General features: G+C 43.7%; 383 protein-coding genes, 9 tRNA genes and 6 pseudogenes (1 of these 398 only partly in view). 170 read left to right on the forward strand and 228 right to left on the reverse strand.

From position 1 onward, the window contains the following. Nucleotides 1-32 precede the first annotated feature (32 nt). The 11 genes from ACYQ0C_RS12790 to ACYQ0C_RS12840 all read right to left on the reverse strand — a co-directional run bounded on the left by ACYQ0C_RS12790 (nt 33) and on the right by ACYQ0C_RS12840 (nt 13053). A complete protein-coding gene (locus tag ACYQ0C_RS12790; protein WP_016276212.1) occupies nt 33-1346 on the reverse strand; it encodes a vWA domain-containing protein in 1314 nt (437 codons plus the stop codon). Then, a complete protein-coding gene (locus tag ACYQ0C_RS12795; RefSeq protein ID WP_016276211.1) occupies nt 1318-2940 on the reverse strand; it encodes an AAA family ATPase in 1623 nt (540 codons plus the stop codon). Before ACYQ0C_RS12795 ends, ACYQ0C_RS12790 begins: the two co-directional genes overlap by 29 nt. 107 nt (nt 2941-3047) lie before the next feature. Continuing rightward, nucleotides 3048-5426, reverse strand: coding sequence for a DEAD/DEAH box helicase (locus ACYQ0C_RS12800; protein WP_175271251.1), 2379 nt, complete (start codon nt 5424-5426; stop codon nt 3048-3050). A gap of 132 nt (nt 5427-5558) precedes the next feature. Further along, a complete protein-coding gene (locus ACYQ0C_RS12805; protein WP_025077172.1) occupies nt 5559-5960 on the reverse strand; it encodes a HepT-like ribonuclease domain-containing protein in 402 nt (133 codons plus the stop codon). Further along, nucleotides 5944-6237 (reverse strand): nucleotidyltransferase family protein, encoded by a 294-nt coding sequence (locus ACYQ0C_RS12810; RefSeq protein WP_016276208.1) that lies wholly within the window; start codon nt 6235-6237, stop codon nt 5944-5946. Before ACYQ0C_RS12810 ends, ACYQ0C_RS12805 begins: the two co-directional genes overlap by 17 nt. 208 nt (nt 6238-6445) lie before the next feature. Next, entirely contained in the window at nt 6446-7315 is an 870-nt protein-coding gene (locus ACYQ0C_RS12815) for a YjbH domain-containing protein (RefSeq protein WP_025077173.1), read from the reverse strand. After that, nucleotides 7312-8280 (reverse strand): NAD-dependent epimerase/dehydratase family protein, encoded by a 969-nt coding sequence (locus ACYQ0C_RS12820; protein WP_016276206.1) that lies wholly within the window; start codon nt 8278-8280, stop codon nt 7312-7314. Before ACYQ0C_RS12820 ends, ACYQ0C_RS12815 begins: the two co-directional genes overlap by 4 nt. A gap of 12 nt (nt 8281-8292) precedes the next feature. Continuing rightward, nucleotides 8293-9381 carry a glycosyltransferase gene (locus ACYQ0C_RS12825; protein WP_025077174.1) on the reverse strand — a complete coding sequence of 363 codons (1089 nt, stop codon included), beginning with the start codon at nt 9379-9381 and terminating at the stop codon, nt 8293-8295. Between the two features lie 260 nt (nt 9382-9641). Continuing rightward, nucleotides 9642-11366 (reverse strand): ATP-binding protein, encoded by a 1725-nt coding sequence (locus ACYQ0C_RS12830; RefSeq protein WP_016276204.1) that lies wholly within the window; start codon nt 11364-11366, stop codon nt 9642-9644. Between the two features lie 170 nt (nt 11367-11536). Further along, complete coding sequence (locus tag ACYQ0C_RS12835; RefSeq protein ID WP_025077175.1) at nt 11537-12517, reverse strand: glycosyltransferase family 2 protein; 981 nt, start codon at nt 12515-12517, stop codon at nt 11537-11539. Between the two features lie 23 nt (nt 12518-12540). Beyond that, nucleotides 12541-13053: a hypothetical protein gene (locus ACYQ0C_RS12840; protein WP_016276202.1), complete on the reverse strand. Its 513-nt coding sequence runs from the start codon at nt 13051-13053 to the stop codon at nt 12541-12543. Between the two features lie 130 nt (nt 13054-13183). Between ACYQ0C_RS12840 and ACYQ0C_RS12845 the strand changes: the two genes are divergently transcribed. The 6 genes from ACYQ0C_RS12845 (at nt 13184) to ACYQ0C_RS12870 (ending at nt 17707) form a co-directional block, all read left to right on the forward strand. Then, the gene (locus ACYQ0C_RS12845) at nt 13184-13747 is read left to right on the forward strand and encodes a BT4734/BF3469 family protein (protein WP_016276201.1); all 564 of its coding nucleotides are present in this window, start codon (nt 13184-13186) and stop codon (nt 13745-13747) included. Between the two features lie 100 nt (nt 13748-13847). Further along, nucleotides 13848-15737 (forward strand): DUF3987 domain-containing protein, encoded by a 1890-nt coding sequence (locus ACYQ0C_RS12850; protein ID WP_016276200.1) that lies wholly within the window; start codon nt 13848-13850, stop codon nt 15735-15737. 42 nt (nt 15738-15779) lie between these two features. Next, on the forward strand, nt 15780-15995 hold the full coding sequence (locus tag ACYQ0C_RS12855) for a DUF4248 domain-containing protein (RefSeq protein WP_016276199.1): 216 nt from the start codon (nt 15780-15782) through the stop codon (nt 15993-15995). A gap of 243 nt (nt 15996-16238) precedes the next feature. Continuing rightward, on the forward strand, nt 16239-16859 hold the full coding sequence (locus ACYQ0C_RS12860; RefSeq protein WP_025077176.1) for an HU family DNA-binding protein: 621 nt from the start codon (nt 16239-16241) through the stop codon (nt 16857-16859). Nucleotides 16860-17004: 145 nt separating this feature from the next. Continuing rightward, nucleotides 17005-17127, forward strand: coding sequence for a smalltalk protein (locus ACYQ0C_RS12865; protein ID WP_160247711.1), 123 nt, complete (start codon nt 17005-17007; stop codon nt 17125-17127). Nucleotides 17128-17185: 58 nt separating this feature from the next. Further along, nucleotides 17186-17707, forward strand: coding sequence for an N-acetylmuramoyl-L-alanine amidase (locus ACYQ0C_RS12870; protein ID WP_016276197.1), 522 nt, complete (start codon nt 17186-17188; stop codon nt 17705-17707). On the opposite strand, the gene ACYQ0C_RS12875 is transcribed toward ACYQ0C_RS12870, so the two are convergent. From ACYQ0C_RS12875 to ACYQ0C_RS12950, 16 genes and pseudogenes are all read right to left on the reverse strand, one after another. After that, nucleotides 17704-18876 carry a Coenzyme F420 hydrogenase/dehydrogenase, beta subunit C-terminal domain gene (locus tag ACYQ0C_RS12875; protein ID WP_016276196.1) on the reverse strand — a complete coding sequence of 391 codons (1173 nt, stop codon included), beginning with the start codon at nt 18874-18876 and terminating at the stop codon, nt 17704-17706. The two genes, ACYQ0C_RS12870 and ACYQ0C_RS12875, sit on opposite strands and share 4 nt — an antisense overlap. After that, complete coding sequence (locus ACYQ0C_RS12880) at nt 18864-19973, reverse strand: polysaccharide pyruvyl transferase family protein (RefSeq protein WP_016276195.1); 1110 nt, start codon at nt 19971-19973, stop codon at nt 18864-18866. Before ACYQ0C_RS12880 ends, ACYQ0C_RS12875 begins: the two co-directional genes overlap by 13 nt. A 263-nt stretch (nt 19974-20236) precedes the next feature. Continuing rightward, complete coding sequence (locus ACYQ0C_RS12885) at nt 20237-21373, reverse strand: EpsG family protein (protein WP_016276194.1); 1137 nt, start codon at nt 21371-21373, stop codon at nt 20237-20239. Beyond that, nucleotides 21366-22268: a glycosyltransferase family 2 protein gene (locus ACYQ0C_RS12890; RefSeq protein WP_016276193.1), complete on the reverse strand. Its 903-nt coding sequence runs from the start codon at nt 22266-22268 to the stop codon at nt 21366-21368. Before ACYQ0C_RS12890 ends, ACYQ0C_RS12885 begins: the two co-directional genes overlap by 8 nt. Before the next feature lie 104 nt (nt 22269-22372). Further along, nucleotides 22373-23440 carry a glycosyltransferase family protein gene (locus ACYQ0C_RS12895; protein ID WP_016276192.1) on the reverse strand — a complete coding sequence of 356 codons (1068 nt, stop codon included), beginning with the start codon at nt 23438-23440 and terminating at the stop codon, nt 22373-22375. Next, the gene (locus ACYQ0C_RS12900) at nt 23437-25791 is read right to left on the reverse strand and encodes a hypothetical protein (protein ID WP_016276191.1); all 2355 of its coding nucleotides are present in this window, start codon (nt 25789-25791) and stop codon (nt 23437-23439) included. The genes ACYQ0C_RS12895 and ACYQ0C_RS12900 overlap by 4 nt, the downstream gene beginning before the upstream one ends. Further along, nucleotides 25788-26915, reverse strand: a complete 1128-nt coding sequence (locus ACYQ0C_RS12905; protein WP_081642397.1) for a polysaccharide pyruvyl transferase family protein — start codon at nt 26913-26915, stop codon at nt 25788-25790. Before ACYQ0C_RS12905 ends, ACYQ0C_RS12900 begins: the two co-directional genes overlap by 4 nt. A 138-nt stretch (nt 26916-27053) precedes the next feature. Next, nucleotides 27054-28007, reverse strand: a complete 954-nt coding sequence (locus ACYQ0C_RS12910; RefSeq protein WP_016276189.1) for a hypothetical protein — start codon at nt 28005-28007, stop codon at nt 27054-27056. 5 nt (nt 28008-28012) lie between these two features. Continuing rightward, the gene (locus ACYQ0C_RS12915; RefSeq protein ID WP_016276188.1) at nt 28013-29539 is read right to left on the reverse strand and encodes a lipopolysaccharide biosynthesis protein; all 1527 of its coding nucleotides are present in this window, start codon (nt 29537-29539) and stop codon (nt 28013-28015) included. A 23-nt stretch (nt 29540-29562) separates the two neighbouring features. Next, a pseudogene (locus ACYQ0C_RS12920) lies at nt 29563-29712 on the reverse strand (DapH/DapD/GlmU-related protein); the annotation flags it as partial. A gap of 690 nt (nt 29713-30402) precedes the next feature. Continuing rightward, a pseudogene (locus tag ACYQ0C_RS12925) lies at nt 30403-31341 on the reverse strand (Coenzyme F420 hydrogenase/dehydrogenase, beta subunit C-terminal domain); the annotation flags it as partial. A gap of 171 nt (nt 31342-31512) precedes the next feature. Continuing rightward, a complete protein-coding gene (locus tag ACYQ0C_RS12930) occupies nt 31513-31848 on the reverse strand; it encodes a hypothetical protein (RefSeq protein ID WP_167330599.1) in 336 nt (111 codons plus the stop codon). Then, a complete protein-coding gene (locus tag ACYQ0C_RS12935) occupies nt 31829-32011 on the reverse strand; it encodes a hypothetical protein (protein WP_016276185.1) in 183 nt (60 codons plus the stop codon). Before ACYQ0C_RS12935 ends, ACYQ0C_RS12930 begins: the two co-directional genes overlap by 20 nt. A gap of 226 nt (nt 32012-32237) precedes the next feature. Continuing rightward, nucleotides 32238-32552, reverse strand: a complete 315-nt coding sequence (locus ACYQ0C_RS12940; protein WP_016276183.1) for a nucleotidyltransferase domain-containing protein — start codon at nt 32550-32552, stop codon at nt 32238-32240. Nucleotides 32553-32656: 104 nt separating this feature from the next. After that, complete coding sequence (locus ACYQ0C_RS12945; protein WP_016276182.1) at nt 32657-33457, reverse strand: hypothetical protein; 801 nt, start codon at nt 33455-33457, stop codon at nt 32657-32659. 519 nt (nt 33458-33976) lie between these two features. Beyond that, on the reverse strand, nt 33977-34210 hold the full coding sequence (locus ACYQ0C_RS12950; protein ID WP_352231748.1) for an InlB B-repeat-containing protein: 234 nt from the start codon (nt 34208-34210) through the stop codon (nt 33977-33979). 110 nt (nt 34211-34320) lie between these two features. On the opposite strand from ACYQ0C_RS12950, the gene ACYQ0C_RS12955 reads away from it, so the two are divergent. The 6 genes from ACYQ0C_RS12955 (at nt 34321) to ACYQ0C_RS12980 (ending at nt 38438) form a co-directional block, all read left to right on the forward strand. Beyond that, a complete protein-coding gene (locus tag ACYQ0C_RS12955; RefSeq protein WP_175271254.1) occupies nt 34321-35217 on the forward strand; it encodes a PD-(D/E)XK nuclease family transposase in 897 nt (298 codons plus the stop codon). A 260-nt stretch (nt 35218-35477) separates the two neighbouring features. After that, nucleotides 35478-36362, forward strand: a complete 885-nt coding sequence (locus tag ACYQ0C_RS12960; protein ID WP_135952552.1) for a PD-(D/E)XK nuclease family transposase — start codon at nt 35478-35480, stop codon at nt 36360-36362. A 246-nt stretch (nt 36363-36608) separates the two neighbouring features. Beyond that, nucleotides 36609-37340 (forward strand): class I SAM-dependent methyltransferase, encoded by a 732-nt coding sequence (locus ACYQ0C_RS12965; RefSeq protein WP_016276180.1) that lies wholly within the window; start codon nt 36609-36611, stop codon nt 37338-37340. 150 nt (nt 37341-37490) lie between these two features. Further along, the gene (locus ACYQ0C_RS12970; protein WP_016276179.1) at nt 37491-37730 is read left to right on the forward strand and encodes a DUF3791 domain-containing protein; all 240 of its coding nucleotides are present in this window, start codon (nt 37491-37493) and stop codon (nt 37728-37730) included. After that, on the forward strand, nt 37700-38218 hold the full coding sequence (locus tag ACYQ0C_RS12975; RefSeq protein ID WP_016276178.1) for a DUF3990 domain-containing protein: 519 nt from the start codon (nt 37700-37702) through the stop codon (nt 38216-38218). The genes ACYQ0C_RS12970 and ACYQ0C_RS12975 overlap by 31 nt, the downstream gene beginning before the upstream one ends. Beyond that, on the forward strand, nt 38193-38438 hold the full coding sequence (locus ACYQ0C_RS12980) for a hypothetical protein (RefSeq protein WP_016276177.1): 246 nt from the start codon (nt 38193-38195) through the stop codon (nt 38436-38438). Before ACYQ0C_RS12975 ends, ACYQ0C_RS12980 begins: the two co-directional genes overlap by 26 nt. Before the next feature lie 48 nt (nt 38439-38486). Here the strand turns inward: ACYQ0C_RS12980 and ACYQ0C_RS12985 are convergent, their stop codons facing one another. The 16 genes from ACYQ0C_RS12985 to ACYQ0C_RS13060 all read right to left on the reverse strand — a co-directional run bounded on the left by ACYQ0C_RS12985 (nt 38487) and on the right by ACYQ0C_RS13060 (nt 53255). Then, a complete protein-coding gene (locus tag ACYQ0C_RS12985; RefSeq protein ID WP_016276176.1) occupies nt 38487-39356 on the reverse strand; it encodes a F0F1 ATP synthase subunit gamma in 870 nt (289 codons plus the stop codon). A gap of 2 nt (nt 39357-39358) precedes the next feature. Beyond that, nucleotides 39359-40951, reverse strand: coding sequence for a F0F1 ATP synthase subunit alpha (atpA, locus tag ACYQ0C_RS12990; protein ID WP_016276175.1), 1593 nt, complete (start codon nt 40949-40951; stop codon nt 39359-39361). 12 nt (nt 40952-40963) lie between these two features. After that, entirely contained in the window at nt 40964-41521 is a 558-nt protein-coding gene (locus tag ACYQ0C_RS12995) for a F0F1 ATP synthase subunit delta (protein ID WP_016276174.1), read from the reverse strand. 5 nt (nt 41522-41526) lie between these two features. Continuing rightward, a complete protein-coding gene (gene atpF, locus ACYQ0C_RS13000) occupies nt 41527-42027 on the reverse strand; it encodes a F0F1 ATP synthase subunit B (RefSeq protein WP_016276173.1) in 501 nt (166 codons plus the stop codon). A 10-nt stretch (nt 42028-42037) separates the two neighbouring features. Then, nucleotides 42038-42292 carry an ATP synthase F0 subunit C gene (atpE, locus tag ACYQ0C_RS13005; RefSeq protein ID WP_016270458.1) on the reverse strand — a complete coding sequence of 85 codons (255 nt, stop codon included), beginning with the start codon at nt 42290-42292 and terminating at the stop codon, nt 42038-42040. Nucleotides 42293-42322: 30 nt separating this feature from the next. Beyond that, on the reverse strand, nt 42323-43414 hold the full coding sequence (gene atpB, locus ACYQ0C_RS13010; RefSeq protein WP_016276172.1) for a F0F1 ATP synthase subunit A: 1092 nt from the start codon (nt 43412-43414) through the stop codon (nt 42323-42325). A gap of 1 nt (nt 43415) precedes the next feature. Further along, nucleotides 43416-43829, reverse strand: coding sequence for a hypothetical protein (locus tag ACYQ0C_RS13015; RefSeq protein ID WP_016276171.1), 414 nt, complete (start codon nt 43827-43829; stop codon nt 43416-43418). Between the two features lie 9 nt (nt 43830-43838). Continuing rightward, nucleotides 43839-44093, reverse strand: a complete 255-nt coding sequence (locus ACYQ0C_RS13020) for a F0F1 ATP synthase subunit delta/epsilon (protein ID WP_016276170.1) — start codon at nt 44091-44093, stop codon at nt 43839-43841. Between the two features lie 8 nt (nt 44094-44101). Next, on the reverse strand, nt 44102-45637 hold the full coding sequence (gene atpD / locus ACYQ0C_RS13025; RefSeq protein ID WP_016276169.1) for a F0F1 ATP synthase subunit beta: 1536 nt from the start codon (nt 45635-45637) through the stop codon (nt 44102-44104). Nucleotides 45638-45831: 194 nt separating this feature from the next. Next, nucleotides 45832-47379: a M28 family peptidase gene (locus ACYQ0C_RS13030; protein WP_050582554.1), complete on the reverse strand. Its 1548-nt coding sequence runs from the start codon at nt 47377-47379 to the stop codon at nt 45832-45834. Nucleotides 47380-47635: 256 nt separating this feature from the next. Further along, the gene (locus ACYQ0C_RS13035; protein WP_016276166.1) at nt 47636-48763 is read right to left on the reverse strand and encodes a glycosyltransferase family protein; all 1128 of its coding nucleotides are present in this window, start codon (nt 48761-48763) and stop codon (nt 47636-47638) included. Between the two features lie 256 nt (nt 48764-49019). Further along, entirely contained in the window at nt 49020-49457 is a 438-nt protein-coding gene (locus ACYQ0C_RS13040) for a PepSY-like domain-containing protein (protein WP_016276165.1), read from the reverse strand. Between the two features lie 102 nt (nt 49458-49559). Then, nucleotides 49560-50846 (reverse strand): sensor histidine kinase, encoded by a 1287-nt coding sequence (locus ACYQ0C_RS13045; RefSeq protein WP_016276164.1) that lies wholly within the window; start codon nt 50844-50846, stop codon nt 49560-49562. Then, nucleotides 50847-51524 (reverse strand): response regulator transcription factor, encoded by a 678-nt coding sequence (locus ACYQ0C_RS13050; RefSeq protein ID WP_016276163.1) that lies wholly within the window; start codon nt 51522-51524, stop codon nt 50847-50849. Nucleotides 51525-51747: 223 nt separating this feature from the next. Beyond that, a complete protein-coding gene (locus tag ACYQ0C_RS13055) occupies nt 51748-52485 on the reverse strand; it encodes a NigD1/NigD2 family lipoprotein (RefSeq protein ID WP_016276162.1) in 738 nt (245 codons plus the stop codon). A gap of 179 nt (nt 52486-52664) precedes the next feature. Further along, nucleotides 52665-53255 (reverse strand): Crp/Fnr family transcriptional regulator, encoded by a 591-nt coding sequence (locus ACYQ0C_RS13060; protein ID WP_016276161.1) that lies wholly within the window; start codon nt 53253-53255, stop codon nt 52665-52667. A gap of 114 nt (nt 53256-53369) precedes the next feature. Here ACYQ0C_RS13060 and hcp point away from each other — a divergent pair, with 114 nt between their 5' ends. Beyond that, entirely contained in the window at nt 53370-55028 is a 1659-nt protein-coding gene (gene hcp, locus ACYQ0C_RS13065; RefSeq protein WP_016276160.1) for a hydroxylamine reductase, read from the forward strand. Between the two features lie 11 nt (nt 55029-55039). Then, a complete protein-coding gene (ric, locus tag ACYQ0C_RS13070) occupies nt 55040-55771 on the forward strand; it encodes an iron-sulfur cluster repair di-iron protein (protein ID WP_016276159.1) in 732 nt (243 codons plus the stop codon). A 79-nt stretch (nt 55772-55850) separates the two neighbouring features. Here the strand turns inward: ric and ACYQ0C_RS13075 are convergent, their stop codons facing one another. From ACYQ0C_RS13075 to ACYQ0C_RS13090, 4 genes are all read right to left on the reverse strand, one after another. Continuing rightward, the gene (locus ACYQ0C_RS13075; protein ID WP_016276158.1) at nt 55851-58310 is read right to left on the reverse strand and encodes a glycoside hydrolase family 95 protein; all 2460 of its coding nucleotides are present in this window, start codon (nt 58308-58310) and stop codon (nt 55851-55853) included. A 143-nt stretch (nt 58311-58453) separates the two neighbouring features. Then, nucleotides 58454-62425: a hybrid sensor histidine kinase/response regulator transcription factor gene (locus ACYQ0C_RS13080; protein WP_016276157.1), complete on the reverse strand. Its 3972-nt coding sequence runs from the start codon at nt 62423-62425 to the stop codon at nt 58454-58456. 290 nt (nt 62426-62715) lie between these two features. Further along, nucleotides 62716-62789 (reverse strand) — tRNA-Asp (locus tag ACYQ0C_RS13085). Nucleotides 62790-62817: 28 nt separating this feature from the next. Beyond that, nucleotides 62818-62894: transfer RNA gene (locus tag ACYQ0C_RS13090), tRNA-Asp, on the reverse strand. Between the two features lie 233 nt (nt 62895-63127). On the opposite strand from ACYQ0C_RS13090, the gene ACYQ0C_RS13095 reads away from it, so the two are divergent. Next, on the forward strand, nt 63128-63718 hold the full coding sequence (locus ACYQ0C_RS13095) for a YqgE/AlgH family protein (RefSeq protein WP_016276155.1): 591 nt from the start codon (nt 63128-63130) through the stop codon (nt 63716-63718). Here the strand turns inward: ACYQ0C_RS13095 and ACYQ0C_RS13100 are convergent. From ACYQ0C_RS13100 to recR, 3 genes are read right to left on the reverse strand one after another with little or no spacing between them, the layout of a single operon-like run. Next, nucleotides 63711-64247 carry a GNAT family N-acetyltransferase gene (locus ACYQ0C_RS13100; protein WP_016276154.1) on the reverse strand — a complete coding sequence of 179 codons (537 nt, stop codon included), beginning with the start codon at nt 64245-64247 and terminating at the stop codon, nt 63711-63713. The genes ACYQ0C_RS13095 and ACYQ0C_RS13100 overlap by 8 nt on opposite strands. Next, a complete protein-coding gene (locus ACYQ0C_RS13105; RefSeq protein ID WP_016276153.1) occupies nt 64244-64714 on the reverse strand; it encodes a hypothetical protein in 471 nt (156 codons plus the stop codon). The genes ACYQ0C_RS13100 and ACYQ0C_RS13105 overlap by 4 nt, the downstream gene beginning before the upstream one ends. A gap of 20 nt (nt 64715-64734) precedes the next feature. Next, the gene (gene recR / locus ACYQ0C_RS13110; RefSeq protein ID WP_016276152.1) at nt 64735-65352 is read right to left on the reverse strand and encodes a recombination mediator RecR; all 618 of its coding nucleotides are present in this window, start codon (nt 65350-65352) and stop codon (nt 64735-64737) included. A 79-nt stretch (nt 65353-65431) separates the two neighbouring features. Here recR and ACYQ0C_RS13115 point away from each other — a divergent pair, with 79 nt between their 5' ends. The 4 genes and pseudogenes from ACYQ0C_RS13115 to ACYQ0C_RS13130 form a co-directional block, all read left to right on the forward strand. Further along, complete coding sequence (locus ACYQ0C_RS13115) at nt 65432-66913, forward strand: sodium:solute symporter (RefSeq protein ID WP_016276151.1); 1482 nt, start codon at nt 65432-65434, stop codon at nt 66911-66913. Beyond that, nucleotides 66879-67490 (forward strand): ribosome biogenesis GTP-binding protein YihA/YsxC, encoded by a 612-nt coding sequence (yihA, locus tag ACYQ0C_RS13120; protein ID WP_016276150.1) that lies wholly within the window; start codon nt 66879-66881, stop codon nt 67488-67490. The genes ACYQ0C_RS13115 and yihA overlap by 35 nt, the downstream gene beginning before the upstream one ends. A gap of 277 nt (nt 67491-67767) precedes the next feature. Then, nucleotides 67768-68910: an OmpA family protein gene (locus tag ACYQ0C_RS13125; protein ID WP_016276149.1), complete on the forward strand. Its 1143-nt coding sequence runs from the start codon at nt 67768-67770 to the stop codon at nt 68908-68910. 134 nt (nt 68911-69044) lie between these two features. Then, nucleotides 69045-69197, forward strand: a pseudogene (locus ACYQ0C_RS13130) (FAD-dependent oxidoreductase); the annotation flags it as partial. Between the two features lie 216 nt (nt 69198-69413). Here the strand turns inward: ACYQ0C_RS13130 and ACYQ0C_RS13135 are convergent. The 4 genes from ACYQ0C_RS13135 to ACYQ0C_RS13150 form a co-directional block, all read right to left on the reverse strand. Then, entirely contained in the window at nt 69414-69704 is a 291-nt protein-coding gene (locus tag ACYQ0C_RS13135) for a YtxH domain-containing protein (protein ID WP_016276148.1), read from the reverse strand. A 252-nt stretch (nt 69705-69956) separates the two neighbouring features. Further along, nucleotides 69957-70208: a hypothetical protein gene (locus ACYQ0C_RS13140; RefSeq protein ID WP_025077166.1), complete on the reverse strand. Its 252-nt coding sequence runs from the start codon at nt 70206-70208 to the stop codon at nt 69957-69959. 76 nt (nt 70209-70284) lie between these two features. After that, complete coding sequence (locus ACYQ0C_RS13145) at nt 70285-70581, reverse strand: YtxH domain-containing protein (RefSeq protein ID WP_016276145.1); 297 nt, start codon at nt 70579-70581, stop codon at nt 70285-70287. 30 nt (nt 70582-70611) lie between these two features. Next, on the reverse strand, nt 70612-70869 hold the full coding sequence (locus tag ACYQ0C_RS13150) for a GlsB/YeaQ/YmgE family stress response membrane protein (protein ID WP_005682946.1): 258 nt from the start codon (nt 70867-70869) through the stop codon (nt 70612-70614). Between the two features lie 544 nt (nt 70870-71413). Here ACYQ0C_RS13150 and ACYQ0C_RS13155 point away from each other — a divergent pair. Further along, nucleotides 71414-71929, forward strand: a complete 516-nt coding sequence (locus tag ACYQ0C_RS13155; protein WP_016276144.1) for an outer membrane protein — start codon at nt 71414-71416, stop codon at nt 71927-71929. Between the two features lie 161 nt (nt 71930-72090). Here the strand turns inward: ACYQ0C_RS13155 and ACYQ0C_RS13160 are convergent, their stop codons facing one another. The 6 genes and pseudogenes from ACYQ0C_RS13160 to ACYQ0C_RS13185 form a co-directional block, all read right to left on the reverse strand. After that, nucleotides 72091-74406, reverse strand: a complete 2316-nt coding sequence (locus ACYQ0C_RS13160) for a DEAD/DEAH box helicase (protein WP_032941726.1) — start codon at nt 74404-74406, stop codon at nt 72091-72093. A gap of 92 nt (nt 74407-74498) precedes the next feature. Further along, nucleotides 74499-74861, reverse strand: coding sequence for a HEPN domain-containing protein (locus tag ACYQ0C_RS13165; protein ID WP_235783288.1), 363 nt, complete (start codon nt 74859-74861; stop codon nt 74499-74501). Between the two features lie 35 nt (nt 74862-74896). After that, nucleotides 74897-75205, reverse strand: coding sequence for a nucleotidyltransferase domain-containing protein (locus ACYQ0C_RS13170; RefSeq protein ID WP_005846765.1), 309 nt, complete (start codon nt 75203-75205; stop codon nt 74897-74899). Between the two features lie 259 nt (nt 75206-75464). After that, nucleotides 75465-75590: pseudogene (locus ACYQ0C_RS13175) on the reverse strand (AAA family ATPase); the annotation flags it as partial. Between the two features lie 126 nt (nt 75591-75716). Continuing rightward, entirely contained in the window at nt 75717-75878 is a 162-nt protein-coding gene (locus ACYQ0C_RS13180) for a hypothetical protein (protein ID WP_016276141.1), read from the reverse strand. A 15-nt stretch (nt 75879-75893) separates the two neighbouring features. Beyond that, entirely contained in the window at nt 75894-76031 is a 138-nt protein-coding gene (locus ACYQ0C_RS13185; RefSeq protein ID WP_167330601.1) for a hypothetical protein, read from the reverse strand. A 159-nt stretch (nt 76032-76190) separates the two neighbouring features. Here ACYQ0C_RS13185 and ACYQ0C_RS13190 point away from each other — a divergent pair, with 159 nt between their 5' ends. The 6 genes from ACYQ0C_RS13190 (at nt 76191) to ACYQ0C_RS13215 (ending at nt 80859) form a co-directional block, all read left to right on the forward strand. After that, nucleotides 76191-76856, forward strand: a complete 666-nt coding sequence (locus tag ACYQ0C_RS13190) for a BT4734/BF3469 family protein (protein ID WP_016276139.1) — start codon at nt 76191-76193, stop codon at nt 76854-76856. 40 nt (nt 76857-76896) lie between these two features. Next, nucleotides 76897-78702 (forward strand): DUF3987 domain-containing protein, encoded by a 1806-nt coding sequence (locus tag ACYQ0C_RS13195; protein WP_025077165.1) that lies wholly within the window; start codon nt 76897-76899, stop codon nt 78700-78702. A gap of 289 nt (nt 78703-78991) precedes the next feature. After that, nucleotides 78992-79186: a DUF4248 domain-containing protein gene (locus tag ACYQ0C_RS13200; protein ID WP_016276137.1), complete on the forward strand. Its 195-nt coding sequence runs from the start codon at nt 78992-78994 to the stop codon at nt 79184-79186. Nucleotides 79187-79422: 236 nt separating this feature from the next. Then, nucleotides 79423-79917, forward strand: coding sequence for an HU family DNA-binding protein (locus ACYQ0C_RS13205; protein WP_016276136.1), 495 nt, complete (start codon nt 79423-79425; stop codon nt 79915-79917). Nucleotides 79918-80168: 251 nt separating this feature from the next. After that, the gene (locus tag ACYQ0C_RS13210; RefSeq protein ID WP_016276135.1) at nt 80169-80279 is read left to right on the forward strand and encodes a smalltalk protein; all 111 of its coding nucleotides are present in this window, start codon (nt 80169-80171) and stop codon (nt 80277-80279) included. 61 nt (nt 80280-80340) lie between these two features. Next, nucleotides 80341-80859, forward strand: a complete 519-nt coding sequence (locus tag ACYQ0C_RS13215; RefSeq protein WP_016276134.1) for an N-acetylmuramoyl-L-alanine amidase — start codon at nt 80341-80343, stop codon at nt 80857-80859. 61 nt (nt 80860-80920) lie between these two features. Here the strand turns inward: ACYQ0C_RS13215 and ACYQ0C_RS13220 are convergent, their stop codons facing one another. The 25 genes from ACYQ0C_RS13220 to ACYQ0C_RS13340 all read right to left on the reverse strand — a co-directional run bounded on the left by ACYQ0C_RS13220 (nt 80921) and on the right by ACYQ0C_RS13340 (nt 104125). Next, entirely contained in the window at nt 80921-81313 is a 393-nt protein-coding gene (locus ACYQ0C_RS13220; RefSeq protein WP_016276133.1) for a HepT-like ribonuclease domain-containing protein, read from the reverse strand. Then, nucleotides 81306-81599, reverse strand: coding sequence for a nucleotidyltransferase family protein (locus ACYQ0C_RS13225; RefSeq protein WP_025077164.1), 294 nt, complete (start codon nt 81597-81599; stop codon nt 81306-81308). The genes ACYQ0C_RS13220 and ACYQ0C_RS13225 overlap by 8 nt, the downstream gene beginning before the upstream one ends. 132 nt (nt 81600-81731) lie before the next feature. Next, nucleotides 81732-82541 (reverse strand): YjbH domain-containing protein, encoded by an 810-nt coding sequence (locus ACYQ0C_RS13230; protein WP_016276131.1) that lies wholly within the window; start codon nt 82539-82541, stop codon nt 81732-81734. After that, entirely contained in the window at nt 82538-83551 is a 1014-nt protein-coding gene (locus tag ACYQ0C_RS13235) for an NAD-dependent epimerase/dehydratase family protein (protein ID WP_016276130.1), read from the reverse strand. Before ACYQ0C_RS13235 ends, ACYQ0C_RS13230 begins: the two co-directional genes overlap by 4 nt. Before the next feature lie 11 nt (nt 83552-83562). Further along, complete coding sequence (locus ACYQ0C_RS13240) at nt 83563-84375, reverse strand: glycosyltransferase family 2 protein (protein ID WP_016276129.1); 813 nt, start codon at nt 84373-84375, stop codon at nt 83563-83565. Between the two features lie 87 nt (nt 84376-84462). Beyond that, nucleotides 84463-85302, reverse strand: coding sequence for a hypothetical protein (locus ACYQ0C_RS13245; RefSeq protein ID WP_016276128.1), 840 nt, complete (start codon nt 85300-85302; stop codon nt 84463-84465). Then, nucleotides 85248-85910, reverse strand: a complete 663-nt coding sequence (locus tag ACYQ0C_RS13250; RefSeq protein WP_016276127.1) for an HAD family hydrolase — start codon at nt 85908-85910, stop codon at nt 85248-85250. Before ACYQ0C_RS13250 ends, ACYQ0C_RS13245 begins: the two co-directional genes overlap by 55 nt. A gap of 107 nt (nt 85911-86017) precedes the next feature. Next, nucleotides 86018-86716, reverse strand: coding sequence for a glycosyltransferase (locus ACYQ0C_RS13255; protein ID WP_016276126.1), 699 nt, complete (start codon nt 86714-86716; stop codon nt 86018-86020). Further along, a complete protein-coding gene (locus ACYQ0C_RS13260) occupies nt 86713-87039 on the reverse strand; it encodes a hypothetical protein (RefSeq protein ID WP_257464456.1) in 327 nt (108 codons plus the stop codon). Before ACYQ0C_RS13260 ends, ACYQ0C_RS13255 begins: the two co-directional genes overlap by 4 nt. Beyond that, nucleotides 86978-87532 (reverse strand): glycosyltransferase family 2 protein, encoded by a 555-nt coding sequence (locus tag ACYQ0C_RS13265; protein WP_128812109.1) that lies wholly within the window; start codon nt 87530-87532, stop codon nt 86978-86980. The genes ACYQ0C_RS13260 and ACYQ0C_RS13265 overlap by 62 nt, the downstream gene beginning before the upstream one ends. Before the next feature lie 22 nt (nt 87533-87554). Continuing rightward, a complete protein-coding gene (locus ACYQ0C_RS13270) occupies nt 87555-88709 on the reverse strand; it encodes a glycosyltransferase family 4 protein (protein WP_016276124.1) in 1155 nt (384 codons plus the stop codon). 24 nt (nt 88710-88733) lie between these two features. Continuing rightward, nucleotides 88734-89978 carry a hypothetical protein gene (locus tag ACYQ0C_RS13275; protein WP_016276123.1) on the reverse strand — a complete coding sequence of 415 codons (1245 nt, stop codon included), beginning with the start codon at nt 89976-89978 and terminating at the stop codon, nt 88734-88736. Beyond that, complete coding sequence (locus ACYQ0C_RS13280) at nt 89978-90934, reverse strand: glycosyltransferase (protein ID WP_128812107.1); 957 nt, start codon at nt 90932-90934, stop codon at nt 89978-89980. The genes ACYQ0C_RS13275 and ACYQ0C_RS13280 overlap by 1 nt, the downstream gene beginning before the upstream one ends. Nucleotides 90935-91085: 151 nt before the next feature. After that, the gene (locus ACYQ0C_RS13285) at nt 91086-92261 is read right to left on the reverse strand and encodes a polysaccharide pyruvyl transferase family protein (RefSeq protein WP_016276121.1); all 1176 of its coding nucleotides are present in this window, start codon (nt 92259-92261) and stop codon (nt 91086-91088) included. A gap of 5 nt (nt 92262-92266) precedes the next feature. Beyond that, complete coding sequence (locus ACYQ0C_RS13290) at nt 92267-93286, reverse strand: glycoside hydrolase family 88 protein (protein ID WP_159106284.1); 1020 nt, start codon at nt 93284-93286, stop codon at nt 92267-92269. 174 nt (nt 93287-93460) lie between these two features. Next, nucleotides 93461-95008, reverse strand: coding sequence for an MATE family efflux transporter (locus ACYQ0C_RS13295; protein WP_016276119.1), 1548 nt, complete (start codon nt 95006-95008; stop codon nt 93461-93463). 188 nt (nt 95009-95196) lie between these two features. Then, a complete protein-coding gene (locus ACYQ0C_RS13300) occupies nt 95197-95430 on the reverse strand; it encodes a hypothetical protein (protein WP_234215712.1) in 234 nt (77 codons plus the stop codon). A gap of 419 nt (nt 95431-95849) precedes the next feature. Further along, entirely contained in the window at nt 95850-96683 is an 834-nt protein-coding gene (locus ACYQ0C_RS13305) for a hypothetical protein (RefSeq protein WP_016276118.1), read from the reverse strand. Between the two features lie 479 nt (nt 96684-97162). Then, nucleotides 97163-98365, reverse strand: a complete 1203-nt coding sequence (locus ACYQ0C_RS13310) for a tyrosine-type recombinase/integrase (protein ID WP_016276115.1) — start codon at nt 98363-98365, stop codon at nt 97163-97165. Nucleotides 98366-98448: 83 nt separating this feature from the next. After that, nucleotides 98449-100314, reverse strand: a complete 1866-nt coding sequence (locus ACYQ0C_RS13315) for an ABC-F family ATP-binding cassette domain-containing protein (RefSeq protein ID WP_032941675.1) — start codon at nt 100312-100314, stop codon at nt 98449-98451. A gap of 7 nt (nt 100315-100321) precedes the next feature. Further along, nucleotides 100322-101155, reverse strand: coding sequence for a DUF3805 domain-containing protein (locus ACYQ0C_RS13320; RefSeq protein WP_016276113.1), 834 nt, complete (start codon nt 101153-101155; stop codon nt 100322-100324). A gap of 42 nt (nt 101156-101197) precedes the next feature. After that, nucleotides 101198-101575, reverse strand: coding sequence for a VOC family protein (locus ACYQ0C_RS13325; protein ID WP_016276112.1), 378 nt, complete (start codon nt 101573-101575; stop codon nt 101198-101200). 17 nt (nt 101576-101592) lie between these two features. Continuing rightward, a complete protein-coding gene (locus tag ACYQ0C_RS13330; RefSeq protein WP_016276111.1) occupies nt 101593-102384 on the reverse strand; it encodes an MBL fold metallo-hydrolase in 792 nt (263 codons plus the stop codon). A 9-nt stretch (nt 102385-102393) separates the two neighbouring features. Further along, nucleotides 102394-103584: a hypothetical protein gene (locus tag ACYQ0C_RS13335; RefSeq protein WP_016276110.1), complete on the reverse strand. Its 1191-nt coding sequence runs from the start codon at nt 103582-103584 to the stop codon at nt 102394-102396. 163 nt (nt 103585-103747) lie between these two features. Further along, nucleotides 103748-104125, reverse strand: a complete 378-nt coding sequence (locus tag ACYQ0C_RS13340; protein WP_016276109.1) for a RidA family protein — start codon at nt 104123-104125, stop codon at nt 103748-103750. Between the two features lie 428 nt (nt 104126-104553). Between ACYQ0C_RS13340 and rho the strand changes: the two genes are divergently transcribed. The 6 genes from rho (at nt 104554) to ACYQ0C_RS13370 (ending at nt 114415) form a co-directional block, all read left to right on the forward strand. After that, nucleotides 104554-106566, forward strand: coding sequence for a transcription termination factor Rho (gene rho, locus ACYQ0C_RS13345; RefSeq protein WP_016276108.1), 2013 nt, complete (start codon nt 104554-104556; stop codon nt 106564-106566). Nucleotides 106567-106711: 145 nt separating this feature from the next. Beyond that, complete coding sequence (locus ACYQ0C_RS13350) at nt 106712-108592, forward strand: right-handed parallel beta-helix repeat-containing protein (RefSeq protein ID WP_016276107.1); 1881 nt, start codon at nt 106712-106714, stop codon at nt 108590-108592. 10 nt (nt 108593-108602) lie between these two features. After that, nucleotides 108603-110849, forward strand: a complete 2247-nt coding sequence (locus ACYQ0C_RS13355; RefSeq protein WP_016276106.1) for a glycoside hydrolase family 31 protein — start codon at nt 108603-108605, stop codon at nt 110847-110849. A gap of 5 nt (nt 110850-110854) precedes the next feature. Beyond that, nucleotides 110855-112657, forward strand: a complete 1803-nt coding sequence (locus ACYQ0C_RS13360; protein ID WP_016276105.1) for a corrinoid protein — start codon at nt 110855-110857, stop codon at nt 112655-112657. A 33-nt stretch (nt 112658-112690) separates the two neighbouring features. Beyond that, nucleotides 112691-114262, forward strand: a complete 1572-nt coding sequence (locus ACYQ0C_RS13365; protein ID WP_016276104.1) for a sodium:solute symporter — start codon at nt 112691-112693, stop codon at nt 114260-114262. 27 nt (nt 114263-114289) lie between these two features. Continuing rightward, nucleotides 114290-114415, forward strand: a complete 126-nt coding sequence (locus ACYQ0C_RS13370) for a hypothetical protein (RefSeq protein ID WP_257205100.1) — start codon at nt 114290-114292, stop codon at nt 114413-114415. A 125-nt stretch (nt 114416-114540) separates the two neighbouring features. Here ACYQ0C_RS13370 and ACYQ0C_RS13375 read toward each other — a convergent pair whose 3' ends face one another. The 4 genes from ACYQ0C_RS13375 to ACYQ0C_RS13390 all read right to left on the reverse strand — a co-directional run bounded on the left by ACYQ0C_RS13375 (nt 114541) and on the right by ACYQ0C_RS13390 (nt 121376). Next, on the reverse strand, nt 114541-115239 hold the full coding sequence (locus ACYQ0C_RS13375) for a vitamin B12 dependent-methionine synthase activation domain-containing protein (RefSeq protein WP_016276103.1): 699 nt from the start codon (nt 115237-115239) through the stop codon (nt 114541-114543). Continuing rightward, nucleotides 115232-116242 (reverse strand): uroporphyrinogen decarboxylase family protein, encoded by a 1011-nt coding sequence (locus ACYQ0C_RS13380; protein ID WP_016276102.1) that lies wholly within the window; start codon nt 116240-116242, stop codon nt 115232-115234. Before ACYQ0C_RS13380 ends, ACYQ0C_RS13375 begins: the two co-directional genes overlap by 8 nt. A 179-nt stretch (nt 116243-116421) precedes the next feature. Continuing rightward, nucleotides 116422-118197 carry a RagB/SusD family nutrient uptake outer membrane protein gene (locus ACYQ0C_RS13385; RefSeq protein WP_016276101.1) on the reverse strand — a complete coding sequence of 592 codons (1776 nt, stop codon included), beginning with the start codon at nt 118195-118197 and terminating at the stop codon, nt 116422-116424. A gap of 23 nt (nt 118198-118220) precedes the next feature. Further along, a complete protein-coding gene (locus ACYQ0C_RS13390) occupies nt 118221-121376 on the reverse strand; it encodes a SusC/RagA family TonB-linked outer membrane protein (protein WP_032941674.1) in 3156 nt (1051 codons plus the stop codon). 142 nt (nt 121377-121518) lie between these two features. Between ACYQ0C_RS13390 and ACYQ0C_RS13395 the strand changes: the two genes are divergently transcribed. Together ACYQ0C_RS13395 and ACYQ0C_RS13400 are read left to right on the forward strand one after the other, a co-directional pair. After that, nucleotides 121519-124437, forward strand: coding sequence for a SusC/RagA family TonB-linked outer membrane protein (locus tag ACYQ0C_RS13395; RefSeq protein WP_459976819.1), 2919 nt, complete (start codon nt 121519-121521; stop codon nt 124435-124437). A 21-nt stretch (nt 124438-124458) separates the two neighbouring features. Then, entirely contained in the window at nt 124459-126255 is a 1797-nt protein-coding gene (locus ACYQ0C_RS13400; RefSeq protein ID WP_016276097.1) for a RagB/SusD family nutrient uptake outer membrane protein, read from the forward strand. Between the two features lie 112 nt (nt 126256-126367). Here the strand turns inward: ACYQ0C_RS13400 and ACYQ0C_RS13405 are convergent, their stop codons facing one another. From ACYQ0C_RS13405 to ACYQ0C_RS13475, 15 genes are all read right to left on the reverse strand, one after another. Continuing rightward, nucleotides 126368-128338 (reverse strand): RagB/SusD family nutrient uptake outer membrane protein, encoded by a 1971-nt coding sequence (locus ACYQ0C_RS13405; RefSeq protein ID WP_016276098.1) that lies wholly within the window; start codon nt 128336-128338, stop codon nt 126368-126370. Between the two features lie 24 nt (nt 128339-128362). Beyond that, complete coding sequence (locus tag ACYQ0C_RS13410; protein ID WP_459976820.1) at nt 128363-131566, reverse strand: SusC/RagA family TonB-linked outer membrane protein; 3204 nt, start codon at nt 131564-131566, stop codon at nt 128363-128365. 33 nt (nt 131567-131599) lie between these two features. Continuing rightward, the gene (locus ACYQ0C_RS13415; RefSeq protein ID WP_016276095.1) at nt 131600-131887 is read right to left on the reverse strand and encodes a hypothetical protein; all 288 of its coding nucleotides are present in this window, start codon (nt 131885-131887) and stop codon (nt 131600-131602) included. Between the two features lie 48 nt (nt 131888-131935). After that, nucleotides 131936-132487 (reverse strand): RNA polymerase sigma factor, encoded by a 552-nt coding sequence (locus ACYQ0C_RS13420; RefSeq protein WP_016276094.1) that lies wholly within the window; start codon nt 132485-132487, stop codon nt 131936-131938. Nucleotides 132488-132673: 186 nt separating this feature from the next. Next, the gene (locus ACYQ0C_RS13425; RefSeq protein WP_016276093.1) at nt 132674-135760 is read right to left on the reverse strand and encodes a DUF6298 domain-containing protein; all 3087 of its coding nucleotides are present in this window, start codon (nt 135758-135760) and stop codon (nt 132674-132676) included. Between the two features lies 1 nt (nt 135761). Then, complete coding sequence (locus ACYQ0C_RS13430) at nt 135762-137441, reverse strand: thrombospondin type 3 repeat-containing protein (protein WP_016276092.1); 1680 nt, start codon at nt 137439-137441, stop codon at nt 135762-135764. A 195-nt stretch (nt 137442-137636) separates the two neighbouring features. Continuing rightward, nucleotides 137637-138302, reverse strand: coding sequence for a DUF3826 domain-containing protein (locus ACYQ0C_RS13435; RefSeq protein WP_025076620.1), 666 nt, complete (start codon nt 138300-138302; stop codon nt 137637-137639). Between the two features lie 28 nt (nt 138303-138330). Next, a complete protein-coding gene (locus tag ACYQ0C_RS13440; protein WP_016276090.1) occupies nt 138331-140067 on the reverse strand; it encodes a hypothetical protein in 1737 nt (578 codons plus the stop codon). 169 nt (nt 140068-140236) lie between these two features. Then, nucleotides 140237-142540: a glycoside hydrolase family 3 N-terminal domain-containing protein gene (locus ACYQ0C_RS13445; RefSeq protein WP_016276089.1), complete on the reverse strand. Its 2304-nt coding sequence runs from the start codon at nt 142538-142540 to the stop codon at nt 140237-140239. 110 nt (nt 142541-142650) lie between these two features. Further along, complete coding sequence (locus ACYQ0C_RS13450) at nt 142651-144345, reverse strand: S8 family peptidase (protein ID WP_016276088.1); 1695 nt, start codon at nt 144343-144345, stop codon at nt 142651-142653. A gap of 159 nt (nt 144346-144504) precedes the next feature. After that, nucleotides 144505-146526 carry a RagB/SusD family nutrient uptake outer membrane protein gene (locus ACYQ0C_RS13455; RefSeq protein ID WP_016276087.1) on the reverse strand — a complete coding sequence of 674 codons (2022 nt, stop codon included), beginning with the start codon at nt 146524-146526 and terminating at the stop codon, nt 144505-144507. Between the two features lie 8 nt (nt 146527-146534). Next, nucleotides 146535-149852: a SusC/RagA family TonB-linked outer membrane protein gene (locus tag ACYQ0C_RS13460; RefSeq protein ID WP_016276086.1), complete on the reverse strand. Its 3318-nt coding sequence runs from the start codon at nt 149850-149852 to the stop codon at nt 146535-146537. 29 nt (nt 149853-149881) lie between these two features. Continuing rightward, the gene (locus ACYQ0C_RS13465) at nt 149882-150766 is read right to left on the reverse strand and encodes a sugar phosphate isomerase/epimerase family protein (RefSeq protein WP_016276085.1); all 885 of its coding nucleotides are present in this window, start codon (nt 150764-150766) and stop codon (nt 149882-149884) included. Between the two features lie 164 nt (nt 150767-150930). Next, entirely contained in the window at nt 150931-155325 is a 4395-nt protein-coding gene (locus tag ACYQ0C_RS13470; protein ID WP_016276084.1) for a hybrid sensor histidine kinase/response regulator transcription factor, read from the reverse strand. A 235-nt stretch (nt 155326-155560) separates the two neighbouring features. Further along, complete coding sequence (locus ACYQ0C_RS13475; protein ID WP_032941721.1) at nt 155561-158185, reverse strand: glycoside hydrolase family 2 protein; 2625 nt, start codon at nt 158183-158185, stop codon at nt 155561-155563. A gap of 902 nt (nt 158186-159087) precedes the next feature. On the opposite strand from ACYQ0C_RS13475, the gene ACYQ0C_RS13480 reads away from it, so the two are divergent. The 4 genes from ACYQ0C_RS13480 (at nt 159088) to ACYQ0C_RS13495 (ending at nt 165791) form a co-directional block, all read left to right on the forward strand. Then, nucleotides 159088-161217 carry a Tex family protein gene (locus ACYQ0C_RS13480; protein ID WP_016276082.1) on the forward strand — a complete coding sequence of 710 codons (2130 nt, stop codon included), beginning with the start codon at nt 159088-159090 and terminating at the stop codon, nt 161215-161217. Between the two features lie 27 nt (nt 161218-161244). After that, on the forward strand, nt 161245-162036 hold the full coding sequence (gene nudC / locus ACYQ0C_RS13485; RefSeq protein WP_016276081.1) for an NAD(+) diphosphatase: 792 nt from the start codon (nt 161245-161247) through the stop codon (nt 162034-162036). Nucleotides 162037-162119: 83 nt separating this feature from the next. Continuing rightward, nucleotides 162120-163781 (forward strand): putative transporter, encoded by a 1662-nt coding sequence (locus ACYQ0C_RS13490; RefSeq protein WP_016276080.1) that lies wholly within the window; start codon nt 162120-162122, stop codon nt 163779-163781. Nucleotides 163782-163790: 9 nt separating this feature from the next. Then, a complete protein-coding gene (locus ACYQ0C_RS13495) occupies nt 163791-165791 on the forward strand; it encodes a fructose-bisphosphatase class III (RefSeq protein ID WP_016276079.1) in 2001 nt (666 codons plus the stop codon). 102 nt (nt 165792-165893) lie between these two features. Here the strand turns inward: ACYQ0C_RS13495 and panD are convergent, their stop codons facing one another. Then, nucleotides 165894-166244, reverse strand: a complete 351-nt coding sequence (gene panD / locus ACYQ0C_RS13500; RefSeq protein ID WP_016276078.1) for an aspartate 1-decarboxylase — start codon at nt 166242-166244, stop codon at nt 165894-165896. Nucleotides 166245-166265: 21 nt separating this feature from the next. After that, nucleotides 166266-167114: a pantoate--beta-alanine ligase gene (panC, locus tag ACYQ0C_RS13505; RefSeq protein ID WP_016276077.1), complete on the reverse strand. Its 849-nt coding sequence runs from the start codon at nt 167112-167114 to the stop codon at nt 166266-166268. Between the two features lie 352 nt (nt 167115-167466). Here panC and ACYQ0C_RS13510 point away from each other — a divergent pair, with 352 nt between their 5' ends. Further along, nucleotides 167467-168291, forward strand: coding sequence for a glycogen/starch synthase (locus ACYQ0C_RS13510; RefSeq protein ID WP_016276076.1), 825 nt, complete (start codon nt 167467-167469; stop codon nt 168289-168291). 19 nt (nt 168292-168310) lie between these two features. Then, nucleotides 168311-169741, forward strand: coding sequence for a DUF4270 domain-containing protein (locus ACYQ0C_RS13515; protein WP_016276075.1), 1431 nt, complete (start codon nt 168311-168313; stop codon nt 169739-169741). Nucleotides 169742-169783: 42 nt separating this feature from the next. Here ACYQ0C_RS13515 and ACYQ0C_RS13520 read toward each other — a convergent pair whose 3' ends face one another. Further along, a complete protein-coding gene (locus ACYQ0C_RS13520; protein ID WP_025017430.1) occupies nt 169784-169972 on the reverse strand; it encodes a hypothetical protein in 189 nt (62 codons plus the stop codon). Next, nucleotides 169956-170333, reverse strand: coding sequence for a DUF3127 domain-containing protein (locus ACYQ0C_RS13525; protein ID WP_016276074.1), 378 nt, complete (start codon nt 170331-170333; stop codon nt 169956-169958). Before ACYQ0C_RS13525 ends, ACYQ0C_RS13520 begins: the two co-directional genes overlap by 17 nt. Nucleotides 170334-170486: 153 nt before the next feature. Here ACYQ0C_RS13525 and dnaN point away from each other — a divergent pair, with 153 nt between their 5' ends. From dnaN to ACYQ0C_RS13555, 6 genes are all read left to right on the forward strand, one after another. After that, entirely contained in the window at nt 170487-171611 is a 1125-nt protein-coding gene (gene dnaN, locus ACYQ0C_RS13530) for a DNA polymerase III subunit beta (RefSeq protein ID WP_016276073.1), read from the forward strand. A 52-nt stretch (nt 171612-171663) separates the two neighbouring features. Next, a complete protein-coding gene (locus ACYQ0C_RS13535; protein ID WP_016276072.1) occupies nt 171664-172440 on the forward strand; it encodes a 3'-5' exonuclease in 777 nt (258 codons plus the stop codon). After that, the gene (gene coaBC / locus ACYQ0C_RS13540; RefSeq protein ID WP_016276071.1) at nt 172437-173630 is read left to right on the forward strand and encodes a bifunctional phosphopantothenoylcysteine decarboxylase/phosphopantothenate--cysteine ligase CoaBC; all 1194 of its coding nucleotides are present in this window, start codon (nt 172437-172439) and stop codon (nt 173628-173630) included. The genes ACYQ0C_RS13535 and coaBC overlap by 4 nt, the downstream gene beginning before the upstream one ends. Nucleotides 173631-173643: 13 nt before the next feature. After that, on the forward strand, nt 173644-175305 hold the full coding sequence (gene recN / locus ACYQ0C_RS13545; protein WP_016276070.1) for a DNA repair protein RecN: 1662 nt from the start codon (nt 173644-173646) through the stop codon (nt 175303-175305). 87 nt (nt 175306-175392) lie between these two features. Further along, nucleotides 175393-176160, forward strand: a complete 768-nt coding sequence (rlmB, locus tag ACYQ0C_RS13550; RefSeq protein WP_016276069.1) for a 23S rRNA (guanosine(2251)-2'-O)-methyltransferase RlmB — start codon at nt 175393-175395, stop codon at nt 176158-176160. Nucleotides 176161-176196: 36 nt separating this feature from the next. Next, nucleotides 176197-177897, forward strand: coding sequence for a serine protease (locus ACYQ0C_RS13555; RefSeq protein ID WP_016276068.1), 1701 nt, complete (start codon nt 176197-176199; stop codon nt 177895-177897). A gap of 136 nt (nt 177898-178033) precedes the next feature. Here ACYQ0C_RS13555 and tilS read toward each other — a convergent pair whose 3' ends face one another. Then, nucleotides 178034-179338: a tRNA lysidine(34) synthetase TilS gene (gene tilS, locus ACYQ0C_RS13560; RefSeq protein WP_016276067.1), complete on the reverse strand. Its 1305-nt coding sequence runs from the start codon at nt 179336-179338 to the stop codon at nt 178034-178036. A gap of 120 nt (nt 179339-179458) precedes the next feature. On the opposite strand from tilS, the gene feoB reads away from it, so the two are divergent. The 7 genes from feoB to pflA all read left to right on the forward strand — a co-directional run bounded on the left by feoB (nt 179459) and on the right by pflA (nt 187557). Further along, nucleotides 179459-181927, forward strand: a complete 2469-nt coding sequence (gene feoB, locus ACYQ0C_RS13565) for a ferrous iron transport protein B (protein WP_016276066.1) — start codon at nt 179459-179461, stop codon at nt 181925-181927. 312 nt (nt 181928-182239) lie between these two features. Beyond that, nucleotides 182240-182314 (forward strand) — tRNA-Cys (locus ACYQ0C_RS13570). Between the two features lie 217 nt (nt 182315-182531). Beyond that, nucleotides 182532-183626: a hypothetical protein gene (locus tag ACYQ0C_RS13575; RefSeq protein ID WP_016276065.1), complete on the forward strand. Its 1095-nt coding sequence runs from the start codon at nt 182532-182534 to the stop codon at nt 183624-183626. 142 nt (nt 183627-183768) lie between these two features. After that, nucleotides 183769-183855, forward strand: a tRNA-Ser gene (locus tag ACYQ0C_RS13580). Nucleotides 183856-184221: 366 nt separating this feature from the next. Further along, a tRNA-Glu gene (locus ACYQ0C_RS13585) sits at nt 184222-184294 on the forward strand. 237 nt (nt 184295-184531) lie between these two features. Beyond that, a complete protein-coding gene (pflB, locus tag ACYQ0C_RS13590) occupies nt 184532-186760 on the forward strand; it encodes a formate C-acetyltransferase (RefSeq protein WP_016276063.1) in 2229 nt (742 codons plus the stop codon). 68 nt (nt 186761-186828) lie between these two features. Then, a complete protein-coding gene (pflA, locus tag ACYQ0C_RS13595) occupies nt 186829-187557 on the forward strand; it encodes a pyruvate formate-lyase-activating protein (RefSeq protein WP_016276062.1) in 729 nt (242 codons plus the stop codon). A gap of 96 nt (nt 187558-187653) precedes the next feature. Here the strand turns inward: pflA and ACYQ0C_RS13600 are convergent, their stop codons facing one another. The 11 genes from ACYQ0C_RS13600 to ACYQ0C_RS13650 all read right to left on the reverse strand — a co-directional run bounded on the left by ACYQ0C_RS13600 (nt 187654) and on the right by ACYQ0C_RS13650 (nt 198818). Continuing rightward, a complete protein-coding gene (locus ACYQ0C_RS13600; protein WP_016276061.1) occupies nt 187654-188241 on the reverse strand; it encodes a LutC/YkgG family protein in 588 nt (195 codons plus the stop codon). A 2-nt stretch (nt 188242-188243) separates the two neighbouring features. Further along, nucleotides 188244-189611, reverse strand: a complete 1368-nt coding sequence (locus tag ACYQ0C_RS13605; RefSeq protein ID WP_016276060.1) for a lactate utilization protein B — start codon at nt 189609-189611, stop codon at nt 188244-188246. Then, nucleotides 189608-190348, reverse strand: a complete 741-nt coding sequence (locus ACYQ0C_RS13610) for a (Fe-S)-binding protein (RefSeq protein ID WP_025017417.1) — start codon at nt 190346-190348, stop codon at nt 189608-189610. Before ACYQ0C_RS13610 ends, ACYQ0C_RS13605 begins: the two co-directional genes overlap by 4 nt. Nucleotides 190349-190659: 311 nt before the next feature. Further along, nucleotides 190660-191271 (reverse strand): response regulator transcription factor, encoded by a 612-nt coding sequence (locus ACYQ0C_RS13615; RefSeq protein ID WP_016276058.1) that lies wholly within the window; start codon nt 191269-191271, stop codon nt 190660-190662. Then, complete coding sequence (locus tag ACYQ0C_RS13620) at nt 191268-191963, reverse strand: hemerythrin domain-containing protein (RefSeq protein WP_016276057.1); 696 nt, start codon at nt 191961-191963, stop codon at nt 191268-191270. Before ACYQ0C_RS13620 ends, ACYQ0C_RS13615 begins: the two co-directional genes overlap by 4 nt. 365 nt (nt 191964-192328) lie before the next feature. After that, nucleotides 192329-193054 (reverse strand): LytR/AlgR family response regulator transcription factor, encoded by a 726-nt coding sequence (locus tag ACYQ0C_RS13625; RefSeq protein ID WP_016276055.1) that lies wholly within the window; start codon nt 193052-193054, stop codon nt 192329-192331. Then, entirely contained in the window at nt 193051-194109 is a 1059-nt protein-coding gene (locus tag ACYQ0C_RS13630; protein ID WP_016276054.1) for a sensor histidine kinase, read from the reverse strand. The genes ACYQ0C_RS13625 and ACYQ0C_RS13630 overlap by 4 nt, the downstream gene beginning before the upstream one ends. Before the next feature lie 92 nt (nt 194110-194201). Continuing rightward, on the reverse strand, nt 194202-195422 hold the full coding sequence (locus ACYQ0C_RS13635) for an ABC transporter permease (RefSeq protein ID WP_016276053.1): 1221 nt from the start codon (nt 195420-195422) through the stop codon (nt 194202-194204). A 19-nt stretch (nt 195423-195441) separates the two neighbouring features. Then, entirely contained in the window at nt 195442-196185 is a 744-nt protein-coding gene (locus tag ACYQ0C_RS13640) for an ABC transporter ATP-binding protein (protein ID WP_016276052.1), read from the reverse strand. Nucleotides 196186-196226: 41 nt separating this feature from the next. Further along, the gene (locus ACYQ0C_RS13645) at nt 196227-197450 is read right to left on the reverse strand and encodes an efflux RND transporter periplasmic adaptor subunit (RefSeq protein WP_032941672.1); all 1224 of its coding nucleotides are present in this window, start codon (nt 197448-197450) and stop codon (nt 196227-196229) included. A gap of 24 nt (nt 197451-197474) precedes the next feature. Then, nucleotides 197475-198818, reverse strand: a complete 1344-nt coding sequence (locus ACYQ0C_RS13650; protein ID WP_016276050.1) for a TolC family protein — start codon at nt 198816-198818, stop codon at nt 197475-197477. 153 nt (nt 198819-198971) lie between these two features. Here ACYQ0C_RS13650 and ACYQ0C_RS13655 point away from each other — a divergent pair, with 153 nt between their 5' ends. The 3 genes from ACYQ0C_RS13655 (at nt 198972) to cydB (ending at nt 202022) form a co-directional block, all read left to right on the forward strand. Continuing rightward, on the forward strand, nt 198972-199190 hold the full coding sequence (locus tag ACYQ0C_RS13655; protein ID WP_016276049.1) for a DUF4492 domain-containing protein: 219 nt from the start codon (nt 198972-198974) through the stop codon (nt 199188-199190). 23 nt (nt 199191-199213) lie between these two features. After that, complete coding sequence (locus ACYQ0C_RS13660; RefSeq protein WP_016276048.1) at nt 199214-200716, forward strand: cytochrome ubiquinol oxidase subunit I; 1503 nt, start codon at nt 199214-199216, stop codon at nt 200714-200716. 160 nt (nt 200717-200876) lie between these two features. After that, the gene (gene cydB, locus ACYQ0C_RS13665; RefSeq protein WP_016276047.1) at nt 200877-202022 is read left to right on the forward strand and encodes a cytochrome d ubiquinol oxidase subunit II; all 1146 of its coding nucleotides are present in this window, start codon (nt 200877-200879) and stop codon (nt 202020-202022) included. Between the two features lie 299 nt (nt 202023-202321). Here cydB and pgl read toward each other — a convergent pair whose 3' ends face one another. The 3 genes from pgl to gnd are packed head-to-tail and all read right to left on the reverse strand — an operon-like array spanning nt 202322 to nt 206066. Beyond that, nucleotides 202322-203026, reverse strand: coding sequence for a 6-phosphogluconolactonase (gene pgl / locus ACYQ0C_RS13670; protein ID WP_016276046.1), 705 nt, complete (start codon nt 203024-203026; stop codon nt 202322-202324). A gap of 47 nt (nt 203027-203073) precedes the next feature. Continuing rightward, a complete protein-coding gene (gene zwf / locus ACYQ0C_RS13675) occupies nt 203074-204582 on the reverse strand; it encodes a glucose-6-phosphate dehydrogenase (protein WP_016276045.1) in 1509 nt (502 codons plus the stop codon). 47 nt (nt 204583-204629) lie between these two features. Further along, nucleotides 204630-206066 (reverse strand): decarboxylating NADP(+)-dependent phosphogluconate dehydrogenase, encoded by a 1437-nt coding sequence (gene gnd / locus ACYQ0C_RS13680; protein WP_016276044.1) that lies wholly within the window; start codon nt 206064-206066, stop codon nt 204630-204632. Nucleotides 206067-206150: 84 nt separating this feature from the next. Between gnd and ACYQ0C_RS13685 the strand changes: the two genes are divergently transcribed. Continuing rightward, the gene (locus ACYQ0C_RS13685; protein WP_016276043.1) at nt 206151-207329 is read left to right on the forward strand and encodes a dicarboxylate/amino acid:cation symporter; all 1179 of its coding nucleotides are present in this window, start codon (nt 206151-206153) and stop codon (nt 207327-207329) included. Between the two features lie 182 nt (nt 207330-207511). Here ACYQ0C_RS13685 and ACYQ0C_RS13690 read toward each other — a convergent pair whose 3' ends face one another. From ACYQ0C_RS13690 to ACYQ0C_RS13700, 3 genes are all read right to left on the reverse strand, one after another. Further along, the gene (locus ACYQ0C_RS13690) at nt 207512-208681 is read right to left on the reverse strand and encodes a porin (protein WP_016276042.1); all 1170 of its coding nucleotides are present in this window, start codon (nt 208679-208681) and stop codon (nt 207512-207514) included. 261 nt (nt 208682-208942) lie between these two features. Next, nucleotides 208943-210001 (reverse strand): L-asparaginase 2, encoded by a 1059-nt coding sequence (ansB, locus tag ACYQ0C_RS13695; RefSeq protein ID WP_016276041.1) that lies wholly within the window; start codon nt 209999-210001, stop codon nt 208943-208945. Between the two features lie 195 nt (nt 210002-210196). Further along, nucleotides 210197-211495: an anaerobic C4-dicarboxylate transporter family protein gene (locus ACYQ0C_RS13700; protein ID WP_016276040.1), complete on the reverse strand. Its 1299-nt coding sequence runs from the start codon at nt 211493-211495 to the stop codon at nt 210197-210199. Between the two features lie 250 nt (nt 211496-211745). On the opposite strand from ACYQ0C_RS13700, the gene ACYQ0C_RS13705 reads away from it, so the two are divergent. Further along, a complete protein-coding gene (locus ACYQ0C_RS13705) occupies nt 211746-212699 on the forward strand; it encodes an NAD(P)H-dependent flavin oxidoreductase (protein ID WP_175271263.1) in 954 nt (317 codons plus the stop codon). Between the two features lie 218 nt (nt 212700-212917). Here ACYQ0C_RS13705 and ACYQ0C_RS13710 read toward each other — a convergent pair whose 3' ends face one another. From ACYQ0C_RS13710 to ACYQ0C_RS13720, 3 genes are all read right to left on the reverse strand, one after another. Continuing rightward, nucleotides 212918-214351 carry a sodium:solute symporter family protein gene (locus ACYQ0C_RS13710; protein ID WP_016276038.1) on the reverse strand — a complete coding sequence of 478 codons (1434 nt, stop codon included), beginning with the start codon at nt 214349-214351 and terminating at the stop codon, nt 212918-212920. 13 nt (nt 214352-214364) lie between these two features. Beyond that, nucleotides 214365-215297, reverse strand: coding sequence for a dihydrodipicolinate synthase family protein (locus ACYQ0C_RS13715; protein WP_016276037.1), 933 nt, complete (start codon nt 215295-215297; stop codon nt 214365-214367). Between the two features lie 161 nt (nt 215298-215458). Then, complete coding sequence (locus tag ACYQ0C_RS13720) at nt 215459-216907, reverse strand: ATP-binding cassette domain-containing protein (RefSeq protein WP_016276036.1); 1449 nt, start codon at nt 216905-216907, stop codon at nt 215459-215461. Nucleotides 216908-217279: 372 nt separating this feature from the next. On the opposite strand from ACYQ0C_RS13720, the gene dapF reads away from it, so the two are divergent. From dapF to ACYQ0C_RS13750, 6 genes are all read left to right on the forward strand, one after another. Beyond that, nucleotides 217280-218122, forward strand: coding sequence for a diaminopimelate epimerase (gene dapF, locus ACYQ0C_RS13725; RefSeq protein WP_016276035.1), 843 nt, complete (start codon nt 217280-217282; stop codon nt 218120-218122). A gap of 46 nt (nt 218123-218168) precedes the next feature. Continuing rightward, nucleotides 218169-219398, forward strand: coding sequence for an LL-diaminopimelate aminotransferase (locus ACYQ0C_RS13730; RefSeq protein ID WP_016276034.1), 1230 nt, complete (start codon nt 218169-218171; stop codon nt 219396-219398). A 98-nt stretch (nt 219399-219496) separates the two neighbouring features. After that, the gene (locus ACYQ0C_RS13735) at nt 219497-220222 is read left to right on the forward strand and encodes a hypothetical protein (protein ID WP_016276033.1); all 726 of its coding nucleotides are present in this window, start codon (nt 219497-219499) and stop codon (nt 220220-220222) included. A gap of 96 nt (nt 220223-220318) precedes the next feature. Continuing rightward, on the forward strand, nt 220319-220675 hold the full coding sequence (locus tag ACYQ0C_RS13740) for a P-II family nitrogen regulator (RefSeq protein WP_007838317.1): 357 nt from the start codon (nt 220319-220321) through the stop codon (nt 220673-220675). Between the two features lie 70 nt (nt 220676-220745). After that, nucleotides 220746-222143 (forward strand): ammonium transporter, encoded by a 1398-nt coding sequence (locus ACYQ0C_RS13745; RefSeq protein ID WP_016276032.1) that lies wholly within the window; start codon nt 220746-220748, stop codon nt 222141-222143. A gap of 77 nt (nt 222144-222220) precedes the next feature. Next, nucleotides 222221-224410, forward strand: a complete 2190-nt coding sequence (locus tag ACYQ0C_RS13750) for a glutamine synthetase III family protein (protein WP_016276031.1) — start codon at nt 222221-222223, stop codon at nt 224408-224410. 116 nt (nt 224411-224526) lie between these two features. Here ACYQ0C_RS13750 and bioD read toward each other — a convergent pair whose 3' ends face one another. The 10 genes from bioD to ACYQ0C_RS13800 all read right to left on the reverse strand — a co-directional run bounded on the left by bioD (nt 224527) and on the right by ACYQ0C_RS13800 (nt 235230). Then, complete coding sequence (bioD, locus tag ACYQ0C_RS13755) at nt 224527-225171, reverse strand: dethiobiotin synthase (RefSeq protein ID WP_016276030.1); 645 nt, start codon at nt 225169-225171, stop codon at nt 224527-224529. A 14-nt stretch (nt 225172-225185) separates the two neighbouring features. Next, nucleotides 225186-225941, reverse strand: a complete 756-nt coding sequence (gene bioC, locus ACYQ0C_RS13760; RefSeq protein ID WP_016276029.1) for a malonyl-ACP O-methyltransferase BioC — start codon at nt 225939-225941, stop codon at nt 225186-225188. Nucleotides 225942-225952: 11 nt separating this feature from the next. Then, nucleotides 225953-226606: a DUF452 family protein gene (locus ACYQ0C_RS13765; RefSeq protein ID WP_016276028.1), complete on the reverse strand. Its 654-nt coding sequence runs from the start codon at nt 226604-226606 to the stop codon at nt 225953-225955. Next, complete coding sequence (locus ACYQ0C_RS13770; RefSeq protein ID WP_025076619.1) at nt 226603-227754, reverse strand: 8-amino-7-oxononanoate synthase; 1152 nt, start codon at nt 227752-227754, stop codon at nt 226603-226605. The genes ACYQ0C_RS13765 and ACYQ0C_RS13770 overlap by 4 nt, the downstream gene beginning before the upstream one ends. 27 nt (nt 227755-227781) lie before the next feature. After that, nucleotides 227782-229053: an adenosylmethionine--8-amino-7-oxononanoate transaminase gene (bioA, locus tag ACYQ0C_RS13775; RefSeq protein ID WP_016276026.1), complete on the reverse strand. Its 1272-nt coding sequence runs from the start codon at nt 229051-229053 to the stop codon at nt 227782-227784. Nucleotides 229054-229091: 38 nt separating this feature from the next. Next, entirely contained in the window at nt 229092-230051 is a 960-nt protein-coding gene (gene bioB / locus ACYQ0C_RS13780; protein WP_016276025.1) for a biotin synthase BioB, read from the reverse strand. Further along, nucleotides 230048-230428: a hypothetical protein gene (locus ACYQ0C_RS13785; RefSeq protein WP_016276024.1), complete on the reverse strand. Its 381-nt coding sequence runs from the start codon at nt 230426-230428 to the stop codon at nt 230048-230050. Before ACYQ0C_RS13785 ends, bioB begins: the two co-directional genes overlap by 4 nt. 150 nt (nt 230429-230578) lie before the next feature. Continuing rightward, nucleotides 230579-231991, reverse strand: coding sequence for a glycoside hydrolase family 57 protein (locus ACYQ0C_RS13790; RefSeq protein WP_016276023.1), 1413 nt, complete (start codon nt 231989-231991; stop codon nt 230579-230581). A gap of 18 nt (nt 231992-232009) precedes the next feature. Then, complete coding sequence (locus tag ACYQ0C_RS13795) at nt 232010-233275, reverse strand: glycosyltransferase (RefSeq protein ID WP_007838297.1); 1266 nt, start codon at nt 233273-233275, stop codon at nt 232010-232012. A 14-nt stretch (nt 233276-233289) separates the two neighbouring features. Next, a complete protein-coding gene (locus tag ACYQ0C_RS13800) occupies nt 233290-235230 on the reverse strand; it encodes a glycogen debranching enzyme N-terminal domain-containing protein (protein ID WP_016276022.1) in 1941 nt (646 codons plus the stop codon). A 180-nt stretch (nt 235231-235410) separates the two neighbouring features. Between ACYQ0C_RS13800 and ACYQ0C_RS13805 the strand changes: the two genes are divergently transcribed. Continuing rightward, nucleotides 235411-236079, forward strand: coding sequence for a rhomboid family intramembrane serine protease (locus ACYQ0C_RS13805; protein WP_025076618.1), 669 nt, complete (start codon nt 235411-235413; stop codon nt 236077-236079). 145 nt (nt 236080-236224) lie between these two features. Here the strand turns inward: ACYQ0C_RS13805 and ACYQ0C_RS13810 are convergent, their stop codons facing one another. The 4 genes from ACYQ0C_RS13810 to ACYQ0C_RS13825 form a co-directional block, all read right to left on the reverse strand. Continuing rightward, a complete protein-coding gene (locus ACYQ0C_RS13810) occupies nt 236225-236821 on the reverse strand; it encodes a DUF4923 family protein (RefSeq protein WP_016276020.1) in 597 nt (198 codons plus the stop codon). Nucleotides 236822-237065: 244 nt separating this feature from the next. After that, on the reverse strand, nt 237066-238637 hold the full coding sequence (locus ACYQ0C_RS13815; protein ID WP_016276019.1) for a RagB/SusD family nutrient uptake outer membrane protein: 1572 nt from the start codon (nt 238635-238637) through the stop codon (nt 237066-237068). Nucleotides 238638-238706: 69 nt separating this feature from the next. Continuing rightward, nucleotides 238707-241748 carry a SusC/RagA family TonB-linked outer membrane protein gene (locus tag ACYQ0C_RS13820; protein ID WP_016276018.1) on the reverse strand — a complete coding sequence of 1014 codons (3042 nt, stop codon included), beginning with the start codon at nt 241746-241748 and terminating at the stop codon, nt 238707-238709. Nucleotides 241749-241820: 72 nt separating this feature from the next. Next, complete coding sequence (locus tag ACYQ0C_RS13825) at nt 241821-242597, reverse strand: glycoside hydrolase family 16 protein (RefSeq protein ID WP_016276017.1); 777 nt, start codon at nt 242595-242597, stop codon at nt 241821-241823. 240 nt (nt 242598-242837) lie between these two features. Between ACYQ0C_RS13825 and ACYQ0C_RS13830 the strand changes: the two genes are divergently transcribed. Then, entirely contained in the window at nt 242838-245711 is a 2874-nt protein-coding gene (locus ACYQ0C_RS13830) for a two-component regulator propeller domain-containing protein (protein WP_016276016.1), read from the forward strand. 60 nt (nt 245712-245771) lie between these two features. On the opposite strand, the gene nadC is transcribed toward ACYQ0C_RS13830, so the two are convergent. Beyond that, complete coding sequence (nadC, locus tag ACYQ0C_RS13835; RefSeq protein ID WP_016276015.1) at nt 245772-246623, reverse strand: carboxylating nicotinate-nucleotide diphosphorylase; 852 nt, start codon at nt 246621-246623, stop codon at nt 245772-245774. A gap of 80 nt (nt 246624-246703) precedes the next feature. On the opposite strand from nadC, the gene rlmH reads away from it, so the two are divergent. Next, nucleotides 246704-247177 (forward strand): 23S rRNA (pseudouridine(1915)-N(3))-methyltransferase RlmH, encoded by a 474-nt coding sequence (gene rlmH / locus ACYQ0C_RS13840; RefSeq protein WP_011965575.1) that lies wholly within the window; start codon nt 246704-246706, stop codon nt 247175-247177. A gap of 77 nt (nt 247178-247254) precedes the next feature. Here the strand turns inward: rlmH and ACYQ0C_RS13845 are convergent, their stop codons facing one another. Continuing rightward, nucleotides 247255-248265, reverse strand: a complete 1011-nt coding sequence (locus tag ACYQ0C_RS13845) for an endonuclease/exonuclease/phosphatase family protein (protein WP_016276014.1) — start codon at nt 248263-248265, stop codon at nt 247255-247257. 5 nt (nt 248266-248270) lie between these two features. Further along, entirely contained in the window at nt 248271-249728 is a 1458-nt protein-coding gene (locus tag ACYQ0C_RS13850; RefSeq protein WP_016276013.1) for an aminoacyl-histidine dipeptidase, read from the reverse strand. Nucleotides 249729-249952: 224 nt separating this feature from the next. On the opposite strand from ACYQ0C_RS13850, the gene ACYQ0C_RS13855 reads away from it, so the two are divergent. From ACYQ0C_RS13855 to trxA (ACYQ0C_RS13870), 4 genes are all read left to right on the forward strand, one after another. Further along, nucleotides 249953-250174 carry a hypothetical protein gene (locus ACYQ0C_RS13855; RefSeq protein WP_016276012.1) on the forward strand — a complete coding sequence of 74 codons (222 nt, stop codon included), beginning with the start codon at nt 249953-249955 and terminating at the stop codon, nt 250172-250174. Nucleotides 250175-250205: 31 nt separating this feature from the next. Further along, a complete protein-coding gene (locus ACYQ0C_RS13860; protein ID WP_016276011.1) occupies nt 250206-250820 on the forward strand; it encodes an OmpH family outer membrane protein in 615 nt (204 codons plus the stop codon). A 121-nt stretch (nt 250821-250941) separates the two neighbouring features. Further along, entirely contained in the window at nt 250942-251238 is a 297-nt protein-coding gene (trxA, locus tag ACYQ0C_RS13865) for a thioredoxin (protein ID WP_016276009.1), read from the forward strand. 3 nt (nt 251239-251241) lie between these two features. After that, complete coding sequence (gene trxA, locus ACYQ0C_RS13870) at nt 251242-251700, forward strand: thioredoxin (protein ID WP_016276008.1); 459 nt, start codon at nt 251242-251244, stop codon at nt 251698-251700. Between the two features lie 101 nt (nt 251701-251801). Here trxA (ACYQ0C_RS13870) and ACYQ0C_RS13875 read toward each other — a convergent pair whose 3' ends face one another. Together ACYQ0C_RS13875 and ACYQ0C_RS13880 are read right to left on the reverse strand one after the other, a co-directional pair. After that, nucleotides 251802-252353, reverse strand: coding sequence for an NADH peroxidase (locus ACYQ0C_RS13875; protein ID WP_016276007.1), 552 nt, complete (start codon nt 252351-252353; stop codon nt 251802-251804). Between the two features lie 76 nt (nt 252354-252429). Beyond that, a complete protein-coding gene (locus tag ACYQ0C_RS13880; RefSeq protein WP_016276006.1) occupies nt 252430-252840 on the reverse strand; it encodes a Fur family transcriptional regulator in 411 nt (136 codons plus the stop codon). A gap of 167 nt (nt 252841-253007) precedes the next feature. Here ACYQ0C_RS13880 and ACYQ0C_RS13885 point away from each other — a divergent pair, with 167 nt between their 5' ends. Then, a complete protein-coding gene (locus ACYQ0C_RS13885; protein ID WP_025076615.1) occupies nt 253008-254933 on the forward strand; it encodes an NAD(+) synthase in 1926 nt (641 codons plus the stop codon). Between the two features lie 89 nt (nt 254934-255022). Here ACYQ0C_RS13885 and hisB read toward each other — a convergent pair whose 3' ends face one another. The 6 genes from hisB to ACYQ0C_RS13915 form a co-directional block, all read right to left on the reverse strand. After that, entirely contained in the window at nt 255023-256141 is a 1119-nt protein-coding gene (gene hisB / locus ACYQ0C_RS13890) for a bifunctional histidinol-phosphatase/imidazoleglycerol-phosphate dehydratase HisB (protein WP_016276004.1), read from the reverse strand. A gap of 3 nt (nt 256142-256144) precedes the next feature. Beyond that, a complete protein-coding gene (hisC, locus tag ACYQ0C_RS13895) occupies nt 256145-257185 on the reverse strand; it encodes a histidinol-phosphate transaminase (RefSeq protein ID WP_016276003.1) in 1041 nt (346 codons plus the stop codon). 2 nt (nt 257186-257187) lie between these two features. Further along, on the reverse strand, nt 257188-258468 hold the full coding sequence (hisD, locus tag ACYQ0C_RS13900) for a histidinol dehydrogenase (RefSeq protein ID WP_016276002.1): 1281 nt from the start codon (nt 258466-258468) through the stop codon (nt 257188-257190). 49 nt (nt 258469-258517) lie between these two features. Continuing rightward, complete coding sequence (gene hisG, locus ACYQ0C_RS13905) at nt 258518-259369, reverse strand: ATP phosphoribosyltransferase (protein WP_005846273.1); 852 nt, start codon at nt 259367-259369, stop codon at nt 258518-258520. Nucleotides 259370-259598: 229 nt separating this feature from the next. After that, nucleotides 259599-260090: a PaaI family thioesterase gene (locus tag ACYQ0C_RS13910; RefSeq protein WP_016276001.1), complete on the reverse strand. Its 492-nt coding sequence runs from the start codon at nt 260088-260090 to the stop codon at nt 259599-259601. Between the two features lie 10 nt (nt 260091-260100). Next, nucleotides 260101-260400 (reverse strand): Dabb family protein, encoded by a 300-nt coding sequence (locus ACYQ0C_RS13915; protein ID WP_016276000.1) that lies wholly within the window; start codon nt 260398-260400, stop codon nt 260101-260103. Between the two features lie 105 nt (nt 260401-260505). On the opposite strand from ACYQ0C_RS13915, the gene udk reads away from it, so the two are divergent. Both udk and ACYQ0C_RS13925 read left to right on the forward strand, forming a co-directional pair. Continuing rightward, nucleotides 260506-261117: a uridine kinase gene (gene udk / locus ACYQ0C_RS13920; RefSeq protein ID WP_016275999.1), complete on the forward strand. Its 612-nt coding sequence runs from the start codon at nt 260506-260508 to the stop codon at nt 261115-261117. Then, nucleotides 261114-262493, forward strand: coding sequence for an MltF family protein (locus tag ACYQ0C_RS13925; protein WP_016275998.1), 1380 nt, complete (start codon nt 261114-261116; stop codon nt 262491-262493). Before udk ends, ACYQ0C_RS13925 begins: the two co-directional genes overlap by 4 nt. Nucleotides 262494-262508: 15 nt before the next feature. Here ACYQ0C_RS13925 and ACYQ0C_RS13930 read toward each other — a convergent pair. From ACYQ0C_RS13930 to ACYQ0C_RS13955, 6 genes and pseudogenes are all read right to left on the reverse strand, one after another. Continuing rightward, nucleotides 262509-262673 (reverse strand): annotated as a pseudogene (locus ACYQ0C_RS13930) (YjbH domain-containing protein); the annotation flags it as partial. 206 nt (nt 262674-262879) lie between these two features. Further along, nucleotides 262880-262955 (reverse strand) — tRNA-Lys (locus ACYQ0C_RS13935). Between the two features lie 171 nt (nt 262956-263126). Continuing rightward, the gene (locus ACYQ0C_RS13940; RefSeq protein WP_016275995.1) at nt 263127-264206 is read right to left on the reverse strand and encodes a linear amide C-N hydrolase; all 1080 of its coding nucleotides are present in this window, start codon (nt 264204-264206) and stop codon (nt 263127-263129) included. Between the two features lie 216 nt (nt 264207-264422). Further along, nucleotides 264423-266654: a DUF5703 domain-containing protein gene (locus ACYQ0C_RS13945; protein ID WP_016275994.1), complete on the reverse strand. Its 2232-nt coding sequence runs from the start codon at nt 266652-266654 to the stop codon at nt 264423-264425. A gap of 12 nt (nt 266655-266666) precedes the next feature. Continuing rightward, complete coding sequence (locus ACYQ0C_RS13950; RefSeq protein ID WP_025017384.1) at nt 266667-268091, reverse strand: sialate O-acetylesterase; 1425 nt, start codon at nt 268089-268091, stop codon at nt 266667-266669. Nucleotides 268092-268108: 17 nt separating this feature from the next. Beyond that, nucleotides 268109-271339 carry a glycosyl hydrolase gene (locus ACYQ0C_RS13955; RefSeq protein WP_016275992.1) on the reverse strand — a complete coding sequence of 1077 codons (3231 nt, stop codon included), beginning with the start codon at nt 271337-271339 and terminating at the stop codon, nt 268109-268111. 348 nt (nt 271340-271687) lie between these two features. Between ACYQ0C_RS13955 and ACYQ0C_RS13960 the strand changes: the two genes are divergently transcribed. After that, nucleotides 271688-273445, forward strand: coding sequence for an AAA family ATPase (locus tag ACYQ0C_RS13960; RefSeq protein ID WP_016275991.1), 1758 nt, complete (start codon nt 271688-271690; stop codon nt 273443-273445). Between the two features lie 99 nt (nt 273446-273544). Here ACYQ0C_RS13960 and ACYQ0C_RS13965 read toward each other — a convergent pair whose 3' ends face one another. The 5 genes from ACYQ0C_RS13965 to ACYQ0C_RS13985 all read right to left on the reverse strand — a co-directional run bounded on the left by ACYQ0C_RS13965 (nt 273545) and on the right by ACYQ0C_RS13985 (nt 288395). Continuing rightward, complete coding sequence (locus tag ACYQ0C_RS13965; RefSeq protein ID WP_016275990.1) at nt 273545-276385, reverse strand: glycoside hydrolase family 2 protein; 2841 nt, start codon at nt 276383-276385, stop codon at nt 273545-273547. A gap of 47 nt (nt 276386-276432) precedes the next feature. Next, nucleotides 276433-279564, reverse strand: a complete 3132-nt coding sequence (locus ACYQ0C_RS13970) for a glycoside hydrolase family 2 TIM barrel-domain containing protein (protein WP_016275989.1) — start codon at nt 279562-279564, stop codon at nt 276433-276435. A 137-nt stretch (nt 279565-279701) separates the two neighbouring features. After that, nucleotides 279702-281300: an aspartate:alanine exchanger family transporter gene (locus tag ACYQ0C_RS13975; protein ID WP_016275988.1), complete on the reverse strand. Its 1599-nt coding sequence runs from the start codon at nt 281298-281300 to the stop codon at nt 279702-279704. Between the two features lie 91 nt (nt 281301-281391). After that, complete coding sequence (locus ACYQ0C_RS13980) at nt 281392-285675, reverse strand: beta-d-glucuronidase/beta-L-arabinofuranosidase (protein WP_016275987.1); 4284 nt, start codon at nt 285673-285675, stop codon at nt 281392-281394. A gap of 23 nt (nt 285676-285698) precedes the next feature. Beyond that, nucleotides 285699-288395 (reverse strand): alpha-d-galacturonidase, encoded by a 2697-nt coding sequence (locus ACYQ0C_RS13985; RefSeq protein WP_016275986.1) that lies wholly within the window; start codon nt 288393-288395, stop codon nt 285699-285701. A 253-nt stretch (nt 288396-288648) separates the two neighbouring features. Between ACYQ0C_RS13985 and ACYQ0C_RS13990 the strand changes: the two genes are divergently transcribed. The 4 genes from ACYQ0C_RS13990 (at nt 288649) to ACYQ0C_RS14005 (ending at nt 294695) form a co-directional block, all read left to right on the forward strand. Further along, nucleotides 288649-289590 (forward strand): tyrosine-type recombinase/integrase, encoded by a 942-nt coding sequence (locus ACYQ0C_RS13990; protein WP_016275984.1) that lies wholly within the window; start codon nt 288649-288651, stop codon nt 289588-289590. A gap of 444 nt (nt 289591-290034) precedes the next feature. Beyond that, on the forward strand, nt 290035-291438 hold the full coding sequence (locus ACYQ0C_RS13995; RefSeq protein ID WP_016275982.1) for an undecaprenyl-phosphate glucose phosphotransferase: 1404 nt from the start codon (nt 290035-290037) through the stop codon (nt 291436-291438). Nucleotides 291439-291483: 45 nt separating this feature from the next. Then, nucleotides 291484-292275, forward strand: a complete 792-nt coding sequence (locus ACYQ0C_RS14000; protein ID WP_016275981.1) for a polysaccharide biosynthesis/export family protein — start codon at nt 291484-291486, stop codon at nt 292273-292275. Nucleotides 292276-292283: 8 nt separating this feature from the next. Continuing rightward, the gene (locus ACYQ0C_RS14005; protein WP_016275980.1) at nt 292284-294695 is read left to right on the forward strand and encodes a GumC family protein; all 2412 of its coding nucleotides are present in this window, start codon (nt 292284-292286) and stop codon (nt 294693-294695) included. A gap of 108 nt (nt 294696-294803) precedes the next feature. On the opposite strand, the gene ACYQ0C_RS14010 is transcribed toward ACYQ0C_RS14005, so the two are convergent. The 3 genes from ACYQ0C_RS14010 to ACYQ0C_RS14020 are packed head-to-tail and all read right to left on the reverse strand — an operon-like array spanning nt 294804 to nt 295824. Next, nucleotides 294804-295253, reverse strand: coding sequence for an N-acetylmuramoyl-L-alanine amidase (locus ACYQ0C_RS14010; RefSeq protein ID WP_016275979.1), 450 nt, complete (start codon nt 295251-295253; stop codon nt 294804-294806). Then, entirely contained in the window at nt 295250-295351 is a 102-nt protein-coding gene (locus ACYQ0C_RS14015) for a smalltalk protein (protein WP_016275978.1), read from the reverse strand. Before ACYQ0C_RS14015 ends, ACYQ0C_RS14010 begins: the two co-directional genes overlap by 4 nt. Nucleotides 295352-295395: 44 nt before the next feature. Continuing rightward, nucleotides 295396-295824: an HU family DNA-binding protein gene (locus ACYQ0C_RS14020; RefSeq protein WP_016275977.1), complete on the reverse strand. Its 429-nt coding sequence runs from the start codon at nt 295822-295824 to the stop codon at nt 295396-295398. A 203-nt stretch (nt 295825-296027) separates the two neighbouring features. On the opposite strand from ACYQ0C_RS14020, the gene ACYQ0C_RS14025 reads away from it, so the two are divergent. Next, nucleotides 296028-296258: a DUF4248 domain-containing protein gene (locus ACYQ0C_RS14025; protein WP_016275976.1), complete on the forward strand. Its 231-nt coding sequence runs from the start codon at nt 296028-296030 to the stop codon at nt 296256-296258. 246 nt (nt 296259-296504) lie between these two features. Here ACYQ0C_RS14025 and ACYQ0C_RS14030 read toward each other — a convergent pair whose 3' ends face one another. Both ACYQ0C_RS14030 and ACYQ0C_RS14035 read right to left on the reverse strand, forming a co-directional pair. Continuing rightward, nucleotides 296505-298928, reverse strand: coding sequence for a DUF3987 domain-containing protein (locus tag ACYQ0C_RS14030; protein WP_016275975.1), 2424 nt, complete (start codon nt 298926-298928; stop codon nt 296505-296507). Between the two features lie 184 nt (nt 298929-299112). Further along, nucleotides 299113-299355 carry a hypothetical protein gene (locus ACYQ0C_RS14035; RefSeq protein WP_016275974.1) on the reverse strand — a complete coding sequence of 81 codons (243 nt, stop codon included), beginning with the start codon at nt 299353-299355 and terminating at the stop codon, nt 299113-299115. Nucleotides 299356-299663: 308 nt separating this feature from the next. Here ACYQ0C_RS14035 and ACYQ0C_RS14040 point away from each other — a divergent pair, with 308 nt between their 5' ends. From ACYQ0C_RS14040 to ACYQ0C_RS14210, 35 genes and pseudogenes are all read left to right on the forward strand, one after another. Further along, nucleotides 299664-300164: a UpxY family transcription antiterminator gene (locus ACYQ0C_RS14040; RefSeq protein ID WP_016275972.1), complete on the forward strand. Its 501-nt coding sequence runs from the start codon at nt 299664-299666 to the stop codon at nt 300162-300164. Nucleotides 300165-300231: 67 nt separating this feature from the next. Next, a complete protein-coding gene (locus ACYQ0C_RS14045; protein ID WP_016275971.1) occupies nt 300232-300522 on the forward strand; it encodes a nucleotidyltransferase domain-containing protein in 291 nt (96 codons plus the stop codon). Then, entirely contained in the window at nt 300519-301004 is a 486-nt protein-coding gene (locus ACYQ0C_RS14050) for a hypothetical protein (protein WP_016275970.1), read from the forward strand. Before ACYQ0C_RS14045 ends, ACYQ0C_RS14050 begins: the two co-directional genes overlap by 4 nt. A 178-nt stretch (nt 301005-301182) precedes the next feature. Next, nucleotides 301183-301476, forward strand: coding sequence for a nucleotidyltransferase family protein (locus ACYQ0C_RS14055; protein ID WP_016275968.1), 294 nt, complete (start codon nt 301183-301185; stop codon nt 301474-301476). Continuing rightward, nucleotides 301460-301870 carry a HepT-like ribonuclease domain-containing protein gene (locus ACYQ0C_RS14060; RefSeq protein WP_016275967.1) on the forward strand — a complete coding sequence of 137 codons (411 nt, stop codon included), beginning with the start codon at nt 301460-301462 and terminating at the stop codon, nt 301868-301870. The genes ACYQ0C_RS14055 and ACYQ0C_RS14060 overlap by 17 nt, the downstream gene beginning before the upstream one ends. Nucleotides 301871-302178: 308 nt before the next feature. Next, the gene (locus ACYQ0C_RS14065; protein WP_139015987.1) at nt 302179-302961 is read left to right on the forward strand and encodes a hypothetical protein; all 783 of its coding nucleotides are present in this window, start codon (nt 302179-302181) and stop codon (nt 302959-302961) included. Next, a complete protein-coding gene (locus ACYQ0C_RS14070) occupies nt 302958-303422 on the forward strand; it encodes a hypothetical protein (RefSeq protein WP_016275965.1) in 465 nt (154 codons plus the stop codon). The genes ACYQ0C_RS14065 and ACYQ0C_RS14070 overlap by 4 nt, the downstream gene beginning before the upstream one ends. 11 nt (nt 303423-303433) lie before the next feature. After that, nucleotides 303434-304405, forward strand: coding sequence for a hypothetical protein (locus ACYQ0C_RS14075; RefSeq protein ID WP_016275964.1), 972 nt, complete (start codon nt 303434-303436; stop codon nt 304403-304405). A 150-nt stretch (nt 304406-304555) separates the two neighbouring features. After that, on the forward strand, nt 304556-304915 hold the full coding sequence (locus tag ACYQ0C_RS14080) for a hypothetical protein (RefSeq protein WP_016275963.1): 360 nt from the start codon (nt 304556-304558) through the stop codon (nt 304913-304915). Continuing rightward, a complete protein-coding gene (locus ACYQ0C_RS14085; RefSeq protein WP_016275962.1) occupies nt 304890-305915 on the forward strand; it encodes a PIN domain-containing protein in 1026 nt (341 codons plus the stop codon). Before ACYQ0C_RS14080 ends, ACYQ0C_RS14085 begins: the two co-directional genes overlap by 26 nt. Before the next feature lie 10 nt (nt 305916-305925). Next, nucleotides 305926-306891 (forward strand): acyltransferase family protein, encoded by a 966-nt coding sequence (locus tag ACYQ0C_RS14090; protein ID WP_016275961.1) that lies wholly within the window; start codon nt 305926-305928, stop codon nt 306889-306891. An 80-nt stretch (nt 306892-306971) separates the two neighbouring features. Continuing rightward, a complete protein-coding gene (locus tag ACYQ0C_RS14095) occupies nt 306972-307574 on the forward strand; it encodes an acyltransferase (RefSeq protein WP_016275960.1) in 603 nt (200 codons plus the stop codon). 6 nt (nt 307575-307580) lie between these two features. Continuing rightward, nucleotides 307581-308723, forward strand: a complete 1143-nt coding sequence (locus ACYQ0C_RS14100; RefSeq protein ID WP_016275959.1) for a polysaccharide pyruvyl transferase family protein — start codon at nt 307581-307583, stop codon at nt 308721-308723. 4 nt (nt 308724-308727) lie between these two features. Then, complete coding sequence (locus ACYQ0C_RS14105) at nt 308728-309834, forward strand: Coenzyme F420 hydrogenase/dehydrogenase, beta subunit C-terminal domain (RefSeq protein ID WP_016275958.1); 1107 nt, start codon at nt 308728-308730, stop codon at nt 309832-309834. 1 nt (nt 309835) lies between these two features. Next, entirely contained in the window at nt 309836-311188 is a 1353-nt protein-coding gene (locus ACYQ0C_RS14110) for a lipopolysaccharide biosynthesis protein (RefSeq protein ID WP_016275957.1), read from the forward strand. A 45-nt stretch (nt 311189-311233) separates the two neighbouring features. After that, complete coding sequence (locus ACYQ0C_RS14115; protein WP_032941667.1) at nt 311234-311545, forward strand: acyltransferase family protein; 312 nt, start codon at nt 311234-311236, stop codon at nt 311543-311545. Nucleotides 311546-312294: 749 nt separating this feature from the next. Continuing rightward, nucleotides 312295-312477 (forward strand): annotated as a pseudogene (locus ACYQ0C_RS14120) (IS982 family transposase); the annotation flags it as partial. Between the two features lie 43 nt (nt 312478-312520). Next, entirely contained in the window at nt 312521-313651 is a 1131-nt protein-coding gene (locus tag ACYQ0C_RS14125) for a glycosyltransferase family 4 protein (RefSeq protein WP_032941664.1), read from the forward strand. Next, nucleotides 313648-314907 (forward strand): hypothetical protein, encoded by a 1260-nt coding sequence (locus ACYQ0C_RS14130; protein WP_016275954.1) that lies wholly within the window; start codon nt 313648-313650, stop codon nt 314905-314907. Before ACYQ0C_RS14125 ends, ACYQ0C_RS14130 begins: the two co-directional genes overlap by 4 nt. Beyond that, the gene (locus ACYQ0C_RS14135; RefSeq protein ID WP_016275953.1) at nt 314852-316006 is read left to right on the forward strand and encodes a glycosyltransferase; all 1155 of its coding nucleotides are present in this window, start codon (nt 314852-314854) and stop codon (nt 316004-316006) included. Before ACYQ0C_RS14130 ends, ACYQ0C_RS14135 begins: the two co-directional genes overlap by 56 nt. Before the next feature lie 72 nt (nt 316007-316078). Further along, nucleotides 316079-317230 carry a glycosyltransferase gene (locus ACYQ0C_RS14140; RefSeq protein WP_016275952.1) on the forward strand — a complete coding sequence of 384 codons (1152 nt, stop codon included), beginning with the start codon at nt 316079-316081 and terminating at the stop codon, nt 317228-317230. 7 nt (nt 317231-317237) lie between these two features. Further along, the gene (locus ACYQ0C_RS14145; RefSeq protein ID WP_016275951.1) at nt 317238-318359 is read left to right on the forward strand and encodes a glycosyltransferase; all 1122 of its coding nucleotides are present in this window, start codon (nt 317238-317240) and stop codon (nt 318357-318359) included. Nucleotides 318360-318522: 163 nt separating this feature from the next. Further along, on the forward strand, nt 318523-319731 hold the full coding sequence (locus ACYQ0C_RS14150) for a glycosyltransferase (protein WP_016275950.1): 1209 nt from the start codon (nt 318523-318525) through the stop codon (nt 319729-319731). A gap of 8 nt (nt 319732-319739) precedes the next feature. After that, a complete protein-coding gene (locus ACYQ0C_RS14155) occupies nt 319740-319979 on the forward strand; it encodes a hypothetical protein (protein WP_016275949.1) in 240 nt (79 codons plus the stop codon). A 3-nt stretch (nt 319980-319982) separates the two neighbouring features. After that, the gene (locus ACYQ0C_RS14160; protein WP_338129622.1) at nt 319983-320699 is read left to right on the forward strand and encodes a polysaccharide pyruvyl transferase family protein; all 717 of its coding nucleotides are present in this window, start codon (nt 319983-319985) and stop codon (nt 320697-320699) included. A gap of 3 nt (nt 320700-320702) precedes the next feature. After that, entirely contained in the window at nt 320703-321245 is a 543-nt protein-coding gene (locus ACYQ0C_RS14165) for an LbetaH domain-containing protein (protein ID WP_016275947.1), read from the forward strand. Continuing rightward, nucleotides 321238-322137 (forward strand): glycosyltransferase family 2 protein, encoded by a 900-nt coding sequence (locus tag ACYQ0C_RS14170; protein WP_016275946.1) that lies wholly within the window; start codon nt 321238-321240, stop codon nt 322135-322137. The genes ACYQ0C_RS14165 and ACYQ0C_RS14170 overlap by 8 nt, the downstream gene beginning before the upstream one ends. Nucleotides 322138-322289: 152 nt before the next feature. Beyond that, the gene (locus ACYQ0C_RS14175) at nt 322290-323069 is read left to right on the forward strand and encodes an AAA family ATPase (protein ID WP_016275945.1); all 780 of its coding nucleotides are present in this window, start codon (nt 322290-322292) and stop codon (nt 323067-323069) included. Nucleotides 323070-323317: 248 nt separating this feature from the next. Then, nucleotides 323318-324529: an AAA family ATPase gene (locus ACYQ0C_RS14180; RefSeq protein WP_016275944.1), complete on the forward strand. Its 1212-nt coding sequence runs from the start codon at nt 323318-323320 to the stop codon at nt 324527-324529. Next, a complete protein-coding gene (locus ACYQ0C_RS14185; RefSeq protein ID WP_016275943.1) occupies nt 324526-325215 on the forward strand; it encodes an HNH endonuclease in 690 nt (229 codons plus the stop codon). Before ACYQ0C_RS14180 ends, ACYQ0C_RS14185 begins: the two co-directional genes overlap by 4 nt. Before the next feature lie 137 nt (nt 325216-325352). After that, nucleotides 325353-326171: a glycosyltransferase family 2 protein gene (locus ACYQ0C_RS14190; RefSeq protein ID WP_016275942.1), complete on the forward strand. Its 819-nt coding sequence runs from the start codon at nt 325353-325355 to the stop codon at nt 326169-326171. Next, the gene (locus ACYQ0C_RS14195) at nt 326168-326896 is read left to right on the forward strand and encodes a YjbH domain-containing protein (protein ID WP_016275941.1); all 729 of its coding nucleotides are present in this window, start codon (nt 326168-326170) and stop codon (nt 326894-326896) included. The genes ACYQ0C_RS14190 and ACYQ0C_RS14195 overlap by 4 nt, the downstream gene beginning before the upstream one ends. Before the next feature lie 4 nt (nt 326897-326900). Continuing rightward, nucleotides 326901-328130 (forward strand): YjbH domain-containing protein, encoded by a 1230-nt coding sequence (locus ACYQ0C_RS14200; protein WP_016275940.1) that lies wholly within the window; start codon nt 326901-326903, stop codon nt 328128-328130. Between the two features lie 11 nt (nt 328131-328141). Continuing rightward, the gene (locus ACYQ0C_RS14205; RefSeq protein ID WP_016275939.1) at nt 328142-329383 is read left to right on the forward strand and encodes a carboxypeptidase-like regulatory domain-containing protein; all 1242 of its coding nucleotides are present in this window, start codon (nt 328142-328144) and stop codon (nt 329381-329383) included. Between the two features lie 20 nt (nt 329384-329403). Continuing rightward, complete coding sequence (locus tag ACYQ0C_RS14210) at nt 329404-329832, forward strand: BT0820 family HAD-type phosphatase (RefSeq protein WP_016275938.1); 429 nt, start codon at nt 329404-329406, stop codon at nt 329830-329832. A 161-nt stretch (nt 329833-329993) separates the two neighbouring features. On the opposite strand, the gene ACYQ0C_RS14215 is transcribed toward ACYQ0C_RS14210, so the two are convergent. From ACYQ0C_RS14215 to ACYQ0C_RS14225, 3 genes are read right to left on the reverse strand one after another with little or no spacing between them, the layout of a single operon-like run. After that, nucleotides 329994-332138 carry an alpha-L-rhamnosidase-related protein gene (locus ACYQ0C_RS14215; protein ID WP_016275937.1) on the reverse strand — a complete coding sequence of 715 codons (2145 nt, stop codon included), beginning with the start codon at nt 332136-332138 and terminating at the stop codon, nt 329994-329996. 14 nt (nt 332139-332152) lie between these two features. Further along, nucleotides 332153-333976, reverse strand: a complete 1824-nt coding sequence (locus ACYQ0C_RS14220) for a right-handed parallel beta-helix repeat-containing protein (RefSeq protein ID WP_016275936.1) — start codon at nt 333974-333976, stop codon at nt 332153-332155. A 24-nt stretch (nt 333977-334000) separates the two neighbouring features. Beyond that, nucleotides 334001-336106, reverse strand: coding sequence for an aceric acid hydrolase (locus ACYQ0C_RS14225; protein ID WP_016275935.1), 2106 nt, complete (start codon nt 336104-336106; stop codon nt 334001-334003). A 176-nt stretch (nt 336107-336282) separates the two neighbouring features. Here ACYQ0C_RS14225 and ACYQ0C_RS14230 point away from each other — a divergent pair, with 176 nt between their 5' ends. From ACYQ0C_RS14230 to ACYQ0C_RS14245, 4 genes are all read left to right on the forward strand, one after another. Next, on the forward strand, nt 336283-340173 hold the full coding sequence (locus tag ACYQ0C_RS14230; RefSeq protein ID WP_016275934.1) for a hypothetical protein: 3891 nt from the start codon (nt 336283-336285) through the stop codon (nt 340171-340173). A gap of 40 nt (nt 340174-340213) precedes the next feature. Further along, a complete protein-coding gene (locus tag ACYQ0C_RS14235; protein WP_016275933.1) occupies nt 340214-341308 on the forward strand; it encodes a hypothetical protein in 1095 nt (364 codons plus the stop codon). Nucleotides 341309-341408: 100 nt separating this feature from the next. Then, complete coding sequence (locus tag ACYQ0C_RS14240) at nt 341409-342269, forward strand: hypothetical protein (protein WP_016275932.1); 861 nt, start codon at nt 341409-341411, stop codon at nt 342267-342269. 39 nt (nt 342270-342308) lie between these two features. Further along, nucleotides 342309-343409, forward strand: a complete 1101-nt coding sequence (locus tag ACYQ0C_RS14245; protein WP_016275931.1) for a FimB/Mfa2 family fimbrial subunit — start codon at nt 342309-342311, stop codon at nt 343407-343409. Nucleotides 343410-343583: 174 nt separating this feature from the next. Here ACYQ0C_RS14245 and ACYQ0C_RS14250 read toward each other — a convergent pair whose 3' ends face one another. The 4 genes from ACYQ0C_RS14250 to ACYQ0C_RS14265 form a co-directional block, all read right to left on the reverse strand. Further along, entirely contained in the window at nt 343584-347549 is a 3966-nt protein-coding gene (locus tag ACYQ0C_RS14250; protein ID WP_032941704.1) for a family 78 glycoside hydrolase catalytic domain, read from the reverse strand. A 14-nt stretch (nt 347550-347563) separates the two neighbouring features. Continuing rightward, entirely contained in the window at nt 347564-349033 is a 1470-nt protein-coding gene (locus ACYQ0C_RS14255) for a glycoside hydrolase family 140 protein (RefSeq protein ID WP_032941702.1), read from the reverse strand. Nucleotides 349034-349190: 157 nt separating this feature from the next. Continuing rightward, complete coding sequence (locus ACYQ0C_RS14260) at nt 349191-350387, reverse strand: glycoside hydrolase family 88/105 protein (RefSeq protein WP_016275928.1); 1197 nt, start codon at nt 350385-350387, stop codon at nt 349191-349193. Nucleotides 350388-350435: 48 nt separating this feature from the next. Continuing rightward, a complete protein-coding gene (locus ACYQ0C_RS14265) occupies nt 350436-352880 on the reverse strand; it encodes a glycoside hydrolase family 95 protein (protein ID WP_016275927.1) in 2445 nt (814 codons plus the stop codon). A 168-nt stretch (nt 352881-353048) separates the two neighbouring features. Here ACYQ0C_RS14265 and eno point away from each other — a divergent pair, with 168 nt between their 5' ends. Then, a complete protein-coding gene (eno, locus tag ACYQ0C_RS14270) occupies nt 353049-354344 on the forward strand; it encodes a phosphopyruvate hydratase (protein ID WP_016275926.1) in 1296 nt (431 codons plus the stop codon). Between the two features lie 90 nt (nt 354345-354434). Here eno and ACYQ0C_RS14275 read toward each other — a convergent pair whose 3' ends face one another. The 17 genes from ACYQ0C_RS14275 to ACYQ0C_RS14355 all read right to left on the reverse strand — a co-directional run bounded on the left by ACYQ0C_RS14275 (nt 354435) and on the right by ACYQ0C_RS14355 (nt 374287). Then, on the reverse strand, nt 354435-356186 hold the full coding sequence (locus ACYQ0C_RS14275; RefSeq protein ID WP_016275925.1) for a response regulator: 1752 nt from the start codon (nt 356184-356186) through the stop codon (nt 354435-354437). Nucleotide 356187: 1 nt separating this feature from the next. After that, the gene (locus ACYQ0C_RS14280) at nt 356188-356751 is read right to left on the reverse strand and encodes a hypothetical protein (RefSeq protein ID WP_016275924.1); all 564 of its coding nucleotides are present in this window, start codon (nt 356749-356751) and stop codon (nt 356188-356190) included. Nucleotides 356752-356760: 9 nt separating this feature from the next. Next, the gene (locus ACYQ0C_RS14285) at nt 356761-359133 is read right to left on the reverse strand and encodes a reverse transcriptase domain-containing protein (RefSeq protein ID WP_016275923.1); all 2373 of its coding nucleotides are present in this window, start codon (nt 359131-359133) and stop codon (nt 356761-356763) included. A 520-nt stretch (nt 359134-359653) separates the two neighbouring features. Next, nucleotides 359654-360493 carry a YjbH domain-containing protein gene (locus ACYQ0C_RS14290; protein WP_016275922.1) on the reverse strand — a complete coding sequence of 280 codons (840 nt, stop codon included), beginning with the start codon at nt 360491-360493 and terminating at the stop codon, nt 359654-359656. 6 nt (nt 360494-360499) lie between these two features. After that, nucleotides 360500-361630: a DUF1972 domain-containing protein gene (locus ACYQ0C_RS14295; protein WP_016275921.1), complete on the reverse strand. Its 1131-nt coding sequence runs from the start codon at nt 361628-361630 to the stop codon at nt 360500-360502. 188 nt (nt 361631-361818) lie between these two features. After that, a complete protein-coding gene (locus ACYQ0C_RS14300) occupies nt 361819-362238 on the reverse strand; it encodes a putative toxin-antitoxin system toxin component, PIN family (RefSeq protein ID WP_016275920.1) in 420 nt (139 codons plus the stop codon). Next, nucleotides 362235-362456, reverse strand: coding sequence for a hypothetical protein (locus tag ACYQ0C_RS14305; protein ID WP_016275919.1), 222 nt, complete (start codon nt 362454-362456; stop codon nt 362235-362237). The genes ACYQ0C_RS14300 and ACYQ0C_RS14305 overlap by 4 nt, the downstream gene beginning before the upstream one ends. A gap of 99 nt (nt 362457-362555) precedes the next feature. Further along, nucleotides 362556-363455, reverse strand: a complete 900-nt coding sequence (locus ACYQ0C_RS14310; protein ID WP_016275918.1) for a glycosyltransferase family 2 protein — start codon at nt 363453-363455, stop codon at nt 362556-362558. A gap of 12 nt (nt 363456-363467) precedes the next feature. Beyond that, complete coding sequence (locus tag ACYQ0C_RS14315; protein ID WP_016275917.1) at nt 363468-364481, reverse strand: glycosyltransferase family 4 protein; 1014 nt, start codon at nt 364479-364481, stop codon at nt 363468-363470. 22 nt (nt 364482-364503) lie between these two features. After that, entirely contained in the window at nt 364504-365478 is a 975-nt protein-coding gene (locus ACYQ0C_RS14320; protein WP_016275916.1) for a Stealth CR1 domain-containing protein, read from the reverse strand. Next, nucleotides 365450-366277, reverse strand: coding sequence for a glycosyltransferase family 2 protein (locus tag ACYQ0C_RS14325; RefSeq protein WP_016275915.1), 828 nt, complete (start codon nt 366275-366277; stop codon nt 365450-365452). Before ACYQ0C_RS14325 ends, ACYQ0C_RS14320 begins: the two co-directional genes overlap by 29 nt. Beyond that, entirely contained in the window at nt 366264-367595 is a 1332-nt protein-coding gene (locus ACYQ0C_RS14330; protein WP_139015986.1) for a hypothetical protein, read from the reverse strand. Before ACYQ0C_RS14330 ends, ACYQ0C_RS14325 begins: the two co-directional genes overlap by 14 nt. A 677-nt stretch (nt 367596-368272) precedes the next feature. Next, nucleotides 368273-369640: a lipopolysaccharide biosynthesis protein gene (locus tag ACYQ0C_RS14335; protein ID WP_016275911.1), complete on the reverse strand. Its 1368-nt coding sequence runs from the start codon at nt 369638-369640 to the stop codon at nt 368273-368275. A gap of 181 nt (nt 369641-369821) precedes the next feature. Next, nucleotides 369822-370217, reverse strand: a complete 396-nt coding sequence (locus tag ACYQ0C_RS14340) for a hypothetical protein (RefSeq protein ID WP_016275910.1) — start codon at nt 370215-370217, stop codon at nt 369822-369824. 20 nt (nt 370218-370237) lie between these two features. Next, nucleotides 370238-370768, reverse strand: coding sequence for a UpxY family transcription antiterminator (locus tag ACYQ0C_RS14345; RefSeq protein ID WP_016275909.1), 531 nt, complete (start codon nt 370766-370768; stop codon nt 370238-370240). A 916-nt stretch (nt 370769-371684) separates the two neighbouring features. Further along, nucleotides 371685-374102: a helicase-related protein gene (locus ACYQ0C_RS14350; protein WP_016275908.1), complete on the reverse strand. Its 2418-nt coding sequence runs from the start codon at nt 374100-374102 to the stop codon at nt 371685-371687. A 111-nt stretch (nt 374103-374213) separates the two neighbouring features. After that, a tRNA-Thr gene (locus tag ACYQ0C_RS14355) sits at nt 374214-374287 on the reverse strand. Between the two features lie 260 nt (nt 374288-374547). Between ACYQ0C_RS14355 and ACYQ0C_RS14360 the strand changes: the two genes are divergently transcribed. Genes ACYQ0C_RS14360 through ACYQ0C_RS14385 form a run of 6 tightly spaced genes read left to right on the forward strand, consistent with a single transcriptional unit; the run spans nt 374548 to nt 378843 of the window. After that, on the forward strand, nt 374548-375081 hold the full coding sequence (locus tag ACYQ0C_RS14360; protein WP_016275907.1) for a DUF4199 domain-containing protein: 534 nt from the start codon (nt 374548-374550) through the stop codon (nt 375079-375081). 3 nt (nt 375082-375084) lie between these two features. Then, nucleotides 375085-376038 carry a glycosyltransferase family 2 protein gene (locus ACYQ0C_RS14365; protein ID WP_016275906.1) on the forward strand — a complete coding sequence of 318 codons (954 nt, stop codon included), beginning with the start codon at nt 375085-375087 and terminating at the stop codon, nt 376036-376038. A 1-nt stretch (nt 376039) separates the two neighbouring features. Continuing rightward, nucleotides 376040-376588, forward strand: coding sequence for a DUF6452 family protein (locus ACYQ0C_RS14370; RefSeq protein WP_016275905.1), 549 nt, complete (start codon nt 376040-376042; stop codon nt 376586-376588). Then, nucleotides 376536-377237 carry a DUF6048 family protein gene (locus ACYQ0C_RS14375; protein WP_025077091.1) on the forward strand — a complete coding sequence of 234 codons (702 nt, stop codon included), beginning with the start codon at nt 376536-376538 and terminating at the stop codon, nt 377235-377237. The genes ACYQ0C_RS14370 and ACYQ0C_RS14375 overlap by 53 nt, the downstream gene beginning before the upstream one ends. A gap of 3 nt (nt 377238-377240) precedes the next feature. Continuing rightward, nucleotides 377241-377813 (forward strand): manganese efflux pump MntP, encoded by a 573-nt coding sequence (locus tag ACYQ0C_RS14380; protein WP_025017317.1) that lies wholly within the window; start codon nt 377241-377243, stop codon nt 377811-377813. A 13-nt stretch (nt 377814-377826) separates the two neighbouring features. Continuing rightward, nucleotides 377827-378843, forward strand: coding sequence for an FAD:protein FMN transferase (locus ACYQ0C_RS14385; protein WP_016275902.1), 1017 nt, complete (start codon nt 377827-377829; stop codon nt 378841-378843). Between the two features lie 141 nt (nt 378844-378984). On the opposite strand, the gene ACYQ0C_RS14390 is transcribed toward ACYQ0C_RS14385, so the two are convergent. Next, complete coding sequence (locus ACYQ0C_RS14390; protein ID WP_016275901.1) at nt 378985-379587, reverse strand: MarC family protein; 603 nt, start codon at nt 379585-379587, stop codon at nt 378985-378987. A gap of 186 nt (nt 379588-379773) precedes the next feature. On the opposite strand from ACYQ0C_RS14390, the gene ACYQ0C_RS14395 reads away from it, so the two are divergent. The 6 genes from ACYQ0C_RS14395 to ACYQ0C_RS14420 all read left to right on the forward strand — a co-directional run bounded on the left by ACYQ0C_RS14395 (nt 379774) and on the right by ACYQ0C_RS14420 (nt 385815). Further along, nucleotides 379774-380451 carry a Crp/Fnr family transcriptional regulator gene (locus tag ACYQ0C_RS14395; protein ID WP_016275900.1) on the forward strand — a complete coding sequence of 226 codons (678 nt, stop codon included), beginning with the start codon at nt 379774-379776 and terminating at the stop codon, nt 380449-380451. A gap of 157 nt (nt 380452-380608) precedes the next feature. Then, nucleotides 380609-382651 (forward strand): M3 family metallopeptidase, encoded by a 2043-nt coding sequence (locus tag ACYQ0C_RS14400; protein WP_016275899.1) that lies wholly within the window; start codon nt 380609-380611, stop codon nt 382649-382651. Nucleotides 382652-382664: 13 nt separating this feature from the next. After that, complete coding sequence (locus ACYQ0C_RS14405) at nt 382665-383159, forward strand: DUF4847 family protein (protein WP_016275898.1); 495 nt, start codon at nt 382665-382667, stop codon at nt 383157-383159. Nucleotides 383160-383163: 4 nt separating this feature from the next. After that, nucleotides 383164-383598, forward strand: coding sequence for a deoxycytidylate deaminase (locus tag ACYQ0C_RS14410; protein WP_005844718.1), 435 nt, complete (start codon nt 383164-383166; stop codon nt 383596-383598). Nucleotides 383599-383612: 14 nt separating this feature from the next. Further along, a complete protein-coding gene (locus ACYQ0C_RS14415; RefSeq protein ID WP_016275897.1) occupies nt 383613-385361 on the forward strand; it encodes a S41 family peptidase in 1749 nt (582 codons plus the stop codon). Then, nucleotides 385264-385815, forward strand: coding sequence for a 5-formyltetrahydrofolate cyclo-ligase (locus ACYQ0C_RS14420; RefSeq protein ID WP_185097516.1), 552 nt, complete (start codon nt 385264-385266; stop codon nt 385813-385815). Before ACYQ0C_RS14415 ends, ACYQ0C_RS14420 begins: the two co-directional genes overlap by 98 nt. Nucleotides 385816-385972: 157 nt before the next feature. Here the strand turns inward: ACYQ0C_RS14420 and ACYQ0C_RS14425 are convergent, their stop codons facing one another. Together ACYQ0C_RS14425 and recF are read right to left on the reverse strand one after the other, a co-directional pair. Then, nucleotides 385973-386263 carry a DciA family protein gene (locus tag ACYQ0C_RS14425; protein ID WP_016275895.1) on the reverse strand — a complete coding sequence of 97 codons (291 nt, stop codon included), beginning with the start codon at nt 386261-386263 and terminating at the stop codon, nt 385973-385975. After that, nucleotides 386260-387375: a DNA replication/repair protein RecF gene (gene recF / locus ACYQ0C_RS14430; protein ID WP_016275894.1), complete on the reverse strand. Its 1116-nt coding sequence runs from the start codon at nt 387373-387375 to the stop codon at nt 386260-386262. Before recF ends, ACYQ0C_RS14425 begins: the two co-directional genes overlap by 4 nt. Nucleotides 387376-387527: 152 nt before the next feature. Here recF and ACYQ0C_RS14435 point away from each other — a divergent pair, with 152 nt between their 5' ends. From ACYQ0C_RS14435 to ACYQ0C_RS14455, 5 genes are all read left to right on the forward strand, one after another. Then, complete coding sequence (locus ACYQ0C_RS14435) at nt 387528-388205, forward strand: tetratricopeptide repeat protein (protein ID WP_016275893.1); 678 nt, start codon at nt 387528-387530, stop codon at nt 388203-388205. 93 nt (nt 388206-388298) lie between these two features. Continuing rightward, nucleotides 388299-388805: a 6,7-dimethyl-8-ribityllumazine synthase gene (gene ribH / locus ACYQ0C_RS14440; protein WP_016275892.1), complete on the forward strand. Its 507-nt coding sequence runs from the start codon at nt 388299-388301 to the stop codon at nt 388803-388805. A gap of 111 nt (nt 388806-388916) precedes the next feature. After that, a tRNA-Tyr gene (locus ACYQ0C_RS14445) sits at nt 388917-388999 on the forward strand. 8 nt (nt 389000-389007) lie between these two features. Further along, nucleotides 389008-389080: transfer RNA gene (locus ACYQ0C_RS14450), tRNA-Gly, on the forward strand. Nucleotides 389081-389203: 123 nt separating this feature from the next. Continuing rightward, on the forward strand, nt 389204-389908 hold the full coding sequence (locus ACYQ0C_RS14455) for a pirin family protein (RefSeq protein ID WP_016275891.1): 705 nt from the start codon (nt 389204-389206) through the stop codon (nt 389906-389908). Between the two features lie 149 nt (nt 389909-390057). On the opposite strand, the gene ACYQ0C_RS14460 is transcribed toward ACYQ0C_RS14455, so the two are convergent. The 9 genes from ACYQ0C_RS14460 to ACYQ0C_RS14500 all read right to left on the reverse strand — a co-directional run bounded on the left by ACYQ0C_RS14460 (nt 390058) and on the right by ACYQ0C_RS14500 (nt 398446). Further along, the gene (locus ACYQ0C_RS14460) at nt 390058-390309 is read right to left on the reverse strand and encodes a hypothetical protein (RefSeq protein ID WP_016275890.1); all 252 of its coding nucleotides are present in this window, start codon (nt 390307-390309) and stop codon (nt 390058-390060) included. Nucleotides 390310-390351: 42 nt separating this feature from the next. Next, nucleotides 390352-390546, reverse strand: coding sequence for a hypothetical protein (locus ACYQ0C_RS14465; RefSeq protein ID WP_025017313.1), 195 nt, complete (start codon nt 390544-390546; stop codon nt 390352-390354). Between the two features lie 158 nt (nt 390547-390704). Then, the gene (locus ACYQ0C_RS14470; RefSeq protein WP_016275888.1) at nt 390705-391463 is read right to left on the reverse strand and encodes an exodeoxyribonuclease III; all 759 of its coding nucleotides are present in this window, start codon (nt 391461-391463) and stop codon (nt 390705-390707) included. Between the two features lie 162 nt (nt 391464-391625). Further along, nucleotides 391626-391991 (reverse strand): preprotein translocase subunit SecG, encoded by a 366-nt coding sequence (gene secG / locus ACYQ0C_RS14475; protein WP_016275887.1) that lies wholly within the window; start codon nt 391989-391991, stop codon nt 391626-391628. Nucleotides 391992-391996: 5 nt separating this feature from the next. Beyond that, complete coding sequence (locus ACYQ0C_RS14480) at nt 391997-392749, reverse strand: hypothetical protein (protein ID WP_016275886.1); 753 nt, start codon at nt 392747-392749, stop codon at nt 391997-391999. A 16-nt stretch (nt 392750-392765) separates the two neighbouring features. Further along, on the reverse strand, nt 392766-393293 hold the full coding sequence (locus ACYQ0C_RS14485) for an LptE family protein (protein WP_016275885.1): 528 nt from the start codon (nt 393291-393293) through the stop codon (nt 392766-392768). Beyond that, nucleotides 393280-394545, reverse strand: a complete 1266-nt coding sequence (locus tag ACYQ0C_RS14490) for a sigma-54 interaction domain-containing protein (protein ID WP_016275884.1) — start codon at nt 394543-394545, stop codon at nt 393280-393282. Before ACYQ0C_RS14490 ends, ACYQ0C_RS14485 begins: the two co-directional genes overlap by 14 nt. Before the next feature lie 81 nt (nt 394546-394626). Further along, complete coding sequence (locus ACYQ0C_RS14495; RefSeq protein ID WP_016275883.1) at nt 394627-396882, reverse strand: sensor histidine kinase; 2256 nt, start codon at nt 396880-396882, stop codon at nt 394627-394629. 256 nt (nt 396883-397138) lie between these two features. Beyond that, nucleotides 397139-398446, reverse strand: a complete 1308-nt coding sequence (locus tag ACYQ0C_RS14500; RefSeq protein WP_016275882.1) for an inositol-3-phosphate synthase — start codon at nt 398444-398446, stop codon at nt 397139-397141. Between the two features lie 135 nt (nt 398447-398581). Between ACYQ0C_RS14500 and ACYQ0C_RS14505 the strand changes: the two genes are divergently transcribed. Further along, nucleotides 398582-399478: a PfkB family carbohydrate kinase gene (locus ACYQ0C_RS14505; protein ID WP_016275881.1), complete on the forward strand. Its 897-nt coding sequence runs from the start codon at nt 398582-398584 to the stop codon at nt 399476-399478. Between the two features lie 52 nt (nt 399479-399530). Here the strand turns inward: ACYQ0C_RS14505 and ACYQ0C_RS14510 are convergent, their stop codons facing one another. Genes ACYQ0C_RS14510 through rlmN form a run of 9 tightly spaced genes read right to left on the reverse strand, consistent with a single transcriptional unit; the run spans nt 399531 to nt 408315 of the window. Beyond that, nucleotides 399531-400730 (reverse strand): sugar MFS transporter, encoded by a 1200-nt coding sequence (locus ACYQ0C_RS14510; RefSeq protein ID WP_016275880.1) that lies wholly within the window; start codon nt 400728-400730, stop codon nt 399531-399533. Nucleotides 400731-400736: 6 nt separating this feature from the next. Beyond that, complete coding sequence (locus ACYQ0C_RS14515; protein WP_016275879.1) at nt 400737-401459, reverse strand: HAD family hydrolase; 723 nt, start codon at nt 401457-401459, stop codon at nt 400737-400739. Further along, nucleotides 401459-402466, reverse strand: a complete 1008-nt coding sequence (locus ACYQ0C_RS14520; protein ID WP_016275878.1) for a lysylphosphatidylglycerol synthase transmembrane domain-containing protein — start codon at nt 402464-402466, stop codon at nt 401459-401461. The genes ACYQ0C_RS14515 and ACYQ0C_RS14520 overlap by 1 nt, the downstream gene beginning before the upstream one ends. After that, a complete protein-coding gene (locus tag ACYQ0C_RS14525; RefSeq protein ID WP_016275877.1) occupies nt 402463-403413 on the reverse strand; it encodes a CDP-alcohol phosphatidyltransferase family protein in 951 nt (316 codons plus the stop codon). Before ACYQ0C_RS14525 ends, ACYQ0C_RS14520 begins: the two co-directional genes overlap by 4 nt. Before the next feature lie 7 nt (nt 403414-403420). Further along, entirely contained in the window at nt 403421-404272 is an 852-nt protein-coding gene (locus ACYQ0C_RS14530; RefSeq protein ID WP_016275876.1) for an ATP-grasp domain-containing protein, read from the reverse strand. 19 nt (nt 404273-404291) lie between these two features. After that, on the reverse strand, nt 404292-405002 hold the full coding sequence (locus ACYQ0C_RS14535) for a nucleotidyltransferase family protein (RefSeq protein ID WP_025017306.1): 711 nt from the start codon (nt 405000-405002) through the stop codon (nt 404292-404294). A gap of 42 nt (nt 405003-405044) precedes the next feature. Next, nucleotides 405045-406145 (reverse strand): 4-hydroxythreonine-4-phosphate dehydrogenase PdxA, encoded by a 1101-nt coding sequence (pdxA, locus tag ACYQ0C_RS14540; RefSeq protein ID WP_016275874.1) that lies wholly within the window; start codon nt 406143-406145, stop codon nt 405045-405047. A gap of 30 nt (nt 406146-406175) precedes the next feature. Then, nucleotides 406176-407240, reverse strand: coding sequence for a DUF4837 family protein (locus tag ACYQ0C_RS14545; protein ID WP_016275873.1), 1065 nt, complete (start codon nt 407238-407240; stop codon nt 406176-406178). A gap of 25 nt (nt 407241-407265) precedes the next feature. Beyond that, nucleotides 407266-408315 carry a dual-specificity RNA methyltransferase RlmN gene (rlmN, locus tag ACYQ0C_RS14550; RefSeq protein ID WP_016275872.1) on the reverse strand — a complete coding sequence of 350 codons (1050 nt, stop codon included), beginning with the start codon at nt 408313-408315 and terminating at the stop codon, nt 407266-407268. A gap of 86 nt (nt 408316-408401) precedes the next feature. Here rlmN and ACYQ0C_RS14555 point away from each other — a divergent pair, with 86 nt between their 5' ends. From ACYQ0C_RS14555 to ACYQ0C_RS14570, 4 genes are all read left to right on the forward strand, one after another. Continuing rightward, a complete protein-coding gene (locus ACYQ0C_RS14555) occupies nt 408402-410873 on the forward strand; it encodes a DUF4922 domain-containing protein (protein WP_016275871.1) in 2472 nt (823 codons plus the stop codon). Between the two features lie 56 nt (nt 410874-410929). Then, a complete protein-coding gene (locus ACYQ0C_RS14560) occupies nt 410930-412246 on the forward strand; it encodes a SpoIID/LytB domain-containing protein (protein ID WP_016275870.1) in 1317 nt (438 codons plus the stop codon). A gap of 64 nt (nt 412247-412310) precedes the next feature. Further along, on the forward strand, nt 412311-413612 hold the full coding sequence (locus ACYQ0C_RS14565; protein ID WP_016275869.1) for an MFS transporter: 1302 nt from the start codon (nt 412311-412313) through the stop codon (nt 413610-413612). 274 nt (nt 413613-413886) lie between these two features. Beyond that, nucleotides 413887-414444, forward strand: coding sequence for a DUF4251 domain-containing protein (locus ACYQ0C_RS14570; RefSeq protein ID WP_016275868.1), 558 nt, complete (start codon nt 413887-413889; stop codon nt 414442-414444). Between the two features lie 116 nt (nt 414445-414560). Here ACYQ0C_RS14570 and ACYQ0C_RS14575 read toward each other — a convergent pair whose 3' ends face one another. Further along, nucleotides 414561-417692, reverse strand: a complete 3132-nt coding sequence (locus tag ACYQ0C_RS14575; protein ID WP_016275867.1) for a DUF6298 domain-containing protein — start codon at nt 417690-417692, stop codon at nt 414561-414563. A gap of 249 nt (nt 417693-417941) precedes the next feature. On the opposite strand from ACYQ0C_RS14575, the gene ACYQ0C_RS14580 reads away from it, so the two are divergent. The 8 genes from ACYQ0C_RS14580 to ACYQ0C_RS14615 all read left to right on the forward strand — a co-directional run bounded on the left by ACYQ0C_RS14580 (nt 417942) and on the right by ACYQ0C_RS14615 (nt 424743). Continuing rightward, a complete protein-coding gene (locus ACYQ0C_RS14580; RefSeq protein ID WP_016275866.1) occupies nt 417942-418790 on the forward strand; it encodes a hypothetical protein in 849 nt (282 codons plus the stop codon). Between the two features lie 34 nt (nt 418791-418824). After that, nucleotides 418825-419526 (forward strand): SIMPL domain-containing protein, encoded by a 702-nt coding sequence (locus ACYQ0C_RS14585; protein WP_016275865.1) that lies wholly within the window; start codon nt 418825-418827, stop codon nt 419524-419526. Nucleotides 419527-419785: 259 nt separating this feature from the next. After that, complete coding sequence (gene rpsA, locus ACYQ0C_RS14590) at nt 419786-421582, forward strand: 30S ribosomal protein S1 (RefSeq protein ID WP_016275863.1); 1797 nt, start codon at nt 419786-419788, stop codon at nt 421580-421582. Between the two features lie 248 nt (nt 421583-421830). Beyond that, nucleotides 421831-422277, forward strand: coding sequence for a cold-shock protein (locus ACYQ0C_RS14595; protein ID WP_016275862.1), 447 nt, complete (start codon nt 421831-421833; stop codon nt 422275-422277). 70 nt (nt 422278-422347) lie between these two features. After that, complete coding sequence (locus ACYQ0C_RS14600) at nt 422348-423277, forward strand: ribonuclease Z (RefSeq protein ID WP_025017299.1); 930 nt, start codon at nt 422348-422350, stop codon at nt 423275-423277. Between the two features lie 33 nt (nt 423278-423310). Beyond that, entirely contained in the window at nt 423311-423862 is a 552-nt protein-coding gene (locus tag ACYQ0C_RS14605; RefSeq protein ID WP_016275860.1) for an RNA polymerase sigma factor, read from the forward strand. Nucleotides 423863-423907: 45 nt separating this feature from the next. Further along, nucleotides 423908-424285, forward strand: a complete 378-nt coding sequence (locus tag ACYQ0C_RS14610) for a hypothetical protein (protein ID WP_025077093.1) — start codon at nt 423908-423910, stop codon at nt 424283-424285. Between the two features lie 11 nt (nt 424286-424296). Next, a complete protein-coding gene (locus ACYQ0C_RS14615) occupies nt 424297-424743 on the forward strand; it encodes a hypothetical protein (RefSeq protein WP_016275858.1) in 447 nt (148 codons plus the stop codon). 133 nt (nt 424744-424876) lie between these two features. On the opposite strand, the gene mazG is transcribed toward ACYQ0C_RS14615, so the two are convergent. After that, complete coding sequence (mazG, locus tag ACYQ0C_RS14620) at nt 424877-425662, reverse strand: nucleoside triphosphate pyrophosphohydrolase (RefSeq protein WP_016275857.1); 786 nt, start codon at nt 425660-425662, stop codon at nt 424877-424879. A gap of 110 nt (nt 425663-425772) precedes the next feature. Between mazG and ACYQ0C_RS14625 the strand changes: the two genes are divergently transcribed. Continuing rightward, complete coding sequence (locus ACYQ0C_RS14625; protein ID WP_016275856.1) at nt 425773-428400, forward strand: valine--tRNA ligase; 2628 nt, start codon at nt 425773-425775, stop codon at nt 428398-428400. Nucleotides 428401-428450: 50 nt separating this feature from the next. Here the strand turns inward: ACYQ0C_RS14625 and ACYQ0C_RS14630 are convergent, their stop codons facing one another. Continuing rightward, on the reverse strand, nt 428451-428894 hold the full coding sequence (locus ACYQ0C_RS14630) for a DUF6249 domain-containing protein (RefSeq protein WP_016275855.1): 444 nt from the start codon (nt 428892-428894) through the stop codon (nt 428451-428453). 139 nt (nt 428895-429033) lie between these two features. Here ACYQ0C_RS14630 and ACYQ0C_RS14635 point away from each other — a divergent pair, with 139 nt between their 5' ends. The 10 genes from ACYQ0C_RS14635 (at nt 429034) to ACYQ0C_RS14680 (ending at nt 439073) form a co-directional block, all read left to right on the forward strand. Next, the gene (locus ACYQ0C_RS14635) at nt 429034-429579 is read left to right on the forward strand and encodes an RNA polymerase sigma factor (RefSeq protein ID WP_025017295.1); all 546 of its coding nucleotides are present in this window, start codon (nt 429034-429036) and stop codon (nt 429577-429579) included. After that, nucleotides 429576-429962, forward strand: coding sequence for a hypothetical protein (locus tag ACYQ0C_RS14640; protein WP_025077094.1), 387 nt, complete (start codon nt 429576-429578; stop codon nt 429960-429962). The genes ACYQ0C_RS14635 and ACYQ0C_RS14640 overlap by 4 nt, the downstream gene beginning before the upstream one ends. Nucleotides 429963-430667: 705 nt before the next feature. Beyond that, nucleotides 430668-431330, forward strand: coding sequence for a virulence RhuM family protein (locus ACYQ0C_RS14645; protein WP_016275852.1), 663 nt, complete (start codon nt 430668-430670; stop codon nt 431328-431330). Nucleotides 431331-431473: 143 nt separating this feature from the next. Next, nucleotides 431474-431737 carry a hypothetical protein gene (locus tag ACYQ0C_RS14650; RefSeq protein WP_128812060.1) on the forward strand — a complete coding sequence of 88 codons (264 nt, stop codon included), beginning with the start codon at nt 431474-431476 and terminating at the stop codon, nt 431735-431737. 660 nt (nt 431738-432397) lie between these two features. Continuing rightward, nucleotides 432398-433324 (forward strand): FimB/Mfa2 family fimbrial subunit, encoded by a 927-nt coding sequence (locus tag ACYQ0C_RS14655; RefSeq protein ID WP_016275851.1) that lies wholly within the window; start codon nt 432398-432400, stop codon nt 433322-433324. 60 nt (nt 433325-433384) lie between these two features. Then, nucleotides 433385-434296, forward strand: a complete 912-nt coding sequence (locus ACYQ0C_RS14660) for a fimbrillin family protein (protein WP_016275850.1) — start codon at nt 433385-433387, stop codon at nt 434294-434296. 32 nt (nt 434297-434328) lie between these two features. Then, on the forward strand, nt 434329-435309 hold the full coding sequence (locus tag ACYQ0C_RS14665; protein ID WP_016275849.1) for a fimbrillin family protein: 981 nt from the start codon (nt 434329-434331) through the stop codon (nt 435307-435309). A 140-nt stretch (nt 435310-435449) separates the two neighbouring features. Next, nucleotides 435450-437015, forward strand: a complete 1566-nt coding sequence (locus ACYQ0C_RS14670; RefSeq protein WP_016275848.1) for a fimbrillin family protein — start codon at nt 435450-435452, stop codon at nt 437013-437015. Between the two features lie 45 nt (nt 437016-437060). Beyond that, on the forward strand, nt 437061-438620 hold the full coding sequence (locus tag ACYQ0C_RS14675) for a fimbrillin family protein (protein WP_139015984.1): 1560 nt from the start codon (nt 437061-437063) through the stop codon (nt 438618-438620). Between the two features lie 81 nt (nt 438621-438701). Further along, nucleotides 438702-439073, forward strand: coding sequence for a four helix bundle protein (locus ACYQ0C_RS14680; RefSeq protein ID WP_016275846.1), 372 nt, complete (start codon nt 438702-438704; stop codon nt 439071-439073). Between the two features lie 518 nt (nt 439074-439591). Here ACYQ0C_RS14680 and ACYQ0C_RS14685 read toward each other — a convergent pair. From ACYQ0C_RS14685 to lnb, 5 genes are all read right to left on the reverse strand, one after another. Beyond that, entirely contained in the window at nt 439592-440041 is a 450-nt protein-coding gene (locus ACYQ0C_RS14685) for a hypothetical protein (RefSeq protein ID WP_016275845.1), read from the reverse strand. 70 nt (nt 440042-440111) lie between these two features. Then, on the reverse strand, nt 440112-441104 hold the full coding sequence (locus ACYQ0C_RS14690; RefSeq protein WP_032941652.1) for a DUF6340 family protein: 993 nt from the start codon (nt 441102-441104) through the stop codon (nt 440112-440114). 122 nt (nt 441105-441226) lie between these two features. Beyond that, on the reverse strand, nt 441227-444523 hold the full coding sequence (gene secA, locus ACYQ0C_RS14695) for a preprotein translocase subunit SecA (RefSeq protein WP_016275843.1): 3297 nt from the start codon (nt 444521-444523) through the stop codon (nt 441227-441229). Nucleotides 444524-444618: 95 nt separating this feature from the next. After that, nucleotides 444619-446202 carry an alkaline phosphatase family protein gene (locus ACYQ0C_RS14700; RefSeq protein WP_016275842.1) on the reverse strand — a complete coding sequence of 528 codons (1584 nt, stop codon included), beginning with the start codon at nt 446200-446202 and terminating at the stop codon, nt 444619-444621. Continuing rightward, the gene (lnb, locus tag ACYQ0C_RS14705; protein WP_016275841.1) at nt 446199-447374 is read right to left on the reverse strand and encodes a lipoprotein N-acyltransferase Lnb; all 1176 of its coding nucleotides are present in this window, start codon (nt 447372-447374) and stop codon (nt 446199-446201) included. The genes ACYQ0C_RS14700 and lnb overlap by 4 nt, the downstream gene beginning before the upstream one ends. A gap of 126 nt (nt 447375-447500) precedes the next feature. Between lnb and ACYQ0C_RS14710 the strand changes: the two genes are divergently transcribed. The 9 genes from ACYQ0C_RS14710 (at nt 447501) to ACYQ0C_RS14750 (ending at nt 457477) form a co-directional block, all read left to right on the forward strand. Then, the gene (locus tag ACYQ0C_RS14710; RefSeq protein WP_016275840.1) at nt 447501-448229 is read left to right on the forward strand and encodes a type III pantothenate kinase; all 729 of its coding nucleotides are present in this window, start codon (nt 447501-447503) and stop codon (nt 448227-448229) included. After that, complete coding sequence (gene bamG, locus ACYQ0C_RS14715) at nt 448216-449532, forward strand: BamG family beta-barrel-assembly machinery protein (RefSeq protein WP_016275839.1); 1317 nt, start codon at nt 448216-448218, stop codon at nt 449530-449532. The genes ACYQ0C_RS14710 and bamG overlap by 14 nt, the downstream gene beginning before the upstream one ends. Before the next feature lie 46 nt (nt 449533-449578). Continuing rightward, nucleotides 449579-450934, forward strand: coding sequence for a tetratricopeptide repeat protein (locus ACYQ0C_RS14720; protein ID WP_016275838.1), 1356 nt, complete (start codon nt 449579-449581; stop codon nt 450932-450934). Between the two features lie 2 nt (nt 450935-450936). Next, nucleotides 450937-451581 (forward strand): LPS export ABC transporter periplasmic protein LptC, encoded by a 645-nt coding sequence (gene lptC / locus ACYQ0C_RS14725; RefSeq protein ID WP_016275837.1) that lies wholly within the window; start codon nt 450937-450939, stop codon nt 451579-451581. A gap of 13 nt (nt 451582-451594) precedes the next feature. Continuing rightward, nucleotides 451595-452854 carry a hemolysin family protein gene (locus ACYQ0C_RS14730; protein WP_016275836.1) on the forward strand — a complete coding sequence of 420 codons (1260 nt, stop codon included), beginning with the start codon at nt 451595-451597 and terminating at the stop codon, nt 452852-452854. Between the two features lie 105 nt (nt 452855-452959). Continuing rightward, nucleotides 452960-455092 carry a peptidylprolyl isomerase gene (locus tag ACYQ0C_RS14735; RefSeq protein WP_016275835.1) on the forward strand — a complete coding sequence of 711 codons (2133 nt, stop codon included), beginning with the start codon at nt 452960-452962 and terminating at the stop codon, nt 455090-455092. Between the two features lie 165 nt (nt 455093-455257). Continuing rightward, nucleotides 455258-455647, forward strand: coding sequence for a hypothetical protein (locus tag ACYQ0C_RS14740; RefSeq protein ID WP_244964597.1), 390 nt, complete (start codon nt 455258-455260; stop codon nt 455645-455647). A gap of 153 nt (nt 455648-455800) precedes the next feature. After that, the gene (locus ACYQ0C_RS14745) at nt 455801-456241 is read left to right on the forward strand and encodes a hypothetical protein (RefSeq protein WP_016275833.1); all 441 of its coding nucleotides are present in this window, start codon (nt 455801-455803) and stop codon (nt 456239-456241) included. A gap of 21 nt (nt 456242-456262) precedes the next feature. Then, on the forward strand, nt 456263-457477 hold the full coding sequence (locus ACYQ0C_RS14750) for a sodium ion-translocating decarboxylase subunit beta (RefSeq protein WP_016275832.1): 1215 nt from the start codon (nt 456263-456265) through the stop codon (nt 457475-457477). Nucleotides 457478-457603: 126 nt separating this feature from the next. Here ACYQ0C_RS14750 and ACYQ0C_RS14755 read toward each other — a convergent pair whose 3' ends face one another. The 5 genes from ACYQ0C_RS14755 to ilvB all read right to left on the reverse strand — a co-directional run. Next, on the reverse strand, nt 457604-458692 hold the full coding sequence (locus ACYQ0C_RS14755) for an energy transducer TonB (protein ID WP_016275831.1): 1089 nt from the start codon (nt 458690-458692) through the stop codon (nt 457604-457606). A 136-nt stretch (nt 458693-458828) separates the two neighbouring features. Then, nucleotides 458829-459872 (reverse strand): ketol-acid reductoisomerase, encoded by a 1044-nt coding sequence (gene ilvC, locus ACYQ0C_RS14760; protein WP_016275830.1) that lies wholly within the window; start codon nt 459870-459872, stop codon nt 458829-458831. A gap of 34 nt (nt 459873-459906) precedes the next feature. Next, complete coding sequence (locus ACYQ0C_RS14765) at nt 459907-460647, reverse strand: acyl-[acyl-carrier-protein] thioesterase (RefSeq protein WP_016275829.1); 741 nt, start codon at nt 460645-460647, stop codon at nt 459907-459909. Between the two features lie 2 nt (nt 460648-460649). Continuing rightward, nucleotides 460650-461204 carry an acetolactate synthase small subunit gene (gene ilvN, locus ACYQ0C_RS14770; protein WP_007837721.1) on the reverse strand — a complete coding sequence of 185 codons (555 nt, stop codon included), beginning with the start codon at nt 461202-461204 and terminating at the stop codon, nt 460650-460652. Between the two features lie 10 nt (nt 461205-461214). Beyond that, nucleotides 461215-461373: the 3' portion of a biosynthetic-type acetolactate synthase large subunit gene (ilvB, locus tag ACYQ0C_RS14775; RefSeq protein ID WP_016275828.1), read on the reverse strand. 1539 nt of this gene lie beyond the right edge of the window; 159 of the gene's 1698 nt are visible here — the last part of the coding sequence; its start codon lies beyond the right edge, outside the window; the stop codon is at nt 461215-461217.

Consider the following 461373-nt stretch of genomic DNA (forward strand, 5'->3'; position numbering starts at 1 on the left):
TTCATTTCATATTCATGCAACAGAATTGTAACTTACATTTCCCAGTAACGTTCACAAAGATTCAAGTATTCCATCTCGGGTTTATTGCCGAACACCAATCCGAAGAAAGAGGTCTTCCTCCGCTTAATCACTTTGACCTGTTCCATTAAATCGCGGGACAAAGGCGGCATCTCGAAATCTGAGATCAATACGATATCCGACTCACGGAAGTCATTTCCGTTGATGATATGCGCAGCTTCCCGAAGAGCCGGCTCTATATCCGTTCCACCGTCAAAACGTTTATTCAGGAACTCCGCCAGCTTGGGCATATCCCGCCCCAAATCTTCAATCAATAACGATACGGCCTCATCCGAAAAATTGATGACATAGCATTTCCGATGGGTTTTCTCCGTCAGTTGCGCTATGGCTAGAATAGCCGATTTGGACAAGATCTCCCTGTCCCCCTGCATGGAGCCGGAAGTATCTACACAGATAATGTAAGGCCCTTGTCCCGAAACTTTATGCTTGTCATCCTTTACCGGTTCCGTTTCCTTGGACTGGTAGTCGAACAGTTGCAGTCGCTTCTCGGCATATCGTTCCATAAATACGGCACGCAGCGCATCATCCGCCAGATAGCAATACTCGACGGGCAGCAAACTGTTCAAATCATTTCCCAAAGTCACCCCCGTGATATCACTATGCGGAGAATGCCTGATCAGTATCCTCTTATCCACTCCCGACAAAGAATCATATTTTTGCTGGTCCCGATGCTTTTTACCCAGCAGATGCGCCAATTGCCGGATAACCGGGTTACGCTTCATCACCGTTTCATACGGAAGCATCCTCCGGTACAAATCAGGATAATTATGAAGCAGCCACTCCATACGCGATCCCAGCAGTTTGTTTCCCGATTCCTTTCCTTGTTTCCGGATCAACAAATCAAAACCCTCGCACAAACTGTTTATATGCATGTACTGATAGTCATACTCTTTGCGGGTAAGCAACTGATGCCATTTATCCAAAAAGAACTCCTTGGCCCGGGTTCCCTCTCCGCTCCATAAAGAAGCATTCTCCAGCAGACTTATATAATAGTCAATATTCAGTTCAGTCAGTTCATACCTCTTTTTGAAAGCACCGCGCATCTGCTTCAAGTATGGCAGGAATGCCATATCCGGCAGATGTTCCGAAGAGTAGAAAGCCTCCCACTCCGGAGTGTAGCGGGAATAATATTCCTGCAAAGAAGGTGTGGTACGCCGATAGTACATCAACACTTTCTCTTCCAGTTCGCGTTGGCGTACCACCCCGTTGCTCACATCCTCCTCGTATGCTTTGAATGTCCTATCTTTCAGTTCCTGAGAATAGATCATTTTCAGATCTCTCAACCTTATATTCCTGGTTCTCTTTTCGGTACGCATCTGCCATTTCGTTCAAATCATTCTTATATCGGTCTATGGTATTCTTCTGGTGGCGAAGCATCCTCCGCATGGAAGCCCGCTGCTTTTCGCTGAGAAACAAATGCTTCTCATAATATTCCGTTTCCGCATCCAATAGCCCGGACCAATCCTTCTCCACCCTGTCCAACGCTTCGGCCACCGATTTATATTTGGCTCCGAAATCCTCCGGCTCGGGTTCGGGCGGTGGTGGAGGACAATCCTCATAGCACATCAAGTGATATTCATAATTATTGATATAAATGGAACGAAGCCCTTTTTTCAACGTATATATTTTATTACGCGGAACTTTGGCATGAAGTATGGCATCATATTTTTTCAGAATACAGCAGTTGGCTTTGTACTTGTCCTTATGCAGATAAAATAATTTACCAGTCTGATCCAGATGTTGATAGTCGGCGGCAAAAATAAGGAGGCGTTCTTTCATCCGGACGCCCTCTACCTGATAATAGTAAGTATCGATGACCTGTATGCCCGGATCGTTCACTTCACGCAAACTGTGTTCGGACGACTGTCGCTCTTTCAGTTCTTCCATGTCCTGTTCCAGCCCTTTTATATTCAGCAGATAGCCTTCGGCACTTTTCTGAATGGCAGCGTTCACCATCTCCTCTACAGCCTCCATCTGATCCATCTCACTCCAAAGACAATAAGACAACAATGTACAGTCCGAAAGGCGGATAGTGTCCGATCCATTCAGGAAAGCGGAAGCTTTCAGCAGCTTCACCATTTTCTTCCACCGGCGGTCCGACACATATAGGGGAGACGACACACCCCCTTCATTTTGTATCTGGAGGTTATATTGCTCTATCCGGTCCTTCAAGGCATGGATCACTTCGAAAATGGAGTAATGGATTTTAATGGCAGCCATCTCCTTTTCCCACCGGATGTATTCCTCATCGGTGATTTGCAGCGGCTCATCCACCACCGGTTCCGTTTCATCTGTAGAGGAAATCATCCGGTCAAATTCCCCCATATCCTCAATGCCGCCCACCAGACAGCGAAGCAGGAAACGATCCCACAAGGCCTCCAGTCCCTGCCCTTGGGCAGGCAGCTCATTGGAAGCGGCAATCAACCCTTTCAGAGGAACCCGGATGGAAAACTGTCCGTTACGGTATATTTTTTCATTGATAATGGTGAGCAATGCATTCTGGATAGCTGGTCCGGCTTTCCATATCTCGTCCAGAAAAGCAATGGTGGCAGAAGGCAGATAGCCATCTACCATACGCTCATACGTATCTTCGTCTTTCAGTTTGGAAATGGAAACAGGGCCGAATATTTCGTCCGGCGTGCTGAATCGTGACATCAGGTATTCAAATGCGGAAGCGTTGCGGAATGCCAGTTTCAACCGGCGTCCTACCATACTTTTAGCTACTCCCGGAGGGCCTAAAAGAAAGATGCTTTCTCCTGCCACAGCCGAAAGCAAAGCCAAGGCCACAACGTGCTCTTTCTCAAAAACTCTTTCATTCAGTTGTTGTAACAGAGATGCTATACGAGGTTTCAATGTATTCATTTGTAAAAGTTTGCACAAAGATAAGCATAAAAAAACAAGCAAGCTTTACAGCCTGCTTGTTTTTATACTTTTTCATACTCACCATTTATGTTCCACTCCGGAGACGCTCATAGTTTGATTTCCTTCACCTTGCCGGGAATGATGGTCAGGTGCACCGTGCCATTGTGTTCTATCTCCACCTTCTGGTAGCGGGCTTCCACCACTACTTTGCCGTCCAGTGCCATCACCCCCCACTGGCAGGCGTTTTCTTCAAAGGCACAATAAATGCCCACCGGAGGCAGGATCTTTCTGTACTGGGGAGGAACGATGACACGTTCCCCCAGCTTCAAGCCCCATTTCATCCCCATACGGTAAGGAAGGACATCCTTTATCTCCTCCAGTCTTCGCTGTCTTTTTCGTTCCTCGTTCCTTCTCTTCTGCCGGTCCGTTTCCTCCGCCCGCCGTCCGGCTTCCGCTTTCAACTTCTTTATCACCGTGTCAAAATCCTCCTCGCCGGGGGTGGGAAGATTGGAGGCTATGTAGCGTTTCCGCGTTCCTTTCTCTGTTTCTTTCCCCACATGGTAATACTTTCCTGCCCCGTCCATCACTATGATGCTCCGGTCGGCCAGGTGGCCGCAGCACCAATACACCTCCTCGTCATCCCCTGCCAGCAGACAGGCGAATATATCAAATACGGTGGACCATTCGGAATCCACCAGCCGGCAGGACTTCGGGACGCGATAATCCGGTATCTTCAGATAAAAACCATAAAAGCAGAGGCTGTCCTTGTGCAGGCCGCGCATGGACGCATACGGTTTACGGGTGCGGCTGTGGAAAGTCTCCCCCACCCTCAGCAGTTCCACACTGCCATAGGAAAACACCACCGGCTTCTCCCGGTACGTGCGGCCTGTCTTCAGGTCCATATAGAAATCCGTGCTTATAGTATCCCTGCCTATAGTACCCGTAACGGCCAGAAGCTCCCCTTTCAGGAATTTCAGTCTCCGGTCATGCCCACCGCTCATTTCCGGTTCTGAGAACATTATTTCCGGTTCTCCGGAGGCGTTCACCACGGCCGTTCGCCCGTCTTTCAAGCGGACTGCCACACGGTCTCCCTGAATGTCAAAGACTTGCAGATAACAGGGTGTCACCGTTATTTTGTTTCCATGTTTCAGCCCCCACAAACCGCTCTGCCGGTCGAAGCAGGATTTCAAGGCGGCCTGTGATTCCTTTCCGTTTTCCGCTTCCTCTCCGGATACAGCAGCCTCCCCGTTCCGGATGGCTTCCAGCAACCGGCCGTGGGTCATCACCACCTCCCATACTTCCTCCCGTTGCCCACGGCTGTTCGTCAGTGACAAGGCAGCAGGCAGAGACAGTCCGCCCGACGCCCGTGCCCGGGACAGCGCATTGCCAATCATCCGTCCCTCGAACATCGCCCTCCAGTCGTGCCTGCGGGTAGGCAGGCCGAAGATGCGGTGCAGCCCCACATTATCTATCAGTATGCAGGACTCCTTGGCTATAGACTTCCGCAGTCCGCGCCCCACCTGTTGCAGGTACTTTGCCAGGGAAAGCGTGGGGCGCGCCAGCTGCACGAACTCCACATCGGGACAGTCGAAACCTTCGGAGAAAATATCCACATTGACCAGTACTTTCATTCTTCCCTGCCTGAAATCATCCACCAGCTTCTTGCGTTCCGAAGCCGGAGTCCGGCTGTCGATAGCCACGGCATCCAGTCCGCGTGCGCTATAACAAGCCGCTATCCGACGGGCATGGGCGATGCTGATGGCATATACGATTCCTTTCTTTCCGTGGGCATATCGTTCCACGCTCTCATACAGCCCCTTGATAGTCGTCTCCCGATTCAGCACCGCGTTCATTTCCTTTACCTGATAATCCCCGTCCGCACCCCGTTTCTTCAGCGAATCTATGAGCCGCTGCTCCCTGCTGTTCGCACGGATGGACACATAATCGAAAGGCGACAGCCATCCCTTCCCGATAAACGTTTCGACTGTCCACGAGGTGATCAGGCTGTCGAACAAGTCCGTGAAGCCCCTGCCGTTCAACCGACAAGGCGTAGCGGTCATGCCCAGTTTTCTTGCCTCCGGATACCTTTTCCAAAGCGCCCGGTAGGTTTCCGCCAAGGCGTGATGCGCCTCGTCGATGACGATCAGGCCCGGGGATTCGTCCATGGTCTCTCCGTTACGGGACAGCCACTGGATAGACAGCACCTTCACCCTTCCGACTTTTTGAGTCCTGCCGCCGTCATTTCCCATTCCATAGCGGGCCACTGTCTCCTCTATCTGCTCCACCAGTTCCCGGCGGTGCGCAACGATCCATACCGGAGAGTTGGAACCATGCAGGAACTCCCCCACTATGGCTGTCAGCAGATGCGTCTTGCCCGTACCGGTAGGCATCTGTACCATCACATTCCGATGATAACCCCACTCTTCAAAGAGCCGGAGCTTCATCTCCTGCTGGTAATCACGAAGATGTTCGTTTTTGCAATACATTACGCGGATGCCGGTCGCTACCGGCAACAATGGGAAGAAAGGCTACATGCTTTATTGCATACAGCCTATATAGCAAAAAAAATTATTGATTAATATCAAAAAGAAAGGTCGAGTACTTCAATTTATCTTTCCTCAAAGCAAGTCCTGCACGGAACCAGCATCAACATCATCCTTAATCTTTAAAATAACAGAATGTAATTGGGGTAAATGGATTTTGACAATTCTAAAAATCTCAGCCGGATCTATCGACAAATATTCGTGAGAGATAATATTACGTAAACCTATGATACTTTTCCATGGAACATCACTATAGCCAGCCAACAAATCATGATGAGTCAAATTGTCTATATTCTTTACAGCTTCTCCAATAGTTTGCAAACGCATACATGTAGCATCAAAAATATCTACTTTATCAGGAGAGTATAAAAAATCATTGACCGAAACAATGCCACTGCATCTTTCAATAGTCAATGCAATACGCTCTTCCACAAACAGAAGCATGTCCAATATGTCAGCTTTAGATATAGATTGCATCCTTTTCTATATGATTCCGAAACAGATTACGCATAATTGCAGTCAAAGAGACGACATCCACCTTTACTTCAAAACGCTGTTCCAAAGATTCTTTTATTTCCATTCTGGTGAAATAATCCGGATTTTGAAGCTGCACACAAATATCAATATCGCTATCTTCTTTTTGTTCACCACGAGCCACAGAACCGAAAATCCCCAGCTTCTCAATTCCATACTTCTCTCCAAATTCTTCCTTGAACTTACGGAGGATAGCTATTATTTCATCTTTTGTTTTCATGCGGATAGATATCACGTTACCTTGCAAATATTATAATTTATACTGAAACAAACAAACTATTGGTTGATTTTATTCCAATATTTAACCAAGTTTCCAAGTTCACGTTTCTGAATCAGATTCTGACCAACCAATAAGAGGGCCTGCCGTCTGATTCAAAATCCTCTTTAGAAAATCTAACCGGAAATTCCTGACCGGACAAGTTTTTTTATTATTTCAGATGCACTTTGAGTACGATCCCCCCCGAGAAGTAACGGCAGCGGTCCAGTTCTACCACGGCATTAATGTAATCTTTCCAGAAGGAGTACTCCATACCTAAATTAATCTGATATTTCGCCCCTTCGGGATTAAATGTCAGATTCTCCTTTACGTCTGTATATCCGGGGACAACTTCCGCCATCAGGTTCATGCCATTGACCACCTTGTCCACCCAAGAACCGTTTTCTTTCAAATGAAATCGGAAATTCGCACCCATAGCCGGACTATTCAACTTGTTATCAAAACGGTTGCTGTATATCCATGATAGGTGCGCGCCCAGCGTACCCACGTTCTCAAATTCGATGTGTTTGGTGACAGCTAGGTAATAGCGGTTCAAGAAACCATTGCCATAATTCAATTCCGAAGGTTTAGACAATGAACCACCATTCCACGAATCACCTATTGCATCATTGGCTCCAATCACTATCTGGGGTGTCCATTCTTTCCACCAGCCTTCTTTCCACACCCGCAGACGGAAATGAAAGGAACGGTCCTGATTGATGAACCTGCCGTATGTGGAGGGTACCCAATAACCGGATTGATTACCATAATCTACAGGTACCGCTTTATGACCTGTACACAGGTAACCGGCTTCCAGCCAAGGAAAAATAGTGATGTTGATGTAATAGTTCCATGTGTCATACCACCACCTGGGAACAGTGGCATGATGGTTCAGCCAATTGGCTCCGGCCATGACGGTTTTATCACGCTGCATATCGGCGGTAGGCATGTTCATCAGGCCGGTGGTGCCGTAGTTGATTTGAGACCTTCCTAGTTCCGCAAGACAAACAATAAATAAAAAAATCAGAAAGAACCTTCTCATTTCAAACATTGCTTGCCATTATCCTTAAACCAATCAGCTATAGCCTCTTCAAATGTATAATGAAACTTATAACCTGAGTCAGCCAATTTCTTACCACATATATTAGTCGAAACCATCAGTTTCTTAACACGTGCCGGACATATTCCCATAGGAGCACCCAGGCATCCAGCTACAGCAGCCGCAGGCATTAATATCCAAGCAGGTATCAATGGAACAGCATGCTTCATGCCTGTCACCTTTTTCATTGTATCAACAATCTGCTCAATAGTATAAGCCGGTTCAAATGTACAATTATACAATTCCACCCCTTGTTCGTGGTGCTCCAGTCTGTATAACATAAAACGAACTAATTCCTTTACATAAATGCAAGCTTTTATTGTATCTTTTCTACCCGGATACATAAATTTACGCTCACGTATCCCCCAATAAAGACGGGAAAAATTTCCATTTTCTCCTTTACCGAACACCACACCGGGACGAACAATTGTCAACTGTCTTTCCAAAGAGTTCTTTGCTTGCCAGACCATGTGTATCTTTTCAGCCACTAGTTTCGATATTCCGTAGGGAGTATTAGGCATTGGAATTGTTGTTTCTTCTTTCAAGTCCTCAGCTGCTCCATAAGGAGCTATGGAACTAGTAAAAACAATCTTTTTGATATTATATTTCTCTGCAAATGCCGTCACATTCTCCGCACCAAGAATGTTGGTTTCAAAATAGACCGGATCTGGATGTCCGGGAGTACGGTGCACAGCTGCAAAATTAAAGATGATATCATCTTCAGTAATAGAAATCCCTTCCATAGCAATAGGTTTTCTCACATCACAATAAATAAAAGTCACCTTGCCATTCTGGTTATTCTCCACAATATCCAGATTATAAATATTGCACTCAGGACAGATATTCTTAAGAAGATCTGTCAAATGGGTTCCGATAAAACCGGAACCACCTGTTATAAAGTAGTTCATTAGGAAAATATTTTAGTTATGATATTTTGCAGCACTTACACTCTTGTAGATTTCATCATATTTTTGTGCCATTAAGTCTATATTGTAATTTTCTTCAACATCCTTCGACGCACGCTCGGAAAAAAGAGCACCATCCATACTTCCATTGACAATACCACGCACTGAATCAGCATATTCATCTGCCGAATTACAAATCAGTCCATTCACACCATTTTTTATAACATCACGATTACCAGTCACATCACTTACCAAACAGATTTTTTTCAAATACATCGCCTCAAGCAACGAGATCGGAAGACCTTCCCATAACGATGGTAAAATGAAAAAGTCCATATTTTTAATAATATTCAGCACCTCCTTCCTCTTTATCCATCCGGTAATATGAATATTGGGCGAAGTAAGTTCTGTCTTCAACTCTCCTTCACCTATCCATGTAAACCGAGCCTCGGGAAGTAACATCGCTATTTCATTGAATAGCTTGGGATTTTTCTGATAAAGGATTCTACCACTGGTACATATTTGGATAGGACGTTGAATATCCCGACCAATTGGCCGGACAAATGTTTTCAAGTCCGCAGTATTGATACCATTATTTACATAAGTCGCGTTTGGAGACAGTTTCTTCGCCTCTTTATACTCTCCCTCACTACACGCAATGGTCATACAAGGTCTTTTTGCCGAAAGATATTCTATCAACCAAAATAAGAAACGTTTGAACACTGCCCCATCTTTCATCAAAAATGAATATCCATGAGGTGTATAAAAAGCCGGGATATTCTTACAGGGCAACGCCCACCTGCCAATAAAGCCGGATGCCGATGAATGAAAATGAACTATATCCGGCTTTATTCCTTTATACCATTTATACACATCATAATAGGCTCTTAAATTAACCACTGTGCCTATCGCACCTTTGAAAGAGTCTATCCTCATGAGATGCACACGTTTGTCAAACAATTGCTCTACATTCTCAGGTGTCAGCGGACGAATACCATAGAGTATATAGACTTCATAATCTTCAACTTGACGCTTCGTTATATCTATAAGGAAACTTAGGACACCTGTTGCAAAAGGTTCCGCCACATGCATTATTTTCTTCATAAAAAGTACAAAAGGGATTAGGGCCGCATGCTTTTCAGCTCACGACCGATAAGAAAAAGAATAAAATAGATTTGTATTTAATCAATATACGGTGTCCTATTTTTCAAAAGACACATACATGTATGTACGGGAAGACTTTTACAGTTAGAAAAAGCATACCACAGCCATTCACCATAGCCTGGAAAATGATATTCTGCCCCCCTTAACGGAGAGTTGGGCAGAACAGGTCTCTTTCAACTTTCGATTTTCAACAGAGTTAGTTATACCTCCTCCATCCTCACCAGATCCCATCCTGAGAACTGCATCACAATCTTATGCAATTGCGTGCCCTGACGCAACGCATCCACCCTTGGCGCACGGGCATAACCGTCTATCTGCTCCACAGCTTGCCGCCACTGCTCCTCGGCCTTCGAGTCAAAGTCCTTTTTCGGCAGGTATTTCAGCTCCACTATGTAGCTATGCCGGGACTGATAATGCGTCAGGTTGGGCAGCAGGAAGAAATCACAATACCCATGGTTCAATTCCACTTCGGGAGCGGTGATGTAATAATCGTTCAGACTCAAGTAAGCCATGAAGAAGCCCTGGATGCTGCGCTCGCCCTCTATGGAGTCGCGGACGGAGGACAGGTTACGGTAAGCGTCTGCGATGTATTGCAACGCCTCACGCCACTGACCGTCGAAGGACATCCGGGTGAACAGCGTCAATAAGGAAGATATTTGTATTCCGCTATATTCGCTGTAGTTCTCCAACAAATACTCATAATACTGCTTGCGCACATTGTTGTTCGGTATGCACAAAACCAACTGAGAGCCATACGTACCCTTTATGGTCAGCATCCCATAATAAAACAGCAGACTAGGGAAAATGTCGGGATTCGTCAAGTCACGGGCCGGAAAAGACTCTTCCACACCGGCTATCAGCTGTCCCTCCTCGGCAATACGGCGGATGACGCCTCTGCGGTCACCGTCCAGACGGTCCAGCCGCAGCAACTTTTTCAGTTTGTTGTAATCGGTTTTCGTATTGGGATCAACCATCCGTTCGGGAGAGTGACCGCTATCCATGTACTGGCGGAGATAATAGAGCACCATGTCACAATTGAATACACGTTCCTCCTGCTTCAGGCACTCCTTGGCGAAACAATAGTTGTCATACCACGGCTTCATCTCCGCTATTATCGCCTCCACGTCGCTTTCGGAAGGAAGCATCCCCGCCTCTTTATAGTAAAGGAGCATGGAACGCACATCCTCGGTACTGAAGCCCAGCATCTTGTCGAACTTGGGGTTCATGGACAAGTGCCAGCCGATGTTGAATCCACTCGTCAGGTCGTCCAGGGTCACGGGGCTCACTCCCGTCATGAAGATACGTTCGAACATACCTTTGAACTTTTTGAACACATCGCGGTAGAAACCGCTGGCATGGGTGATGGCGTGATACACCTCCTCGCCATTCTCGTTGAGCACGATATTCGTGAAATTGTCGTATTCGTCGATGATGAGGTAAAGGGGGATGCGAAGTCTTACCGCACTGTTGCGTATCAAGTCCAGTTTATCGGCCATCTGCCGGGTCTCGAAGAATGCTTTCACTGTTTCATCAGGATATTCATCACGATAAGAGTGCATAAAGTCATCCAGCATCAAACTGCAATAATCATTAAAACGTTCAGAAAGTCGGTCGATGTCTCCGCCCACCTGGGAGAAGTCCAAATAAAGCATCTGGTACCGCCCCCTGAGAGGCGTGGGGTGTTCATGAACCCAAAGCCCACCGAACAGGGAGTCGAAATTAGCAGCCATCGCCTTGTCGTAATAAGCCCTCATCATGCTGATGAACAGACTCTTTCCGAACCGGCGGGGACGGATGTAGAACACATTTCGAGGCTGCTGCTCCAGTAAGGACAAATACATAGTCTTGTCCACATAATACAGATTTTGTTCCCTCACCGTCACGAAGTCGGACACACCGTAGGGCACTTGCTTTATCTCTTCCATAACTTTACTCCATATTTATATCGCCACATTGCTTATTACAAAGTTACATAAACAATTCCATCCGGACAAAAGTTTCAGGCGAATTTACTTAATATCCCATGACTATCTCAGACCTGACGGAATGAAGTCCCCCCCCCCGGGGGGGGAGACAATTCCACCATTAATAATCCTCAATCCACTTTCCTCGACTTCCCATAACCAACGAACAAATTCACCAGCCACACCCCAGCCAAGGACAGCAGACACGCTGCCCGCGCCTTTCTCCGGGCTTTTCCATCAAACAGCACATGTATTCTTTTCCGGCGGATAATTTCCAAAAGACTACGACGCATCTCCTTTTCTTCCTGCGGAACCTCCAACAGAATGTGAAAGGCGAAACTTACGATACGGCAGTCCAAAGCCCGTCTCACCCGTTCCGGCATCCGCACCTTGTCTGCTTCAAGCTGACGGATTATTCTCATACAGCTCTCATACTTCAACGGCTTGAACGGAGTTCCCTCTATACTGGTACTACGAATCCGATAAAAATAGTTACGATAATTACCAAACGCTATATAGTCACACTTCATCATCAGACGATAAGTAGTGGGTAAATCTTCATACAACCACCCTTCAGGATAACGAATGCCATCAGAAAAAAGGGAGCGATGATACATTTTGCCCCATGCAGTTGTGTCAAATGCCTGCTGATAGAACATACAGGCCAACCCCTCATCCTGACCTACCGACTCCGAAGCCACCGGACACGTGCGGATTTCCACGGACACGGAGGCACCATCCTTAAATTCCTGATGCCGGCTCACTGACAGCTTCACTCCATACTCCTCCATCAGTTTGTAAAGATATTCCACATAATCCGCCGCCACATAATCATCACTATCCACAAACGTGACATACTCCCCCTTCATAACGTCCAACGCCACATTGCGGGCATCACTAAGCCCCCCGTTTTCCTTATGAATCACCTTGACACGACTGTCCACGGCAGCATATCCGTCACAAATCTCACCACAGCGGTCCGGACTGCCGTCATCCACCAGAAGTATTTCAAGATTACGATATGTCTGGTTCAGAACACTCTCAACGCACCTCGGCAAATACTCCTCCACATTATAGCAAGGAACGATCACTGATATCAAAGGTTGTGTCATACTATTTCCGTCCTTTTGCATCATCATTTTTCATGATTTGAATCCTTTCCCCCTTTCTTTATCCCGAACATATCCATAAACTTCCGAATATGCTGACGGATATTGTTCACGCTGCTTCCCTTGGTAAAATGAACAAATGCCAGCAGCGCCTCTATGAAGTGAGCCTTGACAACAATGCCACCATTCATGATGGTATGCTCCATCATTTCACCCACCACCAAGTTGGCCAGATCGGAGGCATCCTTGCAGGCACCGACACGGATAATAAAGGCATTCAGCGAAACATCATCCGTATAATAAATACGAAGTTCGCCCTCGGCCAGCTTCAAATCATCAGCCTTCTGGTCAGAAGACTTCGTTTCGACCGGAACCGGCTCTCTTTTTTTTACACTTTCCATTCCGTGCTCCTTCATTGCATCCATTTCGGAACGATCTACATAAAAGTTCTGAACTACCTTCGTAACGTTAGGCATAATCTGGTTGTTACCTCCCGTGATATAAAATACACAGGCATTTTCTTCTTTCTTTTTTTCCATAATTTCTGAATTAAACAATTCTTTTCCACACAATAACAGCTCATTTCTGAACGCTATTGGAGGCATGACGCGCAAAGCGTAACTTCGCTGTCAATATTACTTATATACCTATTAAAAAATTAAACAAAGTATGAGACAAAGCATCGTCACTTTTTTCAACGCTCCCATCACCAACAAGGTGCCGGACAGCGTATGCAGCCTTCAGGCTCTTCATGACTATATTGTAAACAACACCCCGCTGGCGGAGAAAACCGGCCGGGTGCGCACCGCACTGACCGACCCGAAACAGTTCCGCCAACTGAAACAGCAGCTGCTGCCGTACGTCACTCCGGCAGGAATCTTTACTTACTGCCGCGAACAGAGTCTGCTCATCCCCAGCGGAGACTTCGTGATTGACCTGGACCATCTGGCATCCGCCGATGAAGCCCGGGAATTGCGCGACCGGCTGTTCGACGACGATTTCCTCCTGCCCGACCTGGCTTTCGTATCGCCCAGCGGAACGGGGGTGAAACTGTTCGTCCCCTACCGCCTGTACACCGACAAAACAGTAAAAGAATCCTTCCGCATGGCCATGCAAAACGCATGGGAATACCTGCACTGCAAGTACGAACTGCAAATAGACAAGTCGAACGCCGACCTGTGCCGCGCATGCTTCATCTGCCACGATGAAGAAGCGAAACTGAGAGAAAAATAATTTTAGCGGTTGGTGATTAGTGAGCTGCGCGCGGAGGTCTGCATAGCATTAATCACGAACCATTAACTACTAATTTATCACTAATTAATCACTAAAAAACATGAACAATCCGATTCAAAGTCTGGAACAACTCGTTGACGCCATCGAGCGTGCGGGAGCGAACATCGCCCCCTCGTATCAAGAATACATGCCCCTGGCCTTTGCCATAGCCAATGACTGCGGCGAGGCCGGAAGAGCATATTTCCATCGCATCTGCCGCCTGTCCGGAAAGTACCGTCACGAAGATGCCGAAAAAATGTACACCAACGCCATCGGAAACGGGCACGGCAAGAACACCCTCGGCACCGTGTGGCACCTGGCCGAAATGGCGGGAGTGGACGTGAAGAAACTTTCTTTCACCCCTTCCCCCCTTTCACACGTACACGATACTTATAATGCACCGGGAAAGACGGCCGTACAACAGCCAGTGAATGCATCCGTACAACAACCCGGGAATACTGCCGGCATCGGAACTCCGGAACACTTGTCCGGAGAAGGACAGGAAGAGCAGCCACTGCCCCCTCCCTTCCCCGAATACCGGTGGCCCCGCTTCCTGCAACAAGCCGTGGACTGCGGCGAGTCCAAAGCCCAACGGGACATCCTGCTGCTGGGAGCCATCACCGTGCTGGGTGCCACGCTCAACAAACTGGTCTGTTTCAACTATGGCCACAAGGACCATTACCCGTGTCTGCAAACTTTCATCCTGGCTCTCCCCGCCTCGGGCAAGGGAGCTTTGGCATGGGTACGCCAGCTGGCCGAGCCGATCCATCAGGAGATGCTCTCCGCCTATCAGCAAAAGATGAAAGACTATCATGTGGAAAAAACCAAATGGGACTATATGGGCAAGGAACGGACCAAACATACCGAACCCGAAATGCCACGGATGAAACTTTTCTTCATAGCCGGTGACAACTCCGGCACAGGCATACAGGAGAACCTGATGGACAACAACGGCGCAGGCATGATTTGCGAAAGCGAGGCCGACACGGTAAGCACCGCCATCGGCACCGACTACGGCCACTGGAGCCATACCCTCCGAAATGCGTTCGACCACGACCGTCTGGCCTACAACCGCCGCACCAACCACGAGTACCGCGAATGCGGACGGTTGCTGCTCAGCCTCCTGCTCAGCGGCACCCCCGCCCAGCTCTGCCCGCTCATCCCCTCGCCCGAGAACGGGCTCTTCTCCCGCCAACTGTTCTACTATATGCCGCCCATACAGGAATGGGTCAGCCAGTTCGACACGTCCGGAACGGACTATGCACAGCAGTTCCACCAATGGGGCGGACAATGGAAAACAGTACTGGATGCCGTAAAGGCCGAGACCAACGGATTCCGTCTGCAACTGTCCGCCGCGCAGCAGGACGCGTTCAACCGCCGCATGGCACAAATATTCAGCCATGCCGGCGCCGCACACGGCAGCCACATGCGGAGCACGGTGGCACGTATCGCCATCAACGTATGCCGCATCATGAGCGTGGTGGCATGGCTGCGCTCGCTGGAAACAATCATAGATTCCCCGGAGTCAGCCCGTTCCATGAACGAAAGACTGCGTGCCTGTCCCGGTCTATCTCCTTGTGCCCATACTCCGCGCGAGAACATAACGGACAACATAACCCCCTCCTTCCTGCTCACCATCACCCCCGAGGATTTCGAAGCCGTGATGAATCTGGTGGAGCCGCTCTACCGCCACTCCTGCCATGTGCTGATGTACCTTCCCGCCGCCGGAGTGCCCGGCCACAAGGCCTCGCCCCAGGAAATCTTCCTGTCCTCCCTCCCCATGACGTTTACCCGCAAGGAAGCCATGGAAGTGGCACACCGGAACGGCATCAGTGAGAGCACTTTCGACACCCTGCTGAGACGCATGGGCGAAAAAGGCACGATAGAAACCATCGGCAGGGGCCGATACCAGTTCACCTCACGCGTACGTGTGAAGGGAAAAGGGCAATGAAAGAAAGTTTTTAATCCTTTAATTTTAAATTTTTCATCAAACATGATCAAGACTTATACCAAAAGCAGCCTGGCGCTGGAATATTTTCCGGAATACGTCCACCGTCCGCGAACTGCCGTCCAGCACCTGATGCGCTGGATCAACATGAATCCCGAACTTTGCACCCGTCTCTATGCCACGGACCCGGGCTTTCGTTGCCGGCGCACACTCACCTTCAGGCAGGTGCTTCTCATCAAAGAATACCTGGGAGAGCCGTAAAGCTTCAGAAGTCTTCAAAGGTACTCAGCGTCCATGCGGCATGTGGTATGTTTGCAATGTCAACGACAAGGGAGCCGGCACGTTACTAACCTCCGGCCTCACACGATACTAACCTGCGGGCCCATACGTTACTAACCTTCAGCCCTACACGTTACCTTCGTGCAGCCCGCGGGAAGCAACGTTCCCTCCTCCCCTCGGCGACCAAACGGAATATGTTAAATTTTAATTCTTAATTTTTAATTTATGATTAATTACAGTACCTGTATGCGTGGTAACCCCACCGACAAAGACGCTGCCAAAAAAGCGTATGCCAACGCCCAGTATTCACAAGTGATGACACTGGACAAGTTCTGCCACCACATCGCCAGCCACGGCTGCGTGTACTCGCGTGCCGACATCCAGGCCATTATCATCCTGGCCGTGGACTGCCTGCGCGAACAGCTGCTGAACGGACAGCAAGTCCAGCTGGGCGATTTGGGTGTATTCTCCAACAGCCTCCGGAGCTACGGTGCCGAGACATTGGCCGATTTCACTGCGGACAACATCACCGCTGTGAACGTGATCTGGACTGCGGGCGAACGTTTCAACAATCTGCGTCAGGATGCCGAATTCCAACTGGTTCCCACCCGTAAGGCAGCCGCCGAGGTGGTGAAAGCCTTGAAGGCCGGAAAGACTACGGTAGACCTGACGGGCAATTCTGCAGATGATGAGGAAGCTGCTACTTCCGCTACGGCTATTGCTGTTGATGTTGCCGCTATTGCTTCTTCTGATATTTCTGATGCTTCCACTGTTTCTGCTGATGATAACGCGGAAGCCTCCGGAACGGCCGCTTCTCCGGACGGGCCGGCAGACGGAAACATCTGATCCGGTTCCCCGGCTCCTCAGAGGTAGTATGATGTGATTATGGGACACGGACGACACGGAGTTTTTTCACTCCTCCGTGTCCGTCTGTTCCGTAATCTCCTTATTTCATTTACATTTTAAACTGATCCCCAAAACTGATATTCCCATGAATGAATCCAAGCAAGAATCCAAGAAAATCACCTGGCCACAAATCCTCCGGGCAATTATCCAGGCAGCTATCGCCGCCCTCACCGCCCTGGGCATAACCAGTTGCGCATCGCTCATTTAAAGAGTGGTCACAGCCTTTTTCTATTTTCTATTCTTAATTCTCAATTTTCCATATTATTATGATACAAGAAACATTTCCTATAATTATCGGTGAGGAGGAGGTGCTGAACGAGCGCCAGCTTCTCACCATAGAGGACGGACTGATGATGGCCTCCCCCGGTGCCGTGAAATACCTTGTCATCCACTGCTCCGCTACCCGTTGCGACCGTGACTATACTGCCGAGCAACTTCTGCGCGACCACAAGGCGCGGGGCTTCCGCACGGTGGGTTACCATTTCTACATCCGTCGTGACGGCAGCGTGACCCAACACCGCCGCCTGCTGGAGGTGGGCGCTCATTGCCGCCCCTGGAACCGTTGCAGCATCGGCATCTGCTACGAGGGCGGACTGGATGAGCAGGGACATCCCGCCGATACCCGTACACCGGAACAGACGGAGCAACTGATCTTGCTGCTGATGCGGCTGGTGAAACTCTTTCCCTGTGTCCGGATTCGCGGACACAGGGATATGCCGGGAAGTATCCCGAAAGCTTGCCCTAGCTTTGACGCGGAAGGGGTGTTCGGGTATTTGGAGAAACATTAGGGGTTCCATTGTCTTTTCATTCTTTTAAGCCATAGTTTCACCCCCACCGGCATCCTGTCCTTGATTCTTTGAGTCAAGGACGGATGTAAGGGAAAACGGGCGGCAAAATACTCCTCTACTTCCATACTGTTAATCCCATCATAAATATAATCCCGAATCTTATCCGTCCTAATGGTAGGTGACTTCAAGTTCTGATTTCCCTTAACCGCATACTCAAGCTTACTCTCTTGACATACAAAATCGCATTCCACCTGGTTCCAAAAGCATCCCCCTTTACGAGTATTAACTAGCATCAATGAAACGCCCTTCGTACTGTAAAAATCCGGATGATACTTTTCTACTCCCCAATAGTCAGCTATAGTGATATCACCAGCCCGCTCTGTACACGCATAATGACAACGATAGCAGCACTCTCTATAAGTATATCCTTGCAAAAAGTAGGCATAATAAGGATTGGAAACCGCAGTACCGTACTTATGAGTATTTTTATATTTATATTTATATCCTAGTCCCCAGCCTCCACGCTTGTCACGAAAATCATATTCGTCAATATTTGCGCCATGCTTCTTACGGAGAAGTTCCAAATAACGACTGAAAAGTAATGGAGAAGGCACACCATGGCAAATCAAATCCACCAAAATCAAATTATCGTAATCCTTTCCCAAGAAACTGCGTAAAGCAGCTATTTGGCATCCTGTTCCACTATAAAGTACCAGCCTTCCCTCATTTAATAATTTTCTAACCTCGGCAAACGTATTTCCTGTATCGCTCTGCACATACTTGGAACTAAGTAGTGGCTGTAGTTCTTCCCATGTTTCCACTTTAACATGAACAGCACGCATTTTTTCATTATATTTTACTCCGAACACCGCACCGCTTTGACTTATAACAAATGCCGCCCATCCGGCAAAAGCGCCACCGGAGGCACTCCTATAGAGCGTATGTTCGTCTTTCAGCCGGACAGCCCATGTAGCAAGTGATTTTCCATGAAGCAGATCCTTACGGTTCTGAGGACAACGTTTCGCACACAATCCACAATCCACACAGAGATTCCCGTCAACAGTCGCCATGAGAAACCCTTCCCTATCGGCAACCATCCGGATGGCCTTCTTCGCGCACAACTGTTCGCAAGCCCTGCATCCTGTACAATATTCGGTTATCCGTTCCATTCTATTGCCCACTTTATAAATTCAACGCCTTTCGCTCTCTCCTCATCAAGTACTTTGTTGGCATGGGTAAAATCAATGGGAGCCGCATCCACATACGAAAAATCATCGTATGCAGACAGATGCCTGTCCTCCAGCCCCACCAACTTCAAGACACTTCCCAAACGACTGCTATAATCATTCGGATAAATGCTGATAAACTGAGTGTTGACATTGATACTGAAAGCCGTGGCATGAAACGAATCGGTTATCACATAATCTGCATGAAAAATATAGCGCACAAAGTCAAAAACCTCAGGCACGACCACACTTTTCCCGCATTTCAGAATCTGGTCTATACGAGTACAGAATCTTACCAGCAGTAATCCCTTACGGCATGCAAACTCTTTAGCGTAACGGTCAAATTCCTTATTTGTATTCAACTGATAAATAAGTACGTATCCTTTTTTAAATGGTGTTTTCCCTGCATAAGCGCTCCAAAACGAGCGGTCAAGCTGTAAAGTTGGGTCTAGCACATGAACTACATTATTAATCCCCAAGCTATTACAAATTTTCACTCCGGCACTCTCTCTTACCGAAACAGCCTGATAGCGGTTGAGCAAATTCTGTGTTTCATCCTTTTCCCAATCATCCAATCTGTCCTTTCCAAAACTAGCCGAATAAGCTATTTTCCTGATATGTTCTGGTACAAAACCGAGAAACAATTCGGGAAGAACCCCCTCATTCCACCCACTATTCCAAGTCTGATCGGAACCGGTGCAATAGATATCGGATGTAAGTTTTAGTTTCTTAAAATCAGTCATCGTGGTACATATTTCTTTCTGCACATTGAGGTACTTTTCCAGAAACCGCTTAAAGCGTCTGTCCTGCAAAAGAAAAGTAGGATAAAGCAAAATACCCATTATGATCTTTACCGACCACGATTTTGGTTTTGTCCATGCCTTTACCCTGTTCCACGGAGTTGCGTTGTTGCTGCGCATATAATTGAAGAAATCGACCTTGCATCCCCAAGTTTCAAACATTTTTTGAGTGGCCCAAGCTTGCAGGACTGATCCATAATTACGGACGTTCTGAAGAGTTATTATTGTAATGGTTTTCATAAATTTCAATTACCTTTCATTCTAATATAAATCAGATAAAAAATTATTTTAGGGGTATTCACGCTCAGCTATAATCTCCCTTCTTTTTGTCATTAGTGCTATAAGTAAATAATAGCTACTAATTGCTATATAAAACATATTCAAGGATACTAATGTATACGGAATTGTATCTTCAAGATTATCTACAGATATAGTCATATAAAAAAACAAATAGAAAACTATTAAAGCGAATTTCAGCACTCTATTTGAGGTGGAGAATTTAGTTAGATATAATCAAATACAGACTGATATGGAAAATGGAGTTCCGGATAAAAATAAAAGTGCTTCCAATATCTATACAAATAATAGCAAATGAAAGCCAGAATGGACAGCAACTTGATTTTCTGATCTTTCAGATTTTGGAAATAGAAAGATACCAGCAATGCAAACGCAAATCCGAAATAGGAACTCAACCTGCTTAATGGGGGAATAGTTCGCAAAAACAGCAAATTGACAGTAATCGAAAACACATAAGCGTTCATCAACGGATAAATAAACCTATTATATTGTTCATTTCCCTGATTTTTTCTGATGAGTGTAAAATAAAACAAGCATAAGAAAAAGCAGTTGATGATGAATGCAGGAAGAGGACTATCATTCACTGCTCCGCCATTCATGGAAGAATCGCTCGATTCGAAATATCTTAATACAACAAAGGCCAACTGGCTGCTTACCATAGATATGACGTTAATCACAACCGGAAGTATGATAGGAACAAATATTTCTGAGAAAGCAAGAGCCAGCATCCAAATCAGTAAATAGTGCCATAAACTGAATTTCAAATTTTTCAGCGCCCCATACAGAGGTAGTAACACAGCAGAACTGCTATGTATCAATACCGCTAATCCATTCATCACAAAATACCGCATCTTATTTCCCAGAAGCAAATAGCAAAAACCCAGCGCATAGATGACATTGGCCAAATCTTGACGTACGGGAAAAAAGTTTTCTGCCTCAATCATTGCTACAAAGCCGAATACAGGCTGTCTGGTCATTTTTACAAATACCAAATAAAGAATACTCAAACGCAATAGATTAGAAAAAAGAAGAAAAGCAGTATATGTGCCAAACATATACTTGCACACCATGAGCATAAACCCCCAACCGGATTCAAGTATTTTTGTCCCCTCTTCCGTTTCCATTGTCAAATAGCACCAAAAGTTGGTAACATCAATCTCATTAAACGAACGTTCATACCAGCCCCAATCTGTACCCAAATCCCATCTTAACCCCCTGAACAGTGTTAGCACGATAATCCAAAAGACCATCACTTTCTTTTGCTTATCAAGACTCTGTACAAAAACTGAAAGGAGCAACGGAATGTAGATAAGACTATATATTGAAAAGAAGTTCTCAGTCATTTTGTGTTTTTTTTCCTTTAAACGTCCAATACAGATATTTTGCAGTCACAAACATAGAGGGAAGTCCGTAGCCGAATGCTTTTCTTGCATAAGACCACCCGATGTTTTTATAGCCCCCTTTCAGCAGCCCGAGTGCCAGCATCTCATACTGGCATTTATAGATTTCTTTCCACCTTGGCATTTGCTTGAGATCCGTTTCATATGTCCGAAGAAACTTTTCCTTGTATTCTATACCCTTTAAGGGATTTAAGGTCATTACATTAGGTGTGTTATATTTGACAAGGAGAGACTCTTTACAGGTACAGACTTTGTAGTAGCGGAAGAAACGAATGCATAACTCCCAGTCTTGGTGACGCCGAAAGCTTTCATCGAATCCATTAATAGCTTGAAATGTTTCTTTACGGAATAACACATTTGAGGTGTTAAAACGGACTTCTCCCATCAGTACTTCCTGCGCCAAGTTTCCCTCTTTGGTAACATGAATCGTGAACGACCGGTTGAAACCTACAATATGCGTGTTGCAAACACAGGCACCGAACGTTTTGTCGTGTCTTGCCAGACACTCCATCTGTTTTTCAATCTTTGTCGGTTCGAACACATCATCGTCATCCAAAAAGTTCACGAATGCTCCCTTTGATACCGCAAATCCCGTATTCCGGGCGGCTGATCCGTTCTTATTCACTTCGTGAACGATATAAAGGATTGTATTATCCTCTATCAGTTCATGAAGCATACGTTGGGTAAACTGTTGCCATTCAGTACCCATTCCATTATCGTCTACTACTATAATTTCAATATAGGGATAGGTTTGGGCCTTTACACTTTCTATGGCCCGCAACAGGTTCTCCGGTCTTTTATAGGTAGGGATTACAACCGATACTAATGCTTTTTCCATTTATAGCTCTCCGAGTCCTTACTAGACATAACATACTGTCCGTCAACATCAAACAATAATACAGTCAATACCGTCATAAAAACAGAAGCCATTGAAAATATATTTCAGAATGATTGGGCTAAGACTATTGACTGATAGTGTTGAAGCACTGCTTGGGCAACAGTTGCCGTACGCCAATGCTTCTCTGCATATATTTTATTTTTCAATCCTTTCTCGTTTTTGCACAATTCTTGCGCCTTCTCTATAGCCAACAAGATAGTCGATGTATTTTGAGGATCAAAAGTAGGATTACCGGTTTCCGTAAGGATGCGTCCCACATTTCCCACGTCAGGACCCAGCGCTACTTTCCCCGCGGCAAAAGCCATTGGAAGATTGCCTGAATTCAGAATGGATAGCCGCTGGATAAGTACTATATCTGCCGCACAGAAATACCGGACTGTATCAGCAATATCCACATAATTCTTTTGAAATTTGAAACCTTGCAAACTATATATCAACGTTTTATAGATGCGTTGCGGCAATTCCGTCAAGCGTTTCGTGAGAATGCGTTCCCGATAGAATCCAGGAACAAGGAATTGGATGTGATGCTTGTCAAGCCGTTTGGCGAGACACTGAATCATCTCACGCTCTGCATCAGTACGAAACTCTCCAAATGATAAAATATTGAACTTATTACCGGGTATATCCAACTCTGTACAAGCTGCCGACCTGTTTTTGTCAAATCGATAGATGCTGTCATACAAATGATGCGGCACAATGACATGTTTTGCTTCCGGGTATTGCTTCTGTAGCACTTCTTGACTATACTGTCCCATATGAAAGAACAGATTGCAGTGTGAATAAATCACATCATACAGAGCTATTACATTTCCATCTCCGGTTAAATGCGGTTTTAAGTTATGACAGGTAATAGCTATCATAACCTGCATACTTTTAATTTTATCCAATTGTTGAGCCACATTCTCCAATTGCTTTTTAGTTATACTACGTTTCCATAAATAAACTGCTTCCGGCCACTGGAAATGAATGAGGTCGTAAGCTTCCGGATTATTCCAAAAGTCATCTATGCTAATCGTGCAGTCAACACCGAGGTTTGTAAGCTCCTCGGCAATCGTAACAACAAACGGATTGGATACCGTTTGCGAGGCAATGGGGTATAAAACTTTCATCATGAATTTCTATTCTGATTAGAATCTTGTCTTTCTTTCAGCTGGTGCCGATAAAGCGAAAATGGCGCTACAAAACCTTTATTGATTTGCTCCGTGTGAATGTATTTATCAGAAAAATCCTCTGTATGGTTGTCTATGGTAATATAATTGGCACCACTATATCCCATAATATATGTTTTACAGAAAAACGAATAAGTGGGTGTATGAGGTACATCATTGGAAATCACTGAAGAGACAAAAAATGGCTTAATAGACTTTAGCCGTAAGCAATTGCCTAACTTTCTCCTCAATGTCAGTACATTGCTATGATAAGTAAAATAGAACAGTTCGGATGCACCATTATACCCATCACTAAGTATATTCCAAAATACATTTTCACGTGCTGCACTGGGTACATTATATGAAGCACCGGCTCCTTTTATACCTCGAATACCTGTACAACACTCAAATAAATTTTGCATCGGAGGACTGAACGGCCCTTCCGAGAATCCATGAAAATCAAAGTCTGCATACTTATTTTCCGGATTCAGATAATGCACACCGCTAAACACATTTCCATAAGAACAAGTCTCACCACCAATAAAGTCGGCATAATGGTTATAGAACGTAACATTACTAAACAGATTGTCGCAAGCATGACCATAAAGTTTCAATCCTTGATGCCCATCGGCTCCTTTAACCACTATATCTTCCAGTGTAATGTTTCTGGAATCTTGGACATAGAGCGGATTGGAAAAATTGTCAATTATTACATTGCTAATGGTGCCATGAGCCACACGTTTCATATTGACGGCATTCCATCCATAATCCATTTCCTGTGCAAAATCCATACTGTAATAACCCGTTTCACCATGGTGCCTGAACAGACCAGACCAAGTACTTTTGATAACTAAATCCTTAAAGCCCACATGCTCCAACATTTCCACATTAAACACTTCCGGACTACATTCCATGCCAATATTCCATCGCAAAGGCTGCTTCAAAACCACTTTATGATTGTCTATAATCCGGTCTATTTCTACCAGCCACTGCAAAGAAGGGGCTTCTTCATCTCCCGCTCTCAGAGCTGTGCCCCATGAAGGCAATAAATCATCATGATTCAGAATTTGTTTTATCAAACGTCCTTCATGGTTGGTATTGTATGCCACTATCAGAATATAGTTCGATTTAATCTGTAATGCATCCTTTACTTCTATCACTTTATCCCCTAAAAATAAATCACTCGTTATTTTAGTAGCCCATTCCGGTTGAAGCAATTCTCCATCACTTCCAGGATCCGTCATGGATGCACTTTTAGTGACAATGTCTTTCTTATGCTTGAATTGTACGCCCCAAAATATATTGGAACGTTGAATACGCTCGCCTGTTGTGAAAAGAAACGGTGAAAGCCAAGGATTCTTTTCGCCTCTTAATGTAGGTGAATCTGAAATAAATATAGTCTGGTGCTTCCCATTTTTCATTTCTCCTTTCACAAGCACGTTGGAATAATCCAGCGTAATATAAGAGCACTCCTCGCAACTTCTCATATGGTAAGTTCCCGCTGGGAAATAAGCTGTGCCTCCTCCCCTTTTCCCTACTTCATCAACAAATTGTTGTATCTTTATTATCTGATTCTCCCCATTACCAGGCAGGATGCCGAAATCGGTAGCATTGAATACAACAAAAGCCTCTTCATCAAGTGACTTTTCGCCATACATATATCCAGCATACGAAAAATCTGGCAGATGGTGCAAATCACATTTCACATTAATAGAAGGATATTGTTCAAAATGGTAGATAACATGATTCTTCAACTGATAATAAATGGAAAACGAAAAAGACAAAACCGTCAATAGCAGAGTGAATGAGAAACTATCATATCGGTAAAAACTATATATGGCAAAAGTGAACGCTGCACAATATACAGTATAAGGCGACAACATCACCTGCTTCATGCGCTTGATATAATGATGTGAATAACCTGTATTTCTTAATAAGAAATAAAAAATAAACAATGGAATAAATGCCACCGTCAACTGTCGGACAAAATAACTAATCCCTACTAAGGCAATAGTTACAAGAGCTAATACCAATACAAACGTATGTACCTTCAGGCAAACTTTTACACAATATTGATTCAGTCTTTTGAATAAAAGCAGAATCAACAAAACTGGCAATAAAAGCGCCCAATAGATAACGGTGTGGTTATCTATCGTTAAATAAGTTATACCTATAGCGGAAAAAAAAGAAAGAATGCTTTGTGCCTTCCAAGCGCTTGCTTTTTTCTTTCTTACAGTTATAGCTTCTAACAGATCTGATAGATTGGTGGCATATCCCCAAAAAACAGCCAACAAAATAGAAGTTATTATAGTCATTCTCTCAATGATTTATTTAAAAAGGACAAACCGCGACTACGTTCTTTGCTGATCAAATCATTTATATGTTTCCAATCAATGGATTCAGAAAGTAATGAAGACGAAAACTGTTCCATTGAATCAATATAACGGGAAGTCAATTCCAAAGCATTAAGAAGCGTTTTGAAACGGCTTATACCTCTTGACTTGTTTCCATAAACAATAAACGGCTTATTAAACAGTATACTGAACACACATCCATGGAAAGAATCAGTTATGATAAATTTAGAGGTAATTATTGCTTTTAACCAGCTTTCCACCGGAGGTATAACGCATGAACTGTCGTTCTTCATTCCGTCTGGTGTCAATGTATACGATTCAAGACCTAATAGATTCTCCGTTTGTTCCACCAATTTCATTTTGCCTAAATTTTCATCAAGAATGTAGATGAATATTTTATTCTCTTCACTATATTCACCAATCATTTTCATGTATTCATCTATAGTGAGTAGCATGGTAGGGTCTATACATCTTGTTACTTGATTATTAATATGGAATATGCTTTTCACCTGATTGATTCCATCATCTTCTCTTACAGAAATAGCTTTAAACGATGATAATAAGCCACTGCATAATCGAGCCTGTTTTGCCGAATATTCGTTTTGACAGGTACCGAATGAAGCAGCGTAAGCTATTTTCTTTATTTCAGGATTCGTTATATAGTCAAGGAAATAGCGTTTTATTCCTTTGGTATACATTGGACGCCATACTTGATCTGAGCCTACAATTATTGCATCATACTTCTCATTTGTCGCCGAAAAATCAGCGTATGGCATTATATATACCTCTTTAGAAAGAGGTATATATTTTTTCTTAAAAGCTGTGGTATAAATAGTTGTTTTAGAATCAGATCTCATAATCCGGCTTTCCAAATCCAAAGGAGTCCATTCCCTTTTAATTATATTCTTAATGATTCGCTTCAGATATGTCCAATACTTCTGTGGCCCTTTGTATCTCAAATCCCATACGATATTGAGCGTCTCCACTTCATGTCCCAAATCACTTAATACTTTATTAAGTGCATAGTTTTGTAAAATACCTCCATAATTTTTATGAAGGCGTAAAGTCATAATTCCGATTTTCATAAATGGATAACAGTAAGCATCCAACCTCTATGGCAATACTCCTTAGTCTCAGCATTAGCTTGGATTTCAGGGCTATAGTAAAATTGGGGTTTTATTGATTTTATTTGTTTTTAGTTGAGCCTACTAAAAAAAATGGACTCAATTAATAATATTTTCTTCAACAAATGTTTTAGTAAATATCATGGCACCTTTACGATTCATAAAGAAAGAATTAATATAGTAATCAGAAGATTGGAATCTTTCATCACGCATATAGTCCACCAAATCTACATTATAATTTTCTGTAGCCAGCTTTACATATGCCGTCATTTGACTCTCTACATACATTGAAGAGAAAAAGTTACCAAGTTCTTTTGTTAACGGCAGGTAAATTGTTAAAAGACGAAAGCCATTATCCTTGCAGTACTGAGCCATTTCACGGACTATTCTGACATTTTCCTCCACTGCCCGTCTATTACGTTCTGACAAAGGTTGCATATTTTCTATGTCAATATCAAACTCAGAATTCCAGCAGTTATATATCCACCATTTGGCATCCTTCTTAACTCCTTCAACATCTAAAAGGTTTTTATATAAATTCATTCTCAAATCTTGAGGAATATCCTTTATCAAGTACTTGATACACTTGGGATGGTAGAACAACGGATATTTGTATTCTTTTATATATTGTTTTTTACTGTATTCAGGAAATTCATCTTGAGAGAGAATACGATAATATTTTGTCAAGTTTGACTGATTTAAGAACTTATAGAAAAAAAAATTTCCTGGACATATAGGCCAAACAACAGTAGCTCCAAATTTCAACTTATGAGCAAATTTACGGAACAGAATGAAATCATACTCAAATGTTTCTGGGCCAACAGCCCAATTCTCACATGTCAAATATTTAATTTCAGAAAAATCAAAAGCAAACTTAGGTGCATTGCTACCCAATACAACTACATCTATTGACTGATCAGACTGAGTGGAAAGATATTTAAACTTATCTATGTCAATAAACTGATTGCAATAAGCATTGGTGTGCTTATACATCGCATTAAAGAACAACCCGGTAACAACAACTAACAACAGAATTGAACAGACTAATACCATAAGCTCTATTTATTAATCAAACTTTTAATTTTATCATTTATTATCACTCTCATATTGGCAGTAATACCAAAACAATAGATTAATATACCACCTAATACAGTAGAAATGGACATATTAACAAGAAATCGGATATACCCTTCGTTCATATAACTAGAAATAACAAGCAACGGAATACACATTATTCCACCAATCAAAATAATAATCCCATAAGACTGTATATAAAATTTTCTTCGAGATAGTCCGACATATTTCTTCATTAATGTAAGCTCAATGAAAGTCTCGATAAACCAAGGTAAAAGGGTTATAACCATTACGATTTCTAAAGATATGCTCATTTTAAAAAGTACAAATGAAATAGGCAGTGACAATAACAAAGTAGTTCCTGCCAACAGATTCACCATTTTCATCTTTCCAATAGCATGAATTCCCATTACTACAGACCTTGACATTGATGCTATAAGTGTTTGAATAAGAATAATTCTTGTCAAAAAAACGGTATCATCAGGATATTTTCCTAGCCAAAGAGACAACAGAAAAGGCAGTTCAATCATAAGAGGCACCATAATATATAAAATCATCAGTCCTGAAAAACGAGCATTGTGATAAATGAGACGATTCATCCTTTCAATATCCTTCTCTGCATAATATTTCACAATCTGTGGATTTACTGCCGTCTGGAAACTTCCTACAAATTGTGAAGCTACATTATTCACTTGATTAGAAATGCCACGAGCCGCATTAAGCACAGGACCATAAAAGATATTGAGTAAAATATTAAATCCTTGATTGTTAAATAAGACCGATGTACATCCAAATATATTCCAACTGGAGAATTGAAGAATTTCTTTTGCCAATGGCTTATCAAACCGAACTTCAAAATGACACTCCTTGTATTTTCTTATGCAATGGTATCTATAATAAAATACATCACAAACCTGAACCAAAGCTATCAATACCGCATATAACTTCATTTTATCCACATCAACAATAACCAATGCATAAGCCACACCTAATTTGGCTACTGCATCAAATATGCTCATATAGGCATAAATACTCATATCCTCATGGGCTATAATAGAAGCCATATAAGGCACTTGGGTAATATTAAGCATGACAGTTAAAACAGAGCAATAAAACACCCAATAAGCAGCATCCATTCTATCGGCAGATATTACCAATTCTTCTTTTAAGAAATAAAGTCCCCCTACAAAAATTGCTATTCCTATAATCAAAGATAAAATGATATGTATGATTAAAGTAGTAGAAAATGTTAATTTCGATTTCTTGAAATTGTTTTCTCCAAGTGAAAAAGTTATGAATCTCTGTGTTCCAGTAGCCAAAGTTCCATTCATGAATGTAAACATGGATACTAGACCTGCAACCACATTATAGATACCATAATCCTCCACTCCCAATTTTTCCAACACAATTCGGGACGTAAAAAGAGAAACCGTCAATGTGATAAACATTCTCACATAAAGCAAAAAGGTATTTTGGGCTATGCGCTTATTGTTTTGTGATATATTTCCCATTATTTCCAATAAATTTCTTCATTGATTAATTTTGCAGGGACTCCACCTACAACTGTATGAGGAGCGACATCTTTAGTAACAACAGCTCCAGCAGCTATGACTGCCCCCTCTCCAATAGTCACACCCTTCAATATGGATGCTCCTTGACCAATCCAAACATGATTACCGATTTTAATGGGTTCTGATATACTATAACCTTCCTTTAATATAACATGACCATCATAAGAGCGAATTACTACATCCCTGCCTATCGCACAATCCTTACCAATCTCAATGGTAGCTCCACAGGTTATCTGTACATTTTCGTTTATAAAACCTCCGTGAAGAATCAAATGACCTCCCTCGGCTACTCGTACATATGCCCCTGAATACATTGTAAAATCTCCATAAACAGTCATAAGTCCACCCTTTTCAAGCCATATTCTTGTTTCTTTCTTCGAACCTTTCACTTGTACTGTACCGATAAAAAGCTTTCCTCTTAAATTCAATTTTGAATCTTTATCCAACTGAATTATTACCTGTTTACGCAATAAAATGGACAGTTTATAAAACGAATGGACTTTTCGACAAAAGAAATTATAATAAATAACTTTTCTCCATGCCGATATAGAAAAGCCTATATATCTTATCCGTTCATATATTCTTTTGACCTTACGCAACAAATTCTTTATATTCAAATGTAATCTATTAGCCATTGTAGGAAGGGGGAAGAATTGTTTTGCAACTTTATCAAAAGAGCATTGATCAACTGCTTCAAAAAAGGCTTTTCTATTGTCAGAAGCTGCTTTTAAAGATGAATCTATAGCAGGATTGCCATTTTGAGCATCTGCCATACTAAATTCCTTCCAAACGACATTCTTCTTTATAGCCTCAAAAAGTTCTAATCCTCTCTGAGAATTAACCATTACCAATGACGTTCCCTTATCTTGATCCATAGACGGGTCAACATTTTCTATTCCCCAAAAGTCAGCTAAAGTAATGTCTGCCTTTTGAGGGAATCCTTTAAATTGACATTCATAACATGAAGGCCGTGCAAAATTTCCACTTTGGAGATAGCCTATGAAATATAAATCATGCCATCTGTCCTTGCAATATTGTTTGCCATTAGCAAAGTCCACCCGAAGTGAAAAATTATGCCATCCCCATTTCTTATTCTTGAATTTTATTTCGGTTGCTTTTGCACCATATTGTTGTTCCAACATATCCATATATGAAAGGAAAACTTTAGGTGAATTCACTCCCCGGCAAATGAAGTCACAGGTGATAAGATTAGGATTATCTTTTCCAAGAAAGTTATACAAGGCATGCACTTGGCATGGAGTACCACAATAAAAAACTGACTTTTCTTTACGCAAAAGTTCACGGATTTGCTTAAACTGGCCTTCCATTGAACTTTGTAGATATTTTGAACTCCGTATTTTAGGAAGCAAACTTCTATCAGGAGATGTAAAATGTGAAACAGTATAGTCTTTATTATATATGGCTCCACAAACATAAGCATTCCTTTCATACATCACATTAGCAAAAGCAGAATGAATCCCCCCCGAAGTGCTATCCAATCTGACTTCTTCGTCTTTATTGTATGCAGCAAAAACTTTTGCAACATTAAACCTTTTCGCTGTGGCTTTACTTATAATAGGACATATTTTTTCACAAAGTCCACAATTCGTGCATCTATCTTTATCCACTTTCGGATACCAAAAGCCTTCAATATCCGTCTGAAATGTTATGGCTTTATGAGCACAAACATCTCCACAAGCATTACAGCCGCAACACTTAGCCTTATCTGTAATTTGAATCATCTATAATTAAATAAATATGGTCGAGTAAGGAGAGGGACTTTCACCCTCCCTTCTCACATTAATATTTTTAGTTCAACAGTTGATTGTTAATACTCAATTTAGGGCATACCCTTTGTATAGACACTTTTGCTAGTGCCTATATATTGAGTTGTTAAAAATTTGACTTGTTTGTTAACTATTGGCATATTGCCAATCCGATTTTATCTGGGCGCAGACTGAAAAAATCTCTGCAACCGTTAAATATTTTAGTAAAAACTTACCTAGATACTCCCAGGCAGACCGTCCCTGTATCTTTACCGTACTGATGATGCTGTAGTAGGCAGCCGCCATCTCCGCCCCTTCGTCACTGCTGAAGTGGAGCATCGCGTTGCGCCAGGTAGTCAAAGGGTGAATCGCACGTTGTTGAGTAGACCAAGGGAATTTCACCCTCAACCTCTCTCGGAACCGTACGTGAAAGTCTCCCTTCATACGGCTCTTCGCATTAGAATCATTTCTTTTGACGTGCATAGGGTACATATCCTACTTGCCAATGATAAAACAGATTGGGTTCTTTCTGAGCTATATAGGCTAACCAATAATGAGCAGATATGACACCACCACGACGAAGACTTTTATATTTCGTCTTTGCCCAATAGGCAATAGAGCGATCTACGGAGATTCCCTTGGGCATAGCCTCCGTTTGGGTACTGGAAATAGAATCGTTCCAAATCTGCGTTACTGTACATAATATAATGTTTAAATGTTCAGCTGCAAATGTATAACTTTAATATTTAAGCCCTAATTTGAGTACTTACCGAATTTGGCAACCAACTAACAGTTTTGTTCCAATAAGGGAATTACATCTTCGCTTGCAAAATCACAAGCTACCACTGCTTTTATGTCTTCCTTGCTTAAACTCATACCAACTGTATCCCTTCGTCTTTCACATTGTGGTAAAAAGGAGTGAAATGATGATTCATCCAGTCCTTAAACGTATAAAGTACAGGACTGATGCATTCATTAAGCGACCATCCCAATTCTACCAACGGATAAGATACATTATCATAATCGGCCGCTTCAATCTTAGTTTTATCCAACAAAATAAGTACATCCCAATCAGAATCGTGACGTGCATCACCACGAGCACGAGAGCCAAACAAGATGGCATGAGCCCCCGAGGGAAGTACCTCTCTCAACCGTTCTGTTATAGATTGTAAAATATCTGTTTTCATTACCTGTTCTTTGTTATACGCTTTATACAAACTATATGCAAATATTTTTCTGTTTTTCCTAACATTGTTTTTAAAAGGTTCCTCCAAGAGACAGAATTTCAAAACTAGTCCACCTTCTCAAACGGAAAAGCATGAAGATAGCTGATAGCTACCGTCATATTTCCAAAAGCGAACACCAGCCTAGTATTGCGATGCAGACGCATAATGCATCCCTCCTTCCCCCTGAAGATGCCACCGGTGATGCGGATGCGTTGCTTCTTCTGGAGATAAGCATCCAAAGGCCGGTTCAACAGTTCAATGTTGTAAGGCATGGACTCGTAAAGGTAGATGAACTCCTCCATCTGACGCTGGGGGATGACCGCAGCACGATGGGTAACGTAGTCCGTCACCAGATACTGTCGGGGAAGCATGGCAGACAGGATGCGCTGAAGTTGCTCCAAAGGGGCACAGACAAACAGCCAACCGCTACCTTGCACTTCCTTTTCGTCCGTCAAGGCGTTGAGTTGTGAGACAGAACCGGTGGAGAATGCCTCCTTCACCGCCCGGACAGATTCACAACGAAGGGTGTACTCCTGCTTCGTGTAATCACACTGCTCGAAACGTTTCCGATGACCTGCCTCGGTATAAGAAAATACTTTAAAACAGAAGTAACATTCCTCGGTCACCCCTTCCGATGTACGGAGTTTTACAGCTTTCCTGCCACTGAAAACTGCAATATAGCGTTTCAGTTCCTTATAGGAAAGATACATATAGTACCACGAGAGTTCAGGGTGTTCTTTCCCTATTCCAGCCTGCGACTTGGTTACTGTATTTGACCCCGGGTCTGAAGCAGAAGCGATTGAACTGCTGAGCAGTAACTTAGGCGCCTCGCTCGTTATGTCTTGATTGTCATTCTTTATTCCCATCAAAACATTACATTTTATTATTATTCTATCTGAAAAAAAGGAACATATTTATCTTCAGATTCCACTGTTTTCTTGGGGTTCTCTTAGTAAGAGAACCCCAAGCCTATTAAACTCCTGATTATATGTGCTATATAGATTAATGACATGAAGTTTTAGCAAACAAAAGTCATGTTTAGGCTGATTTTGGGGTATTTTTTATAATGGGAATGCTTCCATATTAAGGAATAATAGCTATATTTGCAGCGGCTTGGGGTTCTCTTACTAAGAGAGCCCCAAATTTTATCAAACATTTAAAGCATAAAAGTTTAAATCCGACACGACGAAACAGCCTACCTATTTGGAGAACAACGACATTTGTTTTCAGTATTCATAAGCCTTGAAAATGACAGGATTACAGTGACCTCCGCCATTTATTTTATTTAAAGAGAAACGCGAAAAATGTCCTTCTTGATATAACAGAAGATTATTATAAACCCGTTGGCGGAATTACATTAGCGCATATTTAATTCTGCCAACGGGTTAGAACTCATCATTTACAACTAGAGACGCACTTCGATCATCATACAATCTTATGTCTCCCCCCGAAAGCACTGTCCAGTATTTAAATTGATAACCAGAATCAGGCGCTCCCGTTACTGTAACCGGCGTATCTCCTAATCTGTACGTGACACTACTCCTGTTTATATCGTCCCCGCGGTCTGCATCGAAATAAAAAGTCTTAGGTGAACTGGATCGAGAGAAGTTCGCTGTCAAAGTACTGTTCGAACTACTTTACTGTATAATAAATTGTTTTGTTAACAATATCATTTTCCATTATTGTTATTACAGATATTTTGCTTACATTTGTAGAAAAAAGGAGCTATATGGGTGACAAGAATAGGATAATCCGTTTTGATTGGGCCGCCAAACGACTTTTGCGTAACAAGGCAAACTTTGGTGTGCTGGAAGGTTTTCTGACAGTACTTCTAGATGAGAAAATCACCATCGTTGAAATACTGGAGAGTGAAGGCAACCAGATCCATGCTGACGACAAGTTTAACCGTGTGGATATCAAGGCACGCAACAGCAAGGATGAGATAGTCATCATAGAGATTCAGAACACCCGCGAGTCCTGGTATTTAGAACGCATTCTTTACGGTGTGGCAAAAACTATAACTAAGCATATCAGCCTGGGAGATAAATACAACACAGTAAAGAAGGTGTACAGCATCAATATTCTATATTTTGATTTGGGTATTGGTCTTGATTATCTCTACCATGGTCAAAATTCCTTTGTCGGAGTGCACACAGGTGATAAACTGATCGTAAACACACGTGACGAGGATGTGCTTATACAAAAGAAGCCTGAAGAAATCTTTCCCGAATATTTTCTTATCCGTGTAAATGAGTTCAATAAAGTTGCCGTAACTCCATTGGAAGAATGGGTAGCTTACCTGAAGGACGGTGTAATAACCCCGGGAACTTCCGCTCCCGGACTGGAAGAAGCACGCCAAAAACTACAATATTACAGTATGAGTGAGGAAGAACGGCATGCCTATGATGAACATATTAATGCCATCATGATACAGAACGATGTGATCAGCACTGCACATTTGGAAGGGCGTGAAGAAGGGCGTGAAGAAGGACGTAAGGAAGGGCGCGAAGAAGGACGTGAAGAAGGACGTAAGGAAGTAGCCCGTAAAATGAAGTTGACCGGTCTTTCGATTGAAATGATTGAAGAAATGACAGGACTTACAAAGAATGAAATAGAGAATTTATAGTTACCCCATAAAAATCCCATAGAAAAGTGAAATTTCTATGGGATTTTTTATGGGAGTGACAGCTGTTCCTGTTTGATAATTTTATACCAATATCTAATTAAGAAGCTGTTGTATCAACAACCAGTTGAGCCCCCCTGCTATCATGAATATTTGCCTCATGAATTGCAATTGCCATTTAATAAATTGTTTTGTTAACAAACTCATTTTCCATTATTGTTATTACAGATATTTTGCTTACATTTGTAGAAAAAAGGAGCTATATGGGTGACAATAATAAGATAATCCGTTTTGATTGGGCCGCCAAACGACTTTTGCGTAACAAGGCAAACTTTGGTGTGCTGGAAGGTTTTCTTACAGTACTTCTAGATGAGAAAATCACCATCGTGGAAATACTGGAGAGTGAAGGCAACCAGATCCATGCTGACGACAAGTTTAACCGTGTGGATATCAAGGCGCGCAACAGCAAGGATGAGATAGTCATCATAGAGATTCAGAACACCCGTGAGTCCTGGTATTTAGAACGCATTCTTTACGGTGTGGCCAAAACCATCACCGAGCATATCAGCCTGGGAGATAAATACAACACAGTAAAGAAGGTGTACAGCATCAATATTCTATATTTTGATTTGGGTATTGGTCTTGATTATCTCTACCATGGTCAAAATTCCTTTGTCGGAGTGCACACGGGTGATAAACTGATTGTCAACACACGTGACGAGGATGTGCTTATACAAAAGAAGCCTGAAGAAATCTTTCCCGAATATTTTCTTATCCGTGTAAATGAGTTCAATAAAGTTGCCGTAACTCCATTGGAAGAATGGGTAGCTTACCTGAAGGACGGTGTAATAACCCCGGGAACTTCCGCTCCCGGACTGGAAGAAGCACGCCAAAAACTACAATATTACAGTATGAGTGAGGAAGAACGGCATGCTTATGATGAACATATGAATGCCATCATGATACAGAACGATGTGATCAGCACTGCACATTTGGAAGGGCGTGAAGAAGGGCGTGAAGAAGGACGTAAGGAAGGGCGTGAAGAAGGACGTAAGGAAGTAGCCCGTAAAATGAAGTTGACCGGTCTTTCGATTGAAATGATTGAAGAAATGACAGGACTTACAAAGAATGAAATAGAGAATTTATAGTTTCCTCACAAATGAAAGAATTACAGTAACCTCCGCCATTTATTTTATTCAAAGAGAAGCGCGAAAAATGTCTTTCTTGATATAACAGAAGATTATTATAACCCAAAAATAGAAACTTTCTCCACTGAACTTACCTTTGCGATGAGTCCTAAAAATGTAGGGAAAGACAAAGGACTTTTAAGTATGAAAACTTGTAAAATAAATGGCCGAATGCTCATTTATCTGAAACAATAAACAAAACTCCAAATGAAAACAAACTTGCTTTCACCCGATAAAGACCCGATGGGAACTGCCATCGCCGATTATTTCAACCATCACAAAGCAGATAAGTTACGTGTGTTTTCCTCACAGTTCGAGGAAGACGAAATTCCCGTGGATCAATTATTCCGTCCTTATGACAAAATGCCGGAACTGGAACAGATTGCCTTACAAATGGCCGAAGGAAATATTCTGGACGTAGGAGCCGGAAGCGGCTGCCATGCACTGGCCTTGCAAGAGATGGGAAAAAAGGTATGCGCTATCGATATTTCCCCGCTTTCGGTAGGGGTGATGCAAAAAAGAGGGATAAAGAATGTCCGTCAGATGAATCTTTTCGATCCACATTTTCTAGAAACATTCGATACAATTATCATGCTGATGAACGGATCGGGCATTATCGGGAAGTTGGAAAATATGGCAGCTTTCTTTCAAAAGATGAAACAACTGCTTCGCCCCGGGGGATGTATCTTGATGGATTCCAGTGATCTCCGCTATCTTTTTGAAGATGAGGACGGGAGTTTCCTTATTGATCTGGCAGGAGATTATTATGGCGAAATAGACTTCCGGATGCAATACAAAAATGTAAAAGGAGATTCTTTCGACTGGCTTTATGTCGATTTTCAGACACTCAGCCTGTATGCTGCCGGGAATGGATTCGAAGCGGAACTTATTAAAGAGGGGGAGCACTATGATTATTTAGCCTGCCTAAAACTAAAATAACTCTTTAGAAAGAAAACCTTTTAGTTTGCTCAAATGAGAATGCAATATGATGAATGCAAAAAACTATTTTTTAGCTACGTTTAAAAGAATGTTGAACTGAAAAACATTATATTTGCATATACTAGAAGTAAAAATATATTATTCGGCAATATGGAACAACTTATAGAATTATCACAGACTGAAATCAAGCTGGCTTTTGTGGCCTCTTGCATTGAAGGAACAGCCCGTGCCTTAGGTAAGCCCTATCAAGAAATCTTTGAGAGAATGAAGCATGTCGGAATGATCCGGAATTATATCTGGCCTAATTATGAAATGCTTCATACCGAAAGCCGTGAAAATGTTACAAACAATATGATAGAATGTCTAACAACGTGGGAGGCCGGAAAATGAAAATCAAAGTCTATCATGGAGGTATAGAGACCATAGAAAAACCCGTTTGCGCGTTTGGAAGGAAGAATCTTGATTTTGGCCAAGGTTTTTATGTAACAGACATGAGAGAGCAGGCAGTGAAATGGGCTGTTCTGACAGCACAAAAAAGGAAAGGACAACCTGTCATAAACCGTTATCTTTTGGATAAAGACGCTTTGAAGAAAGAAGCAAGATTTAAAATCTTTAAAGCATACGATACAGAATGGCTCGAATTCATTGTAGCCAGCCGCCAAGGTTTCAATCCATCGGCCAGATATGATTATATTGAAGGAGGTATAGCTGATGACCGTGTTATAGATACAGTAAACTTATATATATCAGGCTTGATGAGTGCGGACATCGCATTAAAACGTCTTGCCATGCACCAGCCCAATAATCAAATATGTTTGTTAAACCAGTCACTGACTGATAAATATCTTGAATATGATAGAACAGAATCAGCAGAATGATCCGGTCAAATCTCCGGAGATTCAGGAGATGATTATAAGTAATCGAATTGGTCAAATTTCTGCAGAATTGGCAAAGCGACTGAATATAGCTCCGGAAAGAGCGTTAGAATTGTTTTATGAAAGCAAAACTTGTGCGGACTTACATGACAAGCGTACAGGACTTTACATGTACAGTAATCTGTATGTTGCTGATGAGTTTATGAGAGAAAAGGAATATTAAAATAAGAGCAGGAACTTTGCAAAGCATAATTCCTGCTCTTCATCTGATTTATGCCATTGAACCGCCTACTATATCCAACAATTCATTGGTAATAGCCTGCTGTCGGCTCTTATTGTACATCACCGTCAGATCCTGCAACAAATCATTCGCATTATCTGTAGCAATCTGCATAGCCATAGTACGGGCAGCGTGTTCGGCGGCATTCGAATCCAATAATACTGTAAACATCTTCATACGGAGTACCTTCGGGAGCAATTCCTCCATCACCACATCTACAGACGGTTCCACAATATAATCGGGTATCCTGCCTTTGTCCTCCTCTTTCTTCTCTTGTGTCAAGTCTATCGGAAGATACGTTTCACGCGTCAGAACTTGTACGGCTGTAGAACGGAAATGGTTGTACAACAACTCCACCTTGTCTATGTCACGATGCAGGAAATGCCTCATCAAGTCCTCTGCCAAGGCAGCAGCTTCCTGATAGGAAGGTTTATCCGCCATGTGCTGGAAATCGCCTTCGGCCTTGAATCCCAATTTCTTCACACCTTCCGCCACCTTCCGGCCTACCGGATACAAAAGCACATTCTCCATACCCAGGGACTTGTATTCATCAAGAATAACCGTCAGATGCCTGATGATATTCGCATTGAACCCACCACACAGACTGGTATTGGAGGCAAACACGACGATAGCCACACGCTTCACTTCACGTTTCACAATGAAAGGAGACTCCACCTCACTGTCCGCACTCAGAAAGTTGGTCAGGATGTGATTCAGCCTTCGTTCGTAAGGAAGCATGTTTTCTATGGCAGCCTGCGCCTTGTGCAACTTGGCAGAGGCCACCATCTTCATAGCCGAAGTAATTTTCCGCGTATTATTTACTGAGGCTATTCTTCCTTTTACTTCTTTCAGTGATGCCATGACTATTCGTTCACTTTAAATGGTTGAGCCGTATCGGCTGCTATTTTCTCTATAATTGCAGTTACATCCTCATTTATCACACCGCTTGACAATACATCAAGTACATCTTTCTGATGGTCGGCACGCATCATTTCCAGGAATGATTTCTGGAAATCGGGCACCTTATGCAAGGGTACATCACGCAGCAAACTATGTGTACCACAATAAAGGATGGCTATTTGTTCTCCGACAGGCATCGGACTGTACTGCGGCTGTATCAGCAACTGGTTATTCTTACGTCCCCGGTCGATAGCCATTGCCGTTACAGGGTCCATATCACTGCTGAACTTGGAGAAAGCCTCCAGTTCGCGATATTGTGCCTGATCAATCTTCAATGTACCTGCCACCTTCTTCATGCTCTTGATCTGGGCACTACCCCCCACACGGGATACGGAAATACCCACATTGATAGCCGGACGGAAACCCTGGTTGAACAAATCGGTTTCAAGGAATATCTGACCGTCTGTAATGGAAATGACATTGGTTGGAATATACGCTGAAACATCACCTGCCTGTGTCTCGATAATAGGCAATGCAGTCAGTGAACCGCCCGCCTTTACCTTGCCTTTCAAGCTGGGTGGAAGGTCATTCATCTGTTCGGCCACTTCCTGCTGGTTGATAATCTTCGCCGCACGCTCCAACAATCGTGAATGCAGATAGAAGATATCACCCGGATAAGCCTCACGACCGGAGGGACGACGCAGAATCAAGGATACTTCACGATAGGCTACGGCTTGCTTTGACAAGTCATCATACACTACCAAGGCATCCCGGCCGGTGTCACGGAAATACTCTCCGATAGCAGCTCCGGCAAACGGAGCAAAATACTGCAAGGCAGCCGGATCGGCAGCAGTGGCAGCTACCACTATGGTATAATCCATCGCACCGCGTTCACGCAGCGTATTCACCAAACTTGCCACGGTGGAACCTTTCTGACCAATGGCTACATAAATACAATAGACAGGTTTCCCTGCTTCATAGTTGGACTTCTGGTTCAGGATTGTATCTATAGCGATGGAAGTTTTTCCCGTCTGGCGGTCCCCAATGATCAACTCACGTTGTCCACGCCCGATAGGGATCATGGCATCCACAGACTTCAAACCTGTCTGCAAAGGCTGATTCACCGGCTGGCGGAAAATCACTCCGGGAGCCTTACGCTCCAAAGGCATTTCGCAAAGTTCTCCGCCAATCTGTCCGCGACCATCCAATGGTACGCCTAACGGGTCGATGACACGCCCCAACATACCTTCGCCCACATTGATAGAAGCGATGCGTTTGGTACGTTTCACCACCATTCCTTCCTTGATCTGATCAGTAGGACCTAGCAATACCGCACCTACATTGTCCTCTTCCAGGTTCATCACGATAGCCATGATACCGTTTTCAAATTCCAGCAGCTCATTGGCTTCCGCGTTGTTCAGGCCGTAAATACGTGCCACGCCATCGCTCACCTGCAGCACAGTCCCCACCTCATCAAATTGCAGGTGGGTGTTGATGCCTTTCAGCTGCTGAAGTAAAACTTCGGATACTTCGCTGGGTTTTATATTTTCAGACATTTCTTTCTAATTTTATACTATTCTTCTATTCTTTGCTATAAACTGCTGCTTTACCCGCTTTATCTGGTCAGCTACGCTCGCATCCAATCTGTAAGTCCCGATCTCAAAGATAAAACCACCTTCCAGTTTCGGATCTGTCTTGGTTTTGAACTCCACAGTTCCATGAGTTTTCTCTACGACCAATGCCCGTATGCGGTTGACTACCTCCTCCGCTACCGGACAAACAGTCGTGATTTTACCGGCGCTGATATTCTTCTGTTTCCGATAGAGATCAATGTACGACATGATCATAAACTGCAAGAATTTCTCTCTTCGTTCCTCCAAAACCAATTCTACAAAGCGTTTCAACTCTTTACTGACCTTACCTCCTCCGGCAGCCTCACAAATCAGTTTCAGCTTTGTTTCGGCGGGCAATACAGGATTATCCAACGCCTGCCGGAGTTCGGGCACTTTCGAGAAACTGTCCGCCAGTGTCCCGGCCTCCGCATAAACAGTATCCGCTGTCCCGCTCTCGTCGGCATAGGCCAGCAAAGCCTTGGCATAACGCATTGAGATGACTCCTATATACATGACAATCAGTTTTTAGAAACAGTTAATTCATCCAGCAAACGGTCAATCATCTCCATTTGCTCTTTCTCGTCATCGAGGTTCTTGCGCAAAACCTTCTCAGCAATGTCGACAGACAGCACAGCTACTTGGCGGCGGATGTCGCTGATAGCGCTGTCTTTTTCTGCTTGAATCTGCCTTTTGGCTTCATCCAACAGCTTCTGTCCTTCAACCTGAGCCTGTGTTTTGGCTTCCTTCAGAATGCGTTCGCGGGTGGCGACCGCCTCATTCAGGATGCGCGCCTGCTCCTCGTGAGCCTTAGCCAATATCATCTCACTGTCCGCCTTGATGTTTGCCAGTTGTTCATTGGCTTCACGCGCGGCAAGCAGTGACTTGTCGATATATTGTTTCCGCTCATCCACCATTCCGATAATCACCGGGAAACCGTACTTTGCCAGAATGACAAAGACAATTCCGAATACGATGACCATCCAGAATAACAGACCGCTATCAGGTGTTAATAATGACATGCTAAATTAATTATAAGAACAAAGTTAATAAACAAACAATAATGGCGATCAGAGCCACACCTTCTACCAGCGCGGCAATGATAATCATGTTCATACGGATATCTCCTGCCGCTTCCGGCTGGCGGGCGATCGCCTCCATGGCTGAACTTCCGATTTTACCGATACCGATACCTGCACCGATTACTGCAATAGCTGCTCCAAGTGCAGCACCTAATTTTCCTAAACCTGCCGCAGCAGCGGACTGTAATAAAACTGCTAGTAACATAATAGTTTGTTTTTGAATTAATTATTTAATTTATTTCATTTCTTTTTCTTCACGCACTTCTTCTGTACGGGACAATCCGATAAAGACGGCGGACAACATGGTAAATACGTATGCTTGAATAAATGCGACCAATAACTCCAACGCTGTCATAAAGATGCCGAACGCCACCGCGACAAATCCCATGGAACCATTGATCAGCGGCCCCATATTCGCCGTAATAAAAATAATGGATATCAAACTGAGAATAGCGGCATGACCGGCCATCATATTGGCGAACAAACGGATCATCAATGCAAACGGTTTGGTAAAGATTCCGAAGACCTCAATAATCGGCATCATCGGGAACGGGGCCTTCAACCACCAAGGCACATCGGGCCAGAGAATCTCTTTCCAATATTCCTTGTTACCCCATACATTCACAACTAAGAATGTACAGACAGCCAAGACAAAAGTAATGGCAATATTACCTGTAATATTCGCACCACCGGGGAAGAAAGGAATCAATCCCATCAGATTATTGATCAGGATAAAGAAGAAAGCCGTGAGCAGATAAGGAGCATAACGCTTATAATCCTTGCCGACACAACCTTTTATCACATCATCATTGATGGCGAAAATACAGGCTTCCATCATTCCCACCATTCCTTTCGGGGCTTCCTTTTCCACCGGATGCTTTTTATACCAACGGGCACAACTCAACACCAGAATCACCAGAATGGCACTATTGATAAACAACCCGGCAACATTCTTTGTAATAGAAATGTCCAAAGGCTTTACTTCGTTGCCACCGGCATCCTTTTCCACTATCTTGCCTTTATACTCACCATCTTTAGCAATATACAGGCCTTCATACTCTCCGTCTCCCTCCTCGAACCTGGAAGAAAGAAAAGTGTGCCATCCTGTACTGCTTTTTACGATTACCGGCAGGGGGATAGCTATAGGTGTATCTCCTATGTCAGTGATATGCCATTCATACGAATCACCTATATGTCCGAAAACGATTTCATTTACGTCCACTTGCTGCTCTTTATTGTCAGTATCCGACTCTTCCCGGGCATTGGCTTCTTGCAGGAAAGCGACCAGCAGCACTAAAACCGTTCCTATATATCGTAAACTTCTCATATTACTTATACTTGTACCTATTACTTTTATGTTTTATCTCAAAATGGAAAAAGAAGCGGGTCTCAAAAATCAGAAAGATAATATAGAAGACCATGTAAGTCCCTATAAATGACAGTACCTGATGTGCCACCGCCACTGCATAGACGGACATAATCAGGATGCTCAGCATCATCTTCGTCACTTTCGCCACCAGGTAAACCGCCACCATTTTCTGCGGGCTCACCCGGTAACAGTATCCGAACATAACTATGTAAAAGAGACCGAAAAGATAAAAAAATATCGGTATGGAGGGATACCAGGCAAAATAATACTCCGGTAACAAGGTGTGAAACACCAAGGCTCCTCCCCAACTCAACACGACCATCAATAGGGTCAACGACAGGATAAATTTTCTCTTTACGGCTAACAAAAACATAATTATGTATTAGATTTCCACACAGGCTGAAACTATATTGTCCCTCACCTCAACGAACCCACTCGATATTCCAATTGATTTCTCCAATTCGTCCTCCGTGTATTTTATCTCCCCTTTTACCAGTGATGATATCAGCGGAGCATGGTCATACAAGACAGAGAAAGAGCCCAATTCCCCCGGCAGTGTCACTATTTCCACCTTGCCGTCAAACAAAGTACTTTCCGGAGAAACCACTATCAAATGAAGATCTTCATGATGTTCCATACTTACTTTTATTTCTTATGGCTGGCAGCATCCAGCAACTTCTTTCCCTTTTCTATTGCTTCCTCTATCGTTCCTACATTCAGGAATGCCTGTTCAGGCAAGTAATCCACCTCGCCATCCAGAATCATCTTGAATCCTTTTATCGTATCTTCGATAGAAACCATAACACCCGGCACACCCGTAAACTGTTCGGCAACGGCAAACGGTTGTGACAGGAAACGTTGCACCCGACGGGCGCGGTTTACGGTCTGGCGGTCTTCATCGCTCAGCTCGTCCATACCCAGGATAGAAATGATGTCCTGCAATTCCTTGTTGCGCTGCAAAATCTGCTTTACACGCTGAGCCACATCATAATGTTCCTGCCCTACAATCAGCGGGTCGAGGATGCGTGAAGTTGATTCCAACGGATCTACAGCCGGATAAATACCCAGTTCGGTAATTTTACGACTCAATACGGTTGTTGCATCCAAGTGGGTGAATGTAGTAGCAGGCGCAGGGTCGGTCAAGTCATCGGCAGGCACATACACAGCCTGTACAGAGGTGATAGAACCATTCTTGGTAGATGTGATACGCTCCTGCATCTGTCCCATTTCCGTTGCCAGTGTCGGTTGGTAACCCACGGCAGACGGCATACGTCCCAACAAAGCCGAAACTTCGGAACCAGCCTGAGTGAAACGGAATATATTATCAATAAAGAACAAAATGTCACGTGGTCCGTTGCTGTCACCGTTCTTACGATCACGGAAAGATTCGGCAACGGTCAGCCCCGAAAGGGCGATGGAAGAACGTGCGCCGGGAGGCTCGTTCATCTGTCCGTACACTAGTGTGGCCTGTGACTTTTCCACTTCATTATAGTCTACTTTGGAAAGGTCCCAATGCCCTTCCTCCATGCTTTTCTTAAACTCTTCCCCGTAGCGGATTACGCCGGACTCAATCATTTCACGCAGCAGGTCGTTACCTTCACGTGTACGTTCACCGACTCCGGCAAAAACAGAAAAGCCGTTGTGTTTTTTGGCAATGTTGTTAATCAACTCCATGATGAGCACGGTCTTGCCTACACCGGCTCCACCAAACAATCCGATTTTACCACCCTTTGAATAAGGTTCCAGCAAATCAATGACCTTAATACCCGTGAAAAGCACTTCTTGCACAGTAGATAATTCATCAAATTTAGGCGGCTCACGGTGAATGGGAAACGCCCCCTCCTTACTCAGCGGGCGCATACCGTCCACAGCCTCACCTACTACGTTCATCAGCCGGCCTTTTATCTGGTTGCCCACCGGCATAGTAATAGGATGCCCTGTCGGAATTACTTCCATACCACGTTGCAGGCCGTCTGTGCTATCCATAGCTACAGTACGCACCGTGTCTTCACCAATGTGTTGTTGAACTTCCACGACCAGAATTCTGCCGTCATTGCGTTTGATAGTCAATGCATCATGAATGCTTGGAAGAAGCAGATCGGTGTCGATGTCTTTGCCCTCAAAGTACACATCGACTACCGGTCCGATAACTTGTGAAATATGTCCGATAATCTGTGACATAAGCTTCAATTTACTTTTATTTTATAATTTACCCTTGCCATATCAACAATCTTGCAAGGTTTTTGTTTACCTACATTTTGCTTTATATGCACAGCAAAGGTATAGATAATCTTAGTAGATTGAACTCAAGCTAACATTTTTTACACATCAAAACGACATTATTCCACTAAAAGAAGAAAAAAAGAACAATTTTGCTACTTTTTGTGCATTCCCTCACGAGATAACTGTTTACTTAAATTAGCAATTCCCAAGGCAACCACCGCTGTTACTGTAGCTGCATGTTCCTGGTATTCGGGTATGTTTTTCGTATAAAGGTCACGCTCCGTATGCCATATTTCCCCATAAGAGAAGTTATATCCTTTTATGTCTTGTGTATTGAAGCCAAAAGTAGGCACCCCTTCCACTGCAAAGACACTAGCATCCGTACCACCGCTTTGAGTAGGACGTTTAAAGGGTTTCGCCACCTTTACCTCAAACGGATAATCCGCACGGATTTCTTTCACAGGTTTACATACTTCCACAAAATCATCATACATAGCCTGGGGAACAGAAATTCCCACCGGAGGAGTCGGCCCTCCGTCCCGGTTGAACAGATTGGCAATCTTTCCCAACTCCTTGGCATGAGTCTTGACGTATGCTTTTGCGCCCAATAGTCCGAATTCCTCTCCAGCAAAAGCGACAAACAGAATGGTACGTTTGGGTTTTGCTCCGGAAAGTGCAATCATACGGGCTGCCTCCATCATGGGACCGATGCCTGTGCCACAGTCTATACCACCGGTTGCCACATCATAAGCGTCAAGATGTCCGCTTATGATCACATATTCATCCGGATATTTAGTACCTTTAATAGATGCCACGACATTATGATATTTCACAGGACCCAGCTTAAAATGATTACGAATATCAAATTCCAGCCAGAAATTCCGGCGTTCTTTCACCATCTGTTTGATAATTTTATATTGATGCTCATCCAATTTGATATCACAGACTTCGGGCAAATTATCAAATGTGGTGTTCGGATCATTCAACAAAGCACGGTCATACAAAGCACGTAAAGGTACAGCTGCCGACTGAATAAAGCCCAATGCTCCTGCCTCACACATTTCTTTATAGAATAGTCCCGGCATTTCACGCAGAGGCTTCATGGCATGTTTGGTTCCTTTACTCCAATTCTCTTCCATCAAGGCGGCATTCTGCTTTTCAATCTCTATATTTTCAGCTTTAATCGCCGCCCTCAAAGAATCACCTTTGGCTGAACGATCCATAGGCCAGCCTGTATTCTCACCGGACACCAGCACCCAAGCACCTTTCAGCTGATGTTTCATACGGTCCAGTTCCTCCTGAGTACGGGGCTCTATCAAGACATGCCCGCGCTGCAGACCTTTAGTACCCGAAGTGTAGGATGGAGTTACAAAATGCAGATCCATTGCCTGATCACCTCCAATCAACCGACCGAACCATGGCCCGCGGTTAAAACCTACTGGCAATTCTCCAGCTTCCTCCAAGTGTGCCTCAATCCCCCACCGTTTATATTCACGCATCATCCATTCGGCTGCGTTCTCATACGCGTCCGAACCTATAACTCTTCCCCCGAAACGATTCGTGAGAATATCCAACTGATGCATCACCCGGTTGTCTGTCTGGCCCGTTTCAATAATTTTTTTTACGGCTGCAGGTTGGGCGAAAGTAGTCCCTGCACACAAAGAAGCAGCCAAGATAGCTGCCATGCACATTTTGTTCATCATGATATTTTCGTTTGATAGTTGTTAACGATTGCAAATATATAGCAAATTTTGGAACTTCAACTATTAATTCCCAACAATTTATCAGATAAAAACGAATATTTTTGATGCCGTACCACACAAACAGTATTAAAATGAAAGTTTATTCATTTTTTTACTTTTTCCTCAAGACTTTTGGTCTACAGATTGTCTATGGGACTGTAGGACAATCTGATGGCATTTACAACTATGACTTGAAGAGATTTTTATAAGAAAATCAAATAAATTCTTCGACCAAATACATCTCATTGAATAAAGTTTGTGGATAATTGGAAGAATCATTCTCCAATAAATTCAACAAAGTATATTCAGCCCCACGTACCCAATACACAAAATCACGATTGGGATGGTAATCCTCCGCAAATTCCAGCAACTGTTGCAAACTAAAATCTGAGGAAATGATACCCGCACCGCTCTTTGAGGCATCGTATGCATTACAGTCCTGCTCTATATGGGCAGGAACCATCAGAATGGGCTTGCCCAGATACATGGCCTCGCACACCGATTCAAATCCGGCAGTGCTGGCATAAGCCTTGCATCCCGCCATCTGTCTCAAAAATTCCACATCATCCAGTTGATAAAAGCTCAATGTATCGTCCACCCTCTTCACCGGTTCCTCCTCCCACTTATCCCAGAAGAAACGAAGCGGTATGCCGGGATGTTTCCTGTGCCATTTCATAACATTTTCACTGAAACCCGCATTAACCATATAGCCATGTATATAGTCACCGGAATAAGGTTCATGTAAAGTCACTTCCTTACGCAACAAAGGAGGAATCACACGGATATGATTCTGAGGATCATCGTTCATGTGACGGAAAGAGAGGGCCAGACGTTCCTTTGCTCCCAAGCTGGTCAATGCGGTAAAAAACTTCAAAAGAGCCAAGCTTACTTTATCAGCCTTTGGAAATTCAAAACTTTTATGCAAGAACAGATATTGATGTCCTATACAGATTTGCGGAACAGAGGGACGGAACAAGAAATAAGTCAGCCCGGTCAGTAATTCATAGAAATTGATAACCCTGTCCGCACCACTGACCTTGATACGCTGACGGATGTAGTTGATGCTATTCATGTACACAGGGAGTTTCATCAGATTATAGGCTACGCTCCGCATCAAGCTCACCCGTTTGTTGGCGGGTGTAGGCAGAAAATTAGGACTGACAAAACGCTTCACCGGAGCATGAATACTACGGTTAAAGAATCCCGGCAAACGGCGCGAGCTGCTCTTTCCTACCAGCACTTCCACCACTTCGTGACCGTTGCGGCGCAATATTTCCTCCAGCGTAATGGCCTGGGTAAGATGTCCTCTTCCCTCACCCTGTACTATAAATAAAAATTTCATGAGGCAGTATGTATTAAAGTTAATCCTTTATTATCTTCATTCTTATTAGCCAACATATTATATTCCCAAATGTTCCAGTTCCCAGATGCATATTTCTATTTTTTACCGATACAAAGGTCTATGTAATCCATTACAAGATAGTGTCGTACAAATTACTATTCTGTTAAAATCAAAAAAGGCAAGCCGTCTCTTCGTGTAACAAGAAACGGCCTGCCCAGCTTCAGTTTATTCCTATAAACCCACTTCAGATCTATAATCAGCGGTCAATATCAATCACATTAAACTGCATATCAAACTTTATCTCCCAACCATTAGAAAGTTTCACTTCATAATCATGCTTGTCCCTCTCAATCTTGAGCATCTTGGCTTCGGGATAATTCGTAGTGACATACTTCTGTATCGCCTCAGGAACCACAGCTACAGGTACAGCACTGTATTTGCAGTTCACTTCCGTCCAAACACCTTTCTTATCGAACTCCAGTTTGTCTCCATTGGTAAAAATCACATCATAGCTTTTATCAAACCAGTCTGTCTCCATTTTAGCCATCGCCACCTTATTATGAGGGAAATGAGTTTGGATAAAAGTTTGTGCAGTCTGAGGCAATTGGTTTACTTGAACAGGTTTGTCATCATCCGCCCATACCACTGTTTGCAACGTAAATAAGCACACTAACAATAATAATACCTTTTTCATAATCGTCATTTTTTATTTGGTTCTACATTCTGTTTTCTGATGCAAATATGAAGGGAGATTCTGAAAAGAATTTGAAATTCTGAAAAAAGCACAATCTTTTTTTCATTGATTATGAGCGGATGTGTAAAGTATAAAACAATGCTCCCCACTCTTATATTCATAGCAAAGCCTGAGAGCCTGCATTTTACATATCGTGTCTGCTATTGCCAAGCCTAAACCGGTAGAGCCTTCTTTTTTCTTTCCTTGATAAAAACGTTCAAAAATACGCTGAGCATCCAGTGGCTGTGCCACCCCTGTATTGCAGAACATCACACGGTGGGAAGTAATAACAATCCGAATGTGTCCACCATCCATATTGTGTACAAAAGCATTCTTCAACAAATTTGTAAGCAACACCACTGCCAGTGTTTCATTAATCGTAAGATAGAAAACACCCTCTTCCTCCACCATTGTTATGATCTCACGATATTGATACACCTCTTTATAGTCTTCCAAATATTGTTTCAATAATTTATTCACTTCTACTTGGGACGTATCTGCAAATTGCCCGTTCTCTATTTTCGAAAGCAGCAGCAAAGACTTGTTCAGCTTCGTTATATGCTCCAAAGTCCGGTGAGTTTTCATTAACTCCTCCAATTGGCTTTCCGAAAGATTTTCATCCTCCATCAACATCTCCAACCGGTTACGGCAAATAGCCAGCGGTGTCTGCATCTCATGAGATGCATTACCTATAAATTGTTTTTGCTGTTCGAACATCCGCTCACTGCGCTCTGCATAACGAACCGCCGCCTCATTCAATTTTCTGAATTCTGAAACCCGGGTCTTATTCTGCAAAGGCTCATTCCCCTTGCCGATACGATATTTATCCAACCAATGAAGCAACACATAAAGAGGGTGCATGTTCCGATAAAACACCCACACATTAATCACAATTATAGTCAGCAACAAAGTTATATAAAGAAAAATCATCCAACCTGCCATGGCATCCTTCAAATCATCCTTTTCTATAGAAGGAGCCGCTACCGTCAATTCAAAAAACTTTTCGCCATCATCCTTAAAAATGGTGGTAAGGATCCGTGCAGGTTCTGTTTCATCTTTTTCAGGGATATAGACCATAGAATCCTTATAAAGGATATCATCACGAGATTCCGCATATTCCTTCGTCACTTCACGCAAGAAATACTGATTGTTGGAAGCGGTATTTTTAGAAGGAAGTTCCTCTCCCGCCAATGCACGGATGATGATAATTTCCGAATAATTCTCCAATGAGTCATCCACTTCATCATTCACTTCATCCATTATGGCAAAATAGAAAAAGACGGCCCAGACGGTCAATAATACCGACAGCACTAACGATATACGGATGATAACATAATAAATCAGTTTCATTTATTCCACGATCATTTTATATCCGAAACCATATACAGCTTTCAATTCAGGAGTAGCCCCCGCCTCTTTCAGCTTCTTTCGCAAATTCTTTATCTGAGCATAGACAAAGTCAAAATTATCGACTTGATCTATATGATCGCCCCATACAGATTCGGCAAGCGTGTTTTTATTGACCAGTCTGCCGGGCCGGTTCATAAAATAGGCTAGAATATCATATTCCTTACGGTTCAGTTCTATTTTTTTTCCTGCTACAGTCACCCCATATTGATTGGGAAAAATTTCTATGTTTCCGTATTTAATGCTGTTCTCCCCTCCTTGCTGATGACGGCGTATCACGCTTTTGATACGTGCATTCAGTTCCACCAAATGAAAAGGTTTAGGCAGATAGTCATCAGCACCCAGTTCTAATCCCAGCACTTTGTCCTCTATGGAGTCCTTGGCCGAAAGAATGATGACATTTTCCCGTTTATGCATTTCCTTCAACCTTTCCAACAAATCCAGACCGCTACCGTCCGGCAACATGATGTCCAGCAGAATACAGTCATAATCATAATCCTCTATCTTTTGTAATGCGGTACGGTAATCGGCTGCTATTTCTACCACATAACGTTCTTTTTCCAATGAACGCTGAGTTACTTCACGCAAATTAGCATCGTCCTCCACTAACAGTATTTTCATAAGTCCAACTTTTGGTTCTTCAAGGCAAAGAAACAAGATTATTCTGAAAAAATACTGAAATAAGGAAAAAAACAAAGCAACCATACCGTCTTTTCCCCCCCCCAACCATACAATAATAAATTTCAGGCCGAAAACCGTTACCGGCCATGTACAATCAGCCCCCTGCATCTACCACAACAAGACGCAAGGGGCTACACACAACTCTCTCTTAATCAATCCCTAATTATTTAATCTCCATTTGAGAAAAATCCATCCGACTCATCCCTGTAGGCGACGGTGTATCCTTCAAATCAAAAGTGATTTCCTTCTCACCATTTTTAGCCGAGTTTATTTTTACCTTTATACCTTTTGTTTCCGATGTTATTTCCAAAGAACCCAAGCTAAAGGATACCGCGCCATTTCTCCAATAGCCGGTAGTATCACCATACGTGTTGTAACGGTATTCCAAATGAATATAACCATCTTGTTCGGGTGTAATTGTCGTATTCTTCACCAAACTAACCAGATGTTTCACTTTAGAAGGCATGTTCTGATTAAAAACAATATTTAAGTAGCCACCATTGATCCACATATTACCTTCAAATATATCCACAGGATCATTACCAAACTCTTCCTCATTCTCTGCTGTCAGCTCCTCGATAGGTTTAGTCAGAATTTCCTTTATATTCAGCACTTTGACAGAACAGTCATAACCTTCCGGATAATTGTCGTACAGGGGATTGAAATAAAGAATCACCCGTTGTCCGTCTATCGGAGAATACCAGAAATAATCAGTGGTTGCAGGCCATATTTTCCCCCATCTGTCACCGGTAAAATCATATACATGGGCACCTTTCACATTTACTGTAGCCCAATCCACTGCCACATCACCCAGAGAGTAACCGTCACCGTCATCACATGACTGGAAAGTGACTCCCATAACTGCCAGAAAAGCTAATAATAAAAAGGTTAACTTCTTCATAACTATAATGTATTAATCTATTTTCTACTCTTAAAAGTAGAAAAAGAAACAAATACTGCACTCCCTCCCTTAATATTAACTTATTTTCAGCAAACGACTGGTAGAAAGACTGGATCCACTAAGAAAAAAATAAAAAATCTCATAAGATGCAGGATGCCATTTTACCTAAGAGAAAACCATTATTTCTTTATTTTCCCTTCGTTCACCAGCTCAGACAATGCCCTGGCCAATGAGGGTCGGGTAACTCCCAACCTTTGCGCCACTTCCTGCTGATTATGAATAACGGAATGTGTTTCCAAATATTTCAGCAAACGGTTTTTTAAATTCAGCAAAGCGAATTCATTCAATTTCTTACTTAAAAAAACACTCCGGTCTGAAATATCCTTCAAAAAATTCTGCATCATCAATGGGTGCAGATGCATAAATTCTAAGAATCGTTCTTTACCTATTATAAAAACCTCACAAGGTTCTACCGCCTCTACATTAACCGGGAAACGATTTTCTGTGGCAAAAATAAAAGCCGAGGCCAGCAAACTAGGAGCTTTCATCTCTTCCACCGTCAATTCCTTCCCCTCGTCATTGATCATCCCCGCCCGTACACTCCCTGAAGCCAGAAGGTATAAACCCTTACATAAGTTACCTTGCCGGACAATGACATCACCCGGCTCAAAGCATTTCAAACTATTCGGAGAACCGAATAGGAAAGCAACCAATTCTTCTTCTTTCATTCCCTGAAAAGGAGCTATTTGCAATAATCCTGTCAGTTCCATCCTACTTTCTTTTAACTGTTATTTATATCCGCTGTAACACATGGTACAACTTAAAAGGTAAAAACCATCTACTTTTGCACAAAAGTAATAGAAATCATTAAAATGAGAAAAGATATGGAGAATAACATGTTTTGTTTCCAATGTCAGGAAACAGCCAAAGGTTTCGGTTGCACCTTAAAAGGTGTTTGTGGAAAAAATGCAACCACAGCACGTACTATGGATTTATTGCTCTTTGTAGTACGAGGAATTTCTGTTGTGGCAAATCAATTGCGCCAACATTCTCTTCCTGTTGAAAAAGATGTGGACAATTTCATTGTAGACGCCTTATTCTGTACCATTACCAATGCCAATTTCGATAACGAAAGCATTATGAAACGCATTGATAAAGGATGGGAAATACGTGATGCCCTTAAACATCAGGCTTCCGCCCAAAATATTCCTCTGCCGGAAGCTGATGAGTTGAATTGGAAAGGCAGTCACAATGACTATGACGCAAAAGCCGCAACTGTCGGAATATTGCGTGAAAAGAACGAGGATCTACGCTCTTTAAAAGAACTGATCATATATGGTCTGAAGGGAATGGCTGCTTATCTGGAACATGCCATGAGGTTAGGACATAATGACGAAAGTATTCATCGTTTCATGCAGAACACCATCGCACAAATTACAACAAAGTCCTTATCGGCGGATGAACTGACTGTATTAGCACTGAAAACAGGTGAAATAGGCGTGCGAACCATGGCTTTGCTCGACAAAGCAAATACTTCCAGTTATGGCAATCCGGAAATTACCCGTGTAAACATCGGAACAGGTACCCGACCCGGCATTCTGATAAGCGGACATGACCTGCATGATCTGGAAGAATTGTTGGAACAAACCAAAGATAGTGGCGTGGATGTATATACTCACGGTGAAATGCTCCCTGCACATTACTATCCGGCATTTAAAAAATATACACATTTTGCAGGAAACTATGGAAATGCATGGTGGAAACAACGGGAGGAATTTACCTCGTTCAATGGTCCTATCCTGTTCACCACCAACTGCATCGTTCCTCCTCTGCCCAATGCCACTTATAAAGAACGCATGTTTACCACGAATTCTACCGGATATCCCGGCTGCAAACATATTACAGCAGACGAGAAAGGACATAAGGACTATACTGAAATTATAGAAACAGCCAAACAATGTGCCGCACCGACAGAAATAGAACATGGAGAAATCATAGGTGGTTTTGCCCATAATCAGGTATTACAACTGGCAGACAAGGTGGTAGAAGCCGTAAAAAACGGTGCTATCCGCAAGTTCATCGTCATGGCAGGTTGTGACGGACGTATGCGCAGTCGCGATTACTACACCACTTTTGCCGAGATGCTTCCCAAAGACACAGTCATTTTAACTGCGGGATGTGCTAAATATCGTTATAACAAACTAGGGTTAGGTGACATTAATGGCATTCCGCGTGTTTTAGATGCAGGACAGTGTAACGACAGCTATTCATTGGCAGTCATCGCCCTCAAACTGAAAGAAGTATTCGGGCTACATGACATCAATGAACTGCCCATTGTTTACAATATCGCCTGGTATGAACAGAAAGCGGTAATCGTATTGCTGGCATTACTCAGTTTGGGAATAAAAGAGATTCATCTCGGCCCCACCTTACCCGCATTCCTCTCACCTGATGTGACGAAAGTACTGGTCGATAACTTTGGAATAAGCGGCATCGGTACTGTAGAAAGTGATATGAAGAAATTTGGATTAATGAACGAATAAACGGCATAATTATGAAACAAGAAAATTACAATTCATGTACAGTCGGACAAATTGTAGCCGGCAACTTTGATACAACCAAAGTGTTCTCCCGTTACCATATTGATTTTTGCTGTCATGGCAATACTCCGTTTGCAGAAGCCTGCCGGAATCGCGGTATTGATCCTGAAGTAATAGCGCGTGAATTAAATGAACTACAGGAGAATACGGTCAGTAATGCTCCTGACTTTGCCGGATGGCCCATCGATTTATTAATAGACTACGTATTGAAGATACACCATCGGAGAATCCGTACCAAAGGTCCGCAAATAGAAGCATTATTAACCAAAGTAACCGAAGTACATTCAAAGAATCATCCAGAGTTGCTGCAAGTCCAGGCGCTGTTCCGCGACTCGCTTCTTGATCTGGAAAATCATTTATCAAAAGAAGAGAATGTACTATTTCCTTATGTTTATGAAATGTTCCAAGCCAAGGAGGAAGGCTTGAAAGTAGCTAAATTCCATTGCGGCACCATTCTGTATCCCATCGAAGTGATGGAAGATGAACATAACCACGAAGGAGAACGTTTTGAAAAGATCTCTTCATTAACCAACGGATTCACCGCCCCTGAAGATGCTTGTGCCAGCTTCCGCTTGGTATTACAACAATTGAAACAATTTGAGGAGGCATTACATGAGCACATCCACCTGGAAAACAATATCATTTTTCCCAGAGCATTAGAATTGGAAAAAGAGGAAGCCATCTGATGACGACACCATAACACTTCCATTTACAAAAGTGCCCAAAGTGAAATAAGACAAAAATCACTTTGGGCATCTTCATATACTATAATCCACGCTCCACTATATAGTCTTGTCCTTGTTCCGTCATCAAGTCATACTCATATACCTTATACAAAGCAGGGTATTGCGGATTTATCTCCTTGGAAACCAAAGGCTCTTTGATCTCTGCCTGCATATAATATTCATTCGGGTTCTCACCTTTCGCCTCTTTTAATCCAGCCCCACGCAAAGGAACATACGAACGTAAACGCAAGTTACCTCCCAAACGGGAATGAATCTTCGCTTTATTCAACTGTACGCCATTCCAGCTCATATCCACCACAAACCCTCCACGGGCAACCAATCCTTGCACACTTCCTGCGGCCCAGGCATCCGGAAGAGCCGGAAGCAAATGTACAGCTCCGTCATGACTCTGCAACAACATTTCAGCCACACCGGCAGTGTAACCAAAGTTACCATCAATCTGAAAAGGCGGATGGGCATCAAACAGATTAGGATAAGTCCGTCCTTGCGGATAAGCCTCTTTCACTTCATCTCCAGGCAACAGCTTCAACATATTATTAATAATCTGGAACGCATGATTACCGTCCAGCAAACGGGCCCACAGATTAACTTTCCAGCCAATGGACCAACCGGTAGCTTCGTCGCCACGCTGCAACAACGTATTTTTAGCAGCCTGGAAAAGCAAAGGATGAGTGTAAGGAGATATCTGATTACTAGGGAACAATCCATATACATGAGAAATATGGCGATGCTTGTCATTCGGATTATCCAAATCCTCCAGCCATTCCTGCAACTGATTGTATTTCCCGATCTGCATCGGGGCCAGACGGTTTAACATAGACCGCAAAGAATCTTGATAAGAAACGGACATCTTCAGAATTCGTGATGCATGCAATGCATTGTTAAGCACATCGAATATTATCTGATTATCCATCGTACAACCTGCAACAATCGTTGAAGCTTTTTTAGTATCCTCTCCCGAAGGTCCATGTTCCGGAGACATGGACGGAGCAGTCACCATCCAACCGTATTCAGGATGTTCAGTTAAATAATCAAGATAAAAATCAGCAGCTCCTTTCAATGCCGGATAAGCTTCGGAAAGAAACAGTTTGTCCCCGCTATATAAATAATGTTGCCACAAATGTGTCGTCAGCCAAGCCCCTCCCATGGGCCATGTACCATAAAACGCTTTATCCACCGGACCGGTAGCACGCCATATATCTGTATTGTGATGAGCCACCCATCCGTTGCAGCCATACATAGTCCGTGCCGTTTCCCGGCCGGTAACTGATAATTCTTTCACCATTTCAAACAAAGGCTGGTGTGTTTCACTCAGATTGGTCACTTCAGCCGGCCAATAATTCATTTCCGTATTAATATTGATGGTATATTTTCCATCCCATGGAGCAGCCAGTTTATTATTCCATATACCTTGCAAATTGGCAGGCTGGCCTCCCGGCTGGGAAGAGGAAATCAGCAAATAACGTCCATACTGAAAAAGCAACACCGCCAAAGAAACATCCTTACCCTCATTGAACAGTTCGATGCGTTTAGTCGTTTCCAACTTAGCCCGCTCACTGGTTCCCAAATCCAGTCTTACACGGTCAAACTGCTCTTTATAAAGAGCTACATGCTCCTGTAAAATCTGGTCATAAGGGTGTTTCAATGCCGAAGACAGATATCCGGCCGCCTTTTTACTCTCATCGCCACCTATATCGTGATAATTAATAAAATTCGTACCCGATGAAACATACAGAGTAGCACTGTCTGCTCCTTCCACTGTAATGTTTTGGTCATCAATTTTCACCTTACCCCCATCCACATCAGCCTGCGTCTGTGTTTCCATACGAATCAATCCTTTCACTCCCTCATGATCCCTACCTTTCCCGGTCAGAACCAATTTCTTTCCTTTCCTGCTGACTTTATGCTCCAATGGCGACACATATCCAACCTTAAAATTCAATCTTCCCGGCCGGTCTGCTGTCAACCGGACCACTACCACCTTATCAGAAAATGATGCAAAAACTTCACGTTGAAAAGTCACGCCATCCACTTTATAACGGGTAGTGGCCACCGCACGCTCCAAATCCAGATCACGATAATAATCGGTTACCGTTTCATGTCCGGGAGTTTCTATGATCAAACTGCCGATGGTCTGATAGGGCATACCGTGCTTTCCGGCATAAAAGTTCTCCTGGATCAAGTTCTGAGCCTCCATGTTTTTCCCGGCAAAAATCAGTTCACGCACTTGGGGCAGACTTCCCAATGCCTCCGGCTTATCATTCCGGTAAGGGCTGCCTCCCCACATGGTTTCATCATTCAGTTGGAGTTCTTCACGAGCCGTTCCGCCATACACCATCGCTCCCATCCGGGAATTGCCAACCGGAAGTGCCTCCACCCACGTCCCGGCAGGTTGCTTATACCACAATTTCAGGTCACCCGCCTGAATGGATAATGAAAAAGACAATAAAATGCCTGCTAATAATGAATATGTTTTCATGGTTAATAGATATTGTATAATGTACAAATATAGCTCTATTAACCATACAAACGAAAAGACAGAAGCATTTTATCGTCTAAAAAACAATTATGATAAAGAATAGACCAAATTTTACAACTCCTCCCTGTCTGATCACCATGTTATTATTCAATATCCCTCCCGGCAGGTTCCTCTTTTCCATATTTACTGGGACTCACCTTAAAATGTTTCTTGAATACTTCACGGAAATACTTACCATCACAAAAGCCGGTCATTTCAGCCACTTCGGATACAGACCTTCCACCCTCCTTCAATAATTCGGCCGCACGGTTCAAACGTATCAGCCGGATATAATCGGCCGGCGCCTGTCCGGTCAATGCTTTCAGTTTGTTATAAAAACTGGAGCGGCTCATATTCTGCAACGAACAAAGCGAATCGACTGTAAAATCCGAATTATCAAGATTATTCTCCACATGCTTACGCACTCCCGATATAAACTTCCAGTCAAGAGCATTCAAACAATTCACCTCCACCGACTCTTTTGACAGATCCGCATCCATGCTCAAAGAGGCGAACTTCTCACGCAACAATGCTCTGTTTGCAAGCAAATTAGTAATTCTTGCCCTCAAAATCTTCAGATTAAAAGGCTTCGTAACATAATCATCCGCACCTACCTGTAATCCTTCCAGAATATTCTGTTCATCCCCTAAAGCCGTGAGCAGCAAGACCGGAATATGAGACGTTTCCATATCACTCTTCATCATCATACACAATTCATCCCCTCTCATTCCGGGCATCATGATGTCCGACACAACAAGATCCGGCCCATATTCCTTTACAACACCCTGCGCCTCTTTCCCATCGCAACACGCCCGTACCTGATATATATCCGAAAGAGAGTCCATCAGATAAGTCCGTAACTCATCATTATCCTCGACAACAAGAATACGTGGCAAAGCGCTGTCAGACGCGACTTCAGGATTCCCCTCGGTCTGAACCAGACCGGCGGCTTCTATCTGCCCGTCCCCACTTATATCCCAATTGGGTGCGACCTCTGTGAATTTATGGAAATGCTCCTTACTTTTCGGAAAAACAATTCTTACTGTTGTTCCCTGCTGTTCCACACTTCTGACTTCTATCTTCCCTCCATGAAGACGTATCAGTTTTCGTGCCAGCATAAGTCCGATGCCACTCCCCACAATTTTCGAATTAATGGCATTCGCTCCTCTAAAGTGCATCTTGAATAATTTATTATGCTCTTTTGATGCAATTCCGATGCCCGTATCCTTCACCTCCAATCTCCATGTGTCTTTAGTTTCCTGCACCGAAACACCCACCGCCCCATATTCAGGTGTATATTTCATTGCGTTCGAAAGCAGATTCTTCAGAATGGAATCCATTTTCTCTTTATCAAACCACACTTTCAGCCCTTCCTCCACATTACAATCACACGTGAAGTCCAAATGTTTAAAGGCTGCATACGAACGGAATATATCACAGATATCCTGCAAATAGGTGTTCAAATCGTATGGAGCGACAAACAACTCGGAAGAATAGACATCCGTCCGTTCAAAATTGATCAAATTGGTGGTGAGTCGCAAAAGCACATCCACATTCCTCAAAGCCACCCTCATCCTCTTCTTGCCACGATCCGTGAAAGTCTCTTTTTCAAACAACTCCTCCAGAGGAGCTTTTATCAGTGTAAGCGGGGTACGGATATCATGAGCCGTATTGATGAAGAAACTAGTTTTCTCGTCCGATATCTTTTTCTGTTTCTTTAAATTCAAGATACGGAAAATAATGATGAAGATAGACAGCACGAAAACCACATAACCCAATATGGCCCAAAAACTCAGCCACAGAGGGCGGGCTATCACAATCCTCAGTTCCCGTTCTTCAAAAACCAGTTGCTGCTCTTCCTTGGAAACAGCACGGATATGCAGTGTATATTTACCGGGACTCAAGTTAGTATAACGTATGAGGTTGGCAGTCCCCGGTCTGCTCCATTCATTGTAAAATCCATCCAGTTTCCATGAAAACAACACATTCGAGGGATAATCATAATTAATGGAAGATAACACCAACGAAAAAGTATTCTGGTCATAATCCAGTCTCAGCACCTCCGTCTCATTTATATCTTTCTCCAATGGAGAACCTTCGTCCCCGGGATAAACCGGCTGATAAGATATCTGGAAATCGCTTAATATCATTTTATTGTAGATATAAGCAGGAAAGGTCAAGTTATCCGGAAATTCAACAGCACCGTCCGTACTGCCCAGAACAAATCCCCCATTCCGGCACAATGTTCCGGACGACGGATTGAAACAAGCCGACAAAAGCCCCTGCTCACTGGTCCGGTTATGAAACGTCTTGTTCTTTATATGAAAACTGGTGATCCCATTTTCCGTACTCATGATGATACGTCCGTCCACCTCGGGCAAAATGGCATATATGTTATTGGACACCAAGGCACAATTATCTGTATAGTAATGTTCGAAAGTCTTATTGCGCGAATCATAGACCAGCACTCCCGACCCATTCGTCCCTATATACAACAGTCCACCGGCCGACTGATACAATGCATTGACATAATTAGACTCCACAGGCAAGCCGACATACTGGTAACTCCCAGTATTCCGATCCAGCAGATAAAGCCCTGTAGCAGTACCAATCCACATAAAATCACTGTCTTTTTCCGCAATGGCAGTTATAGAGTTCACCCCCGGATACAAACGGACACTATTGTTTTGGGTATTAAAACATTTCAAGTTGTAAAATCCTCCAGACCATATATATCCTTTTGAATCTTTTATCATGCCACGAATATATTTATCCGGTTGCATATTGACAGGAGTAAGCAAAAAAGGAGAAAAATATTCCACAGACAATGCCTGCTTATTAATCTTATATATGCCCGAAGTGTATCCTCCCGCCCATATCACTCCGGGAGACACCTCACACAAGGTAACAAAGACATGGTTCTTGTCTTTCAGATGATGATCAACAGAGCTCAAGAATGAATGCCACTTCTGTGTCCGCCTGTTATAAAGACTTATCCCGTTGCTGGTTCCAAACCATAAGTCCCCCTCGCTGTCCTCAATAACCGCATGCACCTGATCATTCACCAAAGACTGACGGTTGCCAATGGAATGTTTTATCCAATCATAATTCTTATACCGGGCATCCACTACCGTGATACCCTCAAAATAGTTGGCCAGCCAGATACGTTTTTTCTCATCAACATAAATATCATTAATATTATTTCCATTCATGCCATTATTACTTTCATAATCTGCAATAATATAAGGTTGCATGACACACGTATTGACATCCAATTTATGTAATCCCATTCCTTCCGTGCCAACCAACAGTTCCGCTTCATTCAACGGACAAATACTTGTGATATTTACATCACTCAAATCCATAGACGAACGGATGATCCGGTGAGTACGCATATCGAAGGCAAAAACTCCCTCCTCGAAAGTTCCGACAAACAGTTTTTGAGAACCCGGATGAAAATAGAGCTCATTTACTTGTGAGCTGATACCGCATAAAGCCTCAATAGGAATCACTCTTAAGTTGTTATTTTTCAATTCGGTATAGCGTATGCCCCGTTCAGCAGCAATAAAAAAGTGGCAACTGTCCACCTGCTCCACCATCTGGATGTTGGCATTCATCACATTGGGCAGACTGTGTTTACAAGTATCCTTTATATCATACAGTTTTATGGAATCCTGAGTACATAACCAGACAGTATGATTGTAATCCATATATCCACAGGTCACATCATCCGAAGTATCAGACAATTGATAGACCATCTTGAACTGATCGCGCAAGGTATCGTAGTGGAAAACACATCCCTTCTTACCAATCACCCATAAGTCGCCCCGATCTTCCTTATACAACCATCCAAGATGTATATTTTTACTCTTACCCAGCAATTTGTAATGTTTTATCTCTTTACCATCATAGCGGTCCATCCCCTCATTGGTCAGAAACCACATATATCCTTTGGAATCTTTCTGGATATCAAAGATCCTACGGTTGCTAAGTCCATCCTCTACCCCTATATATCTATATGTTTGCGCAAAAGAGAGTAAAGGAATAAACATCAATATAAAACAAATGTTTTTCATCTCCAAATGTGCGTGTGTCTTTATCTACAAATTTACGTTAATGCAATGGACTACAAAATTAATAATAAGTTACATTAAAACAAAAGCGAGACATCTTTATTAAAAATATTCCTACGGTAAAAACGCCTTTCTATCAAACATTAGTGACTATTTTTCCGCATTTATATCCATAAACAGAACAAAACACTAGTTTACACTATATTTTACATACGACAACTTAGAGGAGTTATAGACACGTCTTAATTAGTTGACACAAAACAAAAAGGAGCAACATAAGTTACTCCCTTTTGCGGTGCGTACGGGACTCGAACCCGTGACCCCATGCGTGACAGGCATGTATTCTAACCAACTGAACTAACGCACCAATATATTAACGAACTGAAAAAAATTTTTGGCGGTGCGTACGGGACTCGAACCCGTGACCCCATGCGTGACAGGCATGTATTCTAACCAACTGAACTAACGCACCAATATATTATTTTTCTTTATACTGCATCTCTCTCGATTGCGGTTGCAAAGGTACGCAAAAATTCGATATCCGCAAGCTTTTTGCGAATATTTTCTTGAACTTTTTTACATCAACTCTGATTATAAGCCATTTAAGATACAAGAAAAATAAAAATACAAAAAAAAGAGACCACTTCATGCTTTTTTAAAATATAATCTCTATATTAGTAGGGTATAATAAAAGGAAACGAAACTATGGATATGCATGTTTTTCAAGTAGAATCAAATAAAGTACTTCCACAACAGGGAAGCATCCTTATATCCTCCCCTTTCATGAACGACTACCACTTTACAAGAGCAGTCGTGCTTCTTATCGAACACAATGACGAAGGAAGTATGGGTATCATCATGAATAAAGATTTCCGTTATCACATTCTGCTCAACGACCTCATCCCCGAATTGGAATTCGCACAGCGGATCCCGGTATACAAAGGCGGGCCGGTGAGCCGGGAGACCCTCTTTTTCCTGCACACGTTAAAAGATCTGGAAGGCGCACTGCCTCTGGGGAACGGACTTTATCTAAATGGCGACTTCAATGCCGTGCAACAATATATACTGGACGGGAAGCCCGTTGAGGGAGTGATCCGTTTCTTTGCCGGTTATGCAGGATGGGATCATGGACAACTTGACAAGGAAATAAAAGAAAACTCATGGCTCATTGGAAAAGCCGGAAAAGAAACATTGCTCAACCAGCATTTCCGCGACTTATGGCACAACAGTCTGAACGAAATGGGAGGCAAATACGCCATCTGGGCCCGCTATCCCCAATACCCCTCCCTCAACTGAGATTCAGTTTCTGGACCACCAGCACATCCGCATAGCCACCGCCAAACGTATGCGCCCAGTCTTTCAACACCGCACTCTCTTTGTACCCGCACGCCGCAAAGAGCCTGCGGCAAGGAAGATTCTCCACGGCGATATAGGCAAACAGCTGATGAATTCCCAGATAGCGGAAACAATGCTCCTCCAGCAAAGTCAAGGCATTACGCCCTATCCCCTGCCTGCGACAGGATTTGTCCACCACAATTCCCACCTCGGCCCGGTTGTGCAAAGGATCAAATGAACATACATCCACAATCCCCACCACCTGCCGGTTCCCGTTTTCTATCATCAGGCGCAGCTGGCGGTCGGCAAACAAATCATTCTGGGCCTGCTCTATATATTGCTTCAACTGAAAACGCGAATATGGACCTGTGGTATTGCTTATCTCCCACACATCCGTAGCGTTCTCAAAACGGAACATGACTTCCAGGTCTTCCGGCTCCAGCGCACGGAGCCTTATCCCGTTCCCTTGAAAATGCCGGTCACTCATCATAAAGCAGGCTCCTCATCCTCCTCTTTCACCAAATCCAACTCATCCAGCATCCGCTTGCGGGTAGGGACACAGAACAGGGAAGCGATCAACGCCATCATGGCACACAATACGCCCGTATTGTTCAGAGTCAGATAATAAAATGACAAGTTCACCAATACAGGAACCAGCAGCATCCCCGTCCTTATCTCACTCCAGCGGCGATAACTTTTCAAAGCTTCCGGCAATGAACGCTGCTTCACATTCTTTACCAGCGAAAGACTGAACAGCCGGAGCGATAAAGGAATCAGCCCCACCGTCAATAAAATCCCTACCGTCTGCAAGACATAATCCATACGGACATCGCCCGCATAAGCCCCCTCGGTCATCACTCCCGTTTCATAAAGAGCCGCCAGAAGCAAAGGCAATACCCACACCGATACATATTCTATCTGCAAGTATCGCAACAATTGTTTTATCTTCTTTTCCATCTTTTTCTGTTTTTCTCCATTTATGCCGTTCCCGTAAACAAAGTACGATTTATGATGGAACGTCCCAAAGTCACTTCATCCGTATATTCCAGCTCATCCCCGATAGAGATGCCACGCGCTATCACACTCAGCTTCACGTCCATGCCTTCCAGCTTGCGCGAGATATAGAAATTCGTCGTATCCCCCTCCATCGTCGAACTCAAGGCAAGGATCACCTCCTTCACCCCACTGCCTTTCACCCGTTCCACCAGACTTTCTATCTGCAGATCGGAAGGCCCTATGCCATCCATAGGCGAAATGACGCCCCCCAGTACATGGTACAGCCCTCTGTACTGCTGCGTGGCTTCCACTGCCATCACATCACGGATACTCTCCACCACACAGATCGTGGAAGCATCCCGCGCCGGATTGGAACAGATACGGCAAGTCTCCGTGTCCGATATATTATGGCACACTTTACAGTATTTCACTTCATGTTTCAAGGTAATCATCGCATTACCAAACGCCTCTACCACAGCCGTATCCTGTCTGAGCAGATGCAATACCAGCCGCATGGCGGTCTTGCGTCCCACCCCCGGCAACTTGGCAAACTCTCCAACCGCTTTTTCCAGCAGCATGGACGGATATTGTTGGTTCATCAGTTATTTTTATATTATAATGAGTGCAAACTTACGCAATTTCAACGATTTTGAGTACATTTGCACTCAAAAAATTGAAATGAACGGAATTTATATTCTGCTGACCATACTGCTCTATTTCGGAATGCTGCTGCTCATAGCCCGCCTTACCGGCCGTCATTCCGACAATGACGCGTTCTTCCGCGGCAACCGCCGTTCTCCCTGGTATATCGTTTCTTTCGGAATGATCGGAGCCTCCCTTTCGGGAGTCACCTTCGTTTCTGTCCCGGGTATGGTACGCGGCATCGACATGACCTATATGCAGACCTGTTTCGGCTTCTTCATAGGCTATCTCGTCATCGCCCACGTTCTGCTGCCGCTTTATTACAAGCTGAACCTGACCTCCATCTACACTTATCTGGGAGACCGGATCGGAAAGCACGCCTATAAGACAGGGGCCTCTTTCTTCCTTCTGTCCAAGCTCATCGGAGCCGCAGCACGCCTCTATCTGGTATGCCTCATCCTCCAGCATTATGTATTCGACGCCTTCCATATCCCTTTCGCCGCCACGGTGGCAGGAATTGTCATACTGATCTGGCTGTACACCCGCCGTAGCGGCATACGCACCATCGTATGGACGGACAGCTTGCAGACACTCTGTCTGCTGCTGGCGCTGGGATTAATACTTTATGAGGTTTCCGGCCAGCTGGATCTGGACTTTCCGGGACTGGTACATACCATCCGGGAAAATGAGCACAGCCGCATCTTTGTGTTTGACGACTGGCACAGCAAACAAAACTTCTTCAAGCAGTTCTTCAGCGGCATCTTCATCACGATTGTCATGACAGGGCTGGATCAGGATATGATGCAGAAGAACCTGTCGTGCAAGAACCTGCGTGAAGCCCAAAAGAACATGTATTGCTACGGCATCTCATTCGTTCCGGTCAATTTCCTGTTCCTGTCACTCGGAATCCTGTTGTTATTGTTCGCCTCGCAACTGAACATTCTCCTGCCGGCAGCCGGGGATGAGATACTGCCCTTGTTTGCGGCGGAAGGCCGTCTGGGGTTCGCCGTACTGATATTCTTTACCATCGGCATTATTGCAGCCGCCTTTTCCAGTGCCGATTCGGCATTGACCGCCCTCACCACCAGCTTCTGTATAGACATAGCAGGCATAAGCCATTTGTCCGGCAAAGAAGCGGAAAGACGAAGGAAGATCGTGCACTTCTGCATATCAGTCCTCTTCATCGGAATCATCCTGCTGTTCAAGGCAGTAAACAACAAGAGTGTCATTGACGCCATCTATACCATCGCCTCGTACACTTACGGCCCGTTACTGGGGCTGTTTGTATTCGGGCTATTTACCCAAATGCGGCCGCGCGACCGTTTTGTTCCTTACATCGCCATCGCCTCGCCGCTATTATGTTATGCCACAGACCGGCTGGTGTCCACCTCCACCGGCTATCAGTTTGGCTATGAAATGTTGATGTTTAACGGCTTCCTGACTTTTATGGGGCTGACTTGTTTAAGTATAAAGACAAAGAATTATGGAAATACTCAGTGCAGAATTTGTAGTAAGTAACACAAAAGTAGAAAAATGCCCGCAGGACAACCTGCCCGAATATGCATTTATCGGCCGTTCAAATGTAGGTAAATCGAGTCTGATAAATATGTTGACCAAACGCCCAAAGCTGGCAATGACTTCCTCCACTCCGGGGAAGACCTTGCTGATCAATCATTTTCAGGTCAATAAAGAATGGTATCTGGTGGATTTGCCGGGATACGGATATGCCTCTCGGGGCAAGAAACAGGTGGAAAAGATCCAGCAGATTATCGAAGATTATATTCTGGAACGCGAACAAATGACCAATCTGTTCGTCTTGATCGACTGCCGTCTGGAACCTCAGAAGATCGATCTGGAGTTTATGGAATGGCTGGGAGAAAATGGAGTACCTTTCTCCATCATCTTCACCAAAGCCGACAAGCTGACAAGTGGCAAGGCCAAGGATAATGTAAACAAATATCTAAGAAAACTGGCAGAACAGTGGGAAGAGCTCCCTCCTTATTTCATCTCCTCCTCTGAAAAGAAAACAGGAAGAAATGAAATTCTGGACTACATCGACAGTATCAACCGGTCACTGAAGATACAGGATTCATAAAGGCTGTCTATTTTTTCCCTTACAAGGAGAGGCCGGTGGTATTTTCATCACCAGCCTCTCCTTTCTTTTTATAACCAACAGGGAGTTTATACGCTTTTGAGTTTTCTAAACAGATATTAAAATTCCTCCAACTCTCCGAACCATCCTTTTTCACCAATTGTTTTTTAATAAAAGACAATGACAAAGCGATTTATTATCTACGTACGATCATCACTATCCGACAGATAATATAACGCGTGCGACATTTTATTGTATTACCATTAATTTATTTTTAATTATGAAAAGATCTATCTTTGTTTTAGCATTAAGCATGGGCGTCTTTACCATGCATGCGCAAAATGACCGTACCGCCCTTGAAGGCACACGTTTGGGTGACAACTGGTCTATTGAACTGAAAACCGGTGCCGTGACCCCTCTTACCCACAGTGCGTTCTTCAAAAATGCCCGTCCGGCTTTCGGATTCGGGATAGGAAAACAACTCACCCCCATCTTCGGTCTGGGTATTCAAGGCATGGGCTATGTAAATACCTCGGCCAGCAAGACCGCATTTGACGCCTCCGAAGTAAGCGTGCTCGGCAAAGTCAACCTGATGAACCTTTTCGGAAGCTATACAGGAGAGCCGCGCACCTTTGAAATCGAGGCCTTGACAGGCATCGGATGGCTGCATTACTACCAGAACGGACCCGGCGACACAAACTCCTGGTCCACACGCCTGGGCCTGAACCTGAATTTCAACTTGGGTGAAGAGAAAGCATGGACATTCGGCATCAAACCGGCCATCGTATATGACATGCAGGGAGACTTCAACCGGAACAAAAGCCGTTTCAACGCCAATAACGCCGCTTTTGAACTGACTGCCGGATTAACCTACCATTTTATGTGCAGCAACGGTACACACCATTTCACAACGGTGAAACCCTACGATGCAGCAGAAGTAGGAGAACTGAATGACGCGGTGAACAATCTGCGGTCACAATTGAACGACAAGGACATGCAGCTGAACAATGCCATGCAGCAGGCAGACAATCTGCAACAAGAACTGGCCGACTGCAGAAGTCAGGCTGCCAAGATAGAAACTGTGGTGAAAACCAACCGCATCCCCGAGTCTGTCATAACCTTCAGACAAGGGAAATCGGTAGTCGACGCCTCCCAACTCCCCAATGTGGAACGTGTGGCCACCTACATGAAAAAGCATCCTGAAGCCAAGGTGATCATCAAAGGATACGCCTCACCCGAAGGTAACCTCGCCTTCAATGAAAAACTGGCGAAGGCACGTGCCGAATCCGTAAAGACCATCCTGGTAAAAAGATACAAAATCAGTGACACCCGCATCACTGCCGAAGGACAAGGAATCGGTGACATGTTTTCGGAACCGGACTGGAACCGCGTCAGCATTTGTACCATCGAAGAAGGTAAATGACCTTCAACCACAAATGGGAAATAAATTCAAATAAAATAACTTTTCTATTTTCATCCCCCTCATTTCCTGTTTTTCAACAGGAAGTGAGGGGGTAATAACAAATATAGGACTTACAGTCTGAATTACCCTATTGAATCATCGAAAATTCCCTATGGGACTATTTTCATCCTTTGGAAAAGGATCTGTCAACAGATGTTGTCATTGTAAGTTCCGGCATAACGGGAGCCTTGATGGCACATGAATTGTGCCGTGCCAGCATAAAATGTTGCATAGTTGACAAACGCAGCCGTATTTTCGGCTACGAAAGAATCGAAAAATATGAGTAAAAGAAATACACCGGCCACTGTCAATGACCGGTGCATTTCTTTGTCTCGGGATATCATCATACAATCAATATAAACAGTTATACAACCATCAATACCTTTCAATACCTGTTCCCAACCACTGTGTCATACATTTTCACATGTAAGGTTTACTACTAACAAAATAATAAATCACAAAAATCAGTCAAGTTTTTTACTTGCTTCCTTTTTGACTTCATTATATCCTTTTTTTATTTCCTTTTGAGCCTTCTCAGCCCCTTGTTTGACATCTTTCTTCGTATCTTTCCATGCATCCTTTACAGCATCAGCACCGTCTTCCACTTTATCGGAAATCTTGTCTGCGGCATCATTGATGTCTTTTTTCACTTTTTCCACCTGGTACTTTGCCCGGTCCTGTTCTCTCTTGTCCCGACAGGACGTAAAAGACACTACAAACGTCAATACAAAAACAGCCAACAATATTTTTTTCATATCCATACTATTTTAATGATTAAAAGACTGTCCGGAAACCGGATTCCCGGACAGTCCATACAAATTTCAAGGTTTCACCCGCTTACTTCTTCTCCGTTTTCTTGCATGAAGCAGAAGATTTACATTCTTGGACCTGGGCACTCTTTTTCGTGCTCTTTGCCTCTTCCTGTTTCTTTTCTGTTTTCTTAGTCATAATTCAAATGGTTTAGGGTTAATAATTACAACGGCTTTAGACCGGTGTTTTTTTTCAAATCACTGATACTTGCACCAAGACATTTCCTTCTTGGAAGTAGCCGCCAGCACTTGCCCGCTACGTTCCTTAGACAATCGGGCTTCTTTTCTGGCAATCTCTTTTTCCGACCGGTCGGTACCTTCCGGTTTTCTACAAACAGTCTGCCACAACGAAGCCTGTATGCCTCGAGAGCTTTCTTTCCTCGTTACATCCTTCGGCGTATGCCAACAGACATATCCGGTACAGTTGCTCATCATTTTCCCATCTGCCATTAGCCGGCAATTGATGTTTCAAATGTTCCTCCCATTTCATAAGCGTATGAATTATCAGCAAGTTATCTGTTCCGATTTATTTCTTTGCTTCGGAAGCCATTGCATGCATTTTGTTCTTAAAATCGTCTGTTTTTTCAGCAAAGCCGAATGCCTTGTCAGCCACCTTGTCTGCTACGTTTTTTCCGGCATCCATCGTTTTTTCTTTGGCCTCGTCCAACACATCTTCCACCTGGCCGGTTATTTTATGAAAAGTGTCACATACTTTTTCCTTCAGTTTCTTGGCTTTTGAAGTACGTGAAAAGCGGTAAGCTAAAGCACCGATGACCGAACCTATTCCCAGACCGATCCATAAGTTAGAATTTCTATTTTCCATAATTAAGTTGTTTTTAAAAGGTTAAAATAATTAAAGTTCAATTCTCTTTTTGTTATTAAACAATGAAACAATCCATAACAAAACGACAGCTCCCACAATCGAAGTTATCAGACTGCCCAATAAACCTGTCGTTGTGATTCCAAGCAGACCGAACACCCATCCACCCAAAACACCGCCAACAACACCTACCAGCAGATTAGTAAACAGGCCAAAGCCGCCACCCCGCATGAATTTGCTGGCAACGAATCCAGCAAGAATTCCAATAATAATGTACCATAGAAAATACATAGGCTGATTTTTTTTAAGTTATACACTTGGTTTAAATTTACATGTAAATTATATAGATTGATATATCATCACTTTATCCGTCTGGGGGGACTTGAAAATAAACAAGCTATTGCCCTGATAACAGAACTGACTATCAGTCTGGCCCGCAAATCAAAACTTAGATTTTTCATGGCTATAAATTTTAACAATAAAACAATTCTGATATTTTACTATCTCAAAACAATGTGATTTCAATCAGTTACAACAAGCCGAACACCATATAACCCATTTTCATAAACTGGAAATTCAGCATACAACCAATTTAACCCCCTGTCATATACTGAAAAACAAAGCATTAAAAAAAATAGTTCAGGACATAAAAACGGAATTAACATCATTTCCCACTTTACAAAAAATTAAAAAAGAACGCTCATATTAGTACAAACATCTCATGCACATGTAACTATATATATCAAACAAATGTAACCAAACATTTGTTGTTTACTTCAAAAGAGGTTTACCCCCTCTTTTAAAAAAAATATTTTATTAACTAAATGCCTTAATTATGAGAAAATTAATTTTTCTGGCTATGATTGTACTAGCATCAGTGGGCATGAATGCCCAAACAGTTAAAGGAGAAGGCTCCTTGATGGGAAATGTCGGTTATCAGACCAATTATGAAAGATTCGGTCTGGGAGTACAGGGACGCTATGCGATAGCGAATAATCTTCGGCTTGCTCCGGATGTAACTTTCTACTTTCCTAAAGACAAAGTTACCGGCCTGGATGTAAATGTGAATTTCCATTATGTATTCAATTTCAAGGAAGACGGGCAGGGATTTTCTGTCTATCCTCTTGCAGGCATCGGTATGCAAAACAATTTCTACGGAAAAAAGAGTGTGGAAACAAACGGAAAAGAAGTGGAAATAGACCGAAGCAACTCTACCAAATTCGCTTTCAACCTGGGAGGAGGTATCACATTACCCATTTCCAAGCGCAGTTATCTGAATGCTGAAGCGAAGTTCATGTTTGCCAAAGACGACAATGCATCCATCATGCTAGGCTATGGATACAGGTTCTAAAAAAACAAGAAACAGACCATTTTCACTTCTTTTATTTTTAAACTATAAATAACAACAAGGGGCTGCCCGAAGAAAAATCGGACAGCCCCTCTATCACTATAATCCTCTTGTCTAATTTCCCTACTCCATCCGTTCAAGACATTTATATCATTCAAAATGAATCATAGTTTTATCGTCTTCACCTTTCCCGGAATGACGGTCAGACGCACCGTGCCATCTCCGTCTATCTCCACCTTCTGATAACGGGCTTCCACCACCACCCGTCCGTCCAGAGCCATTACTCCCCACTGGCAGGCATTTTCCTCGTATGCACAATAATATCCCACAGGAGGCAGGATTTTTCTGTACCGGGGAGGCACCACAATGCGTTCACCCGACTTCAATCCCCATTTCATCCCCATCCGGAAAGGCAATGCGTTCCTTATCTCCTCCAGTCTTTTCCATCTTTTCCGCTCCTCTTCCTGCAATTGTTTCTGCCGGGCCGTCCCGGCACACCGTCCGGCTTCCTCCTTCAGGCGATCCATCACCGTATGGAAATCCGCCTCACCCGGACGGGGAGCGTTACAGGCCACGTACCGCTTTCCCTTCCCTTTCTCCACCTGATAATAATTCCCGTTCCCATCCATCACCACAATACTCCGGTCGGCCAGACGGCCGCAGCACCAATACACCTCCTCATCATCCCCTGCCAGCACGCAGGCGAAAACATCAAACAAGGTAGTCCACACAGGATCCACCAACTGGCAGTCCTTCGGAACACGGTAGTCCGGTATCTTCAGATAAAAGTCATAAAAACAGATGCCACTCCGGTTCACCCCGCGCATGGAGACATACGGCTTTCCGGTACGGCTGAAAAAGAACTCCCCCACCTTCAGCAGCTCCACTCCGCTGTATGGCAGTTCCATACGGCCGAATGCCAGCACCACGGGTTTCTCCCGATAGGTCCTGTTTACCTTCAGGTCGATGTAAGATTCATTGCCCGCACAGTCTGTCACGGCAAGAAGATCCTCTCTCATGAACTTCATTTTCCGGCAGCGGTCCAGCTGTATTCCGGGCTGTCCGGCCTCATTCACCACGCCTGCCCCGCCATTTCCGAACCTCACTGCCGCCCGGTCTCCACAGACATCAAACACTTCCGGATACTGGGGCCTTACCGTCATCCTCTCCCCGCGCCTCAATCCCCAAAGACCGCTTTGTCTGTCATAATAACTTTTCAAGACAGGCTGTGTTTCTTTCTCCGGTGCGCAATCCTTCCGGTCTATAAGAGACTCCATCAGCCGGTCGTGCGTGATCACCACCTCCAGTTCATCCTCCCGCTGCTTTTCATCCTCCGGCAATGACAAGATCCCGGGCAGGGAAAGCCTTCCTTCCGTCCGTGCCCGGGACAGCGCGTTACCGATCATCCGCCCCTCGAACATCGCCGTCCAGTCATGGTTCCGGACAGGCAGGCCGAAAATGCGGTACAGCCCCACATTGTCTATCAATATGCAGGACTCCTTCTCCCCCGACCTCCTCAGCCCGCGCCCCACCTGTTGCAGGTACTTTGCCAGCGAAAGCGTAGGGCGTGCCAGCTGCACGAACTCCACATCGGGGCAGTCAAAACCCTCGGAGAAGATATCCACATTGACCAGCACTTTAATCCTTCCCCGTCTGAAATCCTCCACCAACTTCTTGCGTTCCAAGGCCGGAGTCCGGCTGTCGATAGCCACGGCATCCAGTCCGTGTGCGCTATAACAGGCCGCTATCCGGCGGGCATGGGCGATGCTGACAGCATACACGATTCCTTTCTTTCCGTGGGCGTATCGTTCCACGCTCTCATACAGCCGGCCGATACTTGTCTCCCGGTTCAGCACCGCGTTCATCTCCTTTATCTGGTAGTCCCCGTCCGCCCCCCGCTTCTTCAGCGAGTCTATCAGATGCTGTTCCCTGCTGTTCGCACGGATGGACACGTAATCGAAGGATGACAAATATCCTCTTCCGATGAACGCTTCGACACTCCACGAGGTGATCAGGCTCTCGAACAAGTCCGTGAATCCCTTGCCGTTTAGCCGACAAGGTGTGGCGGTCATGCCCAGTTTCCTTGCTTCCGGATACCTTTTCCAAAGCGCCCGGTAGGTTTCCGCCAAGGCGTGATGCGCCTCGTCGATGACGATCAGGGCCGGAGTTTCGTCCATGGTCTGCCCGTTACGGGACAGCCACTGGATGGACAGTACCCTCACCCTTCCGTCCTCTTTTCTCATCCCGTACCGGGATACGGTTTCCTCTATCTGATCCACCAGTTCCCGGCGGTGCGCCACAATCCATACCGGAGCGTGGGAGCCATGTAGGAATTCCCTTACGATGGCGGCCAGCAGATGCGTCTTGCCCGTACCGGTGGGCATCTGTACCATCACACTCTGATGAAACTCCCACTCCTTGAAGAGGCGGAGCTTCATCTCCTGCTGATAATCACGAAGATTGTCGGTTGTATAATACATTATGCGGATGCCGGACGCTACCGGCAACAAAAAAGGGAAGGCCGCATGCGTCATTGCATGCAGCCTATAGTAAATATCCTATTCTTTACGGATTAATTCTTATCGAAAACCAAATTATCAATAAGCCCTATAAAAGCACAGACTTTAGGATACATTTCCTGAGTCGCTGCTAAATCAAAGTTCTTAAAGTCTTCATAATCGGCAGCTGAACGATTATTGAACAAAATAGAATAAAAGCGTCCCCATTCTTTAGGAAGCTTACCTGTAAGAATAAAATGCTGGCTGAATTTTTGACGGACACCTTCGTGGCTCTTGACTCCGTCTATTTCCGATTGCAACAACAACCCACTCACAGCATAAAAACAGGCATAATACATCCTATTCATTGCCGTATTGTAATAACCACGCTCTATATGATCTTTTATTTCATCTAACAATGATTTGGCTGAATTCATCCTATATAACACAATATCAAACCGCTGTTCCGGAGTCATAACAATATCCCCTCCTTCATTATATTCTCATAAAACGGAGTGAAACGTTTTCCCCATTCTTTCATCGACTCTATAAACGGATTGATCTGAACACCGGTTTCTAACTCAATGTCATATAAAGGAGCAGTTAAAAGCATCTTGTCCTCCAAAGTAACCACATCCTTATCTATCAACAGCAACAGGTCTATATCACTATCACTACGCGCATCACCCCGCGCCTCACTTCCATAAAGTATCACCTTTATACCAGGAGCAACCTTATGTAAGGCATTTTGTATAGATTTCACAATTTCAGGACGCTTCATACTCCTTATCTTTAGATTGAATTTGTTGTTAACTGTAATCAAGCTTAATACAAAGAACGAAATTTTTCTTCAAACAAACAAATATTCAGCATCTTAATTGATATCATATCGAAAAGTTTCTGCTCCATTATTTTTCGCTTTTACCGTCCTTGCTATGAAAGAGTTCTTACATATACAGTCTATTCTTCTATGATCCAATCCCCCAAGGTGTGTTTCTCCACATCAAAATTGATCCCCACCCTCACCACTGGCAGTCCGCCGAGCGCATACTGTGCCCTAAATCGGACGGAAGAAGGTGGAACTTTCGCAACATCTCTATCAGATAAGTGGGCGTGCCGCTGCCAAACCAATAAGCGTTCAACTCATCATTGGCAAAGGCATTTAACCTGCCATCTGTTCCTGCATTTTAGCATTACCGCTACGAAGATAAACAAATTCCGCCACTTCCGGTTGCATTTACCACAAAATTTGGTTCCTTTTCCTTCCGGCAAAGATTTCCCATCAATAAGTTTCAACACAGCTCCATAATCTCCCTCACCTTTTTCTTCCAAGCCGCCAGTTCATGTTCCACCTCGCGCGACAGGGGCGGATTGACATATTTGTAAAACTCGATACGCTTCTCATAGTGTTCTTCTATAATCGCCTTCACCTCGAAAAAAAGAAGAAGCGTCATGTTATTTTTTCCCTTTTAGGCTTGGGTAAAGAAACCATGACTTACATGGAGCTTACGCTCCAACTCCCGTCTGTGCAGATTAAGCTGGTCCAGACGTTTCACTACCTCAACAGCCAACTGCTGAGTTTGAATCACAGGATTTGAATGTTCCATCGGATTAAAATTATATTTTTTTAAGTTATAATCATTTACGTGTCCCCATTCAGGACAGAAACACATATATATCAATTATTATGACGAACTTTGACACATTGAAATCAATCAGCCGGCCCTAAAAAGACTAGCGGTTGCAAAATTAATAAATAAAAACGTATGAACCAATTTAAAATGTCTCTGTTTCTTCCGCCCATATCGCCGGTAAAGGACAGTGCCACCGGACGGACCATCCAGCCGCCCACCTTAACACCCTACAAGGAAACCACCTTGCAGGAAGTCTACGAACTGATTACGCACAGCGAACGCCTGAGAACACTGACCGAGGCCGTGCGGGGAGCGGCGGAAAGCGGAGATGAGAAAGCCTATCGCATGCTCAAGCAGCAGACGCTGCCCTACGTCACCCCCTGCGGCGTCTTCTCCTACCGCAAAAGCGACAGGCTGACCGAGCCGTCGGGGCTGATCGTGGTGGACATAGACCATCTGGACTCCTGTCAGGAAGCGGAAAAGTTGAAAAGAGAACTGTTCGACGACCTCCTCCTCTGCCCTGTACTGACATTTACCAGCCCCAGCGGACATGGAGTAAAGGCGTTCATCCCATACGACCCGGCACGCATACCCGATACCCGGCAGAATGCCTCCGAAAATATCTACTGGGCGATGAACTACATAGAAGCAGTCTATGACTCACACAGCATCCACCCGGACAAGGAAGCCCTTAAAAAGAGCCATCCCGACAAGGGCGTGGACCGTTCCGGCAAAGACCTGGTACGGGCATGTTTCCTCTCGTATGACAAAGAAGCATTGATGCGCGGGGAAATTTAAACTGAAAAATTAAACAGTTACTAAAAAAATAAAAATCATCATGAGAATGAACAATCCTCTGGAAGACTTGCAGCATCTGACCGAAGCCGTCCGTATGGCAGGTGCGGATATCGCCCCCACCTATATCGAATATGTACAACTGGCTTTCGCCATCGCAAACGATTGCGGAGAAGCGGGACGAAATGATTTCCTCTCCCTTTGCTCCCTTTCCTCCAAATACAACGAGCGCAATGCACAGACACTGTTCTCGAACGCGCTTCGTGCCGATAAAGAAGATATACATCTGGGAAGCGTATTCCATCTGGCCGAACAATGCGGCGTGAAGATTTCCGGCCGCTCCGGCTCTCGTCCGGTAAAAACAACGGGGACAGCAGGGACAGCCCCGGATTTCCCACACACGTACGCGCGATATAATAAGGAGGACGATAGCCTTTCCGATGAAACTAACGGGGAGGAACAACTCACCGAAGGTTCCGATCCCTACTCCCCCCTGCCTACCTTCCCACAGGACTATGTATGGCCGGAGCTGCTGGAAAGAATCATCTCCTTCGGTAAAAAGCCCGAACAACGCGATATACTGCTACTAGGAGCGCTTACCGTACTGGGCTCCTCCCTCTCGCACACAGTGCGGTGCCAGTACGGCCGGAAATGGCAAGCCCCCTGCATGCAGACCTTCATCGTAGCCCCGTCCGCCTCAGGAAAAGGTGCATTGACGTGGGTCAGGCTTCTCATCGAACCTATACACGACAAGATACGCGCCGAGGTGAAAGAGGCGATGAAAACTTACCGCCGGGAAAAGGCGAGCTATGACTCCCTGGGCAAGGAACGGAAAAATCAGGAGGCTCCCGTATTGCCCCCCAACCGGATGTTCCTCATATCGGGAAACAACACCGGAACGGGTATCCTGCAAAATATCATGGATTCCAACGGCACGGGCCTCATCTGCGAAAGTGAGGCGGACACCGTATCCACCGCCATAGGCACCGAATTCGGCAACTGGAGCGACACACTGCGCAAGGCATTCGACCACGACCGCCTGTCCTACAACCGACGCACCGACCGCGAATATCAGGAGGTGGGAAGAAGCTATCTCTCCGTACTGCTTTCGGGTACACCCGCACAGGTAAAGCCCCTGATCCCCACGGCGGAGAACGGCCTGTTCTCCCGTCAGAACTTCTATTACATGCCACGCGTCACCCAATGGGCGGACCAGTTCGACGAGGATGAGATAGATGTGGACGAGGAATTCCGCCTGATGGGCAAAGAATGGAAAAGCACGCTGGACAAACTGACACTCCAGGGTTTGTTTACCCTGAAACTGACCCATGACCAGAAAAAGCAGTTCAACCAGCAGTTTGACCAACTATTCCATCGTTCCGGCAAGATAAACAGTAACGAGATGAACAGCTCCGTAATCCGCCTTGCCGTCAATACGTGCCGCATGATGTCGATAGTCGCCATCCTGCGAAGCCTGGAAGATGCTTCGCTGGTGAAACCTGACGCACATCTTTCTCCTGACAATCTGAAGGACCATATCACCCCGCGCTGGGACATGGTGATCACAGACAATGATTTCCATGCCGTGCTCTCCTTGGTGGAACCGCTTTATCTGCACGCCACACATATTCTTTCGTTTCTGGCTTCTTCCGTTATCAAGCGCCGGGGCACAGCGGACAGGGAGATGCTCTTTGCCGAAATGAAGGATGAGTTTACCCGCCAGCTGCTGCTGGAAAAGACGCATGAAAGGGGGATACCCGAAAGCACCGCGCTTACCTGGCTCAAACGGCTCACCAAACAAGGGGCGCTGGTGAGTGTGGACGGCAAGGGGACGTATCGCAAGAGCTAACCGACGTATGTGTGCGAGTGTACGTGTGTGTGAGGAAAAGAGGGGGTGTCCCCATTGTCCCCACGATCCCCGTGCTCCGTACTCCGTGCTTCGTGCCCCGTGTTCCGTCGGTACGTCCGATACGTCACTACGTCGTTCCGGCCTGCACCCGGCCGATTTCCCCGGATAGTCACCATCGTTTATGTCAGTTAAAGTTGACCTGTTCAGCAAACTCTACATAAATCCAGTATGCTATCCCCTATAAAAGTCAACGTTAAACCCATATAATAAAATAATTAAGAAACCCATTATGAACAAGACCCAAACAGCCCTTCTTTATTTTCCGGACAGCACGCCGAAAGCAGCCGTGCGCCATCTGATGCGCTGGATCGCCCGTTGCACCCCGTTGCTCCACGACCTGGAAGCTACGGGATACCGTTCCAGTCAAAAATTCTTCACCTGCCGCCAGTTGCAACTCGTCTATCTCCACCTGGGAGAGCCGTAATTGCGCCGGCAATGCGCCAAGGTGTCAAAAGGAGACAGAAAGGGTCACGCCGCACGGACGTGAAAGTATCTTTGCACTGTCAAAAGGAACAAGCCGCACCCCGGCACAAGATTACAAAAATCTTGGTACAAGATTCCGCGGATCTTGTACCAAGTTTCACCGAATGTTGCAGCAGCGTGCGCCTCGCTCCTCCCGACGCTTTTCCGATAATAATAACCCTTTAAAAACAAAAAACGATGATCAACTACAGTATCTCCCTCCGTGCCAATCCCAGTGACAAGGATGCTCCCAAGAAAGCATACGCCAACGCCCAGTACTCCGAAATCATGACACTGGACAAGTTTGCCGAACACATTTCCAATCACAGTTCCAAGTACAACCGTGCCGACATTCAGGCGGTGCTTATCCAGGCGGTAGACTGTATGCGCGAGCAGTTGCTGGCCGGACAACGCATCCAGATGGGAGACCTCGGCACGTTCTCCGTCCACGTCAACAGTATGGGAGCCGAATCGCTGGAGACATACAATCCCGCCATCCATGTAGAGAATCTGGATGTACGCTGGAAACCCGGCACCCGTTTCCTCAGTCTGCTGGATGAAGCCACCTTCAATCTAGTGCCCACACGCAAAGCTGCCAAGCTGGTAGTCAAAGCCCTGAAGGCGGGAAAGACCTCTGTAGACTTGACGGGAAAGGACTCCGAAGCGGAAAACAATCCGGAAGAAAACGTCTAGGATTCCCGGACTTCTGAGGTACGGAAAGTATCTTGTCCTTTCGGTAAATGAGTTGTCTATTCTGGAAAATGGACTGTCATTTTGGTAAATGGACTATCATTCCCGTATATGGACTGTCATTTTGGTAAATAAACTGTCATTCCGGGACAAGGCTGAGGAATCTGAATGCAATCGCCCTTTTTTTTAGGGTCACAGATTCCTCTCCTTTGTCCGAAATGACAAAAAGCAAATCCTTTAAAACAAATATTCTTATGAACCATTCAAATAAAATCACCTGGCAGCAAATTCTGCGCGCCATTATCCAAGCCGCCGTAGCTGCCCTCACTGCCTTGGGCATAACCAGTTGCACCACTCTCTTTTAAAAAGTCCCCTAACCCATTGCATGACACTTTTCAATTTTTAATTCTTTATTTCAATTCAACTATGATTCAAGAAACTTTCCCTATGATAATCGGTGAGGAAGAGGCCCCGAACGAGCGTACTCTCCTCACTCTGGAGGACGGTCCGATGATGGCTTCCCCCGCTTCTGTAAAATATATCGTGATTCATTGCAGCGCCACACGCTCCACCCGGGATTACACCACCGAGCAACTGCTCCGTGACCACAAGACGCGCGGTTTCCGCACGGTAGGGTATCATTTTTATATCCGTCGTGACGGAAGTGTGACGCAGCACCGCAAACTGCTGGAAGTGGGTGCGCACTGCCGCCCCTGGAACCGTTGCAGCATAGGTATCTGTTATGAGGGTGGTCTGGATGCGGACGGGCATCCGGCCGATACCCGGACACCGGAACAGACGGAACAATTTATCTTGTTGCTAATGCGGATGGTGAAAATCTTTCCCGGTGTCCGGATTAGAGGGCACAGGGATATGCCGGGAAGTATCCCGAAGGCTTGTCCGTGTTTTGATGCGGAGGGGGTGTTCGGGTATTTGGAGAGATGAGAAAGAAAGTGACAATCACCATGCAGTTTCTTCTTTGGGGGAGGCTGCATGGAGGATGCCCTTACGTATGATTTGTTTTGCTTCTCTTCAGGTCATCCAGCATCTGTTTTATCACTTGTTGCAATTGCGTAAGATCTTCTTGACAAATACGATAAATTTCATCAGCATCTACATCAAAATAATGATGTACTATTATATCACGTATACCCATTACATGCTTCCATGGAATTTCCGGATATTGAACCAGCAGTTCTTTATTTGTCTGCTTATCCAGATTTTTAATGCTTTCCCCGATTGCAGTCAGTTTCATGCAGATACTGTCCATTTTCATCATGCCACTTTCACTCAATAGAAAATCATCCGGACACGAGATACCCGAAAAACGGATACTTATCTTTTCTAAAGATTCCTGTATCAGTTCCAATATATGAAAAGCAATCAAGATATCATACATAAATACCTTCTTTTTGTATCCTTTCACGTAAAAACGAATCCATCTTATCGCGCAAGCGTACAATATCCACCTTGCAGCCCAGCAACTCTTCCAACTCTTGCTTTATACCTGCCAAAGCAAAAAAGCCATGGAGCCGGCCTTCCACACACACATCCACATCACTGCTCTCGGTCTGTTCGCCACGTGCCACAGATCCGAAGATTCTCATGTGGACAATGCCATATTTATGAGCATTCTCAGCCATATATTTACGTAATATTGCAATGTATTCAGATGTTGTTTTCATATTGCTCCTCCCAGTAGGTTTTCGCAAATATACGATTTATTTTTCTTTGTACAAGGCTTTTGCAATAATAAATTTACTAAAGGTGATTCCTATCTGAAACAGCAGAGTTCCTAATCGGATAATTTTATTTTATTATTTCAGATGGAGTTTGAAGACTAAGCCACCGGAAAAGTATTTGCAACGATTCAGTTCTACTATGGCGTTGATGTAATCTTTCCAGAAGCTGTACTCAAAGCCGCAATTTATCGATTTGCTATCGTATTCTGCCATCAGATTCAAGTTATTTACTGCTTTGTTGATAAAGGAAGTCGGGGGCAGAGAGAAGCGGAAGTTGGCACCGATGGCGGGACCGTTTAACGGGTAATCCTTCCGTCTGTTATAAACATATGCCAGATGCAAGCCCCACTCTCCCACCTCCTTCATGGAAAGATGCTTGGTAACAGCCAGATAATAGCGGCTGTAAAAACCATTTGCCGTAGCCGAACTCATTTCAATCTTGCTACCCTCCGTCCACGAATTATTAAGAGCGTCATTCGCACCCAGTACAATTTGCGGGGTCCACGGTTTCCACCAGCCTTCCTTCCACAGCCGTAAACGTACCGCAAAATTACGGTCCTGGTTGACAAACTTTCCATACGTGGAAGAAACCCAAAAGCCCGGACCGTATGCAGGATCAACCTCCATGGCCTTGTGCAATGTACAAATATAGGATACTTCCAGCCAGGGGAAAATAGTGATGTCAAGATAATAATTGAAAGTATTGTAGGTCCAACGGGCAGGAGTGGCATGTTTCTCCAGAAAACCACCTCCAAACACGAACGTCTTGTCACGCTGCATATCGGCAGTAGGCATATTCAGCAGCCCTGTAGTCCCGTAGGTGAACTGGGCGTGTACCTCACCGATCATTACAAAGAACAAAAGAAAAAGTATCAGCCTCCTCATTGCAGATACAGGTTACCATTATCCTTGTACCAGTCTGCCAACGCCTCTTCAAAGGTGTAGCGGAAACGGTAGCCCGAAGCGGACAGTTTTTTTCCGCAGATATTCGTGGAGATCTGCAACTTTCTCACCCGAGCCGGACAGATGCCCATCGGAGAGCCTAACGCTCCGGCTATACCAGCAGCAGTCATGATCAGCCATCCCGGCATGAAAGGAACTTTTACCTTCATATTTGTCACTCTTTTCATGGATTCTACGATGTGCTCTATCGTATAGGCGGGCTCGTAGCAGCAATTATACAGTTCCACCCCACTGTCGTGATGTTCCAATCTGTAAAGCATGAACCGCACCAGTTCCTTCACATAGATACAGGCCTTGATGGTATCCTTGCGCCCCGGGTACATAAACTTATGCCCCCGAATGCCCCAATACAGACGCGTAAAGTTTCCGTTCTCTCCCCGTCCGAACACCACACCGGGACGAACAATGGTAAGCTGGCGGCCTTCACCTCCTGCCTGCCAAGTCTGATGAATCTTTTCCGCAACCAGCTTGGATATGCCGTATGGGGTGTTGGGCATAGGCAGCGTGGTTTCCTCCTTCAGTTCCTCGGCAGCACCGTAAGGGGCTATGGAACTGGTGAAAACTATTTTCCGGATGCCATGCCGTTCAGCAAAGGCACATACGTTCTCCGCACCACGGATATTTGTTTCAAAATATGCAAGATCGGGATGACCGGGAGTGCGATGAACGGCGGCGAAGTTAAAGATCACATCATCGGGAGTGATATTTACTTTTTCCAGCTCTATCGGCTGGCGTATATCACAATAGATGAATGTGGCTGCATGTTCCTCCCCTTTTCTTAAAGCCGGTTTATAATTTTTTACTGTCGGTAATGGAGTACCCGGCTCTACAATATCCAAGTTGTAAATTCTTGCTTCGGGATGCACTTCGTGCAAAAGACTGGCGAGGTGGGTACCAATGAAACCGGTACCCCCTGTAATAAAGTAATTCATTATAGAAAATATTATTTTTTATATCCTAATTCTTCCAATAACTTTCTGTTCCAAGCAGAACGTTCTTTATCAACTATCCATCCCCACTTATTGAAATACTTAATCATATTAACCATATGAATCTTCAACATTTTCTTATTTTTGTAAGATGCTGCCCGATGAGCATGTACAATGGTCACACTAGGAACAAACATAGTTCGATACCATCTGTGCATTCTCCTAGTTATATCAATATCTTCAGGATACATGAAGAATCTTTCATCAAACAATCCTACTTTTTTAAAACATTCCAAACGAAAAAACATGAAACTACCTTGATGATAGGGCACATTCATTTCTTTCTTATGGTCATCAAATTTTAGTTGATAACGTATATTCATCTTCTCCACCATTCTCTTAGGTAGGAAACGTCGGAAAATCAGATTGGCAGGTGTGGGAAGAAGACGACAGGTATATTGCTGCTCTCCATCAGGGTATACTACATTGGGCTGTACTTGTGCTACATCCGTATGTGCATCCATATATGCTGCCAGAAATTCCAAAACCGAAGGTTCAAAATATACATCCGAATTAAGAATCAAATGGTATTTCCCACCCGAGTTGAGTACCTGTCTCAATGCTTGATTATGCCCTGCTCCATAGCCTACATTTTCACTACCAATATATACCACATTGGGGTATTGCTGACAGAAATCTGCAATATACCGCTCGTTGGAATTATCGACAATATAAATTTGGGAAACAAGAGAAGAGATTAGTGACTGCAAGCATTTGGACAGTTCTTCTAGATTCGTCTTGTAGGTGACGATAGAAACTGTTATCATTGTATTATATGCAATTATAAATAAGCAATAAAGATCTCCTGCACTAGCCGATACACGCTAAGCGCGAGATGTAATATTCACATAGTATTATAATATTTTTCTCATTGAATAAGAACCAATTCTAAACAGAAAGAAATATATCGGTAAGATTACATAATATAAATGTACCTGATTCAAAAAAGCCAATACACCTACCCCAACTATTAAAAGCAAATAAAACTTTAATCTAAAGAGCTCTCTCTTATTATAACTCCCAACAAAGAATAAAGCCCATTTTTCACATCTCCCTCGTTTCTCTTTAGCACATATTTGAATAAAAGTCGGAATAGGATAAGATATAATTATCAAAAGTAATAAATAACAGTTCCAACTAAAATGAGTATATAAGAGAAAAGGAACACCATATCTATAGATCATTAAAAAAAGAACCAAATACTGATTAAGTCTGTTTCTCATACTATTATATAAAAGATATAATGGAATGATCCCCCACAATACAGGTAATAAAATGCAAATAGGAATGCCTTGCTGAATATAATACATTGAAAAAAGAATACCTAATACGCCTCTTGTCATATATATATTACACTTATTTCGCTCATATATTTTCAATTCATCTTCAGATAACCTCAAAGTGGGATTCTCCTCTTTTTTTATTGTTTCACAATCATTTTGAATGTACCCGATTTCATAAAAACAATATACACAGACAACCGACAAAAGCATTTGAAAAATAGATATCGGTTCAATATTTGCCAACAATAATGACAATAATACGGGAAACAGATATTCAGCAAACCAAAAAAATATTCCCAGTTTTGTCCTTTTTAAGAAACGTGTTCTTATAGCATACAATACAGGTACATAAAACATCAATACTCCAACATAGCTACTTCCCATTTCTTTTGCGCTATTAACTTTATCCATCGTTTTTGAGTTTTAGGATAACAGACAATATTTTTTATCTCAGAATATTCCAATACATCGGTATCGGTCAAGTCATCCGTAAAAAAACTTTTTATCTGGTGTAAAATTCCTTGTTCATTTAGAAACATGCATTTGTTTCCTAATAAATCTTTCACCATTTTGCCAGTACAAACACCGTCTTTATATTCCAATGCAGTACTATAATATTGTTCACAATGCAATGAATCGGCAACTGCTTCTGCTACTACATCAATAGTAGCAGATACTAGTATCACTTTCGATTTATCTATTGATATAAGATGTTCAATCGTATTATAAATTTCAATATTACGCACTTGAGAAAGATAGACTTCAGTAAATAACTTTGCTTGTTTACTAAGTTCACTATAAGAAGTTCCTTTCAAAAATCTAAGGGCCAAAGTTCTTGTCAAATCATAATGCAGCCAACTCCTTAAAGCTCGATTAATAATCTTCCAAAAGAAAGATTTATAGATAGTTCTATAAAGTTTAAAACGTTTATTTTCTTTCAAGTAAAACTCCAAAAAATCAAATGTCGTATTAGAACGATAAATAGTTCCGCAAATATCAAATAAATATAAGTTTTTCATTTAATCAGCAATTAACAACTAGCGTAAATAAATATAATTTTTCAACCATAGTATTATTACTATAACTCTATTTATTCAAATACACAGAAATATGAATATACCGCCCATTACATTTTATTTTCCTTCCTCAAAAGAATTTCTATTAATCTGTACCCAAAATGTATCAACAAATAAAACCATCCATAATGTTTCATTATAACCTGATACCATTCTTTTCTATTATTAGTAACTGTTGAAATTCCATTCCACAAATGATTAGCAACACAAGGCATAGTGTATATCTTAACTATAGATTTACTCTTATATAATTTTTTATTAAGATCTGCATCTGCAAACACTCGATATGAGATATCATAAAAATCAATATTTCGACGATAAAATGTTCCTTGATGGTGAAGCGTATTTTTAAATCTCATCCTCCAATTCCAAGAAGGATAGAATACATCCTTACCATTCATCAATACAGGAAAAGATAAAGCAACTACATCAGAGTTATTTTGCCATTTCAACAAAGTCTCAATGGGAATATCCAACAAATAATCTCCTGAATTTATATGTAATATATACGTTCCTGATGCCAAGGATACACCCTTATTTATAGCATCATATATACCTTTATCAGTTTCACTTAATATTTTTATTCTATCTGCATATTTTTGTATCAATTCACGTGTTCCATCCGTAGAATTACCATCAACAATAACAGCTTCCACTTTATCATTTAAAAATGGAATGATTGACTCTATTGTTTTAATAATATTTTTATCATTGAAAACAACAGTAATAATACTAACCAATGGTTTCATCTTCCTTCAAAAATAGATCTCACAAAACGAATTTTATCACCTACATTTCGACTTCCTAAATACATCCTTATTTTAATTAAAAAACGTATTATGCTAGATTGTCTATATTCTGCTAATTCACAAAAAAGGACATCGTAACCTTTAAATAATGCTTTCCTTATTTCTCTTTGTTCTTCCATGTATTTTAGTGGCATCATAGAGCTAATGCCATCCATCATAAAATTTGCGACGTCTATGTTACAATATCTAATTTTTTCTTGATTAATTCCTACAACTTTTAAGAAAAAAAAACCAATCAGATGCCAATTTATATTTTTCATCATATAATCCATATTTTTCAAAGAGTTCCCTTGATATAAACGCTGCCTGATGGTTTATCATATTCTTATAGAAATCAATAATATCAGGATGAGATGATACTATTCCAAATGTTCTTTCTTTTCTTCTATCATAACATTTTAAAATATTACCATAAATTATTTTATCTCCCTTTTCATATCTTTCAATAAGCCTTTCAATTGTAGTAGATGTAACGAAAGTATCACCAGAATTCATAAAATTCAAAAAAGAGCCATGAGCCTTCAAAATGCCTTTATTCATTGCATTATAAATACCTTCATCTGCTTCACTTATCCAATACGATATCCTATTTTCATATCTTTTTATAACATCCAATGTACCATCTGTACTACCACCATCTATAATTATATATTCAATGTTATTATAACTTTGATTTAATACTGATTGAATTGTTCTTTCTATTCCGCGAATGTTATTATATACAACAGTTATAATACTTACTCCAATATTTTTCATATTGATTTTCTATGTTATTTAATTATAGGACAGACTCATAAATAGCAGATAAACGATTCGCCGAATCTTTCCAAGAAAAATATTTTAATCGCTCTCTCCCTCTCTTTCTCAACATACCACTGTATTTCTCCTCATGTTTCAAAAAATCCATTAAAACCGGAGAAAGAGTATTTTCAAAATCATCCAAACAAAAATATAATGCAGCCTCTCCTGCTATTTCAGGAAAACAACTTTTTTTATTCAGCAACACAGGACATTCATTCGTAAATGCTTCTAAGATAGGCAAACCAAATCCTTCATATAAAGAAGGATATATGAAAGCTGTGGCATGTTGATATAAATTACACATTTGGGAGTCATTAACAAATAAATGTATGACCCTATCATAAATATTCAATGACTTCATAAGCTTCATCTCTTTTTTAGTAAAAGGCTCACCGGTAAATACGACTTTTAAGTCTAAATAATACTGTGATATTTCAGCAAAGCTTTTAATAAACAAGAGAAAATTTTTATAAGTAAAACGTCCTCCTACATATAACAAGTATTTACCTGAAATAATAGCAGGAAAAAATTTCCCTCTATTAATGGGTGAACCATGATATACTACAGATATCTTATCATCTGGTATATGAAGGATACGAATCAAGTCTTTTTTTGTTTGTTCGGAAACTGTTATTATATGGCTTGCCTTCTGAGACAAAAGTCTTTTATTAATAATTTGCCCATCATTAGTAGAATAATATTGTGGAAATAATTCAGGCATCATGTCATGAACAGTTAAAACAAAAGGCTTATTTCCTAATACATTCAGGAAATAAGGATCAAAGAAAGTAGGATGAAATACATCGTAGTCAGTCTGTTTAATCAATTCTATAGCATAATTTCTATTTATATTTAGAGAAGAACGATAAAAATGTATATTTGCATTAATCCAATTAAAAAGACGGTTCTTCCCTCTAAAATTATGATTGAATATAAAATTATTTACCGTCTTACTACATTTACATAAATTGGGAACTAAGCCACTTTCTTCCAAATAAATATTATCACTTTCCCTTATCCCAATTTGAAATTGAACATGATCAGGCAAATTAGAAATAAGTTCCACAAAACATTTAGAAACGCCACCATGAGATTGCATTAAAAAAGCCTGATAATCATACAAAATTCTCATATTTGTAAAACTATAAAAATTTAATTAGTAGTCATTATTAAAATAATCTGGAGTAAGATATGAAATTGCTATAAAATTCCATAAGACAAAATACTCTAAATTTAATTTAGGCGTACCTGATGGATACAACCAAACAAAATGAAAAATAATATAGACAATAACGCTCAAAGAAAAATAAGAATCCTTTCTTCGAGCAACATTATTTATTACTGAATAAAGCAATATAATAATATAAGGAAATAGCAAAAATAATCCTCCATGTAATATAATATTCAGGTACCCTGTTTCAATACCCCGTCTATTCATCGTATCTAACTCTGCTACAGATGGACTACGATAAGTTCCATCCATTCCTCGACCAAAAAGCCATTCTTCAACACCTTTAAAGTCCCTAAAAAAATCATCTTCCACCCCTGATCTTGTATCTGCATCTATCCTATCAAACAAAACCACAAAGGTGTCTTCTAATGTTTCTAGCAAATAATCCATTTTTATGTAAAAAAGCGAAAGGAAAAGTAACATTAAAAACAAAAATTTCATTTTCTTTCTTCTTAGATATATAATAATAGAAATTAAAACAAAGAAAAGCAAACTTGCAGCTACACTTCTTCTACCTGCAAACAAAGCAGCACATAAAGCCAGTATAAGAGTAACGACAATTATCATTTTACCAACATTATTTATATTCTTCCATGAAAAAAAATATATACATATAGGCAGTGCTAACTGACATGGTATTTGAGGCCTATTCAATACATAGCTTTCCCAGCCAACCATACTATTAACAATAGCTGTAGCATCTATATAAAAATCTTGAAAATTATATATGCAAAAGCATAGTGCTGTTATTACATAAATAAGACACCATTTATACAGTATCTCAAAATAATTTCTAGGTATTTTCAAAAAGACAGCAAAAGGTAACACATATTGCCAAAAATACTGAGGAGAAATTATTAAATCTCCAATTTTACTCTGAAGAGCTCCTCTAAATATTGTAATCAAGCTAACACATATATACAAAATTGCAATTATACAAATACCAGGATTTTTGCTAAATGGAAGTCGTTTGGGGACACATATAAAAGAATACATCAAAATACATATCCCAACTAAAGACATTAACCTACACAAATAATTATCCCTAAAAATAAACTCATAGAACATATTTCCCATTTCAAAAACATAAATGCCTAGAAACATTCTGTTCCAATGAGCAATAAGAACATTATTTACATTAAAATGGACATCTCGTTCTTGTACTATCACTATCTTACTGATATAATTTTACGAATATATTGAAAAAACTCATTTTCGAACTGTCTTATTCCATAATTGTGTTCAATATACAATTGACACTTACAACTCATCTCTTCTATCTTTACAGGATCCAAAGTAAGACTCCATGCAACTCCCATAGATATCGCATCTATACTCCAAGTATCCATCAAAAAACCATATTCTTCAATACCATCAAAAGCAGCCCATGGAGTAACAATAGGAATTAATCCTTTTTTCATAGAATTTATAACTGCACCAGGGCATCCTCCTTCTGAACCTGAAGGATATATTAAAAAATTACATCTATCAATTATCGCAGTCAATTCATCACTATTAATATCCATAAATCCCCATAATTTAATATTGGGGCTAATTTTTCTTTTCATTGATCTATAAAATAATTTATCTATAGGTCCTACAATATTTATAGTACGTTCAGGATGGTTATAAAAATATTCTATAAGTAATGAAATGCCTTTCAATATATTACCTCCACTAGCCATACAAAAATATTCATTATCACATGCATATTTCTTCTTTAAATAACAATCTTTAGATTGAGAGCTCTGATGTATAAGCTCTATTTTAGATTGACAAATAGGAGGATATGTAAGAATTGTATAACTACTCCCAATCTGTAAAATATAATCAGCTAATTCTATGGATTTATGAGGAGTCACTAACCGTTGGTATGGAATATGAGCATCATAAGTTACATTTACATAATCAGTCATTTTTTGTATTTGCTTATTTTGATGTTCATAATAAGCCCCTGTAGCATAATAAATTTTAATAGATTGAGGATTCGCTATACAAGCATTGCAGAAATTGGGCTCCAAACCAAAAATAATGGAGAACTTTATTTTCGGTATTTCTTTTTTTGATGCATGATCCTGAATATAAATATTAAATCCTAGCTGGTTAAAAACTTTGGCTATAATCAAAGCTTCTCTTCTGTTTTGGTGACTACTCAATAACCGGTTATCATTAGGATAATAGAATATATCCGTTAAATATGATATATATACCCATTCAGCCGTATCACTAATTTTCCAAATAAAAGTTGAATGCCTTTTTCTATATACGTTCTTTATTCTATTGAAGATTCGTATTATTACAATATATAAAGTTCTCATCATCCAAAACTGATAAAAAGTTTTTTGATTTTTTTCGCAAGCTGTCCAACTTTCGATTGACAGAATGCCATTCTATCTTTTTTGATAGAATATATATAAGATCTGATTTTCTATAAATTATCCTTTCTGTTAGGCCCAATAAAGTCAACAAGTCTGTCACTCTATTATTCCCTTCACTATATGCACCTCCTAGCGGAAAAAAGACAAATTCTCGATTAAAAATTATAGACAAAGCCACTCCATGAAAAGAACTAGTAATCATTATCTGAGAATAATAAATCAAAGAAAGCCATTCCTCAATTGTTGGATATAAATATCTGCACCCACTAAAATGTATTCTTTTATTATTGTATCCAGATGCGCTAGTCATATATATCGCATAATTTTGTTGATGCAAATACTTTTTTACTTCTTTCCAATATATATTCTCTTTACTATTAATATTTACAAAATAGACAAAAACATAAGGGCTTGAATTTTTATTTTTTAATTTTAAGGATAAATAATCACTTTGCTCTAACAGAAAAGTTGGATCCAGTACCCAACTGACATTATAACCTAACTCTTTACATATCTCAACGCCACTACTTTCTCTTACAGATATTGCACTAAATATGGATAACTTTTCTTTTAATTTTTTTTTAAGTTCTTGAGGGTAAGAAGTCATTGCAAAACTCGCTGCATACGAAATTCTTTTTATCTGTGACGAACCAAAATTTAAGAAAAAGCCTTCATTATTAATATTATCAAGAAGTTGAGCCCATACTTGATCACTTCCTGTAATATAACAATCTGCTTGAGGAGGATTTTGTTGTATTTTTGTCAAGCCATAATATACTATATCAGTACTTTGTATATGCTTAGCTTTAAATTCATCAAATTTTCTTTTTTTATCCACAAAAAAATTATATCTATTTCTCAAAATCGAGTATAGTTTTATAATCTTAGATACTAAAGTATAAACCCTAACAACTCTTCTTAGCCTCTCTTTTTTTTGACAAACAGCATTTACATCGTATCTGATAAGAAAAGGATTATGGCCTTGCATTTTAAGGTAGTGCTGTAATGCCCAAAGCTGCAAAAGCTGACCATAATTATTATTCGATTGCCAAATAGTTATAATACCAATCTTCATAAATACTAAGCTTTTTGATTGTAAGAGTTTATTCTATTCAATAATATAAGTGTTATTCCTTGTATAAAATCACTAGGGCCAAAAAGTTCTGAGAATCTAATCATTCCACAAGTTTCTCCACTACAATAAATTATTTGCCCTCCTCTATCTGTCATTTTTTTTAAAACTTCCAAAATATCAACATTAATATCTAAATAACTTTTAAGAAGTAATATGGGTATAGTTGCAGAAGAATCAATATCAAATGACTCTCCCATAAATTGAGCCCATGTATTATTTCTCAATTCTAGTTTTTCTAATGTTTTCAACAACTGATATGCTATATTTAAATAATATGAATCTATCTGTATAAATTCTATTAAAGCTAATATAAACCAAGCACATCCACGCCCCCAACTATTTATACCCAATCCGATATTATTTTTCACATTATAAAAAGGTAAACCTGATTTATCTAAACCGTAATCTATCCAATAATCCAGATTTTTCTTTGCTATTGCATAAGCATTCTTATCATCAAATTCTTTTGCATATCTTACTAGAAAAGGGACATACATTCCTAATTGATCAACAAAATAAAAATCTATTTCACTTTTTGTATTAGCAAAATAAGGCAATAGACCATTCTTATCTTGCCAAGAAAGTAATTTATTATATACATATCTACAAAATATCTCATATTTAATCTCTCTCGTTTGTTGAAATAAAGATAATGCAGCAAGAGCAAAAGGTGTTTGATGGACATTTATAAAATCAAATCGTGGTGTCCCATTTTCTTCTATATAATATTTATCGAAATATTTTTTCACATCATCTATTTTTATGTTACCATAGTAAGAACTATCTGTTAATCCTATAAAAAGAAAACCTTTATTCCAACCATATTTCCAATTATCATTTCGATAACTACGATACATTTTCCTCTTAATCATTCGAAGCATTTTTTTTATTTCTACAATAAATATATCGGGCTTTTGTAGCCTCATATATACACTTCTCTTTTTTGCCATTTTCAATGCTGCCAAATACACGCTTTGAAAATATATTTCATCGTTGACATTTCCTATTAGCTTTATCTTCTTAATGAATTTAAATCTTATAATTTTCACAATATCAATATATATAAACACTAATAGCACACACAGTAAAAAAATGGTACACATACGATAATATTTTTACATAACAACACAAAGTATAATCTATATATTACGAAATTCTTTAAACCGATTCTTTAAAAAAATTACTTTTTTTTCAAAATACACTTTTTCATTAACTGTTAAACCCACAAAATATGAAAATAGCAGCATCATAAAAACACAAATAACACAAATGAAAATATTTACTACGAAAGTATTAGGTAATACATAAAACAATACGATTGGTAAAGGGGTTGCTAATAGCAATACCCACAAACAGCGTAACACAACTTGATGAAAATAGCGATAGAGCGATAAATGTATCATAGAACGAATTATAAGCAAACGTATTATAAAAGCAAAAATGCAAATACAAAAATGGACCACAAATACACTCCAAGGTGCCGCTCCTAACCTTAATACTATATATGAAATAGGTACAATGAAAAGTAATACACCACCTACCATCGATTGATAAAAACGAATACGTCCAGTAGCTTGAGCAGCCACCATAAGTGAACCTGCCATTGCATCTATAATAGTGATTCCAAGCATCAATCTGACAAATGCCACTGTATAATCAGGAACTATTTTAAGCCATACTCTCAATATCATATCCGTTTCAAGTATAAGAGGGAAAGATATAGTAGCTAGTAATAAAAACGTAAATTTAGAACTGCGAAAAATAAGGTTATGCATATATATAAAATCCCCTATTGCATAAGATTTTGTTATTTGAGGATTTAAAGCTGTTTGAAAATTAGTAGAAAATTGAACAACTGCTCCCTGTACTTGTACTGCTACTCCACGAGCAGCATTAACAACGGGTCCAAAAAACATATTCAATAGGATATTCAAACCTTGAGTAAAAAAAATAAAAGCACACCCTCCCCATAGATTCCAGCCTGCAAAACCTATCATCTCTTTAAACAGCTTAGAATCCCATATCCAATCATAACATGTTTCCTCAAAATGATGCCTACAATAACAATTATAAATTATGCAAATTAGAAGCTGCATACCACAAAGAAGAGCTGTGTAAAATATAAGTTTATCATATTGTGTTAGATATAATAAATAAACAATGCCTAACTTCAATAAAACTTCTGCCAATGATATATAAGCAAAAGCCGACATCTTTTCATGTGCAATAATAGTAGCATTATATGGAACACTTATAATCATAACCATCATATTAATAACAGAAAACTGATAGACCCAAAAGGCAGCATACATTCTAGCAGGAGGAATTATCATTTTCTCATAAAGAAACCAAAGACCTACTGTTTCTCCTAAAATCAAGATAAACAGTGCTATCAGCAAATGAATATTCACACTAGTTCGAAAAACTTTATGTAACTGTCGATGATCCTCTTTACCTAACTCAAATGTAATATAACGTTGTGTAGAAGAAGACATCGCACTATTAAGAAAAGAAAACATAGTAATAATTCCTCCCGCTATATTATATATACCGAAATCTTCCACTCCTAATGCGTTCAATACGACCCGTGAAGTATATAAACTCACAATCATCATAAACAACATTCGAAAATAAAGCAACAATGTATTTTTTGCTATTCGAGTATTATTTGCTGAAATATCTGTCATAAAAAGAAATATCAAATCCTTTTGTAAGCAGTTAGCGTCCAATATTGACGTTACCCCAAAGAAAGCCGCTATAAGGCGGTTTCCTAATAAATAACGTCAAAAAGGATACTGATTTTTAAGTTTTGTTGTTAGTTCAGCCCGATTGTCAAGGGTAACAAATGTTCATAATCCCTACTTCCTTTAACAAATTAGCTGAAAAATCGCTTGAAATAATCCAGCACAGACACACCCTGTATCTTACATGTGGAGATGATGGTATGATATACCGCTGAGACACGGACTATCCTGTCACTTCCGAAGAACAACGAGTTCTGCCACTCACCAGCCAATAGGCAGATAAAACGTTCGGCAATGGAATTATTGATTGAATAAGAACTATCATTCAAATAAGCAAATACATTATTTTTGAAATGACTGCTCACTTAGATTTTGATATTATTTATTATCTCTAAAGGCAATTCGCTAGCTTGTGATATCACTTCGGCCCCCCAAAAAACGAAGATAATTCTCAGCATCCTCCAATTTACCTTTCTCTATACCTTCCTTCGGCCATGTCTTTCGCCATACCTTTACGTTCAGTGGTTCTTACCACATTGATAAGAACCGGTTCAGACTCTCCTCATAACTACGCTGTTCCACAGGATTGTAATGGGCTATCTCAGCCGTGGAAAACGCTTTATCGAATATCCTGCTCTGAAGTTTGGCAGGGCATCTGTCCAATACCTCCATGTGGCAAAGAAGTCATGATTTTCTGTTTCTATTTTTAACTCCGGTCACAAAGGAATAAATTAATTTCCTTAATCCCAATTGTTTGAAAGAAAGCTTGGCTACCGATAGACCACTACTCCACCTTCTCAAACGGAAAAGCCTGAAGATAACTAATAGCCACCGTCATATTACCAAAAGCAAACACCAGCTTGGTATTCCGATGCAGACGCATGATACACCCCTCCTTCCCTTGAAAGACACCACCCGTAATACGTATCTTCTGCTTTTTCTGAATATACTCCTCAAGAGGCTTATCCATCAGTTCAATGTTATAAGGCATGGATTCATACAGATAAATAAATTCTTCCATCTGTCTATGGGGAATAACAGCCATGCTATAGGAATTGCGGTCTTTTGCAAGATATTGCCGGGGGAACAGATGGGCAAGGATGAGATTCAATTCATCCAACGGGGCACATACAAACAGATAACCATCACCCGTGATTTCCTTTTCATTCGTCAAAGCGTTCAACTTCTGTACAGAGCCTGTCGCGAAAGCCTCTTTTACGGCAAATGCGGACTCCCGATGGGCTGCATACTCTTCCTTGCTATAAGGACACTGTTCAAAACGTCTTTTATGATCAGCAGAGGTATATGAAAACACTTTGAAGCAGAAATGCCTTTCTTCCTTTATGCCAGACCGGGTATTAATAGTCACAGCCCTCCTGCCGGTAAAGATTTCGATATAGCGTTTCAGCTCTCTGTTGCGCAGGAACATATAATACCACTTGTGGTCAGGATATTCTTTCTCTTCCCCCGTCTGTGACGTGGTTATCAGATCTGACCCCTGGTCTGGGCAGGAAGCGATTGAACTGCATGGCAGTAACCTAGGCGCTTTACCCGTTATGTTTTGATTCTGCGGAAAGGAGTATTCAGTACCCAAATCCGCATCATTACAGATTTGCATCAAAACATAAATTATTTATCATTTATACTTCTAAAATGAAGGCTTGTTGAAGCTTCATTTTTGGGGTTCTCTTAGTAAGAGATCCCCATTCTTCTTTAATTTGCTGATAATGTGAAACATACACATCGCAATTCATAACATTTTACGAACAATTCTCATACATTTCTTGTTAAAAGCATTTTAAAACAACAAAAGATTTCCATTTATTGGGAATTATAGCTACTTTTGCAGCCAAATGGGGATCTCTTACTAAGAGAACCCCATTTTTTATAAAACGAATCATGCTATCAAACAGCTGATTTTCAGATTTATCACACTTGTTCATGATAAAAAATAAATTATCCTAAATTAGATATCACACGAAGTCACACAGTATTTCTCTATTGTACAGCCAGCCCGCATGATATTCTACATCGCTGTTTCGCCAGCAATGTAGAATTATTTTTTCTTGAACAAAATATCCTGAGATACAAATAAAGTTACAACCCTTTTAAAATGATCTGATTGGCTCTGTCTATCTGTGAAGTGGAGATGGAGGCCAGATAAATATGAGTGGTCTTTTCATTATCGTGCCCCAGCCCTTCGCGGATGATGTCTGTAGACACCTTCCTGTCCTGCGCTATGCTGGCCCAGCTATGGCGCGCCACATAGAAAGTCAACGGCGCCTTTAATTCCAGCCGCAAGCCTATTTTATTCAAGCCCCGTCCTATCTGCTTGGCCCTCAGTTTATATTGCTTGCGGTCATTTATATCACAATACCGCAAGATAGGCAGCAGGTACTCGGAACTGTCATCCTTGTATTTATCCACAATCTCCTGCATCAGCTCCTCCCACAGAATAGTCAGCCGCTGCCCGGTCTTTTTCCGGCTGTATGTCAGAATTCCATTCTGGAGATTGCTCTTCTTCAAGTGTGCCATATCAATAAACGACATGCCCCGGGTATAGAAACTGAAAAGAAATATATCCCTTGCCAGCTCCAGCTGGGGTTCGAATGATAAATCAAGCTCCTTGATCATTTTGATGATTTTAAAGGGAACGGCCCGTTTTACAGTCTTGTCTATGCCGGTATAGACATGTTTGAAAGGTTTCTTGTCGGTGGTGTAGCCTTGCTCTATAGCCAGGTTATACACACTCCGCCAGATTCTCATATAATAGGAAGTACTGTTCTTTACCAATCCCTTCTCTTTCAGATAGGCTTCATACATCTCCATCAGTTCCGAATCAAAGGCTTCAAAACTCAAGTCCTCATTCTTTCTGAATTGGATAAAGCTGTTCATTGTCGAGGTATAACCTTCTGCCGTCCGTCCCCTTTTCTGCCGCTCCAGTTTATTGATACACCGTTGCATGAATTTGAACACACTCTCCATAGGGGGGATTTTCCGGAAAAAAGCCACGATATCATCAATGGTATATTCCACTCCGGTTCGCTCCAGGTCATTGATAATACCTTGTAACCGCGTCATCTCCCAATTCGTATGGTCACGTATCAGCAGAAGACGCGCTTTACATTCAGACTGTGTTGGAATAAGCAGACTGCCGGTGGAGTCGTCCCACTCGAAGGGCATGATCTGATAAGAAGTCTTGATGAGCCGTGTCAGTCTGTAATGAATAATTTGATAATTTAATACGCCCTTTTTTCCTTTTACGCTCGATGGGCGGAATTTCAATTTAATGGATGCCATATTTCTTTAAAATATTATGGTTTTGTTATTCAAAACGAATATAGCAATATGGCATCAGGTACACTGTTGCACCTCCGGTTATTCTATCCTTCTATCTCGCTCAATTCCAACCAGCGCATGGTCTTTTCATCAATCAAATCATTCAGTTCCGGCAATCGTTTGGACTTCTCCGTCAGCTCCTCCACTCCCAGCGTACCGCTGCAAAGGGCGGCTTCTATATCGGCTTTCTCCTGCTCCAGCCCGGCTATTTCCTGTTCCAGCTGTTCGAACTCTTTCTTTTCCTTGAAGGACATCTTCCGCTTGTCATTCAGGCGCACGCGGGCGGTCTTTTCCTCTTTTGGTTTTTCCGCCTCTTTGTCGCGCTGCTCTTTCGCCTCACGCCAGTCACGATAATCGGAGTAGTTACCCGGAAAGTCACGAATGTCTCCCTGTCCCTTGAATACCAGCAGGTGGTCTACCACCTTGTCCATGAAATAGCGGTCGTGGCTTACTACGATGACACAGCCCTTGAAGTTCTGCAAGTATTCTTCCAATACCTGGAGGGTGATGATATCAAGATCGTTGGTAGGCTCATCCAGCACCAGGAAGTTGGGATTACGCATCAGCACCGTACACAGGTACAGGCGGCGGCGTTCCCCCCCACTTAGTTTATATACATAACTGTGCTGCGTCTCGGGGGTGAACAGAAAATGTTGCAGGAACTGGGAGGCGGTCAGTTTCTTGCCATTTCCCAACTCGATGACTTCGGCAATATCCTGCACCACATCGATGACCTTCATTTGCTCGTCAAACTTCAGGCCGTCCTGAGAATAGTAACCGAAACGGACTGTCTCACCGATATCCAGTGTTCCACTGTCCGGCTTCTGTTCGCCCATCAGTATTTTAATGAATGTGGACTTTCCCGTACCATTGTTTCCCACGATGCCCATCTTTTCATAACGGGCAAAGATATACGAGAAATCTTCCAGAATCTTCAAATCACCGAAACGCTTGTACAGATGATCCGCCTCAAAAATCTTGGAGCCGATGTAGGAGGCTTTCATATCCAGTTTCACATTGCCGTCGTTGAAACGCTGCTTCGCCACTTTCTCCAGTTCGTAGAAAGCTTCTTCCCGATAACGCGCTTTATGTCCGCGTGCCTGAGGCATACGGCGCATCCATTCCAACTCCGTGCGGTACAGGTTATTGGCACGGGCTATTTCGGCATTGGTCGCCTCGATACGCTCCTGCCTCTTTTCCAAGTAATAGCTGTAGTTCCCTTTGTATGAATAGACCTGCTGATTATCTATCTCGATAATTTCAGAGCAGACGCGGTCCAGGAAATAACGGTCGTGCGTCACCATGAGCAGACTGATGTTCCCCCGGCCGAGATACCCCTCCAGCCACTCGGTCATATCCAGATCAAGATGGTTGGTAGGCTCGTCCAGAATCAGGAAATCGGGCTCGGTTATCAGCACATTCGCCAGAGCGACCCGTTTCAACTGGCCTCCGGAAAGATGCTTGATCTGCTGGTTGAAGTCACGGATTTTTAACTGCGAAAGGATTTGTTTCGCCTTCCGTTCATAATCCCATGCCTTTTCGTGCTCCATCCGTGCCAACAGGTCTTCCAGTCCCGGATTGCCTTCGGTTTCCATGCAGCTTTCATATTCTTTGATGAGTTCCACCGTGCTGTTTCCGTGATAGAAACAGGCTTCGAGCACGGTCAGTTCTTCGGGATAATGGGGATCTTGCTCCAAATAGCCCACACGCAGATCACGGCGGAAGACGATGCTTCCTTCGTCATATCCTTCCTTACCAGCTATGATATTAAGTAAGGTGGTCTTGCCTGTACCGTTCTTTGCTATCAGGCCGATGCGCTGTCCTTCGGCCACTCCAAATGAAATCTTCCGGAACAATACCAAGTCACCGAATGATTTGGTAAGCCCGTCTACTTGCATATATGGGGTCATTATCTGTCTATTTATTTAAATCATCCAACACTGCTTCCGCCTCACGCTTAATTTTCCTGAATTCAGATTTCAAGGTGCAGGGAAGTCCCTTTTTAGCTTTCTCCCATACCAATGCGGCAGGATCCAGCACCATGTCCGAACGCATAAACTGCAAGGCGGGATATTCTTTCCGGCCCTCTACAACGGTCACCCATTCCAGACCTTCCATCTCATTCACCAGAATGGTTCCGAAGGCAATACCGAAGTTCTCCCATGCCATACGCTGCTGCGTCTGGAAACGTCCGCTGTCCATCACCTGCTGTATGCTGTCAATATCGCTCTCCGATGCAGTGAAATCCTTGGTGAGTTGCTTTTTAATCGTGGCAGAAGCCCACTCAAAAGCGGTGTTCACCTCCCCTATTTCCAAAACACGGATCGGAATAATCTCACGCGGGTGGCTGACACCTTCTTTGCGGATCTGCAAAGACCGGATGATTTCTTCTGCCGGATGCTTGTCTCCTCCTTTGGACACGGTAAAAGAACATTCGAAAGAGAGATCCCCCTCTCCTGTCACCCAGATATGAGTGGTGTACCAGGCGCCTTCTTCCTGAAAAGTTTCCGCGCTATAGGCGCAGTCCCACTTGCCCACTTTCACCAGAGCGGAAGAGGTGTTTTCTTTCAATTCGTATGCGATGCACTGCGAACCATAGTCAGCCGCTTCATCCTTATAAGCCGATATGCGGAAATTACCGCTCCACCGGTCGGGATTATAGAATAAAAAACTCTCTTCTGTATCTTCAAACTCGTGCCAGCCCATCGGGTATTCCAATGAGAACCAGCCACCGGGAGAAATGTATTTCATAGTCTCTATCTTTTTAATTCATTACTAACGGAAACGATTGTTTTACTTCACCGGCAATATCTCAATCCAGTAATCATCCGGATCATTGATGAAATACAAGCCCATAGCGGTGTTCTCGAAGCAAACGCACCCCATTTCCTTATGGAATTTACGAACTTCGTCATAATCACCCTCCACACGCAGGCACAGATGGCTTTCGTTCTCACCCAATTCGTATGGCTGGGTATGGTCGCGCAGCCAGGTCAGTTCCAACAAGAAGCTGCTGTGGTCATCGGCCATATACACCAGCACGAAGGAACCGTCCGAAGCTTCCTTGCGATGAGACTCATGCAGGCCTAATGCTGTTTCATAAAACTTGATACTCTTGTCCAGATCAGTTACATTGATATTGAAATGGTCAAATCTTCCTTTTATTTTCATATTGTGTTACTCTTTTGTTATTCAATCTCTATTTTTTGTCCGCGATGCGTCAATGACACAAAACGCACTCCATGCGCTTCGGCAAAGTCGCGGAAAGCATTTGCCCTGGCATACTCCGGTGTGAAATGCATGGGTACAAAGATATGAGTTTTTATCTTTGTTACAAACTGTCCGGCACCCCGCATATATTCTTTTCCCAAACGGGGATCAACGGGAAACAGGGCCACATCCACTTCGGGCGTATAGGCGTAAAGATCGTCCAGTTCATGCAGGAAATTCTTCTCGGCTCCCTTCCACTCCGCCTCGGTACTCTCGTCCATCCAATGCCAGTTGTTCAAATCACCGGCATGAAAAATCTTCTTTCCACCTGCTTGAAGCAAAAACGAAACTCCCACATCCGTGGAACCGAAAGCACGCACACGTAATGTTTCATCCTTATACTCTTCTCCCTTTTTCAACCAAATAGCATCTTCTTTCTGCGCCCTGCGATGACGCAAGATGTCTTTCGAGAAAATAAAGACGATATCCGGCCGCTGTTCACGCCATTGCAATACCTCTTTATTAAAATGATCCGGATGAAAATGGCTGGCCAGCACGTACAGTTTTCCGGGACGCCGCAATAATTCGCCGTGTACGATTCCCTCCGGCATCCCGGCCTCTTGATGGCTGAAAGTCCCATCCATCAGCCGGTTCAAATCCGCCTGCGCCTGTCCATCCTCCGAATCACGGTAATAATCCATGATTACGGTAAAGCCATCGCCCAACAAGGCGAATCCACTATGATATATATAAATAAGTTCCATATCCATACAACAAATTTATTTACCGATAGGTTGTACCTGCGCACGGGTCTTTTTATCTATCTCCAGGAACATATAATTCACTTTACCCGAATGTATCAGGGAGTCATTCTCCCGGTATTTCCTCGTAGCGTATTCCTTTGATTTCTCGTAGGTCAGTTTCGACATCTGGTTCTGGGATTTGCCTACCATGGTAGAATCGAGCTTCTCGTCCGGAAAGAAATCATCCAGATTCACATCCCCTATCATCGTGGTTTCCAGAAAGTTCATATTCTTATGCGATTTGTCTGTGTAATAACCCACAAACATGTGTCCCGGAATACGCACCAGGATCGGATTGATATTGATGGCTTTCATCAGTGAAGCCAGCAACACGCTGCCGTCCACACAGTTGATCTGCGAGGATTCCAACGCATCGTCCAAAGTACGGACGCGCTGTGTATAAACCACATTGGACGAAAGACTGGTATTGGTGGTGGAGCTATACTTAAAATTCCGCTTCTGCAACACATGCCACAATGCATAGACCTGTTTGTCCACATTCTCCGACTGGCGGGCATTACCTTGATACCCAAGAAAGCGATTGACGATACGTGTATCCAAGGCCTCACGCAATAATTTGTCAATCTGCGGATGCTCCTCGTTGACATAGGCTGCAAAGAACTCTCCCGTATCGTGAAACTTCATTTTATCGTCCACGTATCCCAAAGGGCACTCGTTAATACTGCGCATCGAAATGGTTTTCAAACGCTGTGGAAGCTCTTTCTTATTCAATTCCACCTTGACGGAGATGCTAACGGGCACTGCCTGATTATTATCACGCAAAGCCTGATAGTTCCATATAATATCCGGGAAAACCAGATATTCTTTCCCCGCCCGGGGTAAAATAAACTCGGATACGGACTGAGAGAAAAAAGGAGTCTCGGCCACTTCTATACGCAATTTGCTATTGGCATAACTGTTCTTCAGCCGGATGGCGATACAGGATTTAGGATTTCCGATATAATCGGAATCGGCCGGTACGATTAAATTGGCATCTGTGGTTGCGGTAGAAAGAATGGTTGCAGGGAAAATATTACCCCCCAGCTGGTCGGTAATCTCGAATCCGGATTTAAAAGGCTCATACCGATAAATAAAGACTGAAAATGCCATTACCAGTATAGCAGATAATATTAATGTGGACCATTGCCACTTGTCCAGTTGTTTCATATTCCACTTTTCTACGCTATCTGTCAATCAGTTGTTTTTATGATTCCCCCTCCACCGTCACTCGCTACAGACTACACTGATTGACACAGGTTCCATATAAAAGACATTGATCTTCAATAGAAACGTTCTGTATCAATCCGTGCAATCTGTGGTGAGAGACTCATTATCTCACTGCAATGCTCTCAATTTCCACCAATGCTCCTTTCGGCAAAGCCTTAACAGCTACAGCAGAACGGGCAGGGAAATCCCCTTCGAAATACTTGGCATAAACAGCGTTCATTTCAGCAAACAAAGACATATCTGCCAAAAACACGGTTGTTTTTACGATATTAGCGGTAGTCAGACCGGCTTCTGCCAATACATTCTTGATATTCTCAAAAACCTGGGTAGTCTGTTCAGTCACTCCGCCCGGAACAAATTCACCGGTAGCAGGATCAACAGGAAGCTGACCTGAAAGGAATACCATACCATTCACTTCAACTGCCTGACTGTAAGGACCTATAGCGGCAGGAGCCTTTTCTGTAAAAATCACTTTTTTCATCTTTTCTCTATTTATAGTTAAGTAAAAATCAAATTTGACGGGCTAAATTAGTACTTTTTCCGCTATTTCATGCAGACTCTACTGAACAATCTGATCTATTTTTACGTTCATTTAACATCAGGGTTTTCACAGACAGAAAGGATGTTTCCAAGCGTCGTTTTTTTTATTAATTTCATTAAATTCGGCAAAAAAACTTCTGTAATATGCATGAGATTAAAAAAAAATATCTACTTTTGTCCTCGGTAAATACGTCTGCCCCCTATCCGGGAAAGTCTGTTTACTTCCTGATAACAATCAAAACAACATCAATCCCATAATCGTAATTATGAGTGCATTTCCCTCTTCTAACACATTTTTGTGTAGATTGCGCTCCTTAATTATACCATTAAAAAGATTATAAAGAAATATATTACTAATAACTATACTCTATGTATAACATTATTCAATTAAACGACAAAGACTTGTCGGAATTACAATCGATTGCCAAAGAGTTGGGTATCAAGAAAACAGACTCTCTAAAAAAAGAAGATCTGGTTTATAGAATTCTGGACGAGCAAGCCATAGTCGGAGCAACCAAAAAAGTAGCGGCGGAAAAAGCCAATGAAGGTCAGCCACGCAAAAGATCACGTATCAACGTTAAAAAAGAGGGTGACAAAGTATATACTGCCACCAAAGACAAGGCACAGAAGCTGGAGGCCAATACCCCGCAACCTGCCTCCGCAACTGCCGAAACGGTAAAAGAAGCTGCTCCGGCAGCGGTAACACCTCCAACGGAAGCCGTGGCCGAGGCAAGCGCGGAAGAAAAAACACCTAAAAAAAGAGGACGCAAGCCGGGTAGCAAGAAAGTAACAGCCAAGACAGAAGAACAACCTGCAACGGAAACAAAAGAAACCGTAAAAGAGGAAGTGAAAGCTGAAGCACCTGCGAAACCGAAACCCCAAAAAGCAAAAAAAGAGGAAACACCGGCTACTCCCAAAGAAAAAGAAGTGATTCTTCCCGAGCTGGAATTCAGCGGTGAAACAGAGGATTTTATTCCCATCGAGGATCTTCCTTCAGAAAAAATAGAACTGCCTACTGAATTGTTCGGCAAATTTGAGGCTACCAAAGTAGAAACACCGGCTCCGGTACAGACACCGGCCCCCAAATTCCAACCACGCCAGCAGCGCGATCAAAATCAGAAGTATAACAATCCGCGCAACAATAATTATAACAACCCGCGTCAGGCAAATAACAATAATAACAATACGGCAGCTGAGGGAGAAGCACCTGCCAACATTCCTCAACAACCGGAACGCAAACAGGTGGAAAAGCCTTACGAATTTGAAGGCATCCTGACCGGCACCGGAGTATTGGAAATCATGCCCGACGGTTATGGGTTCCTCCGTTCCTCCGATTACAACTATCTTTCCTCACCCGATGACATTTACGTTTCACAGTCACAAATCAAACTGTTTGGTTTGAAGACCGGCGATGTAGTGGAAGGTTCTATCCGTCCGCCGAAAGAAGGTGAGAAATATTTCCCGTTGGTCAAAGTGGAAAAGATAAACGGTCTGGATCCCGGACTGGTACGTGACCGCGTTCCGTTTGATCACCTGACCCCGCTGTTCCCCGATGAAAAGTTCAAACTTTGCAAAGGGGGATATAGTGATAACCTTTCCGCCCGTGTGGTAGATATGTTCTCACCTATCGGTAAAGGACAGCGTGCTTTGATTGTGGCACAGCCCAAAACCGGTAAGACAATCCTGATGAAAGACATCGCCAACGCCATCGCAGCCAACCATCCGGAGACTTACATGATCATGCTGCTTATTGACGAACGTCCCGAAGAAGTGACAGACATGGCGCGCAGCGTCAATGCCGAAGTAATCGCCTCTACTTTTGACGAACCGGCAGAACGCCACGTAAAGATTGCAGGTATCGTACTGGAAAAAGCGAAACGTATGGTAGAATGTGGTCACGATGTGGTAATCTTCCTCGACTCTATCACCCGACTGGCACGTGCATACAATACCGTCTCTCCCGCTTCCGGCAAGGTATTATCCGGTGGTGTGGATGCCAATGCCCTGCATAAACCCAAACGTTTCTTCGGTGCTGCCCGTAACATTGAAAACGGTGGCTCGCTGACCATTATCGCAACCGCACTGATTGATACCGGTTCCAAGATGGATGAAGTGATCTTCGAAGAATTTAAGGGTACAGGTAACATGGAACTCCAGCTGGACCGCAACTTGAGCAACAAGCGTATCTTCCCGGCAGTAAACATCGTTGCATCCAGCACCCGCCGCGACGACTTGCTGCTCGACAAGACTACTTTGGACCGTATGTGGATCCTTCGCAAGTATCTGGCAGATATGAATCCTATCGAAGCGATGGATTTCGTAAAGAGCCGTCTGGAGAATACCAAAGACAACGAAGAGTTCCTGATGAGCATGAACTCATAAGAAATAAATCTTTTTTAATAAATGACACAGGCTGTACCTTTTCATCAAGGTATGGCCTGTGTTTTTTATAGTAAGAGAATAATACTTGGGTACAAAAGCAGATTCCTTCCGTCTGATTAGAAAGACCTTTAAATCTGGAGAACCCATGAAAACAAAAATGATCTGCTTTATCGCATTTATCAGTTATTCCTTTTATTTAACCGCTGGAGATATTTATGTTTCTCCTTACGGTAACGACAAAGCTGCCGGTACACGCCAATCTCCCCTCCAGACTCTGGAACAAGCAATAAAAAAAGCGCGCGAATGGAGAAGGCTGCAATCACCCGAAATAGCAGGAGGAATAAATATCATCCTGGAAGAAGGAATATACCAACCAAACAAACCCCTGTTTATCCGTCCCGAAGACAGTGGGACATCGGAATCTCCCACCATCATTACAGCTGCTCCCGACGCCCGCGTAATCCTAAGCGGCGGCGTACCTGTGACAGGTTGGAAACAAGGATGCGAAGATACCAGAATACCAGAAACTCTTAGAAAAGAAATATGGGTAGCCGAAGCTCCCCGTATGGGAAACAGGATATTGGAAACCCGACAAATGTGGGTCAACGGAGCAAAAGCACAGCGGGCCGCACAGTTTCCCGACGGAGTAATGGAACGCATGATTGATTTTAACCCTGAAGAGGAGACGATCACCATCCCCACTCCACAAACAGCAGGGTTGAATGCCGCTTCACAAGTAGAGATGATCGTTCACCAACGTTGGGCCATCGCCATACTGAGAGTGAAGGAAATGATTGCGGAAGGGACAAATACAATCGTCCGTTTTCATGAACCCGAAAGCCGGTTGGAGTTTGCCCATCCCTGGCCTCAACCGGTCATTGACGGAGAAAAAGGAAACTCCTCCTTTTGTCTGGTCAATGCTCTGGAACTATTGGACCAGCCCGGAGAATGGTATCAGGATTATCCTTCCGGACGCATCTATTATTACCCGCGTCCTCACGAAGACATGACGAAGGCGCAAGTCATTATTCCCGCTTTAGAGACTTTACTGACTATAAGCGGAACATTGGAACGCCCGGTAAGGAATATACGTTTTCAAAATATATCTTTCGAACATACTTCATGGATGCGCCCCTCCTATCAAGGACACGTTACATTGCAAGGAGGTTTCCATCTGCTGGATGCATACAAACTACAAATACCGGGGTTGCCCGAAAAAGCCGAACTGGAAAACCAGGCATGGATAGGCCGACCGGAAGCAGCGATACAAGTGAAATGCGGCAGTCACATCGACTTCGACCATTGCACGTTCCAGCACTTGGCGGCTACGGGAGTAGACTATGAACGGGCCGTTTCAAATTCAGTGATCGAGAACTGTCTTTTCACGGATATAGGCGGCACGGGATTGCTGGTCGGCACCTTTCCCGATGGAGGATTTGAAACCCATGTGCCTTATAAACCTTTTCATGAACAGGAATTATGCACGGGAATCACCATACGGAATAACCTGATTGAGGAAGTGACCAATGAAGATTGGGGAGGTGTAGGCATCGGTGCCGGATATGTAAAGAATATCCATATCGTACATAATGAAGTCTGCCACGTCAATTATTCAGGTATCTGTGTGGGCTGGGGATGGACCCTGCTGGAAAGCGGAATGAGCGGCAACCGGATTGAAGCCAATTACGTCCATCACTTTGCCCGGAGGCTGTATGATGCAGGAGGACTTTATACCCTCTCCAACCAACCCGGTTCCGTGATGCGCAATAACCGGATTGAACAACTGATTAACGCGCCCTACGCTACTAACGACCGTGCGTTTTACATCTACTTCGATGAGGCGACGGATGGCTATACCGTAGAAAATAACTGGTGTCCGTCCGAACGTTTCGACTCCAACCGCCCGGGACCTCATAATGTATGGAAAAAGAATGGGCCGCAAGTAGATGAAAGTATCAAGCAAAAGGCCGGCAGAGTCGCTGTAGGTGGGGTGTCACAACCAAGAATCATTATAAAAACGAAATAACAAAAAGAGAATGAAACCAACCAATTACCACTTATTCGATTTTCTGGACTTTGATCCCGATCTGTCAAGAGACGAATCATTATGGAAAGCATACAAACCCACCTCTGTCTATGAAAAAGACGGGGATATCTGTATAAACGTCCCTTTTCAAAAGCAAGTGCTCTCTAACGATATGGCGCCCGATACGGCATCGCCCCGTGAAGAATATACGCTGGTTATCCGTCAGTACACCTCAGGTATCACCCGGCTCTTTATCGGATTCGGTGAAGAAAGCATGACGGACCAGTCGGAAATGCTCCAATTCAGTGACCGGGTAAAGAAACTCCCTTTGCAAGTGGCACAAACAGAAGGCGAATGGGTGATCTCTACCCAAGACGGAATCCAACGGGCACTTATCCATGTAAAGTCCCCGGTACTGGACCGTTGGAGCGAACTCCTGCCCGATCCTCAAGAGACCTTGGATCTTCGCCTTTACCCCGACGGCAAACGTGAAATCCGTCTGGCTGCCTACGACCACTTCTCCCCTCCCCGTTACGATGCGCTGCCACTGGCTTTCTGCAAACGAAACGGAGTGAAGGAACGTGCCACCCTTTCCTTTGAATCAAAACCCGATGAATGTTTTGCCGGAACAGGGGAACGCTTTGCCAAAATGGACTTAAGCGGACAAACTTTCTTCTTAAAGAACCAGGACGGCCAAGGCGTGAACAACCGCCGTACCTATAAGAATATTCCTTTCTACCTCTCCAGCCGGATGTATGGAACATTCTATCACACCTGTGCCCACAGCAAACTGTCACTGGCCGGGCAGTCCACCCGCTCGGTACAGTTTCTGAGCGACCAAGCCATGCTGGATGTCTTCGTCATAGCAGGCGACACCATGGAAGAAATCCTCCGGGGTTATCGGGACCTGACCGGATATCCTTCCATGCCTCCCCTCTGGAGTTTCGGCATCTGGATGAGCCGCATGACTTATTTCAGTGCTGATGAAGTAAATGAGATATGCGACCGGATGCGTGCCGAGCATTACCCCTGCGATGTCATCCACCTGGATACCGGCTGGTTCAAGACCGACTGGCTCTGCGAATGGAAATTCAACGAAGAGCGCTTTCCCGATCCCAAAGGGTTCATCCAAGGGCTGAAGAAAAAAGGATATCGCGTGTCCTTATGGCAACTCCCCTACGTGGCAGAGAACGCCGAACAGATAGACGAAGCACGCCAAAACGATTATATAGCTCCTCTGACAAAGAAACAAGATTCGGAAGGTTCCAATTTCTCGGCTTTGGACTATGCCGGAACCATTGACTTCACTTATCCCCAAGCAACCGAATGGTATAAAGGACTGCTGAAGAATCTGCTGGATATGGGCGTGACCTGTATCAAAACCGATTTTGGAGAAAACATACACATGGATGCCCTCTATAAAGGCATGAAACCCGAATTGCTGAACAACCTGTATGCATTGCTTTATCAGAAAGCTGCCTACGAAATCACAAAAGACGTAACCGGTGACGGCATCGTATGGGCACGCTCGGCATGGGCGGGATGCCAACGCTATCCCCTGCATTGGGGAGGCGACTCATGCAGTTCATGGGATGGAATGGCAGGCTCGCTGAAAGGCGGCTTGCATTTCGGGCTTTCCGGCTTCGCCTTCTGGAGTCATGATGTCCCCGGATTCCACACATTGCCCAACTTCATGAACTCTATAGTGGACGATGACGTATATATGCGCTGGACACAATTCGGTGTATTCTCCTCCCACATCCGTTATCACGGGACAAACAAACGCGAGCCGTGGCATTATCCCGCTATCGCACCCATGATAAAAAAGTGGTGGAAGTTGCGCTATACGCTTATACCTTATATTGTAGAACAAAGCCGGAAGGCCATCGCAAGCGGAGCTCCTCTTTTACAGGCTCTCATCTATCATCATCCCGAAGACAAACTGTGCTGGCACATAGACGATGAATACTATTTCGGTGACGACTTTCTGGTAGCCCCGGTCATGAACAGCGAGAACCGACGGGATGTCTATCTGCCCGAAGGAAAATGGATAAATTTCTTCACAGGTGAACGCTTGGAAGGAGGACGCTGGCTGAAGAATCTGGATATCCCCTTGGACGAAATGCCCGTATATGTACGTCAAGGAGCGACCATCCCCGTTTATCCGGATGAAGTGGAATGCACGGACGAAATGGATTTAAGCAAAAGCACCGGTCTGCACATAGGCCCTCATTTTAAAGGAATATTTAAAAACTGACGAATATGGAAACTTGGAAAACGAATTTAGACGAAACAAAGAAACGATATATAGATTGGTGGAACCATAAAGGAATCATACTGAACATGTGGGAGCACTTTCAGGAAGGTGTGAAACCTCATGCGGATATCCCTGCACCCTCCCCGGCAAAAGACCTGAATCAGAAATGGTTCGATCCGCAATGGCGTGCAGAATACCTGGACTGGTACGTGGCACACAGCAGCCTGAAAGCAGATATCCTGCCGGTAGCCAATACCCAGTTAGGTCCCGGTTCATTGGCCGCCATCTTGGGCGGCGTGTTCGAAGGAGGGGAAGATACCATTTGGATTCATCCCGATCCCGATTTCAACGATGAAATTGTTTTCAATCCCGAACACCCAAACTGGATATTGCATAAAGAATTGCTGAAGGCATGCAAGGCGAAAGCAAACGGCCACTATTACGTAGGAATGCCCGACTTGATGGAAGGACTGGACGTACTGGCCGCCTTGAAAGGTACAGACAAAGTTTTGCTGGATACCGTGATGCAGCCCGAAGTGCTGGAACAGCAAATGCAACAAATCAATGATATCTATTTCAAAGTCTTTGATGAACTTTACGACATCATCCGTGAAGGGGACGAAATGGCTTTCTGCTATTTTTCTTCATGGGCTCCCGGTAAAATGAGCAAATTACAAAGCGATATTTCTACCATGATCAGCGAAGATGATTATCGTCGTTTTGTACAACCCTTTATCCGCGAACAATGTCAAAAAATAGACTATACCTTGTATCATCTGGACGGTGTGGGCGCCATGCACCATCTGCCCGCCCTTCTTGAAATTGAGGAACTGAATGCCATTCAATGGACTCCGGGCGTAGGTGAGCCACAAGGGGGATCATCCAAATGGTACGACCTTTACAAGAAGATCCTTGCCGGAGGCAAAAGTATCATGGCTTGTTGGGTAACCTTGGACGAACTGAAACCCTTGCTGGACAATATCGGTGCGGACGGTGTGCATCTGGAAATGGATTTCCATAACGAGAGAGAAGTGGAACAAGCGATGCGCATGGTCGAAGAATACTCCTCTTCTTCCTCTGACGTATCCAAAGAAGACCTTTCGAAAGAAGAAGCCACTGCAACAAAACAAGAAACAATCGTCGTCAAAGACTCCGCGACAGCCGGGAATGAAGCCTTGAAACCTTTGTTCAATGCCATTGTGGACGGAAAGCTGGAACCGGCCGTAGAAGTAACCAAGAAAGCCATCGCCGAAGGAGTACAGCCCCAGGAAATTATCAACAACTACATGATAAAGGCTATGGGCGAAGTGGGACAACGCTTCCAGGACGGAAAAGCGTTCGTGCCCCAACTGCTGATGGCAGGACGCGCCATGAAGGGAGCTTTGGAACTGCTGAAGCCTTTACTGCAAGGGAGTGCCTCGACCACCATAGGCAAGGTGGTCATCGGGACCGTGAAAGGCGACTTGCATGATATCGGCAAGAACCTGGTGGCTTCCATGCTGGAAGGTTGCGGCTTTGAGGTAATCAACATAGGCATAGATGTATCTTGCGACAAATTTGTGGAAGAAGTCAAGAAAAACAAGGCAGACATCCTGTGCATGAGTGCCTTGCTGACAACAACCATGACTTATATGCAGGAGGTGATCAACGCTTTGGAAGCAGCCGGTATCCGTCATCAGGTAAAAGTAATGATAGGCGGCGCTCCGGTAAGCCAGGGATTTGCCGATGAAATAGGTGCGGACGGGTATAGCGACAATGCCAATACGGCCGTAGCGGTAGCCAAGGAACTGATGGGGCTTCATCAATAAACGGAATATTCATCTTAATCTGATACATGAATTATGCACGCTAATTATTTAGATACGTTAGATTGGGGCATTCTTATTGCCTACTTTCTGATTCTTATAGGCATCGGTATATGGGCCAGCCTGAAACGCAAAAAAGGCAGCAGCCTTTTTCTCGCCGAGCGTTCCCTGAAGTGGCATCACATCGGTTTCTCCATGTGGGGAACCAATGTAGGGCCTTCCATGCTGATAGCCTCTGCCAGTGCCGGATTCACCACCGGCATTGTTTCGGGCAATTATGCCTGGTATGCGTTTGTTTTCATCTGCTTGCTGGCTTTTGTCTTTGCCCCCCGTTATTTGGGAGCGCGTATCACCACCTTGCCGGAGTTCATGGGGCGGCGTTTCGGACAGTCCACCCGCAACATTCTTGCCTGGTACACCATTGTGACAATCCTTATCTCGTGGCTTGCCCTGACCCTGTTTGCCGGAGGTATCCTTATCCGTCAGGTTTTCGATATTCCCATGTGGCAGTCGGCATTGATCCTGCTCGTTATCTCCGCATTCTTCACCATGGCCGGAGGGCTGAAAGCGGTAGCCTATACCAATGTATTCCAAATGCTTCTGCTTATTTTCGTATCGGCCACGCTTACTATAGCAGGGCTGTACAAAGTGGGTGGAGTCAGCGCATTGGCCGAAGCGGTTCCGGCCGATTACTGGAACCTGTTCCGCCCGAATGACGATCCCGCCTTCCCGTGGCTGCCCATTATTCTGGGTTATCCCATCATGGGAGTCTGGTTCTGGTGCACAGACCAATCCATGGTACAGCCTGTATTGGCTGCCAAGAATCTGAAAGAAGGACAAATGGGTGCCAACTTCACCGGCTGGTTGAAGATACTGGATGTTCCTCTCTATATCCTTCCGGGTATCATCTGTCTGGCACTCTACCCGGGCTTGAAGAACCCCGATGAGGCCTACATGACTATGGTCACTAACTTATTTCCTGTAGGCATGGTAGGGTTGGTACTGGCCGTATTGACCGCCGCACTGATCAGCACTGTCGGCTCTGCCCTGAATGCGCTGAGTACCGTCTTCACGATGGACATCTATGTCAAGAAATTCAGACCGCTTGCCAACCAGAAAGAGATCATCCGTACGGGGCATGTGGTTACAGTGGCGGGAGCACTGATTTCGGTGATCATCACCATTGCCATAGACAGTATCAAAGGATTGAATCTGTTCAATGTATTCCAATCGGTACTGGGATTTATCGCACCGCCTATGGCAGCTGTTTTCCTGTTCGGCATCTTCTGGAAACGGACTACGACCCGGGCAGCCAATGCTGCGCTTACAGTGGGCACGGCGTTCAGCATGGGAGTGGGTATCCTCTATTTATGGGTATTCCCTGCGGAAGAATATACGGCATGGCCTCATTTCATGATGCTGTCTTTCTACCTGTTCGTTGTCATCAGCGCAGGCATGATCCTGGTATCCTTATTGGATAAACACCGGCAGGAATGTACATTAAACATGAAGAAAGTCATGGAGAAGCCGGCTAAATCCGTTCTCATTGGATGGGCGTTGCTGATTATTGTCATGACAGGACTTTATATCTTCTTCAATGGATATTAAAACAAGCACCCCCTGCCTATATAAAAAATGATTTCCAACGCCTGCCGGATATGCGTCCGGCAGATGTTGGAAATGCATCCGGCACTTGCCGGACATGCGTCCAGCGCCCGTTGGACGGTGGGAAGACGAAGCTTCGCAGAGCAACTTGTCTAGTCGTATCGCCTATTTCTATAGGATGCATAAGCCATCCCACCAGCACATCATCCCGCCAACAGATGATGGTTCTGTTTATATCGGACTGATGATATTTACGTGTCACCGAAAAGCATAGACGGGCACTATCCTTTTCCTCCCCCCCGCTGCTTCCGCCTGTAACATTTATCGTACGTACAGAGACCGCAAGTATATTCCAGCTTACGGACATCCTCCCCCAGCCCTATTACTCCACTGACCGATTTTATAGGAAGCATCAAACTGGAATCTGTCAACCGGATGCCGCAAGGTTCCGCCGAAGGGAATAAGGGAAATAATTTCTTTTGTTCCGACACATGCCAGCCGCAATATCCGGGACTGAAACGGTTGGTATGCTTCCATCCCCTGTTGCGGATGTATTCATCCAAAGCGATTTCCATACAATCCGCAGTCTTCTCGGCTATGATACTTCCTATGGCATCCGCTATATAAATCTTTACCATATCCCCTTCTTGCTGCAACGTATGCTGGAGCCTTTCAAAACCGGTTCCGGCAGTCGCGGCAAAGAAAGCGAAGGATTCCGAACCACGCAGCTGCCGGGTGATTATTTTGCCTACACTGAAACACGTATCGCCGACAGAAAGCGAGTCTTTCGATTCATCCAACTCTCCACCGGATATGAAAAAACAAAAACGGGGAGAAGTAACTGCCTCCACCCGTTCCAGTACCCCACGAACTTCTTTTTCCACCGCTTCATCGGGCACAGCATCTGCATATCCCATCGCCTCATAGAGTTCGGACAATGGGACAGGCAGATCAGCAAAAGACAGTTCTTTTTCAAGCATTATTAAATTCATTTAATGCGGCAAAGAATGCATCAATATTTTCAGCCGGCGTATGAGGCGGTGTGTCACATCCGCTGGAAAGCACGAAGTTGGGATAGGACCGGGTAGCTTCCAGCAAATCGAGTGTGGCTTTCTTCATCTCCTCCGGAGCAGCCGCCTTGAACAGACTCACCGGATCAAGATTTCCCATTGCAAGGGCATCGCCAGGGACTTCTTTCAGCGCCTCCACCATATTTATCTTGTTCCCGAAATGATAAGCGGCGGCACCTGTGGCTACCATCGCCCGGGTACAATGTCCGGTATTTCCACAATTATGCAGAATGACCGTGAAGTGATCGTCCTGCACTTTCTCTACGATCTCCTTAATGAAAACAGACGAGTATTGCGTGCAGTCTTCATCAGACAATAGTCCGGCAGCCGGCTCGGCCATCACTACCCCATTCACTCCTGTGGCCTTCAGTGCCATGCAGTAACGGAGAATGAAATCCGAACATTTCTTCAACAGCGAATGGGCTGCTTCCGGATTGATATAAATAAGCATCATGATTTCAGACATGTCATACAAACGTCCTGCCAATGAGTAAGGACCGATGCAGCCGGCAAAGACGGGCCGGTCCGTAATGGCCTTGGCTGCCAGCATATTTGCTTTCAGGTACTGGGGGATTCTTCCTTTATTCAAGGCAGGGATTTCCAGTTTGTCAATAGCTCCTTCATCATTGAGAAGACGCCCCACCACACTGGGAACCTCATTTTCAGGGAAGACAATCTCCGCTCCAAAAGCCTCCGCTTCTACCGTCAGATCCATAATCACGGTTGCGGCGGCTGTGGGATATTTCTCACTCAATGCCTGGATGGCGTTGTAATGCACTTGTCCGTCAGTAACCGCATCGCGCACCGTTTTCCCTATCATCTCTATGCCCGGATGGGTCATGATGGGCATCGCCACCACTTCTTTCTTTTGGATAATTTCGTTTATCCACTCTTTCATATTCAGTTTACTCATGGTCTTTTTATATGTGTTCTATACTTACAAAGGTAAATCTTTTCTTGGAGAATCCATTGTGCAAAATGCTCTTTGTTATTCAAAAAACGGTATAAATCCCGTTATGATATTACAGGGATTTACACCGTTTTTCATTTGATAGACTTATGGCAATTTATACAAAAGATGACACCTGGAAATTAATTATATCCCTCATTCTGGCCGAATTCATCCGGATTCAAGATAGAGTCCAGGAACATCTGAGGAATAGGACGCCATGCGTGATGCGGTTGGATCAAAGGAATGTCCGGATTATGGGCTTTCACATATTCCACCAGTTTTCCGGTTCTCTTCAAATCAAACCAGCGCATAAACTCGCCACAATACTCGCGTGCTCTTTCTTCCAAAATAAAGTCGATCGTCATCTTGTCCGCTCCTACTTCCATTTCAGCTTCCTTACCCGGAACTGCCGCACGCCGGCGTATGTCATTGATACGTGCCCGGGCTATCTCCTTGTTTCCGCCGGACTTCATCATCTCACATTCGGCAACGATGAAATACATTTCGGGCAAGCGCATGGTAATCACATCATTTGCACCAACCTGCGAATTGGTGGGCAAGCCTCTGGATTCCAGACTTGCATCTTCGTACTTCAGCAAGGTCGGGAAGTGAATGTTAAAGTTGGCACTCTTGCTGACACTTCCATCGGCTGCATAGGTATCATCGATATCGACGACTGCGTATGGCAAGTTACGTTTGTCGGCCATCTTCTTCTTGGTGAAAAGCAACGCTGTTTCTCCCGGCTGAATAACCTGACCAACCATAGAGGAGGGTTTTTCAAAATAGTCCAACTGATCCTTAGTCCAGGCATAAGCTTGGGGGGTATTCAGTTTATACTCTTCACGGAACCAGGCATTGTAACGGGCATCTATATTCTCATTATACAATTCCAACAAATAACGGGTAGGCATCATCGCCATACTGCCCGACTTGGCATTCTTGTCATTTCCATATTCGTAATCCTGCACCATGCCTGCTCTTGCCGAATAACTGGCATGGAAGTACATGTGCAGACGGTTCGGATTTTTAGCCTGCATGTTCAATGATGACTCGGTAGAGTGAGTCACTACAAACATGGCCTCCTTATTCGTCTTGTTATTATTCGGGTCAAAGACTTCGTCAGGAGTATCATACAAGGATACTTTCAATGCGCTCTGATTATCAATCACATATTGAGCCGCATCCTCGGCCATTTTATAATATTTGTCTTTGTCCGACTGACTGTCACAATAAGAGACACGCGTCAGTGCGATACGCGCCAGCAAGCCGTAAGCCGCTTTTGAGGTGGCACGCCCTACGTCTTTAACAGGATAAGGATCGACGGGCAGATTATCCACCGCATTCTGCGCATCAGTCAACATTAAATCATACAAATCTTCATAGCTGCTGCGATGACAGCTCATTGAAAGGCTTTCGGCAGAAGTTTCTTTGGTTCTAAGATCCACATTACCGTAAATTTCAACCAAATGCCAATAAGCGTATGCACGCATGAAACTTAATTCACCAAAGCGGATGTCTCTCAGTTTTTTATCTTTGAAGTTCACCCGGTCAATCCGTTCCAAACCGGCATTACAGTCGTTTATAATTTCATACAGACGATTCCAAGTGTTCTTTATCTGACCCACCGAAGCCGTCAGCTCTTCGTATTTGGACATCTGGCGTCCGTAACCGCAATTGGCAATATTGATCCAAAGGTCGCCACCACCATTCAGCAACAACACAAAATCTTCACGTCCATAAAACTGACCACCCCAAAAAGCATAAGCCGAGTTGACGAGAGCATCAAAGCCCGCTTGTTCTTTGTACACATTATCCGGAGTACTTCCGGCAGGATTGTATTCCTCCAAATCACATGACTGCACGCCCAATAACAGCGCGGCACATGCAGCAAACATATATTTTTTACCGTATTTCATGATAGTTATTTCTTTTTTATTTGTTAGAAATCAAGATTCAAACCAAATATGAACTGACGCTGCAATGGAGCCTTGGCTGATCCTCCGCGTTCTGCATCGTAATCCTGAATCAAATGATTCTTGGCAAAAGAGAAGAGGTTATTGGCAGTAACATACGCACGAAGTTTGGACACGCCCAATTTGGAGATCCAAGATTTGGGGAACGTATAACCCAGTGATACAGTCTTGATCTTCCAATAAGAACCGTCAATGTAGTTCAACGACTCATATCCCAGATAGTTATAGAAATTGGTTTGAGCCGGACGTGGGAAATCGTTAGACGGATTCTCCGGTGTCCAATAATTCAAATAAGAAGGGAAGTTTCCTTTTCCTTGGGGATCGTACGCTCCTGCCAATTCATAATCAATCATCTGTCCCCAACGGGCGATAATATATACGTTCAAATCGAAATTCTTGTAACTGAAGTTATTGTTAAACCCTCCGGTCCACTTCGGTGAGTTACTGCCAATGTAAGTTTCATCCTTGTCATCAATAATATAGTCACCATTTAAGTCTCTCAACCGGATATCGCCTGGTTTGAAGGGCTGACTTTTCTTTGAGTCTTTAAAATATTTAGCAGCTTCCGCAGCTTCGGACTCCTGCCAGACACCTTCATTAATAAAGTAACGATAAGAACGTAAAGGACGACCAATCAACAAACTTTCAGTAATACGCTCAGCACCGATGATATCCTTACCATCAATCAAATCGGTAATTTCTTCATGATTGGCAGCAAAGGTAAGGGTGGAGTTCCACTTAAAGTTTTTGTTATCTACATTGACGGTATTTACCGATACTTCAATACCACGGTTCATGGTTGCACCGATATTTTGATACATCTTGAACGGAGTTGCATTACTACCTCCCATAGAAGTAGGCAAAGTACGGGGCAACAGGATATCAGTTGTCTTTGTCTGGTACAAATCGACAACCGCCGAAATACGATTGTTGAACAAACCGATATCAAAACCTAAATCCCAGGTGTTTGACATCTCCCAACCTACATTCTCATTACCTACATATTCATTGTATATATAATAGGTATAGCCATTGTCCTGGAAAGCAGAGTTTGTTTTCGGAGTCAAGCCCGACTGCGTTCCGTAAGCCATGATACCCGAGTTACCTGTCTTACCCCAACTCAATCGCAGCTTCAAGTTGCTAAGGGCTTCCACATTCTTCATGAACGCTTCATCACTAATGCGCCATGCAGCAGCTACTGAGGGGAAACTTGCCCATTTGTTGCCTTTTGACAAACGTGAGTCACCATCCCAACGATTGGAAACCGTCAGCATATAGCGACCTTTATAACTATAGTTGAAACGCAAAGCATACGAGAAAGTCTGATGCTGTATATAATCCGATCCGATGACATAAGAGCTTTTATCATTAGCCCCCAGATTATGCCATAAGTAAGAATCAACCAGCTGGCCTTCACCTTGTGCATTCACTGATGTATATTTGGATTGCGTCCACGAAGTCAATGCAGTGGCGCCCAAAGTATGATCTTTGATGGTTTTGTTATAGCTGATGATATTATCCCAATTCACAAAGCTCTTTTCGGAAGACTTGATTCTGGACTGTGAAGATGAATTCTGTCCCAAACGGTCTATAGAGCTTGCTCCTTCAAAATCCTGTTTACGATAGAAAGCATAGTTAGTACCCAGATTAGAACGTAAAGTCAATCCCTCAATGGGCGTAAAATCCAAATACCCATTGGCTATCAAATTGGTTTTCAGCACATGATGCCTTGCAACTATTTCCGAAGCCTCGTCCACCAACGGACTTACCTGTCCATTCTTTCCCAATGGATATTCCACCACTTTGCCATCTTCATCATACGCTTTACCAAGAGGTGCATTAGTTGCGGCACGCCATAACACATTCTCGGCACGCTCATCCTGTGCATAATGAGTGATTTGTGTGGTCGCTCCTACTTTCACGGTCTTGCCCAACTTGTGTTCAATGTTCATACGCAAGTTGTACTTATCCATTTTATCATTTTTGAAGGAACCTTTTTCCTGATAATATCCGGCAGACAACATCGCGGTTGTTTTCTCCGTACCTCCCGACGCTGTAACCTGATGGCTTTGGACCAGACCTGTATGAAGCACTTCGTCCACCCAATTGGTCCAGTCACCGTTCTGAATGGCCTGCCACTCTTCTACCGTGAAAAGCTTCTGGTCATCAGCGGTAGAACTCCACTGTCCGCCGGTACGGGCCGCTTCACGACGCACCTGCATATAGTCTTCCCCACTCAGCATATCAGGATATTGCGCCCAACCGTTGACACCAAAATAACCGTTGTAAGAGAATTTGGTCTTGCCTTGCGCACCTTTCTTGGTGGTGATAATGATTACCCCATTAGCACCTTGCGAACCATAAATCGCCGTAGAAGAAGCATCTTTCAACACTTCGATAGATTCAATATCGGCCGGAGCAATATCCGAGAAATCACCTCCCTGCATACCATCAATGATAAATAGCGGAGCATTGGCAACATTGTTACCAAACTCATCTTTCACATCGGACAGTGAACGCTGGCCACGAATATTAATAGTAACCCCCGAAGTAGCCTTACCTGAATTACGTACAATGTCCAAACCCGGAACCTGCCCCTGCAATGCCTCCATGGCATTAGATGCCGGAGATTTCACAATATCAGCCGCCTTCACTGAAGCAATAGAACCTGTAAGGTCACGTTTCTTCATCACGCCATAACCTACCACAACCACTTCATCCAAAGCCTGCGTATCGGCCTCCATTTTAATGTTCAGTTGATTACCTTTTCCCACCGTTACATCCTGCGTCTTATATCCTATATAAGATACGACCAGCACATTCTTACCTGAGGGAACTTCCAAAGAATAATTACCGTCAAAATCGGTAATCGTACCTACTGTTGTACCTTTCACCAATACGGAAACACCAATCAACGGCTCCCCTGTATCGTCTATGATTTTACCTGTAACAGTACGTCCCTGCTGGATAGACTGGACTAATTCACCGGCAACGGGGTCACTTGCATTTGCATACGAAAATGCAGACGGCATACATAAGGCCGCCGATAACCCTAAAATAATGGGAGTACGTCTGATAGAACTTTCCCAATTTTGTTTCGGACTTTTTTTCATGCTTTTTATTCTGTTATATTAGTTAACAAGTTTTTATTTTATCTCATTTATTTAAATGACGCATGCAAAAAGCCCCTGTACTCAAGCTTAATTATAAAAATACATTAAAACAAAAGTTTATTTTCTTTCGTTTTGTATTCATTTTAGCTGAATCATAAAAATAAATTTATTCCATTCACATAAAAAAGGGCAAAGTACTGTCGGAACTATCACCGACTTCGATGGAAACTTCGTTTTGGACGTTCCTGCGGGCAAGGGTATACTTGAGGTATCATATATCGGGTATAAGACTCAGGAAGTGGTCGTAGGCAAGAACGCTCAGATCACCATCAAGATGGAACCGGATACACAGGCGCTGGATGAAGTGGTGGTGATCGGTTATGGTACCGTCAAGAAAAGGGATTTGACAGGTGCGGTAGCGTCTATGAAAAACGAAGATGTGACAGTAGCCCCGACAACGAATGTAATGGAAGCTTTGCAAGGAAAGATTGCGGGTATGGATATTGTGAAGTCAAGCGGACAAGTAGGAGAAGATGTTTCTATTACATTACGTGGCTCTCGTTCTATTTACGGTAATAATGAGCCACTATTCATTATTGATGGTGTTCCTGGAAGTTATAACCAAATCAATCCTTCGGATATAGAAAGCGTGGATGTATTAAAAGATGCTTCTTCTACGGCCATCTATGGTTCAGCAGGTGCTAATGGTGTTGTTATCATTACAACCAAACGTGGAAAGGAAGGCAAGGCGACTGTGAATTTCGATGCCTATTATGGCTTTAGCGGATCGCCCAACTACAAGCATGGTATGACAGGAGATGAATGGGTTACCTATCAAAAAGAAGCATATAAATATAAAAATGGAGAATACCCATCGGATATGTCGGCACTATTTGGCAACCAAGCTTATACAGATGCCTATAATAATGGAAAATGGATTGACTGGGTTGATGAAGCCTCAGGGAATACCGCCACTACGCAAAAATACAGCCTGTCTGTATCAGGCGGCAGTGAAAAGACTAAAATATTCGCTTCCACGTCTTACAATAGAGAAGAAGGTTTGTTGAGTAATGACAATTTGAATAGATATTCGTTGCGGTTAAATATCGACCAGCAGATCTTCTCATGGGCGAAGATTGGTTTTACTTCCAATCTTGCTTATCAAGACAGGAATCAAGGCGTGAAGAATACCTTTACCAAAGGGCTTTCATCTTTCCCCTTGGGAGATGCTTATGATGAAAACGGAAAAATCAACCATGAATACATTTCCGGACAATACTCCCCACTCGGAGACTTTATTGAAGACCAATTCGTGAACAACACTCGTTCCACCTATCTGAATGTAAGCGGATATTTAGAACTTAACCCGATTAAAGATTTTACTTTTACCAGCCGTATCAATGGAACATTAAGCGATTCTCGCCAAGGACAATACTGGGGAAATCAGTGTAATGCCAATCGTCCCAGTTATGCGGGCTCACCACACGCTGCAATTACCAATAAAAATGCTTGGAATTATACTTGGGAAAATGTCCTTTCGTACAATACGACAATTGCCAAAGATCACAATGTCGGAGCATCGTTTATTACTTCATGGAACAAGAATCAAGATGAAAGCAGTCTGGCTGCCGCTAGCGGGCAAATGGTAGACCGTTGGTCGTTCTGGCGTTTGACTTCGGGTGCTTCGCAACATGTGGAATCTGATTTTGCGCAAACACAAAAAATGTCTTTTGCGGTACGTTTTAACTATTCTTATAAAGGCAAGTATTTATTCACCTTCTCGAATCGCTGGGATGGTGTATCACAATTCTCCGCAGGCCATAAATGGGATTCATTCCCTGCTGGAGCCGTGGCATGGCGCATATCGGATGAACCGTTCATGAATTCTACCAAAAACTGGTTGAGTAATTTAAAACTTCGTATCGGTTATGGTGTTACCGGAAACTCGGGTGGTGTAGGTGCATACGGAACAACGACTCAAGCTTACGTATATACAGGAAACGGGTTGACATTGAATGGAAATAACTCTTCGTTTACCCAATATACAGGAACTTATGGTAGCAAAGATTTAGGTTGGGAAAAATCCTATAACTGGAATGTGGGCTTGGACTTCGGACTGTTGGGAGGCCGTTTGGATGGCTCTATAGAATGGTTTAAGACAAAGACCGAAGGGCTGCTGTTTAAACGGACTTTACCTATTACCAGCGGTTTGACAGGATGGGGCTCTCCGCTGTCCATCTGGCAGAATATAGCAGAAACAAGCAATCATGGTGTGGAAATGACAATCAATTCTCACAACATCAAAACGAAAGATTTCAGCTGGGATACCACATTGTCCGTTACTTGGAGTAAAGAACAGATCGAAGAATTGCCTACCGGAGACTTGATTTCTGAGAATTTATTTGTCGGACAACCCATTAAGTCCATTTATGGATACAAGTACACAGGAATCTGGGGTACAGACACTCCACAAGATATACTGGATACGTATGGTGTAAAACCTGGTTTTATCCAAATTGAAACGTTGGAGAATGACGGTGATGGCGGAGCACATAAATACAGCACCAATGACCGTCAGATTTTAGGTCATACAAACCCCGATTGGATTATCGGTTTGAACAATACGTTTGCTTATAAGAATTTTGACTTGTCGGTCTTTGCCATGGCACGTTACGGACAAACGATCAACAGTAACCTGCTGGGCTATTACACCGCCGAGCAAAGTGTAACCACCAATCAGCTGGCAGGTGTGGATTATTGGACAGAGAGCAACCAAGGAGCCTATTATCCCGCTCCCGGTACTGGTTCCGAACAAAGTACAGTCTATTCGGCTTTACGTGTACGTGATGGTTCATTCATTAAGATAAAGAATATCACGTTAGGATATACTTTACCCGTGAAGGTGTCACGTAAAGCTCTAATGGAAAAATGTAGAATTTATGCGACAGCATATAATCCGTTCATTTATGTGAAAGACAAGCAATTAAAAGGTACTGATCCTGAAACAAACGGTTCGGATGCTTTCCCTACTTTCAGACAGTTTGTATTTGGAGTCAATTTAACTTTCTAATCATATAGCAGACATATAGATATGAAAAATATATTCAGAAAACTATCTTTATATTCAGTAGCTTTGGCTACTGTCTCTTTCGGCTCCTGTTCGCTGGAAGAGTATAATCCGGCAGGTTTTACAAAAGAAAATCTAGCCACTTCCATTGAAGGTTATGAAACCTTGATAAATCAGTGCTATTTCGCTATGGAACGGTACTTCTATGGAACAGACAGTTGGATGAGCCTGACGGAAGGGGATTCTGATCTTTGGACCTATCAAGCCAATCAGTCTACCAGTTATACTCAATGGTTTTGGTTCTTTGCCGGTGCAAGTGCCAACACAACCTATACAAACAATTGGTGGAATGGAACTTATGATGGAGTCGGTTCTTGTAACGAAGCCATTGCTTTAGCCGGCAACGCTCCTTACAAGACAGAAGCAGAACGCAATGCCAAAGTGGCGGAAGCCCGTTTCTTACGTGCCATCTATTACTTTAATGCTGTTGAACAGTTTGGCGGTGTGGTTATGTTGACAGAACCTGAAACAACAGTCAACTATACTCCCCAACGTACCGACCCTATGACCATTTATAAAGAAGTGATCATTCCCGACTTGGAGTTTGCCGCTGAATGGCTGACCGTAGGAACAGATGCCACCACCACTACTCCGACTAAAAAAGCCGCTTTAGGTTTCTTGGCAAAAGCTTGTCTGCAAACTTATGAATATGGTTCTGAAGAATATCTCCAAAAAGCGTTGGATACAGCAAAAGAACTAATAGCCGACTGCGAAGCAGGCGGTGGAAAGTATAACACGCACATGTATCCTACTTACGAGGAAGTTTTCAAAGAAGCTAACAACTGGGAAAACAAGGAAGCCTTGTGGAAGCATAGATGGTATGCCGGAGCAGACGGGCATGGTTCCAGTAATGGTAATTACAAGCTGAACAGAAATAACGAATATTTCTTATGCAATGTCAATAAATTCGGTGCACGCGAAGACAATCAAGAAACCCGTTTGACATGGGAAGGATGTATTTCAGGTATATTCATGCCGACACAACATCTCTTGAATCTTTATGTACAAAATGACGGTACGCTCGACCCTCGTTTCCACTCATCATTCACCACAGAATGGAACGCGAATAAAGACTATACATGGGATGCAAGTGCTGTGAACATGTACGACAAAGACGCTTCAGTGGTGGGGCAATCTCTGAAAAAAGGGGATCTGTCTATAAAGTTCATTATGCCGCAAGATGCAGAGTATACTCAAGAAAAAGCAAACAGACATACATCCGATTATTTATTGATAGCGTATGAAGATGTGTACAATGACGGAGAGCGTAATGTAAACATGCAATACAAAGGAACGGAAAATCAATTCAGATATTTCTATCCTTCTTTAAACAAACATAACAGCAGCCGTTATTACGTAGCTAACGCTTCCAAGAAACGTAATGGTAACCTGAATGCTACTTTCATGATGCGTATGGCTGAGGTTTATCTGATAGCAGCGGAAGCTGATATTTATGTAAACGGAGGTACTAATGCCATGGGATATATAAACAAGGTACGTACCCGTGCCGGAGCAACTCCATTAACAGGGACAGCGACAGTGCGTACAGTCCTTGATGAAAGAGGCCGTGAACTTTGTGGTGAATACTGCCGTTTCTATGACTTAAAACGCACCGGCATGTTTAAGAATAAAAACTATCTGGAAGAAACGCATCCTGATTTGGCACAGTTCTTCGATCCGAATTATGCATTACGCCCTATTTCAACAACATTTACCGCAACGATAACCAATGGTGCGGAATTTCAGAATCCGGGCTATTAAAGTTCAACGAATGAGGCTTCCTTGAAGGGGCTGGTTTTATAGAAAATAAAAAAGAAGGATTGTTTTCCATCAAGGGAACAATCCTTCTTTTGCAAACTATCAAAAAATGATATTAATAGCCATTAGTACCGTATTCAGCCGAGTTCTCAATCTGATTCAGGAATGTATATGAGATAGGACGTAAATAGTTCTTCTGGCTAAAGCTGACTGCTGCACGAGGATTATATTTAGGCAAGCGCGTTTCAAAAGCTTTATGACGTTTCAGCAAAGCCCAACGGGTAAACTCGCCACACAATTCACGAGCATATTCATCCAGCACATCGTCTTCAGTAGCAGTAGTCAATTTCATATTAGCTTCGAAATCAGCCTCGTTACGACAAGCACGCTTACGAAGGACATTCAAATATTCAGCCGCTTTTGCGCCATTACCCAAACGTTCTTCCGCTTCAGCCGCAATCAGATATACTTCAGCCATACGCATAATAAACATGTCGCCTGTCTTACACTGCAAATTACTTCCATAAAAACCTCCCTCGAAATTGAAATTAAACTTATTCAATGAAGGAAACAAGGTATAAGTATTTGTCTGCTGGGCATCAATGAATGTTTCCTTGTATTTACCATCCGCAGCAAACAAATCATCAATATTCACACAAATATATCCTCGTTTTGCTTTTTCAGCATCACTCAAATACTCTTTTGACAAATAAACGATAAAACGATCTTCATCCTCTGCTAATGGATAAGGATTCACATAAGGATTCTTCACTTTAACCAGTTTGTTTACATCACCTGAATACTCCCCTTTGGGCCATACACTGGCAACATATTGATTACCACCATTAGATCCCAGATTAATAGCATCAACATCGACATACGGATATATCTTCTTTCCTGCAAATTTAGCATCAATGCCATACTTAGCGCACAAATTTTCAGTTAATGTAATCGTTGCATTCTTATCATTGTATGTGCGCCATCCGGCCTGTACCATGGAGAACAGAGAAAAAGCCGTTGTGAATGAGTTTTCCCAACGTTTATCATAACGTGCGTCAAAACAATCCACTAAATACTTAGAAGGTGCATAAAAATTATTATTCACACGACCATAGAAGTAATTTTGCTTACTGCCCACAGGATAAATATCACTCAGTTTATTAGGATCACAGAAAGTGAAAGTAAATAATTTATTCGCTCCATACGAACCGTATGTAAAGGCATCAGTTCCTGCCTGAGGTCCTGAAGCTATAAACAAAGCTTCTTTATTGTTGCGGTTGTTACTTTGTGCCCATACATCTTCCACATCATCATACAAATATGCATTATAAGAAGACATGTTGGCAATCAAATCTTCTGCTACTTCTTTAGCACGCTGCCAATAAGAAACACCATTTTCACTCAAGCCTTCACCAGCTCCTTGCGCATAAGCTCTGGCTAACAAACCTAAAGCAGCTTTTTTTGTTACTCGTGCATAATTGCCGTCCATAGGAGTGGTATTCAAATCGGCAGCCGCTTCTTGCAAATCAGTTATAATAAGATTGTAAATCTCCTCCTGAGATGAACGAACGGGATTCATAATTTTAGTATCTGTTGATTCCGTAGTTACCAAAGTCACATTGCCGTAATTGGTAACAAGTACCAGATAATAATAAGCACGCAAGCATTTCGCTTCAGCGACTACCACTTTCAGCACATTCTTATCCCCTTCTGTTACATCTGCTGCACGATTTATTACTGCATTACAAGTATTAATACAAGTATAAGCCTGAGAGAATAGTTTGTCTGTAGCATTAGTACTGGTAGTCAGCCCCTCATAATAGAACAATTGCTGCAATGTTGTTTTATTATTCTGGGTAAGCCATATATCTGTACCTGTTTCTGCTACAGCCAAATAATCGGAAGCAGAAAACATTTGGTCATAAAGTGGAGAATAGCAATAAGTGCCCAAATTTTTCAACCCTTCTACAGTTTTCAACTCTCCTTCTCCAGATGTATCGCTAGGATTATATTCATCCAAAGAGCATGAGTACATAGCAGCTGCTGTGCAAATGGCCAAAGCCATATTATATAATGATCTTTTCATCTTTTTTTGTCTTTAATGTTTTTGTTAGAATGAAACATTCACACCAAATACCAGTTGCTTGGATAACGGATACTTCAAAGCACCATTCATTTCGGGATCATAATCTTTCAATAAATGACTTTTAGCAACGGTTAACGGGTTTGTAATAGTAGCATATAAACGGCATTTACTGATACCGGCATTCTTCAACAGACGTTCCGGGAAAGTATATCCTAATGTAATATTCTTTATCTTAAAGAAGGAACCATCCACATAGTTCAAACTACCATATCCTATATAACTTTTTGTTTCACGACTAGCATTCAATGCCGGAAAATCATTGGAAGGATTAGATTCTGTCCAATAGTTAAAATAAGTAGGGAAGTTACCCTTACCTGTTGAATCATACCAACCTAACATTTCATAATTAATCATCTGTCCCCAACGGAAATAAGCGTAAACTGTCAAGTCAAAATTCTTGTATGTGAATGAGTTCTGGAACCCCATTGTCCATTTGGGAGCATTATGGCCTAAGACTTGCGAATCAGCGTCACTGTAAGTATATCTGTTATCTTTGGTATAATAGATAACATCTCCATTCTTGTCAGTCAGTGGCTGACCATCATCCCCTACTTTATAGAACTTACCATCGGCTTCTTTAATCATTCCCGGTACATTAATTTTAATATCACCGGGGGCACAACCAAATGCTACCGCATCTGTTTCCTCACCTAGCTGCCACATACCATCAATCTTTGGAGCATAGAATGAATTTACAGGATAACCTATAGACAAGTAATAATCATCATTCTTAACATGGTCTGCCGTACCGCCAATCAATGATTTAACTTTCTCATTATTCAGAGTGAAAGTCAAAGCGGAGCTCCATGTGAATTCTTTATTCACAATATTACGTGTATTCAAGGTTAATTCCAAACCATGATTCTGTGTCTTTGCAATGTTCTTGCTCATATAATACAACTTAGAAGCATTGTATGCACCATTGACAACTGGTAAATTCTGCTTCCAAATTACACCATCCGTATTTGTTATATAATAATCAGCAGTTAAATCAATACGGTTATTGAAGAAAGATGCATCCAAACCAATATTCCAGTTGTGAGATCTTTCCCAAGTCAAATCAGCATTAGCTACGTTTTCTGAAAATTTATAGCTGTTTGTCTTATGACCGCCCAAACTATAATATCCGTCCAATTCTACAGTCGCAACAGAAGAATAGGGGTCAATAGATGCAGCACCAGTCACACCATAACCCAAACGAAGTTTCAAGTTATTCATCCAGTCACTAGTTCCCTGCATAAATTTCTCATCCGACATTCTCCATCCTAAAGATACAGCGGGGAAAGTACTCCATTTATTACCTTTTGCCAGTCTTGAAGACCCATCCTGACGAACAGATGCTGAGAATAAATACTTACCTAAATACGAATAATTGATACGTCCTACCAAGCCTAACCCTTTAGACATGGTATAATTGGAATAAACAATTCCTGTACCATCCATATTATGCCATAAATACGAATTATTCTTAATATTGTCCTGCTTCTGCCAAGACTTATCTGTTTGATTATGATCCCATGAAGTCACTGCTGTTACAGTAAATTCGTGTTCATTCTTGATATTAAAATTATAAGTGAAAATATTCTCCCATTTATAATTATAGTTTCTATTCTGATCAATCTGAGCATATACACTGGCAGAAGTTCCAGAAGCATTCGGACCATCTGATGCATAATATTGATATGAACCAATACCTTGGAAGTAATTCTTTTTATCGTATCCCAGACTGGCATTCAACCGTGACTGGATAGTCATTCCTTTAAAGGGACGAATCTCAATATAAGGATTCAAGAACAACTTGAAATTTTGATTGTTATCACGGTATACGCTCTTGTCTCGATTCAACAAAAGATTAATCGTATTTCCATCACCCGGAACCGGAGTAACATTGACACTTCCATCTTCATTGTAAACGGATCCCAAAGGAACAGATACCAATGAATTAATGAATCTGGAGTATGCTTTATTTCTATGTACATAGGATCCTTGCATATTCACACCCACACTCAACCATTTTTTTATTTCATGGTCAATACGCATATTGGTAGAATATACTTTATAATCATCTCCTGTAAATTGTCCCTGCTCATCAGAGAAATTTAAAGAGAAATATGCTTTTGTTTTTTCTGTACCTCCGGATACCGACAAACTGTAATTTTGTGTGACACCAGTCTGCAACAGTTCATCAGCCCAGTCTATATATTGTCCGTTCACATGCGCCTTATAAGCTTCGGGCGAAGAAAACAGCGCCTCATCTGTAGAATATGTTCCGGCAATTTGATTTGCTTCACGAAGTACATTGATATAACTGTCACCACTACGCATCTCTGGAACCGTAGCCCATCCGTTGAAACCAACATAGGCATTCAGATTGATATTAATCTTTCCCGCCTTACCACTTTTAGTTGTAATGATAACAACACCATTGGCACCTGCCGCACCATAAACAGCTGTAGAAGAGGCGTCTTTCAAAACTTCAATGGACTCAATATCATTAGGATTCAACGTAGAATAATCACCCGGCATACCATCAATAATAAACATCGGGTCACCACTAGCTGTAAATGAACGTGTTCCGCGCAATTGCAGTTTAGGTCCCTCACCCGGTTGTCCTGAAGCCTGAGTAATATCCAGTCCGGCAACACGTCCTTGAAGCGCCTGCATAGGATTGGTAGCAGGTGTCAAAGTAATATCCTCATTTTTAACAGAAGAAACAGCACCTGTCAAATCCCGTTTTTTAACCGCACCATAACCGATCACCACCACTTCATCCAGCGCCTGTGTATCCGGTTCCATCTTGATGGTGATCTGAGCGTTCTTGCCTACGACCACTTCCTGAGTCTTATACCCGATGTATGATACCTCAAGTATACCCTTGCCCGCAGGAACGTCCAAAACGAAGTTTCCATCGAAGTCGGTGATAGTTCCGACAGTACTTTGCCCTTTCACTATCACAGACACACCAATCATCGGCTCTCCTGTTTCATCTACGATTGTACCTTTGACTGTATGCGTTTGCAAAACAGACTGAACCGACTCACGATCCACCCTTTCACCAACATTTGCATACGAAAAAGCAGCCGGCATACACAATGCGGCTGACAGTCCCAAAACTATAGGAGTACGTCTGATGCCGTAACCCAAAGTCTGATTCGGACATTTCTTCATGTCTTTTCTCATTTTTCTATGGTTAACAATTAATTAATAATCCCTGTTATTTATCTCTAATGTAGTAAAAATACGCTGTTTTAGTTTTCTTTCTTCAGACAAAGTCATCACCTCCGCTGTTTCATCGGAAGCCAATAAGGCATCTTTGGCCTCTTCAAAGACTTTCAGCAGTTCTGCGTGCTCCTTTAAAAGCTTATCCCAATAAAAAGCCATTTCAGGAGCATCATCCAGAACATACTTGATAAAGTCGTCATCCTTCAAAAAGTCTTCCACCTTGCTATAATACACCTTTTTTGTATCCACGTTACAATCATTTTTCATTATGACGGACAGTGGCTTAAAGTTGTACTCACCTGAAAACTTAAAATATTATCCTACCAATTCCCTTAACCTTGTAATACCTCTATGCATCAAATTTCGTACCGATTGGTAATTCATATCCATAATGGTACAAATATCTTCGTATTTTCTCTCTTCTATATAATATAAGGTCAGCGCTTCACGTTGACGCGGAGACAACTGGGCCAACAAATGTTTTATCTTCTTATTTTCAAAACAACTTTTTTCCTTTTCCAGATATTTATGCTCTACATCATCACCTGCTACGGGATTCAGTTCCTCAACAGCCGTTTCCGACATGAACATCCGTCTGCGAAGCTCATCGCATAACTTGTTTTTCAAGGAAATGAGGAGGTATGATTTGAAGTTGTCAATGATACCCAGCTCGGCCTTCTTTGTATACAATTTTACAAAGACATCATGAATGCAGTCCTTCAACAATTCTTTGTCTGTAGTCAACTTACATCCATAATTAAACAGAAGATTGATATGCATATCGTATAATCTAGAAAACGCATTTACATCTCCCGACTGGAAAGCGGTTACCAAGCAAGCTGTCTTATCATTTAAGTTTTGTTCCATCACAGTATATTAATTATAGGTTGTTTTGATGATGGTGCAAAACTAGGGAGGATGCACTACTTTTTTAGGTAATATTTGATTATTGGACCGAAAAAACAGATAACCTGCTGAAAAACATATATGCTAAATATTACAGTTTTTCATTAAAAAGGAGAACCAAAACGACTCCGGTTCTCCTTCCATATACTAATTTCTATGAAACCAATAAATACAATCTTTGTCTTTATCCACTTTAAGCATATATACATCCTTAATATTCAGACGCTTACCAATCACCGTTATTACTCCGGTCTTCGGATCGACAGACTTCAATATGTATTTCCCGGGCGATAAATGAACAGGAATATCTGCTTCGGAATGGGAATAAATGATACTTCCGATACCAGATTTTACTAATTTCCGGTACTTATTTGTACCAGTATCCTCCACATCCATGGCAGCCGCATCATTTAAAAAGCCTTCATCGGCAACAGGAATTACGGGACAAGATCCACCGGCCATGAAGACCGCCCATGCCATATCCGGATAATTCTGCGCGTAGTAAGTAACCGCTTTTTCGGGGAATTTCTGACGATATTCACTCACCGCCCGATAAGCCTCATCGAAAGTAACCTTACCGACTTTCATTTTACGGGCATGCTGACGGGGAGCCAGGTTCTTTCCACCTTCGGGAGCATAAAGACCATCCACCTTATAATGCCAGTAACGGATATCAATGATGTCAACTAATTTCGCACGACGAACATCATTCAGAATCGCATCCTGAACATCCTTTGTCGTACTCAATGCCACAGTCGCTTTCTTACCGGTCTCCTTCTCCCACTCTCCTATCACATCCAGCCAGAACTGTACGAAATGCAACGGGCCGGTATATTCCGCACTGATCAGTTGCACCACATTGGCATCATCGGCAAAATTGTCCAGGCATTGACGGATATACTTTCTATGAAACTCACGGCGCACAGGATGGCTGATATCATAAAACATATCCGCTACAAAGATACGTTTGTCACCGGCAAAGGGCACCGGCTCCGGCATATCGGTCTGATTGATATTATTGACCGACCGCCAGGGAGAGTCCACCCAGTGTGCTCCCGCCTCCAAGATGTTATGCTGGAAGTAGTTCTCATGGAAAAGCAGCAGACCTTTCTCCGCCCCTTTCTCGGCAAACTGCTTCAAGCGGCTCCAGTACCATGCATTGGGACGGTTCAAATCATACTTGCTCAATCCTTCCCAAGCAGTGCCTTCCCCGCTACGGGCAAACGGCTGTTCATAGAAAGGCCCCCATGCATCTCCGTCACGACGGCGTACACGCTCATGGTCATCCCGGCGGCGTTCGTACCACAAACCGTAATTATGATCCAGTACCAGCAGCCGGTTCTTTACCATATAATTGACTGTAGAGTCAATCCTGTCCGTCAAGCCCAGTCCTTCGCGTCCCGGAACAAAACGGGTGATATGCGGTTTCGCTTTAGCGAGGTAGCTGGTTCTCAACTTGCCATTCCACCAGGGGACTTCCTGCCGTCCGCCTACCAGCAACCGGCCGTCCATCTGCATCCGTCCATTCATAATGGCAAACAGATGCTTCTCTTTTTCCTTCTGTACAGGTGTCTTAAACTTCAAGTCCTCCACAGATTTCAGTTTTCCGAAAGACACACAGGCGGTATAAGGCGCATCCTCAATCCATTTCCGCATGGTCAGGCGAGGAGTATACGCCTCTTTCGCCATCTTCATAGCCGCCTCTACGGTAGGGCTGCTGGTTGCATTCGTAGCCATGGGCAAAATACGTGCCTGGGCGGAACAGTCCTTATCCAAGCGCGCTGCCAACTGTGCATAAAACAAGCTACGGGGATGCACATGATTATTTGATTCCGCCCACTGGCCGTCGCCCGAGAACTGCGCCCAGCAACCGTATGCCCGGTTCACCGCATCCTTTGCCGGAGAAAAACATTCTATCCCGGCAGCCGTACATTGCCAGAAAAGGCTGTTGGCCGTATTCCAGCCGGCACCATTCTTGTCCTGTCCCAAATTCTTAAACACCAGATCATGGCCATCAATGTTTACCACGTCAAACAACAACCCACAGGCCCAGGAATCAATGGCACCGCTGAATCCCAACGACTCCTCCGAGTCACATTGTACAAAGGCATTAGGACCCGCCGCACAAAATCCGGCTGAGAAATCATGAATACCGTGCTTGGAGTAACAACGCTGGAAAAGCGTCTGCTGTCCCATGGTATAAAACGTAGTGCGGCGCATGCCGCCTGTCTCTGATACAGGTTCGGTAGAGATACAATCCTCCACGGTTGTTTTAGAACCGGTACGTTGTATGATGACAGCACTTCCTGCGAAATGCTTGAAGTTCACCCTGCGCACCCAACAGTTTTCGGCATTCTCTATAGACACCCCTGTCCAGCAATGATCCTCATCTTTAGGATACTTCTTATCATAGTCAGAAGCCAATGTCAGATTTTCCAGCCCCGCTTCCGCGATTCTTCCCGGCCAGCTATAACGCAGCACCTTAACAGTTCCCCACGCATTATCCAAAGCCATTGTCAAAGGAGCGTCCAGTGTCAGTTGGTTTCCATCCACCTGACTGACCGATCTGTCCCAAACCAAGTCCATCTCTCCTGCTTTCCAGCCCAAAGCGGAAATACCTCCGCCAAAAATATGGCAACCGATGGAGGCAATCCATTCCTTCGTGGCAGGGCGGAGAATCCGGATCCGTTCTCCGGAAGCCAACTGTACCTTATCGGTTACCTGAAAAGTACACGTATTTACCGGAACGTATGGGGTCAGCACATCCAATGTATCCGTAACAGACAGATCATTCCGTCCTTCCATATAAAGCAAAGCTCCCCGGTCCACTCCCTTTTTCAACAGCACAGTCTGCTCCTTGTCACTGCCACGCAGCACCACTCCCGACACGGAGATACGCAGACTCTCCTGCAAATCAAAGGTTCCTTTATCCAACAAGACCGCTCCACGGAACCCGTTTTTATCCGGAGCCAGTGAAGACACATAGTCAATGGCACGCTGGATACGGGAAGAGTTATCCCCGGACTGCCATGGCACAAAAACCACATTCGCTACATCAGGTATAGCCTGTTCCGAGTTACGGTAACCGCAGGAAGAATAATCAAGGATACGGTTTCCACGCTCATCAGTCACATAAGTCAGTTTATCCTCCTTTACCTGTAAAGGAAAGGTTTGCGCAGAAATCCGCGCAAACCCCAAACTTAAAATTCCAAACAATAATAACTTATAATTCATTTTACATCAAACTTTTACGTTTTGCCAATGTATCGTGATTGTTCTTTATATCCGTCCAATCCACTTTCTTAGCAGGATCTATGCCATTAATGTATTTCTCAATATTGGTATATCCGTCGCCATTACAATCTTTCACCGCATCACTCGGGTCATTAGGATTGAGTCCGTATTTTACCTCCCAAGCATCCGGCATACCGTCACCGTCCGTATCAACCACAGGCGTTCCTTTATATTCGGGCAAGCCACCCACCTGGCGAGGGTCTGTAATGATACCTTGTTTATAAGAGTCAACCGGAAGACGTCTTTTCACGTACGGGCTGGTAAATTCGGGAGCATTTTTCACATAAATGGCCTTTCCTGTCTTCACCGTCTTCATTACACGGACATCCACCGCATCCCGTTTGGGGAATGTGGCTCCGGCATTTTCCAGCACATAGTCATAAGCCTTGCGGGCGTCCATGATGGTCACATGAGGCATCGGGAACGGCTCGTCCACGCGGATCTGGTCTGTGAACTTGCCGGCATCCGGCATATTGTACACCTGTACCCCGCCATCCCAGTTGTTCTTTGTCACACGCGCATTTCCCTCTACCACATTACCTGTCACGTATGCTTTTCCGAATGTATCGGGTTTGCTCTTGTCACGGCTGGACTCAGGCTTCACAATGCGGTGAGCGATAGGTTTGTCCTTGGGGGTGATGGGTCCGGGCTTGAAATAGTTGTTGATGATGTTCAGACGGCTGGTCTCATCCCCTCCGTCCACCGAACGGTTCCACCAGTTAAAAGTCACGTTGTTCACCAGATTAAAATCTTCGTCCATACCGATGGAGCAGTTACGGCTGATATTCGATGCGAACAAGTTACGACAGAACATGCTGTTGTGTCCTCCGATGGTTGCTCCAAAAGCATGGTTATAACAGTCCAGCGCCTCGGAGAAGATGGAATTCTGAATGGTAATGTTCACGGTAGGAAGCTTCAGCCCATACCCGTCGGATGCCCGGTTGTACACATGACGGTAGAGCGACATATTCTCATCCAGCCCCCAGCTGGCCGAACAATGATCCATGATCACATTGCCCACACAGTTTCCTCCCAACGCATCATCCCGGAAGAACACATCCTGCTGGCCACGGCGGAAACGCATGTGGCGGATAATGATATCGTGCGTATCGAGCAAGAAAGAAGCTCCCGTCACACAAACTCCATCACCCGGAGCTGTCTGTCCCGCAATCGTGATATACGGAGCACGGACATTGATCGGTGTCTTCAGCCGGATCACGCCCGCCACATTGAACACCACAATACGCGCACCGCCCGTCTCACAAGCCTCACGCAACGTACCGGGACCACTGTCCTCCAATGAAGTCACCACAATCACTTTTCCGCCACGTCCGCCGGGAGTATAGGCGCCTCCCCCTTCCGCACCGGGGAATGCGGGTATATTACTCTTTATCAAATCCTCCGGTTTGGATGCCCACGGTTTATAAGGACGTCCTTGAGTCGCCTCGGACATGACCACAGGCAACGCTTTTGCCCATGCCTCATCCGATTTCCGGTCTATCTCCTCTTGTTGTTTTCCTCCTCTGATCTTTACCGAATCAGGGATGACAGGATACTGTGCCGCCACAGGCAACACACAGGCAGTCAATGCTGCCACTGCAAATAGTTTCTTTAGATTCATTTGATTGCTAAATTATTATTTTTTCTATAACTTCGTAACATATTATCATGCTTTTAACATGATTCAAACACATCTTGCGGATATTTCTACCTAAAAGACGGAACAGAATGCCCGTTGTACTCTCTATCCACACATAAAAAAGAGCCTGACACCGTTTTACCGGGCAAGCTCTTTCTCCTGATTTTTAATAAAAACTTATATCTTTCCTCCACGTGCCTTGATACGTTCATACCAAGCTTCGCGTTCTTTCTTCAAGTCATATCCGCGTTTGGCCAGATAGTTGTTAATACGGCCTTTGTATTTGCCGAAAGCCGCATGTTTCTTGTTCGAGTTCTCGGCATCGATGGCAAACTCACGCGCCTCTACCAGCCATGCCATAATCTGCGCCTTCTCCTCCTGGGTAAGCGTGGGAATCATATCCACATGAGAATTATAAGTCACCATCAGCACGCCATACGTCATCCCGTCCTTCACCGCATCTATTTGTTTGCCGTCCAGATAGAGCGACAAGGCAGCCGGAAACTCAAAATGACAGCGATACAGTGCCGCATCCTTCTCATCCTCTGCCGCTTTGACCGCCTCCTGCTTGGCATCACCGGTCAAGGTCTCTTTGGCCTGCTTCACTTTGGCGTCGCGCACCTCGTAGATGTCATTCAACTTAAAATAGCGGTTGGCAATGATATGTGTCACATGCTGCGCCATCTCCGCATCTTTCAGTTCCAACTTGTCCACAATCTTCTGCGAACGCTTTACAATAGATTCCACATAAGCAGGGTCACGACCCTCGCGATCCAGATCCACTGCTCCGGCGGTAAGAATTACCGCCATGAGCAACAGACACATTACACCTAACCTTTTCATACTCAAAAATCTTTCCTTCCTATCCATGTTACATCAGCTTTCCTTTTGCCGCCAACGTATCAAAATTATTCTTCAAATCAGACCAGTCAATACAGTTTGTCGTACTGATGCCGTTGATGTATTTCTCTATATTGGTATATCCGTCACCGGTACAATCCTTGTTGGCATCAGAAGGATCATTGGGATTCAAGCCGTTCGCCTTTTCCCATTCATCGGGCATACCGTCGCCATCTGTATCCACATACGGAGTTCCTTTGTATTCGGGATATCCACCCATCTGACGAATATCGGTGATGATACCCAGTTTATAAGAATCCTTCGGCAAGCGGCGGTACTTGAACAATCCGTCCTCATCCTGCGATTTCGGTGACAAGCCCCACTTGTCTCCGTAAGCATCCTTGGGAAGTTTCTTTTCATAATAAGGAATACCGGTTCTCACCTCTTCCACAATACGGGTGTCCACGATATCGCGGCTGGGGATATTGGCTCCCACATTGTCGAGCACATATCCGTAAGCATCTTTGGCCGACATGATATGGACATGAGGCATGGCGAACGGCTCATAGCTGCGCATCAGTTCGGTATATCCGTCGGTATTGGGCTGTTCCTCCACCTGGATACCACCGTTCCAGTTATCCTTTGTGATTTCGGGATAACCTTCCATAATGTTTCCATCGGCATACACACGTCCGTACACCTTGTGGTCCAGCTTGCTTCGTCCGGCTTCCGGTTTCAAGATACGATGTCCCACATTGGTATCCTTGGGCGTGGCAGGTCCCGGTTTGTAATAGTTGTTAATCATGTTGAACATTGCCGTGTAGTCTCCTCCGTCCGACGAGCGATGCACCCAGTTGAAAACCACATTGTTCACAAAGTTAAAGACCCCGTTCCATCCGATAGACGGGTTACGTCCCGAGTTGCTGGCCCACAGGTTACGGGCAAAAGCACAGTTCTCCCCGCCCAGCGTGCTTCCGAACGCATGGTTGTACGTATCCAGCGCTTTGGCCGAGATGGTATTCTGTATGGTTACATTGACAGTAGGCAGTTTTCTGTCTTTCGTCTCATATTGTCCTTCACTTTCGTCGTACATGTGGCGGTAGAAAGAGATATTCTCATCCAGTCCCCATGTGCAAGAGCAGTGGTCAATCATGATATTTCCCACGGGATTTCCTCCGAAAGAGTCGTCACGGTGATGTACTTTCGTCTCGCCGCGGCGGAAACGCATGTGACGCACAATGACATCGTGCGTATTCACCCAGAAGGACTCCCCTGCTATGCAGACTCCGTCTCCCGGAGCGGTCTGTCCGGCAATGGTCACATAAGGAGCGCGGACAATGATGGGAGATTCCAACTTGATGATGCCCGACACATTGAACACAATGATACGCGCCCCACCGGTTTCGCAAGCCTCACGGAAAGATCCGGGACCACTGTCGTTCAGGTTGGTCACGGTAATCACCTTCCCGCCACGTCCGCCAAAGGTAAACATACCTCCCCCTTCAGCTCCGGGGAATGCGGGGATTTTTGCCTGTGGCAGATCATACGGGCGGGAAGCCCATGGTATATACGGACGACCTTCTCTTGCCTCTTTCTGAACAACAGGCAATGCTTTTGCCCAAGCTTCGTCTGAACGGCGATACAGTTCTTCTTTCATCTTAGCGTAGGTTTGGCTGGCTTCCGAGGTCAACTGCGGATACTGCGCTTTCACTCCCGTAGGGGCGATGAAAGCTGCCAGGCAAACTCCTAAAAACAAATTTCTTTTCATACTTTCTTTGATTTAATTATATCTGCGTGCTAGTCAAGTTTATTTTCTAGTCTTATTTTCAGTTTTTATTCTTAATTTTCAAAAGATTCTTTCTAAAGACGTCTTTATTCTGATAATGTACCCAAGAAAGAGGGCATATTTCATCTTTTTATCCATCTTTACATGGAAATCATCGCACAGTCAATTGTATATCTCTCAAATCTTCATCTCTGGAAGAAGAGCCCAGCATCAGGGTAAAAGTGCCTTTCTCTACTCCATAATTCATTTCCGCGTCATCATACGCCAGCAAGTCAGGAGTAATCTCAAAGGTAACCGTCCGGGTCTCTCCTTTCTTCAAATGAACCCGCCGGAATCCTTTCAATTCTTTTACAGGACGGGTTGCCGAACTATAATCATCACGTATATAAAGCTGAACAATCTCATCTCCGTCTCTGTCACCTATATTACTGACATCAACAGAAACCGATGTGCTTCCGTCAGGAGTGATGACCGATTTTTCAAGCTTCAGATTATCGTAACGATAGTGTGTGTAACTTAGCCCGTAACCGAAATAAAACAGCGGGTCACTATTGCCTAATGCGTAAGGAAACCAGGTATTCGCTGATTTATGATTGTATACACATTGCAGCTGCCCCACGTGGCGTGGAACAGTGACCGGTAACTTTCCGGACGGATTGACTTCTCCATACAAAACCTCGGCAACAGCTTGTCCGCCCATAGATCCGGGCTCCCATGCCTCCACTAAAGCAGACACATGATTTGCGATCCATTCCACGCCCAACTGACGTCCATTCACCAGCACCACAATGACAGGAATCCCCGCCTTATATACCTCTTCCACCAATTCCTGCTGTAATCCCGGCAAATCAATATCCGAGCGATCCATGTTCTCGCCACATGTCTTGTCCAGCCAATGCTCGCGCATGGAGTTCTCTCCTACCACAATAATCGCAGCATCCATCCGCCGCGCCATCTTGCCGGCCTGCACTATTTTGGCAGCATCCATCTTACGAATATTGAATCCCATATCCAGAAAGTGAAACGCCGTAGAGGGAGACACTTTTTTCAATCCATCCAGTATTGTCACCATATTGCCTTCCGGCTGGGGCAATCCCCAGTCTCCCAGAATGGCATGTGAATCCGCATTCGGACCTGCCACCAATATGTTTTTATACTTGCGTTCATCCAAAGGAAGAATCCCTTTATTAGTCAATAATACCATAGATTCTCTGGATAACTGCAAAGCCGTCTTCCGGTGCTTGTCGCAGAACAGCACTTCCTTGCTTTTCCCCTCATCATAAAACGGGTCTTCAAACAATCCCAGTTCAAACTTCGCTTTCAGAATCTTACGCACCGCATCATCCACCCGTTTTCCAGACACTTGTCCATTCTTTACCGCATCAATGATATGCTTCATAAAACCCGGTCCATGCATGTGCATGTCTATCCCCGCATTGACAGACACCACGGAGGCTTCTTCAGGAGTTTCCGCCGTACGGTGCTGTCCGTACAAACGCTCTATATCCATCCAGTCACTCACCACAAAACCATCAAAATGCCATCTGTCACGAAGGACTTCGGTCAGCAGGAATTTATTTCCATGACACGGAATTCCATTCAATTCATTATGGGCAGCCATCAATGTAGAGGCACCGGCTTCCACACAAGCCTTGAAGGGAGGAAAAAAGATTTCATCCAACATACGTTCCGAAGCATCAAAAGGCGCACAATTCCTGCCGTTGACAGACTGCCCGCCTCCTACCAAATGTTTGACACAAGCTAATACATGCTCCGATTTATCGGTTTTATTTCCTTGTAATCCCCGGACAGTCGCCACTCCCATAGCCGAAACCAAAAAAGGATCCTCGCCGTATGTTTCGCCGGTGCGTCCCCAACGCGGATCCCGTGCAATATCCACATTGGGAGTAAACGCCCAATGCGATCCGGTGGCGCGTGTTTCGAAAGCAGTTTCCTCAGCAGCCTTTTTCACCAACAGCGTATCAAAAGTAGAAGCCTGTCCAATAGCTGTCGGGTAGATCGTTGCCCCATAACAAAGCCCGTTGCCATGTATGGCATCTATGCCTATCAGCAAAGGAATCTGTAACCTGCTTTTCCGTGCCAAAGATTGCAGGTAGTTAGCTTCCTCCAAATCGGTCACATGCAAAAACGAACCGACCCAACCTTGCTCCACCATTTCGGCCACTTGCGAAGAATGCAGATCTTTATAAAAACCTTGAGCATGATTCTTCTCCAGTTCTTCCAGTGAGAGGTGCTTTTCAGAGTTCCGCATGTGTTTTAATCCTACATACTGACACATTTGCGCTACTTTTTCCTCCAAGGTCATCTGACTCATCAAATTATCCACCCGTTCATCAACCGGACGATCCGGATCTTTATATAAATCCGGACTATCGGAACAACTGCTCATTCCAATTGCCACACAGGCATATAAAACAAATAAACTCTTTTTCATTCTGCAATTTCTTGTAAAGATTCTATTAATTTAAGCAAACGATGAGGGTATTCTTCCTATGAACACCCTCATCCCATATATAAAAGCTACAACAGTAATACTTCTCTTTATTATTCAACAAAAGTCTGAATACGAAATGGACGTCCTTCTCCCTCATCTGTAGTTATCCATATAAAAGTATCTGTCATAAAGCCAGAAGCTCCTCTAAAATTGATCTTATAACAAGAACAATCCACATTGAAATCTTCAACTTCCGCAAATGACTTCTCTTCGATTCTTACGCCATACTGAGGGTTATTAGTAATATTATCATATCTATTCACAAGTGGTTCATAAGAGTAATTCATATCATAAGTAGGATATTGACTATCAAAATTCCCTCCAGTTTCCCAATCAATATAGTGGTCACCTACTGTTGAAGATGCTTGCCATTGTAATGTTCCCGTCATTGGACTAGGAGGCCCGCTGGTTAGACAAGTCCTAATCGTTTTTAACGTTTGACCAAACTCATCTACAACATGCCCTTCCACATCATATCTTATCCCTGCTCCTTTTTTAGTATTAGGAATTTCAATACTTTGTCCTTTGTAAGTCCTAACAACCTTAGTCACTGTAGTATTCTCATCATTTAAAGATGGTTCTACATAATTTGATGTAACCACCCATTCCATATCAAATGGTTCAGGAACACTATAAGAGATGGGACAAGAATCTTTAAAATGATTTCCGCTAATTTCTTCTTCAACTTCACCAAACTTACTCACCATCAAAGTCAAATAAGCATCAACCAAGCCATGTCCTATTTTATTATGAGTATTTTCCGGTAATTCTCTACAAGCATCAACCATATTCCAATACACTTCAGAAGCTGTAGCTTCAGAATCTAAAGATAGTAATAATGCCGCAATACCAGAAATCATAGGTGCAGCCAAAGAAGTTCCATTCAAAACATCATATTCCCCATTTAGTATTGTTGTCCATACATTTACTCCCGGAGCAACAAAGTCTAAATTTTCTCCATAATTTGAATCCGGATCATGCAAACCATTTCTATCAATAGAGCCTACAGCTATCACCCCTTCAACATTTGCAGGATATCCCACACTAGATTGTCCTTGATTGCCACTAGCGGCAACAACAACACACCCTTTCCCATTTCGTCCCTTTGTCAAAGCATTTTTTATTGCATCAGTCATTTTATCATTAGGACTACATGTCAAAGACATATTAATCACATCTGCTCCGTTTTGCCACGCCCAATTTATAGCATCTGCCATTTGAGAGCCGTTCAAATTTCCTTCAAAATCTAAACTAATGGGCATTATTTCAACGTTAGGTGCTATTCCAACAATACCTATTCCATTATTACGTATAGCACCTATAACTCCAGCACAACACGTCCCATGCTTATCATAAACTCTACTAGGTGAAGTACCAGTCATTATATCATAACTTAACGATGATATATTATCACTTAAATCTGGATGCGTTTTATCAACTCCTGAATCTATAATGGCTACTTTTATTTTTTTACCATCTGCCCAATTCCATGCTTTTAAAGCATTAACGTCAATACCATTAGAATTTGACAAACCCCATTGCAAGGAAAAAACAGGATCATTGTATAGAGCACTTCGAGAGCCAATGGATAAATCAGAAACTGTTCCTTTTTCTAATTTGGGTACATCTATCTTTATATATCTTTCTCCTCGTTCCTCCTCTTGCAACATCTCCTCTTGAACACAAGACGAAAATGAAAACAAACTGACCAAAGCAAAAAATATCCATTCTTTATTGTTTTTCATAATATTAATTTATTGTTTAATAACCAGATATCCACAGAGCCTATGCTATTTTATTATCAACAAAGGAACTCTGTGGATACCAAAAATCTCAAAAGTCGAATAAAATGTCAGAAAGAAACATTCGTCTATTTCTAACCACTTTTATTCATATTTTCTCTTCTATTTCAAAGGATCAAATGTACCTTCACTACCATAGTAATCTTCCCAACCTATATTCTGATATAAATAAGAAGACTGTTTCATTACATTTTCTTTCAAACCTATAAAATAATATTTGTTTAAGAAAGTAATTTCAAAACGTGGTGTAGACGTGCCATCTATCTGATCATTTTCATGTCGTACCAAATTCATGTCATAGAATTTATCCAGTTTCTCAATTTGCGACATAAATTCCTCATCTGAAGAACTAGGATCCAAAGCAATACCAGCACGAGTAACCTTTGAAGCGTCATAAGCCTTGCTAGCAGGATTAAAGATATCATAATCCTGTCCGGCCTTTGTTTCAACATAAACAGATGGCTTCACTGCCAAGAACATGCCATGACGACGTTTTCCATTCAAAGGTTCCACCCCTAATCGGGTACAGGTTCCAAAATCATCATTCCACAACATCCAACGACGCATATCATCAAATCGCTTTCCTTCATAAGCTAATTCTATCTGGCGCTCATACAATATAGCAGAAAACAATTTATCACGATCTGCTTTTAATTCAGCAACCGCCAATCCACAATCTCCTGTATAACCTACTCTTTCACGAATATCTTTCAATAATTCAACAGCATCATCTTTCTTGCCAATACCACAAGCCGATTCAGCTAAATTCAAAACGACTTCTGCAAAACGAATTTCCATATATGGAGTGGCACTTAAATTGAATTTATTCGCATTATCCCATTGTGCTTCAGGGTTTGTACGTTTACGTACGAATATACCAGAGTTGACATCCCCTGAATATTGAGCTGAATTACCAGGCTTTCCACTTTCAAAAGAGTCTTCATCTTTATACCATTGATAGTTCCACAATGTATAACCATTGTCCATCTTATAAGGCCAAACTACTCCATTAAAAGCAAAAGTACGGTAAAAACGCGGATCTCTGTTCTTATAGAATTTCAGTTCATCATAATCAAATGTACTTTCCCCCGGTTTTTTACCATCTGCCATCGGGAACAAATCAACCATTTCAGCAGTAGCAGCCATTCCGCCACCTCCTAAAAGTTCTTTAGGACGAGCCATCTGCTCCCAACTATTGTTCTTTTTATAATCATTAGTCAGAGTATTAAACAAAGTGACCATTACCGCCTCACAACTTTGAATCTGGCTAAACATCTTTTCCCAGTTTTCAGCACGATTGCCTTTTCCATCAGCCAATCCAAATCCATTCTGAGTCAACAAATCATAAGCAGCCTTATTAGCGTCATAAGCAGCCTGCCATCTTGTCTGGTCATCATTACGATTGAATAACGGACTAGCATAAGCTAACAACAAACGTCCTTTTAATGCTGCCGCCGCACCTGAAGTAATACGTCCCCAATTATTATTGTCCCATCTTCCTGGCAACAGGGCTATAGCCTTATCCAAATCTCCGCAAATAAAGTCAATACAATCGGCCGTTGAACTGCGCTGCACTTCTAATTCATCTTTAGAAGAGCCATCACCTAAAATAGCATTTTGAGCGGTAGTTACAATGGGAACTCCACCATACATCATAACCAACCGGGTATAAATCCAAGCCCGCCAAAAATAGATCTGTCCTTTTAACTTGTTTCTATCTGCTTCCCCTAATGCCCCTTTGTCAATATTATCTAGAAAAATATTGCATTCGCGGATGCGCGACCAAGGTCCATCGGTGTTTTTATTATAAAAATAATCAGGAACATTCGAACTCAGAATCTCAGCCAATTGCGTAAAAGCAGTAGAACCTGCGTATTCTTCTGTCGATTGAGAGAAAGCATCGGCACGTCCTGTACAAGGGTTAGAATGACCAACTCCCGATGCCGTTGTAGGCAGACAAAGCCCATACACAAAATCAACCTTTCCGGTAGCCAATGCTATATTATCATAGATTTCTTCATTAAAACCATTATAATCTTTTTTATCTTGCAAAAATTGGTCACTACATGAAGTCATAGCAGCTAATGCCATTGCAAAGAAAGTATATCTCAATATCTTTTTCATATTTTTTATTAGAATGAAATATTAACACCTAATGAAACATTTCTCAAGGTAGGATAAGCCCCATACACACTCAGCGGATCACAGAAATTTTCCGGATACGGATTGAAGAAACTTAACAGGTTGGTACCGGTCAAAGTAAAACGGCATCCTTCGATATTCATCTTCCTCACCCAGTCGGATGGTAATTTATACCCCACTGTCAATGTTTTCAAAGTCATACGTAATGAATTGATTTTCCAAAAATTAGAAGACTCATTATTCACAGAAAAGCCCATATTAGGATATTTGGCATCAAGATTTTGATATGCCACAACATTACCTTGATCATCAACTACATCTTCCGGAACAAACACATCGTTCCAAAATACAGGAGCATTAATATAATTCAGCTTCTTAGTACTCATGTCTCTTGCAGCAGATGGAATTTCAGCCCATCCACCCCATGAAGCACTAAGTTGCGCACTCAAGCTCAAACCTTTCCAGTCACCACCAAAGTTTAAACTAAATCCATAAGGATTACTATTTTTCTTACTCAAACGGATTCTGTCGTTTGAATCAATAATACCATCAGCAGCCTCCCAACTTCCATCGGGATTCTGTTTACCTCTAACATCACGATAGATCAACATACCCGGCTTTATTTGTTCAGGATTCATTCCCATATATTTAGTGACATTATTTTGTGTCACAAACTCATCAATTTCTTGTTGAGTACGAAACATTCCGATACAATCATATCCCCATTTTCCTCTATCTGTCGGACCACCTTTATATATATCACCCAGACCTATAATATCCGGCCAATCATGTTTACGGTATTTAGTGCCTGTAAATGCAGTATTCAGTTTAACGAAATAATTAATATCACCTACTCTATCTCTCCAGCCGAAAGAAAGTTCCACACCATAGGCATCTATAGCATCATAATTCTCAGCAGCCAAGGCACCACCAATTGTCACAGGAACCAAGCCGTCTCTTTGAACCAGCATTTCTGTATTCTTATCCAAATACGCATCCAAGCCAAATGACAATCTGCCATCCAAGAATCTAGTATCAACACCGAAATTAAATTTATAACTCTTATCCCAATGCACATCAGCATTAGGAGCCGCACCCATTTTCAATCCCATACCTACAGGGTTTTGATCATTAGTGCCAAAAACAGCTCCTTTATTTGCCTGATATGAATAATTCTGACGCCACAGCCATGCCTTAGTATTATCCTTACCCAGCATACCTACCGAACCTCTGACTTTCAAATATTCGAGCCATTGTATTTTTTCTTTAAACCAACTTTCTTCAGATACGACCCAACCCAATGATAAAGAAGGAAATACCCCCCAGTAATTACTAGGTGAGAATTTAGTAGATGCATCCGAACGAACAAGGAATTCCATCATATACCGATCATCGTATGAATAGTTCACACGTCCAATATAAGACAACAATCCAGACTCAGAACGTTCTGTCAGTCCATCCATTTTACCTGTTGCCGTATTCCATTCACCATTATTCACTTCTAACGGATCCTCTCTATAATAGCGTACATACTCATAATTTCTTTCTGAGCGTTCGACAGAAAACAAAGCTCCTATCGTATGTTTGCCAAAAGTACGATTATAGTTTGCAACAAAGTTCAACTGATAACTATCCGTACGATTCATGGTTCTCCAAATCTGATTTCCATTTTTAACTGTCGTTTGTTGCAAATTAGATTCATTAGTCAAATCATCACCTATATATAAGTGATTACCTGATCCACCACGTGTTTTGAAAGAATAAGCAGTATATTTAGAGCCGACACGACTATTTTTATCTGTACTTATACTTTTAGAATAAGACATTTTCAATTTAAGTCCTTTCAATGTTTTATTCCAGTCAAAGTCATACTCCACAGAAGCATTCAAACGCATATTTTGAGGATCATTCTTTGATATATTACCCAAATCTTCCAATGCGTAATAATTATATTGCTGGATATTGTTTTGCTGACTATTTGAAAATCCATAACGTAATAACGGCAATCCATCCATATAAGCCGGAATATAGTGAGGGGTCAACAATAATGTATTATAATCATTCTCATCATTTTCACCTCCGACTTTATTAAATGTCTTTTCACTTTTTCCATAGTCTCCCGAAGCTTGCAGCCCCACTTTAAAATGAGATGCTAGTTTAACATCCACACCTGCACGATAATTCCATCGTTCATAATCCAGTGTCCCTAAGTTACCACTCTGCGTATAATAAGATACCCCTGCAAAGTAAGTAGCCTTTTTGGTTCCACCGCTTAGATTAAGATTATGCTTCATACTGAAAGCACCCTTCCAAGCATCATCCAGCCAATCATAATTGATATTACGCATAGCTTCCAATTCATCTGCCTGAAAGAGGTCTTTTTTGTGATCCTTTATAGCATCATTACCATTAGCAGCAGCAATAGCATTATAGAACAATCCATACCGATATGAATCCATCATCTTGGGACGTGCTATCTCATCATTGTATCCGAACTGTCCGCTATAAGATATACGAGGCTCGCCCTCTTTTCCACGCTTAGTTTTTACCAATATAGCACCTTGTCCACCACGAGCACCATAAACAGAAGCTGCTGCATCTTTCAAAACTGATATATTCTCTACCTCATTAGGATCCAAATTATTAAACGTTGTCGCATCCACAATAAAATCATCAACAACATAAATGGGATTTGTGTCTCCACCATCTTTAGATAGAGTCATAGGCTGGCGAATAGACAGGCTGGCAGCAGCACCAGGACGGCTTTGTCCTCCGCTAACACTCAAGCCTGTCACCATACCTTGTAAAGCTGCTCCTAAATTTCCTACCGGCAAGTCTTCTATTTCTTTAGGATTTACAGTAGAAATTGCACCAGTAACATTCTTAGCCTTTTGGGTACCATAACCAACAATAACCACTTCATCCAAAATCTTAGAATCTTCCTTTAGCACCACTTTAAAGTCTTTTCCCTGTTTAGGAACAATCGTTTGCGATATATACCCCACAAATGAAATGACAACCTTCTTGCCCGAAGGAACTTGCAAAGCGAATTTTCCGTCAAAATCAGTAATAGTACCGTTTGTTGTCCCTTCCACCAGCACACTGGCACCAATCACCGGTTCACCAGTTTCATCAACAACCTGTCCGGTGACAGTTTTGGTCTGCTGCACCGATTGGGATATAGGGAATCCCGCCTCGGCAAACGCATCCTGAGCAGAAACTCCCGTCAGAAACAGACTGAGACAAACAACCTGAGTCAAGCTGCCAATCTTATCCAGTTTCTGAAGAAATGCTTTTTCTTTCTTCATAGAATCATTTTTAAAATTAAAATATTATCTTATTTTTCCTGTTGAAATATCTTTTTCAGGTAAGAGACATTCGTCCCGAAGTTTTTCTTCACATTACGGACTTCATCCTTATTCCGCGAGCGTTCGATAACCAGCCATCCGCTCCACCCCATTTTATCGAGCGTACGCTTCACGGCATTCATATCCAGACGTGTGTTATAAGGAAGGGTAACCCCGTCCGTATCCGTACAATGAATCTGACAAATCCGGTTCTTTCCCAATTTCTTCAGCTCTTTACACAGATCGCGCCCATTTTCCAGCGCATTCTGAAAACTGTAATAAATCTTTATACCTTCCGAACCGATCTCTTTCAATAGCTTCCTGTCTCCTTTGGCATCCAACGGAGTACGGATACCTATCACCACTCCTTCTTTCACGGCCATTTCTCCCACTTCGTGCAGGTGGCGGACCAATTCGCGGCGTGCGTCACCCGCTACTGTCCAATCCTCTTTGATGCCTCCTAAAGGAAGGAAAGCCACCCGGGCGCCCATCACGTTCATGGTAAACAGACAATCCTGCACCAGGGCTTTGTAATTATGATGAGTCAGGAAAGACTGCCCGAAGAATCCGGACATTGCCACGGAAGGAACTTCCATACGCTGTTTCTGTGCTGTTTCTTTAAATAATTTGCAAAAATGAGGCTGGTGGAACTTATTGTCAAACGTATCCCGTTTTCCCAAACCACCCATGTCCATTTCTACACCATCACCTCCCAATTCCCTCATTAATTGAAAAGAACCGATCTTCTGACGTTTTAGCATCATCCAGTCACATGCTGCTATTTTATAACGCTGTTCCCCTTCTGGATTCTGTGCTCCCAAAGGCAGTAACATAAACAGGAGCATGATTAAACTGATAATTTTTTTCACATTCATCGCAATCTAGTTATTGTTTAGAATTAAGACGAACCATCTCAAAGTATGTAATCACCAAATCTTAATAAAAAACAAAATAACTTAGCAGATAAACAAGACAATCCCGCAAACATGACGCCCGCTTGCGCCTGTTTACGGGATTCCGGTTCTATAAAAATCAGGGGTCAGCCTTTACGCCATTCATTCATATACTCCCTCGGAGTCTGGTCATACTTCTTACGGAAGCATTTGCTGAAATAGCCGGAGTCCTTGAAGCCCACGGCAAAAGCGATTTCCGAGATACTCATATCCGAGTTCTTTATCAACTCAATGGATTTGTTCAGACGGATTTCTTTCACCAGATCCACCGGAGCAAACCCGGTGAGGCTTTTCAGTTTCTTAAAGAAAGCCGAACGGCTCAGCCCGATAGTCGAGGCGATAGTATCTATATTGAAATCACTGTTATCCAAATTCTCCTCGATGACCTGATGAATCTTCTCAATGAACTGCACATCCTTCTTCACCAGGAACTGTTCGTAGGTATCCTGTTCCTCCTTCTGTTCTTCGGGCTGCTGCCACACACGCTCGCGGAACAACTTGCGTTCATTCAGCAACTGCTCGATACGCGCCACCAGATAATCTTTGCTGAACGGCTTGATGATATAGGCATTCGCTCCCATGCTGATCGCCTTGGTCTTGGCCTCGTCATTTCCTTTGGCTGTCAGGATAATCACCGGGATGTGGCTGATCTGGAAATCCTTCCGGATGCGCTGCAACATCTCCATGCCATCCATATTCGGCATCATCTGGTCGGTGACCACCATGTCGGGATGATAGAGATGCACCTTCTTCAGCCCTTCCACGCCATCATTGGCCATATAGATATTGAATTTGTCCTCCAACTGCAATTTCAGCATATTGCACAAATCTTTATTGTCCTCCACAATCAGCACGGTAGGCAAAGACGAGTCTATGGGCTGTTCCAGCTCCTCTTCCTTGCTTGCAGAGGCGGAAGCGGATTCTGTTCCGGAAGCGTCCATCGTCTCACCGCCCATATAGAAATCCACCTCCGACGGTTTGTAGTGCTCCTTGCCCAGTTGCAGCTCGATCATAAAGATAGCCCCTTTCCCCTCGGGACTCTCGGCATAGATCTCGCCATGATGCAGGCTGATCAGTTCTTTAGACAAAGCCAGCCCGATACCTGTCCCCTGATAATAAGCGCCGCGGACGTTATCTGCCTGCGAGAAACGTTCGAAGATTTCGGAAAGCTTGCTGGCGGGAATCCCCACACCGCTGTCTTCCACCCGGACATAGCAACGCTTACCATCCTCCGTCACGCCCATCGTGACATAAATGTTCCCCCCGGCAGGAGTGAACTTGAATGCGTTCGAGATAATGTTGCGGATCACGATGGCCACTTTCTCCTTGTCGGCCCATACCATGATATCCTCGCCGGCCAGCTGGAAGGTGAAACTGACTTCATTCTCTTCGGCCATCACCCTGAATTCCTTCTCAAAGGAATCCACCATCTCATTCAGGTTGAACAACGACACGTGCAGACGCATCTTCCCGTTCTGTATTTTACGGAAATCCAGAATCTGGTTGACCAGTTGCAGCATCTGTTTGGTATTCCTCTCCATCAGATCCACATATTGCATTCCTTTCTGAGATAGTTTCTCCTTTTCTCTCAGTTCCTGGATGGGCCCCTGGATCAGAGTCAGCGGAGTGCGCAACTCATGCGAGATATTGGTAAAGAACTTGATTTTCAGTTCGGACAACTTTTGTTCGATATAGACATCATTCTTTACCTTTATCATGAAAAGAGACAATTTTATGGCCACCAGCAACAAGGCGACGGCTATAATCATATAGATGACATACGCCCACCAGCTAGCCCACCAGGGTGGCAGAACGACAACGGTCAGTTCCCGGAAGGAGTCCAGACCGGGATTCGCCTCATCCAGTGTCTGCACCCTGAACAGGTATTTTCCAGGAGGGACATTGGTATAGGACGCGATGCGGTTCTTCCCGTTATAGTGCCATTCCTTCTCATATCCTTCCAGAATATACTTGTAGGACACCCGGTTCTGATTATTATAGTTCAACGCCGCAAACTCCAACGTGAACATAGACTGGTTGTGATTCAACGTAATCCGGTCCGTATAGGTAATGGAGCGGTCAATAATGGGCTGATCTGTATAACTGCGTATATCCCGGTTGGATATCTGGCATCCCACAATGAACGTGTTATAATCAATTTTCCGTGTTTCCAGTTTGTCGGGGAAAAAGGTCAGTATCCCCTCTTTGCACCCCAGCCAGAGTTCTCCGTCCAGCGTCTTCAAGGTGGTGCTTTCCTCCATCGCCACCGGAGGAAAGCCATCGTATTTATCATAATTACGGACCTGGCTTGTCGTCCTGTCAAAGCAGGAAAGCCCTTTTTCCGTGGCAAGCCAAAGGGAACCGTTATCATCTTCTATGACAGACATCACCACATCATTATTCAACCCGTCTTCCCAGCCATACAATTTAAATGAAATCTCATGTGTTTTCTCATCATATCCCAACAATTTGCTCAGTCCTCCCCCAAACACGCATACCCATATCTGCGAGAGCTCATCCTTATAAAGTGCATACACATCGCTGTCGGCATAATTTGTCCGGTTGGTGCCACGATAGGTCTCAAACTCTATCTGCTCCACCGAGGCAAAGTCATTCTTAAAAGACATCAGCCCGTCCATCGTGCCTACCCACATGCGCCCGTCCTTATCCTCTATCATATTCCTCACTTCCATATAGAGGCCATACGTGGGATAGTTCTTGAATCCGTTGTATTTGTTCTTGAAGGTGATTTCCCCCTCCTCCTCCTCGCATAGCAGGTTCAGTCCTCCGTCCAAAGTACCCACCCAGATGCGTTTCCTTTCATCCTGATAAGTGAAATACACATCATTTCCGCTGATAGACGACAAATCGGACAAACTGTGCAGGAAGCGTTTGAAACGGAAACCGCCCGCGGCCTTCTCATCGGGAACCGCCTTCACCAGTCCGTCGCCTTTGGTAGAGAACCAGAGATTCCCCTTGTCGTCCTCCATGATATGATATACATTGCCTATGCGCTCGTCGCCCGTAGAATAAACATGTCGGGTCGTACCGTTCCGGTCCATCCGGTAGACACATTGCCAGCGGGTGCCCACCCAGATGTCGCCATTCTTTGACTGGAAGAGAGCCCTCACTCCTGCCACATAGCTTCCGGCCGACTGCGGGGACAAGGGAAGCAGGTTGAACTGCTTCTTGGGGAAATTCATGCAATACACCCCTTCATCGGCGGACGAAAGCCACAACACTCCGTCATCATCCAGCATCAGATGATAGAACTGCTGATTGGGCTTGTCGTTAGAGAGTTGTTTCAACTGATTGATATAGACCATCTCGGCATGCTCCCTGTCGAACAGCCAGGCCTCTCCTGCGGGAGACAGGAAAAAGAGCCCCTGCTCGCCGGCATCTTCCGAATACAGGGTGGTTATCTTTCCGAACATGGTGAACGGAAACCGTTTCGCGGTATGGTTCAACGGGTCATAATATATCAGCGCCCGCTCATTTTCGTGAAACCATATTTTGTCATACTGGTCTATGAATGCGTGGGTCACCATCGCGTCATTCATTTCAGTATTTATCTTTTGCAGCCTGCGCTCGGCCAGATCATACTCGTATGTACCCTGCCCCGCCACACTGAGATAAACGCATCCTGACGGCGTGACCAGCAGATTGCTGATGGCTCCCTTAATCTCGGACAGCAGATATCGGTTCACCAGGCCTGTCCCCACGTCAATGCTGTAAAAAACACCCGCACGGTCTCCTACCCACACCTTCTTACCATCTTCAAAAAAACAGGTGAAACTGTCCTTGTCACCGGAATTGATCTTACTGGTTATAAAATCGGCCGGGCGGGACGCCAGTTCCTTCCCCTTATGCACGGCGGCCACCTTGTAGTCGGTGCCTATCCAGCTGATATACTCCTCCGTCTCGCACAGGACATGGTGTTTCAGCGTATAATCATGCTTGTTTATCTCATGCTGCGAGTCGAACAGGATCTTGATAGTGACCTGCCCTTTCTCATCCACACCCGCCAGCAGCAAATTTTTATCTTTGGTCAGCAACAGCACATCCCCCTCGGCCGTATTCTGTAATTTTATCACCTGGATATTCTCCGAATAGTTCTTCATGTCATCGTAAACAGCATGAAAACATTCGGTCACTTTATTGAACACATACAATTTCCGGTCGATGGTCTTCACCCATATATACCCGTTCTTGTCCTCGACGATGCGCTGGATCTTGCGCGGAGGCACATCCGAGTCATACTCCTGCTTGTTGAAAGTTTTAAACTTCACTCCGTCAAAACAACATAAGCCATACCAGGTGCCGAACCAGATAAAGCCATCCCTGTCTTTCAAGGTACAGTTTACGGTGTTATTAGGAAGCCCTTGATCCACAGAATAATGTTCCACAATCATATTCACATTATATGACCACGAAGGAAAGCTTGTCAGGCAACAAAGTATAATTAGTATATATTTCTTCATAAGTATTTAGTTTTCTTCAAACCGAGGTCAAAGATAAGAAAAAATCCGTTGGTAATTAAATTGAAATTAGTTAAATACCCATCTATTGATCAGATTGGAACACAAATAACGCAAATGACACAAATTAATAGCTGCACAGCATGGATATAAACCTGCCGGAAGGTTAAATTTGTGTCATCTGCGTCATTTGCGTTCCCATTATAATCGACAGAACGAGAGCAATCCGCGTGCTATATTACTTCTCCGTACCAAACTCCGTTTGCTGTCTCTCCACCTCCATCAATACTTTTTGCCTTTCCTCTTCTGTCAGTACAACTTTCCCCGCCATTCTTTCGGTCCCGACAGGGCTTCCGGCGGTTCTTGCTCCGGCCGATTGGAAATCCGTTTCCTCCTCCGTGTAGCAGAAAGGAAGCTTCGATGGAACACTCTCCAGTTCTACCTCGGCAGAAACCGGGGCGTTCGTCCCTTCAAACTGCACACGAGCTTTCACCTTTATCTTGCCGGGCTTGCGGGTAGAGCGGACCAATACGGGAGCAGAGCCGAATTCCACCGTGCGCGGATTGGCATTGATAGAGGCATCCCCGATAATTCTCCCCTCACCTTCTACAGTAAACACGATATTTTCTTTGGCCAGGCGGCGCACATTGCCGCTGTCGTCCGTCACTTCGGCCACCACTACAATAAAATCCGAACCATCCGCCACCAATTGTTTTCCTTCCGTATCCACATACATGCGCAACTTCGTGCTGCGGCGCGACGGCATCCGCTTATAAGTGCAGACTACTTTACCATCTATGATCCCTTCCGCCACCATATTTACTTTCTGCCAGTTTTTCTGCTTATAACTGTACTCGCGGGCCTCCCAGAAATCCCATACCTGCTTGAACACCACCGGAGCGTTGGGCATGTGTCCCTGCTCGTGAACCACCGGAAGCGTCCAGCTTTTGGTACCGTCATAGACGGAGAGGCGGACTGAGTCGCAATTGCTGAACACCACCACATCGGCATCCGAGAAAGGAGACATTTCATGGGCGATAAACACCATAGGGCCACTTTCCGCCACAGGATGCTTCAACCTAGCCGGCGACTGGCTGCGGAAAGCATAATAAGCATATTTAGGCTGACGGAACGCATCATAAATGCCTCCGAAATACGGATCAGGATGATATCCACGCTGATGGTCGAACGGATGCCATTGCGCCCCGCCGACAAACTGCCCCGTGGTGCGGTATATTTCATCATAGCTCTTAGCCAATGACAAAGCCTGTACCAATAGCGGACGTTCCCCCCAGCTGCGGCTGGCACGATTGTTGTTATTATGCGCATACCAGTCGTCCACATTCTCACCAAACTCACGGGTAAAGATACATTGCTTGGGACGGTCCGCCTTCTCGTCATCTCCCGGCCATCCGTACACCACATCATAATTTTCCGCCACTCCTTTCGAGTGGACATCGGCTGCCGCCACGGGGCGTCCGGGATAAGGGAACTCCTCCCGTGTGATCCGTAACGCCTCCAGTGCGAAATCGCGCGGATAAGGTGTCTCATTCAGAATAGGCTCCCACATCAGCACGCTGGGATGATTGCGGTCCCGGCGTATCATCTCACGGGTATTTTTATGAACCAGCTTGGCAAATTCGGGATCTTTATTCCAATATTGCCATCCCGGAGTAGCCACTATCACAAACAGTCCCAGCTCGTCACAGGCATCCATGAACGCCGGATCTTGCGGATAATGGGCCACACGGATAATGGTACATCCCGCATCGCGCAAGCGTTTGGCATCCCGCCATTGCTGGCTGTTGGGCAGCGCATTTCCCACGTAGGCAAAATCCTGGTGACGGTTTGCTCCGACCAACTGTCCGAAAGGCTTGTCGTTCAGCCAGAAGCCGTCCTGTCCCTTAAATTCCGCTTTGCGGATTCCCACACGGGTCACTCCCCCGTCCAGTGTCTCACGTCCCGCTTTGACACGGGATTGTATCCTATATAAATAAGGTGAGTCGGGCGACCATAGTTCAGGATTGCGGACGGTAAGCTGCTGGCGTACCGTTTTCGACTCCCCCGGTTGCAGTTTCACCTGTTGCGAAGCCCTTCTTACGGGAGCATCACCGGCATCCGCCAGAACCGTCTCCACAGTTACGCTACGTGCCTGTTTTCCACTATTATGTACTTCCGTATTCACATACACGTCCGCTTTTTTCTCGCTTATATAATCAAAATGCACAAACACACCGCCTCCGGCCACCTTATCGGCTTCCAAGGCATCCGTAATGGCCACACTTGATTTTCCGATCATCCACACATCCCGATAGATTCCTCCATGATAGGCGAAGTCCAAGGTATATTGGCGCTTTCCCGGAGGAAAATTCTTATCATCACTGTTGTCCGTCATCACCGCCAGCAGGCAACTGTCTCCGGGCTGCACTCCCTGCTCCGTCAGTTGCACCGTGAAAGGAAGATATCCCCCCAAATGCTCCTGCACCTTCCTGCCGTTCAAGTAAACTACCTGTTTGCCCATGGCTGCCTCGAAATGAAGCGACACCTCTTTTCCCCTCATATCCTGGGGAATCACAAAATGTTTCCGGTACCACGCCACTCCCTGATAGTTACGACAACCACTTGCCTCGGCGGGCATCAGTTCCACAGAATGCGGAGTGGATACCACCTGCCAGGCTGTATCATCAAATTGCACGGCTTCCGCTCCTTTTATATCTCCGCGATGAAAACGCCATCCGGGATTGAAATTATATACTATTCTTCCGCTTCCGGATAAAGGGATGAATCCGGCCACGGAAGTCTCCATTTGAGCTTGTGCCAACATAGGCAACAGACACACAAGTAAAATAAACAGTTTCTTCATAATTATTACAGTATCTGAAAAGGAAGACGGATCAGCCGCCCGTTTGTACCCGTTCCCTTTGGGAAAAAGACCTTGTTGTTTGCTATAAAGATGAAGGTGTTTTTGTAAAAGGCCATTATCTTTTGAGGGAAAGCTCTTGATCTTTTTTAAAAAGATGGCGAGCTTTTTGTAAAAGGTGGAGGTGTTTTCAAGCACAAAGACGAATATTTTCATCCAGACCCGCACATCCGCATACGAGGGCATTGCCTCTTTCCAACAATAGTCAATGAATTTTACTTCAAGAAAAAGAATGATCAAAAACGGATACGACCTCATTTTTCTCTCTTTCAGGGTCCACAAGGTCCAGGGTCCATCTATGCGGTTATTTGAACCCAAAAGAAGTCATCAACAAGGCATTACTCAACTAACAGTCAACATGTTACAAAAGCATAAAAGCAACAAATAAATATTTGGGAAATAAGAAGAACAGATGCATGCAAACTTAGAACGTCCAACACTATGACCGGATTTCACAAGAGATAGTATGTATAAATAATTCTAAGAATAAAGAATCCGAGCACCCCTCCAGGCCGGCCCGTAACAATCCATACCGACCATCAAAAAGACCTGACAATCACTATCAAAACACCAATCCGCAAGCCTACCGATGAAGCTCCATCAACGACTTTTTACCAAACATAGGAGGCCCAATTCCCGCCTATGCACTTTGTTTGGTTCAAAACTCTATACATCAACAACTTAGTTATCTCCCCAGGGTCCAGAAAACCGCATAGATGGACCCTGGACCTTGTGGACCCTGAAACACCCCGTTCCGATTCTTTTCCTTGCAGAAATACACCCGTTTTATACGGTAAACCCAGACCTTTTTTATACCTTTGCACACTAAAAGAAAACAACAAAACATGGAATTATTCAATAAAATGATTGCCACGGCCCTGAAGGTTTCCGTACATCAAGTAGATAACACGTTATCCCTGCTGGCCGGAGGAGCCACCATCCCCTTCATAAGCCGGTACCGCAAAGAGGCGACCGGAGGACTGGACGAAGTACAAATAGGCGAGATAAAAGACCGCAATGACAAGTTGTGCGAACTGGCCAAACGAAAAGAAACCATTCTTTCCACCATAGAAGAGCAAGGCAAACTGACCGACGAATTGCGCAAACGCATTGAACAAAGCTGGGATGCCACCGAAGTGGAAGACCTATACCTGCCCTATAAGCCGAAACGGAAAACCCGCGCCGAAGCGGCACGGCAAAAAGGACTGGAACCGCTTGCCACCTTACTGTTGCTGCAACGCGAGAATCATCTGGACAGCCGCCTCTCTGCTTTTGTGAAAGGAGATGTGAAAGACGAAGAGGAGGCACTGAAAGGCGCACGAGACATCATAGCCGAACAAGTAAACGAGGACGAACGCGCCCGCAACCAACTGCGCAACCAGTTTTTCCGACAGGCTGTCATCACCGCCAAAGTGGTGAAAGGCAAAGAGGAAGAAGCCGCCAAATACCGCGATTATTTCGATTTCAGCGAACCCTTGAAACGCTGCTCCTCCCACCGCCTGCTCGCCATCCGCCGGGGAGAGGCGGAAGGACTGCTGAAAGTGAGCATCAGCCCCGATGACGAAGAATGCACCGGACGGCTGGAACAAATGTACGTCCGCGGCAACAACGAATGCAGCCGCCAGGTAGGCGAGGCGGTGCGCGACGCATACAAACGGCTTCTGAAACCTTCCATCGAAACCGAATTCTCGGCCTTGAGCAAGGAGAAAGCCGACGAGGAGGCTATCCGTGTCTTCGCAGGAAACCTGAGACAGCTTCTGCTGGCTCCCCCTTTGGGACAGAAACGGGTGATGGGAGTCGATCCCGGCTACCGCACCGGATGCAAAATAGTCTGCCTGGACGCCCAGGGCGCCTTGCTGCACAACGAGACCATTTATCCGCACCCGCCCAAAAACGAATACGCACAGGCATCGCGCAGCATCGTGAAACTGGTAGAGCAATATCAGATAGAGGCCATCGCCATAGGCAATGGAACCGCCAGCCGCGAGACCGAACAATTCATCACCTCACAACGCTATGACCGCAAATTGCAAGTATTTGTCATAAGCGAGGACGGAGCCTCCATTTACTCGGCCTCGAAGACCGCCCGCGACGAGTTCCCCGAATACGATGTGACCGTGCGAGGAGCCGTCTCCATTGGCCGCCGGCTGATGGATCCGCTGGCCGAACTGGTGAAAATAGACGCCAAATCCATCGGAGTGGGACAATACCAGCACGATGTGGATCAGACTTTACTGAAAAAATCATTGGACCAGACGGTGGAAAGTTGCGTGAACCTGGTAGGCGTGAACCTCAATACCGCCAGCCACCATCTGCTGACTTATATATCGGGACTGGGCCCCACCCTGGCCCGGAACATTGTGGACTACCGCACCGAAAACGGTCCCTTCGGCTCACGCAAGGAGTTACTGAAAGTACCCCGGATGGGAGCGAAAGCATTTGAACAATGCGCCGGATTCCTGCGTATCCCACAAGCAAAGAATCCGCTGGACAACTCGGCCGTGCATCCCGAAAGCTATCCCATAGTGGAACAGATAGCTCAAGACCTGCACTGCACCGTGGACGAACTGATCAAGAATAAAGAACTGCGCAGCCGCATCGACATCCGGAAATACGTCACCCCCACAGTGGGCCTCCCCACCCTGACAGACATCATGCAGGAACTGGACAAGCCGGGACGCGACCCGCGGCAGCAAATCAAAGTCTTTGAATTCGACAAGAACGTGAAGACCCTGGAGGATCTGACCGAAGGAATGGAACTGCCCGGCATTGTGAACAACATTACAAACTTCGGCTGCTTTGTGGATATAGGAATCAAAGAGAAAGGACTGGTGCATGTATCGCAACTGGCCGACAAATTCGTGAGCGACCCCACCACCATAGTCAGCATCCATCAGCATGTACGGGTGAAAGTGATGGGCATAGACCGTGAACGAAAACGTATCCAACTCACCATGAAAGGAGTAGATCAATAAATGCAACAAGGTAAAAAGAGAAAGAACATGGAAGAGAATATAGAAACCTGCGGCTGGTTCGTTTTTTACAAGGACCAGCTGCTGATCGAGAAAAAGAACGGAAAATACACCATACCTTTCGGAACGGAGCCACCCATGCCCGTTCCGGTGGGAAGCACCATCCACACCATCGGAGAGATAGAAGGACACACCGCCCGGACTTTCTCCGTACACGCCCCGGTGCCCGGCAGCGAAAATGACCGCCACCTGATGATGGACCTCCGGAGTTCATACGACGTACTGCCTTGGGAGGAATACAACCTGGGCGGAAAAGCCTTCCAGATACTGAACTGGGACAAGAACAGCCGTTACTGCCCCATGTGCGGCGTGCCTACCGTGCAGATCTCGCCCATCGCGAAGAAATGCCCGCAATGCCGTCAGGAAATCTATCCGCGCATCTCCCCCGCCATCATCGTACTGATACGCCGGGAAGACAGCATACTACTGGTTCACGCCCGCAACTTCCGGGGAACTTTCAACGGCCTGGTAGCCGGCTTTCTTGAACCGGGCGAGACCTTGGAGGAATGCGTGCACCGCGAGGTGCTGGAGGAAACAGGACTGCACATCAAAAACCTGAACTATTTCGGCAGCCAGCCGTGGCCTTATCCCAGCGGAATCATGATAGGCTTCACCGCCGATTATGAAAGCGGAAACATCAAGCTACAACAAGAGGAACTGAATGCCGGCGCTTTCTATACCAAAGACAATCTGCCGGAAATACCCAAGAAACTGAGCCTGGCCAGAAAGTTGATTGACGCATGGCTGGAGGAGAAGAAATAATTTATAGAACGAGATAAATAGCGTCCCATCCATAAATCCCTATTTATCATTTGCAGAACTTAAAAAAGTACTATCTTTGCAATATGGAATGGTTAAATAGCTTATTTTTTGAACATACGCCTTTACAGGCGGTTGTCATCCTCTCGATTATCATTGCCGCCGGGCTTGGCTTAGGCAAAATCCACCTGTTTGGCATTTCATTGGGAGTCACCTTCGTCTTTTTCGCCGGTATTCTGGCAGGACACCTGGGATTCTCAATCAACCCGGACATGCTGAATTATGCTGAAAGTTTCGGGCTTGTACTTTTTGTCTACGAACTAGGGCTACAAGTAGGTCCCGGCTTTTTCAGCTCATTCCGTAAAGGCGGTGTACAGCTCAATATGCTGGGCATGGGCGTCATTCTGACAGGTACGGTCATGACGGTACTTTTCAGCAAGTTGGGAGGCATACCGATGAGCGACATGGTGGGCATCCTTTGCGGAGCCACAACCAACACCCCGGCCCTGGGTGCCGCCCAACAGACACTGAAACAAATGGGCGAACCCTCCAGCGGTGCCGCACTGAGCTGCGCCGTAACCTATCCGCTGGGGGTGGTAGGTGTTATTCTGGCCATGCTGCTGGTGCGCAAGCTGTTCGTCCGCCCCTCGGACATCGACACCCACGAACACGAGGACACCAACCAGACATTCATTGCCACTTTCAAGGTGCACAACCCCGCCATTTTCAATAAAAGCATAAAAGAGGTGGCCTTATTGAGCTATCCCAAATTTGTCATCTCCCGTTTGTGGCGGGAAGGCGCGGTGAGCATCCCCACTTCGGAAAAGATCCTGAAAGAGAACGACCGCCTGCTGGTCATCACCACCGAGAAGGACGCCCCCTCGCTGACCATTCTGTTCGGCGAACAGGAAAGCCAGGACTGGAACAAAGAAGACATAGACTGGAACGCTATTGACAGCCAACTGATTTCCAAACATATCGTTATCAGCCGCCCCGAAATAAACGGGAAAAAGCTAGGTTCCCTGCGCCTGCGCAACAGCTATGGCATCAACATCAGCCGGGTGATGCGTAGCGGAGTACAATTGCTGGCCACACCGGGACTGGTCCTCCAGCTGGGCGACCGGCTGACCGTGGTGGGAGAAGCCAAAGCCATAGAGAATGTGGAAAAAGTGTTGGGCAATACGGCCAAGACACTGAAAGACCCCAATCTTGCCGCCATCTTTATAGGCATCGTGCTGGGGCTGATACTGGGCTCCATCCCCGTGGCCATCCCCGGCATCAGCACTCCCGTAAAATTAGGTCTGGCGGGCGGGCCTATCGTAGTGGGAATCCTCATCGGATGCTTCGGCCCCCGCTTCCATCTGGTGACCTATACTACCCGGAGCGCCAACCTGATGCTGCGCGGCATCGGGCTGTCCCTCTATCTGGCTTGCCTGGGACTGGACGCCGGCGCACATTTCTTCGAGACCGTGATGCGCCCCGAAGGAGCCATCTGGATAGCAGCGGGCTTCGCCATCACCTTTATTCCGGTAGTCATCATGGCATTGGTAGCGCTCCGCATGAGCCGCCTCGACTTCGGCACCACCTGTGGCATGCTGTGTGGAAGCATGGCAAACCCCATGGCTTTGAATTATGCCAATGATACATTACCCGGCGACAATCCGGCGGTGAGTTATGCCACCGTATATCCGCTGTCCATGTTCAGCCGGGTCATTATAGCCCAACTAATACTCATGTTTTTTATATAAATCACAACCATGAACGCTTATAATTCAATTACCCCGGAAACCATACAGGAAGACATGCGATACCTGCAACTGCTGTCGCACAGTTTCCCCACTATAGCCGATGCCAGTACGGAAATAATCAATCTGGAAGCTATCCTGAACCTGCCCAAAGGTACCGAGCATTTTCTGGCCGACCTGCACGGAGAATACGAGGCATTCCAGCACGTGCTGCGGAATGCTTCCGGCGCCATCAAAAGAAAGGTAAACGAAATATTCGGCAACACGTTGCGCGAAAGTGAGAAGAAAGAACTCTGTACATTGATTTACTATCCGGAGCAAAAGCTGGATCTGGTGAAAACGGTGGAAACGGAGCTGGACGACTGGTATGTCATTACCTTGAACCAGCTGGTACGTGTATGCCAGAATGTATCTTCCAAATACACCCGTTCCAAAGTACGCAAGTCACTTCCCAAAGAATTCTCGTACATCATTCAGGAACTATTGCATGAAAGTTCGATGGTTCCCAACAAGCAGGCGTATATTAATGTCATCATCAGCACCATTATCTCCACACGCCGTGCCGACGACTTTATCATCGCCTTGTGCAACCTCATCCAACGGCTCACCATAGACACACTGCATGTGCTGGGTGACATATTCGACCGTGGCCCCGCCCCCCACCGCATTATGGACATACTGTGCGATTACCACAATTTCGACGTGCAATGGGGAAACCATGATATACTGTGGATGGGAGCCGCAGCCGGCAACGACTGTTGTATGGCAAACGTGCTGCGCCTGGCCATGCGCTATGGAAACCTGGCCGCCCTGGAGGACGGATATGGCATCAACCTCCTGCCCCTGGCCACCTTTGCCATGGAAACATACGCCGACGATCCCTGTACCCTGTTCGGACCGAAAGTGGAGAAAGAGGACTGCACCTACAACGCCAAGACACTGCGCATGATAGGCCAGATGCATAAAGCGATCAGCGTTATCCAGTTCAAACTGGAAGCGGAGATTATCAGACGCCGCCCCGACTTCGGGATGGACGACCGTATGCTGCTGCACCGTATAGACTTCGGACGCAAGGTCATAACCATGCCCGACGGACAGGAATACGAACTGAAAGACAGTTTTCTTCCTACAGTAGATCCTGCCGATCCTTATAAGCTGACTGACGAGGAACGGGAGATCATGAACAAGCTCCACCGTTCATTTGTCAGCAGCGAGAAATTGAAAAAACACATCCGCTGCCTGTTCCGTTACGGATGCATGTACACGGTGAGCAATTCGAACCTGCTGTTCCACGCCTCCATCCCCCTGAATGCCGACGGTACGCTGAAAGACGTGTCCATAGCCGGAAAAATGTATAAGGGGAAAGCCTTGCTGGAAAAGGTGGGACACCTGATCCGTACCGCCTTCTTCGCTGAAGAGGACAACGAGGACAGGCCATTTGCCGTAGACTACGTATGGTACTTGTGGTGCGGCAAAGACTCCCCTGCTTTCGACAAGGACAAAATGGCTACTTTCGAACGTTATTTCTTAAAAGAGAAAGAGTTGCACAAGGAAGTGAAGGGCCACTATTACAGTCTGCGCAATGAGGAAAAGGTATGCGACATGCTGCTGGACGAGTTCGGAGTGATAGGTGAACACCGCCATATCATCAACGGACATGTACCTGTAAAAACCATCCAAGGTGAGAATCCGATCAAGGCAAACGGCAAGATGATGGTCATAGACGGAGGATTCTCCAAAGCGTATCATTCAGAAACCGGAATTGCCGGATATACGCTGGTGTATCATTCGCGCGGATTCCAACTGGTACAGCACGAACCGTTCACCTCGATGCAAAAAGCCATTGAAGAAGGACAGGATATCAAATCGAGCACCCAGATAGTGGAAATGAGCACCCAGCGCATGATGGTAAAAGACACCGACAAGGGACGGGAACTGGTGACACAGATCAACGACTTGAAGAAACTGCTGGTGGCTTACCGGACAGGACTGATCAAAGAGAAATCCATCTAAAAAAAACCGCAATCATCCGGTGGGATGATTGCGGATAACAATAAAGCCCGTATCAGACTCCCGTCTACCGGACTTATGGATTACCGAACAAAAAAAATATCCTTATACGATTCTGTTCATCGCCGAATCGGGGAAAACCACCGTCGGCTTGAACGATTTCGCTTCTTCAAAATCCATCATGGCGTATGACATGATAATCACAATGTCACCCACCTGTACTTTCCGGGCGGCAGCTCCATTCAGACAAATACATCCCGAACCGCGCTCGCCCTTAATAATATAAGTTTCAAATCTCTCACCGTTGTTATTATCCACAATATGCACCTTTTCACCGGCAATCATATTGGCGGCATCCATCAAGTCCTCGTCAATCGTGATACTACCCATGTAGTTCAAATTGGCTTCCGTCACACGGACACAATGGAGTTTCGACTTTAATACCTCAATCATCATAATTCGAATGGTTAACGATCACTATCCCTTATACTTTATATTATCTATCAAACGTACCTCCCCGCAAAATACCGTAATGCAGCCTACCGCATAATCCGTCTCTTCCCAGTCCGTTATTTTCTGAAGAGTAGCGCCATCTACTAATTCAAAATATTCCAGACGCAAGCCCGGAGCAGCGGCAATCGCATCTTCTACAAATTTTTGAGTCTCAGCGACTGTATGAGATTTTGCAAAGGTACAACTTTTAAATAAAGTCTGCGAAATATTCAGCGCATTTTTTCTTTCCACTGCGGAAAGGCGTGCATTGCGGCTGCTCAATGCCAGTCCGTCTTCCTCACGCACGATAGGACAGCCTACAATCTCCAGTCCGTTGAACCCCATCTGTCTCACCATTTCACGGATAATGGCCAACTGCTGGAAATCTTTCTCGCCGAAATAAGCACGGGCAGGGTTTACAATCATAAACAGCTTGCTCACTATCTGGCATACCCCATTAAAATGTCCCGGACGAAAACGGCCTTCCATCACTGTATCCAAAGGCGCATAACTGAACTGCCGGGTATCGGGCTCAGGATAAATCTCTTCCACAGACGGAGCAAAAACAAAAGCCGCCCCCACCTTCTCCAACAATTCACAGTCGGCCTCCAGCGTACGCGGATATTTCACCAGGTCATTTTTGTCGTTAAACTGGGTAGGATTCACAAAATCACTTACCACCACTACATCATTTTCCGCAACAGCACGTTTCACCAACGAAGCGTGTCCGGCATGGAGCGCACCCATCGTAGGCACCAGACCTATCGTCTTTCCCTCACCGCGCAGGGCATCCAGCTCCGATTGAAGCTCTTTGATTGTTTGAACTAACTTCATCTTTTTATCTCTTTTGTTTGAGTAGTTTCATTTAAAACGGCTGCAAAGTAAACCATTATTTGGGAGATAACGAAGAAAAAAAAGAATTTTAATTAGGGACGACCGGTTGGTGACGAGTGGCCAATGCCCTGCGGATATGGTGCGACGAACCCTCATCGGCTACCGGCCAACCACCTGTTCTCCCCCATTTTCCGCTTGATTCCGCAAGGCATTAACCACTCACCAGCAATCACTAATCCCTAATTACCAGACTCTTAACAAATCATAAGGAATTATTATTCCCCGTTTTTTGCCACTCTCATCTATTTTTTTTATATCTTTGCAAAATGATTATGAGCAACAAAAAGTTAAGATGAAGGCAAATAAAGTTTTATTTATTACACAAGAGATTACCCCTTACGTTCCCGAATCCGAAATGGCAAATATGGGAAGATATCTCCCTCAGGCTATCCAGGAAAAAGGCAGAGAAATCAGAACTTTTATGCCGAAATGGGGCAATGTCAATGAACGCAGAAACCAATTACACGAAGTCATCCGCCTGTCCGGCATGAATTTAATCATAGACGATACGGACCATCCGCTGATTATCAAAGTGGCATCTATCCAAGCTGCACGTATGCAGGTTTACTTCATTGACAATGACGACTATTTCCAGCACCGCCAGATGGTAGCTGACGAAAACGGTGTAGAATACAAGGACAATGACGAGCGTGCCATTTTCTATGCGCGCGGTGTATTGGAAACAGTAAAGAAACTACGCTGGTGTCCGGACATTATCCATTGCCAAGGATGGATGAGCGCATTTGTGCCTCTTTATATAAAGAAGGCTTATCAAGACGAGCCGTCATTCAGAGACTCAAAAGTGGTATTCTCAGTGTTTGAAGATGATTTCAAATCGGACTGTGAAGGCAATCTGACCGAAAAACTCATGCTGAAAGGCATCGAAAAAAGTGATGTGGAAAGTATCGTCAAGTCTCCGGCTAATTACGAGGAGCTTTGCAAACTGGCCATTGCTTACTCCGACGGCGTGATACAGAACAGCGGGAAAGTGAACGAAAATGTCATGAAGTTCGCGCGTGAATCCGGTGTGCCTGTGCTCGACTATCAGCCTGCCGATACCTACGTAGATGCTTTCAATGAGTTCTACGACAAAGTATGGGAGTTTGAAAAGAAATAACCCACTAAGAATAATAAAGATGAAAATCAAATACTTATGCGCATTGTTGTTGGCGGCACTGATTTACAGTTGCGACGACTCTACAACCGGCATCGGGACTGACCTTATCCCCGGCGGAGATAAAATTCCGGCAAATACAGACAGTTATGAGTTCACCACCCAGTCCCTGTTGGCCGACTCCGTTTATGCACGTACCAGTACTGCATATTTAGGACGATACACCGATGAGCAATTCGGAGAATTTACTGCCGACTTTATAGCACAGTTCACCTGTATGGACAACTTCAAATTTGAAGAAGAACTGACCAAAGTCATCGGAGTAAATATCAGTTTGCAATACGGATCTTTCTTCGGCGACTCACTGAATGCCATGCGCTTACAGGTTGACACATTGGACAAGGTTATTCCTGAAAAAGATTTAAGTACCTTCTATACCAGTGTGAATCCTAAGGATTATTACAACGAGAAAGGCAAACCGATAGCCGCAAAAGCCTATTCAGCCGTAGGTCCGTCTACAAGCAAAGATGAAACCACGACCACAAACGACGGGAGAAAACAGCGGACCATCATACAGACGATCAAATTGCCCAACTCACTAGGTGATCATATTTTCAACAAATACAAGGAGAACAAAGAGTACTTCAAGACCCCCGAGAGTTTTATCAAGAATGTGCTGAAAGGAGTTTACATCCGCTGCACCCATGGCGACGGAACGATTTTATACATTGACGCCATAAGCTTGAACCTCAGTTTCGAGGCCTTGATAGAAAGTTCTTCCGGCCAACGGGATTCATTGGTTTACAAATCCTATTTCTTCGGTGCGACCAAGGAAGTGATACAAGCCAACCACTTCAGCAATGGCGACAGACTGAAAGATTTGGTGAAAGATCCGGACCGTACCTATATAAAGAGTCCGGCGGGTATTTTCACCGAAGCCACGTTCCCCATTACAGAAATTTACAACGAGCATAAAAGAGATACGCTGAATGGCGTAAACGTGTCGTTCACCCGCTATAACGAGAAAGCATCCAAATACCCGATGGGCATCCCCCAATATGTATTGATGGTGAGAAAGAAAGACATGTTCTCGTTCTTTGAAGAGAACAAGATTACTGACAACAAGACTTCTTTCCTGAATAGCTCATATAGCAGCAGTAACACATACACCTTTACCAACATCGCTCCTTTAATCACTTATTGCATTGAGGAACGGAAAAAGGGGATCATAGCCGCTGGGGGAAATCCTGACAAGGAAGAAGACGGCAAAAAATGGGAGGCCGAAAATCCGGACTGGAACAAAGTAGTCATTATACCGGTCAAGGCTGTACGCAACTCTAATAATGAGATCGTTGAAATATCCAACAGCTTAAGCATGGAAAGCGCGGCTCTGAAAGGAGGGACCAATCCGGCCAACAAGTTGAAAATGCAAATCTTCTACACTACATTTTAATTTTTTTCATGTTTCTATAATTTGACAAGAAACAGGTGGAAACTACAGCAATGTGATTTCCACCTGTTTTGATTTTATCCCTACCATAACCGCCACCGGATGACAGAGGGGAATAAATGGACAGAAGACGGAATCATCAAAAGAAAGAAAGCCGGCAGCATCCTTTTTACGGACGCTACCGGCTTGTACTTTTCTATGGAAACTTCCCTGTTCTTTAGAAGGGCAGATCATCCTTCTCGTCTGTTGCGGCAAAATCTACCGGAGCAGCGGGAGCTGCATTCATGGGAGGAAACGGAGCATCCGGTGCGGCAGGACCCTGAGCACCCACACGCTCTACTTTCCACGCACGGATACTATTGAACCAGCGGCCATTCCACTCACGGGCATCCACGTCAAAAAACACATTCAACTCCTCACCCGCCTGAATATTAAATTGCGCTATCTTGTCTGCTCCAAATACGTCAAAACACATCTTTTTAGGGTATTGATCATGCGTTTCGATTACGTATTCCTGCACCTTCCATTCATTTCCTGTCTTTGAAACTCCTCCTCTCGGTTCGAGGACTGCTATTACTTTTCCTGCTAATTCCATATTACGTTATTTTAATTCGCCACGAAAGTACACTTTTCCTTGCGAGTAAACTAATTTTTTCGCCATTTTTTGCGCTCGAACCATAATCTTTTCGTAACTTTGGCAGTTAAATGAATGTAGAGATATAGAATATAAATATAATAATATAAAACTATGAAGTTCATCGTTTCAAGTACTGGATTATTCAGTCATTTACAAGCTATTAGCCGAGTTATCAACTCCAAAAATTCGTTACCTATTCTTGATTGTTTCTTGATGGAACTGACTGACGGAACGTTGTCACTCACTGCCTCTGACAGCGAGACTACCCTGTCCACTTCTCTGGAAGTAAATGAAAGTGACGGTGACGGTCGTTTTGCCGTTTCTTCAAAAACCATACTCGAAGCCCTGAAAGAAATTCCCGAACAGCCACTGACGTTCCTGGTCAATACAGAAAATCTGGAAATCACCGTAGAATATCAGAATGGTAAATACAGCCTGATGGGACAAAACGCCGACGAATATCCGCAGGCTCCCGCATTGGGCGCAAATGCGGTACACGTAACGATGGGCGCTCCGGTGATGCTGGCAGGTATTAACCGTTCCTTGTTCGCTACCGCCGATGACGAGTTACGTCCGGTAATGAATGGTATTTATTTTGATATCACCACCGAAGACATTACTTTCGTAGCCTCAGACGGACACAAATTGGTGCGCAACAAAACATTCATGGCACATGGAGATGAAAAAGCCGCTTTCATTCTGCCCAAGAAGCCGGCAACCCTGCTGAAGAACCTGTTGCCGAAAGAACAAGGGGACGTACAAATTGATTTCGACGACCGCAACGCTACGTTTACATTAGAAAACTACAGCATGATATGCCGCCTTATCGAAGGACGCTATCCCAATTATAACTCAGTGATTCCGCAGGATAACCCTCACAAGGCCACCATTGACCGCATGATGCTGATCAGCGCGCTCCGCCGCGTATCTGTATTCTCATCACAAGCAAGCAGTTTGATCAAGCTCCGTCTCAGCGAAAATCAAATCCAGATCTCCGCACAAGATATCGACTTCTCCACCTCGGCAGAAGAAACACTGACCTGCCAATATGCGGGAAGTCCCATGAGCATCGGCTTTAAATCGACATTCCTGATTGATATTCTAAACAATATCTCAGCACAGGAAATACTTTTCGAGCTGGCCGACCCTTCACGGGCGGGCGTGATCGTCCCCGTAGAACAGGAAGAGAAAGAAGACCTGCTGATGCTGCTGATGCCCATGATGCTGAACGACTAAAAAAAACGACACGCCACCCTGTGGTGAAAACAATAAATAATACAAGCTGAAAATGAAATTGAACTTGAAGAACCCTGTTGTTTTTTTCGATCTGGAAACAACGGGAACCAATATAAACACAGACAGAATAGTGGAAATATGCTATCTGAAAGTGTATCCGAACGGCAACGAAGAGACCAAGACCATGCGTATCAACCCGGAAATGCACATCCCCGAACAGTCTTCCGCCATCCACGGCATTTATGACGCTGATGTAGCAGACTGCCCCACTTTCAAGGAAGTGGCAAAAGAGGTGGCACGGGACATTGAGGGATGTGACCTGGCAGGCTTCAATTCCAACCGCTTCGACATTCCGGTTCTGGCAGAGGAATTCCTGCGCGCAGGAGTGGACATTGACATGATGAAACGAAAATTCATTGACGTGCAGGTGATTTATCACAAACTGGAACAACGCACCCTGTCCGCCGCCTATAAATTCTATTGCGGCAAGAATCTGGAAGACGCCCATACAGCCGAAGCCGACACACGCGCCACATACGAAGTGCTGAAGTCCCAACTGGACCGCTATCCGGAAGTATTGCAAAACGATATGGCATTTCTGGCCGAATATTCAAGTTTCAACAAGAATGTGGATTTCGCCGGACGCATTGTTTATGATGACAAAGGCGTGGAAATTTTCAATTTCGGAAAATACAAAGGGATGCCGGTCAGCGAAGTGCTGCAAAAAGATCCGGGCTACTACAGCTGGATTCTGAACGGTGACTTTACGCTGAACACTAAAAATGTACTGACAAAAATCAGACTACGTGAATCGGGAATGATGAAATGAGCATGAAAGGAAAAAAAATCGTACTGGGTATAACCGGAAGTATAGCCGCCTATAAAGCGGCTATACTCATTCGCGGACTTATCAAGAAGGGAGCGGAAGTGCAAGTGGTGATCACTCCCGCAGGCAAAGAGTTCATCACCCCTATCACGTTGTCCGCATTAACAAGCAAACCTGTCATCAGCGAGTTTTTTGCCCAACGTGACGGAACATGGAACAGCCACGTAGATCTGGGACTGTGGGCGGACGCCATGATTATCGCTCCGGCCACCGCATCCACTATTGGCAAAATGGCCAACGGAATAGCGGACAATATGCTGATCACGACTTACCTGTCAATGAAAGCCCCCGTATTCGTAGCTCCGGCCATGGATCTGGATATGTTCGCACATCCTTCCACCCGGAAGAATCTGGATACGCTCCGTTCTTACGGCAACCACATTATAGAACCTGCAGAAGGCGAACTGGCAAGCCACTTGGTGGGAAAAGGCAGAATGGAGGAACCGGAAAAGATAGTGGAAACATTGGAAGTCTTTTTTGCCAAACAACAAGACTTGGCCGGAAAGAAAATAGTCATCACCGCCGGCCCCACCTACGAGAAAATAGATCCGGTACGCTTTATCGGCAATTATTCTTCAGGAAAAATGGGATTCGCACTTGCCGAAGAATGCGCCTCACGCGGAGCGGAAGTTTCACTGATCAGCGGCCCGGTAACGATTCAGGTGCATCACCCTAACATCCACCGCATAGATGTGGAGAGTGCCGGAGAAATGTACGAAGCAGCCACCCGCGAGTTTGCCACCGCTTCGGTCGGTATCCTGTGTGCGGCAGTAGCCGACTTCACTCCGGAAACCGTAGCCGGCCATAAAATAAAAAGAGAGAAAGATGATTTAATACTGCAACTAAAACCCACACAAGACATTGCCGCCACACTGGGAAGCCGGAAAAAGGACGGGCAGCTATTAGTGGGATTTGCCTTGGAAACAAACGATGAGACAGAAAACGCACAAGGAAAACTGGAACGCAAGAACCTTGACTTCATTGTGCTGAACTCATTGAACGATCCAGGAGCCGGGTTTCGTTGTGACACCAACAAAATAACGATTATAGACCGTCAGGGCGCAACTCCTTATCCGCTGAAAAGCAAACAGGAAGTAGCGAAAGATATTATCGACAGGCTGGCACATTATTAAAAAAAGTAAGAATATGCTGCAATCTATCTATATACAGAATTATGCATTGATTGATACCCTGGATATCAGTTTCACCCCCGGCTTCTCTGTTATCACCGGAGAGACCGGCGCCGGTAAATCGATCATCCTAGGCGCTATCGGCTTGTTGCTGGGACAACGGGCCGACATCAAAGCGATCAAGAAAGGCGCCAATAAATGTATTGTAGAAGCACGCTTCAACATCTCCGCCTATCAGATGGAGCCTTTCTTCACCCAAAGAGATTTGGAATATGACCCGGATGAATGCATTATCCGCCGCGAATTATATGCATCGGGCAAGAGCCGCGCATTCATAAACGACACCCCGGCCTCACTGGCACAGATGAAGGAACTGGGCGAGAAACTGATAGATGTACACAGCCAGCATCAAAACTTGCTGCTCAACAGTGAGGGATTCCAATTGAATGTATTGGATATCCTGGCACAAGATGATCAGGAACTTTCAGCGTACAAGCATATTTATACCGAATACAAGAATATATGCAAGCAGCTGACTGACTTCATAACGCAAGCCGAACAAAGCCGCAAGGATGAAGATTACATCCGGTTCCAACTGGAACAACTGGATGACGCGAACCTTCAGGAAGGAGAACAAACCGGACTGGAACAGGAAGCCGAGACCTTGAGCCACGCCGAAGAAATAAAAGCGGGCCTGTACAAGGTGGACCAAATAATGTCCTCGGAAGATGCCAGCCTGCTGTCCGCTACCAAAGAATGTATGCAAACCCTGCATAACATAGCGAAAGTGTACACACGTGCCCAGGAGTGGATCAGCCGTTTGGACAGCTGCTACATAGAACTGAAAGATCTGTCGCATGAAATAGCAGGCGCACAGGAGGAAGTGGAGTTCAACCCCACCCGGCTGGATTATGTAAACGAACGCCTGAACTTAATCTACTCCCTGCAACAGAAACATCACGTACAAACAATAGAGGAATTGATGGCCGTACAAACCGACTACCATGAGAAACTGAACGCCATCACTTCTTTTGACGACCGTATAGCAGAACTGACCACCCAAAAAGAAATGCTATATGACAAAGTGATAAAGCAAGCCGCCATACTGACAAAGCTTCGCTCCCAATCAGGCAAGAACATTGAAAACCAGATGCAAAGCCTGCTGGTTCCTCTCGGTATGCCCAATGTGCGCTTTGTGGTGGAATTGAATCCGCGCAAGGAACCGGACAGCAAAGGGATGGACAGTGTGTCCTTCCTGTTCTCGGCCAACAAGAACGGGACATTACAGAATGTAGCTTCCGTAGCGTCGGGCGGTGAGATTGCCCGTGTCATGCTTTCACTGAAAGCCATGATAGCCGGAGCCGTGAAACTGCCTACTATCATTTTTGATGAAATAGACACCGGAGTCTCCGGCTCCATCGCCGAAAAAATGGCACTCATCATGCAGGAGATGGGAAAACAAAACCGTCAGGTCATCAGTATCACCCACCTGCCCCAGATTGCAGCACGCGGCATCACTCATTATAAAGTATATAAGGAAGATACGGAGACAGGCACCAACAGCCACATCCGCCGCCTGACTGACGAAGAAAGAGTAAAAGAAATAGCCAATATGCTAAGTGGAGCCACCTTGACAGAGGCGGCCCTGAACAATGCAAAGGCGCTGATAAGAGGGTAGCGACAAGGGATTAACAGACCGTCATATTGCAGGCATTAATCACTTACCACTAACCACTTGTCACTAACCATTAACCACTAATTAAACATGTTAGAAAAAAATGAAATGATTTTCGGTGTACGCGCCGTTATTGAGGCCATACAAGCCGGAAAAGAGATAGATAAAGTATTGGTGAAGAAAGATATACAGAGCGAATTGTCCAAAGAACTGTTTGCCTGCTTGAAAGATACCTTCATCCCTGTTCAACGTGTACCAGTAGAGCGTATCAACCGCATCACCCGGAAGAACCATCAGGGAGTTGTAGCATTCATCTCCTCTGTCACCTACCAGAAAACAGAAGATCTGGTGCCTTTCTTGTTTGAAGAAGGAAAAACGCCCCTATTCGTCATGCTGGATGGAATTACCGATGTACGTAACTTCGGAGCCATCGCCCGTACCTGCGAATGTGCCGGTGTAGATGCCATTATTATCCCCTCGAAGAACAGTGTCAGTGTCAACGCAGACGCGATGAAAACATCAGCAGGAGCTCTGCACACTCTTCCCGTATGCCGCGAGCAGAGTTTGACCGCCACCATCAAATATCTGAAAGACAGCGGATTCAAGATTGTAGCAGCCACCGAGAAAGGAGACTATGATTACACCAAAGCAAACTACAAAGACCCCGTATGTATTATTATGGGAGCTGAGGACACAGGGGTTCCCTACGAGCATCTTTCCCTATGCGACGAATGGATCAAAATACCATTAATAGGTAAAATAGAATCATTGAACGTATCGGTTGCCGCAGGTATTCTGATTTATGAAGCCGTGAAACAACGTGGCTTCGCAGAAGACAAGACGGCATCCGCTTTATAAATACCGTATCATCGTTAACAAACAATTAACTATATCATGAAGAAAGTACTTTTGATACTGGCATGCGGCATAGCTGCCCAGATAAGCTATGCACAAGCAACCCCCAAGTGGGCCGACAAAGCTAAAAAAGCCGTTTTTTCCATCGTTACTTACGATAAAGATAACAAAATAAAGAATACAGGAAATGGATTCTATATCAATGAAAATGGAACGGCATTATCTGACTACACCTTGTTTGAAGGAGCCGGACGCGCGGTAATCATCAATGCGGACAGTAAAGAATTACCTGTATTGCGTATCCAGGGAGCCAACTCCATGTATGATATCGTAAAATTCAATACCGAAGCCGACAAAAAGACCGTAGCCTTAAAGCCGGCCTCACAGCCGGCCTCAGTGGGTGAGACAGTCTATCTGCTGCCCTACTCGACTCAAAAAGCGGCAACCTGCCAGACAGGAACCGTCACTAAAGTAGACACCATCGGCGACAAGGCATATTACTACACACTGGCTATGACCACCAATGAAAAAACAGTAAGCTGCCCTATTATGAACGCCAACGGAGAAGTGCTAGGCTTAATCCAGAAAAACGCATCGGATGAAGCCAAGGAAAGTTATGCCATCGGAGCGACATACGGCGCCTCCCTGAGTATTACCGCCCTTTCCATAAACGACATGTCACTGAATAAAATCGGTATCAAGAAAGGACTACCCGAAACCGAAGATCAAGCGCTGGTATATCTGTTCATGGCCTCCTCACAACAAAGCCAGGATGAATATGTCACCACATTGAACGATTTTCTGGAACAATATCCCAACAGCGCAGACGGATATGTGCGCCGCGCCACTACCTATATGGGATTTAATGATGACGAACACAACGCTTTGGCAGACGCTGACCTGAAGAAAGCATTGGAAGTGGCCACCAACAAGGGTGAGACACAATACAATATCGCCAAATTAATTTATTCGTATACCATCTCCTTGGGTGACAAGAAGCCATACGGTGACTGGAGCTACGACAAAGCCCTCTCTATTATTCATGATGCCATGCAAGCCGACAACCAGCCCATTTACACACAATTGGAAGGGGACATTCTGTTTGCTATGAAGAAATATCCAGAGGCATACGCCGCTTACGAGAAAGTGAACCAGTCCTCCATAGCCTCTGCAGCTACATTTTACTCGGCAGCCAAGACCAAACAACTGATTGAAGGAACAGACATGAACGAGGTGATCGTCTTGATGGATAGTGCCGTGGCGCGTTTCACCAAGCCTTATACATCGGAAGCCGCTCCTTATTTCTATGAACGGGCAGAGATAAAAGCCCAAATGGGCAAATACCGTGATGCGGTAATAGATTATGATACTTTTCATGATGCCATCGGCGGACGGGTTACAGCCGCCTTTTATCTGCAACGCGAACAGGCGGAGATACAATGCAAGATGTATCAGCAAGCGATCAATGACATTAACAAAGCGGTAGAAATGACTCCCGAGGATGTAGCCATGTGGGTGGAAAAAGGTTCGGTGCATCTACGTGTGGGACAACATAACGAAGCGATAGAAGCCTTGGAGAAAGCTATCTCTTTAGATCCGAAAGCCGCAGCCGCATATCGCATGCTGGGATACTGCCAGGTGCAATTAAAGAAAAACAAAGAAGCCTGCGCAAACTTCGCCAAAGCCAAAGAACTGGGCGATGAAGTAGTAGACGGATTGATGCAGAAGTATTGCAAGTAATACTGGAAAGCTCTACCAAAAATCCGCGAATCCTGCTACATGATTTCTGAAATCTTGTTGCATGATCCGCGGATTTTTGCTACAAGATTTCAGAAATCATGTAGCATTTTTGAAAACCCTGGAAAGGAAAAAAATTCTACTTATCCTGTAACTGCCGTATAATCAGCACCCGTTTCGTATCTTCCGTCACCCGGAAACGGTCATCGCTACGCTCTCCTACCAGCCATACAATCTGGCCGACAGAGCAAACCACGTATTGATTTTCCTTCTGGAAAAGAGAAAACTTACGGTCTGTCAGATAATCGCTGACCTTCTTTTTCCCCTTCATGCCAAAAGGAACAAACTTATCCCCCTGCCGCCATTTACGCACCGTGAGAGGCTGCTCCACCTTGTCCGCATCCAAACAGGCCGTATCCTTATCCTTTGGAATGACAAAGTCCGGCATTATTTCCCGCGTTTCCATTGCAAGCCGGAACGGAGGTACATTTTCCTCCGCTTCCTCATCCGCCGACTTCCTCCTGCGAATAATCAGCTCTGTCCTGTCACGCAGCACCTCCCATCCGGCGGAAACAAACCTTTTTCCCGACTGGCCGGACAAACTGCGGAATACATCTCCCACCTGGACGGAATTGAAACCTAACGGATGAAGAATCTCAAACAGCAAAGCCGCCGGAGCACTCTCTTCCATCAAACGGGAAATAAGAATATGACCGGACTTTTCCATCACCCGTTCTTTTCCCGCCTCTATCTCCTTATTATATATAAGGGAAACGTCAGTCAGACGTCTGGATGTTTCAGCTATACTTTCACTGACAGAAGGATTCAGCTCACACAACATCGGAAGAATATTCAGACGGATCTTATTACGCATATATTCATCTTGCAGATTGGTACTGTCTGTAACATAACCTTGATGCAAACAACGCAAGTAATCCAAAATATCCAGCCGGCTCACCTCCAGCAAAGGCCGTACAATGCAGCCATTATGCGGACTGATACCTTTCAAGCCATTGATTCCCGCGCCACGTATCAAGTTCAGCAGAAAAGTTTCCACACTATCGTCCCGATGATGGGCTACGGCAATAACAGCCATCCCCCTCTCCTTACGCAGTTGTTCGAACCAAGCATAGCGCATTTCGCGAGCTGCCATCTCAATAGAGACATGATGCTGTGAGGCATAAGTGGCCGTATCAAAATGAGTGACATGCAAAACCACTCCCAACCCCTTACACAACTCATTGACAAACCTTTCATCCCGGTCGGATTCCTCACCACGAAGGTGAAAATTACAATGGGCAGCCTCACAATGATAGCCTAAGACAAGCAAGACACGCAACAGAGCTACGGAGTCCGCCCCGCCACTTAATGCCACTAATACCTTGTCATGCAAGGTGAAAAGTTGCCTCTCCTCTATATACTTCTGAATATTCCAATGAAACATGGCACAAAGATAAGGGTTCTGCAAGACAAAAACAAAGCGCCCGTTCTTTATTTAAAAACAATCTAAATAGTTTGCATACTTCTAAGTAATAACTTATCTTTGCGGAAAATTTAAAATAAAATGCGTTTATCCGAATTAAATACAGGAGAGAAAGGCGTAATAGTCAAGGTTTTAGGTCACGGTGGTTTCCGCAAGCGCATCGTTGAGATGGGTTTTATCAAAGGAAAGACCGTAGAGGTAATCCTGAACGCTCCCTTGAAAGATCCTATAAAATACAGACTACTGGGTTACGAGATCTCCCTCCGAAGACAAGAGGCAGATATGATTGAGGTGGTAAGCGAGCAGGAAGCACGCACGATGCAAAACCCTTACCATGGTTCCATAACAGAAGATGTGCCTGTGCCCGAATCGGAACTGGTGGCACTGGCAAAAGGTAAACGCCGTACAATCAATGTAGCCTTGGTAGGGAATCCCAATTGTGGAAAGACTTCGCTATTCAACATCGCATCCGGCGCCCACGAACATGTAGGGAACTACAGCGGTGTGACGGTAGATGCCAAAGAAGGTTTTTTCGACTTCCAGGGTTATCATTTCCGTATTGTAGATTTACCCGGCACTTATTCTCTTTCAGCTTATACTCCGGAAGAACTTTATGTACGCAAGCATATCATTGAAGAAACTCCGGATGTGATTATCAACGTGGCAGACTCTTCTAACCTGGAACGCAATCTCTATCTTACCACTCAATTGATTGACATGAATGTGCGTATGGTCATCGCGCTGAATATGTACGATGAACTGGAAGCCAGCGGAAATAAATTGGATTACACCAAACTAAGCCAGCTGACCGGAGTACCGATGGTACCTACCGTCTGCCGCCGGGGGGAAGGCATAGACAAACTGTTCCATGTGATCATCGGCATTTACGAGGGAGGGGATTTCCTGTCACAAAAAGGCGAAATACGCTCTGAAATTCTGGAAGAGCTGAGAGACTGGCACAAAACCTACGTACCCGACCACGAATTCGGGAGTCATAAAGAAGAGGAAGAGGCCCGTCCACGCGGATATATGCGCCATATTCATATCAACCATGGGCCAGAACTGGAGCGCAGTATCGAAGAAGTCAAAAAAGCAATCAGCCAAAACGAAAGCATACGCCATAAATATTCCACCCGCTTCCTATCCATCAAATTATTGGAAAACGACAAGGAAATAGAAAACTTCATCTCCACACTGCCCAACGGCAAAGAAATTATAGCGATACGCAACAAAGAAGCACTACGTATCCGCAAAGTAATGAACGAAGACAGCGAGCAAGCTATCACGGATGCTAAATATGGTTTCATCACCGGAGCTTTGAAAGAAACATTCACCGACAATCATTTGGAAAAAGAACAGACTACCCGCGTGATAGACAGTATTGTGACACATCGCATTTGGGGATATCCTATTTTCTTCCTGTTCCTTTACATCATGTTTGAGGGAACTTTTGTATTGGGCGACTATCCCATGCAAGGTATTGAATGGCTGGTAGACCAATTGGGCAACCTGATACGAAACAACATGGCCGAAGGCCCTTTGAAAGACTTACTGATAGATGGCATTATCGGTGGAGTGGGCGGTGTCATCGTTTTCTTACCCAATATCCTCCTATTATACTTTTTCATCTCTATACTGGAGGATTCGGGATATATGGCACGCGCCGCATTTATCATGGATAAAATAATGCATCGGATGGGACTGCATGGCAAGTCCTTTATCCCGCTGATCATGGGATTCGGTTGTAATGTACCTGCCATAATGGCGACACGTACCATAGAAGACCGAAAGTCCAGACTAATCACCATGTTGGTGAATCCCTTAATGTCCTGTAGCGCGCGTCTTCCCATATATTTAGTGATGATAGGTGCTTTCTTTCCTAACTACGCCAGCTTTATGCTGCTTTGTATCTATACGGCAGGCATTTTATTGGCAGTAGTAATGGCCCGCATTTTCAGTAAATTTCTGGTGAAAGGAGAAGATTCTCCATTTGTGATGGAGCTTCCCCCCTATCGCATGCCTACCTCTAAAAGTATCATGCGCCATACATGGGAAAAAGGAGCACAATATCTGAAAAAGATGGGAGGTATTATCATGATTGCCTCAATTATCATCTGGTTTCTAGGGTATTATCCGCAGCATGATGCGTATGAAAGCGCGGCCGAACAACAAGAGAATTCATATATCGGACAAATAGGCAAAGCAATAGAGCCTGTTATCAAACCGCTAGGATTTGACTGGAAGTTAGGAATCGGACTTATTTCAGGTGTAGGCGCCAAGGAATTGGTAGTAAGCACACTGGGGGTTTTATACACCAATGAGGGAGATATGGAAAATGTGAATCTTTCCGACCGTATCCCCATTACTCCGCTGGTTGCATTAGCATATATGCTGTTCGTATTGATTTATTTCCCCTGTATCGCCACTTTTGCAGCAATCAAGCAAGAATCCGGCAGCTGGAAATGGGCTATATTCACTGCAGGATACACCACCGGAGTGGCATGGTTGGTTGCATTTGCCGTATTCCAAATAGGAAATTTTATCGTTTAATAAACCTAAACCTCAAATTATTTGTTTATCAAGTATGGAATTACAACAAATCATAGTCATTGCAATCGTATGCCTCTGCACGATATGGACAGGCATACGTATCTTTCTGTATTTCAAACGCATAAAGAGTAATAGCAATCCATGTGAGTGCTGTAGTTCGGACTGTGCCATAAAGTCCATGCGCAACAAACAAAAATGTGATTACGAAAAAAGTGCAGAGAAAGGACGAAAAAATTAGCAGAATATTTGCAGATTAAAAAAAATGTTGTACCTTTGCAACCGCAATCGAGAAACAAAGATTGTTAATGACAAGGTTCCTTGGATGAGTGGCTTAGTCAGCGGTCTGCAAAACCGTGTACGGCGGTTCGAATCCGCCAGGAACCTCCAAAAGCAAGAAAGGATTAGAATGAAAATTTCTAATCCTTTTGTTTTTCAACTACTTACGTTCTTTGCAGTGAAAGAACGGGAAGAATTCTTTTTATTGCGAAAACTCCTCATAATCAGAACTAAAGCATACACTTTTTTGTTGAATAGAAAATCAAGAATAGCAAAACGACTTGCTACCAATGCATAAACTATTTAATCAAATAATGATTGACTGTCTATGAAAATCTTATTAATAGGAGAGTATAGCAATGTACATTGGACTTTGGCAAAAGCCCTAAGAATTATAGGGCATAGAGTTGATGTATTATCCCATAGCAATTTATGGCTGGACACCTCTGACAATCTCTGCCCAAATCAATCATCAATCCGTTGGGGAATTCTTAAAAACACTTTCAATTTACTGAAAGCCCTTCCCCAACTCAAAGGATATGATGTAGTACAACTTGTCAATCCCTACTTTTTAGAATTAAAACCCGAGCTACTCCAGTATGTATTCCAATATCTCAAAAAGAATAACAAGAAGATATTCTTAGGAGGATTTGAATATGACTTTTACTGGATTTACATGTGCTTGAACAAAAACACCCTCCGATACAGTGATTTTTATGCCAATGGTATTTTTCGGGATACCATCGACAACAAAATGACAATCATAAATTGGATGCATGGATTCAGAGGAAAATTAAACCGCATTATTGCGAACAATTGCAATGGAATCATCACCAGCCTTTATGAATCCTATTTAGCCTATCTGCCCTATTTCTCCGGAAAAACAAAATACATTCCTTTCCCGATAGAATCATTCCCCCATCCACATCCCCCTTCTAAAAAAACAGAAAAAGTGAAATTCTATATCAACCTAAAACATCATCGTGAAGAGTGGAAGGGCAAAGACGAACTCTATAGCGCCCTCTATAAATTATATTACAGACATCCATCAGCATGCGAAATTAAACAAACAGTCTCCCCCTCGTATGATGAATGTGAATATTTTATGGACGGATGCGATGTGATGTTAGACCAACTTTACTCTTATTCTCCAGGATTAAATGCATTATATGCCATGAGCAAAGGAATTGTTGTTGTGGGAGGCGCGGAAGAAGAATACTATAACCTGTTAGGCGAAAACAAGCTCCGTCCTATCATCAATGTACGTCCCGAAGAGAATGACGTTTATAACAAACTAGAGAGTTTATTAGCCAACAAGAATAAAATCCACCAGTTATCTGCCGACAGCATTGAATATATTAAAAAGCACCATTGTCCAATAAAGGTAGCTAAAGAATGTTTGGATTTTTGGGAGAAATATTAATTTCAACTATTAGCACCTCACTATCAGCATCTTATTATTTCATTAAAAAAATATATCTAAAAAAGATAGCAAAAGGTTTGCACAATTCAATTTATCCCTTTATCTTTGCACCGCGTTTGAGAGATAACGCTTCTAAAAGAAAGGAAGTTTGGGTGAGTGGCTGAAACCACCAGTTTGCTAAACTGACGTACGGGTAACCGTACCGGGGGTTCGAATCCCCCAGCTTCCGCGAATAAGTCGTAAAAATTATTTTACGACTTATTTTTTATCCCTCTTTTTCAATAGTTTTGGATCAGCCTTACCATTCCGGGCCGTCATTATTCCCTAGGAATCACGTTTACATCTATATTCCCCTATTTTCACCGGAGATTAAAATCCAAGACTTCCCTATTCGTTTTCGGGGAAGACCGTAGACAATCCGGTTTTCTTCAGATCTTCAATTATCTTACCACATAAAATAAACAGATGTTTCTTCATAGAAATCAAACTCCGATTTTATAGCAAAAGAATAAAAAAAATCACTTTTTATTTTGTAGATTAAAAACAAACTTCTAACTTTGCAGCGTCTTAAGAAAAGAAGTTGAGACCAACTGATGGCGGTATCGTCTAGTGGCCTAGGACGCGGCCCTCTCACGGCTGAAACTCGGGTTCGATTCCCGGTTCCGCTACTTTAAAAGCTAATTGATTTATTGATAATCAATTAGCTTTATTTAATTTAAAATGGAACAACAATCGGAACTGTCCTAAAGTAGACGCATAGTAATAAAGTCCCCTTATTTTTTCATTTATTGACCACTTTATACTTAAAAATGCACAAGTATTCGCATTATACCTACTAATAGTGATGCATAGCTCGCAAAAAAGGACTACCTTTGCAGCCCTAAATCTCTTAATGGAATAACAGTATGGAAATGAACAAAGTTTTTAAGGATGGATTGTGGAGTAAGGAAATCAATGTTTCAGACTTCGTACAGACCAACATTACCCCTTATGAGGGCGATGCCTCATTCCTGGCAGGCCCCACAGAGCGAACTAAAAAAGTGTGGAACGAATGCCTCAAGGCACTGGAAGAAGAACGTGCCAATAACGGAGTTCGTTCCCTTGATAATGTAACAGTATCTACCATCACCTCACATAAAGCAGGATACATTGACCGTGAAAACGAACTGATTGTAGGTCTTCAGACGGACGAGCTTCTGCGTCGTGCCATCAAGCCATACGGTGGTATCAAGGTGGTAGAAAAAGCCTGCCATGAAAACGGTGTGGAAGTAGATGAAAAAGTAAAGGATATCTTCACCCATTATCGCAAGACCCATAATGACGGTGTATTCGATGCTTATACCGAAGAAATCCGCTCTTTCCGTTCTCTCGGTTTCCTGACCGGCCTGCCCGACAACTATGCACGCGGACGCATCATCGGTGACTACCGCCGTCTGGCACTGTATGGTATTGACCGGCTGATTGAAGCAAAACAAGAAGATTTGCGCAATATCACCAGTCCGATGACTGATGCCCATATCCGCCTGCGTGAGGAAGTGGCCGAACAAATCAAGGCGCTGAAGGAAATAAAAGTGATGGGGGAATATTATGGACTCAACCTGAGCCGTCCCGCTACCAATGCACAAGAAGCGGTTCAATGGGTTTATATGGCATATCTTGCTGCTGTGAAAGAACAAGACGGAGCAGCCATGTCATTGGGTAACGTATCTTCATTTCTGGATATTTATATCCAGTATGATCTGGACCACGGTAAAATAGACGAATCATTCGCTCAGGAATTAGTTGACCAGTTCATCATCAAGTTGCGTATGGTCCGTCATCTGCGTATGCAGTCATACAATGACATCTTTGCAGGTGACCCAACCTGGGTGACCGAATCTATCGGCGGACGCTTCAACGACGGACGCACCAAAGTAACAAAGACTTCTTTCCGTTTCTTACAGACACTGTACAATCTGGGCCCGTCACCCGAGCCTAACATGACTGTACTGTGGAGTCCGGAACTACCGGAGGGTTTCAAGGAATTCTGTGCACAGGTTTCAATTGACACTTCTTCCATACAGTACGAAAATGATACACTGATGCGCGAAGTACGTAATTGTGACGATTATGGTATTGCCTGCTGCGTATCTTACCAAGCTATCGGCAAACAAATCCAATTCTTCGGAGCACGCTGTAATCTGGCCAAGGCGCTACTGCTGGCTATTAATGGCGGACGTTGCGAAAATACAGGAACTGTAATGGTGAAAGATATTCCTGTCTTGACAGGGGATTTGCTGAACTTTGAAGAAGTATGGTCCAACTATAAGAAAGTACTGATGCAAATTGCACGTGTATACAATGATGCGATGAACATCATTCATTATATGCATGACAAGTACTATTATGAAAAGGCCCAAATGGCATTCATTGACACCAACCCGCGTATCAACCTGGCATACGGTGTAGCCGGTCTGTCCATCGCTATTGACTCATTGTCTGCCATCAAATACGGCAAGGTACGTGCCAAACGTAATGAGATAGGTTTGACTGAAGGCTTTGATATTGAAAATGCATATCCTTGCTTCGGTAATGATGACGACCGTGTAGATCATTTAGGAGTAGACTTGGTTTATTTCTTCAGTGAAGAATTAAAGAAACATCCGGTATACAAAAATGCCCGTCCTACCCTGTCACTGCTGACTATCACCTCCAATGTAATGTACGGCAAGAAAACAGGCGCCACTCCTGACGGCCGTGCCAAAGGGGTCGCTTTCGCTCCGGGCGCCAACCCGATGCACGGACGTGACAAGAACGGCGCCATCGCCTCATTGAGTTCTGTAGCCAAACTACGTTATCGTGATGCTCAGGATGGAATCAGCAACACATTCTCTATCGTACCGAAATCACTAGGAGTAGACCGGGAAACCCGGATAGAGAATCTGATAACCATGATGGACGGTTATTTCACCAAAGGAGCACATCATCTGAATGTAAATGTGCTGAACCGTGAAATGCTGGAAGACGCGATGGAACATCCTGAAAAATACCCGCAACTCACCATCCGTGTGTCAGGTTATGCTGTAAACTTCATCAAATTGAGTCGTGAACATCAGCTGGAAGTAATCAGCCGTTCTTTCCACGAAAGAATGTAACATCCCATATACATTCATCGTAAGGGCGGGTTTTGAACCTGCCCTTACCAGTTTAAAGACAAACCATTATGATCAGAGTACATTCTTACGAGTCAATGGGGACATTTGACGGTCCCGGCTTACGCTTAGTCGTATTTTTACAAGGATGCAATTTCCGATGCCTCTATTGTGCCAACCCCGACACAATTGACACCAAAGGGGAAAGTACGGAAACGACAATAGACGAAATCGTACGTATGGCTGTCAGCCAGAAAGCTTTTTTCGGTAAAAAAGGAGGCGTGACTTTCAGCGGTGGTGAACCTACCTTACAAGCAAAAGCACTGGTTCCGTTATTCCAGCGGTTAAAAGAACAAGGCATCCACATCTGCATAGATACCAATGGCAGTATATGGAATGAGGAAGTAGAGGAACTGCTGCAATGGACAGACCTCGTATTATTAGACATCAAGGAATTTAATAATGTGCGCCATCGGCAACTGACAGAACGCAGCAACGAACAAACCATACGTACCGCCGGATGGCTTGAAAAAAACAGGAAACCTTTTTGGTTGCGCTATGTATTAGTTCCGGGCTATAGTTCCTTTGAAGAAGATATACGGGCATTAGGAGAGCACTTCAAGAACTATCAAATGATTCAAAGAGTGGAAATACTACCTTATCATACATTAGGGGTACACAAATACGAAGCCATGGGAAAAGAATACAAACTGAACGGAATAAAAGAAAATACGCCAGAACAGTTGGAAACAGCCCAAACTTTATTTAGTGAGTATTTCAATACCGTATATCTGAACTAGACAAACCCGCTCCGGTCTAACAACATTTATAAATATTAGGAGATGAGTTCCTTGATTTTCAGCTCATCTCCTTTATATATTAGAAGAAAAATACATTTATATCAGCACCACCATCACATCCCGTGCTCCATGAGCACCCATTACCAAAGCCTGCTCAATATCGGCCGTCTTTGACGGACCGGAAATAAAGGTTCCGAAACCATATCCGCCTGTATCTATCAGCTTATATGCTTCATGCATATTGTTCACAATCTTATTCTTATCCAGAAGAATAACCAATTTTTCGGCAATAAAATAAATGGCACGCTGCTTTACATCCTGTTCTATCCATACCGCACCATTCTCCGCAACCCCAATCTTTCCATCTATAACGGCCAGATCCGTCCCATTCAGTTCTGCGGGATCCTCCACATCATCGGGATTAAATGTCGCACAAGTAATACTCTTCAGATTAGAAGCGATGCGTTTGGCTTCCGGATAAGCTTTTTTAATGAAATCATTCACATCCTCCTCTTTTTCCAAAAGAACGGCCTCCCCTCCCACCTGCTTCATGATGAGATAAAACTGTTCTACCTTACCGGGATAAGTCAGTGCCATATCTTCCAACGGCTTTAAATCCGGTCTCTCATATTTTACATGTGTAGCACGCCGGATGCTCTGCAATATATCTTCTCTGCTGCTCATAATTACTTCACTTTACCTTTCTTCCACATTTCATTAAAACTCTCCTTGGAAAATTTCGGCATTTCACGCCCTTTACCCCAGTCGTTCAGTCCGTTATAAATAAGGAAACGAGGCATTCCGTTTGCTAATGGCGCCCATTTTAATGCCATATTGAATACCGAAGGACGGTTCATCATGTATTTCATGCCACCAGACATCACTTTCTTCATCCGGTCTGCCTTACCCAACTTATCCAAATCCTGGCGCCACAGATAAATCTGCTCCGCCAAATCCACCTTGGCCGGGCATACAAACGAGCAGGAATAACACAAAGAACAAGCCGACACGTTATCATGATAATGCAACGGTGCCTTCAGCATGCCCAAATTAATCCCTATAGGACCCGGAATAAAATAAGTATAAGAATACCCCCCACTACGTCTATATACAGGACATGTATTCATACAGGCTCCACAACGGATACAGTTCAAAGTCCTGATATGCTTTTGGTCGGCCAGTATCTTGCTACGTCCGTTATCTACAATAATAATATGAAATTCTCCACCCTCACGAGGCTTGCGGTAGTGGGAAGTGTATGTAGTAATGGGCTGTCCTGTAGCCGAACGGGCCAACAAACGGGTGAACACCCCTAATGATTCACGGTCCGGCACTATTTTCTCCATACCAAAAGCCGCAATCTGCAATTTGGGCTGGGAAGTACCCATATCCGCATTTCCTTCATTGGTGCATACCACAATCTCACCCGTAGAAGCTACAGCAAAGTTAGCACCTGTCATAGCCGCCTCAGCATGAATAAATTTCTGGCGGAGACTCTTCCGGGCTGCATGTGTAAGGTAAGTAGGGTCAAAGTTTCCTTTCTCCGTACCCATCTCTTTCTCGAAAAGCTCACCCACCTGTTCACGTTTGATATGAATGGCGGGCAATACAATATGGCTCGGTTTCAGATGCATCAATTGCAAGATACGCTCTCCCAAGTCACTTTCCACTACTTCAATACCTTTGTTTTCCAGAAACGGGTTGAGTTCGCATTCTTCGGCCAACATGGATTTGCTCTTTATAAAATGCTTTACCCCGTGCTGGTTCAGAATATTGTAGACAATATTGCAATACTCGTCCGCATCCTTCGCCCAATAGACATGGGCTCCGTTAGCACGCGCATTGTTTTCAAACTCCACCAACAACTCATCCAGATGGCTGTTACTATATAGTTTGGTAGCACATGCCATATCACGTAATTCCTCCCATTCGGGAACTTCTTTACTCAACCTGTCACGCTTTGCCCTGACCAGCCAAAGGGTTTCGTCATGCCATGCGGCCTGTTTCTTGTTTTTCAGAAACTCCGCAGCCGCTTTTGAATGTTTCGTACTCATAATCCTGCTGCTAAAATTTCAACAATGTGCAATGTCTTGATAGGAAGCTTGTCACGGGCAATGATGCCGTTCTGATGCATCAAACACGAACTGTCGGCCCCCACAATGTATTCGGCACCGGTAGCGATATGACGCATCACCTTGTCATGCCCCATCTGCACGGATACCGCATCTTCCTCTACGGCAAACATACCGCCGAAACCGCAACATTCGTCTTTGCGTTCCGGTTCCACAACTTCCACCCCTTCCACCAAAGAGAGCAGATCACGCAGTTTGCTGAAGTAAGGAATATTAAGTTCGCTGGCAGAAGAAAGTTTCATCAGTCTCACTCCATGGCAACTGTTTTGCAGACTTACTTTATGCGGGAACCTTGCTTTCAACGAAGCAGGTCTAACTATATCATGGATAAACTCACAGATATCATATATCTTACCTTCACTGGCACACCGATGCTTGTCCTCCTTCAAAAGACGACCGTAGTTATCACGTACAAATACGGCGCAACTAGCTGAAGGGCCCACTATGTAATCGTAATTTTTGAACTGTTCGTCAAAACGGCGGGCCAAATCTACCGCTTCATTCTCAAAACCTGCATTCGCCATCGGTTGACCGCAACAAGTCTGATCGAGCGGATAATCCACATCTACGCCCAGACTTCTCAGCAGTTTGTACGAGGCTATCCCTACCTGCGGATATACCGCATTGATATAACAAGGAATAAATAAACCTACTTTCATTGTCATTAGTTAATATATGTCCTATACTGGATAACAAAGTTAGAGGATATTTGTTAAGAAAGCAACGGGATTTCTAACGAATTATGAAGCGAAGCAAATAAAAAAGCATAATATTGTGAGTAGAGACTTCACTAATAAAAAAATACTCCCCACGAATCACTTCGTAGAGAGTACTTTCAACTAATAACTAACTTTGTGGTTTACGTAATTTCTATATGACTAACTTATAGTGCAAAGATAGAGGTTAGGACGCACCCCCACAATCACTTCTTTCAGGTATTCTGCCTCTTACCACTCACTATTTATAGGTACTATAAGCTCATCTTCACCTCGCTTAGTTCCACCAGTTTGTTTACGATAGCATAAATAGTCAATCCGGCAGGTGAATGTATCTGTAGCTTGCGCGCAATATTCCGGCGGTGAGTTATCACCGTATGAATGGAAAGGAACAATTTTTCCGCCGTTTCCTTATTCGTCATTCCACGTACCACACAACAAATAATTTCTTTCTCACGCTGGCTCAGTGTTTCCTGTTCACCATCTGTCTCATCCACACCCAGATTCATCAGATCCACTAACTTTTTATTTAGAACTTCAATATCATCATACAGCGCGATACCCTCATCGTATCCTTTCAGCAAATTGGAGTCCGTGACTGAGCACAACAAAGAGACACACCTGGTAGATGCCCGTGGATAGTTCGATTTAAACTCATCCACATTAAACCACCCTCCGAATGCAGGATTTATAATTAGAATATCCGGCTGACGTCCCTGCATACAATTCTGCAATCCTTCAAGGGAAGTTATTTCCACCGGCTGTATTGTAAGATCAGGCATGCGCCTCAGCACAGCCACAAGTCCGCTACGCACAATGACTGAAGTTTCGGCCACCGCAACGTGCACTAGTTCTGTCCGTTTCATTTCCCCTCCTTTTCCAGCCTGCGCACAGCAGGCACAAACAAGTAATCCTCTACACGGCAATGGGATGCCAAATCTTGCTCACAACTGAATATATCGAATAATACGGCGTTCAACAAATGATTATTTCCTTTAGCCGGATAATATTTAATAATGATGTTTTTTAGCTCGGTCAGTGTCGCATCTATCTGGTCATGCCTGCGGGCAAACTGCGAGATACGAAATCCTCCCGTTTCCCGTCCGGTCATCAGATTCTCTACGTAAGTAAACACATTCACATCTTCATAATCCATGTGTTTACGCACCTCTCCGGCGTACTGGTCGAAGAATTTCAAAATGAGGAACGCAACCTCGTTTTCCGTAGAGCAGTCTATAGCTTCTATCAGTTTACGGCGTATGGTAGGCAGACAGAAATCAAGGAAATAATGATGTGCCTGTTTTAAATAACTCATCAGTGAAGGCATAGAAATATCCTTCACATCATCCTCCATCCGGTCGCTATCTTCAATCATGAAGTTCACCACCGCAAGGAAAGTACGACAGTCCACTCCATTTTCACGGCACACCTCCTGTACTGTCTTGTCTCCAAACCCCAACGAAAGATCAAAACGACTCATTACCTGTAGCAATGTATAATTATCGCAGATAAGATAACTCATTTTGTCCGCCGGAGTATATTTACTTGTTTTATACATAGTTATGTTTTTTGTTTCTCTTTTTGGGCACAAAGTTACGGAAAATCATCAGGGTTATCAATCACTATAAATAGGTATTTTCTTTTGTATTCCGCAATCTCCATTCAAACCGGTCAATGCCCCAACCCACCTCCGGATTTGTTGCAGAGACAGCCCCCATACAGGCACCTAAAAAACGTGCTCCCATTCGTTCGCTTACGATGGGAGCACTTACAACACAAAAACTAAACTAGACTTAACTAAACTATTCTATTAAGAAGTTTCACAACTTCCCTTGTCTATGCTGCAAATATAAAAAGATTATTTCTTTTTAGCAAAAAGATATCGACAAAATATCTACTTTTATCGTTCAAATATCACATTCTTCAAACAGAATGACCGCTCAAGTACGTCTGCAGTTCCTGCTTATAACTATCAGAGACCGGAATATACTCCTTACCGAAAACAATCCGTCCCCGGTCAATCACCTTGATCTTACTCTTTTGCACTATAAACGAGCGATGTACGCGAATGAAACGACTGGAAGGAAGCTTCTCTTCCATAGCTTTCATACTGATCAGTGACAAGACAGCTTTCGGCTCATCCTCCACATGGATTTTAACGTAATCTTTCAACCCTTCTATATACAGTATCCGGTCTAAAGCAATCCGAATCAGTTTGTAATCACTTTTTACATATATACAATTCTCCGATTCATCGGTACCAATACCATTATCCGCCTTTTGTTTCAGTTCATACCATTGCATCGCCTTGTTCACTGATTGTAAAAAATCGACATAGCTGACTGGTTTCAACAAATAGTCCAAGGCATTGACTTTATAGCTGTCCAAAGCATACTGTCCGAATGCGGTCGTAAAAATAATCCTTGTTCCAGGGCTGACCATACGTGAAAACTCCAAACCGTTCAACTCAGGCATTTGAATATCAAGGAACAAGATATGCACCTCCTCGTGAAGAGGGATTTCCGTCATAGCTTGCACCGCACTGGAGTACCTCCCTACCAATCGGAGGAAAGATGTTTTTTCCACATAGCTTCTCAGCAATTCCAAAGCCAGCGGCTCGTCATCGACAATAGCGCAATTCAGTATCATAAGCTTTTATTAGTCTGTATGGTTAATATAGAAGAATATACCTGTCCGTTTTCACTGACCCCTTTTATCCATTCGTAATGTCCCGGATAAATCAGTTCCAGCCGTTTGCCCACCTGTTCCAACCCCACTCCGCTTCCGCTTTTATCTTGTCCGGACTTCGGATAGTTGCTGTTAAGAATCTCACACCTCACCATACCGTCCGCATGTCCGGAGATAGAGATGCTGATAAAACTGCCGGCTGTGGGGCTGATGCCATGCTTGAAGGCATTTTCTATCAGCGATATGAAAATAAGGGGAGCAATCCGCAACGCACCACCGGAGTCCGCCTCCAGATTCACACTCACCTCTACCTGCTGTGGCAGACGGATACGCATCAGTGCTACATAATTACGGATAAAATCAAGTTCTTTTTCAAGCGGAACAAAAGTCTGCTGATTGTCATAGAGCACATGGCGCAACAATTTACTCAACTCCTGTACCGCCTCTTGCGCCTTATCACTGTTAAAAGCAATCAGAGCATAAATATTATTTAATGTGTTGAGCAGGAAATGAGGATTCAACTGGTTCTTCAAGTTTTTCAGCTCCGCTTCCGTCTTTTGTCTCTCTGTTTCTATCAACCGTTCTTCCGCCTGACGCCAGCGCAGACTGGTACGGATGGCCGCACCCAATCCGGCGACAAAAATCATCATCCCCATATCCCGCACATAGAATATCCAGCGAGGTGGAATATGACGCGCAAACTCAGGGGGCGGAGGCGTACTTATACTTTCCAGAAATACATGAAGAAGTATACTCAGACAAAGTATCAGCACGGCATCGCTCAGAATATACTTACGCATTTCGTCCATGAACATATAGCGGGGAACCAGCCATAAGTAATTGACATAGAAGATAATAAAATAGCACAAAGGAACACAACTATGCCTCAAGAATTGGGCTGGATTGAAGCCACTTCCACGCTCCATGAATACAAGCGGAAAGCCAAAAATGAGCAGCCAGCTGACAATATGGATACTCAGTTCTAAAAAATGTCGCTGTGAAAATAAATGTTTCATACAGGCAAAGATAAGAAAGATTAGATTATAAATAAGATTTCCATGCCTCTTATTCCATAAGAAACTGTTGAACAGGAATCTCCTTTTCATCCTTATTCATAACGCAAAGCGTCTATCGGATCAAGGTCTGCGGCCTTCTTTGCCGGATACCATCCGAAGAACACACCGGTAACGGTACATACCAAGAATGAAAGCAACACACTCCAAGGCTGGATAAATACAGGCCAATGCGCTATCGCCTTAATCATAAAGCTGGCTCCGCAACCGATAATCACTCCTATCAAACCACCCGTAATGCTGATCAGGATAGCCTCTATCAGAAACTGGCTCAGAATATCGACTCCCCGCGCTCCGACCGACATACGCAGACCGATCTCACGAGTACGCTCCGTTACAGATACATACATGATATTCATGATACCGATACCTCCGACTACCAGAGAAATGCCGGCAATACAAGCCAACAGCGTGGTCATCAGGTCTGTTGTAGTATTGAGCATACTGCTCAGTTCCTGCTGGGTGCGGATGGTAAAGTCATCATCATCCGTTCCTTTCAGTTTATGTTCACGGCGCAGAATGGTCGTAATTTCATCTACAGCCTCATCGGTCATATCTTCTGTCAGGGCCGAAGCGAAAATTCCACTCAAGTAAGTCTGTGCCAGCAATCGTTTCATCACCGTACTGTAAGGAGCCAGCACCACATCATCCTGGTCCATACCCATAGAATTATACCCTTTTGACTTCAGCACACCGATTACCCGGAAAGGGATCTGGTTGCAACGGATCACTTTCCCTATCGGGTCCGAGCCGTCGGAAAAAAGATTATCGACAATGGTTTTACCGATGACACAGACCTTGGCTGCCGTACGAATGTCATTCTCGGTAAACATCTCCCCCTGCTCCACAGTGAGCTGACGTATGGTAAGATAATCCATACTTACCCCACTCACCGAAGACGGGTAGTTGTTGGCCCCCGCAACGAGTTGCCCCGAGGAAGAAACATTGGGACTGATGCCGGAGAGGTACGTACACTCTTCGCTCAACTTCTCATAATTTTCCAGTTTCAGTGTCTGCATGGCTGAAGGGTCCTGACGGACACCTCCACGCATCTCCGCCCCCGGATGAATCATAATCATGTTCGAGCCCATCTCTGAGATTTGTTGCTGGATGCTCTTTTTAGAACCCTGCCCGATGGCAAGCATGGCGATGACCGATGCCACACCGATGATGATACCCAACATGGTAAGGAAGGCGCGGAGTTTGTTGTTGACAAGCGCCCGAAGAGCTATTTTAAGTAGATTTGTTCCGTTCATATTAATTCTTTTTTAATGGTTAGTCCTCATCATTCTTGGGCAGGGCAGCCAATGTAGCAGCAGCCGAAAGGATTTGAGAATTGACAGCGTCTTCCACTACATGCCCGTCACGCAAGCGAATGTTACGGCTACTGTATTGGGCTATTTCGGGATTGTGTGTGACGAAAATAAGCGTACGACCTTCGGCGTGCAACTTCTGGAAAAGTACCAGAATCTCGAAAGAGGTACGAGTATCCAGATTACCGGTCGCCTCATCGGCTAGAATAACGGCAGGATTGTTCACCAAGGCGCGGGCAATGGCCACACGCTGCATCTGTCCGCCGGACATCTGGTTGGATTTGTGCTCCAGACGATCGCCCAGCCCCACGGCGATCAGTGATTCAATGGCACGTTTCCGTCTTTCGGAAGCCGGAACGGACGAGTTGTACATCAAGGGAAGCTCCACATTCTCTACGGCTGTCGTCTTAGGCAACAGATTATAGTTCTGGAACACGAAACCTATCTTACGATTGCGCAGCACGGCTCGCTGAGGTTTGCTCATGGTACGCACGGACACGCCATCCAACAGATATTCGCCGCTGGTAGGAGTATCAAGGCATCCCAACGTATTCAGCAAAGTGGACTTGCCGGAGCCGGAAGTACCCATAATAGTGACGAACTCTCCTTCATAGATGGTGAAAGAGATGCCACGCAGAGCGTGAACGGTTTCATCGCCTACCTGGAAATTCCGTTTTATGTTTTGTAATTCGATTATCTTTTTCATGTGATTTATTCTTTCAATGTAGACGGAAGCATTACCTTTTATTATTTATTCTTCTTTTTATTACCTCCCGGAGGCCCCGGCATGAACGGATTTCTTTCACCTTCTCCGGCAGACGGTTCTTCCATTCCAGGCATACTGCCTCTTACCACCGTTTCTGTCACTACCCGTGTATTCTCAGCAATGCCACTTACGATTTCAGTCCTGCTGCCATCAGTAATACCTATTTCCACAAAATGAGCGGTAAAGATATTGTTATCCAGTGTCCACACCTTATGGCTGCCCTGGCAGTCGTTTATCTTACGCCCTCCCACTATGTCTTTGTTGGGAGTGAAGCGCAAAGCCTTGTTGGGGACAATCAGCACATTGTCCCTGGTCAATGTATAGATGGTAGCATTAGCGGTAAGACGCGGTTTCAGTTTCAAATCGGGATTATCAGCCGTTATCACCACCTCGTAAGTAACCACAGTAGTACTGCTGGTTGTCGAAGAGCTACTGTTGGTGCTGTTCGTACTCCCCAAACGAATCTGTCTGACTACTCCTTCGAACACGTCATCGGGATAAGCATCCACAGTAAAGGTCACACGGGCTCCTTCCTCCACCCCGGCAATATCTGCTTCATCCACATCGGCCACTACCTGCATCTTAGTCAGGTCGGCAGCGATAGTGAACAGTGTCGGAGTCTCGAAACCGGATGCTACGGTCTGTCCTTCTTCCACATCACGGCTAGTCACCACTCCGTCGATGGGCGAGGTGATTGTTGCGTACGACAGGTTACGTTCGGCTTTTGCCAGAGCCGCCTTACTCTGTTCCCATGCGCTTTGGGCACGTTGGAAATTATAGACAGTTTCCTCATAGTTCGTATCGCTGATTAATTGCTTCTCGTGCAGTTTACGATTGCGGTCATACAATTTCTTCTGATAGTCGTACTCGGCCTTATTTCCATCGTAGGTGGCCTTTGCCGACTGAAGTTCACTTTGCAACGTCACCTTATCCATCTCGGCTATCAATTCCCCCTTCTTTACCACGGAGTTGTAATCCACATAAATTTTGTCAATGATACCGGATACCTGCGTACCCACTTCCACCTCTGTCACCGGTTCGATGGTTCCGGTAGCAGTGATGAAATTACTGACATTGCCTTTCGTTACGGCTTCCGTCGCGAAATCGACCGTACTTTTCCCCTCCGGTCCGCCAAGTATCCAAAAACCGCCTGCCACAACTACTACAGCTGCCACTGTAGTGAGAATCATTTTTTTCTTTTCCATAATAGAATATGTATAGCATTATTATTATAATTTCAGATCGCGGCCTGCATAGAAGTTCAGTAAAGTCCGGTCCAGGATAGCCATGTACTTGGCCTGGATACGTTGCTGCTGTGCACTGAGCAGGTTATTCTTCTCGGTAAGCAACTCCACGGTATTCTTCATCCCCAGATTGAACTGCTCGCTGACCATCTCATAACTGGCCCGGCTGCTTTTCAGCTTGCTTTCGGCCGCCGCATATTGCTCCTGAGCATTTGCAGCGTCCAACCACAAGCTTTCTATATTCTTATAGAGTTCCTTTTGCTTGTTTATCAAATCGAGCAGACTGCTGTCATATTGCAAACGCGCCTTCTGTACGGCACTTTTATTCTGCCGGTTATCAAAAATCGGGATGCTCACGTTCAATCCTATCATATTGTTCCAGCCATATTTCATTTGCTTGCTCCAGCTATTGTCACTGCCGCTGTTTGTCATACTCCCCGTAGACGCACTCAGACTGATGGTAGGCAGATAACCGGCTTTGGCCACCGATATGTCCAGTTTGGCATTCTCTATACTCAACTTGCCGCTTTGAATTTCCGGACGTGACGCCAGAGCTTGCTGATAGATATCCTCCTGAGCAGGCAACGGCTGCAACACATGCTCATCGGCCAGCTCGGGAAGAACCAAATCCATTTCTTCCGTACCGTCCAACTCCAACAACTGCTTCAATTGTAATTTATAATCGCGCAAGGAACTTTCGGAGGTCACCAACTGGTATTTGTCACTGCTTACCTGTGACTCCAGCTGCGCCAAATCGGCTTTCGAGATACTTCCTTCATGAAAAAGCTCCTTTCCTCTGTCGTATGTGACCTGAGTCACCTGCAAGGTATTCCGGTTAATCTTCACAGACTCGTCGGCATAAAGTATCTGGATGAAGATTTGTGCTATCTGCTCTTGCAGAGAGTTTTCTGTTTCGGCTACGGTAAGCCCTGCTATCTGTTGACTGGTCTTCTTTTGTTTGATAGCATTCAACCGTTTGTTACCATTCCACAATGTCCACTGTGCATTCAGACCATAGTTCCCATTATAAGTAGTTTTACTGTCACTACTGATGATTTCCGTTCCGCTTACCGTGTTACTGTTTTCCTGATACGGACGGTTCGTCACATTCTGCCCTGTGCTGAACGACAGACTGGGAAAGAGGGCTGCTCTAGCGGTTTTCACATCTACCGAGCTTTCTTCCAATGAAATTTTGTTCTGTTGTAATTGGATATTCTTCTCCAATGCATAGTCTATGCAGTCGTCCAGCGTCCACTTTCTGACCTCTTGGGCGGAAACCGAAGTGACCACGGCCCAAATCATTGCAAAATATACTGTTCGTTGTCTCATCCTTTTTACTGTTTAATTTGTTACTACAAAAGTAGAGGGTCGTGAATATTTTAGCAATAACTATAGATTTGTGGAAGATTTCCATAGATAAAAACTTGCTTTTTACCGATAAAGTGTTTTTCTTTGTAATTATTACAACTTTAAGATAAATTTATGAGTGATTCTTTGTTGACACGCATCTGGATATTCTATCGCGACGGTTTTCGCGAGATGACCTTGGGACGCACTCTCTGGGCGATTATTCTTATCAAACTGTTCATCATGTTCTTTATTCTGAAACTTTTCTTCTTCCCCTCTTTCCTTGGTGGGAAGACAACAGAAGAGAAACAACAATATGTAGGTGAGGAGTTAATAGAACGGGCAAATCCATAAACATTTAAATAAATCAGAAAGTTATGTTTGAAAACATTGACACTTCATTAATTGACTGGTCAAGGGCGCAGTTCGCTCTGACGGCCATGTATCACTGGCTTTTCGTACCTCTCACTTTGGGGTTGGCTGTGATAATGGGACTCATGGAAACCTTCTATGTGACAACAGGTAAGGAATTCTGGAAGAACACAGCTAAATTCTGGATGAAACTGTTCGGAATCAATTTCGCCGTAGGTGTTGCCACCGGCCTGATTCTGGAATTCGAGTTTGGAACTAACTGGAGTAACTATTCCTGGTTTGTGGGCGATATCTTCGGAGCTCCGCTGGCTATCGAAGGGATTCTGGCATTCTTCATGGAAGCCACTTTCATTGCCGTTATGTTCTTCGGCTGGAACAAAGTGAGCAAGCGTTTCCATCTGGCCTCCACCTGGCTTACCGGACTGGGGGCAACGATCTCCGCCTGGTGGATTTTAGTCGCCAATGCCTGGATGCAATATCCCGTAGGGATAGCGTTCAACCCAGAAACAGTAAGAAATGAAATGGTGGACTTTGCAGCTGTCGCCCTCTCCCCCATGGCTGTCGCCAAGTTTTTCCATACAGTGCTAAGCAGTTGGATACTGGGAGCCGTCTTTGTAGTAGGAATAAGTTGTTGGTATTTGCTGCGCAATCGTCAGAAGAAGTTCGCCCTAAGCAGCATCAAAGTTGCCGCCGCCGTAGGTCTGTTCGCCTCTCTTGTCACTGCATGGACAGGTGATATTTCGGGAGTACAAGTAGCCAAAGTACAACCCATGAAAATGGCTGCCGCCGAAGGATTACACGATGGTGGAAACGGAGTGCCCTTCACCATTGCAGGCAATTTGAAAATTCCCAAAATGCTTTCCATTCTTGCCACTCACGAGATAGACGGGTATGTGCCGGGTATCAACAATCTGCTGGAGGGTGGTTATCAGATGCCCGATGGCACAACCGCTTTATCGGCCGAAGAGAAGATTAAACGTGGACAGACTGCCATTGCCGCCCTGGATGCATTCCGCAAAGCGCATAAGGCAGGTGACGAAGCAAGCGCTGCCGTAGCCCGCAAGACATTGGACGAAAACGTGAAATATTTTGGTTACGGATATATTAAAGATCCCGCCCATCTGGTTCCTAATGTAGGACTTACTTTCTGGTCATTCCGGATCATGGTGGGGCTGGGAGGTTATTTCATCCTGTTCTTTATTATAGTACTGATTGTATCGAAAAAAGAGAAACTGGCCGATATGCGATGGTTGCAACGAGTGGCTTTGTGGACTATTCCACTAGCCTACATCGGCAGTCAGGCAGGCTGGGTGGTAGCCGAAGTGGGACGCCAGCCATGGGCTATACAGGATATGTTGCCTGTAGGGGCAGCCATCTCCAAATTGCAGACAGGTTCCGTACAGCTTACTTTCTTTATCTTCCTTCTATTGTTCACTGTTCTGCTCTTTGCAGAAATAGGCATCATGCTGAAGGCCATCAAGAAAGGTCCCGAGGGAATAAAGAATTAAAAATTAAGGAATAAATGAGAAAGGTGGAAATAATTCAGGCTGCGCAATGAACGGGCTACATACAAATAATTAATTCCACCAGCAAGTCATTCTTTTTTAATTCAAGTTTCTCTAATTCTATTTTTCAATATTCAATTCTCAATTTTTAATTTAGAATATTATGGACTATATATTTCTACAAAATTATTGGTGGTTCCTGGTATCGTTACTAGGTGCTTTGTTGGTGTTCCTGCTCTTTGTGCAGGGTGGCAATTCCTTACTGTTCACGCTTGGCCGAAATGACGAAGAGCGTGCATTGCTGGTAAACTCTACGGGACGCAAATGGGAGTTTACTTTTACCACCCTTGTCACTTTCGGTGGCGCCTTTTTCGCTTCTTTCCCGCTGTTCTACAGTACCAGTTTCGGTGGTGCTTACTGGTTATGGATGATTATTCTTTTCAGTTTCGTATTGCAGGCTGTTTCATACGAATTCCAATCCAAACTGGGCAATCTGCTTGGAAAACGTACTTACCAATGGTTTCTGGTTATAAATGGTATTGTGGGACCTCTATTGCTGGGAGGTGCGGTAGCCACATTCTTTACCGGCTCCAATTTCCTGGTCAATAAAGGAAATATGGGTAATGAGCTGATGCCTGTCATCAGCAGTTGGGCAAACGGATGGCACGGACTGGATGCGCTGACCAATCCTTGGAATCTAGTATTGGGATTTGCCGTATTCTTCCTGGCCCGCCTTTTGGGCAATCTGTATTTTATCAATAACATCCGAGATAAAGAATTGATCCCCCGCTGCCGCCGTCAGCTTATAACAGATGCCATTCCTTTCCTTATTCTATTTCTGGCATTTGTGATCCGTACTTTATTGGCTGATGGTTTCGCTGTAAATCCCGAAACAAAGGAAGTTTATATGGAACCTTACAAGTATTTCATCAATCTGATGGATATGCCTCTATTACTGGTATTGTTCCTGTCAGGAGTTGTCGGAGTACTTTGGGGCATCGGAAGGGCTGTCTTCAGCAAGACTTCAACCAATGGTATCTGGTTTACCGGAACAGGAGTTGTACTGACTGTATTGGCTTTATTGCTTTGTGCGGGATATAATAATACGGCTTATTACCCGTCAACAGCCGATTTACAAAGTTCGCTGACTTTGGCAAACAGTTGCTCCAGCGAGTTTACCCTGCGCACCATGGCATACGTTTCCATTCTGGTACCTTTCGTACTGGCATATATCATTTATGCATGGCGTGCTATAGACCGTAAGCCCATCACAGCAAAGGAACTGGAACAAGACGGACACGCTTATTAAAGAGTCTTAATGAATCATAGATCAGACACTCTGTTTTGCAAATAGCTGTAAACAGGGTGTCTTTCTATGTTAAATAACATTGTTTCAACCTATAAAATAAAGGGAAGTTCTTGCAAATTTCCGAAATATACGTACCTTTGCAATGTGTTTTTCATAGTATTAGATTTAAGGTTAACAAAGGTTGGAGCAAGGCGTTGCTCCTTTTTTTATATCTATAGAGCACATAGCATCCATAGTTACTTCATTTCCCCATCTTGAAAGTTATTTTCGTTTGAAAGCTTCTTCACCTAAAAGAAATATTATGATACAAGTGATGCATACAATTGTGGATTACGTGCATGATGCCAGATATAGGACGCTGGATAGACCTCTTCCTTATTTTTATCAAGAATTTCTTTCAGAATACTGCATTTGTTCTCGCCCGTCACCAAAAAACAGGTATGCCGAGCTTCTATCAAGGGAAATCCCGTCATGCATATACGCACGGTTTTATTATAAGGATTGACGGACACACCATACGGTTCCCCGACAGTAAGAAGATCCTGACGGTCGGGGAAAATGGATGATGTATGTCCATCCTCTCCTATCCCTAATAATACAAAATCAAAAACAGGCACACCATCCACGGTCGGAACAGTAGTCTTGACTATGGAAGAATATTGTTTGGTTTCTTCTTCAGGAACACCCTCACCCACAATACGGTAGTAATGACTGGATGGAATCTCTATTTTACTAAGCAACAGACGGTTTGCCAGGCCAAAATTACTCAGCTCATCGTCAGGAGGCACGCAACGCTCGTCCACCCAATAGAAATAAATACGGAACCAAGGAGTATATGCGGCATATTCACGCTCCCAAACCTCGAAAAGTGTGGCAGGAGTAGTTCCTCCGGAAAGAGCAATGGTAAAAGGACGTTCAGGTTCTTCATCCATTGCTTCCAATATATGAGTTATCAAGGCTTGCGATGCTTGTACAGGCGATGCATACAGGTTACGGTCAATCATGCTATTTATCACTTAGAGTTTGCTGTTTAAAACTTACTATCCACAACTTACAATTTACAATATAGATTGGAATGCGTCAGATTCTTACACGGATTCGTCCATTCAGCATGACTACAGTTGATCAACACGTCCGCTTCTTTCGGCCCCCATGTTCCTGCGGGATATCCGTAAAGAGGAGTATCGGGATGCTTTTTCCAATAATCCAGTATTTTGTCGAAATACGTCCAGCTCTCTTCCACAGCATCGGAACGGGTAAAGAGTGTAGGGTCACCCGCCAGACTGTCCTCCAGCAGGCGGACGTATGCGTCACCCGTTTCCTGATCGTGCTGGTCATAGCTGAAATCCATCTCCATGGTTCCCATATAAAATCCGGCGCCGGGTTCCTTCATGGCTATGCGCTGAAGAATTCCCTCATCGGGCTGAATACGGATAATCAGTTCCTCACCTTTGTACAAGCCTTCCTTCATTTGGAACATCTGCATAGGAGCAGGTTTGAAATGAACCACAATTTCGGTCACCTTGGTAGGCATCTGCTTTCCGGTACGGATATAAAAAGGCACTCCCTGCCAACGCCAGTTGTCCACATACAGACACATCGCCACATAGGTATCTGTACGGGAATCAGGACGAACATTCTTTTCTTCACGATAACCGATACGGTCATCACCGGCAATATATTGTCCGCGGATGACATTATCACGAATATATTCATCAGTCAGCGGACGAAGGGATTGGTAGACCTTGATCACCTCGTTACGGAAACCATTCTTATCAAATTTGGCCGGCGGTTCCATGGCAGTAATGGCAAGCAACTGCATCAAGTGGTTCTGTACCATATCGCGCAGAGCTCCCGCCCCGTCATAATATCCTCCGCGAGTACCTATACCCATATTTTCCACCGCAGTGATTTCTACATAATCTATATAGTTACGGTTCCATATCGGTTCGTAAATAGTACTTCCAAAACGAGTCACCATAATATTCTGCACCGTTTCCTTGCCCAGAAAATGGTCGATGCGGTAGATATCCTCTTCTTTAAAATAAGCGGCATAAATCTTATTCATTTTCTGAGCGGAAGCCAAGTCGTATCCGAAAGGCTTCTCGACAATGATACGCTTTAATCCAGGCTTTTTCAACAAGCCCGCATCATGCAGACATTTCGGAATCAATTCATAAAGCAAGGGCGGGGTTGCCAGATAGAACAAATAGTTCCCATTATTCTCATATTGAGGCGAAAGCTCCTTCAAACGGTCATTCAACAGAAAATAAGTGGTTTCGTCAGCCGGGTCCATGGACTGGTAATGAACAGTAGAGAGAAAATCGTCCAATGTTTCCATTTCCTCTTTAGTAAGAGAACCGGATTTTATCAGTTCTTCTTTCAAATAGGCACGATAGGTTTCGTCCGTGTATGCAGTTCGGGCACAGCCAATAATGGCAAAATGCTTAGGGAAGCGTTTCCCGTTATGGATCTTTATCAAGGCAGGCATCAGTTTGCGCCGGGTTAAATCACCGGATGCACCGAAGATAACCAAAAATAAGCTATGTGGTAAACTCATGATTCTTTCTTTTAAAATGAATGTATAATGCTTTGCGTTGCAACGTATCAATAGTTGTTTTCCCAATGTTCGTGGAAAAATTCCCCCCGCGGACTGTCCACACGCTCGAAGGTATGGGCTCCAAAATAATCACGCATTGCCTGAATCATGTTGGCTGGGGAATGATGGGTAGTCAGGCCTAGAAAATAATTCAATGCAGCGGAAAGCACAGGTACTGCCATCCCCTCTTTCAACAGGACACCGATGTATTTCTTCCACGCGGGCAGGGCTTCCGCCACTTCCCTACCGAAACGCTCGTCCAGCAACAGATGTGACAAACCCGGCGCACGGCGATAGGCTTCGGCTATATCGTTCAGGAAAGCAGAACGGATAATGCATCCGGCGCGCCACAACAGAGCGATGGTGGAAAGATTCAACTTCCAGCCATATTGCTCGCTGGCCGTGCGCATCAGAGCAAACCCTTGCGCATAACCTGTCAGACGAGCTGCATACAAGGTACTCTCCAATCCGGCCACCGTATCCTGATAGTTATATACCGGATGATTCTCTACATGCATATAATGTTTGGACATCAGCACACGCAAGTTTTTCTCCGCCGACAGATTACGGGCAAAAACAGCCTCGGCAATCACGTCCAGCGGTGTATTGAGTTGCAGGGAGTTAATGACACTCCAGCGCCCCGTCCCTTTTTGTCCGGCAGCATCCAGAATGCTGTCGAGCAAATATCCGCCTCCTTGTTCTTTGTGACGCAGAATGGCCGAAGTAATCTCTATCAGATAACTATGCAGGCGTCCTTTGTCCCATTGTTCAAAAATATCCGCCATCTGCTCATTCTTCAACGCCAGCAACTGCTTCATGGCGAAATAAGTCTCGGCTATCAGCTGCATATCCCCATATTCTATGCCATTGTGCACCATCTTCACATAGTGACCTGCACCACCGGGACCGACCCACTCGCAGCACGGAGTACCGTCCCCGGCTTTTGCCGCAATACTTTTCAGCATCGGTTGAATAACCGGCCATGCTTCCTGCGCCCCGCCGGGCATGATAGACGCTCCATGCAAGGCACCCTCCTCGCCTCCTGAAATGCCGCAACCTACAAAGTACATCCCTTTATCATAAAGTTCTTTCACACGGCGTTCCGTATCTTCATAATAGGAGTTCCCTCCATCAATGATAATGTCGCCTTTATCCAGCAAAGGGCTCAGTCTGTCTATCAGATCATCGACGGCAGGCCCCGCCTGTACCATCAACAGAATGACACGAGGAGTTTTCAGCGCTTCGACAAAATCTGTCAGTTCATTACTTCCTATGATGCCTTTGCCCCTGGCACGGTTGGCTATAAAGTTATCTACTACATTTTCCTCTTTTCCAGGGACGGTACGGTTCCATACTACCACCTTCCATTCCTTACTGGCGAAATTCAGAGCAAGATTCTGCCCCATCACGCCCAATCCGATTAATCCGATATCTGCCTTTTTCATAAATTGTTCTTTTAATATTTAACAATTTGATAGGTTATTTGTTCAATAATTCTATCTTTGCAATCTGAATAAGAACACATTATCATGAAAAAGTTAAAAATAGGGTTATTAGCCCGGATTATCATTGCCATCGCATTGGGTATAGGATTCGGAAATGTTCTTCCCGGCGGACTGGTCAGAGTTTTTGTAACTTTCAACGGGATCTTCAGCGAGTTCCTGGGTTTCATTATTCCGTTGATTATTCTCGGGCTGGTCACTCCTGCCATTGCCGATATCGGCAAAGAAGCGGGAAAGATGCTGGTGATAACGACACTAGTGGCATACAGCGCGACGCTGTTCTCCGGTTTCCTGTCTTATTTTACCGGAGTGACTTTTTTCCCTTCCATGATAACCCCGGGAGCACCGATAGAACAAATCAGCGAAGCGCATGATATTTCCCCGTTCTTCACCGTAGCCATCCCTCCGGTAATGAATGTAATGACTTCCTTGATTCTGGCCTTCACATTAGGTCTGGGCATCGCACATCTGGAAAGCACGGCGCTGAAAAACGTATGTAATGATTTCAAAGATATCATAGTCAAGACCATTCAGACGGTTATTCTTCCCTTACTGCCTATTTATATATTCGGCATATTCCTGAATATGACTCATTCCGGACAGGTATATAATATTCTGATGGTATTTATCAAGATCATCGGGGTCATTTTCCTGCTTCATATCTTCCTGCTGGTTTTTCAGTATTCCATGGCGGCCCTGTTTGTGCGCCGCAATCCGTTCAAATTACTGGGGCGAATGATGCCTGCCTATTTCACGGCATTGGGCACACAGTCATCGGCAGCCACCATTCCGGTAACTTTGCGACAGAGCATCAAGAACGGGGTTACGGAGGATATAGCCGGATTTGTCATTCCTTTATGTGCCACCATTCATTTGTCGGGAAGTACATTGAAGATTGTTGCTTGTGCGCTGGCGCTGATGATTATGCAGGGAATGCCTTTTGATTTCCCCATGTTTGCAGGATTTATCTTCATGCTGGGCATCACGATGGTAGCCGCACCGGGCGTACCGGGAGGGGCCATCATGGCCGCATTGGGCATCCTGTCTTCCATGCTGGGGTTCGGAGAAAGTGAACAGGCTTTGATGATAGCGCTCTACATTGCCATGGATAGTTTCGGGACGGCTTGTAATGTGACGGGAGACGGGGCTATCGCATTGATTATTGATAAATTTTTCGGGAAGAAGGATCTCCGACCCATACAATAAACAGGAGAAAACTCGCCCCCCGAGAACAGATAAAATAAGAAAACTCTGTAACCTATTCAAGAAGAATTACTGCAAGCGACCAGCTGATTTATAATGTGTACGATGAAAAAGTGATCGTTTTAATGCTGAATTACCCCTGCTACAGCTGTATGTGGCAGGGGTAATTCTTTCTAAAGCATGAACTAGAATACAGGCATCTGCCAAATGAATCCCACTGACACGTGATTAGTACTGAAATTATCCTCACCCAGTGCCTTCGCACGGTCAGTATATTTATAAGAACGCCCCACGTACGCCAGGAAGAAGTGCAGATTGCTCTCCATCGGATAAAATTCTATTCCTCCTGTATATCCCCATGCCGTACGATATTTCCCTTTTTCCACTTCATCGCTTGCCTTATAAACAGAAGCGGTTTCATACATTCCTTTTGCAAACAAATTCCATTTCGGAGCAAAACGATAATTCACATGCAACACATAGGACATATATTCGGCATTAAAAGCATTGTGTGCCTGATTATCAGTCCCTACTATGTTAGTTATAATCCCTTTACGGTCTACTCCTTCACGAGAGTACATCCAATCAAAATAGGCATGCCATTGGGGATTGAAATTAAATTCATTACCCAAAGCGTAATAATACATCTTCTCGCCCTTCGTTTCGTTCATCACAGAGGCAGACCAACGGGTCTTAAAAACATCCAGAAAATTTCCGTTCCAGTTCAAGGTATAGACTAACGGCAATTTGGTACGTTCCAAATCTCCATACATATCTTCGGACGGTCCATTCAGACTATTCAATACCTGAAATTGTATCTGCTGGTGAGGATTATAGTTGTACGCCACATTCAAACCGGTCATAAAGTTGCTCATGTGCTCTATCATGTCACTGTATTCATAAATCTCAATCGGATTCAAGTCAAATTCTATACCCCCATACGAGGCACATTGCTTTCCGGCAAAAAATGAAAACTTATTCAGTTTGATACCTACTCCTGCCCAATCTATGCTGGTAGGCACATTATCGATATTTCCGGAGCCATCGTTTCCACGATTCAAACGCTGACGGTAACGGTAGCTCAGCCAGTCATTGATATCTCCCTTCATCTCGATACGGAGCTGCTTCATTTCGAATGCTCCCTGGTCAAACCCGGAATCATTCCACTTCATGTTGAAATCGCCATGCATGTTGAGGTAGAGATTGAACTTGTCCGTCTTCTTCTTGATACCGGTGACTTCTTCAAACAAGCTCTTGCCATCGGCCATGAAATCACTCCGGGAAGATTGGGCACATAGAGGGTGGAAGCCTGATACAGCAAGGGCTGTCAGGCATACTAACATTATTCTTTTCATAAGTCAAAGTTTTAGGTTGTCATGTATTTTTCTTTTGTCCGCACAAAAAGAAAAAATGAGTGAAGGCTATCCGGGCATACTATGGATACAATCTCCTGTCAGTCGGTTCACTGCCCACTTGAATAATGGGGATACGTTCTCAGTGAGATGAAGAATCCGGCTACATCTGTTTTTTGTCTACAGATTCTCCATTGCATTCAGAAGAATAGCACTACAAAAGGATAGCAAAAAATAGTTTCCGGACAAGCCGGGAAGGCTTGGTTAGTACACGTTGAAGTATTCCTGAATCTCCTTCCAGTCTTTTGTTTTAGTCAACGCCAGCATCAACAACACACGTGCTTTCTGAGGATTCAAGTCCTGTGAAGCCACGAATTGGTATTTATTATCATCCACCTCGGCATCCAATGTGGTAGGTCCGGTAGGGACACGACTGGAACGCACGACCAAAATACCTTGCTGACGAGCCTTTTCCAACATCGGGAACAAATTCTGATGAATGTTACCATTCCCCACACCGGCATGAATAATACCCTGGTAACCATTGCTCAGGAAAGGAGTCATGACATCGGCCTCCACATTGGAATAACTGTAAACGATACCTACTTTCGGTAACTTGTCAAGGTGAGTCACATCAAAATCGGAACCGGTGGTATGGCGCTTCAAAGATTCCATATTATAGAAAACCTTACCATTCAACACATATCCCAGCGCACCGGAGTTAGGAGACTGGAAAGTCTGTACATCCACCGTATTGGTCTTCATGGCTCCGTGAGCTCCCAAAATCAAACCATTCATGGCTATTACAACGCCTTTGCCCCGTGATTCCTTGGCAGCGGCAGTAACCACTGCATTATACAGGTTCAACGGTCCGTCCGCACTCATGGCCGTAGAGGGACGCATGGCTCCTACCAATACAACGGGTTTGTCACTTTTCACAGTCAGGTTCAAAAAGAAGGCAGTCTCTTCCATCGTGTCAGTCCCGTGGGTAATTACAATACCGTCCACATCTCCACGGCTGAAAAGCTCGTTAATACGCTTGGCCAACGTCAGCCATACGGCATCATTCATGTCCTGGGAACCGATCTTTACAATCTGCTCTCCTGTCACATTGGCTATCTTGTTCACTTCGGGAACCGCTTCCAGCAACGTACTGATAGCCACCTGTCCGGCAGTATAATTTGTTTTAGTAGCCGAAGCTCCTGTTCCGGCAATAGTACCTCCTGTAGCCAATATATGGATATTGGGCTTTTGGGCGACAACGGTCAATGCGGTACATACCAGCATTGCCGCCATAAGGCTGAGTTTTCTTAATCCGTTCATAATCTTTTCAAGTTTAGGTTTTATTATAATAATAGTTATTGAGATATTTTGTTCACAGACAAAAGGGGAAAATGATTCACTGAAGATATATATGTGTACGGTGAATCATTATAAATGTTATAGGTGGAAGATCTGTCATGTTACCAATGAAAGATTACTAATCTTCATGCTTGACCGCACCTACCCTTCTCCTTTCTAGAACACCTGTATCAACAGCAGACCCACCACAATAGAAACAATGGTAGCCACCAGCCCGGGCATCATGAACGAGTGATTCAGAATCCATTTTCCAATACCCGTTGTTCCTGTACGGTCAAAGTTTATAGCTGCCACCACCGTAGGGTAATTAGGAATAAAGAAATATCCGTTGACGGCAGGAAACAAAGCAACCAGCATCATCGGAGAAATACCCAGTGCTATTCCTAATGGTACAATGGCACGCACCGTAGCCGCCTGGCTATAAAGCAAAATAGACATGACAAACAATGCCAGCCCGAACAACCAGGGCATCTGGCGCACAATCCCCTCAATAGAGCCTGTCAGTTCCGTAATGTTTCCATTGATGAAGGTATCTCCCATCCATGCAATACCAAAAATAGCGATGACCGCCTGCATTCCGGCTGGAAACACACTGCCTTGTGTCGCTTTGATTCCATCGGTACGCGAAATGAGGAGAATGACAGCCGCCGCACACAACATCAAAATCTCAATAATAGCAGGCATATCCAAAGCCGTACCATTAAACACAGGACGCATGGCAGGAATAGAACCGAACAACACGATCAACAGCGTAGCGGCAATAAAGATGATCACCGAGATACGGGCGTGAAACATATTCTTCACATCGTTCAGCTCCACATGTTTTGTATCAATCATTCCGGCTTCCAAGCGGCGCAGGTATTCGGGGTCTTCCAATAACTCTTTACCCACCTTCTTTGAAAGGAAAGCCCCCACCAGCACACCGATTAACGTAGCGGGAATGGTAATCTTCAGAATATCAAACAGAGTGATGTCAAATCCTGTCAGCAATCCTAGCAACGCTACGGTAGCTGCAGAGATAGGACTGGCGGTAATAGCCTGCTGAGAGGCGATAACAGCAATGCCTAAAGGACGTTCAGGACGGATTTTGGTTTCCGTAGCCACCTCGGCAATGACAGGAAGTACAGAGTAAGCCACATGCCCCGTACCTGCGACAAAAGTAAACAGATAAGTAACCAATGGGCTCAGGATAGTCACTTGTGAAGGGTTACGACGCAACAACCGTTCTGCTAATTTCACCATATAGTCCAGTCCGCCGGCAGCCTGCATACAAGAAGCGGCAGAGATAACGGCAACAATCATCAACATCACATCAATAGGGGGAGCGGTAGGTTGAAGTCCGAAAACAAAGGTCAATATGGCAAGGCCCACACCTCCCATCACTCCCAGTCCGATACCTCCCAGACGGGCACCTACAATAATAGCGACAAGTACAAATAGCAGTTGTAATAACATGGTTTTTATCTATTTATAAATATACAATTTTAATTCCGAGAACAAAGATAGACCATTTCTGTTCTACAAACCTTAAAATTTCTAAGAATTTTTCCTTTTTTCACTACTTTCTCCCTAAAACATTCAATAAAAGTTCGTTGTTTTGTATAATATGCTGATATGCTAATTTGCCAATATGCTAATTAGCTGCGCTATATGCCACACGGTTATCAACACATCAGCAAACTGACAAATTATTAAATGATGATATATGAACAGAATTTGCAACCTTTTTGGAATAAAGTATCCCATCATACAGGGAGGAATGGTATGGTGTAGCGGTTGGCGGTTGGCATCCGCAGTAAGTAACGCCGGAGGACTGGGACTGATAGGAGCCGGCTCCATGCATCCCGAGACCTTGTGCGAGCACATACGGAAATGTAAAGCGGCGACAGACCAACCTTTCGGAGTAAACATTCCGCTGATGTACCCCGAAATAAACACCCTTATCAATATGGTCATAGAAGAAGGGGTGAAAATAGTGTTCACCTCTGCCGGAAATCCAAAGATCTGGACAGAACATCTGCATGAGCACGGCATCCTTGTGGCCCATGTAGTGGCAAGCACCAAGTTTGCCGCCAAATGTGAAGAAGCAGGCGTAGACGCCATCGTAGCCGAAGGATTCGAGGCAGGAGGGCATAACGGACGGGAGGAAACAACCACCTTATGTCTCATTCCGGCCGTCAGACGGATCACCACTGTGCCGTTGATGGCTGCCGGAGGTATCGGCTCGGGAGAAAGTATACTAGCCGCTATGACATTGGGGGCCGACGGGGTGCAGATAGGCACACGCTTTGCATTAACCGAAGAGAGTTCCGCTCATTTCACATTCAAAGACCGTTGTCTGCGATTGAACGAAGGAGATACCCAACTGACATTGAAACAGCTATCTCCTGTCCGGCTGGTTAAGAATGATTTCTTCAAACAAGTGGAAGAAGCGGAAGCCCGTGGCGCAACAACGGATGAACTACGCGCTTTGTTGGGAAAAGGACGTGCCAAAAAGGGAATCTTTGAAGGAGATTTATTCGATGGGGAACTGGAAATAGGACAAGTCGCATCCTGCATACATAAGTTACAGACGGTGAACGAAGTGATGAAAGAACTGGTGGAAGATTTCAATACAGCATTAAACAGGGTCAATGAACTGAACAGATTTATCAGCTAAAGCGGACTATAAAACGATGAATAAGCCGGAACGTTAATCAAAACCAAGATGAGCATTCTAAAAATTACAACTTGTAACCGACAAATACAGAAAAGCCGTATCATTATTCAAAAGTGATACGGCCTTCTTATTGTCGATGAAGAGTTTCAAATTTCAGATAAAAAGTTCTTTTCTATAAAGTTGAGTTTTGACATTCATCATGCATAAAATAAGTTATTCTACTTACATCTTCTCTTATTAAACAAATTAGCACTCAGGAATCCCACCAAGAATATCAGCAACGTCCCGAACACGATAGCCAGATTGGCATGTACAAACGGTGATATCACAATCCAGCAAACCAGAATCACTCCACATACCACTCCCAGCACCGCATCAAATTTACGTGCCTTCCTCGAAATATATCCCAGCAGAAACAATCCCAACATGCCCCCGCTGAAGATAGACGCCAACGCCCACCAGGCATCCAGCGCACTTTGCACGCTCATAAAGGCAAAAGCCACCAGAATCCCTGCCACTCCCACTCCAACGCTAGAGAGTTTCAGCACCAACATCCGTTCCATGTTTCCGGCATGTTTGCGGAAATGCTGATAATAATCCGTCAGAATGATGGTAGACGAACTGGTGACACTGGTCGCAATGGTACTCATGCCCGCAGCAAAGATAGAGGCTATCAGCAGACCTGTCAACCCCACCGGCAACTCATTGACTATAAAAAATGGGAAAACATAATCCGCTCCCACTCCATCAGGCAAGACACCCGGATGCACTTTATAGAACGCATACAGTCCCGTCCCTATCATAAAGAAAACGGCCGAGACGGGAATAAACAAATACCCTCCGAACAGAGCCGAGAACTTGGCTTCTTTCTCACTCTTGGCCGTATGATAACGTTGCACATAACTCTGGTCTATCCCATAGTTCTGCAAATTGGTAAATACACCATAAATCAGACACACCCAGAAAGTAGACTCACTCAGACTGCTTCCAAAACTTCCCATGCTGAATTTGCCATCCTCCATGGCGATGGAGAAAGTCTGCGCCGGGCCTCCGGGCATATCAAAAAGCAAAATGAACATACATACCAACGCACCGCCAATCAGAATAATTCCCTGTATGGCCTCTGTCCAAATGACAGCCTTCATGCCACCCAACATGGAATAAAGCACAATAGCCACACTGGTTACAATTATAATGGTCTGGATATGCCATCCCAACAATACATTCATGGGCAATGCCAACAAATACAGAATAGACCCGGTACGTGCTATCTGAGTGAGCAAATAACAGGACGAAGCATATATACGTGCCCAAGGACCGAAGCGGTTTTCCAAAAAGCTATAAGCCGATATGCTGTCCTGGCTCCGGTAAAAAGGTACAAAGTAACGAGCCGCAAAATAAGAAGCGATAGGAATAGAAAGACTGAATACAAACGCATTCCAATCTCCCGAAAAGGCCTTTCCCGGATATCCCAGATAACTGATACTGCTGACATACGTGGCGAAGATGGACATCCCCACCACCCAGCCGGGCAAACTTCTTCCGGCAGAAGTGAACTCCTCGGAAGTGCCTTTCTTTTTAAAGAAAGAACAACCGAAAGCCACAACTCCGCCGGTAAACAGCAAAAAGATGATTATATCAATGATATGCATACAGCTCAGGCATTTAAGGTTTCAACTCCGGACAAAAAGGGAGTGCCTCCAACGCCTTACGTATCTTCTCCCGTTCCGGAGTATTGAAACGATGGAAAGGAGCCGCAACAAAATCATTACAAACACCCAATAAAGACAAAGCACACTTCAATCCTTTCAAATAACTGGAGCCATGCTGTCCCACGGTATAAATACTGCTGCTGATCTGCATCACCAAAGGTTGCAAGCGGCTTACGGTTTCCATATCACGCGTCACCGCAGCATGATAAAGATCTACATATAATTCCGGAAACATATTGGCACCTCCGTTGATTCCCCCATGTCCACCCAGCAACACACACTCTGCCGTAATTTCCTCCGGTCCCACCAACATGGCAAAGTCCGGCCGTTCCTTCATGGCATACATCACAGACTGGAAATAAACGGCATTAGCCGAACTGTCCTTGAATCCCACCACCTGAGGATTACGGGCTATGCGCTGAATGGTAGCCGGAGCAAAATTCACTTTCGTATGCGACGGCATATTATATAAGAAGATAGGCAACGGCAACTGAGGAATCAAGTCCTCATAAAATTCGGCCAGTTCGGGCTGTCCCGGAGCAAAGTAGTAAGGGGGAGCGGAAACTACAGCCGAAGCACCACACTCGGCCCCCACACGTGCCAGATGGATACTTTCTACAATTGATGTATCGGAAATACAAACCAGCACCGGAAGTCTTCCGGCATTGATACGGCAAGTTTCCTTTATCATTTCATGGCGGAGCCGGTAACTGATGCTCTGCGCCTCTCCGGTGGTACCCAGTATGAATAGTCCGTGCACTCCTCCTTTTATCAATCGTTCTATCAGTCTTTCCAAACCGGCAATATCCAGTTTGTCATTGTCCAGCAACGGAGTTACCAAAGGAGGAATAATGCCTGTCATAGGCATCTTTAATGTGTTTTCCATGATTCGTTTTCTTTTAAAGGTTTTAATACTATATTTATAAAACGAACAGTTGAATTATTTGTACTCAGTCCGGTCCCCCACTTGTCCGGAAAGCGGAAGGGCACTATCATTTAACCTGCCAACTTCCGCCTGTCCGGAACGTACCTTTTGAAAAAGATCTTTTAGTTCCGCTTCAAGAAAAGAGAATCAGTTATAGATACGGGCAGCTCTTCCTGATAATGTGTCACCATAATCATGGTCTTGTCCTTACGACGGCAAAAAGCTTCTATCACATCTTTCACCAAACGGCGGTTGTACAAGTCCAACCCATGCAAAGGCTCATCCAAAATAAGCAGCTCAGGATCTTTCACAAAAGCACGCGCCAACAACACCAGACGCTGCTCGCCACTGGACAACTGCAAGAAATTCCGGTCTTTCAAATCTGCAATGCCAAAAATATCCATCCACCATTCACAAGCCGCCATCTGTTCGGGACGCGGACGTTTGTATAACCCCACAGAATCATGTAACCCGCTTGCCACAATATCTATGGCAGGAAGGTTCTTCAGATAAGCGCGATGCATCTCAGGACTGACATATCCTATATGCTTCTTTATCTCCCAAATACTTTCTCCGGAACCGCGTTTCCTGCCGAACAAGGTAATATCACAAGCATAACTCTGCGGATTATCCGCACAGACCAGGCTCAGCAACGTGGACTTTCCCGAACCGTTCTCTCCACTCAACGCCCATTTCTCGCCGCACTTTACTGTCCAGTCCAAGTCTTTCAAGATGGTACGTTCGCCATAACGAATGCTTACCTTGTTCAAATCCACCACGTGCTCGGTGTGATACAAGTCACTGTTATAAGGCAAATTCAAGATCCGTGCCTCCTTTTCTTCGGAAAGCATCCGTTCCGGCACCGGCTTACGGACGGCCAGATACTCCTGCAAAGTTACTTTTTTACCACATATCCTGTCCTCCACAGGAATAACATGAGTGATAAAGGACGGAATATCATCGGACTTAGACAAGATAAGGATTACCTGCAAATGGGTCACTTTAGTCAGTTCGCCCAACAAGACATGAAGCAGATCCCGTGTCTTCGCATCCAGTCCGATAAAAGGATTATCCATAATCAGCACACGCGGATTGCTCAGCAAAGTCTTTGTCAGTTGAAACTTACGCAGCTCACCGCTGGAAAGCAGAATAATATGTTTATCCAGCATACTTTCCATACCAAACAGCTCATACAAAGCCTTTTTCAGGACTGAGTCGGCCGCTTCGGGCAATAAATCACGTACCAGTGGGGTTTCATCCAAATCATGGGCGTTCCACCGTTGTTGATAATAATAATTTCCATCGGCATCTCCGTATGAATCACGAAAAGCGATATATTTTATATTCTCGTATGCCATCTTAGAGGAAGAGGGAGAAAAATCATACTTCACCTCGTTCATCAACAACGGCCACCGGCCTGTAATCGTATCTATCAATATACTTTTTCCTGCCCCGTTTCTTCCCACAACAGCTATATGTTCTCCGGTGGCAAGCGTCATATTCACCGGTTCCTTCATCCGGTACTGTGGATGGCGGGTCACACCATCCTCTATCGCAATAATATTCTGCATTACTAATCTCGTTTTTATCCAACAGGGTACAAAGTTAACAAAATAATATGGGAACACGATAATAGATTGTCATTTTGTTATTCCAATCCTTTACCTTATTATTTATAACACTAACCATACAGCACTGAATAACCAACAGAAATTATATGTTTCATAACAGAGTATGAAACCCACAAATTACAATTAAGAAGAATACAGCCCGACTTTTATTTCAGTTTGAAAGAAAATACATAAAACCACTTTCTATTTATCATCAAAATGAAAAACAAATAAGAATAGAGACAGCATCCTTATCTACACAAGATCAAAAAGATATATATTTGCATCAAATTAGAACAAAAGGAAATAACAACAGAAAAAGTTATAGACAAAATGGCAACAACAATCAAGTTCACGAAGATGCAGGGAGCAGGCAATGACTATATATATATAAACACCCTAGAGTATCCCATAGCAGATCCCGTAAAAACCTCCATCAAATGGAGCTCTTATCACACGGGAATCGGTTCCGACGGACTGGTATTGATTGGAAAATCAGCCCTAGCGGATTTCAGTATGCGCATATTCAATGCAGATGGTTCTGAAGCCATGATGTGCGGCAACGCTTCCAGATGTATAGGAAAGTATGTATATGACAACAAATTGACTCAAAAAGAAGTCATCACGCTGGAAACGCTCTCAGGAATCAAGATTCTGAAACTACATACGGAGAACGGTCTGGTAGAAGAAGTTACAGTAGACATGGATCTTCCCCTACTTGCCAACTCCAGCCAAATAAATACTCCGGACGGCAAAATGTTGGCAAAAACAATCACTGTAGACGGAAAAGAATACAAAGGAACATTTGTTTGTATGGGAAATCCGCATTTAGTGATTTTCATAGATGATATAAAAGATGTAAATTTGCCGGCAATAGGTCCGAAACTGGAGAATCATCCGCTTTTTCCCGAACGAACCAATGTGGAATTCGCAGAAGTATTGCCGGACGGTTCCTTAAGAATGAGAGTTTGGGAAAGAGGCTCGGGCATCACTATGGCATGCGGAACAGGGGCTTGTGCCACCGCCGTAGCCGCATACCTGAACCACAAAACCGGAAGAAAATCACGGGTAAGGATGGATGGTGGTGATTTACAGATCCATTGGAACGAAAAAGACGGGCACGTGTACATGACAGGTCCCGTAGTAAAAGTTTTCGATGGTGAGATAGAAATTTAACAGAAATAAAATATCAGTAAAGACAAACTATAAAACAACAGCAATTATGGCATTAGTAAACGAACATTTTTTAAAACTGCCCAACAATTATCTGTTTTCGGACATTGCCAAGAAAGTAAATGCGTTCAAGGTCTCCCATCCCCAAAAAGACCTTATCCGTCTGGGCATCGGAGACGTGACACAGCCGTTGCCCCGGGCGTCCATAGAAGCCATGCACAAGGCGGTGGACGAACTAGCAAGCAAGGACACCTTCCGCGGATACGGTCCCGAGCAAGGATATGATTTTCTAATCGAGGCTATCCTGAAAAACGATTATGCCTCACGCGGAGTACATTTGGAATCCAGCGAGATATTTGTCAGCGACGGAGCCAAAAGCGATACGGGAAATATCGGGGATATCCTCCGCCACGATAACAGCATCGGCGTGACAGACCCTATTTATCCGGTATATATCGACTCTAACGTCATGTGCGGACGGGCAGGAGTGCTGGAAGACGGAAAATGGAGTAATGTGGTCTATCTGCCCTGCCTGAACGAAAACAATTTCATTCCCGCCATCCCCGACCGTAGAATAGACATTTTATATCTGTGCTACCCCAACAACCCCACCGGTACGGTTATCAGTAAAGCAGAATTAAAAAAATGGGTGAATTATGCACTAGAGAACGACACGCTGATTCTTTATGACGCTGCCTACGAAGCCTATATTCAAGACCCCGAAATCCCCCACTCCATCTACGAGATAAAGGGAGCCAAGAAGGTAGCCATAGAGTTCCGCAGCTTCTCTAAAACCGCCGGATTTACCGGAGTGCGTTGCGGATATACCGTAGTGCCCAAGGAACTGACCGCCGCCACACTGGAAGGGGAACGCATCCCGCTGAACCGGTTGTGGAACCGCCGCCAATGCACCAAGTTCAACGGAACCTCGTACATCACCCAACGCGGTGCGGAGGCCATTTACAGCCCTGAAGGTAAAGAACAGATAAAAGCCACTATCAATTATTATATGACTAATGCCCGTATCATGAAAGAAGGGCTGGAAAGCACCGGACTAAAAGTATTCGGTGGTGAGAACGCACCTTATTTATGGGTGAAGACTCCCCGAGGAATCGGTTCGTGGAAGTTCTTTGAACAAATGCTGTACGAAGCCAATGTGGTAGGTACTCCCGGAGTAGGATTCGGTCCCAGCGGAGAAGGTTACATACGACTGACCGCCTTCGGTGAACGCGCAGACTGTGAAGAGGCGATGAAGCGAATCAGAAGATGGATACTATAAGTAGCATTTATCACACAACAAGCACAATCCATTATAAAAAAACGAATACATACGAGATACAACAAACTCACTATTATGAATTAAAAAGGTAAAAAGCAATGAAAAAGAGTTTTAAAAAAGCAACATTTCTGTCGGCTCTGGCAATAGTCGTTCCGGCAATGAGTATGGCTCAGGATAAAGTGGAAGCCAGCGTAGGAGCCGACCTCGTAAGCGGATACATCTGGCGGGGTCAGGACTTGGGCGGAGTCAGCATCCAGCCCACGTTGTCAGTTTCTTACAAAGGGTTCTCATTGTCTGCATGGGGGACAGCAGGTATCGAAAAGGAAGATACAAAAGAGATTGACCTTACATTAGGCTACACCACAGGAGGGTTCAGTATCTCCGTCACAGATTACTGGTTCAATGGAGGACCGGGGTATTTCCATTACGGTTCACACAACACCAACCATACCTTCGAGGCACAGATAGGCTATGACTTCGGACCGCTGGCCTTGAACTGGTATACCAACTTCGCCGGAACCGACGGAGTGAATAATGAAAGAGACAGAGCCTATTCTTCCTACATCTCGGCTACCGTACCTTTCACACTGGCAGGACTGGAATGGACAGCAGAAATAGGGGCGACTCCGTGGGCGACAGACTTTTACAACTATTCCGAAGACCCTGTATGCAACGGTTCCAACGGCTTCGCTGTATGCGATATCAGCCTAGGAGCCACCAAGGAGATAAAAATCACCGATTCATTCTCCATACCGGCTTTTGCAAAAGTCACTGTAAACCCACGCACTGAAGGAGCTTATTTCGTTTTCGGGCTAAGTTTTTAATTATAAAGGCCATAACATATATACAAGGATAGCAATAAGGTACTAGTTTTTTAGAAGGTAAAAAGATTACATTATATACAAAATACAAATACAACAATGAAGAAAATTGAAGCTATTATCCGTAAAACCAAATTCGAGGACGTAAAAGAAGCGTTGCTCGAAGCCGAGATCGAATGGTTCTCCTATTACGACGTAAGAGGCATTGGCAAAACACGTCAAGGACGCATTTACCGTGGAGTGGTTTATGACACCAGTTCCATTGAGAGAATCCTGGTCTCCATTGTAGTCCGCGAAAAGAATGTGGACAAAACCATTCATGCCATTCTCAAGGCTGCCCATACCGGCGAGATCGGTGACGGTCGTATCTTCGTCATACCCGTTGAGGATGCCATCCGCATCCGTACAGGAGAACGTGGAGATATCGCCTTATACAACGCGGAACAAGAGAAATAACTCATTACGCCCTTCGGGCAGAGGTACTCCACAAAATTAAAATAATATTACAACTTAAGCGAAAAAGATTATGGATACAACTGATAGAAAAGGTATGGACAAACTATACCTGAAAGGAATCTTTATACTTTTATTTCTGTTTCCAGTCAGCCTTTGGGCACAAGACACACTATCGGAAGCTCCCGTCAGAGCCATGGACACAGAAGCCATCAATGAAATTGCAACGGGTCTGAATACTGTATGGATGCTACTGGCAGCCATGCTGGTATTCTTCATGCAACCGGGATTCGCTTTGGTGGAAGCTGGATTTATCCGCACCAAGAACACCGCCAACGTACTGATGAAGAATCTGATTGACTTTATGTTCGGCTCCCTCCTCTTCTGGTTCATCGGTTTCGGATTGATGTTCGGTGTGGGAGGTTTCGTAGGTACGCCACATTTCTTCAACCTTGACATAATGGACAAAGTCATTGACAACGAACTACCCATTGAAGGGTTTCTGATCTTCCAAACCGTATTCTGTGCCACTGCGGCAACCATCGTATCAGGAGCTATGGCAGAACGTACTAAATTCTCCATGTACTTAGTATACACCATCTTCATCAGCGTACTGATTTATCCGGTATCAGGACACTGGACGTGGGGTGGCGGATGGCTGATGAATGGTGAAGAAAATTCTTTTATGACAAACATATTCGGAACCACCTTCCATGACTTCGCCGGTTCCACTGTCGTTCACTCAGTAGGCGGGTGGATTGCTCTGGTAGGTGCTGCCGTTCTAGGACCGCGTATCGGTAAATATGGTAAAGATGGCAGGTCTAAGGCCATCCCAGGACATAGCCTGACACTAGCTTGCCTGGGTGTATTCATTCTTTGGTTCGGTTGGTTTGGTTTCAACCCAGGTTCCCAACTGGCAGCAGCTACCGGTACTGATCAGACTGTTATCTCTCACGTATTCCTGACCACTAACCTGGCAGCATGCGCCGGTGGCTTCTTCGCTTTAACAGCAAGCTGGATAAAATATGGAAAACCTTCTTTGTCATTAACATTAAACGGTGTATTGGCAGGACTGGTCGGAGTCACTGCCGGATGCGATCTCGTTTCCCCCTTTGGAGCTGTCATGATCGGTGCCATCTGCGGCATAGTCATGATTTTCTCGGTAGACTTCATTGACCACGTATTAAAAATAGACGATCCGGTCGGGGCCTCCTCTGTACATGGTGTTTGTGGTTGCCTCGGTACCATTCTTACCGGACTTTTCGCCACAGAGGAAGGACTGTTCTATGGTGGCGGTTACAACTTCCTGCTAGCACAGCTGTTCGGTACAGTAGTAGTAGGTTGCTGGGCAGCAGGTATGGGATACCTCATCTTCAAAGGATTGGACAAAATTCATGGTTTGCGCGTCCCGAACAGAATTGAAGAAGAAGGACTCGACATTTATGAACATGGCGAATCTGCATACAACTAAAAGTCATTTTGAATCAAAATAATAAAGAGAAAATCATTCACTCTAAATAAATTAACAACTAAACAAATTTAGGTATTATGTCAAAATTAAGATTCCGAGTAGTGGAAACAGCTTTCAAGAAGAAAGCAACAGCAGTGGAAACACCTGCCCAAAGGCCCGGTGAATACTTTGCCAAGTATGTATTCAACCGTGAAAAAATGTTCAAATACCTGCCTGGCAATGTCTATGCCAAACTGACGGATGCTATGGACAATGGCGCTCCTTTGGACCGCAGCATCGCCGACGAAGTAGCCGCAGGCATGAAACGCTGGGCAACCGAACTGGGAGTGACCCACTATACCCACTGGTTCCAGCCGCTGACCGAAGGAACCGCCGAAAAACATGACGCGTTTGTAGAACACGATGGCAAGGGTGGGATGATGGAAGAATTCTCCGGCAAACTACTTGTACAGCAGGAACCCGATGCTTCCAGTTTCCCTAATGGCGGCATCCGCAATACCTTCGAGGCACGTGGCTACAGTGCATGGGACCCCTCCTCCCCCGTATTCGTAGTGGACGATACCCTGTGCATCCCCACTGTATTTATCGCCTACACCGGCGAGTCCCTCGACTACAAAGCTCCTCTGTTGAAAGCGTTAAGTGCTGTAAATAAAGCAGCAGTGGATGTGTGCCATTATTTTAATCCCGAAGTAAAGAAAGTAATGGCCTATCTGGGATGGGAACAGGAATACTTTCTAGTAGACGAAGGCCTGTACGCCGCACGCCCCGACCTATTACTGACCGGACGTACCCTGATGGGACACGAAGCCAGCAAAAACCAACAGTTGGAAGACCATTACTTCGGAGCCATCCCTACCCGTGTGGCAGCTTTCATGAAAGACCTGGAAATCCAAGCATTGGAGCTGGGCATTCCCGTAAAGACCCGCCACAACGAAGTAGCTCCCAACCAATTCGAACTGGCTCCCATCTTCGAGGAATGTAATCTGGCCGTAGACCACAATATGCTCATCATGTCACTGATGCGCAAAGTAGCCCGTAGTCACGGGTTCCGTCTGCTGCTACACGAAAAGCCATTCAAGGGAGTTAACGGATCAGGCAAGCACAACAACTGGTCATTAGGTACAGATACCGGTATCCTACTAATGGCTCCCGGAAAGACAGCCGAGGACAACCTGCGTTTCATTACTTTTGTCGTCAATACCCTGATGGCAGTTTACCACCACAATGGATTGCTGAAGGCCTCCATCATGAGTGCCACCAATGCACATCGTCTGGGAGCCAACGAGGCACCTCCCGCCATCATCTCTTCTTTTTTGGGCAAACAGCTGACACAAGTGCTGGATCACATGGAAGAAAGTGCGAATGATGACCTTATTTCGCTGGCAGGCAAACAGGGGATGAAGCTGGATATCCCTCAGATTCCCGAATTGCTGATTGATAACACAGACCGCAACCGCACCTCTCCTTTCGCCTTTACAGGCAATCGCTTTGAATTCCGTGCAGTAGGTTCGGAAGCCAACTGTGCCAGCGCCATGATTGCACTGAACACGGCAGTGGCGCACCAGTTGACAAGATTCAAAAAAGACGTGGATGCATTGATTGAAAAGGGAGAGCCGAAAATCTCCGCCATCGTGGAAATCATCCGCCAATACATCAAGGAATGCAGACCTATCCGGTTCGATGGTAACGGCTACTCAGACGAATGGAAAGCTGAAGCTGCCAAACGCGGTCTGGACTGCGAAACCAGTTGTCCGCTGATATTCGACAATTACCTGAAACCCGAAAGCATCGCCATGTTCGAAGCAACAGGCGTCATGACGCGCAAAGAGCTGGAAGCCCGCAACGAAGTGAAGTGGGAAATGTACACAAAAAAAATCCAGATCGAGGCTCGTGTTCTCGGCGACCTGGCTATGAATCACATTATTCCCGTGGCCACCGAATACCAGAGCAAATTGATTGACAATGTATATAAAATGAAAGAATTATTCCCAGCAGAAAAAGCGTCCCGACTATCTGCAGAGAATATGAAACTTATTGAAGAGATTGCAGAACGTACCATCTTCATCACCGAGCATGTGGAAGCCATGGTGGAGGCACGTAAGGTGGCTAACAAGATAGAAAGTGAACGGGAGAAAGCAATCGCCTATCATGACACGATTGCTCCCATGCTGGAAGAGATACGTTATCACATTGACAAGCTGGAACTGATTGTCGATAATCAGATGTGGACATTACCTAAATACAGAGAATTGCTTTTTATTAGATAATTGCCCGAAATTATCTATTTCTTTTGTTGGTTGTTTTAAGTTTGCATGACAGGCTTTGTTGCGAAACAAGGCCTGTCTTTTTATCAGGTAGACACATCATAAACAAGAAAGATGAATTACAAGCAAGGCACCTTCACAAATGCCGTATCCGGGAAATGCTTCTCTATATAACGACAAATATAAGCCTCTGTATCTGACTGAATGATTTTATCTTCTCCTTCGGGAAACAGATTGTACATCACTGTATGAAGCTTTATCCCTCTCCGCTCTATAGCCTCAAAACTCAATAATGTATGGTTGATACTTCCCAATCGTCCCGAAGTAACAAAAACTAAGGGGTAACCCGATTCCTGAATATAGTCTATAGTCAGGTTCTCCTCTGTCAACGGCACCATCAGCCCCCCGGCTCCTTCTACTAAAACAGCATCATAGCGCTCACTCAACACCTCCGTGGCATGCTTTATTTTATCAAAATCAATGGCACGGTTATCTATTCGTGAAGCCAAATGGGGAGAAGCCGGATAAGAAAATATTTCAGGTTTGGTAAGTCCCTGCTCATCCTCAGGCAAATACTCCGTCTCCATCAGACGACGATGCAACTCAATATCCTCCGAATAACCTTCCGGATTTCCTGTCTGTATGAATTTTTGAGTAATAGTACGACATCCTTGTTTGTTCCAAAGATGTGCCAGATAGGCCGTAGCATAACTTTTCCCTATATTTGTATCAATACCACTTACGAAAAATACATTCTGTTTCATGATTCTTTTTATTTCTATTGTCTTTTCTTTGCTATAATATAAATAGGATGATAAGTCAAAGTCACCGAATGACCATCACTGAACAAACGGGCATACTTGTCACAGAAGTCCTGCAAATCCCTTTTAGTCCACGCTTGTTGCCTGACAGCAGCCACCCCGGTGTGTTTCAAGTGATAAAGCACTTCAAGCGGAGTGCCAAAAGTCAGACAGATACGTTCCTCATGAGTCTTCACGATCTCATAGTGTATGCGCAACGCTTCTTCTAATTCCTCTAAAGAACGATAGTGAAGACCACTGCCGGTGACCGATGCAACTTCTTTCAGATTATCCCTGCCGAACGTAGTAAAAGCAAAATATCCTTTCTGCTTCAACAAAGTATTACAACGTTCAAAAAACAGCTCGGGAGAAACAAACCACTGTAATGCCGAGCATGATACAATTAAATCCTGTCCTTTTGGAAAAGGAAGGGACTCGGCATCCCCTGCTAGAAAGGTAGTCCGCCCGTTTCCCAACAAATCGGTGAAACAAGTACTCATTTCCTGACAAATATCATTCAACACCAGTTTTTCAGGATGGAGGGTTTCCATTAGCCTGCGGGTAAGAAAGCCCGTCCCGCTACCAATTTCCAATATTTGGCCGCACGGACGGGGCAAATAATGATTTAGCATATCACTCATGCGGTATGCAATCTGCTTTTGTGCCAACGCTTCACGGTTATAACTCTCTACAGCGCGGGAAAAGCGACGGGTTATCAATTGCTTATTAATCATACGTTTTCATTTTAAATGACAGACGGACATAACAAATCTCTCATTATTTCTTCTGAATAATGAGGAATATCATACTCTGCCACTTCCGTCCCGGTCCATGCATTTTTTTGGTTGACCGCCGTAAAAATCAAATCATTCTTGCCTATAACAGCCCGTTCCCATGCAAAACTGGGAACAGCACAAGATTTTACCTGTTCTCCAATCCTCCGAAGCTCTTCTTGCAGTTCCTCTACCGCACGTTGCGGACGTTTCGACAAGAATGTTTCCAAATTCTCCTTTTTCAAACACATCCTGCGGATAAACTTTTCCAGTGTAACCTCATTCAAGCCTTCCAGGGTTCCTTCAAAAACTTGCTGCGGAATACCTTTCAAATCATCGACAGGAGTTACCGTGCCATTCAAAGCAACACTCTCACAAATGGGCAAGTCCATATCCTGCAATACCATAGACGCGACCCATACTCCCATAGACCAGGCTAGCAGACGAATCTCCTGATAACCCTGCAACAGCGTGAAATCAAAATCCAGCGAACGATAATCATAACAAACCAACAGATCGCTATTTTCGGGGCAATAATCCATGAAAGGACATTCATCCATTCCCCAACCGGCAAAAAAAAGTGTCAATCGGGGAAGATGCTTTTGCTGTATAAAATAATGTTTCATATCAATTCTATCAGGCTTTTTATTTCTTCTTCAGTAATATCCGCTGTCAACGAAAAACGGATACGCGATGTTCCTTCAGGCACAGTAGGAGGACGCACCGGCAACGCATAAAAACCTTTACGCTGCAAGAAATCGGCCTTTAACACCGTATCACCGCTATCGCCTATCGTCATTGGCAGAATATGGCTGGTAGAAGGACAAGCGTATCCTTTCTTTACCAACGTGTCTTTCAAAAGAGAGGATATTTTTTTCAACCTTTCCCTCCGGAAACTGAAACTGTCCAAATGCTCCAAGATAAAGAATGTCCATAGCAAATTGACAGGAGGAAGAGCCGTTGTAAATATGAATGTACGCATTTTATTGACCAAATAATCACGGATGGTCTTCGAACAAACAATATATCCTCCTACCGAGGCTAACGCTTTACCAAAAGTTCCACATAAGAAGTCGATGTCAGCCACACAATCCTGTTCTTCCGCACACCCCAAGCCATGCATTCCCCGCACCCCTACAGCATGCGCTTCATCCACATATAGCAATACATTATCATATTGTTGCTTCAAAGTGACCAAACGGCGAAGATCGGCCTCATCACCGTCCATACTGAAAATACTTTCGGTTACAATAATTATTCTATCATACCCGGCATGATTGGAAGCCAGCAACTGTTCCAATTGGTCGTATCGGTTATGCCGGTACCGGATACACTTGGCCGCCGATAAACGAATGCCGTCAATAATGCTGGCATGTACCAGTTTATCGGCAAGAATCAATGTACGAACATCGCTCACTGCAGGAAGAATACCGGCATTCATGTGATAACCACTATTAAAAACCAACGCGCTTTCCTTCCGAAACAGTCGGGCAAGCAAATCCTCTATCTGAACATAGATATCAAAATTTCCTGTCAGCAGGCGAGAGGATGAAGAGGAAGGAAGAAAGGTATCGGGAGTAAGACTTTGCAAAAATTCCGTACGTAATGGCAGGTAAGCAGCCAATCCCAGATAATCGTTGGATGAAAGGTTAAGCATCACTTTTCCATTCACCTCCACCTCTCTTCCCAAATGGCGGATAACAGGCAGCCTGCGAAGATTACTTTTATTTTCAAGCAGGGCTAATTCCCTTTCCCAGTCTGTTAATGAATTCATTTTTTCTATTTTTCCCAATACTATCACTTATTCTTTTAATTCTCCTACTATCTTTACCAGTGAATGCGTCAATTTGCTCAATTCTTCCGGCTGAATTATAAAAGGCGGCATGATATACACCAGTTTTCCAAAAGGACGTACCCATACTCCTTCTTCGACAAAACGACGTTGCATAAAAGCCATATCTACCGGTTTCTTCACTTCAATAACCCCGATAGCTCCCAATACACGCACATCAGCCACCTGCGGCAATAAAGCAGCGGGGGCCAGCTCCCTCTTCAACTGTGATTCAATAGCCTTTACCTTTTCCTCCCAACTATATGAAAGCAACAATTCCACGGATGCTTTCGCTACGGCACAAGCCAACGGATTTCCCATAAAAGTAGGGCCGTGCATAAAGACTCCCGGATAACCGCCGGAAATGGTATCAGCCACATCATCACTGGCAAGGACAGCAGAGAAAGTCATGTATCCACCGGTCAGTGCCTTACCTATGCACATGATATCGGGCTGGACACCCGCATGCTCCCAAGCAAACAGTTTCCCCGTTCTTCCGAAACCTGTCGCTATCTCATCAAAGATTAACAACAGCCGATATTGCCTGCAAAGTTTCTCTGCCTGACGTAAAAACTCAGGATGATAAAAACGCATTCCGCCCGCCCCTTGTACAATAGGTTCCAGAATCAATGCGGCCATTTTTTCATGATGCTGTTCCAATATTTCCTTCAAGGGTTCTATATCCTCTTCATACCAGATTCCGCCAAAGCGCGACCGGGGAGCAGGAACAAAATAACGCACAGGCAATGTAGGGCCAAAAATATGATGCATACCGGTCACCGGATCACAAACAGACATGGCATTCCACGTATCTCCATGATATCCGGACTGAATAGTTACAAAATTATTTTTCTTTTCCTTCCCTTGCGCATACCAATATTGCACGGCCATTTTCAGTGCCACTTCTACCGCAACCGAACCGGAGTCAGCATAAAATATTTTCTGCATACGGGGAGGAACAATCTTCAGCAACAACCTGCCTAATTCGATGGCCGGATCGTGTGTCAATCCGCCGAACATGACATGGCTCATACGGTCTATCTGTTTCTTGAGCGCTTGGTTCAATACCGGATGATTGTATCCATGTACCATGCACCACCACGAAGACATCCCTTCTATCAAACATCTTCCGTCCTCCAATTCTATATATACTCCATCCGCCCGTCTTACTTTATAAGTGGGTAGCGGATGAGTAGTCGATGTATAAGGATGCCATAAATGCTCCCTGTCAAAATTTTCCATATATTACTTCCTTATTGTTATAATAACTTTATAATGTGTCAAAGCGAATACCCGACCTCTTCTATCAATATTTTATCTTCTGATACTTTGGAACCTAATGTAGTCAGCAAATCTCCCACAATGGCAGAATTAATACCGATATACAATGCTTTCTTTACAGCTTCCACACTCATCTGTGAACGCCCTCCGGCAAAACGAAGAAAGGCTGTGGGATTGATAAAACGAAATAAAGCGATGGTTGTCAGAATCTCCGCCTCTGCAAGACGATCCATTTTTTCCAATGGAGTGCCGGGTATAGGCTGCAACAGGTTTATAGGAATAGACTGTACTTCCAATTCCCTCAGTGTAAAAGCAAACTCAATACGCTGTTCCATTGTTTCGCCCATGCCGATGATTCCTCCGCTGCATACATCCATCCCCACCCGGCGTGCTGCCTGCAACGTTTCTATTTTCTGTTCTTGTGTATGAGTAGAACATAGAGATGAAAAATAAGAGGGAGCCGTTTCCAGATTACAATGATAACGGGTGATACCTGCCTTAAACAGCCGTCCCAATTCCGCCTCATCCAGCAATCCTAAAGAAGCGCATAACCGAATATGCGAATGCGCACAAATATACTCTGTTGTCTCACATAGCCGGTCCATGTTACAGCTACCCGGTTTCCTGCCACTGGTCACCAAAGAAAAACGGGATACTCCCTGCGCTTCGTTATACAAAGCATGGCGCAGACATTCTTCCTTCCCAACCAAATCATAAACATTCGTTTTTGTTTTATAATGTGCAGACTGTGCACACCATTTACAATTCTCAGGACATTTACCGGATTTAGCATTGATGATGGAACACATATCGAATTTCCGGGAAGCCAGAACCCGTGTTATCTCATGAGCCGCATCATACAAGTCCTGTTTCTCTGCCTTGCAGGACAGCCAACGGGCTTCTTCTACGGTAATCTTCTCACCGCCCAACACTTTGTTTCTTATTTCATTCAGCATCATATACAGTTCATATTAAGACAAAAAAAGCCGAAAAGATGCATGGCACATCTTTCCGGCAAACAATATTTATTTAAATAAAAAAGACAAATCACATCAGCCACCTGGGGTTGAGGCAGTTGGATCCGAAGCATTTGCAGCATAGATTCAACAGGGACCATTCCTTCTTCATATTCCTCTCCAGCATCCTCTTTCCGTGCGGAAGAGCAAACAGAGAATGCCGTGCAAACATTTGCCTGTTTACCCAACGATACATCGGCAATCTCCTTTTTCAGATTACCAATAGTTACACATTTGCCCAAGCTATAAAACATAGCGTACTTCTTCCGGCTCCAATAGCGGAAACGTATCGTATGTTTATTTTGGCACAATTGTTTCATGTTTTTTCGTATCTGAGATTGGCAAAGGTAAATAAAATATTCAATGCGGCAAACTTTTATATAGAAAAACACCGTTCCGCCTCTTCCAACCTTAAAACCAGTTTTCCGAAAGCACAACGGTGAATTCTTAAGTCCTTTATACTATTTCTGTTATTCTTCTTTCTTCGAAGCAGCTTTCTTGGCAACCGGCTTCTTTGCCACTGGTTTCTTTGCCGCCACAGGTTTCTTGGCAGCAGGTTCTTTCTTTACGGCAGGAGCCTTCTTACCTTCAGCTTTCTCCAGTTTAGCCTGCAATCTTTCCACTTCCTTATTCAAAGCCACCAATTCCTCGCCCTGGTTCTTAATGGTAGTAAGCAATGAATTTAATTCTTCGTTATCCATATCCACCGGATACAATGAATTCACACGACTTATAAAATCACCCAAAATATTCATGTAATTGGTGAAAGCATCATACGGAGAATCATAGATTCCACGATTCAACCAAATACCAGTATTCTTAGTGGTCATAAAGCGGAAATTATTACTTGCCTGCAAATAATCCCAATCCTGCTTAATACGACGGTCATCGCACAAATGAACACGTTCCGCCACACTATAAAGTTTATTGAAGGCCTCACGCTGCATCACATTACCTAACCACGGACTGATATCGCGTTCCTCGTCTACCCATGACATGGGATAAGGGACATCCACCTGATCCACCGATTTCAGTTTGGTAATAATGTCGGTCGGAGTAGAGAAAGTAACCCCTCTTTCTTTTGCACAGACAGGCAGCGCTTTCATAAATTCCAAAATATTGGAAGACAATGGCTGGGCGATGCCCAAAGCAGAAAGTTCCATGAATATATTGATAACTTGTTCCTCCTCCGGCAAAGCTGCGATCCAATCTATATATTTGTCGGCAAACAACGGATACTCACTCCATTCGGAATTAGAGAAACGCAGACTGATGTCATCAGACAGTTTGAAATCGCGAAGCAGTAACTTCAAGTTCGGATTCATGGCGCAATGATACAAATAGTGCGGACTCTTCCAACCCAAAATGTGTTTTGCACCTTCAGTCAACATACCTTTAAAACCCATATCAGCTACCGTAGCGCCAATCTCATTCGAATAGATCAAACTAGAGTTACGGAATACTTTCGGCTCCTTGCCAAATATTTGTTTGATCTTGGTACGCATACGTTCCACCTCTTCGCGGAAACAATCTTCATTAGCCAAAGAGGAAAGACCATGAGAATAAGGCTCGCACAAGAATTCACAACATCCGGTCTCATTCAACTGATGCAACAACTCGATCACACTGGGCGCATGTACTTCCAACTGTTCCAACGCCACACCCGAAATAGACAAAGCCACCTTAAAAGTATCACTGTAATTCTTTGCCATTTCAATCAAGGTACTCAACGCAGGAATATAGGAACGTTCGGCTATATCACTGATACTGCGTTCATTTTCATAATCATCATAATAATAATGATCACGGCCTATATCAAAACAACGATAGCGTTTCAGATGGATAATTTGATGTATTTCAAAATAAAGACATATTGTTTTCATATCCTAATTATTGTTTTATTATTTACCATAGTTTTTTAACACCTGCTCATAGAGGGCACGGATTCTCAAACCGACTTTCTCCCATGTAATACCATCCACCTCTTTCTTTCCTTCTTCCTGCAGATATTGGAAAAGGGAAGGATTCGTACAAATTGAATAGATGGCATCGGCCATTGCGTTGATATCCCAATAATCGGTCTTGATTACTTTATCCAAAATTTCACCGCAACCCGATTGTTTTGAGATGATAGAAGGAGTTCCGCACTGCATAGCCTCCAAAGGAGCGATACCAAAAGGTTCTGACACGGAAGGCATTACGAACACATCACTGTTTTTATATGCTTCATAAACCTGACGCCCACGCTGGAATCCCGGGAAGTGAAAACGGTCTGCAATACCTCGTTCCGCAGCCAGATTGATCATAGCGTCCAGCATGTCTCCTGATCCTGCCATTACAAAACGGATGTTGCGGGTACGCTTCAAGACCAATGCGGCAGCTTCCACAAAATACTCGGGTCCTTTCTGCATCGTGATACGCCCCAAGAAAGTCACCACTTTTTCTTTCGAATGATCAGGACGAGGAATGTCCAGCAAATCTTGCGAAAGCGGATAAACGGCATTGTGCATGGCAAAACATTTACGCGGATCTTGATGATATTGGTGAATAACTGTCTGTCGGGTCAGCTCGGACACACACATAATACAGTCGGCATGATCCATGCCATTCTTTTCCATAGCATATACTGTAGGATTCACCTTACCGCGCGAACGGTCAAAATCAGTAGCATGTACATGGATACACAAAGGTTTGCCACTTACCAGCTTGGCATGCACACCAGCCGGATAAGTCAGCCAGTCGTGCGCATGGATAATATCAAATTCTTGCTGGCGCGCAACCACACCGGCAATAATAGAAAAATTATTGATCTCATCATGAAGGTTTCCCGGATAACCGCCGGCAAACTCCATACACCCCAGATCATTGACGTGCATATACGAGAAATCAGAATAGATATGATCACGGAAAGCATAATACTGTTCCGGAGTCGAAGTCGAAAGGCGTGACTTTAAGTAATCATAATTCACATCACGCCACACAATGGGCACTTGGTTCATGCCTATAATGTTCAGAAACTTTTCTTCGTCACCGCAAGGTTTGGGCAAACAGAAAGTTGTTTCCATATCACCTTGCAGACTCAAACCTTTTGTTATACCGTAAGATGCTACAGCAAGGCCACCATATATTTTGGGAGGAAATTCCCATCCAAACATTAATACTTTCATACAGGTCCCTCCTTTCAATAATTGTATTTACTCAATAAATATAACACCCGCAATATCTCTGCCACATTCATAGCGAATGATACAGCTCCACGACCTTTGAAAGGCGGGTTACCATCAAATAGTTCAGGTATAGAGCCAATACAATGAGAAGTCATTTCGTCTTCGTAGCCTATCAGCTGACGTTCTACAAATCCTACACCACTCATCTTATAAATACGGAGGTAAGCCTCGAAATAGAAGCCTGCCAGCCAAGGCCATGCGGTACCTTGATGATATGCATAATCACGCTGCATCTGAGGGCCTACATAGTTCGGATTATAACCACCGCTCTTCGGGCTGAGCGAACGGAGTCCTTTCGGTGTAAGCAGTTCTTTAGTCACAATGTCCAGCACCCCTTTCTTCTGACGAGTATCAAGCGGAGAATAGTCGAATGCGACAGTAAATATCATGTTCGGACGCACGCTCCAGTCCATCATATTGCCATCCACATAATCCAATAGATAACCATACTCATTCAAGAAAGTATCCACAAATGACTTTCCAGCCTTTTCGGCCAATACATTCAACGCATCAGCCAAATTATTGTTTCCACCCTCGCCCAACAAATCACCGGTAAAGCGCAATGCATTATACCACAAGGCATTGATTTCTACAATATAGCCTGTACGAGGAATCACGGGACGTCCGTTTACGGTAGAATTCATCCATGTGATAGCCTTCTCTGTTCCGTTGGCATAAAGCAGACCGTTAGAGTGCAAGAAAAGATTCGGATGATTCTCCCGGCGAAGATACTCCATCATGTCCTGCAGCAATGTACCATATTTCTCACGGCACTGGTCACGCGACACCATCTTGGCATATTGCTGAATACACCACACCGCCCAAAGCAAGACGTCAGGATGCTCCATTTCGTACACTTTAACATCATCAGGCTCATCATTGATAAAGTCATGGATCGCCTTACGGGCCGTTTCCATCACCATCTCAAACTTGGCCACTTCATCAATCGCCAATGTCAGTCCCGGTAAAGAAATGAACATATCGCGGGCACGGCATTTAAACCACGGATATCCTGCCAGGATATAAGATTCATTTCCCTGTTTATTCAGAAACTGATGGGCAGCATTTATCAGACAGTGCTGGAAATTATCACGCGGAGTACGTTCTTCCACCTCCTCTTCAAAAGTTTTCTTCAATGTACGGGTAGTGGACTCGGACACACCTCCTGAGAAGACGATGCTTTCGCCTTTCTTTATGTCCACCTCAAAATAACCCGGAACGTACAAATCTTCATTAAAATCATAACCTCTTTCCTGCTCTTTGGGATATTCAATACCCCGGTACCAATCCGGCTGATAGTGGAATTCATTCTTCTTGTTCAATTGCATATATAATTCGGGATAGCCCGGATACATACATGTCTTGATTCCATTATCCACTTCCTGATAGTCGCGGCTGGCTTGTGCATTTTCATGAGTGTACTGACGTACGCTGCGGAAAGCCAAAAACGGACGCAAACGCAACGTAGTGGCTGAATGTGCCTCCAGCAAAGTATAACGGATTAAAATTCTATTTTCATGATGAACGAAAAGCTTTTCCTTCTTCAAGACCACACCACCTACCCTATATATGGTAGTAGGAACTTTCTCACACTCGAATTCACGGATATACTTGTGTCCCCTGGGGCTGTAGTTGTCGCCCTGATACTTATGAAGCCCCAGATTGAATTCAGCTCCGTGTTGTATCACTGTCTCATCCAACGACGATAACAATACATGGTTTTCATCATCCAGCTCAGGTACCGGAATAACGAGCAATCCATGATATTTTCTCGTATTGCAGTCAACAATGGTTGTACAATGGTAGGCCCCTGAACGGTTTGTGCGGAGAATTTCTTTCGGCAATGATTCCCCGAGGTTCGTCATAAGAGTCTTGTCAAATCGTAAGTAACTCATAGTTGTTATTTTAAGGTTATAAATCAAATTTCCATTTCAATTTATGTCACATATTATTTTTGTATGCAACGCTCAAAATTAGTAATTAAATGAATAAAGCAAAATTAAATAGCAAAATATTTTTCTTTTTTCGCTCAAATATCCGTAGTATTGCACAGAAATCAGCATAATTATGACAAAATGAAACTTGAAATTCAAAAAATTCTATTGGCTTTTGCTCTTCCGTTATTACTTCTTTTCATTCTGTACACCCTGCGTACTATGGAAAGTGTCATGAATTGGGATTTTATCACCTGGGGCATATATCCTAGAGAAACCAAAGGAATAATGGGGATTTTCACTTCTCCGTTGATACACGCCGATTGGGGACATTTATTTGCGAACACTCTTCCTCTTCTTTTTTTATTATGGTGTCTGCTCTACTTTTATCGTGATTTGGGCATTGGTATACTTTTTTTCATCTGGATAGTCAGTGGAATACTTACATTTATAATAGGCAAGCCGGGATGGCATATAGGTGCCAGCAGTATAATTTATTCACTCGCCTTTTTTCTGTTCTTCAGTGGTATTCTCCGCAAACATGTCCCTTTAGTAGCCCTGTCGTTGCTTGTCACCTTTCTATATGGCAGTCTGGTATGGAACATGTTCCCGCAATTCGCCTCCTCCACCACTTCTTGGGAGGGACACTTAGGGGGCACTGCGGCCGGAATAGCCGCAGCCATATTGTTCAGACACAAAGGCCCCCAACAACCGGAACTTTTCATTGACGAGGAAGAGGAAGACAACAGGAGTCATCCGGAAGACGAAGAAGTTATTACGAATCCGGACCAAGAAAAAAAGAATTACTAAATCAATCTTTCCGCCACCATGGAGTTCAAAAGACCGGAAGGGCTGGCTGACGACACACCTTCTTTATCTTTAAGCATCAGTTTCAATCATGACTTGTTAATCAATCTATAAAACACCTGCTCCCCTGTCTTTAATAAAAAGACATTCACTTTTTCAATTCAAATCCTAACATTAGCCCGTCATAAGCTTCAGCCACACTGTTGAGAGTGGCAGCCGTGGAATTTACTTTGGAAGCCGCTCCTGTAATCACCTTTAGAATGGACATCAACTTATCGGCATTGAATACAAGACTCATACTGTTGCCTGTCACTGTCACATAAGCTACCGTCTGTATGCCCAACTTGCTTTTCATAGTAATCGTCTTAGCTTCATCATCAAAAACGTAAGTGCCATTTACCGTACGTTTTTTTAATATATATGAATAAGTGCCATCCTCCTTGAAAGTGTACTTAATGCCAGTCAAACCTGTCTTATCATATACAGTCTGTAGTTTTTCTTCCACTTCCTTGGCTGCCACCTCTCCACCAGCCTTTGCCAGCAACTTATCACTCGCGAACTGACATTCGGGAGCCTGATAAGACCACGTACCCACAATAGAACGAGCCGTAGTAGCCTTGTCACCAATTACCGCCTTTGCCACTCCTGTCAGTATAGACTTCAAATCCTGCGCCTCAACATGGACAGAACACATACACAACAACAAAACGACTCCCCACCATTTAAAAACATTCTTTTTCTTCATATACTTATGTTATTACTTATAATATTCAGTGACAAAGATAAAACAAAGAGATGAAAAGAGAAATAACACCACTTCGTAATTTAACAAAATATGCCACATTATGAAATAAAACATATATAACAGCATACAAACGACAAAGGACAAGTTGCAGCCTTATCAGCCACATACTTGCCCTTCAAGAAAATACCTTTTTACAATCTCTTACCTCATCACAGTTATATTGAAAATAACAAATCAACCATTCTTACTTCCATTCACTATGTTGCTCCAACATCGGATTCGTGTCTATTTCACCTTGCGGAATAGGCCAGACCAGATCTTGCGCACCACGAAGGTTGCCTCGCGGAACTACTCCGAAGCCATAGAACGACTGATCTTTCTGCATACGTTTTTGAGCACTTTCAAACTCGCCCCAACGGTAAAGATCAGCAAAGCGTAAATCTTCAAAAGCCAGTTCCACACGGCGTTCGTGACGCACAATAGCGCGCAATTCTTCTTTATTCAAATTAGTTCCTTCCACTGCTTCTACCGCCGGCATACCGACGCGAGCACGAACTTCATTGATAGGTCCTGTCACTTCCGCCTGTGGATAGCCACCTTTCTCAATCATAGCTTCAGCAAGTGACAAAAGCACTTCTGCATAACGGATTACATAGAAATCAAGACTACCGTCATATTCATTGGCCGTATCTTCCGGAGTGTACCATTTACGAATACAACAGGTAGAACTTGCCGGCAAATTATTAGTATACAACTTTCCGTTCCATTCCATGCCCGGCAACATCAATGTGCCTTTCATACGAGGATCACGATTCTCATAACGTCCCATATCCGGATTAGCCTTCGTGTGAGCTCCTTGAGCAAGATTTCCCTTAAATAAAGGTGATTTGTCGATAGGCAGCCCATCTATACAGTAAAAATCATCACACAAGTTCATAGAACCTTCAATAGCATTCATCGGAGCAGACCAACAAACCCCAAAGCAGCTTCCTTCACCCAATCCCGGACCTTTAAAATGAACACTCAGTAACACTTCCTCAGCCGTTTCATTTTGCTCTTTAAACAAATCAGCATAATTGGCAGCATAATCAGTTCCATCGCCCGACTTAAACAGCTGTACTTTTCCTATTACATTTTTATAAGCAGCTATCGCCTCGTCCCAACGTTGATTAAAAAGAGCGATTCGTCCCATAATGGCATAACCCGCCTCTTGGGACATACGTCCCTTTTGAGCCTTCCCTATAACCGGTATTTTAGGAATCCAAGTCTTCAGATCCTCCAACAAAGACGAAACAATCTCACTACGTTCCGTTTTAGGAGCCTGTGCTTCGGCCAAGGTTAAAGGTCTCGTCAAATAGGGAACATCGCGGAACACGGAAGTCAGATTACAATACATCAAAGCCCGCAGTGCTATGGCTTCCGCCTTGTATGCATCTATCTTTTCTGCCTCCATCGGAATACGCTCCACATTCTCCACCAACATGTTGCAACGCTTAATTACCTCATAATTGGCATTCCAATACATAGAGAAACATTCATCAGTAGTAGAAGACGCACATTTCGAAATAGAACTTCCCAGCATCCAGTCACCCCATGTGTGGTCTCCATTGTCCGTACTGGTTTCACGTCCCAAAAATCCAAACTTCCAGCCATCAATGTTGTCGTCATATAAATTCTGGCTCTGCATGGCATCATAACAGGCTGTCAAAGCCATCAATGCATCCGATTCGGTCTGCCAATAAGTGGTCTGAGAAGGCTGATTCGGAGAATCCGTCTGCAAAAAACTATCTGAGCATGCACTGGTAACCAATAACATTCCAGAAAAAAATAAAACTCTGCATATATTTTTTGTATTCTTTACCATAATGTATATCCTCCTTATAATTTAGAATTGAATATTTAACCCAAATGAATAAGTGCGCATGTTGGGATGTACGTCGTTTCTGGCATCACCTGATGTTTTTTCCGGATCCCAGTTTTTCAAAGACGTAAATGTCAAAAGATTACTTCCGGCAAAATAGACACGGATACTGGAAACACCCACTTTGGCAAGCCCCGGCTGACGGAATGTATAGCCGAACTCCAAGTTCTTTAAGCGCAAGTAACTGGAATTCTCCAACCAGAATGAGGAATAGGAATCATTCATCGTATTGCCTAATGCCGGCATGGAAGCATTTACATTGTCGGCAGAATAACGATCCAGCCAGCGTTCGGTTAAGTTACCACGGATATCGGTAGAAGTCTCCCAACTGTAACGGTAAATACCTCCTACTCCCTGCCAAAAAGTAGACAAGTCAAAGTTCTTCCAAGAAGCCCCCAAGTTGAAACTATAAGAGTATTTAGGAAAAGGATTACCTATAATGTCACGGTCATCTGCAGTTATGTTTCCGTCATCATTTAAATCAGCATACATGATATCGCCCAATTTGGGAGCCACACCATTTTGTTTAATGACTTCCCCTTTTGAATTAGTACGCTGTAGATCAGCCTCTGTACGGTAAATACCAATTGCTTTATATCCAAAATAAGCGCCGATAGGATTACCAATACGATTGATTGTTTGCCCGCTTATTGTTTCTTCCAGACCGCCCATCTCCAGAATTTCATTCTTCACGTGTGACAGGTTGAACCCTGCATTCCAAGCCCAGTCGCCTTTACTATCCGAGTAATTCACATTCCACTCCCAACCACGGTTGCGGACAGCACCCACATTCTGATAAGGAGCATTAAGAGAGCCCAAGAATATGCCCGGCATAGCTAACTGCATCAAGATATCAGAAGTTTTCTTATCAAACCATTCAAAAGTAGTCTGTATTCTATTATTAAAAAATCCAAGGTCAAGGGCCACATTGATAGAACGAGTCGTTTCCCATTTGATGTTTTCATTCGGGACAGAAGTCTGTACCATACCGGCCTGTTTGTCTCCATTCTGGTCGAAGAAATAATTTCCGCTTGCACCCAAAGTAGCCGCATAAGCATAATTACCGATTTCCTGATTACCCAGCTTACCCCATGACAGACGTAACTTTCCAAGGGAGAAGTTTTTATAGTCTTTCATAAACTCTTCATTCGAGAACACCCATCCTCCTGATACGGAAGGGAATGTAGCGTAACGGTTGGCTTTAGGCATACGTGACGAGCCATCGTGGCGAACATTGAACTCAAACAAATAACGGTCGTCGTAACTATAATTCACACGGCCAAAAAATGACTGGAGTTTATATTCTTCCGAATTGCCTTTTGCCCCCGGATTAATTGTTCCTCCATCAAGCTCATAAATATTTTCTGTAGGAAACCCTTGTATGGAAGCAGTTGTTCTATAAAAGCGCGAACCAATGACAGAGTGTCCCAGCAGCACACTAACATTATGCTTGTCAAATTGCTTGTTATAAGTCAACAAGTTCTCATTTGTCCATGTCGCATTGCGGTACCAATAATCCTCCTCCTTATTCGTTTCTCCCGCTGCTTTTCTAATATTTCCTTCTGCATCATAACGGGCTGGAGATTTGGGAGAGTAAGATTTCGTTGCATTCAAATCAAAAGCATAAGCAAAACTGGTCTGGAACTTCAATCCGTCCCACAAATCAATGCCGGCAAACGCCTTACCGTTAAAACGCCAATACTCGTTGCTGCGATGCCCTAAAGACATTGACTCTACGGGATTCTTCATCAGTTCGGCACTCAATGACGAACCATCTACATAACCGTAATGCCCGTTAGAATACATCACCGGCACAGTAGGACGAGTGAACCAAGATACATAACGCATGATTCCGCCTTCACCGGAAGGTGCTACAGCAGGTGCGGTCACATTATTCTTATTACCGGATAAGTTCAATCCAAAAGTAAAACGTTTGTAACGAGTATCAATATTCGAACGGAATGAAAAACGTTCCACTCCTGTCTTCATCATGATACCATCCTGATTGGAATAGGCCACCGAAGTCATAAAATGGGTATTCTCATTACCTCCTGATACAGACAGATGATGCTGATGCATACTAGCATTGCGCAATACTGCGTCCAGCCAATTGGTATTTGCATAATGATCCGGATCGGATCCGTCTTTCAACTTTTGCAAAGCTTCCGGTGAGAACGTTCCGGAATTCACTTCATTCTTCATCAAAGCCCAATTATAACTATCCACATAGTCGGGAACAATACCAGGTGTCTGCAAAGTATAACTACCTGAGTACGAAACCTTCACCTTGCTTGATGCTTGTCCCCGCTTGGTAGTGATCAAAATAACGCCATTGGCAGCACGTACACCGTAAATAGCTGCCGATGCCGCATCTTTCAGTACAGAAATGCTCTCAATATCGGCAGAAGGTATCTCTGCTATTTGTGAAATACTACCTTCCACCCCGTCAATCAACACCATCGGATTATTATTACCAAAGGTACCAATACCACGGATTCTGATTTCCGGGTTATCATTACCGGCTTGCGCACCGTTTTGAGTCAGTACCAACCCCGGCAGTCGCCCCTGCAACAAAGTAGTTGTATTGGCCACCGGAATATCCTGAATATCTTTTGCCGATACGGAAGCGACAGATCCTGTTAAATTCACTTTCTTCTGAGTAGCGTATCCTACCACCACTACCTCGTCCAGCTTTTTAGAGTCTTCTTCCAAAATAATTTTAAAATCATTTTTATTTCCTACCGGCAGGATCACATCTTTGTATCCCAAAAAGCTAATCACCAAAGACTGGGAAGGTTGCACCTTCAACTGAAAAGCACCGTCCATATCTGTTACCACTCCCTGCATAGTACCCTGCACCACTACACTGGCTCCTATAATAGATTCACCGGATGAATCATACACCCTACCTGTCACCGTACGCTCCTGTGCATATGCCATAAAAGAAAACAGCATCAGGACGCCCGCTAAAAACACGCGAAATAATTTTTGCCTTTGTCTTTTCATAATTTCAAATTTAATTGAGTTAATAGGTTATTTATCACTAATATCATCATAATTACAAATACCAGAATTACTTCATTTCCATTGATAATGACGTACCCAGTCCACTTCCATCTCCACAGGTAAATCCGTAGAATCCACAGGTCCTACCCAAGTACCTCCTAATTGCATATCAATCAGTAAATATTGAGGAATATCAAAAGGGAACTGCCCTTCTTGCTCTGTTTCGATACGAGGATAAACGAAATGCCGTTTTCCGTTCACATGAAACACCAAACTGTCCGGCCAGAAATCCACCCCATATATATTAAAGTCCTCAGGATTGATAGACGTAGTGCTTCCATGTTTCGGATTATTCTCTATTCCCAATGTATAAGTATAGTGTGAATGCACGGTTTGATAAACAATGGAATCATTGTTCAGGCGTTCCATAATATCTACCTCCCCTCCCATAGGCCAATCATATTTATCGGTTTCATAAGGCAAAGTCCATATAGCCGGCCATGCCCCTTTCGCCCCATGCAATCTGGCCTTCACTTCAATACGTCCCCGATGAAAAGCGTGCTTGTCTTTTGTCCACAATCCCCCAGTCAGATACTTCGCCGTATCTACATCCATATTATCATTCACAATTCCCTTTAATATTAAAAGGCCGTTACGCATTTCATAACAACGGTCATCGAACGACTGAGTATTTTGCCAATCAGGTTTGCCGCGAGGTATGCGGCTCCATATTGTGGTATCGGGCTCCGCACCATCAAAGTTATCCTCCCACACTAATTCCCACTTTGGCGTATGGGTACAAGCAAACATACCACATACAGACAATAATAAAAGTATAACATTTTTCATACTACATTAATTTTGGTTCACAAAACTTATTTCAAAAATTTAACTGCACAAACTTAATCTATTTACCAACTGGAAAGGTCAAAAATTGTATAAATCAAGTCCAATCCTGTCTAACAAGGAACTATTTCTCAATTTTTTGATAAAAAACATCTTATTTTCTTATTGCTTCATACTGAAAAAACAACCTCCCAATTCTTATCAAAAGAAAAAAAATGTATTTTTGCAGAAAATAAAATTACAATGTATCGGACCTTAATTATCATTTTATGCTTATGGACAGAAACAAAACTGTTCTCCTCCGAACACAATGTCCATTATTCATTCACCCAGCTCTCCATAGAGCAAGGACTTTCTCAATCTACCGCCCAATCCATTCTGTTAGACCATAAAGGTACTTTATGGATAGGAACTCAAAATGGATTGAACAGTTATACTCAAGAAGGAATAAAAACCTACCAGCATTATTCGGACGATCCCCATTCTCTGCCTAGCAATTATATCAATCATCTGACCGAAGATTCATTAGGAAACCTTTGGATAGCAACTCCAAAAGGGTTAGCCCTCTATGATGACGAACAAGACCGATTCACAACCGCCATCCCCCAAGCTATCTATTCTTCTATCAAAATAGAAGGCGGAATATGGTTTGGCAGTGAAAATACCATTTACTGCTACGATTATCACAGCAGAAAGGCAAAGACCATTCACCTTAAACAAAAAGGGAAAGAAAACATCAACGCGGTAGATTATAGAATTCAAAAAATGGTCTATCTCGATAAAAGCAATATTTTAGTAGGTACCCGAAAAAAAGGAATCTACTTATATAACCGTCAAACCCAACAATTCAGTCTTTTTATTCCAAGCAGCTCCAACCTGCTGACATCGTTATATACAACCCTTGACCAGCATATCTACACATCCTTTTACGGATCTGGACTTTATTGCTATGACTCAACTGGAAAAATCCAAAAACACTATACTCAGACAAATTCCGGATTAAACAACAATTATATTTTAGATATAACAGAACACAACGGCAAGCTATGGTTGGCAACAGACGGAAGCGGTATCAACCTGTTTGATCCCCATACTCAACAATTCTCACAACTTCAACACATAGTGGGAGACTATTCTTCACTGCCGGTCAACTCCATTACCTTGCTCTACAAAGACCAAGAAGAAAACCTATGGGCAGGAAGCGTACGAGGAGGCATATTCTGTATTAAAGAAACATACATCAAGACATATAAAGATGCCGTCTTAAACCATCCCAGCGGACTCAGCGAAAAATCAATCATCAGCCTTTACGAAGAGAAGAGCGGAAAAGTCTGGATTGGAACCGATGGAGGAGGTATCAATCTATACGACCCGTCTACTGACAAATTTACTCATTTCCCCTCAACCTACGGAGATAAAGTGATCTCCATTGCTGAAATATCCGAATCCGAATTAATGGTTTCCTTATATACCAAAGGCATCTTTCTGTTCAATAAAAAGACACAGCAATATCGTCCTTTCACCATTATAGATAAAGAAACCAACTATAAAGAATGTTTTTATGGTCATCTTCCTCTAGCCAATCAGGTGGCAGACAACAAAATATACATAATCAGCCGTAATGCCTATGCATACAATACACATAACCATACATTTTCAAAGATGCAAACAGACCGTCACTACGACTTCTCTAATAATGCACTTTGTCTATCATACTCCAATGACAAATTCTCTCTCTTAAAATACGCTCACCAAGCTTTTTGGGTAGATCAGCAAAATGACAGCATCCGATTACTATTCGAGTTGGAAAAAAATGAGACCATCACTTCCATGTCTTACGACAACAATCATATAATATGGACCGGTACCGACAAAGGACTTGGATTCTTCGATCTGAAAAGCCGGAAATACCACCGCATACGTACCAAGCTATTCAACAGCATATCCTTCCTCATAGCCGATGGAAAAGGGCGTCTATGGATTTGTGCGCAAAATCAGCTATACTCTTATATCATCAAAGAAAACAGATTTACTATATGGAACAGTTCTGACGGTTTCCCATCCAACGAAATTTTATTCGCATACCAAAAACAATCTAATAAAAATCACATCTATCTAGGTGGATCTGAAGGATTGGTTAAAATCAACACAAACATTCCCGATACTGATACCCAGATGCCAGAAATATACCTGTCCGACATTCTTCTTAACGGCAGCCCTTGCTTAAAGAACATCAAAGAGAATACGATAAAAGTACCCTGGAACTACAATTCTCTTTCCCTCCACCTTCGAATAAAGAACAGAGACATATTCCAAAAATACCTGCTTCAATACATAATTGAAAGCAGAAGCAAACAATTGATTGAAACTTACGATCCTACACTTAATTTATCCTCTCTATCCGCAGGTAACTACACAATATGGGTTTCTTGCAATACCAAAAACGGAAATCATACCCCTCCCCAAAAATTGATAAACATAATCGTTACTCCTCCTTGGTATAAAACCAACTGGTTCATCGGCATAGCAGCTATCCTGTTTATAATTGCCACAGCCGGCATAGGCTACATTTATTACCAACGAAAAGAACAACACATGAAAGGCAACATGAACCATTTCCTGCAAGCCATATTAAACGACATTTTAAAGAATAAAGAAGAAAAAATACCCATCGAAGAAAATATTCCCACAACGGCATCATCATCCAATATGCCGATAAAAGAAACAAATGAAAAAAGCACAGAAACAGAACAGACTCAAAGGAAGAACAGTAAAGAAGATGAAGAGTTCATCGCCAGACTCAATATGCTTATTAATGAAAATATGGCCGGAGAGGAACTTTCCATTAAATTTCTGACAGACAAAATGGCTATGAGCAGAGCGTCTTTATATAATAAGGTAAAACTCCTAACCGGATTGGGCGTCAATGACTATATCAATAAACTACGCATAGAGAAGTCGGTTTATCTGCTTACAAATACCAATATGAATATCAACGAAATATCCTACGAGGTAGGTTTTTCTTATCCGAGATATTTCAGCACCTCCTTTAAACAAGTAAAAGGAATGACGCCTACCCGGTTCAAAGAAGAAAATAAAAGAAACGAATGCCAATAACACAAGTGACACGAATAGATTTTAACTCTATTCGTGTCACTTGCATCGTTCACATTTCTCTTAACAAGCCTTGAAGCTCATATCCATTCCTTTTACAGAATGAGTCAACGCACCAAAAGAAATGAAATCCACTCCTGCCTGTGCATAAGGTAACATGGTGTCGTAAGTAATACCACCGGAAGACTCGGTTTCACAACGGCCACCTACAATTTCTACCGCTTTACGAGTATCCTCGGGTGTAAAATTATCAAACATAATACGATCCACTCCTTCTGCCAACGCCTGATTCAATTCGTCAAAGTTACGCACTTCCAGTTCGATCTTCAAATCCTTTCCCTTTGCCTTGCAATACTCTTTGGCACGAGATACTGCATTGTGTATGCCTCCTGCAAAGTCCACATGATTATCTTTCAACAAAATCATATCAAACAAACCAATACGGTGATTGCATCCTCCTCCGATCTTGACAGCCATCTTCTCCATGATACGCATACCCGGGGTTGTCTTGCGGGTATCAAGCACACGGGTTTTCGTACCTTCCAGTTTCTTCACATATTTATTGGTCATAGTAGCAATGCCACTCATACGCTGCATGATATTCAGCATCAAGCGTTCTGTCTGAAGAAGTGACTGAACCTTACCTTCCACCACCATGGCCACATCACCCGGTTTCACGTGAGTCCCATCTTGAATAAACACCTCCACCTTCATCGTGGGGTCAAAACGGCGAAATACTTCTTTAGCCACTTCAATGCCCGCTAAAATACCTTCTTCCTTAATCAACAACTTTGATTTTCCCATTGCATCTGCGGGAATACATGACAAGGTCGTATGATCCCCATCACCTATATCTTCAGCAAAAGACAGGTCTATCAGTCTGTCTATTAAGTCTTTCACTACTAATTCGTCCATAATGTTATCGTTTTTTTATGAATTGATAGGCAAAGGTAGAGATTTTCCGTATTTTTGCAAAGTAAACCAGAAAAGAACGTATGAAATTTACATTATTAGTAGTAGGACGCACTGTCGAAAAACATTATATCACCGCTATCAATGATTACGTGGAACGTACCAAGCACTTCATTTCTTTCGATATGGAAGTCATCCCCGAACTCAAGAACACCAAAAACCTGAGCATGGAGCAACAAAAAGAGAAGGAAGGAGAATTAATTCTGAAAGCTTTGCTGCCGGGCGATGTCGTGGTCTTATTGGATGAACATGGGAAAGAATTCCGTTCCGTAGAATTTGCCAACTGGATAGAACGTAAAATGCACACTGTAAACAAACGGTTAGTATTTATCATTGGGGGACCATACGGATTTGCGCCCAAAATATATGATGCAGCCCAAGAAAAGATCTCATTATCCAAGATGACCTTCTCACATCAAATGATACGCCTTATTTTCGTAGAACAGCTATACCGGGCTATGACTATATTGAATAACGGTCCTTATCATCATGAATAGGAATATATAGTGATTAGTGATTAATACCTGCAGCATAATAGCGCAGCCCATTCATCACTAACCACTAATCCCTCTCCCTATTTTCCGATTTCAAAGTCCACACATACCGGCAAATGGTCGCTATAACCACCATGATATTTCTTTCCCCAGTAAGTACGTGATGGGATATCCCCACCATATTTTTCATCTTCTTCCAACAGGAACGGATATTTTAAAATCTGCGCCTTGTCGTATGAAGTGCGCATACCCTCGTGTCCCTGCAACAGGAATCCGGAAACAATCAGCTGATCAAGCACGCCCCATTCACCGCGATAACGGTAAGTACCTTCCTTTCGTCCGTCCATCAGATTATACAGTTTTTTAGCCTGCACCTCACCTTTCGGAGCCACAGCACCCAACACTTTAGCTATTGAATTATTAGTGGGATAGTCATTAAAATCACCCATTATCACCACATTGGGATGCTGGCGAAGATTCATGATAGAATCCACCGCCATATTCAATATCTGTGCAGTGAAAAGACGATATGGCTCACTCTTTTCCTCACCGCCGGAACGGGAAGGCATGTGACATACAAACACATCCAATGTATCACCGGAAACCACCTGCCCCATCACATGAAGAATATCACGCGTAGGACGGCGTTCTATTTCCTTATAAGGAACAGGAATACAGTTTTGTCCTAACAACTTAAAAGTACCCCGCTGATAAAGCAACGCCACGTCAATGCCACGCTCATCGGGAGAATCAGTCATGACATAACGGTAACCGGCCTCACGTAAAGGTGAATTTTCCGTCAAATCTTTCAGGCAATGGTCATTTTCCACTTCACAAAGTCCCACCAAGTCGGGAACATTTTCCTCACCAGTGGCAATAATAACTTTGGCTATCTTAGCCAGTTTATCATAATAACGCGCATACGTCCATCCTTTCGGAGCATCCGGTAAAAATTCATAATCATTTTTCAACGTGTCGTGCTGACAGTCGAACAAGTTCTCTACATTGTAGAACATTATCCGGAACGGTTCCTGTGCATACGTCACCCCAACCAGGCAGCACAAACAAAGGAATAGGATTGTTTTCTTCATATAACTTATTTTGTCGGTATATTAACCAATACATCCAGCAAATGACGCCAGAATTTATCCACTGTTGGAATCAACATACGTTCATCGGGTGAATGGACACCACGCAAAGTAGGTCCAAAAGAAACCATATCCAGTGACGGATATTTTTCAAGGAACAAACCACACTCCAATCCTGCATGAATCGCTTTTACTTTAGGTTCCACGCCAAAAAGTTTTTTATAGCTATCTACCGCAACTTTCAAAACAGGAGAAGCCGGATTCGGTTTCCACCCTGGATAACCGTCACCTGTCGTTACTTCAGCACCTCCCAACAGAAAAGCAGAGCGAATCATCTCGGACATATCCTTGCGTGATGAAAGAATGGAACTGCGCTGGCTAGTCACTATTTTAATCTTGTTTCCCTCTACCTGTTTGATAGAAGCCAGATTGGATGAAGTCTCCACCAGTCCCGGAATATCCTGGCTCATGGCATACACCCCGTTGTGCACAGCGTAAACCGCTCTCAGAAAATGCCTGGCGGTAGCCATATCTATCGCTTCCTTGCAAGGGGATTCAGAAGAGAGTTCAGTTCTCAAGTTTGGTTCTGTCACAGCATATTCATTCTCCAGTTCAGCAGTATAGATATTCAAATCCACACGAACCGATTCCTTATCATGCATAGGTACCGCACACAAAGCCTGTGCCTCACGAGGTATGGCATTATGCAGATTACCACCATCAATCTCACATAAATATAAAGTATATTTAGAAGCCAGCTGAGTCAGGAAACGATTCAACAGCTTATTGGCATTCGCTCTACCTTTATTAATATCATCACCGGAGTGACCACCTGTCAGTCCCTTGACCGCTACACGGAAATAAAAATAATCCTGTGGAGCAGCAACAGGCTGATAAGTAAATTCGGCTGTAGTGTTTGCGCCACCGGCACAGCCGATAAACAATTCTCCTTCATCTTCCGAGTCCAGATTAATCAGAATATCACCAGTCATAAACCCTGGCTTCAATGCAAAAGCACCTGTCAATCCGGTCTCTTCATCCACGGTGAAAAGACACTCTAACGGACCATGCTCTATGTCAGTAGCAGCCAATATAGCCAGTTCTGTCGCCACACCGATACCATTATCAGCCCCCAATGTAGTACCTTTGGCTCTCAGCCATTCACCGTCCACGACTGTTTCAATAGGATCAATCAGAAAATCATGTTCCACATCACTGTTTTTTTCACAAACCATATCTATATGAGACTGTAAAATCACAGTTTTCAAATTCTCCTTACCTGGAGTAGCAGGCTTTTTAATCAATACATTACCGGCTTCGTCTGTCGTAGTTTCCAAGCCATGTTCTTCACCGAATGCTTTCAAATAAGCAATTATTTTCTCCTCTCTTTTCGAGGGACGGGGTACCTGACATATCTCTTCAAAATAATGAAAGACAGATGCCGGCTTTAAATCCTTTTTATTCATAATCATGTTGTTGTTTAGGCAAATTCAGCTCTTGAATCTGCAAAAATTAGTTAAATAACTCTTTCAAACAGCATACTTCCTCTTTTTTAATGGGAAAAGAGAAAGCTAAATCATTGCAAAATTCTATATTTGCTCCGCAAAATTAGTCTGTAAACACGAAATGCTTCAATAAATTTGGCATTTCCCTTACCTTACACTAACTTTGCACCACAAAAATAATAGAAATGCTTGATACTATCCTTATAACTGTGTTAATAGTTGCTATCTGTATAGCATTATTATCTATCGGAATCTTTCTGAAAGGAAAGTTTCCCAATACACATGTGAGCGGTAACAAGGCACTCCGCAAAAAAGGAGTGGGATGTGTGCAATCACAAGATCGTGAAGCGCGCAAGCCTAATAAAAACGCCATAGCCGAAGTTGAAAAGCCAAACAAAAACGGATAATAATTAATAAAAACAATACGTGAAAAAGATTATGAAAAGAACAAATTTCATCCTGAATGGATTTCTAGCACTGGCCATCGTGTTAGTGTTTGCACAATGTAGCGACAACAGCAACAACGCTGCAACTTCCTCCGCTGCTCCGGCAGCCGGTGTTGCTGGTTCTTCAAACATGAAAATAGCATACGTGGAAATCGATTCACTGTTGACTAAGTACAATTTTTGGAATGACTTAAACGAAGTGATGATACAAAAAGAAGAAAATATCCGCACTACTTTGAATGAAAAAGCGAAGAAGCTGGATGCTGACGCTAAAGAATTCCAACGCAAACTGGAAAATAACGGCTTCGCCACACGTGAACGCGCTGAACAGGAACAGATGAGACTGATGAAACAACAACAAGAATTGCAAGCACTGCAACAGAAACTAAGCGACGAGCTGGCTTCTGAAAATCAAAAGAACAGCTTACAGTTGCGCGATTCCATCAACTCATTCCTAAAAATCTACAATCAGAACAAAGGATATGATCTGATTATCAGCAATACAGGATTTGACAACTTGTTATACGCTAATCCGGCATACAACATCACACAGGAAATCATTGACGGGCTGAACGCACGTTATACTCCCTCTTCTGTAAAGAAATAACAGTCATCAACCTTATGATATGCAAAGCCGAAACAGTTTACACTGTTTCGGCTTCATTTTTTAAACAAAAACCACTCTATAAGCGTTTTTACTATAATAAAAATAACGAAAGGAGAACATTATGGAAAGATTTGAAGATTTAATCACCTCAAACATCCCTGTATTAGTCGATTTTTTTGCTGAATGGTGCGGGCCTTGCAAAGCCATGAAGCCTATTCTGGAAGAACTAAAAGGAATAAAAGGTGAAAAAGTAAGAATTGTCAAAGTAGATGTGGACAAGCATAAAGAAATTGCCGCATACTATCAGATTCAATCGGTTCCCACACTGATGATTTTTAAGGATGGCAAACAGTTGTGGCGGCAAAGTGGTGTGATGCGTGCCAATGATTTAAGCACGATCCTATCCCAATATGAGTAAAACATGAAGAAAGCAATAACATGCCTTCTATTAGCTGCCGGATTAACGGGACATCTCAGCGCCCAAATTCCTGTCCAGAGTCAGTCAGATAAAAATTCAGGAAAAGTCATCCGAATGGACAAACAAATGTTCCTGGATAACATATTTGACTATACCTCCGGTTCCACTGACTGGAAATACAAAGGGGAAAAACCGGCAGTTATTGATTTCTACGCCACATGGTGCGGCCCTTGCCGTATGGTTGCCCCTCTGCTAAAAAGTCTGGCCAAAGAATATCAAGACCAAATCATAGTTTACAAAGTAGATACAGACAAACAAAAAGAATTATCTGCCGACATGGGGATACAATCACTGCCTACCATCATTTTTATCCCCAAGACAGGCCAGCCACAGATCATTGTAGGGGCAGCCAATAAAGCTACTTTCAGGAAAGCGATTGAAGAAGTACTACTGAAAGAATGAGAAACAAGCCCCATATATCTCTAAATATAACTAAGAAAAAGAGAGTGCCGCAATAATAATTGCAACACCCTCTCTCCATTTATACTACAACAAATCGTATATTATTTTTTGAAATATCTGTTGTACAAACCTTCAAAGCCTTTACCGTGACGAGCTTCGTCCTTAGCCATTTCGTGAACTGTATCGTGAATAGCATCCAAGTTCAAAGCCTTTGCACGAGTAGCAATGCGTTTCTTATCGGCACAAGCACCTGACTCAGCATTCATTCTCTTTTCCAGGTTAGTCTTTGTATCCCATACACAGTCACCCAGCAACTCAGCAAATTTAGCAGCATGTTCTGCTTCCTCCCAAGCATAACGTTTGAAAGCTTCAGCAACTTCAGGATAGCCTTCACGGTCTGCCTGACGGCTCATAGCCAGATACATACCCACTTCTGTACATTCACCCATGAAATGGTTGTTCAAATCCTTAATCATTTCTTCGTCGCAACCTTTTGCTACGCCGATAACGTGTTCGTCAACAAATTCCAAGCCACCTTCAGTTTCTACCATTTCGTTGAACTTAGAAGCAGGAGCTTTACACAACGGACATTTTTCAGGAGCTGCATCACCTTCATGAATATAACCACAAACTGTACAAATAAACTTTTTCATAATTCCTTTTTTTATTAGTTAGTCAATATTTTATTTATTAGTTAATCATTTACTCTCTATCCCTCCAACTTCTTTCTTAGCCTTCTTTAGCACAAGCAGGACATATACCTTTATAATATTGATGAATTTCATCCACCTTGAATCCATTCATATCAATCTGCTCTACTTGCTTCACTTTGTTACTGTATGGCAAATCGAATATCTTACCACATTTCTTGCAAAGGAAATGAGCATGCAGGGAAGTATCACCATCGAAACATGCATTCTTTTCATCAATTGTAAGCATTAAAGCTGCTCCATGCTCGACAAAGAGCTTCAGTGTATTATACACTGTAGTCTTGGACAAAGTTGGAATGTCCTTACATAGTGCCAAATAAATCTCATCAATAGAAGGATGAGTTTTGTGTGCCAATAAATAATCCATAATAGCTATACGCTGTACGGAAGGCTTAATGTTATAACTGATAAGATAATCGTAACTCTTCATATATTCCCTTTTTGTAACTATTACAATTTTATTTCACGTGCAAAGATAGATAGTTCTTTGCAACAAACAAATAATTCACGCACTTTTTTTTATTTTTTTTATTTAGGAGCACAAATCAAGAAAGAATGATTAATTTTGCAACTATATATAATAATGGAAGGTATAATATGAAATACGGTTTTGTAAGAGTGGCGGCTGCCATTCCGGTAGTGAAAGTGGCCGACTGCAAATTTAACGCACAACAGATTGAGACCCAAATTGCCATAGCAGACGGGAAAGGGGTACAAATCATCATTTTTCCCGAACTAAGTATCACAGGATATACTTGCGCTGATTTGTTCGGTCAGTCTTTGCTACTGGAAGAAGCAGAAATGGCTTTAATGCAGATAATGAATAACACCCGGCAAATGGATATCATTTCTATTGTAGGAATGCCCGTCGTTATGAATTCCACATTGCTGAACAGTGCCGTAGTTTTCCAAAAAGGAAAAATACTGGGCATTGTTCCCAAAACATATTTACCTAATTATAAAGAGTTCTATGAACAACGCTGGTTTACCTCTGCTCTAAACCACCCAGATGGTAATGTACGCCTCTGCGGACAAAATGTACCGGTCAGTGCCAACCTGCTTTTCGACACTCCGGAAACTTGCTTTGGCATTGAAATCTGCGAAGATATGTGGGCACCCATTCCGCCCAGTTCTGCATTAACACTGAAAGGAGCGGAAATCATCTTCAACATGTCTGCCGACAATGAAGGAATAGGCAAGCATAATTATGTCCGTTCATTAGTCAGTCAACAATCAGCACGCTGTCTGGCAGGGTATGTATTCAGCTCATCCGGTTTCGGTGAATCCACCACAGACGTTGTTTTTGCAGGCAACGGACTGATATATGAAAACGGCACATTACTTGCCGAATCTGAACGTTTCTCACTCAAGGAACAATTGGTCATCAGTGAAATAGACGTGGAGCGTCTTCGTGGCGAACGGTTGACCAACACCACTTTTGCCGCCAATATCGGCAACTGCCCGGGACGTCCCGCCATCCATATCAGTACAGAATTTGTCAACACACGCGATCTTAGTCTGACGCGCAGTATAGAAGCCCATCCTTTTGTTCCCCAAGGCAAAGAATTGGATGAGCGTTGTGAAGAAATCTTCGCTATCCAAATAGCAGGACTTGCCAAACGTCTGGTACACACTCACTGCAAGACTGTAGTAGTAGGCATTTCCGGCGGACTGGATTCCACCTTGGCACTTTTGGTCTGCGCCAAGACTTTCGATAAATTAGATCTGCCACGAAAAGGCATCATCGGCATCACCATGCCTGGTTTTGGCACTACCGACCGTACTTATAACAATGCTCTCCATCTGATGGCTTCACTAGGTGTCACCATTAAAGAAATCAGCATAAAGGAATCGTGCATCCAACACTTTAACGATATTGACCACGACATGACCGTACACGATGTGACTTACGAAAACAGTCAGGCACGCGAACGGACTCAAATTCTGATGGATGTCGCCAACCAACTGGGCGGTCTTGTCATTGGTACGGGAGACCTTTCAGAACTTGCCCTAGGCTGGGCTACCTACAATGGAGATCACATGTCCATGTACGGAGTCAATGGAAGTATTCCCAAAACATTGGTCAAATATCTGATAAACTGGGTGGCTTTGAATGACATGGATAATGAATCACGTATCACTCTGCTCGATATTGTAGACACTCCTATCAGCCCCGAACTGATTCCTGCTGATGAAAACGGCAACATCAAACAAAAGACTGAAGATTTGGTAGGGCCATACGAACTGCATGACTTCTTCCTGTATCAATTCCTGCGTTTCGGGTTTCGTCCCGCCAAGATATTCTTCCTGGCAAGTATCGCTTTTCGTGATATCTATGATGAGGAAACAATCAAAAAATGGCTTACTACATTCTGCCGCCGTTTCTTTCAACAACAATTCAAACGCTCCTGTCTGCCCGATGGTCCCAAAGTGGGGTCTGTATCACTCAGTCCCCGAGGCGACTGGCGTATGCCGAGCGACGCCAGTGCAGTTTCATGGCTGAAAGAATGCGAAGAGCTATAAGCCATAAAAAAAAGTAACTTAACTTCAAAGGCAAAGTAACTTAACTTACTTGCCCAACTAAGTTAAGTTACTTTGCCTTTGAAGCTAACTTAAATACACCCTTTGCTTGAAGGCACCTCAAAATGATAAATATCCCTTCGGACAGCCATTTTCATAGCACGAGCCAAAGCTTTGAATATTCCTTCTATCTTATGATGCTCATTCTGTCCTTCTGCCTTGATATTTAAGTTCATACGAGCAGCATCGCTCATTGATTTAAAGAAATGAAGAAACATCTCGGTAGGCATCTCCCCTATTTTCTCCCGATGAAACTCAGCATCCCATACCAGCCATGCACGACCACCAAAGTCCAAAGCCACCTGACAAAGGCAATCATCCATGGGCAGGCAATACCCATAACGCTCAATGCCACGCTTGCTGCCCAATGCCTGATAAATACATTCACCTAAAGCGATAGCTGTATCTTCAATAGTATGATGTTCGTCCACTTCCAGATCCCCCTTTACTTGGATGGTAAGATCAATACCTCCATGTTTTCCTATCTGCTCCAGCATGTGGTCAAAAAAGCCAAGCCCTGTAGAGATATCACATTTCCCACTTCCATCCAAATTCAGGCTTACATAAATATCTGTCTCTTTAGTGGTGCGGCGGACTTCTGCCATACGTTCTCCAGCAAAAAGGAATTCGGCTACCTTATCCCAATCTGTAGTTGCCAGTACACAATAGGATTCCAGCTTCTTTTCTTTCAGGATATCCATATTATCTTGCAGCAAGATAGCCTTACAGCCCATATTCTTAGCCAGTTCCACATCTGTAGCACGGTCACCAATAACAAAACTGTTAGCCAAATCATAATCACCGGTAAGATATTTTCCCATCATTCCTGTTCCAGGCTTACGGGTAGGCACATGGTCTTCCGGAAAACTGCGGTCTATCAAGATATCATCAAAAGTGATGCCTTCCCCCTCCAATGTCTTCAACACCAGGTTGTGCACCGGCCAAAAGGTATCCTCAGGAAAAGAAGAAGTACCGAGGCCGTCTTGATTGGTAACCATCACAAATTCAAAGTCGAGTTTGCTACGGATAAATCCCAGATTACGGAATACCTTAGGATAAAACTCCAATTTATGGAAAGAATCCAATTGATAATCCACCGGTGGCTCGATGACCAACGTACCGTCACGATCTATAAATAACGCCTTCTTCATACTTCAACATTCATAATTTTTCAATGCCTCCAACAACATGTCATTCTCCGGACGTGTGCCAATAGTCACACGCAAACAATCACGGCATAAAGAAATATTGGTACGGTTACGCACTATGATACCTTTGCCTACCAGATAATTATATATTTTCTTGGCATCTGTCACTTTAGCTAGAAAGAAATTAGCATCCGTAGGATAGATTTTCTCACAACAAGGCAGTTCTACAAATTCATTGACCAAACGCGTCCGTTCTTCCAATAACGACTTTACCCAACGTTCCACCTCATAATGCCGGTGCAACATCGTAACCGCCTCTTTCTGTGTCAGCAGATTCACATTATACGGATATTTAATCTTACTGAAAATAGAGATGATTTCTTTAGACGCAAAGGCCATGCCCAAACGGATGGCAGCACATCCCCATGCCTTTGAAAAAGTCTGAAAGACAATCAAGTTAGGATATTTATCCAAATCGGCAAGGAAAGACGGAGCATCAGAAAAATCGGAATAAGCCTCGTCTATAATCACCAGTCCCTGGAAAGCATCCAGTAATTTTTCCATTTCCCTACGCTCCAGGTTATTACCGGTAGGGTTATTGGGCGAACAAAGAAAAATCAGTTTGGTGTGATCGTCCGTTGCCGCCAATAGTTTATCGGCACTGAACTGATAGTTTTCATCCAATAGCACCTTGCGATATTCTACATCATTGACATCGGCACATACCTGATACATACCGTATGTAGGGTCAATAGCCACTACATTATCCACTCCCGGAATACAGAACGCGCGATATACCAAATCAATAGCCTCATCACTGCCGTTCCCCAAAAAGATCGTATCGGGATCTACCTTTTTGATAGGAGCAATCATATTCTTCAGTTCCCGCTGCATAGGATCAGGATAACGGTTATTAGGCGTATTGTACGGATTCTCGTTGGCATCCAGAAAGACAGATGCTTCCGCTCCATTATATTCGTCACGTGCCGATGAATAAGGTTTCAAAGCCCAAATATTCGGTCGTGTCAATTCTTTCAAATCTTTCATCTTTATACTGTTTTTAATCTTACGGTTACTGCATTCTTATGCGCACCCAGTTGTTCATTAGCTGCCATCACCTCAATAGCAGGACCGATATTCTGAATCCCCTCGCCGTTAATCTCCTGAAAAGTGATTTTACGAATAAAACTATCCAGACTCACCCCACTATACGCTTTGGCGTAACCATTGGTAGGTAAAGTATGATTGGTTCCGGATGCATAATCACCGGCACTCTCCGGAGTAAGTGAACCTAGAAATACAGATCCGGCATTGACAATACGCTCCGCCTGTTCCATATAATCCTTGGTCTCGATAATCAAATGCTCGGGAGCATATTCATTCGTCAAGTCAATTGCCTCATCCATATCCCTCACTAGAATCAATTTGCTGTTTGCCAACGACTTTTCAGCTATTTCCCATCTGGGAAGCAAAGCCAACTGGCGTTGCACCTCATACTCCACCTCCTTCATTAATTTCTCAGAAGTAGTTATCAGCATGGCCTGACTATCGACTCCGTGCTCCGCCTGTGAAAGCAAATCGGCTGCCACAAACACAGGATTAGCCGTCTCATCGGCCAGCACTTCGACTTCGGAAGGACCGGCAGGCATATCTATCGCAACATCACGCAAAGAAACTTGCTGTTTGGCAGCCGTTACATATTGGTTACCCGGACCGAAAATTTTATAAACTTTAGGCACACTTTCCGTCCCGTATGCCATGGCAGCGATAGCTTGCACCCCTCCTGCTTTGAATATCTTATTTACCCCGGCCAATTTTGCCGCATACAAGATAGCAGGATGAACCTTTCCTTCTTTATCAGGAGGAGTGCAAAGTACAATTTCCTTGCATCCGGCAATCTGTGCCGGAGTAGCCAACATCAATACGGTAGAAAATAAAGGCGCCGTGCCTCCGGGAATATACAAGCCCACCTTTTCAATAGCAACCGCCTTCTGCCAACAAGTTACCCCGGGTACGGTCTGCACCTTTTTCCCTTCAAACCGCTGAGAACGATGAAAAGTATGAATATTTTTCTGTGCCAGCATGATAGCTGCCTTCAATTCAATAGGCACCCCCTTTTCAGCTTCGGCAATCTCCGCTTCAGTAACTCTCAGTGAATCCAGTTTCACCTTGTCAAAACGCTCTTCATACTCCATCACCGCCTTATCCCCTTCTGTTTTCACCCTATCCAGCACTTCTTTTACTGTTTCGCGCAACATGTCCGTATTCAATGCCGGACGACGGAGAATTTCCGGCCAGTCTTTCTTTTCGGGATATATTATTTTCTTCATACATGTATTCTTTTATAAATGAACAAATCTCGTCCGACGTATGAGCCGGCTATAATATCATTTTCTCAATGGGCAATACCAAAATACCTTCCGCGCCCAATGCCTTCAGTTTTCCGATGATCTCCCAAAAACGTTTCTCGTCAAGCACTGTATGTACCGAACTCCATCCTTCTTGTGCCAATGGCATCACCGTAGGACTCTTCATGCCCGGCAGCACTTCGATAATTTCTTTCAGGCGTTCTGTCGGCGCATTCATCAAGACATATTTCTTGTCTTCGGCAGCCTTCACCGCTTCAATACGGAACAAGAGTTCGTTCAGAATCTCCTTCTTCTCCTCAGACATATTCTTATTGCCTATCAGCAACGCCTCACTTTTCATCACCACTTCCACTTCCTTCAAGCTATTGCTTACCAAAGTAGATCCCGAACTGACAATATCAAAAATAGCATCAGCCAGACTGATTCCCGGAGCAATCTCCACCGAACCGGTAATGACATGAATATCCGAATGAATACCATTCCGATCCATAAAATCTTTCAGAATGCCGGGATAAGAAGTAGCAATCTTGCGTCCTTCAAACCAAGACAAGCCTGGATAATCCACATCTTTAGGTATAGCCAATGACAAACGGCACTTGCTGAATCCCAAGCGTTTAATCACCTCGGCATCCTCTTTTCTCTCTACAAACTCATTCTCGCCTACGATCCCCAAATCAGCCACTCCACCGGCTACAGACTGAGGAATGTCATCATCGCGAAGAAAAAGGACCTCGATAGGGAAATTGGATGACTGGACTAAAAGGATTCTTTTAGAAGTGGAGATTTTAATATCCGCCTCTTGTAATAATGCCATTGTCTCTTCAAACAAACGGCCTTTTGACTGTACTGCAATTCTAAGCATGATTCTATCTGTTTCTAATTATTAATCGGCAATAAAAAAGGGCTTACCGTTTTCGGCAAGCCCTATATCATTATACTACAATATCACCTTAGCCCACCGAGTTATTCGTTAGGAAAATGATGATGATGTGTAGCTGTTCTAACCATAGTCTTTTCTTTTTATTTGCGACAAAAGTAAAGTTTATATTTGATATCAGCAAATAATTATCGCAAAAACTTTATTTTTTCTTTCAAATTAAAGGAATTATCTCTTCCGGTTCTACCTCGCAGCTCAAGAAATGCATTTCTTCCTTCGCCTTCTCCTGCGGAAAAGTGAAATAAGTGCACAGCGCCTTGGTGCAAAGTTCCTCCTTATTATTATAAATAGCCGCTTCTATAAATACGATATTGCGCTTACTCTCCTTTATGGAAGCCTTCAGTACAATATGCGAATCGTTAGTATTCACAGGCTTCATATAGCGGGTTTCCATTTTGGAGGTAACCCCGGTAGTCTGTAGTTTACGCAAAACGACCCATGCACAAATCTCATCCAGCAGCACCGCCTGAATCCCTCCATGCAACGTATCAATCCACCCCTGAAACTGTGGCTGAGGTTTCCATATACTGATTACCTCATCCCCGTCTTCATAAAATTCCATCTTCACCCCGGCTTCATTGTTGGGAGCACAGCCGAAGCAATTATATCCTTCCATCCCTTTCCAGGGATTGATTATCTTTTTCATAGGCTATCTTTTAAAATTCATAATCCACACAGGCCCGATCTGCCTTGACTTCCTTTAAAAGGCCGGCAGCCGCTACATGATCCGGATGAACGGCATAGGCACTGACATCTGCCAGTGTATCGAATTCACTATCCAGACAAATATCCCATTTTTCAGCAGGATTGGCATTCAGTCCCACAAATATATGACGGATAAAACCTATCTTGGCCGGCAAAGCTTCAATAGCCGCTTTAAAATCATTCATCACTTTCCATTTTTCTTCCTGTGAAAGAGTTTCTTTCAATTTAAACAAAACAATGTGCTTAACCATACTTGATATTTTAATTAATTATCCTACTTTTGTAATTGACACAAGGCTAAGGTATTTAGCCTGATGCAAAAGTAACAGTTTTGTTTTAAAATACAGTCTATTATTATGATAATTATTGGCATAGCCGGCGGAACCGGTTCAGGAAAAACCACTGTAGTTAGAAAAATCATAGAGAGCCTGCCCCCAGGTTCCGTTGCAGTCATTCCACAAGACTCCTATTATAATGATCAGTCATCCATTCCCTTGGAAGTACGTAAACAAACCAATTTCGACCATCCCGACGCTTTTGACTGGCAGCTCTTTGAAGAACAGATTGCCGATCTGCGCAAAGGACATCCCATTGAGCAACCCACCTATTCTTATATAGTATGCACACGCTTGTCCGAGACCATTCATGTAGAGCCCAAGGAAGTCATCATTGTGGAAGGTATCATGAGCCTCTATGACAAAGAGTTACGAGATCTGATGGACTTGAAGATTTTTGTGGATGCCGAACCGGACGAGCGTTTGCTGCGTGTGATTACCCGCGACATGGTGGAACGCGGCCACCCCTTGGAAATGCTGATAGACAAATACCGGAACATTCTGAAACCGATGCATGACGAATTCATAGAGCCTACCAAGCAATATGCTGACATTATCATTCCCAATGGAGGCAACAACCAAAAGGCCATTGAAATCCTTAAACTATATATTGAAAAGATTTTAGGAAAATGAAAAATGTCTGGCTATTAGTCCTTGCCTGTATATGCATGATAGCGTGCCGCAACCGGCAACAATCTGCCGAAGTGACAAATTATGATTTGCCACAGATAAAAGACAGCGGAGAATTAGTAGTCCTGACCTTGAACAGTTCCACTTCTTATTTCGATTATCGGGGCGAACCTATGGGATTCCAGTATGAGCTGGCCGATCAGTTCGCCCGTTCACTGGGCGTAAAACTGAAAGTAAAAGTAGCACAGAATGCCCGTGATCTGGTTCATAAGCTATTGCAAGGAGAAGGAGACCTGATAGCCTATAACCTGCCTGTTACCAAAGAGTTTAAAGACAGTGTAGAGTTTTGCGGAGAAGATATCATCACCCATCAGGTATTGGTACAACGTAATACTCAAAAAAAGAAGAAAGCACTGAACAATGTGACAGAATTAATCGGGAAAGAAGTCTATGTAAAACCGGGAAAGTATCTGGAACGTCTCATCAATCTGGATAAAGAACTGGGTGGCGGTATATTGATACACGAAGTCGATAATGACAGCATCACCACCGAAGATTTAATCATGCAGGTTTCCAATGGTGAGATAGATTATGCCATCTGCGACAACGACCTGGCCAAATTAAACAAGACTTATTACCCCAATCTGAATATCAACCTGGCAGTCAGTTTTGACCAACGTGCCTCATGGGCCGTACGTAAGACCTCACCGCTACTAGGTGAAGCGGCTACTAAATGGCATCAGGAAAATATGACTTCTCCCGCCTATCAGGCCAGCAGCAAGCGTTATTTTGAAATAAGCAAACGGACACCTCACGGTTCCATCTTGTCCGTCAAGGACGGAAAGATTTCACACTTCGATGCTCTGTTCAAGAAATATGCGAAAGAAATAGACTGGGACTGGCGTATTTTAGCCTCCCTGGCCTATACGGAATCAAACTTTGATACGACAGCCGTATCATGGGCCGGCGCGAAAGGATTAATGCAGCTCATGCCCCGGACGGCACGCGCTATGGGAGTTCCTCCCGGTAAAGAACGGGATCCGGAAGAGAGTATAAAGGCCGCCGTGAAATATATCGCTGCCACGTCCCGTTCTTTCAATGCGATAAAAGATGAAAACGAACGGATGAAATTTGTCTTGGCGGCTTATAACGCCGGAATAGGACACATACTGGATGCCATGGCGCTGGCTGAAAAATATGGCAAGAATAAATATGTATGGGACAACAGCGTAGATGACTATATCCTGCTTAAAAGTAATGAAGAATATTTCAATGATCCGGTTTGTAAGAACGGATATTTCCGAGGGGTAGAGACTTACAATTTCGTTAAGGAAGTTATGAGCAGAGGAGAAGTGTATAAAAAGAAAATCAAAAACTGACAGCCACTCCTTTTATTATTTCAGGTGGATTTTAAAAACCAGTCCGCCGGAGAAGTAACGGCAGCGGTTGAACTCTATCACGGCATTGATATAATCTTTCCCAAAGCTGTATTCAGCACCTACATTCATTGTACGGGCGTCATATTCAGCCATAAGGTTCAGTTTATTAACGGCTTTCATCAAAGGCTGACTGCTGGAAAAGTGGTGATTGGATTCCGTGCTTAATTTCGGTGCTTAAAGTATCGGGTGAATTAGTATCACCTTTGATAGCATCGAAGTCATTAATTAGGGGTGTTGAATAGAAGTTCTGAGCCATAACTTACAGGTAATTAATGCTTTTAGGCACAAAAAAAGAGGAACAAAGTATTAACTTCATTCCTCTTACCTGGTGATCCGCTTGGGGCTCGAACCCAAGACCCCAACATTAAAAGTGTTGTGCTCTACCTGCTGAGCTAGCGAATCAATCCTTTGCTATTGCCATTCTTCCGAATTGCGAGTGCAAAGGTATGGTTTATTTTTGTATCTGCAAACATTTCTAGGATTTTTTTCTAAAAAAAGTGCATTTTATCCATTTTCCATTCACATCGTTCGAAATGTCCATGTATTTCTGCCAACTGCTTCCAAGCCCTCACACTATTTCACAACAATCTCTTCTATAGGCTGTTTCAACTCCTTATCCAATGGATACGATTGATACTTCACTTTATCAAAATCAATCTTCTTCATATTAATACAACGAATATTGTTATTATATGCCGTTTTATAATACACTTTCCTGTTTGTCAAATCAATAGCCGAAGTCCATTGTGTGGCACTGGGAATATCAGGCACTTTTCCTGACGCATGTTCTATACCGATAGGGATATCAAAATTATTCAGAATATGAAAGCTTTGTAATATAGCGTCGTACGCTGTAGGACACGCCGGAGCCGTTGCCTTATAAAACGCAACACGAACAAAACGGGAAGGAGGAGTCACATCTCCCGGAATGCCATGAAATCCGGCACCTGCGCCAAAAGGCGAAATAATCACCCCACTCCATTGTTGTGGAGTGACAGCTCCCGGATACAGATTTACATAATTATTCAAGTTAGTCACCTGCCATGGGAAATCGGGAGAATTGGTGAGTACTCCTACCCTGTTTTCATAAAAATGAGGAATACCATCTACAAATTCCAACACCACTTGATTTCCTTTAGCATCACCAATACGCCAATGTACCGTAGAACTTTTACCGGGTTTATCAAGAGAAACCACCTTCACCCCTTCTATAGCTGCTCTCACTTCGTCTACAGTAGCAAACTGGGAAAGCATCCAATTTACCACCTGCAAGTCCGACAAAGTAGTTGCATTTTGAGCCTCATCATACTCTTCATACTTCCCATAATGAGGAAAATAAAACAATCCGGCCGAAAGGCCTACTTCATTCAATCCTTCAGCCACAAACTCCTTCTGGATGATAGCCAGTCCCACTATGCCGTATTTACTCCGGAACCTCAAACCATTCACACCTGTCGGAGTATAAGACACCAATTCTTGTCCTCTGGGAACAACAACATACTCACTCGGAAGGTAACTATCCCCCCACTCTATGGTACGTGCCTGCACATATCCACCATCTTCGGCCAAGAATGAAATACCAGTACATGCCGATCCGCTTGCAATGCCTGTCAGCAACAAGGCCAAAGCTATTAAAATCTTTTTCATAACCATTTTGAATCTATTTATGATATTAAGAACAAAACATCAGACATTTTGGTTCTTGTTTTACACGACAAAGGCAATCTAAGCCGTCAAACAATGTCCGGCACTGATTGCCATACAAATAGACAAGAATGGAAAAATGAAAAGAATGACAGGTTCCGAATTTGGTTATATATAAAGAAAAAGGAGATGAATCTAAAAGAAACCCACCTCCTTAACCCTAAATCATTTATTCAGTAAACAATTTACTACATCTCTCTCCCGTTCTTCAGGGTGTACAGTTAAACCAACCACTGTCCCCCCTTTTAAAACAGCCTCTACAGTGGTTTGTCCTGTAGCATGCAATTTGAAATGCACATCCCAATCTTTGGGCCAAGCAGGAAATAATAAGATTTTTCCATCAGCTTCCTGCAACAGCATTTCCTGCATACCTATCATACCGCTACCCCCCCAGTTATGGTCGGGAGTCCAGTCGTAACCCGGTCCCCAAAAGGCGGGAAAACGATGAGGACCGTTCGCCATTTTCTGTAAGGTAAGTTGTGCAGCCTCCTCGGTCATACCCAGACAGGCAGCCCAGATATTATCTTGTTTCCATCCGGTATGTGAACGGAATTTCTGTGCATCGGGATCATATAGATAGGTGTTACGGGCTATTTCCAGCCCTTCCTTGCCCACTCCATACATACGCCAGGGAAATACAGCATAAAGCTGGGGAGTTTCTATATTGTTTACCCGTTCCCAAGCCTGTGCCGGAGCAATCATTTCCTTACCATCTACTACGCGTAAAGGAATCTCAGGAATACGTGCCAGCATGTCCGGTTTACGTCCGTAGGTTTGTAAAACAGAGCGCAGCGCAGCAATGGTTGAGGATGGATTATAAGCCATCTTATAAGTTTCACAAGCCGATCCCGGATAGATCACCAGTTTGCCGTTGCCATCTAAATCCTTGCGGCCGCGTTGAGCTGCCAGTTGACGATAATGCTCATCAAAAAAATTAAGTGAACTTTCTATCAAAGGGATATAACGGCTGATATCCGCCTCATTATAACGTGCCGTCTCCAGTATCATCTGACAAAATTCAAGAACCGTATCCCATTCGTATTCCAGCCATGCATTATATTCCAATCCCTTGTCATAGCTTTCAGGACGTTTGAATCCATACTCGGCAGGATTGGGCAGACCGAAGTTCTCCATCTGTTCGGTGAAACAGGCACCGGCATGTCCCCAATAGGTACGGGTACGTGCTTCGGCTGTCGGCAACAAACGCTGATAGAACTCGAATTGCGGTTTCATCAGATCAAAGTCACCGCTTTTCAGCATGGGCCAATAAACCAGACGCTGATTCTGTGCAGTCATGGTTCCTCCTCCCCATTTGCGGAAATCAGGGGTAAATTCCATTTTCTGATCTACATACATAGGATCAAAAGTAAACAGTCCCCCGTTAAACTTGGTAGGCCACTGACTATAGGCATTACATCCCAACATATAGCGGAACAGTGTATAGTTACGGATAGCATCTCCCGCTTCACCTTCCCCCTCAATAAAACTACGTTTCCAAAAATCATTCCACCAACGGCGAGTAGCCTGTTTGTCTTTGGATACATTTATTTCCTTCTCAGTGCGGGCCAAGGATGCTTCCCATGCAGGAACCGTACTTTGTTCCGTATTCAAGACAATCCGTGCAGACTGCTTATAAGTAGGTTTCTTACTTTTGTACATCCATGCCAGATACTCAGTACCTGCATAATGTCCGCGGCGTGTACCGTTATAAACCAGATTGTCACCTGATAAACGGCCCCCAAAAATCAAATTCTTCAGAGGATTATACAGTTGTTCTTTCACCTCATTCATTCCCTGCTGGTCCACTACCACATCAAAAATAGTACGTTCAGGATTGCGATGGAAAAAAGTAAAGGCACCATCGCCCACACGTACAGAATCGCGCGTAGTCATGAGTCCGGCAGGCACAGCCCACTTGTAAGAACATTGCTGGCCTTCCCCCTTCCGCACCGGACGATCTTCGTAACGCCAGCTTTCAAAATTTACACGCATGGAAGTTAACTCTTTCGTTTCAACCTCGACATGTACCACGGGATGAAATACATCTGCCCAGATAATAAGGGTGGCATTATCACTACTTATACTTATATAGCCATCATTCAGATGCAAGGTCTGCCGGAAGGAAGAAACTCCGGCAAAAGGATTCGGAGTAAGACGGACACGGAACCGCCCCTGTTTCAACAGGCAGTTGTTTTCATCAAACGAACCACTGCGGCTGAGGTAGAACAACACATCGTCATTCTCCACCCATACATTCATGCCGATATCACCACCCCCGCAGGGCATAGACTCTGAAGCATTCCGGCTTTGAGTATCCCAAACCAAATTGGCAGGCTGTCCCCATAAGGACTGCCCGCCAATAAATACGAATAACAGAAACGTAAAGATATTCTTCATATTTTCTTATTTTTACCAATCATCGGAGCGGAAAGACGAGACCGGTAAATCTTCACCAAACAAGTCTCCTTCCACATAATTTTCAAAGCCATAGCGAACGGCTACCGGATGAGGCACTTTCTCGCTTTTTACAAGCATCTTACTCCTCTCTATCCATGCTTTGGCGGGATGAAAAACGCGGTCTTTACCTGCTACCTGAAAGTTGTGAGATTCAAAACGGTCTTTGCAGTTTATCCACATCGGAGCCCGATTGAAACGGACAATTACCGTGTCATTCTTGACCTCCATTCCTTCATAACAGGGACTTTCGGCTGTTACCCCTTTCATACCGTAGGTTTTTACCAACGCCAACCGTGCCAACCGCTCTCCTGCCACCCGCTTTTTACCCGGATGAATCCCCGTTTTCATTCCGGCATCCAGCAATACAGCCATACCGCTATTTCCAACCCGGTGTTCTACCATAGCTTGTTGTTCGCGAAGATAAGCCGAATTTATCACATTCTTGCCCGGTTCAGTAATAATTCCATAATCATAGGGCGCAATTTGACAATAATAGAAGGGAAACTCGCCTTGCTGCCATTCTTCGCGCCACCCGCGTATCAGTGTACTGAACATATCGGCATAAGTAGAAGCCCGGTTATAGTTATCTTCCCCCTGATACCAGATGACACCACGCATGGCTAATCCGATGAGCGGATGAAGCATACCGTTATAGAGTACAGTCGGAGTACGGTTCTTTGACTTGATATCGGCTTCCGATTGAGGAATCTTTGCTTCGGGAAATGCCTTCAACCAATCCGGATGCATCCAGGCTTCACAGGCAGAACCTCCCCAAGAAGCCACAATCAAACCCACAGGTATATTCAACTGCTGTTGTATCATCCGACCGAAGTAATAAGCAGTAGCACTAAACTCACGCACGGTTGCCGGAACAGCTTCCTGCCAGGTTCCCACCACATCTGTTTTCGGAGTAAACGAGGAAGTGCGCTTTACGGTGAACAAGCGGAGTTGCGGATTACGGCTGTTCATCACATCTGTATTGCTATTCTCCACCGGCTGGTTTTTAAAACCTTTCATGGGCATTTCCATATTACTCTGACCGGAGCATAACCATAATTCCCCCATCAGGATATCACGTATTTCGGTCAGCTTTCCATCATCAAAAGTGATCGTGTAAGGGCCTCCGGCAGAGGGGGTGGATAAAGCAAGTTTCCACGCGCCTTTTGCATCGGCAGTAGTTTTATAGGTTTGTTTATCCCAACTTGTTGTAATCTTTACCGGTGCATTGGGAGTAGCTGTTCCCCATAAATTGGCACGAGTCTGCTGTTGCATCACCATGCCGTCTGAAAAGAAAGCGGGCAATTTCACTTCCGCATTTGCCGACAGGCAAGTCAACCATGCCCAAGCAATGCCCAGTAGTAGTTTCTTATTTTTCATGTTATGTGTAATTACCATTATTCTTTAGTTTTAAAAAACTCGCAAGGCCCCATCCATCCGGCAGGCAATAAATCATCTCCGGGCAGACGGAATTTTGCATTCGTCCATATCCCCTCAAAAGGTGCTTTATCCTGATCTGCCCCACGGAGCGCATTCGCCCAGGTATTCACCACCTCCACTTCCAAAACATTGGTTCCGTTACGAAGCGCATCGGTAATGTCCACTTCATAGGGAGCTGTCCAAGCCGTACCGCATGCAATACTGTTGACACGTACAGTCGCTACATTGGCTACTTTACCCAACCGAAGAATAATTCTTCCGTCCTGTTCATTCTTCCATCTGAATAACCCTCTGTAAGTGGCATGTCCGGAATAATATCTTATTTTTTCATCCTCTTCCTTACTCCAGTCAAATAATACCGGACGAGTGACAGTTTTGCGCACGGAAGGGAATGTTACTGTCCATTCCTTGATCGATATGGATACAGGTTCCCTTTCGGTCCGTTCCGGAGAAACTTCTGAAGATTCTTTGGGGAATACGACAAATACAGAGCCATTGGCGGGTAAAGACAAAGCGACTTCGGTACGGCCGTCCGCTTCTTTCCATTGTGCCGGACGGGTAATGGTTCCTGTTACCGCATTCCATAATTCAGGCGTGCGTCCTACAATCCGGAAAGAAGCATTGAATGTACGCAAACTGTCCACTTGGTTAGCCACAAAATAAATCTCATACTCTTCCCCGCTCCGATGAGTATATGCCACATCAGCAGGAAGAAGTACATCCCGTTCCACACCGAAAGAAGAAAAATCATCTTCCCGATAAGGCAATTGCGGGATAATGACACCTGCCGCGCGGAGTTCCTCTACTTTTGCCTGTGCCTCAGGAGACAACGGCAGGTTATCAGGATTCATAGGACGGGCTGTAGGAAGCACCAATACTTTATAAGAAGCTCCTCCCGGAAGTACCATTCTTCCATTCTCCGCTTTTGCCAAACGTAACAGAGCGTCTTTGTTGAAAGAATCGTAGGCATAGCCACGCATCGGGTTCACCCAGTCTTCGGGATCGGCCATGTTTGCCGAATGGGTAACACCGACAGGACGCACACGGGTGGGTTGACCTTCATTAGCCAGCCGAATCCGTTCGCTTTCCACCCGTTCGGCTCCATAGATACCGGGAAGCATCGAAACTAACCGTTCGGGCAAAATGGAACGTCGCGGCATTTCTTCACCGGTAAAGACGGCGATATCAGCCACCGGATGACCGTATTGCAACAAAGTCTGGCAACGGGTGATGTAATCTACAAAAGATTTTCCTTCCTCCCACCAGGTCTGGTCGCGCTGGAAGAAGAGTCCGATGCCGTCCAAGGTCATACCGGGACGGCGGTTCATCCAGGGATTATGGGTATAGACATGAAAGAAGAGTTTATTGATACCCAGTGCATAGTTACGGTCCAGCAAAGGTTTCAGCATGGCAGGGTCTTCATCCCATACGCCACGAATTTCAGTAAAGCCTTCGGCCTGGATAATATTCTTTCCATAAATATGCGCGCCACTGATGGCATCCAGCATATCATTGGGTTTATCATGAGTAGGACTGTTCAGCCAAAATTCCCCCATAGGCAGATCCACTTTCTGATAATGCATCAATCCGTCACTGACCATAGTAGGAGCTACGCACTCGGCAGAAAAACGACAATCATATTGACGGGCACAGTCAGCCAATACGGTGTAGAACACATCAGTCACCAGTTCTCCGATGGTGGTACGGACATCCCGCAATATCTGTTCACTGCGGGCGGCACTTTCCATCGGAATACCTGCCAGCAAAGGAAGATAAGGCATCAAATCATATCCGCGGCGTTTCTTAAATTCCGCCGCGAAGTTATCACTCCAGTTCTGACTGCCACACTCCCAACTGTCTACGTGCATATATTTCAATACACGGCGTGCCACGGCTTCATCCGTCTTTTTGAACATTTCCGCAAACCAGTTCGAGAACTGTTTCTGAACAGCCTTGGTGCTGAACTTGTCGCATTCCAATCCTTTACCACCTCCGGCAGTAGCATTCACATGTCCGGTTGCCGTATGTCCCATGCGGAGAATACGCCATTTACCTTCGGGTAAACGGGCGGTCAGCCTACCCTGATACAAAGGGAGATTGATCAATTCATCCGGTTGCACACAAGCCGCATCGGGTATTTCCGTTGAAGTAGTAGCAGTAGCCACACGCCATACCAGTCCTGCTTTTCCCTCCCACTGATGAATACGTGGAGCCGTATGAAGGACTATATCATTGATTTTCAAATTCGGTTTCCATTTGGCTGCATCCAGATCCTCACTACCCGGTTCGCTTCCCACGGGAGTCCACTCAAAACGGAAGTAACGGGCGGTAACAGGAGGGATGGCATGAGTAGACTGGAAATCCGTATTCTGCCATCCCTGCCGGGCAGGGACCAGTTGCTTCACTGTTTTGAACGTCCGTCCGTCCTCACTGGCCAATACTTTCAGGCGATGTGCCTGGTAGTTATTTCCTCCCAAAATAATTTCCACATTGCTGCAAGTCACAGGTGCTGCATATTCATACTGAATCCAACAAGGATAAGAGGAACGGAAGACTCCTTTCTCATCCCTGTTCACAGCCTTGGATTCATCTTTGATAACGGCCTGTTTCAAATTGCCGAAAGTTACCTTCGGCTTCAATGAAGTATCCTCAGGCTGACGCTCCAATGGAATGGCGTAGGTAACGATATCTTCATAATAGCCATCCAGTGCTTCGGGCATGGGCAAAGTGAGATTCCGGATATTTCCACCGTTCACAATGGTGTCACTCCATACCACTTTTTGCATGGATTCTTCGGGAGTAATCCAAGGTCCTCCCGCCAAGGCAAAGCCGTCACAGATGTGCATTCCCAGTTGCATTCCCAGCCTGTCGGCCTCTTTCATACTATGAGTGACCATACGCCACCATTCGGGGGTAAGCTGCTGGGCTTTTCCTTCGTATTGAGGTCCCTGCTCCACTCCCTTGATGGGCATCAGATAGGCTCCACCCAAACCTACACGGTGCATAGCTTCCAGATCGGCGGTAATACCTTCGGGAGTTACAGCGCCAAACATCCAGTACCAGAATGTCCAGGGACGGGCTTCCTGTACGGGAGTTTTTGTAAATTGTTGTTGCAGGGCGGTTTGCGCCGTAACAAATTGTAATCCGGCTGCAAACAGCACAGAAACAAACAGATGTTTTATCTTCATAAGCGATGAATCTTTTCGTAAAGAAACGAATTATTTAGGAAATTGTACTCATAAAGAGAGTATAAAAACGCCTCGGTTCTTGTTTAAGTTCAATTTCACAAGCTTAGTCTGTTCCATGAACAAGCTTAGTCTGTTCCACGAACAAGCTTAGTCTGTTCCACGAACAAGGCAAGCTTGTGCAATGTGGCAGGACAGCCTCTCCCCAAAAATAACTTAACTTGCTTTGCCAACGAAGCATCAGGTTGCCTTGCGGAACAAAAAAGAAGAAATGTTTGTTTGGGGAAGTAATGGAAAGAGTGTATCTTTGCCTGCACGTCATTCAAACGTGAACCCCTAAAAACTTGAATTATGGAATATATAGTACCAGACAGGAAGCGACTCCCCTACGGCATGATGAACTTCAAGGACATCCGTCTCGACAATTATTATTATGTGGACAAGACTTCTTATATCCCTTTGATAGAACAAGCAGACCGGTTCTTCTTCTTTATCCGTCCCCGCCGTTTCGGCAAAAGCTTGACTCTGAGCATGCTGCAACATTATTATGATGTGCGTACCCGCGACATTTTCGATGACCTGTATGGTGACCTCTACATAGGAAAGCATCCCACACAGGACCGCAACAGCTATCTGGTACTCTATCTCAACTTCTCCGGCATAGAGGGCGGACTGCATAATTACCGTCAGGGACTGGATGCACATTGCCAAATCTGCTTCGATTACTTCTGCGATGTTTATGCTGATCTTCTGCCACAAGGTATCAAGGAAATATTGGACACAAAAGACGGAGCGGTCAACCAGTTCGATTACCTTTATCATGAATGTGAGCGCGCCCACCAAAAGATTTATCTCTTTATTGACGAATACGACCATTTCACCAATGCCATCCTCTCCGATGCCGAAAGCCTGCACCGGTACACGGAAGAGACACACAAGGAAGGCTATCTGCGTGCATTTTTCAACAAAGTGAAAGCCGGAACTTATTCCAGCATCAAGCGGTGCTTCATCACCGGAGTCAGCCCCGTGACCATGGACGACCTGACCAGCGGATTCAACATCGGTACTAACTACTCGCTTTCACCGGAATTCAATGAAATGATGGGATTCACAGAAAGTGAAGTGCGCGAAATGCTGGCCTATTATTCCACCAACAGCCCCTTCCGCCACACCATTGACGAACTGATAGAAATCATGAAACCGTGGTATGATAACTATTGCTTTGCGCAAGAATGCTACGGAGAAACCACCATGTATAATTCCAACATGGTACTCTACTTCGTAAAGAACTATATATTGTATGGCAAAGTACCCCGCAATATGATAGAAAGCAATATCCGCATTGATTACGAAAAGCTGCGTATGCTTATCCGCAAGGACAAGGAGTTTGCCCATGATGCCTCTATCATACAGACCCTGGTAAGCCAGGGATACATTACGGGAGAATTAAAGGATGGATTCCCGGCAGTCAGCATTGCCCAACCGGATAACTTCGTGAGCCTGCTCTATTATTTCGGCATGCTCACTATCAGCGGTGTGCATAAAGGCAAAACCAAACTCACCATCCCCAACCAGGTGGTACAAGAACAACTGTACACCTATCTGCTGAATACCTATAACGAAGCCGATCTCAGCTTTAGCAGTTACGAAAAAGACGAACTGGCGTCAAAGTTGGCTTACGATGGGAAATGGAAATCCTATTTCGACTATATTGCCGACTGCCTGCATCGGTATGCCTCGCAGCGTGACAAACAAAAAGGCGAGTTTTTCGTACATGGTTTCACCTTGGCCATGACGGCGCAGAACCGATTCTACCGCCCCATCTCGGAAGCGGATACACAGGAGGGATATGCCGACATCTTCCTATGTCCGATGCTGGAAATCTATCCAGATATGGAACACAGTTACATCATAGAATTGAAATACGCCAAATATAAAGATCCCGACAGCCGCATAGAAGAGCTTCGCCTGGAAGCTATTGCACAGGCTGACCGCTATGCCGATACTGAAAAGGTAAAGAGTGCCGTGGGCAGCACGCAACTGCACAAAGTAGTGGTGGTATATAAAGGAATGGAAATGAGGGTGTGCGAAGAAATCGGACTGAACTAAATAATTCGCTAATATATCAATGTGCTAATATGCCAATTGGCTGCGCAATATTCCGCATGGTAATTGGCAAATCAGCACATTGATTCATTCTTATATCTGTTATTCAAATTTCAGTGTGATGCCACCTCCATATTCTCCGTCTGCCCAAAACGCTTGCGATGACGGGCCTATCAGATCAGTAGTATTCACCTTATTACGTACCGGAGGAATTACTTTCATCAGACTGATGCCGGTAGCCGGGAAAGTATAAAGCAATCCGTCACGACCGTCGCGAGGCTGGTAAACCCCTACATAATTCTGAGGAGTACGGTTACAGATACTTATCGTTCCTTCCTGTGTTTTCAAAGTCATCCATTGCACATTAGCAAAGTACCCTTTAAATTCGGGATAAGTAAAGCTTTCAGCAGGAATGGGATCATTATACTCATTTTCCCATACGCCCAACTGCGGGCCATGCAAACGGTTCTGCCATACACGGTAAGGACCGTCACCTACCCAACGCTTGCTCAATACTTTGTCTTCCGGATAATCAAACATGACTCCCATCAAATCCACCACACCGCTGAAGTTGTATGTAAAGTCTATAGCAGCGGTACCGTCAGGAGCGATCGTCCATACAGCCTGATCAAAACATCCCAGTTTGTAAGTAGCGGTAACCACTATGTTATTGCCTTCTTCACGCACGGCAAAGCCTGTAAAACGACCGGCATCATCAAATGTAGTGTATTGGGTTTTCTTCTTTTCAGCCTCTTTGTCATCATGGTTATAGAACTGGTCCATAGAACGGTCCGAACGCTTGGCGGCAATGAAACGGGGGCCATTCGTCAGGCTGATGGTACGACTTCCCATCTTCACCCCTTTCAGTTGTCCGTCTTTCTGAGAGAAAGTAAATGTACGTCCTCCGGCATCCACCGTCAATGCATCGGCAGTTTCTTTATAAGAAGGTTTATTGCCGGCAGAAGCCTGCTGCAATCCGGCAACATCGTCCAGTTTATAACTCCACGTAAAGAGGTCATTCCCCTGCTTATCCGTTACTGTCAGCATCAAAGCATTGGCTCCCTTGACAGCCGCAGGAATGGTCAGTGTACCCGCACCATGAGCAGGAATATCGGGACAGTTCACTTCACCCTGTTTCATCACTTTCATTCCCCCCTTATCGGTTACAGAAGGCAATTGTACATATTTATAAGTGAAACGGCATGTATTCGCATTCAGGAAATCGTAACGGTTCTCTATTTTCAGTTTGCCGTCAAACTGGCTGTCAAGGCTATCGGTCATGATTTGAATAGGACACCACACCTGCTTGATGGTAAAGTAACTGCCCTCTTTTTCGTGGTGCGGACCTACAATACCATCGGCTCCATAATTGCCGCAGTTGTCAATGAATCCATTCATATCCACACGCTTCACGCCCTCATCGGCCAGTACCCAAAGGAAACCTCCGGCACAACGGGGATGTTTGCGCATCATTTCCCAATAATCATACAGTCCGGCTCCGTGTCCTCCGTCGTACAATCCATGCAGGAACTCGGTCGGCATAAATATTTCGGGCAGACGCATATAGTTCTGGCTTTCTCCGTAAGAACGATAGTGCATGGTTTCATAGCCACTGAAGTTGCCTTGCGGATGAAGCACCGGGCGCTTCTGAGGGTCGTATTTGTGAAATTCACCATCCAGTTCGGTATTCCAACCTTTTTCGTTGCCGTTGCTCCACCAGATGATACATGGATGGTTCACATCACGGGTAATCATTTCTTTTACCAGCTTCTGCCCGTTGATGGTTTCGTGCTTGCCATGCCAGCCGCTTAACTCATCCATTACATAAAGCCCCAGCGAGTCACAAGCTTCAAAAAATTCGGGATCGGCAGGATAATGACTCAGGCGGACGGCATTCATGTTCATGCTCTTGATCAGCAATACATCTTCAATGTTCTTTGCCTTGCTCAGTGTACGTCCGCTTTCAGGACGGAAACTATGACGGTTCACCCCTTTAATCATCACACGCCGACCGTTGATATACAATCCGTCACTTTCACGTGTTTCAATGGTACGGAAACCAAACTTCTGATTTTCAACATGTAGTGTTTTTCCTGCTTTATCAAGCAGTGTAAAGGTAGCCTGATACATGGCCGGAGTTTCAGCCGTCCATAATTCCGGAGATTTCACAGCGATATTCACCGAAGCACGGTCGCTGCCCGTACGGACATCCGAGGTATTTTCGGCCACTTTCTTTCCTTTGGCATCTGTTAAGACGGTATGCACTTTAGCACCTTCTACAGCCATATTCAAGAAACAATCTGCATAGAATTTCCCATCCGCCTTCGCGTCTATGGCCAGACGGTCTATATTTTGAGCCGGTTTCGCCACGATAAATACCGGACGGAAAATACCTCCGAAGTTCCAATAGTCACCACGGCGCTCGGCCAAATTAACCCCTGCATTCGCACTTTCCTTGCTCACGGTTACTTCGAGCACATTCTTTTTATCCGGACCAAAGAATACCCGGTCACTCACATTATAAATGAAGCGATAAAAAGCGCCCTGATGCATGGAGCCGGCTTTACGACCGTTTATCTTTACCTGCGTATCAGTCATAGAGGCTTCAAATACCAATTCTATCTGTTTACCATTCCATTCGGCAGGCAACTCGAACTCGTATTTATACAAGCCTTGTTCATCGGCTGCTCCTTCGGGAAAAGCCTTACCATAGAATTTCATACCATATTGATAAGTACCGAATCCTTGCAGTTCCCAGCAAGAAGGTACTCCGATCTTCGTCCATTTTCCAGAGTTATTGCCACCGGTACACATGAAATCCCATTGCACCATATCATCACAACCACGTCCTGACAGGTATTGGCGTTCTGTCTTTACGGATGGCTGCGCCCACAAACCTGCCGATAAAGCAAGGAGTGATAAAAAAGCTGTTGTTCTTTTCATTTTTATAGTTGATTTTTAATTAGATTCGATATTTTCTTACCTCTACATCATTTAATGAGGCTGAAGCGTACCCGCAACGTATGAGGCTTCTGCTTATCAATGGCATACTTCTTCAGTACTCCGGGACCGCAACTACTGTTTCCTAAACCTAAGACCGCAGCATCCAAACTGAGAATAACTTCCTTTCTCGGTTTCAAGTCACAATCATGAGTGGTTTTATAAATATCATCTACTGTGTAATGCAAGGCCGAAAATGAGAACGGCCGGTCTATGGCCGTCACCCGGATACCTTTCCCCTGCTTATTGGTCAGAATCACCTCGGTAACATCCTCGTGATTGCCGCTATCCTGAGGACGGGGGTAATGTGTGTACTGTTCACTCACCTTGCTGCTCCATCGACCTATCAGACAGGACGTCTTACGGTCGGGATAGTTTTCCCAAGGGCCACGACCGTACCAGGAAAGATTTTCGTATTCTTCTCCCAGTACAAATGCACTGCCCAGACGAGGCAATTCCGGCAATTCTCCTTGTGGCAGGTAAGTCTGTTCCAGATCTACCGTTCCATCCGCATATATTTTATACCGGGAAGAGACACGGATGCTACCCTTGGCATAACGATATTCTACTACCGATTTCTTCGATACGGTGTCATCCGTTTCCTGAGTTTCCGTTTCGGGAGTAATCACCTCTACTTGAGGAGCATCCAATCCCTGATTCTTCCAATCCTTGGCCAACCAGTTACCGAAACTTTTATCATTATCCGTCGGAGCACGGAAAGCTTGAAAATAACTATCTTTCCATAAATCCAAAGCAGAAACCTTACTTTTACGTTTACCCGGTTGTACGCCGTCAGCCACCGCCATCAAATGATCATTCAAGGCAAACTGTTCCTTTAAAATCTCATGCCCGGCCTTCGCCCATAAAGCATCTTCTTTCAATACCATACTTACATTCAATCGAACATCAGCCTGCTTGTTAATCTTGACATCGGGCAAAGCCACCGTTCCCGTTTCACCGGGGACCACTGCCGGAAGAGCCAATTCCCCTTGTTTCACCTTTTTTCCATTCTCCATCAACGTCCACAGACAGCGATATCCTTCCAATCCCACATGGTGGTTGCGGTTCGTAATTTTTAATTTTTCATTTTCAATTTTTAATTGAACCGGGGCATATACTTTCTTCACCTCCCAATATTTGGGCGTAGTTTCACGGTCACTCATCACCACTCCATTAAAACAGAAAGCCTTCAAATTGGGCCTGTCGCCAAAATCACCGCCATACGCCACCATCCGGCGGCCATCCGGCAATGTCTTGTAAATACCTTGATCCACCCAGTCCCATATAAAGCCACCCAGCATACGTGGGTTACTGTACATCTCATCCCAATATTCCTTGAAATTACCTAAAGCATTTCCCATGCAATGTGCATATTCGCTGGTCATCACAGGACGGTTATCATTCGTGCGTTCCGCTATTTCCAACAGGCGTTCCCAACGTGCGTTCTCCGCCCGTTCCTTGTCTTCCCCTTCGGGAATGCCGGGATTCAGATACTCCTGTTTCACACGGGTATAGAAACGACTGATTACATCCACCGTTTTCGGATCGGGTTCTCCGTTCACTCCCTGAGCTCCTTCATAGTGTACGGGACGGGTAGGATCAAAATCGTGCAACCAAGCGGAGATCGCCGCAAAATTAGGTCCGTAACCACTTTCATTCCCCATGCTCCACATCACTACGGAAGGATGGTTTTTATCGCGTTCCGCCATACGTACCGCACGATCCAGAAAAGCAGCGTGCCAATCGGGTGTACTGGCCAATGTTCCACGCAATCCGTGCTCTTCTATATCCGCCTCATCCATCACATACAGTCCCAAGCTGTCGCACAGTTCATACCAACGACTCACATTGGGATAGTGGCTGGTGCGGACCGCATTCACATTGGCCTGTTTCATCAGCAAGATATCCTGCAACATCCTCTCCTCACTCATCACGCGTGCCGTACGCGGATCGTGCTCATGGCGGTTCACTCCGCGAAAACGGACGGGATTACCGTTGACCAGCAGTTGCCCGTCTTGTATTTCTATGCTGCGGAAACCTACCGGCTGTTCCACCTGCTCTATGGTTTGTCCTCCGGCATTCTGCAAACGAAGCTCCAGTTTGTATAAATAAGGAGTCTCGGCAGTCCAGCGCTGCGGAAATTTTATAACGGCAGACATACGTCCCATCTTGCGCGGGCCACGCTGAGGATACCACTCATTCATCCGTGCCGCTTTATGTTCCAAGTCCAGTATATCTTCCACATTTCCCGTCATGTTCACTACTTCTCTTCCATCGGCATCCTTCAGCACTGCCTGCAACGTATAGCCTTTACCGTCCATTCCCTGATAAACGCTGAACTGCGGATCAATCAGCAGCCGGAAATCCTGATAATTTCCCCGGTCAGCAGGAAGTGTACGCACTGCATAGTCACGGATGCGGACATCCTGGGTATGCACCAGATGAATGCTGCGATGAATCCCACCGAAACGCCAAAAGTCCTGATCCTCCAGGTAAGATCCGTCACTATACCGATAAACTTCCAGAGCGATTTGATTCTCTCCCGGTTTTAGCCACCGGGTGATATTGAACTCACTGGGTTCCATACTTCCCTGGCTATACCCTATGCGTTCACCGTTTATCCATACATAGAAAGCGCTCATCACTCCTTCAAAACGAAGAAAAGTCTGTCCATTTGCCTTCCATCCGGCGGGCAGCGTGAAAGTACGCCGGTATTGCCCCACCGGATTACGTTCCTTGTAGGTGGTATACGAGGCTTTAGGCTCCCCCATCACCCGTGGAGGATCTATTTTAAACGGATATCCTGCCGATACATAGATAGGCGTTCCGTATCCGTTGATTTCCCAATTGGCAGGAACCGGAAAATCTTTCCAATCCTTGTCATTAAAGTCCGTGCGGTAAAAATCCACTATCCGTTCGGAAGGTACAGGCGTCCAACGGAATTTCCATCTTCCATCCAGACTCATCGAACAGTCCCCCTTCTGCTTGGCAAAAGGCACAAAAGCAGCCCTTGCCGGTTCCCGGTTTATCTGAAGTACATGCTGATTTTCCCAATCATTTATGGGTTGGGCCTGCAAAGACGCCGCCATCCATCCGCACAATAACAATCCGTATATTCTCATATTTATGTTCTTTCTTTTCAGATGAAGACGGACGAAATATGATTTTGTACCGTATAAATTGTAAAAAGAAAACCCTTCCCTCCGATATTGTCATCGGAAAGAAGGGCTGTTCGAATCCATAGCCTGAACGGCTATAATCAATATACCGCCGAAGCGATCACCTGTATAAACAAGATAAGGAAAACCATTGCAATGGGATACACCGTAGCGTATGCAACACTCGGAATATTACTGTCCACCATGGAATCGGCGGCTGCAAGACCGGGCGTACTGGTCATACCACCGGTGATGGTTCCCAGCAAATCCAGCAAACTGATTTTAAATACCAGCCGGCCAACCACAACAGCCGCCAGCATAGGCACTACAGTGATGGCCGCCCCTACTCCGAACAACAACAAGCCACTTTCCTGAAAAGTAGCTACCAGATTCTTACCGGCGGAAGTACCCACCTCCGCCAAAAACAGCAATAAGCCCAACTGGCGCAACAACTGATTGGCAGGACCGGACATAGACCACAATATAGGCCCCGTCTTTCCCACGGCACTCAACAGCAATGCCACCATCAGCACCCCTCCGGTCAGTCCGGGTGAAAAAGAGACACTGTCTGAAAATGAAATATTTATCTTACCGAACAACACGCCCAATACGATCCCCATAGCTATCGGGAAGAAATCAGTATCGGACAACTGCTTGGCATTATTCCCCAACAAACGGGCTACGCCTCTGAGTCCTTCCCGTTCACCGACCACCATCAGCTTATCACCGAATTTCAAGGCCAGATCCGGAGAGGGCGACAAGTCTATACCGCTTCGACGGATACGGGTTACCGTACAGCCAAAGTTACGTTGCAAGTTCAAATCTCCCAATTGCTTGTTTATCATATCTTTTTTCGTCAGCAACAAAGACTCAATTTCCTGTGTCTGGTCCAGAGGCAATTCGCCTTCCTCCCGTTCTCCAACCAATACGGCAAACTGGTTCAGCGCCTCCTCACTTCCCACCGCCTGCACATAGTCCCCTTCCAGCAACATGGTATTCGCCTTGGGCATCAATATAGCATCCTCATGCTTTACCCGCGAAATAACGGCCCCCGTCATGGCACGCGCATTGATTTGTGCCAAAGTACGTCCGAATACCGCTTGATTAGTCACTCTGAAAATGCAAGTTGTCAGTTCCGGAAAACCGCTACGCCGTTCCAGTTCCAACCTGCGCGCTTCTTTATCCAGATCCACCCGCATGATCTTGGGCAACAGCTTCACAAACAAAATCACCCCTATCACTCCAAACGGGTAAGCGATGCCGTATGCAATGGAAGCCAACGGTGAATTTGTACTGTCTATAGCTACCGCCAGACCGGGCGTACTGGTCAATGCACCCGCTATCAATCCCACCACGCTGGGCGTATCAATGTCAAAAGCATACTTCAGCCCTACCACCGTCAGACAAGCAGAGCAAATAATAAGCATGGTGATGAGAATCAGTGTTTTTCCTTTGCTCCTGAAAGAATCGAAAAAACCGGGACCCGCCTGAATACCGATGGTAAAGATAAAAAGCACCAGACCGAAATTCCCCAATTCTTTAGGAATGATCACACCGAAATGTCCGAAAAGCAAGGCTATGAAGATAACGGCCGACACATCCAGCGACAAACCTTTTATCTTAATCCTTCCGAGCATAAAGCCCAACGCTACAATAAGGAAGAGCGAAAAATAAGAAGAATGCAGTAAATCAATTAACATATTTTTTAAGAGGTTAGTTTCAGCGCACAAAGATATGTAAAAAAGCTAAATGCTGAAACTTTCCCCTTACTATTTGCAGAAATCATCCCTCCTATTGCACATCCAGCGCATCCAGCGCCAGCCCCTCCATATCCGGAGCGGAAAGCACCACCTTATAATAGCCGGCATTGATATACGTACCCGTTGTCGTACTCAGCATGCGCCATTTTCCGGGAGTCTCGGCAAAAGTCAGATGATCCTCCTTCAGCACCACCCCTTTGGAGTCAATGAACTGCATACGCACCCTCATAGGCTTCCCCGTAGCGTTCATGTATTTAAAACGAAGGGCATAGACCTGTGCCAGACCGGTAGAGATATTCCAGGTAATACTGTTTTTCTCACCTTTACCAAAGAAGACACCGGTTTGTTTCTTGACCTCTTTCTTGATAAACTTGCCTTTCAGCACAGCGTCCTCGGCTTGATAAGTCACATTAGCACGGGCATTTTTATCCTCAGGCAATAATTCCTTGGGAGTTTTTTCCATCACCTCCTTGTCTTGTGCAGCCCAGCTGAAACTTACATTCCGGTCATCAGCCCCTTGATTGGCAACAGGCTCCACAGAAGCGGCCGAAGCTATCGCAATGCCACAAACCAGAGCCTGTCCCGCTTTCACCTCCGGAAAATCAATCTTCAGAACCCCACCTTTCACCGTAGCATTCACCACCTTCTTGCAAGCACCGTCATGACCCGCTTCAGCCCATAGATCCAAGTCGTCCAGAACCACTTTATCGTTTACCGCCACATCAAAGATACGCAAGCCTTCACAATCCGTCTGTACACCGCCTCCCGTACCGTGCCAAGGCTCGGTAAAGTAAAGTTCCACACGGTATTCGCCATCCGGAACGGGGAATTGGAAATTCAGTTTGTGACGTCCGAAGCGGAAAGTCTGGAACAGCTTCCAGTCCCGGGTGCCATGAATGGGATCATTCGTGGTACGCTGGCTCGCCTGATAAGGGCTCAACAACTGTACACTATCCGACGGATGGATAAACGATTCCGCCCACGAATGAGAGTAACGGCTGTTATCCTGCGCCCATACCTGACCATACGTATCCGTATAAGCGTCTCCTCCACAATTCAAACGATAAAGATATGTATATCCCTCAGCACCTTTCAACAACGCTGTTCCGTTCAACCGATCGGCAGCAACAGGCACTATAGCAGAGCCACGGTAAAGAGCCTCAAAATGAGGCGCATTTTCCAGACCGTCCAGCACCAGCACATCTTCCGCCACCGGGTTTCCTTTAAAGTATCCCACGGCACGAAGCACATTGTAACGGATATCGCGGTTCTCCCACATGAAATGGGTACCCACCCCATGATTCAATTTCCGTCCCAAGAATTCAGCATCCACCGCATCATTGTACAGCAACACACTGTCACAATTGCTATACGCCTCAATGGTAGCCCGTCTGCGGCCTGTCGCAAAACGGTCCTCCCACGTGTGGGATGCCAGATAGACCATCGGATCTTCAGAAGCCGGTACATAGTTGGCACGATACATATAATATACATCCAGCGGTTCTTCCCACGGAGTCACCAATCCTTTATAATTAAACGGTCCCACCTTATCTATCCGGCGATACGCTTCGTCCGGCTGGCGGCGTCCCGGGTTATCATGACTGCTGAATATCCATTGGAACTGTCCGCATACACTATCTTTAGCCTGTTCCGCCAGCCGTATCTTGGTTTCCATCAGCTGGCACATACGTTCCTCACTCCATACGCCCTTCGCGTCAAAGGCAGCCGGTTCGGTATGCAACCCGATGCTGCGCCATGCGCCATACTCACCATTCAGCAGTTGGTTCTTCTGCGACAATTCACGGCCATACTTATTCACATCACCGCCGTATGTACCGCTCCAGTTCTGAATAACATTCCAATCCGTCCCGTCACCACCGTTACACGTAGTGATCACACGCATGGTACGGGCGGTAGGATCCATTTCCCGGATAATCTCACTGCATTCCTCGGCAAACTCCTTAGGCAGCGTGCTTTCGTTCTGCAATCCCCACATCACCACACTGGGCGAGTTACGGCGTTCCTTCACCCATTGGCGAAGTAAGTTTTTGAAATTCTCACGAAATTCCGGAGTATCATACCACACGTGAGCCGAGAACTGAGTCCACCACAAGATTCCTTCCTTGTCCCAATATTTCTGATAATCCAGGTGATGGGGCTGATGAGCGTCGCGGAAAGCGTTGAAACCTGCCGCACGGATCTGTTTCACCCGAGCTGCCACCTGCTCACGGCTGAAAGCATGGCTTTGTCCGAACTGGTGTTCATATTCACACACTCCATTGATAAAGACAGGCTGTCCGTTCAGATAGAACCGTCCGTCACCGTCCTCCCGTTTCACCGGCCAACTGATGGTACGGATACCAAAAGGTGTACTAATCTCATCCGTCGTACTCTTGCCACGCTTTATCATACTCGCCAGTTTATACAAATAAGGATTCTCCGTACTCCATAAGACAGGATTCTGCACCGGCGATTGCTGCTTCACCACTTTCCTCTCGCCCGGCTGCAAGGTCACTTTCTGTGTCAGACGGAATACCTGCTTACCATCCGCGTTGCTGAATTTATTCACAATCTCTACTGTTTCAGCAGTCTTCCCGTAATTTTTCACCTCCGTTTCCACGAAGACCGTTTCCGCCTTATCATCATTCCAAATATGCACTCCGAAAGGTTCGATGCGTATTTCATCCGTCGCTTCCAATACTACAGGACGGAAAATGCCCAAAGGCTGGGAACCTTCGCTGAATCCCCATTCCGATGAACAGCCACCGCACACCCAAGGCATATCGGCTATCATTTCAGGATGCTCCGCTTTCACTACCAGCCTGTTCTCTCCCTGCTTCAACGCCTCTGTCACATCCAGTGTCAGCGTAGTACGCCCCACGGGATGACGGCCGAAGTCCTTTCCATTCAATGTGATAGTGGCATACGTTCCCACTCCCTCCAAACGAAGGAAATAACGTTTTCCAAATGAAGAGTTGGAATTTAGAAACTGAGACTTATCCAGTGTGAAGGTCTTTTCGTACATGGCAGTGCCGTGCAGGTTCCCATGCGTCAGTTGGCGGTAACCGTAATAATCGTCCCAGTTATGAGGAATATTCACTTCTATTGCCTGTTGAGCAAACAACCCTTTCAGATGCGTTGCTTCCGTCAGCCATGTTTTCCATCCTTTATCCAGTTCCATCACCATGCGGCGGTTCTTCACCTCCCGTTTAGGGAAATGCACTTGCGAACGTCCCATCGGCTTGCTGGTCGCAATGGCTATGCCACGTTGTTCCGCGTCATTCACGGCACAATAGAAATGATATACCACCCCATTGTGTTTCACCACATAACTTTTATGAGCGAACAATTCATCATAGTCTTTGGAAGGGATAATCAAATCCGCTCCTTTCCAATCGGTCCAGTGCACCAGGTCATAACTGGCAGCAAAGGTATTGAACGCCTTGTATTTGCGGCTGGGTTCAAACGCCGAGAAATAGAACATAACATATACATCACCCATTTTCTGGATATGAGCATCCCCCGTGATGGTTCCGTCCGCTTCGTGTGCAAAGACCGGATTGCCCGGATAGCGTTTCCACTTCTTCATATCTTTGGACAAGGCGATACCCACCCGTTCCGCTTTCAAATCCGTTTCCGGATGCCGTCCTGCGGCGTTATAGAACATGACGAAAGGTGCGCCCAGTGTTTTCTCCTTATCCCAATAGACCACACTCTTATATTGGGTCAGCTTTTCCCACCATTGCGCGTCTTTATCATGGATGCTCATCACGGGCCGGTCTTGTGCCTGCCACTCATGGGCGGAACCCAAAGGCCGGTCAGTCCAGGCCAAACCAATATACAGCGGCTTGTTCACCGATTCATATCCGGTCCCTTCTCCACCCAGATAAGTCATCCAATGCTTGCCTTTATACGTCTGCAGGGCATAGCTTCCTCCCCACTCTATATCCGGCAATGCAGGGAAACCACCCCGCTGGTTGCAATCCCAGAATCCGTCACGATAAGACAAGACACGTCCCAATGTACGCCATTCCAACAGATTATCACTTTCGGCTATCCATGTCTCGTATCCACGTCCGTCCAGTCCGCTTTTACCATTGTAAACCACGTAGGTCATATACCACTTATCCCCTTCGCGGAACACGGTAGGGCAGTCTATTTTATGCTTGTTGTCGGCAGGAGCTACAGCCAGCCCATATTTATAAGGAGTCTTGGCCTCCTCATAAATCTGCTCCATACGCGATTGCGGGACCTCACGCTGGGCATATACTCCCAGTGACAACAGTAAAAATGCCAATATCAATATCTTCTTCATAATTATCTTTTTTATCACGGCTACTAATAGAACATCCAGTCCATCGTCTCCTCCGCACCGGCCAGCCCTGCATTACGCGGAGTCACCTGTGCGTCCGTAAATCCCAGCACCATCGTATATCCTTTCGGCAGCAACAAGGTATGCTTTCCAGCCTCGAAATGATAAGCATGTACATTAGCCAGCGGCATACCTGCTATGCGTATGGCATTCGTCAGTTTCGGTTCCGCCTGACCGTAATCATTGGCAGAAGCGTCCGTTTCCAGTTTCGGAGCTTTCGCGTACTTCTTCTGGTCATCGCGGAAATAACCTACCAACAAGTTCACCGGAGCAGCCGCTTCAAACGCTATCGTCGTACCTTCCTTACGCTGTGCATCCCCGTTCATTCTATAAGCAGTCAAGCCTTCCAGTTCGGTGGCCAGTGCATCTACTTTACCAGGTACATTAGAGAAAAGGCTTGCACCCGTCGCCAGTTTCACCGGAGTCAGTCCGTTCAGCATCTTCACCTTTGCAGCGGACAAGGGTTTTATCTCAGCCGCACTTTCCGTCACCTTACCTGCCGCCTTGTCTTTCAGCAACTGCAAGTTCGCCTTGAAATTAGCCAGCTCATTTTCATAATGCACCAGCATTTCCTTCCAAGTCTTGTTCTTGCCACCATCGCCCCCGATCGGAATACGGCGTTGCGCGGTCTGCATACTGTTGGCATAATAATAAGCGCTGTCCGTCAATGCCACCAGCTTGCGATAATGCTCCAGACTTTGTTCCATCCATGGAATAGCAGCATCCAGTTCGTTCAGATCCTTTCCCCACTGATAGTTCAACACATGTTGTGCCGCCTTCACTTTCAGATTAAACGCGTATGCAAATTCACGATAACAATGCATGTCATTCTGCAAACGTCCGAATTCCGCTTTATTACGGGTCACCGCTGCAGCAGCCTTGTCAATGGCCGCCACCGCCTTGTCACCGTGTTCCACCACTTGCGCCACAATATCCAGCGGCAATTCGCCCACATGCGGCTGTTTCTTCCATTCCTTCTCCACATATTCTATCAGCTTCTCGCCCTCCGGTCCGCAACTTTCATAGAATCCCGGATAGATGGTATATTTATAGGGGTTCACCAACTGGCTCATAAACATACCCAGCAACAAAGTCTGCCGGTTCCCTTCCGTAATACCGAAACGGCGGAGCAGCTTCGGAGCAATCTCTCCACTCTGCTCGTATGCCTCCAATATATCTCCGGCTTCGGCAGGAGTCGTACCATAATAATCACCCAGCTGTTTGTCCCAGAATTCCACTTCGGATGAGCGGTCGCGCCGGCAGTTCCATGCATAGCGTCCCCACGTCTTGTACCATATCCAGTCACGGTCCAACTGATACTCCCGTTTGCCATCCGGCAACTTATCAGCCGTGTACGGCCAGTCCCAGTAAGAGGCCTGTGGATACAGATGCAGGGCATTGGCTCCATGTACCTTGTGCATGGCCGTCACCGCTTTCTGCACAAAGTCGGGAGATCCCCAGCGCCACGGCTCCAAATTTGCCAGGATATGTACATTACTGATATGGATACTTCCCAAGGCACTCAAGTCCGAGTGTATTTTAGACCACGGACCACGCGGTTCGTAGGTAGTCAGTGACTCACCATTGTATTTATGCATGGTATAAAGGTTCTTGTATAACGGCAGCGCAGCATCCATCACCATCTTGCAGTCTGTATCGTGCGCACGCAGCAGGATGGGCGGCTCGTCCGTACGTCCCAATGCGTTCAGTCCGTCCTTCACTCCCGGAATAATGGTTCGGGTGAACCATTCCACATCATCCTCGTAGGTATCCATCGCTTCTCCCAAGCATACCAGCAGGCCTACATTGGGATACTTTTCTATAAACGCTGCCACCGACTTGCGGGTATAATCACTGACCAGCGGAGTAATGGGACGGTTACGATCCTGTGTCTTCAACCCGTAATGTTCGGCAAAAGGCTTGCTCAACAATATATTATAAAACATCTGGATAACAAAGATACCGCGTTTATCCGCTTCAGCAGTCAGGAATGAGAACATTTCCTCATTTTTCTTAAAAGTTTCCTCGTCCACCTCCACGGCAAAAGGATACTCTTCCAGTTTCACCAACGAAGCAAACGGATGTCCGTTCCACAGATACAAGGAATTCATACGGTTTTCCACCAGCATATCCAAGTACTTGATCCACTGTTCCTTGTCATAAAACCAAGGGAAGCTCTCAGGCGTATAGGGATACTCATACACCCCTCTTCCGGGCAGGTATTCCATTTTCTGAATCCCCACACAACCTCCGCGGAGCACCATTTCGGGAGCGTCCGTCAGCTGTGCCGGAAACTTCAAGTCGTTGTATTGCCCTACATGGTCTATCAATTCACGACAGCCATAAATCACACCACTTCCATCGTTTCCTGTCACTGTAGTCATGTTTCCACGGGTAGAAATGGAAAATCCCTCCTTTTTCAGTCCGGTGGTATCGGCAGCCTGTGCCAGCAGGATGCAGACCTCCTCTTTATCCATGCCCACCGTATCTGTCAGCACAGCAGATGAATAGCCCGCATCTTCCAGCGCTTTTTTCAAATGCTCCCCTGCAAACTGTACCCGGTTCGACGCCTCCTGAGGCATCACAATATTCACATGGGGTTTCTCGCACCCCCATAACACGCACATACATGCGACAAGTGTTCCTAGCCTGATTTTTTTCATTCTTTTCAACTTAAATTAGTTATAGTGAGACGGGAAAAATAACAAGGCGTACTCACAAAACCTTCGTCAATCGTCAAAACACACCCGGTCCGCCCCTTCACACACTTGTCTTGCCAAGGGACAATCACTCTGAGAACCAACATAAATCAGACATAATTTACCAAATATCTTTTCTATTTCGAACATTTCAGCTTATATTCGATTTCACTAAGAGTATTATTCATTTGTAAAATCTATAAAAAAACGGAGTCTTATGAAAAAGAAAAGAAAATTCAATGAGTTTATGGACAAGCTGATAGAAAAGCTGAAAGAAGAACAACGTTACAGCACGGCACACATCTATCAGAGTGCCCTGAATGCATTCTGTGAATTCTGCGGAGGCCAGGCGGTTTACTTTCACCAGCTCAACAGGGCCAATCTGAAGAGCTTTGAGGCACACCTGCGCAACAAACCACTGAGCTGGAACACCGTTTCCACCTATATGCGGATGCTGCGCGTAGCTTACAACAAGGCAGTGGAAAAGAAAATAGTCGTGGAGAATCCCCTTTTATTCCAGCATGTCTATACCGGAGTGAAGAACAATATAAAACGTGCGCTGAAAGTGGAAGAGATATACAAGTTGCTGAACAAAATCCCCGTGAAAGAATTACCGGAAGGTTTGATACAGTGCAGAGCCTGGGCCAATCTGATGTTCCAGTTGCGCGGAATGCCTTTTGTCGATCTGGCCTACCTCCACAAAAACGACTTGAAAGATAATACCATTTCCTATCGCCGACACAAGACGGGCGGAGACATAACGGTGGATGTTCCGGAAACTGCCATGGAACTGATAAACAAATACCGGAACACCAACAAAGACTCCCCTTATCTCTTTCCCATTCTCAGCGGAACAAAAACCGGAGAGGATCTATATATAGAATACCAGAAGGCACTGCGAACAATGAATTATAAATTAAGCAGACTGGCGAAAAAATGCGGAGTGACAAACAAAGTCAGTTCATACACCACCCGGCATACTTGGGCCACCCTTGCCAAATATTGTAATTTCTCAGAACAATTGATCAGCGACGCATTCGGGCATTCGTCAGTGAATGTGACAAAAACATATTTGAAAAACTTTAAAAATGAAGAGATAAATAAAGCCAATGATGAAATAATTTCATACGTCTCAAAAAATGGGAAGAGGATGGAGTAGATAGATAAAACACTGAATATCAGATATTTTATTTCCTGTTACTTTGTAAGTAACGGAAAATATTTTGGGTTCAAAAATAGACAAATAACTATTAGCAAACAAATAAAGACCTAGTTTTTTTCCGGATTTTAATAAAAAAGGCCATATAAGGGATAAAAAGCAATAATAAGACGAACAATTATAAAGCGAGTGGGAATAAAAAAATGTGATAATACACATTACGTTTACCGCAGTTAACGCAATGTAACAAATTCATTCTTTTTCAAGCTGTTATCTATTGCTGAGATATAAAAACAGCCGAATCTTTATTATATAATTGATCCTTTAGTCCATTTTCCGTTACTTACAAAGTAACAGAATAGCATCAAAAAGAAAAAAAGCGACATCTTTATAGTACACCTAAAAGGAGCATTACATAAATCTGACATCAAAAAAAAATAACCTATGATACAAATCCGGAGATTCAACAACGTGCTAAAATTAGCAGTCATTTTAGGCGATTTAGTCATACTGAATATACTTTTCATCTCATTTAATTTAATATGGAACGAGTGGTTTGGGGAAAGAGCCTATAATGGTGCTTTACCCCAAATTCTAACTCTATTCAGTCTATGCTATTTTGTGTGTGCCCTCTCAGGAGGCGTCATACTGCACCGCCGGGGAACCCGTGCCGACCAAATCGTATTCCGGGTACTCCGCAATATCTTTTTTTTCTCTATCTTATCGACCAGTTTGCTGGTATTTTCCGAGTTTGAAATAGATTCCAAAAGGTTTTTCATCTATTATTTCATCCTGCTCACCGTCTGCATCACGGTCTATCGCCTGCTCTTCCGCTACATCATACAGCTATACAGAAGCCGTGGCGGCAATTTCCGTACCGTCCTCTATCTAGGAAGCACAGAAAACATAGCCGAACTTTACCACGAAATGACTTTCGACTCCACCTCCGGATACCGGGTACTGGGCTACTTCGACACGAACCCCAACGCCAAGTTCCCCGCCAGTTGCACCTATCTGGGAAAGCCGGAACAAGTCATCGCCTACCTGACACACAACAAAGTGAACCAGCTTTACTGCTGCCTGCCTTCGGCATTGAGCGCATACATCGTGCCGGTCATCAATTATTGCGAGAACAACCTGATCCATTTCTACAGCGTGCCCAATGTGCGCAACTATCTGCGCCACCACATGCATTTCGAAATGATGGGCAGCATCCCCATTCTCAGTATCCGCAAAGAGCCTTTGGGAAAAATAGAGAACAGACTGGCAAAACGTCTATTTGACGTGGTCTTCTCCCTGCTCTTCCTATGCACGCTGTTCCCCATCCTATTCCTTATAGTAGCGGTGGCCGTCAAGACCACCTCCCCCGGCCCCATATTCTTCCGACAGAAGCGCAACGGAGTGGACAACAAGGAATTCTGGTGCTACAAGTTCCGCTCCATGAAAGTAAACAAGGACTCGGACACCTTGCAGGCCACCCTCAACGACCCCCGAAAGACCCGGTTCGGCGATTTCATGCGCCGCACCAACATCGACGAACTCCCGCAATTCATCAATGTACTGCTGGGAGACATGTCCGTGGTAGGCCCGCGCCCCCACATGCTGAAACACACGGAGGAATACTCCCGCATCATCAATAAATACATGGTCCGCCACTTCATCAAGCCCGGCATCACAGGCTGGGCGCAAGTGACCGGATTCCGTGGCGAGACCCGGGAGCTGGAAGACATGGAAGGACGTGTGAAGGCCGATATATGGTATATGGAGCACTGGTCCGTCCTGCTCGACCTGTACATCGTGTACAAAACCGTGATAAACGCGCTCCGGAAGGACAAGAAAGCTTATTGAAAAAAGAATTAATAATTGAAAATCTAAAAATAACCAAGAGTCAAAATGAGAAGACTGAAATGTACCCTACTCGTGCTAGCCACACTGCTGCTATGCAGCTGCAACGCCTACAAGGAGGTGCCCTATCTGCAAGGATCCGAGTACCTGGACAGAACCCCTGAACGGACACCCCTGTACGACGCACACATCATGCCCAAAGATTTGCTGACCATTACAGTAAATACCAGCGACCCCGACGCCGCCATCCCCTTTAACCTGACGGTAGCCACCCCCATCACGGCAAACAGCAAGAGCCTGACCAGCCAGCCAGCACTGCAACAGTATCTGGTGGACAATAACGGAGACATCGACTTCCCCGTACTGGGAACACTGCATATAGGAGGACTCACCAAAAGTCAGGCGGAAAGCATGATCAAGGAGAAGCTGAAAGCCTATATCAAGGAAACCCCCATCGTGAATGTACGCATGGCCAACTACAAAATCTCCGTGATGGGAGAAGTAACCAGCCCCGGCACCTTCACCATCACCAATGAAAAAGTAAACATCATGGAGGCACTGGCCATGGCGGGAGACATGACCATATACGGACAGCGCGACCAGGTGAAACTGATCCGCGAAGACGCGCAAGGCAGCCGCCGGATCATCCCGCTGAACCTGAATGGCGCCGACATCATCTCGTCCCCCTACTACTACCTCCAGCAGAACGATGTGGTTTATGTCACCCCCAACAAGACCAAGGCCAGAAACGCGGGAATCAGCAACAGCACCACCATCTGGTTCTCGGTAGTGGGCACCCTCGTCTCACTGGTCAGCCTGATAGTAACCATTGCCAAATAAACAAACCTATGAAAGAAGATTTATACGACGAACTCTACCTGGAAGAGAAAGAAGAAAAGACCGATTTCAAGGAGATTCTTTTCAAATACGCCATCCACTGGCCCTGGTTCGCGGCCTGCATCCTGCTATGCATGGCAGGCGCCTGGCTCTACCTGCGCTATACCCCGCCGGTGTACAACATCTCGGCATCCGTCATCATCAAGGACAACGAAAAAAGCAGCAAGACGGGCACCGGCCTGGCCGACCTGGAGGATCTGGGATTCTATTCCTCCATCAGCAACTTTGACAATGAGGTGGAAATCCTGCAATCGCGCACGCTGATCAAGAAAGTGGTGGAAGAACTCGACCTCTACATCAGCTATGCGGCAAAAGGCCGTTTCCACGACATCGAGCTTTACAAAAACGCTCCGGTCAAAGTATGGATCACCCCCGAGGAAGCCCAGAAACTTCCTGCACCGGCGCACATAAACCTGACCTTGCAGCCAGGCAACAAACTGGATGTGACCATTCGGATAGGAGAACAGGAATACAGCAAGCAATTCGACAAGCTGCCCGCCCTGCTCACCACCCCGTCGGGAACTTTCAGTTTCAACCCCACGGACTCCACCACCGTAAAAAACACACAGGAAATCATCGCCACGGTCTCCTCCCCCCGCAGCGTGGCGGGCGGTTACCGGGGAGCGCTGAGCATAGAGCCTACCTCCAAGTCCACCACCATCGCACAAATCACCGTGCAGAGCACCCATACGCAACGCGGCATGGACTTCCTCAACAAACTGGTGGAAATCTACAACCGTGACGCCAACGACGACAAGAACGAAGTGGCCACCAAGACCGCGGAATTCATTGACGCGCGCATCAAAATCATCAACGGCGAACTGGGAACCACCGAACAGGAACTGGAAACCTTCAAGCGCGATGCCGGACTGACCGACCTGAAAAGCGACGCCCAACTGGCACTGAGTGAAAATTCGGAATACGAAAAGAAACGCGCCGAGAACAGCACCCAGCTCCGTCTGGTACAATTCCTGGCCAACTACGCCAACAATCCGGATCACGCCTACGAAGTACTCCCGGTCAATGTAGGCTTGACGGACACCGGACTGACCGAGCTGATAAACCGCTACAACGAAATGCTGCTGGAACGCAAGCGCCTGCTCCGCTCCTCGCAGGAGAACAACCCGGTGGTGGTCAACCTGGACGCCAGCATCCGCGCCATGCGCAGCAATGTGCAGACCACCATCAACAGCGTGCAGAGAGGGCTGTCCATCACCCAGGCGGATCTGGAACGCCAGGCTGGGAAATATGCCGGACGCATCACCAGCGCACCGGGACAGGAACGCCAGCTGGTGAGCATCTCGCGCCAGCAGGAAATCAAGGCGGGACTTTACCTGATGCTCCTGCAAAAGCGCGAGGAGAACGCCATCACCTTGGCATCCACCGCCAACAACGCCCGCATGGTAGACGAAGCACTGGCAGACGCCATCCCCGTATCGCCCAAAGGAAAGATGATCTATCTGGTGGCACTGATACTGGGAATCGCCCTGCCGGTGGCCGTGATCTATATCATCGAACTCTTTAAATACAAGATAGAAGGACGCGCCGATGTAGAGAAAATCACCTCCCTACCCATCATCGGCGACATACCGCTTTCCGAAGACAAGCCCTCGAAGGGAGCCATCGTGGTACAGGAAAACCAAAACGACCTGATGGCCGAAACCTTCCGTAATATACGTACCAATGTGCTTTATATGATGAAGCATGACGAGAAAGTGATCCTGCTCACCTCCACCACTACGGGAGAAGGCAAAACCTTCACCGCCTCCAACCTGGCGGCGAGTCTGGCCTTGCTGGGAAAGAAAATCGTGATCGTGGGGCTGGATATCCGCAAGCCGGGACTGAACAAGGCTTTCCTGCTGTCGCACAAGGAACAAGGCATCAGCCAGTTTCTGGCCGATCCGGAACATACCGACCTGATGTCGCTGGTACAGGTTTCCACGATCAACCCCCACCTGTACATTCTGCCCGGAGGCCCTATCCCGCCCAACCCGACCGAACTGGTGGCACGCGATTCCCTGCCCCAGGCCATCGGAATACTGAAGGAACACTTTGACTATGTCATTCTGGACACCGCCCCCATCGGCATGGTGACCGACACCCAGCTGATTGCCCGGGTGGCCCATGTCAGCATCTACGTATGCCGGGCAGACTATACCCATAAAGCCGATTATACCTTGATAAACGAGCTGAGCGAACAGAAAAAACTGCCCAACTTGTGTACCGTCATCAACGGACTGGACATGAAGAAAAAGAAGTACGGATATTATTATGGATACGGCAAGTATGGCAAGTATTACGGCTATGGAAAAAAATATGGCTACGGCTATGGATACGGTGCGGGAAATGTAAATAAAAAATAAATTCATTATTCATTACATAATAAGACAAGACTGATTCTCTTCCTAAAATGTTAATATTTTAACAATAACAGAAAAGAACCAGTCTTGTCATGCATTTATGTATAAGTATTATTTACTATACATTTCTTTCGACACATCAAAGCAGGGACACTGCTTCACCCACTCTTCAGGCTCTATCTCGCCATTTCCGTCCGCATCCGGGCTCAAATCCCGGTGACCACAGACCCTGCAACCGGGATAATCCGCCAGCAGCACCCTGACCAGCACACGCAGCGAATGTTTCTGCCACACCGTCCGCGTATCTGCCGGGCGACCGCTCTGACTGATCCCCCCTTCATAACAGATTCCGATGCTCCGCGCATTGTATCCGCGCGCATGCGCTCCGACTTTCTCGACAGGACGGGTCATTTTTATATCCCCGTTCTTACGGATATAGAAATGATATCCGGGCCCGTTCATCCCCCGCCGGCGGTGGCACACCTCCAGATCGTGTTCGGTGAAGTCCCTGTCCGCCCTTGTGGCGGAACAGTGGACAACTATCAGATCAACCGCCCTCATCCTCCTACACAAGAGCTTACTCCTACCACACCCGCAATGGCCGTAGCCACTGCAATCACTACCTTCAAGATAGTACTCCAAATAGATTTACCTTTCATCTTAGCGTTCTTTTTAAAAAATTAAACATCTGTCCGTCCTACACTCAGGCAGGCTTTTGCTCCTCTTTCGCCTTTACCGGCAACTTATCCACCTTGGTGTATTTCAGCGCTGCCAGAATGCCACGCAGCGCAATACCCGGACGGAAATTGATACGCGCTTTCCGGATCATTGCCACATCATACGTATCCTCCGCATCCGCGCCGATGCCGCTCAGACCTATCTGGAAAGTGCCCAGATCGGCAAGCCGCACAATCTCGCCCCCTTCCAGCGCCTCCATAATCACATCTTCCAAAGCCACAAGCACCGCCATCACATCCGCACGCGTCACCGTACAGGTTTTCTGAATACGATCCGCCATTTCGCGAATCTCCACATGCCCGTTGGACTGAGCCTGTGCATAAAACTTAGGCGCCGCATCCTGATCAAACGGATTGTTACGCTTTACCACCGAGTAAGAAACTGTTCTTGCCATTTTGTTTGAATTTAGAATGAATAATTAAAAAATTGATTACACCACAAAGATACCACAAGCCGGAAGCATACTGTCGGCATTTGAGGAGCATCGTAGAACCTCGTAGGGAAATGTAGAAAAATGTCGAGAATTACTTACATATAAAATAGGAGAACAGGTATATTTTCCTTATCTTTACAGTACAATCAAAAGAAAGAAAAGACATGATTCAAGAAGAAAAAGCATTTATTATCAAAGCGTACGACAAAGCGGAACTGGCAGAACTATACAGCCCCGGACGAACCGCCGCGGCAGCCTTGCAAACCCTGTATCGCTGGATGCAGAGGAATATGCCGCTGCAGAAGGAATTGAATGAGGCCGGCTACAACAAATACCGCCACAGTTTTCTGAAACACGAAGTGGCCATCATCGTGAAACATCTGGGAGAACCCTAGAAATAACTGTTCATTCAAAAAGACCTTGTTGTTCTCAGAAAAGGTCTTGTTCTTTTCAAAAAAGCTCCTGTTCTTTTTTTCAAAGACCTTGTTGTTTTTTTCAAAGACTTTGTTGTTTCCGGAAAAGCTCCTGTTGTTTTCAGGAAAGAGGTGTTTTATACCCAAAAGTCCCTGCTGCCATTAAAGGTAACAGGGACTTTTTCACTTACCCCCAAGGTCCAAAGGGTCCAGGGTCCATCTAGGTGGTTATCTGGCCCCCGAACGGCCTGTTTTCCGATATTTAGCACCCTCTTTTTCAACCAGATGACACTCTACCAAACGCGATAAATAGCGTTTGGCCGATGAACGGGATATCCCCAGCTCTATGGCAGCCGCCACCCACTCCGAATAAGTAAATTCACGGTGCAGACTTCGCAAGACGGGACGCACCTTGAAAAACTCGCTCAGCGGCTTCAGCGCTTTGGCGGAATCATCCATAGAAGTGGAAAGCAACAGGCTGTGATTCAGCAACACCCCCGTAATCTGCATCGCTGTACGGAAATCCTCGCCCGAACAAGTCCATTCCGAAGTATTCCATTGTGGCTCACACTTGCGCAACGCTGTCAGTACCATGGCCACACGCGACGCTATCAGTCCGTGACGCAGCACAATGGCCCCCGGAGAATCATCGTCCTCCGCCACCACCTCTCTGAGGTATGTGCGGAAGCATTCCTCATGTTCCTTCCATTGCTCTTCAGTGAACACTACCTCGGTGGGCGATCCCGAAAGGAAAATGAACATACGAAGCAACTCCCGGCTCATCTCCTTGAAATAAGCACGCATATCCAGCCGGCCTTTGCCGGGATTGGCCGACCTATACTCCCAGGAAGCCTGCCCTACATAGAAAGCCACACGGCTGTACATGCCATTCTCCAAGGAAGAGATGAACTTATGCAACTGTGCCGGAGTGCCCGAGGCGCATAGCGCGAAGTGGGGATCAGGAACGACAATACTCCGATGGTCCACTTTGAAATAAGACCCCACCTCCTCGTGCTGGAAAGCGGCACGCATCACATCGTCATGCTTCCCACATTCCTGATACATGGCCGAACTCACCATATCCAGTTCGGGAGCGTTCATCACCACACCGACAGGTCCGCCTGCCTCCAGAGCCAGTATCAGCTGACTCTTCGAGATATTGGGAGACACCTTCAAGATACGCTCCACCGGCGGTTCGGGGCATTTGTCCAGATCGGGCACCCGTTTTTCCTGAACGGCCAGCCGTTCTTCCAGATTCCACTTCAGCAGCTTCTGCTTATACTCGCGGGCATCCTTCTTGTTCAACCCGTCGTAATACTCCTGAATGGCTCCGGGCAGAAGAGCGGCCAGCTGCATCACTCCCTTTCCCCTGCCCGAACCGGCCAGAGCCACCAGATAAAGGTCGGCAGAATAAAGCAACCCTCCATAGTTCATCCTCACCCCCGGCAGACAACCGCTGATGTTGGTAATCATGGAGAGCAACAAAATATCCCTTTCACGCCGATTGCGGACATGCGCCAAGCCACGCTTCAGGAAGTCAGGCAGACGGTCGAACAACTCATCGGGCAGGTACGAAACCTCACGACGCAATTTATTAGATTCAAACGCCTCTTCCTCAGCGTCTTCACTATCCTTGCCGGGACCAGATAACCACCTAGATGGACCCTGGACCTTGTGGACCCCGGAAAACGGCTTTTCGGGGGGCGCAGTCACGTCGGCATAACGGTATCCGGAGTCGATGCGCGGAGGGATGTCCGTGGCGGCACAGTCCTTGCCGGCCAGTCTTTCCACGGCCAGTTCCTCCAGTCGGGACAACTCCTGCTCATCCAGCCCCTTGTAACGGGCCACGCGTCCCAGTTTCAGCAGGAACTCGTTCTTCTTGCCATCCATAAAAGGATTGTGCGCCAAAAACTCGTTGAAGAAAGTGACGAGGAGTCCCGAAGCCGGAGTCCGGGGGCCGGACACCTCTGCCTCTGTCGGGGAAGCTCCCTCTTTCAGAGAATCCCCCTCCGTTCTTCGTCCGCTTCCGCCAGTCTTCACCTTTAATTCTTTCAGAATCTCCTCCACCTTTCCGGGGTGCTCCGCCACAAACCGGCGCCAGGGAAACACTTCGGTGCCCGGGCGGAAAAAAGCCTCCGGATCGTATGACGCGAAGCAGGGCCGGGTGGGATTCTTGCAACTCATGTCGCAAGGAAAAGCCAGAATCTGAGTTATATGCCATGCCACGACAGCGTATGCCAGACGATATTCGTCGGCATTCTCCGCCTCGATACGCACCACGAACTTCAGCCCGTCATGCGAGACACTGCGCCAGGCAGCCTTCACCCAGCCGACCCCTTTCAAAATCTGCCAGAATTCCGGTATGCGGCCATGCGAATGATCCACATCGAACATACTGTCCCCACTCCACTGATCCAGATTTCTTTCGGCATGTCTGCCTTTGCAACGACCTGCAATCACCATCGCCGCTAATTTTCTCTTTAACTTCTTGGCCTCCACATCCTTGCCTTCGGCCATCAGCCGCTGATAGTCTTCGGTTTGCGCTTTCCAACGCTCGCTGCGTATGTATCCCACAAAATCTTCCAGACTCATCTCTATGGAATGTTCATCGAACACCGAGAAGTAAAAAGAACATAAATCGGTATAAACCATTTATTTATCGGTTTAAATTATCAAAAGGAAGGATTTTCCTTCCACAATGGGAGCAAAGTTACAGTGCAAATCCACGCCATCAAAAGTTAAAATTGTACACTTGCAAAAAACAAAAACCTGTAAACCAGACATTTGACAGATTGGAAGTGTACAAAAAAGAGGAGGTGCGGAATTTAACGTATTTTTATCCTTCAGGCTTTCCCGTATCCTTCTCTTTTCCCTTGCCCTTTCTTTTCTCTTTTCCTTTCTCCTGTCTTTTCTCCTTTCCTTTTCCCAGGTCCTTCTCTCTTTTCTTCCTTTCCTTTTTCTCTTTCTCCTTCCTCCGTTCAAACTCATTTATATCCGCCAAGGTAACTTTGCAGATATGTTTCAGTACCCTCATCTCCTCATCAGTATATCCCACTCCCGACAGGCGATAAATCTCCATCAGCTTTTCCAGTTCGTAGAAGAACTGTAATCTGCCATGATTTTTCTCATAAATTTTAATTTTTCCATCATGTTAATATCAATTAAAATAAAAAGTTGCAAAAGTAAAAATAAAAATGTTATTCCCATTATTTTTTTCATTTTTTGAGAACAAATAGTTTGTTATCGTAAAATATTGTCTATATTTGCATCAAAAATGAACACAAGCTTACCTGAGGAATGTCACAGGTAACAGCGTAGCGTGCCATAAAGGCATCATTTCTTTCATTTATCAGAACAATCTAACATTACCCCCCTCTTCCCCCGAACATGAAAAAATGGCTAGTGGCGTATGTCCGCCTCCACCACGAGAAGAAGACAGCCGAGCGGCTGACTGCAATGAACATAGAGAACTTTCTGCCCATACAGGAAGAAATCCGCCAATGGACTTACCGGAAGAAGAAAATAGAACGGGTGGTGATCCCCATGATGATTTTTGTCCACGTGAATGCCGCGGAACGTTCGCAGGTACTCACCCTGTCGGCCGTGAGCCGGTATATGGTGCTGCACGGCGAGCATGCCCCGGCAGTGATTCCGGACGAACAGATGGAACGTTTCAAATTTATGCTGGACTACAGCGAAGAGGCGGTGGAGATATGCGCCTCCCCCCTGTCGCCCGGCGAATGGGTGAAGGTGGTGAAAGGACCACTGACCGGATTTGAAGGGGAGCTGGTGGAGATGAACGGAAAGACCAAGGTGGTGGTGAGGCTGGAGTTGCTGGGATGCGCGGGAGTGGATATGCCGGTGGGGTTTGTGGAGAAGGTGAAATAAGCAAGGCGGACGCTAGGAAATGTGAAGGGGAATTTGTAGCTTTGCGGTGAGAAAGGAGAATAAATGCATGCGTTTGCAACCTAAAGAAATACAGACCATCATCCAAGTAGCCAAAGAAATTTATGGTGAAACCGTGAAAGTGTACCTCTTCGGTTCCCGTCTGGATGACGAAAAGCGCGGAGGAGACATTGATTTATTAATCCGCAGCACAGGAGAAAAGAAAGGCGTATTGGCACGCATCCGCATGGTCGCACGCCTGAAGATGCTTTTGGGCGACCAAAAGATTGATATCATCGGTGATCATGAGGACTCACCGGTAGTGCAGGAAGCTTTAAAAAACGGAATACAGCTGACATGACAGAGAAGAAAAAAGAAATAACAGAACGCCTGGAACGGGAATTTGAGGTATGCGACAAGCATATCCTTCGTATCAACGAGGCTCTTGAAGGATTAGGAGTCAGTATTCCCATGTCTGCGGATTGCTATTCCAATCTGAATGCAGAACAAGTCCGCTGCATAGACCAATTCATATTCCGCTTTTCCAAATTGCAGGACGCCATGGGGGCAAAAATATTCCGCTACATCTTGGAATACCTGGACGAAGACATCAAAGCACTTCCTATGCGTGACATTCTGAATCGTCTGGAACGTTATCTTATTATTCCAAGTGCCGATGAATGGACTTATATACGGGAGCTGAGAAATGAGATTTCACACGATTATCCCTTACTTGAAACAGATGTTGCCGGCATTTTGAATGAACTGTTTTCCAAAACAGATATACTATTTGGTATTTACAATAAATTGAAAAACGTCTTCAATGACAACGGACACGCTTAATCTGTTGATACAGACTATTCTTCCCAACGCTTCTTTTCCTTTTCCGGAACACGAACTTCGAAGCGAAGTTACCGGGAAGAAGCAAACGCACCAGGAAATAAGCAAGGCGGACGCTAGGAAATGTGAAGGGGAATTTGTAGCTTTGCAAAAATTAGGTTCTTGAATAATTCAAGCAGACATGAAAAGTACAACGGAAATCATTCATATACTAAAAAGATTCAAGCAAGAGTCCGCCCACAAATACGGAATCAAGTCTTTAGGTATATTCGGATCATTTGCCAGAAACCAACAAGATGAAGCAAGTGATTTGGATGTCTTTGTCACCCTGCAAGAACCAGACTTCTTCACTTTAGAAAAAATCAAAGAAGAATTGGAACAACTGATCCATTTCAAGATTGACATAGTCAATTTCAGAGATTCATTACGAAATTCTTTCAAACAAAATATTCTGAAAGATGCGATCTACATCTAAAAATATAGTAATAGAATATTTAGAGTTGATGATTGAAAAATCGCAATTAGTAATAGAACGTAATCGGTCTATTGTCAATGTTCACGATTTTTTGTCCTCTCCTGAAAGAATGGAAAAGTTTGATGCCGCCTGTATGCTTGTACAGGTTATAGGTGAGACAGCCAAAAAGGTAGACGATTGGACTGCCTCCCAACTACTTTGCCATTATCCACAGGTGTATTGGAGAGGTGTATTTGGATGTAGAAATATTATATCACATGAATATGGAAATGTTGACCCACAACAAATTTTCAATATTATCAAAAAGCACTTACCGGAATTGATAAGTTGTGTACAACTCATTATTGATGATTTAAGGAACAACAAACACGATTCATTGTTTAAAGCCCAATAAATAAGCCTCCGATTACTCGGAAACTCTCATATCCCGACTTTCAGAAAACACAAAATGAATCGCGTAAAAGATGTAAACATAAAACATAGAATAAGAGCATTCATACACCTTGTCGTAAAACGCATACTGTTACACAGAATATGGAAATACGGAATTGGAATAGCTATATTATCAGGAATTTGTATTCAGACTTTTCACCTTTACAAAAAGATCACACGCACCCCAGAGTGGCATTATACTATAGAGTTGGAAAAATCTGATAACATACGGATAGATTCGATGGGTATAGAATTCATCTTCCCCAGTATATGGAAAAACACAAGACAGGAAAGAAAAAAAAATCACCTGAAAAAGAAGTTATTCCACCCGACAACTATTTGAATCTAAGATTCACCTACGGAGTTCGAGGAAATAAAATAATGGAGAGCCAGCCATACAAATTTTACTTATCAGACCAATGGATACTGGAAGGCGTTTACGGATATACAAAACAAAAAATTACATTTGAAAATAATATCAAAACCCCAATCAAGAAAAAATCAATATTGACGAAAAACAAACAATATGGAACATCAATATGGCACTATGACAAAATAGAAAGCACAGATCCGACAATCTCACAAGATATGTCTCAATTCATAGATTTAGAATATACTCTTTATCGTGAAAAAGTAAACCAATACAAAGATTATTTTGAGATTTGTAACGAAATGCACCTTTCCTATCCACTAAATATATGGGCTCCTTATGATATGTCAAAAATATGTCTGAGACTAAAATTCAATGGAACGTTCATAAAAGACCTATGTAAATCCATTGACATCAAATTCGGGATTCCAGTGGAACTGACAAATACACATCCTCTGCCAGAAGATAATACATTTTCGGAAATAAGATATGCCAAGTCTACATCGTGGGAGAAAATCAATCAAAACGGAATCAGCACCATTGTCAACTTCATCTCCTACGCTCCTTTACAGGAATCAAGGGTATTCATTCTGACGACCCTTATCACCTTGTGTATTTCCGGCATCATAACCCTTGTCATCAGATTGACATACTTCTATATTCAAAGCATTTACAATTCATGAAATATACAAAAATAACATATTGTAAAGCAATAATATTGGGGGGAATTATCGGAGTGACAGCCTTCTTTTGCGGCATCCTGACAGGATATGGCTTCTATAAAGAAAACAGATTAATCAACGATCCGTTTTCCTTGCAAATTTTTCCGTATTCCAGCGCATCCATAAATCCTGCAAAGATAGAGATCATCAAACGAAAAGAGAAAAATGGAACTGTAGAACTGGAAGCAATGGTAAAGAATAAAAAATTACTGGAAGAATTGTCTCCATTACAAATTATCATATTAAAAGGAACCGGTCACAAAAAAGAAATCATATCCAGATCCCGACATCTCCTTCATTTCGGCAAAAACAAGATAAAGATAAAAACATATCCTTCCTGTCATATTGAAGTAGGATACTTCAGAAAAGAAGACCTATACCAAGCGAAGCCCCTCATATTCTATTCAAAAACTTTTTATTAACACACAAAAAAATGAGACAGAGAAGAAGCTATATTATTATTATTATCATTATCTTTACATTGGGTGTTATAGCCGGATATTTCATCCGTCAAAACAAATATCATGCCCTATTTCCCAATGATTACAAATTCAACCGCCAATCGTCTAGTTATACCATTATGGAAACTGATTCCAATTTTATCAAAATACATCAGCCACAAACCACAAGAAATGGAATTGAGTTTAAGATTGATGTATTAGAACCGGACTTTATTCCAAACATCTCACCACTTGTCGTTTTTATAGACAAACAAGAAAAGAGAGACCGAGAATATTTTTATGACTTAAATTTCATCCGTAACAAAATACTCATAAGAAACTCCGATATAAATAAAGAAAATTCGATTCTCCGAATCGGCTATTATAAATATGAAGACATATATTCATCGAAAAAATGTCACTTTTATTGCCGAAGCTACGAAATACAGAAAAAACAAGAGAAGATTTTTTGGATAGCACGGTATACAAAAGACGATCCGATAAGAAAAGACGGACAAATAATTTTTCACACCGTAGTTGAAGTGGAAATGCCCTCATACGTTTACGGTTACGATATAGATGAGACATTCAATGGATTCAAAGACAATAATAACACTCCACTTTCAGGTTACAACTTCCTCAAGCTGAAAAACGGATCATCATACTCAGGTAACTTGAGCAAGGGGTATTTTGAAGGAGAAGGCATCTTTGTCGATTCTCTATTAAAAAAAACTTATACAGGAAACTTTACCCAAGGAACTTTAAAACGCGACAGTATAATAAATGGTTCCCGAGTGGTGAAAATTACCGAATATCCATTGCTTTCTATCAAATATCCGGTTGACCATAAATATAGAGAAGAATTATACCAAACTAATAGTGTTACTATAAAAAGAACATCTTATTACTATAGTCCTGCCGGGAATTACAAAAAAGAAGAATCACTAAGGGGAGAAGATGAATGATGAGGATTCTGATATAAGTCAACATACGCTCCTAAGGCATTTCTAGTATAAAAAGCAATCGTTAATGTTAAAATTGAAATCATTCTTGACGGTAAATAACCGATAATTAATATATATAAATAAAAGACAGTTAGCGCTTACTACTTACACATGGAAGAAAAGAACCGTTATTTTATCAGCAGAAAGTCAATCTATGACTATGCCATGCTTTTGCATCTCCCCCAACCGGATGATTCCGTCAGGACTGTATTGGTAAAAGTGAAAAACAATGAAGATATCAACATTTATCCGGCTGATACTACGGAGGGAAGAAAAGGAGTATTGGATTTTCAAAAATCATGGTCATCACCTGACTTTGAATATTTTGAAAAAGAATTCAACCAGCTTATAATGCCTCCTACGGTTACGGACAAAATGCCGGAAGTGATAAAAAGAATCGCGGATGAGACGGGATGTTCTGTCGAAGATATAAATAAGATGCTATATGGGAAAAGATATAATTTTTATTGATACAAACGTTTTTATATCCGAGCACTACTTTTTGAAGAAAAACCGGATAACAACCTTATGTAATCTGGCAGCCAAATCACGTATCAACATTTTGATGCCGGAAATCATCAAAAAAGAAATAGCGCATCATATCCAAACAGATATGCGACATGCCTTTAATGCAGTAACAGACAAGGGAAACTGTGTATTGAAACATGACGAAAGATACGACCAATATTGCAATACAAGTTCCAAAAAAGAAATGGACAAGATAGCTTCCACATCATTAGAAGCATTCCTCACTCATTCCAACACCTACATATTAGGCTACGATTATTGCACAGATGTAGATATTATATTTGGTAAATACTTTAGCAAAGAAAAGCCCTTTGGTGAGGGGAAAAAGAAAGATGAATTTCCTGATGCTTTCGCACTTTTAGCTCTCGAAACATATTGTAAAAAAAACAAACTTCCACAAATCATCGTTCTATCACAAGACGGTGATATGAAGAAATACAACAGTCCCTACCTAAAAGTAATAGAATACAAAGCATACGTAAGTCAAAAATTGGCTGAAGATACGGAACTGACTTCTTTAGAATCACAATTAGAAAGTATGATTCCTCTTTGGACAAAAGATTGGGAGGATAGCATTCTTAAAACTCTTGATGATGAAAGTCTATACGCCCCCATTTGTGGGTTCTCCGATATTTCGGATATAGATATTACAGCATGTGAAGTATCCGCAAACCCATCCCAATATTACATAATAGAGAATACAGAAGAGTTCTTATCAGTGGAAATCTACCCGACAGTAGAATTTCAAGTAAAAGTACGCCATCAAGACTTGGATTATGGATATTATGATAGTGAGGATCATTGCTGGTATGGAGATGTATGGAGTACAAAAGACATTAAATCTTCCGCAAACATCAAAGTCACATTGAACTTTCAAAAAGAGGGTAGCTATTTGGATATTGAAGATGTTGATTTGGAAGAAGTGTTACATAGATTGGAATAAAAAAAGTAGCATGAAAAATTCAACTCAAAGTCCACAAAGATTAGAATATATCGACCTAGCCAAAGGTATTGGTATTATTTTAGTTGTAATCGGTCACAGTATCAATGGTCACGGGATAACAGGACATTATATCAGCTCATTCCATATGCCCTTATTTTTCCTGTTATCAGGACTATGCTTCAACGATTCACGATACCCCAAATTTACACCTTTCTTTAAAAAAAGGATTCGGACATTACTGCTACCATGCCTATATTTTACTTGTATTATGCTTGTGTTATCAGCATTGCTCATGCCCGATTACTATCCTCTAAAAAGCTTAACATATAAGTTACCCAATGCTTATTGGTTTATATTTATTCTTTTCTTAAGTGAACTATTCTATTTCATTATCAATAGAACAGCAACCAATCTGAAAGGAAAAATATTGCTGATGATTGGATGCCTCTGCGTTAGCGGCTTTCTCCATCATAAAGACATAGTATTACCTTACAATATTTGCAGCGTATTCATAGCCATATTTTTTTATGGTACAGGGCATTTATTAAAAGATACAATCAATAAGAAAATAACCACCGTTCACAAAAAAAGATGGATAATCATTTTACTTGCGATTCCTGCCATTTCTGTATTCTTCACAAAAAAATCGCTGGATTTGAGTAGTAACACTATCCCCCATCCAGAGATATATTATATCATCATAGCTTTTATCGGAATAACAGGTATCTTAACTCTGTGCCACTTTTTCTCTCAGCAAGAAGGAAAAAGCAAACAATTCATATTATATATAGGGAAAAGTACACTTGTCATATTGATGATGCACATGTTTTTTATTTCACTTTGCTCTCATTATATCATGCCGTTCATTGAAAACAAGCTTATGTATAAGCTTCTCGAACAGAGTATTATGTGGGTATTATTATTTGCCATTATTCGATTTATAAATACAAAAGCTCAATGGCTTATAGGGAAATAAGAAAAAACCGACAATATGGGACAATGATACCTTTATGAGATTATAGTCATATAACAAACATATTTTATCATTCAAAAAAGATGCAAGACAATCGTACTTTATACGAACGGAATGTTCAAGACCGTAGCCGTTTACGCTACCTGCTAGGCCTTATTATCCGTTGGAAACAAAACTTTAAATATGCACGTGCACGAAGAATTGCACGTAAACGCGGAGCAAGCATCGGAGAAGGTGTCATTATGCCTTTGGAGCTGGCAAAAAAAGTAAACAGTAACTTGTCTGTGGGTAGCCATACCTCTATCCAAACGGGTAAACTGGATATGCGTTCACCCATTACAATAGGCAACCATGTAATCATAGGAAGTGGCACAGAAATAATCACAACCTCACATAATATAGATTCACCGGACTGGGAACATAAAAATTATGGTATCACTATTGAAGATTACGCTTGGATTCCAACCAATGTTCTTGTATTACCTAGTTGCAGGAAAATAGGCTATGGAGCGGTAGCGGGAAGCGGAAGCGTAGTGGTAAAGAATGTGGAACCTATGTCTGTGGTCGGTGGCAATCCGGCTAAAGAATTAAAGAAAAGGAAATGCGTACACTCTAGTCTTATAGTGGAGTCGTTATTGGGTGGGGATTACGAAGTCTATCGGAAAACTTGGGAAAAAAGAAATTAGAAATATATGAAAATAGCAATTACCACTTGGCATGAAGGTCCTAATGCCGGAACTTTTTTCCAATGTTACGGCCTTTACCACTATCTAAAAAATAGAAACCATGATGTAACAGTAATAGATTATATCCATCAACCAGACGACATACTGAATCGTGGTTTTATGTACTATTTTACTCAATTAATTCCATTAATAAAAAACAAAATAAATAGAAACAAGAAAAGAAAGGAAGAAGCTATTCTAACTAAACAGTTTGCTAACGAAATTCGAAAAAGAGATGAACGGGTATCAAAATTCTGGCAAATGATTCTATTTACCAACCGAATTACAACGCAAGCGGACTTTGATAAATTAAATGATAAATTTGATGCTTTTATTGTAGGCAGTGACCAAGTTTGGAATGCAACAATGTTAAATCGCAGATATTTTTTGGATTACGTCAAACCAGGTAAAATAAAAGCCGCATTCGGTCCAAGTGTAGGAGTAGGTTCTGTACTACCTACACAACGCAAAGCGTATAAAACTTATGTCAAAGATTTCAATTTAGTTGCGGTTCGAGAAAAATTACTTTGTGACATTTTAAATGAAGAATTACCTCATATTAAAGCCAAACACCTACTTGATCCATCTATGTTGATTCCTCGCGAAGAATATCTAAAAATGGCAAAACTTCCAGAAGGTATCGAAGCAGGAAGCTACCTATTATGCTATTTCGCCCCAAACACAAAACATCAAGAAGAAGTAGTCCGAAAATATGCTAAAGAAAAAAATTTAAGAATTGTAGTAATGGCTATGTTTGGTTATTCATGGACTATGAAAAATGATATAATTATATGTCCAGATCCATCCGAGTTTCTAGGTCTTATTTCAAATGCAGCAGCTGTTTTTACAAGTTCATTTCATTGTACCATATTTTCTATATTATTTCATCGCAATTTGTTTGTATTTGAACGAAAACAACTAAGTAAATCAGCTGATATAAACCAGCGTTATACTGAACAACTATCAACTTATGGAATAACTCACCGATATATTCCATGGGGACAAAGTTTAAATGACGAAATCCTTAAGCCAATAGATTATAATCATGTAGAGAATATTTTTCAACTACGTTTATCAGAAAGTAAAAAGTTCTTAAATCAACTATTTTAAGTAAATGAAAGCTATTGATATTTGTAGAAGAAAGGATTGCAGCGGTTGCGAAGCCTGTTTTAATATTTGTCCTCACGATGCGATTACAATGAAAGCAGATTGGAGAGGATTCCTTTATCCTCAAATAGACGCAAACAAATGCGTAGATTGTAAACTATGCTCTAAAGTCTGCCCTTCAAATAAAGCACGTACTACTTTTCACTTCCCCTATTCAATGGTATTTGTAGAACGAAATCAAAAGTATCTTGCTCAAGCAAGTAGTGGAGGTGCTTTTGGTGTAATGGCTCGTTATGTTATCAATCAAGGAGGAATGGTTTTTGGATGCACAATGGACAATGAGTATAATATCCGCTTCATCGGAATTGATTCCATTGAAGAGTTGCAGAAATTAAATGGTTCAAAATACGTACAAAGTTATGTAGGTGATATTTACCGAAAAGTAAAAAAAATCCTTAAAGCCAACAGAATTGTTCTGTTTTGTGGCTGTCCATGTCACGTAGCTGGTTTAAAGTCTTACCTTCAACATGAATATAATAAACTCATAACAATGGATTTAATATGTCATGGAGTACCAAGCCAACCATATTTCAAAGCATACGTAATAGACCTGTTATCCCAGAAGAAACAAGACTTCACAACATTCCGATTTAGATATAAGCCGGAATATAAACGTGATAAAGAAGATAGCTCCAAAGTCCTTGTAGGCTTTTATAACAAGGATTATTATATGACTTATTTTTTATGGGGAAAATGTTATCGAGACAGTTGTTATCGTTGCCGTTTCGCCGGTGGACAGCGCCCAGCAGATTTTACAATAGGAGATTTTTGGAATAATAAGAATGCCCAATTGCCAATAAATGTAGAAAAAGGATCTTCCTTGGTGTTATTTAATACTGATAAATCACAGCACTTTAAAGAACTTTTTAAAGAAAATGGTTCGTGCATAGAACTTGAATCACTAGAACAGGCTATAGGTAAAGATGGTGGCCAACTGGCACATCCATGTCATAATGATTTTCGAAGCAAATTAATGTATGTACTTTACAAACTATTCGGAGTAAAAGGTCCTAAAACACTCTTTGCACTTGAATGTTTAAGATGTAAGATATAATATGGGAATAACCAAAGGTATCATAAACAACGGCCTTGCCAATATCGCTCAAAAAATAATACGCATATTTGACCAACTTCTGTTAGTTCCTTTTTTTCTTACCACATGGGGAGCAGAATATTATGGCGAATGGCTCACCTTAAGCATTGTTCCCAGCATATTGGCTTTTTCTGATTTAGGTTTTGGCTCTGCCGTATGTAATAGTTTTGTTTTAGCTTACGCATCGGACAACAAACAACAAGCTGTTAATCTATATAAAAGTGGTTTTTGGGTTATTACGTCCACCGTATTGTTAGGGACTATACTGACAGCTTCCATTATCATGATAGGTGACTATGCCGGCTGGTTCTCCAAATCAGTCATTGCTGCAAGTGATGCGATAATGGCTGTAACCATGATGATGGCGTCTAAACTGATCTTATTTTATACACAGTTAGCAGAAGGCTTTTATAGAGGTGCACGCAAAGCTGCTACTGGAAGTTTCTTAGGATCAGGAAATAACTTATTGAATATTATTGTCAGCATTATTATTTTACATGCAGGCTGCGGCATTGTCGGTTTTGCTCTATCTCATCTATTAATTGCTATATGTTATACTGCACTATATTGGATCATAGGACGAAAGATGATTTCTTTTGATGGTTTGAAAGGAAAAGTAAAACGCAATGATATTCAAATGATTACAACCAAAGGTATAGGATATTTGGCCACACCAGTCTGGCAAAGCATCTATTTTCAAGGTACTACATTTGTAGTCCGTATTATACTAGGTGCAGAGGCCGTTGCTGTATTCAATACAGTACGTACAGTATGTCGTTCAGTGAATCAAATATTCAGCATTATTAATGCTGCGATTTTTCCAGATCTCCAATTTGAATACGGGCGCGGTAATCTGCCCTTGGTTCAAAAGCTATTCCGCATAGCTGTTGATATTTCTATTATAATCGGTTTTATTGGTGCCTGTATCCTTTGTATCATCGGGTTGGACTTATACAACTGGTGGACACAGAATGCACTGTCTGTAGATAAGACTGCGTGGAATATTTTCATGATAGGGGTATTTATGAATGCAGTTTGGTGGACTAGCGTCGTATCTTATCGAATGACCAACCAGCCTAAACATTTTGCCATAGCCAGTACATCAATGGCATGTCTCACGATATTAGTTTGTTACACTGCATCTAAAGCATGGGGCTTCAATGGAGCAGCATTGGCAACCACTCTTTTTGAAACAGCGATGGCTATATATATACTTCCTGATTCTTGCAAATTGTTAGGAATGAAAATAACGGATTTATTCAGGTTTCGCAATGATTATCATATCCTGTCAGAGAAAATAAAAAATCATAGCTAAAGTATACTATAAAGTTTACGAGTAATCAGACAAATATCATAGATAATGAAAGTCACTAATACTAAATCCAGAAACATATATTTTGATCTCCTCAAAGGAATAGCAATAATTCTAGTTGCGTATGGACATGTTTTACAAACATTCAACTCAGACTGGGAATCCTCGAGTATAGGGAAAACTATATATGCATTTCATATGCCATTATTTATGCTTATAAGTGGATATTTTTTTTATCCGAGTGTTCAAAAAACAGATATGACACACTTTATAAAGAAACGCTTTATACATCTATACTTGCCAAGTTTGATATGGGGACTATTTTCCTGTTTTCTAATAGGGGGGGGGCAAATTATTTAGCTCACAGCATCTCGATTTTAAATACTTTATCGATTTAATATTAACAGGAGCATGGTATCTTACTCTATTATTTATTTTGCAGATAACAGGTGCAGTGATAGAACGATTTTATTCCAAATATAAATATATTGCTTGGGGATGTGTTTATTTGATGATTTATGTCGCTCCCCAATTATGGATGATGCGTGAACTAAAATATCTTATGCCTTTTTTTGTTACCGCAATAGCACTAAGGAAATACGATTGGAGTAAATGTTCTTATAAGATAGGAGTTTTATTTTTATTGATATTCATAGCTACAATGAAAGTCTATACATTTGAACATTCAATGTATCGAATGCCTGATAGCATTTTTACAACAGACTATCATTCATCAGCTTTTATACGTTTTATAGCAGGATTGAGTGGAAGCATTTGTATTATATGGTTAACAAGCTATTTACAAAATATTAAAAATATTACTATTTTAATTGCGAAGATAGGCATAATAACATTACCTGTTTATGTTTTGCATCAGAAACTTCTAATAATAAATGGGATATTACATATTAGCACAAACAATCTAATCACACTAATATGCTTTACTGCAATAGATATTTTTCTGTCAGTCATGATTTATAAATTTCTAAATAAGAACAAGACTTTGAGCCTGCTGTTGTTTGGTGAATGAATATTAGTATAATTAATTTAATAATATCATGCAAAAAATAAAAGTTATAATATCAACCCTTGGGCCACTTCATCTGATAAAAAAGATTGAGACACTTTTTTCACAACTTTGTGATCAATTCATGGCTGTTCGGAACTATGCAAAGGATACAAAAGAATTATCCACTCATATCATCATGAAAATCAACACATTGTTTATCCTACAATATATTAACAAACAAAATAAAAAACCGATTGGCAGAATTAAATATGCGCTGATTTAATTCCGCTAGCGGGTTTTAAATATTTTTTAATACACAAAAGATTATGATTATTAACATAGCAGCTTCTGGAAGATTTCACATTTGTGATTTAGCACGAGAACTAGAAAAACAAGGACATACTGTTAGATTCTATTCATATGTTCCAACAAAACGATTACAAACATTTGGTTTGAAAAAAAAATGCTCTTATTCACTTTTTTGGCTAATGCTGCCAGTATTAGCATGTATAAAATTATCAAATCGCTCTGTTTGGTCAATGAAATTAGAATGGTTTGTCCTTGACCATCTAATTGGATTATTTATGAAAAAGTGTGATGTCTTTATAGCAATGAGTAGTATCTACAATTTTGCTTTTAAAAAAGCTAAAAACAAATACAAAGCGATTACGATATTAGAAAGGGGCAGTGTACATACTTTAGAATTAAAAAAAATCTACGATGAACAAAATATAAGTAGGAATAGTACTAAAAACAATCCATATTATTCATTGGTATCTGACTATGCCATTAAAAGAGAAATAGAAATGTACGAATTCGTAGATTACATTTCAATCGCTTCATCTTCTGTTTTTGATACATTTATTAAATATGGCGTATCTCCTAATAGGCTTTTTATAAATCCATATGGTGTTGACCTTTCTCTTTTCCCCCCAACAAAGCTAAACAACAATGACAATTACGATATAATCATGGTAGGCAATTGGAGTTGGATGAAAGGCTGTGATCTGTTAGCCGAAGCTTGCAAACATTTAAAATTAAGACTATTACATATTGGATCTTGCAGTATGCCATTTCCAAAAGAAAGCAATTTCACAGATATCGGATGTGTAGAACAATCTGAAATCACCCATTATTTTGAAAAAGCTAAAATATCAGTTCTTTCATCTAGGCAAGAAGGCTTAGCGATGGTACAACTTCAAGCTATTGCATCCGGATTGCCTTTAGTTTGTTCAAAATTTACAGGAGGAGAAACTTTAAAAGATATGACAAATAGTGAATGGATAAAAGTTTTTGATCCATATAACTTAGATTCTCTGTGTAAATGTATAAAAGAAGCTTTAATATTAGCAGATAAACAGAAAGGAATGCGTACCACAATAGAAAATATAAATAATATTTTCAGCACACAAGCATACAGTAAAAGATACAATGATTTTCTGCAAAAAATAATATGATAAACAAGATTATACTTATATTATTTGAATTAGGATATGGTATAAAATTCAATTTAATAGGAGAAATATCTATTAGTGAAATATTTCTTATTGCCACATCTTTCTTCTATATAAAAAAAATAAATTTCAGAAAGAATAAAGAAATAGGTAGATTTACTATCTTATACACTCTTTTAATTGTAATACAAATTATTACCGAAATAGCCATTGATAACAACTTCAATAGTGCCGCTAAAGGAATTGCTATAAATATATTGTCTTATTTACATATTATATTTTTATATACATATTTAAAAAAAAGCCGTTCACTCATTTCTTTCGCTTTACTAGGATTAATATTGAGATTTATTATTTTCGGAAAAGATATAGAAAGTATAAACATTGAAGACAGTGCTTTTATCGCATTATTAAAATTCACATTAGTCCCTATTCTGTCCTATTCTTTAATTTTTCTAGCCTCTACAACACAAAAATGGAAAACAGAATACATAGCTATTACTCTGGGTATTCTCCTTATCATATTAGGTGCAAGAAGCGGAGGAGGAATTATTTTCATGACAGGTCTGTTAAGCTATATAAAAAGAGCATCACAACAGCTTCATTTTGCTAATTTCAAAATCGTTTTGATTATAGCAAGCGTCTCCATCTACACTTCATATTGCTTTTACGTTAATCAAGTATTGGAAGGGAAGATTCGATCAGGGAATTCAGAGCAACTATTTAGAGCAGAAAATCCATATAATCCTATTAATTTACTAATGATGGGAAGATCTGAGGTTTTTGTCGGATATCAAGCATTTACAGATAAGCCATGGACTGGTTGGGGAGCTTGGCCTAAGGACCCAGGTATGAAATATCATAAATTACAAGCTAAAATAAACAATGGGAAATATAATATTTACAATATATTATATGACGAAATACCATCTCACTCCGTACTAATCGGTATAGGAATGATGAATGGTATATTTGCTTTATTCACTATGATGCTGATATTTATCTATATAATATACATGGCAAAAAAAACATTAAAAACAAACGATGCTTATACTTACGTTACAGTTGCATTTCTAATAGATTTTATATGGACCATGCTTTTCTCTCCCCAATCAGCATTTAGATACGTAGTACCCATTGAAATGGCCTTCATTCTAATCACATATCAAAAATATTTTGTATTCAAAAGAATCCATAAAAAATATGCAAAAAATCACCTTTATTACTACAGGAGACATCAAAGACATAGCTACAGCTAAGAGAGCTCTTGGTATGGCCAACCATCTACAAACATTGGGTTGGAAAGTCTCTATTATCATGGAAGATTGTTTAGAAAACCGCCATAGGGCCAGCTTAGAATGCAATTCAGATATAAGCATAAAATATTTCCCCAAATGCTCTGCACAGGAAGAAAGAAAAGCTAAAAATAAAATATTAAAAGAATTAAACCCTAATTTTATTTATATTTGCGCCTTTGTTTTTAGAAACATTGTAAAAGTAAAAAGCTCATGTATTAAGTTATTAGAACATTCAGAACTACCATCCTATATTAAAGATTCTAGTTTACGGAGTCGAATAAAATCATATATATTAGAATATTATTCTATAATATATGCGGATGGCATATTAAATGCTAGTCAATACTTACAGACAGTCTTCCAAAAAAGAAGCCACAAAATATTCCGTTTTAATTGTCCGATGCTTTATTTTCCCTATGCTTATTCAAAAAGTATATGTAATATTAATGAAAACACTGCACATTTACCTATTAGAAAAGATAAAGGCCAATACTTTTTCGTTTTTTTAGGTAGTCTAGCTAAAAATTATGGTACTTTCACCATGATAAAAGCATTTGAAATTATACATTCTGACAATCCTAATCTTCATTTATTATTATTAGGGAAAGGTCCCGACTATTCCAAAGTCGTTAACTACATTAAAGAAAAACAATTAAGCGAATTTATACATACACAAGGATTTGTTAAAGAAGAAGATATTGCTGCATATTTTACGCTTACAGACGCATTCATATCTCCAATGAATGATACTATACAAGATTGGGCCAGATGCCCAAGCAAACTATATATGTATCTCCCATATAAAAAACCCATCATAACATGTAAAATAGGAGAGCCTTATGAAGTCTTAGGAAATAATGGGATTTACTTCGAACCATCTTCTGTTTCTTCATTAGCAAAATCGATCCAAGAAACAGTAAAAGCAAACAAATGGGAATTAAACATCAACCCATTACTCCATGAATGGAAACAACGTACCATTGATTTTGATAATTGGATAAAAACAAATTTTAAAAGTCAAATCAAAAAGACTCATATCAATAAATCTCGAACAAATTGATAAGTCCAGCAATGGGATGCAAAACTATTACAAGATATTATCTAAAAAATAATAACTATTTCTAAAATATTTATGAGAATCGTATTTTGGCAAAATTGTCTTAGTCCCCATCAATTACCCTACATCATTCATTTACTTGAAGACGCAAGAGTAAATAAAGTAGTAATAGTAGCAGAAGAAACAATAAACAAATCGCGTAAAGATATGGGATGGGACATAGCTTCTTTCCCCGGATTAGACAAATGCGATGTATATGTTTCTCCTTCCCCCCAGCAAGTGGAACAATTGCTATGTACAAATCCTGAGAACAGTTATCATTTGTTTTCAGGAATAAGGGGATTTCATTTTGTATTTCAAGCCTTTCAATGCAGTTTAAAATACAATTTAAAACGAGGGTTAATAACAGAGCGTCCTAATACTTTCGCTTTCGGTCATGCCAATGGAAAGCCACTATGGTTACACCGCATTCGCTTTCTAATACAAGACCGTAAGTATGCTCCTCATATACAAGCTGTATTTGCAATGGGGAATGATGCTGTAAAGTATTTCCACTCAGTATGGAAACAATGGGATATATTTCCTTTCAGTTATTGCACCTATAATGAAGAATTCACAAGATCACTGCCAACAACTCCGCAACTTTCTTCTAATGTACATTTTATATATGTAGGCAGTCTATCTTGGCGAAAAGCAGTATTGGATATACTAAAAGCCCAAAATAGGATCTGCAAACACAACAAAGCAAACAATTGTCAAATAAGTTACATTGGCGATGGAGCAGAACGTAATAAATTAGAGACCTATATCAAAACGAAAACACTAACAAACATCAAACTTTTGGGCAAAAAAAAGAATTCTGAAATTCCTGATATATTAGCGATTCATGACATCCTAATATTGCCCAGTATTTATGATGGGTGGGGAGCCGTAGTAAATGAAGCATTATCGAAAGGATTATACGTTATTTGTAGTGATAAATGTGGTGCAAAAGAATTACTGAACGATGAAAGATGTGGTAAAGTATTCCGAAGTCGAGATTACAAACAACTAGCTACCATTATGCAATATTGCCTTGAAAATATAACCGAGATAAGAAAAAACAAAGAATTCCGCCAAAGATGGGCACAAGAATGTATCAGTGGAAAAATTATTGCAAAATATTTGATAGATTGTTTAACGAAAGAAAAAACAGAAAGACCTTGGTTTAGAAAATCATCAATATAAAAAAACGATGAAAATACTACATTACATACCCAGTATAGATCGCACATCGGGCGGTGTTAGTGCCTATATGCAACTACTCACGTCAGAACTAGGGAAACTAGTAGAATTGCATGTAGTGACACATAAAGAAAGAAATCCTTTGGAATTAAAAAACTGCAGAATCCATTTTATTGAAAAAAATAACAATCCATTCTCTTTCAAAGGAAAAAAGAAATTTATGTACCTGCTCAACGAAATAAGGCCAGATGTTTTCCATGCAAACTGTTGCTGGTTACCAATGTCTGCACGAACTGCAATATGGGCAAAGAATGCCGGTTTTCATGTAGTGTACACACCACATGGTATGCTTGAGCCATGGATCATGAAACGCCATTATTGGACAAAGAAGGTTCCCGCATTATTATTATTTCAAAAACGAGGAATACAAATAGCAAATGTCATACATGCTACGGCAGAAAGCGAGAAAAGAAACCTGATGCAGTTAAAATGGAACAGAAGCATTGAAGTAATTCCCAACTGTGTGGAAGTGAACAAAATCATAATGAAAGAATCTTGGACGAAACGCAAGAACATTCTATTTCTTTCACGCATACACATAAAGAAAGGAATAAATTTCTTGATAGAAGCTACAGCAAATTTAAAAACAGAATTACAAGGATATACAATCAACATTGCAGGAGAAGGTGAAGAAAGCTATATCAATGATTTAAAACAATTAGCCTCTGAATTAGGCGTTGCAGATTTAATTCATTTCATAGGTGGTATATATGGTGATGAAAAATGGGAACTATTTAGAAAAGCAGACCTTTTTGTCTTACCTACACATAGTGAAAACTTTGGTATCGTAGTAGCCGAAGCATTAGCATGTGGTACACCTGTTATCACCACTCAAGGAACTCCATGGCAAGAGCTGGAAAATTATCATTGCGGATGGTGGACAGAGATAGGTACAGAAGCTACCACTAAGGCTCTGAAAGAATTTCTTTCACTCTCTGAACAAGATATAGAGCAAATGGGAGAAAACGGAAGAAGATTAGTGGAAGAAAAATACTCTTCGCAAAAGATGGCAACAGATATGGTTGAGTTATATAAAAAGCTCATATTTTCCACCAATAGCCCCAATGTCTAAATAATAAAATTAAATAATATCCATATTGTTCTTGTAGTTTACATCCATTCCGGATCTCAAAACTAACCACATGGAATTACAAATATGCTATACGGACTATGTGGAACTTCCATTAATAAATATTACAAAACCGCTTTATTATTAACCCCAAATACAACTCTAAATGGGCTACAATATCTTTATGAAAATTATAGCCATTATAATGAGTGACAACAACTTGAACTATATGAACATTCTTTTTCTCATGGGAGAATATCCCAGTTTCGGAGGAGTAGAGATGGTATCTACCGTTTTAGCTAACAAATTTATTTCCAACGGACACAATGTAACAATAGCCTCATTTAAACAATCCCATCCTGAATTTGCAAATAAACATTTATCCAATCAGTGCAAATTGTTATCTCTGTCCTACCCCGTTTTATCCTTAAGGAATTTAAATACTTTAAGAAAATATATTCAGATACATCATATTGACATTCTAATAAATCAATGGGTAGTACCTTTCTATACCACGCTTATTTGGAAATATGCGGTAAAAGGAACTAATTGCAAAGTGTTTTCCGTTCATCACAACAAACCTGACACAAATAAAAGAATACAAGAATTAGATATTATAATTAGTCAAGGAAAAAGATATTTAAAACCACTACGATGGTTAGTAAAAGAAATATCTCGTATCAGCCTCGCTTTTTGTATAAATAGCTCAGATAAATATATTGTACTCTCACCATCATTCATACCTCTTGCTCAAAGGTACACAAATATTTTTAAAGCTGACAAGTTCTTAGCAATAGCAAATCCTGTTACGATACAAATTCCAGTTTCAAATTCTATAATACAAAATAAAGGTAAAGAAGTAATTTATGTAGGAAGAATAGAATATAACCAGAAAAGGACTTTCCGTATTATTGATATCTGGAAAAATATTGAATCAAAATTTCCGGAATGGAATCTTACTATTATAGGAGATGGAAAAGATCGTAATGACTTAGAAAAACGAATCCAAGAAAACAATCTAAAAAATATATCCATTACCGGATTTGTCAACCCTATAACATACTATCAGCGTGCATCCATCTTACTTATGACATCTGAATATGAAGGTTTCCCTTTAGTATTGGCAGAAGGAATGACATACGGAGTAGTTCCTATTGTATATGGAAGTTTTGATGCGGTTTTTGATATAATTATTAATGATTATAATGGATATATTACTAAACAACCATACCACGAACAAGATTTTGTACATTTACTAGAAAGGCTTTTCTTTAACACGAAAACTTTACAGAGATTATCACAAAATGCACAACTATCAGCCCAACAGTTTTCTGTTGATAGTATTATAGAAAAATGGTATAAAACAATCTTATAAAATTCATCATGAAAAAAATCGTATTATTTGACACTGCAGAAGCTAGTGATAACTTGGGAGACCAAATAATTATGGATTACTGCGAGCAGCAACCTGATAATATATTTACAACGCCCCATTTTACATATAAAATACCAACACATCTAGAGGTTGGGAAAAGTGCCCGCAAACTGAATGAACAAGCAAAATATAGCATTGTTTGCGGTACAAATATAATCAAGACGTCAATTCTGGTACATAGATTGTGAAAAATATCATTACTTGACGCTTTACAATATAAGAATGTTTGTTTGATGGGATACGGATGGGGGAATTACAATAAATTCTACACTGACCCTTACACCAAATGGGTTTACCGTAGGTTATTCAACAATGGAATGCAGCATGCTGTCCGAGATGAATACACACAAAGAAAACTGACTGAATTAGGCATAACTAATGTGATTTATACAGCTTGTCCTACCATGTGGAATCTTACCCCTGAACATTGCAAAAAAATACCCACAGCTAAAGCCCAATCCGTTATGACAACATTAACAGCCTATCATGCGGATAAAGACAGAGACAAACAAATGATGAATATACTTGTATCATCGTATAATCAAATCTTTTTCTGGCCTCAACAAATAGAAGATATAGACTATCTAAGATTGCTTGATTTTGACAAATCAAAATTAACAATACTCTCTCCTTCTTTAAAAGAGTATGATAAAATTCTTGCCAGTGAAAATATAGATTATGTAGGAACACGCTTACATGGAGGAATACGGGCACTAAACTTTGGACGAAGAACTCTCATCATTAGTATAGACAACAGGGCCACAGAAATAAACAAAACAAGTAATATTCCCATACTTAACAGAACAGACATAGATTATTTAAAAGGAATAATAGATACAAATTTTTCTACAAATGTATTCCTACCACATGAAAATATAACTAAATGGAAACAGCAATTTCATAAATAAGATATGGAACAACTCTCAAAATATCACGAAAACAAGCCTCATAGATTAAAAAGAATTACATGGTATATAGTAAATGCAACTATATTCAGATGTTTACCCGGAATGCCACTACGATATATACGTAATGCTTTATTAAAAGCTTTTGGAGCTGCAATTCCTTGGCGTGTGCCGATTTATTGCAGTGTCAAAATTTATATGCCTTGGAATCTATCAATAGGAAAATATTCCTGTATCGGTCCTCATGTAGAGCTATATAATAAAGCCCCCATTATCATAGGAGATAGCGTTGTCGTTTCACAAGGGGCATATCTTTGTACTGCTTCACACAATATTTCGGCTTCACAAATGGATCTTGTCACAAAACCTATCATACTTAAAGACCGCGCTTGGGTAGCCTCAGATGCTTTTATCGGCATGGGGGTCACAGTTGGCGAAGGTGCCGTAATAGGTGCACGTGCCGCCGTTTTCAAAGATATTGAACCATGGACTGTAGTAGGTGGAAATCCGGCTAAATATATCAAAAAAAGAATTTTGAAAAATGAATAATTCCATCACCGCCATCATCCTCACCTACAACGAAGAGAAACATATATCCCGTTGTATCAACTCGCTTAAAAATATCTGTGAGGAAATATTTGTCATCGATTCTTTCAGTAAAGATCGAACTGTAGAAATAGCTAAAGAATTAGGAGCAAAGATTTATCAACATCCATTCATCAATCAAGCTCAACAATTCAATTGGGCTATCAAAGAATGTCCCATTCTTTCCGAATGGATATGGCGAGTAGATGCTGACGAATACATAGAAGAATCATTAGCCCAAAAAACGAAGCAAATATTAAAAACAATCCCCGATGACGTAAATGGAATCTATGTAAACAAAAAAATTGTTTTTCAAGGTCGCCCATTATTGCATGGAGGTTGGTATCCTGCACAACAAATCAAAATTATCCGTAAAGGACTTGGAGCCAGTGAAAACAAGTGGATGGATGAACATCTAATTATTTTTTCAGGAAAAACGATTTCAATAGACGGGGATCAAACAGATGAAAATTTAAACGATTTGACTTGGTGGACAGATAAACATAACGGATATGCCACTCGGGAAGCGATCAATATGCTGATGATGGAATATAGTATAGAGGATCAAAGCAAAGAAGTACAACCTAAACTTTGGGGTACAGAAGCAGAACGTAAACGATGGCTGAAAATGAAATATATAAAAGCACCGCTATTCTTACGACCATTTATCAATTTCAATATACGCTACATTCTGAAAGGGGGATTCCGAGATGGAAAAGAGGGCTTTATATGGCACTTCTTACAAGGTTTCTGGTATCGTTTCCTGGTAGATGCAAAGATTTACGAGATAAAAAAACGCTTTGGATGGAATGATGAAAAGATCAAAGCATTCATAAAAGAAACGTATCTAAAATAATGGAAGTATACGGAATCCATTCAAGGAAATCCCGCACAAAAAATCAGAATGAGAGAAATCAATCACGATGACTGACACATTCTTTGCATTTACCAATTATTTTCCGCACCTTTGCAAGGAAGCAATGAAAAAATAAAAAACAATACCTCAACATGAGCTATTTTTTAAAGAATATAGCCATCGAAGGATTATGGGACTGTTACAAGATTGTTTGGGACGGCATCTATGAGGACGTGAATATCCTTGTAGGAATAAACGGAAGCGGAAAATCGACCTTGCTAAACATCTTGGAAGCTTATTATACCGGTAATAAGAAACTGCTGAAAAACAGTTTCGGCAATCTGGTCATATCCGGCATGCCGAAACCGGAGGAATGTTATCCCATGAAGTGTATCCGCACTTTTGACATCCCCTCGCCCGACAAGCGAAGTGCCGCCAGCCCTTTGATGCAAGAACTGAACGATGCTGTGTATGACCTGCAAAAAGGACCCAGCTTTTTCGGATATAGAATGAAAATCTTAGACTATCCGGAACGGGAAAAAGAGATACAAGAACACATCAATGTTTTTTTTGAAACAGTAAACACTCTGTTTGCTGATACAAGCAAACAAATCCGTGTGGAAAGAAACCAAATGTTCTTTGAACAAAAGGGAAAACGCATTGAACTGGAAGATCTTTCATCAGGAGAAAAACAGATGCTCCTAGGACTGATAACCGCATTGCTCATGGAAAAGAAACCTGCCATACTCCTGATGGATGAACCGGAAATTTCACTTCATCTCAGTTGGCAACGCCAACTGGTGGATGTGCTACGACGGATGAGCCCTAACTGTCAACTGATTATTACAACTCATTCTCCCAGCATATTCAGCAAAGGCTGGGGAGACAAGGCGGTATATATGGAAGAATTGCTAAAGCCCGTAAAAGAATGATAGACCCAATAGAATTGCAAGCGAAATATTTCTCGAATGGAAGCGATCTGAACTTAGTATGAAAATTGAATACAGAGAAAAAGATAACGTTTAACTACACATCAATGAAATAAAAAAGGTTTTGAATGGAATGACAATATTCAGAAAATCCAAGAATAAAAACGTATAAGCCCTTGTCCATATCGGAAAAAAAACATACTTTTACAAGAAATTTTGCAAAAAGGCTGGAGAAAAAACGTTGAAACAATATGAAAATAGAAAATCTTCATATCAAAAATATAGGTCCATTCAAAGAAGCTGTCATTGAATTTGCCACAGAATATAATGAAGCCACCGGCGAACAGCCTGTGACCATTATCACCGGCATGAACGGTGCGGGAAAATCAATTGTCATTGATGCCATCCGGGCCGCATTGAGCGGTCAAGAACTGGAACGGGATATTGTGGCAGACACTAACGATTTCTCTATTGAAATGGATGTGGTATTGAATGGAAGTACAACTCATCTGTCCACCTCCACTTTACAAAACGGACATATAAGAGGAGTTGATTACATAAACATAGGCCAAGCTTTGACATATGGTTACGATATTCCGGGACCTGTCAATCATTGGGTGATTGATTATTGGTCATCCAAATCTCCTTCCGACTCGTTCAAGATTGCCAATATGAAGAACATACAGCACGAAAAAGCCTTAATGGGAGTGATGCTTGGAAAGAAGAGCAATCTTGATTTGATCAACTTTATCTGCCACATAGACTACCTTCGTACCAGCGAAATGCCTGTTGAGAAGGAATTGGGAAATATGATGTACGAAAAGATGAAAGATGTCATAAACCAATGCCTTGACAACGGACTGTTCAAATATGTACGCAGAACAGATCTGACTCCTATTATAGAGCAGAATGGTATAGAACTTTCGTTCGATAAATTGAGTAGCGGTAATCTCTTTTTAATAGAACACCTGTTGCTGCTTATGTGCAAAATGTACTCTATCAGCATATTGAATAAATTGCCTCCCATGCAGATTTTTAATATTCCAGGACTTTTATTGATAGATGAAATTGAAACCCATCTTCATCCCAAATGGCAGAAAAAGATTCTGGGTATCATCCGCAGCCTATTCCCTCATCTTCAGATGATCCTTACGACACACTCACCATTCGTAGTGGCATCCATGGATGGAGCACGCATTTATACATGTGTCCCCCAAACCGGATATAGTGAACTGAGAGATGAAACGGAAAGGTATGGACACATGCCCGTCGAAGAAATCCTTGTATCTGACATCTTTGGAGTACAGCCTTTTAATGAAGACATTACAAATCTGATAACGACCCGCAAACAGTTAATAGAAAACGGGGAAAAAGAGGAAGCACGGAAAGTGGCAGAAAAACTATATGAAATAAATCCCGAGTATTTCTCATACCTTAATATAAAAAATGAATTCAGGAAATGAGACATATAGAAAGACTGCCGGAACCTGCCATCTTAAAACAAAAACACGATGAATGGCAAGATAAATTTGAACAAGCTAAAAAACAGAACCCAAAAGCCAGACCGGATTCTACAAAATATGGAAACCCTGGAATAAGAAAAAACTTGGAGGACTGCTCTTACGGTAAATGTTTTTATTGCGAAAGCAAACTGTCGGGCGCTTCCAAAGAGATTGATCATTTTATAGAAGTGGCTATTGACTCGAAGCAAGCCTACACTTGGACAAACTTATATTTATCATGCAGCAACTGCAATGATAAGGCAGATCATAACACGATACCTGTAAATACAGCCTTGGATCCATGTCGGGACAGCGATGAAGAAATACAAGCTAATATTACATTCGAAGACGAGTGTATCTGCTCTCAACATGGTTCCCAAAAGGGATTGAACACCATAAAAAAATATCATCTCGGAACAGAACTTTTAGATATGAAACGTGGAAAATGGCTGAGACATATCATGAAAGATATCATTGACATCCAAAACAGAATGATTACGGATGAACGCAGCCTGCCTACTAAAGATGAACAACAAAGAATCAAACGGTATATGCAACCCGACCAGCCTTATAGCTTGATGAGCAAAGTATTCCTTGAAAAAAACTTTGACCACCTGCTGGAAGCAGCATATGAAAATCAAAAATAACACAGCCCTGAACAGACTGTAACCCGAAAGAAAGAACAATACCCCCACATATAGTTGTGCATTTGCATTTCCGGAACTTTTCCTAAGTGCCGGAGCATCCTTTATTGCTATAAATTTCAACATTATAATCAAACATCATGAAAGTTTCAATTATCACTTCCTGCTACAACCGGGAAGCCACTATTCGTGGAGCGATAGAAAGTGTACTGGAACAGGATTATCCCTACATTGAATACATCATTGTGGACGGGGCATCGACAGATAACTCGCTGGCTGTCATCAATGAATATAAAAACGGGATAGATACCATCATCTCCGAACCGGACAAAGGTATGTATGAAGCAATCAACAAAGGAATACGTGCGGCTACAGGAGATATTATCGGTCTGATTCACTCCGACGATTTCCTGTTCTCATCTCACACCATCTCTGAAATTGTGAAAACATTCAAGGAGCAAAAGGCAGACATGGTATATGGCAACGGAGTCTTTGTGGATTACGATGACACCAACTGGATGATACGGAACTGGGTAAGCGGGCGGTACGAAAAAACAAACGTGAAAAAAGGATGGCTGCCCCTCCACCCTACTGTCTACATTAAGAAAGAATGTATGGACAAATGGGGACTTTATGACGAAAGCTATAAAATAGCCGCCGACTCGGATTTATTGGTGCGCTATCTGTATGAAGCTGATTTAAAGGTGCATTATCTGAACAAATACATCGTGAAAATGAGAATGGGAGGACTCTCTACGGATGCCGGAAAAAGCAAACAGAAATGGGGGGAGGATCTGAGGATGTACAAGAGCCACGGGATCAATCCCATCCTGGCACTGAAAGGCAAAATTCTGTCAAAGATCCCGCAGTTTATCGAGGCCAGACTGCCATGGAGCGAAATACCGCCAGCGGAGGAGGAGAGCCTGATACGACCTGCTGCCATAAATAAAAAAGGATGAAAATACGTTTACTGATCATGACTTTGCTGATGGCAGGAATTTGTCATCATGTGCAAGCGCAATATATGCTGGGCACTACCGGCATGATGAATATCCCCACCGCCGACAGGCAGAAACCGGGAACTGTGATGCTGGGGGGAAACTATCTGCCCAAACAGGTGATGCCATCCCGGTTCGATTATAATACGGGCAATTACTTTGTAAGCGTCAGCTTCTTTTCCTTCCTGGAACTGAGCTACAGAGAAACACTGGGGAAAGGTGACTATATGTCCTCCAAACTGAAATACAACCAGCAGGACCGCTCCTACTCCATCCGCCTGTGTGTGTGGAAGGAGGGAAAGTACCTGCCGGGAGTGGCACTGGGAACCAATGATCCGATAGCGGATAAAGGAGCCAATACTTTCCAATCTTACTACGGAGTGATAACGAAGGGATTCCACCTGGGAGGAGCGCATTATCTCTCGGCTTCTTTGGGATACTATCTGGAGGGGAAGAAAAACAGTGATACCAGATGGTTCGGCAATAAATATAAAGGGGTATTCGGAGGGGTGAGCTACACTCCCGCTTTCTGCAAAGAGCTGAAAATGATGGCCGAATATGACTCGGACGGAGTGAATGTGGGGGCGGCACTCAGATTGTGGAAACATTTGTCCATGCATGCCTTTACCCACGATTTTAATTGCGTATCGGGCGGCATACGCTATGAATGTACGCTAATACATTAAGACAATGAACAGATTTTTAATAGCAATCCTCCTTTCGGCAGGAAGCCTCTCACTCCGGGCGCAGGTGGCCGAAAGGTTACAGCAACTGGGTATGGAGAACATACGAACGGTTACAGAAAACGGAAACACGACTATCGCTTTCGAGGACAATGTATATAGAGGTACTTACCGGGGGATAGGTAAGGCCATCATAGCTGCCATGGAAGGGATGAGTCAAGGAAACTTGCAAATGGTGGTGCTGGAGAACCGTATCCCCCAACTATGCATCGCACTGTCCGAAAGGGTGGTAACCGAATATAAGGAGAAACGGATGAGCATAGGGGAAGTGTACCGGCAGATGGAAATCAGCCATGACACCGATGAAGCGATGGAGATACTGAAAGGGACTCATCATACTCTCAACTCATCGGCCGGGAAAGTGGATATCGTGGTCTATCCGGAAGTAAAACTGGAGAACTCCAGCTTCGACCGGCTTTATTCTTATTATGTCAACCTGGCTCCCGCCGTAGAGATGGCCTTATGGAAAGGGGCGGAACTGACAGCGCAGGTGGTATTGCCGATAGCGACCAACCTGAACGGACAGTATAAGAAGATACGTCCCGGAGTGATCGCCCTGTCGCAAGAGTTCTACTTCGGCAAAGGGTTTCTGGGACGGGTGACCGCAGGAAACTTCACGAACAACCGCATGGGAGGGCAAGCGGAAATAACATATCGCACAGCGAATGGCAGACTGGAACTGGGAGCCATAGCAGGAGGTACCGTACAGTCTGTTCTAACCGATGACGAGGGATGGTATGTCAGCCGGAAACTGCGGATGAACGCCGCACTGAAGGCATCGGTATACGAACCCCGATTCAACCTGCAATTTGAGGTGCAGGCTGCCCGTTACCTATATGGAGACTATGGAGTGAGAGGCGACTGTACCCGCCACTTCGGAGAGTATGCCATCGGCGTGTATGGCATGTACACCGACGGGGAGATAAACGGAGGATTCCATTTCGCCATCCCTCTGCCCGGCAAGAGGTGGAGCCGTAACCGGGGAGTACGCGTCCGGCAGGCGGATTATTTCGCTCTGGAATACAGCATGACCACATGGGGAAAATATACCAATGAAAAGATGGGGGAAACCTACAAGATAAAACCGGACGAAAACCGGAGCAACCGCTTCTTTCAACCGGAATACATACGTTATTTCTTAATAAAGGAAGCAAATAAACAGATTACTAATTTTTAAAACAAGAAAGAATGAAAACAAGTACGTTTTTTAAGATGAGTTTGCTACTATTGGCAGCAGGCCTGGTATTCACAAGTTGTGGAGATGACGACAAAGAACCGGAAATCGTAGTAGATCCGGTAGAAGGAACTGTGGAATACTACATTGCAGGTAAAGTGGTGGCAGAAGAGGCTGCATTAAGCGGAGTAACCGTCACTGTAGGAGAAGTGACCGCAACTACAGACGACCAGGGACAATACTCTGTAACCGTAAAGGACAAGAAGACTTATACCATGATCTTTGCCAAAGAGGGGTATAAGGAAATTAATGATGCCAGCGCCACGGTGGCCGGCAACGCTACCAACAGAAGCATGGTTACGCTGAATGTCTCTATGAGCAAGGAAGGAGTCGCAGCCACCGTAGATCCTGAAAAGGATATCACTGTGACAGAGAAAGGTGAAGGTGACAGCAAAGAAGCAACTGCGGCCGTCGCTATCCCTGCCGGAGCCGTAACAGAAGAAGCTGCCATCACCATAACCCCATACATAGCGCCTGTAAACACAGCCAACGAAAGCGCCGGTACAAAATCGGAAGCTGTCGCCATGACCAACATCGCCGTAAAAGCCGACAAGGATATCGTACTGGAAAAAGATGTGGAACTGGCTATCAACAACAAGGCTTCCGAAACGAGCTTCTTTGACGAAGTGGAAGTCTACAAAAAAGAAGATGCCGGCCGTGCTGCTGATAACTGGAACAAGATGGGTGACGCCACCTTTGACAAAGCAAGCAACAGCTATAAGGTCAACATCAGCAAGGGACAAAAACTGAACGGTGAATATTCTGTAAGAGTAAAAAGTGACAAGACCGTGGGAGCGACCCAGAACAATGAGGTACTGAAAGAGGAAAGTAAAAGCAACACCGGAAACATGAGCGCCATCAATGGTTATACCATTAACTATGAGGTTAAAGCCGGATGGGAAACAACTACCACTCCATCGGGTATAGAAAGCGATATGCTGGCACAGATCCATTCTACTATTGCTGCGCAAGAAGGTACTGCCGGTATTTATACTGTTCCCCAATCCATGGTTACAAACATTAGCGGTGACTATAATCTGTATTTCTGCTGTAAAGCCAAATATGTGGAAAAAAGTTATACTTTCTCCATTAAAGGCGGTCAGAAGGTTACAATCAAGATCAAAGTGTATGTAGGTGTTGATATTATCTATAAGAATGAGAGTTCAAACACACACAGTGGTGGCGGAACTAAATAACGAATGGAAAAGAACAATCTATGATTATAGCAGTTGACTTTGACGGCACAATTGTGGAGCATAAATATCCCGAAATAGGCAAGGAACTACCCTTTGCCATAGAAACGCTGAAAAAACTACAACAGGAACGACACCGCCTTATTCTGTGGAGTGTACGGGAAGGTAACTTGTTGCAGGAGGCCGTGGATTTCTGTCGGGAGCGTGGATTGGAGTTTTATGCCGTAAACAGCAATTATGCCGAAGAAACCTTGGAAAGTGATCATTACTCCAGAAAACTGAAGGCGGATTTGTTTATTGATGACCGTAATCTGGGAGGACTGCCCGAATGGGGGATGATTTACAGAATGATCCATGACAAACGGGGATATGAAGATATTTATCTAAATTCAGAAAAGAAAAAAGAGACGAAAAAGCGAAGCTTTTGGAAAATACTTTTTTCAAAAATGTAAAATCCTCGCTTCCGAATGTAGTGATACAGGGGGGAAGCTCATAAAAAAACTAATGTTAGATCAGAGGTAAGTACTGTTATCAGCGGATAACGGGAACTTACAAAGTAGTGTTGGTGATACCCGCCTGTGAAGGTAGGTATCACTTTTTTTGATCTATACCATTAGTATTTGAATACTTGCTCTGTTCCGGGTTCTATGGTCATGGCTTTCATTCCTTTCCGGGTTGGAATGTTCAGCACTCCCTTTCCACCGTCGGATTTGATACGGATCACTTTCTTATCCATATAGATATGGATATTGCCGTATGGAGTGGGCACAGTTCCCTCCATCCATTTCAACCCACCCAGACAAGGGGTGACGGAGTATTCCTCGTAACCGGGTTTGGTGGGTTTTACTCCCAGATAGTATTTACCCAACAAATAGATGGGGCTGGCTCCCCATGCATGGCAGAGGCTCTTGCCGTATGGACGTCCGTACATGGCCAGATGCTGGGTACCTGTTTCTTCGGGATTGTATTTCTCCCAAAAGCTGGTAGCTCCTTCTTTCAACATACCGCCCCAATAGGCTTTCATTTCTTTCATGACCGATTCTTGTTCGCCCAAGGCGCACAGTGCTTCCAGTTCATAGAAACGCATATAAGGAGTGGTGATTTTCAAAATACGGTCATTCTGCAATACGGAGTGTTTGATGGCCTGCTGTTTATCGGCATTCAGATAATTGAAGAAGACAGAGAACATATTGGCGTAACGGGTAACGGACTCACTTTGCTTTCCCTGAATACGGTTGTGTACCATCGCCTGTTTCTGCTCATTCCAGAAAGCGGGCTCCAGCTTGGAACGTAAAGCGGAAGCCAGTTTCTCATACTTGGTTTTGTCTGCCGTATTGCCGGCCAGACCGGCACAAAGCGCCATGGTTTCCAAACTCTTGCAGAACAAGACTTGCTCAAAGGAGAGTTCGCCTTTCTTGTCCAGATAGCCGTCGGCCCAGTCTACGAATACCCAGTCACCGGTCATACCTTCCACCATACCGTTGGCATTGGTGCGTCCTAATACATAGTCCATCATGCTTTGCATACGCGGATAGAGCTGGGTGACAAAGTCTTTGTCACCAGAATACATATAGTAATCGTAAACGCTAAGAAACCAATAGAAGGTGTAGTCCATAATAGTATTGCTGTGGCTGGTCACAGGGTCTTTTCCACGAAGCAGCCAGATGGTACGCTTCACGGTTTCATTATCGAAGAACAGATAGTAGTTCATCAGATAACTCTGGATGGCATCGCCGCTCCATACCCAACGGTCGCGCTTAATGCCGTCGATAAAGAATTCACGGGTAGTAAGGTGCATGGTGTATGCTCCTACCTCCCAAATGCGGTTCAGCTCTTCGTCATTACATTTGAATGAGCCCCGGTACTCTTCGGGCAGGTATTCGTATTGCATGGAAACGTCCTGCATGGTTACTCCCGGATCGCAAGTGACATAGACATAACGGAAAGCCTTGCTGTTGTCCAAGGTGTATTCATCGTATAGTTTCCGTGTATTCCGAATGGCCAGATCGGTTATTTGCCCCGGCTCTGCCAGCAATTTGTCCAATGTTTCGCAATATTCCGTATCCAAGGCTTCTTCAGGGCTTTCACCGTAATAGATATGGATCGTTCCTTTTCCCTTTACCTCTTTCAGAGTGATATAACCAAAGGTTTCTTTTCCGAAGTCGTACAGGACGCCCTCTTTCTGAGGAGTGGAGGAAACGGCTTTCATCGGCTTTCTGACCAATGAGAATCTGGACGGAAGTTGGGTGGCTCCATCGAAGTTCCAACAGCCTGCATCCATGTAGATGGTGGCAGAAGTATCACTGGCTTTTCCGCTTTCATCTATCCATTCTTTATCCTCGTAGGTTACTTTCCAAGTCTTGTCCGTATTTACGGTTTTTCCTTTCACGTAAATAGTGGGGGGAGTGGACTGATTCCACACCTTGATGTTCAGACTGTGTTTTCCTGCGGGGAGTTTCAAGGTGGAGGGCATACCGAATTGCAGTTTGCCGTCCAATTTCACATTGTATTTCCCTTCGGCGGCAATGAAGATCTCTTCAGGTTCCGCCAGATCCAATTTCTTGCTGAATTCCACTACCACATAATGGCTGTCCGTTTTCCAGAAGGGAGGGAAAAAAGCACCGCGTTCCGTACGGCGGTTGTTCATCTGGTTGCCCAGCCATATCTCATAATCACCCGGATACCAGATCCAGGTCTGGGCGGCTGCGGTAGCACTCAATGCAAGTGCTCCGACTAAAGTGGCAAATCTGTTTTTCATAATGGTATTACATTTTATTTTTCCTTCAAATAACTATATTCTTTGGGCAGTCCGGCTTTTGCCTTGATGCTGTCGTTCACCATCGGGCCATTGTTTTCCCATGTATTGCCCGGACCGTTGGCGTTCTTCAGGAACTTCTCTCCTTCCGTCCAGTTGTCCTTGACGGTGATAAATGAAGATCCTTCATCGGTGTAAAGATAGAACCAATGATTGGGATCGTGTGCATAACCGGGTGAAAAAATGTTAGAAACGCAATTTTCCGTAATCCAGCTATGGGGTTGTGAACCTAATGTATAAATACCGGCTACATCATACATGTGCTTGGCATAGTGATGAATCAGGTTGGCATGTACGCGGTTATTACGCATACAGTTGACGGTACGTGTCCATCCCCATCCCAGACTGATGCCTGAATAGGATACATCACTGATTTCATTGTGTTCGATATTGATATCACTCACATAACCGGCGCAAATGCCCAAGGTGCCCCAGTCTTCATTGGTCACATCATTGATGTAGTTGTTGGAAATGGTCAGTCCGGTACAGACCTCACGACGGTCGACAGGATCGTATGGAAGATGAGTTTCGTGAGCGGCAGGACTGAAGCTGCCCGCTACAATACCGTTCCCGGCAATATCACGGAACAGACAGCCGTTTATACGTCCTCCATCGGTGGCCCATTCATAATCAATACCTGTAGAGCCCAAATGCCGGAAACGGCACTTCTCGAAATCAATATCCTGGGCTGCCTTGACTACGACTGCCGATGCCGGACGTCCCAACCAACCTTGATTATCCAGCTTATGATTGTTCTTACGAATCATGGAAGGACGGATTTTATATCCGTCTGTCATGTACATACCTGCCTGAAGAGGAACATGACCTTGCAAAGAGGGACGCATCCAGGTGGTATATTGGAAAGCGATATTGTCAAAACGGATGTGCTTTACCGGACGGTCTATCGTTCCTTCCACCCGTACCAAAGTCTCGATGCCGGGAACTACGGCTTTGCTTATCTTCTCTCCTTTCCGAGGATAATAATATATTTTACGGCTTTCAATGTCATGATACCACTCGCCGGGTTCATCCAGCAATTCCATGGCATTGGTCAGATAGAAAGCCGAGTTGTGGCCATCCTTGGTCACCATAGGACGCGGCCACGGGTGCTCGAACTGGATACGGCTTTCAGGATGATGGAAACGCACGGCGGCACTGTCTCCCTGTATTTCGACCGACTTGATACGGAGATTGGCCACACACCACATTTCATGAAGGACCATTTCGGCATACCGGGCTTTCTGTATTTTCTTTACAGCAGCGGCAGGTACCCACAGTATTTCGTTTTGGGAATCGTTGTTGATGATGCGGTACATCTTTTCAAAGTCTGCCACATCCCTTGCACGAACTGCCTTTTGTCCATTGATCCACAATTGCCGGAAATCCAGCGGACGTCCGTTAAACATAGGGACATCGGCCACCCATAACTTTCCTTGCTTCTTCCAGTTCCTGATTTCCACCCCACCATTCAGAACGGCATTTCCATCCGAAGTGATGACGGTAGGTGACGCTTCCGTCCCGCTGTCTTCGGGACGGATAAAGACGGGTTCGTACAGCTGGTAATCACCTGCCTCCAAATGGATGGTGATGCCACCTTTTACACTTTCATCATTAAGACGACGAAGTTCCCTTGCCTGACGCAATGCGGCTGTCAGGGTGGCTTTCGGAGAGTCTTTGGTACCCGGATTCCGGTCATTACCTCCCGGAGATACGAACAAATCGGCTGCTGACAGTGTACAAGCTATCAGCAGCGCAGTAGTGGTTATGAATATTTTTTTCATTTGTAAATCATTAGGAGTAAGTGGTTAGTGATTAGTCCGTGCCAAAGGCATCCATACCGTCATTTCAGCCTTTCCGCGATTTCCCCATGCATAATAAGGAATCAAACGGATATTGACCGGTTTGTCGGCCTTTCCTACCTCACGGTACAACGTATCTTTCCATGATGCCTCATCAACCAGACGGGCAGTACCATCCAATGCGACAATCGGACTGCCTTCGATGGTTATTTTTTTCGGAGTCAACCGGATATCGGCAGGTATCAGTACATTATCTATCTTATGCCCGCCTTCTATATCCATACTTTCCAGACAATATACCAACGGACCACGTTTCACCACTACTTGGTTACGGATTTCTTCGGCCAACGGATTTGCTTCCAGCAATTTTACAGGCATATCCATCACCCATTCCACACAGTCCCCTTTCTTCCAGATGCGGCTAACCTCGGCGTATGTATTCGCTTTCCAGGTTCCTTGCACCGGTTCGCCATTTACCTTCAAAGTTGCTTTCTCACACCAATCCGGAACACGGAGGAACAAAGAGAACGCTTTCTTCTTTGATGGTTTCGGAGCTTCGGTAACAGTCAGCTTCACAGCGCCTTCCCACGGATACTCCGTTTCTTGCACCAGCCCGATCTTTCCCACTTCCTTCAAAGTTGTAGCCAGTGTATTCGCTCCATACAAATTGCAATATACCGCATTCGGAGTCACTGTATAAGCATAGTTCTGGGCTTGACAAACGGTACGCAACGTATTAGGCGGACAACAGAAGCAACTGATATACTCGGTGCGTTCTTTAGGCCAGCGAAGTGTGTATGGCAAATCCGCACTGATGCGCAACGGGTTGGTATAGAAATATTTCTTTCCATCCAGACTGACACCACTCAGCACACTGTTATAGAGAGCAGTTTCCACAATATCGGCATATTTGGCATCGCCCGTCACTTCCAGCATACGCCAGTTGAAAAGCATATTGCCGATATTGGCACAGGTCTCGTTATGCGCCGTACTATTAGGCAACTGATAAGGACGGCCATAGCTTTGGTGTACTTTCTGAATACTGTCCGGCTCATAGCAGGTACCATCCGGCGAAGTGCCGTCATACAGTGCACCGCACGCTCCTGTAACATACATCTTGCGGGTCACAATGTCTTTCCAGATGCTGGTCAGGTTTTTCATCAGTTGGTCTTCTCCTGTTTCGGCATACACATCGGTCACACCGGCATACAGGTAATTGGAACGCACGGCATGTCCCATCGCATTGTATTGCTGACGGAACGGAATACGGTCCTGATTATCATCGGTACCATTTTCCACCATACCACGGATATCAATCAGATTCTTGGAAAGTTCCAAATAACGGGGATTCCCTGTAGCACGGTACATTTCCACCACGCCCATATAATGGGAAGGACAGATGGCATTTCTTGCCAGTTCCGCAGAAGCAGTTTCATAGAAATGACAGAGGAAATCCGTCGCTTTTACGGCAGCATCGAATAAAGTAGTCTTTCCAGTGGCACGGCGATGAATAATACCTGCCATCATCAAATGACCAAGATTGTAAGTTTCAAAATTCAAGCGGTTGGCAAACGCCCCTTTCTCATCTTCTTTACCCACAGCAGTACCTATGACGGTTTGTTTATGGGCCTCGGAATGCGTGTCAATTCCCTTATTCTTTTCCTCTATGATAACAGGGGTATGGATATATCCGTCCGCACGCTGGGCTTTCACCACATGGGCTATGAAATGATCCATCAGTTTATCCAGTTCCGGGTCTTTGGTAACGGCATACACGGAAGCTACCCCCTCCATCCACTTATACATATCACCATCGTGGAAGGGAGGTCCCCAATGTTCGCCTTCGCAAACACCGGATGCTATTTCAAAGTTACGGAAACCATGCGAAATATCAGGATTGTTCCATGTATCCCACATACTTTGCAAGGAGGTGTGGCTATAGACATTGAAACGGTCGCCCCAAAAGCCATCCGTCCAATGCACAGCACCTAATTCTGTATTAGCCATCTTGGCAAAACGGCTTTGGCTCATATCCGTCAGTCCGCCCGATTGGGCAAAGGCTCCCGTTGTTACTCCGGAAGCCAATAGAAGCAGGAGTCTTATACTCTTCATCTTTTTTCTTATTAAATTAATTTCCTATAAAGGAAAGACGCAGAAAGACATATTTTGTACTCTCTCAACAGAATCAACCAATTATTCCGACAATTTCTTAAAACCTTTTTCTTTCGTTTATGTTGAATTTAGAAGTTAGTAGACCCAACTCTGATTAAATAAATAACATTTAACAAATGAAAGCAATCTGCTGTATATTCCTATTGACGTTCCTGACACTCTTCACTGGCTGTCAGGATGAAGATCTGGGCTCACCTCTTCCGATTGATTTGCAATTTGAAGCACGTGCCATCACCAGTTCAACCGCCCTTGTCCAAAACGCTGACAAGACCTGGACAGCCAGCCAACGAGTCCCCCTAGTAGGAGAAGGACGTATCGTTGACGATATATCCAGTTCGCTCATCGCTGTGCTGAGTGCCAACGGAGGAATCAGCAATATGCTGGATACAGACCTGACTAATGCCGCTTCTTTCGACGGAGCTGCCCTTGCTGATTTAATCGGCAACCAGATAGCCTCCGTCCGTGACATCAATCATGTCTATGCCGGAGGACAGGTTGCAGGGTTTGTTTATAAAATTTCTGACATATCACTGCTCAAGGCAAACATACTGAAAGGTTTCTGGCTGAGAACATTATTAAACGGACAAGTACAGGAAACTTTGGGAGGAAACACCAGTGCCGCTACCCTGGCCTTGAACATTTTGAGCGCAGGAAACAACGAGGGACAGCAAGCTATATCCATATCAACCACTTTAACCAAATCATTCGACGAAGTACAAATAGGCATGACGAGTATCTCGTTAACGGTGCTCAACAGCTTAAACTTATATTATGCCTTTGTGGGAGATAATCCCATAAAACCTGCTGTTACAGGGAGCACTTATTTTCCCAATGCCACCATACACTATAACACTGGTTTAGAGACTGTCTGGACAAGCACCCTCCTCAGTACCCAAGCTGCCAAATTAGTAAACAGCGACTTGACAGACGGAGCCACCTTTGGGACATTAGCAGGTTTATTATCAAACCCGTACATTACTGTCAATCTCGGCACCACCGTATCCGCCGGTTCCGAAATAGGTTTCTTTACTTCCAACGTTGATCTTTTATCCATCAATCTCGCCGGAGGAGTTCAACTGACCACCTTTGATAGCAATAATGTGCAGCAAGAGGAAATAACTGTAAACTCACTATTGGGTATCTCTGCTCTTGCATCAGGAAAAGGAAGCCAGATCAGTATGATTATAAAGAAGCCTTGTTCACAGGTACGCATCAAGTATAACGGAGTGAATATTTCGCTTGGTTCCACTACCGTGAACTATGCTTTTGTGCGCGATCCTATCACAGTAAACATCTCCAGCTATTTCTCCATAGGCAACGCCACAACCAGCAGCAACTATTACCAGCTCACTCCTCCTACGGTGGGTACTGTGACCTGGGCTATTACCAATGCCCCGGCAGGAGCAACCCCCACCGTCACCGGAAATAAAATAACCGGAATGACAGTGAATGGTGACTATACCCTTACCGCAACCTATACCAAAGACGGAGTGACCTCCACACAGTCTGCCACCATCACCCGCAATGCCACGGGCATGAACGGGGCAAACTGTAACGCCTTGATAGGAACAGCCTACAATGCCACTCCTTACCAACCCACCGGAGGGGGAGGCATACTGACCATCTATGACAAGGCACAGAACATCGGCAACCTGGTTGATGACAACCCCGACAACTATGCCGCTTTTCTGAATGTAGCCAGCCTGCTTGCCAACACCTCTATTGTAGGTATCCAAACCGGGACTTATATCAACAGCACCGGAGCCGCCATACGCACCGGATTCACCATGCAGACCAGCAATAATCTATTGGGGATCAATGCATTGAAAGCATTTCAAATACGACTTTACGATAACAATACACTGGTGTTCCAAAGTACCACCACCGGAAACAATGCCGTCTCTGCCGGACTGATAGGGAGCAGCGGAAACAAGGTGCGTTTCAGTGTAAATACCACTGCAAAATTCAATAAGATAGAACTATGGAGTGCAGGAGTATTGAACCTCAATCTAGGAGTATTCCGCCTGTACAATGCTTTCTGGGAACCCGTTGCATCGGCCTGTCCCAGCAATGCGGCTACAGAAGCCTGCATAGAATTGCTCACCCCCACCAACTACGGGGCAAATATCAATTATGAAAAGACCAAGATAAATACCGTAGCCTCGGTAGGCGGGTCATTCAACAACCTGGGAAACATGATAGACGGAAGCCTGTCCACCTATGCCACCGTAACCTATACCAACGCGATAGGCACCACCACCATAGCCGTAAAATTCAACACCCTGAATGCCAACCGCCCGATAGGTTTCATTATAAGCAACCCGACCTATCTGGCCAACCTGGATCTGCTGGATGCCACCATCCTGAATGTATACAACAATGGAAATCTGGTGGGAAGCACCTCCAGTGGAACTGTTCTGGGACTGGACGTGACAGGTTCCTCCGGAAACATCTACATACAGACCACTCCCACTGCGACTTATAATGAAGTACGCATTACCTTCCCCGCGGTAGCAAGCGCACTGAATACCACTCAGATTTACGGAATCTATACCCGTCAGGATTCGGACGGAAACGGGATTCCCGACTGTGCGGAAGACAATAACACCACCTCCATCACCAATGCCGTGGCCGCGTCCGAACACGTCTGCGCCAATGCCGGCACAGGCACTTATGATGTGGTAATCAATGTCACCGGAGGTACAGTGGGAAAGACTTATACGCTGAACTGTTACAACTATGGCAACAACAACGCACTGACCACCAAGACTGTACCCCTGTCTGCCAGTCAGACAATGACCGTCACTCAAATGCCTCCAGGAGATTATTACATCTCCATTCTGGATGGCGCACAGGTAATATGGAACGGAATCCATGCTGCCGTACACCCCTTGCAAACCACTTGGAAGACCAATGCCGCCACCACCGGCTGGAATACCTGGACCAACTGGGACAACGGAGTTCCCTGGAGCTGTACCAATGTAATCATCCCCGGTAACTGTGTCCGTTATCCGTCTCTGAAACCAACAGAAGCGAATAATTGTAACTATATCCACTTCGCACCGGGCGGAGAAGTGGTGCATACCCAATACCTCACCTACGTCCAGGCATGGGTGGAACTGTCACTGTCTCCAGGAAGATATTACATGCTTTCGGCGCCACTGAAAAATATGGTGTCGGGTGATATGTTCATCCCTGCATCCATGAATGGCAACCAGGGGACTGCGCCCTATTTCACCCAACTGAATGCAGCCAATTCTCCCGAGAACCGTTTCGGTCCGCGCGTTTACCAACGCTTGTGGAATGTGAACGCACCGGGCAAGAAATTTGTGAACAACGTGTTGACCCATGTCAACGTAGCTCCCGATGCCACCAACTGGACGACCCCGTTCAATTCACTCTCGTATGCCTATAAAGCTGGTGAAGGCTTCTCCCTGCTGGCCAATAAAGAGAGTCTGAACGTGAGCACGCTTACTTTCCGTTTCCCAAAAACGCATTCGCAATTTACCTATTTCAATGCTTCGGGCAGTGGTTCGGTGTATAACGAAACAGGAATTGCACGTACCAACAGCGGACGATTCATTTACGAGAATTCAGACGGAAGCATCCCAAGTTCTTTCAGCGTCACACTGACCAACCAGAACTCCAGCAATACCTTCCTGGCTGGAAATATGTTCATGGCTCATATTGACGTGGCCAAATTCCTGGCTCAGAATACCAATGTTACGACAGTGAAGATATACGATGGTAACGCACAGAATCCGATGATAGACCCTAACGGTACATTGCTGACCAGTGCCAACGGCTATGCTTATATTGCCCCCATGCAGGCATTCTTTGTGACTTTGAGCAGTGCCACCACCCAAGTCACGCTGATTTATACGGATGATATGCTTACCCAGCAACCGGGAACCACTGTCCGTAGTGCCGCTTCACGAGCCGTAACGGGTGCAGGTGTGATTGACATGAAGCAATATTCAAAAGGATTGTCCACAGGTAGCTATTAAAAAATTCTGCATTAATATAAAGCATAACCCTTAACAAATCATGAATAAGAAAATAAATAGAACGAACTTTCTCCTTCTGACAGCAAGCTGTCTGCTCTTCATGTTTACAGCCTGTCAGAAGGATGACAACTTGTTTGAAAAACCTGCTCCGGGCGAACAGGCAGGAGAAATTTCCCTTCTGTTTAATATTGCCGGTGAACCGGAGACACGCTCAGCAGTGGACGGTACAGGCAATACACAACACGTACAATATGTACAACTATACATCTTCCAGGGAACCGGAGACAATGCCACCTGCATCGCCTCCGAAAATATAGGATGGGTGGAGCATTTCGGCAACATCCCCCCTACCAATAACGCCCAGATGAAATACAAAGTGAAGTATAACAACTTCATCATAGGAAATCCCTATACCTTCCTGGCAGTAGGGTTGGATGACCAGTCGGGAACCACATACGGACTGCCAGCCGCCATCATGGCTTCCGGCACGCCTACCACACTGGGAAATGCGAATGCCACCCTCACCTCGGGAGCCAGTTGGACAGCTATTTCCAAATCGGAGCTCTTCGCAGGATACTCCATCATTACCCCTACCATGTACAGCCTCAACAACGGGCGGATAGATATGTACCGCCGTGTGGCAGGAATCACCGGATGGTTCACCCATGTACCCACCACCGTGGGACTTAAAACAGTATCCAGCATACGAGTCTCCCTATATACACAGCAAAACAAAAGTGTACCCCTCATCAAACGCCAGCAGAAACCTTTGTTTCAGGATTATATTACCAGCCCGGCTACTGCCAATACGGACAGCAAGGTACTGTTTACCATTCCTGCTCCGGGCAATACGGGGACAACAGTTTCCCAAGGCGTATATGTGCTACCCACTCCCACTCCGCCAGCTGCAGACAGCTATAATTACACCATACTGATCGAAGTGGTGGCAACGGACGGAAGCACAGTCAGCTCCAAGCGGGTGAAGCTGACCCAAGGAGATATTCTGGACAGTTCCACCGGACAAGGAACCGGCGTTATCGATCAGGAATCCGATTACCGTTTCCCTATTATCGCCAACCATTTTTATAGTATCGGTACAGCCACCAGTCCTATTGATTTAGGAGGAAACATCTAATAGAATCTATTTTACAAAAAATGAAGTATTCATCGAACTTATTTTTACGCCTGACGTTAACACATCAAGTACTCAAGTAAGTTATAGAACAAACAGAATAATGGCAAGGAAGATTTTATATATAGCATACTTCATGATGCTGTCGGCATTGCCCAGTTCATGTATCGACGACGACGACTGTTCGGTTTCACATACAGTCAACATCGGGATCAAGGACAAGAACTATTTCAATGTCAGCAGTTTCCCTGAAGTGAGTCCGGTTAATGAGCAGTTGCCTTTCCGTAACTTTTCCAACAACATATATTATCTGTTGCGAAATACAGACACTGGCGAGATAACCCGCAAATCCACCCTAACAGATGTGACGGACGACAACAGTTCATATAGTTTACATTTAACGGATATTCCGGAAGGTAATTATAATCTTTCGGTATGGGGAAATATTGTCACAGGCATTCCTCCCGGTACTTTACATCCTAACGGGCAGGAACATACAGATATATTCATGGCAAGCGCATTACTGAAAATTGGTTCATGCCCCAGTTCCCATGCTTTATCTATGGAGCGGACCAAAGGAAAGCTATTGGTATTGTGTACTAATTTTCCAGAAGGCTACACTCATTTGCAGGCAAACATCAAACATGTCAGCCAAACTTCGGACGAGCGTCTTGTTTTTGAGGGAGATACGGAAGTGAATAAAGATCAGCTTCTGAAAAACATCAACGAAATACTGCTGGCACCTACTCCTACAGGCGGTTCCACTTTGGTTAATATATCTTTCTATGCCTCCGAAACCCGAAGTGCGGTTTTACCCCTCATCATTCCGGAAACAAAAATAACGATAAGCCGTAACGAACTGACGGCTGTACGGGTAGACTATAATAACCAGAATAACACATGGGACATCTCAGTCTATGCCGACGGCAGATGGACTTTGATCCACCATCTGGATATATCTTAATTTTCTTTTTATAAATTCATTCACTAAACTTTTCAACTTATGAAAAAACTTGTTTTCCTTATGATGGCGAGCGCACTCTTATTCTCGTGCTCCAACAATGACGACCCTCTTCCTAATGAAGGCAACCAGAAAGGTAGCATAACCTTCGAAGTTTCCGCAGTCAATGATCTGACCAACGGAATGAGTGGTCGTAGTGGTCTATACAGCCAGGAAGCCGTGCAGAACATCACCAATGTAAAAGTACACGCATTCCTGAGTAACGGATCGGGTGACTTCCTGTACAAGAAGACTTACGACATCAGCGACTGGACAGCCGGTACTACCTTCAAACGCTTTGAAGTAGCCGGTTCTGATGATCTGGCAGCAGGAACTTATAAATTTTTAGCAGTAGGACGTGACGCTTCGGATACTTATACCATCACTCCAAATCCTTTGGTTGTTGACAACACCTCGTATGCCAATGTAGAAGCCATGGTGACAGCCAATGGAGGTGAAAGTGAAATCTTTGCGGGATCTGCCGATGCAACCATTACTGACGGAAGCCGTGTAAGCATTCCGATGACCCGCAAAGTAGCCGGCGTATTGGGATACTTCAAGAATGTTCCGCAACAACTGGACAATGGGGTCGGTGCCAATAAGACAGTGAGATACATTCGTCTGACAGCCACCGATGCCAACAAACGTGTTAATCTGAGCACCGGAACCGGTATCAGCACCGAAACGGCTGCCTATCAGATCTTCGAGATTGACATGAACGGACAGACAGTTAATAACGGAGTTTATACCGGTAATGACTTGAGTGGTCAAGGTGTGATTAAAGTTGGCAACTCACAATTGGCAGGTGCCTTCATGATACCTGTAGTCAATGTGCAGTTCACATTAGGACTCTATGACACCGATGGCAATGTAGTAAAAACATGGTCCGTGCTGGATGGAACAAACAACGTATTCTCCTTACAGGCTAATCATTTCTACTCACTGGGTATAAAGAAAGCAACAGGAAGCACCGATGGCAGCACTCCGGGTAATCCGGGCCAGCCGGGAGACGAAGACGCTCCTATCGACTTGCTGAACGACCAGAATATTGTTATCACTGTAAGCCCGGCCTGGGAATTAGTACATAATCTGGTCATCCAGTAAACACTCCCATCACAACAGTTTGTCTTTTTAATCAAAAATGAAGAGGGAGTATCCACTTATTGATGATACTTCCCCTTCTAAAAAATGGATGCACGATTTCAAAAATCATACATCCATCTTTTCAAGTTCCTCGGTATCTTCTACCAAGTAACCTCTCTCTATCCACAAATTATATTATTTCAGTTTGCTCAAATCCAACTCTTTATAAGCCACACGCTGACGACGCCAGGTATAAACGGCATGCAGTTTGCCATCCTTACCCTGAATGATGGACGGATAAGAATATTGGCTGATAGGGCTGTCTTCCAACGTCATTACATTCTTCCAGTGAATGCCATCATCCGAAACCGCCACACACAACGGTGTACGCGGCCCTTTCGGAGTACCCGGCAATGTACTGAAATCATTATAAATCAATACATGACGGCCATCTTTCATCGTCACAGCATCTGTACCCGAATTATTATTGGGAACATCAAGCAAGGTAACTTTACTCCATGTTTCACCGTTGTCACTGCTCCATGAAGTAGCAATCTGTGCATTACGTGTACGGCAAAGTACCTGCAAACGCCCATCCTTATGACGCAAAATGCTGGGCTGGATAGCATAAATAGGCTTCTCACCTTCTCCTTTTATGGCTTCACCGCCTTCCTGATCGTCTACATTGGCTGCATTTGCCTTACGCAAGGCAGTAGGCACACTCATTTCCGCCTCTATAGGACCTACCATCTTCCAAGTCTTTCCTTTATCATCCGAAATTTCAAAATGAACGCGCCAGCCTCCGTCTCCTTCCGTACTGGAAGGACAAATGATACGGCCGTCCACATACTCCGGCTTATTCTTAATAGGACCTAAGAAACCTTTTGGCAACGGTTCACGTTGGCTCCAAGTTTTTCCACCATCTTTAGAACGTACCAGCCAACCACTCCAATCGGCTACTTTCAATCCTATTTTATAGAACAGGATTAAATCTCCGCCGGGTATTTGGAAAAGCACGGGATTCCAACAAGCCTTGCGGCGTGCCCGGGACTTATCCCCTTTAAACGTAGAAGCCACGGGGCCGGCATCCGCCGGAGTAGATTCAACTGTAATACCTGCTAAAGCAGCCTGCGGATCATTCAAACTGAATACCCCGTCGGCAGCCAGATAGGGTGCACTCCATTCCGTCGCGCCCTTCGGCTTGCGACATACCCAAATACAACAATCCGGATTGCGCTCTTTGGTACCTCCAAAAAAAGAAGCCACCAAGTCTCCGTTCTTCAATTCCACAATCGTAGCGCCATGGCATTCGGGAAAAGAAGCTTGTTCGTATAGAAACTGATCTTCCACGATACCTGCACGGTTTTTGCCTGAAGACGGGTCCATGCTAACCGAAAAATGATAATTTCCCGAAGGAACATGCCATACGGTAGAGTTACCTTCCCGACGTACAAAAGTAACTTCCTTATCTTTTACCGCCTTCTCATCCAAAGTGGGAAGATAAACCAATGCAGTGGTATTACAGGGAACCGTGATATCCCATTCCAGATGCGTAAGGGTTTTCTTCCAGTTACTAATCATCTTGCCATATAAAGTGTTGTGCGAAGCTTTGACATAGCTCAACTCCTGAATGGAAAAGTCCGGTTTAAAAATGATTTGTTTGTAAGCGGGCTGTGCCGGATTAAATCCGGCTAAATCACGGAAATACCAAGTCAATAAATCACCCAATATCATCACATGGTTACAACTGTTCATCCAACGATTGGCGGTATCACCGTTCCACAATTCCCAAATGGCAGTAGCTCCCTTTTCTATCATATAGCCATAACTGGGATAAGTCTTGTTGCTTGCCAACAAGAAAGCGACATCGCCACGCCCCATACGGGTAAGCTCACGCATCATCCAGTTCATACCTATCACCCCACTGCTGATATGACCTTTATTCCGGGTGATAATACCTGTTATTACATTTTTTTCCACTTCTTCCCTATAGGCCTCAGGCACCATATCGAAAGCCAGCGGCAGGATATTGGCCGTCACAGTATTGTTACCATAGAATATGCTGTCGGGGTAAAGAACATGCGGCGTTTGTACCGGAGAAGTTCCCTTCTTAACCGTAAGGAAACGGGCGTTGAAGCAGTCCTTGATTTTTGCTGCATCCTTCTCGAATTCCTTCGCCTCATCTTCCAGACCTTGCAAACGGGCGAACTTGGCCAGCATTTGCGATACCTTATAATAGTAGGCTGTAGCAATCAGCGCTCCATCCGTCTTGCGGGCAGGGTCCTGACTGTGAATCAATTCCGGTGATTCGGGAGGCATACACCAGTCACCGTATTTATCAGCGTTAATCACTCCATCCTTCGTTGTAAATTCGCTGCGTATATGGTGCATCCATTTCTTGATAGCGGCATAATTCTTACGAATAGGTTCGATATTGCCGAACTGCTCATAAATCATATCACAGATTACCGGAAATGTGGATGACCACGTCATTTCCGATGTATAATAATTGTAATAAGCCGGACAAATATCAGGAATACAACCATCTTCACGTTGCGCTTCACGGATATCATCCGCCCATTTGGCATAGGTGTTTCCATTATTGAATAGGAAACTTTCCCCCCACGTTCCCATAGCATGGTCGCCAAGCCAAGGCTGTCGCTCGTCACGCTGCGGACAATCCAAAGGCACTCCTTTATAATTACTGGAAATCCCCCACCAGGCATTCCGATAAACCCGGTTCATGATATCATTGGAACATTCGAAAGTACCGTTATCTTCCAAGTCATCATAGACTACTTCAGCAACCAAATCTTCCGCTTTCAGATTTTTATAACCTGTTACTTCTGCATATTGGAATCCATGATAAGAAAAACGAGAACTCCAGGAAGTGTTGTTTTCTTTACCGTTGCAGATATAATAATCCGTACTCTGGCTATGGCGGAGATTTTCCACATCCAGTTCCGTACCGTCGTTCTTTACCCGTTCGGCATAACGTATGCAAATCGTATCTCCCGCAGCGGCTTTCACAATGTTCATACGCACCCATCCTGCCATATTCTGACCGAAATCAATCATATAACGGTCACCATATTGCTTGAAGACAGCCGGTTTCAGCGTTTTCATCACTTTCATGTTAGGAGCGGTATTGCCGCGAAGTGTGCCATACGGCAATGAAACACGTTGCGCTTTCAGCCATTTGGAATCATCATAACCGGGCTGTGTCCAGTTTCCCAATTCCATACGGGCATCGTAAATCTCACCATCGTATTCATTATTGCTACGTATAGGCCCTTGAGCCGTCAAACGCCATTTCTCATCACTGTTGATACGCTGGATACTGCCGTCGGTATATTCAATAATCAGATTCAGACGTAACTTGGGGTAACCAAAAGTAGGAATCTTATAAGGTTTGTAATTTTGACGCATAGTGTAGAAACGCCCGTTGCCCAGAGTCACTCCGATGGCATTGTCGGCGTTTCCCCCGGCAACCTGTTTGGTGACATCAAAAGAATTGTAAAGCACAGTACGACGATAATCACTTGGAGCCGGTGCCAATACCTGATCACCTATCCGCTGGCCGTTAATGAACAGTTCGTACATGCCCAAACCACACAAATGAAGGGTAGCATACTTTATTTTCTTGGCTTGCGTTTTAAATTCCGTGCGTAAATAACGAGAGCTCAAACGGCTGTGTGAATCTTCCCGATCCCATGCGAACGCAGCGTCCCAACCTATCCATCGTCCTCCCCAATGAATCTCACCTAAAGGTCCCATCCCCCATCGGGCAGGCCCACTCCATTCTGTCTCACCGCGATTGGTATAGCTTCTCACTTTCCAGTAAACACGCTGATTGCTTTTCAAACGCTTCCCTTGATAGGGAATCCATACGGACGCATCGGATTCCACTTTTCCGGAATCCCACAAATCCCCTTTGTCCTGTGCCAAAAGTTCAGAAGAAGACGCAACCAAGATCCGGTAAGCGGTCTGCATCACATTTCTTTGAGAAGACTCCAACCGCCAGCTCATACGGGGAGACGCAGTATCCAACCCCATGGGATCTACCATCTGTTCGGTACGTAGACCGGTAACCGAAACATCCGCTGCTTTCAACCACAACGGAAGTGCCAGAAGAATGATTAATAATACTTGTTTTTTCATGATATGCATATTTCTTACTTATTCCATTTCTGCATGGCATCCGGCAAGGCTGTCCAAGCTTTCTGCACATAATCCTTCGCTGAATCCACAACAATCAGGACCTGGTCATTACCGCTCAGATAACCGCTATCATGCTGGAAAGAAGTGATTTTACTGTCAAACTCACCGATATATTCCAACTTACCGTCCTTCGCGCTATACCACCATGCATTCTTTTTCGCACCGCTGATCTTACCCAAGTCGATCTGCATAGGACGTCCCGAGTAATTGTAAACCAACAAATAGTCATCTCCACGGGTAGCGATGGCACGGTCATAGCGTTCGCCGTTAGTTCCAGCAATGACACTCTGATCGGGCACACGTTCAAAGAAAGGAAAAGTCAACATCAAGTTCTTCAGATGTTTCATCTGATTGAAGCCGGGATCTTCCAAAGCATCCCACCATGCCTTTTTGCGTCCGTCGGCACCGAAAGAGGCTCCATATCCCGGACGGATAAACTGCATGATATCATTATGGCCGTAGGAATGTCCGAATGATCCGGCAAATACCGACCAATAGGCATAGCGACGTACATCATGTTGGTTCCAACGAGTTTCATTGGGATCATGCAATCCTTGCGGAATATCTTCATAAATAGGTTCATCATCAATCACCGGTTTCAACGGAGTCTTTGCCTGGCTGGCTTGCACAAAACGCCAGTTATCCTCTTCCGTATTCTCTTCGATGGGATAGTCACCATCACCGTTACGCTGTCCGTAACGACGGTGTCCGCTTTGAAACATATTGAAATCCAACCATTCGCGGTCATTAAACCAAGTAGCCGACGTGGTACGTCCACGCGGATGGAAAGTCATCAGATGACCTTTGTCTATGCCGCGGATACTGTTTGCCAACGCATCCCATACCTCCGTCTTATTATCACCACGGATATCCCCTCCTATCATCCAAATAATATTCGGTTCATCCTTGTAGCGTTCCGCAAGAAACTTACCGTATGCCACGGCTTCTTTTTCATTCATCAGCCCTTGTTCCACGGGAGTTCCCCAAATACATACCATCCCTATATAGATGCCCCGTGAGGCAGCACTTTTAATAATGTAGTCCATGTGGTCCCAATACCCATAAACCCCTTTGCGGTTGATATCTTTGAAATTAAAACCGTCTATCATGGAATACTGACCGTAAATATTCATGGAAGGCACACCGTTCAATACCTGCACCTGCACCATGTTATATCCGGCATCCTTGCACTTGTTCAGATAATAAGAGACCTCGTCACGATTCAAGCGTTGCGGCATCAGCCATCCTGTCTCACCCAACCAGAAGAAAGGTACTCCATTTTCATGCTTCAGGTAGCGTCCTTCCTCGGACACCACCAGTTTGCCGTTTTTCCAGGGAATATACGTTTTCGCTTTCTGCGCCGGCAACGAAGTGGAGCAGCATAGCAATAAAGCCAATAAGGAAAGTAATGTGTGTCTGTTCATCATTGTATTTTCAAATTCGTTTATTAATTAATTGACAGTTCTCAAACACAAAGTTTTTGTCCAAAACAGCAAGATGTTTTTAAAAAAGGCCTTTATGTTTTTTAAAAAGATGAAGACCTTTTTTTAAAACGTCTTCATCTTTTTCAGATCATTCCGGTTATTTCATTTTCTCATATTCAATAGCAGCCAGAATAAAGGAGCCTACTGATTTCGGATCATTCTCTATCACCGGCTCACCAATATAATAAGCAAAACTGCCATCCCGGTTCCCTTTACCACCTAATCCGGCAACTGCACAACAGTTGGTTATAGTATATGAACCATCAGGCTCTTCTTTTATGAACTGTTTTATCAAACCGTTGAATCCATGCTCCGCAGCCGCCTTGTACTCCACGGGGATATATCCTTTATTCACCGCTTTACACAAGAAATAGACAAAAAGCGATGAAGCGGAGGATTCCAGATAATTTCCTTTACGGTTATTCTGGTCAGTCACCTGCCACCATACCCCTGTTTCAGGCTCCTGGTATTTTACAATGCCTTCGGCCAACGTATTTATGATTGTCATAATGCTGTCGCGTCCTTCGAACTGTGCCGGCATATAGTCCAACACATCCACTACAGCAGCGGCATACCAGCCTATACTGCGACTCCAGAAGTTGGGAGAACAACCCGTTTCCTTATTTGCCCAATTTTGTTTCTTGCTTTCATCCCAACCATGATAATACAAACCGGTTTTGGGATCATACGTTTTACGGGCAATCAGTGTTATTTGATTTACAATATCGGCATTGACCGTAGTATCCTTGAACACCTTACCATATTGAGCCAAATAAGGAGAAGCCATGAATATACCATCCAGCCACATCTGGTGCGGATATATCAGTTTGTGCCAGAAACCACCTTCACTGGTACGGGGTTGTTCGGTCAGTTGTTTGCGGAGAGTATCCATCGCCACCTTATAACGCCCGTCTCCCGTCTTTTCATAAAAATCGAATAAAATCTTTCCGGCATTGATATTGTCAATATTAAAAGAAAGATATTTCATGGTCTTTATCCTGCCTTCAGTATCTATCAGACTGTCAGCATATATTTTCGCATAATTATAATAGGCAGTGTCTCCGGTATGTTTCCATTCCTCCAACATGGATTTCACCACCAGTCCGTGCGTATATCCCCAACGGGGCTTTTTAGCTTTCTCTATCATCCAAGGCTCAGGAAAACGTTGCATTTCCGACTGAGCCATACGTTCACTCCATTTAATCTCTTCCGCCTGCTTGGAAGTGGCCGTACATGCACACATTCCACCTGCCAGCAGCAATGAGCAAATAATGTTAAATCCTGTTTTTTTCATATTTCTTCTTTTTACTATTTTTCATTCTTATCATCAGCGAAAGAATCCTCACTTACCTGAAAAGATATATTCTTCGCCTGCTTTGGTTTTCAAGTCATAAAGATAAGTTTTTTTCAACTCAACTTTATTCAATTTCGCTTCTTTATTTATAATCGGCTGTAAAATTCCGGATATGGCATACAACTGATTCGGGTTCTCTCCCTTTGCCTTTCTCAGCCCTTTGCCTGCCAGCGGATTCAAAGAACGCAAACGGCAGTTCCCCCCATTACGGGATTTCACCACCAACCGGCTCACCTTACCATTCTTCCAACTCAGATCCAGTTCAAAACCTCCACGAGCGATAATCCCGCTTACGCTTCCCTCCTTCCATTGCTCAGGCAATGCAGGAAGTAAATAAATAAAACCATCATGGCTCTGCATCAGCATCTCTACGATGCCTGCCGTACAACCAAAGTTTCCATCAATCTGAAAAGGTGGATGAGCATCAAACAAATTAGGATAGGTTCCTCCTTTCTTCTTCTCGTTACGCACAAGAGTCAACTGATCGGTTATCAGTTTATAAGCATGATCACCATCCAACAGACGGGCCCACAAACATACCTTCCATCCCATACTCCATCCGGTAGACGGATCTCCACGGTGAATCAGCGAAGTGCGTGCCGCATCAAACAACTCAGGGGTGCGGTACGGAGAAATCTGATTGCCGGGAAACAAGCCATAAAGGTGTGACACGTGACGGTGTACATCCTTCGGATCGTCCCAATCCATCATCCACTCCTGCAACTGCCCCCAACGGCCTACCTGCATGGGTGCCATCTCCTTCAAACGCTGTTCCAAATGGGTGGCAAATTCAGCATCCGTACCCAACAGACGAGCGGTCGTGATTATCTGATTCCACAAATCGAATATCAGCTGGTTGTCCAAAGTACACCCGGCAGCCGTAGTCGCTTTTCCATTACTGCCCGCATGAGTATTCTCGGGAGAATTACTCGGACATACCACCAACCAGTTATGCAACGGTTCCTTCACCATTATTTCATCAAAAAACTTACCGGCTTCTTTCATGATAGGGTAAGCCGAACGGAGAAATTCCATATCACCCGTGTAAAGATAGCGTTCCCACAAATGACGGCAAAGCCATGCTCCTCCTGTAGGCCATAATCCGGACGGAGCCTTGTCTATAGCTCCGGTAACACGCCATATATCCGTATTGTGGTGCAATACCCAGCCATCTGCCCCATACATAATCTTTGCCGACTCACGTCCTGTTTCACTCACCTCACGAATCAGTTGTATCAAAGGTTCGTGCAATTCGCTGAGATTCGTCACCTCGGCCGGCCAATAATTCATTTCGGCATTGATATTACAAGTATATTTACTATCCCAGGAAGGAAACAATTTATCATTCCAAATACCTTGCAGATTAGCAGGCTGACCACCCGGCTGTGAAGAGCAAATCAACAGATAACGGCCGAAACGGAAATAAGTGGCCACCAGAAAATCATCCTTCGTTTCCTTGAAGTTCTGCACACGCATATCAGTGGTTACATCCGCATATTTGTCCGTGCCCAAATTCAAAGAGACGCGATCCATGTATTGCTTGAAAAAATCAACGTGCGCCCGACGTGACGTAATATAATCCTTACCCACAGCCCGGTGCAGATAGTTCTTCGCACGCTCCACCTGGTTGCCTGTTATATCCTTATAATTAATAAAGTTGGTAGCGATGGAGACATAAATCACAGCCTCATCCGCCCCTTCTATACTCAGGACTCCGTCACGACAAGAGCGGATTCCCCCTTGAGTACGTGCAGCCATGCGGCCCTGGAACTCGACTTTCCCTTTTAGCCCCTCATGCCAGGAAGATACGCCCGAAAGGGTAACTTCCTCCCCTTCCGTCGCGACCATCACATCCTGATGCGGAGTCGTAAGACTGGCGTTACAAGTAATCTTTCCGGGTTGGCTGGCAGTGAGACGCACCATAACTACCTGATCGGCAAACGAAGTCAGAGTCTCACGCTGATAAGTCACCCCGTCCACCTTATAACGCACGATGGTACGCGCTGAGTCCAGGCTCAGTTCCCTATAGTAATCGGAATAACGTGTATGTCCCGGAAAAGAAATATGCAGATCGCCGAACGATTGATAAGGCATACCGCTATTGGTCTTCGCCATTACTTTCTCGGTGGCCAACGTTTGTGCTTCAAGATATTTCCCCTCGAACACCAACTGACGCACCTTAGGAATATATTCCAACGCATTGGGATTAGCATTATTATTGGGACGTCCTGCCCAAATAGTCTCTTCATTCAACTGGATATGCTCCACACCGGGATTACCGAACACCATCGCTCCCAACCGCCCGTTACCCAGCGGAAGTGCTTCAGTCCAAACCTGGGCGGGTTCATCATACCACAGTTTATATTCTTGTGCGGCAGCCTGCAAGTAAAAACTTGCCCATAACAGCCCCCCCACTATCCATCTCATTTTCATATTGACCTCCAGCTTTTATTAAAGGGAGACGAAAAAAGAAGACGGATGTACTCTGTGAAAAGAAATAAAAAAAGTAAATACCCTGAAAATACTTTCTCCATCACTCAACAAATCCTTCTTCTCCATTGTTATTAAAATAAAACCATCTAAATATATAAAAAGAAGTATATGAAAATAGCAGAGATTAAAGGAAGAGAGATTCTGGACTCACGTGGTAATCCCACCGTGGAGGTAGATGTCATATTGGAATCAGGAGTCATGGGCCGCGCTTCTGTCCCTTCGGGTGCCTCAACCGGTGAACATGAGGCTTTGGAACTACGTGACGGCGACAAAACCCGTTACGGAGGAAAAGGCGTACTAAAAGCTGTAGAAAATATAAATACCCTTATCGCTCCGGCATTGAAAGGAATGGACTCTCTGGACCAACGCGGCATAGACATGGCCATGCTTGCCCTGGATGGGACTCCCACTAAATCAAAACTGGGTGCAAACGCTATTCTAGGTGTCTCTCTGGCCGTGGCAAAAGCTGCCGCCAATTATTTGGATATCCCTCTTTACAGATACATAGGCGGAACAAACACCTACATCATGCCTGTACCGATGATGAATATCATTAATGGAGGTTCGCACAGTGATGCTCCCATCGCTTTTCAAGAATTCATGATTCGTCCCGTCGGTGCCCAGACATTCCATGAGGCCTTACGGATGGGTGCCGAAGTATTCCATGCCTTGAAAGTGGTATTGAAAAAACGCGGACTGAGCACAGCAGTAGGTGATGAAGGCGGTTTCGCCCCTGCACTGGATGGCACGGAAGATGCATTGAACTGTATCCTTGCCGCTATCGAGGCTGCCGGATATGAGCCGTTTAAACATATCACCATCGGTCTGGATTGTGCTTCCTCCGAATTTTATCATGACGGCATCTATGACTATACCAAGTTTGAAGGTCCCAAAGGGGAAAAGCGAAGCGCTGCCGAACAGGTTGCTTATCTGGAAAAATTGAGTTGGGACTATCCTATTGATTCGATAGAGGATGGTATGGCAGAAAACGACTGGGAAGGATGGCGCATGCTGACCGAGCGTCTGGGCAACCGCTGCCAGCTGGTAGGCGATGACTTGTTTGTCACCAATGTGAAGTTCCTGGAGAAAGGAATCAGTGAAGGTTGTGCGAACTCCATTCTGGTAAAAGTGAACCAGATCGGCTCACTGACCGAAACATTGGATGCTATTGAAATGGCTCAACGCAACGGCTATACCACTGTGACCAGCCACCGTTCCGGTGAAACGGAAGATGCTACCATTGCGGACATCGCCGTAGCCACCAATAGCGGACAGATTAAAACCGGTTCACTGAGCCGTAGCGACCGTATGGCGAAATACAACCAGTTGCTCCGCATTGAAGAAGAGTTGGGCAACCGTGCCGTATATGGATATAAAAAAATAACACGCAATTTTAAAGCGTAAGCGGTTTATATCCCAAATTCCATAAATGAAGAATGCCCTGAAACGGAAATCGGTATGGTTTCGGTTTCGGGGCATCAGCTGTAAAGGTTATTATGGGACAGGAGGATAATCCCTATGCAACATGACCATTATCACATCTTGGAAAAGCTTCTTGACATCCTCGATGTTACTGGTCACCGTTCCGCCACAATGAGAGATAACAGTATTCCTATCCTTTTTTATATTCAGAAACAATTTACAAAGAGAAGCATCAAAACCATAATAATAGTGTAGTGCAGCCACTTGGATAGTATCTTTAGACTTCTCATTATCAGTTGGAGCGAACTTCCATCCAGCTGATTCTAAAGTCAATTTATCTTCAAACTTGACATCTATTTTATTACTTTTAGCCCCACTGTTGTCAAATTTAAAGAACATTTTCTTATTGAAATTGCAAATACCACCGTTCGGTTCCAAAAGGTTCCCAGCACTATCAATCGCAAATTTCTGAACATTTGAAATATAATTCTCTATAAAGACATGCAGAGACAATAACAATGCCTTTAGCACCTTATTCTTTCCCTCATCCGAATCGAAGGAAAGAAGAGACACAAACTCCATCAAATCCCCTTTGGGACATTGCGTAGAAAGCTTTTCTAGTTCTTTTTGATAGTCTCTGATATAATGCTGACAAGCCGCCTTCCTTATGGCACTGAGAAATTTCTTGAAATTTTGTATTGTTTCAGCACGAGCGAAATTAAACTCCGGAGACTCTTTAATTATGTAATCTGATACATGATAATCGGACATTACCTGTTTCATATTCCAGACTTTATTAGAAGCCGTAAACACAACGACCTGTGTATTCTGGCGTTTCCCAAACAGATGCTTCACCACCTGATGTCCCGTCATCAGAGCCGGATCTCCCTCAAAATCCTCCTCATGCAAACGTAAATCAATCAAAAAGCAATGTGCGTCAGCTTGAGCATCCAAAAAGTCATTGATATGCTTCACCAATTCATCTCTTTTCCAAGCTTCATTGAAATCTTTATAACAAACCAACTTCGCCCTGGAATTTTCAACTATTATCTTCAATAAGTTTTCCCAGCCCTTGTTATATTCGTCATCTACATATACTATCGTTTTATTTTCTATGCCGTTAACCAAAGGCTTCACCGGATTCTTCTTCTTGAATCTATTAGAAAACACCTCATGCTTTGTAGCCAGGTTCGCATATAAATATTTGTAAAATAGCATATTAAAAACATCTTCACCAGGCAAGGCGGGAGGATTATTATCCCAAGAAAGCATCTCCGCCCATCTGCGAACAGCCCATTCATTAGCCAATGAATGGTGCGTTTGATAATTAGAAGGACGAGACACTTGCACTTTCTCCAAAAAATTCCTGTATTGCATATCTGTCATTTCCACCTTCTTCATACAATCATCCATGAGCGATATCAATGAATCTTTTGACAGTGAATTTGTATGATAGACTAGAGAAGTAAGAAACAAACTTCCCATCGAAGAAAGTTTTTCCACCTGTTCTATTGCATCCGGACCGACAAATAATATGGGCTTACGTGTATGTCCCCATAACTGAGTCAGCCGAATATGCACAGCCGTCCTGATACCTGTAAATGACATATAATTCTGCGCATCAAAAGTATATGGCAAAACAATCAAATCATACGGCTTTCTCTGAAATATCGGATTCAACAAAGCGCATATTTCAGCATCAAAATCCATGACATCTTCCGATATCCGGATTGTAACATTCTCAATATCAAATTTTCCCGCCAATTCCTGTTCATAGAAAACACCCGGCAGATTATCGTTATGCAACATCAGTATTCTAGCCATATCAGATATTTTGAATTAGTTCCGTTATTCGCTTTTCAAAATCTCCCTCGTACGCTTTTTGCAAACTCTGAAGTTCTGCTTTTTCCTGCCGTTGAAGCGTACCGTCTTTCTCTTTCCATTTCAAGAATCGGAATCGAAGCAGCAATGGAAGTTCCCATTCATTGCCATATAAGAATCGGTATAAAGGAAAATCCTGACTGTCATCATAAGTCTCCAGAAAAGTAACAATGGATTGGTAAAAGACCGTTGCTTCAACAGCTAAAGTATTACCCCCATTTGTGACTAACTGCTGCGTAATACTTCCACTGAATATGATAGAATTTTTCTTTTTATTCTTTGCATAATCCATAAACTCATTGATTAAATTGGTCTTTGCCAATAAGGTACGATGAACAGCAACTATATCATAATCATCAAATGCAGAAAAATCATATTCTTTTCCCTCTTCATAGCCGGGGAGTTCAGAATCGACAGCGGCCAATTGACACAACCTCTCCCATTGCTCCTCCGTCAGCTGTTTCTGCTGGCGTTCTACCCTGTCTTCTATAATGATACAATGTTTCATAATGTACTGTTATAAGTAAAATTTTAATATATATTTAAAGCCCTCTGCAGGTGCGTCAAGCTTAGTTACACGAGGTTCTGCATTTACTTCTTCGCTATACAGATAATCTATTCTATAGTCACCCATTTCATCACCTTTTCTGAATCTACTTTCAACAGAAAAATCGCAAAGGCTGACCAACTTCTGCTTGACAGCACTCAGTTGCCCTTTATTTCCCTTCAATTGCAATTTGTCGTCATCCAAAGATTTATTGGAAAAGGACTCTACATGCAGAATTTCCAATGATACATATTTTTGATCTCCATCCTTGCCTCTTATAGCCTGTACCTTTAAATGCCGATGTTGAGGACGGACAATAATATTGTCTGCAATTATTTTCAAAGCCTCCCTTACGAGTATCGTATCGGTATAAAACGTTATTCCCGACAATGTATCTAATACGCTGTCATCCAAAGAAAAATCCGTCAATTTAAAGATATCCGATACATCCCAATAGAGATTATCATCCCGATACTCGATGGCGTTCTTAAATATATCAATCACATCCCGAAAATCCACCAGTGTCTGTCCCTGCACACGTTGCTTAGGTCTATAACTTTCCGGAAAGACAGAAAGAGGTATCTCCATAGGCTGTTTGTCCGGATTTTCTTTCATCCAATTTTGAATAACTCCTTCCGGAGTGCAATATGACAACTTAAGTCCATAGTCTGTTTGCCAGGGATACTCTTCTTTGGATGGTGGAAGCAGGAAATTCCTGACCAGATTATAGAGATGTATATTGCAATTATAAATATCGAAGATTGGTATACCGGACCCTGTTTTATCTTTCAGTTCAGATTCATACGAATGAAAAAATTGATCAAAATCAGTCCATTTATACTTTCCGTCTATCATTCGTTCCCAAGTATGGGTGGTATATTTCAGATTCTCTGTGGAAGTGAACTGCTTTAAAAAAGCAACTACCAATTTAGGACGATGAATTTTTTCCTCCTCTCCATCTATCTTTCTTGTTCGAGGCTGTCCATTCATCGCATCATTGATATCCCTCAACATATACCATTGCAGTTCAGCCCTTTTCTTGATATTGTTGACAAGAGACGCAGATAAATAAGCCATAAGGGATGCAGCTACTTTCTTCACAATAAGAGGAGATACAGAACGTTTACACTCATTAAGCAGCGTTCCTGTTATCGAAAAAATATCCCTGTTTTTCCACTGAGCCACAACTCCCTCCACAGACATGGAAGATTGATGCAACATAGATTCGACATCAGACATGGATTGCTCCTCTCCGTTATCCTTGTTATGATAAATATACTGTAACAGTTCAAACTTCGAATATAGATTTAAGTATACAGGATTGTCTCCCCCTTTGACCATTTTCAGATATTGTAGCTTACCTTCAATCACATTAACCATATTAGGCATACAAGTGCTACTTGCTGGCTTATCATCCAAATAATAATAAACAAATTTTTCATTTGCCGCGTCATACCCGTATTTCTCCCATATATAAAGAAGGGAACGGAGATTTCTCACATACGTTCTCGATACATTCACCCTATCACTGACTATTAATCCGGTCACTTCATGACGATCTCCTTTTTTCTGAAGCCGCGTTTTCGCCTCATTGATAGTGAAATTCTGCCCTTCCACGATGCGCTTTAATTCTTTTCTGAAAGCTCCATTCTCACTATATACGTAATGCAAGCTACTAAAAGTTATATCATCTGCATAGCGTGAAAAATTCAAACCAAACCTTGCAGCCAAACCCGATAATCTACGGTCAAGCGTATCACAGATCATATTGGTAATGACAGGAGATGTCGGGGCCCCTTGTGGAAGCACATATTTAGTCCGGACTTGTCCTTGTTCATCTTGAACGATCATTTCAATACAACACAATCCTGCTATCACATTGGCAATCTCCTGAGGGAAGGAGAAAGGAGGAAGTTGCAGTCTTTTCCATACACGCGCCTGAGGAATACTGGAAAAAAAATCTTTGAGGTCAATATTAAATACGTAATTCTGATTCAGATGTCGCGAAGCATTAGTTATAACGGAACGTCCTTTGACAAATCCCATAACATGGGATGAAGGAGTATATAAAGAACCAAGAATAACATTAAGATAAGTCTGAAGCATTTTCAGCCCATTACTTGGTGCCGCGATGTTTCTAATACCTCCTGATTTTTTCAGGATAGCAAAAGTGACAAATCGTCCCTTCGTATTTTTCGGATTACAATAGTAATTAATTTGCCGCAGGACAAAAGGATACCCTTTCTCCCCCAAATCGTCAGCCTTTATCTCATTGAGCAAAGCAAGAAGATCAGTCTTCGTTTGCAATATTCGAGCTTTCTTTGCTATTTCTCCTTTGTCCATTTATTCAGAGCAAACGATCTTGTCCAGCAATAATAAAATTCATTTTCTTTGTATATGCCCACGCCCCCGGAGCACGCAAAACGTTCAAGGTACACGGAGCACGCGGAGAATGACAAATAAACCTTGTTTTCCCTACCAAGGTGGGGACATCCGGACAAATACGCCGGACTAATTCAAAATTTCTATTTCATATTGCCGAACCAAGACCGCTGATATTTCTATTTTGTACAAAAATAGATATTTTCCACTATACTACAAAACAAAAGGATGGAAAATAAAGAAAAACAAACAGGATTTGATTACAATATCTTTTCCTCCCATTCCTCCACGGTCATAGTTACCGATGAGAAACTGATTCCAATTCTCGTGACTTTGCGCATATCTGTCAGATAAGGTGTAGCATTTGATCAAAACTCTGTATACCAATGGGATATTTCATCATTCTCTTTTTCTTAAATGGATTATTAATGCTAAGATAAGTCATTATCTTAGCATTAACAATAAAAGTTGGAAAACAAATTCATTTCAAGTGAATTTTAAAGACAAGTCCACCCGAGAAGTATTTCCCATTATTCAGTTCGGCTACAAGATTTACATAGTCTTCCCAGAAACTGTACTCAAAACCTACATTGCAAGTTCTTGCATCATACTCCGCCATCAGGTTCAAGCCATTTATCATTTTTACAGCCCAAGATTCTTGCACAGGCAATCCCAACCGGAAATTCACCCCTATAGCCGGACGGTTATGATGCTCCCAAGTAGCCGGCCGGTCCAGCACCCAGGCAAGATGCACTCCCAACATTCCCAGATTATCAACCCCAACATGCTTCGTTGCGGCAATATAGTAACGGGTGAAAAAGCAATTACCACCATTCTGGTCACGACTTGATATGCCTCCTCCACCGTAACTGTCATGAGTACCCGGATCGTCCACCCCTATCACGATCTGCGGAGTCCACGTTTTCCACCATCCTTCTTTCCAGACACGAAGACGGAAATTGAAAGACCTGTCCTGATTGGTGTATTTCCCCCACGACTGCTCCGGGAAATATGTAGAACCCTTATTGGCGTAATTCAACGTACAGGTATATCCCACTTCCAGCCAGGGAAAAACCGTAATGTTGAGATAATAATTGAAAGTGTATCTCACATCAAAATCATAATAATGCAACGGGGTTATGTCCAGCACATTACCTCCAAGCATAAACGTTTTGTCCCGCTGCATATCGGCCGTCGGCGCATGAAGCAGTCCGGTCGTACCTCTCAACGCCTGTCCACAGACGGAAAAACTGATTGACAGAAATACCAAGACAGCCGTAAGTACCCTGTATAATCTCTTCTTATTTGATATAAATCCCATCTTTTTTCAGCGTTTCTGTGCCAGTAACCATTCAAAGTACTTTTCATGCTCATCCACCAAATGTTCCCACGAATACGCTGTACGGATCTCCTCTAAATTTGCCGCGATAAATTTTTCCTTATCACGCACTACATATGCAGCCATATCATTCAACAACCCGGTTACTTCCGCCGGAGTACTATAATACTCCGCATGATGCTTCAACACCGCCCGGTTGAACAGATTGTCATTGGCTAATATGAAACAACCGGACGCCATAGCTTCCAGTAATGAAGGGTTCGTTCCGCCTACCGAATGCCCATGAAAATAGGCCAAAGAGTATTTTCGTAGGGAATTCAGTTTTTTGAAATCATAAATGCCACCGATGAAACGTACCGGCCGCTCTTTACCATACCGGACCACCAGCTCCTTGCCATGAGGGGTATTGGTTTTTCCCACAATGACCAACGGCCTGCGCCCGTTCTCTTCGGATGCCAGATAACCGTCGATTGCCATTGCTATATTGTTTTCGGGTTCCAAACGAGCCACCAGCAAATAATAACCATTCTCCTCCAGCCCGAATTCTTTCAGATACTCCGGATTGTAATCCTCATGGATATCAGCCCCGTACGCCAGAAACTTGCTCTCCTTGCCATACTTCTCTTTGTAATAGTCATGAATGCCCATGTTGTCGGCTATCAAGTAATGGCTATGCTTCACCGTCATCCGTTCTTCCCAAAAGACGAACTTCCGTACCCATCTGTTGAATTTCGTACGCTTGTATTCCAGCCCGTCCATGTTCGTGGTGAACACGGGATATTTGATGTTCTTTACATTAAACCAAATATATGCCGGCACAATGGAGGTGTATCCCGCCTCATAAATGATGTCAAACCGCTCCCGTTTCAACGCATCACGCAGTGAAGCAAAATCATAGAAGAAACTCCCCACGGAACTTCCCATCCATGTCTCCGGACTATAGATGTGCTTGATGCGGACTCCTTTGTAACTGTTTTCCTTATAAGGATGAAAATGAGGGGAATAAACGGTCACCTCATGACCTCTGTTTGCCAGACCTACAGATATGTATTCGGCAAATTGCTCGAAGCCCCCGTAATCATTAGGAATGCCACGGGTGCTGATAAAAGCGATTCTCATTGAAAATTAAGTGTATGAAGTTTAGCCCGGCCGCAGAAAGCGACCGGGAATATTAAAAGAAATAAAACATTCGTTTTTTTGTGGGAATGCGGCTGTTTCAGCCCCCCAATCCTGTTTCAAGTTCGTGTTTCAAAGGTGAACACACATATTGGGAACTTTGGCTATAGAAACCTGGTCTTTGTTAAATCTCAGATATCAACCAACAAATCAGTCAAGAATTCATCCAAGCCTACCACTCTTATTTTGGGAAAAGGGAAAGTGGCCAGTATACGAAAATGAGCATCTTCAGACACTATGTACTCTGCATTTGCAACAATAGCACAATCTGCAAATTTATTATCATCCGGATCCGCCTCTATCAAATTGAATTTAAAAGAGGCCTCTTTATAAAGCGTATAAGGACTATGCACTATAGCACTTATAACATTCCGAGCTACACTGGCCGAAGAATACCGTTCTATAATCTCTTCGTATTCATTCAGTATTTCATTAGATACGCACAGCATAAACTTCCCTTGCAGAAAATCTTCCCATATCTTATGGTACGGACTTTTTGCAGGAAGCGACTGCACCAAACAATTCGTGTCCAGAACCACCAATCGTTTCATGACCGATAAGGAGTTCTGAGATGTTGTTCTCTCAATTCATCCAATTTTTTCTGATCCAACACACCGGAGTCCCACAATTCGTCCAGTTCCTTTTGTGCCTTATCAGCAAAGAAATGAGAAAGAGCCAGTTTCAACTCATTCAGTTCACTTTCTGTACGAATATTCTTTATAGCATAAAGCAACTCCATCTGGGCTGCATCCGAATACGAGATTCTCATACCTTAATACATTTAATCGTTTTTACAAAAATAATACTTTTCTAATTATCCGCATCACATTATGCCATTCTTTTCCGATTAAAATGAAGATTTAACTTTTCAGAAAAGTTTCCTTTTAATCATTCTAAAAGGAACAAACATGACATTCATCCATGCTGTCCAATAGGCATATTTAGGGAAATACCGCTTGATGTTCTCTCTGTATCCGGTCGCATCAAAAGTTTCAATGCGCACAATGTATTTATTAAAAAGCAAAGTAGGAAGATATTGAGTACAGATATCTTTCAAAATCGAATCCTTACAATTCAATGAGATATGACCTTTCATATAACTGCCCACAATCAATGACGGATAATCTATGGTAAAAGCCTTGAACTTGTTATGCCCACCTCTTTTTGCAATGCGTTGTACATGATATATGGGGGTATCGTCTATCAGAAAAACCTTGGCGGCATATTGCGTTAAGAAAACTGAAGTATGCGGAAACAACGCATTCAATTCTATTTTCTCCATTGCATCAAAGTCTTCTTTCCAAATGCTAAACCCTCCACTCCATGAAGACCAAAACGATAGCGCATTCATAAAATCATTGAAATTTCCATATTTACAAATAACTTTTTTACCTAAAAATCCATTCGTATGAAACATCAAAGTTTTATTCATTTTTTCTTGTAGTACTTCTTCAATCAAATGTTGCAGTGCTCCTTTCTGAAACAGGTTCTGGCTATTATGAAGTTTCAATAGTTTGCCCTTAGCATAGGTTAACACATGATATGAATTGAGAAATCCTTCACAACCAGTATGATAATAAAACAAATTTATTTTATCCGAAAATTCATCCATCAATGTTTTTACTTCCATTTCCGGATCGTTATCTGAAAGAATGACCTCATAATCATTCATAGAGATCTCTGAGTTCGCTTCATAAATACTGTTCAACGTATTTCGAACTTGATTTATGCGTTTATAACAAGGAATACAGATGGAAAGCAACAACATTGTAATAGCATTTTAAGACTCTATACAAGTCTGTTTTATGTTAGTTATTGTAGCATTTAATTTCTGAGAACAAATTTCAAAACTGTAATTCCGCTTGATATGTTCCATTAAACAAGGTTGATAGTCATTGTTATTCATCGCATGTACAACAGCAGTCCCTATTTCATCCACATCATAAGGATTAACCAAATAAACATGATTATCATAGTATTCTTTCGGACCTCCATTTTTTGTCAAAACAATGTTACATCCACAAGCAGCCGCCTCCAAAGCCACCATGCCTACTCCTTCATAGGTACTAGGCAATGCAAACACTTTGGCTCTTAAATAATACACAAGTAATTCATCCTCTGACAGAAATCCAACATATTTTATATTTTCATGATTGCGAATCCAGCTGAGCAACAAGTGTTCTTCCTCTTTATTCCGCAATGTTCCTGCGAGTACTAATTTAAAATCATACTTCACAGCAGCCTCTATTAACCTTTTTACATTTTTCCCCGGATTAACTAAAAGACTGACATGAAAGCAGAACGATTCTTTAGGAGGCATTTTTACCGGAACTTTTATCCGACAAGACAATGGAAGCACAATTATTTTATTGTCACTAATACCCAAACCATCCGTCAAATACTTCATCTCATACGCTGAACGGGCATAAAATAATCTTATTTTATTTCGCACTTCATATAAATCATTATAAACACTATGCAATCTAAGGGTGGAACACTTCAAGTATTTAGCAGCCATACGAAATAACGATACAGAATAATTTGTATCAATAATAGGAGCCAAAACAATATTATCTGTTATTTTCGATAATGCTTCCACAATGGTCTTTAGATTCCCTCCATAGCCGAAAATAAAAAACAGATCAAAATCTGTCCATACGTAACCTTTCCAACTATCAATCAGAGTGACTTGATGACCAAACTTCTCCAAACCCTGTTTCCACATCAAAGCCTGCAACTTAATTCCTCCGGCAGGAGCGATATAAAAAGTAGGAGTAATAAAAGCTATATTCATATCATTTATTGTTTAACAGTTACTATTTTTCAAAAGATGACTTATCAGGAAAAACACATTCAAATGCATTATTTATCAAGTCTTTACTTTGAACAAAATTTGTTTTCTCCGTATCATTTATTACAATAATGCTTTTTTTCCGGTGAACAATACAATCAACAGCCTCATGCAGATTGGAATCCTCCAAATGAAAACAAGTACTGTCTTCAAATAAATCAATATTAGCATAACGACCCGTCGCAAGTTGCCAATATCTCATTAAATACTGAGTTATATTCGTCCTTTGCCTAAAAGGAGATTTTAATGACTCCCTGATTGCTATACCCTCTTTCTCCCACACTTCCTTAAAGACGGATTTTAAAAAAGGTTGAGGTAAATGCGGATCTAAAAAACCGACAAAATAGGGCCACCACATAAGAAGCAAAGTACGAAACAAATTCACCCCATTATGCACAGAGAACCATTTCCAAAAGTATTTCCTCAAGCTTTCATTCTTTGATATATTGCGATTAAGCAATTCAAGATTACACATATTATTGGTTGACAATCCATATCCTGGATAAACATCAAAAGCTGAAATATCACAAGGAAGCCCGTTACGGAAAAACCGTTCAGAAGACAATTTGTTTATAATAAAGAAATCGTCATTAAACAATACAAAACGCTCACTCAAATCCGGAATCCTATGCAGAAACATTTCAATCGTATTCGAAGAAAAAGTCGGCAAAAACTCATGAGGAATATATTCATCGTGAAAGACTATTTTCAATTTTGGATGATGAACATTCATCCAGTCCGGAATTTGCCTGTCCGTTATAAAAAAAACATGTTCCACCCAGTCCGCATACTTTTCTATTCCCCGAAACCAATATTTTAAATTGTCCCAATCACGAAATCGACAAGTATTTTTTATACCCTTTTCTTTGACAGAGTATTGCTGGTATCGGGCCAGCCATTCGGGATCTTTATTATTGACCCACAACAAGACAAAATCCATTTTTACAATCTATTTTTTTTATATTAGGGTTATGTGAATTGATTCTTCTAACAATACATACCGGAAGGGCCGCCAGCAACATCCTTTTCATTTTTCCTATTATACTTTCTTTGTAAAAGACAAAAACAGAACGATGAGGCAGGCCTAATATCCTTTCTTCTTCCAACATTTGGCGATGCTTATTTCGGGTTGAGAATCCGGTGCTCTCCACTAACGCAACAGGCTTGGCAACATACTTGAAAGCAATTCCCATTGTGTATAGAGAATGAATCATTTTATAATCGGCAGCAACTTTAAACTGTAGGTCAAATGGAGATCCCTTTATTAAATCTGTTCTTACAAACACGCATTGATGATTGATCCCCATTCCTGTACCACCAACCTTATAAAAAGGTCTTGCGGCTATCTGGTATATGCCATCTTTCAACAACAAAGCTTTATCACCAAATATAACTCCCACATCGTTATGATTACTTTGGACGATTTCCTCCAAAACTCCAGAGTGTACAAATACATCACCCGCATTCATAAAATTTATCCACAATCCATTTGCCACAGCTATTCCTTTATTCATAGCATCAAATATGCCCAAATCAGGCTCCGATATCACATAATCGAGCTTGTCTCTATACTTTTCTATGACACTCAATGTATTATCTGTACTTTTACCATCAATCACGATATACTCTATATTAGTATAAGACTGATTGATAACACTTTCTATTGTCCTGGCTATCCTCTTTTCACAGTTGTAAGTCACTGTCACGACAGACACTAAAGGCCGTTTATGATTCTCCATATTTTGTTTTTTGAGTGGTTCCAATCAACGACAAGATCAAAAAAGGAAATGCCATAAAAGTGGTATATGAAATAGACGATCCTGCTACAGAGGTCATAACATAAGCCATTACATACAGCATTCCACACAACACTATCGGATCTTCCTTTCTGCTTTTCCACATTTTTCTGATAATTATCCCCCAGAATATGATATAAAATACAATGCCTATCATTCCGAATCGAGACAAAATATTCCCCCATGCAATGTCTGGAGTTCCCAATTGATGCGGATAGCCAGTATCTTTATTGGTCAATCCCAACTTAAAATCATACATTTTTAACGCTTTGGGCTGATTTCCTGATATGAGTCCCAATCCCCATAACAGTTCTCCATTATTTTGCTGCCGCAAATAGACATAGCGTTCATATACCCAAGCAAAACGATAGGTTAAAGTCGCCCCTTCTTTAGTGAAGTCCCCCATATTCATATCAGCCAAATCTCCACTAAACAGAAAAGCAAAATCACTTTGCGTCTTGCCATTTGACACAAATCTATCACGAACCAATCCTATAAAAGGCAAAACGAATAGGCAGATAACACAAAGAGTTTTCAAATTTATAGTCAATCTGCCCGACAGTAACAAACCGATTATCAATAATAATACAACCGATGCGATTCCGGATCTTCCCAAAGTACAAAAAAGAGCCATTAAACAAACTCCTCTGACATATTTTGCTTTTTGCTTATAAAACGACGGATATAAAAATGACACAAAAAGAAAGAAATACAACAATATCGGATAATTATACAAGCGGATCAATCCTGTCGTTTCATCCACCTCTATCTTGTCCACATTTTCATAAGGCAATAAAGGTGCATGAACCACCAAAACTTGCGCTATATATATAATAGACACACATAAAGTTAAACATGAAAGAATTTTCAGAATAGAAGAAACTTGCCTCAAAGGTAACCTCACAAGAAAGTAATAGCACAATATAACATAATACTCCCTACTGGCCTGAAATATTTGATACAAGGAGAATCCATAATGAAAATATGAAAAAAGAGAACAGCATAACAACATCAACAAAAACAAGTTTATATACCTGCTTATCACAGTCCTCCTAAAATAGCCTGGTGTACATATAGCATGATAAACAGTGACTACAACAACGTATATAAAAGCATAATCTGATGATTTTCCTCCTAATACCGACAAAGTCAGAACTTGGAAACCATCAAGACAAAACGACATAAAAATAAGCAATGAGCCAACTGTCTTTCTACAAAAATACAAGCATAAAGCAACGATCAACAGAAAAAGTCCAACCATATCACAACAAAAAGTCCATGATAAACATTTGTTTTTTACCCAATAATTTTAAACATTTCCAGCGTTATGGAACCACCGTACCGCATCTGTATTCTTCTGACCTGTGGAGGATATGAAGGGTATATTTACAACATTTATAATACTAAGAATTATAGTACTTACCTTTAAAGGAAAAAATATATAAGTATTATATTTATATAAGTTATAAAATAAGCCTCTATATCCTCCACAGAACCGCACCGGAAAAAGGCAGATACTTGTCACGCCACAGTTTTTTCCGCTAGACGGACATAAACGGACATAGACGGACACTGCGATTTTGTCGGGTTGCATCTTTGCAGCGTCAAGAGGATGCAGCGGACAAGGCGGCACTTTCCGGTGAACAAGCATAGCATGTACAGCGAACAGAGTAGGCTTGTTCCAAGAACAGGCATAGCATGTACCAAGAAACCATCCGGTTTATCCACCGCATTCTTGCAGGAAAAAAAATTGTTTAACCGAAAAAACGTAACCATTATGCACTGCAAACATACCCGTCAATATCCATCTCCATCCATGAAATCAGAACTAGTTGAAAAAAACCGATGTCTGTTTCCGGAGTATCATCCTCAATTTGTCCCAAAGTACAAAAAAGAGTCTATGCTATTGCCAGGCAGCAAGGATTCATATCTTGAACGCTATTTCAACCAGATTCCTTTACCCGTCCCATTGATCATTTTCATGATTTGCATTCTTCCGACACAAGCCTGTAAGAAAAAAGCGGCAGCAGGAACTATTAAAACCCCTTCCACCCCATACTGTCTGCAAAAATATCTCATCAGCGGAACGGAAATCAAAGCAAAGGACACATAGACAAGTAACTGCAAACGTACTTTGCCTGTCCCATTGATGAGGTACATATACACATTGCCACCAGTCTGAGAAAGAACATACAACGCCATACAAGCAGACAATGAAAAAGGAACAGATACCGAATCACCGATCCACCAACGATACAAAGAACCGGAACAAACAAGCATCAACACCAATGCAGGAAGACATAACAGCCACAATCGCTCCAATTTTTTCAGAACGCCACGCATCCAGTTGTAATCCTTCTTCACATAGGCATCCGTAAAGGCGGACCAGAAGGGAGTAAGGACTATCACAAACACCATATTCAGCACATTGAAATATTTGTAAGCGATATTATACTGCGTCACCGCCTCCGGTCCTTCCACCCTGGACAGGATGATGTTGATGAACTGGAAGATGAACAGCATGGAAATCATGATCACAAAGAACTGTCCACCCAGTCCCAAAATATTCTTAGTCAATGAGAAACGGACGCATTGCACGGCGGGTGATACAGACCTGTATTTTCTTCCACAAAACATAAAGACAGAAGCCACCACCAGCAACAAGCAAGGCACTCCCGAAAAAGCTACAGCCAAAGCGCTCAAACTTCCCGAAGTGGTCCGGGTCAGCACATAGATGCAACCGAAAGCTAGCACCTGCCCTCCCGTCTGAACCAGCGAGGCCAAGGCAGGCTTCTGGTCGGCCGTCAACATCGTTGTAAAAACACCTGCCACAACGTTCAGACAAAAGAAGCATGCCAACAAACCGAAAACCAGACTCAGTTCATCCTTATAAACAGGATCAACATTTAAAATACGACTCCAATCCAAATAATTATTCACCACCAAGGTTATCAATAAAATTACGGAAAAGAGCAAGAAGAGCACCGCGTATGTAGTACTGACATATTCTTTTGCCAACTTCATATCCCCTTTCGCTTTTGCCTCAGCAAAACGGTTGCGAAATCCGTGGGCAAAACCCAAATCAAAATAAGACAGCCAGGCAATAATGGAACTCAACGTCAGCCAAATGCCATACTTCGTAGGATTGACATAGCCGATGGTCAACGGAACCACTTGCAAGGAAACCAAAATGCTGATACATTTCAAAACTAATGAAATGGCGATGTTTTTCTTCACTGCAACACTACGCTCATTCCCCTTAGTAAAATAAGCATTAACTTTATCTTTTATATACTGGAACTTCATACATTTATGATTGTATCACTTATAAGATATATAAATCTTCCACCTGCAACATTTCCCTATAGAGTATTATAAACGACCATATCCCACTGAAAAAAGTAAGATATCTTCGTGGGCAAAGTAAGATATGTTCCCAGGCAAAGTAACACCGCTTACTTGACCCACGAAGTCCACATACTTTTCTTTACAACAAAACAGACCTCACAGCCATCTCATGCCAGTGGCGATAATCCCCCGTCGGCAAAGAATGCTCCGACCGCACTTTCCGGTAAATCCCATCGTGCAAAATGATGTACTCACCCAAACAGCTCTCCGCCTCATCGGCAGGAACGGAAGCCATCACCATATACTCAGGACAGGCAGGGACTCGGAAAAGTGTGATTTCACACTGACGGAAAATATCACTCAGCCGGAAAGCGGAACGCTCAAAAGCCACCCAATACGCGCCAATGTCATACAGATGAATGAACTTATCATTATTCTGTTCCCTGGCTAAGATTTCCTTATGCTGATCCTGAATCAACTGCCGGAGCCGGATGCCGGACGGCATCGATGCAGGTATGGATGTGGTTCTACACATTATTATATATAAAGTTTAATTCAAATCACTTCTATCAAATCTGCCGGAAGGGTCGCCATGGCCATCGCTATCACCCCTTGCAGACTGATAACCACACGACGGTCTCTCGCCCCCTTCACCTTGACAAACACCCCCTCGTACCCCTCGAAGTCACCACCCGTAATTCGGACCTTCGTACCTTTACGCAAGTTCACCTCGTCGGGACTGAAGAAGATAAGATGCTCGTCATACGTCCCGGCCACAGCAATGAACTGCCTCATCTGATCATCGGGCACAATGATTTTTTGTCCGTTGCGAACGTCTATCATATATTGAAAATACGGAAGTTTGAACTTCACCTTCTGGAGTTCGGACTGGACGGCATGAACGAAAATCAGATCACTGATAACGGGAACCAGCTCACGCCTCTTGCGCCCGTTCCTTACACGAACTTCATAACGCATGGGAATAAAGTTATTGATCCCTTCTTTATCCAACAAAACCTTGATCTGCATCCCCCGGCGATAGGTGGCACGCATTGCAAACCATTGAACTTTTTCACTTGAAAGCATAGTTATGGAGCTTTGAAGCACAGATATCTATCTGCATTTCAATTAATTACGAAAAATTTCGTAAAATACAAGAGGAATCGGCCCCTTGTGATTAAGTTGACCGGGAAAGCTATATTTTGATGGATAGGAGGATGAGAATCCGCACTATACAGATGCAGCCTGTCGGGTCAACCGATGACCTTCCGCAGATTCCCGAACCGGACGGTTCTTATGTATGAGATAAAAATTACTATACGTATATATATAAAAAAAGCGCGGGAATCTGTACCTGTTACTCGTCCCACACATCAAGGCTCTCGCATTGCCCACTCAAGTCTGAACGAGCAACACAGAAGCCCACGCCGATATGTATAATGACACTTGAATACACCTTTGACTGACAAAGATGTATCAAGGATATAAACATATCCCGCAGACACCTACTGTTGCTTTGTTTTTGACTTGAGTTCAAAACTTGCGAGATTTTGATGTGCCAAGAACAAAACGTCAAGTAAACGTCTTTTCTTATATATGTATATTTTCTACATTCCACAGTCTCCTTGCAGAGACATAGGCACAGAAAACATGGCAAAGGTAGTAATTTAATAAATAGGACGAAAATATATTCATGTTTTTTTTAATTCTAGCAATCGTCCGTTTTTCAGAGAAGCAGCAGAAAAGAAATGGAAGGAAGCAATTTCATGAAACCGGACAGCCACAACAAGCATCCCCCCCCAAAAAGTTATCGGATTCCAAAGAATGAAGAAAAATAGTAGCACAGGTCAGAAAGCACGTTTTTGCGCGTACGTCCGCAGAGAGTTATACATACATAAATGCAGGGTTGCACAAACGTATGTGTAACCCTGCATATACTAACGTGAAATCATAGGCAAAATTAATTTCGCCAACGAGTTATATTATACAGCCCTTACAGCTGTCATTCCACAACACAAGAATATTTTTCTTTCAATCCCTCCAAATTCATCCCCGTAAAATAATCCTCTATAAACTCCCATCGCTGCTCGTCACTTAACTTCGTATTGCCAAAGAACAGCCGGAACAACTCTATCTGTTCCTGGAATATTTTCTCATTATTCTCCAGCACACGGTTCTGATAGCCCCCCGAGGCAGCTTCCTTTTTCAATATCTCCGCATCACGAACACGCACTCCAACGGAAGGAACACCCCCCTCTACGGTAAAGTCCACCACATTGAGCATAGACAGCAAGTTGAGCAGCATATTGAGATCGGAGAACGGAGTGACATAGAACAACAGCCGGTCTCCCCTCTTTCCTGTGATACGCTGGGTGCACAGTTTCTGGTAACGGGAAAGCAACAAATCAAAACCACGGGTAACGGTAAACATCAGCTTGTCCTCATCTTTCTTCTTGGCACTGGTAATGTAACTCACACTTCTGCCCTCCTCTACCCTGGACTCCAGTAACGAAGTGATAAAACGCTTGGCAGAAGGAACATCCATATCATACGCCGCAAAAATGCTACGCAAATCGTCCTCCTCGAACTTTCCCTTATTACCATACAGACTCACCGTCAGCAAGTCTTTCAAACTCTTCAAGAGGCTTGCCAGCTTGGAGCAGATATCCGCCGCGCTCTCTTTTAACAAGACATCATGCTTACCCACAGCTGCCGCACGGACTCCCTCAAAGAGATTTCCATTGTATAAATCGCGCTTAAACTCACGGTATCCCATCTCCGAGAAACAATTCTCCCACAAAGATTCAAAAGCCACCTTATAGACTCCTTCAACCCCTTTCACGGGAACCATGTACTGCTTGTATTTTTTACGGAAAGCGGCATCACCCGTCTTTTCCTGCACATAGCCATCGGCAAACAACGTCTGTGAATTGATTTCAACAGGAGAACCACCATGCCGGAAACTCAAGTCCTCTTCGATCCATAGCAAAGCCGTCTTGATGACTTGCTCCAAATCCGATTCATATTCCAGCTTGTTCTTTTTACGAGGCAGCTTCACTGCGAATTCAAAATCGGATAAAGACATCTGCATTTCATCACTACAACCTTTCATCAGATATATTTCCCAAACTTTCTTCAGAATCATCCCCAACTGTTCCTGGGAAATGGCACCCGCAGAATGCAGGCGTTTCATATAATAAAAGTCGCGTTCATTAAAGTCCGTCGCCGCCACACCGGTAATGTTCTTGTCACGGGCAGCACGGCCAATCTCCTGAATATAATCGACAAAGGTACTGGATGGAGCCACATGATACACACGGTCAATATCGCTGATATCCACCCCCATACCGAAAGCTTTCGTAGCAACGATTATTTTTTTCTCACCCTCCTTAAAAGCTTGTATAATTTCGGCTTTTTGCTCTTTATCCTTTTTACCATAGTAAGATGCCACCCAATGCCAGTTAGCCGGATACACCCAGGTCTTCAGTTTCATATCTATACCTCCGGCAAAAGGATAATAAATGATAGTCTTATGCCCGTCCAGAAAATCCTCCACCCGGGCGGAGACTGTGCGTTGCTTGGCCTTATCGTAGGTCTCTCCCTCTTCTATGGTCATGGCGGCAATGTCAAAGCCTATATTTTCACGCTTCACCGTGCCCACATACAAGGCACACGGAGCAAGATGCAACGACCGGATGGTATCAAATATCATATCGTTTCCGCCTTCGGGATTCCACACAGCAGTGGCCGTCAATGCAAAAACAGGGAATACATATCCCAAAGCATGCTTTAAAGTTTCCAAATGACGCCCTAGAAACCAATAATCCACCCGGAACTCTTTACCCCAAGTGGTCACGGTATGAGCCTCATCAACGACTACCAGCCCGATGCGGCGTCCGCCAATGAAATAACTGATATCATACGCCAGCAACAATTCAGGAGAGAGATAGAAAAGATCAACCTCCCCTTCACGGACACGACGATATACTTCGTTCTTTTGCTCAGGTGAAAGATCAGACGAAGCATACGCCACACGTTCATACCCTAACTCCTGCAACGCCTCAACCTGATCTACGATCAACGCTTTCAGCGGAGAAATCACAAGGGTAAGAAGCTTATATTCATTGCCCAGATAAATGGCAGGGAGCTGAAACAACAATGATTTTCCGGCTCCGGTCGGAGCAGTCAGGAGCAAATTATGAGCAGACGAATCACCCTTGATCCCTTTTTCGGCTTCTATGATGACCTCCTCTATTAATTGTCCTTGAGACAATTGCAATTTCTCCTTACCTTTGAACAAGTCATCATAAACTTCTAAATTACGGAATTCTTCATATCCATACACTTCCTGCAAAAGGACTTTTACCGCTTCACGGCATTTAGACGGCAATGCTCTTGCCGCAATCTGTGACTCTATCATAAAAAAGAACTCTTAAATAACGGTTGTACCAACCTTAAAACTAATAGTAACGCAAATATAACAAAAAAAGCGAGAAGAATGAAGATTTCTTCGTCCTTCTCGCTTTTCTTGAGCCTCTTGTCGGATTCGAACCAACGACCCCGAGATTACAAATCACGTGCTCTGGCCAACTGAGCTAAAGAGGCGGGGGGTGGGTAAGCTTACTATATCGCGCCGCTACAACCAACTACCTTTGCTGCGATCAAGCCCTGGAGGATTCATCGGGAGCTGGCCGTATAGGACTTACCCATTTCTGTTTTGCGAGTGCAAAGGTAGATATTATTTTTGAAACGACAATACTTCCGAATACTTTTTTTTGATTTTAGCAGAAAAAATACATTTTTCACCCATAACTATAGGGCGGATTCCCGTAAAAGAAGTACTTTTGTGCACTTATTAATGAAGAATGACGAATTATAAACCGACTTTGCAGGAATGCGCCATGCGCTATGGTACGGGCATGGGCCTTTTATGGGCCTTCAAATTCATGCTCTTCCCGTTAGGATTGAGAATACCTTTCCTACAGTTACTTTTTATAGTCCTGACTATAGGAGTACCCTTTTTAGGATACATATTTGCCAAAAAGTTCAGAGAACGGTACTGTGACGGAAACATCAATTTCTCACGTGGATTTCTGTTCACTACCTTTATGTATATGTTCGCCTCTCTGTTTGTTGCGGTAGTTCACTACATCTACTTCCGCTATATAGACGGTGGATTCGTATTCGATGCATACCGTTCCATCTTAAATCAGTTCAAAGAAACTGCCGGAGCCGAACTGACAACCTCACTGAACCAATTCGAAGAAGCGATAGATTTACTGTCGGGACTTACCCCGCTGGAAATGACATTTCAACTGATATCACAAAATATGTTTTACGGGATGATGATGGCTATCCCCACCGCATTGATTGTGATGCGTAAAAAGAAAAATCAATAAAAGATGGATATATCTGTAGTTATTCCTTTATATAACGAAGAAGAATCTTTGCCGGAATTGTTTGCATGGATTCAACGTGTAATGGACACCAACCGCTTCAGTTATGAAGTAATTTTCGTCAATGACGGCAGCACCGACCACTCCTGGCAAGTGATTGAGAAACTACGCTCGGAATCGGACAAGGTAAAAGGTATTAAATTCCGCCGGAACTACGGCAAGTCCCCCGCCCTTTATTGTGGCTTTGAAAAGGCGCAAGGTGATGTGGTGATTACCATGGACGCCGACTTGCAGGACAGCCCGGACGAAATACCGGAATTATACAGAATGATTACAGAAGATGGCTACGACCTGGTTTCGGGATACAAACAGAAACGCTATGATCCGTTGTCAAAAACCATTCCGACCAAATTATTCAACGCCACAGCACGTGCCGTCTCAGGCATCAAGAATCTGCATGACTTCAACTGCGGACTAAAAGCTTACCGTCGTGATGTTGTAAAAAACATCGAAGTATATGGCGAGATGCACCGCTACATCCCCTATCTGGCAAAAAATGCAGGTTTTCCCAAGATAGCCGAGAAAGTAGTACACCATCAGGCGCGGAAATTCGGTAAGACCAAATTCGGCGGATTAAACCGCTTCTTCAATGGGTATCTAGACCTCATCACTCTGTGGTTTTTATCCAAGTTCGGTATCAAGCCGATGCACTTCTTCGGGTTTATGGGATCATTGATGTTTATTCTTGGTTTCATTTCCGTCATTATCATCGGAGCGAACAAGTTATATGCCTTGTCACATGGTTTACCTTATATATTGATTACGGACTCTCCTTACTTCTATCTGGCCCTAACCTTGATGATTCTGGGAACCCAACTGTTTCTGGCAGGATTCATAGGAGAACTGATAGCCCGGAATGCTCCCGAACGCAATAATTATAAAATAGAGAAAGAGTTTTAAGATGAAGAAACTACCAGTCATTATCCTATTGTTCCTGATCGCCGTAAGCGCCTTGACGCAAAGTTGCGGGGAAAGCGACTGTCCGCTGACCACCAACTCCTTTGCCCATTTCGACTTTCTGGACGAAGAGACACATCAGGCCGTGAAATTCACCCCGGCTTTCGATGTCACCGGATTTATCACCACCGATGTGATTGTGCGCGACACGCTGGAAGATGGGACAATCAAGGAAACCATAGTAAAGGACTCATTGATGAATGACACGATATTCAATAAAGCGGAAAGCAGCATGAGCCTGCCTTTGAGTTACACCTCAAAGACCACCTATGTATTGCATTATACGGAAAAGATGCGTGACACCATCATAGTCACCCACCAGAACATCCCTTACTTGCAGAATATAGAATGCGGCACCATGATGTTTTATAAAGTGGAGGACATTCAATACACCACCTATAACTTGAAATCTATCGAGATTGTAAATCCGGACATCAATAATGAAGAAAAAAAGAATTTCAACATATATTACGTTGTTAACGCTACTGAGTAGTATGCTGTTGTACAGCCCCACGCTGGCAGCACAAGAGAAAAAAGCAACAACAGAGGAAGAAAAAGTACCTTTTTATCAAGGAACCACTATCGGTGTGGATATATTTGGCCTGGGAAGCAAGGTTTTCGGAGGTGATATCACCAGTACGGAAATCAGTGTGGAAGTCAATTTGAAAAACCGTTATGTCCCCGTAGCCGAAATAGGATACGGAACCACCGACACTACAGATGACGGTACCAATATACACTATAAAGCATCAGCCCCCTATTTCCGTGTAGGCATGAACTATAATTTCTTTTTCAGAAAACCTTATCTGCCCGGATTCCTGTATGGAGGCATACGCTATGGATTCACCTCTTTTTCATACGATGTAAGCGCTCCGGCCATGAAAGACCCTGCATGGGGATTCCCGGAAATCCCCTTTAGTTATGACGGGGTTAAAACTACAGTAACCTGGGCCGAACTGCTGGCAGGAATAAAGGTGAATGTATACAAGAATTTCTACATGGGCTGGTCACTGCGTTACCGCATACGCATGAACATGAAAAAGACGGAACACACCGAGCCTTGGTACATTCCCGGTTTCGGAAAGAACAACTCGACTAACTTAGGAGTAACATACAGTTTAATATACAAATTACCATTTTAGCTAATGACTACGTTAGAAATATGGCTTCTTGCCATCAGCCTTGCCATGGACTGTTTCACTGTCTCCATAACAAGCGGAATTATCATGCGTCGCATCTGCTGGCGCACTTTTTTTGTCATGGCATTCTTTTTCGGTCTTTTCCAGGCCGTCATGCCCCTTATCGGTTGGTTTGCCGCCAGCCGTTTCAGTCACCTGATAGAAAATTATGACCATTGGATCGCTTTCGGCTTGCTGGCATTCCTGGGAGGACGCATGATTAAAGAGAGCTTCAGCAATGAGGACAAATGTTGTTTCGACCCCACCAGACTAAAAGTGGTTGTCACACTGGCCATAGCAACCAGCATCGATGCGCTGGCCATCGGCATATCATTCGCTTTTGTAGGGATGAACTCTTTCACTTCCATTCTCTCTCCCATTGTCATCATCGGTTTCACCTCTTTTGTCATCTCAACTTTAGGAAGCCTGATCGGTGTATTTTGTGGCAAGCGTTTCAATCTGCGCATGGAATTATGGGGAGGGTTGGTCCTGATTATCATTGGGGTTAAAATCTTAACAGAACATTTGTTTCTTTCTTAATTAAAATACAGGTATGGACAAAAAAAAACGAGTATGGCAATTGCCTTTTCTGGCAATACTGATAATAGGAACAATTATTATTCTAAAAAAACAGGCACCTTTCCGTACGGATGAAGGCTTTGTATTCGGTACTGTGTACAAAATCACCTACCAGTCCGAAGACAACCTGAAAGAAGAAATAGAAAGTGAGCTGAAGAAAGTGGACAACTCCCTCTCTCCTTTCAATCCGAATTCCGTAATCACTCACGTAAACCGCAATGAGAAAACGGAACTGGACAGTTTTTTCGTACATGTATTCCATCTGGCAAAAAAAATATCCGATGAAACCCATGGAGCCTTCGATATCACCGTCGCACCTTTGGTCAATGCCTGGGGATTCGGATTCAAGAAATCGGCAGGAGTGGATTCACTGGTAGTGGACAGTTTGCGCCAAATGACAGGATATCAAAAAATCGGTTTGCAGGACAACCGGATAATTAAAAAAGATCCGCGCATGATGCTGGACTGTAGTGCCATTGCCAAAGGATTCGGAGTAGATGCCGTAGCGATGCTATTGGAACGTAAAGGAATAAAGAACTATATGGTAGATATAGGTGGAGAGGTAGTAGTACGAGGCAAGAACTCCAAGATGAACGCCTGGCGTATCGGCATAAACAAACCGATAGACGATTCTTTGTCAGTAAATCAGGAATTACAGACCGTACTTGCCATTAGCGATGTGGGTATGGCGACATCTGGAAATTATCGCAATTTCTATTACAAAGGCGGAAAGAAATATGCACATACCATAGACCCGCGCACCGGATATCCTGTACAACACAGTATCCTGTCATCCACTGTCATTGCAAAAGATTGCGCCAGCGCCGATGCATACGCCACTGCTTTCATGGTGATGGGACTGGACTCTGCAAAAGCTTTTTGTGAAGCACATCCGGAACTGGACGCCTATTTTATCTGCTCGGGCGAAGGGGATAAATATGAGACTTATGTGACTGACGGAATGAAGAAATTCATCGTCAGCAAGAAATAGATACCCAAGGGAAACCTATCAAACAAAGTTGTACCAGAGCTCACCACAGATTGACACAGATCCGAGGCAAAGCGGCCCGGCCTGCAATCAAACAATCTGTAGTGAGTTTCGACAGCATCATCTGAAAAAAGTGACAACATATCACTGAATCTTCTGAAACTGTTCAATCAACAAAGTCAGATTAGCCGTAAACAAACGAGCCGATATTGCCAGCAAAATGATGCCGAAGAACTTACGAATGACATAAATTCCACCTTTGCCCAAAAAACGTTCAATACGATCCGTCAACTTCAGCACCACATAAACCCAAACCATATTCAATATCAAGGCTATGACAATATTGACAGGAGCATACTCCGAACGCAGGGAAAGCAACGTAGTAAACGCCCCCGCACCTGCCAGCAACGGAAATACCAAAGGAACCAAAGTAGCTTCCTTGATAGGACCTTGATTCTTGAATATTTCGATATCCAGAATCATCTCCAAAGACATGAGAAAAATAACAAACGCGCCCGCCACGGCAAACGAAGCGATATCTACCTGAAATAACTTCAGCATCATATCCCCTGCATAAAAGAAACCCAGCAACAAAGCAAAAGAAATACCGGTTGCCTTATTGGCGTTGACATTTCTCCCCTTCTGCTTAAGATTCAATATAATAGGAATAGATCCGATAATATCAATGACAGCGAAAAGCACGATAAACGCACTTAAAAATTCTTGAAAATCAAATGATCCAAACATAAGCTCCTCCTTTTTTGAACGCAAATATATTTATTTTTTATACAGCCCGCAAGTATTCTGCTTTTAAACATTAGGAGACGGTAAGAAACAATAAAAAAAACAAAAGTTCCCCCACCTATAAATAATAAATCTCGTTTTATCGTTACCTTTGTGTGTTAAACTATAACTTAACGAACATTAGAACTTATGGAAATAACAATGTATGATACACTTTTGCAACTCCCTCTCTTTCAGGGACTATGTAAAAATGACTTCACCAATATCATAGGCAAGGTAAAGTTGCATTTTCGTAAATACAATGCCGACGATATCATTGTGGAGCAAGGGGCACCTTGCACTCAATTAATCTTTCTCCTAAATGGGGAGATGATCTCCCAAGCAACAGATGACCAATATCCATACTCCTTATTTGAAACTTTCGGAAGTCCTTTCGTTATAGAACCCTATTCGTTATTCGGGATGCAAACGAACTATACAGCCACTTACAAGGCACGTACGGATATTAACATAGTGACCATAGACAAGTCATTCGTTCTGAATGAACTGAACAACTACGAAATCTTCCGCCTTAATTACTTAAACATTCTGAGCAACAGGGCACAAGTGGCATACGAAAAATTATGGAACAGCCACATAGGCAATACAGAAGAAAAGATACTGAATTTCCTGTTGCTGCGCTCCATGAAGCCCGAAGGAGAAAAAATCCTTAAGATCAAAATGGAAGATCTGGCAAGTCTGATTGATGAGACACGAATCAATGTGTCAAAAGTGCTGAATGATTTACAGGAACAAGGATTGGTACAGCTCAGCAGAAAAGAAATCTCCATTCCGGCTTTGGAGAAACTGATCGATAAGAATAAATAATCAGCTAAGACCTCATAAAGATGAAAAGCACAGGCATTTCTGCTTGTGCTTTTTTATTTTTAACCTAACTATTTAATATACTTTGTTAAATAAGTAAATAGAATGAGGATAGTGATACTTTTTTTTAGCAAATTTGTAAGTCAAATAAAATAACGCTATGACTGAAAATAAAAATCCATTTTTAAAACCCTATAACACCCCTCATGACACGGCTCCGTTCCATCTTATCAGGATAGAACATTATGAACCCGCCTTGTTGGAAGGAATGAAAGAACAAAATGAGGAAATTGACGCAATTGTCAATAATCCCGAAGCACCGACTTTCCAAAACACCATTGTCGCTCTGGAAAAATCGGGTGCGTTGCTAGACCGCGTAACTACTGTTTTCGGCAATTTGATGAGTGCTGAGACTAGTGACGAGATGCAGGAACTGGCAGAGAAAATGATGCCCTTACTGTCCGAACACAGCAACAACATCAGTCTGAATGAAAAGCTGTTTGCTCGTATAAAAGCCGTATATGAGCAAAAAGACCTGTTGCCACTGAAAGGTGAAGACGCCCGGCTGCTGCAAAAGACATACGACGGTTTTGTGAGAAGCGGTGCCAACCTGACCGGTGAGGCAAAAGAAAAGTTCCGCCAACTGAATACAGAATTAAGCATATTGACTTTACGCTTTTCACAGAATCTGTTGAAAGAAACGAATAACTATGAACTGGCACTGACGGAAAAGCAATTGGAAGGATTGCCCGAAAGCTCGTTGGAAAATTATGCCCAGACAGCAAAGGACAAGGGAAAAGAAGGCAATATCATTACATTGGATGCTCCCAGTTTTGTTCCTTTCATGAAGTATTGCGACGACCGCTCACTGCGTAGAGAAGTCTATATGGCTTATAACACCCAATGTACGCACGAGAACGAATACAACAATGTGGACATCATCAAGCAATTGGTAAACATCCGTATGGAACTGGCCCATTTACTGGGTTTCTCCACCTTTGCCGAGTATAAACTGAAAAAGCGCATGGCCGAAACAAGTGATGCCGTGTACAAACTGCTCAACCAATTGCTGGATGCCTATACCCCTGCCGCCCTAAAAGAAGTGGCAGAAGTTGAAGCATTGGCACACGAAATGGAAGGCGATGATTTCCAGCTGATGCCATGGGACTGGGCTTATTATTCGGAAAAACTGAAAAATAAGAAATTTAATCTGAATGAAGAAGAACTACGCCCTTACTTTGAGCTGAGCCAGGTAGAGAAAGGCGTATTCGGTCTGGCTACCCGCCTGTATGGCATCACATTTAAAGAAAATAAAGAAATTCCGGTCTATCACCCCGATGTAAAAGCTTATGAAGTATTTGACAAAGACGGCAGTTTTCTGGCTGTTCTTTATACAGATTTCCACCCCCGCGCCGGAAAACGTTCGGGCGCATGGATGACCAGCTATAAGGAACAGTGGATAGAAAACGGTGTCAACAGCCGCCCCCACGTATCCGTTACCATGAACTTTACCAAGCCATCGGCAGGGAAACCGGCATTGCTGACTTTCTCGGAAGTAAATACTTTCCTACACGAGTTTGGACACGCCTTGCACGGAATGTTTGCCAATACTACTTATTCAACCATGAGTGGCACCAGCGTATATTGGGATTTTGTGGAACTTCCATCGCAGATTATGGAAAATTTCGCCACTGAAAAAGAATTCCTCAATACATTTGCCAGACATTATCAGACCGGAGAGCCCATTCCTGCCGAACTGATCCAGAAGATTGTAGATGCATCCAATTTTAATGTGGCCTACGCCTGCCTGCGCCAAGTAAGTTTCGGCTTGCTGGACATGGCATGGTACACCCGCCGGGAAACATTCGACGGAGATGTCCGCGCTTATGAAAAGGAAGCATGGAAAAAAGCGCAAGTACTGCCCGGAGTGGAAGACACCTGCATGTCCGTACAGTTCTCACATATCATGGCGGGTGGATATTCTGCCGGATACTACAGTTATAAATGGGCGGAAGTGCTGGATGCGGATGCCTTCTCCTTATTCAAGGAAAAAGGAATCTTCAACCGGGAAGTCGCTGCTTCTTTCCGTGAGAATATTCTCTCGAAAGGAGGAACGGAACCTCCGATGACCCTTTACAAACGCTTCCGTGGACAAGAACCCAGTATCCATGCCTTGCTGAAAAGAAACGGAATAACCAACTAAAAAACCAAACAATATGAAACTAAAATCTATTCTTTATATGCTGATGCTGCTCCCTTTTTTATGGAGTTGCAACAATGAAGACGATGTAGAGGAAATCTTTGCAAGCGGCACATGGCATGTGGTGGATTTCTATGGTAAAGCCAATTGGGACAAACGGAACGGAGAGCCCAAATACAATGCAATGGCACACAATCCTGACAAGACAGTCGCAGCCGAAGGAAGAAAAGCTTTGGACATCATTCATAGTTTCAACATTACTTTCAAAGCGGATGGAACTTTTACAGGCAGCATACAAAATGGAACGATTGAAGGCACATGGCAAGCAGACGGAAAAGACCGGACGGTAAACATAAACTTCACCAAGACTCCATCTTCAACAAGCTATAATAAGGAATTCATAGAAGCATTGAATAATGCAATATTTTATCAAGGGGACAGCAATGTCTTATTGCTGGCTCCCGAAGGAAAAAAAACGTATATTCAATTTGCACATAACAAGCAAGACTGAAATAATGGAAACGAAAGAAGAAAAACAACTCAAACTCGACAAACGATACATCCGCATGGCCAGTATTTGGGCGGAAAATTCATACTGTGAACGCCGTCAGGTAGGAGCGTTGATCGTAAAAGACAAGATGATCATCTCCGACGGATACAATGGGACTCCCGCAGGATTCGAAAACGTATGCGAAGATGACAACGGAGTTACCAAGCCTTACGTACTACACGCCGAAGCGAATGCTATCACCAAAATAGCACGAAGCAACAACAGCAGTGACGGAGCAACCATGTACGTCACCGCATCTCCTTGCATAGAATGTGCCAAACTCATCATCCAAGCAGGAATCAAACGGGTAGTTTACTCAGAAAAATACCGTTTGGAAGATGGGCTTGATTTATTAAAACGCGCAAATATTGAAGTAATCTATATCAATCCCAATGAATAACAGCAAATAAAGATATGAGCAAAAATCGAACATCCCGTTTTATACCGGTAATCGTTGCGATAAGCATCGTAGCCGGAATATTGATTGGAACTTTTTACGCCAACCACTTTTCAGGAAACAAATTAGGTATCATCAATACTTCATCCAACAAACTGAATGCATTGTTGCGTATCATTGACGACCAATATGTGGATACAGTGAACATGGGTGAACTGGTGGAAGATGCTATGCCGCAAATCCTAGGTGAACTGGACCCCCACTCTTCTTATATTCCGGCAAAAGACCTGGAAGCTGTAAATTCTGATTTAAAAGGAAGCTTCAGCGGAATCGGTATCCAGTTTACCATCCAGCAGGATACCATCCATGTAAACAGTGTCATCCAAGGCGGACCATCAGAAAAAGTGGGCCTGATGGCAGGAGACCGCATCATCGAAGTTGATGACAGTGCCTTTGTGGGAAAAATCGTCACCAACTATGAATCCATGAAAAGACTGAAAGGCCCGAAAGGCAGTGCGGTAAAACTGGGCGTTTTCCGCCCGGGAGAAAAAGAGACTTTACACTTCACCATTGTTCGTGGTGACATACCGGTAAAGAGCGTGGATGCAGCCTATATGCTGAATGACAAATTCGGCTACATAAAAGTAAACAAGTTCGGTGAAACGACTTATCCCGAATTATTGATTTCATTGGCCAAACTGAATCAGGAAAACTGCGAAGGGGTAATTATCGACTTACGCGGGAATACCGGCGGATATATGGGTGCGGCAATCCAGATGGTAAATGAGTTCTTACCCAAAAACAGACTCATTGTTTATACACAGGGACGTAAGTCTCCACGCGAGAACTATACATCCAACGGAACCGGAAGCAGCCAGAAAATGCCTATTGTCGTATTGATGGATGAAGGATCGGCTTCTGCCAGCGAAATTTTTGCCGGAGCCATCCAGGACAATGACCGAGGTACAATCATCGGACGCCGCTCTTTCGGAAAAGGACTGGTACAACAGCCTATCGACTTCAGCGACGGTTCTGCCATCCGTCTGACAATCGCCCGTTATTATACCCCGTCAGGACGCTGCATCCAGAAACCGTATGTAAAAGGTAATGACGCAAACTATGAAATGGATATCCTGACCCGTTACGAGCATGGAGAATTTTTCTCACAAGACAGTATCAAACAGGATCAAAGCCAAATCTTTGAAACTTCTTTAGGCCGTCCTGTATATGGCGGTGGGGGGATTATGCCCGATATCTTTGTACCTCAGGATACTACCGGTGTGACTTCCTATTATCGTATGGCCGCCAACCGCGGACTGACCATCCAGTTTGCTTTCCAGTATACGGACAGCCACCGTGGCGAAATGCAAAAATATGAAACCGAAGAAAGCCTGTTGCAATATTTGAAGCATCAGAATATTTTGGAACAATTCGCCCGTTTCGCAGAAAGCAAAGGATTGAAACGTCGCAACATATTGATGTACAAATCACAGAAACTGTTTGAAACCAATTTATACGGGAACATCATTTATAACATGCTGGGCATGGAAGCTTATATAGAATACTTGAACAAGAGCGACAAAACTGTCCTCAAAGCATTGGAAGTATTGGATAAAGGCGAATCATTTCCCAAAGCTCCCGAACAACCCATAGAACCGAAAGTAAGCGATGAAGGAACTAAAAAAGCAACTGCGCAAGCAGATAGCGCAAGAAAAGCGCCGTCACGACATCACCGAATTAATGACGAAGTCCGCTGCTTTGCTTGAGAAACTGGAACAGCATCCCAAGTTTGCATCGGCCCGTACCGTTTTGCTCTATTATTCATTGGGTGATGAAGTACAGACACATGACTTCGTTGAGAAATGGCACCGGCAGAAAACAATTTTACTGCCAGTAGTCAAAGGAGACGAGTTGGAGCTTCGTGTTTATACAGGCAGACAAAGCCTGAAGACCGGTGAGGCTTATCATATAGAGGAACCGACGGGAGAAGCATTTACTGCTTATGAAAAGATAGACCTCGCCATTATACCGGGCGTTTCTTTTGATGCCCAAGGCAACCGGCTGGGAAGAGGAAAAGGATATTATGACAAATTGCTGCCTCTTCTTCATTCCTATAACATAGGTATATGCTATGACTTCCAAGTAAGCGAAAAAATACCTGTCGAACCTTTCGACCGGGTGATGGATGAAGTCTGGACAGAAAATGGAATGCTGAAATAGATTCTATCGTGATAAGAACTGCTCCATAACTTGAAACCTCTTTTTAAGTGCGGATTTTTACGAAAAAGATAAAAGAAAATTCGTAAAATCCGCATTTAAAAGGAAGTAGCACAAGAACCTTCGGAACGACCAAAGGAGCAAATTGAATACCAACAAGTTAACGGAAAATAATATTGACTATCACTTGTGCCCCTACTTGTTTATTCAGATTCTTCACCAATAAATCACGCCCCATCATCAACTCCTGACGAAGCACGGACGAAGTGAGATGCACATAAAGTATCTGATTCTTGATATAAAGATTACTAGTATATTTAGTAATGGCAGGCCCCACCACATCTTTCCACGCCTGTATCAGACGATACTCGTTCAGTGGTGCCTCCAAAGCATTCTGCCGGAAGAACTTCCGGACCATTTCCCCTATTTGTTCCGCATCATTACGTTTCATTCAGCCATTTCCTTTCTTTCCGTCACGCTTCCGTTCTCCACAGCAAAGACTCTGTATTCCCTTTCTATCTTCTTCAATATCTTATCCAGATGATCCCTGTTGGTATCCGTAATGAAAATCTGCCCGAAACTGTCTCCGGCTACCAGTTTTACAATCTGTTCCACACGGAAAGCATCCAGTTTATCAAAAATATCATCCAACAATAACAAAGGAGTGGTGTTGCTGCCTGTTTTCTTCAGAAAATCAAATTGAGCCAATTTCAAGGCGATAAGATAAGTTTTGTTCTGCCCTTGTGAACCCTCCCGCTTTATCGGAAAATCACCCAACTGCATGATCAAGTCATCTTTGTGAACCCCCTTCAGTGAATATCCCATTATACGGTCACGCTGACGGCTCTCCTTGATAATGTCCAGCAATCCCCCACTCAAGGCATGAGATTCATACGCCAAGTCCACCTTCTCTTTATCTTGCGAGATATAAGAATAAAAAGACTGGAAAGTAGGTATAAATTCAGCTATAAACTCACTACGCTTCTCAAAGACAATCTCGCCCGCAGACGCCATCATCTCCTCCCATACCAGCATCAACTCCTCATCAGGCTCCTGTTCCGATTTCAACAAGGCATTACGCTGTGCCAACGCCTTATTATAACGTATCAGCGCGTCCAGATATTCCTTATCATATTGCGATATCACCACATCCATAAAACGGCGGCGCTCTTCGCTACCTCCCGCAATCAACTCCGCATCAGCAGGAGATACCATTACGAGGGGAATAAACCCGATATGATCTGACAACCGGCTATATTCCTTTTTATTCCGCTTGAATTGCTTTTTCTGACGACGCTTCAATCCACAATACACCTCTTCCGGATCACCTTGGTCTGTTTCATAAAAACCCTGAATCACAAAGAACTCCCCTTCATGACGGATATTCTGCGAATCAATGGGATTGGTAGCACTCTTACAAAAAGAAAGATAATAAACCGCATCCAGCAAATTCGTCTTCCCCATGCCGTTTTGTCCGATAAAACAATTCATCTTCGGCGATAATTCCAGTTCTGCCTGCTCCAGGTTTTTATAATTCAATATCGAGATGCGTTTCAGTATCATAGAACTTTTATTTAATTGAGGATACAAAATTAGAGATAAAAACGGGAAAAACTAAAAAAACATGCCTGTAAATTTCATTAATACATAGAAATAAACTACTTTTGCTGACCGAAAAAGCATATCCGAAAAATAATAAAAAAGTAAATATAAAAATGGCAGAACAAAAACACACTCAGGACCCATTGGATATGGAAGAAGCACTGAGTACCTCAGAAGCATTCCTTATCAAGAACAAAGGAAAAATCCTTGGAACTATTGCAGCAGTAGTGATTATCATAGCTGGTTTCATGGGATATAAGCATTTTATTTCTGAGCCCAATGAAATAAAAGCATCAGAGGCTCTATTTAAAGGAGAACAATATTTCGGAGCTGATAACTTTGAAACCGCATTGAATGGTGACAGCATCGGCTACAAAGGTTTCCTGAAAGTAGCAGACGAATTCAGTGGAACAGCTGCCGGCAATCTGGCCAATGCTTATGCAGGTATCTGCTTTGCACAGTTGGGAAAATATGAAGATGCAGTGAAGTATCTGGATAAGTTCAGCGCTAAAGACCAGCTGGTAAGCCCCGCTATTTTGGGAACTATCGGCAACTGCTATGCAGAGATGGGACAATTGGACAAAGCCGCAGGAACTTTGCTGAAAGCAGCCGATAAAGCAGACAGCCAGGCATTGAGTCCTATCTATTTGATTCAGGCAGGTCAGTTGTTCGAGAAACTGGGCAAGAACAGTGAAGCTGTTAAAGCTTACACATTGGTGAAAGAAAAATACTTCAACTCTTACCAGTCAATGGACATCGATAAGTACATCGAGCGTGCATCTATCAAATAAGAAAAAGAATATACCTTAATGATATAAAGAGGTTGTCTGCACCTGTGTACAGATAACCTCTTTCTTTTATTAAACCACTAAAACTAAAAAACAATGGCAACAGCGTATCATAACTTGTCTGACTACGATTTCAATTCAGTACCTAACGCAGAAAATATGCGTTTCGGTATTGTGGTATCCGAATGGAACAACAACATCACCGGCCCCCTATTGGAAGGTGCCGTAACCACCCTGAAGAAACACGGTGCAAAAGATGAAAATATTCTGGTGCAGACAGTACCCGGCAGTTTTGAACTGACTTTCGGTTCCGCACAAATGATAAAAAGTGGAAAAGTAGACGCAGTGATTGCAATAGGTTGCGTAGTTCGTGGCGATACTCCGCACTTTGACTATGTATGTGCCGGTACCACCCAAGGTATCGCCCAACTGAATGCCGAGGGAGAGATTCCTGTAATCTATGGTTTGATCACTACCAACACCATGCAACAAGCAGAAGACCGCGCCGGTGGAAAATTAGGCAATAAAGGAGATGAATGTGCAATAACTGCCATCAAAATGCTCGATTTTAAGCAGAAATTACAGAAAACACAGATTTTATAAAAAAAACTTCCTGCATAATTTGCATATTCAAAAAAAAGCCGTACCTTTGCATCGCAATTGAGAAACAAACCTACTCAATAAGAGAATTGAGATAGAATCTTAAGAGCGAATGGGCAAATACCAGAGTGGCCAAATGGGGCAGACTGTAAATCTGCTGTCTTTCGACTTCGGTGGTTCGAATCCATCTTTGCCCACGAAAATTGCGGAAGTAGCTCAGTTGATAGAGCATTAGCCTTCCAAGCTGAGGGTCGCGGGTTTGAGCCCCGTCTTCCGCTCTACAGAAGAGATGATTAAATCATCTCTTTTTTTTATACAACTACTCCATAAACCAATAAAACTTTTCGGCTTGCCAATTGTTGTATGAATAACAACAATTTTAATAGAAAGGACATTGAGTTATGAAGACTGTCATTGACAAAGCCAACACAAGAGGTTATTTTAATCATGGATGGCTAAAGACCTACCATACATTCAGCTTCGCAGATTATTATAATCCCAGACGTATACACTTCGGTACTTTGCGTGTATTGAATGATGATACTGTGGCTCCCGGAGAAGGTTTCGGCATGCACCCGCATAAAAATATGGAAGTAGTATCCATCCCTTTACAAGGATATTTAAGACACGGAGATAATGTACAAAATGAAAGTACCATCACCCCCGGAGAAATCCAGGTAATGAGTACAGGAACAGGTATCTATCACAGTGAATACAATGCCAGTAAAACGGAAGATCTGAAATTTCTGCAAATCTGGGTGATTCCTAATGTAGAGGAAACCAAACCCGAATACCATAATTATGATATCCGCCCGTTATTGAAACATAACGAACTGACAACTTTCATTTCTCCCTCCGGAAACACACCGGCACATCTGCTACAGGATGCCTGGTTCTCTATGGGCACATTAGATGCCGGACATAGTGTGATATATCGTATGCACAAACCTCGCACAGGTGTTTACATTTTCGTTATAGAAGGAGAGATTAATGTAGCAGGCGAGAATCTTTCACGCCGTGACGGTATCGGTATATGGGACATTGAAAGTGTCACTATCGAAGCCATTTCGGAAACACAGATACTGGCTATTGAAGTAGCTATGTAAACTATATATTTGTGGCGCAATCATCCAAACGGGAGATTTGCGCCACAAATTCCTCTTTACTTCCTTGTCCTAATCCCATTTTTCTACAAATTCTATACACCACACGGTCCACAGAACGGGATTGCACATCTAGCAGGCCAGCTATTTCATCAAACAACGGAAGATTTCAGAAGAGGGCACGAAGATTTTAAAGCTTCTTGACGAAGGCTGTCTGCTTGTGCAGTTCTGCCCAAATGTTTATACAAGGCCGCCAATTCGGTATCATACCTATAACGGGATTCCGCAGTACGGGTGCGTTCCATCGCTTTTAACAGGAATGAAACTGCCGGTTCCCACTCCCGTTGATCTTTCTCTTTCAAAGCTAATTGATAATAAATCTTCTCTTGCGAGGTAAAATCCATCCGGTTGACCAACCGTAAAATGCAATAGTTTCATAGATTCAATCAATTTTTGAAGGTATATACAATAATAAGCGGATTATCATCCTCTGCCATAGAAATAGGAGTTTCCTTCTGAATGGCCGGACGTAAATCCACCTTCCATACACCTGTTTTTTGTAATGAACCGGATTGACATGTAACCAGAATCAATAGAATAATGATTATACCTAACCCCATCTGTGCTTTGCTTTTCATCATAGTTTATTTTTTTCAAAGCAAAGATAGACAAGAACCAATAATTTACAGAAGGAAAACTGAAGGAATTTTGCGACAACACAAATCTCTGATTATCTTTTAATTACAGACAACCAGAGATCATTATTGCGACAAAAGCAAAAGCTTTTTCAGCGTGTTTCTCAGAGTTCTATTGTTAATTCTACCGGACAATGATCCGAACCGAAGATATCCGTATGGATATGTGCACCTTTCAACTTATTCCTCAGTGAATCGGAAGTGAGGAAATAATCAATACGCCAGCCTGCATTCTTTTCACGAGCCTTGAAACGATAAGACCACCATGAATAGATTCCTTCCTGTTCCGGATAAAAATAGCGGAACGTATCCGTAAAACCGGAGTCGAGCAAAGTGGTGAACTTGGTACGTTCCTCATCAGTGAAACCTGCATTTTTACGGTTTGTCTTAGGATTCTTCAAGTCTATTTCCTTATGTGCCACGTTCAGGTCACCACACACAATGACCGGTTTCTTTTCTTCCAGTTTTTTCAGATAGGCACGGAAATCATCTTCCCACTTCATTCTATAATCCAACCGTCGCAATTCGTCCTGCGAATTGGGAGTATATACCGTAATCAAATAAAACGATTCCAGCTCAAGAGTGATCACCCGTCCTTCGTGGTCGTGCTCTTCTATGCCTAAGCCGTATGTCACAGATAACGGTTTGACTTTCGAAAAGATGGCTGTACCTGAATATCCCTTCTTCTCAGCATAATTCCAATAAGAGTAATATCCTTCAAACTTCACATCCAGTTGCCCTTCCTGCATCTTTGTTTCCTGCAAGCAGAAGAAATCGGCGTCCAAGCGATTGAAAGCATCGGTAAAACCTTTATCGTAACAGGCCCGCAGGCCGTTTACATTCCATGATATGAATTTCAACATGATTCTTTTGTTATTTGTAGATTAAAAAAACATTCCGGAACAAAAGTAAGCACAAAAGCATACTTATCAAAACAAAAAAACTTAAAACAAAAAAGCGTCCCCTTTCCGTAAACGGAACAGGACGCTTATCCTTATGAATTAAGGAATAAATTTTCTCTATAATTACTGTGCCGAATCACCTGGAGCAGGAGTTTCTGTTGCAGCATCATTTGTTTGCGGAGCAGCAAAACCTGAAGGTGCATTCAGCGGATTAGTAGCCCCTTCTTTCACTGCTTCTTCCATAATTACAGAAGATTCAGTATGGGCTGCAGGAACAAAATAAGCTGTAAGCACACTACATGCTACCATAAAAGCAGCTAATCCCCATGTTAATTTCTCAATAAAATCTGTAGTCTTGCGAACCCCCATAATTTGATTTGAAGAAGCAAAACTAGAAGCCAGACCACCACCTTTTGAGTTCTGAATCAGTACGACAAAGCACATCAAAAGAGCTGCAAGCACAATTAATCCAATAAGTAATAAATACATTTTCTTTATTTTGATTTAGTGTTAATAATCAATTTCTCCAAAAATCTTATTTGGTCTGCAAAGTAAGCGTTTTTTTTTGGATATTTCAAATTTAATTTTTTAATAATTTCCAGAGCCTTAGAATATCTTTGTTGTTTAACGTATATTTTAGCCAATGTTTCGGTAAAATAGCTTTCCTCTTCCATATCCTCCTCAGTATCTTCCGGTTCATCCGCTTCAGCAACTTCTTTCTTCGCTGCTGTCACCTCTTTCATTCCTAATTGAGGCAACAAAGGTTCTTCTGCCGACTTTTCAATAAAATCGTCTATCAAACTCTGTCCTTTCATCTGAGGAACATCATCAGATACACGTTCTTCCTCATGCAATAAAAAGGAAGTATAATCTGTCGTTACATCCATTGGTAATTCCACAGCAACGGGCTCTTCAGGCAAAGAAGACAAGAAAGCATCGATCAATGAAAGAGTACGGTCCAATCCGGCATTTTCCTTAGGCCGGTCTTGCTTTTCAAAGGAAGATACAGTAAAGCGTTCCCCTTCTATCAGATAAAAAAGCACCTTGCGGTCGGCTACATACAATGCAGCCTTGCGTAGTTCCTCACCGAATGTTATGTCATGCAATAGAAACAGATTCTTCAGATAAAGCAATCTCACTGTCTGAAAATACGGATAACGCGCGAGTAGCGTCCGCAACTCGTACAAAGTATCCCGATTCAGTCGTTCAGGATGCGTTATCCATTCATATAATTGTTGTTGTATCATGACAGAAAAGAACCCACTACCAGTTTGCTACGGTAGCATTGAATATTTGCTCTACGATTTCTTTAATCATCTGGTTTACCAACTCATCCTGTACCGCACTCAGCTGCTGATTGGAATTATATTCACGGCTAGCAGAGAATTGCTGTCCGTTCATATTCTCTGCCGGGTTAGAGCTGTTGACAAAATTCACTCTAACCGTCATACGCAATTCCACCATACTGGAATAACCGTCAGAACCGATTCCTTTGTTCAACGCATCATAATTGGTTATCTCCCCCGACAATTGCAGGTCACCTCCACGCTTGACTTGCTTCAACCGGGTCTGCTGCATATAAATATCCTGTAATGCCGTATTGAACATGCTCTCCATCGGTCCCCATACAAAACCAGCCGAACGGTTCGGGAAATTCTCGAACGAAATAGTCTTTACCTTTGTATAATCTATAGAAGATCCGTTAAACTTATAGGAAATAGAACAAGCAGTCACTATCCCCGCCAATACCATCAACACACCAACTACTTTCAATTGTTTAATCCAAGCCATATTCTTTTATTTTTCTATAAAGTGTACGCTCTGAAATATTCAAATCTTTTGCCGCATTCTTACGCTTTCCATGATGACGGTCGAGCGCCTTACGTATCATTTCCTTCTCCACTTCGTCCAATGACAAGGTGGCTTCCTCTACAACTTCCTCCGTATCCTGAATATCATCCACTATAGGATGAACCGGCTTGGCGGCAGAAATTATAGTAGGTGTAGCGGGCACTACTGTCGTAACCAAATTCCGCTGCGGTTCCTGATAATAAGAAACCGCTGTAGTAGCCGGCGGTGCCGGAACAGGTTGCGCTCCGCGTTCCGCCATCAATGTATTGACTAATTTCTTCAAATCAGTCACATCACGCCGCATATCAAACAATACCTGATACAAAATCTCACGCTCGCTTTCAAAAGCCTTTCCGGTACTTGCCTTCACACCAAACAAAGCGGGCAAGCCGGAATTCACATGCTGTTCCGGTAAATAATTCCGCAAAATTTCCGCCGTTATGTCACGGTTAGTCTCAATAATAGATATCTGTTCAGTAATATTCTTCAACTGACGCACATTACCGGGCCATGGATAAGCCAGCAACAAAGTTTTCGCATCTTCTGTCAACTGGATAGCCGGCATACGGTATTTCTCAGCAAAATCTGATGCAAATTTACGGAAAAGTAACGTTATATCATCCCCACGTTCACGCAAAGGCGGTATTTTAATAGGCACCGTGTTCAGACGATAATATAAATCCTCACGAAAACGCCCCTGGGCGATTGCTTCCGTCAGATTCACATTGGTTGCCGCGACAATACGTACATCAGTCTTCTGCACTTTGGATGAACCGACTTTGATGAATTCGCCACTTTCAAGCACACGTAACAGACGCGCCTGTGTAGCAAGAGGCAACTCCCCCACTTCATCCAGAAAAATAGTTCCTCCATTGGCTTCGGCAAAATACCCGTTACGGTCACCGATAGCTCCTGTAAAAGCTCCTTTTTCATGACCAAAAAGTTCCGAGTCGATAGTCCCTTCGGGTATAGCTCCACAGTTCACCGCTATGTAATGCCCATGCTTGCGACGGCTGAATTGATGGATTATTTGTGGGAAGTTTTCTTTTCCGACCCCGCTTTCGCCAGTTATTAAGACAGATAAATCAGTGGGCGCCACCTGAATAGCCACATCTATGGCACGATTCAGCCCTTCGGCGTTACCGATAATTCCAAATCTGAGTTTTACATTTTGTATTTCCGACCTGACCATATTCACTCTATTATATGACAAAATTACAAATTCCCCGGCACACAACAAGTAATTATGGCAGTTTTTTACCGGGTTACTCCGTTAAAAATCTCTTTTCTCAGCAGAAAAGAATACTGAAAAACGGCTTCCCACACCAACTTCAGAGGAAAGTGCGATTCGTCCGCCCAGCTTTTCGACTATCACTTTACAAATAAAAAGTCCCAAACCTGTGCCTTGTACAAACTCATCTTTCTTGTAAAACCGGCTGAATATCACTTTTTGTTCGGACTTTGAAATTCCTATGCCCGTATCTTCCACATAGAGTTCCACTTCATGCCGTTCCTCCACATAGTTCCATCCCAATTTTATATATCCTTTCGTGGTAAACTTGGCCGCATTATTCAAGAAATTGGTGATCACTTGAACCAGCCTGTCCCTGTCCAGATGCACCCACACCGTTCCATCTCCTTTTTCCAGGCTGAACTCCAGTGTCCGAGGCATCAGCAAGCTATGTGTCTGATATATTTCATCCACGACAGCGGCCAAAGACCAGTCCTCATTATTGAATGAAAAGTAACCGGACTCGATGCGGGATATTTCGAGTATATCGTTTATCAACTTCAACAACAGTTCGTTGTTACGAGTAATCGTATCTATAAATTGTTTCTTTTCCTCATCGGAAAACTCCATGTCGGGCGAAGCCAGCAAGTTAGAGAATCCCACAATGGCATTCAGCGGAGTACGGATCTCATGGCTCATATTGGCTAGAAAAGATTCTTTCAGTTCTGCTTTTTCAGCCACTTCACGCGCTTCTATTAATTCTTGCTCTCTTTTTTTATACTCCTCTATATTTAGTAAAAGCCCTGTTGTCTTCTGCTCTCCAAAGATGCTCTTCATTGTGCTGCATCTCAGTTCCCACCACTGGTAACCCTTCCCGTCAAAATCACACTGCAACTCCACAAACCGCTTTCCATCAATCATGTCCCTATGCAAGATAGATTCTACTTGAGGCAGGAAACTGGGATGAATAAAAGAGCAGAATACGCTTACATCCAGCGAATACGATTCCAAATCACTTTTTTTACCCAAGAAACTATCGAAAATCATCTTGTCCTTTTTCAATCTCCACGCATAGGAATCACTGCCCGCCACAGCCAAAGCCAGCGACTCTTTTTCATCCTCCAAAGCATAAAGGACATTACGCTTTCTCTGAGTCTCGCGCCAATACAAATAGGTGACAAACGCTAGCAGACACGAAACAAAAAGGGCTCCGCCTACCCAAAGAAACCACCACAAAAAGGGAGAACGCACTTTAAAGGGAACATTTATCACTGTGTATTCCGCCGGTATGTCTTTCAGCCCCATCCCTCCCCGATGTAAAATATTCCAGTCTATATAATATTCTTTGGCACTCTCCCGAATAGGGATACAAGAGATGTCCTCCCCGTTCAACACACGGACAGCTGTCTTCACCTGTTCTTCCACCTGAACAGGCATGGGAGTGATATATCCTCCCAGAAAATTATACCCGCAGTCAAAAAGTTCATTGATAGCTGTAAAACGGAAACGAGTGGAAGAGGAAGCGATGGTAACGGTCACATAGTCGAATTTAAGTTGCAAGTACGGACGGCTTCCATATTTGCTCACAGCCCATATAAAATCTTTCTCGGGCCTGGCACTCCTGTTCCATTGCTTGGACGGATTACGGACGGAGTATCCGGAAAAGACGATCTTCCCTTTTTTAGATTCTCTAACTACCGTCGCCCAGTTAAAACGCCAATCCAAATTATCAATAATGGAGTCGGTCACCAACTGTTCACGGGCATCCTCCCTTATTTTGCGATCTATAAACGTATAATCCAATACTGTATAAATATCGCGTTGACCGGTTATCTTTTCAATCATTCTAAGATTCTTCTTCAAATCAATCTTATCATGAAATCCGGTGAGGTTGGGATATTGCTCTATAAGCCCCCAGTTGGGATAATTCACTCCGGCAAAGATCGTAGGAGTTTCCTTCAGCAAAGGATGGTGTGTTTTCAATAAAGAATAGGTAGCCTGGTCTTCATTGACAAGGATCACATCGGGTTTCCAGTGCGTACAAGTATCAAGCAGTCTCTTTATAGCCCTAATCTCACCGGGCTCATCGTACTGTTCGCAATCCAGATAGAAATAATGGATATCCGCAGAAAAGGAGGAAGAAGAAAATTCCTTCTCTATCAACCTATTATATTCCTTATATCCCGGATAGTCTTTTTCATAAGAATGAATAACCAGCACATTGCATTCTTTCTCCGAGCAAGAAGCCAAGAAAAGCTCTATTATGCAAAAACTTATGATTAGATCAATTATACGCATATATTTTTTACTCTAAAGACCCATTCAGGCAATCCCCGCCATACCTTACTTTTTATTGCCCCGTCAATACGTTCAATCATGTTTTGCAAAAGTGATAAAAAAGAAGAAGATAAACAAAAAATAACCATTAAAAATAGACATCCTTTTACTTTTTTGTGAAGAAGAGGACATTCAGCCTAAAGTTTCATTCAAAAAAAGAGGAAGTTCTTCCTTACGGAGCACTTCCTCTTTCTATCTATTATGGATATACAGAATTTTAATCTATCTCCTGATCGGCTTCATAACCACCCATTTCACGAATAGCGTTCTTCAAGATAGCATACTGCTGGAAGAGGTGATTGACCGGAATTTCGTTTTCCGTATAATCGTGCATCGGACTCTTCAAGAAGAAGCTCAGGAAACGCTGAATGCCAAAACGTCCCGCACGTGCGGCCAAGTCGCTCAACAATACCAAATCCAAGCACAAAGGAGCGGCAAGAATAGAGTCGCGGCACAGGAAGTTAATCTTGATCTGCATGGGGTAGCCCATCCAGCCGAAGATATCAATATTATCCCAACCTTCTTTATTGTCATTACGAGGCGGATAGTAGTTGATACGCACTTTGTGATAATAATCCGTGTACAAGTCCGGTTGGTCTTCTGGAACAAGGATAGATTCCAATGTAGATAATTTGCTGACCTCTTTAGTATGGAAGTTAGCCGGTTCATCCAACACCAGACCATCACGATTACCAAGAATGTTTGTAGAGAACCAACCGTCCAAACCTAAACAACGGGTTCCGATAATCGGTGCGAAACCTGATTTAACCAATGTCTGGCCTGTCTTGAAGTCCTTACCTGCGATAGGCATTTTAGTTTTTTCAGCCAATTCCCACATTGCCGGAATATCAACGGTTGTATTAGGTGCTCCCATAATGAAAGGACATCCTTCCGACAATGCAGCATAAGCATAGCACATAGACGGAGCGATGTGAGCTTTATCATCATCTTTCATGGCCTGTTCCAATGCAGCCAATGTTCCGTGTATCTTTTCATCAACAGGAACATAAATTTCTGTAGAAGCAGCCCAAAGCACTACAATACGGTCACAGTTGTTAGCAACTTTAAAATTGCGGATATCTTCACGCAACTGTTCCATCATATCCCAACGGTTCTTGCAGTCTTTCACGTTGTCACCATCCAGACGGCTGGCATAATTGTGATCGAAAGCAGCTTTCATTGGAACTATTTTCTCCAATTCATCCTTTACAGGATTGATGTCTTTTTCTTTTAAAACCTCAGCATTGATCGCTGATTCGTAAGCATTAGCCGGATAAACATCCCATGCTCCAAAAACAATGTCATTCAAGTTTGCCAATGGAACAATTTCGCCATAGTGCAAATACTTTTTATTCTCTCCACGGCCAACACGCATTTTATCATATTGAGTCATAGATCCGACAGGTTTTGCCAGTCCCTTACGAGCCATCAGCACACCTGTCATAAAAGTTGAAGTAACAGCGCCCAATCCAACACAAAGAACGCCTAATTTACCGGTTGCCGGTTTCACATTCATTTTTTCCATTCTAATTTCTTTGTTAAAATTGCATCTCATAGCAGAGATTAAGATAATTTGTGCCAAAGTTACACCTTCTTTTGAAAACTTCCATGCTTTTTCTAGTTTTTTTTGTAGCTTTGCGACCGTTTAATATAAATAAGTATGAATGATATTTGTTGCATAGGTCACATTACATTAGATAAAATAGTAACACCCAGAAAAACGACTTATATGCCCGGCGGGACTTCTTATTATTTCTCACATGGAATCAGCCACTTAAAGGATACAAAACATTATCAACTGGTCACAGCACTGGCTCCCAATGAATTTAAAGCAGTTGAAGAGATCCGCGCCAAAGGTATCAAAGTTACTGTTATTCCCAGTCGCCGGACGGTATATTTCGAGAATACATACGGTGAAAATCAAGACAACCGCACCCAACGGGTACTGGCTAAAGCCGATCCTTTTACAGTAGAGCAACTAAAGAATATAAATGCACATATTTTTCATTTGGGAAGCCTTTTAGCAGATGATTTTTCATTGGATGTTGTAAAATATCTTTCCACTAAAGGTATATTGGCTGTAGATGCACAAGGGTACTTACGCGAAGTCCGGGATGAAAAAGTTTATCCGACAGATTGGACAGACAAGACAAAAGCACTAAAATATATTGACATCCTAAAAGTAAATGAGCACGAAATGGAAGTGCTGACCGGCCAGACAGACATAAAAAAAGCCGCCCTGCAACTTGCGGAATGGGGAGTAAAAGAGGTATTGATCACATTGGGAAGTTTAGGATCGATAATTTATGCGGAAGGTAAATTTCATAAAATTCCAGCCTATCCTCCTAAAGACATCGTAGATGCCACTGGCTGTGGAGATACTTATGCCACAGGATATCTATATATGCGCAACAAAGGAGCTTCCTATGAAGAAGCCGGTTGTTTTGCAGCAGCCATGTCAACGCTGAAATTAGAGGCGTCCGGTCCTTTCAGCAAAACCGAAGAGGATGTATGGAATCTGATCCGAACCAGTCTCCTGAAAGCTGAGGAAATTTAAGAACAAGGAACAATCCCGATAAAGCCCGACAGGCAACATGGGGATTTTCATTTCAACTTCTTTCCACATCAGCATACCACGAATAGAACAATACGACACAAAAAGAAATAAAGGGTATGATAAATGACAAGGACATGGTACTATTATCCGCCACATAGCCCATCAGCACAGGACCAACGGCCCCTCCTACGGGCGACATCATCAGGAAGGAAGAAGCTCGCTTGGTTTTTTCTCCCAATCCCTTCAAAGATATGGCAAAAATAGTGGGAAACATAATAGCCTCGAACACATATACCAACAACAAGGCTATTAATGAAACCTTTCCTAAATTACAAACGATAAGAAATGTAGCCGCTACCGTTCCAAAAGCACAACATAGCAACACTCTCTCCGCACGGATTCGCTGCATAATCCAGCTACCGGCAAAACGTCCGCACATAAATAATCCAAGCCCGCCGAAAGAAAGCACCACCGCTGCATCACGAGCATTCATCCACCCGTCATCCACCACATAATTGATAAAAAAACTATTAATGGAAATCTCCGCTATTTCATAACAGAACAACGCCAATACCCCGAATAAGAATAATTTGTGCGACCATAAGCTTTTGGAGGCCGCTTCTCCACCCGCCAGATCATCTGCATGAACAATCTCCGGAAGTTTTATGCGGGAAAAAATCAATGCCACTATCAGTACAACCACTCCCATCAACATATAAGGATACGAAACATTTGCCTCCCCCTTCCCCGAAAACAATAACAGTCCTCCCACTAAAGGGCCGCAAATACATCCTAACCCATTAAAAGACTGAGCCAGATTCAACCGGCTGGCAGCTGTCTCTCTATCCCCCAGTTCTGTCATATAAGGATTTGCCGCCGTTTCCAAAAAGACCAAACCGCAGGCAATGACAAACAAAGAGAACAAGAAAAAATCAAATGACATCCAATACTCGCCGGGAATAAACATCAGCGACCCAATTCCATAGAGCAATAGTCCGAAAACAACTCCCCTACGATATCCATATTTGGTTATAAACAGTCCTGCAGGAACAGCCATTACGAAGTAACCCAGATAAAACATCACCTGCACCATGGCCGAATGAGTACGGGTAATATCCATCACCTCCTGGAAATGTTTGTTCAACACATCGAGAATAGCATGTGCAAATCCCCATAAAAAGAACAAAGAGGTTACCAAAACAAAAGGAACCAAATAGTCCCTTTTTACCAATGCATGTCTTTGCGCCTTCATTCCTTATTATAATAATGCGGGCAATTGTGCCAGATCTGTAATAATCACATCAGGAACAGATTCGTCAATAACTTCTCCTCCCCAGCCTTCTCCTTTCAACCAAGCCACACGGCAACCTACAGCTTTGGCCGGAACAACATCTTTTGAGAAAGAATCTCCGACCACCAGCACATTCTTTGCCACAAATCCCATAGCATCCACTCCAAGTCCATAGATAGCGGGATCCGGTTTACGAACCCCCACTACAGAGGATTCAATAATCTCATCAAAAAAATCCAAGAGCCCGAAGTCTTTTAAAATGGTCTGGATATTACCATAAAAATTAGAAACCAACACCAATTTATATTTCTCCGCCAGCTTTTCCACCACCGGACGGGTTATCTGCAATATATCCAACACATACCCATAACAACTGTCTGCCACCTTTGTGGCATAAGATTGCAATTGCGACTCATCCATAGTCAACTTTCTCTGTTCAGCCAGCCATTCCACCTGAAGTTTGGTCTTGATAGAAAGCACATCATGAAAATTATGCCAAGGCTGTACAAAAGGGTATCTGGCCAATGCTCTTTCCCCGAAGACATACGCCTCACGGAAACTTTCCTTATCCACCGGCACCTGATGTTCCATATACTTATCCCATAACACCGCGGCCCAATGACGGCTGTTCGTATCTATCGTACCGCCATAATCAAATATAACTCCCTGAATATCTTTCAACGCATTCATTATCTTATTTTATTAGCAGGTGTACCGTTGCCGACTTTCATCAGCAACACACCAATTACAATCCAAATCAATTCACGTACACGGGTTATCAATCCGGTATATACACCGAAAGCCCCCGGAATGGCCAGTCCTCCTACGGCTAAGGCAAAACCTCCTTCGCGCGCTCCCAATTGCATAGGCGAGAAAAAGAACAAATTGGCAAATAAAGAAGTAAATGCCATAATCAGGATACAAGCCGGAAAACTGACATCTGTTGTCAGAATATTCAATATGAAATACACTTCCAGACATCCTATAATCCGGGCCATGAATTCCAGACTCAACGAGGCATAAAATGTAGTTCTACGCTGTTTGTGCAGTTCCGCTATCTGACTGTCCACACGTTCCAAAGCCTCACGTTTGTTTTCCGAAAAACGTCTGGCCCATCCTTTGACAAAAGGAATATGCTGAAGCAATTTTAAAGTACGGACAGCCATACCGTTTTTGTATCCTTTCATAAAAAAATAAATGGCTAAAAGAGAAACCGCACCCACAATGGCCAGCATAGTCCCCATGGCAATATCCACAGGACGTAAAGCCAAGTACAGGAAAATAGAAAAAAACCAAAAGCAAAAATGCGAGAAAATATGCATCATCACATAAAGAATAACCGACGATGTCGCCTTACTGCCCCCGACATAAGGAGTCAGCTCCATAATACGGTAAGGCTCTCCCCCCATCAATCCCACCGGAGTGGCATAATTCAGTGCAAATCCGGAAACAGTCAGTTTATAAACTTTCCAAAATGGAATAGGTGTTCCCTTTTTTCCATCCCGGATGATAATGTACCAGGAAAGGGTATTGAACAGATAAATGATAATCCATAACCCGATTACAGCCGGCAACCAAATTCCTGCCCGGCGCAAGTTAGCCAGTAGTTCGTCATACTCCATATCAAAAGAACAGAGCATCACTACGATAGCTGCAATTCCAAATATCAGGAATATATTTCTATATTTACTTTTCACTTCGTCGTGTATTTATAATATAATCGTGCACAAACCGCCTCGTGGCAATGGCGCATATATACAAACAAAGAGGTCATGACAACAACCTCGAACACAAAATACAACCATGGCTCACCCATCAGCAAACTGATATATAAAGCAATGGCACGTGTATTGAAAGTCAAGATATTGGTATATTTCATCAAAGGTTTGCTGGCCGCACGAAATTCATCCCGTAATTCCTGTGGGATATTATCTCCATACTTTTCCTTTACCAAAGCATAAAACTGCTGGAAATTAGGAGTCATTCTTTCCTGCTGACGTGTATAATTACCATAAAAATACAAGAAAGCTTTCCACCAGAAGTTCCCCTTCCAAGGCAGACTATAGAAGATCTCACGTTGTTGTTTGAAATTGTCCAATTCGCTTCCACTTTTTCCTTTCAGAAAGTATAAATGAATATTGCGGTAATAATCCGCCAAGGTACATTGCTTACTGTGACAAACAGTACCCGAGAAAGCCGCCAATATCCAAATAAAAATACCCCAGTGCATCCCGTCGCCGATGTGAAACGGCATGGACTGGTTCATCAGTCTGAGACAAATCGCCACATAAATGGTAAAAAACCAAAGATCGCCGGCAAATCCGTCCAACATACGCCCCCACTGGGTTTTCTGCCCCGTCAGACGTGCCAATTGTCCGTCCGCGCTGTCATAATGATTGGCCCACATCAACAAAAGGATACCAATAAGAGTATGTTTCATATCAGGATAATAAAACATCACTCCCGCACCTATACCTAAAATGATAGAGAGAATGGTTACCACATTAGGGTGCACCTTTAATTTCTTAAAAAATAACGCCCATGCATAGCCTATGGGACGGTTGAAATAAATATCCAGGAACTCCTCTGTGTCCATGGATTTGAAAGAAGCCTCTATTCCTTTCTTCTCACTTTCTGTACTCATGTTTTTTTTATTTCATTTGCTTTTTAGCCCGGTTATAAATGCACTCCGCAATTTTACCTCCCGCTTCCTCACGGCAACGGGCAAAGCTGGGCCAGTCATTAAAATCGATTATCCGCAATGTTCCGTCAGCTGAAATCACACAATCCCCTCCGTAAATGGGAACATTCAGCGCCTCGGCAGCTTTATCACTTTGTGTTTTCAATTCCTCTACACTAAAAGGAAATCCTTTAGCTATTCCGTTTATTTTCTCCAGACCAAACTTGCTGTGCGAACAAGGAGACGGATAAAACCAATAAAAGAAATCAGTTCCATGCACTCCGTAGAATTTCACCAAGTCACCTTGCAAATGTTCGTTTATGACCGCAACAGGAATACCACGTTTACGGAAATCAGCCAATATATCTTCCACCTCCTCCTTACAGGTAGCATAGGCTACATCTTCTTTCACCATAGCATGGGAATCTCCCCGTTTCACCCAGCAAGGGTAACAATTATCCAAATACTCGTCTGCTGTGGAAATTATAAAACTTTGCGGATGAGGAATCCCGCTCTTTATAAGTAATTCCGTCATGGGTTTACGCACGCAATTATCTATGCCGTAGGCCGAGTTTATCACCAACGCCCCCTCATCCTCCAAAGACCTCAAACGAGCTATCGTTACTTTATCACGGGCCATATCAAAAATAATATCCCCTTTGATATTCTGTTCCACAAAATCTTTCTCAGCATAAACATTCACTTCACATCCCAACCTCCGTAACTCTTCCGCCACCTTATTGAATATGGCGGCATCATTGTCCACATGATTAGGTGAATATTCATTTCCACGGCTTACTCCTATTATTGAAATCACATCCATTCCTTTTGTTGTGTTTAAATTACTTCTCCTTACCGGCCAGAAAATTTTCAGCTTTCACGATATCACCAGCATGATCTACATCCAAAATCTTTGTAAAAGGATAAGCTTTTAATCTCAAGCCGTCGGCCACCAGCTGCCGTTGAAAGTTACGCATACGTGACATGCCTTTCTCCATACACCCGTGCAACGTCTTTACAGCTGCCGGAGTCAGACAATAAATACCTCCTGATATATAACGGCATCCGGAAGTCGCCTCATCATGAAAACCGGTTATATTCAAAGCACTGTCCGTAGATATATAAAGCGGTTTCTCATCATCTATAAAATCAGTCACTGCCATGCATCCGTCCGCATCCGATTGTTTGAACGCTTCAATAAAAGTCGAGAACTCCTCCTCACGGAATATCGTATCCACAGTAGTCAGACAGAATTTATCATCCTGCAAGTAAGGACTCAGTTCATAAAAACTATGCATAGAGCTGGGGGTAGTTTTCACAACTACTTCCAATGGGACCTCCGCCCTTTCCTGTAGTTTTGCCAAATGCTCTTTCGTCAACCGATTTTCATTATTAATAATGACTACCACTTTGTCAGCCCCATTACGTACAAAAATCTGTATCAAGCGATCAATCATGGCAACTCCGTTCAGTTGAACCAAAGGTTTGGGCAAAGCAACCCCCTCTTGCGAAAGCCGGGAACCTTCGCCCGCTGATATAATTGCAAATTTCATTTCTACTCTTTTCTTGAAATTACATTTTAAACCGACCATCCATTAATCTTCGTCATCAATGGTATCCAACTTCAGTTTGTCGCTGTCATCGCGTTTTTCATAATATTGTTTACGCAGCGGATGCGCATGAATCTCTTTCTCGACAACGCGATGACGGAAAACATCCATAGCCACATAAACGGCCTGACGAAAAGAATCCTCCAAGGCGACTCCCTGTCCGGCAATATCATACGCTGTACCATGTGCCGGAGAAGTGCGTACAATGGGAAGCCCCGCAGTGTAATTCACTCCCTCATCCATAGCTAAAGCTTTGAAAGGAGCCAATCCCTGATCATGATACATAGCCAGAATTCCGTCAAAATGAGTATAGTTGCCAGAACCCATAAAGCCATCCGCCGGATAAGGTCCGAAACATTGAATGCCTTTGGCCACCATTTCCTTCATCGCCGGAATAATAATTTCATTTTCTTCCGTGCCGATCAACCCCTCGTCACCAGCATGAGGATTTAATGAGAACACCGCTATACGGGGGCTGTCGATACCAAAATCCTCTTTTAAAGAACGATGGAAAATAGCCAGTTTCTCCATAATCAGTTCCTTGGTGATATCCTGCGCTATCTCACGCACAGGTACATGACCGGTCACCAAAGCTACCCGAAAATCATTCTTCAATAAAATCATCAACGCCTTCTGTCCTTCACCCGCACGCTCTTCGATATATTCCGTATGACCGGGAAAATGAAAACTTTCCGACTGGATGGTATGCTTATTGATAGGAGCTGTCACCAACACATCAATCATTCCCTCCCGATAGTCCTGCAAGGCTCTCTCTAATGCATCCAAAGCTGCCTTACCAGCCTCCGGTGCCGGTTTGGAAAGTTCCACCTTCAATTCGTCTTCTGTACAATTCACGATACTCAGTTTATCCGGCTGAGCATCACCAGCCGAATTGACAATACTGAAATTTGTTTGGATATCCATTGCTTTACGATGATAAGCAGCCACTTTAGGCGATCCATAAACAATAGGTGTACAAAGTTCCAGCATGGCAGGATCCGAAAATGTTTTAAGAATCACTTCATATCCTACTCCGTTGATATCCCCGTGGGTAATACCAACCCGTATCTTGTAGTTATCTTCCATCTATATTATATATTATAATGTCTGTTCTTGTTATTTCACCCGGTTTGCCGTGTCAATTTTTTCCTCCGGAATATTACCACTGATTACAATTTCGTCAATCAGGCTTTCATTGGGCAATCTCAAGGTATAAAGTGAAGCTTCCATCTGGCGCATCAGATTACGTTTCAATTTATCCGGTGAATAGATAAACGCCTCAACCACAATGACACGGCCATTGGCACGATCCACACGCGCATGAGACACAAACGGACCTCCCATCATGTCGCCTTCCATTTCCCATAATCCGCGAGCTTCCTGTGCATACTCTCCCTTTACAACAATATCTTCCACATCTACAAACATAGAGTCTGTTGCCATATACATCCCTTCACGTTCACCCGGAATATTTGCTTTCATGACAGAATCACGTTTATGAATGAAATACTCTTTGGTAAAGGTATCCTTGTCCGTATAAGGATAAGAGTACATTACCACATTCATGTCCGCAGTGGCGCGGTTGGTAGAAGCCCACAAAAAGTCTTTACCCTCTTTATAATTAGCCAGCTCCACCGGCACCCAGATATCACAATCAAAAAGGCTTCCCACTTTAGTGGAAATCACATCGTTATGTTTTTGTTTCAACAAGGCTATCTGACGATTCATTTCAGACTTCACAAAGAAATCTATAATCACCTTACTGTTCTTTGTCACAAATTTTTCAAATTCCTCTTCATCAGGAGCCTGAATAGTCATAATCATTTGCGGAGAAGCATAAACATCACGGGAAAACTTAAGTTTGGGCTGAGTGTAAATATCTTGAATATCCACAATAATAATATTACGGAATATTTTCAGCACACGATCAAAATGTTGAGGATCTACATTTGATATACGAAACGAACGCTCCGCCTGAGGCAGTCCGGGCACATTGGTATCCAGCACATCAAACAATGCACGTCCTGCCGGACGATCCCAAACAGGCTTATTTACTACGACCAATACTTCGTAAGGCCTACCGCTGGATGTGGGGGTAAACAAGTTCTTTTGTCCCTTCTTACAAGAAGCCAGTACCAGAACCACCAGCACCAAACTTAAATAAAATGCGATTCGTTTCATAATTCTATGGTATTATTGTTGTTATTTACTGTAATGTAACACCTTTCTCCTTCTGTTGTTTAGCCGTTGACAACATTCCGCAAGCCGCAAAAATATCCTCTCCTCTCGAAGCACGGATCGTAGCAAATACGCCATGCTGCGTCAAATAATCACGGAAAGCTACCATTGTTTCCATATCCACCCCTTCCAGATCCACATTGGGAATGGCATGAAACCGGATCAAATTGACACGACATTCAATGCCCCGCAAAAGTTTCACGATCTCTTTAGCATAAATAAGCGAATCATTCACCCCTTTGAACACGATATATTCAAAAGACAAACGACGCTGTTTGCTGAAATCATAACGATGCAATATATCAATAATTTCCGTAATGGAAAAAGCTTTCTCGGCAGGCATTAAATCCCTTCGCTGCGAAGGAATCGGAGTATGCATACTGATGGCGAGATGGCAGTCGCTTTCATTCAAAAAGCGTTCCAGCCCTTTCTTTAAGCCCACTGAAGAAACAGTGATGCGTTTCGGACTCCAGCCGTAACCGTATTCTGAAGTCAGGATCTCAAGCACTTTCAACACCTCGTCCAAGTTATCAAAAGGCTCTCCCATCCCCATGAAAACAATATTAGTCAACTTATCCCTTTCGGGGATAGAATAGATCTGGTTTAATATTTGACCGGCAGTCAGGTTAGCTGTAAAGCCCTGCTTTCCGGTCATACAGAATTTGCAGTTCATCTTACATCCCACTTGCGAGGAAACGCAAAGTGTGGCACGGTCCTCATCGGGTATATAAACAGCCTCAATAAAGTGAGAGGCCGGTGTGCGGAAAAGATATTTCACCGTGCCGTCTACAGAACGCATTTCTTCCACCGGAGCAGACGCACCTACCTCATATCCACTTTTCAAAGCCTCGCGATGCTTTAATGACAAATTGGTCATCTCGTCTATCGTTGCCACTTTTTTATCATACAACCAAGACGTTATCTGCTTTGCGGCAAATTTAGGCATTCCCAGGTTCTTTACAATCTGTTGAACCTCATTCAATGTCCTGCCAAGTAATGCTGTTTTCGGAGTTTCCATTTATATTTAAAAGACAATTAGCGTACAAAGGTAGAGAAAAAATAAGATATATTACCTATCTTTGCCGTGAGAAATACTTTTTAACAATGAGAAAAACAATTAATTGCTTTATTCCTTATATGGAAGGCACAGCGGCAGAGCAGACGATCCATGCTTTAAAAGAAAGTGGCATAGTCAGCAAAATCTATCTGCTGGCCATCGAACCCGACAAGACATTATCCGCCCCCGAAGGATGCGAAATATTGCCCGTTGATACATTAACCAGTTCCAAAACAATGAAGGTGATTGCTGAAAAAGCAGACACGCCTTATCTCTTGCTCTACACCAAGGCCTCTGCCTTGGAATTGGCTTACAGGGCACTGGAACGCATGACCGACTTTCTGCAGGACAGAGAATGCGGTATGGTCTATGCCGACCATTATGAATGGAAAAACGGAGAAAAGAAGAAACATCCCGTCAACGACTACCAGGCCGGCAGTGTGCGCGATGATTTCGACTTCGGTCCGCTGCTGATATTCAACAGAACAGAATTCATCCTCGCCAGCCTCCTGATGACAGGAGAAAGAAAGTATGCCGCCCTTTATGAGCTGCGCCTGCTCCTTACCCTCCATTCCCAGCTGGTACATATCAACGAATATCTCTATACGGAAACAGAAAGCGACAACCGCCTGTCCGGCGAAAAGCAGTTCGACTACGTAAATCCCCGCAACAGGGAGGTACAGATAGAAATGGAAGAAGTGTTCACACTGTACTTGAAATCCATCGATGCTCTCCTTGAACCCGTGTGTGTGGAAACGGATGTAAAGAAAGGAAAATTCGAGTATGAAGCCTCTGTCATCATCCCCGTGCGCAACCGCGCCCGTACCATTAACGATGCCATCCGGTCGGCACTCGCACAAGAAACACGCTTTCCATTCAACATCATCATCGTGGACAATCACTCGACAGACGGAACCACAGAAATCATCGGTCAATACAAGGACAACAAAGCGGTAATCCACCTTCAGCCCCAACGTACCGATCTGGGCATAGGGGGATGCTGGAACCTGGCTATCAACCATCCCCGGTGCGGACGCTTCGCCATACAGCTTGACAGCGATGACCTGTACAGCGACACCCATACCCTGCAAACCATCGTAGACACGTTCTACAAAGAGCAGTGCGCCATGGTGATAGGAACTTACCGCATGACGGACTTCCAGCTGAACACCATCGCCCCGGGAGTGATAGACCATAGCGAGTGGACGAAAGAGAACGGACACAACAACGCATTGCGCATCAACGGTCTGGGGGCTCCGCGCGCATTCTTCACCCCTATCCTGCGCGAAACAGGCGTGCCCAATGTCAGCTACGGAGAAGATTACGCCCTGGGACTCATCTTCTCGCGCCAATATAAGATAGGAAGAATCTATGATGTACTCTATCTGTGCCGCCGCTGGGAAGGAAACTCGGATGCCGCCCTGAGCATAGAGCAGACCAATGCCAACAATCACTACAAAGACAGCCTGCGCACCCGTGAACTGGGAATCCGCAAAAAATATACAGAAGAACTGAAGAACCGGAATGAAATCAAGCGATTTATAGACAGCCAACTGGCGTGCTGGCCACTGGCACACCACAACCACGAGGCATTACAGACTGTACAAACCAAGGAACTGTCCATAAACGGCTACACATTTGTGGTACAGTGCAATGCACAGCGTGCGGTTTCAACTACCGCCAAAGTGGATAAGGACAGCATCCAAGCACGCCCCTGTTTCCTGTGCAAGGAAAACCAACCCAAGGAGCAGAAAGCACTGGAAACCATCACTGCAAACAGAATATGCGTTAACCCTTATCCCATATTGCCGGATCACCTCACTATCGCCCATAAAGATCACATCCCCCAACTCATGGATGAGCATATTTTCAGTTACGATGACGTCCGTGCATTCGTACAGAAATATCCGGACTACGCCCTATTCTATAATGGAGCACATTGCGGAGCCTCTGCACCGGACCATCTCCATCTGCAAGGAGTCAGAAAAACAGATGTTCCCATCATCCCGAACGTACAACAGCTGATAACCCACGCACAGACAATCGATATACGCAGCACCTATTTTTCCTACCTAGAAGAAGAGGAAGATTATCCACTATATTGTAGCCGAATTTACCTCAATACCAAGGACTATTTCTGTCCTTTGGTGATCCTCTCAAGCAACACGCATTATGACGACTCCCTGTTATACAGCGCCCTCGCCGCTTTCCCACCGGATGAAGACGGAAAAGAAGCGAAGTTCAACCTGCTGTTATGGAAGGAAGGCCATCTATACTATACGGTGATTTTTCCCCGCAACAAGCACCGTCCCGACTGCTACTTTGCAGAAGGCAGTGAACAGATGCTCATCAGTCCGGGAGCTTTGGACATGGCTGGCGTAATCGTCACCACCCGTCAGGAAGATTTCGACAAAATAACAGAAGAAAAAGTGGCATCCATCATAAAAGAAGTGGGAATAACGGTAGAAGAAGCCGAGAAGATACCCGGACGTTATTTTGACGAGAAAGCAAAAAGATAGAGAAAGCACGAAAAGATGAAGGAATTACGGCAAGCCCAAAAACAAGACGAATAACAATGAAAGAACCCGAAATAAGCGTAGGAATAGTAAACGCACAAGAAATTCATTTTTCACTGAACGGCAATTTTTTCGCCAAAGGAGAAACGGTCTGCGGTGAACAGCAAGTAGCCTTCAGCGAAGGAGGCATCCTGTGGAATGGTAATCTTTACCGCGAACTGACCTTCACTCCACAAGACGAGCACGCCTCTTTTTCACTATATGACGTAACCATCGGAATTAATTTTCACTGGGAACGGCAAGAAACCCAAAGTTTTATGGGAACACTGAAACTAGTGGTGGACGAAGGCAAAATCACCGCTATCAATCTGCTTCCCGCCGAAGATTATCTGATAAGTGTCATCTCCTCGGAGATGAATGCCACTTCCTCTTTGGAGTTTCTGAAAGCCCATGCCGTAGTTTCACGGAGCTGGCTGTTTGCCCAAATAGAAAAGCGCAAGGCCTTGAGTGACAAAAACGAAGGCTTTTTCTCCTTTATCAAGACCGATAGCGAATACATCCGCTGGTATGACCGCGAAGACCATACCATATTCGATGTTTGCGCCGATGACCATTGCCAGCGCTACCAAGGAATAACCAAAGCATCCAGCGCCGCCGTGACCGAAGCGGTAAGAGCCACCCGCGGACAATTACTGATGTATGGACGCGGCATCTGCGACGCCCGTTTCTCCAAATGTTGCGGAGGGGCAAGTGAGGAATTCGGATGCTGCTGGGAAGACAAGAATTACCCCTACCTGTCTACAATCCGCGATGCGGAAGAGGAGGAAAACCGCCCGCTGCCCGATCTGACCCAAGAGAAAGAGGCAGAGCGTTGGATACGCACCTCTCCCGTTTCGTTCTGTGACACCCACGATAAAAAAGTAATCTCACAAATACTGAACAACTACGATCAGGAAACAACAGATTTCTATCGTTGGAAAGTACGTTATTCACAAGCAGAACTAGCCGAGCTGATCCGTCAAAACACAAAATCGGATTATGGAGACATCATCGACCTGGTTCCCGTCCAACGCGGCAAATCCGGACGTATCTGCAAACTGAAAATTGTAGGTTCACTGAAAACATTGACTATCGGAAAGGAACTGGAGATACGCCGCACCTTGTCTTCGTCCCATCTGTTCAGCTCAGCTTTTGTGGTAGATAAAGGAGAATTGAAAAATGGCATTCCCGAATGGTTCCTGCTGACCGGCGCCGGCTGGGGACACGGAGTAGGGCTCTGCCAAATCGGAGCCGCCGTAATGGGAGAACGGGGATACACCTACGACGAAATCCTGTTGCATTACTATAAAGGTGCGGACATCCGCCGTTTTTATTAACCGGTCTTCCCCGCCCACATACCGGGCGGGGATTCCATCCGGAGTCTTTAAAATGAAAGGAATGATGAAAAACAAACAGACGTCACCGTGGGCATGGATCCCCACCTTATACTTTGCACAAGGACTGCCCTACGTAGCAGTAATGACCATTTCAGTCATTATGTATAAAAGGCTGGGGATCAGCAATGCCGAACTGGCTTTTTATACCGGTTGGCTCAGCCTTCCCTGGGTCATCAAGCCTTTGTGGAGTCCTTTCATTGATCTTATCAAGACCAAACGCCGGTGGATTGTCGCCATGCAACTTTTAATCGGTTCAGGACTGGCAGGCATCGCTTTCACCATCCCTACCGAGCATTTTTTCCAACTCACCCTGGCGGTTTTCTGGTTACTGGCATTTAGTTCCGCCACGCACGACATTGCCGCCGACGGCTTTTACATGCTGGCACTGGACTCGCATCAGCAAGCCCTGTTTGTAGGAATCCGCAGCACCTTCTACCGCATCGCCACCATTGCGGGACAAGGGCTGCTTATCATGCTGGCGGGAAGGCTGGAAATAGTAACGGGAAATATACCCTACGCATGGTCCGTCACCTTTTTAGTATTGGCCGGACTTTTCCTTGGGATATGGATTTATCATAAGTTTATTCTTCCCCGTCCGGATTCGGATCATGCAGCCCAAAAAGCTTCCGCTTCTACCCTTCTCAAAGAATTCTTTGGCACTTTTGCCAGCTTCTTTCAAAAAAAGCAGGCGGGTGTAGCCATCCTCTTCATGTTGCTCTACCGGTTGCCGGAAGCACAACTGGCAAAGATGTGCATTCCTTTCCTTATAGACCCCGTCGAGAAAGGCGGCCTGGGGCTGACTACCGAGGAGATAGGCTTCGTACAAGGAACCGTCGGCATCATCGGCCTCACCCTCGGAGGCATTTTAGGAGGGATAGCCGTAGCCCGTGGCGGACTGAGACGATGGTTGTGGCCGATGGTATGGGCCATTTCCCTGCCCGATTTAGTCTATGTTTACCTCAGTTATGCCCAGCCCGATTCCTTATATCTTATTAATGTTTGCATTTTCATAGAGCAGTTCGGTTACGGGTTCGGCTTCACAGCCTATATGCTTTACCTTATTTATTTTGCGGACGGAGAGCACAAAACGGCACATTACGCCATCTGTACCGCATTTATGGCATTAGGCATGATGCTTCCGGGAATGGCTGCCGGCTGGCTTCAGGAACAGATGGGATACAGCCATTTCTTTATCTGGATTATGATATGCTGCGTTGCAACCTTCGGAGTAACGGCTCTATTAAAGATTAATCCGGAGTTCGGATGCAACCACGCTGCCGGAAAGAAAAAGCACGCTAAAGAATAAACGCCATGATCACCCGATGAGCCATTCCCCCAGATTCTTTTTTCGACATCGAAGGCTACTCCTACTTTGGCCACACGTCTGCCGTCTGCGGTATAAGACTGGAGATAACCCTTGTCGTCAATTTGCAGCCATTGCCGCATAAACTGCGAAACCGAAACGGCCGGTCTTTGAAAGTATGAGGAGCCTTTTAACTTAAAAAATAAGATAAAGTCCTCTCAACAAAACCATTATTAGAGTTGTTTCATATTCAAACAATAACATAAAAGATACATCTATGAAAAAAATTATTTTATTCGTATTCGTCACTTTGTTTTGCTGCTCAGGGTACTCACAAGTACAAACGACAGAAAAGAAGATGACCCGTCAGGAAAGAAAAGAGGCGCAAAAAGCCATGGAGCAAGCTTTGTTCGAGGAGGCCAGACAAGCGATAGAGAATAAAACGTTCACATTGGAAGCCGACCGGGTGATTTTCAAAAGAGGCAGAAATGCTTTCGTGTCTTCCAATACCAATTTTGTAATGGTAAACGGTGACAAGGCATCCGTACAGGTAGCGTTCAACATCCCCGCCAGCGGTCCTAACGGATTAGGAGGAGTCACTGTAGACGGAAACGTTTCCGGTTATACCATCAAGACCGACAAGAAAGGAACCGTCTATCTGACAATGAGTGTAATGGGGGTAGGCATATCTGCCCAGGTAAGTATTACGCTACCTCATGGAAGCAACAATGCCACTGTAGACATACGGCCCAACTTCAATTCCAACCGCCTGACTTTAGCCGGCGAGCTGCTCCCGCTTGACAAATCAAACGTATTTAAAGGAAGATCTTTCTAAATCACTTATCAAAGAAGCCGGTCCAACTCAAAAAGCATCGGCTCACAAACAATAGGAACGGGGCTGGAATCCGTTCCTGTTGTTTGTGAGCCGGCAGTTTTACAGAAGTCCTCCGATTATCTTTGTAAAAAACAAACAGCACCTTCAACGGGAGCCATTAAAGTGACTTTTCCACCTCCTCTCACCTTTCCGTCTTTTTTTAGAACCGTTCCCTTGTCCGGATCGATCCAGAAAACTTTATACGTTCCTCCATCTTCCGTCAAATCCAGATGAATCTCATCCTTCACACAATACCCAAGATACCCTTTTCCGACAGCCCCCATCACCCACTGAGTATCCATATCGGTCTGTTTGTCTATAGGAAAAAAAGCGGAAGCCTTTTCATAAACCGGCAGTTCATCAACCGGCGGTACTTTGGCAAAAGAGCCACCCGCCATAAATACGGCCCAATTCATCGCATTATGAGGAACTCTGGCTGTGCTCCCATTATAAACCACTGCTTTATCAGGATACTTACGACGATATTCGCGTACCGCACGATAAACACTGGCACAAGACACAGTACCCGGATCAATCAGCCGCGCATGCTGGCGAGGAGCCAAACTTATCCCTCCTTGCGGTTCGTATAAAGTCCCATCCGCCCGATAATGCCACTGACGAATATCAATCACATCAACCATTGAAGCATGTTTTTTATCTTTCAATACAGCATCCTGCACATCTTTTGTCGCCGTCAACGCCACCAGCTGATGGTTATCACACGCATGAACCTCTTCCAGCCAAAAGTTCATAAAGTGCAACGGTCCGGTATATTCCAGCCCGATGCTATGCACCACCCCATTACTGCCATGGAACGCATTTACACTCTGACGGATGAACTTGCTGTGATATTCACGGATGACCGGACGAGTGATATCATAAAACTGTTCTGCCATATACACCCTCTTATCTCCCGAGAAAACGGTTTTTTCCGCAAACCCCAACTGGTTTATATTGTTGGCGGAACGCCAAGGATAATCACACCAGTGTGCTCCTTCCTCTATAATGTTGTGCTGATTATAATGATCATGCAACAAAACCAGTCCGTCACGGTCCGCCACTTCCACAAACCGCTTCAGACGGTTCCAGTACCAAGGATTGAATTTATTCAGATCATATTTGCTCAGGCGGTCCTGAGCTTCTCCCTGCCCGCTACGGCTATAAGGCATCTCATTAAAAGGAGCCCATACTTCAGCGTCAGCATGCATATTCCGCTCATGGTCATTCCGACGACGCTCATACCACAACCCCGTACGGTGATGAAGCACATGTGCTCCCGACAATAATAACACTTGCGCTACACTATCCGGTTCCTCGGTATATCCCGCACCGGTACGTCCCGGAACAAACTGGCTGAGCGATCCTTTTCCCTGCCATCCCGTAGTACCGGGGATCTTCTTGCGGAAATAAGTTCCGTTCGTGAGAATACGATCCCCCCGCACAATCCAGCCGTTTTTTACTTGTAAAGGTTCTGCCATGGCTATACGCTTTGTCTTTTCAGGCCGCCATTTCACTTCGCTTAAGAAAGGAGCGTCATCCCGGACTGTCTCCAAAGGATACTTCACAATCATGCTGTCTATCCACATATCCATACGCATATCCGGTCTCAATGATTGCACAGACATCCAATGAGCATACTCAGGAGTGGGCTTTGTGGTCTCATCAGTCGTGTACACATATATTTTCTCCTTTTCCAGCTGAGGAACACCCATGCGGGCTTCCAGCTGGGCATAAAAGAAACTTTCCGGTTTGACAAACGTATGCGACAATTCGTAATGACCGTTACCGAAAGGCTGCGTCCACATTCCATAGGCCCAATTATGAGCGGTGGGGGGAGTAACGCAGTGAGTCTGTGAAGCACGTCCCTGCCAGCACATAGAATTAGCCGCCACCCATCCGGCTCCCTGATCTGCCATGTCCCGATAGCCCAACTGAATAATTCCTCCGGACACGGTTATTTTATCCATCAAAATGCCATTAGAGAAGCCACCTGCAGATCCGCAGAAACTATAAGGGCGTTCGGAATGACACTGTACAAAAGCGTTAGGTCCGGGTACGGCGACTCCTACCGTAAAGTCACGGTATCCCTCTTCGGAATAACAACGCTGAAAAAGAGTAAGCTGTCCCAATGTATGAAAAGCATAACGCCGATGGTTGGCTATCTCAGACACGGGATTCAGAAATTTACAATCCTCCACAGTCACCTGCATCGCTCCTTCCAATACCATCACCGCCGAACCTGCAAAATGATGAGCCTCCACCCTACGCACCCATCCATCTTTCACATGATTGAAGGTAACCGCCTGCCAACGATGATTCTCATCTTTCAGATTCGCAGGGTCATAGTCTGAATCACAACACAAATTCTCTACCCCGACATTATGAATCCTTCCAGTCCATGAAAGAGGTAAAACATACCCACCGCCATATTGAGGATCAAGCCCCATAGTCAACGGCACATCTATAGTGATGCCGTCGGAGGACACCGCAACCACAGTACGCTCCCATACCATATCATGACGGCCGGGAGTCCATTTCGAGAAATTATATTCCTGTTCATTGCCCAGTCTGTCCGTTCCAAGTACCGAAATCCATCCGGCTGTCGACGGGCGGACGATGCGTATCTTATCTCCCGCCTTCAATGTTGCTGTTTTTTCCAAAGGAATAACCGTGGCATTTACAGGTACGTATCGCCGGGCAACACGAACCGTATCTCCTGTTTCCGCATTATCATAACCAAAGACACGAACCAATTCATCTTTCATCGGCCCCAATGCACGCAGAACCGTCCCCCCATTTTTATGGCATCCGCTACCACGAAGAACTACTCCGGAGGCCCGCATCAGAAGCTTTCCTTTCAATTCATAGTTACCGGGAGCCAGCTGAACGGCGCCTCTGAAACCATCCGGCCCCATGGGAAGAGAAGCCACATAATCCAATGCTTGCTGAATAACACCGGTGGCATCCCCATCCACGACAGGAACATAGACTTTTGCACTCACTCGGGGAATGGGATACTCCGACTGGCGGTAGCCACAAAAAGAGAAATCAGGTATCCGGTCACCATTGGGATACGATTGATAAACCAGCGAACCGGTTTCTGTAATATGAACAGGCGACTGAGGAGTCGTCTTAAAATGTGCATTTGCAGCCGCAAAGAGGAATACTCCGGCAGAAAACAGGAATACCCGGCATAAATTGTGTTTCATAGTTCCATACTTAAAATTTCGAATACACAAAAATAGCGGCAAAACAGATACGACTGATTGAATAATTGGTCAAAATCGGGTAGAAATCGAGCACTTCACTGAAATTATAACGATTCGCAAACCAATGATAAAATAAAAGCCTGGTTACTAAAATAAGATGAAGAGTCTGACAAATAAAGAGGGAAAACAATGGATATCGAATAATTTTATATTATTTTTGTAAGACTAACAATCATCTTATGATCCGATATGATAGTAATAGCAGATAGTGGTGCTACCAAAACAGACTGGTGTCTGGGCAACACCAAGACAAACAGCAGAACAGTCCGGACAGAAGGCATCAACCCTTTTCACCAATCAGCTGATGAAATAAAAGAGGTGATCGCCTCCACGCTAGTCCCCCGGCTGGGAGACACCACAGGGGTCACAGATATTTATTTCTATGGCGCAGGATGTATCCCCGAAAAGACGAACCTAGTGAAAACGGCCTTGGCACAGAGTTTTCCCCATGCGAATATACTTGTCGAAAGTGACTTGTTGGGTGCCGCCCGCGCACTGTGCGGTAAAACGGCGGGAATAGCGTGCATTTTAGGTACAGGGTCCAACTCCTGCGCTTATGACGGAGAAAAAATAACAGCCAATGTCTCTCCGCTGGGATATATCCTAGGAGACGAGGGCAGCGGAGCCGTATTAGGGAAACGGCTGACAGGCGATTGTCTGAAGCACCAGCTTCCCGATGACCTTTGCCGGGATTTCTTGAAAGAATACGATTTGACACCGGCACTGATTCTGGACAAAGTGTACCGGCAGCCTTTAGCCAACCGCTTTCTGGCGAGCCTGACTCCTTTTCTTTCCGCCCACAAGCATAGGACAGAAATACGGAATCTGTTAATTTCCTGCTTCACCGATTTCTTCACCCGTAATGTAATGCAGTATGAATACCGCGATATCCCTGTACATTTCACAGGATCCATCGCTTTTCATTTTCAAGAAGAAGTGAAAGAAGCGGCCCTCAGGCTGAATGTGTCCACCGGAAAATTTTTAAAAAGCCCGCTGGAAGGATTAATGGATTATCATTTCGAAACATCATCTTTATAAAAATATAATTGTATCACTAAAAAACGACTAAAGTATGAAAAGTTGGAAACTTGAGGCCCTCATCCTTGCCATAGGCATGTTGGTGATGGGGTATTTTATCAAACAAGGATTGGACACTTTCTCCGGCAGAGACAGAGTGGTGAACGTGAAAGGCCTGGCAGAAATGGAAGTACCGGCCAATAAAGTAACCTGGCCTTTAATGTACAAAGATCTGGGAAATGACCTTCCTACCTTATATAATAAGATAAATGCAACCAACCGGGCGATTGTGGACTTTCTGAAACAGAAAGGAATCACTGAAGACGAAATCAGCATCAACGCGCCGGAAATCATAGACATGCAGGCTGAACGTTATAACAACAATCCGGCCCCCTTCCGCTATAATGTCACTTCTGTAATCACAGTTACTTCAACCAAAGTGGAACTGGTAAGAAAGATGATCAGTGAACAAAGCGAACTTTTAAAGCAAGGCATCGCTATCACCGGCGGAGATTATCGTTACAATGTACAATATGACTATACCGGCTTGAACGATATCAAGCCCCAAATGATAGAGGAAGCAACCAAAAACGCACGGGCGGCAGCCATTAAATTCGCCAAGGACTCGGACAGCGAGCTTGGTAAAATAAAAAGAGCTTATCAAGGTCAGTTCAGCATCGAGGATCGTGACGCCAACACTCCATATATCAAACGTATCCGCGTTGTAACCACCATTGATTACTCTTTGGAAGATTAAACTCCCATCCGGCGGAGCATATCCAACAAAACTCTGCCGAAATGATGAGCAGACATTCCATCTGGCAAAGGAAATGATTAAATGGGCTACTATTATGGAGGTAAAATCAAACAGGCCTCATCCTCATTTTAATTTTATCCAGCAAGAAATTTCAGCAAACTTGTTTGTGTTTCAGTATTTTGTTGTATCTTTGCGCCCGAAATTAGATGATCAATATAATGTCTAACGTAATTAACTGAGAATTTTAACAATTTTATTAATGGAAAATTTAAAAAACATCGCTCCTGTTGAAGATTTCAACTGGGATGCTTACGAAAACGGCGAAGCTGCAACAAGCATGAGCCACGAAGATCTTGAAAAAGCTTATGATGGTACTCTGAACAAAGTAAACGACCGCGAGGTTGTGGACGGTACTGTTATCGCAATGAACAAACGCGAAGTAGTTGTCAATATCGGCTACAAATCAGACGGTATCATTCCTTTGAGTGAATTCCGTTACAATCCTGATCTGAAAGTGGGTGATACTGTAGAAGTATATATCGAAAATCAGGAAGACAAAAAAGGACAGTTGATCCTGTCACACAAGAAAGCACGTGCTACCCGTTCTTGGGATCGCGTAAACGCTGCTCTTGAAAATGAAGAAATTATCAAGGGTTACATCAAGTGCCGCACTAAGGGTGGTATGATTGTTGACGTATTCGGCATCGAAGCATTCTTGCCGGGTTCTCAGATTGATGTGAAACCTATCCGCGACTACGATGTATTTGTAGGCAAGACAATGGAATTCAAAGTGGTTAAAATCAACCAGGAATTCAAAAACGTTGTTGTTTCTCACAAAGCCCTTATCGAAGCTGAGCTTGAACAGCAGAAAAAAGAAATCATCGGTAAACTTGAAAAAGGACAAGTACTGGAAGGTACTGTTAAAAATATCACATCATACGGTGTATTCATCGACCTTGGCGGCGTAGATGGTCTGATCCATATCACTGACCTGTCTTGGGGCCGTGTAAGCGATCCGAAGGAAGTAGTTGAACTGGATCAGAAACTGAACGTAGTTATCCTTGATTTCGATGACGAAAAGAAACGTATCGCTCTGGGTCTGAAACAACTGACTCCGCATCCATGGGATGCCCTCAGTTCTGACTTGAAAGTAGGTGATAAGGTGAACGGTAAAGTTGTTGTTATGGCCGACTACGGCGCATTCATCGAAATTGCTCCGGGCGTAGAAGGTTTGATCCACGTTTCTGAAATGTCTTGGTCACAGCACTTACGTTCTGCTCAAGATTTCATGAAAGTAGGTGATGAAGTGGAAGCTGTTATCCTGACTCTTGACCGTGACGAACGTAAGATGTCTTTGGGTATCAAGCAGCTGAAACAAGACCCATGGGAAACAATCGAAGAAAAGTATCCTGTAGGTTCTAAGCACACTGCAAAAGTTCGTAACTTCACTAACTTCGGTGTATTCGTAGAAATCGAAGAAGGTGTGGACGGATTGATCCATATTTCTGACCTTTCTTGGACTAAGAAAGTGAAACATCCTTCTGAATTTACTCAGATTGGTGCAGATATCGAAGTTCAGGTATTGGAAATCGACAAAGAAAACCGTCGTCTGAGCCTTGGTCACAAGCAGTTGGAAGAAAACCCATGGGATGTATTCGAAACTGTATTCACAGTAGGTTCTGTACACGAAGGTACTATCATCGAAATGTTGGACAAGGGTGCTGTAGTAGCTCTTCCTTACGGTGTGGAAGGTTTTGCAACTCCGAAACACTTGGTAAAAGAAGACGGCTCTCAAGCTCAACTGGATGAGAAACTGTCATTCAAGGTAATTGAATTCAACAAGGATGCCAAGAGAATCATCTTGTCTCACAGCCGTATCTTTGAAGATGCTGCCAAGGCTGAAGAAAGAGCAGAAAAGAAAGCCGCTTCCAATGCAAAGAAAACAGCTAAGAGAGAAGAAGCTCCTGCTATCCAGAATCAGGCTGCTTCTACTACTTTAGGTGATATCGATGCACTGGCTGCTTTGAAAGAACAGCTGGAAAACAAAAAGAAGTAATCAGTTTACTTTAAGATAAACCAAAAGGATGCATTTGAACGGATGCATCCTTTTTTTATGCCATAATTTCTTAAAAAGGAACATATTCTATGGAATATCCGCAATAAAACCGTATCTTTATAGAGTAATAAAATTTCGAGTCAGCATTTCACTACGACTTCTCCCCCGTTTTCTTATTACTCATTATTAATTCCATACACTTCCCCTTAGCAGGCCGAACTGTATATTACTAATTTAAAAAGAACCAAATGGCGAAACCTATTTCATTTACCAAACGAGATCTGGAAAAGAAAAAACAAGAAAAGCGCTTAGCAAAACAACAGAAAAAAGAAGAAAGAAAAAACAGCGGCACATCCTCCTTCGAAGATATGATTGCCTATGTAGACGAGAACGGTATGATAACCGATACTCCTCCCACTCCTGATAACAAGCCACAAGAAGTGGACCTGTCCACGATTGAAGTTTCAACTCCCCGCAGGCCTGAAGAACCGGTAGAACTGGTGCACGAAGGAAGAATAGAGCATTTCAATGTGTCCAAAGGATACGGATTTGTAAAAGACTTGAAGAATGCCGAAAAATATTTCTTCCATATCAGCGGATTGATAGACAGTGTAATAGAAAACAATATCGTGACTTTTGAACTGGAAAAAGGATCACGCGGAATGAATGCAGTGAAAATAAAACTTAAGAAATAGTTCAATCCCATAATGCCGTTTTTACGGCATTTTTTATTTTCCATTCAAAAAAGATCGTATCTTTGTAACGATGGAGAAATTTGAAGTACATATATTAGGATGCGGGTCAGCACTACCGACTACACGGCATTTTGCAACATCACAAGTAGTAAATGTCCGTGAAAAGCTATTCATGATAGACTGCGGTGAAGGAGCACAAATGCAATTACGCAAATCAAAACTGAAATTCACCCGGCTAAACCACATATTCATTTCGCACCTGCATGGCGATCATTGTTTCGGACTGATAGGACTGATATCAACTTTCGGCATGCTGGGAAGAACAGCTACGCTCTATATCCACTGTCATGCAGAATTGGAACACCTTCTTGCTCCGCAACTCGACTTTTTCTGCAAAGGCATGAGTTACAAAGTAGTTTTCCAGCCTTTCGATCCGGGCAAAGCCGAAGTGGTTTATGATGACCGCTCACTGACCATAGAGACAATCCCCTTACGCCACCGGATACCCACCTGCGGATTCCTTTTTTCCGAGAAACAGACTCCCGCCCATATCCGGCGCGACATGATTGACTTTTATGAAATACCCGTATATGAAATCAATCGAATAAAGAATGGCGCCGATTATACATTACCGGACGGAAGAATAGTACCCAACAGCAAACTGACTGTCCCTTCCGCCCCTCCCCGCCGGTATGCCTATTGCTCAGATACTATATATCTGCCACGCATCATAGACCAAATACACGGAGCGGACTTGCTGTTTCATGAAGCCACCTTTGCACAAAGTGAACAAGCCCGTGCGAAAGAGACCTTTCACACCACTGCCGCACAAGCAGGAGAAATAGCCCGCGCCGCAGAAGTAAGACAACTTCTTATAGGACATTTTTCGGCACGCTACGAAGACGAAAGCGTATTGTTGCAGGAAGCATCAAACATCTTCCCCAACACTCTGCTTGCACGGGAAACATTAAAAATTTCCATAGAATCCGTTAAACCATAACATGAACCGGACATCTAATAAAAAAACAGAAGCATGAACACTTACAATGAGAAAGAAATAATAGCGTTGTTGCAGGACCCGGCACGACAGAAAGAGGCATTCGAATGTATTGTCAACGAATACAGCGAACAGCTATACTGGCAGATACGCCGGATGGTACTTTCTCATGAAGACGCTAATGATCTGTTACAGAATACATTTATCAAAGCCTGGATCAACCTGGAGTATTTCCGTGCCGAAGCCAGAATGTCGACCTGGCTTTACCGCATAGCCTTGAATGAATGCCTGACCTTTTTAAACAAGCAACGTGCCACCAGCCAGTTATCTATAGATGACACCGACGCAGACATGGTGAACAAGCTGGAAAGCGATACCTACTTTAATGGAGATGAAACTCAAAGATTATTTCAAAAAGCATTACTGACGCTACCAGAGAAACAGCGTATAGTATTCAATTTAAAATACTTTCAAGAAATGAAATATGAAGACATGTCCGAAATACTAGGAACAAGCATCGGAGCACTGAAAGCCTCCTACCACCATGCAGTGAAAAAAATAGAGACTTTTTTGAAAGAGTGCCTTTAAACCTTTTTAAAAGAAATGTATCTAAACTAATAAAGGAGAACCACTATGAAGGAAGAAGATGAATTATTAAAAAAATACGGGACAAAAAATCCGTTCATGGTACCCGAAGGTTATTTCGACAACTTCTCAAAGGAGTTGATGAATAAATTGCCGGAGAAGGAACTAACTCCTGCTCCACAAGAAAATATAACCGTTTGGCAGCGCATCAAGCCTTGGGTATATATGGCAGCCATGTTCTGTGGATTGATGCTCAGTGTCAGAGTCGTTGTAGGTCCCCCGAAACAAGACACTCCTATTTTTACAGCTACAGAGACTGAACAATTCTCTGACGAATATATTGAAACGATTTTAGACCATTCCATGATGGATGATTACACGCTCTATCAATATTTGACAGATGCGAATTCAGATATGTATAATTAAATAATAATCACATGATACAAAAACTGGCAACCTTGCTTATCATTTCATGTATAAGCATTTCGATACAGGCGCAAGACAGAAAGAAATCCGGTTTCACTAAAGAAGAATTCAGAGCCAGGCAAGAGGCATATCTCATGCAAAAGGCAGAAATAACGCAAGAAGAGGCAGCCAAATTCTTTCCTGTCTATTTTGAATTACAAGACCGCAAGAAGGCGGTAAATGACAAAGCATGGGAACAGGCACGCAAAGGAAAAGATCCCAAAACCAGCGATGCTGAATATGAACAAATCATAGAGGGCATTGTCAAGGCACGAATAGAAGCCGATAAACTGGATCTGGAATATCTTCAACGATTCAAGAAAATCCTATCACCCAAGAAAATATATAAGTTGCAACGTGCGGAGATCAGATTTCACCGTGATATCTTAAAAATCATGCACCAATCCCACAAGAAATAAAAGCAACAAAAGATATTTCCAACTTTCCCCAAATCCATCAATCCAACTGAGATTTGGGGAAAGTGTGCTTTCTGACGTCCGATGGGGGATAAAACACAGTTCCGCAACACTCCCCCTACGCAAGAGCCGGAGACTACAGCCCCTTCTCCTTCGCCTCATTCCAAACGGCATCCATCTCTTCCAAAGTCATATCTTTCAGATTCTTTCCTTGCTTGATGGTATGTTCCTCCAGATAATTGAAACGACGGATAAACTTCTGATTGGTAAGCTCCAATGCATTATCCGGATTTATCTTATAAAGCCGGGCCGCATTAATGAGACTGAACATCACATCGCCAAATTCGGCTTCCGCCTTATCCTTGTCCATATTCTCCACCTCAGCCTCGAACTCTCCTATTTCCTCCTTCACTTTTGTCCACACCTGAGAACGCTCTTCCCAATCGAACCCCACGTTGCGGGCCTTGTCCTGAATGCGATACGCTTTTATCAACGAAGGTAATGCAGACGGGACACCACTCAGCACCATCTTGTTTCCATCTTTCTCTTTCATTTTCAGCTGCTCCCAGTTTTCAGTCACCTTCTCGGCAGTATCGGCTTTCACTTCACCAAACACATGAGGATGACGGAATATCAATTTCTCACAAAGACGGTCACACACATCCTTGATATCAAAATCGCCTGTCTCACTACCTATCTTTGCGTAGAAGGCCACATGCAGCAATACATCACCCAACTCTTTGCAAATATCCTTCTTGTCATCCTTCATCAAGGCATCACAAAGCTCGTAAGTCTCTTCAATCGTATTGGGACGCAAACTTTCATTGGTCTGTTTCCGGTCCCAGGGACATTTCTCCCGTAACTCGTCCAAAATATCGAGGAAGCGGCCAAATGCTTCCATTTGTTCTTTTCTTGTATGCATAATCAATTTATTAATATCATTTTGTCGTGCAAAAGTACACAATAATCCAATGACTTTTATTAATTTTGCACTCAATTATGCGATAATCAATTAAATAAACAAAATATAAAATGGAATTAGCAAGTAAGTACAATCCCGCTGACGTGGAGGGAAAATGGTACCAGTATTGGCTGGACAACAAACTCTTTAGTTCAAAACCCGACGGACGTGAACCTTACACAGTCGTCATTCCGCCCCCTAACGTAACCGGAGTGCTCCACATGGGACACATGCTAAACAATACCATTCAGGATATATTGATACGCCGCGCCCGCATGGAAGGCAAGAATGCCTGCTGGGTGCCGGGAACCGACCATGCTTCTATCGCTACAGAAGCCAAAGTGGTCAACAAGCTGGCCGGACAAGGTATCAAAAAGACCGACCTCACCCGTGATGAGTTTCTGAAACACGCCTGGGACTGGACAGAAGAACACGGAGGCATCATTTTAAAACAGCTGCGCAAGCTGGGTGCATCCTGCGACTGGGACCGTACCGCGTTCACCATGGACGAGGAACGTAGCGAAAGTGTCATCAAGGTATTTGTTGACCTTTACAACAAAGGTTTGATTTATCGTGGGGTACGCATGGTAAACTGGGATCCGAAGGCATTGACGGCTCTCAGTGATGAAGAAGTTATTTACAAGGAAGAACATAGCAAACTGTATTATCTCCGCTACAAAGTAGAAGGTGATGCCGAAGGACGCTATGCGGTGGTAGCCACTACTCGTCCCGAAACAATTATGGGAGATACCGCCATGTGCATCAACCCCAACGACCCCAAAAACCAATGGTTGAAGGGCAAGAAGGTAATTGTTCCGTTGGTAAACCGTGTGATCCCGGTGATCGAGGATGATTATGTAGATATTGAATTTGGTACAGGATGTCTGAAAGTGACACCCGCCCATGATGTGAACGACTATATGCTGGGCGAAAAATACAACTTGCCCAGCATTGATATCTTCAATGACAACGGTACCCTGAGTGAAGCTGCCGGACTGTATGTAGGCATGGACCGCTTTGATGTACGCAAGCAGATTGAAGAAGACCTGCAAGCTGCCGGATTGCTGGAAAAGGTGGAAGCTTATACCAACAAGGTAGGTTTCTCGGAACGTACCAATGTAGCCATCGAACCGAAACTATCCATGCAGTGGTTCTTGAAGATGCAGCACTTTGCAGATATGGCATTGCCTCCTGTAATGAATGACGAACTGAAATTCTATCCGGCCAAATATAAGAACACTTACAAGAACTGGCTGGAAAATATCAAAGACTGGTGCATCAGCCGTCAGCTTTGGTGGGGACACCGCATCCCGGCATACTTCCTGCCCGAAGGCGGTTATGTAGTAGCCGGAACAGCGGAAGAGGCTTTGAAACTGGCACAAGAAAAAACGGGGAATGCCCATCTGAAAATGGAAGATTTACGTCAGGACGATGACTGTCTGGACACTTGGTTCTCTTCATGGTTGTGGCCTATTTCTTTATTTAACGGCATCAATGATCCTAATAATGAAGAAATTAACTATTACTACCCTACCAGCGACTTGGTGACAGGACCGGATATCATCTTCTTCTGGGTGGCACGTATGATTATGGCCGGATATGAATACAAAGGAGACATGCCGTTCAAGAATGTTTATTTCACCGGTATTGTACGCGACAAACTGGGACGCAAGATGTCTAAGTCTTTGGGTAATTCGCCCGACCCGTTGGAACTGATTGACAAATATGGCGCCGATGGCGTGCGTATGGGTATGATGCTTGCCGCTCCCGCAGGAAACGACATCTTGTTCGATGATGCACTGTGCGAACAGGGACGTAACTTCAATAACAAGATATGGAATGCGTTCCGTCTGGTGAAAGGTTGGGAAGTGGCCGACATGGCACAACCCGAATATGCACGCCTGGCTACCGAATGGTTTGAGTCCATGCTGGCGACAACAGCTGCAGAAGTGGCAGACCTATTCAGCAAATACCGTTTGAGTGAAGCGCTGATGGCTGTCTACAAGTTGTTCTGGGACGAATTCTCAAGCTGGTATCTGGAAATGATCAAGCCGGCATACGGACAACCCATTGACAAAGCGACTTATGAAAAGACTTTGGGTTTCTTCGATAACCTGCTGAAGTTGCTGCATCCGTTCATGCCTTTCATTACCGAAGAATTGTGGCAGCACATTTATGACCGCAAAGAAGGGGAAAGCCTGATGGTTCAACAACTGAATATCCCGACTGCTTGTGATGAGACGATCGTCAAAGATTTTGAAGTGGTAAAAGAGGTGATCGGTGGTATCCGTACCATCCGCTTACAGAAAAACATTGCACAGAAAGAGGCGTTGGAATTGCAGGTGGTCGGTGAAAATCCGGTGGCTGCATTCAATCCTATCATTACGAAATTGTGCAATCTCTCTTCCATTGAAGTCGTGGAAAACAAAACCGACGGCTCCGGCTCATTCATGGTGGGAACTACTGAATATGCGGTACCCTTGGGCAATATGATAAACGTGGAAGAAGAACTGGCGAAACTGGAAGCTGAATTGAAGTATCAGGAAGGTTTCTTGCAAAGTGTTTTGAAAAAGCTGGGCAATGAGAAGTTCGTGGGAAAAGCACCGGCAAACGTTATTGATATGGAACGTAAGAAACAGGCGGATGCGGAAAGCAAGATTGCTTCGTTGAAAGAAAGTATCGCTGCTTTGAAGAAATAAAATAAGAAGAAAGGGATGTCCGAAAACTATTCAGACATCCCTTTTACTACTTAATCACGAGTAAGGTCCTTCCTGCTTTTCCGAGAGATTTTCAACTCTACTATAAAAGCGATAACCAAACCCAAACCGCCAAAGAGCAAGACACTTGCACCATAAATCAATGAAGCCAACTCATTCATGCGCCAATTATTCTCTGTAAAAAAACCGGGTATCGTGGTTACACCAATCATATAACCTATCAACAGCCCAAGCCCCATTCCCAGCAACAAGCAACCAAATTTCAAGGCCGAGAAAGAAGTCGGAGAAGAGGACATGAAAGAAGTTCCTACAGGAAGAGGCAGACTTAACCTGTTCCCCAACATGGAAGGATCTAACTTGTCTCCCAATTTCTCTATTATAGCAAGACGCTCCTTCTTACCCACAAAAAGCTCAAATAATTTGTAGATTCCCAATGTAATGATACCTACAACAATCCAACCGGTAATGTAACTCATGATTTTTTCTATTTAAGTTATTAATTTTGTTCCTTTGTACCCTTTAGACGCAGGGACATCAAGGAGGTTACACTTTTTTGAAAGGAAAAAAATCTTTTTTTATGTAACCTTTCTCTTAGCCTTGCGTCTAACAGACAAAATGAAAAACGACGAAGCAAATATTATTCATAGAATAGTGAAAGGAGAGACTTCTCTTTACGAGTACTTTCTGGATAAATACAGCCAACAGGTATTTGTCTTGATTGTACGTATCGTAGAGAATCAGGAGGATGCGGAAGAGTTGACCCAGGATACTTTCCTGAAAGCCTTTGAACATCTTTCGTCGTTTAAAGCAGAGAGCAGTTTTTCTACGTGGATATACCGCATTGCATATAACACGGCTATTTCGGCCACCAGAAAGAAAAAACAAGATTTATTTGTGATGGATAATGCCGTGTTGACAAATATATCCGACCAACAAATAGATGACACACTGAATGATGAAAGTGAGGAAAGAATAGGAAAACTCAATGAAGCCATCAAGAAGCTGGATGCCGAGGAACGTGCTTTGATTTCTTTATTTTATAATGAAGAGAAGCCTATCGGAGAAATTGCTCTTATTCTGGGATTGACGGAAAGCAACACAAAAGTGAAGTTGCACCGGATACGCAAAAAACTATATATACTTATAACGGAAGCAGAATGAACGAAAAACAAAAAGATAAAGGATTGATGAAGGCCATGAAGGAACAGCCAACCTACCGGCTACCTTCCAACTTTACCTTCCGCACCATGCAGAAAGTAGAGGAAGCCCTACTTTTGCGTGAAAAGAAACTAGAGAGAAGAACATTGCTGGCCACCATCGCCGCTTCTTTATTCTTGATACTAAGCAGTGGTACAGGTCTGTACATCTATTTTGGAGATGCGATCAAGGAATGCCTCCGCAGTACTTTCCTGGCAGGTGGGCAGATCTTGGATATACAATTTCCTCCCATTTATCTGTTATTCATCGTCACGATACCTATATTTATGTTTTTTGACCGATGGATGAGGAAACTATATTTTAAACATCATGCCTGCAGGGGATAATACATACGTACGTGTAGGCCGATGCTTACTAACGTGTAAGCCGATGCTTAGTAACGTATAGGCTTACACGTTACTAATGTTGGGGCTTACATGTTACTAACGTTTATTGTTGAACAAGCCTAGCCTGTTCAGTGAACAGACTTACTCTGTTCCGAGTGCAGACCTAGTCTGTTCAACGTACAAGCCTAGCTTGTTCAGCGCATTCCCCCCTCACTAAGTCAACATCCCCCTTTCTCCCGTCACCCTTTCATTTTATACCATACACACAGGCAATCAGCCGATTAAAGCTGAAACCACTTCCCCTCACTCCCGTTTCAGCCGTATGGCTGTCTCCTTTCACTGAAATCGGTTAACTCGTGCTGAAAAGACAATGACAGGAGTCTCTTCATAGCCGGAACGCCCATCATCAGGGCATTTCAGCGGTAGCTGAAAGGAGAAAAGGAACAACCGGATTTTATCGCTGGACCATTTAAAATGAAGATAATTTCAGCACCTCTACATGTTAATGAACAACATGGGCAGTTTAATCAATCATAAAAAACGTAAGACATTGAAAACAAAAGCGTTCTTTGCATAAGACCGGCTGCACCTCAGCATAGCTCAAGCGAGCTTGGCTCTGCATTCGGTTTGCGCGTTCTTTGAAAGATTGTATGAGGAAAAGGGGTGAGATGGAGAAAAAAATGTTACCTTCGCATTCGTAAATAGTTGAAAAGCATCATTATAACGGAGAACAAAGGAGAAATCATACTATACCAGCCCGACGAGGAGGTGAAATTGGAAGTCCGCTTGGAAGAGGATACGGTGTGGCTTAACAGGCAGCAATTGGCAGAACTGTTTGCCCGTAATGTCAAGACGATAGGCAAACACATCAACAATGCCTTAAGGGAAGAACTTGTAGAGATGACTGCGGCAGTTGTCGCAAAATTTGCGACAACTGCCGCAGACGGAAAAGTCTATCAAGTGGAATACTACAATTTGGACGTGATTCTATCTGTCGGGTACAGGGTAAAGTCAAGCAGGGGCATTGAGTTCCGCCGTTGGGCAAACAAGGTACTGAAGGAATACCTGTTGAGAGGGTACTCTGTCAACCAGCGACTGATCGGTATGGAGCAGCGCATAGACCGCAAATTGCAGGAACATGAGCAACGCCTGAACCGGATAGACGGTAAGATTGATTTCTTCGTCCGTCACAACAACCAGTATCCGTCCATCGACATCCGCACCTATAGGGGATGCCACGATCGTTTCCTGATAGTGGACGGCAATGACATCTATCACATCGGTGCCTCGCTGAAAGATCTCGGCAAGCGGATGTTCGCTTTCTCCAAACTGGAGATCCCGGCTTCCGCCATCATGGATTTGCTGTAACCCTCTCACACACACCTGCCACAGAAAGAAGGCTTATTTTAAGAGCTCTGTCAACAGAAAACACAACCATTCCTTGTCCACCGGCAATTACAAACGGTTGAATGTGACATACAGCGGCGCTCCCTCTAATACTCCCACTGTACGTGCGCTTGCCGTGGGCGACTTCTATTTATTCGGACGGTGGCGCATTGTTCCGGGAAGATCCCCCAGCTCCTCCGAGCGAAAGTTGTATCGGTGTAGTGTATTGGGTGGGGAGTATTATAGAGGAAGACCCTTTGTTGAAAAGAAACTACCCCGGCTGTACGCACGGACTGGTAGCATCCTTGCAGGATGTCGGGCAGACAATATGGAGTTCCGACTATGAGTCAGTCTTTAAGTACCGTAGTTTTGTACATAATTTCTTTTGAAAGGCTGACAGACAAAAGTACGAGCAGGCAAGGTCGGACTTGTCCGGGTAGCTACCCATGCTTTTGTCCTTTCCTAAAAGACACCGGAATGCCTTGAAATAACTACTGAATCAACAAATTCATTATTAAAACAACAAAAATACACCCCTAAAACAGCAATTGTCAAATTTAAGGTGTCTGACTTTTGGATAGTATCGTAATTAATACTAAGTTTGCAAAAAAGAAACAATATCGTATTTAATTTAAAAAGAGGTGTTATGCCCCAAGTGAAAGCACATAAAGAAGTGCCTGCAAGAAAAGATAACTTTTCCTGCATTTTTTCATGTCGGCATTTGCTGGTTCCAACTATTTTATTAAACACACACACACACACACACACACACACACACACACACACACACACACACACACACACACACACACACACACACACACACACACACACACACACACACACACACACACACACAAGCAGACGCATGTAAACCAAAGTTCCCGCGCGCGTAATATACCCAAAAACAAACAAATAACCATACATCCCCACAAAGAGAATATCTTTTCTTTTTGTGGCTTTTTTATATTCCTGCCCCTCCTTTGGGAACAGGGAGACCACCCCATAAACAGACAACGTTTAATCAATCATAAAAAAATACCGTTCACATGAACAGAATGACTATCCGCACGGACAAACGTGCAATTCCAACAATAAAATGGTCCGGCATCTGTCAGCTGCTGACCATCGCAGCCGCCATCCTGCAACTGACCGGCTGCGCAAAGGATGACCGGCACAATACCCCACATCCGGACAGGGGCGCGGTGCGGATAACCACCGACTGGTCGGGACGCTCGTCGGACGCATCCGTGCCCGCCAGCCATACGCTGCGCATCGGAGCAGAGAGCCAGGAGGTGACGGCGGAAACCAACACCTTCAAAAGCCTGCTGCCACCGGGCAGCTACCGGTTGCTGGCATACAATACCCCCGAAGGTGTTTCCATAACGGAGAATACCGCCACGGTGGACCCAAAAGACGACGGCACGCTCACCCCACAACCGGGAGTGCTGTTTTCCGCCGCAAAAGAACTGGATGTGACGGCAGACGACACACTAAAAGTCACCCTGCCGATGCAACAGCACATCCGCAGCCTGACGCTGACCCTGCAACTGGCGGAAGGCGACAAGGAACGCATTGCCGGGACAACCGCCACGCTGACAGGCATCGCGCACAGTCTCGACCTGGTGACGGGCGAACAGACCACCGGACAGACGGGACAGACCGTTGCGCCGGAGTTCAAACTCAGTACCATAACACCCACCCGTGCGGAGGAGGAAAAACCGGCACTTGCCGCCATGCTCCGCCTGATGGGCGTGATAACCGATGAACGGCAGACGCTCACCCTCACCGTCAGCCTGAAGGACGGCAGCGTGCAGACCCTCGTGACCGACCTGACCGACCTGCTGAAAGGCTTCGGCGGCACGATGGAGGCCTTGCGGCTGGATGCATTGCTCAACCTGCCCACGGAAGGCGACATGGGCGGTACCATCACCGGCTGGAAGGAAGTGGACAACGGCGATATCACTATCCACTAAAAGCGGAGAGCAACGATTGAAACGATTGAAATTAAAAACCCCCAATAAAATAAGAAGAATATGAAAAAGCAAGCATTTATCTGCGTACTGCTGGCAGCCGTCCTGTTGCCGGGTTGCAGCGAAGACGGAGAAAACACCCCGCAACCCACCGACGGACGGGTTGCCCTGGAAGCCACCAGCGGCATCCGGATGAACACCCGCGCCTACGACAACACTTGGGAAGCCGGAGACGCCATCGGCATCTACATGCTGGACGACGATGCGACGGACGGAAACGGAAACCACAAGTACACCACCGCCGAAACAGCCAAGACCGGCAGTTTCACCGCTACCGAAGGACAGACCCTTTACTTTCCGGTGAATGGCGATGCGCGCGACTTTACCGCCTATTACCCCTACCGGGAAACATTGAAGGAGGGCAACGTGTACACCGTCGATGTAAAAAACCAGACCCCACAGAAGGATATTGACCTGATGGGTGCTGCCAAAGTGACGGGCAAAGACAAGAACGACCCGAAAGTGGCGTTCGTCTTTACCCACAAACTGGTGAAACTTGCCATCACCCTCAAGGCGGACGGGACCTCACTGACAGATGCCGACCTGGCAGGCACCACTGTCAGCCTCAGCAACCAGCAGACGGCTGCCACCTACAATGTGGTGAAGAGCGGCGAGGCGACCGTTACCACAGGCACATCGGCAGAAATAGCCCTGCATACCGACGGACTGAAAGCCGAAGGCATCGTGCTGCCCGCAGCGACTACGAAAGACATGGTGTTGACGTTTACCGTGCCCAAATTGGATAATCAAGCGTTCCACTGGAACGTGAACAGCGCCGAAAAGTCACAGGCGTTTGTAGCCGGAAGCAAATACCTCTACACCATCACCATCAGCAAAGTCGGTGTGGAAGTCAGTTCCACGGTAGAAGACTGGACACTGGGCAACGGTGACGGTGAGACGGGCAATGCCGAGTAATATATGGATTATACTATAAACAAACAATAAGAATGAAAGTAAAGTTATTTATGACAATGGCAACCGCAACGATAATACTGGCAGGTTGCAGCAACGATGAGAACGAGGTAGCAGACAACTGGAACGGCGAGATACGCCTTACGAGCGGGGTAACGGTGCAGACACGCTCCAACACGCAGGCAACGCAGATACAGGAAGGCGAAACGGTTTACGTATGGGCGGACAAGGCTTCCCCTACTACGGAGTATATAAAGGCATGGACGCTTACAGCCGATGGCAATAACGGTTTTAAGAATAATTCCACTCCACAATATTATCCTACCGACGGCAGCAATCTGGATTTCTATGCCCTGCATGGAAACTTTGCATCGAATGCATTTACGGAAAATACTGCCGAATTTCCTGCCACAGCTATCGTACATTCGGTGGAAGCCGACCAGTCGGGTACGGAAGCCTATGCCAAATCCGACCTGCTCTATGCCGTTCAGAAAAACGTAGCCCGTAGCAAAGATGCGGTAGAACTGACTTTCTACCACATGCTCTCCAAAGTAGAGGTGGCACTGAAATCAGGTGACGGTAACCCGGATCTGACAGGTGCTGCCGTGACGATTGTAGGGACAAAGCTGAAAGCGGACTTCACACCGGACAAAAGCGCAACAATAACCGAGCAAGTGGCTCGTGCAGGTATGATAACCATACCCGGAGACAACAATGATGCTACTCCGATTACCATCCGCACGGTAACAACAACCGATTTCAACGGTAACAGCGAGCATGGTGAAGCGGTTGTCCTTCCGAAGCAGACCATAAGCCAGAATACCCCATTTATCCAAGTGACACTTGCCAACAAGGCCGTATTCAGCTACAAGATTCCTGATGCCGGTGGTCTGACCCTTGAAAGCGGTAAGAAATACACCTATAAGATTACGGTGAACCAAACCGGGCTGACTGTCACTTCGAAGATAGAAAACTGGACGTCAGAAGAAAAAGTAGGTGATGCCGAAATGGATTAAGGCGCATCCGTAATCCGGGTACGAAATTCAGCCATCCCGCACACAAGCGTAATGTGCGGAGGATGCAACCCATAGAGGTGGCACACGGGCAGCTTCGCCGCTGCCGGTGGTACAAGTGATAATAAAAACAGAAAAATAATATGATGAACCAATCAAATCCATTCAGACATTTGGCGGTGGCGGTCTTCGCCTGCCTGATGGCCGCCTCGTGCAGCGATGTGACCGACGACAGCACCGCCTTGCCGGACGGTAAATACCCCATGACGTTCACCGCCAGCGTGGACGGGCTGACCACCACCCGCGCTACGACTGACAACAATAGCCGATGGACGGGAGGCGAACAGGTAAACATACAAGTGAACAACACGTCAAAAACCTATACCGCCACCAGTGACGGTGCCTTGACCTTGACCGACGGCTTTTATTGGCAGGACAAGAACAGCATAAACGTCAAAGCCTGGTATCCGGTAAATTTCAATCTTGCCAATATCACCAGACAGAACGACGGCAATAACTATGCCCAACTGGATTTCCTGTATGCCCCTCAAAGCAGCGTCCCCTTCAACACCACCGCCAGCCTGAACTTCGAGCACCGCATGACAAAAGTCACTGCCACCCTGAAAGCAGGCAGCGGGCTGACGGACAGCGATTTGCAAAACGCAGAAGTGAAGTTTTACGGCTACACCACTGCTACGGTGGATTGTGCTGCCGGTACCATCACCAGCCCAAGCACCAACGCCTGGATAACAGCTTACCCGTCCGGCAGCAGCTATTCCGCCCTGCTCGTCCCCCAGTCTCCTTTCACTGCCGGAGAGAAGTTTATCAGCGTCACCATAAGCGGCAATACCTATTATTATACTCCATCGGTCGGTGATGCAGATACCGAAGCCGGAAAAGCATACAATTACACCATCACGGTGCATAAAAGCGGCATGATTGTCTCTGCTGACGGTTGGGAGAGCATGGGCGATGTGACGGGTACGAATGACACAGAACCATATATCATTACCGTAACGGGTGAAGGGATAAGCGATATATCCATTTCTAACACGACAGACGTACCGAACGGTAAATTTAGCTATCCGCTCGATGCCACGGATAATCCGGTATTGACTTTTAAAGTAAATGAAGGGAAAGGGGTGACAGCCGTGGAACTGGTAGGCTGGTGTAAATACAACCAGACTTTTGATGTCACGCAAAGGCAGTTTACATTCACGCTTTCGGATATAAGTACCAGTGTGGATATCCATCTTGTTACGAAAGATACGGAATCTCCGCAAGTGGGATATTTGGTATATGAAGATAAAACCATCTCTCAAAATTTTATTAATCCGCCTGCCGGCATTGTCTATAAGATAGAGAATAAAAAAGTGTATGTCGTTGCATTGGAAAGCGGTGGATACATAAATAGAAATGCGGATTACTGGGGAGCAGTCTCCAACCACAAGCCTGCTATCCAGGGTTGCAGCTGGGGTGTTTCAGAACAATCGTTAAGAGACATTTTCGCAGTGCAGGAAGCTAACGGGGACAGTTCATGGCCGTCACATTGGAAACGTTTATACGGGCAGCATTGGTATGGAGATGACGGTATTTCTTGGGGATGGTCAATAGGTAACGCCACCGGTGAACGTGGGCATTTTAACAAAGATTACCCGGATTACGGAGGTGCCAATACACGTGCCTTTTGTACGATAACAATGCCATAAATAAAATATCCGATAATGATAAAAAATAGATATACAACAAGTGCTATGCTACTATTCATCCTATTTTTGAGTGGCTGTGCAGAACAGGAAATGGATTCTCCTATTCATGGAGACAGTTTCACAATCGAAGTGTCCGATGGTGGCTTTCTTTCGGCAGATGCCGGTGTGACTACCCGTGCTGTAGAAGATGGCTTTAAAACCGTATTTACCAGCGGTGACCGGTTGGGATTGATAGTGACCGACGGCGGCAGCCAACTGGTGATTGACAATAAAGCCTTTACCTTTGACGGCACAAAATGGACGGACGCGGGCGGCAGCCAGAATATAACTTATGATGCCTCCTATCGTTATCTTGTCTATTATCCATACAGCGAAACTATGAACGGTAAAAAGACGGAAGACGAGATAAAAAACGCTTTCACTCCCAAAGCCGACCAACGTAATTATGCCGATTATACCGCATCCGATTTGATGATAGGTACCGGTGGCATGTTCAACACCGCCGGGAATATTTTAAGGATGGAGTTGAAGCACGTCCGGACGATGCTTATACTTGCTCCCAAATACACATACGAGTGGAAGGGGCAGACTTATAATTGGGTACCGGATAATTTTTCCGATGGCGGTCTTGTCATCGGTGACAACGTGTATGTTCCATGGCAAAGCGGCACGAATGAAACGCGCTTGTTGCTTTCCGCCTCCGAACTGTCATCAGGTTCCATCCGTTACTTTTATACGCAAGGTGGGCAGAAGAAAACTGGGACGGCTGTGATAAGCGGCGGACAGCAGGGAAAATATCAGTGGATTGTTCCGGAAACGTCGGTATATACCCTTGCTCCCGGTGCTGTATATTATGCGGATGGAACCTTGTTGCCTTCTGCTGCCGGATATACCGGCAGCACCCCTATAGGCATTGTTTACAGTACCGACGTCAGTCGTATCAGTACGGCGGCCAAACAAGCCTTGAAGGAAAAAGGCGTAGACACCCCTCACGGTCTTGTCATGGCACTCACCAATGCTTCAGACGGTTGCCGGTGGGGAGAATACGGTAAAGATGAAAACAGCGGCGGCGCTGATGGAGAACCTTTCAAAGAAAACACCGGCACATTACAGAAGCAGTACAATAACATTGACGGTTACGGTGAAACGCATTGGATAATCGACACCTATAAAAATAGTGGTAATGCTTTAAAGGATACCTATACCGCCTTTTACCATGCCAGCCGCTACGGTACGGCAGAGAGCAGCACCGGGAAATACGCTGCTCCCTCCAATTCCACCGGTTGGTTTATTCCCAGTATGGGGCAGTGGTGGGATATTCTGTCCAATTTGGGCAATGTAAATTTAGACGAACATAAGGCTGATACAAATAAAGATAATGTCTCTATATCCGGTGCCGCTTCAACAGCCGTGGCTAACATGAATAGGTATTTGGAGAAAATCAGCGGTGCAACGCCATTCAGTACGGATACTTACTTTTGGTCGAGTTCGGAGTACTATGGCTACTATGCCTGCTACGTGCGCTTCTACGGCGGTGGCAATCTGTACTTGTACTGGTACGGTAAGAACTACGCCCCCAGGGTGCGGTGTTCCTATGCTTTTTGATCTTATTTATCTATTACGGCGTAGCCGTTACTTTATCTATTTAAACGAATAACCCGCTTCGCGGGTCGAAACATATTTTTTATGGCATTATCCGAAGATTTACCTCTTTATCGTGACACCTTGCGGTTGTTGAACCTGCTGATTCCTTTATCGCAAGGTTTTCCCCGGTTCTTCCGGTATAATATGGGAAATCGGATGATAGAATTGAATCTGGATATGTTGTCACTGATTTATAAGGCAAACAGCAGTTACGAAAAGGTGGCGGTTATCACTGAGTTTCTTGATAAATACCGTATGCTGCAAATGCTATTCTGGGTTTGTGTGGAACAGCAAGTCATTACAGAAAGGCAATATGCCGGGTTTGCCCTTGTCATGGATAAGATAGGCAAGCAGGGTACAGGGTGGAAACAATACAGTGAAAAAGGAAAAGCAAACAATGAGAACAGAAAATAAAGGCAAGAAACATTTTGTTGGCGGGAGTCCGGTCGGTTACGGCTTGCCGGAGAGAGTCGGTTTATTAAAAAAGGGCTATCGACAGGAAGGCTTGTCCTTCTTGTAAAGACAAAACAGATAACAATAATTGGTCGAGTTCGGAGAACGACAACAATCCGGCGAACTATCCTCGACCTGCCGGAAAACATGCCCGATGCCGAAATGGAATAAGCCGCATCCGTAAACCGGGTACGAAATTCAGCCATCCCGTACACAAGCGTAATGTGCGGAGGATGCAACCTATAGAGGTGGCACACGGACAGCTTCGCCGCTGCCGGTGGCACAACGTAAGGCATTGAAAACAAAAAAGTTATTTGAAAGATTGTGTTGGAAATTCAGGAGGATTTGAAGGAAAAAGCCTATCTTTGTCGGTAAAAACACCAAATAGGTAATTGCTTTTCTTGAAAATGCAATTACCTATTTGGTGTTACAGCATCGGAGAGGATATCAGCTTGTCCATGACCTGCTATCCAAATGATCTATTTTTCGAGTAAGTCTTTCAAGAATGCGTCCAACTCTTCGTCCAGCCCTTTCAAAAGTTCATCGTTCAGCAACAAAGTGTCTTCATCATCTATCAGCAAAAGTTCGGTAATCGTTTCCTTATCCTCATCCACCAAAACAAAAGAATAAGGTTTCAGGATAGCCAGCTTTTCTAAAGCTCCCACTTCTTTCAACGAGTTGATCTCACCACGAAGTACACGTTCTGCAATCGCATAAAAATCATCCTCGCTATAATCTACCCACTCTTCAATGATGGTACGCGACAATTCTTCGTCATCGTCGTTAAAAATAATCAATTCACCGCTATCCTGCTTAGGCTGCAAGTGTATATCGGTGACTATTGTTCTCTCTCCATCCGTCGTATATTTATCAATCGCTTCCCGGAGCGAAGATGCAATAGAAGCATGTGACTGTGCACTGAGTTTCATACCCAAATCAATTTTATGTATTATTTATATCCAAAAGTACAAAAAAAATCTTTCCCTCAACACTTATTCTCTAAAAATTATCATCAAAACGTTTCATTTGTATTCTTAATCTGGATAACTTTCCTTCTCTTTCCTCCAGTTCCGATGAATAGAAGTCTATCAACTGTTCATCCCTGCTGCCGGATTTTACTAATTTCCTGGCTTTTCCCAACCAATCTCTAGCCTGCTTCATATTATCCTTTATTTCATAATATAGTGCAATATTAAAAGCGGCTTTCATCTTTTGCTGACCTTTTCTCTTCTCATAGGCAGTATTCCACAGATTATACGCGCCGTCCCAGTCATTCTCGCGAAGACATACACCGGCATCACGCATTTCTATGTTTCCACCGTCGTAATAAAAACGGGTCACTTCATTCCAATGGGGCAATAAATGTTCCACAGGCACCGAAGCAGCAAACTCCGAGGCCTCCTTCACGATCGTCTGATCCGAGAGAGCCGGACTCATTTCCCAGGAAATGGTGTCCTGTTTGGCTACAACAAACAAAGGCTTGTCACGACTGGGGATATACAGCCTGATTATGGGAGATATAATTCCATCCACTGCATCTACGGGCACAGGATAATCCGGATAGAGCAAGATCCCCGGTTTGGTCTGGATATGAATGCGGTCGAATGACAATATCATATCCACCCCCAAATCCTCACTCAGTTTCTGTATTTCCTCTTTGGTCAGAACGACATTGGCGCGGGGCACTTCATCAGTTGCCCGGAATGCAGAATCACAGATAACCACTTGATCAAAATAGTTCACATTGGCAATATTCTCCGCCAAAGCTTCGGAGGCCACCTTACCGTCTCCTTCCAATTCAGCACTCAGGATTTCATGATTATCTTTGGCTTTAAAGACGGGCATATTGTTTATCACGGCCACCTTTCTCACCGCATCCGGAAAACTGACATCGCCCGCTTGTAGCTGGTCAAAAGAGATGGTCTGCAAACTGCTGCAGGAAGCAAGGAATGTTCCGGCAACCAGCATCATTAGTGAAACAGTTTTTTTCATACGATCATTTTTTCTTTGGGAACAAAAGTACGCTTATTTACGCAAGAAGTGAGTTAAAAGGAATAAAAAAAACGCCCGGACAGTAAATTCTACCCGGACGTTTTTATAATAATCGTTATTTATCAAGCATTCTGTCCGTGACAGTTCTTGTATTTCTTGCCACTTCCGCAGGGACAAGGATCGTTACGTCCTACTGTTTTCTCTGCACGAATCGGTTCACGTTTCACCTCACGGGTATCACGTCCGGCAGCCGCTTGCTGGTGAGGATCACTCAAATCCTGCTTTTCCTCTCTATACTGCTGACGGGGAGCCTGTGGTTCGGGAGCTGCTTCACGCACTTGTTCCGGTTCTTGAACAGGGATTTGTCCACGCATCAATACAGAGATGGTATTGTTATTAATCTTATGTACCATATTATCGAACAGATTAACTGATTCGAGCTTGAAGATCAGCAACGGGTCTTTCTGTTCGTAACTTGCATTCTGTACAGAATGTTTCAGTTCGTCCAGTTCACGCAGGTTTTCCTTCCATGCATCATCAATGGTATGAAGCAGAATTGCTTTTTCAAATGACTTCACAATCTCCTTGCCTTCTGTTTCATAAGCCGCCTTCAAGTTGACAGAGATGTTATACAAGCGTTTGCCATCCGTAATAGGAATCATGATGTTTTCGTACATGTGTCCTTGCATTTCATATACCTGCTTGATAACGGGATTGGCAATCTGGGCCATGCGGTCTGTCTTGCGCTTGAAGTTATTCATTGCTGCTTCGAATGTCTTCTCGGCAAGATCTTCTTTTTTCATCTTGTTGTATTCTTCCTCTGTGAAAGGCACTTCCATTGCCAAAGTCTGCAATATCTCCATCTTCACATTATCAAAGTCTCCCAGCTCAACAGCATAAACACAACGATCCCAAATCATATTCACAATATCCATGCCGATACGCTCGCCCATCAAGGCATGACGGCGTTTGGTGTAGACAGCCACACGTTGTTTGTTCATCACATCATCATATTCCAACAAGCGCTTACGGATACCGAAGTTATTTTCTTCCACTTTCTTCTGTGCACGCTCAATAGAATTTGAAATCATCTTGTGTTCAATCATCTCACCTTCCTTGAAGCCAAGCCTGTCCATTACACTGGCAATACGGTCTGACGAGAACAAACGCATCAAATCATCTTCCAATGATACAAAGAATACGGATGAACCCGGGTCACCCTGACGACCGGCACGACCACGCAACTGACGGTCTACACGGCGGCTTTCATGACGTTCCGTACCGATAATGGCCAAACCGCCCGCAGCTTTCACTTCCGGACTCAGCTTGATATCGGTACCACGACCTGCCATATTGGTAGCAATGGTCACAATACTCTTCTGACCTGCCTGGGCTACAATATCCGCTTCTCGCTGATGCAGTTTCGCATTCAATACATTGTGCTCAATCTTGCGCATGGCAAGCATCTTGCTCAGCATTTCTGAGATTTCCACTGAAGTGGTACCTACCAGGACAGGACGTCCTTCCTTTACCATTTCTTCAATTTCTTCGATGACAGCTTTATATTTTTCACGTTTGGTCTTATAAACGCGGTCATTCATATCCTTACGGGCAATCGGACGGTTAGTCGGAATAACGACTACATCCAATTTATAGATATCCCAAAGTTCGCCTGCTTCTGTTTCTGCGGTACCGGTCATACCCGACAGCTTGTGGTACATACGGAAATAGTTCTGCAACGTGATGGTAGCGAAGGTCTGGGTAGCAGCTTCCACTTTCACACCTTCCTTGGCTTCGATAGCCTGGTGCAAACCGTCAGAATACCGGCGGCCTTCCATGATACGTCCGGTCTGTTCGTCAACAATCTTAACCTGTCCGTCAATCACTACATATTCATCATCCTTTTCGAACATGGCGTATGCCTTCAACAGCTGGTTGATGGTGTGTACGCGTTCAGACTTGATAGCGTAATTGGTCATCAGCTCATCTTTCTTGGCTAATTTTTCTTCTTCTGTCAGGTCTGTCTCGTTTTCCAAAGCAGATAATTGAGAAGTAATATCAGGCAAGACGAACAAAGTAGGATCCGCCGCGTTTCCGGTTATCAAATCAATTCCCTTATCGGTCAAATCCACGCTGTTCTGCTTTTCATCAATGACAAAATACAATGGATCAGTAGCTTCAGGCATACGCTTGTTATTCTGTTCCATATAGATTTCCTCAGTCTTCAGCATACCTGCCTTGATACCCTGTTCACTCAAGAACTTAATTAACGGCTTATTCTTCGGCAACGCCTTATGACTGCGGAACAATGCCAAAAATCCTTCTTCCTGATCTTTCTTGTCATCCGATGCAATCAAACGTTTGGCATCAGCCAAGTATTGGGTAGCCAGTTTCTTCTGAGCCTCGAACAAACGCTCTACCAACGGACGAAGTTGTTCAAACAGTTGGTCTTCGCCTTTAGGCACAGGACCGGAAATAATCAACGGAGTACGGGCATCGTCAATCAATACGGAGTCCACCTCATCGACAATGGCATAATTATGTTTACGCTGCACCAAATCTTTAGGACTGACAGCCATATTGTCACGCAAGTAATCGAAACCGAATTCATTATTCGTACCGAAAGTGATATCGGCCATATAAGCTCTGCGGCGTGCGTCTGAATTGGGCTGGTGTTTATCAATACAGTCCACACTCAACCCATGGAACTGATACAATGGCCCCATCCATTCCGAGTCACGTTTTGACAAATAATCATTAACAGTAACCACGTGTACACCATTACCGGTCAGCGCATTCAGGAATACCGGCAGAGTAGCTACCAACGTCTTACCTTCACCGGTTGCCATTTCAGCAATCTTACCTTTATGCAACACCACGCCACCGAACAACTGTACATCGTAATGCACCATGCCCCATACCATGTCATTGCCACCGGCAACCCAATGGTTCTGCCAAATAGCTTTATCGTCCTCAATACGTACAAAATCTTTTCCCTGAGCCGCCAGCTCGCGGTCAAAATCAGTAGCGGTTACAATCAATTCCGGATTTTCAGAGAAACGGCGTGCAGTGTCTTTTACAATAGCAAAAGCCTGCGGAAGTACATCATCCAGTGCTTTTTCATATTTTTCCAGCACTTCTTTTTCCAGTTTGTCTATCTGTGCGAAAATGCCCTCACGATCTTCCAGTTCTGTAGTTTCGATAGTACTTTTCAGTTCTTCTATCTTCTTTTGTTCCTCTGCAGCCGAATCTGAAATATACTTCTTCAATTCTACTGTTTTTGCACGGAGCTCGTCATTACTCAATTTGGCAATTTCCGGATAGACAGCCTTTACTTTGTCAACCCACGGCTTGATTTCTTTCATGTCACGGGTGGCCTTGTTTCCAAACAATTTGCCGATAAATTCATTAAATCCCATTGTATTTTTTGTTTTTATTATTTTCTAATTTGATTACTTTTGAAAGTGCAAAGTTATAATAAAATGCTGATTTATTTGCACTTCTCTCTCTAATATTATTTGCGAATGTCCGTCATAGGTGCCAGAACGGCTGCATTAGGAGCACGAATACGCATATAATGGGCTACGGTTGGTGCTATATTACCTATCTTTACAGGCGCATGGATTATTTCCGGTTTCATTCCGTTCCCGATAAAAATCAATGGAGCCGAGGCATACGAATAGCGTTGCACCTGCGTATCAAGCGAATGTTCACGGAACACGGTCCAACCCGGTAATACTTCCACCCACAGGTCTCCGGAACATGCCGGATTATAGTAATTCTTTATTTTATCAATGGTCGGAGTCCACGCTCCCAACTGCAAACGTTGTGAGGAATATACATCTTTCACTCCACTGAACTGCACTAAAAATTCCGATGCACGGTTCAGCACCTCGGACATATTCAGCTGCTTTTGCTCTATCAGCTTATGGTTCAGATATATTTGTTGCTCAAAATGCGCCTCCACCCATTGTCCTTCACCATAAATAGCCGCCAGATAGAGGTTCAGCAAAGCCGAACAACGTTCAATATGGAATTCCCCACCCGGTATTTTATATTGAGGCGGATCAACAGGATCTGTGTCAGCATATCCAGTAGAGGTTATAAAGAATAAAGTGTTGCTCAGCCCTACTTTCCGGTCTATTAATTCCAATAGCTCTGCAATGCTGTTATCCAAACGTACGTATGTATCCTGCATTTCCATAGGAAGCTCCGCGGAAGCCTTATGGTCATAATTCCCGGCATAATATGCCAGCGACAAAAAGTCAGGAACAGCATCCTTCCCTATAGAAGTATTATTCAAACAAGCATTAACCAGACGGTTTACCTCATCATTGGCATAGGGACTTGTTTTCAGTTTACGGTATTTATTTTTCCGTTCGTCATCAAAGTTATGCTTGAATGTAACCTGTTTGTTTTCGCTGGTCAGGTATTTATAGACTGTAACAGGCAAATAAGGCGCCCACGACATATTGCCGATACGGAAATCCAATCCTTCCCGATCATTATAAGTAGTCACCCATGAAGGAAATGTACCATAATATGTACTTCCACTCCATTTTCCAGTTTCATCATTCAACCAAAATGCACCTTTTGAAGCATGACCGGCCGCCAACACCGCCATTTCACGTGTAGGAGCGATAGAATAAACTTCGGATACTCCTTGTGTGGCTATCATCAACTCATCCGACAAGGTGGAAACCTTTATTTTCTGCGGAGAAGTGGACTCGGAGGTATAAATCCCCATGAAATTGGTATCGTCCACACAATTGATCACCCGAAGCGTGCTGCGGTCCATCCACTTATCCCCTACTATACCATTGGTGTAAGGAGTGGTACCTGTATAAATGGCCGCCACCGCCGATGACTTATCCACGTTGATGAAGTCATATTCGGCATTCCGGTAAATCCGCCCTTCTTTCCACAACCGTTTGAAGCCACGTTCACCATATAAAGCCGAAAAAGCTTCTATATAGTCCGTCCGTAACTGGTCAATAGTCAAGCCGACCACCAACCTGGGAACAGCAGGGACATTTTGTGCCTGCAACCCTGTTAATGCAATAACAGTCAGAAGAGAAGTTAAGATGCGTCCTTTCATTTATTGTTTTGTCTGTAATATAATAAAACGTGACTTGCTGAACACAGTAGCAAACACAGTGCCAAAGGTAATACCGTTGCGTTGAATTTTTGCTGTACAAACGGCATTATCATTATAAAAAGTGTTAAATATGCTATATTGATTAGATGATAGAGATCTTTTTTACCTTTTATAGCCCTATAAACCATAACGGGAAGATAAATTAAAGGGATAGGATTCAATAAAAGGATAAGCCAATTGGAACCCACTGTAGGATGGGTAGAGAAACAAACCAGGAAAGCGATGACACATCCGGCCAGCCCTTGTACGCCAAAAAGGAATAAATCCCAAATCCAAATCACCTTCTTGACTTTAAGCTGGATCCATCCTACCAAACAAACCGCTCCCATTAAAACAAACACACACACCAGAGGTGACAGCGGGAAACCGCCCTCGCCACCTTCCGGCTCCACATCCACCACTTTCTTTTCCTGCAAGACGAAGGGACGCACACTGTCGCCTGCCACTATCGTTGCTTTTCCAGCCGCCTCCAACATATAAAAAGGGGCGAACATCTGCTTACGCGCATCAACAGGTTCATCCGCTTCACTGCCCAGGCACATATCAATGCCCAGCTCATCCCATTCGTGTCCCTTAGTATATTGATGGACAATATCCCTGAAAGAGAGCCCTTCCTTCCCATCAGGATAAACAACCTTTCCTTCGATACATTCCTCTATTATATCACGCGCACGCGTAGTACAATTGTCATAGAAAAAGTTATAGCGGTAAACCCTATTCTCAGGCTGATAGTTTTCTTCCAGCAATCTTCTGAGTTTCTGTTTTTCCGCCATAGTCAAATTCAATGTCTGCTGATAGACTGATGAACCACGCATAGCATAACTGCCTTCGAAATAAGAATAAGGAGTCACACCCAACTCATAGTCAGTCTCCCCTTTGACAAAACGATAGATAAAATGAGGAGTATTAAAGCTGAACATGCCATAATTAAACACCCAGTCCTCTCCGCGTGCCGTGTCCTCATAGCGCAATGCCGTATGCCCGAACAAGGCATATATTTCCGTTCCGGGAGCACAGGTCATCAGGCTTACTTTTATACTATCTTCCTGTCCTCTAACCGATTGAGTCAAGGAAAAGAAAGACAACATCAATGCTATAATTAGTTTATTCATAAATTCCATTCGCTGTTTACCGATGCAAAAGTACACCTAAATATTAATTAATTCCTCACAAATACCATTTTTTATTGCTATTCCTATTTATTTTTTGCGTTACTTTGCAACCGAAAAAGCAAAGTTGTGAATTTAATTATCGACATAGGAAACTCAGTAGCCAAATTGGCTATATTTGACAAAGGCGAGTTGGTTGAAGTATTTCGTGGTTCCAATCATTCCTTAGATTGCCTCCCGATGCTTTGTTCCCGATATCCCCTAAGACGAGGTATCATAGCTTCTGTCATAACGCTAAGCAATACTATCCGGCGCCAACTGGAAAGATTGCCTTTTACTATCATCGAATTAAGTCATGAGACCCCTGTCCCTATCACGAATTTATATAAAACGCCTCAAACACTGGGCATGGACCGTTTAGCAGCCGTGGTCGCTGCCAGCTGGCTGAAACCCGGACACGATGTACTGGTTATTGATGCGGGAACCTGCGTCACATACGATTTTATCGATGCTGACGGAGCCTATCATGGGGGGAATATTTCTCCGGGGATGCGTATGCGTTTCAAAGCATTGAACATATTCACCGACAAGCTCCCCAAAGTAAACGCTAAAGGAGAAGTTCCGATGTATGGACAATCTACAGAAACAGCTATCCGGGCAGGAGTCATCCGCGGAATGGAATTCGAAATGAGCGGGTATATCACCCATCTTCAAAAGAATTATCCGGGACTTTTGGTTTTTTTAACGGGCGGAGATGAATTTTCTTTTGATACAAAATTAAAAAGTATCATCTTTGCAGATAGATTTTTAGTATTGAAAGGTTTAAACAGAATATTAAGCTATAATGATAAACTATAAAAGACTGATTAGTGCGTCAATATTACTCACAGTCACAGGGCTGGCCGTAGCCCAAACAAGCACAAACTCTCCCTATACACGCTACGGCTTTGGTCAGTTAGCTGATCAAAATTTCGGTAACAGTAAAGCGATGGGAGGAATAGCATACGGCTTGCGAAACGGCTACCAAATCAACGCATCTAATCCGGCATCTTATACAGCTATCGATTCATTGACATTCTTGTTCGATGCAGGGATGACTCTTCAGAATGCGAATTTTAAGGATGGCAACGTAAAAACCAATGCTAAAAATTCAAGTTTTGACTATATGGCCATGCAATTCCGCTTATGGAGGAAAATGGGAATGACAGTTGGCTTTCTTCCATTCTCCACTGTGGGCTATAATATTTCCAAGACACATGATTTCGAAGATGTCGACAATAACGGAAAATGGTCTGAATCATACACTGGTGACGGAGGATTTCATCAAGTTTTTGTAGGATTAGGTTATAAAGTTTTCAATAATTTGTCTGTGGGTGCGAATTTTTCGTATCTTTATGGAGATATTACTCATCAGTCCATGACAACTATTGGAGCGACAGATACACGTAGTATCAAGTTAGACAAATTTTCCATCAGTGACTATAAATTGGATTTCGGTTTACAGTACACTTATAAATTAAATAAGAAAAACGTGATTAATGTAGGCGCCGTCTATACATTGGGACATACCTTGCACGGGGATGCATACAAGTATCATCAGACAGGTATGGAAAGTAATGGTTCTATCTATGTACAGTCACAAACCGGTGATACCATTACGAATCCGTTTAAAATGCCGCATACATTGGGTCTCGGTCTTACTTACGTATATGACAACCGTCTGACCATAGGAATTGACTATACTTTACAGAAGTGGGATACAGCTGATCTAAGTTGGAGTAAGTTCAACAAAGAGAGTGTGGAAATGAGTAACCGTACAAAAATAGCTTTGGGGGCGGAATTTATACCCAATTATTTCAGCCACAACTATCTGAAACGTATCCGTTACCGTATGGGAGCCTACTATTCAAGCCCTTATAACAAGGTCAGCTATACGAATCCGGACACAGGAGCAACCAGTCTTCAAGACGGTGCACGCGAATATGGTGTCAGTGTGGGTTTTGGACTTCCCATGTTTCAAAGTAAATCTATGCTGAACATTTCCGGTCAATATGTCAAAGTCAGTCCCAAGTTCAAGGGGTTGATGGAAGAAAATTATTTAAGAATCAATATTGGTCTTACTTTCAATGAACGTTGGTTCATGAAATGGAAAGTTGATTAATCAGAGCAAAGAAGCAAATAAATAACAACAACTAAATTTATATACGATGAAAATGAAGATGGTAACAGCGCTGTTCGTCCTTTCTTTAAGTGCAACAGCTTCTTTCGCTCAAACTGGAGCGTCAGACGGATCAAGATTCGGACATGGTGAAGACAGTCTCCGATGCTTGAAAAATATCAGTATTTACACTGAGTATGTGAAGACTAACAACTTCAAGGATGCCTATACTCCTTGGATGAGTGTATTTACAGAAGCTCCAAAAGCCCAAGTAAGTACTTATACTAATGGTGCAAAAATTCTTCGTGCCTTAATAGCCGGTGAAAAAGATGCAGCTAAACAAAAACAATATTTCAATGAACTGATGAAAGTTCACGATCAACGTATCCAATATCTGGATGATCTGAACAAGCTGGTCAAAAGAGATGTAACAAAAGGTTCCATTATCGGCATGAAGGGTCACGACTATTTCACAATGGGTGGTCAGGACATGAATGAAGCATATAAGATGTTCAAAGAAGCCATTGAACTTGAAAAAGAGAATTCAGACTATTTTGTATTGCAGGAATTCATGGATGCAGCTGCCCGCAAAATGAAGAGCGACGAGTCATATAAAGAACAGTTCATTCAAGATTATTTGTTTGCATCAGGCGTTGCTGACGGAGCTTTGAAAGCTGCCACAAAAGAAAATGACAAGAAATTATTGAAAGTGGCAAAAGACAACATTGACGCTTTCTTCATTAATAGCGGTGTAGCGACTTGTGATAACCTGCAAGCAATCTATGCTCCTAAAGTAGCACAGAACAAAACGAACCTGGACTATCTGAAACAAGTTATTTCAGTGATGCAACTGTTGGGCTGTACAGAGCAGGAGGCTTATTTTGCCGCATCCGAAGCCGCACACGCCATCGAACCAACTGCCGAAACCGCTGTTGGCTGTGGATACATGTATTATAAGAAAGGCGATATGGACAAATGCATTGACTACTTTGACCAGGCCATCAACTTAGAGCAAGATCCATTAAAAAAAGCTGATTATGCATACAAAACCGCTGCCATTTTATTCAGCAAGAAACAATTGAGCAAAGCAAAACAATATGCCTTGAAGTCTATCTCACTAGATGGAAACAACGGTAAACCTTACATTTTGATTGCTAATATGTATGCATCAAGCCCCAACTGGAGTGATGAAGCAGCATTGAACAAGTGTACTTATTTTGCTGTTATCGACAAATTACAGAAAGCAAAAAGCGTAGATCCCAGTGTTGCTGAAGAAGCAAACAAACTGATCGGTACTTATGCGGCACATACTCCGAAAGATGCTGATTTGTTCTTCCTCAGCTTGAAGAAAGGTGACTCTGTTACAATCGGTGGATGGATTGGTGAAACAACAACTATCAGATAATTATGTCGTCTGAAAAAAAACAGGAATCACACATTCTATATTTAAACATAACAGTTGCCATTTGGGCAACTGTTATGTTTGTTTTATTCCCCGCATGCTCGGGAGGCGAGAAAAATCTGGCAGAAGCCATTACAGAAAGAGACTCATTGCCCAGCATGAAAACCTTGGGAGTCACTACCCTTGTATCCGATTCCGGTATCACCCGCTACAAAATCATCACAGAAGAATGGGAAATTTATGATAAAAAGAATCCCCCTTATTGGGCTTTTGAAAAAGGAGTTTATTTGGAAAAGTTTGACTCCTTGTTCCATATTGATGCCAGTATAAAAGCCGATACAGCCTATTACTACGAGAAAAAGAAACTTTGGGAATTGAGAAGCAATGTGCATATCCGCAGCCAAAGGGGAGACAAATTTGACACAGACCTGCTCTTTTGGGACGAAAAGCAAGAGCGAGTCTATTCCGACAAATTTATCCGCATCGAACAAGAAGACAAAATCATTACCGGTTATGGATTTGAATCCAACCAGCAAATGACAGAATATCAAATTTATAATAACACAGGTATTTTTACCGTAGAAGATACAGCACCAACAGACAGTACAAAGGCTGTTGCCGACAGTACCAGAACTGATTCGATACGTTAATTCACTCACGATTATGGGTATTATTATACAGATTCTTATCACAATGGCTTTTTCCGCTTTTTTCTCCGGAATGGAAATTGCTTTTGTTTCATCCAATAAATTACGTTTTGAGATGGACCGTAACAGCCAAAGCATAAATTCACGCATACTTTCCATCTTCTTTCATAATCCGAATAATTTTATCTCCACCATGTTGGTAGGAAACAATATCGCTTTGGTTATTTACGGTATATTGATGGCACAAGTCATTGAACAGAACCTATTGGCAGGATTCATAGACAACCACTTCTTGCTGGTGCTAATCCAAACAATTATTTCCACACTGATCATCCTGGTAACAGGAGAGTTCCTGCCCAAAACTTTATTTAAGATCAATCCCAATTTCACTCTGAATATTTTTGCAATTCCAACCTACATTTGTTATGTCTTGCTCTATCCCATCAGCAAATTCGCTTCGGGAATATCCAACATATTACTCTACATGATAGGTATTAAAACAAATAAAGAAGCCAATGAGAAAGCTTTTACAAAAGTTGATTTGGACTACTTTATTCAAAGCAGCATACAAGATGCCCAAAATGAGCAAGACATAGATACAGAAGTCAAGATATTCCAAAACGCCCTGGATTTCTCGAATATTAAAATCAGAGATTGCATGGTTCCCAGAACTGAAATTGTCGCTATAGAATATGGAACCCCCATAGAGGAATTAAAAACCCGCTTTATAGAAAGCGGCATAAGCAAAATCATTGTCTATAAAGAAAACATTGACAATATTACAGGCTATATCCATTCCTCTGAAATGTTTCGTGAACTGACGGACTGGACTAAGAGTGTCCGCCAATTGCCTATTGTTCCTGAAACTATGGGAGCCCACAAACTGATGAAGTTATTTATGCAACAAAAAAAATCCCTGGCCGTAGTAGTCGATGAATTCGGAGGTACATCCGGCATCGTGGCACTAGAAGACTTAGTGGAGGAAATCTTCGGTGAAATAGAAGACGAGCACGACACCACTTCTTACATTGCCAAATCTGTCGGAGACAATGAATACATCCTTTCCGGACGTCTGGAAATAGAAAAAGCCAATGAATTATTTTCACTTGAACTGCCGGAAAGTGATGATTACCAGACAATCGGCGGACTCATCCTACACCAATATCAAAGCTTCCCCAAAATGCACGAAGAGATTACTTTCGATAAATTTCGTTTCAAAATAATCAAAGTAACAGCAACAAAAATCGAATTAGTAAAGTTGAAAGTGATCGAATAACAGATTTTTTTCACAATAAAATAGCTTGTAAGCTGCATTTTTTGTATCTTCGTGCGCTAAATCTATGGAGTATAGAAAAACAATAAACAAAAATAGTAAAATTAAATGGCAACATTACAAACAATCAGAAGTAAAGGCCCTCTGTTGGTCGTTGTAATCGGACTTGCCCTCTTCGCATTCATTGCCGGAGACGCATGGAAGGTTCTCCAACCGCATCAGGGTAAACAAGACGTAGGTGAAGTGAATGGAAAAGCACTTACAGCACAAGAGTATCAGAAAATGGTAGATGAATACACAGAAGTCATTAAATTGACACAAGGTGTTTCCGCATTAAATGACGACCAACTGACTCAAGTGAAAGACCAGGTATGGCAATCTTACGTAAATAACCAGTTGATTGCAGCAGAAGCTGCAAAGTTGGGGTTGACTGTCAGCAAAGCTGAAGTTCAGGCAATCATCGAAGAAGGCACTAACCCGCTGTTGATGCAGACTCCGTTCCGCAATCCGCAAACCGGTGCTTTCGACAAAGACATGCTGAAAAAATTCCTAGTGGATTATGCTCATTTGGACGCAAGCAAAATGCCTGCACAGTATGTGGAATACTATCAGAAAATGGGTGCTTTCTGGAATTTCATTGAAAAGACACTGATTCAATCTACTTTGGCTGAAAAATATCAGAATCTGATCGCAAAATCATTGATTTCAAATCCGGTTGCCGCTGAAGACGCTTTCACATCGCGTACAGAACAAGCAGACGTTCTATTGGCTGCAATTCCTTATTCTTCTATCAGTGATTCAACCATCACTGTTTCAAACAGCGAAATCAAAGATCTTTATAACAAAAGAAAAGCTTCTTTCGAACAGCCGGTTGAAACCCGTAACATCAAATACATTGATGTATTGGTAACTCCGTCTGACGAAGACCGCAAAGAAGTATTGAATGAAGTAACCGAATACGCTACTCAGCTGGGTACTGCTACCGATATGAGCACATTCATCCGTTCTACCGGTTCGGTCGTTCCTTTCTCTGAAATTGCAATCAACAAGACGGTATATCCTAACGATATTGTCACTCGTCTGGACTCTGTAAGCATCAACGAAGTATATGGTCCTTACTATAACCAAGCTGATGACTCCTACAATGCGTTCAAAATTATTGCCAAGCAAACCGCTCCCGACTCAATTCAGTACCGTCAGATTCAAGTATATGCTGAAGACGCAGCTAAAACCGCAACTTTAGCAGACAGTATTTTCAACGCATTGAAAGGTGGAGCTGACTTTGCAGATGTTGCTAAAAAATATGGCCAGACAGGTGAATCCACTTGGTTGACTGCCCGCAACTATGAGGGTGCTGCACTGGATGCTGACAATGCCAAATACATCAATACCTTGATCAACTCAGGTGTTAAAGAACTGAATAACCTACAGATCGGACAAGCCAACGTAATCCTTCAAGTATTGGACAAGAAGGCCATGAAAGATAAATATAAAGTAGCAGTAGTTAAACGTCCGGTTGAATTCAGCAAAGAAACTTATAATAAAGCATACAATGATTTCAGCCAGTTCGTAGCCCAAAACACTACAATGGACAAAATTGTAGCCAATGCAGAAGAAAATGGTTACCGTTTGTTGGAACGTGCTGATTTCCGTAGTGCAGAACATCGTGTAGGTGGCGTGAAAGGAACCCGCGAAGCACTGAAATGGATTTTTGCAGCCAAAGAAGGTGAAGTATCTCCATTGTATGAATGTGGTGAAAACGATCACTTGATGGTAGTTGCTCTTGAAAAGATCAATCCTGCCGGATATCGTAATATCAATCTTGTTGCCGATATGTTGAAAGCAGAAATCATCAAGGATAAAAAAGCTGAGAAACTGATGGCTGAAATGAAAGGTGCAAACAGCATTGACCAAGTGAAAGGTATGGCAAATGCAGTCAGTGATTCAGTAAAACATATCACTTTCTCTGCTCCAGCCTACGTATCAGTGACTCGCGCCAGTGAACCTGCCTTAGGTGCTTATGCAAGCAAAGCTGAAGCAAACAAACTGACCGGTCCTATCAAAGGTAATGCTGGTGTTTACATGATTCAAGTGTTCAATAAAGAAAAGAGTGCAGAAGAATTTGATGCGAAGAATGAAGAAAACAACTTGTCTAATATGGCAGGACGTTATGCTAGCAGCTTCATCAATGACCTGTACAAGAAAGCTGAGGTAAAAGACGACCGTTACCTGTATTTCTAATCAGTGTAACCTAATAATAACAACAGGCTGTATCGGAAAGTTCATCGATACAGCCTGTTTTGTCTTATCATAGTTCCCGTAAAAAATAAAGGTGAAATAATCTATAAAACAGCCCCTTCTACGCTCCGCATTTCCTTTTTTATGACTATGTTTGTAGCAGTGATTATGAAGTATTTTATTGCTATATGTACGTGTTTCCTTTTACTGTGCAGTTTGGACAATACAGGAAAAGGAGAAATTATCCGGGAAGGGCAGACAGAAGTACTATCTTCTGTATCCATGTTGTCGGATGATGCAGATTCTTATCGTCAATTGGCAACAGAAAAACGATATGATGCTCCCAATGTGAAGCTAATCGAGACAAACCTTTTATGCCTTACCTTACGCACTCCGGTACTTACCAAGATATACCCGTTTTTATCTACCGCCCAAGTACGTTACCATTACCGTACTCTCCTGCCCGAAGAAAAATTCAACAATCTATTCCTCAGCATTAATTATGTAAAATCCTCGTGCAGATACTTCATCTACACACTAAAGCATATTTTGATTTAGCGGATTCCCCCTCTCTCTTCTCCCTGCTAATGACAATCATTCCGGACGAAGTGACCAGCCCGTGCGCACATATACATTGTGTTGCATTACGCTGCCATCACTATTGTCCGGAGCTGCATACCGTTTAATTCACTAACTCATTTACACATCATTATGCTACACTTATTTATATCTACCCTGGCCATGATGGGACTTACTTTCCTCATCGGCTTCTTTGTAGCTGCCGTTATCAAAGGAATAGCATTGGCGGCAGACTCTATGGATTTTTACAGTTCCCATCTTCTGGAGCTTCAGCGCTTAAGAAGAATCAAAAAAGCGCGCGCCCGTTTCACCCAACTGGTATGGGACCAGACTCCCGAGGAAATGGAAGCTCTGGGAGACGGCCGCGAAAACTGGAACAGGGGCATGAACAATGACCGTAAAGGCAAACAGGAAGGCGGCTACTATCATGGAGTCAGCCACGGAGCATCCCAGTTGAATCTGATAGATTATTATTATCCTGATACCCAAATGGTCTACCTCAAGCAACGGGAAGAGATGCACCAGCAACAAAAAAATACCCATGTGAAAAAGAACCTTTCAACAAAAAAATAACCTTAAACTTAATAATCAGATATGGAAAATATAGATTTCGGAATACTCTTCCAAGGCATTGGCACAATGATAGAAAGCGGTTGGTTTCTTGCCGGCGCACGCATCTTTTTAATTTTATTGGGATTTCTCCTCATCTATTTGGGATGGAAAGGAGTCTTGGAACCCATGGTAATGATTCCGATGGGACTAGGGATGATCGCCATCAACTGTGGAACATTAATAATGCCGGACGGAGGACTGGGCAATCTTTTCCTTGACCCCATGTTATCAGATACAGACGCACTGATGAATACCATGCAAATAGATTTCCTGCAACCGGTCTACACCCTTACGTTCAGCAACGGACTTATTGCCTGTTTCGTCTTCATGGGAATAGGTACCCTACTCGATGTAGGCTTCCTGCTACAGAAACCTTTTGCCAGTCTTTTCCTTGCGTTGTGCGGCGAACTGGGCACCTTCCTCACCCTACCTATTGCCCATGCTTTCGGACTCTCAGCACAGGAAAGTGCATCCGTAGCCATGGTAGGCGGTGCAGACGGCCCGATGGTGCTATTCACCTCACTGGCACTTGCCAAGCACTTGTTCGTTCCCATCACCGTAGTGGCCTATCTCTATTTAGGGTTGACTTATGGTGGCTACCCTTATTTAGTAAAGTTGCTGGTCCCCAAACGTCTGCGCTCTATCAAGATGACCGTAAAGAAAGCACCGAAGAATTATGACGCGAAAGTAAAACTAGCCTTTGCCGCTGTTCTCTGCGCCGTACTTTGTTTCTTGTTTCCGGTTGCCTCCCCCCTCTTCTTCTCCTTATTCCTAGGGGTAGCCGTGCGCGAATCGGGGATGAAACATATCTATGACTTTGTCAGCGGGCCACTACTTTATGGCTCCACTTTCATGCTGGGGCTGTTGTTAGGCGTGCTTTGTGACGCTCATCTGCTGCTCGATCCCAAAATCCTGAAATTGTTGGTTCTGGGAATGTTGGCATTGCTGATTTCGGGTATCGGAGGGATTGCCGGAGGATATATCATGTACTTCATCAAGAAAGGAAATTATAATCCGGTGATAGGTATTGCAGCTGTGAGCTGTGTACCGACCACTGCCAAAGTGGCACAAAAAATTGTCAGCAAAGATAATCCCGATTCTTTTATTCTGGGCGATGCACTGGGAGCAAATATTTCGGGAGTGATTACTTCGGCAATAATCACAGGTATTTATATCACAGTCATTCCACTGTTATAAAATACATCCTCTTTATGCTATCGGGCGGAAACATTCCGCCCCTACTGTGGACGAGAATGCAAGTTAATCGCTAAGTTTGATCGCAATAGGGGGTTACCTGAGAATACGCATATATCCCCCTATCCCCTACCAGCTAAAAATAATTGGAATAGTGAATTGATTGACATAAAATTCCCGATACCATTTCTTTGAATTGAAATAATACCCCGTGCTCCATTTTTCATCCACCAGCTGAAGTACCCGCAATGCTTCGGCATCCATTAATGGATCCAGCCCTCTCACCAGTTTGAAATTCTTCATCGAACCATCTATATCCACATCAAAGCTATAAATTACACGCCCTTGTTTTCCTGTAGCTTTCATTTCGGGAGTAATCTTCAAGTGAGAATTGATAAATTGCGTCAAAGCCGTAGTCCCTCCCGGATAAGAAGAATATCTATAAGGCTCCCAAGAAATCTTTTTCAAATCCTCTTGCGCGCACTCCCGATACAATAAATAGTGCTCCAGATCTTCTCTCCAGAAACGCATAGTCAAGAAATAATCAAACGGCACATTGTTCCCTTTTTTCCGGGCAGGGATCAATCTGGGAAAGTTGGAAAGAATACGTAAAGCCTCTTTATCAAAAACCGGATGAGTTCCTTTTATAACACGGGCATTTCCGATACGTCCTTGTTCATCTACCGTGAAACGGCAAATAGCGACAGCTTTGTCCACGTTATCATCCGGCCAGCTCATATTCCCCATTACCAGACTGCGGATGTCATCAGGAAATGCAGGTTCCGAATCAACCGTCTGCCCTCTGCATGGCTCCAGAACCTGCTGTTGTCTCCAAACACGGTCACTGTAAATATCAGGATCAAAAGGAATGCGGAAAACAATGGTGCTATCCATGCTCTTACCCGCTTTCTTCGCCGGCTCCCACTCTCTCATGCCATCAATAACATCTCCGGCCGCCTTAGCAAACAAGGGATGTGTGGCTTCTATACGTTTGCCACTGACTGAGCCCAAACTGTCAATGCGAAGTGTGCAAACAGCTTCGCCTGCAATATCAGCTCTTAATAAGGAATCCGGATATACGAGCTGCCACACTGCATAGTCCGTAATACCTTTCAGAGTAGGATAACGCGGTGGAAAATTATCATGATTCTTTTGTGCATAAAAAGATAAAAATGGAAACATGCACCATACCAGTAAAAGTAACAGTCTATTTATCATGGCTAAGTCAAGTTTCTACAAAATTAATGACTACGCCGGATATAAACAACAACACTAACATTAATATATATAAATAAAAAGAAGCGGAGATGCCTCAACACACCCCCACTTCTCAATATATATTAAATACTAACTATTAATTATTTTCAGGACGAAGTTTACGTACAGTAACGGCAGTCTGCCACATTTCGCTTTCACGCAATGCCTTCAATTCTTCTTCCAATTTTTCACGATAATCAGGTTTAGAGTTCGAATCAATAGAGATCTGAGCCTCATTACCGGTTTTCACACTGTGATACAACTTTTCAACCACAGGTTTGATAGCATCGTGGAAAGGAGTCATCCAGTCCAATGCACCGCGCTGGGCAGTAGTAGAACAGTTGGCATACATCCAGTCCATACCGTTCTTTGCGAACAAAGGCATCAATGACTGAGTCAGTTCTTCCACTGTTTCGTTAAATGCCTCAGAAGGAGTATGTCCGTTTTCACGCAAAACTTCGTACTGAGCCGACAACAATCCCTGGATAGCTCCCATCAATGAGCCACGCTCACCTGTAAGGTCAGAAGTAGCTTCACGCTGGAAAGTCGTTTCGAACAGATAACCTGAGCCGATACCAATACCCAATGCGATAGTGCGTTCGTATGCCTTACCGGTTACATCCTGATAGATAGCGTATGAAGAGTTCAAGCCACGGCCTTCCAGGAACATGGTGCGCAATGAAGTACCCGAACCTTTAGGAGCTACCATGATCACATCAATATCAGCAGGAGGAACCACACCTGTACGGTCGCTCCAAGTGATAGCAAAACCATGAGAGAAATAAAGTGCCTTGCCCGGAGTCAGCAGCGGTTTGATAGTAGGCCATACAGACATGACAGCCGCATCAGACAACAAACACATGATGATAGTCGCTTTCTGACAAGCTTCTTCAATGCCAAACAGCGTTTCACCCGGAACCCATCCGTCAGCAACTGCTTTTTCGTATGTTTTTCCCGGACGCTGCCCAACGATTACGTTGAATCCATTGTCGCGGAGATTCAATGACTGACCCGGACCCTGCACACCATAACCAATTACAGCGATTGTTTCATCTTTCAATACTTCACGTGCTTTTTCCAAAGGAAACTCATCGCGGATAACTACAGTTTCTGTAACACCGCCAAAATTCAATTGTGCCATTTTAAATTATAAATTAAAAATTAAAAATTAGATTCTAAATAAATATCACTTTACTGCGAACGACAACATCTGCGTCGTTCTTCTTCACCTCTATATCATATTCGTTCTCTCTCACTTCCTCGCGATAGAAACTCAATGTATCCCCATAATAGCTCTCGGCCACGTATGCCATCTCAAACCGTTTAATCCGTCTCTTTTCAAAAAGCTCAATAGGAAACAGATCCAAAATATGTTCTATATACTTAATGCTGTTCACATGACCATTGATATCAATATCACTATATCTGGCCCGGTATTCGGAAACCGGAGCCTTCTCCGCCACCTTGATACGGCCGGGTTTGCTTATGGGACATTCCTTGTCGCATACATAATCAGTAATACCACCTCCGTGAAGCGTAAGCAGATCGGCAGGTTTGCGAGTTTCCATGCTGATCATCGCCCATACAGAACGGGCGTATCCTACGGCCTTTCCCTCCTTATCCAAAATGGCGAAATTACGATCCGTAAAAAGACGATAAACATTCTCCACCCATGTCTGAATACTGAAATCCTCATATTGACAAGGCATATCCTCCAGTTCCACAGCCAAGCGGGAAAGTACCCATGTATAATGATTCTCATTGAGCGTGGCTATTCCGAACCCCCGGTCGGCGGCATGGAAACCGGCACAATTCAGCAAATGGTTGCCCAACACACTCATGGTCAGTTTTCCGCTGAAATCACAGTGAAAAGGCTCTGCCACAAACTTGTATGTTCCTACTTTGTTCTCACTCATCCTTATTCCGTTTTTTGTTGCCGATACTTCTCCTCGCGTTGGGTCAAGTATTCGTTCACACGCTCGAAACAACTGGTAGTAATCGCCACGCGTCCCGAACGGACAAACTGCAACACACATCCCAATCCGCGCAGTTCCTCATAAAGAGCAGTAATTTCCTCACTCATCCCATTCTTTTCAACAATAGAAAACACCGGATTCACCTCTACAATGCGGGCGCTATAACGACGGATGACCTTAGACGCCATAGGATTTTCCTGAAATTCAGGAGTAGAAACTTTGTACAAAGCGATTTCATGCTGATAAATCTCACTATCAGTAAAATAATGCGCCTGCAAAACATCTATTTTCTTTTCAATCTGCTTCACCACCTTCTCTATCACATCCTGGGTAGTCCAGGCAGTAATAGTGTATTTATGCACCCCCTTGATAGAAGAAGCGGAAACATTAAGACTCTCGATATTGATCTGGCGACGGGTAAACACAGCCGTAATCTGGTTCAGCAAACCGGCGATATTTTCTGAGTGAACGATTAATGTATATAATGTCTTGTCCATAATGATTAAATTAGCATTCCAGTAACATCTGATTCACCGATCCTCCCGGAGGTGTCATCGGCAACACATTTCCCTCTTCTATCACACAAGCTTCCAACAGGAACGGACCGTCGGCAGCCAGCATCTCATGAATAGCATCCTGCAACTCCTCGCGCTTCATGACACGACG

This window comes from Phocaeicola sartorii JCM 17136 = DSM 21941 (genome assembly GCF_054653615.1).

Excerpts from the sequence above, each read along its gene's own strand:
- rlmH (WP_011965575.1), top strand. The coding sequence starts at position 246,704 with ATGAAATTTACATTATTAGTAGTAGGACGCACTGTCGAAAAACATTAT.
- ACYQ0C_RS12900 (WP_016276191.1), bottom strand. The coding sequence starts at position 25,791 with ATGACTATAATAACTTCTATTTTGTTGGCTGTTTTTTGGGGATATGCC.
- dnaN (WP_016276073.1), top strand. The coding sequence starts at position 170,487 with ATGAAGTTCATCGTTTCAAGTACTGGATTATTCAGTCATTTACAAGCT.
- recF (WP_016275894.1), bottom strand. The coding sequence starts at position 387,375 with ATGATACTGAAACGCATCTCGATATTGAATTATAAAAACCTGGAGCAG.
- ACYQ0C_RS13925 (WP_016275998.1), top strand. The coding sequence starts at position 261,114 with ATGAAAAATGTCTGGCTATTAGTCCTTGCCTGTATATGCATGATAGCG.
- ACYQ0C_RS13845 (WP_016276014.1), bottom strand. The coding sequence starts at position 248,265 with ATGAAGAAAACAATCCTATTCCTTTGTTTGTGCTGCCTGGTTGGGGTG.
- ACYQ0C_RS14145 (WP_016275951.1), top strand. The coding sequence starts at position 317,238 with ATGAAAATACTACATTACATACCCAGTATAGATCGCACATCGGGCGGT.
- ACYQ0C_RS14495 (WP_016275883.1), bottom strand. The coding sequence starts at position 396,882 with ATGCGTATAATTGATCTAATCATAAGTTTTTGCATAATAGAGCTTTTC.
- ACYQ0C_RS14575 (WP_016275867.1), bottom strand. The coding sequence starts at position 417,692 with ATGAAACACAATTTATGCCGGGTATTCCTGTTTTCTGCCGGAGTATTC.
- ACYQ0C_RS13690 (WP_016276042.1), bottom strand. The coding sequence starts at position 208,681 with ATGAAAAGAATAATGTTAGTATGCCTGACAGCCCTTGCTGTATCAGGC.
- ACYQ0C_RS13470 (WP_016276084.1), bottom strand. The coding sequence starts at position 155,325 with ATGAAGAAATATATACTAATTATACTTTGTTGCCTGACAAGCTTTCCT.
- ACYQ0C_RS13155 (WP_016276144.1), top strand. The coding sequence starts at position 71,414 with ATGAGAAAATTAATTTTTCTGGCTATGATTGTACTAGCATCAGTGGGC.
- ACYQ0C_RS13620 (WP_016276057.1), bottom strand. The coding sequence starts at position 191,963 with ATGTATAAAACAAGTAAATATACTCCGGCGGACAAAATGAGTTATCTT.
- dapF (WP_016276035.1), top strand. The coding sequence starts at position 217,280 with ATGGCAACAACAATCAAGTTCACGAAGATGCAGGGAGCAGGCAATGAC.
- ACYQ0C_RS13535 (WP_016276072.1), top strand. The coding sequence starts at position 171,664 with ATGAAATTGAACTTGAAGAACCCTGTTGTTTTTTTCGATCTGGAAACA.
- ACYQ0C_RS14755 (WP_016275831.1), bottom strand. The coding sequence starts at position 458,692 with ATGATAAATAGACTGTTACTTTTACTGGTATGGTGCATGTTTCCATTT.
- ACYQ0C_RS14460 (WP_016275890.1), bottom strand. The coding sequence starts at position 390,309 with ATGGATTTTACCTCGCAAGAGAAGATTTATTATCAATTAGCTTTGAAA.
- ACYQ0C_RS14585 (WP_016275865.1), top strand. The coding sequence starts at position 418,825 with ATGAAAAGTTGGAAACTTGAGGCCCTCATCCTTGCCATAGGCATGTTG.
- ACYQ0C_RS14130 (WP_016275954.1), top strand. The coding sequence starts at position 313,648 with ATGATAAACAAGATTATACTTATATTATTTGAATTAGGATATGGTATA.
- hisC (WP_016276003.1), bottom strand. The coding sequence starts at position 257,185 with ATGAAAGATTTGAAAGAATTGACACGACCGAATATTTGGGCTTTGAAA.
- ACYQ0C_RS14165 (WP_016275947.1), top strand. The coding sequence starts at position 320,703 with ATGGAACAACTCTCAAAATATCACGAAAACAAGCCTCATAGATTAAAA.
- ACYQ0C_RS12830 (WP_016276204.1), bottom strand. The coding sequence starts at position 11,366 with ATGGAAGAGATAAAGCAAGTGCCCTACGGTGTGTCCGACTTCGTGACG.
- ACYQ0C_RS13820 (WP_016276018.1), bottom strand. The coding sequence starts at position 241,748 with ATGAAAAGACAAAGGCAAAAATTATTTCGCGTGTTTTTAGCGGGCGTC.
- ACYQ0C_RS14415 (WP_016275897.1), top strand. The coding sequence starts at position 383,613 with ATGAGCAAAAATCGAACATCCCGTTTTATACCGGTAATCGTTGCGATA.
- ACYQ0C_RS12880 (WP_016276195.1), bottom strand. The coding sequence starts at position 19,973 with ATGAAAACCATTACAATAATAACTCTTCAGAACGTCCGTAATTATGGA.
- ACYQ0C_RS12870 (WP_016276197.1), top strand. The coding sequence starts at position 17,186 with ATGATACAAGAAACATTTCCTATAATTATCGGTGAGGAGGAGGTGCTG.
- ACYQ0C_RS13440 (WP_016276090.1), bottom strand. The coding sequence starts at position 140,067 with ATGAAAAGAAATTTGTTTTTAGGAGTTTGCCTGGCAGCTTTCATCGCC.
- ACYQ0C_RS13795 (WP_007838297.1), bottom strand. The coding sequence starts at position 233,275 with ATGAAAGTATTAATGTTTGGATGGGAATTTCCTCCCAAAATATATGGT.
- ACYQ0C_RS13405 (WP_016276098.1), bottom strand. The coding sequence starts at position 128,338 with ATGAAAAGATCATTATATAATATGGCTTTGGCCATTTGCACAGCAGCT.
- ACYQ0C_RS13660 (WP_016276048.1), top strand. The coding sequence starts at position 199,214 with ATGTTTGAAAACATTGACACTTCATTAATTGACTGGTCAAGGGCGCAG.
- ACYQ0C_RS12940 (WP_016276183.1), bottom strand. The coding sequence starts at position 32,552 with ATGAAAACAGATATTTTACAATCTATAACAGAACGGTTGAGAGAGGTA.
- ACYQ0C_RS13645 (WP_032941672.1), bottom strand. The coding sequence starts at position 197,450 with ATGGAAAAGAAAAAAATGATTCTCACTACAGTGGCAGCTGTAGTAGTT.
- ACYQ0C_RS13425 (WP_016276093.1), bottom strand. The coding sequence starts at position 135,760 with ATGAATTATAAGTTATTATTGTTTGGAATTTTAAGTTTGGGGTTTGCG.
- ACYQ0C_RS12965 (WP_016276180.1), top strand. The coding sequence starts at position 36,609 with ATGAAAACAAACTTGCTTTCACCCGATAAAGACCCGATGGGAACTGCC.
- ACYQ0C_RS13455 (WP_016276087.1), bottom strand. The coding sequence starts at position 146,526 with ATGAAAAAGATATTGAGATATACTTTCTTTGCAATGGCATTAGCTGCT.
- rlmN (WP_016275872.1), bottom strand. The coding sequence starts at position 408,315 with ATGGAAACTCCGAAAACAGCATTACTTGGCAGGACATTGAATGAGGTT.
- ACYQ0C_RS13650 (WP_016276050.1), bottom strand. The coding sequence starts at position 198,818 with ATGAGACAACGAACAGTATATTTTGCAATGATTTGGGCCGTGGTCACT.
- ACYQ0C_RS12890 (WP_016276193.1), bottom strand. The coding sequence starts at position 22,268 with ATGGAAAAAGCATTAGTATCGGTTGTAATCCCTACCTATAAAAGACCG.
- ACYQ0C_RS13105 (WP_016276153.1), bottom strand. The coding sequence starts at position 64,714 with ATGGAAAAGAAGATAAAACAATTGTTGCGATACTTGCAGATAGAATAT.
- ACYQ0C_RS13435 (WP_025076620.1), bottom strand. The coding sequence starts at position 138,302 with ATGAAAAGGTTAGGTGTAATGTGTCTGTTGCTCATGGCGGTAATTCTT.
- ACYQ0C_RS13810 (WP_016276020.1), bottom strand. The coding sequence starts at position 236,821 with ATGAAGAAAAAGAATGTTTTTAAATGGTGGGGAGTCGTTTTGTTGTTG.
- ACYQ0C_RS14485 (WP_016275885.1), bottom strand. The coding sequence starts at position 393,293 with ATGGCTTGGATTAAACAATTGAAAGTAGTTGGTGTGTTGATGGTATTG.
- ACYQ0C_RS13640 (WP_016276052.1), bottom strand. The coding sequence starts at position 196,185 with ATGAAAAAGATAATCGAATTACAAAACATAAAACGGAATTTCCAGGTA.
- ACYQ0C_RS14630 (WP_016275855.1), bottom strand. The coding sequence starts at position 428,894 with ATGAGTTACATTACCGGTTGGATTGTTGTAGGTATCATTACATTGGGA.
- ACYQ0C_RS12995 (WP_016276174.1), bottom strand. The coding sequence starts at position 41,521 with ATGTATATAGGAGTCATCTCAATGCGTTATGCCAAGGCTTTGCTGGCC.
- ACYQ0C_RS12855 (WP_016276199.1), top strand. The coding sequence starts at position 15,780 with ATGATCAAGACTTATACCAAAAGCAGCCTGGCGCTGGAATATTTTCCG.
- ACYQ0C_RS12805 (WP_025077172.1), bottom strand. The coding sequence starts at position 5,960 with ATGCAATCTATATCTAAAGCTGACATATTGGACATGCTTCTGTTTGTG.
- ACYQ0C_RS12815 (WP_025077173.1), bottom strand. The coding sequence starts at position 7,315 with ATGAGAAGGTTCTTTCTGATTTTTTTATTTATTGTTTGTCTTGCGGAA.
- secA (WP_016275843.1), bottom strand. The coding sequence starts at position 444,523 with ATGGGATTTAATGAATTTATCGGCAAATTGTTTGGAAACAAGGCCACC.
- ACYQ0C_RS13625 (WP_016276055.1), bottom strand. The coding sequence starts at position 193,054 with ATGATACTGAATTGCGCTATTGTCGATGACGAGCCGCTGGCTTTGGAA.
- ACYQ0C_RS13510 (WP_016276076.1), top strand. The coding sequence starts at position 167,467 with ATGAAGGCAAATAAAGTTTTATTTATTACACAAGAGATTACCCCTTAC.
- ACYQ0C_RS14110 (WP_016275957.1), top strand. The coding sequence starts at position 309,836 with ATGGGAATAACCAAAGGTATCATAAACAACGGCCTTGCCAATATCGCT.
- ACYQ0C_RS12915 (WP_016276188.1), bottom strand. The coding sequence starts at position 29,539 with ATGGGAAATATATCACAAAACAATAAGCGCATAGCCCAAAATACCTTT.
- ACYQ0C_RS13030 (WP_050582554.1), bottom strand. The coding sequence starts at position 47,379 with ATGAACAAAATGTGCATGGCAGCTATCTTGGCTGCTTCTTTGTGTGCA.
- ACYQ0C_RS14745 (WP_016275833.1), top strand. The coding sequence starts at position 455,801 with ATGCTACACTTATTTATATCTACCCTGGCCATGATGGGACTTACTTTC.
- ACYQ0C_RS14560 (WP_016275870.1), top strand. The coding sequence starts at position 410,930 with ATGAAAGAACCCGAAATAAGCGTAGGAATAGTAAACGCACAAGAAATT.
- bioC (WP_016276029.1), bottom strand. The coding sequence starts at position 225,941 with ATGATTAATAAGCAATTGATAACCCGTCGCTTTTCCCGCGCTGTAGAG.
- ACYQ0C_RS14230 (WP_016275934.1), top strand. The coding sequence starts at position 336,283 with ATGAAAGCAATCTGCTGTATATTCCTATTGACGTTCCTGACACTCTTC.
- ACYQ0C_RS14140 (WP_016275952.1), top strand. The coding sequence starts at position 316,079 with ATGAGAATCGTATTTTGGCAAAATTGTCTTAGTCCCCATCAATTACCC.
- hisB (WP_016276004.1), bottom strand. The coding sequence starts at position 256,141 with ATGAAGAAGGCGTTATTTATAGATCGTGACGGTACGTTGGTCATCGAG.
- ACYQ0C_RS14565 (WP_016275869.1), top strand. The coding sequence starts at position 412,311 with ATGAAAAACAAACAGACGTCACCGTGGGCATGGATCCCCACCTTATAC.
- ACYQ0C_RS14200 (WP_016275940.1), top strand. The coding sequence starts at position 326,901 with ATGAACAGATTTTTAATAGCAATCCTCCTTTCGGCAGGAAGCCTCTCA.
- ribH (WP_016275892.1), top strand. The coding sequence starts at position 388,299 with ATGGCAACAGCGTATCATAACTTGTCTGACTACGATTTCAATTCAGTA.
- ACYQ0C_RS14175 (WP_016275945.1), top strand. The coding sequence starts at position 322,290 with ATGAGCTATTTTTTAAAGAATATAGCCATCGAAGGATTATGGGACTGT.
- atpB (WP_016276172.1), bottom strand. The coding sequence starts at position 43,414 with ATGAGAAGTTTACGATATATAGGAACGGTTTTAGTGCTGCTGGTCGCT.
- ACYQ0C_RS14125 (WP_032941664.1), top strand. The coding sequence starts at position 312,521 with ATGATTATTAACATAGCAGCTTCTGGAAGATTTCACATTTGTGATTTA.
- ACYQ0C_RS14605 (WP_016275860.1), top strand. The coding sequence starts at position 423,311 with ATGAACACTTACAATGAGAAAGAAATAATAGCGTTGTTGCAGGACCCG.
- coaBC (WP_016276071.1), top strand. The coding sequence starts at position 172,437 with ATGAGCATGAAAGGAAAAAAAATCGTACTGGGTATAACCGGAAGTATA.
- ACYQ0C_RS13270 (WP_016276124.1), bottom strand. The coding sequence starts at position 88,709 with ATGAGAATTTTGTATGATTATCAGGCTTTTTTAATGCAATCTCATGGT.
- ACYQ0C_RS14265 (WP_016275927.1), bottom strand. The coding sequence starts at position 352,880 with ATGAAAATGAGATGGATAGTGGGGGGGCTGTTATGGGCAAGTTTTTAC.
- ACYQ0C_RS13160 (WP_032941726.1), bottom strand. The coding sequence starts at position 74,406 with ATGTATTATACAACCGACAATCTTCGTGATTATCAGCAGGAGATGAAG.
- ACYQ0C_RS13050 (WP_016276163.1), bottom strand. The coding sequence starts at position 51,524 with ATGAAAATACTGTTAGTGGAGGACGATGCTAATTTGCGTGAAGTAACT.
- ACYQ0C_RS13740 (WP_007838317.1), top strand. The coding sequence starts at position 220,319 with ATGAAGAAAATTGAAGCTATTATCCGTAAAACCAAATTCGAGGACGTA.
- ACYQ0C_RS12975 (WP_016276178.1), top strand. The coding sequence starts at position 37,700 with ATGTCTAACAACGTGGGAGGCCGGAAAATGAAAATCAAAGTCTATCAT.
- ACYQ0C_RS13190 (WP_016276139.1), top strand. The coding sequence starts at position 76,191 with ATGAACCAATTTAAAATGTCTCTGTTTCTTCCGCCCATATCGCCGGTA.
- ACYQ0C_RS14080 (WP_016275963.1), top strand. The coding sequence starts at position 304,556 with ATGGAAGAAAAGAACCGTTATTTTATCAGCAGAAAGTCAATCTATGAC.
- ACYQ0C_RS13605 (WP_016276060.1), bottom strand. The coding sequence starts at position 189,611 with ATGAGTACGAAACATTCAAAAGCGGCTGCGGAGTTTCTGAAAAACAAG.
- ACYQ0C_RS13125 (WP_016276149.1), top strand. The coding sequence starts at position 67,768 with ATGAAAAGATCTATCTTTGTTTTAGCATTAAGCATGGGCGTCTTTACC.
- ACYQ0C_RS14300 (WP_016275920.1), bottom strand. The coding sequence starts at position 362,238 with ATGAAACGATTGGTGGTTCTGGACACGAATTGTTTGGTGCAGTCGCTT.
- ACYQ0C_RS14370 (WP_016275905.1), top strand. The coding sequence starts at position 376,040 with ATGAAGAAACTACCAGTCATTATCCTATTGTTCCTGATCGCCGTAAGC.
- ACYQ0C_RS14245 (WP_016275931.1), top strand. The coding sequence starts at position 342,309 with ATGAAAAAACTTGTTTTCCTTATGATGGCGAGCGCACTCTTATTCTCG.
- ACYQ0C_RS13330 (WP_016276111.1), bottom strand. The coding sequence starts at position 102,384 with ATGGATATGGAACTTATTTATATATATCATAGTGGATTCGCCTTGTTG.
- ACYQ0C_RS13350 (WP_016276107.1), top strand. The coding sequence starts at position 106,712 with ATGAAAACAAAAATGATCTGCTTTATCGCATTTATCAGTTATTCCTTT.
- ACYQ0C_RS12945 (WP_016276182.1), bottom strand. The coding sequence starts at position 33,457 with ATGGGAATAAAGAATGACAATCAAGACATAACGAGCGAGGCGCCTAAG.
- ACYQ0C_RS12985 (WP_016276176.1), bottom strand. The coding sequence starts at position 39,356 with ATGGCATCACTGAAAGAAGTAAAAGGAAGAATAGCCTCAGTAAATAAT.
- ACYQ0C_RS14350 (WP_016275908.1), bottom strand. The coding sequence starts at position 374,102 with ATGATAGAGTCACAGATTGCGGCAAGAGCATTGCCGTCTAAATGCCGT.
- trxA (WP_016276009.1), top strand. The coding sequence starts at position 250,942 with ATGGAAAGATTTGAAGATTTAATCACCTCAAACATCCCTGTATTAGTC.
- ACYQ0C_RS13995 (WP_016275982.1), top strand. The coding sequence starts at position 290,035 with ATGATACAAATCCGGAGATTCAACAACGTGCTAAAATTAGCAGTCATT.
- ACYQ0C_RS14615 (WP_016275858.1), top strand. The coding sequence starts at position 424,297 with ATGATACAAAAACTGGCAACCTTGCTTATCATTTCATGTATAAGCATT.
- feoB (WP_016276066.1), top strand. The coding sequence starts at position 179,459 with ATGCGTTTATCCGAATTAAATACAGGAGAGAAAGGCGTAATAGTCAAG.
- ACYQ0C_RS13230 (WP_016276131.1), bottom strand. The coding sequence starts at position 82,541 with ATGAGGAGGCTGATACTTTTTCTTTTGTTCTTTGTAATGATCGGTGAG.
- ACYQ0C_RS14595 (WP_016275862.1), top strand. The coding sequence starts at position 421,831 with ATGGCGAAACCTATTTCATTTACCAAACGAGATCTGGAAAAGAAAAAA.
- ACYQ0C_RS13100 (WP_016276154.1), bottom strand. The coding sequence starts at position 64,247 with ATGATGAGTGACCGGCATTTTCAAGGGAACGGGATAAGGCTCCGTGCG.
- ACYQ0C_RS13140 (WP_025077166.1), bottom strand. The coding sequence starts at position 70,208 with ATGGCAGATGGGAAAATGATGAGCAACTGTACCGGATATGTCTGTTGG.
- hisG (WP_005846273.1), bottom strand. The coding sequence starts at position 259,369 with ATGCTTAGAATTGCAGTACAGTCAAAAGGCCGTTTGTTTGAAGAGACA.
- ACYQ0C_RS14060 (WP_016275967.1), top strand. The coding sequence starts at position 301,460 with ATGCGATCTACATCTAAAAATATAGTAATAGAATATTTAGAGTTGATG.
- ACYQ0C_RS13260 (WP_257464456.1), bottom strand. The coding sequence starts at position 87,039 with ATGATGAAAAATATAAATTGGCATCTGATTGGTTTTTTTTTCTTAAAA.
- ACYQ0C_RS13985 (WP_016275986.1), bottom strand. The coding sequence starts at position 288,395 with ATGAAAAAAATCAGGCTAGGAACACTTGTCGCATGTATGTGCGTGTTA.
- hcp (WP_016276160.1), top strand. The coding sequence starts at position 53,370 with ATGGAGAATAACATGTTTTGTTTCCAATGTCAGGAAACAGCCAAAGGT.
- ACYQ0C_RS13355 (WP_016276106.1), top strand. The coding sequence starts at position 108,603 with ATGAAACCAACCAATTACCACTTATTCGATTTTCTGGACTTTGATCCC.
- ACYQ0C_RS13885 (WP_025076615.1), top strand. The coding sequence starts at position 253,008 with ATGAAATACGGTTTTGTAAGAGTGGCGGCTGCCATTCCGGTAGTGAAA.
- ACYQ0C_RS13430 (WP_016276092.1), bottom strand. The coding sequence starts at position 137,441 with ATGAATCTAAAGAAACTATTTGCAGTGGCAGCATTGACTGCCTGTGTG.
- ACYQ0C_RS14150 (WP_016275950.1), top strand. The coding sequence starts at position 318,523 with ATGGGCTACAATATCTTTATGAAAATTATAGCCATTATAATGAGTGAC.
- ACYQ0C_RS13180 (WP_016276141.1), bottom strand. The coding sequence starts at position 75,878 with ATGACGCTTCTTCTTTTTTTCGAGGTGAAGGCGATTATAGAAGAACAC.
- zwf (WP_016276045.1), bottom strand. The coding sequence starts at position 204,582 with ATGAGTTTACCACATAGCTTATTTTTGGTTATCTTCGGTGCATCCGGT.
- ACYQ0C_RS14360 (WP_016275907.1), top strand. The coding sequence starts at position 374,548 with ATGACGAATTATAAACCGACTTTGCAGGAATGCGCCATGCGCTATGGT.
- tilS (WP_016276067.1), bottom strand. The coding sequence starts at position 179,338 with ATGTTTCATTGGAATATTCAGAAGTATATAGAGGAGAGGCAACTTTTC.
- ACYQ0C_RS13750 (WP_016276031.1), top strand. The coding sequence starts at position 222,221 with ATGTCAAAATTAAGATTCCGAGTAGTGGAAACAGCTTTCAAGAAGAAA.
- rpsA (WP_016275863.1), top strand. The coding sequence starts at position 419,786 with ATGGAAAATTTAAAAAACATCGCTCCTGTTGAAGATTTCAACTGGGAT.
- secG (WP_016275887.1), bottom strand. The coding sequence starts at position 391,991 with ATGTATTTATTACTTATTGGATTAATTGTGCTTGCAGCTCTTTTGATG.
- ACYQ0C_RS13735 (WP_016276033.1), top strand. The coding sequence starts at position 219,497 with ATGAAAAAGAGTTTTAAAAAAGCAACATTTCTGTCGGCTCTGGCAATA.
- ACYQ0C_RS13235 (WP_016276130.1), bottom strand. The coding sequence starts at position 83,551 with ATGAATTACTTTATTACAGGGGGTACCGGTTTCATTGGTACCCACCTC.
- ACYQ0C_RS14180 (WP_016275944.1), top strand. The coding sequence starts at position 323,318 with ATGAAAATAGAAAATCTTCATATCAAAAATATAGGTCCATTCAAAGAA.
- ACYQ0C_RS12980 (WP_016276177.1), top strand. The coding sequence starts at position 38,193 with ATGATAGAACAGAATCAGCAGAATGATCCGGTCAAATCTCCGGAGATT.
- hisD (WP_016276002.1), bottom strand. The coding sequence starts at position 258,468 with ATGAAGAAAATAATATATCCCGAAAAGAAAGACTGGCCGGAAATTCTC.
- ACYQ0C_RS13490 (WP_016276080.1), top strand. The coding sequence starts at position 162,120 with ATGGAATGGTTAAATAGCTTATTTTTTGAACATACGCCTTTACAGGCG.
- ACYQ0C_RS14280 (WP_016275924.1), bottom strand. The coding sequence starts at position 356,751 with ATGAAACATTGTATCATTATAGAAGACAGGGTAGAACGCCAGCAGAAA.
- ACYQ0C_RS14020 (WP_016275977.1), bottom strand. The coding sequence starts at position 295,824 with ATGGCAAGAACAGTTTCTTACTCGGTGGTAAAGCGTAACAATCCGTTT.
- bioD (WP_016276030.1), bottom strand. The coding sequence starts at position 225,171 with ATGAAACAGAATGTATTTTTCGTAAGTGGTATTGATACAAATATAGGG.
- ACYQ0C_RS13265 (WP_128812109.1), bottom strand. The coding sequence starts at position 87,532 with ATGAAAAATATTGGAGTAAGTATTATAACTGTTGTATATAATAACATT.
- ACYQ0C_RS14030 (WP_016275975.1), bottom strand. The coding sequence starts at position 298,928 with ATGGTTTATACCGATTTATGTTCTTTTTACTTCTCGGTGTTCGATGAA.
- ACYQ0C_RS13945 (WP_016275994.1), bottom strand. The coding sequence starts at position 266,654 with ATGAAGAATATCTTTACGTTTCTGTTATTCGTATTTATTGGCGGGCAG.
- ACYQ0C_RS14075 (WP_016275964.1), top strand. The coding sequence starts at position 303,434 with ATGAGACAGAGAAGAAGCTATATTATTATTATTATCATTATCTTTACA.
- lptC (WP_016275837.1), top strand. The coding sequence starts at position 450,937 with ATGTCGTCTGAAAAAAAACAGGAATCACACATTCTATATTTAAACATA.
- ACYQ0C_RS12810 (WP_016276208.1), bottom strand. The coding sequence starts at position 6,237 with ATGAAAACAAAAGATGAAATAATAGCTATCCTCCGTAAGTTCAAGGAA.
- yihA (WP_016276150.1), top strand. The coding sequence starts at position 66,879 with ATGGAAATACTCAGTGCAGAATTTGTAGTAAGTAACACAAAAGTAGAA.
- ACYQ0C_RS12865 (WP_160247711.1), top strand. The coding sequence starts at position 17,005 with ATGAATGAATCCAAGCAAGAATCCAAGAAAATCACCTGGCCACAAATC.
- ACYQ0C_RS13465 (WP_016276085.1), bottom strand. The coding sequence starts at position 150,766 with ATGAATGTGAAAAAAATTATCAGTTTAATCATGCTCCTGTTTATGTTA.
- ACYQ0C_RS13615 (WP_016276058.1), bottom strand. The coding sequence starts at position 191,271 with ATGAAACGGACAGAACTAGTGCACGTTGCGGTGGCCGAAACTTCAGTC.
- ACYQ0C_RS13095 (WP_016276155.1), top strand. The coding sequence starts at position 63,128 with ATGGATATGCATGTTTTTCAAGTAGAATCAAATAAAGTACTTCCACAA.
- ACYQ0C_RS14660 (WP_016275850.1), top strand. The coding sequence starts at position 433,385 with ATGAAAAAGCAAGCATTTATCTGCGTACTGCTGGCAGCCGTCCTGTTG.
- ACYQ0C_RS12875 (WP_016276196.1), bottom strand. The coding sequence starts at position 18,876 with ATGGAACGGATAACCGAATATTGTACAGGATGCAGGGCTTGCGAACAG.
- ACYQ0C_RS14470 (WP_016275888.1), bottom strand. The coding sequence starts at position 391,463 with ATGTTGAAATTCATATCATGGAATGTAAACGGCCTGCGGGCCTGTTAC.
- ACYQ0C_RS14515 (WP_016275879.1), bottom strand. The coding sequence starts at position 401,459 with ATGAATGCGTTGAAAGATATTCAGGGAGTTATATTTGATTATGGCGGT.
- ACYQ0C_RS13710 (WP_016276038.1), bottom strand. The coding sequence starts at position 214,351 with ATGCATATCATTGATATAATCATCTTTTTGCTGTTTACCGGCGGAGTT.
- ACYQ0C_RS13385 (WP_016276101.1), bottom strand. The coding sequence starts at position 118,197 with ATGAAATACGGTAAAAAATATATGTTTGCTGCATGTGCCGCGCTGTTA.
- ACYQ0C_RS13035 (WP_016276166.1), bottom strand. The coding sequence starts at position 48,763 with ATGAAATTTTTATTTATAGTACAGGGTGAGGGAAGAGGACATCTTACC.
- ACYQ0C_RS14655 (WP_016275851.1), top strand. The coding sequence starts at position 432,398 with ATGAACAGAATGACTATCCGCACGGACAAACGTGCAATTCCAACAATA.
- ACYQ0C_RS13805 (WP_025076618.1), top strand. The coding sequence starts at position 235,411 with ATGAAACTTGAAATTCAAAAAATTCTATTGGCTTTTGCTCTTCCGTTA.
- ACYQ0C_RS14115 (WP_032941667.1), top strand. The coding sequence starts at position 311,234 with ATGAAAGTCACTAATACTAAATCCAGAAACATATATTTTGATCTCCTC.
- atpA (WP_016276175.1), bottom strand. The coding sequence starts at position 40,951 with ATGTCTGAAAATATAAAACCCAGCGAAGTATCCGAAGTTTTACTTCAG.
- ACYQ0C_RS14490 (WP_016275884.1), bottom strand. The coding sequence starts at position 394,545 with ATGGTCAGGTCGGAAATACAAAATGTAAAACTCAGATTTGGAATTATC.
- udk (WP_016275999.1), top strand. The coding sequence starts at position 260,506 with ATGATAATTATTGGCATAGCCGGCGGAACCGGTTCAGGAAAAACCACT.
- ACYQ0C_RS14685 (WP_016275845.1), bottom strand. The coding sequence starts at position 440,041 with ATGAAACTCAGTGCACAGTCACATGCTTCTATTGCATCTTCGCTCCGG.
- ACYQ0C_RS14090 (WP_016275961.1), top strand. The coding sequence starts at position 305,926 with ATGAAAAATTCAACTCAAAGTCCACAAAGATTAGAATATATCGACCTA.
- atpD (WP_016276169.1), bottom strand. The coding sequence starts at position 45,637 with ATGTCACAGATTATCGGACATATTTCACAAGTTATCGGACCGGTAGTC.
- ACYQ0C_RS13375 (WP_016276103.1), bottom strand. The coding sequence starts at position 115,239 with ATGCTTGAAAAAGAACTGTCTTTTGCTGATCTGCCTGTCCCATTGTCC.
- ACYQ0C_RS13255 (WP_016276126.1), bottom strand. The coding sequence starts at position 86,716 with ATGAAACCATTGGTTAGTATTATTACTGTTGTTTTCAATGATAAAAAT.
- ACYQ0C_RS13450 (WP_016276088.1), bottom strand. The coding sequence starts at position 144,345 with ATGAAAAACAATAAAGAATGGATATTTTTTGCTTTGGTCAGTTTGTTT.
- ACYQ0C_RS13830 (WP_016276016.1), top strand. The coding sequence starts at position 242,838 with ATGTATCGGACCTTAATTATCATTTTATGCTTATGGACAGAAACAAAA.
- ACYQ0C_RS13515 (WP_016276075.1), top strand. The coding sequence starts at position 168,311 with ATGAAAATCAAATACTTATGCGCATTGTTGTTGGCGGCACTGATTTAC.
- ACYQ0C_RS12835 (WP_025077175.1), bottom strand. The coding sequence starts at position 12,517 with ATGACACAACCTTTGATATCAGTGATCGTTCCTTGCTATAATGTGGAG.
- ACYQ0C_RS13915 (WP_016276000.1), bottom strand. The coding sequence starts at position 260,400 with ATGGTTAAGCACATTGTTTTGTTTAAATTGAAAGAAACTCTTTCACAG.
- recN (WP_016276070.1), top strand. The coding sequence starts at position 173,644 with ATGCTGCAATCTATCTATATACAGAATTATGCATTGATTGATACCCTG.
- ACYQ0C_RS12970 (WP_016276179.1), top strand. The coding sequence starts at position 37,491 with ATGGAACAACTTATAGAATTATCACAGACTGAAATCAAGCTGGCTTTT.
- ACYQ0C_RS13220 (WP_016276133.1), bottom strand. The coding sequence starts at position 81,313 with ATGTATGATATCTTGATTGCTTTTCATATATTGGAACTGATACAGGAA.
- ACYQ0C_RS14295 (WP_016275921.1), bottom strand. The coding sequence starts at position 361,630 with ATGAGAATCGCTTTTATCAGCACCCGTGGCATTCCTAATGATTACGGG.
- ACYQ0C_RS13880 (WP_016276006.1), bottom strand. The coding sequence starts at position 252,840 with ATGAAGAGTTACGATTATCTTATCAGTTATAACATTAAGCCTTCCGTA.
- ACYQ0C_RS13770 (WP_025076619.1), bottom strand. The coding sequence starts at position 227,754 with ATGAATTCATTAACAGACTGGGAAAGGGAATTAGCCCTGCTTGAAAAT.
- eno (WP_016275926.1), top strand. The coding sequence starts at position 353,049 with ATGAAAATAGCAGAGATTAAAGGAAGAGAGATTCTGGACTCACGTGGT.
- ACYQ0C_RS13150 (WP_005682946.1), bottom strand. The coding sequence starts at position 70,869 with ATGTATTTTCTATGGTACATTATTATTGGAATTCTTGCTGGATTCGTT.
- ACYQ0C_RS14510 (WP_016275880.1), bottom strand. The coding sequence starts at position 400,730 with ATGAAGGCGCAAAGACATGCATTGGTAAAAAGGGACTATTTGGTTCCT.
- ACYQ0C_RS14225 (WP_016275935.1), bottom strand. The coding sequence starts at position 336,106 with ATGAAGAGTATAAGACTCCTGCTTCTATTGGCTTCCGGAGTAACAACG.
- ACYQ0C_RS14095 (WP_016275960.1), top strand. The coding sequence starts at position 306,972 with ATGCAAGACAATCGTACTTTATACGAACGGAATGTTCAAGACCGTAGC.
- ACYQ0C_RS13305 (WP_016276118.1), bottom strand. The coding sequence starts at position 96,683 with ATGCAAATCTGTAATGATGCGGATTTGGGTACTGAATACTCCTTTCCG.
- ACYQ0C_RS13860 (WP_016276011.1), top strand. The coding sequence starts at position 250,206 with ATGAAAAGAACAAATTTCATCCTGAATGGATTTCTAGCACTGGCCATC.
- ACYQ0C_RS14405 (WP_016275898.1), top strand. The coding sequence starts at position 382,665 with ATGAAACTAAAATCTATTCTTTATATGCTGATGCTGCTCCCTTTTTTA.
- ACYQ0C_RS13965 (WP_016275990.1), bottom strand. The coding sequence starts at position 276,385 with ATGAAAAGAACAACAGCTTTTTTATCACTCCTTGCTTTATCGGCAGGT.
- ACYQ0C_RS13335 (WP_016276110.1), bottom strand. The coding sequence starts at position 103,584 with ATGAAACAACTGGACAAGTGGCAATGGTCCACATTAATATTATCTGCT.
- ACYQ0C_RS14385 (WP_016275902.1), top strand. The coding sequence starts at position 377,827 with ATGGACAAAAAAAAACGAGTATGGCAATTGCCTTTTCTGGCAATACTG.
- ACYQ0C_RS13210 (WP_016276135.1), top strand. The coding sequence starts at position 80,169 with ATGAACCATTCAAATAAAATCACCTGGCAGCAAATTCTGCGCGCCATT.
- ACYQ0C_RS14525 (WP_016275877.1), bottom strand. The coding sequence starts at position 403,413 with ATGAGTACAGAAAGTGAGAAGAAAGGAATAGAGGCTTCTTTCAAATCC.
- ACYQ0C_RS14040 (WP_016275972.1), top strand. The coding sequence starts at position 299,664 with ATGAAAAAATGGCTAGTGGCGTATGTCCGCCTCCACCACGAGAAGAAG.
- bioA (WP_016276026.1), bottom strand. The coding sequence starts at position 229,053 with ATGGAAAATTTTGACAGGGAGCATTTATGGCATCCTTATACATCGACT.
- ACYQ0C_RS14735 (WP_016275835.1), top strand. The coding sequence starts at position 452,960 with ATGGCAACATTACAAACAATCAGAAGTAAAGGCCCTCTGTTGGTCGTT.
- ACYQ0C_RS13950 (WP_025017384.1), bottom strand. The coding sequence starts at position 268,091 with ATGAAAAATAAGAAACTACTACTGGGCATTGCTTGGGCATGGTTGACT.
- cydB (WP_016276047.1), top strand. The coding sequence starts at position 200,877 with ATGGACTATATATTTCTACAAAATTATTGGTGGTTCCTGGTATCGTTA.
- ACYQ0C_RS12955 (WP_175271254.1), top strand. The coding sequence starts at position 34,321 with ATGGGTGACAAGAATAGGATAATCCGTTTTGATTGGGCCGCCAAACGA.
- ACYQ0C_RS14700 (WP_016275842.1), bottom strand. The coding sequence starts at position 446,202 with ATGAAAGGACGCATCTTAACTTCTCTTCTGACTGTTATTGCATTAACA.
- ACYQ0C_RS14305 (WP_016275919.1), bottom strand. The coding sequence starts at position 362,456 with ATGAGAATCTCGTATTCGGATGCAGCCCAGATGGAGTTGCTTTATGCT.
- ACYQ0C_RS14055 (WP_016275968.1), top strand. The coding sequence starts at position 301,183 with ATGAAAAGTACAACGGAAATCATTCATATACTAAAAAGATTCAAGCAA.
- ACYQ0C_RS14635 (WP_025017295.1), top strand. The coding sequence starts at position 429,034 with ATGAAAAACGACGAAGCAAATATTATTCATAGAATAGTGAAAGGAGAG.
- pflA (WP_016276062.1), top strand. The coding sequence starts at position 186,829 with ATGATCAGAGTACATTCTTACGAGTCAATGGGGACATTTGACGGTCCC.
- ACYQ0C_RS13320 (WP_016276113.1), bottom strand. The coding sequence starts at position 101,155 with ATGAAATACATTTCTCCCGGTGGCTGGTTCTCATTGGAATACCCGATG.
- ACYQ0C_RS13250 (WP_016276127.1), bottom strand. The coding sequence starts at position 85,910 with ATGAAAAACTTATATTTATTTGATATTTGCGGAACTATTTATCGTTCT.
- ACYQ0C_RS12910 (WP_016276189.1), bottom strand. The coding sequence starts at position 28,007 with ATGGTATTAGTCTGTTCAATTCTGTTGTTAGTTGTTGTTACCGGGTTG.
- ACYQ0C_RS13135 (WP_016276148.1), bottom strand. The coding sequence starts at position 69,704 with ATGAAAAAAATATTGTTGGCTGTTTTTGTATTGACGTTTGTAGTGTCT.
- ric (WP_016276159.1), top strand. The coding sequence starts at position 55,040 with ATGAAACAAGAAAATTACAATTCATGTACAGTCGGACAAATTGTAGCC.
- ACYQ0C_RS14210 (WP_016275938.1), top strand. The coding sequence starts at position 329,404 with ATGATTATAGCAGTTGACTTTGACGGCACAATTGTGGAGCATAAATAT.
- ACYQ0C_RS12795 (WP_016276211.1), bottom strand. The coding sequence starts at position 2,940 with ATGAATACATTGAAACCTCGTATAGCATCTCTGTTACAACAACTGAAT.
- ACYQ0C_RS13075 (WP_016276158.1), bottom strand. The coding sequence starts at position 58,310 with ATGAAAACATATTCATTATTAGCAGGCATTTTATTGTCTTTTTCATTA.
- ACYQ0C_RS14720 (WP_016275838.1), top strand. The coding sequence starts at position 449,579 with ATGAAAATGAAGATGGTAACAGCGCTGTTCGTCCTTTCTTTAAGTGCA.
- panC (WP_016276077.1), bottom strand. The coding sequence starts at position 167,114 with ATGAAGTTAGTTCAAACAATCAAAGAGCTTCAATCGGAGCTGGATGCC.
- ACYQ0C_RS14185 (WP_016275943.1), top strand. The coding sequence starts at position 324,526 with ATGAGACATATAGAAAGACTGCCGGAACCTGCCATCTTAAAACAAAAA.
- ACYQ0C_RS14155 (WP_016275949.1), top strand. The coding sequence starts at position 319,740 with ATGAAAAAAATCGTATTATTTGACACTGCAGAAGCTAGTGATAACTTG.
- recR (WP_016276152.1), bottom strand. The coding sequence starts at position 65,352 with ATGAACCAACAATATCCGTCCATGCTGCTGGAAAAAGCGGTTGGAGAG.
- ACYQ0C_RS13315 (WP_032941675.1), bottom strand. The coding sequence starts at position 100,314 with ATGACCCCATATATGCAAGTAGACGGGCTTACCAAATCATTCGGTGAC.
- ACYQ0C_RS13410 (WP_459976820.1), bottom strand. The coding sequence starts at position 131,566 with ATGAAGAAATGTCCGAATCAGACTTTGGGTTACGGCATCAGACGTACT.
- rlmB (WP_016276069.1), top strand. The coding sequence starts at position 175,393 with ATGTTAGAAAAAAATGAAATGATTTTCGGTGTACGCGCCGTTATTGAG.
- ACYQ0C_RS14260 (WP_016275928.1), bottom strand. The coding sequence starts at position 350,387 with ATGAAAAAAACAGGATTTAACATTATTTGCTCATTGCTGCTGGCAGGT.
- ACYQ0C_RS13685 (WP_016276043.1), top strand. The coding sequence starts at position 206,151 with ATGAAAAAGTTAAAAATAGGGTTATTAGCCCGGATTATCATTGCCATC.
- pflB (WP_016276063.1), top strand. The coding sequence starts at position 184,532 with ATGGAAATGAACAAAGTTTTTAAGGATGGATTGTGGAGTAAGGAAATC.
- ACYQ0C_RS14315 (WP_016275917.1), bottom strand. The coding sequence starts at position 364,481 with ATGAATATAGCTTTTATTACTCCTACTTTTTATATCGCTCCTGCCGGA.
- pgl (WP_016276046.1), bottom strand. The coding sequence starts at position 203,026 with ATGATTGACCGTAACCTGTATGCATCGCCTGTACAAGCATCGCAAGCC.
- ACYQ0C_RS14425 (WP_016275895.1), bottom strand. The coding sequence starts at position 386,263 with ATGAAACGTAATGATGCGGAACAAATAGGGGAAATGGTCCGGAAGTTC.
- ACYQ0C_RS14455 (WP_016275891.1), top strand. The coding sequence starts at position 389,204 with ATGAAGACTGTCATTGACAAAGCCAACACAAGAGGTTATTTTAATCAT.
- ACYQ0C_RS13765 (WP_016276028.1), bottom strand. The coding sequence starts at position 226,606 with ATGAAACATTATTTTATACAGCAAAAGCATCTTCCCCGATTGACACTT.
- ACYQ0C_RS12800 (WP_175271251.1), bottom strand. The coding sequence starts at position 5,426 with ATGTATTGCAAAAACGAACATCTTCGTGATTACCAGCAGGAGATGAAG.
- lnb (WP_016275841.1), bottom strand. The coding sequence starts at position 447,374 with ATGAATAAACTAATTATAGCATTGATGTTGTCTTTCTTTTCCTTGACT.
- ACYQ0C_RS13285 (WP_016276121.1), bottom strand. The coding sequence starts at position 92,261 with ATGAAGATTGGTATTATAACTATTTGGCAATCGAATAATAATTATGGT.
- ACYQ0C_RS13990 (WP_016275984.1), top strand. The coding sequence starts at position 288,649 with ATGAAAAAGAAAAGAAAATTCAATGAGTTTATGGACAAGCTGATAGAA.
- ACYQ0C_RS13340 (WP_016276109.1), bottom strand. The coding sequence starts at position 104,125 with ATGAAAAAAGTGATTTTTACAGAAAAGGCTCCTGCCGCTATAGGTCCT.
- ACYQ0C_RS14015 (WP_016275978.1), bottom strand. The coding sequence starts at position 295,351 with ATGAAAGGTAAATCTATTTGGAGTACTATCTTGAAGGTAGTGATTGCA.
- ACYQ0C_RS14750 (WP_016275832.1), top strand. The coding sequence starts at position 456,263 with ATGGAAAATATAGATTTCGGAATACTCTTCCAAGGCATTGGCACAATG.
- ACYQ0C_RS14625 (WP_016275856.1), top strand. The coding sequence starts at position 425,773 with ATGGAATTAGCAAGTAAGTACAATCCCGCTGACGTGGAGGGAAAATGG.
- ACYQ0C_RS14275 (WP_016275925.1), bottom strand. The coding sequence starts at position 356,186 with ATGGCTAGAATACTGATGTTGCATAACGATAATCTGCCGGGTGTTTTC.
- ACYQ0C_RS14085 (WP_016275962.1), top strand. The coding sequence starts at position 304,890 with ATGGGAAAAGATATAATTTTTATTGATACAAACGTTTTTATATCCGAG.
- ACYQ0C_RS14420 (WP_185097516.1), top strand. The coding sequence starts at position 385,264 with ATGAAGGAACTAAAAAAGCAACTGCGCAAGCAGATAGCGCAAGAAAAG.
- ACYQ0C_RS13525 (WP_016276074.1), bottom strand. The coding sequence starts at position 170,333 with ATGGAATTAGCAGGAAAAGTAATAGCAGTCCTCGAACCGAGAGGAGGA.
- ACYQ0C_RS14730 (WP_016275836.1), top strand. The coding sequence starts at position 451,595 with ATGGGTATTATTATACAGATTCTTATCACAATGGCTTTTTCCGCTTTT.
- ACYQ0C_RS13040 (WP_016276165.1), bottom strand. The coding sequence starts at position 49,457 with ATGAAAAAGGTATTATTATTGTTAGTGTGCTTATTTACGTTGCAAACA.
- ACYQ0C_RS14000 (WP_016275981.1), top strand. The coding sequence starts at position 291,484 with ATGAGAAGACTGAAATGTACCCTACTCGTGCTAGCCACACTGCTGCTA.
- ACYQ0C_RS13480 (WP_016276082.1), top strand. The coding sequence starts at position 159,088 with ATGGAATTATTCAATAAAATGATTGCCACGGCCCTGAAGGTTTCCGTA.
- ACYQ0C_RS13700 (WP_016276040.1), bottom strand. The coding sequence starts at position 211,495 with ATGTTATTACAACTGCTATTTGTACTTGTCGCTATTATTGTAGGTGCC.
- ACYQ0C_RS13145 (WP_016276145.1), bottom strand. The coding sequence starts at position 70,581 with ATGGAAAATAGAAATTCTAACTTATGGATCGGTCTGGGAATAGGTTCG.
- ACYQ0C_RS13055 (WP_016276162.1), bottom strand. The coding sequence starts at position 52,485 with ATGAAGAAGTTAACCTTTTTATTATTAGCTTTTCTGGCAGTTATGGGA.
- ACYQ0C_RS14765 (WP_016275829.1), bottom strand. The coding sequence starts at position 460,647 with ATGAGTGAGAACAAAGTAGGAACATACAAGTTTGTGGCAGAGCCTTTT.
- ACYQ0C_RS13975 (WP_016275988.1), bottom strand. The coding sequence starts at position 281,300 with ATGTTAATTGATTTACTGCATTCTTCTTATTTTTCGCTCTTCCTTATT.
- panD (WP_016276078.1), bottom strand. The coding sequence starts at position 166,244 with ATGATGATTGAGGTATTAAAGTCGAAACTCCATTGTGTCCGTGTGACG.
- gnd (WP_016276044.1), bottom strand. The coding sequence starts at position 206,066 with ATGAAAAAGGCAGATATCGGATTAATCGGATTGGGCGTGATGGGGCAG.
- ACYQ0C_RS13960 (WP_016275991.1), top strand. The coding sequence starts at position 271,688 with ATGGAATATATAGTACCAGACAGGAAGCGACTCCCCTACGGCATGATG.
- ACYQ0C_RS14320 (WP_016275916.1), bottom strand. The coding sequence starts at position 365,478 with ATGGATTTTGTCTTGTTGTGGGTCAATAATAAAGATCCCGAATGGCTG.
- ACYQ0C_RS13635 (WP_016276053.1), bottom strand. The coding sequence starts at position 195,422 with ATGAACGGAACAAATCTACTTAAAATAGCTCTTCGGGCGCTTGTCAAC.
- ACYQ0C_RS13225 (WP_025077164.1), bottom strand. The coding sequence starts at position 81,599 with ATGAAAACAACATCTGAATACATTGCAATATTACGTAAATATATGGCT.
- ACYQ0C_RS14290 (WP_016275922.1), bottom strand. The coding sequence starts at position 360,493 with ATGGGATTTATATCAAATAAGAAGAGATTATACAGGGTACTTACGGCT.
- ACYQ0C_RS13520 (WP_025017430.1), bottom strand. The coding sequence starts at position 169,972 with ATGATCTGCCCTTCTAAAGAACAGGGAAGTTTCCATAGAAAAGTACAA.
- ACYQ0C_RS14365 (WP_016275906.1), top strand. The coding sequence starts at position 375,085 with ATGGATATATCTGTAGTTATTCCTTTATATAACGAAGAAGAATCTTTG.
- ACYQ0C_RS14100 (WP_016275959.1), top strand. The coding sequence starts at position 307,581 with ATGAAAATAGCAATTACCACTTGGCATGAAGGTCCTAATGCCGGAACT.
- ACYQ0C_RS14580 (WP_016275866.1), top strand. The coding sequence starts at position 417,942 with ATGATAGTAATAGCAGATAGTGGTGCTACCAAAACAGACTGGTGTCTG.
- ACYQ0C_RS14640 (WP_025077094.1), top strand. The coding sequence starts at position 429,576 with ATGAACGAAAAACAAAAAGATAAAGGATTGATGAAGGCCATGAAGGAA.
- ACYQ0C_RS14170 (WP_016275946.1), top strand. The coding sequence starts at position 321,238 with ATGAATAATTCCATCACCGCCATCATCCTCACCTACAACGAAGAGAAA.
- ACYQ0C_RS13185 (WP_167330601.1), bottom strand. The coding sequence starts at position 76,031 with ATGGAACATTCAAATCCTGTGATTCAAACTCAGCAGTTGGCTGTTGAG.
- ilvN (WP_007837721.1), bottom strand. The coding sequence starts at position 461,204 with ATGGACAAGACATTATATACATTAATCGTTCACTCAGAAAATATCGCC.
- ACYQ0C_RS14400 (WP_016275899.1), top strand. The coding sequence starts at position 380,609 with ATGACTGAAAATAAAAATCCATTTTTAAAACCCTATAACACCCCTCAT.
- ACYQ0C_RS14065 (WP_139015987.1), top strand. The coding sequence starts at position 302,179 with ATGGAAAAACACAAGACAGGAAAGAAAAAAAAATCACCTGAAAAAGAA.
- ACYQ0C_RS13910 (WP_016276001.1), bottom strand. The coding sequence starts at position 260,090 with ATGAAAAAGATAATCAATCCCTGGAAAGGGATGGAAGGATATAATTGC.
- ACYQ0C_RS13370 (WP_257205100.1), top strand. The coding sequence starts at position 114,290 with ATGATTTCCAACGCCTGCCGGATATGCGTCCGGCAGATGTTGGAAATG.
- ACYQ0C_RS13015 (WP_016276171.1), bottom strand. The coding sequence starts at position 43,829 with ATGTTTTTGTTAGCCGTAAAGAGAAAATTTATCCTGTCGTTGACCCTA.
- ACYQ0C_RS12825 (WP_025077174.1), bottom strand. The coding sequence starts at position 9,381 with ATGAAGAAAATAATGCATGTGGCGGAACCTTTTGCAACAGGTGTCCTA.
- ACYQ0C_RS13380 (WP_016276102.1), bottom strand. The coding sequence starts at position 116,242 with ATGAGTAAACTGAATATGAAAGAGTGGATAAACGAAATTATCCAAAAG.
- ACYQ0C_RS14340 (WP_016275910.1), bottom strand. The coding sequence starts at position 370,217 with ATGTGTAGAACCACATCCATACCTGCATCGATGCCGTCCGGCATCCGG.
- ACYQ0C_RS14325 (WP_016275915.1), bottom strand. The coding sequence starts at position 366,277 with ATGGAGAATCATAAACGGCCTTTAGTGTCTGTCGTGACAGTGACTTAC.
- ACYQ0C_RS13785 (WP_016276024.1), bottom strand. The coding sequence starts at position 230,428 with ATGAAACAATTGTGCCAAAATAAACATACGATACGTTTCCGCTATTGG.
- ACYQ0C_RS14375 (WP_025077091.1), top strand. The coding sequence starts at position 376,536 with ATGAAGAAAAAAAGAATTTCAACATATATTACGTTGTTAACGCTACTG.
- ACYQ0C_RS14010 (WP_016275979.1), bottom strand. The coding sequence starts at position 295,253 with ATGAGGGCGGTTGATCTGATAGTTGTCCACTGTTCCGCCACAAGGGCG.
- ACYQ0C_RS12845 (WP_016276201.1), top strand. The coding sequence starts at position 13,184 with ATGAGACAAAGCATCGTCACTTTTTTCAACGCTCCCATCACCAACAAG.
- ACYQ0C_RS14535 (WP_025017306.1), bottom strand. The coding sequence starts at position 405,002 with ATGAAATTTGCAATTATATCAGCGGGCGAAGGTTCCCGGCTTTCGCAA.
- atpF (WP_016276173.1), bottom strand. The coding sequence starts at position 42,027 with ATGTCATTATTAACACCTGATAGCGGTCTGTTATTCTGGATGGTCATC.
- ACYQ0C_RS14555 (WP_016275871.1), top strand. The coding sequence starts at position 408,402 with ATGAGAAAAACAATTAATTGCTTTATTCCTTATATGGAAGGCACAGCG.
- ACYQ0C_RS14570 (WP_016275868.1), top strand. The coding sequence starts at position 413,887 with ATGAAAAAAATTATTTTATTCGTATTCGTCACTTTGTTTTGCTGCTCA.
- ACYQ0C_RS14005 (WP_016275980.1), top strand. The coding sequence starts at position 292,284 with ATGAAAGAAGATTTATACGACGAACTCTACCTGGAAGAGAAAGAAGAA.
- ACYQ0C_RS13940 (WP_016275995.1), bottom strand. The coding sequence starts at position 264,206 with ATGGTTATGAAAAAGATTTTAATAGCTTTGGCCTTGTTGCTGACAGGC.
- ACYQ0C_RS14435 (WP_016275893.1), top strand. The coding sequence starts at position 387,528 with ATGGCAGAACAAAAACACACTCAGGACCCATTGGATATGGAAGAAGCA.
- ACYQ0C_RS13720 (WP_016276036.1), bottom strand. The coding sequence starts at position 216,907 with ATGCAGAATATTATTGCGATAGAGGATGGTGTGACCCGCCATCCACAG.
- ACYQ0C_RS12935 (WP_016276185.1), bottom strand. The coding sequence starts at position 32,011 with ATGCCCAAGGGAATCTCCGTAGATCGCTCTATTGCCTATTGGGCAAAG.
- ACYQ0C_RS14390 (WP_016275901.1), bottom strand. The coding sequence starts at position 379,587 with ATGTTTGGATCATTTGATTTTCAAGAATTTTTAAGTGCGTTTATCGTG.
- ACYQ0C_RS14035 (WP_016275974.1), bottom strand. The coding sequence starts at position 299,355 with ATGGAGATTTATCGCCTGTCGGGAGTGGGATATACTGATGAGGAGATG.
- ACYQ0C_RS14600 (WP_025017299.1), top strand. The coding sequence starts at position 422,348 with ATGGAGAAATTTGAAGTACATATATTAGGATGCGGGTCAGCACTACCG.
- ACYQ0C_RS12930 (WP_167330599.1), bottom strand. The coding sequence starts at position 31,848 with ATGCACGTCAAAAGAAATGATTCTAATGCGAAGAGCCGTATGAAGGGA.
- ilvC (WP_016275830.1), bottom strand. The coding sequence starts at position 459,872 with ATGGCACAATTGAATTTTGGCGGTGTTACAGAAACTGTAGTTATCCGC.
- ACYQ0C_RS14665 (WP_016275849.1), top strand. The coding sequence starts at position 434,329 with ATGAAAGTAAAGTTATTTATGACAATGGCAACCGCAACGATAATACTG.
- ACYQ0C_RS13045 (WP_016276164.1), bottom strand. The coding sequence starts at position 50,846 with ATGAAACTGATTTATTATGTTATCATCCGTATATCGTTAGTGCTGTCG.
- ACYQ0C_RS12860 (WP_025077176.1), top strand. The coding sequence starts at position 16,239 with ATGATTAATTACAGTACCTGTATGCGTGGTAACCCCACCGACAAAGAC.
- ACYQ0C_RS14220 (WP_016275936.1), bottom strand. The coding sequence starts at position 333,976 with ATGAAAAAAATATTCATAACCACTACTGCGCTGCTGATAGCTTGTACA.
- ACYQ0C_RS14380 (WP_025017317.1), top strand. The coding sequence starts at position 377,241 with ATGACTACGTTAGAAATATGGCTTCTTGCCATCAGCCTTGCCATGGAC.
- ACYQ0C_RS13020 (WP_016276170.1), bottom strand. The coding sequence starts at position 44,093 with ATGGAACATCATGAAGATCTTCATTTGATAGTGGTTTCTCCGGAAAGT.
- ACYQ0C_RS14045 (WP_016275971.1), top strand. The coding sequence starts at position 300,232 with ATGCGTTTGCAACCTAAAGAAATACAGACCATCATCCAAGTAGCCAAA.
- ACYQ0C_RS14235 (WP_016275933.1), top strand. The coding sequence starts at position 340,214 with ATGAATAAGAAAATAAATAGAACGAACTTTCTCCTTCTGACAGCAAGC.
- ACYQ0C_RS13630 (WP_016276054.1), bottom strand. The coding sequence starts at position 194,109 with ATGAAACATTTATTTTCACAGCGACATTTTTTAGAACTGAGTATCCAT.
- ACYQ0C_RS14240 (WP_016275932.1), top strand. The coding sequence starts at position 341,409 with ATGGCAAGGAAGATTTTATATATAGCATACTTCATGATGCTGTCGGCA.
- ACYQ0C_RS13825 (WP_016276017.1), bottom strand. The coding sequence starts at position 242,597 with ATGAAAAATGTTATACTTTTATTATTGTCTGTATGTGGTATGTTTGCT.
- ACYQ0C_RS14285 (WP_016275923.1), bottom strand. The coding sequence starts at position 359,133 with ATGGACAAAGGAGAAATAGCAAAGAAAGCTCGAATATTGCAAACGAAG.
- ACYQ0C_RS12790 (WP_016276212.1), bottom strand. The coding sequence starts at position 1,346 with ATGATCTATTCTCAGGAACTGAAAGATAGGACATTCAAAGCATACGAG.
- ACYQ0C_RS13575 (WP_016276065.1), top strand. The coding sequence starts at position 182,532 with ATGAAAATCTTATTAATAGGAGAGTATAGCAATGTACATTGGACTTTG.
- ACYQ0C_RS14410 (WP_005844718.1), top strand. The coding sequence starts at position 383,164 with ATGGAAACGAAAGAAGAAAAACAACTCAAACTCGACAAACGATACATC.
- ACYQ0C_RS14395 (WP_016275900.1), top strand. The coding sequence starts at position 379,774 with ATGGAAATAACAATGTATGATACACTTTTGCAACTCCCTCTCTTTCAG.
- ACYQ0C_RS14690 (WP_032941652.1), bottom strand. The coding sequence starts at position 441,104 with ATGAAAAAAACTGTTTCACTAATGATGCTGGTTGCCGGAACATTCCTT.
- ACYQ0C_RS13060 (WP_016276161.1), bottom strand. The coding sequence starts at position 53,255 with ATGGAACTGACAGGATTATTGCAAATAGCTCCTTTTCAGGGAATGAAA.
- ACYQ0C_RS13310 (WP_016276115.1), bottom strand. The coding sequence starts at position 98,365 with ATGGCATCCATTAAATTGAAATTCCGCCCATCGAGCGTAAAAGGAAAA.
- ACYQ0C_RS14205 (WP_016275939.1), top strand. The coding sequence starts at position 328,142 with ATGAAAACAAGTACGTTTTTTAAGATGAGTTTGCTACTATTGGCAGCA.
- ACYQ0C_RS13360 (WP_016276105.1), top strand. The coding sequence starts at position 110,855 with ATGGAAACTTGGAAAACGAATTTAGACGAAACAAAGAAACGATATATA.
- ACYQ0C_RS13980 (WP_016275987.1), bottom strand. The coding sequence starts at position 285,675 with ATGAAGAAGATATTGATATTGGCATTTTTACTGTTGTCACTGGGAGTA.
- ACYQ0C_RS12840 (WP_016276202.1), bottom strand. The coding sequence starts at position 13,053 with ATGGAAAAAAAGAAAGAAGAAAATGCCTGTGTATTTTATATCACGGGA.
- ACYQ0C_RS13715 (WP_016276037.1), bottom strand. The coding sequence starts at position 215,297 with ATGGAAAACACATTAAAGATGCCTATGACAGGCATTATTCCTCCTTTG.
- ACYQ0C_RS13365 (WP_016276104.1), top strand. The coding sequence starts at position 112,691 with ATGCACGCTAATTATTTAGATACGTTAGATTGGGGCATTCTTATTGCC.
- ACYQ0C_RS13080 (WP_016276157.1), bottom strand. The coding sequence starts at position 62,425 with ATGAAAAACATTTGTTTTATATTGATGTTTATTCCTTTACTCTCTTTT.
- ACYQ0C_RS13790 (WP_016276023.1), bottom strand. The coding sequence starts at position 231,991 with ATGAAAACAATATGTCTTTATTTTGAAATACATCAAATTATCCATCTG.
- ACYQ0C_RS13655 (WP_016276049.1), top strand. The coding sequence starts at position 198,972 with ATGAGTGATTCTTTGTTGACACGCATCTGGATATTCTATCGCGACGGT.
- ACYQ0C_RS13970 (WP_016275989.1), bottom strand. The coding sequence starts at position 279,564 with ATGAGAATATACGGATTGTTATTGTGCGGATGGATGGCGGCGTCTTTG.
- ACYQ0C_RS14310 (WP_016275918.1), bottom strand. The coding sequence starts at position 363,455 with ATGTTGTTGCTTTCCATCTGTATTCCTTGTTATAAACGCATAAATCAA.
- ACYQ0C_RS14610 (WP_025077093.1), top strand. The coding sequence starts at position 423,908 with ATGAAGGAAGAAGATGAATTATTAAAAAAATACGGGACAAAAAATCCG.
- ACYQ0C_RS13815 (WP_016276019.1), bottom strand. The coding sequence starts at position 238,637 with ATGTTATTGGTTACCAGTGCATGCTCAGATAGTTTTTTGCAGACGGAT.
- ACYQ0C_RS14105 (WP_016275958.1), top strand. The coding sequence starts at position 308,728 with ATGAAAGCTATTGATATTTGTAGAAGAAAGGATTGCAGCGGTTGCGAA.
- ACYQ0C_RS14465 (WP_025017313.1), bottom strand. The coding sequence starts at position 390,546 with ATGATGAAAAGCAAAGCACAGATGGGGTTAGGTATAATCATTATTCTA.
- ACYQ0C_RS13955 (WP_016275992.1), bottom strand. The coding sequence starts at position 271,339 with ATGAAGATAAAACATCTGTTTGTTTCTGTGCTGTTTGCAGCCGGATTA.
- ACYQ0C_RS14215 (WP_016275937.1), bottom strand. The coding sequence starts at position 332,138 with ATGAAAAACAGATTTGCCACTTTAGTCGGAGCACTTGCATTGAGTGCT.
- ACYQ0C_RS13195 (WP_025077165.1), top strand. The coding sequence starts at position 76,897 with ATGAGAATGAACAATCCTCTGGAAGACTTGCAGCATCTGACCGAAGCC.
- ACYQ0C_RS13555 (WP_016276068.1), top strand. The coding sequence starts at position 176,197 with ATGAAGAAAGTACTTTTGATACTGGCATGCGGCATAGCTGCCCAGATA.
- ACYQ0C_RS12885 (WP_016276194.1), bottom strand. The coding sequence starts at position 21,373 with ATGACTGAGAACTTCTTTTCAATATATAGTCTTATCTACATTCCGTTG.
- ACYQ0C_RS13875 (WP_016276007.1), bottom strand. The coding sequence starts at position 252,353 with ATGAAAAAGTTTATTTGTACAGTTTGTGGTTATATTCATGAAGGTGAT.
- ACYQ0C_RS14135 (WP_016275953.1), top strand. The coding sequence starts at position 314,852 with ATGCAAAAAATCACCTTTATTACTACAGGAGACATCAAAGACATAGCT.
- ACYQ0C_RS14680 (WP_016275846.1), top strand. The coding sequence starts at position 438,702 with ATGGCATTATCCGAAGATTTACCTCTTTATCGTGACACCTTGCGGTTG.
- mazG (WP_016275857.1), bottom strand. The coding sequence starts at position 425,662 with ATGCATACAAGAAAAGAACAAATGGAAGCATTTGGCCGCTTCCTCGAT.
- ansB (WP_016276041.1), bottom strand. The coding sequence starts at position 210,001 with ATGAACGGATTAAGAAAACTCAGCCTTATGGCGGCAATGCTGGTATGT.
- ACYQ0C_RS13245 (WP_016276128.1), bottom strand. The coding sequence starts at position 85,302 with ATGGATAAAGTTAATAGCGCAAAAGAAATGGGAAGTAGCTATGTTGGA.
- ACYQ0C_RS14670 (WP_016275848.1), top strand. The coding sequence starts at position 435,450 with ATGATGAACCAATCAAATCCATTCAGACATTTGGCGGTGGCGGTCTTC.
- ACYQ0C_RS13295 (WP_016276119.1), bottom strand. The coding sequence starts at position 95,008 with ATGACAGATATTTCAGCAAATAATACTCGAATAGCAAAAAATACATTG.
- ACYQ0C_RS14330 (WP_139015986.1), bottom strand. The coding sequence starts at position 367,595 with ATGGTTGGACTTTTTCTGTTGATCGTTGCTTTATGCTTGTATTTTTGT.
- ACYQ0C_RS13165 (WP_235783288.1), bottom strand. The coding sequence starts at position 74,861 with ATGAATTCAGCCAAATCATTGTTAGATGAAATAAAAGATCATATAGAG.
- ACYQ0C_RS13705 (WP_175271263.1), top strand. The coding sequence starts at position 211,746 with ATGAACAGAATTTGCAACCTTTTTGGAATAAAGTATCCCATCATACAG.
- rho (WP_016276108.1), top strand. The coding sequence starts at position 104,554 with ATGTATAACATTATTCAATTAAACGACAAAGACTTGTCGGAATTACAA.
- ACYQ0C_RS14345 (WP_016275909.1), bottom strand. The coding sequence starts at position 370,768 with ATGCTTTCAAGTGAAAAAGTTCAATGGTTTGCAATGCGTGCCACCTAT.
- ACYQ0C_RS13400 (WP_016276097.1), top strand. The coding sequence starts at position 124,459 with ATGAAAAATATATTCAGAAAACTATCTTTATATTCAGTAGCTTTGGCT.
- ACYQ0C_RS14545 (WP_016275873.1), bottom strand. The coding sequence starts at position 407,240 with ATGAAACGAATCGCATTTTATTTAAGTTTGGTGCTGGTGGTTCTGGTA.
- ACYQ0C_RS13610 (WP_025017417.1), bottom strand. The coding sequence starts at position 190,348 with ATGAAAGTAGGTTTATTTATTCCTTGTTATATCAATGCGGTATATCCG.
- ACYQ0C_RS14025 (WP_016275976.1), top strand. The coding sequence starts at position 296,028 with ATGATTCAAGAAGAAAAAGCATTTATTATCAAAGCGTACGACAAAGCG.
- ACYQ0C_RS14195 (WP_016275941.1), top strand. The coding sequence starts at position 326,168 with ATGAAAATACGTTTACTGATCATGACTTTGCTGATGGCAGGAATTTGT.
- ACYQ0C_RS13115 (WP_016276151.1), top strand. The coding sequence starts at position 65,432 with ATGAACGGAATTTATATTCTGCTGACCATACTGCTCTATTTCGGAATG.
- ACYQ0C_RS14190 (WP_016275942.1), top strand. The coding sequence starts at position 325,353 with ATGAAAGTTTCAATTATCACTTCCTGCTACAACCGGGAAGCCACTATT.
- ACYQ0C_RS14070 (WP_016275965.1), top strand. The coding sequence starts at position 302,958 with ATGAAATATACAAAAATAACATATTGTAAAGCAATAATATTGGGGGGA.
- ACYQ0C_RS12820 (WP_016276206.1), bottom strand. The coding sequence starts at position 8,280 with ATGAACTACTTTATAACAGGTGGTTCCGGTTTTATCGGAACCCATTTG.
- ACYQ0C_RS14335 (WP_016275911.1), bottom strand. The coding sequence starts at position 369,640 with ATGAAGTTCCAGTATATAAAAGATAAAGTTAATGCTTATTTTACTAAG.
- ACYQ0C_RS12960 (WP_135952552.1), top strand. The coding sequence starts at position 35,478 with ATGGGTGACAATAATAAGATAATCCGTTTTGATTGGGCCGCCAAACGA.
- ACYQ0C_RS13215 (WP_016276134.1), top strand. The coding sequence starts at position 80,341 with ATGATTCAAGAAACTTTCCCTATGATAATCGGTGAGGAAGAGGCCCCG.
- nudC (WP_016276081.1), top strand. The coding sequence starts at position 161,245 with ATGGAAGAGAATATAGAAACCTGCGGCTGGTTCGTTTTTTACAAGGAC.
- ACYQ0C_RS13730 (WP_016276034.1), top strand. The coding sequence starts at position 218,169 with ATGGCATTAGTAAACGAACATTTTTTAAAACTGCCCAACAATTATCTG.
- ACYQ0C_RS13205 (WP_016276136.1), top strand. The coding sequence starts at position 79,423 with ATGATCAACTACAGTATCTCCCTCCGTGCCAATCCCAGTGACAAGGAT.
- ACYQ0C_RS14255 (WP_032941702.1), bottom strand. The coding sequence starts at position 349,033 with ATGAACAGACACACATTACTTTCCTTATTGGCTTTATTGCTATGCTGC.
- ACYQ0C_RS14740 (WP_244964597.1), top strand. The coding sequence starts at position 455,258 with ATGAAGTATTTTATTGCTATATGTACGTGTTTCCTTTTACTGTGCAGT.
- ACYQ0C_RS13475 (WP_032941721.1), bottom strand. The coding sequence starts at position 158,185 with ATGAAGAAACTGTTTATTTTACTTGTGTGTCTGTTGCCTATGTTGGCA.
- ACYQ0C_RS14250 (WP_032941704.1), bottom strand. The coding sequence starts at position 347,549 with ATGAAAAAACAAGTATTATTAATCATTCTTCTGGCACTTCCGTTGTGG.
- atpE (WP_016270458.1), bottom strand. The coding sequence starts at position 42,292 with ATGTTACTAGCAGTTTTATTACAGTCCGCTGCTGCGGCAGGTTTAGGA.
- pdxA (WP_016275874.1), bottom strand. The coding sequence starts at position 406,145 with ATGGAAGATAACTACAAGATACGGGTTGGTATTACCCACGGGGATATC.
- ACYQ0C_RS13240 (WP_016276129.1), bottom strand. The coding sequence starts at position 84,375 with ATGATAACAGTTTCTATCGTCACCTACAAGACGAATCTAGAAGAACTG.
- ACYQ0C_RS13170 (WP_005846765.1), bottom strand. The coding sequence starts at position 75,205 with ATGAAGCGTCCTGAAATTGTGAAATCTATACAAAATGCCTTACATAAG.
- ACYQ0C_RS13850 (WP_016276013.1), bottom strand. The coding sequence starts at position 249,728 with ATGAATAAAAAGGATTTAAAGCCGGCATCTGTCTTTCATTATTTTGAA.
- ACYQ0C_RS13415 (WP_016276095.1), bottom strand. The coding sequence starts at position 131,887 with ATGAAAAATGATTGTAACGTGGATACAAAAAAGGTGTATTATAGCAAG.
- bamG (WP_016275839.1), top strand. The coding sequence starts at position 448,216 with ATGATAAACTATAAAAGACTGATTAGTGCGTCAATATTACTCACAGTC.
- bioB (WP_016276025.1), bottom strand. The coding sequence starts at position 230,051 with ATGATGCTGAATGAAATAAGAAACAAAGTGTTGGGCGGTGAGAAGATT.
- ACYQ0C_RS13855 (WP_016276012.1), top strand. The coding sequence starts at position 249,953 with ATGCTTGATACTATCCTTATAACTGTGTTAATAGTTGCTATCTGTATA.
- trxA (WP_016276008.1), top strand. The coding sequence starts at position 251,242 with ATGAAGAAAGCAATAACATGCCTTCTATTAGCTGCCGGATTAACGGGA.
- ACYQ0C_RS13200 (WP_016276137.1), top strand. The coding sequence starts at position 78,992 with ATGAACAAGACCCAAACAGCCCTTCTTTATTTTCCGGACAGCACGCCG.
- ACYQ0C_RS13325 (WP_016276112.1), bottom strand. The coding sequence starts at position 101,575 with ATGAAAATAAAAGGAAGATTTGACCATTTCAATATCAATGTAACTGAT.
- ACYQ0C_RS13495 (WP_016276079.1), top strand. The coding sequence starts at position 163,791 with ATGAACGCTTATAATTCAATTACCCCGGAAACCATACAGGAAGACATG.
- ACYQ0C_RS14500 (WP_016275882.1), bottom strand. The coding sequence starts at position 398,446 with ATGGAAAAAATGAATGTGAAACCGGCAACCGGTAAATTAGGCGTTCTT.
- ACYQ0C_RS12850 (WP_016276200.1), top strand. The coding sequence starts at position 13,848 with ATGAACAATCCGATTCAAAGTCTGGAACAACTCGTTGACGCCATCGAG.
- ACYQ0C_RS14675 (WP_139015984.1), top strand. The coding sequence starts at position 437,061 with ATGCTACTATTCATCCTATTTTTGAGTGGCTGTGCAGAACAGGAAATG.
- ACYQ0C_RS14530 (WP_016275876.1), bottom strand. The coding sequence starts at position 404,272 with ATGGATGTGATTTCAATAATAGGAGTAAGCCGTGGAAATGAATATTCA.
- ACYQ0C_RS13420 (WP_016276094.1), bottom strand. The coding sequence starts at position 132,487 with ATGGAACAAAACTTAAATGATAAGACAGCTTGCTTGGTAACCGCTTTC.
- ACYQ0C_RS14505 (WP_016275881.1), top strand. The coding sequence starts at position 398,582 with ATGAATGATATTTGTTGCATAGGTCACATTACATTAGATAAAATAGTA.
- ACYQ0C_RS13600 (WP_016276061.1), bottom strand. The coding sequence starts at position 188,241 with ATGAGCAGCAGAGAAGATATATTGCAGAGCATCCGGCGTGCTACACAT.
- ACYQ0C_RS12895 (WP_016276192.1), bottom strand. The coding sequence starts at position 23,440 with ATGATGAAAGTTTTATACCCCATTGCCTCGCAAACGGTATCCAATCCG.
- ACYQ0C_RS13460 (WP_016276086.1), bottom strand. The coding sequence starts at position 149,852 with ATGAAGAAAGAAAAAGCATTTCTTCAGAAACTGGATAAGATTGGCAGC.
- ACYQ0C_RS14480 (WP_016275886.1), bottom strand. The coding sequence starts at position 392,749 with ATGATACAACAACAATTATATGAATGGATAACGCATCCTGAACGACTG.
- ACYQ0C_RS14050 (WP_016275970.1), top strand. The coding sequence starts at position 300,519 with ATGACAGAGAAGAAAAAAGAAATAACAGAACGCCTGGAACGGGAATTT.
- ACYQ0C_RS12905 (WP_081642397.1), bottom strand. The coding sequence starts at position 26,915 with ATGAAAATCGGAATTATGACTTTACGCCTTCATAAAAATTATGGAGGT.
- ACYQ0C_RS13800 (WP_016276022.1), bottom strand. The coding sequence starts at position 235,230 with ATGAGTTACTTACGATTTGACAAGACTCTTATGACGAACCTCGGGGAA.
- ACYQ0C_RS13745 (WP_016276032.1), top strand. The coding sequence starts at position 220,746 with ATGGATACAACTGATAGAAAAGGTATGGACAAACTATACCTGAAAGGA.
- nadC (WP_016276015.1), bottom strand. The coding sequence starts at position 246,623 with ATGGACGAATTAGTAGTGAAAGACTTAATAGACAGACTGATAGACCTG.
- ACYQ0C_RS13445 (WP_016276089.1), bottom strand. The coding sequence starts at position 142,540 with ATGAAAAAGAGTTTATTTGTTTTATATGCCTGTGTGGCAATTGGAATG.